The sequence below is a fragment of the Citrobacter sp. Cpo090 genome, from assembly GCF_030332665.1.
In the GTDB taxonomy this organism is placed as follows: Bacteria; Pseudomonadota; Gammaproteobacteria; order Enterobacterales; family Enterobacteriaceae; genus Citrobacter; species Citrobacter portucalensis.
Genome location: NZ_JAOWHK010000025.1, coordinates 518,300 through 971,992 on the forward strand (window position 1 = coordinate 518,300; position 453,693 = coordinate 971,992).

The 453,693-nt window shown below is 50.8% G+C and carries 469 protein-coding genes, 6 tRNA genes, 1 other RNA gene, 7 pseudogenes and 1 other annotated feature (1 of these 484 running past the window's edge); of the genes and pseudogenes, 228 read left to right on the top strand and 255 right to left on the bottom strand.

The annotated features are described in order from the left end of the window. The first annotated feature begins 377 nt into the window (after nt 1–377). Together OGY83_RS05015 and OGY83_RS05020 are read left to right on the top strand one after the other, a co-directional pair. Nucleotides 378–1,565 (top strand): OmpP1/FadL family transporter, encoded by a 1,188-nt coding sequence (locus OGY83_RS05015; protein ID WP_123267185.1) that lies wholly within the window; start codon nt 378–380, stop codon nt 1,563–1,565. A gap of 239 nt (nt 1,566–1,804) precedes the next feature. Then, nucleotides 1,805–2,434: a winged helix-turn-helix transcriptional regulator gene (locus OGY83_RS05020; protein ID WP_079937883.1), complete on the top strand. Its 630-nt coding sequence runs from the start codon at nt 1,805–1,807 to the stop codon at nt 2,432–2,434. Nucleotides 2,435–2,555: 121 nt separating this feature from the next. Here OGY83_RS05020 and OGY83_RS05025 read toward each other — a convergent pair whose 3' ends face one another. Next, on the bottom strand, nt 2,556–2,942 hold the full coding sequence (locus tag OGY83_RS05025) for a KPN_03583 family lipoprotein (RefSeq protein ID WP_194210949.1): 387 nt from the start codon (nt 2,940–2,942) through the stop codon (nt 2,556–2,558). A gap of 254 nt (nt 2,943–3,196) precedes the next feature. Between OGY83_RS05025 and OGY83_RS05030 the strand changes: the two genes are divergently transcribed. From OGY83_RS05030 to OGY83_RS05045, 4 genes and pseudogenes are all read left to right on the top strand, one after another. Continuing rightward, a complete protein-coding gene (locus tag OGY83_RS05030; RefSeq protein WP_286635389.1) occupies nt 3,197–5,179 on the top strand; it encodes an alkyl/aryl-sulfatase in 1,983 nt (660 codons plus the stop codon). An 85-nt stretch (nt 5,180–5,264) separates the two neighbouring features. Further along, nucleotides 5,265–5,572 (top strand): annotated as a pseudogene (locus OGY83_RS05035) (GNAT family N-acetyltransferase); the annotation flags it as partial. A 287-nt stretch (nt 5,573–5,859) separates the two neighbouring features. Next, entirely contained in the window at nt 5,860–6,255 is a 396-nt protein-coding gene (locus tag OGY83_RS05040) for a hypothetical protein (RefSeq protein ID WP_286635390.1), read from the top strand. Nucleotides 6,256–6,307: 52 nt separating this feature from the next. Further along, a complete protein-coding gene (locus OGY83_RS05045) occupies nt 6,308–7,144 on the top strand; it encodes a DMT family transporter (RefSeq protein ID WP_286635391.1) in 837 nt (278 codons plus the stop codon). Nucleotides 7,145–7,153: 9 nt separating this feature from the next. Here the strand turns inward: OGY83_RS05045 and OGY83_RS05050 are convergent, their stop codons facing one another. Then, nucleotides 7,154–7,675: a GNAT family N-acetyltransferase gene (locus OGY83_RS05050; RefSeq protein ID WP_286635904.1), complete on the bottom strand. Its 522-nt coding sequence runs from the start codon at nt 7,673–7,675 to the stop codon at nt 7,154–7,156. 110 nt (nt 7,676–7,785) lie between these two features. On the opposite strand from OGY83_RS05050, the gene tam reads away from it, so the two are divergent. Both tam and OGY83_RS05060 read left to right on the top strand, forming a co-directional pair. Continuing rightward, nucleotides 7,786–8,544, top strand: coding sequence for a trans-aconitate 2-methyltransferase (gene tam / locus OGY83_RS05055; RefSeq protein ID WP_286635392.1), 759 nt, complete (start codon nt 7,786–7,788; stop codon nt 8,542–8,544). Between the two features lie 131 nt (nt 8,545–8,675). Then, complete coding sequence (locus tag OGY83_RS05060; RefSeq protein WP_003032441.1) at nt 8,676–9,053, top strand: GFA family protein; 378 nt, start codon at nt 8,676–8,678, stop codon at nt 9,051–9,053. Here the strand turns inward: OGY83_RS05060 and OGY83_RS05065 are convergent. The 7 genes from OGY83_RS05065 to sad form a co-directional block, all read right to left on the bottom strand. Beyond that, nucleotides 9,050–9,964, bottom strand: a complete 915-nt coding sequence (locus tag OGY83_RS05065; protein WP_079937876.1) for a bestrophin family protein — start codon at nt 9,962–9,964, stop codon at nt 9,050–9,052. The genes OGY83_RS05060 and OGY83_RS05065 overlap by 4 nt on opposite strands. A 214-nt stretch (nt 9,965–10,178) precedes the next feature. Beyond that, nucleotides 10,179–11,630 (bottom strand): tagaturonate reductase, encoded by a 1,452-nt coding sequence (locus OGY83_RS05070; protein WP_286635393.1) that lies wholly within the window; start codon nt 11,628–11,630, stop codon nt 10,179–10,181. Between the two features lie 106 nt (nt 11,631–11,736). Continuing rightward, nucleotides 11,737–12,264 carry a GNAT family N-acetyltransferase gene (locus OGY83_RS05075; RefSeq protein WP_286635394.1) on the bottom strand — a complete coding sequence of 176 codons (528 nt, stop codon included), beginning with the start codon at nt 12,262–12,264 and terminating at the stop codon, nt 11,737–11,739. Between the two features lie 79 nt (nt 12,265–12,343). Next, entirely contained in the window at nt 12,344–12,703 is a 360-nt protein-coding gene (locus tag OGY83_RS05080; RefSeq protein ID WP_286635395.1) for a DUF4186 domain-containing protein, read from the bottom strand. Continuing rightward, complete coding sequence (gene glsB / locus OGY83_RS05085) at nt 12,703–13,629, bottom strand: glutaminase B (protein WP_123267175.1); 927 nt, start codon at nt 13,627–13,629, stop codon at nt 12,703–12,705. Before glsB ends, OGY83_RS05080 begins: the two co-directional genes overlap by 1 nt. Before the next feature lie 62 nt (nt 13,630–13,691). After that, nucleotides 13,692–15,269, bottom strand: a complete 1,578-nt coding sequence (locus tag OGY83_RS05090; RefSeq protein WP_286635396.1) for a methyl-accepting chemotaxis protein — start codon at nt 15,267–15,269, stop codon at nt 13,692–13,694. A gap of 103 nt (nt 15,270–15,372) precedes the next feature. Beyond that, nucleotides 15,373–16,761, bottom strand: coding sequence for a succinate-semialdehyde dehydrogenase (sad, locus tag OGY83_RS05095; protein ID WP_286635397.1), 1,389 nt, complete (start codon nt 16,759–16,761; stop codon nt 15,373–15,375). A gap of 102 nt (nt 16,762–16,863) precedes the next feature. Here sad and ptrR point away from each other — a divergent pair, with 102 nt between their 5' ends. Further along, on the top strand, nt 16,864–17,739 hold the full coding sequence (gene ptrR, locus OGY83_RS05100; protein WP_003032431.1) for a putrescine utilization regulator PtrR: 876 nt from the start codon (nt 16,864–16,866) through the stop codon (nt 17,737–17,739). A gap of 222 nt (nt 17,740–17,961) precedes the next feature. After that, nucleotides 17,962–19,158 (top strand): sugar transporter, encoded by a 1,197-nt coding sequence (locus OGY83_RS05105; RefSeq protein WP_123267172.1) that lies wholly within the window; start codon nt 17,962–17,964, stop codon nt 19,156–19,158. Nucleotides 19,159–19,201: 43 nt separating this feature from the next. Here OGY83_RS05105 and OGY83_RS05110 read toward each other — a convergent pair whose 3' ends face one another. Next, a complete protein-coding gene (locus tag OGY83_RS05110; RefSeq protein WP_063941584.1) occupies nt 19,202–19,867 on the bottom strand; it encodes a MarC family NAAT transporter in 666 nt (221 codons plus the stop codon). A 257-nt stretch (nt 19,868–20,124) separates the two neighbouring features. Here OGY83_RS05110 and marR point away from each other — a divergent pair, with 257 nt between their 5' ends. From marR to marB, 3 genes are read left to right on the top strand one after another with little or no spacing between them, the layout of a single operon-like run. Continuing rightward, nucleotides 20,125–20,559 (top strand): multiple antibiotic resistance transcriptional regulator MarR, encoded by a 435-nt coding sequence (gene marR / locus OGY83_RS05115; RefSeq protein ID WP_003832935.1) that lies wholly within the window; start codon nt 20,125–20,127, stop codon nt 20,557–20,559. 18 nt (nt 20,560–20,577) lie between these two features. After that, entirely contained in the window at nt 20,578–20,961 is a 384-nt protein-coding gene (marA, locus tag OGY83_RS05120; RefSeq protein ID WP_003032424.1) for an MDR efflux pump AcrAB transcriptional activator MarA, read from the top strand. A 30-nt stretch (nt 20,962–20,991) separates the two neighbouring features. Beyond that, on the top strand, nt 20,992–21,210 hold the full coding sequence (gene marB, locus OGY83_RS05125; RefSeq protein WP_003832934.1) for a multiple antibiotic resistance protein MarB: 219 nt from the start codon (nt 20,992–20,994) through the stop codon (nt 21,208–21,210). 30 nt (nt 21,211–21,240) lie between these two features. On the opposite strand, the gene eamA is transcribed toward marB, so the two are convergent. Further along, on the bottom strand, nt 21,241–22,140 hold the full coding sequence (gene eamA / locus OGY83_RS05130) for an O-acetylserine/cysteine exporter (protein ID WP_286635398.1): 900 nt from the start codon (nt 22,138–22,140) through the stop codon (nt 21,241–21,243). 198 nt (nt 22,141–22,338) lie between these two features. Here eamA and ydeE point away from each other — a divergent pair, with 198 nt between their 5' ends. Continuing rightward, complete coding sequence (ydeE, locus tag OGY83_RS05135; protein WP_286635399.1) at nt 22,339–23,526, top strand: efflux MFS transporter YdeE; 1,188 nt, start codon at nt 22,339–22,341, stop codon at nt 23,524–23,526. Between the two features lie 40 nt (nt 23,527–23,566). On the opposite strand, the gene urtE is transcribed toward ydeE, so the two are convergent. Genes urtE through urtA form a run of 5 tightly spaced genes read right to left on the bottom strand, consistent with a single transcriptional unit; the run spans nt 23,567 to nt 29,034 of the window. After that, entirely contained in the window at nt 23,567–24,265 is a 699-nt protein-coding gene (gene urtE, locus OGY83_RS05140; RefSeq protein WP_286635400.1) for an urea ABC transporter ATP-binding subunit UrtE, read from the bottom strand. A gap of 9 nt (nt 24,266–24,274) precedes the next feature. After that, nucleotides 24,275–25,072, bottom strand: a complete 798-nt coding sequence (gene urtD / locus OGY83_RS05145) for an urea ABC transporter ATP-binding protein UrtD (RefSeq protein WP_286635401.1) — start codon at nt 25,070–25,072, stop codon at nt 24,275–24,277. After that, the gene (gene urtC, locus OGY83_RS05150; RefSeq protein ID WP_286635402.1) at nt 25,072–26,145 is read right to left on the bottom strand and encodes an urea ABC transporter permease subunit UrtC; all 1,074 of its coding nucleotides are present in this window, start codon (nt 26,143–26,145) and stop codon (nt 25,072–25,074) included. Before urtC ends, urtD begins: the two co-directional genes overlap by 1 nt. Continuing rightward, nucleotides 26,145–27,719 carry an urea ABC transporter permease subunit UrtB gene (gene urtB, locus OGY83_RS05155; protein WP_286635403.1) on the bottom strand — a complete coding sequence of 525 codons (1,575 nt, stop codon included), beginning with the start codon at nt 27,717–27,719 and terminating at the stop codon, nt 26,145–26,147. Before urtB ends, urtC begins: the two co-directional genes overlap by 1 nt. A 43-nt stretch (nt 27,720–27,762) precedes the next feature. Then, entirely contained in the window at nt 27,763–29,034 is a 1,272-nt protein-coding gene (urtA, locus tag OGY83_RS05160) for an urea ABC transporter substrate-binding protein (protein ID WP_003832925.1), read from the bottom strand. 486 nt (nt 29,035–29,520) lie between these two features. On the opposite strand from urtA, the gene mgtS reads away from it, so the two are divergent. Further along, a complete protein-coding gene (gene mgtS, locus OGY83_RS05165) occupies nt 29,521–29,616 on the top strand; it encodes a protein MgtS (RefSeq protein ID WP_003032406.1) in 96 nt (31 codons plus the stop codon). A 283-nt stretch (nt 29,617–29,899) separates the two neighbouring features. On the opposite strand, the pseudogene OGY83_RS05170 reads toward mgtS, so the two are convergent. The 3 genes and pseudogenes from OGY83_RS05170 to dcp all read right to left on the bottom strand — a co-directional run bounded on the left by OGY83_RS05170 (nt 29,900) and on the right by dcp (nt 33,576). Continuing rightward, nucleotides 29,900–30,826 (bottom strand): annotated as a pseudogene (locus OGY83_RS05170) (diguanylate cyclase). 197 nt (nt 30,827–31,023) lie between these two features. Then, nucleotides 31,024–31,242: a hypothetical protein gene (locus tag OGY83_RS05175; RefSeq protein ID WP_123267164.1), complete on the bottom strand. Its 219-nt coding sequence runs from the start codon at nt 31,240–31,242 to the stop codon at nt 31,024–31,026. Between the two features lie 288 nt (nt 31,243–31,530). Then, nucleotides 31,531–33,576 carry a peptidyl-dipeptidase Dcp gene (dcp, locus tag OGY83_RS05180; RefSeq protein WP_286635404.1) on the bottom strand — a complete coding sequence of 682 codons (2,046 nt, stop codon included), beginning with the start codon at nt 33,574–33,576 and terminating at the stop codon, nt 31,531–31,533. Nucleotides 33,577–33,713: 137 nt separating this feature from the next. Between dcp and ydfG the strand changes: the two genes are divergently transcribed. From ydfG to ydfZ, 3 genes are all read left to right on the top strand, one after another. After that, nucleotides 33,714–34,460 carry a bifunctional NADP-dependent 3-hydroxy acid dehydrogenase/3-hydroxypropionate dehydrogenase YdfG gene (gene ydfG, locus OGY83_RS05185; protein ID WP_286635405.1) on the top strand — a complete coding sequence of 249 codons (747 nt, stop codon included), beginning with the start codon at nt 33,714–33,716 and terminating at the stop codon, nt 34,458–34,460. A gap of 86 nt (nt 34,461–34,546) precedes the next feature. Continuing rightward, nucleotides 34,547–35,233 (top strand): GntR family transcriptional regulator, encoded by a 687-nt coding sequence (locus OGY83_RS05190; protein WP_003032396.1) that lies wholly within the window; start codon nt 34,547–34,549, stop codon nt 35,231–35,233. 191 nt (nt 35,234–35,424) lie between these two features. Continuing rightward, nucleotides 35,425–35,628, top strand: coding sequence for a putative selenium delivery protein YdfZ (gene ydfZ, locus OGY83_RS05195; RefSeq protein WP_003032393.1), 204 nt, complete (start codon nt 35,425–35,427; stop codon nt 35,626–35,628). Between the two features lie 75 nt (nt 35,629–35,703). Here the strand turns inward: ydfZ and OGY83_RS05200 are convergent, their stop codons facing one another. The 5 genes from OGY83_RS05200 to OGY83_RS05220 form a co-directional block, all read right to left on the bottom strand. Next, nucleotides 35,704–37,170 carry a mannitol dehydrogenase family protein gene (locus OGY83_RS05200; RefSeq protein ID WP_194212962.1) on the bottom strand — a complete coding sequence of 489 codons (1,467 nt, stop codon included), beginning with the start codon at nt 37,168–37,170 and terminating at the stop codon, nt 35,704–35,706. Between the two features lie 164 nt (nt 37,171–37,334). Continuing rightward, complete coding sequence (locus tag OGY83_RS05205) at nt 37,335–38,714, bottom strand: MFS transporter (protein WP_286635406.1); 1,380 nt, start codon at nt 38,712–38,714, stop codon at nt 37,335–37,337. A 53-nt stretch (nt 38,715–38,767) separates the two neighbouring features. Beyond that, complete coding sequence (locus OGY83_RS05210) at nt 38,768–39,787, bottom strand: Zn-dependent oxidoreductase (RefSeq protein WP_079937855.1); 1,020 nt, start codon at nt 39,785–39,787, stop codon at nt 38,768–38,770. A gap of 13 nt (nt 39,788–39,800) precedes the next feature. Then, nucleotides 39,801–41,015 carry a starvation-sensing protein RspA gene (gene rspA / locus OGY83_RS05215; protein ID WP_079937854.1) on the bottom strand — a complete coding sequence of 405 codons (1,215 nt, stop codon included), beginning with the start codon at nt 41,013–41,015 and terminating at the stop codon, nt 39,801–39,803. A 108-nt stretch (nt 41,016–41,123) separates the two neighbouring features. Then, a complete protein-coding gene (locus OGY83_RS05220) occupies nt 41,124–41,450 on the bottom strand; it encodes a YnfA family protein (protein ID WP_008784733.1) in 327 nt (108 codons plus the stop codon). Nucleotides 41,451–41,603: 153 nt separating this feature from the next. On the opposite strand from OGY83_RS05220, the gene OGY83_RS05225 reads away from it, so the two are divergent. Then, the gene (locus OGY83_RS05225; protein WP_043016369.1) at nt 41,604–41,945 is read left to right on the top strand and encodes a DUF1283 family protein; all 342 of its coding nucleotides are present in this window, start codon (nt 41,604–41,606) and stop codon (nt 41,943–41,945) included. Between the two features lie 35 nt (nt 41,946–41,980). Further along, nucleotides 41,981–42,541, top strand: coding sequence for a spermidine N1-acetyltransferase (gene speG / locus OGY83_RS05230; protein WP_003832900.1), 561 nt, complete (start codon nt 41,981–41,983; stop codon nt 42,539–42,541). 6 nt (nt 42,542–42,547) lie between these two features. On the opposite strand, the gene OGY83_RS05235 is transcribed toward speG, so the two are convergent. Then, nucleotides 42,548–43,258: a YnfC family lipoprotein gene (locus OGY83_RS05235; RefSeq protein WP_079937916.1), complete on the bottom strand. Its 711-nt coding sequence runs from the start codon at nt 43,256–43,258 to the stop codon at nt 42,548–42,550. Between the two features lie 102 nt (nt 43,259–43,360). Between OGY83_RS05235 and OGY83_RS05240 the strand changes: the two genes are divergently transcribed. From OGY83_RS05240 to clcB, 6 genes are all read left to right on the top strand, one after another. Next, entirely contained in the window at nt 43,361–43,669 is a 309-nt protein-coding gene (locus OGY83_RS05240; RefSeq protein ID WP_123267156.1) for a DUF1161 domain-containing protein, read from the top strand. 148 nt (nt 43,670–43,817) lie between these two features. Beyond that, nucleotides 43,818–46,244, top strand: coding sequence for a selenate/tellurate reductase subunit YnfF (gene ynfF, locus OGY83_RS05245; RefSeq protein WP_286635407.1), 2,427 nt, complete (start codon nt 43,818–43,820; stop codon nt 46,242–46,244). Nucleotides 46,245–46,256: 12 nt separating this feature from the next. Continuing rightward, nucleotides 46,257–46,874 (top strand): DMSO/selenate family reductase complex B subunit, encoded by a 618-nt coding sequence (locus OGY83_RS05250; protein ID WP_286635408.1) that lies wholly within the window; start codon nt 46,257–46,259, stop codon nt 46,872–46,874. 1 nt (nt 46,875) lies between these two features. Continuing rightward, entirely contained in the window at nt 46,876–47,730 is an 855-nt protein-coding gene (locus OGY83_RS05255; RefSeq protein ID WP_286635409.1) for a dimethyl sulfoxide reductase anchor subunit family protein, read from the top strand. 42 nt (nt 47,731–47,772) lie between these two features. Further along, entirely contained in the window at nt 47,773–48,387 is a 615-nt protein-coding gene (gene dmsD, locus OGY83_RS05260; RefSeq protein ID WP_191227311.1) for a Tat proofreading chaperone DmsD, read from the top strand. A 119-nt stretch (nt 48,388–48,506) separates the two neighbouring features. Then, nucleotides 48,507–49,796, top strand: coding sequence for a voltage-gated ClC-type chloride channel ClcB (gene clcB, locus OGY83_RS05265; RefSeq protein ID WP_123267153.1), 1,290 nt, complete (start codon nt 48,507–48,509; stop codon nt 49,794–49,796). On the opposite strand, the gene bioD is transcribed toward clcB, so the two are convergent. From bioD to ynfL, 3 genes are all read right to left on the bottom strand, one after another. Continuing rightward, complete coding sequence (gene bioD, locus OGY83_RS05270; protein WP_020996409.1) at nt 49,752–50,447, bottom strand: dethiobiotin synthase; 696 nt, start codon at nt 50,445–50,447, stop codon at nt 49,752–49,754. The genes clcB and bioD overlap by 45 nt on opposite strands. A gap of 125 nt (nt 50,448–50,572) precedes the next feature. Continuing rightward, nucleotides 50,573–51,793, bottom strand: a complete 1,221-nt coding sequence (gene mlc, locus OGY83_RS05275; protein ID WP_003832888.1) for a sugar metabolism global transcriptional regulator Mlc — start codon at nt 51,791–51,793, stop codon at nt 50,573–50,575. 118 nt (nt 51,794–51,911) lie between these two features. Then, entirely contained in the window at nt 51,912–52,820 is a 909-nt protein-coding gene (gene ynfL / locus OGY83_RS05280; RefSeq protein WP_079937847.1) for a multidrug efflux transcriptional activator YnfL/SxtR(Kp), read from the bottom strand. Between the two features lie 107 nt (nt 52,821–52,927). Here ynfL and ynfM point away from each other — a divergent pair, with 107 nt between their 5' ends. Then, nucleotides 52,928–54,181 (top strand): multidrug efflux MFS transporter YnfM/SxtP(Kp), encoded by a 1,254-nt coding sequence (ynfM, locus tag OGY83_RS05285; protein WP_003028925.1) that lies wholly within the window; start codon nt 52,928–52,930, stop codon nt 54,179–54,181. 33 nt (nt 54,182–54,214) lie between these two features. On the opposite strand, the gene OGY83_RS05290 is transcribed toward ynfM, so the two are convergent. The 3 genes from OGY83_RS05290 to OGY83_RS05300 form a co-directional block, all read right to left on the bottom strand. After that, complete coding sequence (locus tag OGY83_RS05290; RefSeq protein WP_286635410.1) at nt 54,215–54,901, bottom strand: CPBP family intramembrane glutamic endopeptidase; 687 nt, start codon at nt 54,899–54,901, stop codon at nt 54,215–54,217. 143 nt (nt 54,902–55,044) lie between these two features. After that, nucleotides 55,045–56,535, bottom strand: coding sequence for a sensor histidine kinase (locus tag OGY83_RS05295; protein WP_286635411.1), 1,491 nt, complete (start codon nt 56,533–56,535; stop codon nt 55,045–55,047). Continuing rightward, on the bottom strand, nt 56,532–57,254 hold the full coding sequence (locus tag OGY83_RS05300; protein ID WP_286635905.1) for a winged helix-turn-helix domain-containing protein: 723 nt from the start codon (nt 57,252–57,254) through the stop codon (nt 56,532–56,534). The genes OGY83_RS05295 and OGY83_RS05300 overlap by 4 nt, the downstream gene beginning before the upstream one ends. 189 nt (nt 57,255–57,443) lie before the next feature. Between OGY83_RS05300 and msrP the strand changes: the two genes are divergently transcribed. The 6 genes from msrP (at nt 57,444) to OGY83_RS05325 (ending at nt 62,241) form a co-directional block, all read left to right on the top strand. Further along, the gene (gene msrP, locus OGY83_RS05305) at nt 57,444–58,448 is read left to right on the top strand and encodes a protein-methionine-sulfoxide reductase catalytic subunit MsrP (protein ID WP_191233526.1); all 1,005 of its coding nucleotides are present in this window, start codon (nt 57,444–57,446) and stop codon (nt 58,446–58,448) included. Then, nucleotides 58,449–59,075 carry a protein-methionine-sulfoxide reductase heme-binding subunit MsrQ gene (msrQ, locus tag OGY83_RS05310; RefSeq protein WP_286635412.1) on the top strand — a complete coding sequence of 209 codons (627 nt, stop codon included), beginning with the start codon at nt 58,449–58,451 and terminating at the stop codon, nt 59,073–59,075. Between the two features lie 47 nt (nt 59,076–59,122). Further along, entirely contained in the window at nt 59,123–60,610 is a 1,488-nt protein-coding gene (locus OGY83_RS05315; RefSeq protein WP_191212743.1) for a carboxypeptidase M32, read from the top strand. Between the two features lie 137 nt (nt 60,611–60,747). Continuing rightward, nucleotides 60,748–61,149 carry an acid resistance repetitive basic protein Asr gene (gene asr, locus OGY83_RS05320; RefSeq protein ID WP_286635906.1) on the top strand — a complete coding sequence of 134 codons (402 nt, stop codon included), beginning with the start codon at nt 60,748–60,750 and terminating at the stop codon, nt 61,147–61,149. An 86-nt stretch (nt 61,150–61,235) separates the two neighbouring features. Beyond that, a complete protein-coding gene (gene ydgU, locus OGY83_RS25275) occupies nt 61,236–61,319 on the top strand; it encodes a small membrane protein YdgU (RefSeq protein WP_049259791.1) in 84 nt (27 codons plus the stop codon). Between the two features lie 100 nt (nt 61,320–61,419). Next, on the top strand, nt 61,420–62,241 hold the full coding sequence (locus tag OGY83_RS05325) for a trypsin-like serine peptidase (RefSeq protein ID WP_286635413.1): 822 nt from the start codon (nt 61,420–61,422) through the stop codon (nt 62,239–62,241). Between the two features lie 34 nt (nt 62,242–62,275). On the opposite strand, the gene mdtI is transcribed toward OGY83_RS05325, so the two are convergent. From mdtI to OGY83_RS25280, 3 genes are all read right to left on the bottom strand, one after another. Further along, the gene (gene mdtI / locus OGY83_RS05330; RefSeq protein WP_003832870.1) at nt 62,276–62,605 is read right to left on the bottom strand and encodes a multidrug/spermidine efflux SMR transporter subunit MdtI; all 330 of its coding nucleotides are present in this window, start codon (nt 62,603–62,605) and stop codon (nt 62,276–62,278) included. Beyond that, nucleotides 62,592–62,957: a multidrug/spermidine efflux SMR transporter subunit MdtJ gene (mdtJ, locus tag OGY83_RS05335; protein ID WP_162623449.1), complete on the bottom strand. Its 366-nt coding sequence runs from the start codon at nt 62,955–62,957 to the stop codon at nt 62,592–62,594. Before mdtJ ends, mdtI begins: the two co-directional genes overlap by 14 nt. A gap of 107 nt (nt 62,958–63,064) precedes the next feature. Beyond that, entirely contained in the window at nt 63,065–63,235 is a 171-nt protein-coding gene (locus tag OGY83_RS25280; RefSeq protein ID WP_087050578.1) for a protein YdgV, read from the bottom strand. Nucleotides 63,236–63,373: 138 nt separating this feature from the next. Here OGY83_RS25280 and OGY83_RS05340 point away from each other — a divergent pair, with 138 nt between their 5' ends. Next, complete coding sequence (locus tag OGY83_RS05340; protein WP_123267143.1) at nt 63,374–64,408, top strand: AI-2E family transporter; 1,035 nt, start codon at nt 63,374–63,376, stop codon at nt 64,406–64,408. 31 nt (nt 64,409–64,439) lie between these two features. On the opposite strand, the gene OGY83_RS05345 is transcribed toward OGY83_RS05340, so the two are convergent. Next, complete coding sequence (locus OGY83_RS05345; protein WP_286635414.1) at nt 64,440–65,636, bottom strand: Bcr/CflA family multidrug efflux MFS transporter; 1,197 nt, start codon at nt 65,634–65,636, stop codon at nt 64,440–64,442. Nucleotides 65,637–65,898: 262 nt separating this feature from the next. On the opposite strand from OGY83_RS05345, the gene OGY83_RS05350 reads away from it, so the two are divergent. Then, complete coding sequence (locus tag OGY83_RS05350; protein ID WP_286635415.1) at nt 65,899–66,750, top strand: aldo/keto reductase; 852 nt, start codon at nt 65,899–65,901, stop codon at nt 66,748–66,750. Between the two features lie 41 nt (nt 66,751–66,791). Here the strand turns inward: OGY83_RS05350 and pntB are convergent, their stop codons facing one another. Both pntB and pntA read right to left on the bottom strand, forming a co-directional pair. Next, nucleotides 66,792–68,180 carry a Re/Si-specific NAD(P)(+) transhydrogenase subunit beta gene (pntB, locus tag OGY83_RS05355; protein WP_003832859.1) on the bottom strand — a complete coding sequence of 463 codons (1,389 nt, stop codon included), beginning with the start codon at nt 68,178–68,180 and terminating at the stop codon, nt 66,792–66,794. A 10-nt stretch (nt 68,181–68,190) separates the two neighbouring features. Then, nucleotides 68,191–69,720, bottom strand: coding sequence for a Re/Si-specific NAD(P)(+) transhydrogenase subunit alpha (gene pntA / locus OGY83_RS05360; RefSeq protein WP_286635416.1), 1,530 nt, complete (start codon nt 69,718–69,720; stop codon nt 68,191–68,193). Between the two features lie 525 nt (nt 69,721–70,245). Between pntA and ydgH the strand changes: the two genes are divergently transcribed. The 3 genes from ydgH (at nt 70,246) to folM (ending at nt 73,577) form a co-directional block, all read left to right on the top strand. Continuing rightward, nucleotides 70,246–71,190, top strand: coding sequence for a DUF1471 family protein YdgH (ydgH, locus tag OGY83_RS05365; protein WP_079937836.1), 945 nt, complete (start codon nt 70,246–70,248; stop codon nt 71,188–71,190). Nucleotides 71,191–71,435: 245 nt separating this feature from the next. Beyond that, the gene (locus OGY83_RS05370) at nt 71,436–72,818 is read left to right on the top strand and encodes an amino acid permease (protein WP_123267139.1); all 1,383 of its coding nucleotides are present in this window, start codon (nt 71,436–71,438) and stop codon (nt 72,816–72,818) included. Between the two features lie 36 nt (nt 72,819–72,854). Continuing rightward, on the top strand, nt 72,855–73,577 hold the full coding sequence (gene folM / locus OGY83_RS05375; RefSeq protein ID WP_286635417.1) for a dihydromonapterin reductase: 723 nt from the start codon (nt 72,855–72,857) through the stop codon (nt 73,575–73,577). On the opposite strand, the gene OGY83_RS05380 is transcribed toward folM, so the two are convergent. Continuing rightward, nucleotides 73,574–73,909 (bottom strand): GlpM family protein, encoded by a 336-nt coding sequence (locus OGY83_RS05380; RefSeq protein ID WP_286635418.1) that lies wholly within the window; start codon nt 73,907–73,909, stop codon nt 73,574–73,576. The genes folM and OGY83_RS05380 overlap by 4 nt on opposite strands. 117 nt (nt 73,910–74,026) lie before the next feature. On the opposite strand from OGY83_RS05380, the gene rstA reads away from it, so the two are divergent. After that, nucleotides 74,027–74,770: a two-component system response regulator RstA gene (gene rstA / locus OGY83_RS05385; protein ID WP_191212748.1), complete on the top strand. Its 744-nt coding sequence runs from the start codon at nt 74,027–74,029 to the stop codon at nt 74,768–74,770. 236 nt (nt 74,771–75,006) lie between these two features. Beyond that, nucleotides 75,007–76,347 (top strand): L-cystine transporter, encoded by a 1,341-nt coding sequence (locus tag OGY83_RS05390; protein WP_286635419.1) that lies wholly within the window; start codon nt 75,007–75,009, stop codon nt 76,345–76,347. A gap of 52 nt (nt 76,348–76,399) precedes the next feature. Here OGY83_RS05390 and OGY83_RS05395 read toward each other — a convergent pair whose 3' ends face one another. Beyond that, a complete protein-coding gene (locus OGY83_RS05395) occupies nt 76,400–77,428 on the bottom strand; it encodes a HoxN/HupN/NixA family nickel/cobalt transporter (RefSeq protein WP_286635420.1) in 1,029 nt (342 codons plus the stop codon). Between the two features lie 120 nt (nt 77,429–77,548). Beyond that, nucleotides 77,549–78,388 carry an aminoglycoside phosphotransferase family protein gene (locus OGY83_RS05400; RefSeq protein ID WP_286635421.1) on the bottom strand — a complete coding sequence of 280 codons (840 nt, stop codon included), beginning with the start codon at nt 78,386–78,388 and terminating at the stop codon, nt 77,549–77,551. 191 nt (nt 78,389–78,579) lie between these two features. On the opposite strand from OGY83_RS05400, the gene OGY83_RS05405 reads away from it, so the two are divergent. Beyond that, nucleotides 78,580–79,371 (top strand): MBL fold metallo-hydrolase, encoded by a 792-nt coding sequence (locus OGY83_RS05405; protein WP_191212751.1) that lies wholly within the window; start codon nt 78,580–78,582, stop codon nt 79,369–79,371. Nucleotides 79,372–79,397: 26 nt separating this feature from the next. Here the strand turns inward: OGY83_RS05405 and OGY83_RS05410 are convergent, their stop codons facing one another. Next, entirely contained in the window at nt 79,398–79,742 is a 345-nt protein-coding gene (locus OGY83_RS05410; protein WP_286635907.1) for a DUF1294 domain-containing protein, read from the bottom strand. A gap of 235 nt (nt 79,743–79,977) precedes the next feature. On the opposite strand from OGY83_RS05410, the gene OGY83_RS25170 reads away from it, so the two are divergent. The 3 genes from OGY83_RS25170 to tus all read left to right on the top strand — a co-directional run bounded on the left by OGY83_RS25170 (nt 79,978) and on the right by tus (nt 83,030). After that, the gene (locus OGY83_RS25170) at nt 79,978–80,496 is read left to right on the top strand and encodes a hypothetical protein (RefSeq protein ID WP_353622040.1); all 519 of its coding nucleotides are present in this window, start codon (nt 79,978–79,980) and stop codon (nt 80,494–80,496) included. Between the two features lie 229 nt (nt 80,497–80,725). Continuing rightward, nucleotides 80,726–82,027 carry a two-component system sensor histidine kinase RstB gene (gene rstB, locus OGY83_RS05415; protein WP_286635422.1) on the top strand — a complete coding sequence of 434 codons (1,302 nt, stop codon included), beginning with the start codon at nt 80,726–80,728 and terminating at the stop codon, nt 82,025–82,027. A 73-nt stretch (nt 82,028–82,100) separates the two neighbouring features. After that, on the top strand, nt 82,101–83,030 hold the full coding sequence (gene tus / locus OGY83_RS05420; RefSeq protein WP_286635423.1) for a DNA replication terminus site-binding protein: 930 nt from the start codon (nt 82,101–82,103) through the stop codon (nt 83,028–83,030). Here tus and fumC read toward each other — a convergent pair. Together fumC and fumB are read right to left on the bottom strand one after the other, a co-directional pair. Beyond that, nucleotides 83,027–84,430 carry a class II fumarate hydratase gene (fumC, locus tag OGY83_RS05425; RefSeq protein ID WP_181825567.1) on the bottom strand — a complete coding sequence of 468 codons (1,404 nt, stop codon included), beginning with the start codon at nt 84,428–84,430 and terminating at the stop codon, nt 83,027–83,029. The genes tus and fumC overlap by 4 nt on opposite strands. A 141-nt stretch (nt 84,431–84,571) precedes the next feature. Beyond that, complete coding sequence (gene fumB, locus OGY83_RS05430) at nt 84,572–86,218, bottom strand: class I fumarate hydratase (RefSeq protein ID WP_286635424.1); 1,647 nt, start codon at nt 86,216–86,218, stop codon at nt 84,572–84,574. A gap of 262 nt (nt 86,219–86,480) precedes the next feature. On the opposite strand from fumB, the gene manA reads away from it, so the two are divergent. Together manA and OGY83_RS05440 are read left to right on the top strand one after the other, a co-directional pair. Further along, on the top strand, nt 86,481–87,656 hold the full coding sequence (manA, locus tag OGY83_RS05435; protein WP_286635425.1) for a mannose-6-phosphate isomerase: 1,176 nt from the start codon (nt 86,481–86,483) through the stop codon (nt 87,654–87,656). 106 nt (nt 87,657–87,762) lie between these two features. After that, nucleotides 87,763–89,271 (top strand): YdgA family protein, encoded by a 1,509-nt coding sequence (locus tag OGY83_RS05440; RefSeq protein ID WP_286635426.1) that lies wholly within the window; start codon nt 87,763–87,765, stop codon nt 89,269–89,271. Between the two features lie 47 nt (nt 89,272–89,318). On the opposite strand, the gene OGY83_RS05445 is transcribed toward OGY83_RS05440, so the two are convergent. After that, entirely contained in the window at nt 89,319–90,347 is a 1,029-nt protein-coding gene (locus tag OGY83_RS05445) for a Mal regulon transcriptional regulator MalI (RefSeq protein WP_286635427.1), read from the bottom strand. A 169-nt stretch (nt 90,348–90,516) separates the two neighbouring features. Here OGY83_RS05445 and malX point away from each other — a divergent pair, with 169 nt between their 5' ends. From malX to add, 3 genes are all read left to right on the top strand, one after another. Continuing rightward, nucleotides 90,517–92,109 (top strand): maltose/glucose-specific PTS transporter subunit IIBC, encoded by a 1,593-nt coding sequence (gene malX / locus OGY83_RS05450; RefSeq protein ID WP_048226592.1) that lies wholly within the window; start codon nt 90,517–90,519, stop codon nt 92,107–92,109. A gap of 10 nt (nt 92,110–92,119) precedes the next feature. Further along, nucleotides 92,120–93,292 (top strand): MalY/PatB family protein, encoded by a 1,173-nt coding sequence (locus tag OGY83_RS05455; RefSeq protein WP_286635428.1) that lies wholly within the window; start codon nt 92,120–92,122, stop codon nt 93,290–93,292. A 100-nt stretch (nt 93,293–93,392) separates the two neighbouring features. Next, a complete protein-coding gene (add, locus tag OGY83_RS05460) occupies nt 93,393–94,394 on the top strand; it encodes an adenosine deaminase (RefSeq protein WP_286635429.1) in 1,002 nt (333 codons plus the stop codon). A gap of 101 nt (nt 94,395–94,495) precedes the next feature. Here the strand turns inward: add and OGY83_RS05465 are convergent, their stop codons facing one another. Further along, a complete protein-coding gene (locus tag OGY83_RS05465) occupies nt 94,496–95,536 on the bottom strand; it encodes an oxidoreductase (protein ID WP_071446495.1) in 1,041 nt (346 codons plus the stop codon). A gap of 241 nt (nt 95,537–95,777) precedes the next feature. On the opposite strand from OGY83_RS05465, the gene blr reads away from it, so the two are divergent. From blr to gstA, 12 genes are all read left to right on the top strand, one after another. Next, nucleotides 95,778–95,903, top strand: a complete 126-nt coding sequence (gene blr / locus OGY83_RS05470) for a division septum protein Blr (RefSeq protein ID WP_003029134.1) — start codon at nt 95,778–95,780, stop codon at nt 95,901–95,903. 290 nt (nt 95,904–96,193) lie between these two features. Next, nucleotides 96,194–96,409 (top strand): transcription modulator YdgT, encoded by a 216-nt coding sequence (gene ydgT / locus OGY83_RS05475; RefSeq protein ID WP_079937818.1) that lies wholly within the window; start codon nt 96,194–96,196, stop codon nt 96,407–96,409. Nucleotides 96,410–96,500: 91 nt separating this feature from the next. Further along, entirely contained in the window at nt 96,501–96,941 is a 441-nt protein-coding gene (locus OGY83_RS05480; RefSeq protein WP_020996422.1) for a DUF2569 domain-containing protein, read from the top strand. 76 nt (nt 96,942–97,017) lie between these two features. Further along, nucleotides 97,018–97,599 carry an electron transport complex subunit RsxA gene (gene rsxA, locus OGY83_RS05485; protein WP_003029144.1) on the top strand — a complete coding sequence of 194 codons (582 nt, stop codon included), beginning with the start codon at nt 97,018–97,020 and terminating at the stop codon, nt 97,597–97,599. Further along, a complete protein-coding gene (gene rsxB / locus OGY83_RS05490) occupies nt 97,599–98,177 on the top strand; it encodes an electron transport complex subunit RsxB (RefSeq protein WP_032943340.1) in 579 nt (192 codons plus the stop codon). The genes rsxA and rsxB overlap by 1 nt, the downstream gene beginning before the upstream one ends. Next, a complete protein-coding gene (rsxC, locus tag OGY83_RS05495) occupies nt 98,170–100,194 on the top strand; it encodes an electron transport complex subunit RsxC (RefSeq protein WP_286635430.1) in 2,025 nt (674 codons plus the stop codon). Before rsxB ends, rsxC begins: the two co-directional genes overlap by 8 nt. After that, nucleotides 100,195–101,247 carry an electron transport complex subunit RsxD gene (gene rsxD, locus OGY83_RS05500; protein ID WP_079937817.1) on the top strand — a complete coding sequence of 351 codons (1,053 nt, stop codon included), beginning with the start codon at nt 100,195–100,197 and terminating at the stop codon, nt 101,245–101,247. Nucleotides 101,248–101,256: 9 nt separating this feature from the next. After that, the gene (gene rsxG / locus OGY83_RS05505; protein ID WP_286635431.1) at nt 101,257–101,877 is read left to right on the top strand and encodes an electron transport complex subunit RsxG; all 621 of its coding nucleotides are present in this window, start codon (nt 101,257–101,259) and stop codon (nt 101,875–101,877) included. 2 nt (nt 101,878–101,879) lie between these two features. After that, nucleotides 101,880–102,572 carry an electron transport complex subunit E gene (locus OGY83_RS05510; RefSeq protein WP_079937815.1) on the top strand — a complete coding sequence of 231 codons (693 nt, stop codon included), beginning with the start codon at nt 101,880–101,882 and terminating at the stop codon, nt 102,570–102,572. Continuing rightward, complete coding sequence (gene nth, locus OGY83_RS05515) at nt 102,572–103,207, top strand: endonuclease III (RefSeq protein WP_003029161.1); 636 nt, start codon at nt 102,572–102,574, stop codon at nt 103,205–103,207. The genes OGY83_RS05510 and nth overlap by 1 nt, the downstream gene beginning before the upstream one ends. A 613-nt stretch (nt 103,208–103,820) precedes the next feature. Beyond that, nucleotides 103,821–105,326, top strand: a complete 1,506-nt coding sequence (gene dtpA / locus OGY83_RS05520) for a dipeptide/tripeptide permease DtpA (RefSeq protein ID WP_020996425.1) — start codon at nt 103,821–103,823, stop codon at nt 105,324–105,326. Between the two features lie 104 nt (nt 105,327–105,430). Continuing rightward, on the top strand, nt 105,431–106,036 hold the full coding sequence (gstA, locus tag OGY83_RS05525; protein ID WP_079937814.1) for a glutathione transferase GstA: 606 nt from the start codon (nt 105,431–105,433) through the stop codon (nt 106,034–106,036). Nucleotides 106,037–106,113: 77 nt separating this feature from the next. Here the strand turns inward: gstA and pdxY are convergent, their stop codons facing one another. The 5 genes from pdxY to anmK all read right to left on the bottom strand — a co-directional run bounded on the left by pdxY (nt 106,114) and on the right by anmK (nt 110,694). Further along, on the bottom strand, nt 106,114–106,974 hold the full coding sequence (gene pdxY / locus OGY83_RS05530) for a pyridoxal kinase PdxY (RefSeq protein ID WP_079937813.1): 861 nt from the start codon (nt 106,972–106,974) through the stop codon (nt 106,114–106,116). Nucleotides 106,975–107,038: 64 nt separating this feature from the next. After that, nucleotides 107,039–108,313: a tyrosine--tRNA ligase gene (gene tyrS, locus OGY83_RS05535; RefSeq protein ID WP_003029168.1), complete on the bottom strand. Its 1,275-nt coding sequence runs from the start codon at nt 108,311–108,313 to the stop codon at nt 107,039–107,041. Nucleotides 108,314–108,439: 126 nt separating this feature from the next. Continuing rightward, a complete protein-coding gene (gene pdxH / locus OGY83_RS05540) occupies nt 108,440–109,096 on the bottom strand; it encodes a pyridoxamine 5'-phosphate oxidase (protein ID WP_003029169.1) in 657 nt (218 codons plus the stop codon). Between the two features lie 59 nt (nt 109,097–109,155). Beyond that, nucleotides 109,156–109,485, bottom strand: coding sequence for a C-type lysozyme inhibitor (gene mliC, locus OGY83_RS05545; protein ID WP_003029170.1), 330 nt, complete (start codon nt 109,483–109,485; stop codon nt 109,156–109,158). Nucleotides 109,486–109,572: 87 nt separating this feature from the next. Further along, entirely contained in the window at nt 109,573–110,694 is a 1,122-nt protein-coding gene (anmK, locus tag OGY83_RS05550) for an anhydro-N-acetylmuramic acid kinase (protein WP_079937812.1), read from the bottom strand. Between the two features lie 274 nt (nt 110,695–110,968). On the opposite strand from anmK, the gene slyB reads away from it, so the two are divergent. Next, complete coding sequence (gene slyB / locus OGY83_RS05555; protein ID WP_003029175.1) at nt 110,969–111,436, top strand: outer membrane lipoprotein SlyB; 468 nt, start codon at nt 110,969–110,971, stop codon at nt 111,434–111,436. Nucleotides 111,437–111,483: 47 nt separating this feature from the next. On the opposite strand, the gene slyA is transcribed toward slyB, so the two are convergent. After that, entirely contained in the window at nt 111,484–111,924 is a 441-nt protein-coding gene (gene slyA, locus OGY83_RS05560; protein ID WP_019076732.1) for a transcriptional regulator SlyA, read from the bottom strand. Between the two features lie 192 nt (nt 111,925–112,116). On the opposite strand from slyA, the gene OGY83_RS05565 reads away from it, so the two are divergent. The 3 genes and pseudogenes from OGY83_RS05565 to OGY83_RS05575 all read left to right on the top strand — a co-directional run bounded on the left by OGY83_RS05565 (nt 112,117) and on the right by OGY83_RS05575 (nt 115,256). After that, complete coding sequence (locus OGY83_RS05565; protein WP_286635432.1) at nt 112,117–112,353, top strand: DUF1656 domain-containing protein; 237 nt, start codon at nt 112,117–112,119, stop codon at nt 112,351–112,353. 2 nt (nt 112,354–112,355) lie between these two features. After that, complete coding sequence (locus OGY83_RS05570; RefSeq protein ID WP_197971211.1) at nt 112,356–113,219, top strand: efflux RND transporter periplasmic adaptor subunit; 864 nt, start codon at nt 112,356–112,358, stop codon at nt 113,217–113,219. After that, nucleotides 113,216–115,256, top strand: a pseudogene (locus OGY83_RS05575) (FUSC family protein). Before OGY83_RS05570 ends, OGY83_RS05575 begins: the two are co-directional and overlap by 4 nt. Here OGY83_RS05575 and sodC read toward each other — a convergent pair. From sodC to OGY83_RS05590, 3 genes are all read right to left on the bottom strand, one after another. Then, a complete protein-coding gene (gene sodC / locus OGY83_RS05580) occupies nt 115,232–115,756 on the bottom strand; it encodes a superoxide dismutase [Cu-Zn] SodC (RefSeq protein WP_191212767.1) in 525 nt (174 codons plus the stop codon). The pseudogene OGY83_RS05575 and the gene sodC overlap by 25 nt on opposite strands. An 81-nt stretch (nt 115,757–115,837) precedes the next feature. Next, entirely contained in the window at nt 115,838–116,734 is an 897-nt protein-coding gene (locus OGY83_RS05585) for an aldo/keto reductase (RefSeq protein WP_048214269.1), read from the bottom strand. A gap of 49 nt (nt 116,735–116,783) precedes the next feature. Continuing rightward, nucleotides 116,784–117,023 carry a DUF1289 domain-containing protein gene (locus tag OGY83_RS05590; RefSeq protein WP_043016432.1) on the bottom strand — a complete coding sequence of 80 codons (240 nt, stop codon included), beginning with the start codon at nt 117,021–117,023 and terminating at the stop codon, nt 116,784–116,786. A 101-nt stretch (nt 117,024–117,124) separates the two neighbouring features. Here OGY83_RS05590 and OGY83_RS05595 point away from each other — a divergent pair, with 101 nt between their 5' ends. From OGY83_RS05595 to rnt, 4 genes are all read left to right on the top strand, one after another. Further along, nucleotides 117,125–117,724: a TetR/AcrR family transcriptional regulator gene (locus tag OGY83_RS05595; protein ID WP_079937807.1), complete on the top strand. Its 600-nt coding sequence runs from the start codon at nt 117,125–117,127 to the stop codon at nt 117,722–117,724. Nucleotides 117,725–117,778: 54 nt separating this feature from the next. Then, complete coding sequence (locus OGY83_RS05600) at nt 117,779–118,876, top strand: alkene reductase (protein ID WP_032943320.1); 1,098 nt, start codon at nt 117,779–117,781, stop codon at nt 118,874–118,876. Nucleotides 118,877–118,973: 97 nt separating this feature from the next. Beyond that, the gene (gloA, locus tag OGY83_RS05605) at nt 118,974–119,381 is read left to right on the top strand and encodes a lactoylglutathione lyase (RefSeq protein WP_003832762.1); all 408 of its coding nucleotides are present in this window, start codon (nt 118,974–118,976) and stop codon (nt 119,379–119,381) included. 96 nt (nt 119,382–119,477) lie between these two features. Then, nucleotides 119,478–120,125: a ribonuclease T gene (gene rnt / locus OGY83_RS05610; RefSeq protein WP_003029200.1), complete on the top strand. Its 648-nt coding sequence runs from the start codon at nt 119,478–119,480 to the stop codon at nt 120,123–120,125. A gap of 53 nt (nt 120,126–120,178) precedes the next feature. On the opposite strand, the gene grxD is transcribed toward rnt, so the two are convergent. After that, entirely contained in the window at nt 120,179–120,526 is a 348-nt protein-coding gene (grxD, locus tag OGY83_RS05615; RefSeq protein WP_003832760.1) for a monothiol glutaredoxin 4, read from the bottom strand. A gap of 334 nt (nt 120,527–120,860) precedes the next feature. Here grxD and OGY83_RS05620 point away from each other — a divergent pair, with 334 nt between their 5' ends. After that, on the top strand, nt 120,861–121,691 hold the full coding sequence (locus OGY83_RS05620) for a C40 family peptidase (RefSeq protein ID WP_123267112.1): 831 nt from the start codon (nt 120,861–120,863) through the stop codon (nt 121,689–121,691). Between the two features lie 127 nt (nt 121,692–121,818). Then, entirely contained in the window at nt 121,819–122,400 is a 582-nt protein-coding gene (sodB, locus tag OGY83_RS05625) for a superoxide dismutase [Fe] (RefSeq protein WP_003029205.1), read from the top strand. 39 nt (nt 122,401–122,439) lie between these two features. Here the strand turns inward: sodB and OGY83_RS05630 are convergent, their stop codons facing one another. Together OGY83_RS05630 and cydH are read right to left on the bottom strand one after the other, a co-directional pair. Continuing rightward, the gene (locus OGY83_RS05630; protein ID WP_008784665.1) at nt 122,440–123,609 is read right to left on the bottom strand and encodes an MFS transporter; all 1,170 of its coding nucleotides are present in this window, start codon (nt 123,607–123,609) and stop codon (nt 122,440–122,442) included. Between the two features lie 177 nt (nt 123,610–123,786). Then, nucleotides 123,787–123,876 carry a cytochrome bd-I accessory subunit CydH gene (gene cydH / locus OGY83_RS05635; RefSeq protein ID WP_003029209.1) on the bottom strand — a complete coding sequence of 30 codons (90 nt, stop codon included), beginning with the start codon at nt 123,874–123,876 and terminating at the stop codon, nt 123,787–123,789. Nucleotides 123,877–124,173: 297 nt separating this feature from the next. Here cydH and purR point away from each other — a divergent pair, with 297 nt between their 5' ends. Beyond that, a complete protein-coding gene (gene purR, locus OGY83_RS05640) occupies nt 124,174–125,199 on the top strand; it encodes an HTH-type transcriptional repressor PurR (RefSeq protein WP_003832757.1) in 1,026 nt (341 codons plus the stop codon). On the opposite strand, the gene punR is transcribed toward purR, so the two are convergent. Continuing rightward, complete coding sequence (punR, locus tag OGY83_RS05645; RefSeq protein WP_079937805.1) at nt 125,196–126,128, bottom strand: DNA-binding transcriptional activator PunR; 933 nt, start codon at nt 126,126–126,128, stop codon at nt 125,196–125,198. The genes purR and punR overlap by 4 nt on opposite strands. Nucleotides 126,129–126,241: 113 nt before the next feature. Here punR and punC point away from each other — a divergent pair, with 113 nt between their 5' ends. Both punC and cfa read left to right on the top strand, forming a co-directional pair. Then, nucleotides 126,242–127,447, top strand: coding sequence for a purine nucleoside transporter PunC (gene punC / locus OGY83_RS05650; RefSeq protein WP_003843529.1), 1,206 nt, complete (start codon nt 126,242–126,244; stop codon nt 127,445–127,447). Between the two features lie 289 nt (nt 127,448–127,736). Further along, a complete protein-coding gene (cfa, locus tag OGY83_RS05655; RefSeq protein ID WP_286635433.1) occupies nt 127,737–128,885 on the top strand; it encodes a cyclopropane fatty acyl phospholipid synthase in 1,149 nt (382 codons plus the stop codon). Between the two features lie 41 nt (nt 128,886–128,926). Here the strand turns inward: cfa and OGY83_RS05660 are convergent, their stop codons facing one another. Next, nucleotides 128,927–129,574: a riboflavin synthase gene (locus tag OGY83_RS05660; protein ID WP_003832752.1), complete on the bottom strand. Its 648-nt coding sequence runs from the start codon at nt 129,572–129,574 to the stop codon at nt 128,927–128,929. A gap of 217 nt (nt 129,575–129,791) precedes the next feature. Here OGY83_RS05660 and mdtK point away from each other — a divergent pair, with 217 nt between their 5' ends. Then, complete coding sequence (gene mdtK / locus OGY83_RS05665) at nt 129,792–131,165, top strand: multidrug efflux MATE transporter MdtK (protein WP_079937802.1); 1,374 nt, start codon at nt 129,792–129,794, stop codon at nt 131,163–131,165. A 38-nt stretch (nt 131,166–131,203) separates the two neighbouring features. Here the strand turns inward: mdtK and OGY83_RS05670 are convergent, their stop codons facing one another. After that, the gene (locus OGY83_RS05670) at nt 131,204–131,902 is read right to left on the bottom strand and encodes an RluA family pseudouridine synthase (RefSeq protein ID WP_286635434.1); all 699 of its coding nucleotides are present in this window, start codon (nt 131,900–131,902) and stop codon (nt 131,204–131,206) included. 129 nt (nt 131,903–132,031) lie between these two features. Here OGY83_RS05670 and OGY83_RS05675 point away from each other — a divergent pair, with 129 nt between their 5' ends. The 11 genes from OGY83_RS05675 (at nt 132,032) to trpS (ending at nt 143,426) form a co-directional block, all read left to right on the top strand. Beyond that, nucleotides 132,032–132,823 (top strand): PhzF family phenazine biosynthesis protein, encoded by a 792-nt coding sequence (locus tag OGY83_RS05675; protein WP_286635435.1) that lies wholly within the window; start codon nt 132,032–132,034, stop codon nt 132,821–132,823. 36 nt (nt 132,824–132,859) lie between these two features. Continuing rightward, entirely contained in the window at nt 132,860–133,168 is a 309-nt protein-coding gene (locus tag OGY83_RS05680) for a monooxygenase (RefSeq protein ID WP_079937799.1), read from the top strand. A gap of 241 nt (nt 133,169–133,409) precedes the next feature. Next, nucleotides 133,410–133,805 (top strand): RidA family protein, encoded by a 396-nt coding sequence (locus OGY83_RS05685; RefSeq protein WP_079937798.1) that lies wholly within the window; start codon nt 133,410–133,412, stop codon nt 133,803–133,805. 27 nt (nt 133,806–133,832) lie between these two features. Then, nucleotides 133,833–134,801, top strand: a complete 969-nt coding sequence (locus tag OGY83_RS05690; protein WP_286635436.1) for a threo-3-hydroxy-L-aspartate ammonia-lyase — start codon at nt 133,833–133,835, stop codon at nt 134,799–134,801. A gap of 126 nt (nt 134,802–134,927) precedes the next feature. Further along, the gene (locus OGY83_RS05695; RefSeq protein WP_286635437.1) at nt 134,928–135,569 is read left to right on the top strand and encodes a helix-turn-helix transcriptional regulator; all 642 of its coding nucleotides are present in this window, start codon (nt 134,928–134,930) and stop codon (nt 135,567–135,569) included. A 412-nt stretch (nt 135,570–135,981) separates the two neighbouring features. Further along, complete coding sequence (locus OGY83_RS05700) at nt 135,982–136,476, top strand: putative pterin-binding protein (RefSeq protein ID WP_123267105.1); 495 nt, start codon at nt 135,982–135,984, stop codon at nt 136,474–136,476. A gap of 17 nt (nt 136,477–136,493) precedes the next feature. Next, nucleotides 136,494–138,458 carry a putative bifunctional diguanylate cyclase/phosphodiesterase gene (locus OGY83_RS05705; RefSeq protein ID WP_286635438.1) on the top strand — a complete coding sequence of 655 codons (1,965 nt, stop codon included), beginning with the start codon at nt 136,494–136,496 and terminating at the stop codon, nt 138,456–138,458. Nucleotides 138,459–138,541: 83 nt separating this feature from the next. Then, complete coding sequence (locus tag OGY83_RS05710; RefSeq protein WP_191233567.1) at nt 138,542–139,024, top strand: glutathione peroxidase; 483 nt, start codon at nt 138,542–138,544, stop codon at nt 139,022–139,024. 164 nt (nt 139,025–139,188) lie between these two features. Then, nucleotides 139,189–140,298 carry an AI-2E family transporter gene (locus OGY83_RS05715; RefSeq protein ID WP_123267102.1) on the top strand — a complete coding sequence of 370 codons (1,110 nt, stop codon included), beginning with the start codon at nt 139,189–139,191 and terminating at the stop codon, nt 140,296–140,298. 119 nt (nt 140,299–140,417) lie between these two features. After that, nucleotides 140,418–142,202: a diguanylate cyclase gene (locus tag OGY83_RS05720; protein ID WP_286635439.1), complete on the top strand. Its 1,785-nt coding sequence runs from the start codon at nt 140,418–140,420 to the stop codon at nt 142,200–142,202. A gap of 219 nt (nt 142,203–142,421) precedes the next feature. Continuing rightward, a complete protein-coding gene (gene trpS / locus OGY83_RS05725; RefSeq protein WP_079937790.1) occupies nt 142,422–143,426 on the top strand; it encodes a tryptophan--tRNA ligase in 1,005 nt (334 codons plus the stop codon). A 116-nt stretch (nt 143,427–143,542) separates the two neighbouring features. Here the strand turns inward: trpS and OGY83_RS05730 are convergent, their stop codons facing one another. The 3 genes from OGY83_RS05730 to OGY83_RS05740 all read right to left on the bottom strand — a co-directional run bounded on the left by OGY83_RS05730 (nt 143,543) and on the right by OGY83_RS05740 (nt 147,910). Beyond that, entirely contained in the window at nt 143,543–145,237 is a 1,695-nt protein-coding gene (locus OGY83_RS05730) for an NAD-dependent malic enzyme (protein ID WP_286635440.1), read from the bottom strand. Between the two features lie 40 nt (nt 145,238–145,277). Beyond that, nucleotides 145,278–146,660 carry a C4-dicarboxylate transporter DcuC gene (gene dcuC / locus OGY83_RS05735; RefSeq protein ID WP_286635441.1) on the bottom strand — a complete coding sequence of 461 codons (1,383 nt, stop codon included), beginning with the start codon at nt 146,658–146,660 and terminating at the stop codon, nt 145,278–145,280. A gap of 107 nt (nt 146,661–146,767) precedes the next feature. Next, entirely contained in the window at nt 146,768–147,910 is a 1,143-nt protein-coding gene (locus OGY83_RS05740; RefSeq protein WP_194212111.1) for a M20 family metallopeptidase, read from the bottom strand. 114 nt (nt 147,911–148,024) lie between these two features. On the opposite strand from OGY83_RS05740, the gene OGY83_RS05745 reads away from it, so the two are divergent. Next, a complete protein-coding gene (locus OGY83_RS05745; protein ID WP_194212110.1) occupies nt 148,025–148,939 on the top strand; it encodes a LysR family transcriptional regulator in 915 nt (304 codons plus the stop codon). Between the two features lie 43 nt (nt 148,940–148,982). Here the strand turns inward: OGY83_RS05745 and OGY83_RS05750 are convergent, their stop codons facing one another. Further along, nucleotides 148,983–150,362: an aminotransferase-like domain-containing protein gene (locus OGY83_RS05750; RefSeq protein ID WP_286635442.1), complete on the bottom strand. Its 1,380-nt coding sequence runs from the start codon at nt 150,360–150,362 to the stop codon at nt 148,983–148,985. Between the two features lie 101 nt (nt 150,363–150,463). On the opposite strand from OGY83_RS05750, the gene OGY83_RS05755 reads away from it, so the two are divergent. Then, nucleotides 150,464–151,219, top strand: a complete 756-nt coding sequence (locus tag OGY83_RS05755) for an AzlC family ABC transporter permease (protein WP_223116640.1) — start codon at nt 150,464–150,466, stop codon at nt 151,217–151,219. After that, nucleotides 151,209–151,511, top strand: coding sequence for an AzlD family protein (locus OGY83_RS05760; RefSeq protein WP_286635443.1), 303 nt, complete (start codon nt 151,209–151,211; stop codon nt 151,509–151,511). Before OGY83_RS05755 ends, OGY83_RS05760 begins: the two co-directional genes overlap by 11 nt. A 351-nt stretch (nt 151,512–151,862) precedes the next feature. Here OGY83_RS05760 and OGY83_RS05765 read toward each other — a convergent pair whose 3' ends face one another. Further along, nucleotides 151,863–152,711, bottom strand: coding sequence for an alpha/beta fold hydrolase (locus OGY83_RS05765; protein WP_286635444.1), 849 nt, complete (start codon nt 152,709–152,711; stop codon nt 151,863–151,865). Nucleotides 152,712–152,874: 163 nt separating this feature from the next. On the opposite strand from OGY83_RS05765, the gene OGY83_RS05770 reads away from it, so the two are divergent. Continuing rightward, nucleotides 152,875–153,261 carry a VOC family protein gene (locus OGY83_RS05770; RefSeq protein ID WP_043017911.1) on the top strand — a complete coding sequence of 129 codons (387 nt, stop codon included), beginning with the start codon at nt 152,875–152,877 and terminating at the stop codon, nt 153,259–153,261. Nucleotides 153,262–153,355: 94 nt separating this feature from the next. Here the strand turns inward: OGY83_RS05770 and OGY83_RS05775 are convergent, their stop codons facing one another. Together OGY83_RS05775 and OGY83_RS05780 are read right to left on the bottom strand one after the other, a co-directional pair. Continuing rightward, nucleotides 153,356–153,946, bottom strand: coding sequence for a GNAT family N-acetyltransferase (locus tag OGY83_RS05775; RefSeq protein ID WP_286635445.1), 591 nt, complete (start codon nt 153,944–153,946; stop codon nt 153,356–153,358). A gap of 270 nt (nt 153,947–154,216) precedes the next feature. Then, nucleotides 154,217–155,131 (bottom strand): DMT family transporter, encoded by a 915-nt coding sequence (locus OGY83_RS05780; RefSeq protein WP_191233576.1) that lies wholly within the window; start codon nt 155,129–155,131, stop codon nt 154,217–154,219. A gap of 102 nt (nt 155,132–155,233) precedes the next feature. On the opposite strand from OGY83_RS05780, the gene OGY83_RS05785 reads away from it, so the two are divergent. The 5 genes from OGY83_RS05785 (at nt 155,234) to OGY83_RS05805 (ending at nt 158,522) form a co-directional block, all read left to right on the top strand. After that, nucleotides 155,234–156,148, top strand: coding sequence for a LysR family transcriptional regulator (locus tag OGY83_RS05785; RefSeq protein ID WP_286635446.1), 915 nt, complete (start codon nt 155,234–155,236; stop codon nt 156,146–156,148). 369 nt (nt 156,149–156,517) lie between these two features. Then, nucleotides 156,518–156,784: a hypothetical protein gene (locus tag OGY83_RS05790; RefSeq protein WP_286635447.1), complete on the top strand. Its 267-nt coding sequence runs from the start codon at nt 156,518–156,520 to the stop codon at nt 156,782–156,784. Between the two features lie 675 nt (nt 156,785–157,459). After that, a tRNA-Val gene (locus tag OGY83_RS05795) sits at nt 157,460–157,536 on the top strand. 4 nt (nt 157,537–157,540) lie between these two features. Next, a tRNA-Val gene (locus OGY83_RS05800) sits at nt 157,541–157,617 on the top strand. Nucleotides 157,618–157,799: 182 nt separating this feature from the next. Further along, nucleotides 157,800–158,522: a substrate-binding domain-containing protein gene (locus OGY83_RS05805; protein ID WP_286635448.1), complete on the top strand. Its 723-nt coding sequence runs from the start codon at nt 157,800–157,802 to the stop codon at nt 158,520–158,522. On the opposite strand, the gene OGY83_RS05810 is transcribed toward OGY83_RS05805, so the two are convergent. The 6 genes from OGY83_RS05810 to puuE all read right to left on the bottom strand — a co-directional run bounded on the left by OGY83_RS05810 (nt 158,509) and on the right by puuE (nt 166,091). Beyond that, nucleotides 158,509–159,261 carry an ABC transporter ATP-binding protein gene (locus OGY83_RS05810; RefSeq protein WP_286635449.1) on the bottom strand — a complete coding sequence of 251 codons (753 nt, stop codon included), beginning with the start codon at nt 159,259–159,261 and terminating at the stop codon, nt 158,509–158,511. The genes OGY83_RS05805 and OGY83_RS05810 overlap by 14 nt on opposite strands. Further along, nucleotides 159,258–160,262 (bottom strand): FecCD family ABC transporter permease, encoded by a 1,005-nt coding sequence (locus OGY83_RS05815; RefSeq protein WP_123267088.1) that lies wholly within the window; start codon nt 160,260–160,262, stop codon nt 159,258–159,260. The genes OGY83_RS05810 and OGY83_RS05815 overlap by 4 nt, the downstream gene beginning before the upstream one ends. Further along, nucleotides 160,249–161,304 (bottom strand): ABC transporter substrate-binding protein, encoded by a 1,056-nt coding sequence (locus tag OGY83_RS05820; RefSeq protein WP_286635450.1) that lies wholly within the window; start codon nt 161,302–161,304, stop codon nt 160,249–160,251. The genes OGY83_RS05815 and OGY83_RS05820 overlap by 14 nt, the downstream gene beginning before the upstream one ends. Before the next feature lie 158 nt (nt 161,305–161,462). After that, nucleotides 161,463–162,473, bottom strand: a complete 1,011-nt coding sequence (locus tag OGY83_RS05825) for an ABC transporter substrate-binding protein (RefSeq protein ID WP_286635451.1) — start codon at nt 162,471–162,473, stop codon at nt 161,463–161,465. Between the two features lie 9 nt (nt 162,474–162,482). Beyond that, the gene (locus OGY83_RS05830) at nt 162,483–164,615 is read right to left on the bottom strand and encodes a TonB-dependent receptor (RefSeq protein ID WP_286635452.1); all 2,133 of its coding nucleotides are present in this window, start codon (nt 164,613–164,615) and stop codon (nt 162,483–162,485) included. A gap of 213 nt (nt 164,616–164,828) precedes the next feature. Further along, complete coding sequence (gene puuE, locus OGY83_RS05835) at nt 164,829–166,091, bottom strand: 4-aminobutyrate transaminase (protein ID WP_079937767.1); 1,263 nt, start codon at nt 166,089–166,091, stop codon at nt 164,829–164,831. A gap of 105 nt (nt 166,092–166,196) precedes the next feature. On the opposite strand from puuE, the gene pdxR reads away from it, so the two are divergent. Further along, complete coding sequence (pdxR, locus tag OGY83_RS05840) at nt 166,197–167,672, top strand: MocR-like pyridoxine biosynthesis transcription factor PdxR (RefSeq protein ID WP_286635453.1); 1,476 nt, start codon at nt 166,197–166,199, stop codon at nt 167,670–167,672. A 43-nt stretch (nt 167,673–167,715) separates the two neighbouring features. On the opposite strand, the gene OGY83_RS05845 is transcribed toward pdxR, so the two are convergent. The 4 genes from OGY83_RS05845 to OGY83_RS05860 form a co-directional block, all read right to left on the bottom strand. Beyond that, on the bottom strand, nt 167,716–168,924 hold the full coding sequence (locus tag OGY83_RS05845) for a c-type cytochrome (RefSeq protein ID WP_123267082.1): 1,209 nt from the start codon (nt 168,922–168,924) through the stop codon (nt 167,716–167,718). Nucleotides 168,925–168,927: 3 nt separating this feature from the next. Next, entirely contained in the window at nt 168,928–170,820 is a 1,893-nt protein-coding gene (locus OGY83_RS05850; protein WP_286635454.1) for an NAD(P)-binding protein, read from the bottom strand. An 88-nt stretch (nt 170,821–170,908) separates the two neighbouring features. Continuing rightward, nucleotides 170,909–171,382: an ester cyclase gene (locus OGY83_RS05855; RefSeq protein ID WP_191227368.1), complete on the bottom strand. Its 474-nt coding sequence runs from the start codon at nt 171,380–171,382 to the stop codon at nt 170,909–170,911. 11 nt (nt 171,383–171,393) lie between these two features. Continuing rightward, a complete protein-coding gene (locus OGY83_RS05860) occupies nt 171,394–172,821 on the bottom strand; it encodes a gamma-aminobutyraldehyde dehydrogenase (RefSeq protein ID WP_286635455.1) in 1,428 nt (475 codons plus the stop codon). A 314-nt stretch (nt 172,822–173,135) separates the two neighbouring features. Between OGY83_RS05860 and OGY83_RS05865 the strand changes: the two genes are divergently transcribed. Beyond that, on the top strand, nt 173,136–173,861 hold the full coding sequence (locus OGY83_RS05865; RefSeq protein WP_079937761.1) for a FadR/GntR family transcriptional regulator: 726 nt from the start codon (nt 173,136–173,138) through the stop codon (nt 173,859–173,861). A gap of 24 nt (nt 173,862–173,885) precedes the next feature. Then, complete coding sequence (locus OGY83_RS05870) at nt 173,886–174,584, top strand: cache domain-containing protein (protein ID WP_003832700.1); 699 nt, start codon at nt 173,886–173,888, stop codon at nt 174,582–174,584. Between the two features lie 21 nt (nt 174,585–174,605). Here the strand turns inward: OGY83_RS05870 and OGY83_RS05875 are convergent, their stop codons facing one another. The 6 genes from OGY83_RS05875 to OGY83_RS05900 form a co-directional block, all read right to left on the bottom strand. Further along, on the bottom strand, nt 174,606–176,087 hold the full coding sequence (locus tag OGY83_RS05875; protein WP_079937760.1) for an APC family permease: 1,482 nt from the start codon (nt 176,085–176,087) through the stop codon (nt 174,606–174,608). A 301-nt stretch (nt 176,088–176,388) separates the two neighbouring features. Then, complete coding sequence (locus tag OGY83_RS05880) at nt 176,389–177,291, bottom strand: dihydrodipicolinate synthase family protein (protein ID WP_286635456.1); 903 nt, start codon at nt 177,289–177,291, stop codon at nt 176,389–176,391. Then, nucleotides 177,288–179,003, bottom strand: coding sequence for a dihydroxy-acid dehydratase (gene ilvD, locus OGY83_RS05885; protein ID WP_123267075.1), 1,716 nt, complete (start codon nt 179,001–179,003; stop codon nt 177,288–177,290). The genes OGY83_RS05880 and ilvD overlap by 4 nt, the downstream gene beginning before the upstream one ends. Continuing rightward, on the bottom strand, nt 179,000–180,370 hold the full coding sequence (locus OGY83_RS05890) for an MFS transporter (RefSeq protein WP_286635457.1): 1,371 nt from the start codon (nt 180,368–180,370) through the stop codon (nt 179,000–179,002). The genes ilvD and OGY83_RS05890 overlap by 4 nt, the downstream gene beginning before the upstream one ends. Before the next feature lie 19 nt (nt 180,371–180,389). Further along, the gene (locus OGY83_RS05895) at nt 180,390–181,052 is read right to left on the bottom strand and encodes a 2-dehydro-3-deoxy-6-phosphogalactonate aldolase (RefSeq protein WP_079937757.1); all 663 of its coding nucleotides are present in this window, start codon (nt 181,050–181,052) and stop codon (nt 180,390–180,392) included. Continuing rightward, nucleotides 181,045–181,944, bottom strand: coding sequence for a 2-dehydro-3-deoxygalactonokinase (locus OGY83_RS05900; protein ID WP_286635458.1), 900 nt, complete (start codon nt 181,942–181,944; stop codon nt 181,045–181,047). The genes OGY83_RS05895 and OGY83_RS05900 overlap by 8 nt, the downstream gene beginning before the upstream one ends. Nucleotides 181,945–182,137: 193 nt before the next feature. Here OGY83_RS05900 and OGY83_RS05905 point away from each other — a divergent pair, with 193 nt between their 5' ends. Together OGY83_RS05905 and OGY83_RS05910 are read left to right on the top strand one after the other, a co-directional pair. Further along, entirely contained in the window at nt 182,138–182,869 is a 732-nt protein-coding gene (locus tag OGY83_RS05905; RefSeq protein ID WP_048226681.1) for a FadR/GntR family transcriptional regulator, read from the top strand. A gap of 93 nt (nt 182,870–182,962) precedes the next feature. Beyond that, nucleotides 182,963–183,103 carry a hypothetical protein gene (locus OGY83_RS05910; protein WP_286635908.1) on the top strand — a complete coding sequence of 47 codons (141 nt, stop codon included), beginning with the start codon at nt 182,963–182,965 and terminating at the stop codon, nt 183,101–183,103. 52 nt (nt 183,104–183,155) lie between these two features. Here OGY83_RS05910 and OGY83_RS05915 read toward each other — a convergent pair whose 3' ends face one another. Continuing rightward, nucleotides 183,156–184,049 (bottom strand): LysR family transcriptional regulator, encoded by an 894-nt coding sequence (locus tag OGY83_RS05915; RefSeq protein WP_126318274.1) that lies wholly within the window; start codon nt 184,047–184,049, stop codon nt 183,156–183,158. Between the two features lie 305 nt (nt 184,050–184,354). Between OGY83_RS05915 and OGY83_RS05920 the strand changes: the two genes are divergently transcribed. The 4 genes from OGY83_RS05920 to OGY83_RS05935 are packed head-to-tail and all read left to right on the top strand — an operon-like array spanning nt 184,355 to nt 187,460. Beyond that, a complete protein-coding gene (locus OGY83_RS05920; protein ID WP_286635459.1) occupies nt 184,355–185,188 on the top strand; it encodes an ABC transporter substrate-binding protein in 834 nt (277 codons plus the stop codon). A 1-nt stretch (nt 185,189) separates the two neighbouring features. Beyond that, on the top strand, nt 185,190–186,008 hold the full coding sequence (locus OGY83_RS05925; protein ID WP_191212810.1) for an amino acid ABC transporter ATP-binding protein: 819 nt from the start codon (nt 185,190–185,192) through the stop codon (nt 186,006–186,008). Then, a complete protein-coding gene (locus OGY83_RS05930; protein ID WP_286635460.1) occupies nt 186,008–186,793 on the top strand; it encodes an amino acid ABC transporter permease in 786 nt (261 codons plus the stop codon). The genes OGY83_RS05925 and OGY83_RS05930 overlap by 1 nt, the downstream gene beginning before the upstream one ends. Continuing rightward, complete coding sequence (locus OGY83_RS05935) at nt 186,783–187,460, top strand: amino acid ABC transporter permease (protein WP_003029326.1); 678 nt, start codon at nt 186,783–186,785, stop codon at nt 187,458–187,460. Before OGY83_RS05930 ends, OGY83_RS05935 begins: the two co-directional genes overlap by 11 nt. 9 nt (nt 187,461–187,469) lie before the next feature. Here the strand turns inward: OGY83_RS05935 and ydhT are convergent, their stop codons facing one another. The 9 genes from ydhT to ttrS all read right to left on the bottom strand — a co-directional run bounded on the left by ydhT (nt 187,470) and on the right by ttrS (nt 196,417). Beyond that, complete coding sequence (gene ydhT / locus OGY83_RS05940) at nt 187,470–188,282, bottom strand: protein YdhT (protein WP_286635461.1); 813 nt, start codon at nt 188,280–188,282, stop codon at nt 187,470–187,472. Nucleotides 188,283–188,285: 3 nt separating this feature from the next. Further along, complete coding sequence (gene phsC / locus OGY83_RS05945; RefSeq protein ID WP_079937749.1) at nt 188,286–189,071, bottom strand: thiosulfate reductase cytochrome B subunit; 786 nt, start codon at nt 189,069–189,071, stop codon at nt 188,286–188,288. After that, entirely contained in the window at nt 189,068–189,736 is a 669-nt protein-coding gene (locus tag OGY83_RS05950; protein WP_079937748.1) for a 4Fe-4S dicluster domain-containing protein, read from the bottom strand. Before OGY83_RS05950 ends, phsC begins: the two co-directional genes overlap by 4 nt. A 64-nt stretch (nt 189,737–189,800) precedes the next feature. Then, nucleotides 189,801–190,466 (bottom strand): YdhW family putative oxidoreductase system protein, encoded by a 666-nt coding sequence (locus OGY83_RS05955; protein WP_286635462.1) that lies wholly within the window; start codon nt 190,464–190,466, stop codon nt 189,801–189,803. Nucleotides 190,467–190,476: 10 nt separating this feature from the next. Continuing rightward, nucleotides 190,477–192,579, bottom strand: coding sequence for an aldehyde ferredoxin oxidoreductase (locus tag OGY83_RS05960; RefSeq protein ID WP_286635909.1), 2,103 nt, complete (start codon nt 192,577–192,579; stop codon nt 190,477–190,479). A gap of 120 nt (nt 192,580–192,699) precedes the next feature. Beyond that, a complete protein-coding gene (locus OGY83_RS05970) occupies nt 192,700–193,326 on the bottom strand; it encodes a ferredoxin-like protein (protein WP_003029338.1) in 627 nt (208 codons plus the stop codon). A 496-nt stretch (nt 193,327–193,822) separates the two neighbouring features. Further along, the gene (fumD, locus tag OGY83_RS05975; RefSeq protein ID WP_003029345.1) at nt 193,823–194,032 is read right to left on the bottom strand and encodes a fumarate hydratase FumD; all 210 of its coding nucleotides are present in this window, start codon (nt 194,030–194,032) and stop codon (nt 193,823–193,825) included. Between the two features lie 92 nt (nt 194,033–194,124). Continuing rightward, nucleotides 194,125–194,709, bottom strand: a complete 585-nt coding sequence (gene ttrR / locus OGY83_RS05980) for a tetrathionate respiration response regulator TtrR (RefSeq protein ID WP_286635463.1) — start codon at nt 194,707–194,709, stop codon at nt 194,125–194,127. Further along, nucleotides 194,684–196,417 (bottom strand): tetrathionate respiration histidine kinase TtrS, encoded by a 1,734-nt coding sequence (gene ttrS / locus OGY83_RS05985; RefSeq protein ID WP_286635910.1) that lies wholly within the window; start codon nt 196,415–196,417, stop codon nt 194,684–194,686. Before ttrS ends, ttrR begins: the two co-directional genes overlap by 26 nt. Before the next feature lie 227 nt (nt 196,418–196,644). On the opposite strand from ttrS, the gene ttrB reads away from it, so the two are divergent. Genes ttrB through ttrA form a run of 3 tightly spaced genes read left to right on the top strand, consistent with a single transcriptional unit; the run spans nt 196,645 to nt 201,460 of the window. Continuing rightward, nucleotides 196,645–197,379, top strand: a complete 735-nt coding sequence (ttrB, locus tag OGY83_RS05990; RefSeq protein ID WP_226804182.1) for a tetrathionate reductase subunit TtrB — start codon at nt 196,645–196,647, stop codon at nt 197,377–197,379. Continuing rightward, nucleotides 197,380–198,402, top strand: a complete 1,023-nt coding sequence (gene ttrC / locus OGY83_RS05995; RefSeq protein ID WP_194212062.1) for a tetrathionate reductase subunit TtrC — start codon at nt 197,380–197,382, stop codon at nt 198,400–198,402. It abuts the gene before it with no gap. Then, the gene (ttrA, locus tag OGY83_RS06000; protein ID WP_286635464.1) at nt 198,395–201,460 is read left to right on the top strand and encodes a tetrathionate reductase subunit TtrA; all 3,066 of its coding nucleotides are present in this window, start codon (nt 198,395–198,397) and stop codon (nt 201,458–201,460) included. The genes ttrC and ttrA overlap by 8 nt, the downstream gene beginning before the upstream one ends. A gap of 93 nt (nt 201,461–201,553) precedes the next feature. On the opposite strand, the gene OGY83_RS06005 is transcribed toward ttrA, so the two are convergent. Genes OGY83_RS06005 through OGY83_RS06015 form a run of 3 tightly spaced genes read right to left on the bottom strand, consistent with a single transcriptional unit; the run spans nt 201,554 to nt 204,071 of the window. Beyond that, a complete protein-coding gene (locus tag OGY83_RS06005; protein ID WP_286635465.1) occupies nt 201,554–202,366 on the bottom strand; it encodes a MetQ/NlpA family ABC transporter substrate-binding protein in 813 nt (270 codons plus the stop codon). A 21-nt stretch (nt 202,367–202,387) separates the two neighbouring features. Then, entirely contained in the window at nt 202,388–203,056 is a 669-nt protein-coding gene (locus OGY83_RS06010; protein ID WP_191212818.1) for a methionine ABC transporter permease, read from the bottom strand. Further along, a complete protein-coding gene (locus OGY83_RS06015; RefSeq protein WP_286635466.1) occupies nt 203,049–204,071 on the bottom strand; it encodes a methionine ABC transporter ATP-binding protein in 1,023 nt (340 codons plus the stop codon). The genes OGY83_RS06010 and OGY83_RS06015 overlap by 8 nt, the downstream gene beginning before the upstream one ends. A 375-nt stretch (nt 204,072–204,446) precedes the next feature. Here OGY83_RS06015 and ynhH point away from each other — a divergent pair, with 375 nt between their 5' ends. The 3 genes from ynhH to lpp all read left to right on the top strand — a co-directional run bounded on the left by ynhH (nt 204,447) and on the right by lpp (nt 206,607). Then, nucleotides 204,447–204,641, top strand: a complete 195-nt coding sequence (gene ynhH, locus OGY83_RS06020) for a protein YnhH (protein ID WP_247753436.1) — start codon at nt 204,447–204,449, stop codon at nt 204,639–204,641. Between the two features lie 7 nt (nt 204,642–204,648). Continuing rightward, a complete protein-coding gene (pykF, locus tag OGY83_RS06025) occupies nt 204,649–206,061 on the top strand; it encodes a pyruvate kinase PykF (RefSeq protein WP_079937737.1) in 1,413 nt (470 codons plus the stop codon). 309 nt (nt 206,062–206,370) lie between these two features. Continuing rightward, entirely contained in the window at nt 206,371–206,607 is a 237-nt protein-coding gene (gene lpp / locus OGY83_RS06030; RefSeq protein ID WP_003029373.1) for a murein lipoprotein Lpp, read from the top strand. Between the two features lie 67 nt (nt 206,608–206,674). Here the strand turns inward: lpp and ldtE are convergent, their stop codons facing one another. The 7 genes from ldtE to sufA all read right to left on the bottom strand — a co-directional run bounded on the left by ldtE (nt 206,675) and on the right by sufA (nt 213,322). Then, complete coding sequence (ldtE, locus tag OGY83_RS06035; protein ID WP_003029376.1) at nt 206,675–207,679, bottom strand: L,D-transpeptidase LdtE; 1,005 nt, start codon at nt 207,677–207,679, stop codon at nt 206,675–206,677. A 123-nt stretch (nt 207,680–207,802) separates the two neighbouring features. Then, on the bottom strand, nt 207,803–208,219 hold the full coding sequence (sufE, locus tag OGY83_RS06040) for a cysteine desulfuration protein SufE (protein WP_003832654.1): 417 nt from the start codon (nt 208,217–208,219) through the stop codon (nt 207,803–207,805). A gap of 12 nt (nt 208,220–208,231) precedes the next feature. Then, nucleotides 208,232–209,452 (bottom strand): cysteine desulfurase SufS, encoded by a 1,221-nt coding sequence (sufS, locus tag OGY83_RS06045; RefSeq protein WP_286635467.1) that lies wholly within the window; start codon nt 209,450–209,452, stop codon nt 208,232–208,234. Further along, nucleotides 209,449–210,720, bottom strand: a complete 1,272-nt coding sequence (gene sufD, locus OGY83_RS06050; RefSeq protein WP_286635468.1) for a Fe-S cluster assembly protein SufD — start codon at nt 210,718–210,720, stop codon at nt 209,449–209,451. The genes sufS and sufD overlap by 4 nt, the downstream gene beginning before the upstream one ends. Continuing rightward, nucleotides 210,695–211,441: a Fe-S cluster assembly ATPase SufC gene (gene sufC / locus OGY83_RS06055; RefSeq protein WP_003832649.1), complete on the bottom strand. Its 747-nt coding sequence runs from the start codon at nt 211,439–211,441 to the stop codon at nt 210,695–210,697. Before sufC ends, sufD begins: the two co-directional genes overlap by 26 nt. Before the next feature lie 16 nt (nt 211,442–211,457). Next, nucleotides 211,458–212,945, bottom strand: a complete 1,488-nt coding sequence (gene sufB / locus OGY83_RS06060) for a Fe-S cluster assembly protein SufB (RefSeq protein WP_286635469.1) — start codon at nt 212,943–212,945, stop codon at nt 211,458–211,460. A gap of 8 nt (nt 212,946–212,953) precedes the next feature. After that, nucleotides 212,954–213,322, bottom strand: coding sequence for a Fe-S cluster assembly scaffold SufA (gene sufA / locus OGY83_RS06065; RefSeq protein WP_191233641.1), 369 nt, complete (start codon nt 213,320–213,322; stop codon nt 212,954–212,956). A 690-nt stretch (nt 213,323–214,012) separates the two neighbouring features. Here sufA and OGY83_RS06070 point away from each other — a divergent pair. Together OGY83_RS06070 and OGY83_RS06075 are read left to right on the top strand one after the other, a co-directional pair. Then, entirely contained in the window at nt 214,013–214,375 is a 363-nt protein-coding gene (locus tag OGY83_RS06070) for a CHAP domain-containing protein (RefSeq protein WP_286635470.1), read from the top strand. Between the two features lies 1 nt (nt 214,376). Continuing rightward, nucleotides 214,377–214,823, top strand: coding sequence for a DUF3828 domain-containing protein (locus tag OGY83_RS06075; RefSeq protein ID WP_191212823.1), 447 nt, complete (start codon nt 214,377–214,379; stop codon nt 214,821–214,823). A 459-nt stretch (nt 214,824–215,282) separates the two neighbouring features. On the opposite strand, the gene OGY83_RS06080 is transcribed toward OGY83_RS06075, so the two are convergent. Beyond that, complete coding sequence (locus OGY83_RS06080) at nt 215,283–216,158, bottom strand: LysR family transcriptional regulator (RefSeq protein WP_286635471.1); 876 nt, start codon at nt 216,156–216,158, stop codon at nt 215,283–215,285. Nucleotides 216,159–216,280: 122 nt separating this feature from the next. Between OGY83_RS06080 and OGY83_RS06085 the strand changes: the two genes are divergently transcribed. Further along, nucleotides 216,281–217,132 carry a Vmh family MBL fold metallo-hydrolase gene (locus OGY83_RS06085; protein ID WP_191227384.1) on the top strand — a complete coding sequence of 284 codons (852 nt, stop codon included), beginning with the start codon at nt 216,281–216,283 and terminating at the stop codon, nt 217,130–217,132. A gap of 67 nt (nt 217,133–217,199) precedes the next feature. On the opposite strand, the gene OGY83_RS06090 is transcribed toward OGY83_RS06085, so the two are convergent. From OGY83_RS06090 to ydiJ, 3 genes are all read right to left on the bottom strand, one after another. Then, the gene (locus tag OGY83_RS06090) at nt 217,200–217,388 is read right to left on the bottom strand and encodes a YdiH family protein (protein ID WP_003030540.1); all 189 of its coding nucleotides are present in this window, start codon (nt 217,386–217,388) and stop codon (nt 217,200–217,202) included. Between the two features lie 77 nt (nt 217,389–217,465). Beyond that, a complete protein-coding gene (menI, locus tag OGY83_RS06095; protein WP_123267052.1) occupies nt 217,466–217,876 on the bottom strand; it encodes a 1,4-dihydroxy-2-naphthoyl-CoA hydrolase in 411 nt (136 codons plus the stop codon). Then, nucleotides 217,873–220,929: a D-2-hydroxyglutarate dehydrogenase YdiJ gene (gene ydiJ / locus OGY83_RS06100; RefSeq protein ID WP_286635472.1), complete on the bottom strand. Its 3,057-nt coding sequence runs from the start codon at nt 220,927–220,929 to the stop codon at nt 217,873–217,875. The genes menI and ydiJ overlap by 4 nt, the downstream gene beginning before the upstream one ends. A gap of 213 nt (nt 220,930–221,142) precedes the next feature. On the opposite strand from ydiJ, the gene ydiK reads away from it, so the two are divergent. The 9 genes from ydiK to OGY83_RS06145 all read left to right on the top strand — a co-directional run bounded on the left by ydiK (nt 221,143) and on the right by OGY83_RS06145 (nt 230,402). After that, on the top strand, nt 221,143–222,252 hold the full coding sequence (ydiK, locus tag OGY83_RS06105) for an AI-2E family transporter YdiK (RefSeq protein ID WP_003832632.1): 1,110 nt from the start codon (nt 221,143–221,145) through the stop codon (nt 222,250–222,252). A gap of 184 nt (nt 222,253–222,436) precedes the next feature. Further along, an RNA gene (gene rprA, locus OGY83_RS06110) (antisense sRNA RprA) lies at nt 222,437–222,544 on the top strand. Nucleotides 222,545–222,701: 157 nt separating this feature from the next. Beyond that, nucleotides 222,702–223,058, top strand: coding sequence for a YdiL family protein (locus OGY83_RS06115; protein WP_079938568.1), 357 nt, complete (start codon nt 222,702–222,704; stop codon nt 223,056–223,058). A gap of 48 nt (nt 223,059–223,106) precedes the next feature. Continuing rightward, nucleotides 223,107–224,327, top strand: a complete 1,221-nt coding sequence (locus OGY83_RS06120; RefSeq protein ID WP_194212044.1) for an MFS transporter — start codon at nt 223,107–223,109, stop codon at nt 224,325–224,327. A 240-nt stretch (nt 224,328–224,567) separates the two neighbouring features. Then, entirely contained in the window at nt 224,568–225,803 is a 1,236-nt protein-coding gene (locus tag OGY83_RS06125) for an MFS transporter (protein ID WP_286635473.1), read from the top strand. 21 nt (nt 225,804–225,824) lie between these two features. Further along, nucleotides 225,825–226,691, top strand: a complete 867-nt coding sequence (ydiB, locus tag OGY83_RS06130) for a quinate/shikimate dehydrogenase (RefSeq protein ID WP_003836604.1) — start codon at nt 225,825–225,827, stop codon at nt 226,689–226,691. A gap of 36 nt (nt 226,692–226,727) precedes the next feature. After that, complete coding sequence (gene aroD / locus OGY83_RS06135) at nt 226,728–227,486, top strand: type I 3-dehydroquinate dehydratase (RefSeq protein WP_191227387.1); 759 nt, start codon at nt 226,728–226,730, stop codon at nt 227,484–227,486. Between the two features lie 155 nt (nt 227,487–227,641). After that, nucleotides 227,642–229,237, top strand: coding sequence for an acyl CoA:acetate/3-ketoacid CoA transferase (locus OGY83_RS06140; protein ID WP_191233648.1), 1,596 nt, complete (start codon nt 227,642–227,644; stop codon nt 229,235–229,237). A gap of 13 nt (nt 229,238–229,250) precedes the next feature. Then, nucleotides 229,251–230,402, top strand: coding sequence for an acyl-CoA dehydrogenase (locus tag OGY83_RS06145; protein ID WP_003832619.1), 1,152 nt, complete (start codon nt 229,251–229,253; stop codon nt 230,400–230,402). Between the two features lie 54 nt (nt 230,403–230,456). On the opposite strand, the gene OGY83_RS06150 is transcribed toward OGY83_RS06145, so the two are convergent. Beyond that, nucleotides 230,457–231,347 (bottom strand): AraC family transcriptional regulator, encoded by an 891-nt coding sequence (locus OGY83_RS06150; protein WP_286635474.1) that lies wholly within the window; start codon nt 231,345–231,347, stop codon nt 230,457–230,459. A gap of 506 nt (nt 231,348–231,853) precedes the next feature. Here OGY83_RS06150 and OGY83_RS06155 point away from each other — a divergent pair. From OGY83_RS06155 to fadK, 5 genes are all read left to right on the top strand, one after another. Further along, nucleotides 231,854–232,618, top strand: a complete 765-nt coding sequence (locus OGY83_RS06155) for an electron transfer flavoprotein (RefSeq protein WP_123267046.1) — start codon at nt 231,854–231,856, stop codon at nt 232,616–232,618. 21 nt (nt 232,619–232,639) lie between these two features. Continuing rightward, a complete protein-coding gene (locus OGY83_RS06160) occupies nt 232,640–233,575 on the top strand; it encodes an electron transfer flavoprotein subunit alpha (RefSeq protein WP_286635475.1) in 936 nt (311 codons plus the stop codon). A gap of 56 nt (nt 233,576–233,631) precedes the next feature. Beyond that, nucleotides 233,632–234,921, top strand: coding sequence for an FAD-dependent oxidoreductase (locus OGY83_RS06165; protein WP_123267044.1), 1,290 nt, complete (start codon nt 233,632–233,634; stop codon nt 234,919–234,921). Beyond that, nucleotides 234,918–235,211: a ferredoxin family protein gene (locus OGY83_RS06170; protein WP_003832609.1), complete on the top strand. Its 294-nt coding sequence runs from the start codon at nt 234,918–234,920 to the stop codon at nt 235,209–235,211. Before OGY83_RS06165 ends, OGY83_RS06170 begins: the two co-directional genes overlap by 4 nt. An 82-nt stretch (nt 235,212–235,293) precedes the next feature. Then, nucleotides 235,294–236,931 (top strand): medium-chain fatty-acid--CoA ligase, encoded by a 1,638-nt coding sequence (gene fadK, locus OGY83_RS06175; RefSeq protein ID WP_286635476.1) that lies wholly within the window; start codon nt 235,294–235,296, stop codon nt 236,929–236,931. 67 nt (nt 236,932–236,998) lie between these two features. Here fadK and ppsA read toward each other — a convergent pair whose 3' ends face one another. Then, a complete protein-coding gene (ppsA, locus tag OGY83_RS06180) occupies nt 236,999–239,377 on the bottom strand; it encodes a phosphoenolpyruvate synthase (protein ID WP_191233655.1) in 2,379 nt (792 codons plus the stop codon). Nucleotides 239,378–239,705: 328 nt separating this feature from the next. Between ppsA and ppsR the strand changes: the two genes are divergently transcribed. From ppsR to OGY83_RS06220, 8 genes are all read left to right on the top strand, one after another. Next, nucleotides 239,706–240,539, top strand: coding sequence for a posphoenolpyruvate synthetase regulatory kinase/phosphorylase PpsR (gene ppsR, locus OGY83_RS06185; RefSeq protein WP_043016583.1), 834 nt, complete (start codon nt 239,706–239,708; stop codon nt 240,537–240,539). 126 nt (nt 240,540–240,665) lie between these two features. After that, on the top strand, nt 240,666–241,712 hold the full coding sequence (gene aroH, locus OGY83_RS06190) for a 3-deoxy-7-phosphoheptulonate synthase AroH (RefSeq protein WP_286635477.1): 1,047 nt from the start codon (nt 240,666–240,668) through the stop codon (nt 241,710–241,712). A 169-nt stretch (nt 241,713–241,881) separates the two neighbouring features. Then, nucleotides 241,882–242,070, top strand: a complete 189-nt coding sequence (gene hemP, locus OGY83_RS06195) for a hemin uptake protein HemP (RefSeq protein WP_079938557.1) — start codon at nt 241,882–241,884, stop codon at nt 242,068–242,070. A gap of 74 nt (nt 242,071–242,144) precedes the next feature. Next, nucleotides 242,145–244,127 (top strand): TonB-dependent hemoglobin/transferrin/lactoferrin family receptor, encoded by a 1,983-nt coding sequence (locus tag OGY83_RS06200; RefSeq protein ID WP_286635478.1) that lies wholly within the window; start codon nt 242,145–242,147, stop codon nt 244,125–244,127. Between the two features lie 47 nt (nt 244,128–244,174). Continuing rightward, nucleotides 244,175–245,206: a hematinate-forming heme oxygenase ChuS gene (chuS, locus tag OGY83_RS06205; protein WP_123267040.1), complete on the top strand. Its 1,032-nt coding sequence runs from the start codon at nt 244,175–244,177 to the stop codon at nt 245,204–245,206. Next, nucleotides 245,203–246,024 (top strand): heme/hemin ABC transporter substrate-binding protein, encoded by an 822-nt coding sequence (locus tag OGY83_RS06210; RefSeq protein WP_286635479.1) that lies wholly within the window; start codon nt 245,203–245,205, stop codon nt 246,022–246,024. Before chuS ends, OGY83_RS06210 begins: the two co-directional genes overlap by 4 nt. After that, complete coding sequence (locus tag OGY83_RS06215) at nt 246,024–247,016, top strand: FecCD family ABC transporter permease (RefSeq protein WP_286635480.1); 993 nt, start codon at nt 246,024–246,026, stop codon at nt 247,014–247,016. The genes OGY83_RS06210 and OGY83_RS06215 overlap by 1 nt, the downstream gene beginning before the upstream one ends. Beyond that, complete coding sequence (locus OGY83_RS06220) at nt 247,009–247,788, top strand: heme ABC transporter ATP-binding protein (protein WP_286635481.1); 780 nt, start codon at nt 247,009–247,011, stop codon at nt 247,786–247,788. The genes OGY83_RS06215 and OGY83_RS06220 overlap by 8 nt, the downstream gene beginning before the upstream one ends. Here the strand turns inward: OGY83_RS06220 and selO are convergent. The 14 genes from selO to thrS all read right to left on the bottom strand — a co-directional run bounded on the left by selO (nt 247,785) and on the right by thrS (nt 260,600). Beyond that, complete coding sequence (gene selO / locus OGY83_RS06225) at nt 247,785–249,227, bottom strand: protein adenylyltransferase SelO (protein ID WP_286635482.1); 1,443 nt, start codon at nt 249,225–249,227, stop codon at nt 247,785–247,787. The two genes, OGY83_RS06220 and selO, sit on opposite strands and share 4 nt — an antisense overlap. A 61-nt stretch (nt 249,228–249,288) precedes the next feature. Then, nucleotides 249,289–250,002 carry an EAL domain-containing protein gene (locus OGY83_RS06230; protein ID WP_123267035.1) on the bottom strand — a complete coding sequence of 238 codons (714 nt, stop codon included), beginning with the start codon at nt 250,000–250,002 and terminating at the stop codon, nt 249,289–249,291. 319 nt (nt 250,003–250,321) lie between these two features. Continuing rightward, a complete protein-coding gene (locus OGY83_RS06235) occupies nt 250,322–250,786 on the bottom strand; it encodes an NlpC/P60 family protein (RefSeq protein WP_003836644.1) in 465 nt (154 codons plus the stop codon). A gap of 77 nt (nt 250,787–250,863) precedes the next feature. Then, entirely contained in the window at nt 250,864–251,613 is a 750-nt protein-coding gene (gene btuD, locus OGY83_RS06240; protein ID WP_286635483.1) for a vitamin B12 ABC transporter ATP-binding protein BtuD, read from the bottom strand. Then, complete coding sequence (locus tag OGY83_RS06245) at nt 251,613–252,164, bottom strand: glutathione peroxidase (RefSeq protein WP_191212840.1); 552 nt, start codon at nt 252,162–252,164, stop codon at nt 251,613–251,615. The genes btuD and OGY83_RS06245 overlap by 1 nt, the downstream gene beginning before the upstream one ends. Before the next feature lie 59 nt (nt 252,165–252,223). Then, on the bottom strand, nt 252,224–253,204 hold the full coding sequence (gene btuC, locus OGY83_RS06250) for a vitamin B12 ABC transporter permease BtuC (protein ID WP_003832584.1): 981 nt from the start codon (nt 253,202–253,204) through the stop codon (nt 252,224–252,226). 155 nt (nt 253,205–253,359) lie between these two features. Next, nucleotides 253,360–253,659, bottom strand: coding sequence for an integration host factor subunit alpha (gene ihfA / locus OGY83_RS06255; protein ID WP_003030571.1), 300 nt, complete (start codon nt 253,657–253,659; stop codon nt 253,360–253,362). Between the two features lie 4 nt (nt 253,660–253,663). Further along, a complete protein-coding gene (pheT, locus tag OGY83_RS06260; protein ID WP_286635484.1) occupies nt 253,664–256,051 on the bottom strand; it encodes a phenylalanine--tRNA ligase subunit beta in 2,388 nt (795 codons plus the stop codon). A 15-nt stretch (nt 256,052–256,066) separates the two neighbouring features. Next, complete coding sequence (pheS, locus tag OGY83_RS06265) at nt 256,067–257,050, bottom strand: phenylalanine--tRNA ligase subunit alpha (protein WP_003832580.1); 984 nt, start codon at nt 257,048–257,050, stop codon at nt 256,067–256,069. Between the two features lie 124 nt (nt 257,051–257,174). After that, nucleotides 257,175–257,299 (bottom strand) — a sequence feature (Phe leader region). After that, the gene (pheM, locus tag OGY83_RS06270) at nt 257,250–257,294 is read right to left on the bottom strand and encodes a pheST operon leader peptide PheM (protein ID WP_001386830.1); all 45 of its coding nucleotides are present in this window, start codon (nt 257,292–257,294) and stop codon (nt 257,250–257,252) included. Its footprint overlaps the feature before it by 45 nt. Nucleotides 257,300–257,419: 120 nt before the next feature. Continuing rightward, nucleotides 257,420–257,776, bottom strand: a complete 357-nt coding sequence (gene rplT, locus OGY83_RS06275) for a 50S ribosomal protein L20 (protein ID WP_003030578.1) — start codon at nt 257,774–257,776, stop codon at nt 257,420–257,422. A gap of 55 nt (nt 257,777–257,831) precedes the next feature. Next, on the bottom strand, nt 257,832–258,029 hold the full coding sequence (rpmI, locus tag OGY83_RS06280; RefSeq protein ID WP_003030583.1) for a 50S ribosomal protein L35: 198 nt from the start codon (nt 258,027–258,029) through the stop codon (nt 257,832–257,834). Nucleotides 258,030–258,125: 96 nt separating this feature from the next. Continuing rightward, nucleotides 258,126–258,668, bottom strand: a complete 543-nt coding sequence (gene infC, locus OGY83_RS06285; RefSeq protein ID WP_048997935.1) for a translation initiation factor IF-3 — start codon at nt 258,666–258,668, stop codon at nt 258,126–258,128. A gap of 3 nt (nt 258,669–258,671) precedes the next feature. Next, nucleotides 258,672–260,600 carry a threonine--tRNA ligase gene (thrS, locus tag OGY83_RS06290; protein ID WP_003832572.1) on the bottom strand — a complete coding sequence of 643 codons (1,929 nt, stop codon included), beginning with the start codon at nt 260,598–260,600 and terminating at the stop codon, nt 258,672–258,674. Between the two features lie 492 nt (nt 260,601–261,092). On the opposite strand from thrS, the gene OGY83_RS06295 reads away from it, so the two are divergent. Continuing rightward, nucleotides 261,093–262,139, top strand: coding sequence for an acyltransferase family protein (locus tag OGY83_RS06295; protein ID WP_286635485.1), 1,047 nt, complete (start codon nt 261,093–261,095; stop codon nt 262,137–262,139). Nucleotides 262,140–262,203: 64 nt separating this feature from the next. Here OGY83_RS06295 and OGY83_RS06300 read toward each other — a convergent pair whose 3' ends face one another. The 9 genes and pseudogenes from OGY83_RS06300 to OGY83_RS06340 all read right to left on the bottom strand — a co-directional run bounded on the left by OGY83_RS06300 (nt 262,204) and on the right by OGY83_RS06340 (nt 268,696). Next, complete coding sequence (locus OGY83_RS06300; RefSeq protein WP_286635486.1) at nt 262,204–262,569, bottom strand: tail fiber assembly protein; 366 nt, start codon at nt 262,567–262,569, stop codon at nt 262,204–262,206. A gap of 290 nt (nt 262,570–262,859) precedes the next feature. Then, nucleotides 262,860–263,255, bottom strand: a pseudogene (locus OGY83_RS06305) (tail fiber protein); the annotation flags it as partial. 536 nt (nt 263,256–263,791) lie between these two features. Beyond that, nucleotides 263,792–264,430: a baseplate wedge 1 family protein gene (locus OGY83_RS06310; protein ID WP_286635487.1), complete on the bottom strand. Its 639-nt coding sequence runs from the start codon at nt 264,428–264,430 to the stop codon at nt 263,792–263,794. Between the two features lie 10 nt (nt 264,431–264,440). Next, complete coding sequence (locus OGY83_RS06315) at nt 264,441–265,670, bottom strand: baseplate J/gp47 family protein (RefSeq protein ID WP_286635488.1); 1,230 nt, start codon at nt 265,668–265,670, stop codon at nt 264,441–264,443. Further along, a complete protein-coding gene (locus OGY83_RS06320; protein ID WP_053390255.1) occupies nt 265,667–266,026 on the bottom strand; it encodes a contractile injection system sheath initiator in 360 nt (119 codons plus the stop codon). Before OGY83_RS06320 ends, OGY83_RS06315 begins: the two co-directional genes overlap by 4 nt. After that, nucleotides 266,023–266,733 carry a phage baseplate protein gene (locus OGY83_RS06325; RefSeq protein WP_286635489.1) on the bottom strand — a complete coding sequence of 237 codons (711 nt, stop codon included), beginning with the start codon at nt 266,731–266,733 and terminating at the stop codon, nt 266,023–266,025. Before OGY83_RS06325 ends, OGY83_RS06320 begins: the two co-directional genes overlap by 4 nt. Next, entirely contained in the window at nt 266,726–267,595 is an 870-nt protein-coding gene (locus OGY83_RS06330; RefSeq protein WP_502873070.1) for a hypothetical protein, read from the bottom strand. The genes OGY83_RS06325 and OGY83_RS06330 overlap by 8 nt, the downstream gene beginning before the upstream one ends. After that, nucleotides 267,579–267,884, bottom strand: coding sequence for a phage baseplate plug family protein (locus OGY83_RS25285; protein ID WP_249418935.1), 306 nt, complete (start codon nt 267,882–267,884; stop codon nt 267,579–267,581). The genes OGY83_RS06330 and OGY83_RS25285 overlap by 17 nt, the downstream gene beginning before the upstream one ends. Then, nucleotides 267,881–268,696 carry a hypothetical protein gene (locus tag OGY83_RS06340; protein WP_286635491.1) on the bottom strand — a complete coding sequence of 272 codons (816 nt, stop codon included), beginning with the start codon at nt 268,694–268,696 and terminating at the stop codon, nt 267,881–267,883. The genes OGY83_RS25285 and OGY83_RS06340 overlap by 4 nt, the downstream gene beginning before the upstream one ends. Before the next feature lie 97 nt (nt 268,697–268,793). On the opposite strand from OGY83_RS06340, the gene OGY83_RS06345 reads away from it, so the two are divergent. Further along, nucleotides 268,794–269,147: a hypothetical protein gene (locus tag OGY83_RS06345; RefSeq protein WP_286635492.1), complete on the top strand. Its 354-nt coding sequence runs from the start codon at nt 268,794–268,796 to the stop codon at nt 269,145–269,147. A gap of 1 nt (nt 269,148) precedes the next feature. Here the strand turns inward: OGY83_RS06345 and OGY83_RS06350 are convergent, their stop codons facing one another. The 42 genes from OGY83_RS06350 to OGY83_RS06550 all read right to left on the bottom strand — a co-directional run bounded on the left by OGY83_RS06350 (nt 269,149) and on the right by OGY83_RS06550 (nt 294,549). Continuing rightward, on the bottom strand, nt 269,149–270,891 hold the full coding sequence (locus OGY83_RS06350; RefSeq protein WP_286635493.1) for a lytic transglycosylase domain-containing protein: 1,743 nt from the start codon (nt 270,889–270,891) through the stop codon (nt 269,149–269,151). A gap of 211 nt (nt 270,892–271,102) precedes the next feature. Next, nucleotides 271,103–271,513, bottom strand: a complete 411-nt coding sequence (locus OGY83_RS06355; protein WP_286635494.1) for a hypothetical protein — start codon at nt 271,511–271,513, stop codon at nt 271,103–271,105. Then, complete coding sequence (locus tag OGY83_RS06360) at nt 271,513–271,947, bottom strand: phage tail fiber protein (protein ID WP_286635495.1); 435 nt, start codon at nt 271,945–271,947, stop codon at nt 271,513–271,515. The genes OGY83_RS06355 and OGY83_RS06360 overlap by 1 nt, the downstream gene beginning before the upstream one ends. A gap of 10 nt (nt 271,948–271,957) precedes the next feature. Further along, complete coding sequence (locus tag OGY83_RS06365) at nt 271,958–273,448, bottom strand: DUF3383 domain-containing protein (protein WP_286635496.1); 1,491 nt, start codon at nt 273,446–273,448, stop codon at nt 271,958–271,960. Then, the gene (locus tag OGY83_RS06370; RefSeq protein WP_286635497.1) at nt 273,445–273,960 is read right to left on the bottom strand and encodes a phage neck terminator protein; all 516 of its coding nucleotides are present in this window, start codon (nt 273,958–273,960) and stop codon (nt 273,445–273,447) included. The genes OGY83_RS06365 and OGY83_RS06370 overlap by 4 nt, the downstream gene beginning before the upstream one ends. Then, nucleotides 273,957–274,328, bottom strand: coding sequence for a hypothetical protein (locus OGY83_RS06375; protein WP_286635498.1), 372 nt, complete (start codon nt 274,326–274,328; stop codon nt 273,957–273,959). The genes OGY83_RS06370 and OGY83_RS06375 overlap by 4 nt, the downstream gene beginning before the upstream one ends. Continuing rightward, complete coding sequence (locus OGY83_RS06380) at nt 274,315–274,767, bottom strand: hypothetical protein (RefSeq protein WP_286635499.1); 453 nt, start codon at nt 274,765–274,767, stop codon at nt 274,315–274,317. The genes OGY83_RS06375 and OGY83_RS06380 overlap by 14 nt, the downstream gene beginning before the upstream one ends. After that, on the bottom strand, nt 274,764–275,165 hold the full coding sequence (locus OGY83_RS06385; protein WP_163199208.1) for a DUF4054 domain-containing protein: 402 nt from the start codon (nt 275,163–275,165) through the stop codon (nt 274,764–274,766). The genes OGY83_RS06380 and OGY83_RS06385 overlap by 4 nt, the downstream gene beginning before the upstream one ends. A 3-nt stretch (nt 275,166–275,168) precedes the next feature. Beyond that, nucleotides 275,169–275,489 (bottom strand): hypothetical protein, encoded by a 321-nt coding sequence (locus OGY83_RS06390; protein ID WP_286635500.1) that lies wholly within the window; start codon nt 275,487–275,489, stop codon nt 275,169–275,171. Beyond that, on the bottom strand, nt 275,489–276,520 hold the full coding sequence (locus OGY83_RS06395; RefSeq protein WP_286635501.1) for a major capsid family protein: 1,032 nt from the start codon (nt 276,518–276,520) through the stop codon (nt 275,489–275,491). Before OGY83_RS06395 ends, OGY83_RS06390 begins: the two co-directional genes overlap by 1 nt. Beyond that, complete coding sequence (locus OGY83_RS06400; RefSeq protein ID WP_133085986.1) at nt 276,520–277,008, bottom strand: structural cement protein Gp24; 489 nt, start codon at nt 277,006–277,008, stop codon at nt 276,520–276,522. The genes OGY83_RS06395 and OGY83_RS06400 overlap by 1 nt, the downstream gene beginning before the upstream one ends. A gap of 12 nt (nt 277,009–277,020) precedes the next feature. Further along, nucleotides 277,021–278,301: a DUF2213 domain-containing protein gene (locus tag OGY83_RS06405; protein ID WP_286635502.1), complete on the bottom strand. Its 1,281-nt coding sequence runs from the start codon at nt 278,299–278,301 to the stop codon at nt 277,021–277,023. Nucleotides 278,302–278,446: 145 nt separating this feature from the next. Next, nucleotides 278,447–279,214, bottom strand: a complete 768-nt coding sequence (locus OGY83_RS06410) for a phage head morphogenesis protein (RefSeq protein WP_286635503.1) — start codon at nt 279,212–279,214, stop codon at nt 278,447–278,449. After that, nucleotides 279,144–280,631, bottom strand: a complete 1,488-nt coding sequence (locus OGY83_RS06415) for a phage portal protein (protein WP_286635504.1) — start codon at nt 280,629–280,631, stop codon at nt 279,144–279,146. Before OGY83_RS06415 ends, OGY83_RS06410 begins: the two co-directional genes overlap by 71 nt. 1 nt (nt 280,632) lies before the next feature. Continuing rightward, a complete protein-coding gene (locus OGY83_RS06420; protein WP_286635505.1) occupies nt 280,633–282,006 on the bottom strand; it encodes a PBSX family phage terminase large subunit in 1,374 nt (457 codons plus the stop codon). Further along, a complete protein-coding gene (locus OGY83_RS06425; protein WP_353622041.1) occupies nt 281,981–282,580 on the bottom strand; it encodes a hypothetical protein in 600 nt (199 codons plus the stop codon). Before OGY83_RS06425 ends, OGY83_RS06420 begins: the two co-directional genes overlap by 26 nt. A 9-nt stretch (nt 282,581–282,589) precedes the next feature. Continuing rightward, the gene (locus tag OGY83_RS06430) at nt 282,590–282,793 is read right to left on the bottom strand and encodes a hypothetical protein (RefSeq protein ID WP_156595464.1); all 204 of its coding nucleotides are present in this window, start codon (nt 282,791–282,793) and stop codon (nt 282,590–282,592) included. An 8-nt stretch (nt 282,794–282,801) separates the two neighbouring features. Then, nucleotides 282,802–283,050, bottom strand: a complete 249-nt coding sequence (locus OGY83_RS06435; RefSeq protein WP_185654708.1) for a hypothetical protein — start codon at nt 283,048–283,050, stop codon at nt 282,802–282,804. An 8-nt stretch (nt 283,051–283,058) separates the two neighbouring features. Then, nucleotides 283,059–283,568 carry a tail needle knob protein gene (locus OGY83_RS06440; protein ID WP_286635506.1) on the bottom strand — a complete coding sequence of 170 codons (510 nt, stop codon included), beginning with the start codon at nt 283,566–283,568 and terminating at the stop codon, nt 283,059–283,061. An 87-nt stretch (nt 283,569–283,655) separates the two neighbouring features. Continuing rightward, on the bottom strand, nt 283,656–283,859 hold the full coding sequence (gene lysC, locus OGY83_RS25290; RefSeq protein ID WP_418921860.1) for an Rz1-like lysis system protein LysC: 204 nt from the start codon (nt 283,857–283,859) through the stop codon (nt 283,656–283,658). Then, a complete protein-coding gene (locus tag OGY83_RS06445) occupies nt 283,813–284,226 on the bottom strand; it encodes a DUF2570 domain-containing protein (protein WP_286635507.1) in 414 nt (137 codons plus the stop codon). The genes lysC and OGY83_RS06445 overlap by 47 nt, the downstream gene beginning before the upstream one ends. Further along, on the bottom strand, nt 284,223–284,681 hold the full coding sequence (locus OGY83_RS06450) for a glycoside hydrolase family 24 protein (RefSeq protein WP_286635508.1): 459 nt from the start codon (nt 284,679–284,681) through the stop codon (nt 284,223–284,225). The genes OGY83_RS06445 and OGY83_RS06450 overlap by 4 nt, the downstream gene beginning before the upstream one ends. Next, complete coding sequence (locus OGY83_RS06455; protein ID WP_063451792.1) at nt 284,665–284,982, bottom strand: phage holin family protein; 318 nt, start codon at nt 284,980–284,982, stop codon at nt 284,665–284,667. The genes OGY83_RS06450 and OGY83_RS06455 overlap by 17 nt, the downstream gene beginning before the upstream one ends. 377 nt (nt 284,983–285,359) lie before the next feature. Further along, nucleotides 285,360–285,434 (bottom strand) — tRNA-Asn (locus tag OGY83_RS06460). A 236-nt stretch (nt 285,435–285,670) separates the two neighbouring features. Further along, a complete protein-coding gene (locus OGY83_RS06465) occupies nt 285,671–286,360 on the bottom strand; it encodes a bacteriophage antitermination protein Q (protein ID WP_286635509.1) in 690 nt (229 codons plus the stop codon). After that, a complete protein-coding gene (locus OGY83_RS06470) occupies nt 286,357–286,551 on the bottom strand; it encodes a hypothetical protein (RefSeq protein ID WP_286635510.1) in 195 nt (64 codons plus the stop codon). The genes OGY83_RS06465 and OGY83_RS06470 overlap by 4 nt, the downstream gene beginning before the upstream one ends. Next, the gene (locus OGY83_RS06475; protein ID WP_286635511.1) at nt 286,548–287,135 is read right to left on the bottom strand and encodes a recombination protein NinG; all 588 of its coding nucleotides are present in this window, start codon (nt 287,133–287,135) and stop codon (nt 286,548–286,550) included. The genes OGY83_RS06470 and OGY83_RS06475 overlap by 4 nt, the downstream gene beginning before the upstream one ends. Next, complete coding sequence (locus OGY83_RS06480) at nt 287,128–287,577, bottom strand: recombination protein NinB (RefSeq protein ID WP_286635512.1); 450 nt, start codon at nt 287,575–287,577, stop codon at nt 287,128–287,130. The genes OGY83_RS06475 and OGY83_RS06480 overlap by 8 nt, the downstream gene beginning before the upstream one ends. A gap of 199 nt (nt 287,578–287,776) precedes the next feature. Next, entirely contained in the window at nt 287,777–288,031 is a 255-nt protein-coding gene (locus OGY83_RS06485) for a hypothetical protein (protein ID WP_286635513.1), read from the bottom strand. Then, a complete protein-coding gene (locus OGY83_RS06490) occupies nt 288,031–288,288 on the bottom strand; it encodes a DNA polymerase III subunit theta (protein ID WP_286635514.1) in 258 nt (85 codons plus the stop codon). The genes OGY83_RS06485 and OGY83_RS06490 overlap by 1 nt, the downstream gene beginning before the upstream one ends. Further along, nucleotides 288,288–288,614: a hypothetical protein gene (locus tag OGY83_RS06495; RefSeq protein WP_286635515.1), complete on the bottom strand. Its 327-nt coding sequence runs from the start codon at nt 288,612–288,614 to the stop codon at nt 288,288–288,290. The genes OGY83_RS06490 and OGY83_RS06495 overlap by 1 nt, the downstream gene beginning before the upstream one ends. 93 nt (nt 288,615–288,707) lie before the next feature. After that, the gene (locus tag OGY83_RS06500; protein WP_286635516.1) at nt 288,708–289,424 is read right to left on the bottom strand and encodes a DUF551 domain-containing protein; all 717 of its coding nucleotides are present in this window, start codon (nt 289,422–289,424) and stop codon (nt 288,708–288,710) included. A gap of 10 nt (nt 289,425–289,434) precedes the next feature. Next, the gene (locus tag OGY83_RS06505; protein ID WP_286635517.1) at nt 289,435–290,190 is read right to left on the bottom strand and encodes a hypothetical protein; all 756 of its coding nucleotides are present in this window, start codon (nt 290,188–290,190) and stop codon (nt 289,435–289,437) included. 1 nt (nt 290,191) lies between these two features. Next, nucleotides 290,192–290,644, bottom strand: a complete 453-nt coding sequence (locus OGY83_RS06510; RefSeq protein WP_286635518.1) for an ead/Ea22-like family protein — start codon at nt 290,642–290,644, stop codon at nt 290,192–290,194. Continuing rightward, a complete protein-coding gene (locus OGY83_RS06515; RefSeq protein ID WP_286635519.1) occupies nt 290,641–290,766 on the bottom strand; it encodes a hypothetical protein in 126 nt (41 codons plus the stop codon). Before OGY83_RS06515 ends, OGY83_RS06510 begins: the two co-directional genes overlap by 4 nt. Further along, complete coding sequence (locus OGY83_RS06520) at nt 290,763–291,281, bottom strand: phiTE_015 family protein (RefSeq protein ID WP_286635520.1); 519 nt, start codon at nt 291,279–291,281, stop codon at nt 290,763–290,765. The genes OGY83_RS06515 and OGY83_RS06520 overlap by 4 nt, the downstream gene beginning before the upstream one ends. A 343-nt stretch (nt 291,282–291,624) precedes the next feature. Further along, nucleotides 291,625–291,819: a hypothetical protein gene (locus tag OGY83_RS06525; protein ID WP_286635521.1), complete on the bottom strand. Its 195-nt coding sequence runs from the start codon at nt 291,817–291,819 to the stop codon at nt 291,625–291,627. Next, nucleotides 291,813–292,220, bottom strand: coding sequence for a hypothetical protein (locus OGY83_RS06530; RefSeq protein WP_286635522.1), 408 nt, complete (start codon nt 292,218–292,220; stop codon nt 291,813–291,815). Before OGY83_RS06530 ends, OGY83_RS06525 begins: the two co-directional genes overlap by 7 nt. Next, a complete protein-coding gene (locus tag OGY83_RS06535; RefSeq protein WP_286635523.1) occupies nt 292,217–293,068 on the bottom strand; it encodes an ATP-binding protein in 852 nt (283 codons plus the stop codon). The genes OGY83_RS06530 and OGY83_RS06535 overlap by 4 nt, the downstream gene beginning before the upstream one ends. 2 nt (nt 293,069–293,070) lie before the next feature. Then, the gene (locus OGY83_RS06540) at nt 293,071–293,901 is read right to left on the bottom strand and encodes a replication protein (RefSeq protein WP_286635524.1); all 831 of its coding nucleotides are present in this window, start codon (nt 293,899–293,901) and stop codon (nt 293,071–293,073) included. A 38-nt stretch (nt 293,902–293,939) separates the two neighbouring features. Then, complete coding sequence (locus OGY83_RS06545) at nt 293,940–294,224, bottom strand: CII family transcriptional regulator (RefSeq protein WP_117343701.1); 285 nt, start codon at nt 294,222–294,224, stop codon at nt 293,940–293,942. Nucleotides 294,225–294,333: 109 nt separating this feature from the next. Beyond that, entirely contained in the window at nt 294,334–294,549 is a 216-nt protein-coding gene (locus OGY83_RS06550) for a helix-turn-helix domain-containing protein (RefSeq protein WP_071701411.1), read from the bottom strand. 102 nt (nt 294,550–294,651) lie between these two features. On the opposite strand from OGY83_RS06550, the gene OGY83_RS06555 reads away from it, so the two are divergent. The 20 genes from OGY83_RS06555 to OGY83_RS06650 all read left to right on the top strand — a co-directional run bounded on the left by OGY83_RS06555 (nt 294,652) and on the right by OGY83_RS06650 (nt 303,886). Continuing rightward, nucleotides 294,652–295,284, top strand: coding sequence for a LexA family protein (locus OGY83_RS06555; RefSeq protein ID WP_286635525.1), 633 nt, complete (start codon nt 294,652–294,654; stop codon nt 295,282–295,284). Then, on the top strand, nt 295,281–295,688 hold the full coding sequence (locus OGY83_RS06560) for a hypothetical protein (RefSeq protein ID WP_286635526.1): 408 nt from the start codon (nt 295,281–295,283) through the stop codon (nt 295,686–295,688). The genes OGY83_RS06555 and OGY83_RS06560 overlap by 4 nt, the downstream gene beginning before the upstream one ends. Before the next feature lie 324 nt (nt 295,689–296,012). Beyond that, the gene (locus OGY83_RS06565) at nt 296,013–296,261 is read left to right on the top strand and encodes a transcriptional antitermination N peptide (protein WP_048220904.1); all 249 of its coding nucleotides are present in this window, start codon (nt 296,013–296,015) and stop codon (nt 296,259–296,261) included. Between the two features lie 20 nt (nt 296,262–296,281). Beyond that, nucleotides 296,282–296,440, top strand: coding sequence for a hypothetical protein (locus OGY83_RS06570; RefSeq protein WP_286635527.1), 159 nt, complete (start codon nt 296,282–296,284; stop codon nt 296,438–296,440). A 46-nt stretch (nt 296,441–296,486) separates the two neighbouring features. Beyond that, on the top strand, nt 296,487–296,783 hold the full coding sequence (locus OGY83_RS06575; RefSeq protein WP_286635528.1) for a regulator: 297 nt from the start codon (nt 296,487–296,489) through the stop codon (nt 296,781–296,783). A 135-nt stretch (nt 296,784–296,918) separates the two neighbouring features. Next, entirely contained in the window at nt 296,919–297,155 is a 237-nt protein-coding gene (locus OGY83_RS06580) for a hypothetical protein (RefSeq protein WP_286635529.1), read from the top strand. Nucleotides 297,156–297,192: 37 nt separating this feature from the next. Next, nucleotides 297,193–297,402 carry a cell division protein FtsZ gene (locus OGY83_RS06585; protein ID WP_103770193.1) on the top strand — a complete coding sequence of 70 codons (210 nt, stop codon included), beginning with the start codon at nt 297,193–297,195 and terminating at the stop codon, nt 297,400–297,402. Between the two features lie 73 nt (nt 297,403–297,475). Next, nucleotides 297,476–297,769, top strand: coding sequence for a host-nuclease inhibitor Gam family protein (locus OGY83_RS06590; protein WP_286635530.1), 294 nt, complete (start codon nt 297,476–297,478; stop codon nt 297,767–297,769). Between the two features lie 5 nt (nt 297,770–297,774). After that, entirely contained in the window at nt 297,775–298,671 is an 897-nt protein-coding gene (locus OGY83_RS06595) for a RecT family recombinase (RefSeq protein ID WP_286635531.1), read from the top strand. Then, nucleotides 298,664–299,146: a siphovirus Gp157 family protein gene (locus tag OGY83_RS06600; RefSeq protein ID WP_286635532.1), complete on the top strand. Its 483-nt coding sequence runs from the start codon at nt 298,664–298,666 to the stop codon at nt 299,144–299,146. Before OGY83_RS06595 ends, OGY83_RS06600 begins: the two co-directional genes overlap by 8 nt. A 12-nt stretch (nt 299,147–299,158) precedes the next feature. Continuing rightward, the gene (locus OGY83_RS06605) at nt 299,159–299,611 is read left to right on the top strand and encodes a hypothetical protein (RefSeq protein WP_286635923.1); all 453 of its coding nucleotides are present in this window, start codon (nt 299,159–299,161) and stop codon (nt 299,609–299,611) included. After that, nucleotides 299,608–300,738 (top strand): DNA-methyltransferase, encoded by a 1,131-nt coding sequence (locus OGY83_RS06610; protein WP_286635533.1) that lies wholly within the window; start codon nt 299,608–299,610, stop codon nt 300,736–300,738. The genes OGY83_RS06605 and OGY83_RS06610 overlap by 4 nt, the downstream gene beginning before the upstream one ends. After that, a complete protein-coding gene (locus OGY83_RS06615; protein ID WP_286635534.1) occupies nt 300,735–300,953 on the top strand; it encodes a hypothetical protein in 219 nt (72 codons plus the stop codon). Before OGY83_RS06610 ends, OGY83_RS06615 begins: the two co-directional genes overlap by 4 nt. Further along, nucleotides 300,950–302,269, top strand: coding sequence for a phosphoadenosine phosphosulfate reductase domain-containing protein (locus tag OGY83_RS06620; RefSeq protein WP_286635535.1), 1,320 nt, complete (start codon nt 300,950–300,952; stop codon nt 302,267–302,269). The genes OGY83_RS06615 and OGY83_RS06620 overlap by 4 nt, the downstream gene beginning before the upstream one ends. A 97-nt stretch (nt 302,270–302,366) precedes the next feature. Beyond that, nucleotides 302,367–302,588, top strand: coding sequence for a TraR/DksA C4-type zinc finger protein (locus tag OGY83_RS06625; protein WP_286635536.1), 222 nt, complete (start codon nt 302,367–302,369; stop codon nt 302,586–302,588). Next, the gene (locus OGY83_RS06630) at nt 302,588–302,944 is read left to right on the top strand and encodes a phage protein NinX family protein (protein WP_286635537.1); all 357 of its coding nucleotides are present in this window, start codon (nt 302,588–302,590) and stop codon (nt 302,942–302,944) included. Before OGY83_RS06625 ends, OGY83_RS06630 begins: the two co-directional genes overlap by 1 nt. Continuing rightward, nucleotides 302,907–303,146 carry a DUF4222 domain-containing protein gene (locus OGY83_RS06635; RefSeq protein ID WP_286635538.1) on the top strand — a complete coding sequence of 80 codons (240 nt, stop codon included), beginning with the start codon at nt 302,907–302,909 and terminating at the stop codon, nt 303,144–303,146. Before OGY83_RS06630 ends, OGY83_RS06635 begins: the two co-directional genes overlap by 38 nt. A gap of 9 nt (nt 303,147–303,155) precedes the next feature. Beyond that, nucleotides 303,156–303,347 (top strand): hypothetical protein, encoded by a 192-nt coding sequence (locus OGY83_RS06640; RefSeq protein ID WP_286635539.1) that lies wholly within the window; start codon nt 303,156–303,158, stop codon nt 303,345–303,347. A gap of 9 nt (nt 303,348–303,356) precedes the next feature. Continuing rightward, a complete protein-coding gene (locus tag OGY83_RS06645) occupies nt 303,357–303,542 on the top strand; it encodes a hypothetical protein (protein WP_286635540.1) in 186 nt (61 codons plus the stop codon). Between the two features lie 107 nt (nt 303,543–303,649). After that, nucleotides 303,650–303,886 (top strand): hypothetical protein, encoded by a 237-nt coding sequence (locus OGY83_RS06650; RefSeq protein WP_032936075.1) that lies wholly within the window; start codon nt 303,650–303,652, stop codon nt 303,884–303,886. Here the strand turns inward: OGY83_RS06650 and OGY83_RS06655 are convergent. Continuing rightward, nucleotides 303,844–305,052, bottom strand: a complete 1,209-nt coding sequence (locus tag OGY83_RS06655) for a tyrosine-type recombinase/integrase (protein ID WP_286635541.1) — start codon at nt 305,050–305,052, stop codon at nt 303,844–303,846. The two genes, OGY83_RS06650 and OGY83_RS06655, sit on opposite strands and share 43 nt — an antisense overlap. 456 nt (nt 305,053–305,508) lie before the next feature. On the opposite strand from OGY83_RS06655, the gene yniD reads away from it, so the two are divergent. Next, complete coding sequence (gene yniD / locus OGY83_RS06660; protein WP_003030590.1) at nt 305,509–305,616, top strand: small membrane protein YniD; 108 nt, start codon at nt 305,509–305,511, stop codon at nt 305,614–305,616. A gap of 163 nt (nt 305,617–305,779) precedes the next feature. Here yniD and OGY83_RS06665 read toward each other — a convergent pair whose 3' ends face one another. After that, entirely contained in the window at nt 305,780–306,538 is a 759-nt protein-coding gene (locus tag OGY83_RS06665; protein WP_181508701.1) for a DUF481 domain-containing protein, read from the bottom strand. A gap of 287 nt (nt 306,539–306,825) precedes the next feature. Here OGY83_RS06665 and pfkB point away from each other — a divergent pair, with 287 nt between their 5' ends. Together pfkB and OGY83_RS06675 are read left to right on the top strand one after the other, a co-directional pair. Then, nucleotides 306,826–307,755 carry a 6-phosphofructokinase II gene (gene pfkB / locus OGY83_RS06670; protein ID WP_286635542.1) on the top strand — a complete coding sequence of 310 codons (930 nt, stop codon included), beginning with the start codon at nt 306,826–306,828 and terminating at the stop codon, nt 307,753–307,755. A gap of 267 nt (nt 307,756–308,022) precedes the next feature. Next, nucleotides 308,023–308,883, top strand: a complete 861-nt coding sequence (locus OGY83_RS06675) for a fructosamine kinase family protein (RefSeq protein WP_003030598.1) — start codon at nt 308,023–308,025, stop codon at nt 308,881–308,883. 64 nt (nt 308,884–308,947) lie between these two features. On the opposite strand, the gene OGY83_RS06680 is transcribed toward OGY83_RS06675, so the two are convergent. Beyond that, complete coding sequence (locus OGY83_RS06680; RefSeq protein WP_191233713.1) at nt 308,948–309,484, bottom strand: YniB family protein; 537 nt, start codon at nt 309,482–309,484, stop codon at nt 308,948–308,950. A 167-nt stretch (nt 309,485–309,651) separates the two neighbouring features. Here OGY83_RS06680 and hxpB point away from each other — a divergent pair, with 167 nt between their 5' ends. The 4 genes from hxpB to tcyP all read left to right on the top strand — a co-directional run bounded on the left by hxpB (nt 309,652) and on the right by tcyP (nt 313,438). Next, nucleotides 309,652–310,320, top strand: a complete 669-nt coding sequence (hxpB, locus tag OGY83_RS06685) for a hexitol phosphatase HxpB (RefSeq protein ID WP_286635543.1) — start codon at nt 309,652–309,654, stop codon at nt 310,318–310,320. 146 nt (nt 310,321–310,466) lie between these two features. Beyond that, nucleotides 310,467–311,228, top strand: a complete 762-nt coding sequence (gene kduD, locus OGY83_RS06690; protein WP_286635544.1) for a 2-dehydro-3-deoxy-D-gluconate 5-dehydrogenase KduD — start codon at nt 310,467–310,469, stop codon at nt 311,226–311,228. Nucleotides 311,229–311,311: 83 nt separating this feature from the next. Beyond that, complete coding sequence (locus OGY83_RS06695; RefSeq protein ID WP_008784570.1) at nt 311,312–311,911, top strand: metal-dependent hydrolase; 600 nt, start codon at nt 311,312–311,314, stop codon at nt 311,909–311,911. Between the two features lie 135 nt (nt 311,912–312,046). Next, a complete protein-coding gene (gene tcyP, locus OGY83_RS06700; protein WP_079938544.1) occupies nt 312,047–313,438 on the top strand; it encodes a cystine/sulfocysteine:cation symporter in 1,392 nt (463 codons plus the stop codon). A gap of 61 nt (nt 313,439–313,499) precedes the next feature. Here tcyP and cedA read toward each other — a convergent pair whose 3' ends face one another. Continuing rightward, nucleotides 313,500–313,763 carry a cell division activator CedA gene (gene cedA / locus OGY83_RS06705; RefSeq protein ID WP_072025560.1) on the bottom strand — a complete coding sequence of 88 codons (264 nt, stop codon included), beginning with the start codon at nt 313,761–313,763 and terminating at the stop codon, nt 313,500–313,502. Nucleotides 313,764–313,955: 192 nt separating this feature from the next. On the opposite strand from cedA, the gene katE reads away from it, so the two are divergent. Next, nucleotides 313,956–316,214, top strand: coding sequence for a catalase HPII (gene katE / locus OGY83_RS06710; RefSeq protein WP_286635545.1), 2,259 nt, complete (start codon nt 313,956–313,958; stop codon nt 316,212–316,214). Nucleotides 316,215–316,250: 36 nt separating this feature from the next. Here katE and chbG read toward each other — a convergent pair whose 3' ends face one another. The 7 genes from chbG to osmE all read right to left on the bottom strand — a co-directional run bounded on the left by chbG (nt 316,251) and on the right by osmE (nt 322,163). Beyond that, nucleotides 316,251–317,009, bottom strand: a complete 759-nt coding sequence (gene chbG / locus OGY83_RS06715) for a chitin disaccharide deacetylase (RefSeq protein ID WP_191212848.1) — start codon at nt 317,007–317,009, stop codon at nt 316,251–316,253. A gap of 12 nt (nt 317,010–317,021) precedes the next feature. Then, entirely contained in the window at nt 317,022–318,377 is a 1,356-nt protein-coding gene (locus OGY83_RS06720; protein ID WP_079938540.1) for a 6-phospho-beta-glucosidase, read from the bottom strand. A 124-nt stretch (nt 318,378–318,501) separates the two neighbouring features. Beyond that, nucleotides 318,502–319,344, bottom strand: coding sequence for a transcriptional regulator ChbR (chbR, locus tag OGY83_RS06725; RefSeq protein WP_085951046.1), 843 nt, complete (start codon nt 319,342–319,344; stop codon nt 318,502–318,504). A 10-nt stretch (nt 319,345–319,354) separates the two neighbouring features. After that, the gene (gene chbA, locus OGY83_RS06730) at nt 319,355–319,702 is read right to left on the bottom strand and encodes a PTS N,N'-diacetylchitobiose transporter subunit IIA (protein ID WP_003030618.1); all 348 of its coding nucleotides are present in this window, start codon (nt 319,700–319,702) and stop codon (nt 319,355–319,357) included. A 54-nt stretch (nt 319,703–319,756) separates the two neighbouring features. After that, complete coding sequence (chbC, locus tag OGY83_RS06735; RefSeq protein WP_003030619.1) at nt 319,757–321,115, bottom strand: PTS N,N'-diacetylchitobiose transporter subunit IIC; 1,359 nt, start codon at nt 321,113–321,115, stop codon at nt 319,757–319,759. A gap of 87 nt (nt 321,116–321,202) precedes the next feature. Further along, nucleotides 321,203–321,523, bottom strand: a complete 321-nt coding sequence (chbB, locus tag OGY83_RS06740) for a PTS N,N'-diacetylchitobiose transporter subunit IIB (RefSeq protein ID WP_003840900.1) — start codon at nt 321,521–321,523, stop codon at nt 321,203–321,205. Nucleotides 321,524–321,821: 298 nt separating this feature from the next. Then, complete coding sequence (osmE, locus tag OGY83_RS06745; protein ID WP_003030621.1) at nt 321,822–322,163, bottom strand: osmotically-inducible lipoprotein OsmE; 342 nt, start codon at nt 322,161–322,163, stop codon at nt 321,822–321,824. Between the two features lie 336 nt (nt 322,164–322,499). Here osmE and nadE point away from each other — a divergent pair, with 336 nt between their 5' ends. Continuing rightward, a complete protein-coding gene (nadE, locus tag OGY83_RS06750; protein ID WP_032936096.1) occupies nt 322,500–323,330 on the top strand; it encodes an NAD(+) synthase in 831 nt (276 codons plus the stop codon). A 131-nt stretch (nt 323,331–323,461) separates the two neighbouring features. After that, nucleotides 323,462–324,349 (top strand): excinuclease Cho, encoded by an 888-nt coding sequence (gene cho, locus OGY83_RS06755; protein WP_123267024.1) that lies wholly within the window; start codon nt 323,462–323,464, stop codon nt 324,347–324,349. On the opposite strand, the gene ves is transcribed toward cho, so the two are convergent. Beyond that, complete coding sequence (gene ves, locus OGY83_RS06760) at nt 324,309–324,884, bottom strand: environmental stress-induced protein Ves (protein ID WP_079938538.1); 576 nt, start codon at nt 324,882–324,884, stop codon at nt 324,309–324,311. The two genes, cho and ves, sit on opposite strands and share 41 nt — an antisense overlap. A gap of 199 nt (nt 324,885–325,083) precedes the next feature. On the opposite strand from ves, the gene OGY83_RS06765 reads away from it, so the two are divergent. After that, nucleotides 325,084–325,212 (top strand): hypothetical protein, encoded by a 129-nt coding sequence (locus OGY83_RS06765; RefSeq protein ID WP_275052641.1) that lies wholly within the window; start codon nt 325,084–325,086, stop codon nt 325,210–325,212. Nucleotides 325,213–325,237: 25 nt separating this feature from the next. Here OGY83_RS06765 and spy read toward each other — a convergent pair whose 3' ends face one another. The 6 genes from spy to astC all read right to left on the bottom strand — a co-directional run bounded on the left by spy (nt 325,238) and on the right by astC (nt 332,097). Next, nucleotides 325,238–325,723, bottom strand: coding sequence for an ATP-independent periplasmic protein-refolding chaperone Spy (spy, locus tag OGY83_RS06770; protein WP_003030629.1), 486 nt, complete (start codon nt 325,721–325,723; stop codon nt 325,238–325,240). Between the two features lie 349 nt (nt 325,724–326,072). Next, entirely contained in the window at nt 326,073–327,038 is a 966-nt protein-coding gene (gene astE / locus OGY83_RS06775) for a succinylglutamate desuccinylase (RefSeq protein ID WP_286635546.1), read from the bottom strand. Then, a complete protein-coding gene (gene astB, locus OGY83_RS06780) occupies nt 327,031–328,374 on the bottom strand; it encodes an N-succinylarginine dihydrolase (RefSeq protein WP_286635547.1) in 1,344 nt (447 codons plus the stop codon). The genes astE and astB overlap by 8 nt, the downstream gene beginning before the upstream one ends. Further along, nucleotides 328,371–329,849 (bottom strand): succinylglutamate-semialdehyde dehydrogenase, encoded by a 1,479-nt coding sequence (gene astD, locus OGY83_RS06785; RefSeq protein ID WP_286635548.1) that lies wholly within the window; start codon nt 329,847–329,849, stop codon nt 328,371–328,373. Before astD ends, astB begins: the two co-directional genes overlap by 4 nt. Continuing rightward, a complete protein-coding gene (astA, locus tag OGY83_RS06790) occupies nt 329,846–330,880 on the bottom strand; it encodes an arginine N-succinyltransferase (protein WP_286635549.1) in 1,035 nt (344 codons plus the stop codon). Before astA ends, astD begins: the two co-directional genes overlap by 4 nt. After that, nucleotides 330,877–332,097: a succinylornithine/acetylornithine transaminase gene (gene astC, locus OGY83_RS06795; protein WP_079938532.1), complete on the bottom strand. Its 1,221-nt coding sequence runs from the start codon at nt 332,095–332,097 to the stop codon at nt 330,877–330,879. The genes astA and astC overlap by 4 nt, the downstream gene beginning before the upstream one ends. Nucleotides 332,098–332,541: 444 nt before the next feature. Between astC and xthA the strand changes: the two genes are divergently transcribed. The 7 genes from xthA (at nt 332,542) to OGY83_RS06830 (ending at nt 339,673) form a co-directional block, all read left to right on the top strand. Then, the gene (gene xthA / locus OGY83_RS06800) at nt 332,542–333,348 is read left to right on the top strand and encodes an exodeoxyribonuclease III (protein ID WP_286635550.1); all 807 of its coding nucleotides are present in this window, start codon (nt 332,542–332,544) and stop codon (nt 333,346–333,348) included. Nucleotides 333,349–333,571: 223 nt separating this feature from the next. Next, nucleotides 333,572–334,237, top strand: a complete 666-nt coding sequence (locus tag OGY83_RS06805; RefSeq protein ID WP_191228807.1) for a TVP38/TMEM64 family protein — start codon at nt 333,572–333,574, stop codon at nt 334,235–334,237. Continuing rightward, complete coding sequence (locus OGY83_RS06810) at nt 334,234–334,935, top strand: TVP38/TMEM64 family protein (RefSeq protein WP_286635551.1); 702 nt, start codon at nt 334,234–334,236, stop codon at nt 334,933–334,935. Before OGY83_RS06805 ends, OGY83_RS06810 begins: the two co-directional genes overlap by 4 nt. Nucleotides 334,936–334,967: 32 nt before the next feature. Continuing rightward, on the top strand, nt 334,968–336,137 hold the full coding sequence (locus OGY83_RS06815; RefSeq protein WP_286635552.1) for an ABC transporter substrate-binding protein: 1,170 nt from the start codon (nt 334,968–334,970) through the stop codon (nt 336,135–336,137). After that, nucleotides 336,110–337,645, top strand: a complete 1,536-nt coding sequence (locus OGY83_RS06820; protein WP_286635553.1) for an ABC transporter permease family protein — start codon at nt 336,110–336,112, stop codon at nt 337,643–337,645. Before OGY83_RS06815 ends, OGY83_RS06820 begins: the two co-directional genes overlap by 28 nt. Continuing rightward, complete coding sequence (locus tag OGY83_RS06825) at nt 337,645–338,277, top strand: ATP-binding cassette domain-containing protein (RefSeq protein ID WP_286635554.1); 633 nt, start codon at nt 337,645–337,647, stop codon at nt 338,275–338,277. The genes OGY83_RS06820 and OGY83_RS06825 overlap by 1 nt, the downstream gene beginning before the upstream one ends. 88 nt (nt 338,278–338,365) lie before the next feature. Next, the gene (locus OGY83_RS06830; protein WP_128611873.1) at nt 338,366–339,673 is read left to right on the top strand and encodes a sulfurtransferase; all 1,308 of its coding nucleotides are present in this window, start codon (nt 338,366–338,368) and stop codon (nt 339,671–339,673) included. 100 nt (nt 339,674–339,773) lie between these two features. On the opposite strand, the gene OGY83_RS06835 is transcribed toward OGY83_RS06830, so the two are convergent. Continuing rightward, the gene (locus OGY83_RS06835; RefSeq protein WP_286635555.1) at nt 339,774–340,397 is read right to left on the bottom strand and encodes a CDP-alcohol phosphatidyltransferase family protein; all 624 of its coding nucleotides are present in this window, start codon (nt 340,395–340,397) and stop codon (nt 339,774–339,776) included. Next, nucleotides 340,390–340,959: a carboxymuconolactone decarboxylase family protein gene (locus OGY83_RS06840; RefSeq protein ID WP_286635556.1), complete on the bottom strand. Its 570-nt coding sequence runs from the start codon at nt 340,957–340,959 to the stop codon at nt 340,390–340,392. The genes OGY83_RS06835 and OGY83_RS06840 overlap by 8 nt, the downstream gene beginning before the upstream one ends. Nucleotides 340,960–341,038: 79 nt before the next feature. On the opposite strand from OGY83_RS06840, the gene OGY83_RS06845 reads away from it, so the two are divergent. Further along, on the top strand, nt 341,039–341,452 hold the full coding sequence (locus tag OGY83_RS06845) for a pyrimidine (deoxy)nucleoside triphosphate diphosphatase (RefSeq protein WP_191228808.1): 414 nt from the start codon (nt 341,039–341,041) through the stop codon (nt 341,450–341,452). Here the strand turns inward: OGY83_RS06845 and OGY83_RS06850 are convergent. Next, nucleotides 341,412–341,687, bottom strand: a complete 276-nt coding sequence (locus tag OGY83_RS06850; RefSeq protein WP_123267009.1) for a YnjH family protein — start codon at nt 341,685–341,687, stop codon at nt 341,412–341,414. The two genes, OGY83_RS06845 and OGY83_RS06850, sit on opposite strands and share 41 nt — an antisense overlap. A gap of 237 nt (nt 341,688–341,924) precedes the next feature. On the opposite strand from OGY83_RS06850, the gene gdhA reads away from it, so the two are divergent. After that, nucleotides 341,925–343,268 carry an NADP-specific glutamate dehydrogenase gene (gdhA, locus tag OGY83_RS06855; RefSeq protein WP_003832501.1) on the top strand — a complete coding sequence of 448 codons (1,344 nt, stop codon included), beginning with the start codon at nt 341,925–341,927 and terminating at the stop codon, nt 343,266–343,268. A gap of 88 nt (nt 343,269–343,356) precedes the next feature. Here gdhA and topB read toward each other — a convergent pair whose 3' ends face one another. The 3 genes from topB to OGY83_RS06870 all read right to left on the bottom strand — a co-directional run bounded on the left by topB (nt 343,357) and on the right by OGY83_RS06870 (nt 347,019). Next, on the bottom strand, nt 343,357–345,303 hold the full coding sequence (gene topB / locus OGY83_RS06860) for a DNA topoisomerase III (RefSeq protein ID WP_128316714.1): 1,947 nt from the start codon (nt 345,301–345,303) through the stop codon (nt 343,357–343,359). Nucleotides 345,304–345,307: 4 nt separating this feature from the next. Continuing rightward, nucleotides 345,308–346,351: a selenide, water dikinase SelD gene (gene selD / locus OGY83_RS06865; protein WP_003832497.1), complete on the bottom strand. Its 1,044-nt coding sequence runs from the start codon at nt 346,349–346,351 to the stop codon at nt 345,308–345,310. Between the two features lie 116 nt (nt 346,352–346,467). After that, a complete protein-coding gene (locus OGY83_RS06870; RefSeq protein WP_286635557.1) occupies nt 346,468–347,019 on the bottom strand; it encodes an NAD(P)H nitroreductase in 552 nt (183 codons plus the stop codon). Nucleotides 347,020–347,194: 175 nt separating this feature from the next. Here OGY83_RS06870 and sppA point away from each other — a divergent pair, with 175 nt between their 5' ends. Genes sppA through pncA form a run of 3 tightly spaced genes read left to right on the top strand, consistent with a single transcriptional unit; the run spans nt 347,195 to nt 350,775 of the window. Further along, nucleotides 347,195–349,051 carry a signal peptide peptidase SppA gene (sppA, locus tag OGY83_RS06875; protein WP_286635558.1) on the top strand — a complete coding sequence of 619 codons (1,857 nt, stop codon included), beginning with the start codon at nt 347,195–347,197 and terminating at the stop codon, nt 349,049–349,051. A gap of 55 nt (nt 349,052–349,106) precedes the next feature. Continuing rightward, nucleotides 349,107–350,123 (top strand): asparaginase, encoded by a 1,017-nt coding sequence (gene ansA / locus OGY83_RS06880; protein WP_286635559.1) that lies wholly within the window; start codon nt 349,107–349,109, stop codon nt 350,121–350,123. Nucleotides 350,124–350,136: 13 nt separating this feature from the next. Then, nucleotides 350,137–350,775 (top strand): bifunctional nicotinamidase/pyrazinamidase, encoded by a 639-nt coding sequence (gene pncA / locus OGY83_RS06885; RefSeq protein WP_502873072.1) that lies wholly within the window; start codon nt 350,137–350,139, stop codon nt 350,773–350,775. Between the two features lie 37 nt (nt 350,776–350,812). Here pncA and OGY83_RS06890 read toward each other — a convergent pair whose 3' ends face one another. The 8 genes from OGY83_RS06890 to OGY83_RS06925 all read right to left on the bottom strand — a co-directional run bounded on the left by OGY83_RS06890 (nt 350,813) and on the right by OGY83_RS06925 (nt 359,556). Further along, nucleotides 350,813–352,171, bottom strand: coding sequence for an MFS transporter (locus OGY83_RS06890; RefSeq protein WP_286635561.1), 1,359 nt, complete (start codon nt 352,169–352,171; stop codon nt 350,813–350,815). 140 nt (nt 352,172–352,311) lie between these two features. Then, nucleotides 352,312–353,070 carry a DeoR/GlpR family DNA-binding transcription regulator gene (locus OGY83_RS06895; RefSeq protein ID WP_286635562.1) on the bottom strand — a complete coding sequence of 253 codons (759 nt, stop codon included), beginning with the start codon at nt 353,068–353,070 and terminating at the stop codon, nt 352,312–352,314. Between the two features lie 136 nt (nt 353,071–353,206). After that, complete coding sequence (gene ydjG / locus OGY83_RS06900) at nt 353,207–354,190, bottom strand: NADH-dependent methylglyoxal reductase (RefSeq protein ID WP_079938515.1); 984 nt, start codon at nt 354,188–354,190, stop codon at nt 353,207–353,209. Between the two features lie 9 nt (nt 354,191–354,199). Then, nucleotides 354,200–355,147 carry a carbohydrate kinase family protein gene (locus tag OGY83_RS06905; RefSeq protein ID WP_079938514.1) on the bottom strand — a complete coding sequence of 316 codons (948 nt, stop codon included), beginning with the start codon at nt 355,145–355,147 and terminating at the stop codon, nt 354,200–354,202. Between the two features lie 4 nt (nt 355,148–355,151). Next, on the bottom strand, nt 355,152–355,988 hold the full coding sequence (locus OGY83_RS06910; RefSeq protein ID WP_079938513.1) for a ketose-bisphosphate aldolase: 837 nt from the start codon (nt 355,986–355,988) through the stop codon (nt 355,152–355,154). Nucleotides 355,989–356,012: 24 nt separating this feature from the next. Next, nucleotides 356,013–357,056 (bottom strand): NAD(P)-dependent alcohol dehydrogenase, encoded by a 1,044-nt coding sequence (locus OGY83_RS06915; RefSeq protein ID WP_286635563.1) that lies wholly within the window; start codon nt 357,054–357,056, stop codon nt 356,013–356,015. 17 nt (nt 357,057–357,073) lie between these two features. After that, nucleotides 357,074–358,453: an MFS transporter gene (locus OGY83_RS06920; protein WP_286635564.1), complete on the bottom strand. Its 1,380-nt coding sequence runs from the start codon at nt 358,451–358,453 to the stop codon at nt 357,074–357,076. A 26-nt stretch (nt 358,454–358,479) separates the two neighbouring features. After that, on the bottom strand, nt 358,480–359,556 hold the full coding sequence (locus OGY83_RS06925) for a zinc-binding dehydrogenase (protein WP_286635565.1): 1,077 nt from the start codon (nt 359,554–359,556) through the stop codon (nt 358,480–358,482). Nucleotides 359,557–359,852: 296 nt separating this feature from the next. Between OGY83_RS06925 and chiD the strand changes: the two genes are divergently transcribed. Then, nucleotides 359,853–361,106 carry a chitinase ChiD gene (chiD, locus tag OGY83_RS06930; RefSeq protein ID WP_286635566.1) on the top strand — a complete coding sequence of 418 codons (1,254 nt, stop codon included), beginning with the start codon at nt 359,853–359,855 and terminating at the stop codon, nt 361,104–361,106. A 93-nt stretch (nt 361,107–361,199) separates the two neighbouring features. Continuing rightward, complete coding sequence (gene yajD / locus OGY83_RS06935) at nt 361,200–361,544, top strand: HNH nuclease YajD (RefSeq protein ID WP_003832478.1); 345 nt, start codon at nt 361,200–361,202, stop codon at nt 361,542–361,544. A 44-nt stretch (nt 361,545–361,588) separates the two neighbouring features. Here the strand turns inward: yajD and OGY83_RS06940 are convergent, their stop codons facing one another. Then, complete coding sequence (locus tag OGY83_RS06940) at nt 361,589–361,864, bottom strand: YeaC family protein (RefSeq protein WP_003030693.1); 276 nt, start codon at nt 361,862–361,864, stop codon at nt 361,589–361,591. 42 nt (nt 361,865–361,906) lie between these two features. Then, the gene (msrB, locus tag OGY83_RS06945; protein ID WP_003832475.1) at nt 361,907–362,320 is read right to left on the bottom strand and encodes a peptide-methionine (R)-S-oxide reductase MsrB; all 414 of its coding nucleotides are present in this window, start codon (nt 362,318–362,320) and stop codon (nt 361,907–361,909) included. Nucleotides 362,321–362,661: 341 nt separating this feature from the next. Between msrB and gapA the strand changes: the two genes are divergently transcribed. Together gapA and OGY83_RS06955 are read left to right on the top strand one after the other, a co-directional pair. Beyond that, nucleotides 362,662–363,657 carry a glyceraldehyde-3-phosphate dehydrogenase gene (gapA, locus tag OGY83_RS06950; RefSeq protein ID WP_003030697.1) on the top strand — a complete coding sequence of 332 codons (996 nt, stop codon included), beginning with the start codon at nt 362,662–362,664 and terminating at the stop codon, nt 363,655–363,657. 72 nt (nt 363,658–363,729) lie between these two features. After that, nucleotides 363,730–364,614, top strand: coding sequence for a D-hexose-6-phosphate mutarotase (locus OGY83_RS06955; protein WP_286635567.1), 885 nt, complete (start codon nt 363,730–363,732; stop codon nt 364,612–364,614). Between the two features lie 197 nt (nt 364,615–364,811). On the opposite strand, the gene OGY83_RS06960 is transcribed toward OGY83_RS06955, so the two are convergent. The 4 genes from OGY83_RS06960 to OGY83_RS06975 all read right to left on the bottom strand — a co-directional run bounded on the left by OGY83_RS06960 (nt 364,812) and on the right by OGY83_RS06975 (nt 367,776). Then, the gene (locus OGY83_RS06960) at nt 364,812–365,666 is read right to left on the bottom strand and encodes an aldo/keto reductase (RefSeq protein WP_286635568.1); all 855 of its coding nucleotides are present in this window, start codon (nt 365,664–365,666) and stop codon (nt 364,812–364,814) included. A gap of 179 nt (nt 365,667–365,845) precedes the next feature. Continuing rightward, nucleotides 365,846–366,196, bottom strand: coding sequence for a hypothetical protein (locus OGY83_RS06965; RefSeq protein ID WP_191227409.1), 351 nt, complete (start codon nt 366,194–366,196; stop codon nt 365,846–365,848). A 10-nt stretch (nt 366,197–366,206) separates the two neighbouring features. After that, nucleotides 366,207–366,449, bottom strand: coding sequence for a hypothetical protein (locus OGY83_RS06970; protein ID WP_148043801.1), 243 nt, complete (start codon nt 366,447–366,449; stop codon nt 366,207–366,209). A gap of 580 nt (nt 366,450–367,029) precedes the next feature. Beyond that, the gene (locus tag OGY83_RS06975) at nt 367,030–367,776 is read right to left on the bottom strand and encodes a MipA/OmpV family protein (protein WP_079938579.1); all 747 of its coding nucleotides are present in this window, start codon (nt 367,774–367,776) and stop codon (nt 367,030–367,032) included. 433 nt (nt 367,777–368,209) lie between these two features. On the opposite strand from OGY83_RS06975, the gene yeaG reads away from it, so the two are divergent. Then, nucleotides 368,210–370,144, top strand: a complete 1,935-nt coding sequence (gene yeaG, locus OGY83_RS06980) for a protein kinase YeaG (RefSeq protein WP_003030707.1) — start codon at nt 368,210–368,212, stop codon at nt 370,142–370,144. A 121-nt stretch (nt 370,145–370,265) separates the two neighbouring features. Beyond that, nucleotides 370,266–371,549, top strand: coding sequence for a YeaH/YhbH family protein (locus OGY83_RS06985; RefSeq protein ID WP_286635569.1), 1,284 nt, complete (start codon nt 370,266–370,268; stop codon nt 371,547–371,549). An 85-nt stretch (nt 371,550–371,634) separates the two neighbouring features. Here the strand turns inward: OGY83_RS06985 and OGY83_RS06990 are convergent, their stop codons facing one another. Together OGY83_RS06990 and OGY83_RS06995 are read right to left on the bottom strand one after the other, a co-directional pair. Next, nucleotides 371,635–372,045, bottom strand: coding sequence for a hemerythrin domain-containing protein (locus OGY83_RS06990; RefSeq protein WP_286635570.1), 411 nt, complete (start codon nt 372,043–372,045; stop codon nt 371,635–371,637). A 13-nt stretch (nt 372,046–372,058) separates the two neighbouring features. After that, the gene (locus OGY83_RS06995) at nt 372,059–372,829 is read right to left on the bottom strand and encodes a class I SAM-dependent methyltransferase (protein ID WP_123267000.1); all 771 of its coding nucleotides are present in this window, start codon (nt 372,827–372,829) and stop codon (nt 372,059–372,061) included. Nucleotides 372,830–372,993: 164 nt separating this feature from the next. Between OGY83_RS06995 and dgcJ the strand changes: the two genes are divergently transcribed. The 3 genes from dgcJ (at nt 372,994) to OGY83_RS07010 (ending at nt 375,617) form a co-directional block, all read left to right on the top strand. Beyond that, on the top strand, nt 372,994–374,484 hold the full coding sequence (gene dgcJ, locus OGY83_RS07000) for a diguanylate cyclase DgcJ (protein ID WP_286635571.1): 1,491 nt from the start codon (nt 372,994–372,996) through the stop codon (nt 374,482–374,484). A gap of 44 nt (nt 374,485–374,528) precedes the next feature. Next, nucleotides 374,529–375,032 (top strand): YbaK/prolyl-tRNA synthetase associated domain-containing protein, encoded by a 504-nt coding sequence (locus OGY83_RS07005; protein WP_191233744.1) that lies wholly within the window; start codon nt 374,529–374,531, stop codon nt 375,030–375,032. 138 nt (nt 375,033–375,170) lie between these two features. Next, nucleotides 375,171–375,617, top strand: a complete 447-nt coding sequence (locus OGY83_RS07010; RefSeq protein WP_016152803.1) for a DUF441 domain-containing protein — start codon at nt 375,171–375,173, stop codon at nt 375,615–375,617. Here OGY83_RS07010 and OGY83_RS07015 read toward each other — a convergent pair. After that, nucleotides 375,600–376,392: pseudogene (locus OGY83_RS07015) on the bottom strand (AraC family transcriptional regulator); the annotation flags it as partial. The gene OGY83_RS07010 and the pseudogene OGY83_RS07015 overlap by 18 nt on opposite strands. A 99-nt stretch (nt 376,393–376,491) precedes the next feature. Between OGY83_RS07015 and OGY83_RS07020 the strand changes: the two are divergent. Further along, nucleotides 376,492–377,679, top strand: coding sequence for a CynX/NimT family MFS transporter (locus OGY83_RS07020; RefSeq protein ID WP_123266996.1), 1,188 nt, complete (start codon nt 376,492–376,494; stop codon nt 377,677–377,679). Nucleotides 377,680–377,716: 37 nt separating this feature from the next. Here the strand turns inward: OGY83_RS07020 and OGY83_RS07025 are convergent, their stop codons facing one another. Next, nucleotides 377,717–378,424 carry a CTP synthase C-terminal region-related (seleno)protein gene (locus OGY83_RS07025; RefSeq protein WP_123266995.1) on the bottom strand — a complete coding sequence of 236 codons (708 nt, stop codon included), beginning with the start codon at nt 378,422–378,424 and terminating at the stop codon, nt 377,717–377,719. Between the two features lie 198 nt (nt 378,425–378,622). Between OGY83_RS07025 and OGY83_RS07030 the strand changes: the two genes are divergently transcribed. Then, the gene (locus tag OGY83_RS07030) at nt 378,623–378,970 is read left to right on the top strand and encodes a DUF488 domain-containing protein (RefSeq protein WP_079938496.1); all 348 of its coding nucleotides are present in this window, start codon (nt 378,623–378,625) and stop codon (nt 378,968–378,970) included. A gap of 7 nt (nt 378,971–378,977) precedes the next feature. On the opposite strand, the gene OGY83_RS07035 is transcribed toward OGY83_RS07030, so the two are convergent. Further along, on the bottom strand, nt 378,978–379,226 hold the full coding sequence (locus OGY83_RS07035; protein ID WP_286635572.1) for a putative hemolysin: 249 nt from the start codon (nt 379,224–379,226) through the stop codon (nt 378,978–378,980). A 186-nt stretch (nt 379,227–379,412) separates the two neighbouring features. Here OGY83_RS07035 and OGY83_RS07040 point away from each other — a divergent pair, with 186 nt between their 5' ends. From OGY83_RS07040 to yoaJ, 3 genes are read left to right on the top strand one after another with little or no spacing between them, the layout of a single operon-like run. Continuing rightward, nucleotides 379,413–380,438 (top strand): sensor domain-containing diguanylate cyclase, encoded by a 1,026-nt coding sequence (locus OGY83_RS07040; protein WP_286635573.1) that lies wholly within the window; start codon nt 379,413–379,415, stop codon nt 380,436–380,438. Between the two features lie 47 nt (nt 380,439–380,485). Next, nucleotides 380,486–380,584: a YoaK family small membrane protein gene (locus OGY83_RS07045; protein WP_032941789.1), complete on the top strand. Its 99-nt coding sequence runs from the start codon at nt 380,486–380,488 to the stop codon at nt 380,582–380,584. A 2-nt stretch (nt 380,585–380,586) separates the two neighbouring features. After that, a complete protein-coding gene (gene yoaJ, locus OGY83_RS07050; protein WP_095533175.1) occupies nt 380,587–380,661 on the top strand; it encodes a protein YoaJ in 75 nt (24 codons plus the stop codon). Between the two features lie 48 nt (nt 380,662–380,709). Here the strand turns inward: yoaJ and OGY83_RS07055 are convergent, their stop codons facing one another. Then, nucleotides 380,710–380,958, bottom strand: coding sequence for a GlsB/YeaQ/YmgE family stress response membrane protein (locus OGY83_RS07055; RefSeq protein ID WP_003832440.1), 249 nt, complete (start codon nt 380,956–380,958; stop codon nt 380,710–380,712). A gap of 361 nt (nt 380,959–381,319) precedes the next feature. On the opposite strand from OGY83_RS07055, the gene fdhF reads away from it, so the two are divergent. Next, entirely contained in the window at nt 381,320–383,467 is a 2,148-nt protein-coding gene (fdhF, locus tag OGY83_RS07060) for a formate dehydrogenase subunit alpha (RefSeq protein WP_286635574.1), read from the top strand. Between the two features lie 52 nt (nt 383,468–383,519). Here the strand turns inward: fdhF and OGY83_RS07065 are convergent, their stop codons facing one another. The 11 genes from OGY83_RS07065 to OGY83_RS07115 form a co-directional block, all read right to left on the bottom strand. Beyond that, entirely contained in the window at nt 383,520–384,164 is a 645-nt protein-coding gene (locus OGY83_RS07065) for a hypothetical protein (RefSeq protein ID WP_286635575.1), read from the bottom strand. 217 nt (nt 384,165–384,381) lie between these two features. Next, nucleotides 384,382–384,564 (bottom strand): DUF1869 domain-containing protein, encoded by a 183-nt coding sequence (locus OGY83_RS07070; protein WP_003832433.1) that lies wholly within the window; start codon nt 384,562–384,564, stop codon nt 384,382–384,384. Nucleotides 384,565–384,567: 3 nt separating this feature from the next. Continuing rightward, the gene (gene yeaR / locus OGY83_RS07075; RefSeq protein WP_003030735.1) at nt 384,568–384,930 is read right to left on the bottom strand and encodes a DUF1971 domain-containing protein YeaR; all 363 of its coding nucleotides are present in this window, start codon (nt 384,928–384,930) and stop codon (nt 384,568–384,570) included. A 173-nt stretch (nt 384,931–385,103) separates the two neighbouring features. Continuing rightward, entirely contained in the window at nt 385,104–385,742 is a 639-nt protein-coding gene (gene leuE, locus OGY83_RS07080) for a leucine efflux protein LeuE (protein WP_286635576.1), read from the bottom strand. A 139-nt stretch (nt 385,743–385,881) separates the two neighbouring features. Further along, a complete protein-coding gene (gene zinT / locus OGY83_RS07085) occupies nt 385,882–386,532 on the bottom strand; it encodes a metal-binding protein ZinT (RefSeq protein ID WP_286635577.1) in 651 nt (216 codons plus the stop codon). Nucleotides 386,533–386,609: 77 nt separating this feature from the next. After that, on the bottom strand, nt 386,610–387,125 hold the full coding sequence (locus OGY83_RS07090) for a phospholipase D family nuclease (protein WP_123266990.1): 516 nt from the start codon (nt 387,123–387,125) through the stop codon (nt 386,610–386,612). Nucleotide 387,126: 1 nt separating this feature from the next. Continuing rightward, nucleotides 387,127–387,744: an ABC transporter ATP-binding protein gene (locus OGY83_RS07095; protein WP_123266989.1), complete on the bottom strand. Its 618-nt coding sequence runs from the start codon at nt 387,742–387,744 to the stop codon at nt 387,127–387,129. Continuing rightward, a complete protein-coding gene (locus tag OGY83_RS07100) occupies nt 387,728–388,522 on the bottom strand; it encodes an ATP-binding cassette domain-containing protein (RefSeq protein WP_136391767.1) in 795 nt (264 codons plus the stop codon). Before OGY83_RS07100 ends, OGY83_RS07095 begins: the two co-directional genes overlap by 17 nt. Further along, nucleotides 388,516–389,328: an ABC transporter permease gene (locus OGY83_RS07105; RefSeq protein ID WP_123266988.1), complete on the bottom strand. Its 813-nt coding sequence runs from the start codon at nt 389,326–389,328 to the stop codon at nt 388,516–388,518. Before OGY83_RS07105 ends, OGY83_RS07100 begins: the two co-directional genes overlap by 7 nt. Continuing rightward, nucleotides 389,318–390,292, bottom strand: a complete 975-nt coding sequence (locus OGY83_RS07110) for an ABC transporter permease (RefSeq protein ID WP_079938578.1) — start codon at nt 390,290–390,292, stop codon at nt 389,318–389,320. Before OGY83_RS07110 ends, OGY83_RS07105 begins: the two co-directional genes overlap by 11 nt. Beyond that, on the bottom strand, nt 390,292–391,914 hold the full coding sequence (locus OGY83_RS07115) for an ABC transporter substrate-binding protein (RefSeq protein ID WP_286635578.1): 1,623 nt from the start codon (nt 391,912–391,914) through the stop codon (nt 390,292–390,294). Before OGY83_RS07115 ends, OGY83_RS07110 begins: the two co-directional genes overlap by 1 nt. A gap of 396 nt (nt 391,915–392,310) precedes the next feature. Here OGY83_RS07115 and OGY83_RS07120 point away from each other — a divergent pair, with 396 nt between their 5' ends. After that, entirely contained in the window at nt 392,311–394,398 is a 2,088-nt protein-coding gene (locus OGY83_RS07120) for a TonB-dependent receptor (protein ID WP_286635579.1), read from the top strand. A 116-nt stretch (nt 394,399–394,514) separates the two neighbouring features. Here OGY83_RS07120 and OGY83_RS07125 read toward each other — a convergent pair whose 3' ends face one another. Both OGY83_RS07125 and pdeG read right to left on the bottom strand, forming a co-directional pair. Further along, the gene (locus tag OGY83_RS07125) at nt 394,515–394,712 is read right to left on the bottom strand and encodes a hypothetical protein (protein ID WP_286635580.1); all 198 of its coding nucleotides are present in this window, start codon (nt 394,710–394,712) and stop codon (nt 394,515–394,517) included. 169 nt (nt 394,713–394,881) lie between these two features. Beyond that, nucleotides 394,882–396,405, bottom strand: a complete 1,524-nt coding sequence (pdeG, locus tag OGY83_RS07130) for a cyclic di-3',5'-guanosine monophosphate phosphodiesterase PdeG (RefSeq protein WP_286635581.1) — start codon at nt 396,403–396,405, stop codon at nt 394,882–394,884. A gap of 239 nt (nt 396,406–396,644) precedes the next feature. Between pdeG and OGY83_RS07135 the strand changes: the two genes are divergently transcribed. Both OGY83_RS07135 and OGY83_RS07140 read left to right on the top strand, forming a co-directional pair. Beyond that, nucleotides 396,645–396,917, top strand: a complete 273-nt coding sequence (locus OGY83_RS07135) for a hypothetical protein (RefSeq protein ID WP_047411841.1) — start codon at nt 396,645–396,647, stop codon at nt 396,915–396,917. Between the two features lie 87 nt (nt 396,918–397,004). Then, nucleotides 397,005–397,124 (top strand): annotated as a pseudogene (locus OGY83_RS07140) (cytochrome b); the annotation flags it as partial. Between the two features lie 60 nt (nt 397,125–397,184). Here the strand turns inward: OGY83_RS07140 and OGY83_RS07145 are convergent. The 3 genes from OGY83_RS07145 to icd form a co-directional block, all read right to left on the bottom strand. Further along, nucleotides 397,185–397,439, bottom strand: a complete 255-nt coding sequence (locus OGY83_RS07145; protein ID WP_123266984.1) for a hypothetical protein — start codon at nt 397,437–397,439, stop codon at nt 397,185–397,187. 10 nt (nt 397,440–397,449) lie between these two features. Continuing rightward, the gene (locus OGY83_RS07150; RefSeq protein WP_286635582.1) at nt 397,450–397,935 is read right to left on the bottom strand and encodes an Ail/Lom family outer membrane beta-barrel protein; all 486 of its coding nucleotides are present in this window, start codon (nt 397,933–397,935) and stop codon (nt 397,450–397,452) included. 523 nt (nt 397,936–398,458) lie between these two features. Next, the gene (icd, locus tag OGY83_RS07155) at nt 398,459–399,709 is read right to left on the bottom strand and encodes an NADP-dependent isocitrate dehydrogenase (protein WP_286635583.1); all 1,251 of its coding nucleotides are present in this window, start codon (nt 399,707–399,709) and stop codon (nt 398,459–398,461) included. Between the two features lie 202 nt (nt 399,710–399,911). Between icd and rluE the strand changes: the two genes are divergently transcribed. From rluE to roxA, 8 genes are all read left to right on the top strand, one after another. Beyond that, nucleotides 399,912–400,535, top strand: a complete 624-nt coding sequence (gene rluE, locus OGY83_RS07160; protein WP_286635584.1) for a 23S rRNA pseudouridine(2457) synthase RluE — start codon at nt 399,912–399,914, stop codon at nt 400,533–400,535. Nucleotides 400,536–400,548: 13 nt separating this feature from the next. Continuing rightward, nucleotides 400,549–401,010, top strand: a complete 462-nt coding sequence (locus OGY83_RS07165; RefSeq protein ID WP_123266982.1) for an NUDIX hydrolase — start codon at nt 400,549–400,551, stop codon at nt 401,008–401,010. A gap of 53 nt (nt 401,011–401,063) precedes the next feature. Next, entirely contained in the window at nt 401,064–402,170 is a 1,107-nt protein-coding gene (mnmA, locus tag OGY83_RS07170; protein WP_199952164.1) for a tRNA 2-thiouridine(34) synthase MnmA, read from the top strand. A gap of 34 nt (nt 402,171–402,204) precedes the next feature. Beyond that, nucleotides 402,205–402,846, top strand: a complete 642-nt coding sequence (hflD, locus tag OGY83_RS07175; protein ID WP_123267759.1) for a high frequency lysogenization protein HflD — start codon at nt 402,205–402,207, stop codon at nt 402,844–402,846. A gap of 3 nt (nt 402,847–402,849) precedes the next feature. Next, on the top strand, nt 402,850–404,220 hold the full coding sequence (gene purB, locus OGY83_RS07180) for an adenylosuccinate lyase (RefSeq protein ID WP_286635585.1): 1,371 nt from the start codon (nt 402,850–402,852) through the stop codon (nt 404,218–404,220). A 195-nt stretch (nt 404,221–404,415) separates the two neighbouring features. Next, the gene (gene phoP, locus OGY83_RS07185; RefSeq protein ID WP_003846709.1) at nt 404,416–405,087 is read left to right on the top strand and encodes a two-component system response regulator PhoP; all 672 of its coding nucleotides are present in this window, start codon (nt 404,416–404,418) and stop codon (nt 405,085–405,087) included. After that, a complete protein-coding gene (gene phoQ / locus OGY83_RS07190) occupies nt 405,087–406,550 on the top strand; it encodes a two-component system sensor histidine kinase PhoQ (RefSeq protein WP_079937921.1) in 1,464 nt (487 codons plus the stop codon). The genes phoP and phoQ overlap by 1 nt, the downstream gene beginning before the upstream one ends. 92 nt (nt 406,551–406,642) lie before the next feature. Continuing rightward, entirely contained in the window at nt 406,643–407,764 is a 1,122-nt protein-coding gene (gene roxA / locus OGY83_RS07195; RefSeq protein WP_286635586.1) for a [50S ribosomal protein L16]-arginine 3-hydroxylase, read from the top strand. A 102-nt stretch (nt 407,765–407,866) separates the two neighbouring features. Here the strand turns inward: roxA and pepT are convergent, their stop codons facing one another. Beyond that, complete coding sequence (pepT, locus tag OGY83_RS07200) at nt 407,867–409,093, bottom strand: peptidase T (protein WP_048214418.1); 1,227 nt, start codon at nt 409,091–409,093, stop codon at nt 407,867–407,869. Nucleotides 409,094–409,343: 250 nt separating this feature from the next. Between pepT and potA the strand changes: the two genes are divergently transcribed. From potA to potD, 4 genes are read left to right on the top strand one after another with little or no spacing between them, the layout of a single operon-like run. Further along, nucleotides 409,344–410,480: a spermidine/putrescine ABC transporter ATP-binding protein PotA gene (gene potA, locus OGY83_RS07205; protein WP_123266948.1), complete on the top strand. Its 1,137-nt coding sequence runs from the start codon at nt 409,344–409,346 to the stop codon at nt 410,478–410,480. Beyond that, nucleotides 410,464–411,321 (top strand): spermidine/putrescine ABC transporter permease PotB, encoded by an 858-nt coding sequence (potB, locus tag OGY83_RS07210; RefSeq protein WP_032943032.1) that lies wholly within the window; start codon nt 410,464–410,466, stop codon nt 411,319–411,321. Before potA ends, potB begins: the two co-directional genes overlap by 17 nt. Beyond that, the gene (gene potC, locus OGY83_RS07215; RefSeq protein WP_286635587.1) at nt 411,318–412,097 is read left to right on the top strand and encodes a spermidine/putrescine ABC transporter permease PotC; all 780 of its coding nucleotides are present in this window, start codon (nt 411,318–411,320) and stop codon (nt 412,095–412,097) included. Before potB ends, potC begins: the two co-directional genes overlap by 4 nt. A gap of 27 nt (nt 412,098–412,124) precedes the next feature. Next, nucleotides 412,125–413,171: a spermidine/putrescine ABC transporter substrate-binding protein PotD gene (potD, locus tag OGY83_RS07220; protein ID WP_286635911.1), complete on the top strand. Its 1,047-nt coding sequence runs from the start codon at nt 412,125–412,127 to the stop codon at nt 413,169–413,171. Between the two features lie 101 nt (nt 413,172–413,272). On the opposite strand, the gene cobB is transcribed toward potD, so the two are convergent. From cobB to lolC, 5 genes are read right to left on the bottom strand one after another with little or no spacing between them, the layout of a single operon-like run. Then, nucleotides 413,273–414,094: a Sir2 family NAD+-dependent deacetylase gene (gene cobB / locus OGY83_RS07225; protein WP_123266946.1), complete on the bottom strand. Its 822-nt coding sequence runs from the start codon at nt 414,092–414,094 to the stop codon at nt 413,273–413,275. A gap of 15 nt (nt 414,095–414,109) precedes the next feature. Further along, on the bottom strand, nt 414,110–415,021 hold the full coding sequence (nagK, locus tag OGY83_RS07230) for an N-acetylglucosamine kinase (RefSeq protein WP_286635588.1): 912 nt from the start codon (nt 415,019–415,021) through the stop codon (nt 414,110–414,112). Nucleotides 415,022–415,039: 18 nt separating this feature from the next. Then, nucleotides 415,040–416,284 (bottom strand): lipoprotein-releasing ABC transporter permease subunit LolE, encoded by a 1,245-nt coding sequence (lolE, locus tag OGY83_RS07235; RefSeq protein ID WP_123266944.1) that lies wholly within the window; start codon nt 416,282–416,284, stop codon nt 415,040–415,042. Then, nucleotides 416,284–416,985: a lipoprotein-releasing ABC transporter ATP-binding protein LolD gene (lolD, locus tag OGY83_RS07240; RefSeq protein ID WP_003832278.1), complete on the bottom strand. Its 702-nt coding sequence runs from the start codon at nt 416,983–416,985 to the stop codon at nt 416,284–416,286. The genes lolE and lolD overlap by 1 nt, the downstream gene beginning before the upstream one ends. Continuing rightward, complete coding sequence (gene lolC / locus OGY83_RS07245; RefSeq protein WP_286635912.1) at nt 416,978–418,177, bottom strand: lipoprotein-releasing ABC transporter permease subunit LolC; 1,200 nt, start codon at nt 418,175–418,177, stop codon at nt 416,978–416,980. Before lolC ends, lolD begins: the two co-directional genes overlap by 8 nt. A gap of 261 nt (nt 418,178–418,438) precedes the next feature. On the opposite strand from lolC, the gene OGY83_RS07250 reads away from it, so the two are divergent. The 3 genes from OGY83_RS07250 (at nt 418,439) to ldtC (ending at nt 424,183) form a co-directional block, all read left to right on the top strand. After that, nucleotides 418,439–419,503, top strand: a complete 1,065-nt coding sequence (locus tag OGY83_RS07250; protein WP_286635589.1) for an acyltransferase family protein — start codon at nt 418,439–418,441, stop codon at nt 419,501–419,503. Nucleotides 419,504–419,621: 118 nt separating this feature from the next. After that, nucleotides 419,622–423,068: a transcription-repair coupling factor gene (gene mfd / locus OGY83_RS07255; protein ID WP_286635590.1), complete on the top strand. Its 3,447-nt coding sequence runs from the start codon at nt 419,622–419,624 to the stop codon at nt 423,066–423,068. Between the two features lie 149 nt (nt 423,069–423,217). Further along, complete coding sequence (gene ldtC, locus OGY83_RS07260) at nt 423,218–424,183, top strand: L,D-transpeptidase LdtC (protein WP_123266941.1); 966 nt, start codon at nt 423,218–423,220, stop codon at nt 424,181–424,183. Between the two features lie 86 nt (nt 424,184–424,269). Here the strand turns inward: ldtC and bhsA are convergent, their stop codons facing one another. Beyond that, nucleotides 424,270–424,527, bottom strand: a complete 258-nt coding sequence (gene bhsA, locus OGY83_RS07265) for a multiple stress resistance protein BhsA (protein WP_003030810.1) — start codon at nt 424,525–424,527, stop codon at nt 424,270–424,272. A 243-nt stretch (nt 424,528–424,770) separates the two neighbouring features. Here bhsA and comR point away from each other — a divergent pair, with 243 nt between their 5' ends. Then, nucleotides 424,771–425,406: a TetR family copper-responsive transcriptional repressor ComR gene (gene comR / locus OGY83_RS07270; RefSeq protein WP_191212913.1), complete on the top strand. Its 636-nt coding sequence runs from the start codon at nt 424,771–424,773 to the stop codon at nt 425,404–425,406. Nucleotides 425,407–425,661: 255 nt separating this feature from the next. Further along, the gene (locus OGY83_RS07275; RefSeq protein ID WP_191212914.1) at nt 425,662–427,842 is read left to right on the top strand and encodes a TonB-dependent siderophore receptor; all 2,181 of its coding nucleotides are present in this window, start codon (nt 425,662–425,664) and stop codon (nt 427,840–427,842) included. 57 nt (nt 427,843–427,899) lie between these two features. On the opposite strand, the gene OGY83_RS07280 is transcribed toward OGY83_RS07275, so the two are convergent. The 8 genes from OGY83_RS07280 to hinT form a co-directional block, all read right to left on the bottom strand. After that, nucleotides 427,900–428,439, bottom strand: coding sequence for a glycine zipper 2TM domain-containing protein (locus tag OGY83_RS07280; protein WP_003030814.1), 540 nt, complete (start codon nt 428,437–428,439; stop codon nt 427,900–427,902). A gap of 168 nt (nt 428,440–428,607) precedes the next feature. Next, a complete protein-coding gene (gene ndh, locus OGY83_RS07285; RefSeq protein WP_003832263.1) occupies nt 428,608–429,912 on the bottom strand; it encodes an NADH-quinone dehydrogenase in 1,305 nt (434 codons plus the stop codon). 970 nt (nt 429,913–430,882) lie between these two features. Then, complete coding sequence (gene ycfP / locus OGY83_RS07290; RefSeq protein WP_003030817.1) at nt 430,883–431,425, bottom strand: alpha/beta hydrolase YcfP; 543 nt, start codon at nt 431,423–431,425, stop codon at nt 430,883–430,885. A 21-nt stretch (nt 431,426–431,446) separates the two neighbouring features. Further along, nucleotides 431,447–432,472, bottom strand: coding sequence for a beta-N-acetylhexosaminidase (gene nagZ, locus OGY83_RS07295; RefSeq protein ID WP_286635591.1), 1,026 nt, complete (start codon nt 432,470–432,472; stop codon nt 431,447–431,449). Nucleotides 432,473–432,482: 10 nt separating this feature from the next. Beyond that, nucleotides 432,483–433,307, bottom strand: a complete 825-nt coding sequence (thiK, locus tag OGY83_RS07300) for a thiamine kinase (protein WP_286635592.1) — start codon at nt 433,305–433,307, stop codon at nt 432,483–432,485. Continuing rightward, nucleotides 433,288–433,929 carry a penicillin-binding protein activator LpoB gene (lpoB, locus tag OGY83_RS07305; protein WP_003832255.1) on the bottom strand — a complete coding sequence of 214 codons (642 nt, stop codon included), beginning with the start codon at nt 433,927–433,929 and terminating at the stop codon, nt 433,288–433,290. The genes thiK and lpoB overlap by 20 nt, the downstream gene beginning before the upstream one ends. 13 nt (nt 433,930–433,942) lie before the next feature. Beyond that, nucleotides 433,943–434,317: a YcfL family putative periplasmic lipoprotein gene (locus OGY83_RS07310; RefSeq protein WP_003832254.1), complete on the bottom strand. Its 375-nt coding sequence runs from the start codon at nt 434,315–434,317 to the stop codon at nt 433,943–433,945. Between the two features lie 2 nt (nt 434,318–434,319). Continuing rightward, nucleotides 434,320–434,679 carry a purine nucleoside phosphoramidase gene (gene hinT / locus OGY83_RS07315; protein WP_003030826.1) on the bottom strand — a complete coding sequence of 120 codons (360 nt, stop codon included), beginning with the start codon at nt 434,677–434,679 and terminating at the stop codon, nt 434,320–434,322. A gap of 349 nt (nt 434,680–435,028) precedes the next feature. Between hinT and fhuE the strand changes: the two genes are divergently transcribed. Next, nucleotides 435,029–437,215 (top strand): ferric-rhodotorulic acid/ferric-coprogen receptor FhuE, encoded by a 2,187-nt coding sequence (gene fhuE / locus OGY83_RS07320; RefSeq protein ID WP_194211974.1) that lies wholly within the window; start codon nt 435,029–435,031, stop codon nt 437,213–437,215. Between the two features lie 96 nt (nt 437,216–437,311). Here fhuE and OGY83_RS07325 read toward each other — a convergent pair. Then, nucleotides 437,312–437,387, bottom strand: a tRNA-Asn gene (locus tag OGY83_RS07325). Nucleotides 437,388–437,547: 160 nt separating this feature from the next. On the opposite strand from OGY83_RS07325, the gene OGY83_RS07330 reads away from it, so the two are divergent. Beyond that, nucleotides 437,548–439,035, top strand: a complete 1,488-nt coding sequence (locus tag OGY83_RS07330; protein ID WP_123266936.1) for an EmmdR/YeeO family multidrug/toxin efflux MATE transporter — start codon at nt 437,548–437,550, stop codon at nt 439,033–439,035. 99 nt (nt 439,036–439,134) lie between these two features. Continuing rightward, a tRNA-Asn gene (locus OGY83_RS07335) sits at nt 439,135–439,210 on the top strand. Nucleotides 439,211–439,828: 618 nt separating this feature from the next. On the opposite strand, the gene cbl is transcribed toward OGY83_RS07335, so the two are convergent. Together cbl and nac are read right to left on the bottom strand one after the other, a co-directional pair. Then, nucleotides 439,829–440,779 (bottom strand): HTH-type transcriptional regulator Cbl, encoded by a 951-nt coding sequence (gene cbl / locus OGY83_RS07340; RefSeq protein ID WP_048214440.1) that lies wholly within the window; start codon nt 440,777–440,779, stop codon nt 439,829–439,831. A 101-nt stretch (nt 440,780–440,880) separates the two neighbouring features. Beyond that, on the bottom strand, nt 440,881–441,798 hold the full coding sequence (gene nac / locus OGY83_RS07345) for a nitrogen assimilation transcriptional regulator NAC (RefSeq protein WP_079937940.1): 918 nt from the start codon (nt 441,796–441,798) through the stop codon (nt 440,881–440,883). A 326-nt stretch (nt 441,799–442,124) separates the two neighbouring features. Here nac and OGY83_RS07350 point away from each other — a divergent pair. Beyond that, nucleotides 442,125–442,200, top strand: a tRNA-Asn gene (locus OGY83_RS07350). A 72-nt stretch (nt 442,201–442,272) separates the two neighbouring features. On the opposite strand, the pseudogene OGY83_RS07355 reads toward OGY83_RS07350, so the two are convergent. The 3 genes and pseudogenes from OGY83_RS07355 to OGY83_RS07365 form a co-directional block, all read right to left on the bottom strand. Then, nucleotides 442,273–442,488 (bottom strand): annotated as a pseudogene (locus tag OGY83_RS07355) (type II toxin-antitoxin system PemK/MazF family toxin); the annotation flags it as partial. A 314-nt stretch (nt 442,489–442,802) separates the two neighbouring features. Next, nucleotides 442,803–443,819 carry a hypothetical protein gene (locus OGY83_RS07360; RefSeq protein WP_286635593.1) on the bottom strand — a complete coding sequence of 339 codons (1,017 nt, stop codon included), beginning with the start codon at nt 443,817–443,819 and terminating at the stop codon, nt 442,803–442,805. A 196-nt stretch (nt 443,820–444,015) separates the two neighbouring features. Beyond that, complete coding sequence (locus tag OGY83_RS07365; protein WP_286635594.1) at nt 444,016–444,315, bottom strand: hypothetical protein; 300 nt, start codon at nt 444,313–444,315, stop codon at nt 444,016–444,018. Nucleotides 444,316–444,509: 194 nt separating this feature from the next. On the opposite strand from OGY83_RS07365, the gene OGY83_RS07370 reads away from it, so the two are divergent. The 9 genes from OGY83_RS07370 to OGY83_RS07410 form a co-directional block, all read left to right on the top strand. Beyond that, on the top strand, nt 444,510–445,493 hold the full coding sequence (locus OGY83_RS07370; RefSeq protein ID WP_286635595.1) for an alpha/beta hydrolase: 984 nt from the start codon (nt 444,510–444,512) through the stop codon (nt 445,491–445,493). 220 nt (nt 445,494–445,713) lie between these two features. Continuing rightward, the gene (gene fecI, locus OGY83_RS07375) at nt 445,714–446,235 is read left to right on the top strand and encodes a ferric citrate uptake sigma factor FecI (RefSeq protein WP_008784388.1); all 522 of its coding nucleotides are present in this window, start codon (nt 445,714–445,716) and stop codon (nt 446,233–446,235) included. Next, on the top strand, nt 446,232–447,185 hold the full coding sequence (gene fecR, locus OGY83_RS07380) for a ferric citrate uptake sigma factor regulator FecR (RefSeq protein WP_286635596.1): 954 nt from the start codon (nt 446,232–446,234) through the stop codon (nt 447,183–447,185). The genes fecI and fecR overlap by 4 nt, the downstream gene beginning before the upstream one ends. Nucleotides 447,186–447,271: 86 nt before the next feature. After that, on the top strand, nt 447,272–449,596 hold the full coding sequence (gene fecA, locus OGY83_RS07385) for a TonB-dependent Fe(3+) dicitrate receptor FecA (RefSeq protein ID WP_286635597.1): 2,325 nt from the start codon (nt 447,272–447,274) through the stop codon (nt 449,594–449,596). Nucleotides 449,597–449,670: 74 nt separating this feature from the next. Next, entirely contained in the window at nt 449,671–450,570 is a 900-nt protein-coding gene (locus OGY83_RS07390; protein WP_286635598.1) for a Fe(3+) dicitrate ABC transporter substrate-binding protein FecB, read from the top strand. Next, on the top strand, nt 450,567–451,565 hold the full coding sequence (gene fecC, locus OGY83_RS07395; RefSeq protein WP_286635599.1) for an iron-dicitrate ABC transporter permease FecC: 999 nt from the start codon (nt 450,567–450,569) through the stop codon (nt 451,563–451,565). The genes OGY83_RS07390 and fecC overlap by 4 nt, the downstream gene beginning before the upstream one ends. Then, a complete protein-coding gene (fecD, locus tag OGY83_RS07400) occupies nt 451,562–452,518 on the top strand; it encodes a Fe(3+) dicitrate ABC transporter permease subunit FecD (protein ID WP_286635600.1) in 957 nt (318 codons plus the stop codon). The genes fecC and fecD overlap by 4 nt, the downstream gene beginning before the upstream one ends. Beyond that, nucleotides 452,519–453,286, top strand: a complete 768-nt coding sequence (fecE, locus tag OGY83_RS07405; protein ID WP_191212928.1) for a Fe(3+) dicitrate ABC transporter ATP-binding protein FecE — start codon at nt 452,519–452,521, stop codon at nt 453,284–453,286. It abuts the gene before it with no gap. 355 nt (nt 453,287–453,641) lie between these two features. Beyond that, nucleotides 453,642–453,693: the beginning of a TetR/AcrR family transcriptional regulator gene (locus tag OGY83_RS07410; RefSeq protein ID WP_048226943.1), read on the top strand. It continues 551 nt past the right edge of the window; 52 of the gene's 603 nt are visible here — the first part of the coding sequence; the start codon lies at nt 453,642–453,644; its stop codon lies beyond the right edge, outside the window.

Consider the following 453,693-nt stretch of genomic DNA (forward strand, 5'->3'; position numbering starts at 1 on the left):
GGCATATTTGAGACACGAAGTTTTGAGAAGACAAGGTCTCCTCAAGGCTGTAAAGGTTTTGCTTTTTAAAACGCATATTACAGTTATGTGATGATCATAACTATGGTTTTTCCGTTGGCGACTTCACTCATACTTTATTATGAAAAGATTAAATTTTCATTTCTTTACATTAGAATTTATGTCAAATCGCTTATTAAGAAGAATTCTCATTAAGTCGACTTTTAAGATGTCATTGTGTTGAATTATAAAATTTAATATTGGATGAAATTTAACACGACATCATTCCTGATGCCTGATTATGCTATTAGCATAAATCAATACAGTGTGATAGCTGACCCTACGTTTAGTAAAGAACGCCCCTCCAAACAGGTAATGCAATGAAAAAAAATATAATTTTTCTCTCCGGGATGATTTTTTCGTCAGTCGGTCACGCCAGTGCGCTCTACTTCTATGAAGTCGGAACGGAGGATACCGCACTGGCTGGTGCAGGGCAGGCCGCTCGTGCTCAGGATGCCTCTACGCTGTTAACGAACCCTGCGGGGATGACTCGTTTACCTGACCATATGGTCACCGGAGGATTACAGGCGATGGGCGGAGATATTCCCTATACGCTGAATAATACGACAGATGGAAGACAAAGCCCTGGCAATGTAATGACACTTTTCCCCAATGCCAGCATGTTTTATACGCAACGGCTGAGTGATACCGTTTCTGCCGGTTTGGGTTTGTACGGCAACTATGGGTTAGGTATCGACTTTGGCAACTGGGCAGGGGATCGGTTAATTAAACAAAGTACCATGGTTGCGATGACGCTGAGTCCCGGCGTTGCATGGAAACTAAGTGATAAGGTGTCGGTTGGCGCAGCTGCAGGGCTAAACTATGGTTTTCTGTCGCTAAGCAGAGATGTCGACGGCCACGATGAGAAACAAAGCGATCATGATTGGGCGATGAATTACCACCTTGGCTTATTAATGGACTTAACTGACAATACACGGGCGGGCGTAACCTGGACCAGCAAGACTGATTATCATTTTAATATTGACGGGACAGCGCGTTTCCCTAATTTACCCAATATTGGATATGACCTGCCGATCTCCACACAAGTCCGTGCTCCGCAGCAGGTAATGTTTAGTCTGGTTCACGATATCAACAGGCAGTGGTCAGTGATGGGTGATCTAGGCTGGCAGGACTGGAGTCAGTTTGGCAGCCCGCAGATTACAATAAATGGTCAGCAAAGCGATCGTGATAATCGTCTGAAAGATACATGGCATACCGCGCTGGGCGTACAATATCATCCCGATGAGCAGTGGCGCATTAATGCCGGTATTGCCTATGACAGTTCACCGTACAAATCGCAAAGTGATGTAGCACTTTCGATGCCGACCGGCGATGAATGGCGACTTGCCACCGGTGCACAGTACCAGATTACACCAGCCAGCAATATTGGCGTTGCCGTTGAGTATTTGCACATGCAGTCGTCCAACGTTAAATCTGATATCTTTGCAGGCCAGTATAAAAACCCGTGGTTATGGTTTGCCAGCGTCAACTACAGCTATCAATTCTAGCGCCACTATTCCCGATTTGATATTTCACGCATTGTTAATAGTCACCATGGCGGATTATCTATCCGACAGTGTCTGGTGATCGTCTGCTGGTGGTCTTATCACACACGCTGGTTTAAATAAAAATAAATTTGCACTTTTATTATTGCACAATTTATGGTTTTAATATGAATCTGTACTACCTTCATGGAATATAGGTAAAAGCATATTGCTGTCTCAATCAAAATAATACAGGTTTGATTATGCAAATTTCACCTCCGGTACGCCCAGAACAAAGCATACAACGTTTAATGCAAGTACTTGAACCTATTGCAGAAAAGCTGAAAGTTGTGCCGCGGCGGCGTATCATGTGGAAATACAAGAATAAGCCTCAACTCTACCTTTTTTTGCAAGGGGAACTGTCCATTTTACGTTCTTCTGATGGTTTGTTAATCGTGACCGTCTATGAACCCCATCTGTTCGGTATTGCCGAAATGATCCAACCGGTACACGGCCATTTATTGCGCGCTGAAGCTGAGTCAACCTTATTACGCGTCGATGCCGATAAAGCACGAGAACTCTTTCACCAACAAAACCTGTGGGAAGATGCGGCGGCTGTGCTTTCATATCATACGGGCTATCTCTTTTATCGTGATGATTTAGTTGTACAGCAGCGTACTTATTCAGTGATTCGTAACCACCTCGAAGAGATGATTTTGTTGCCGGAAGAGACGCGCACGCGAGTCTCTATTTTGGATTATATTCAGGATCGGACCCACTTATCGCGCAGCAGTGTTTTAAATGTTGTATCTGCGTTAAAAAAAGGGGGTTATATTGATTTTGAGCGCGGAGGGTATCTTACTTCCATCAATAAAATGCCTGAGCGATTTTAAATAAACCCACAAACAAGTTATAAATCGATTATCAACATAACTTTAATGCCCTATTGTAGCGACATGTTATATATCAATCGTAAGAAAATCCTCCTCATCATTCTCTGAGGAGGTTTTTTTGTTATTCGATAAGAGAGTTCACGGACTGATTGATGCTTAACAGTCCTGCTTGATTATGCTCCTTATAATAAAAATTGTTCATCTGTTGCATTTGTTCGAGCTTTGTTAAAGAAGCATAAACCTGGTATGCCTGGCTATGAACGTCAAACATCTCTCTTGGTTTAACTTCATGAAGATACTCATTTTTTAACGAACTCACGACGTTTTCAATTTGCTGTTTATTTTCCTGATATAAGGACAGGGATGCCGAGTCACGAGTTGATTCTGACTCGGGTTGCGCCTGAACAACAGGGATTACCATTTTATTGATTTTCACAATATTCTCTGGGGGGGAAGTATTACAGCCAGCAAGTATCCCAGTGATGAGAAGTAGATAGAGAGTGCGCATATTTTGTGGTCTAAAGAAAATGAATGCCAATCATTATCTTTTTAAACAGTCAGGTGTCTACTAATGTTTTGTTTAAATAAAAACAAAAGAAAATTTAAAATTAAATGTTATTTCATCATCTGGTTTAACAATGTCATGTTAGCCTATGAACATTGAATCATGGCAACCTGATAAATGCAGTTTTGCGAAAATTATCAACGATCAGAGAAGCAGGGTTTCTTTCTTCTTGAGAATATATTATTAGATGAGGATTTATGAAACTAAATAAACTAATGAGTTATCTGGCTGTAGCAGGTGTGTGTTCAACATCATTAATTTCACTACCTGTAATGGCACAGGAAGGGGCAAAAGATGCGACTACTCAGACCAAAAGTGTGAATGACGCCTTATATGGTCAATTGCCATTTACTGATAAAACTGATTTTATGAACGCACATAAAGGTTTTATTGCTCCGCTTCCCAGTGAATTGATTAAAGGGAAGCAGGGAAATGTTGTTTGGGACCCTCAACAATATGCCTTTATAAAAGAGGGCGAAAAAGCCCCCGATACGGTTAACCCTAGCCTGTGGCGTCAGTCGCAACTTATCAATATTGGCGGCTTGTTCCAGGTCACCGATGGCGTATATCAAATCCGAAATCTTGATCTTTCGAATATGACAATTATGGAAGGGAAAGAGGGTATTACGGTCATTGATCCGCTGGTATCGGCAGAAACCGCGAAAGTTGGAATGGACCTTTATTATAAAAATCGCGGTAAAAGACCGGTTGTTGCCGTCATTTATACGCACAGCCATGTTGACCACTACGGTGGCGTCCGCGGTGTGATTGATGAAGCAGATGTGAAATCCGGTAAAGTGAAGGTATATGCACCGGCTGGTTTTATGAAGGAAGCTGTATCTGAAAATATTATGGCAGGTAACGCCATGAGTCGCCGAGCTAGTTACATGTATGGCAATCTGTTGAAACCGGATGCAAAAGGCCAGGTCGGTGCGGGGCTGGGTACGACAACCTCCGCCGGTACGGTCACACTGATTGAACCCACTAACTATATTACCCACACCGGGCAGAAAGAAGTTATAGACGGCCTAACCTATGACTTCATGATGGCACCGGGATCGGAAGCTCCTTCTGAAATGCTGTGGTATGTAGAAGAGAAGGGAATGATCGAAGCTGCAGAGGATGTCACCCACACGCTGCATAACACCTATTCACTGCGTGGCGCGAAGATCCGCGATCCGCTGGCATGGTCAAAATATATCAATGACGTTATTGGCCGCTGGGGGGGAAAGGCAAACATTATTATTGCTCAGCATCACTGGCCGACCTGGGGTAATGAAAATGTTGTGAAGTTAATGAAAAGCCAGCGTGATATGTACCGTTATATCAACGATCAGACTTTGCGCATGGCTAACAAGGGGCTGACTCGTGACGAAATCGCCGCTAACTTCAAACTGCCGTCTGGTCTGGAAAAATCATGGGCCAGCCGTGGATACTATGGTTCTGTCAGCCATGATGTGAAAGCAACGTATGTCTTTTACCTCGGCTGGTTCAACGGTAATCCGGCAACACTGAATGAATTACCGCCCGTTGATGCCGCGAAGAAATATGTCGATTATATGGGCGGCGCTGATGCAATCATGCAAAAAGCGAAAACGGATTATGCCCAGGGCAATTACCGTTGGGTGGCGCAAGTCACTAACAATATCGTCTTTGCTGATCCGAGCAATAAAGAAGCCCGTAATCTGGAAGCCGATGCCCTTGAGCAAATGGGTTACCAGGCTGAGTCCGGTCCATGGCGTAATTTTTATCTGACGGGTGCACAAGAATTACGCAACGGTGTGGTAAAAGGCGCGACGCCAAATACCGCCAGCCCGGATACCGTTAAGGCTATGTCGCCGGAGATGTTCTTTGATTATCTCGCGGTACATATTAACGGGGAAAAAGCGGCAAATGCGCAGGCAGTCTTCAACGTCGATTTAGGTGCTGACGGCGGTAAATACAAACTGGAACTGGAAAACGGGGTTCTTAACCATAGCGCTGATGCACAGGCCAGCAATGCTGATGCCTCCATTACGCTTAACCGTGCAACGTTGAACAAAATCATTCTCAAGGAAGAATCGCTGGAACAGGCAGAAGAGAAGGGGGATGTACAAATTTCCGGCAATCAAGCCAAGCTTGATGAGTTCCTCGGATATTTAGATAGCTTTGATTTCTGGTTTAACATGGTAACGCCTTAATTATTGAGACACACCATGCCATAACCCGCCAGCACTGGCGGGTTTTTTATTGTTGATTATCAGAGTGTTGACTTGAACAAGACTGTATAGCAGTTGCTATACTGGTAGTGTCAACCACACAGAAGCAACAGGCAATCTTCGGCGTAACATGCCAGATCCAATCCCCGTAATTATCCTTGCCAGATTGGCGTAGATCTTTCTGTTTGTGGAAAAGGGTTAGGGGCCGATCTGCTTCACGATGCGGTACTGCGGTGTTACAAAGTGGCAGAAAATATTGGCGTGCGTGCCGTTATGGTGCATGCGCTCACAGACGAAGCTAAACGTTTTTATCTTCACCACGGATTCAAAACATCTCAACTGCAGGAGCGAACTCTGTTCCTTAGGCTTTCATGATTGTAATGAGCAGAGGAGGCCACAATGGCAGAACGTGGGCCACATGGGAACTTAACTGAGTACGCATCAAAATGTATTTAACATAATATACATTATGCGCACTCAGGTAGATGGAGGCTGAATCTGATGTTTTATGGTCATCCTTGTACAGTTCAATAATGACGCCTTAAAACCCTTTCAAGCGCCATTTCTCAGTTTTGAATGATGACCTCGACTACAACTGGTTATTCAGTTCGTTATATACTGTTCATGGTGCATCACTTACTTTTCGATAAGCGGTAATAAAATTGAGCACCTATCAGACAATGCAAAACAAAAAAAGCAAAATCATCCTACGCTTCGCGTTCTTAGTATTCTTTACCTCTATGCTATCTGGCTGCACATTAACCCGTGTTTCTGACAGCTCACATGCCAAAGAGACCCAGGAGCTAAATGTTATTGGTCTGAGTCTGGAGACCGCAAGGAAAAGAGCAACTGAAAAAGGTTTTGTGTGCAGCGAATACGGAAACGTGAACACGGTTGTCACTGACGATGGTGAGCATCGATGGCTACAAACTGAATGCAGCAAGAAAAGCGCGGAGCTGTTCTGCCCGCAAATGCGTTTTGTCGTTCTTAATGTCGATCCCAACACGAATAGAGTCGTTGATGTCGGCAACTATATTAATCAACACGCCTGTTTTTGAAGACAACACCTGCATCTTGCGCTAATTATCGTATCGACTAAAGGACGCTATCTTGCTCATCAGAATCATCATCGCAATGGTCGCATTTGCCGGCAACTCCGTACTTTGCCGACTCGCGTTGAAGGGGATGCATGCTGATGCTATTTCATTCAGCAGCCTCCGGTTGATAAGTGGCGCAATTGCCCTCTTTATATTTATTGCGATAACATCTGACAGCAGAAAATTTAAGTTCAAGTGGTTAAATACCCTGCTCCTTTGCATCTATGTTTTTGCATTCTCCATTGCCTATGTTTCTCTCAGCACCGGCGCTGGTGCCCTGCTGCTCTTTGGTACTGTTCAGCTCGTCATGACGGTATGGGGAATAGCTCAGGGAGAAAAACTCGTAATTTTACAAATAACAGGAATACTCGGGGCATTGGCTGGAATAGCAATATTGCTGCTTCCTGGTGCAGAACGCCCTTCCTTTTATGCCGCAATAATGATGGTTATTGCTGGGTTAGCCTGGGCTTTCTACAGTATCACAGGGAAAAAAATCACGGATGCTGCTGCCTCAACCGGGGGGAATTTCATACTGGCAATCCCGATCGCTTTGATTATTCCCCTGTTCTTCCACTCTCATCTTCATATTGATATATATGGATTAGTTCTGGGTGTGCTTTCTGGTGCAATTACATCGGGAGGCGCATATCTGCTCTGGTATTCATTGCTCCCCTTACTCAGGTCCACAACGGCCAGTACCATTCAACTCAGCGTACCTTGTCTGGCCACTCTCGGTGGGATCATATTTTTGGGCGAAACGCTCACCATCAGAATCCTTCTCGCAAGCGTCATTATTTTGACAGGAATAGGCTTAGTTATTTTCTCTGATATGAGAAAAGGACCAAAATAGTCTGATAAATTATCGGCATAGGCGATACAAAACATGTTGTGCCAATCGATGATCTGACGGCAACGCGGGATGCACAAACTCTTCTGTTTTATTCATACCAAGTCGTATCATCAGATTCTCTGACGGTTTATTCAGCACAGAAGTAAATGAAACCACTTCATTTAGCGCCAGTACGTCAAAGGCAAATGCCAGGCTTGCTTGTGCGGCTTCTACCGCCAGACCCTGGTGCCAGTATGCTTTAGCAAGACGCCAGCCTATTTCGGTGCAGGGTGAAAAATGAAATTTATCAGGTTGTGGATGCAACCCCACACAGCCCACAAACTGGTGTGTTTCTTTTAGCTCTACGGCCCAAAATCCCCAGCCGCGAGCTGCAATACCTTCACTAAATCTATCGGCCAGGTTATCGCTTTCAGCAGTCTGTAGCGGTGCAGGGAAAAAACGCATCACGTCAGAATCGGCATTGAGTGCAGCGAAAGGGGCTCGGTCTTTAGCTTCCCACTGTCGTAATATCAACCTTGATGTTTCCAGCATATTCCTGCCCTTATCATTCATTTTCATATAATCTTCTAAAATAAGTGGCTCATCGGCAAGGGCTTATACCGTCCTTTTCCGACTTTTCCTCTCATACTGGAGATTTATACATGGCCGACTGGAACCCTTCGCTTTATCTGCAATATGAAACTGAACGTTCTAGACCCGCCGCGGAATTACTCAGCCGTGTGGCGCTAGAAAATGTCCGCTCAGTGGTTGACCTTGGTTGTGGCCCGGGAAACAGTACGGCATTGCTGCATCAGCGCTGGCCCACGGCAAAAACAACAGGAGTCGATTCCTCTCCTGCTATGCTGAATGAAGCACGCAATGCATTACCTGACTGCCATTTTATCGAAGCGGATATTAGCCGGTTTCAGCCCGAGCATCCTGTGGATCTGCTTTATGCAAATGCGTCGTTACAGTGGGTGCCCGATCACTATGAATTATTCCCACATTTGGTCTCACTACTGGGTCACAACGGTGTTCTGGCCGTGCAAATGCCGGATAACTGGCTGGAGCCCACGCATGTACTGATGCGCGAAGTGGCTTATGAACAAGATTACCCAGATCGGGGACGTGCTCCGCTTCCTGGCGTCCACGCCTACTATGATATTTTGACCGAAGCGGGTTGTGATGTGGATATCTGGCGTACAACTTATTATCACATTATGGATTCGCATCAGGCAATTATCGACTGGGTAAGCTCAACGGGTCTGCGCCCCTGGTTGCAGGATTTAAGCGAAAGCGAGCAGCGTCATTACCTGGCTCGCTACCATGAACTGCTCCAGGAACAATATCCGTTGCAGGAGAACGGCAATATTTTGCTGGCATTTCCGCGATTGTTTATTGTTGCCAGACGCAATAGTTAAGCATTTATCATCAGATAGATCACAGGACTGGCCTATCGAGTATGCGCGCCCTCGCCTTTTTATCATAAGGATCTAGTGGCTATGTCTGGCATCTGCTAGTGTCTTGCAACATGTTTCTGACGGGGGTTGTTATGTCTAAAGTCTACATTGGTGGGTGTCTGTGTGGCTCGATCCGTTTCACAGCCAGCAGTCCTAATAATTCCCATACCTGCTCCTGCGACATATGCCGGAAACATACGGGTGCCCCGACCGTCGTCTGGATTGAGTTTGATGCAGAAAATGTAGAATGGACGGGAAAAGCCGGAAAACCGACAACCTGGCGCTCATCAGAAACGACCAGTCGGGCCTTTTGCCCTCAGTGCGGCAGTTCCGTGGGCGCCATCGATGACGCCCCGGTCATTGCACTTTTAGCCGGTGCTTTTGACGATCCTAACGATGAAGACCTTGCGCCGGAGTTTCATTCGTTTTCCGATATGCAACCCGCGTGGTGGCAAAACGAACGGCGCTAAGTGAGTTGATAGTGCTTATCCGGCATCTGTTTTGCTGGCACATTTGTTTCATCGTTCATTTGCAGTAAATCGATTTCGATCGCATTGCAAATCGCATCCAGCGGCAGGTCATTGTTCTCAGTACCAAACGGATCTTCAAGTTCTTCCGCAAGCGTATCGAGCGAGATAAAAGTATAGGAAATAAGCACTGAAATAAACGGCGTCATGTAGTGCAGATCCACCACTAAGGCGAACGGCAGCATGATACAAAACAGGTACACCGTGCGATGAAGGATCAAAGTATAAGCAAACGGAACTGGTGTATTCGCGATTCGCTCACAACCTGCCAGTACTGCCGACATATCATTTAATCTGTTGTTTAAACTATGAAATAATATATCGGACAGCTGTCCATCTCGTCTGCGTACGGCCAGCCACTCGCCCATCAGCAACAAAATGCGGTTTGCCGGAGATTGTGCGGCAAATACCGTCTGCAGATCTTTCGCGCTGAGATATTTGGCCAACGGCTCCGCCTGTGGGTTTCGACGTAACGTCATGCGTAAACAGTGGGCAAATGCGATTTGTAGACGCACAAACTGTCCCAGTTCTGCATCGTCCGGTAAGGTGGTTTTTACCTCACGCAGAAGCGATCGGGAAGCAATCATCAACTGCCCCCACAGGTGTCGGGCTTCGACATAACGTGAGTAGCAGGCGTTATTGCGAAAACCTAAAAAGATCGCAATCGCCACGCCGAGAATGCTGAACGGCGCAAGGGTAAATTTTATGCCCAGCATCGTATACCAGGGCAACATGATAATAACGGCAATGGAAAGCAGGAAGTTCAGCAGCAGACGTGAAAATATTTTGGATAATACGGAACCGTGCCAGACGAATATCAGACGTATCCAGTGTTGTTGGGGGCGAACGATCATGGTTATCTTCGGGAAAATGTGAAATCCGTCACATTAGACGTGATCGCGATCAATGTTGCAAGTTAATCGCAACATTAACTAAACAACCTTTCATCCTGCCAGAACAACTCCGCACTTGAGCTACAGAATGGCTCCATATTTAATAGACAATAGTATGTTGTAACTAATTAATACCCTAAAAAACCCGGCCTGAGCCGGGTCATCGATAGTCGTCTTAGCACAGTGGCTTAACGGCTTCACGCATACCTTTTGCCAGAATGGTATCCAGATCGGCAGAGACCTGTTCCACCAGTCCAGAAACTTGCGTCAGATCTTGTTCCCAGTGCTCTTTAACACCCAGTACAGATTTGACCAACGCTTCGGTGCTTATCTGGCGATCGCGATGCTGGGACCACAGCTGTTGAAAGCGTTCAATCCAGTGCGCATCATCCTGAACCGGATAAGACTCACCGTTGCGCTCTCCACGATAAAAAGCAATTAACGCAGCAAGCGCAAACGTCAGACGCGCCGGCAGTTTACCGCTAGCCTGTTGCCCTGCAAGCAGTTGCGGCAATATACGGGTGCGGAATTTGGTCATGCCATTCAGGGCAATAGATAGCAGCTGATGCTTGATATACGGGTTGCAGAATCGACCGGTTACCGCGCTGGCAAAAGAAGCTAACTCATCACGTGGTAAATCCAGTACCGGAATGATCTCTTCATAGATCGCTTTCTCCACGAAGGCGCAAATTTCTGCGTCATTCATCGCCTCGCCCACTGTGTCCAACCCTGCCTGCCATGCAACAGGGACCAGCGCGGTGTGAGCACCGTTGAGAATCGCCACTTTGCGCTCTTTGTACGGTTTGATGTCATCCACGATCAGGACATTCAGCGGATACTTATCCAGACGTAGTTCTGCGGCTAATGACTTCGGCCCCTGAATGACAAACAGATAGAAATGTTCTGCGGTGTCGAGGAAAGCATCATGATAGCCCAGTTCAGCTTCGAGCTTAGCTACCTCATCACGCGGATAGCCGGTAACAATACGGTCCACCAGCGTGGAGCAAAATGCATTGGCCTGATCCAGCCACTGAATAAACGCTTCCGGCAACGCCCATTCCTGAGCGTAGCGCAGAACCAGTTCACGCAGTGCATCACCGTTGTAATCAATCAGTTCGCAAGGGATGATAATCCAGCCTTTATCCAATGCGCCGTTAAAATAGCTGAAGCGTTCGAACAGCAGACGCGTCAGTTTAGCCGGATAACTTACCGCTGGCGCGTCGTCAAACTTATCACCCGCGTGGTAACTGATACCTGCTTCCGTGGTGTTAGAGAACACAAAACGCATATCAGGATTATGCGCCAGTTTCAGGAACTCATCGTATTCGCTATAGACGCTGATTTCACGGTTAACTGAACGAATTAGACGGGCATCGCTAACAGCCTCGCCCTTCTCATTCAAACCACGAATGATAGTGGTATAGAGGCCATCCTGCGTACTCAGCGATGGCGGGAAGGTGCTTTCGATAGGACGAACAATGACCACGCCAGCGTTCAGATCGGTATGTTCGTTCAGCAGATCAACCTGCCAGTCTACAAAGGCGCGCAGGAAGTTTCCTTCACCAAACTGAATAATGCGTTCAGGATACTGAGCACCGGGGAAATCGCGACGATTTAGTGTTTGCACAATGGGTTCCCTTTATGATTAGTCATACAACCTGATTGAATTGGTCCAATAGGTTAGCAAACTTTAATACATTGAAACCCTGTTTTGATCAATCCCCGGCGACAAATTAGAGCGTTTTATAGAAAAGTGTGGTCCCGGTCAGCGTCCCATCGGGCATTTGGGCGTAATCAGGTATCACCCCTATCTTTTTCCACCCGCAATTGTGGTAGAACAACTCCGCGCCACTGCCCGTCGCCGTATCAAGCACCAGCAGCGTTTTACCTTGTTGACGCGCGCAATTTTCCAGTTCGGTCATCAAATCACGGGCCAGGCCACCGCGTCGCGCTGAGGGGTGAACCAGCAGTTTGGCGACATCAGCACGATGAGGTTGATTTTCGGGTTGATCGATAATGAGTTGGATGGTACCGACAAGCGCCCCCTGCGCGTTCTGCGTACCAAGAACGATCCGTTCTCCGCGAGAAACACTTTGCGCGATGTTTATCCAGAAAGGCTCTGATTTTTCTCGATTAAAGGGCAGCATAAAACTGATGGAGGCGCCGTCATTGACGCACCGTTCAAGAACATCGCTGAGCTCGTCGATTCGCGACAGAATCTGTGCCGCGCTCAGCACAAAGCAGGGTTTGCCGGAAGCCATGGTTTCTCCTTAGATTGACCCCTTCATACTGCTTTTAACAATTACATAACACAAGGGGCGTATCATAGGATAAAGTTATCTATGGCTTATTCATTTGGAGCACTAACCAGTGGTAAATAACCGTGACAACGTAACGTTGCTGTTCATCGTTTAACGTTACGCCCTCAGGTATATCATGCCATTTCGCCAGACACCCTCGACAGCACGTCGCCGTAGCATGTTGAGCGATAAATACCGGGTGACCCCGCATGGGAGTCTGTTTACCATCATTGACGGGAAACGCCGGTGCCAGTCGTTTAGCAATAAAATCCGCAGCATGTTGCTCGATGACAGGCGCACCTTTATCCAGACAATACTGCCTTTCTTTCTGACCAAGACGAAACCGCGAGCGAAACGTTGATTTCGCCAGTCGGGCAAAAAGAGGATCGAGCGTTTTCATCAGTAAACCGAGCGCCCCAGCTGTTGTGTTAATTGCTCCAGCACGGCGATACCGGCCAGTGAATTTCCCGCCGGATCCAGTTCCGGACTCCAGACAGCAATCGCCATCTCGTGAGGCACTATCGCCACGATACCGCCACCCACGCCTGATTTCGCCGGAAGCCCGACCCGCCAGGCAAATTCCCCTGCGTTCTGATACATGCCGCTGGTCGCCATCAGTGCGTTTATCTGCCTGGCCTGCATCGGTGTGACCACAGGATCCGTAAGATGAAAGGCATGTCCTTGATTTGCTAAAAAGACAAAGGTTCGTGCCAGTTCCACGCAGCTCATTTTCAGCGCGCAGTAGTGAAAGTAATTTTGCAAAACGGTGGTCACGTCATGGTGAAAATTGCCGAAGGATTTCATCAGCCAGGCAATAGCAGCGTTGCGTGCCGAGTGCTCAAACTCTGATCGTGCAACCGTCGTGTCATACGCGATATCCGAAACACCGCTTAATGCCCGCACCACTTCCAGCATCCGTTGACGCGGTGCACTCAGACGTCCTTGCAGCATATCGCAAACCACCAGCGCCCCGGCGTTAATAAAGGGATTGCGAGGGATACCCTGCTCCATTTCCAGCTGTACCAGGGAGTTAAAAGGATGACCAGAAGGATCTTTGCCTACGCGCTGCCAGATCTCCTCTTCCTGATAGTGACGCATCGCCACGACCAGACTGAGCACCTTTGAAATCGACTGAATAGAAAAACGTTCTTGCGCATCTCCCGCCTGATAGTGCTGTCCATCAACGGTGCAAATGGCAATACCCAGTTTTGAACCGTCCACGGAAGCTAATGCAGGAATGTAATCAGCGACTTTACCCTGACCAATCAGCGGACGAACCTGCTGCACAATGGTCTCTAAAATTGAATTGTCCATGGCCCTGGCCACAACATGCTCCTTGCTCGCAGGTATGAAAGGCCTGCGAGTATAACAGAGCTGAATACGCAACGTCAGGCCGGAAGGCGGAATCTGGCCACGGCCTGCATAAGCTGATTAGATTCATGGTGAAGCAGTAAGGAAGAATCAGATGCAGCATTTACCAGGTCACTGGTTTGTCGGGCTTCGCCGTTCAGTACATGAAGCTGACGGGTTAACTGGTGAATACTGTTCCCCTGATTTAACGTTGCAGTCGAAATGTCGTTCAGTAACGCGCCGAGGTTTTCCACCAACGAAATAACCTGCTGTAAATTCTTATCAAGTCCGTTAACCGCCTGAAAGCCCTCTTCAATGCCCTGTAACGAGTGTTTAATCAGTGTCTGAATGTTTTGCGTAGACTGACCGCTTTTTCGCGCCAGCAGTCCAACTTCTTTCGCAACCACGGCAAACCCGCGCCCTTGCTCCCCAGCATGCGCTGCCTCGATTGCCGCGTTGAGAGCCAGGATATTTGTCTGAAATGCAATGTTGTCAATAAGCGTTGTAATCCCTCGCATTTCAGACGAGCGAGTCACAATCGCCTGCATTGACGCATTTACCGTCGCCATCATTCGGTCTCCGCCTGCCGCAATATCACGCGCCTGCACTGCGCGTTGATTCGCCAGTTCAGCAAAACCACTGTTATCCTCAACATGCGTTTCCAGAACCGAAATATGCGATGTCACAGTACTTAACTCTTCACTTTGTTTTGCCGACTGCTGGTATAGCTGTTTATTGTTCTGCGCAAGTTCGTTGATATTTCCTACCATTGCGGTGGTGGCATCATTCACCTGCCGCACCAGCGCACAGAGCCCCTGCTGCATTGCAGCAATACGTGAACTTAATTGCGCCACTTCCCGATTAAACTGACTCACCTGCGGGGCCGGACGAGACAGATCCCCGGCCGCTAAAATATCGATATGATCGATCAGCCGGCGCAGCGGCATAATCACCCAACGGAACATACTGCGCCAGACCAGAAAGGCGATAACCACCAGCACCAGAGGAATAAACAAAAATAGATTCTGTAAACGCTCAAGACTGGTCAACAGCTGCTGACGTCCAGCTTCCGCATGTCGCCCACTGTCCTGCTGAAAGCGGGCGTAATTACCGTTAAAGTCTGTCTGAAAGGCCTGCACGGGTACGGCAAAAAACGCATCAATGGAACCTGACTGCATCAGACCGTCCGCCTGCTCCTGAATACCGCTATAAAAACGCTGATAGCTCTCCGTTAGATCCGGGTCCGGTTGCGGCTTCAGATCCCGCCAGGCATCCCATGCACTTTTTGACTGCGCCAGCGCCCGATACGCCTCTTCCATTAACGGACGCCAACTCCCGTCTGAACCGGTGGCAGCATCCTGCATAAAATAAATCCCCGCCCGGTTAAGTAAATCGCTGGCAGATAATAACGCCACCCGCGCTTCATCAACCTTTGCCTGCTGCAAAAGCGCGAGTTGATTACGCCCTTCATTATGTTGCGCATCGCTGACAGAGGCCGAGAGCATCAAGGAGGACACAACCTGCAAAACAGAGAACAGCGCAATAATGCAAAAAATGCCGGTTAACAGACCAAACTGACGGGGTATAAGACGATGGGAAATTTGCGTTATGTTCATATTACTCTTCTGTATCAAAGCGTTAGACGCGAGTGTACGGAGAGTAAATGACAGAAAAATTGCAGAAATAAGACAGGTGCCCCCAGCGGAGGCACCTACACCATCAAAGGCGGTTTTTCCAGACGGTCTGCACGTTACAAAACTCATGCAGGCCAAAGTGCGAAAGCTCGCGGCCAAAACCACTTTTCTTCACACCACCAAACGCAACGCGGGCATCGCTGGCGCTGTAACCATTGATAAATACGCCACCACACTCCAGGCGTGACGCCATCTTCTGTGCCAGTGCTTCATCGGCAGTAAACACCGTGGCGGATAAGCCGAAATCACTGTCATTCGCCAGCGCTAAAGCATGTTCCGCATTCTTCGCCACGGTAATTGCCGCCACCGGACCAAACAGCTCCTGGCGGAACGCCGTCATTTCAGGGGTGACATCGCCCAGTACCGTCACGGCATAGTAGTTGCCCTGACCGGCAATTTTTTCCCCGCCGAGAAGTAACCGCGCTCCTTCAGCAAGGGTGGCTTCAACCTGCTGGTGCAACTCATCACGCAGATCAAATCGCGCCATCGGCCCCAGATCGTTTTCTTCGTTCAGCGGATCGCCCATTTTGAGCGCGCTTGCGGCGGCCACAAAGCGTGAAGTAAATTCTGCCGCGATCCCTTCTTCGATAATAAAGCGTTTGGCTGCCGCACAAACCTGCCCGGTGTTCTGATAACGCCCGGCGACCGCCGCCTTAACGGCCAGATCGAGGTCAGCATCATTGAGGACAATAAACGGGTCGGAGCCGCCCAGTTCAAGCACACATTTTTTCAGAGCGGCACCCGCCTGGGCGCCAATCGCCGCACCGGCACGTACACTGCCTGTCACCGTTACCGCCGTAATGCGCGGGTCATTGATCATCTGGCTGACCCCGGCGTTATCGGCATTCACCCACCCATAAACCCCCGCGGGTACACCAGCATCAGCGAAAACCTGCGCAATAATTGCAGCACAGCCGGTTACGTTAGGTGCATGCTTTAGCAGGTAACCATTTCCGGCCAACAGAATCGGGACGGCACCTCGCATTACCTGCCAGAGCGGGAAGTTCCACGGCATGATCGCCAGAATGGTTCCTACCGGACGATACTCAATCACCGCCTGGTTATTTTCCACCAGCGTGGGTTCCGGACTGAGCATCGCCGGTCCATGCTCGGCATACCAGTCACACAACGCAGCTGATTTGGCGACTTCAGCACGCGCCTGCTTAATGGGTTTACCCATTTCACGTGAGATACACTGCGCCATCTCTTCCGCACGATGGCGCAGAGCCTGCCCGATATGGCGTAGCGTTTGCGCACGGTGCTCAACGGAAGTGCGTTTCCATTCGCTATAGCCATTCGCCGCAAGGTTCAGCGCATGATCAATCTCTTTCGCGCTGGCCCACGGTGTCGCCGTTAGCCTTTCACCGCTGGCAGGGTCAACGGAAATCGCATGTGTTGCTGCTGTGATAGTCATAAGTGCCTCTCTTTATCGCAGGGTATGGTTATATCATGAGCATATTTACTCTTTCTGAAAAATGAATAATATTAACCATACCATTCACGAATAGAGAAGATTATGGATCTGACGCAGCTGGAAATGTTCAATGCCGTCGCGGAGACTGGCAGTATTACGCAGGCCGCCGCGAAGGTGCATCGCGTGCCTTCCAATCTCACCACCCGTATACGTCAGCTTGAAGCCGACCTGGGCGTCGATCTGTTTATTCGTGAAAACCAGCGTCTGCGGCTTTCCCCGTCCGGGCATAACTTTTTGCGCTACAGCCAGCGGATCCTGGCACTGGTTGAAGAAGCAAGGATGGTGGTCGCTGGGGATGAGCCACAAGGACTCTTCTCTCTCGGCTCGCTTGAAAGTACAGCAGCAGTACGCATCCCCGCCACGCTGGCTGAATATAACCAGCGTTACCCTAAAATTCAGTTCGCGTTGGCGACAGGTCCTTCAGGCACAATGCTGGACGGCGTGCTCGACGGTACATTGAACGCTGCCTTTGTCGATGGCCCAATTACCCATCCGGGACTTGAAGGAATGCCGGTCTACCGCGAAGAGATGATGATTGTCACGCCTAACGGTCATCCCCCCATTCAGCGGGCCAGCGACGTTAACGGTTGCAGTATTTACGCCTTTCGCGCCAACTGTTCCTATCGCCGCCATTTTGAAAGCTGGTTTCATGCCGATCGCGCCATGCCCGGCACCATTCATGAAATGGAGTCATATCACGGTATGCTGGCCTGTGTCATTGCCGGCGCTGGTATCGCACTGATCCCGCGTTCGATGCTGGAGAGCATGCCTGGACATCATCAGGTCAACGCCTGGCCGCTAAGCGAGAACTGGCGCTGGCTGAATACATGGCTGGTCTGGCGCAGAGGTGCAATGACACGGCAGCTGGAGGCGTTTATTGAGGTATTGAACCCTCAGTTATCACAGAGCCCGGAGTAACTGACGATCCTCAAAGAACATGAATACCTGTAAATCCGGGTGAAGTCATACACCCGGAATTTCATTATTATTGAAATAGTTAAAAATACGAGAAATGTTCGGCAGCAAATTGTGGCGCCCTGCCAATGAAATGAGATCCGCATCACAAAATGATTGTATTTTCGCCAGCAAACGTTTTAAGATCGTGGCCTTACCTTTTCGCAGCTAATCCTCTTATTTGATATGACAACAGACACTGTTTCCCGCAAGGTCGCGTGGCTACGGGTAGTTACGCTTGCCATTGCCGGTTTTATTTTCAATACCACAGAGTTTGTCCCTGTCGGCTTGCTGTCCGACATCGCACAAAGCTTCAATATGCAGACCGCTCAGGTCGGGATCATGCTGACGATCTACGCCTGGGTTGTCGCCCTGATGTCACTCCCCTTTATGTTGCTCACCAGCCAGGTGGAGCGCCGAAAACTTCTGATTTGCCTGTTTGTTGTGTTTATCGCCAGCCATGTACTCTCTTTCCTGGCATGGAATTTTACCGTGCTGGTGATTAGCCGTATTGGTATTGCCTTTGCGCACGCGATTTTCTGGTCGATCACCGCATCGCTGGCAATTCGTCTGGCTCCTGCCGGGAAACGCGCACAGGCTCTCAGCCTGATTGCCACTGGCACCGCACTGGCGATGGTGTTGGGGCTGCCCATCGGGCGTATCGTCGGTCAGTATTTTGGCTGGCGCACGACCTTTTTCGCCATCGGTATGGGGGCGTTAGTAACCCTGCTTTGCCTGATTAAGCTCCTGCCCAAACTACCCAGTGAGCACTCTGGCTCTTTAAAAAGCCTACCCGTGTTATTCCATCGCCCAGCATTGATGAGCCTGTATCTACTGACGGTGATTGTGGTCACCGCGCATTACACGGCCTACAGCTATATCGAGCCGTTTGTACAGACCGTCGCAGGCCTGAGCGCAAACTTTGCTACCGTACTGTTGCTGGTTCTGGGTGGCGCGGGAATTGTCGGTAGCGTCATTTTCGGTAAGCTAGGTAATTTGCATGCGTCCGTGCTGATTAGCAGTGCCATTGCCCTGTTGACGGTATGCCTTATGCTGTTACTTCCCGCTGCTGACAGCGAAATGCACCTTGCTATCCTGAGTATTTTCTGGGGCGTTGCCATCATGCTGATAGGTCTGGGTATGCAGGTGAAAGTGCTGGCGCTTGCTCCTGATGCAACTGACGTCGCAATGGCACTGTTCTCAGGTATCTTTAATATCGGTATTGGCGCTGGCGCGCTGGTAGGCAATCAGGTGAGTTTGCACTGGTCGATGTCTACGATTGGTTACGTTGGTGCAGTGCCTGCCCTGGTGGCGTTGATATGGTCGGTGATTATTTTTCGTAAATGGCCGGTATCGCTGGAAGAACAACCTCAGCATTCGTAAAAAATGTGCCCGGTAGACATTACCGATTACCGGGCATAGTGTTCTAAGCGTAGGTTTTAATAATTTCCAGTACGCCGTTAATAATAAACTGCACACCCATACACACCAGCAAGAAGCCCATCAAACGAGAAATCGCTTCGATACCACCTTTGCCGACCAGGCGCATGATCCCCCCGGAACTGCGCAAACAGCCCCACAGGATAATCCCGACAACCGCAAAAATAATCGGCGGCGCGATCATGATCACCCAGTCCGGAAATTCGGAGCCATGACGCACGGTTGACGCGGAACTGATGATCATCGCAATCGTCCCCGGACCGGCAGTGCTTGGCATAGCCAGCGGTACAAAGGCGATATTGGCAGTAGGTTCGTCTTCCAGCTCTTCTGACTTGCTTCTCGCTTCCGGAGAATCATGCGCCTTCTGCTGCGGAAACAGCATCCGAAAGCCGATAAACGCAACGATTAACCCACCCGCGATACGTAGCCCGGGAATCGAAATCCCGAAGGTATTCATCACAAGTTGCCCGGCATAGTACGCCACCATCATGATGGCAAACACGTAAACGGACGCCATGAGTGACTGACGGTTACGCTCTGCGCTGTTCATATTGCCTGCAAGGCCAAGGAACAACGCCACGGTGGTTAACGGGTTTGCCAACGGTAACAGGACTACCAGCCCCAGTCCTATTGCTTTAAACAAGTCCATCATAATGTCATCTTTCCTGTGCGTTAATCGTCAACGGCAAGTATACGGTGAAATCCGCGAGATAAGCCATTTTCGTGGTGTAAGGATTCATTTTTCATCCGCACGTATAAACCATAATTATCAAACCGTTAAAATTCCACTCGCCAGGTATTAAGTCTGATGATTTAGCAAAACGTGGCATTTGCGGATCCATTCGTTTGACTTATATTTGCCTAAGCAATAATATCAGCCGTGACTAACTACTTGCCAGGGCAACCATTGTGAAAAACACCAGTGATCTGTTTAACGAAATCATCCCACTGGGTCGTTTGATCTATATGGTTAATCAGAAAAAAGATCGTTTGTTAAACGACTATCTGTCACCGCTGGATATCACGGCATCGCAGTTCAAGGTGCTCTGCTCCATCCGTTGCGCGGTGTGCATCACCCCTGTCGAATTGAAAAAAGTGCTGTCTGTCGACCTTGGCGCCCTGACGCGGATGCTGGACAGACTGGCCTGTAAAGGCTGGATAGAAAGGCTTCCGAATCCACATGATAAGCGTGGCGTGCTGGTGAAACTCACCGAGCATGGCGCAGCAATTTGCGAGCAGTGTCATCAATTAGTAGGGCAAGACCTGCACCAGGAACTAACAAAAAACTTAACGGCGGATGAAGTAGCCACACTTGAGCACTTGCTTAAGAGAATCCTGCCGTAAACAGAAAGAGGTATGACGATGTCCAGACGCAATACTGACACAATCACTATTCATAGCATTTTGGACTGGATCGAAAATAACCTTGAATCGCCGCTCTCACTGGAAAAAGTGTCAGAGCGTTCAGGTTACTCCAAATGGCACCTGCAACGGATGTTTAAAAAAGAAACCGGTCATTCACTGGGTCAATACATTCGCAGCCGTAAAATGACTGAAATAGCGCAAAAATTAAAAGAAAGTAACGAGCCCATTCTTTATCTGGCAGAGCGTTACGGTTTTGAGTCTCAGCAGACGCTGACCCGGACATTCAAAAACTATTTTGATGTTCCGCCGCATAAATACCGTATGACGAATATGCATGGCGAATCGCGCTATTTACTTCCACTCAATCAATGTAATTGCTAATCGCCAGTTAACGACGTAACCGAGGAAATCATGAAACTTCTGTCTTATGCAATGCTGGCCCTGCTGTTTGTTGTTTCGGGCCAGAGCATGGCGGAACAGACCGCGCAACCTGCCACCCAGAACAGTCGCGACGCGATGATTATGCCCCCTGCGCACGATCAGTCCCCGTTCGATTTTAATCATATGGGCGCAGGCAGCGACAAGTCCGACGAATTAGGTGTGCCTTATTACAATATGCGCAACCTGTAATTATATTGCCCCGCCACTGCGGGGCTTTTTTTAGCCCCTCACCGACGCAACCTTACGCAACCGAAAGCCAAACACATTGATATACAACCCTGCCATGATCAGTAGCGCACCGAGCAGTTGCAATCCGGTCAGCGTTTCATCCAGCAACACGACTGCACTCGCCAGCCCGACAACCGGCACCAACAGCGATAACGGTGCTACCCGCCAGGTCTCATAGCGTCCGAGTAACGAACCCCAGATGCCATAACCCACGATGGTCGCCACAAACGCCAGATAAACCAGTGACAGAATGGTTGTCATATCTATCGCTACCAGGCTTTGGGTCATTTGCGTTGGACCATCGAGAATCAATGATGCGAGGAAGAACGGAACAATGGGGATTAACGCGCTCCATACCACCAAGGACATTACGGCCGGACGCGATGTATGCTGCATGATTTTTTTGTTAAAGATATTGCCGCAGGCCCAGCTTAGCGCCGCCGCCAGCGTCAGCATAAAACCGAGCATGCCAACATGCTGCCCGTTCAGACTGGCCTCAATCAGCACCAGCACGCCAAATACCGCCAGCGCAATGCCTACCAGCTGTTTACCCTGCAGACGTTCGCCAAAGGCAAATGCCCCAAGAATGATGGTGAAAAACGCCTGAGCCTGCAATACCAGAGAAGCTAACCCGGCGGGCATACCGAATTTGATAGCGCTAAAGAGAAACGCAAACTGCCCAAAACTGATGGTTAGCCCATAGCCGAGCAACAGCGAAAGTGGGATTTTCGGCCTGGCAACAAAGAGTATTGCCGGGAACGCCACCAGTAAAAAACGCAGCCCTGCCAGCATTAAGGGGGGCATATTATGCAGCCCCACTTTGATGACCACAAAGTTCAGTCCCCAAACCACAACGACCAGTAACGCTAATAATCCGTCTTTACGCGACATACCACCGCCCCTGCAAATATTAAATTTTTGTAAACAAGTTAAAGTAACGGAAATCGTTGTGCCGTAACAGATCATTATTTCAGGTAGGCCTTGCAAGGCATTTTCAGACAACTTATTGAGTGTACATCACAGTTTTTGCATGCTATTTGTTTCTTATATCTAAAAAAAACATAACAACATGCATTGTCGGGCAGGAAAATGAATATCTCTCTGAGAAGGTCCACTCTCGCGTTACTCGCGTCATCTTTGTTATTAACAATTGGCCGTGGCGCCACTCTGCCATTTATGACGATTTACCTCAGTCGGCAGTATCATCTGAGCGTCGACCTGATCGGCTATGCGATGACTGTCGCGCTGACCATTGGCGTGGTGTTCAGCCTTGGCTTTGGTATTCTGGCCGACAAGTTTGATAAAAAACGCTATATGCTGCTGGCAATTTGTGGCTTTGCGTCCGGCTTTATTGCGATCCCACTGGTGCATAACGTGGTGGTGGTAGTTTTGCTCTTTGCTCTGATCAACTGCGCGTACTCCGTCTTCGCCACGGTGCTGAAGGCCTGGTTTGCCGATAATCTGTCTGCTACCAACAAGACTAAAATTTTCTCGCTTAACTATACCGTGCTGAATATTGGCTGGACCGTTGGTCCACCGCTGGGCACGCTGCTGGTGATGCAAAGCATTAACCTGCCATTCTGGCTGGCTGCCGCCTGTTCAGCATTGCCACTGGTGTTTATCCAGACCTGGGTAAAACGTTCGACAGCACCATCAGAAGGTTTAAACGCCGCAGTGTGGTCCCCATCGGTACTCCTGCGTGACCGGGCATTATTCTGGTTTACGTTGTCGGCCTTTCTGGCATCGTTTGTTGGTGGTGCTTTTGCGTCCTGTATTTCGCAATACGTTATGGTGGTTGCTGACGGAGATTTTGCCGAGAAAGTCGTCGCGGTGGTCCTGCCCGTTAACGCCGCCATCGTAGTATCACTGCAATACGCACTTGGTCGCAGGCTCACCGCCACGAATATCCGCCCGTTAATGACAATGGGTACAGTCTTCTTTGTCGTTGGCCTGGTCGGTTTCGCTTTCTCCGGCAACAGTCTGTTGTTATGGGGAATTTCTGCTGCCTTTTTCACTATCGGCGAAGTCATTTACGCACCGGGTGAATACATGCTTATCGACAACATCGCCCCGGCAGGCATGAAAGCCAGCTATTTTTCTGCCCAGTCGTTGGGCTGGCTTGGCGCAGCGGTTAACCCATTAGTCAGCGGCGTCATTTTAACCACATTGCCACCATGGTCGCTGTTTGTGGCGTTGATAGTGGCGATCGTTCTTGCCTGGGCGCTCATGATAAAAGGCATGCGTGTCAAGCCCTGGGGGCAGACGGCGGTCTGCTGATGAGTATAGCGACAGAGCCGAAGCCGCTCTGTCGCATACCTCAGATAGCAACCAGTCCCCGAACGCCCTCGGCCTCCATATTTTTACCGTCGCCGCTTTGAATAATACTGCCCCGCGACATCAGCAGGTATTTGTCGGCTAGCTGCTGCGCAAAATCATAGAACTGCTCCACCAGCAAAATGGCCATATCACCCCGGTGTGCCAGTTGAGAAATCACCTGACCAATCTCTTTAATTACCGAAGGCTGAATCCCCTCGGTGGGTTCATCGAGGATCAACAGCTGTGGGCGACTTGCCAGCGCTCGCCCAATTGCCAGTTGCTGCTGTTGGCCGCCGGACAAATCTCCGCCCCGCCGATGTTTCATCTCCTGTAAAACCGGAAAGAGCGCGTAAATATCATCCGGCACATGTCGGGCCTCCGGTGCAGAAAATCGGGAAAGACCGAGCAGCAGATTCTCTTCTACCGTCAAACGCGGAAAAATATCGCGGCCCTGTGGGACATATGCCACACCGGCCCTGACCCGCTGATGCGGCTTCCAGTGAGTGACATTTTTTTCCTGCCAGAGCACGTTTCCGCTACGGGCCGGAATAAGCCCCATCAGACACTTCAGTAGCGTTGTTTTCCCCACGCCGTTACGTCCCAGCAAACATGTCACCTCACCAATACGCGCTTCAAAGCTCACCCCGCGCAGAATATGGCTGCCACCATAATATTGATTCAGTTCTTTCACCTGCAGCATTTGAACTCCTTAACGCCCGAGATAGACTTCAATAACCTGCTCGTTGGCCTGCACATCGCGAAGGCTCCCCTGAGCGAGGACACGTCCCTGATGTAATACTGTCACGCGATCGGCAATGGTTTCGACAAATCCCATATCGTGCTCAACAACCATCAGAGAGTGCTTTCCGGCAAGCTGGCGAAACAGCTCCGCTGTGTATTCCGTTTCCGCATCCGTCATCCCCGCCGCGGGTTCATCCAGTAGCAGTAAATGCGGCTCCTGTACCAGCAGCATGCCAATTTCGAGAAACTGTTTTTGCCCATGCGAAAGCAGACCGGCGCGGCGGGCCCGCTCATTACCCAGCCGCAACAGCGCCAGTACTTCATCAATACGATCCCGTTGTACGCCTGAGAGTCGTGCCCGTAGAGAACCCCAGACAGATTTATCATTTTTCAGCGCCAGTTCCAGGTTCTCCTCCACCGTTAAGGCTTCAAATACCGTGGGTTTTTGAAATTTCCGTCCAATCCCCTGACGTGCAATGGCAATGGGATCCAGCGTTGTTAAATCGGTCGACTGATCGTATATCGCACGACCACTTTGCGGTCTGGTTTTACCGGTTATGACATCCATTAACGTCGTTTTTCCGGCACCGTTGGGACCAATAATACAGCGCAGCTCCCCGACACCAATATTGAGCGAGAGATCCGTTAACGCCTGGAATCCGTCGAAATTAACGTTAATTTTTTCCAGTTGCAGCACCGGGTCCGTTTGTTCACGAAACCGATCGCCCGGCATCTGGCGAGTAAAAAGTCCTTCATCTGGCTGCATTATTTGTCTCCCTTGCGAAACAGGCCAATCACACCACGGGGTAAAAAAAGCGTAACGCCAATAAAAATCAAGCCAAGAAATAGCTGCCAGTATTCCGGCATAATGACGGTAAACAGGCTTTTAGCACCGTTCACCAGTACGGCGCCAAATACCGGACCGATCAGGGTTCCGCGTCCGCCGAGAGCAACCCAAATCGCCGCTTCAATCGAGTTGGTCGGCGACATTTCGCTGGGGTTAATAATCCCTACCTGCGGGACATAAAGCGCCCCGGCCAGGCCGCACAGTACAGCGGAAAGCGTCCACACCAGTAACTTGAAACCTTTCGGATCGTAACCACAGAACATCAGACGGTTCTCGGCGTCGCGCACGGCGGTCAGAATACGACCAAACTTACTGCGGGCCAGCGCAAGTCCCAGCCATATTGCCAGCACCAGCAGCATAACCGTCGCCAGAAACAGCGCGATCCTGGTTGACGTCGCGGTCACCGGAAACCCCAGAATGGTGGTAAAACCGGTAAAACCGTTATTTCCCCCAAAGCCGGTTTCATTGCGGAAAAACAGCAGCATTCCGGCGAAAGTCAGGGCCTGGGTCATGATGGAGAAATAGACCCCTTTGATTTTTGAACGGAAGGCAAACCAACCAAATACCAGCGCCAGCAGGCCCGGCACCAGAACAACCAGCAGCATCGCCCAGAGAAAATGTTGCGTCCCCCACCAAAACCACGGCAGCTCGCTCCACGACAGGAACGACATAAAGGCCGGCAATCCTTCGCCGGAAGCCTGACGCATCAGGTACATCCCCATTGCATAGCCCCCCAGCGCGAAGAAGATACCGTGTCCCAGCGAGAGCATTCCGGCATAGCCCCACACCAGATCCAGCGCGACGGCCACAATGGCATAGCAGAGAATTTTCCCGACCAGCGTCAACGTCCACACCGATATGGCCAGCGGATGCTCCGCAGGTAACAGCGCAAGAAACGGCAGAATAATCAGCGCCAGCAGTAAGCCCAGACCCAGCACGCGTGTCACACGTGGCGCTTTACGCACAAGCTTTATTGTCATCGGCATCGTCATCAGTCAATAACCCTCCCTTTCAGCGCGAACAGTCCCTGAGGTCGTTTCTGAATAAACAGAATGATCAGCACCAGGATCATGATTTTACCGAGAACTGCCCCCACCTGAGGCTCCAGAATTTTATTGAAGATCCCCAGCCCAAATGCCGCAGCCACGCTCCCGGCAAGCTGCCCAACGCCGCCCAATACCACGACCAAAAACGAATCGATAATGTAGCTTTGCCCCAGTTCCGGTCCTACGTTACCTAATTGCGAGAGCGCCACGCCTCCCAGTCCGGCAATCCCTGAGCCGAGACCAAAGGCCAGCATATCGACTCGTCCGGTGGGTACGCCGCAGCAGGCCGCCATATTGCGATTTTGCGTCACGGCACGCACGCGCAGCCCGAGACGCGTTTTATTCAACAGCAGCCAGGTGAAGAACAGCACCAGCATGGCAAAGCCAAGCACCACTATTCGGTTCCATGGCAATATCAGATTGGCATAAACCTGAATACCGCCGGAAAGCCATGCAGGATTGGCGACTTCCAGGTTTTGCGCGCCGAAAGTCATACGCACCAGTTGAATGAGCATCAGGCTGATACCCCAGGTCGCCAGCAGCGTTTCGAGCGGGCGGCCGTATAAATGGCGTATCACCCCGCGCTCCAGAAGCATTCCTACTGCCGCAGTCAGCAAAAAGGCAACAGGGAGAGCAATAACCGGATACCAGGCCAACCATTGCGGAAAAAACTGGCCCATCAGCTGTTGCACCATCCAGGTACAGTACGCCCCGAGCATTAACATTTCGCCATGCGCCATATTGATGACGCCGAGTAATCCATAGGTTATCGCCAGACCCAATGCCGCCAGCAGCAAAATAGAACCCAGTGACAGCCCCATGAAAGCCTGCCCAAGAAGATCCCCAATCTTCATACGATGCGCGATGGAATTCAGGCTTTCGCCAGCGGCAGCACGCACGCGGGCATCGGGTTCATGTTCGGCCCGGGTGAATGGCTGCAGGCGCGCCTGAGTTTCAGGATCATTAGACGCCCCTAATAGCTCGATTGCCTGACGCCTGACCTCTGGCGAGGTGCTGCTCAGTTGCAGATTTGCCAGAGCAATAGCGAGTGCGGATTTCACATCATCATCTGACTCCTGAGCCAGTCGTTGCTGTAAAAATGGCAGCATGCCCGGCTGCGCCTCACGCTGTAATGTACGAGCTGCCTCCTTCCTTTCCATGACACTGTCACTTAATAGTTGATGAACAGCCAACGCTCCGGCCACCAGATTACGCAGGCGGTTAGTCAGGCGAATTTTTTTTAGTTCGCCGTTCGGGGCTGTCGCTGTTCCTAACGGCTGTACGTGCGGGTCGTTCATGATGAAGGCATTTTTCGCACTATCGGTCAGCAGGTTCTCCTCTCGTAGCGCGCTGAGCAGCGGGATGCGCTGAACATCGGGATTCACGGCCCATTGTTCAAGCAAGGCGGCCTGCTGAGTCCGGTTGGCGGCGGAAAAGGTATCGGCATCTGCGGCCTGCGCTATCCACGGCAAAAACCACATCAGCAACAACACACCACGAATAAAGCGCATAGCTTTCATGAGCGTTCTCCAAAGCATTACCCTCCCGCAGGAGGGCGTTAGATCAGTTGCTGGCGGTTTTCACGGGCTGTTCAGATTTTTTATCATTACCAGCGATATACGGACTCCACGGCTGGGCGCGGACCGGCTCATCGGTTTGCCAGACCACGTTAAACTGGCCGTTGCCTTCAATCTCGCCAATCATGACGGGTTTATGCAGGTGATGGTTGGTCGCATCCATGGTCAGGGTAAAGCCTGATGGCGCAGCGAAGGATTGCCCCGCCATAGCAGCACGAACTTTATCCACATCGGTAGTTCCGGCTTTTTCTACCGCCTGCGCCCACATGTGCAGGCCAACATACGTGGCTTCCATTGGGTCGTTCGTCACCACCGAATCAGCATTCGGTAATTTATGCGCTTTGGCATACGCCCGGTAATCAGCGACAAACTTTTTGTTGGCCGCATTGTCGACGGACTCAAAGTAGTTCCAGGCGGCAAGGTTGCCCACCAGCGGTTTGGTATCAATACCGCGTAGCTCCTCCTCACCCACGGAAAAAGCCACCACCGGCACATCGGTGGCTTTCAGTCCCTGATTCGCTAACTCTTTATAAAACGGTACGTTAGAATCCCCATTGATGGTCGATACCACCGCCGTTTTCCCCCCTGCGGCGAATTTTTTAATACTGGCGACAATGGTCTGGTAATCGCTGTGTCCGAATGGGGTGTACACCTCTTCGATGTCTTTATCAGCGACCCCTTTTGAGTGCAAAAAGGCGCGTAAAATTTTGTTGGTCGTGCGCGGATAAACATAATCCGTGCCCAGCAGGAAGAAACGTTTCGCGCTACCACCGTCCTCACTCATCAGATACTCAACCGCAGGGATCGCCTGCTGATTAGGGGCTGCGCCGGTATAGAAGACGTTAGGCGACATCTCCTCACCTTCATATTGCACTGGGTAAAACAGCAGACCGTTCAACTCTTCAAATACCGGTAGAACCGATTTACGCGAAACCGATGTCCAGCAGCCGAAAACTGCCGCCACTTTGTCCTGACTCAGCAGTTGCCTTGCTTTTTCCGCAAATAACGGCCAGTTCGAGGCCGGGTCAACCACCACCGGTTCCAGCTTTTTACCCAACACACCGCCCTGAGCATTTATTTCATCGATAGTCATCAACGCCACATCTTTTAGCGGCGTTTCGGATATGGCCATCGTGCCGGATAACGAATGCATGATGCCAACCTTGATGGTGTCAGCTGCCTGAACGCTAAAACTCACGCCCATTGCTACAACAGAGGCAGAAAGTGCAAAAGCTTTTAAAAATGTACGACGCTGCATAGTTTCACTCCTGAAATTAAACTTGCTGAAAGCTCCGGTGCAGCCGGGCAGACAAAACGGTGCAAATTAAGGGTGTTCAGAAGTGATAAGGCAAAAACAATGCCAGATATTAAAACATCATATAAAATCAATGGATTAGTATCTCGCGCACAAAAATCAGTATTACATTTTTCCGCCAAACGGACTAATCAAACAAAAAATTGAACCACCATGAGACAACTCTGCATTATAAACGTGCAACAATCTGTGTCAGCAGCACACCGTCATAACAGCGTGTCAGGGTTTAAAAACAGGGTTATTTGTGCGCAGATAAATGTGTCTCGTCACTATTATTTATTTTATTCGACGTGATCATGTTAAAAATTTACTTTTCAGCCGAAATAATCACACAGTTCAGCCTTTGTTTAAGATTGAATTGCTACTATAGTCATAAGCGAGGTGAACTTAAGGTAAGAGAGGAAACTCACAGATAAAGGAGCATTTACTATGCTGGGTAATATGAATATTTTTATGGCTGTTCTGGGAATTATTTTATTTTCCGGTTTCCTGGCCGCGTATTTTAGCCACAGATGGGATGATTGATGAACGGAGATAGTCCTGCACCGACCCGGCCCCTTGTAGCGTAACTGCACAAGGGGCCATTTTTTTACCTGAATCGCGCTCGCGGTACCTTTTTCCTGATTTACAGATAAAAAAAACCGCCGGATAAACCAGCGGTAAATGCTTGCATGGATAGATTTGTGTTTTGCTTTTATACGCTATCTGGCAATTCCCTGCGAAGATAACGGATAGTCAGCTAACCTATCATCGACAACCCCAATGAAAGTTAAACGAAACGCAACTACCTTAAAGCGTTTTCGAAAACTCACGCACTGAGGGGATACGAGGTCTCGTCATTGATGTCCACTAACGCGATCTGCTCATTTTCATCCATAAACATACAGCGATTTCTGCCGGTCTGTTTCCCCTGATACATCGCCCTGTCAGCCCGACCAAGCGCAGTATCCAGCGTTTCACCCTGTTGAACCCGGGTTATGCCAGCCGTTACCGTGATACCGATCTCTCCATCAGAGTAGGGAATTTTTTTCTGACCAATCAGACGACAAAGTCGCAAACCCGCCTGGCATGCCTGCTCGTCCGTTTTTGTTCTAATGATGATAATGAACTCTTCTCCACCGTAGCGGTACGCCACTTCATCATATCGCGTCCATGACAATAAATTTGATGCCAGAGCCCGCAATACCACGTCACCAACCAAATGGCCGTAGGTATCGTTAACGTATTTAAAACGATCGATATCCAACAACAATATATAGAGATTAAGCGGTTCGGCATCGAGCAACTGCCGATCAAAAGACTCATCAAGCATTCTTCTGCCAGGTAAACCTGTTAATACATCGATATTACTACGAATACTCAATAAATATATTTTGTAGTCCATTACAGATGAGGTAAATGCCAGAAGCGCGTCCTGGAAACTGTCGAAATGCCATGAGTGGCTACGTTTCTCCACTATAGCCAATAGCAACTCCTTGCCTAATAAATGCATCTTTTCGTGAGTGGCACTTATCTAGCTCACGTAACTACAATCATCCTCATTGTACCGCGATTGATTATTAAGCCACTGTCCAAATCGACAAACTAAATGCGAGTTTTCACCCATAATATCAGGCTGTGTTACATCTGAAGACACCACGCAGCGGAACATTGTCACTAACCATTTGTAGTGGGCATCAATGGACTTGTTCAACTCAATCAAAATTGTATCTATTTCCTTCGTATTTCTCATCATCACGTTCTCTCTCCCTGTTCGAGCGTTTCTGATGGAATTATCTTAACGATAAAAAAGAAAATTTATGTAAATTTTTTAATAGTAATTAATAAGCCGCGATTAACAATAGCATTGCGCTATGCCACTGGTCGCGGCATAGCGAGTATCGCCGACTCAGTTCATACCTGGCTCAAATTGGCCGCGGTTCATTGAGCCTTTTATTTTCGCGGATAGATAAAAACCGTTAAGAAAGCTGATGTGTATGCCTTAAGCTTTTTATAGCTATCACTGTCCAGTGTCAGTGTTGCTACCGTCAGAGTTGTTACGGTCAGGGTAAAAATTACAATATCCCCTGCTGTCGCTAGTGGCCAATTCTCAAAGTAGGTTTGCAGACTGTTAAGGACGATTTTATCAACAAGTTCTGTACGTTCAGGCATGTTTAAGACCTCTATGAAGTTCAACGTTTTGGAACAATGATTGTCGCACAGAGTAAAAGTAATTTTTTCCGGTAAGGACGTTAAATTGCAGGGTTCTTTTCTTAGATAATTCAAATAAACGGGCATCACATCCGGTTGTTGATGCACGAAGCGACAGTAAGCAGTAGGCCGGATGGCGCTTCGCTATCCGGCCTACTGCGTAATTCCCTTTTCAGCACAATGATGAATTTATCGGCATCATTATGTTTAACTAAGCTGAATTGAGGACTTTCCCCCTCTGAACAAACCTTACGCGCTCAAACCACGATGTTCCAGCATCGGCTCCATTTTTGGATCGCGTCCGCTCCATTGGCGATAAAGTTCAGTTAAATCAGTACTGTTACCACGGGACAAAATCGCTTCGCGGAATTTCTGCCCGTTTTCGCGGGTTAATCCGCCCTGCTCTACAAACCACTGATAGCCATCGTCAGCCAACATTTGCGTCCACAAATAGGCGTAATAACCTGCGGCATAACCACCGCCGAAGATATGGGCAAAATAGCTGCTACGATAACGTGGCGGCACAGCCTTGAGTTCCAAACCTTCTGCTGCCAGCGCCTGCTTTTCAAATTGATCAACCGAAAGAGATAACGCGCTATTTTCCAGACTGTGCCAACGCATATCCAGCAATGCAGCACTGAGCAGTTCGGTCATGTCGTAACCTTTGTTAAACAGGCTGGCCCGCTGCATCTTATCCCGCAACGCCTGCGGCATTTGCTCCCCGGTATCAACATGACGAGCAAAACGAGCAAAGACCTGCGGATGACTTGCCCAGTGTTCGTTTATCTGTGAAGGAAATTCAACAAAGTCACGCGGAGTGTTGGTCCCTGAAAGCGTGGCATAACGCTGAGTAGCGAACAGGCCGTGCAACGTGTGCCCAAACTCATGAAATAACGTAATAACATCATCCCACAATAACAATGCAGGCTGACCTTTTGCCGGTTTTTGATAATTACACACGTTGTAAATAACCGGCCGGGTTTCATTGAGTTGCGATTGCTCAACAAAATTGCCCATCCAGGCACCACCGCTTTTCGATTCCCGGGCAAAGAAGTCGCCGTAAAATAACGCCAGACCTACGCCATCGTGATCAAATATTTCCCATACCCTAACATCCGGGTGATAAACAGGAATGTCGAACCGTTCTATAAATTTTATGCCAAAGAGTTGATTGGCCGTCCAGAAAACGCCCTCGTTCAGCACCGTATCAAGGGCAAAGTAAGGTTTGAGCTGCGCCTCATCCAGCGCATATTTCTCACGACGAACCTGCTCAGCATAAAATGCCCAGTCCCAGGCCTCGACGTTAAATTGCCCCTGTTCGTGATTGATAACATTCTGGATTTCGGCCTGTTCATCCAATACCCGAGCTCGCGCGGCAGGAACAATCGCCCGCATGAAAGTCAGTGCTGCTTCCGGTGTTTTTGCCATCTGGTCGGCAATTTTCCATGCCGCGTAATTGGCAAAACCGAGTAGTTTCGCCTGCTGCATCCGGATCTCGACCAGCCGCTGAATAATCGCCCGAGTATCGTTAGCGTCATTATTTTCTGCTCTCGTCCATGCGCGGTTGAACAGATTTTCACGAGTCTGGCGATCGCGTAACGCCGCAAGCGCCGGTTGCTGTGTCGTGTTCAATAGCGAGATAACCCAACGCGCTTCAAGCCCTTTCTCCTTTGCAGCTTCGGCGGCAATGGCAATTTCCTCTGCGCTGAGTCCGTCCAGGTAACGTGCATCATCCACCACCAGAGCACCGGACTTGTTCGCCGCCAGCAGCCGTTGATTAAACTGGCTGGTCAGCGTGGCGGACTCCGTGTTGAGCACTTTAAGGCGGGTTTTATCCGCCTCATTCAAACGTGCGCCAGCTAGCACAAAACGCTGGTGGATGACCTCCAGCAAGCGTGATGATTCGCTATCCAGTCCCAGCGAACCTCGCCGTTGCCAGACCGCTTCAACGCGCGAGAAAAGTGCTTCATTGAGATAGATATCATTGGCAAGGCTCGCCAGTTCCGCGGAAAACTCTTCATCAAGGCGCTGTAGTTCATCGTTGGTGTGTGCCGCCGTCATCGCGAAGAAAACGCTGGTTACGCGTGTCAGCAAAGCGCCACTTTGTTCAAGCGCCAGCAACGTATTGGCAAAATCAGGGGCTTGCGGGTTTTGCACAATCGCCTCGATCTCTGCACGTTTTTGCCGCACGCCTTCATCGAATGCGGGGCGATAGTGCTGCACATCTATCTGATCAAACTGCGGCGCCTGATACGGCAATGTGCTGTGGTGAAAAAAAGGATTCGTTAACGACATCTTTCACTCCTGAAAACGATTTGTTTACCAGAGTAGACTTCCCGGGAATCAACCGCAATCGCGTTACGCAGGAATAGCTCTGAACGGAAATGACGTGCTATGGTAGTACTACATAAAAAGCGTTGAGGAACAGTGAGATGATCGTTTTAGTAACCGGAGCAACCGCAGGTTTTGGTGAGTGCATTACGCGTCGTTTTATTGAGAATGGGCATAAAGTTATTGCCACCGGACGCCGCCAGGAGCGCCTGCAGGAGCTCAAAGATGAGCTGGGTGACCGCCTCTATACCGCGCAACTGGACGTACGTAATCGTGCATCAATCGAAGAGATGATGGACGCCTTACCCGCAGAATGGCGCAATATTGATGTTCTGGTCAACAACGCGGGTCTGGCGCTGGGCCTTGAGCCTGCCCACAAGGCCAGCATTGAAGACTGGGAAAATATGATCGACACCAACAACAAAGGGCTGGTTTATATGACACGCGCCGTTCTGCCTGGCATGGTTGAACGCAACCGCGGTCATATTATTAATATCGGCTCTACAGCGGGCAGTTGGCCATACGCTGGCGGTAACGTCTACGGTGCGACTAAAGCGTTCGTGCGCCAGTTTAGCCTGAATTTACGTACTGATTTACACGGTACTGCAATTCGCGTTACCGACATCGAGCCGGGTCTGGTTGGCGGTACGGAATTCTCTAATGTCCGTTTCAAAGGTGATGACGCCAAAGCTGAAAAAGCCTACGAAAATACCACGGCGCTGACTCCGCAAGATGTTACAGAAGCGGTATGGTGGGTGGCTTCTTTACCGGCTCATGTCAATATCAATACCCTTGAAATGATGCCTGTCGCGCAGTCTTTTGCTGGGCTGAGTATTCATCGTGGCTAATTTCTCTGCCCGGCCTTGCGCCGGGTATAGATAGCCTGAAAGAAGTGATAAAATATCCGGGTTAACTCTCTAAAAAGTAAGAATGAATGACCGTAGAAACGCAGCTCAACCCTACACAGCCAGTAAATCAACAGATTTACCGTATTCTTCGCCGTGATATCGTGCATTGCCTGATTGCACCCGGTACACCGCTGTCGGAGAAAGAGGTTTCCGTACGCTTTAATGTGTCACGCCAGCCGGTACGAGAAGCATTCATCAAACTGGCCGAGAACGGCCTGATTCAGATCCGTCCGCAGCGTGGCAGCTATGTGAACAAGATTTCGCTGTCGCAGGTGCAAAACGGCTGTTTTGTTCGCCAGGCAATTGAATGTGCCGTGGTCCGCCGTGCCGCATCGTTGATCAACGATCAACAGTGCTATCAGCTTGAACAGAATTTGCATCAGCAGCGCATCGCAATTGACCGAAAACAGATCAATGATTTCTTCCAGCTTGATGATGAGTTTCATCAGAAACTGGCTTTAATTGCCGAGTGCCAACTCGCCTGGGATACCGTTGAGAATATAAAGGCCACAATTGACCGCGTTCGTTATATGAGCCTGGATCATATTTCCCCGCCTGAAATGCTGTTACGTCAGCATCACGATATTTTTGCCGCCCTTGAGAAGCACGATGGCGATGCGGTCGAGCGCGCAATGATGCTCCATCTCCAGGAAATTGGTGAGTCCGTTCAGCTGATCCGCCAGGAAAATAGCGACTGGTTCAGCGAAGATTAATACTACGCTCACCTCACATCGGGGTGAGTTTCTCCTGCATTTTCCCCTCTCCCGCATAACTGCATAAAAAAAGCTGTGATTTTGATCGAAAACAAAAAAAATCATTAACGAGAAGCGTATTTATATTGCGCCCGTTACGTGGGACTAAAAGCCCACGGGCTTTGACGGTAAGTTGGAAAGGAGAAAACACCATGAAAACATACGATCGTAACCGTAACGCAATCACCACTGGCAGCCGCGTCATGATCAGCGACACCGGACTCACAGGCCGCATTACAGCGATAGATACCGATGGCCTGACCGCTGAGCAGATCCGCCGCGGGAAAACAGTGGAAATCGAAGGATGTGAAGGCAAATACGCCCCCCTCGAGCTGATTCGTTTAGGCATGAACTAATTGGTGTGAATGCCAGAAAACACAGCGCCATCTGGCCCGTTGAAAGCCAGATGGCGACATAAAACATATTCTTCGTTACTTCAGTTTTTCTGCATACTTCGCAACTGTCGACTTCGCCCCTTCAGCCAGTAAAGCAAGATACGCTTGTGTGACCTGACGGTTGAACAGCTCAACCTGCGGCAGTTCGCGACCAAAAATAGCATCAATTGCCAGCAGCGCCTGAACGCGCTCTTCGCCCTCGTTACTGCTACGCACTGCATTCTGGATCACCGGCAACAGTGGATCGCTAATTTCAATCGCCTGGCCCTGTTCATCCACACCACCTACGTAACGCATCCAGCCAGCCACACCCAGTGCCAGCAGCGCAAAGTCACTACCGTGAACAATGTGCCAACGAATGGAATCAAGCATACGCTGCGGCAGCTTTTGGCTGCCGTCCATGGCGATCTGCCAGGTACGATGACGCAGCGCCGGATTGCTGTAGCGCTCAATTAACAGATCGGCATAACGCTGTAAATCAACACCTTTTACTTTCAGCGTAGGGGCTTGTTCCTGCAACATCAGCGCACGGGCAGCAAGACGATAATTTTCATCGCCCATGCAATCATTAATATGCTGATATCCCGCCAGATAACCAAGATACGCAAGGAAGGAATGGCTGCCGTTGAGCATACGCAGTTTCATCTCTTCAAATGGAATGACATCAGCCACCAGCTCAGCACCGGCTTTCTCCCATTCAGGGCGACCGGCGACAAAGTTATCTTCAATAACCCACTGACGGAACGGTTCGCATGCCACGCCTGCCGGGTCGCGTACACCGGTGATATGTTCAATTTTGTCCAGTGTCTCCTGCGTAACCGCCGGGACAATGCGGTCAACCATTGTTGATGGGAATGTCACATGTTGTTCGATCCACGCGGCCAGTTCCATATCCACCGCTCGGGCATATGCAGTGACAACATTGCGCATCACATGACCGTTTTCTGGCATGTTATCGCAGGACATCACGGTGAAGGCGGCTAAACCCGCAGCTTTGCGACGCGCCAGGGCTTCAACCACCACGCCCGGCGCAGTTTTTGGCTGTTTGGGGTTTTGCAGATCGGCTGCAATCATTGGGTTGTCTAACATCAGTTGGCCGGTCGCCGGAGAATGGCAGTATCCTTTCTCGGTGATGGTCAGGGAAACGATCGCAACCTGCGGTTCACACATCGCTGCCAGTACGCTTTCCAGACCATCAACCTGCGCATGCAATGCGTTTTTCACCACGCCCACGACTCTCGCGGTCCAGGCATCAGCAGACATCTCTGCAACGGTATACAGATTATCTTGCTGTTTCAGATCGAAAATCTGCTGCTCGCCGCCAATCAGGTTCACTTCGCAGTAGCCCCAGTCACTGCCGTGATCGGCGGCCAGAATGTCTGCGTAAACACCCTGATGTGCGCGGTGAAACGCGCCAAACCCCAGATGAACAATACGCGGAACCAGTTTTGAACGATCGTAGTCAGGAAGTGCAGCCTTTGCCGCTAAGAGCTTATTTTGCATGGTATGGCCTACTTATAAATGAAATCAGGACTGTTCCAGAGTAACGCCTGTATGGTTGTATGTTTTGATTTGCATTAAGCTTTTTATGATTGGTATGACATCATGCAAAGCTGTGTAATAGCATGGACAGCGTAAGAGACATCCATCCATGCTACTGTCTGGTATCAGTTTGTCTGAGTCATCGAGCAACGAACCTTCTCGGCTTTATTCACCTCGGCAGCATCCTCAAGCACGCTCAGGTCGCGATCTTTCACTTCTGGCATCAGCAACGCGGAAATCAGACCAATCAGTGAATAAGCAATGACCATCACCAGAATTGGCCACCAGGAATTAGTCATGTTGCAGAAAATACCCGCCAGAACAGGACCAAAACCAACGGCAACTAACCCGCCCGCCTCTTTTGAAATCGCCATTCGCGTAAACCGGTTACGCGCACCGAACATTTCCGCCATGGTAATATTTTCGAGAGCAAATAATCCCAATACGGCAAAGTTATGAATAACAATCAGTGCCGTCATAATAACACCCGGGCTATACGTTTTATCCACTACAATTGACAGCATCGGGTAAGCCAAAATAATTGCTGAGATATTCAGAATAATATAAGGCAAACGTCGACCAAATTTATCAGACAACCAACCAAGCAACGGTATTGTAATAAAGCCTAACACCGAACTGATCATTAAGGCATCAGTGGGTATAGATTTATCAAATAACAGCGTCTGCACTAAATAACCGGCAAGGAAGGTTTGGATTAATCCTGAATTACCCGCTTGTCCAAAACGTAGGCCGGTTGCCAGCCAGAAAGATTTACTGGTAAACATCGCCCCCAGCGTATTTTCAGACGAATTATTTAATGCCGGAGCATTTTCTTCATCATTTACTTTCTCAAATACCGGACTTTCTTTGAGATTCATACGCAACCAGATGGCAAAGATCATCACCACGACACTCGCCAGGAACGGAATGCGCCAACCCCAGGCTAATAATTCCTCACGGTCGAGCGCAAAGAACATCACCGCCCAGATGGCCGTTGCGCTAAGGGTTCCACAGTTGGTTCCCATGGCAACAAGTGAGGAAATAATGCCACGTTTACCTTTTGGTGCGTACTCAGCAAGCATCGTGCCTGCGCCCGAGATTTCAGCCCCTGCACCAAGCCCTTGCACGATACGCAGCGTCACCAGCAGCACAGGCGCAAAGATACCAATTTGTGCATATGTTGGCAGCACACCAATTAAGGTCGTACAAATTCCCATCATCGTGATGGTAATAAACAGCACTTTTTTACGGCCGATGCTGTCTCCCATTTTGCCAAATATAAATGCGCCAACGATACGAGCAATATATCCTGCACCGTATGTGCCCATCGCTAAAATAAGCGCCATGGCGGCAGACTGTTCCGGAAAGAATATTTCATGGAATACCAGTGCGGCACCCAATGAATATAACTGGAAATCCATAAATTCGAGCGCAGTCCCCAACCATCCGGATACGGCAGCTCTAACAAGATCTTTCGTGGATCTTTCGTGTTTTTCTTGATTCATATTGGCTATCTCTAAGAGGTAAGATGCGTACCACTTACTCGCAGTTATTTATATTATTCAGTGAATGTGAGTAAGACTTTGCAGCAGTGCTGTTGATCTTTCTCAAACAATTCAATTGCGTCTGTAACGTGGTGATAGTCAAAAGTGTGAGTAATAAGTTGATTAGGATCGATAAGTCCGTTGACCAACCAATCAATCACAACCGGGAATTTGTTCGCATTTAATCTTGAGGAATAAATGGACAGTTCTTTCCCGGTAATGCCTTGTTGAATAATCTGACAAGGATCGCTGGAGAAGCCCATCAGAACAATCCGCGCGGCTGGCGATGCCAGCGTGATAGCCTCCTGTAAAATGGATGGATGGCAAGCTGCATCCACGATGATGGTCGGTTTTAGCCCGTTTTCCGCCAGGAACTCTTGCAACGAGTGCTGACTATTATTGATGGCCCAGTCTGCGCCGCACTGCTTCGCCATATTCAGGCGTTCATCGATTCTGTCGGCAATCACCACTGTTTTTACTTTATAGACACGTTTAAGCGCCTGTACGGTGGTAAGCCCCATAGGACCCGCGCCATAAATCAGCGCAATATCGTTCTCTGTTGGTTTAATTTGCCCGGTCACGTTTGCGGCGATGGTGAAAGGCTCCACCATAACTGCATGCTCATCAGGCACGGCGTCAGGGATCGTCCAGGCATTTTTCGCCGGCACAACCGCGTACTCGCTGAAACCGCCATCGCGGTGCACGCCCAGCACCACCAGCGATGTACAAACGTTAGGTTTACCAATTGAACAGGGATAACAATGTCCGCAGCTGATGACCGGATCAACGGACACCCGCTCGCCTATTCGCGAATGGTCAACGCCGTCACCTACCGCCTCGATCACGCCATAAAACTCGTGTCCAATCACACGCGGGTATTGTGCAAATGGATTATGACCGCGGTAAATATGGCTGTCTGAACCACAAATTCCCGCCAGTTTCACTTTTACCCTGACCTCACCTGCTGAGGGCTCTGGCACCGGTCGTTCGGCAATAATCAGCGTATTCGGTTTTTCAATCACGATACTTTTCATAGCAAATCACTCCTTACCAGTTCCACAGCGTGCCATCTTCCAGGCGAGCAACAGGCAGATATGCAGGGTCATACGGATATTTCGCCGCCAGTTTTTCGTCAAACTCGATTCCAAGGCCGGGTTTGTCTCCTGGGTGCATATAGCCGTTATCAAAGGTCCAGTTGTGCGGGAACACTTCCAGCATCTGCTCGGAATATCCCATATATTCCTGTACGCCAAAGTTCGGCACCCAGAGATCAAAATGCAGCGCAGCGGCCATGCACACAGGCGACAGATCGGAAGGTCCATGTGAACCGGTACGTACTTGATACAAAGAGGCGAAATCGGCAATCCGGCGCATACCGGTGATACCCCCCGCATGGGTGATGGTGGTGCGGATATAGTCGATCAGTTGTTCTTCAATAAGCTGTTTACAGTCCCAGATACTGTTGAACACTTCCCCTACCGCAATCGGCGTGACCGTATGCTGGCGGATCAGGCGGAAGCACTCCTGGTTTTCAGCTGGCGTTGGATCTTCCATCCAGAACAAACGGTACTGTTCAATGCTTTTGCCGAAACGGGCCGCTTCAATTGGCGTCAGACGGTGGTGCATATCGTGTAAAAGGTGTTCGTTGAAACCAAACTTGTCACGCACGGCAGCAAACAATTTGGGTGTGAAATCCAGGTATTTCTCCGTTGACCACAACTGCTCTTCCGGCCATTGCCCTTTGGTGGCGGGTTCGTAGGCCAGTCCTTTGCCTTTAGACATACCGTAAGTGGTTTTCATGCCCGGCACGCCGCACTGCACGCGAATGGCTTTAAAGCCCATTTCTTTATGACGCGCATAATCTTCGAGTACGTCATCAACGGTATGGCCTGTGGTGTGGCAGTAGACCATAACCCCTTCACGAGAAGCTCCGCCGAGCAACTGGTACAATGGCATATTCGCCGCTTTCGCTTTGATGTCCCAGAGAGCCATATCCACTGCGGAAATCGCCGACATGGTAACCGGCCCACGACGCCAGTACGCGCCTTTGTAGAAAAACTGCCAGATATCCTCAATACGATGCGCATCGCGACCAATAAGCTGCGGACATACGTGATCTTTCAGATACGACGCCACGGACAGCTCGCGTCCATTTAACGTGGCATCTCCCAGCCCGGTGATCCCATCTTCTGTCGTAATTTTCAACGTCACAAAATTACGTCCAGGACAGGTAACAAAAACATCAGCCCCAACAATCTTCATTTCTTATTCCCTACATCTGTTCTTGTGATGCAGGAAATTTACCCAACTGAGCTACTACCATACAAGTATGAAGATCAAAAAAGAGCTGTTTGATCACAAAAAAAGGCGCTATGCGCGCCCCCATCCAGCCACAATGATCAACATGCCGCACAACGCCACCAGCGCCCCAGACCAGTCATACAAACTGAGTTTTACACCATCGACAATGCGTAGCCATAGCAGCGCGGTCACCACGTAAACACCGCCATAGGCTGCGTATACACGCCCGCTGGCTGCCGGATGCAGTGTCAGCAACCAGACGAATAAAGCCAGTGACACCCCGGCGGGTATCAGCAGCCAGGCTGTAGCTCCTCGCTTAAGCCAAAGCCAGGGTAAAAAGCAGCCAATGATTTCACATAACGCGGTGATGAAAAAAAGGAATGTGGTCTTAAGCATCGATGTTATTCAGTTACATTCGGTTTAACCATGATACGACAGAATCTCGTTAGCGTATCCATATCCACCGGGTGGGTATGCCCGCAAACTGGAATAGTGTAGAATTTAACCCTGTTTTATCGTTTTTACCCTTTCCCATAAAAGGAATTCACCATGAAAATTACACTGACCAAACGCCTGTGCCTGACGGCTATGCTGACGCTGGCTGCGGCTGTGTACACCTCTTCCGCATTTGCTGAAACCAGTAAACTGATCATTGAATCCGGAGACAGTGCGCAAAGTCGTCAACAAGCCGCAATGGAAAAGGAACAATGGAACGATACGCGTCAGCTTCGCCAGAAAGTCAACAAACGTGTAGAGAAAGAGTGGGACAAAACCGACGCTGCCTTCGATAGTCGTGATAAGTGCGAACAGAGCGCTAATATTAATGCGTACTGGGAACCCAACACCCTGCGCTGCCTTGACCGCCGTACTGGCCGCACCGTTGCCCCATAATCATTGCACTTTGAAGGATATTGAAAGGATACGATATGACTAGCGCCCTCAGTGTTAAGTTGCGCCCGCTGGAGCGTGAAGATTTACGATTCGTCCATCAGCTTGATAATAATGCCAGCGTAATGCGTTACTGGTTTGAAGAACCTTACGAAGCGTTTGTTGAGCTGTCAGACCTGTATGACAAACACATCCACGACCAAAGCGAACGTCGCTTCGTTGTGGAGTGCGACGGTGAAAAAGCCGGGCTGGTGGAGCTGGTTGAAATTAACCATGTGCACCGCCGGGCCGAATTCCAGATCATTATTTCGCCGGAATATCAGGGGAAGGGTCTGGCCTCACGGGCGGCTAAGCTTGCGATGGATTACGGCTTTACCGTACTTAACCTCTATAAGCTGTATTTGATCGTTGATAAAGAGAACGAAAAAGCTATCCACATTTACCGTAAACTCGGCTTTATGGTCGAAGGTGAGCTGATTCATGAATTCTTTATCAACGGCCAATACCGCAACACTATCCGCATGTGCATCTTCCAGCAGCAGTATCTGGCAGAACACAAAACAGCAGGCCCTAACCTGCTGCAACCTACCGCTCAGTAAAGGCGATTAGTAGTAATCGATAGTGTTTTCAATCGAGTAATGATGTTCAACTGCCGGCTTCACGCTCTCGTCAACGATAACGAGCTGGCAGTTGACCGGATTTGCGTATTCATCGTATTTGCACGTTTGTTTGACATTGCCTAACGGATGATTGTTGAGCAGGCTCACCGCGGTGTAATCCAGTTTCTTCAACGGGTCGACCGACGGTTTGGCATCAACCTGTAAGGTATTGTCCTTATTGACGGTTGTTTTACCCAGCGGGTAGCCTTCCGCATCATATCGGTACTGCACCTTCATCTCTTTGCCCGTGGCAGAAACGACAAAACCGTTATCGTCGGTATCCCACACCACACCTGCCGCTGGCAGTTCCGCCAGTTGGCATTTGCCCTGTAAACGGATCCGTTTTTCCAGCGTTTCGGCATCCCGATAGTAGTTCGCATCCAGGACCAGCGCCATGCCGGTATTGTTTTCGATATCGTGCAGTTCAAGCGTATCGAAACACCCTTCCTGTGACAGCGTACCAACAACCCGCTTAGTGACCTCACCTTTATCATTAAGCAGCGTCTGGCTGAAATCTTTCACCGGCCCACGCAGCGGGTCGAAATCAAATTCATTGGAAAAACTGGCCATTTCCGGCGTAAAGGAAACCAGCCCTTTGGCGTTATCACACCCAACCAGCACGACACACAGAAATCCTAACAGGGCCTGTTTCTTCACATTTTTCACCGGAATAAGAAGATAATTCTCAATCATATTAGCAAATACAGTTATTTACACCAGAAATGCTAATCTTAGTCTATGTCGATAACAAAGGAGCTGATGATGAAATACATAACAGGAATGGCTGCGCTCATACTGCTAGCCGCCTCACCGCAGGTTCTGGCGGCCCCGGCGTCATGTGAACGCGTGAAAAGCGATATCGAGCAGCGCATCATCAATAATGGCGTCGCAGAGTCCAGCTTTACGCTGAACATTGTCCCCAACGATCAGGCCGATCAACCTGATTCACTGGTGGTAGGCCATTGTGCAAACGATACGCACAAAATTCTCTATACCCGGACTAACAGCGGCAACGCCCCTGCCAATAGCACCCCAGCCCAAGACGGACACGCCGCCGAACCGCAATAAACCTCCCCCTCCGTACGCGGAGGGGTACTCCTGTTTGATATGCATTAAGATGGCATACCCATAAGGGGGTAAACTTATTCCATTATTAGCATGCTATTAATTTCGTTATAAATAGTAATATATAACGATAACTATAATGGAGTGAGTTATGTCGGAAACTGAGCAATATGGAGGCATCAGCCGCAGGACATTAGTGAAATCCTCGGCTATCGGTTCGTTGGCGCTGGCCGCGGGCGGGCTGTCGTTACCTTTTGGCATACGAACTGCAGCAGCAACGGTACAGAACTCAATACACCCCGTTGAAGATAAAGCTGTCTGGAGTTCTTGTACCGTAAACTGCGGTAGCCGTTGTCTTTTACGCCTGCACGTAAAAGATGATGCAGTCTACTGGGTCGAATCTGATACAACAGGGGATGATACCTACGGTAATCACCAGGTTCGCGCCTGCTTGCGCGGTCGTTCGATTCGCCGTCGCATGAATCACCCTGATCGCCTTAAATATCCCATGAAACGTGTAGGCAAACGCGGAGAAGGAAAATTTGAGCGTATCACCTGGGATGAAGCACTGGATACCATTAGCGGTAATTTGAAGCGCATCCTGCAGGATTATGGTAATGAAGCCGTCCACGTACTGTACGGTACAGGAGTAGATGGTGGGAATATTACTAACTCCAATGTCCCCTATCGCCTGATGAATTCATGCGGCGGATATTTGAGTCGCTATGGTAGCTATAGTACCGCACAAATCAGCGCTGCCATGGGTTATATGTTTGGTGCTAACGACGGCAACAGCCCGGACGATATCGCCAATACAAAACTGGTTGTCATGTTTGGCAACAACCCTGCCGAAACCCGCATGAGCGGCGGTGGTGTAACCTGGTATGTTGAGCAAGCCCGCGAACGTTCAAACGCCCGAATGATCGTTATCGATCCTCGTTATAACGATACTGCCGCTGGCCGTGAAGATGAATGGCTTCCTATACGTCCGGGAACTGACGCTGCATTGGCGGCGGCGATTGCATGGGTGTTAATCACCGAAGATCTGATTGATAAACCTTTTCTGGATAAATACTGCGTTGGCTACGACGAAACCACCCTTCCTGCCAGTGCTCCCCGGAATGCGCACTATAAGGCCTATATTTTGGGTGAAGGCTCAGATGGGATCGCCAAAACACCAGAATGGGCTTCGCACATTACCAGCATTCCTGCTGAAAAGATTATCCAGTTGGCACGTGAGATTGGATCGGCGAAACCCGCTTATATCTGCCAGGGTTGGGGGCCGCAACGTCACTCCAACGGTGAACAAACTGCCCGCGCTATTACTATGCTCTCAGTTTTAACAGGCAACGTAGGGATTAATGGCGGTAACTCAGGCATGCGTGAGGGAACCTGGGATCTGGGCGTGGAATGGTTCTCCATGTTAGAAAATCCGGTTAAAACACAGATATCTGTCTTTACCTGGACGGATGCTATCGATCATGGTGCAGAGATGACCGCGACCAAGGACGGTGTTCGCGGCAAAGATAAGCTGGACGTGCCTATCAAGTTTATCTGGTGTTATGCCAGTAATACGCTCATCAATCAGCATGGCAATATCGCGCATACCCATGAAGTCTTGCAGGATGACAGCAAGTGCGAAATGATCGTCGGTATTGAGCATTTTATGACTGCCTCCGCAAAATACTGCGACATCCTGCTGCCTGACCTGATGCCAACCGAACAGGAAGATCTCATCTCACACGAGTCTGCCGGGAACATGGGGTATGTCATCCTTGGTCAACCGGCTACCTCCCCGAAATTTGAACGTAAACCCATTTACTGGACGCTAAGCGAAGTTGCCAAACGTCTTGGCCCGGATGTGTATCAAACGTTCACCGAAGGTCGTACGCAGCAAGAATGGGTGAAATACCTGCATGCCAAAACCAAAGAGCGTAACCCGGAAATGCCGGATTACGAGGAGATGAAAACAACTGGCATATTCAAGAAAAAATGTCCCGAAGAACACTATGTTGCTTTCCGTTCTTTCCGGGAAGATCCCAAGGCTAACCCGTTGAAAACGCCATCAGGGAAAATTGAGATTTACTCTGAACGGCTTGCCGCCATCGCAGAAACATGGGAACTCAAAGACGACGAGATTGTTCATCCTCTTCCAGCTTATGCACCAGGCTTTGACGGTTGGGACGATCCTAAACGCAAAACATACCCACTGCAGCTCACAGGGTTCCACTATAAGGCGAGAACCCACTCCAGCTACGGCAATATCGACGTGTTACAGCAGGCTTGCCCGCAAGAAATCTGGATAAACCCCATCGATGCTAATACTCGCAGCATCCGTAATGGCGACACGGTAAGGGTGTTTAACAATAATGGTCAGATGCTGATCGCGGCGAAAGTGACACCACGCATTTTGCCAGGCGTCACGGCCATCGGGCAAGGGGCATGGCTCAATGCCGATATGTTCGGCGATCGGATCGATCATGGTGGTTCAATTAACATTCTCACGTCGCATCGACCATCTCCGCTCGCGAAGGGAAACCCATCCCACAGTAATCTCGTTCAGGTTGAAAAGGCTTAAGGTGTAACCCACATGACAACTCAGTATGGATTTTTTATTGATTCCAGCCGTTGCACAGGGTGTAAAACCTGCGAGCTGGCCTGTAAAGACTACAAAGATCTCACGCCTGACGTCAGTTTCCGGCGGATTTACGAATACGCAGGTGGTGACTGGCAGGAAGACAACGGTGTCTGGCACCAGAACGTTTTTGCTTACTATCTCTCTATCTCCTGTAACCACTGCGAAGATCCGGCCTGCACCAAGGTTTGTCCAAGCGGCGCTATGCATAAGCGTGAGGATGGTTTTGTGGTGGTCGATGAAGACGTGTGCATTGGCTGTCGCTACTGTCATATGGCCTGCCCGTACGGTGCGCCACAGTACAATGCTGCGAAAGGACATATGACCAAGTGCGATGGCTGTCATGATCGCGTGGCAGACGGCAAAAAGCCCATCTGCGTCGAATCCTGTCCGCTGCGTGCGCTGGATTTTGGCCCCATCGACGAACTGCGCAAAAAACATGGTGAACTGGCTGCCGTCACCCCGCTGCCGGGTGCGCACTTCACCAAACCGAGTATTGTGATCAAACCAAACGCCAATTGCCGCCCGACCGGGGATACCACGGGTTTTCTGGCTAATCCAAAGGAGGTGTAAAATGGGAAATGGATGGCATGAATGGCCGCTGGTACTATTCACGGTGCTGGGCCAGTGCGTAGCCGGGGCGCTGATCGTAAGTGGTTACGGCTGGCTGACCGCTAAGGACGAGCTGGTAAAACAACGTATCGTTCGCAGTATGTTTTTTCTCTGGCTGGTGATGGGCATCGCCTTTCTCGCCTCGGTCATGCATTTAGGTTCGCCGCTGCGCGCGTTTAACTCGCTGAACAGAATTGGCGCATCGGCGCTGAGTAACGAAATTGCCAGCGGTTCACTGTTTTTCGCCGTCGGTGGCCTGTGGTGGCTGGTGGCGTTTCTCGGTAAAATGCCCGCTGGGTTAGGTAAAATCTGGCTGCTGTTGAGCATGCTGCTGGGCCTGGTATTTGTCTTTGCGATGACCAACGTCTACCAGATAGACACCGTCCCAACCTGGTATAACGGCTATACTACACTGGCGTTTTTCATGACGATGCTGCTCAGTGGACCGCTATTTGCCGCTCTGCTGCTGCGTGCTGCAGGTGCTTCTTTTAACGCCGCCAGATTCGCCGGTATCAGCGTATTGGCTCTGCTGGTTACGGTGGCCGTTATTGTGCTGCAGGGACTGTCGCTCGGCGAGATCCACAGTTCGGTACAATCCGCCAGTGCGCTGGTTCCTGACTACGGCAGTTTACAGGTCTGGCGTGTCCTGCTGCTGGCTGCGGGTCTGGGGTGCTGGATATGTCCGTTGATCCGTCGCAAAGGACCGTCCATTGGTGGGTTGGCGCTCGGGTTAACTCTGGTGCTTGCCGGTGAAATTATTGGCCGCGGATTGTTTTACGGTTTACATATGACAGTCGGAATGGCTGTCGCAGGTTAACTTTCGGGTGCGGGGCAACCCGCACTGTTCAGGATTGTTTGCATGACCCATTTTTCACAACGTGACAACTTTTCTACCGCAGCGCGTGTGCTCGGCGCGCTGTTTTACTATGCCCCAGACAGTGCAGAAGCTTCGGCACTGGTCAGTGCGTTAAGAACCGATGGCTGGCAGGCGCAGTGGCCGCTTGAAAAGACAACGCTTTCGCCGTTAGTCGCACAGTTTCAGGCTGAGGCCGATGAGTCTCTTCCGCAGGCCTGGCAACGTCTGTTTGTTGGCCCTTATGCGCTCCCTTCTCCGCCCTGGGGGTCAGTCTGGCTGGATCGTGAAAACGTGTTATTTGGCGACTCCACGCTGGCATTACGTCAGTGGATGCGGGACAACGGCATCCAGTATGCCATGCAGCAAAATGAGCCAGAAGATCACTTTGGTTCGCTGCTGTTACTGACAGCCTGGCTTGCTGAGAACGAACGCCACACCGAGTGCGAGCAATTGTTGGCCTGGCATCTGTTCCCATGGTCATCGCGCTTCCTTAATGTGTTTATCGAAAAAGCCGATCACCCGTTCTACCTGGCGCTGGGTGAGCTGGCGCGTCTGACGCTGGCACAGTGGCAATCACAGTTACTGATCCCGGTAGCCGATAAGCCTTTGTTCCGTTAATTTCGTCACAGGCAGGACGCGTCCTGCCTGTGGTGCATCCTGTTGCGCACGCTGAGCTTTTGCTTCTGTTGCCTAATAGCCGCAAAATAGAGCGTCTGAATTTTCCAGTCTGGCCACTCATGCATCACTTACATGCTTACCCTGACCTGCGTGCCATGTTCCGCCGCCTGCTGATCGCCGCGTTGATTGGCGTACTTGCTGCGCTGGCCGTCGCAGGATTTCGTCATGCCATGCTGCTTCTCGAATGGTTGTTTCTGAGCAATAACACGGGGAGTCTGGTCAACGCAGCGACAAACCTTTCGCCTTTAAGGCGTATGCTGACACCTGCACTCGGCGGTCTGGCGGCTGGATTACTACTGTGGGGCTGGCAAAAATTTAACCGTTTACGTCCACAGGCTCCCACTGATTATATGGAAGCCCTGCAAACCGACGGACAATTTGACGTCAGCGCAAGCCTGGTAAAATCGCTGGCCTCGTTACTGGTCGTCGCCAGCGGGAGCGCCATCGGGCGTGAAGGTGCCATGATTTTACTGGCGGCACTGGCGGCCTCCTGCTTTGCTCAACGCTTTACCCCGCGTACAGAATGGAAGTTATGGATTGCCTGCGGCGCCGCTGCAGGTATGGCTGGAGCCTATCATGCCCCGCTGGCAGGCAGTTTATTTATTGCTGAAGTGTTGTTCGGCACGTTGATCCTGGCATCATTGGGACCGGTGGTGGTATCCGCCGTCGTCGCTCTGCTCACCACCAATCTGTTGAGCGACAGCAATGCGCTGCTGTATACCGTGCACCTGTCGCGGGAATTGCATGTCCTGGAATACGTGATGATTGTCAGCACCGGTCTGGTTGCGGGCATCTGTGGACCGCTTTTCATGTGGTTGATGACCGCCAGCCATAGTGTATTTTTGCGTTTAAAACTCTCGCCACCGTGGCAACTGGCGCTTGGCGGGCTGATCGTTGGCCTGCTTTCATTGCTCACGCCTGCGGTCTGGGGGAATGGCTACAGCGTGGTACAGTCATATTTACTTTCACCACCGTTGCTGGCCGTGGTTAGCGGGATTTTTATCTGCAAATTACTTGCAGTGCTTGCCAGCAGTGGATCCGGTGCCCCAGGTGGCGTGTTTACGCCAACGCTGTTTGTCGGCTTGTCGGTGGGCATGTTGCTGGGTCAGGTATGGGGATTATGGCTTCCGGGCTCGGATGATATTGCTATTTTGCTGGGATTAACGGGGATGGCCACGCTGCTGGCGGCTACCACGCATGCACCAATAATGTCGACGTTGATGGTTTGTGAAATGACCGGGGAGTATCGCCTACTCCCCGGATTACTGATCGCCTGTGTCCTGGCGTCGGTGCTGTCGCGTACGTTACGCCACGACTCTATCTACCGACAGCACGCTGCCGAGCATTGACAGGCGGATGTACTGCGACAGCTCACGCTGCTCTGCACGAGGCAGATAAGGCAGTTCACCGATCAGCGGTGCAGGTAATTTTTTACCCAGCACATCAATGATTTCCGCATAATGCGCCAGCCCCGGGTTAATGCGATTCGCAACCCAGCCAATCAACGGCAGTCCGTCGCTGGCTATCGCCTGCGCGGTAAGGATCGCATGATTAATACAGCCTTCCTGGATACCCACTACCATCAGCACCGGCAGTTGTTCCTGCACCACCCACTCCGATAACGGACGCAGATCGTTCATCAAGCTCCGCCAGCCTCCGGTGCCTTCCACGACAACGTGATCGACTTTTTCGCTGAGGCTTGCGAGACCGTTGGATAACAGGGTGTAATTGACCGGACCACTATGCGCCACGCTACTTTCATCTTCGCTCAACGCAATTGGGTTAATCGCCTCATAAGGCAGCTCGATAGATGACACACTTTGCAGTACCAGTGCATCTTTGTTGCGCAGACCTTCGGGCGTCTCTTTGCTGCCTTTGGCTACAGGTTTGTAACCCGCAACGCTTTTACCCCCTGACGCTAACGCTTGTAGTAATGCGCGGGAAACCACGGTCTTCCCAACAGAAGTGTCTGTACCTGTAATAAAGAAACGCTTCAGCATCACTAACTCCACCGTTATGCTTTGAAAATATAAGTCAGGAAAATAAAACAGTGGAGAAAGTCTAAGGTATGACGACCAGGATCAGCTTGAGATAGCGCAATTTTTCGTACAACAGTTAAAAAATGTTAACCCTGTAATAGACGAATCAACAAAGAACCGTTATACATCGCGTCCTTCACGAGCGCCGCCCCCGCCATCGTCCCCTGATTGGTAAACTGGGTGCTTTCAACGACTATATGCTGACTGTAAGCCGGAAGCGCCTGCTGACGAATGCTGTCAGCGATGGTAGGGAACAAGATATCTGCCGCTTTACTGAGCGGAGAGCCAATCAATATCTTTTGCGGGTTGAACAAATTCACCATGATGGCAAGAATTCGACCGACGTGGGTCCCGACGCCGCTAATGATATCTTTCGCCAATAAATCACCCTGCATGGCCGCCAGACACAGCGCGTCTACCGTTAACGGTTGTCCATGTAGAGAAGAACTCATTGACTGCTTCAGGCGCACCTGTGCTAATTCGAGCACGCTGTCGACGCTGGCGATTGTTTCCAGACAACCATGGTTACCGCAGTAGCAGCGTTTACCATAGGGATCGACCTGCGTATGGCCAATCTCCACCAGGCTACTACTGCCTGCATGCAGCAAATGGCCGTCAGTGATCACCCCTGCACCCACGTTATGATCGATCACCACCTGAATGACGTCGCGCGCACCACGCGATGCGCCAAAAAGCGCCTCGGCCATCGTCCAGGCACTGATATCGTGCTGAATATACACCGGCACGCCGGTATGGTTCTCAAGCGCTTCGCCCAACGGCATCTCTTTGACATCTTCGTAAAATGGCATGCGATGAACGATACCGTTTTCAGTATCAATAATACCGGGTAAGGTGATGGCGATGGAGGTTAAGCGCTCCAGCTTTTGCTGGTGGCGGATGAAAAACTGATCGACCTGGGTTATCACGCGATCCAGCAACGGTGTTTCGCTGACCAGCGCCATTTCAAGACAATCTTCAACCACCAGCTTGCTGCTCAGATCGCGTAGCGCCAGAAAAATCTCGCCACGACTGATGCGAATGGATAAGTAGTGCCAGGCTTCCGTTTCGACAACCAGCCCAACGGCCGGACGCCCACGGCTACCCGCTTCCTTAATTTCCAGCTCTTGCACCAGATGCGCTTCGAGCATTTCGCGGACAATTTTGGTAATGCTGGCAGGCGCCAATTGTGCCAGGCGAGAGAGATCAATACGCGATACCGGACCCAGCTGATCAATCAGGCGATAAACCGCGCCCGCATTGGTCTGCTTAATTTGATCGATATGCCCAGGCTGACTATCAGCAACCACCACTTACTCCCTTTATTTTCGCGCTCCGAAATAATCTGCGGACTATGGTGAAGCACTTCAATGGCTTCCGTCAACTTTTTACTTAGCCTTGTGATTTACTGCACATTTTCACCCATTTTTAAACTAAATTAATCGCCTGAACGGCCGCCAGCAACTGCTCGCGAAAGCGTTGTGCGGCGTGACTTTGCTCATGATGCTTTGGCCACACTAACCACATTTCCGAGACAGCATCTTCTTCCGCTATCGGGATCCAACACATTTCATACAGCTGCACCCGTTTAAAAGAAGCAGGAAGTATAGAAACCCCTAATCCTGCGGCTACCAGCCCGATGATAGTCATCGCCTCGCCAACCTCCTGCGCAATCGTCGGCTTCAGTCCATAGCGACGCATCAGGCCCAGAATATCGTCATACAACCCTGTCCCCACATGGGGGTCAAAAAAGACAAATGGCTCATTCGCCAGCTCGGCCAACGTGACCACGGGTTTTTGCGCCAACGGATGCGCTCGCGGGATCATCGCCATTAGTGGTTCATGTAGAATAATTTCGCGCGCCAGCGTTTCCGGAAGCTGCGTATTGCGCAGTAGTCCCAAATCCAGCGTTCCTTCATTGAGCGGGGCAATTTGCTCACGCGTGTTCATTTCGCGGGTTTGCATATGCACTGCCGGGTAGCTTTGGCGAAAGAGAGATAAGGTATCTGAAACCGCTTTGATAAACGGCGCGGACGACGTAAAGCCGATACGCAATTCCCCTGCTTCTCCCAGATGCAAACGCTCAGCCCTGGCAGCGGCTTCATTAACCAGCCCGAGGATCTGCCTACTGTCTGCCAGAAACTGCTTTCCGGCAGAAGTCAGCGCCACGCTACGGTTAGTTCGGGCAAGTAACCGGGCGCCAACCTGTTGTTCAAGGATCTGGATCTGCTGACTTAGCGGCGGTTGCGAAATGTTTAGCCGCGCCGCCGCCCGACCAAAATGCAACTCTTCGGCAACGGCCACAAAGTAACGTAAATGACGCAGTTCGATATTCATATTTTTAAAATATTATTTGAGATTATTAATATATTAGACAGAATATTGTGATTTTCATACTCTTAAGGCTGGTCCTGTAGACGTAATTGAATGAGCAAGGATTTCAAGTGAGCCGTACAACAACTGTCGATACCGCGCCAACAAGCGATGTTGATGAACAGATAGTTACCCCGCCGGATGGATTTATCAAACGCGGAACATCCCCATTTATGCGCGTCACGCTGGCGCTGTTTTCCGCCGGACTGGCGACTTTTGCCCTCCTCTATTGCGTACAACCCATACTACCAGTGCTCTCGCACGAGTTTGGGGTCTCTCCCGCCAGCAGCAGTATCTCGCTTTCCATCTCAACGGCGATGCTGGCGATAGGGTTACTGTTTACCGGCCCACTTTCAGATGCTATTGGCCGCAAGCCGGTGATGGTTACCGCGCTGCTGCTCGCCTCTTGTTGTACGCTGCTTTCAACGATGATGACCAGCTGGCACGGTATTTTAATCATGCGTGCTCTGATAGGACTTTCACTGAGCGGCGTCGCGGCGGTAGGGATGACCTATCTGAGTGAAGAAATTCATCCCAGTTTCGTCGCCTTCTCAATGGGCCTGTATATCAGCGGTAACTCGATTGGCGGTATGAGTGGTCGCTTGATCAGCGGCGTGTTTACCGACTTTTTTAACTGGCGTATCGCGCTGGCGGCGATCGGCTGTTTCGCCCTTGCCTCTGCGCTGATGTTCTGGAAAATCTTACCGGAATCGCGTCACTTCAGACCCACGTCGCTGCGCCCGAAAACGTTGTTTATCAACTTCCGCCTGCACTGGCGCGACAGAGGCTTGCCGCTGCTGTTTGCGGAAGGTTTTTTACTGATGGGATCGTTTGTCACGCTGTTTAATTACATCGGCTACCGCCTGATGCTCTCCCCGTGGGAGCTCAGCCAGGCAGTTGTTGGTCTGTTATCTGTGGCGTATCTGACCGGGACCTGGAGTTCGCCAAAGGCGGGTTCTATGACCACTCGTTATGGCCGTGGCCCGGTCATGCTCTTTTCAACTGGCGTGATGCTGGTTGGACTGTTGATGACCCTGTTCACATCGCTATGGCTGATCTTTGCCGGGATGCTACTCTTTTCAGCCGGATTCTTTGCCGCACACTCCGTAGCAAGCAGCTGGATCGGACCACGGGCAAAACGCGCTAAAGGCCAGGCTTCTTCCCTGTACCTGTTCAGCTATTATCTGGGATCCAGCATTGCCGGTACGCTGGGCGGTGTGTTCTGGCACAGCTATGGCTGGAACGGCGTGGGCGGATTTATCGCCCTGATGCTGGTGTTGGCGTTGCTGGTCGGTGCGCGTTTGCACCATCGTCTGCACGTATAATCCACGATGCCCGGGTTCCGGGCATCACCTTCATCACCCAGGCTGTAACGTCTGAGCCGCCATTTGCAAGGCAATAACCGTCCCGTTCATCACTATATGCAGCATAATTGGCATCAACAGGCCGTTGCTTTTCAGTCTGGCCAGGATCAAAACCTGCGACACAAGAAACAACATCAACAGCGTGCGTAGATCCACATACTGCGTATGCATGATGGCAAAAATGACCGATACCACGACTGACGATAGCCAGGTTTTATTATTGAACCAGTACTGGAACGCGTTGAATAAACAGCCTCTGAAAACAATTTCTTCATAAACTGGCGCAATAAATATCAGGGTCAACGTAGATAACCACAACGCGTAACTACTTAAGGATATTTGGCTGGTCACCCACGCTTCGGTTTGTCTAAGCCCTAAAATCAATGGCAGGATAAGCTGAATAAACAGCAGCGCCGCGAACAAAATGGTAAACCACCTGGCATTGAAAATACCTTTGCCCAGCCCCTCTCTTTTTCTGAAGAAGAAGTAATACAGCGGAACCAGTACAACAAATTCCAGCGCAAACAGCAGTGGGAAAAGTAACCCTTGGGCAAGCAGGTCCTGACTCGCGGGAAAAAACAACGGGGTAAACGTGAGGCCAAACATCAGTAAAAACATTGAAAAGCAGCCAGCAACTGCTTTGGTCCTGGCAATATACAGGTTGTCGGCATCCTGTGACATAAGATCTCCTTGCGCTCATCGAAGATAAGTTGATGAATTACCGATATATGATAAAAATTCTCATTATCACTGACAACCTACCAACTTTTACGCAATGCCCATGGGTGCAACGCCAAAACCCTCTTTACTCCAGAACCTCACCGTCAACTACTCAGTGGAGAATCCGCCAGCGGCAACCAAAAACGGAAGCGGGCCCCTGCCGTTGAGCTAACCAGGCTGATATCCCCCCCATGGAGTTCAAGCATTCTACGCACGATCAGTAAGCCCAGGCCGCCGCGCTCAGCCCTCTGCTCACGGGGAACTAACGCGGTCGGGCGCTGAAATAATACTTCTCGCACAGCTTCTTCCACCCCTGGCCCGCTGTCCTGCACTTCAGCTAATAAACGGTCTTCATCACGCCAGACTTTTAGCCGCACTTCGCCTCCGTCAGGCGTATGACGGATAGCGTTATCCAGCAAATTCGTCACGACTCTTTCTATCATCGATAAATCGGCATTCACCAACGGTAACGGTCCCATGACGTCAAGGTGCAACTGCAAATGACGCGTGGCAACAGGGAGATCAAATTTCTGCGCCACATCCTGGATCAATTCACCAATAGCAAAACGTTCACGCTGCGGTTTTATACCGCCATGCTCCAGTCTTGCCAGCTCAAACAGCTGTTGTGACAGATGGCGAACCTTATGCCCCTGGCGCAGCGCGATGCTAAGATAATGCCGGTTTTCCTCAGGCGTCATCGTATCGGCTTTCAGCGACAGCATTTCCAGATACCCCAACAGTGAAGTCAACGGCGTGCGTAAATCGTGCGAAATATTGGCAATAAACTCTCTGCGCTGACGATCGCTGTCTGCTAATAAATCCCACTGCTGGGCAATTTTCTGCGCTAACTCGATAAACGCATTGTTCAGCAGCGCTATTTCATTCTCCGGTGCCGGTTCGGGATTTTTTTGCGCCAGCTGTTTGATGACGGTAATGCTGTCATTCTCCAGTTTTACCACCTGTCCGGTTAGCCTTTTCACTGGATTCGTCACCCATCGCCACACCAGAAAACTTGCAATTCCGGCGGCTAATAAAACCAGTATTAACGTCCAGGCCACGGTATTCCAGAGCGTTTTTTGCCAGGCGGTATTCGCCAGCATATTCAGATCTTCGCCCTGCAGAATAATATACAAATAGCCATGTAGTTCACCGTTATATAAAACCGGTGCGGCGCTGAATACTTTTTGCTGGCTGCTACGCGGATCGTTGCCATATACGGGCAACGCATCTGAGCTAAGGAAATCCTGAATCGGCTGTACGCTAATATTCTGTCGCTGGATATGCCCAGGCGGTGCGGCATCAGCGAGTATTTCACCTGACGGTGAAACCAGATACAGCTCCACGCTGGGGTTGAGCGTCATCAGGTGATTAAACAATCCTTTTAAGGTCTGGCGATTAACCTGCCCACTGGCATCAATAAGCGACTCACTTTTGACGATCTTGCTCGCCAGCTCCAGCGAGAGCCTTTGCACCATGGCGTCGCCATACTGTTTGCTACTGCGAACCTGGACAACACTGACGGTAACAGCGCAAATCAGCATAATGGCGGTAAAGACGAGGGTCAGACGCTGGCTCAGCGACAGGCGATAAATCATGGCTGATGCTCCGCGTTAACCGCAGCAAGCTTATAGCCTCGCCCCCAAACCGTGAGAATAATTTCCGGCTCAGCAGCATCCTTTTCAATTTTGGTCCGCAGGCGATTAATATGACTGTTCACCGTATGCTCATACCCTTCATGCTGGTAGCCCCACACCTGATCTAACAGCGCCTGACGCGAAAAGACCTCGCCTGGATGACGGGCGAAAAAATAGAGCAGATCGAATTCGCGCGGTGTCAAATCGAGGGATTTACCATGCTGCCGGACTTCACGGGCTAATGGGTCAATCTCTACGCCATGAACGGTGATAATCCCCGCCTCCATACGTAAGTTCTGACTCATCGCTTCCTGACGGCGAAACAACGCCTTCACCCGGGCCATCAACTCCAGCACCGAGAAAGGTTTGGCCAGATAATCATCGGCCCCCATTTCCAGCCCCAATACACGGTGCGTTTCGCTGGTGCGGGCGCTGATGATAATGACGGGCAAATAAAAACTCATTTGGCGAATGCGACGGCAAATCTCCAGCCCATCGACACCCGGCAGCATCAGATCGAGGATAACGGCATCCCAGACGTGTCTCTCCAGCTGTTCAAGCGCTCGCGTGCCGTCCGCCTCATGAACAATCTCGTACCCCTCATCCTTCAGGCTAAGCTGCAAAAGTGAGGCAATATCGCTGTCATCTTCCACCAAAAATATCTTTTTCGCGCCTGCCATCAGTGTCATCCCCCTCTCGTCGTGCTGAAAGCTTACCTCAGGCAAGAGGCGGAAGTTATCACAAAATTTTTAACTTTTCGTGAGGATCCAGGGATACGCATGCGAGCAGTATGCCGTTATAGACACGTCAGACATCAACAGGGAAACGTCGCTTTGTTTTCCTTAACATGAAAATAAGAAGGAAAAGTCATGCTAAAAAAACGTCCACTTCGGGAAGCAGATGTTACAGCCGAGTCAGTATTTTTTATGCAACGACGACAGATCCTCAAAGCACTAGGGATAGGTGCGGCTGCGGCCACGCTGTCCTCCCCTGCACAGGCTAATTTACTGGATTGGTTTAAAGGCAACGATCGTCCACCCGCCCCCGCAGGCAAAGCGCTTGAGTTCACAAAGCCCGAACGCTGGCAAAACAGCCTGTCTCTGACGCCAGAAGACAAGGTGACGGGCTACAACAATTTCTACGAATTTGGTCTGGATAAAGCCGATCCTGCCGCCAATGCCGGTAGCCTGAAAACCGATCCCTGGACGTTAACCATCAGCGGTGAGGTCAACAAACCTTTAACCCTGGATCACGATGCGCTGACCACACGCTTTCCATTAGAAGAGCGTATTTATCGGATGCGTTGCGTTGAGGCCTGGTCGATGGTTGTGCCGTGGGTGGGTTTTCCGTTGCATAAATTACTGGCACTGGTTGAGCCAACCAGTCACGCCAAATACGTCGCCTTTGAAACACGCTACGCCCCCGATGAAATGCCGGGCCAGAAAGACCGCTTTATTGGTGGTGGGTTGAAATATCCCTATGTCGAAGGTCTGCGGTTGGATGAGGCCATGCACCCGCTCACACTTCTCACCGTAGGCGTATATGGCAAAGCGTTGCCGCCGCAAAACGGGGCGCCGATACGCCTGACCGTCCCCTGGAAGTACGGCTTCAAGGGCATTAAATCGATAGTCAGTATTAAGCTGACGCGTGAGCAACCGCCAACGACCTGGAATATGTCAGCACCGAATGAATACGGTTTTTACGCCAATGTAAATCCGCAGGTCGATCACCCTCGCTGGTCTCAGGCTACTGAGCGTTTTATCGGTTCAGGTGGCATCCTCGATGTACAGCGACAGCCTACACTGCCTTTTAATGGTTATGCCGATGAGGTGGCATCGTTATATCAGGGCATGGATCTACGGGAGTATTTTTAAGTGAGGCTAACCGTAAAACAGATAACCGGTCTGAAAGTACTGCTGCATCTCGCCGGTTTTTTACCCCTGCTATGGCTCTTCTGGGCCGCGCAGCATGGCGGGTTGGGAGCCGATCCAGGAAAAGATATCCAGCACTTTACGGGCATTACCGCGCTGAAGTTTTTGCTGGCTACCCTGCTGATATCACCGCTCGCGCGCTATGCAAAGCAGCCGTTATTATTTCGCACCAGGCGGTTGTTAGGTTTATGGTGTTTTGCATGGGCCACACTGCATATAACCAGCTATGCTCTGCTGGAACTGGGTATACAAAACCTGGGATTGTTGGGTCGTGAACTGGTTTCACGTCCATGGCTAACGCTGGGTATGGCCGGTTGGATTATCTTGTTCTTGTTGACGTTGACCTCCACGCAAGCTGCGCAACGTAAAATGGGTAAACGCTGGCAAACGCTGCACAACTACGTTTACCTGGCCGCCGTTTTGCTACCGCTGCATTACCTGTGGTCGGTAAAAGTGTTATCACCGCTCCCCATTATTTACGCCATCGGTTTTGTGGTGCTGCTGGCTTTCCGCTATAAAAAGTTGTTACGGAAAAGCCGGTATAAAGGTGTGTTTATGAAAAGTGAGTGAACCGCGGTAAACTTCTTAACCACACCTAAACAGAACGAGAACAAAAAATGAGTAACAATGATAATTACCATCAGCTCACCCGCACGTTCCAGCGGCTCTCTCGCTTCTCCCACCTCTCGGCAATCGCCAGTTGGGACATGTTTACCATGATGCCGCCAGGCGGAAGCAAAGCCCGCGGCGAAGCGCTGGCTGAGCTGAGCGTGCTTGAACATCAGCTGTTAACCGACCCGAAGGTGGCAACATGGATCGCCGCAGCGCAACAGGAAGACCTCAACGATGTAGAACAGGCGAACCTGCGCGAAATGTCGCGACTGCATCACCAGGCATCCTTGTTGCCCGAATCGTTGGTAGAAGCAAAATCACTTGCGGGAAGCCGCTGTGAGCATGCCTGGCGTAGCCAGCGACCGGCAAATGACTGGGAAGGATTTTCCGAAAACCTGAAAGAGGTTGTGAAGTATAGCCGCGAAGAAGCCCGACTACGCGCAGAAGCTAAAGGCTGTTCGCCGTATGACTCATTACTGGACATCTTTGAACCAGGAATGACCAGCGCTCAGTTGGATGTCCTTTTCGCTGACGTTAAAAGCTGGCTGCCCGATCTGCTAAACAAAGTGGTGGCAAAGCAGTCTCAACAGTCGCTCATCGCCCCGGTAGGTCCTTTCCCAACCGCAATTCAGCGGGAACTGGGCCTTGAAACGATGGCGCAACTGGGATTCGATTTTGCGGCTGGTCGACTGGATATCAGCGCACATCCCTTCTGTGGCGGCGTACCGGAAGATGTTCGCATTACCACCCGCTATGATGAAAACGAATTACTCAGCGCACTGTTTGGCGTGATCCATGAAACCGGTCATGCGCGCTACGAGCAAAACCTGCCACACAGCTGGTCTGGGCAACCTATCGCTCTGGCACGCTCAACCGCCATTCATGAGTCCCAAAGTTTGTTCTTTGAGATGCAGCTGGGACGCAGTAAAGCCTTCCTTATGCGGTTAATTCCGGCTGTAACGCGCCACTTTGGCGATCAGGCAGCGTTTGAAGAAAGCAATTTCATCGCCTGGAACCAGCAGGTCAAACCCGGGTTTATCCGCGTTGATGCCGACGAGGTAAGCTACCCTGCTCACGTGATCCTGCGTTATGAAATCGAACGTGCACTTATTAATGGCGATATTGAAGTGGATGATATCCCGGCATTGTGGAACGAGAAAATGCAGGCCTGGCTGGGACTCTCTACGATCGGAAACTATCGTAACGGTTGTATGCAGGATATTCACTGGACCGATGGCGGCTTTGGCTACTTCCCTTCCTATACCCTGGGCGCCATGTATGCAGCACAGTTGTTCAGTGCCGCTAACCGCGCATTGCCTGATTTGAATCAGTCTATTGCGCAAGGTGAGTTTGGCGCCCTGTTTGACTGGTTACGTCAGAATATCTGGCAGCATGGCAGCCGCTTTACCACTGAACAGCTTATTACCCAGGCGACCGGAGAGCCGCTCAGCAGCCGTTATTTCCGCGCTCATCTGGAAGCCCGCTATTTGTAATCTTATACCGTGAGTCATTGTACAAACGGTTACACGCCGAAACCAATGACTCACGGAAGCCCTCTGATTACAGCGATATAGTTATTTCAACGGCCCCGCAGTGGGGTTGAATGAAAAACCAAATCGAGGGTATGAGAATGAAAAAAGTATTAGCTCTGGTTGTTGCCGCTGCTATGGGTCTGTCTTCTGCTGCGTTTGCTGCTGAGACAACTGCTACCACCGCTCCGGCTGCTGCTGCAACCACGAAAGCAGCCTCGGCGAAAACCACTCATCACAAAAAACAGCACGCTAAAAAATCCACCGCTAAACCAGCGGCAGAACAAAAAGCGCAGGCTGCCAAAAAACACACCAAAAAAGCTGCCACTAAACCGGCTGTAGAACAGAAAGCTCAGGCTGCTAAAAAACACACCAAAAAAGCTGCCACCAAACCAGCTACAGAACAAAAAGCACCAGAGCAGAAAGCTCAGGCCGCTAAAAAACACACCAAAAAAGCAGTAAAACACGACACCGCTAAACCAGCTGCTCAACCTGCTGCATAACACATTTGTAGTCACTATGGCGTCCCCCACGCCATAGCATACGGCGCTAAATCGACCTGATTTAGCGCCGCCTTTCGGAGGGTAAAATGGTGTCACATTACCGCTTTGAGTTCATTCTTATTACTCTGATAATTTGCGCACTCATCGCTATGCATTTTTATCTTTCTTGAGTGTAGTTATCTGATTTTACTCCCACTTTCCCGCCGTCCCGTCTATAGTATTAACTGAGGGTTTGCTGTTAAAAATCATAATTCCCCACCAGAGTGTGCTATGCAAAAAACCATTGCTGTGTTACTGGGTTCAATTTATTTACTTCCTGTCGTTGCACATGCGGATCAGCCTGCAACGGCCAGCGCTGAAGCAGAAAATATAAAAACGCTGTTTTTTGGTCATGACGATCGCATGAAAGTAACGGACCCAACGCAATCACCGTGGGACGCTATCGGACAACTGGAAACAGCCAGTGGTAATCTGTGTACCGCCACGCTCATTTCACCGCATCTGGCCCTGACTGCCGGACACTGTTTGCTCGCTCCACCGAAAGGCAAACCGGATAAAGCCGTCGCGTTACGCTTTGTGTCAAAAAAGGGCGTCTGGCGCTATGAGATCCATGGAATCGAAGGACGGGTTGATCCCTCACTCGGTAAACGTTTAAAAGCCGATGGAGATGGCTGGATTGTGCCGCCATCAGCAGCCCCGTGGGATTTTGGTTTGGTGGTGCTGCATTACCCGCCTTCCGGAATCACGCCCCTACCATTATTTGAAGGTGATAAAGCGGCGTTAACCGCGGCGTTGAAAACCGCCGATCGTAAAGTTACACAGTCGGGCTATCCGGAAGATCATCTGGACGACTTGTACACCCATCAGGATTGCGTGGTGACCGGCTGGGCGCAGAATACCGTCTTATCACACCAGTGCGATACGCTCCCGGGCGACAGCGGTTCACCATTGATGTTGAAGACAGATTCAGGCTGGCAGTTGATTGGTGTACAAAGCTCCGCTCCGGCGGCGAAAGATCGCTGGCGAGCCGATAATCGCGCCATATCCGTGACCGGTTTTCGCGATAAGCTGGAAGAGTTGGCGAAGGAATAACATATGCTGCCCGCATTAACGGGCAGCACGGATATCAGGCAAGTTTAATCATCACCATTCCGGCCAGCAGCAGCGCCACGCCGATCCAGCCTTTATTATTCAGGCGCTGACCAAACAATACCCAACCAGCCGCTAACGTCGCGGCAATCCCGAATCCGCCCCACAAGGCGTAGGCAACAGAAAGGTCTATACCTTTTACCGCCTGCGATAGCGCGCTAAAGGCCGCTAACACGGCAGCCAGCGACAGCACGCCATAAATCTTGCGGCGAAATCCATCAGAAAACTTCAAAAAGACGTTAGCGACAATTTCCAGCACGATGGCCATGCCAAGCCAGGCACCATGAACCCACTCAAACTGCTGCATGGGTCACCTCTTTGCTCGTTTTGGCAGGTTTTCGAGTCCCAGACTTGATCAGCACAATGCCTAATACCAGCGAGACCAGCCCAGCCACTTTCATCGTGGACAAGGTTTCGTCAAATAACAACACACTAAACAGCGTAATAAATAAAATACCGATACCTTCCCACAAGGCATAGGCCACACCAAGGGCAATTTTTTTAACGGCGAAACTGAGAAAAATATATGATAAGGCGATCATTACCAGCATTAAAATAAAGCCCGAATTACCATGGCCGACGCTTGCCCATTTCATTGACAGCGTACCGGTAATTTCAGCCGCGATGGCTAGACCTAATAATATCCAGTAAAACATGATGCTTCTCCTGCTTGAGAATATAGTCCTTTGGGCCTACTGCATGCAGTAAACCAAAAAATAGAATCAGTTAGCTCAGCGCACAGCGCCAGCTCAGGCAGAAGAAGGGACTAAAGCGCGTTGCGCCAGTGTTGCTCACCCGCAAGCAAGAAAGTGGAGGAGGTACGAAGAAGTGTAGGTAAACGCAAAAACATCCTGAACATATTGTCCATAATATTACAATTATCCGCAGTGTTGCTTCTCATCATCGCGGATGATAATTGTCCTCGGTAGTTAAACACAGATGATTTGTATCATAGCTTCAAGACGAACTCAAAGTCTTTTCACTTCTTTACCTGCCCCATTTGATTTTTGTTATAACGGCTCGACGCAAATCACATTATTATGCAGATTCAAAAATAAAAAATGCGGGAATACACATGGCGAAACCGATCATTACGCTTAACGGTCTAAAAATAGTCATTATGCTGGGCATGCTGGTTATCATCCTGAGTGGCATTCGCTTTGCCGCAGATATCATCGTCCCCTTTATTCTGGCGTTATTTATAGCCGTTGTGCTAAACCCCGTGGTGCAGCGGATGGTCAAGCTTCGCATACCTCGCGTATTTGCGGTGTCATTGCTTATCGTTATTATTGTCATGCTAATGGTGCTGCTGTTGGCGTATTTAGGTACATCCTTAAATGAACTTGCGCGTACGCTACCGCAATATCGCTCTTCACTGGTTATCCCACTGAAAAATCTTGAACCATGGTTACAACGCGCAGGGATCGGCGTTTCCGTGGACGAGCTCGTCAAATATATCGATCCAAACGCGGCAATGACGCTGGTGACCAATTTGCTGGCGCAGCTTTCAAATGCCATGTCATCGATATTTTTACTGCTACTGACGGTCGTTTTTATGCTGCTGGAAGTACCGCAATTGCCCAACAAACTCAAACAAATGATGAGCCGCCCCATTGAAGGTATGGCGGCGATTCAACGCGCCATCGACAGCGTCTCTCACTATCTGGTGCTTAAAACGGCAATCAGCATTGTGACCGGGTTGGTCGCCTGGGGCATGCTTGCTGCATTGGATGTGCGCTTCGCCTTTGTCTGGGGATTACTGGCCTTCGCCCTGAACTACATCCCTAATATCGGTTCGGTATTGGCAGCCATTCCCCCTATTGCTCAGGTGCTGGCATTCAGCGGCCTTTACGATGCGCTGGTGGTTTTGGCAGGCTATCTGGTTATCAACCTGGTATTCGGAAATATCCTCGAACCTCGGATCATGGGCCGCGGGCTGGGGCTGTCCACGCTGGTGGTGTTTCTGTCGTTGATCTTCTGGGGCTGGTTGCTCGGTCCCGTGGGGATGCTGCTTTCTGTGCCGCTAACCATCATCGTGAAAATCGCGCTTGAACAAACCAACGGCGGTCAAAGCATTGCCGTACTGCTTAGCGATCTGAATAAAGAATGAGTTTTCGCCCCGCCATCGCGGGGCATTTCCTTTATCGTTTCACGCGGAAAGCCAAAACGGCGCTTAACAGTGTAAATAACGCAATTATCCACGCCATGGTCCAGGGCGTGCCATCACTGAAGGCGGCCAGCAGTAACGATGAAATAATACCGCTACCGTATTGTAACGCGCCAATCAGCGCCGAAGCTGAACCCGCAATGTTCGGTACCGCATCCAGCGCAGCGGCAGTCGACGTCGCGGCAATAATGCCATTCATTGAGAAAAACAGGAAAACGGTGACGATAATCGCAATGACGCCACCTGATTCCAGCTTAACCAGCAGCGCAAGCACAACAGCAGCCAACGCCGCCAGCATCGTCGCATACTTCAGCAGTTGTTCCAGAGAGTGCCGCTGTACCAGACGACGATTTACCACGCTCATCGCCATAACGCCGACAATGTTTAGCGCAAACAACCAGCCGTAATGCTGTGGATCAACATGGTAATAGCTAATATAAACAAACGGTGACCCGGTAATAAACGCGTACGCACCGACGTAATAAAACGTCAGGCTCAGGGTATAGCGCATAAAACGCCCATTGGTTAACAACGAACGGTAATTACGAAATGCACCAGCTAAAGAGGCTTTCACCCGCTTCTCTTCCGGCAATGTTTCGGGCAGCCAGTTTAAGGAGATAAACATCAGCGCGCCAATCACCACCAGCAGCCAAAAAATAGAGTGCCAGGTGCTCAGGCGAATAATTTGCCCGCCAATCAATGGCCCGGCGATTGGCGCAATCGCCATCACCAACACCAGGGTCGAGAGCATTTGCGCCGCACGGGTACGAGCAAAGAGATCGCGGATCATCGCTCGCGCCAGCATAGGTCCGGTACAGGCACCAAGCGCCTGAAACACCCGCCAGAAAACAATTTGCGTAATACTTGTAGACAGCGCACACCCTACGGAACCAATTATAAATAGCACCATGCCGATAAACAGCGGATTACGCCGCCCCATATGATCGCTAATCGGCCCCCAAATCAACTGTGCAATAGTAAAACCAATTAAGAAACCGGTGATCGTCAGCTCAACATTGCCATGTAAATCCTCGGCCATCGTCGGCATTGCTGGAAGATAAATATCGGTAGAAAGCGATGTAAAGGCCATCAGGCCACTGAGGATCAAAATAAAAGTAAGACCGGTATGGCTTGCGGTGGCTACCGGCGAGGCATGTTCACGTGTACGCATAGTGCCCTGTCATGTTCTAAAAAGTCAGGTCGCAGTATATCTACAACGTATTGCTGCGATTAGACGGTTAAAACAGCATGAGTTTATGAATTGCAATCATGAATAGTGAAATCATATGCGTCTTATTCTGTGATGCACTTCCAATAATATCCTGCCAGAAATGAATACTACTCATAGGTTCATGCGAATTTCACAGACTAATCGTATCAACACAGATTTGCTAATCTGCAGCCAATACAACGATGATGCTCGGGAGACCTCTATGAATACAACAGTTCTGAATAACGGTGTTGAGATGCCCCTGCTCGGATTTGGCGTTTATCAAATGACCGATGCCAGCGAATGTGAGCAAGCCGTACGTGATGCCATTGACACAGGCTATCGCCTGATTGATACCGCAGCCTCCTACCAGAATGAAACTCAGGTCGGCAATGCACTTAAGCACAGCGGAGTCCCCCGTGAGGCGCTTTTTGTGACTACCAAACTGTGGTTACAGGATGCCAACTATGCAGGCGCAAAGGCGCAATTCGCACGTTCTCTGCAACGGCTTCAACTGGATTATATTGACCTTTATTTGATTCATCAGCCCTATGGCGATGTGCACGGTGCCTGGCGCGCGATGGAAGAATTATATGAAGAAGGGAAAATCCGCGCGATTGGCGTGAGTAACTTTCATCCGGATCGTCTGGCGGATTTAATGGCTTTCAATCGCATTATTCCAGCCGTTAACCAGATTGAGGTGAATCCTTTTCATCAGCAGCCGCATGCCGTCGCCTGGATGCAGAGCCGGAACATTCAGCCGCAAGCATGGGCACCATTTGCCGAGGGACGCAATGACCTGTTTCAGAACCCGGTCTTAGCGGCTATTGGTGAAAAATATGGCAAAAGCGTTGGTCAGGTCGTGCTGCGTTGGATTTATCAACGTGGGATTATCTCGCTGGCGAAAACCGTGCGTAAAACGCGGATGGCCGAGAATATTCAGGTGCTGGACTTTGCCCTAACGTTGGAAGAGATGACGCGAATTGCCGCGATGGACAGCGGAACCAGCGCGTTCTTCTCGCATCGCGATCCGGCTCGTGTGGAATGGATCACCCAGCGTAAACTGGATGTTTAAAAAAACGGCCTCCGCAGAGGCCGTCTTACTTTTACTGGCAATTACAGCGCTTTCAGGATCGCATCCACGCTGGCTTTGGCATCACCAAACAGCATATGGGTGTTATCTTTAAAGAACAGCGGGTTCTGCACACCTGCATAGCCGGTGTTCATTGAACGTTTGAACACAATGACGTTCTGCGCTTTCCACACTTCCAGCACCGGCATACCGGCGATCGGGCTGCGCGGGTCATCCTGCGCTGCCGGGTTTACCGTATCGTTGGCGCCAATAACCAGCACGGTATCGGTATCGGCGAAATCATCGTTGATCTCATCCATTTCCAGCACGATGTCATAAGGTACTTTGGCTTCCGCCAGCAGCACGTTCATATGACCTGGCAAGCGCCCTGCTACCGGGTGAATACCAAAACGCACTTTGATGCCGCGCGCGCGCAGTTTCTCAGTGATTTCCGCGACCGGATACTGTGCCTGAGCCACTGCCATGCCGTAGCCCGGGGTGATGATCACGGAGTGCGAGTTCTTCAGCATTTCTGCTGTGTCTTCCGCAGTAATCTCACGATGTTCACCCACTTCTTCATCAGACCCGGTAGAAGAACCGTCAGAACCAAAGCCGCCCGCAATAACGCTGAAGAATGAACGGTTCATCGCCTTACACATAATGTAGGACAGGATCGCACCAGAAGAACCGACCAGCGCACCGGTAACGATCAGCAGATCGTTGCTCAGCATAAAGCCCGCCGCTGCTGCCGCCCATCCTGAATAGGAGTTAAGCATTGAAACGACGACCGGCATATCCGCACCGCCGATGGAGGCCACCAGATGCCAGCCAAAGGCCAGTGCAATAATGGTCATCACCAGCAGGGCCAGAACCTGCAGGCCCACGCTTTCGGTACGAACAAACACCACCAGCAGCAGGAAAGAAACAACCAGCGCCGCCAGGTTCATTTTGTGACGATTCGGCAGCATCAGCGGTTTAGAGGAAATCTTGCCGCGCAGTTTGCCAAAGGCCACAACAGAACCGGTAAAGGTCACCGCACCGATGAAGATACCCAGGAACACTTCCGTCAGGTGAATGTTCACCAGAATCGGCTCCAGGCCCGTATCGTGATACAGGTAGCTGTTGAAACCCACCAGTACCGCAGCCAGACCGACGAAGCTGTGCAGAATTGCCACCAGCTCCGGCATCTCGGTCATTTCGACTTTCTTCGCCAGACGAATACCAATCGCGCCGCCGATGATCATCGCTACCAGGATCCACGCAACGTTGCCGGTATCCGGACCAAAAATCGTAGCAATCAGCGCAATCGCCATCCCGGCGATACCGTAGTTGTTACCCTGCTGAGAGGTTTCGTGTTTCGAAAGCCCCGCCAGACTAAAAATAAACAGGATCGCGGCAACAATGTATGCAGCTGTAACTAATCCTCCAGACATATGTTACCCCTTAGTTTTTCCGGAACATTTTCAGCATGCGCTGAGTCACGGTGAAGCCACCGAAAATATTAATGCTGGCAATAAGCACCGCGATAAAGCTCAGGAAACTCACCCAGCCACCCTGGCCAATTTGCAATAACGCCCCAACCACGATAATCCCCGAGATGGCGTTAGTTACAGACATCAGCGGAGTATGCAACGCATGTGACACATTCCAGACCACGTAGTAACCCACCACGCAGGAAAGCGCGAACACCGTAAAGTGACCAAGGAACTCTTTCGGTGCGACGTCGGCGAGCCAGCCAAACAAAATCACTACCAGCGCCATCAGCGCATATTTGCGCCACGGAGAGACAGGTTTTTTCTCTTCTTTCGGCGCAGGTGCGGCTTTTGGCGCAGCCTGTGGCTGAGCAGAAACCTGGATAGGCGGCGCAGGCCAGGTTATTTCACCATCACGAACTACCGTGACACCACGCACAACCACGTCGTCAAAATCGACAGTGATATTGCCGTCTTTCTCTTTGCACAACAGTTTGAGCAGGTTGACGAGGTTCGTGCCGTACAATTGGGAAGATTGCGTTGGCAGACGGCCAGGCAGATCGGTATAACCGATAACCTTCACCCCGTTCTCGGTGGTGGTCACCTGATTAGGCACGGTATATTCGCAGTTCCCGCCATTTTGCGCGGCAAGATCGACAATCACGCTGCCCGCTTTCATCGAATCAACCATTTCATGGGTGATCAGTTTCGGGGCCGGTTTGCCCGGGATCAGCGCAGTGGTAACGATAATGTCGACGTCTTTCGCCTGCGCTGCGAAGAGTTCCATTTCGGCTTTGATGAACGCTTCGGACATTACTTTGGCATAGCCATCGCCGCTGCCCGCTTCTTCTTTAAAGTCCAGTTCAAGGAACTCTGCGCCCATACTCTGCACTTGTTCCTTCACTTCCGGACGGGTATCAAAAGCACGCACGATAGCGCCCAGGCTGTTTGCCGCACCGATTGCCGCAAGACCTGCCACACCCGCACCAATCACCATGACCTTGGCAGGTGGAACCTTGCCTGCGGCGGTGATCTGGCCGGTGAAGAAGCGACCGAATTCATGGGCGGCTTCAACAATAGCGCGATACCCGGCGATGTTCGCCATCGAGCTTAAGGCATCCAGCGACTGCGCACGCGAAATACGCGGCACAGAGTCCATCGCCATAACTGTCACGTTGCGCTCTGCAAGCTTTTGCAACAGTTCAGGGTTTTGCGCGGGCCAAAGAAAACTCACCAGCGTCGTGCCCGGATTGAGTAACGGAATTTCCGCCTCCTCCGGCGCATTGACCTTCAGGATGATCTCTGACTGCCAGACTGCATTTCCATCAACAATCTCTGCGCCTGCTTGTACAAACGCTTTATCGTCAAAACTCGCCAGTTGACCTGCACCGCTTTCAACCGCGACGCTGAAACCCAGTTTAAGCAGCTGCTCAACGGTCTTCGGCGTGGCTGCTACGCGGGTTTCATTGGTTAACCGTTCTCTTGGTATGCCAATTCGCATAATGTTCCCTTCCATCTGTAATTATGATGATGGTTTATCAATGTTCGCACGAGGCATGCGCGCACTCTCGAGAGAGGTCAGTGTTACCTCAATAAAATAAAACAGTAACAAACTCTGTATAACCTACTGAAAATGACGCCTGTGATCTAGCGCCAAAAAACAGTATTTATTATGAAATTCGCGAAATAGAGATGAATCGAACCTCAGACAGATAAAATGCCCTAAAAATAGCCCACAAAGGCTGATAATTCGCTCAAGCGAAGCGGCAAAACATGATTACCCACCTGCTAAAAACAATTAATTAACATTAAATTAACTTATGGAATTCAACTGCTTTATCAGTTTTGGTCACCAAACGCCGAAATATTCGGCATATCACAAAATGTTATCGATGTTGTTACGCCAGGTGGCACGATGAGTGAAAATTGACGCAGACACTGACGCAATTTAAATGCAATAATCAGCGACGTTTCTAGTCAATAACAATACCAGTACCTGGTTTGCGCAAGGCGAAGGATTATTTTTATGAAGCTTAAGAACACTCTCCTGGCGTCCGCACTTATTTCTGCGACTGCTTTTTCTGTAAATGCAGCGACAGAATTGACGCCGGAGCAAGCGGCTGCCCTGAAACCCTATGACCGCATTGTGGTCACCGGCCGTTTTAATGCTATCGGTGACGCGGTTGCTGCCGTTTCACGCCGTGCAGATAAAGACGGTGCAGCCTCCTTTTATGTTGTTGATACCTCAGATTTTGGCAGCGGCGGTAACTGGCGCGTTGTTGCCGACGTCTATAAAGCCGACGCTGAAAAAGCGGAAGCGTCAAAAAACCGTGTCATTAACGGCGTTATGGAATTGCCAAAAGACCAGGCCGTTCTGATAGAACCTTACGACACCGTAACGGTACAGGGTTTCTACCGTAGCCAGCCTGAAGTAAACGATGCCATCACCAAAGCAGCGAAAGAGAAAGGCGCTTACTCCTTCTATATCGTGCGTCAGGTCGATGCCAACCAGGGCGGCAACCAGCGTATTACTGCATTCATCTATAAAGCTGATGCGAAAAAACGCGTTGTACAAAGCCCTGATGCGATCCCTGCAGATTCAGATGCTGGTCGTGCCGCATTAGCAGCAGGTGGCGAAGCCGCGAAGAAAGTTGAGATCCCAGGCGTAGCAACTACCGCTTCTCCGAGTGCTGAAGTCGGACGCTTCTTCGAAACGCAATCCACCAAAGGCGGTCGTTACACTGTCACGCTTCCGGATGGAACCAAAGTTGAAGAACTGAACAAAGCGACCGCCGCCATGATGGTACCGTTTGACAGCATTAAGTTCACCGGTAACTACGGCAACATGACGGAAGTTTCTTATCAGGTAGCAAAACGCGCAGCGAAGAAAGGTGCGAAGTACTATCACATTACCCGCCAGTGGTCAGAACGTGGTAACAACGTGACGATCAGCGCCGATCTGTATAAGTAATACCCAATGCCTTATCAGGTCTACAGCCCTTGTAGACCTGATAATTTTCCGCGTTTCAGTTCCCAGGCAAAACAAAAACAGCAGTATTAAGACAACTTTTCACACTATTAGTCACAAATCTCTCTATCCCCATTGCATGCGTTCTCTTCTCTCCGTAAAATCCCGCGCCTTAGTGGCTTTCACCATTTTTATGCGGTTTGCCAAAATAATTGTTCTCTCACTCTCGTTTTTGTAACTGGATACAAATGGAAAAGAAATTGGGTCTGAGCGCACTGACCGCGCTGGTTTTAAGCTCAATGCTCGGCGCTGGCGTTTTCAGCCTGCCACAAAATATGGCGGCAGTAGCCAGCCCGGCTGCATTACTGATTGGCTGGGCGATTACCGGTGCGGGTATCCTTTTGCTCGCCTTTGCCATGCTGATCCTGACGCGTATCCGTCCTGAACTGGATGGCGGTATCTTTACTTATGCGCGTGAAGGTTTCGGCGAGCTGATCGGCTTCTGCTCCGCGTGGGGATACTGGCTGTGCGCTGTTATCGCTAACGTTTCGTATCTGGTCATTGTCTTCTCTGCGCTCAGTTTCTTTACCGACACACCAGAATTACGTCTGTTTGGCGACGGTAATACCTGGCAGTCGATTGTCGGCGCATCGGTACTGTTATGGGTAGTCCATTTTCTGGTGTTGCGGGGAGTACAAACCGCGGCCAGCATTAACCTGGTCGCTACTCTGGCAAAACTACTGCCGCTGGGCCTGTTTATCGTGCTGGCGTTCATGCTGTTTAAGCTCGACACCTTTACTCTCGATTTCACCGGCGTCGCGTTAGGTGTGCCTGTCTGGGAGCAGGTCAAAAACACCATGCTCATTACCCTGTGGGTTTTCATCGGTGTGGAAGGCGCGGTGGTGGTATCTGCCCGCGCCAGAAACAAACGCGATGTTGGTCGCGCCACGTTGCTGGCTGTACTCGCCGCACTGGGCGTTTACCTGTTAGTCACCTTGCTATCTCTCGGCGTTGTCGCGCGGCCTGAACTGGCGGAGATCCGCAATCCATCAATGGCCGGTCTGATGGTTAAAATGATGGGGCCATGGGGCGAAATTATTATTGCCGCGGGTCTGATTGTTTCCGTATGCGGTGCCTATTTAAGCTGGACGATTATGGCGGCGGAAGTGCCGTTCCTCGCCTCCACGCATAAAGCATTTCCGCGTATTTTTGCACGACAGAATGCACAGGGAGCGCCATCGGCATCGCTGTGGCTAACCAACATCTGTGTACAAATCTGCCTTGTGCTGATCTGGCTCACAGGTTCCGACTACAATACGTTACTGACTATCGCCTCAGAGATGATTCTGGTGCCCTATTTGCTGGTCGGCGCATTTCTGTTAAAAATTGCCACCCGTCCGATTCATAAGGCTGTCGGTATCGGCGCGAGTATTTATGGCATATGGTTATTGTATGCGTCAGGTCCGATGCACCTACTGCTGTCTGTGGTGTTGTATGCGCCAGGGCTGTTGGTCTTCCTTTATGCCCGTAAAACGCACACGCATGAAAACGTATTAAAACGCCAGGAAATGGCGCTGATCGGCCTGCTGCTTGTTGCTGCGGTGCCGGCTACCTGGATGCTGATGGGGTAACGTTATACCCATCGTTCGCGACATATGGAGATTACGATGGGTAAAAAAAACCCTTTGCCAATTCTTATCACCGGAGGTGGTCGTCGTATCGGCCTCGCCGTCGCATGGCACTTTCTGAATCAAAAACAGCCAGTTATTGTCAGCTACCGTACTCACTATCCTGCCATTGAAGGCCTGCGAGAAGCAGGGGCGATTTGTATCCCGGCTGACTTTTCCACGGATGAAGGTGTGCTGGCCTTTGCTGATGAGGTCAAAGCACAGACGGATGGCTTGCGCGCCATTGTGCATAATGCCAGCGCCTGGGTAGCCGAAAAACCCGGCACACCGCTTAGCGAAGTACTGTCACGCATGATGCAGATCCACGTCAATACGCCCTACCTGCTCAACCACGCGCTGGAAGGATTGCTACGCGGTCATGGGCACGCAGCCAGCGACATTATCCATTTCACGGACTATGTTGTTGAGCGTGGCAGCGACAAGCACATTGCTTATGCTGCCAGCAAAGCGGCGCTGGATAATATGACCCGCTCGTTCGCGCGCAAACTGGCACCGGAGGTGAAAGTGAACGCGATTGCCCCCTCGCTTATCCTGTTTAACGAGGGTGACGATGCAGAGTATCGCCAGCAGGCACTGAACAAATCACTGATGAAAACCGCACCAGGTGAAAAAGAGGTCATTGATTTAATTGACTATCTCCTAACCAGTTGTTTTGTCACCGGCCGTAGTTTCGCCCTTGATGGCGGGCGTCATCTGCGTTAGTGCAGTTTGATCCAACAAAAGATCAGCAACCACGCGCTCAGGCTCCAGCACACTACTGCACCGCCGAGCGCGACGGGTAAGCGCATAAACCCGGTGAAATACCACAGTGAAACAAGGTAGACAAAATAGGGAATAATCGACCACATGCTGAATAAAATGGTTGTACGTAACGCCTCGATCCCTCGTTCACTGGCCACGATATAGTGGGCAATCAACGCAAACGTCGGGAACAGTGGAATTAATCCAGCAATATAGTAATTCTTTGTTTTCGCCAGCAAACCAATCAACACCACCACCAGCGCACCGAGCGCCGCTTTTATAACGAGTCCCATCACTCTGCCTTAACACACCAATAACATCAGCCCCTAGCATAACGGAAGCGTTCTTGTTTAGAAAAGATTAATGGAAGGAAAAACCTGGGCGGTGTATGTTGGCGTTTTATATTCAAAATGAATGATATGAACACCATCGTATTTGTTGAAGATGATCCCGAAGTTGGCTCACTGATTGCAGCCTACCTGGCCCGGCATGATATTGAGGTTATCGTTGAACCTCGTGGTGATTTGGCCGAGGAGAAAATTCTGCAAGTTCAACCCGATCTGGTGTTATTAGATATCATGCTGCCGGGAAAAGACGGGATGACTATCTGCCGCGATTTACGCGGGCGATGGCAAGGCCCGATTGTCCTGCTCACCTCGCTGGACAGCGACATGAACCATATCCTGGCGCTGGAAATGGGTGCCTGTGATTATATCCTGAAGACAACACCGCCCGCTGTGCTGCTGGCTCGCCTGCGCCTGCACCTGCGCCAGAATGAACACTCAGTCCAGTCTAAAGGCATTCAGGCAGCAACCATCACACCGCACACAACGCTGCGTTTTGGCACACTCACTATCGATCCCACCAACCGCTCCGTACTGCTCGGCGGCGAGCAAATCTCTCTTTCCACCGCTGATTTTGAATTACTGTGGGAGCTGGCAACCCATGCCGGGCAGATTATGGACCGTGATGCGTTGCTAAAGAACCTGCGTGGCGTAAGTTATGACGGCATGGACCGCAGCGTCGATGTCGCGATTTCCCGGTTACGCAAAAAACTGCTTGATAACGCGACTGAACCCTATCGAATCAAAACGGTACGCAACAAAGGTTATCTGTTCGCACCGCACGCCTGGGACGACGCGCCACAGAAGTAATGTTACCGGGCCGATCTCATTGGTCGGCTGAATCCGTTACACTGTCACGTAAAATCGTCTACAGAACAGGCATATAAACACCATCCGACGCCGTTCCACACTTTTTGTGTGGCTGTAGCCCTCCCCCCTCCCTATAATCCGTCGCGGTCCTGAACCCTTATGGTTCATAGGTTTTTTTCGCACTAACAAAACTCTTTCCGGCATTTCAGGTGCTGAATGAGGCAAGAGGCTACAATATGTTCGTAACGCTCGCGTATATCGCGTTCTTTTTGGTTTGTTCATGGGCAATTTTTAGAATCAACCAAAAAAGTCACTCTCTTTCAAAAAGCGTCTTCATCGCTATTTTTATGGGTGCCGTTATCGGCTTATCCCTGCATCTCATTGCTGCTGACGAAAGTAAAACAGTTATCGACTGGTATAATGTTATCGGCAACGGTTATGTTAATTTACTGAAGCTGGTTGCGGTTCCGCTGATTTTCATCTCTATTCTCTCAGCCATTAATAAGCTCGAAAACAGCGCTGGCATTGGGAAAATGTCGTTAACCATTGTCGGATGCATGCTCTGTCTGGTAATGATTGCCGGTTTTATTGGGCTGTTGACTGCGCATGTATTAGGTCTGGACGCCAGTGCATTTGTTCATATGCAGTCCACACTGACGGCAGACGATGTGAGTAAAACTGCCGCCATTTCACTGCCTAAACTGGTTACATCTCTGATCCCAACGAATATCTTCCTCGATCTAACAGGAGCCAGAAGCGTTTCCGTCATTGGCATTGTTATCTTCACCCTGCTTGCCGGCGTGGCATTATTAAAGGTCAAACAAGACGCCCCGCAAGAAGGTGAAAAATTAAGTGCTGGCATTAACGCTATCCAGATTTGGGTGATGAAAATGGTGCGTATCGTTATTGCCCTCACCCCTTATGGTGTGATGGCATTAATGGCAGGCGTATTTTCCGCGTATCGATTTGAACAATTTGCCAGTCTGTTAGGCTTTATTGCTGCCTGTTACCTTGCGATTCTGATGATGTTTATCGTCCACGCACTGATACTGGTTCTGAGCGGTAATAATCCCGTTCACTATTTTAAAACTGTCTGGCCAGTTTTAACCTTTGCATTTGTTTCACGCAGCAGTGCAGCATCTATTCCACTGGCTATTTCCGCACAAGAAAAATTTGGCGTGCAAAACACCATTGCTAATATTGCAGCTTCATTCGGCTCCAGCATGGGTCAAAACGGCTGTGCTGGGATCTATCCGGCTATTATGGTGGCGATGATTGCTCCAACAATTGGGATTGATCCGCTATCAGTACATTTTTTGCTCGCCATGCTACCTGCGATTGCGCTGGGTTCTATTGGGGTGGCGGGTGTAGGCGGTGGCGGAACATTTGCTGCGCTGATCGTCCTTTCAACGCTGAACTTCCCGGTCGCGCTGGTGGGGATTTTCATTGCTATCGAGCCTGTCGTCGATATGGCCAGAACGGCATTAAACGTGAACGGTTCGATGATGTCTGGCGTGCTGGCTAACAGGCTCCTGAAAAAGAGTGCTGAAAAACCACAACCCGTGAACGCGAAATAGTCAGTCCTAAAAAGATCAAAGCCTTCCTGTTCCTGGAAGGCTTTCTTTTGTGTCAACTAAACGTCAGTCCGTCGTATTTTTTCCAACGGTAGTTTACGGCGGAGATAATCCAGCAGCCGATAAAGACGCCAATAATCGCAAATCCGACATTCCCCATATGGTCACTCAAATCGCTGACGGTATCCCACAAACCACCCTGGAGCGAAAACGCGTCAGAGAGAAGCCCCAGCGCCTCCAGTCCGCCGATAAAGAGCGCAACAATCACGGAAGTCCCGGTAATGGTCATATTGTAATAGAGCTTGCGTTGCGGCTTATTGAACGCCCATCCGTAGGCCTCAACCATCAGAATACTGTCGAGACAATCAATTAACGCCATACCGCAGGTAAACAGCGCCGGGAACACGAGAATTGACCAAACCGACATGCCGCTGGACGCGCTTGAAGCAGAAATTCCCAACAGAGAAATTTCAGTAGCGGTATCAAAACCCAGACCAAACAGAAAGCCGACAAAATACATATGCCAGTCTTTACCTACCAGCCGAAACGCTGAGCGGAAAAGCCAGTTCAGAGGGCCTGAAACTGTAATGTCTTCCGTGGTGCCATCGTAAGTACCGGTGCGTTTAAGATGGCGGAATGCCTTCCAGACCTGGTAGAAAATAATGAGATTGATGGTAGCCAGAATCAGCAAAAATACGGCAGAGACCGTAGTTCCTATCAGACCGCCGACACTCTGAAACCATGCCATATGTTGCTTAAACACGCTGGTAGTCAGCGCAATGCCAATGCTCGCCAGTACCACAATGGTAGAGTGTCCCAGAGAAAACCAGGCCCCCGTCGTCAGGGCACGTTTTTTCTGCTGCATGAGTTTACGCGTAGCGCTGTCTATCGCGGCGATATGATCGGCATCTACGGCATGGCGCAAACCATAGCACCACGCAATCAGACTCAGTGCCAGCAACGAAGTGTTGTTGCTAAACGCGGTGAAAGCCCACAGCCACGCCACGATGTTTGCCCCGATGAGTAAAACCATCAACAAAAGAATATTCGGGCGTTTTTTTAATAATGAAAACAATGCGTTCATTGTTTCCCGCCAGCTAAATTTGAGCTAAACAACACACCATACCGCCGTTCATTGATTGATTAATACAACGTTTACCAGGCTAATGATAACTCTTAAGAATTACTAACCCAGTGTCGTAGATCAAAGTTGATTACCACCTGAAGCAAGTTCCGCTATCGCTAGCTCCGCAATACGCAGAGGCACCGTTGCGCTGTCACCCTCTTGCAGAAACCAGACGGACGACAACCCACACCAGGCAACAATCCACATCAGCAAACGTTGCCGTTCAATGCGGGCGATTTCAGACACAATGTTGACTCGTTGCGTGAATCTTTCCGGCAGAATGGCGACAGGTCTGGTGGGTTCGGCAAGATCGGGGTTAGTAAAAATATTGGCGTAATCAAAACCACGCTCGCCCACCAGCCCTTTAGGATCGATAGCCAGCCATCCTCTCGTTCCGAAATCAAGAATATTGCTGTGGTGTAGGTCGCCGTGTAATACGACTTCATCGTGGGGTGAAGATAGCAGTATGTTTGCCACCGCAGCACAACGCGTCAGGATACCACCATGCTTTTTCGCGGCAGGAGCCAGATCGCGAAACCAATGGTGAAGAGGTGTTAACGCAGGCGTAGACGCATTTCGGGTGTGATGGAGTCTACTGGCAGCATGGCAAATAATGCGACAGGCCTGCGCATCGTTGCCAGTCCAGGACATGTCCGCTAAAGAACCTGCCCCTGTCGCACGTTCCAGCAGAATCGTCCCTGCTGCATGAGCAAGTACTTTCGCTGCGCCATTTCCGTTCCACCAGACCATGAGTTCACAGCCGATCCGTTCACTGTCATCGTCGGTGATCTTAAGTATGGCTTTCCGACCGTCCTTGACCACCACAGGCAAAAGCTGCGAAGTGTGCGTTTCAAACGGTTCACCATCTGGAGTGAGTCCCCAACGGTTGAGCCAGGTGTTGAACAGACGATTTTCCAAACAATATCCTCATTTTTTCTCTGGAAGATGGTAATAAAACGAATCCGTGTCGGCATTATTCCTGTTTTCTTTTGGTTGAGCCACAACCACCCACTTCCATCACCACTGACTTACCGGGTAGAGCACTAACAGGCACATCCTTGTGTAGCTATGTGCCATGCTGACTGTGTTCAGTAAATGAGGGGGAAACGATGATCACGTTATGCAAAACCTGTGGAACATCCTATGAGGTAACTGGCGCCCACCCGGAACATTGCGATATCTGCGAGGATGAACGTCAATATGTCCCCACGAACGGGCAGACATGGATCGATTTTGACACCCTGTGTGCATCACATACAAATAAGTGGAAGCAACACGACAGTACTCTCCTCAGCATCCGCACCGTTCCTGATTTTGCAATTGATCAGCGCGCGTTTCTTGTGCGTACCCCAGAAGGAAATATTCTGTGGGACTGCATTGCCACGCTCGACGATGCCACAAAAACGCTAATAACGTCCCTTGGCGGGCTTAAGGCTATCGCGATATCGCATCCTCATTACTACACCACCATGCAGGACTGGGCTGCGGAATTTAACGCGCCGATTTACCTTCACGCCAGCGACAGAAGGTGGGTAATGCGCGACAGCCCGTGGATTCGATTCTGGGATGGCGACACCATTGAGTTAACCCGTGGCGTCACGGTGATACGTCTCGGCGGACACTTTGCTGGCGGCTGCGTCCTGCACTGGGCGCGTGACGAAGGCGTGGTGCTTTCCGGCGACATCGTCCAGGTGACGCCTGGTGCGCATGCAGTTTCATTTATGTGGAGTTACCCCAATATGCTACCGTTGCCAGCCGCCACCGTCAGCGACATCACTCAACGCCTGAGCACAGTGAAATTTAAGCAACTTTACGGCGCATTTGAGGGAAAAGATATTACGCAAAATGCCGATGAAATTGTGCGCCGTTCAGGTGAAAAGTATATTTCCTGCCTCAGGTAAACCGGCAGTTTATTCACCAATCATGCTCAGGAAGGTAAAAATGGATAAAACTGATAAACCACGCCCATTACAGATATACTCACTATCACACTGATTATAAAGTAGGTTTTGAAAGGCTGCTTTTGTGTTTTATGGCGAAAGATTTGTTGACCCGCAATCGCTCCACCCCACCCGCCTACAACGCCAAACACCAGCAATGTGGATTCCGGCACTCTACGCCAGTCCTTGCGTGCCGCCATTTTGTCCACGCCGTATAACAGCAGCGTCAGTATGTTGGCGAGCAGAAACCATATAACAAGAGGGTGAGTGGTGAAAATGCAACCGATCGCTGCGAAAATGAGTAGCGAATAACAACAGCGATTGAGGTTCATATTTTCAGTCACAGCACTTTTCAGGAAGTATCGGCACGCATTATACGCAAGGTCAGTCATCCCTGCCACGGGTGAGAATATCCCCTTTATTATTATGGCTATAACTCTCAGAAATAGCACAAATTCTCTGGTCTGCGGCGTACCTGCCAATTCAAACAAGAGAGCCGTTTTCATTATTCAGAACAAATGGTAATTTATTAAACCCAAATGGAGAAATTGTTCTGGAGTCACAAGGATGAGAAAATACTCATATCCATATTTGTTTTTTGTTACCGTCTCATTTCTCGGTGTATTTTTTCTCTTTTACTGGTGGAAGGTAACGATATACAGAGCAACTTTTCTCTACCCGCTCACATCCAAATACCTGATGCTTATTTCTCTGGCAGTGTCATTTTTAATTACCCTATTTCTGGTAGGTAATGGGATAATGAAAAAAAGTCCCTTCCAAACTTATCTGAAATTATTTGGTAGCATCAGCATTGCCATGGTGCTTTTTTCATTGATCACAGTTATGTCGATAACCTGGTTCATTCCGGGTGTCCCCTCGTCCTATACCGCCCCATACACCTATGCTTCAGGAAGTTCTAAGAACTGTTCGGGGGCTGATGTTGACGATCCGGATCTCGGAACTAACATCAGAATTTGCTATCCCGAAGGTAACTACGAATATGACAACACAATCTACGTTGAGAAACGAAGTAACCTTTTAGGTGCGGTCGTGACATACGCCAGAACAACCCCATCTCGATTTTGATTAACTTATCGCGTAGTAGCCCATGCGTGATCCCGCGAAAGGTCATTACACGATCGTAGCGGCCATAAGAATGCAGAAAAGAGTTATACAGTGTACTCTGCCTGGATAAACGCGCCAGATGGTGATCAGATAACCTTCTGAACCCACGCATCGGCGGATACCGCTGTGCCCACTTTGCCCCTGAGGGACACGTGCACTCGCTAACTTATTGAGCGTTCGGTGATTTTTTATGAAAAAACTGTTTGTGCAGTTTTACCTCCTGCTGTTTGTCTGCTTTTTGGTGATGACCCTGTTGGTCGGTCTGGTATACAAATTCACCGCAGAACGCGCAGGCAGACAGTCGCTCGACGATTTGATGAAAAGCTCGTTGTACCTGATGCGCAGTGAACTACGCGAAATCCCGCCACGCGACTGGGGTAAGACGCTGAAGGAGATGGATTTAAACCTCTCATTTGACCTTCGCGTTGAACCGCTGAATAAGTACACACTGGATGCCCCAACCATGCAGCGTTTGCGCGAAGGCGATATTGTGGCACTTGATGATCAATACACCTTCATTCAACGCATTCCTCGCAGCCATTACGTGCTGGCCGTCGGCCCGGTTCCCTATCTCTATTTTCTTCATCAAATGCGCTTGCTGGACATCGCACTGATGGCGTTTATTGCTATCTCACTGGCCTTCCCGGTACTGATCTGGATGCGTCCGCACTGGCAGGAAATGCTCAGACTCGAATCCGCCGCACAACGTTTTGGTGAGGGACATCTGAGTGAACGCCTGCATTTTGACAGCGGTTCCAGCTTTGAGCGCCTGGGCGTGGCGTTTAACCAAATGGCCGACAACATCAATGCATTGATCGCCAGTAAAAAACAGCTCATCGATGGTATTGCCCATGAGCTTCGTACCCCGCTGGTACGTTTACGTTACCGGCTGGAAATGAGTGATAACCTCACCGAGCAGGAATCTCAGGCGCTGAACCGTGATATCGGCCAACTGGAAGCGTTGATCGAAGAGTTACTGACCTACGCCCGCCTGGATCGCCCGCAAAATGAACTGAAACTCAGCGTACCGGACCTGCCTGTTTGGTTGACAACCCATCTGGAGGATGTGCAAAGCGTGAATCCTGGTCGCATGGTGCGCCTACGTCATCTCGAAACTGGCGACTATGGCGCGTTGGATATGCGCCTGATGGAGCGGGTCCTGGATAATTTGCTGAACAATGCCCTGCGCTATTGCCAGTCTACAGTGCAAGCCAGTCTGCTGCTGAACGGCAATCAAGCCACGCTGGTAGTGGAAGACGACGGCCCCGGCATTGCGCCAGACGCTCGCGAACAGGTTTTTGAACCGTTTGTACGCCTTGATCCCAGCCGTGACCGTGCAACCGGGGGTTGCGGGCTTGGGTTAGCCATCGTCCACTCAATTGCTTTGGCTATGGGCGGAACGGTTGTCTGCGATGAAAGTGAACTTGGCGGCGCCCGGTTTACTTTCCGTTGGCCCGTCTGGCATAACATTCCTGAAATTTCAGTTGCCTGACCTATTCTGCTCGGTGGTCAGGCGGCGGATGTTGTGCTATAAAAAAGTATGTTGTAACTAAAATGGTAAATCTATGGCCCGTTACGATCTCGTCGACCGCCTGAACGGCACCTTTCGCCAGATGGAACAAGAACTGGCGCTTCTGAACGAAAACCTGTTGCAGCAGACGCTGCTGATTGCCCGTGTATTCTCGTTACCGGAAGTGGTCAAAGAGGCAGAGCATGCCCCTCTGCAGAACATTGATGTAAAACAGCATTTAGGCAAAGAAGCTGAAGCGCTGGCACTGCGCCATTACCGTCACCTGTTTATTCAGCAACAGTCCGAAAACCGCAGCAGCAAAGCGGCCGTCCGCCTACCGGGTGTATTGTGCTATCAGGTTGATAACGCGGCGCAATATGCTCTGGAAGAACAAATCCAGCATATAAACCAGTTGAAAACCACCTTCGAGCGCATTGTTACAGTGGAATCAGGGCTGGCGCCGGCAGCACGTTTCGAATGGGTGCATCGCCACCTGCCGGGGCTTATTACACTGAATGCCTATCGCACGCTCACCGTTGTCAGAGATCCTGCCACCCTGCGATTCGGCTGGGCTAATAAGCACATCATTAAAAACCTGAAACGCGATGAAGTACTGCAGCAACTGGAAAAAAGCCTGACGTCACCGCGCAGCGTACATCCCTGGACACGTGAAGAGTGGCAGGCGAAGCTTGAACGCGAATATCAGGATATCGCCGCCTTACCGCAGCAGGCCCGCCTGAAAATTAAAAGGCCGGTAAAAGTGCAGCCTATCGCCCGCGTCTGGTACAAAGGAGAGCAAAAACAGGTGCAATATGCCTGCCCGACGCCTCTGATTGCTCTGCTTAACAACGACAACGGAATGACCGTACCGGATATCGGCGAGTTACTGAATTACGATGCCGATAACGTTCAACATCGTTTTAAACCTCAGGCGCAGCCGTTGAGATTGATTATTCCCCGGCTGCACCTGTACGTTGCGGATTAACTGCCTGGCCGCATGCTGCCAACCATCAACTCCGGACGTACCCAGCTGTCGAACTCCGCTTCGGTTAGATACCCCAGCGCCAGGGCGGAGGCTTTTAGCGTCAGCCCTTCTTTATGCGCTTTTTTGGCAATTTCAGCCGCTTTATCGTAACCGATATGGGTGTTGAGCGCGGTCACCAGCATCAGCGATTCATTGAGCAGTTGATCGATTCGTTCACGGTTGGGCTCGATTCCCGTCGCGCAATGTTCATTGAAGCTTTCGATTCCGTCCGCCAGCAGGCGTACCGACTGCAGGAAGTTGTGGATGACCATCGGTCGGTAAACGTTGAGCTCAAAATTACCTGACGCCCCGCCCATATTGATGGCGACATCATTGCCCATTACCTGACAGCACAACATGGTCAGCGCTTCGCACTGGGTTGGATTGACCTTGCCCGGCATGATTGAGCTGCCCGGTTCGTTTTCCGGAATTGAAATTTCGCCAATACCGCAACGCGGGCCGGAGGCCAGCCAGCGTACATCGTTGGCGATTTTCATCAGCGACGCTGCCAGTCCTTTTAGCGCTCCGTGGGCATGAACCAGAGCATCGCAGGTGGCCAGCGCTTCAAATTTATTCGGAGCGGTAACGAACGGCGCGCAGGTAATGACCCGCAGTTCATCCGCAACCCGGCGGGCGTATTCGGGATGAGTATTCAGTCCGGTACCTACCGCGGTTCCCCCCAACGCCAGTTCTGCCACATGCGGTAAACTGTTTTCAATGTGTCTGAGGTTATGTTCAAGCATTGCTACCCAGCCGGAAATCTCCTGGCCAAGCGTAAGTGGAGTTGCATCTTGCAGATGTGTACGACCAATTTTAACGATATCGGCGAAAGCGTGGGACTTATCACTGAGCGTTTTGGTTAACACATTTAATTGTGGGATCAAAGATTTACGCAGCGCCAGCAGCGCGGCAACGTGCATTGCTGTCGGGAAGACATCGTTCGAACTTTGGCTTTTATTGACATCATCGTTGGGGTGTACTTTTCGCTCCATTCCCCGCACGCCTCCCAGCAATTCGCTGGCACGGTTTGCCAATACCTCGTTCATGTTCATATTGCTTTGCGTGCCTGAGCCGGTTTGCCAGATGGCTAGCGGAAACTCATCGCGGTGTTTATCTGCCAACACCTCATCTGCAGCCTGCATAATAGCCCTGGCTTTATCCTCCGCCAGCAGCCCCAGATCCTGGTTAACCTTTGCCGCAGCGCGTTTCGTCAGCGCCAGCGCATGGATCAGCGAGACCGGCATTTTCTCCGTAGAGATACGAAAATGCTCCAGCGAACGTTGGGTTTGCGCGCCCCAAAGCTTATCGGCAGGAACATCAATCGCTCCCATTGAATCATTCTCGCGGCGTACCGTTACCATTACCTGCTCCTTACATTAACAGTTGATTAGGTTATGTTTCGACATTGCCCATTTGCATTGGTCTTATGAGTATTAACGAGGATAAAGCTGTCGTTTGGTGGTTCGTGCGGTAAAAAAAACCGCCCCGAAGGGCGGCTGACGTTACTTAACGCAGCGTGCGCACTGCGACGTCTGAATTTGCTTGAAGAAATCGTTGCCTTTGTCATCTACCAGGATAAACGCCGGGAAATCTTCCACTTCAATTTTCCAGATGGCTTCCATCCCGAGTTCCGGGTATTCCACGCACTCCAGACTCTTGATGCTGCCCTGAGCCAGTACCGCTGCGGGGCCGCCAATACTGCCTAAATAGAAGCCGCCATGTTTATGACAAGCATCAGTCACCTGCTGGCTGCGATTACCTTTCGCCAGCATAATCATGCTCCCACCAGCGGCCTGAAGCTGATCAACATACGAGTCCATACGTCCGGCAGTGGTTGGACCCAGCGAACCCGAAGCATAGCCTTCCGGCGTTTTTGCCGGACCTGCGTAATAGATCGGGTGATCTTTAACATACTGCGGCAAACTTTCGCCGTTATCCAGACGTTCTTTCAGTTTCGCATGCGCAATATCACGGCCAACGATAATTGTACCGTTGAGCGACAGACGCGTGGAAACCGGATACTGGGAAAGCTGAGCCAGAATCTCTTTCATCGGACGATTGAGATCAACGTGTACCGCTTCGCCCTCTCCCGCCTGGCGCAACTCTTCTGGTATATATTTACCAGGATTGTGCTCCAGTTTTTCAATCCAGATACCTTCACGGTTGATCTTGGCTTTGATATTTCGATCTGCTGAGCAAGAAACGCCCATACCAACCGGACACGACGCACCGTGACGCGGCAGGCGGATCACGCGGATATCATGCGCGAAGTACTTCCCGCCAAACTGCGCGCCCAATCCCAAATTCTGCGCCTCAATCAGCAGCTCTTTTTCCAGCTCTACATCGCGGAATGCCTGACCATGTTCGTTACCTTCTGTCGGCAGTTCGTCGTAGTATTTTGCAGAAGCCAGTTTGACCGTTTTCAGCGTGGCTTCCGCTGACGTTCCGCCGATCACAAACGCAATGTGATACGGCGGACAAGCCGCAGTGCCCAACGTACGCATCTTCTCAACCAGGTAATTTTTTAATTTGCCCGGCGTGAGCAGCGCTTTGGTTTCCTGGTACAGATAGGTTTTGTTCGCCGAACCACCGCCTTTGGCAATGCACAGGAATTTGTATTCATCGCCGTCGACGGTATACAAATCGATCTGTGCTGGCAGGTTGGTGCCGGTGTTCACCTCTTTATACATATCCAGCGCGGCGTTTTGTGAATAGCGCAGGTTGTCTTCGATATAGGTGTTATACACACCTCGTGCCAGCGCCTCCTCATCGCCCCCTCCGGTCCAGACACGCTGACCTTTTTTACCCACAATAATCGCGGTTCCGGTGTCCTGACAGGTCGGCAAAATGCCTTTTGCCGCGATGTCAGAGTTACGCAGAAATTGCAGAGCCACATACTTGTCGTTTTCGCTGGCTTCCGGGTCGCGCAGAATATCGGCTACCTGCTGTTGATGTGCGGGACGCAGCATAAACGACGCATCATGAAAGGCCTGACGAGCCAACAGGGTTAAGGCTTGCGGTGCAACTTTAACAATCTCCTGCCCTTCAAATTCGGCAACAGAGACATAGTCGCTGGTCAGCAGATAGTATTCGGTATCATCCTTTTTGAGGGGGAAAGGATGCTGATAATGAAAGGGTTTGTTTGACATTGTGCTCTCACTTACTGCTCGGTCTGGTTATTCTCTGGGCAGATGTTCCATTGCCCTGCTTCCCTGCCGCAGATCCGGTTGTAGAAGGAAGAGCTTTCTGCAACCGGAATTACTCAGGGTATTAAAAGCGAGTCACCATATCCTACACATTTTTTTAACAAAAACTGAGACAAGTACGACTTTTTACATGTGCAGGTTACTTCCCTCAGGGTTTCTTGGTTTAATAGCCGTAGAAAATTCAACATTGAAACAGGGCTTGATAATGCAAAAACTCATCAACTCAGTGCAGAACTACGCCTGGGGAAGTAAAACGGCGTTAACGGAACTCTATGGCATTGCCAACCCCACTCAGCAACCGATGGCTGAGTTGTGGATGGGTGCGCATCCGAAAAGCAGTTCGCAGGTTCTCGGCGCTGACGGTCAGACGGTTGCTCTGCGCGACGTTATCGAGCACGATAAATCCGCGCTGCTGGGCGATGCCGTTGCCCAACGTTTTGGTGAACTGCCCTTCCTGTTTAAAGTACTCTGCGCTGCTCAACCGCTTTCGATTCAGGTTCATCCTAACAAGCACAACTCTGAAATCGGATTTGCCAAAGAAAACGCCGCGGGGATCCCGATGGATGCGGCCGAGCGCAACTACAAGGATCCTAATCACAAACCAGAACTGGTATTTGCTTTGACGCCTTTCCTGGCGATGAACGCATTCCGCGAGTTCTCTGAAATTGTTGCATTGTTACAACCCGTTTCCGCCGCACATCCGGCTATTGCGCATTTCCTGGAAGAGCCGAGTGCGGAACGTCTGAGCTATCTTTTCGCCAGCTTGCTGAATATGCAGGATGAGGAGAAATCCCATGCGTTGGCGATCCTGAAATCGGCGCTGAACAGCCAGCAGGGGGAACCCTGGCAAACCATCCGTCTGATCGCCGACGTCTACCCGAACGACAGTGGGCTCTTCTCCCCGCTGCTGCTCAATGTGGTAAAACTCAATCCAGGCGAGGCTATGTTCTTATTTGCCGAAACCCCGCACGCATACCTGCAAGGTGTAGCGCTTGAGGTGATGGCTAACTCGGACAACGTGCTGCGTGCCGGACTGACGCCAAAATATATTGATATCCCGGAACTGGTCGCCAACGTGAAGTTTGTCGCCAAGCCAGCAAACCAGTTACTGACCACGCCGGTTGAATCTGATGGTGAACTGGACTTCCCGATCCCGGTTGACGATTTTGCGTTCTCCCTGCATGACCTTACTACCAATGGTGCAGATATCAGCCAGCAAAGTGCAGCCATTTTGTTCTGCATAGAGGGTGAAGCTGTACTGAGCAAAGGTGAGCAACGCCTGGTGCTGCTACCGGGTGAATCGGCCTTTATTGGCGCGAATGAATCGCCGGTTAACATCAGTGGCGCAGGTCGTTTAGCACGGGTTTATAACAAGCTATAGCAAGATACTGATATTTTTAACAACTCTTGCTAAGCTGTAGTGAGTTAAAGACATGTCACTCCTCCAGGCGTCTTCAAACGCCTGGTTTTATTTTATGGATATCGAAATGAAAAAATCGCTGGTAGCTGCGGGTGTGGTGGTTGCGCTGGGTGTCGTCTGGACGGGCGGTGCCTGGTACACAGGTAAGAAACTTGAAACGCATCTCGCCGAGATGGTGACGCAGGCAAACGATCAGTTAAAACGTTTCTCCCCTGAGGCGGGTATTGAACTGAGTTATCAAAACTACCAGCGCGGGGTGTTCAATAGCCAACTGCAAATGGTGGTGAAACCCATCGCCGGGCAGGCAGATTCCTGGCTAAAACCGGGGCAAAGTATCGTCCTGAATGAAACCGTCGATCACGGTCCATTCCCGCTGGCTCAACTGAAATCACTGAATCTGATCCCGGCTATGGCCTCCGTGAAAACGACGCTGGTCAATAACGACGTTACCAAACCGCTGTTTGATATTGCCAAAGGTGAGTCGCCATTTGTCATTAACTCCCGTATCGGCTACAGCGGCGATACCCGTTCCGATCTCTCCCTCAAACCACTGAACTATGAGAAAGGCGACGAAAAAGTAGCCTTCAGCGGCGGGGAATTCCAGTTTACAGCAGACAAAGAAGGTAACGCTGTCTCGCTGACAGGCAATGCGCAAAGCGGCGTGGTCAATGCGGTCAACGAGTATGACCAGAAAGTACAGATGACTTTCAATAACCTGAAAACTGAGGGTTCCAGCAGTATTGCCAGCTTTGGTGAGCGCATCGGCGACCAGAAATTGTCACTCGATAAACTGTCAATTTCCGTCGAAGGTAAAGAGTTGGCGGTTCTGGAAGGCATGGGTATTGATGGTAAATCCGATCTGATCAACGACGGTAAAACTGTCAACAGCCAGTTGGATTACACGCTGAACAGTCTGAAATTGCAGGGTCAGGATATGGGTAGCGGTAAACTGACGCTGAAAGTTGGCCAGATTGACGGTGAAGCACTACACCAGTTCAGTCAGCAATATAGTGCCCAAACCAAGGCACTGATGGCGCAGATTGATGTGGTACAAAACCCTGAGCTTTACCAGCAAAAAGTCACTGAAGCCTTCTTCAATGCGCTGCCGATTCTGATGAAAGGCGAGCCGGCTATCACCATTGCCCCACTGAGCTGGAAAAATGCAAAAGGTGAAACCGCATTTAATCTGTCACTGCTGCTAAAAGATCCGACAGCGAATACTGAGGAACCACAAACGCTGGCTCAGGAAGTGGATCGTTCGGTCAAATCACTGGATGCTAAACTGACGATTCCGGTCGATATGGCGACTGAGTTCATGACGCAGATTGCCAAAATTGAAGGTTATCAGCAGGAACAAGCGGCCGATCTGGCGAAGCAACAGGTGAATGGCCTGGCGGCAATGGGTCAGATGTTCCGTATTACAACGATGCAGGACAACGTCATCGGTTCCAGCCTGCAATACGCAAACGGCCAGGTTACGTTAAACGGACAAAAAATGCCGCTGGATGAGTTTGTTGGCATGTTCGGTATGCCTTCTCTCGGCGAACCGGATGCCCCGGCTATCCCACAACAGTAAATACGCGTGACAACAGGCCCGATAACCGCGTGCTTATCGGGCCTTTTTTATTTTGCCACCACCAGCCGGGCGGAAAGCGTCAGGTTACGCGAATGACCATCATCGTGCCCAATGCGCTGTAGCATGCGCTCAGCAAGGGTATATCCCATTTCACGCGCGGGCGTGCAGGCCCAAATAATGGGGATATCGTCCAGTGCATTTTCCGCTACATCGGCAAATCCGGCTAACGAGATCTGCTGTTCGAAGTAGCGATCTACACCAATTTCACCACTCTGGCGCCCTGCTCTCATCAGGCCAAACCAGGCACCAACGGCTATGGTTTCGTTGTAGCACACCACTGCGCTGATCGTTGGGTTGCGACGTAACAGCGCGGTCACCTCTTCTGCGGCCTGCTTTTGGCTGGATGAACACTCCAGCACCCAGTCGCTATGAAACGGTAAACCATACTTTAGCAACGTCGTACAATAGCCGCCGACACGCTCTGCGCGGGTCAATGAAGAACTCTGCCCCCCCAACCACGCGATTCGCTGATGCCCATGGCGTATCAGATGTTCAACCAGCAATTGCGCTGCCTGCATGTTGTCAGGCCTGACGGTGTCAACGTCATCCAGGTAGCTGGCCCGAGACGCAAACACCACCGGAATCCCCTTATCGGCGGCCAGTTGTTGCAGGTCGTCGCTACTGCCGGCAGCTCCGGCGATCACCACACCATCAACCCCTTGATTAAGCAGCATAGCGAAACGCTGCGCCAGCTGTTCGCCATCTTTGCCGCCATGTAATAAAAAGACCATGCGCCCCTGCGCTTCTAATGCTTCCGTCAGGCCCGCCGTCAACTCGGCGTAAAACGGGGTGGAAAGGTCGCGCACGATCAAACCGACCACACCGCTCTGCCCACCACGCAGCGCTGATGCCTGGCGATTACGCACAAACCCCAGTTGCTCGATAGCGGCATTCACCCGTTCGCCGGTCGCGGATGAAATACGGCCTTTTCCACTAAGCACCAATGAGACGGTACTAACCGAAACGCCCGCGGCCAGCGCAACATCATGGATGGTTATTTTTTTGGCTATAGCCATAAAAACGGAAAACTCCCTGATAACGTGACGGATAAAACGTTTTATCAATCACTTATATTTATACGCTCTATTATCGTTCGATAATGTGATTTATACCGCACTAAAATTAGGTAAAACGTTTTATCTTCTCGCCATCATTAGTCAGCCAGCTTTTACGAGGAGTCGTTTGATGACGACGAGAACCACACCAAAAATTACGTTATGGGAATTTTTCCAGCAGTTGGGCAAAACCTTTATGCTGCCCGTGGCTCTGCTCTCATTTTGTGGGATCATGTTAGGGATCGGCAGCTCGTTAAGTAGTCATGATGTCTTAACGCTGATCCCGGCATTGGGTAATCCGGTACTGCAGGCTATTTTTACCTGGATGAGCAAAGTAGGCTCATTTGCGTTTAGTTTCTTACCGGTGATGTTCTGTATTGCCATACCTCTCGGTCTTGCTCGCGAGAACAAAGGCGTAGCGGCGTTTGCCGGTTTTGTTGGTTATGCGGTGATGAACCTTGCCGTCAACTTCTGGTTAACCGCGAAAGGTATCTTACCTACCACAGATGCCGCGATCCTGAAGGCCAACAACGTGCAGAATATCCTGGGGATCCAGTCGATCGACACCGGGATCCTCGGCGCTGTAATTGCCGGGATCATCGTCTGGATGCTGCATGAACGTTTCCACAACATCCGCCTACCGGATGCACTGGCCTTCTTCGGCGGTACACGTTTTGTGCCAATTATCTCTTCAGTAGTGATGGGACTGGTCGGCCTGGTTATTCCCCTGGTTTGGCCGGTTTTCGCCATGGGCATTAACGGGCTCGGCCACATCATCAACAGCGCGGGCGAATTTGGTCCAATGCTGTTTGGTACCGGTGAACGTCTGCTGCTGCCCTTTGGTCTGCATCATATTCTGGTGGCGCTCATTCGCTTCACCGAGGCTGGCGGCACGCAGGAAGTCTGCGGTCACAGCGTCAGCGGCGCACTGACTATTTTCCAGGCTCAGTTGAGCTGCCCGACAACTCAAGGCTTCTCTGAAAGCGCAACCCGCTTCCTGTCGCAGGGTAAAATGCCGGCATTCCTCGGCGGTTTGCCGGGGGCAGCGCTCGCGATGTACCACTGCGCTCGCCCTGAAAATCGTCATAAAATTAAAGGATTATTAATTTCTGGCCTCATTGCCTGCGTGATCGGCGGTACAACCGAACCCCTCGAGTTCTTATTCCTGTTCGTTGCCCCAGTTCTGTATGTGATCCACGCCCTGCTGACCGGTCTTGGTTTCACCGTGATGGCAGTGTTAGGCGTCACCATCGGTAACACGGACGGTAACCTGATTGACTTTGTGGTATTCGGCATCCTGCACGGACTCTCTACCAAATGGTATCTGGTCCCTGTTGTAGCGGCGATCTGGTTTGCTGTGTACTACGTGATCTTCCGTTTCGCCATCACACGCTTCAATCTGAAGACCCCGGGTCGTGACGTCGAAATTGCCAGCAATATCGAAAAAGTCATGGCGGGAGCACCGGGTAAATCCGGTTACAACGTTCCTGCCATTCTGGCGGCGCTGGGCGGTGCGGAAAACATTGTCAGTCTGGATAACTGCATTACCCGTCTGCGCTTGTCAGTGAAAGATATGTCGCTTGTTAACGTACAAGCGCTGAAGGACAATCGCGCCATTGGCGTAGTACAACTCAATCAGCATAACCTTCAGGTCGTTATTGGTCCGCAGGTCCAGTCAGTGAAAGACGAGATCGCCGTTCTGATGAACACCGTACAGGCATAAGGACAACAGTATGTTTGATTTTTCAAAGGTGGTGGACAGGCACGGTACCTGGTGTACCCAGTGGGATTACGTTGCCGACCGTTTTGGTTCAGCCGACCTGCTGCCGTTCACCATCTCCGATATGGATTTTGCCACCGCACCTTGCATTCTGGAGGCGCTGACTCAGCGCCTGTCACATGGCGTGCTGGGTTACAGCCGCTGGAAAAATGATGAATTTCTGGCGGCAATTAGTCATTGGTTTCTTACGCGTCATAATACCCAAATCGACCCTCAGTCGCTGGTTTATGGCCCCTCGGTCATCTATATGGTGTCGGAGCTGATCCGCCAGTGGTCTTCTGCGGGTGATGCGGTAGTAATTCATACACCAGCGTACGACGCGTTTTACAAAGCGATTGAAGGTAATCAGCGCCAGGTATGCGCTGTCGGACTTGAAAAGCGCGCTGACGGCTGGGTTTGCGACATGGTTGCGCTGGAAAAAGCGCTGTCCAGGCCTGAAAGTAAAATTCTTCTGCTTTGCAGTCCGCAAAACCCAACGGGTAAAGTGTGGACGCGCGATGAACTGGAAACCATGGCAGAGCTGTGCCAACGTCATGGTGTAAAAGTCATCTCTGATGAGATCCATATGGATATGGTATGGGGAGACCAGCCACACATTCCGTGGAGTAACGTCGCACGCGACAGCTGGGCGCTACTCACCTCCGGCTCAAAGAGTTTTAATATTCCGGCATTAACCGGGGCTTACGGAATCATTGAGGATGTGCAAAGCCGCAACGATTACCTCAGCGCGTTAAAAGGCCGCGATGGCCTTTCCTCACCTGCGGTGCTGGCGCTTAGCGCCCATATTGCCGCTTATCAACAGGGCGCAAGTTGGCTTGATGCGCTGCGCGAATATCTTGCCAGTAATCTGCATTACGTTGCCCGTGAGCTTAATACCGCCTTCCCCGAACTCAACTGGCAGGTACCACAATCCACCTATCTGGCATGGATTGACCTGCGCCCGCTCAAAATTGATGACCATGCACTGCAAGATGCACTCATCCACCAGCAGAAAGTTGCCATCATGCCCGGATACACATACGGAGAAGAAGGACGCGGTTTTGTGCGCCTCAATGCCGGATGTCCACGATCCAAACTTGAAAAAGGCGTTCAGGGGTTGATTAACGGCATACGTTCTGTACGCTAATAAAATTTGCGCAATGAAATTATTCATTGCGCAACATAGATTTTTATCCCGATTTTTTCTTATAATACGACGCACTTTACCTAAATACACGAGTGCGACCATGATTGATACTTCCCTCCCCCTGACCGACGTCCATCGCCACCTTGATGGTAACATCCGTGCACAAACGATCCTGGATCTGGGTCGTCAATTCAATTTAACGCTTCCGGCACAAACATTGGAAACGCTGATCCCTCATGTGCAAGTCACATCAACTGAGCCAGATTTAGTGAGCTTTTTATCTAAGCTCGACTGGGGCGTGAAGGTACTGGCCTCGCTGGATGCCTGTCGTCGCGTGGCATTTGAGAATATTGAAGATGCAGCACGTAACGGTCTGCACTATGTAGAATTACGTTTTTCTCCAGGCTATATGGCGATGGCGCATCAGCTCCCGGTTGCAGGTGTGGTTGAAGCCGTCATCGCCGGCGTACGCGAGGGCTGCAAGACCTTTGGTGTCGAAGCACGCTTAATTGGCATTATGAGCCGTACTTTTGGCGAAGTCGCCTGCTTGCAGGAACTGGATGCACTGTTAGCCCACCGTGACCATATTACGGCACTGGACCTGGCCGGTGACGAACTGGGGTTCCCGGGCAGTCTGTTCCTGTCTCATTTCAACCAGGCACGCGACGCCGGCTGGCGTATTACCGTACATGCGGGCGAAGCCGCGGGACCAGAAAGCATCTGGCAGGCCATTAAAGAGCTGGGAGCTGAGCGTATTGGTCACGGCGTTAAAGCCGTTGAAGATCGTGCGTTGATGGATTACCTCGCCGAGCACCGTATCGGCATCGAATCCTGCCTGACATCAAATATTCAGACCAGCACCGTTGCCTCACTAGCGAACCATCCGCTGAAAACGTTCCTTGAGTATGGCGTTATCGCCAGTTTGAACACGGACGACCCGGCTGTTCAGGGCGTGGATATTATTCACGAGTACACCATTGCCGCTCCAGCGGCAGGTCTAACGCGCGAACAGATCCGCCAGGCGCAAATCAACGGTCTGGAAATGGCATTCCTGAGTAACGAAGAGAAACGTACACTGCGCGAAAAAGTCGCCGCAGCGTAATAGGTAAAGTGCCGGATGGCGCTAACGCTTATCCGGCCTGCGTTGGTTTTCATTGTAGGCCGGATAAAATGCCTGAGCATCTCCATCCGGCATTAGACCAATCAAGCAAGGCACAGCGTCGAACGATGTTTCGCGGATTCGATACCCAGCTCAATCAGCTCCATAATTTGGATAGCCTGTCTCGCTGGTACCGGGTTTTCACCGTTACCATTTAGCGCATCACGAATACCAGCATAGTACGCCGGATAGTTGCCCGGTACGGTAAGCCAGGTTTCTTCAACCTGCTCTTCGCCTTCTACTCGCGTCAATACGCCATCACGCATATCATAACCCCAGTCTTCCTGTGGCAGTCGCTCGCCATTTTTCAGACGCTCTTCCTGCGGGTCAAGACCATACTTCACATAGCTGCCACGCGATCCGTGCACAATATAACGGGCCGATTCTGCGGCAGCGAGCATGGTGCCATGCAGGATCACACGACGTTGCGGATACGTCAGGATGGCATGGAAGTAATCCGTCGCCTGCGCGCCCGGACGCAGCTGGGCCAGGTCTACCGTCAGGCTGACAGGCAAACCAAACAGGTTTATCGCCTGATCCAAAAGATGCGGTGCTAAATCGTACCAGATACCACTTCCCGGACCGCCCTGTTCACGCCAACGGTCACGAACCTGCGGGCGGAAACGATCGAAATGGGATTCGAAATACGCCACCTCACCCAAAACACCATCCGCCAGCAGAGCTTTCAGCGTTAGAAAATCACTGTCCCAGCGACGGTTATGGAACACAGACAACACGCGCCCGAGGCTGCGTGCCAGCGCATCCAGCTCACGAGCTTGTGACAGTGTCACAGTAAAAGGCTTATCAACAACCACATGTTTGCCCGCTTCCAGCGCAGCTTTCGCTAACGGAAAGTGTGTGTCATTAGGTGTGGGGATCACAATCAGGTCGATATTTGGATCGTTAAAAAGATGCTTAGGCTCAGCAACAACCGCCACCGTAGGCCAGTCTGCCTTTACTTTTGCTTCATCACTACTGGAAACCGCAGCCAGTTCCAGGCCCGGCGTACCCACAATCAGGGGGGCGTGGAAGGTTTTGCTGGCATAACCATAGCCAATTAGCCCAACGCGGATGTTGTCACTCATGTTATTGCCTCTCAATTCAGGACTAACCTATTTCACACCATACCTTGCAACGTCTCAATAGTTTAATAACCTTTGCGCTACAAAGGTTGTTTTTTAACTTAAGTCAAACATATGCCACTTATGCTTAACTTGCAGCGAAAAAGAGGTAGAAATCGTTCCCAATCATCTTGCTGTATTAATGAGAGATTAGTAACATTTGCAGCCTGTGTTTATGGATAAATCAAAGCAAATGTCATCAGTAATGAATCGTCTTATTGAATTAACAGGTTGGATTGTTCTCGCCGTCTCCGTGATCCTGCTGGGTGTTGCCAATCATATTGACAATTACCAGCCACCAGAGCCCGTTGCGGCAGTGCAGAAGAAATAAGCATCCGCAGCCTTATATTGCCTGCAATTAACATTGGTAGTTGCAGGGTTTGCCGGTAAAAGATCGCTTTCTGTCAAAAAAAGCGAATTATGCCGCATCCCGCTCCGCTGCATATTGCCAGCGATCGCTATGCGCGTTACCCTTGCCGCAGACGCGCATAGCGCCTGCTTTTTCACAGGTATGAACACTCTTCTTACATTTGCACGTAAATCCGCTTTTACCTGTGCTCGTTGTTTATTTTTATATTTTCTACTCCGTTGGTATTATTTTATTAATATGGATCTGCATTTATGACCGTTCAGGATTACTTATTAAAATTCCGCAAAATCAGTTCACTCGAAAGTCTGGAAAAACTGTTCGACCATCTGAACTACACGCTCACCGACGATAGCGACATTATCAATATGTACCGTGCCGCTGATCATCGCCGTGCGGAGCTTATCTCCGGTGGCCGCCTGTTTGATATCGGTCAGGTACCTAAATCAGTCTGGCATTACGTGCAATAAAGAAGAAAGTAGCGCTCAACGTTAAAAGCTTTATAATAATTGCCCCAAAATGAATGGCATGATTGATTGCGCGCGTAAACCTGGAGAAGAGATGACTACCACACCGGCACAACGTATCGGAGGCTGGCTACTTGGGCCACTGGCCTGGCTGTTAGTCGCGTTGTTGAGCGCTTCGCTGGCGTTATTACTTTATGTCACTGCGCTGGCTACACCGCAAACCTTCAAAACGCTGGGTGAGCAAAGTACGGCCAATTTGCTGTTATGGGGCGTCTCCTTTATTACCGCGATCGCCATGTGGTATTACACACTGTGGCTGACGATTGCGTTTTTCAAACGCAGAGCCTGTGTGCCTAAGCATTACATTCTGTGGCTGCTGATCTCCGTGTTGCTGGCGATTAAAGCGTTTGCGTTTTCACCCGTCCCAGACGCTTTTGCCGTGCGCCAACTGCTGTTCCCATTACTGGCTGCAGCACTGTTGGTACCCTATTTCAAACGATCGCAGCGCGTTAAATCGACGTTTGTGAACCCGTAATAACCCTACAGTTAACCTGTTGTCGCCTGTTGTAGATTGTCAGATAATAGGCGGCTTTTTTATTTCAGGCCGAAAAATGACTGATTACCTGCTGCTGTTTGTCGGAACTGTACTGGTCAATAACTTTGTACTGGTCAAGTTTCTGGGCCTCTGCCCGTTTATGGGTGTTTCCAAAAAACTGGAAACCGCAATGGGTATGGGCCTTGCCACGACGTTTGTCATGACGCTGGCCTCCATTTGCGCATGGCTGATTGATACCTGGATCCTAATCCCGCTCAATCTCATCTATCTGCGCACGCTAGCTTTTATTCTGGTTATCGCCGTCGTCGTGCAGTTTACCGAAATGGTTGTGCGCAAAACCAGCCCTGCGCTGTACCGCCTGCTGGGGATCTTCCTACCGCTGATCACCACTAACTGCGCAGTGTTAGGTGTGGCGCTACTGAACATCAACCTCGGCCATAATTTTTTACAGTCGGCGTTATACGGTTTTTCCGCCGCCGTCGGCTTCTCGCTGGTGATGGTACTGTTCGCCGCGATCCGTGAACGCCTCGCCGTGGCGGACGTCCCAGCGCCGTTTCGCGGCAATGCGATTGCGCTGATTACCGCTGGTTTAATGTCATTGGCCTTTATGGGCTTTAGTGGTTTGGTGAAGTTGTAATGAATGCTATCTGGATTGCCGTTGCCGCAGTGAGTCTACTGGGTCTGGCGTTCGGCGCTATTTTGGGGTACGCCTCGCGACGTTTTGCCGTTGAAGATGATCCGGTCGTGGAGAAAATTGATGAAATTCTCCCGCAAAGCCAGTGTGGACAGTGCGGCTATCCGGGCTGTCATCCTTACGCTGAAGCGATAGGCTCTCAGGGTGAAAAAATTAACCGTTGCGCCCCCGGTGGCGAAGCGGTGATGTTAAAAATTGCCGCCCTGCTGAACGTCGACCCGCAACCTATTGATGGCGATGAACAAGACGTTACGCCGGTGCGTATGCTGGCAGTCATTGATGAAAATAACTGTATTGGGTGCACCAAGTGTATTCAGGCCTGCCCGGTCGATGCGATCGTGGGCGCGACCCGCGCCATGCACACGGTAATGAGCGATCTCTGCACCGGGTGCAACCTGTGCGTTGACCCGTGCCCGACGCAATGTATTGAATTACGCCCGGTAGCCGAGACACCCGATAGCTGGAAATGGGATTTAAACACCATCCCTGTGCGCATCATTCCTGTGGAACAACATGTTTAAGTTATTCTCTGCATTCAGAAAAAATAAAATCTGGGACTTTGATGGCGGCATTCATCCACCAGAAATGAAAACCCAGTCAAACGGAACGCCGTTGCGACAGGTTCCGCTGGCACCGCGTTTTGTTATTCCGCTGAAACAACATATTGGTGCGGAGGGTGAACTGTGCGTAAACGTGGGTGACACCGTGCTGCGTGGTCAGGCATTAACCCGCGGACGTGGAAAAATGCTTCCAGTCCATGCACCAACATCAGGCACCGTTGTTGCCATTGCCCCGCACTCCACCGCGCATCCTTCGGCACTGGCTGAGTTGAGCGTCATCATAGACGCCGATGGCGAAGATCGCTGGATTGAGCGAGACGGCTGGACCGATTACCGCTCCCACAGCCGGGAAGAGCTTATTGCGCGTATTCATCAGTTCGGCGTCGCCGGACTGGGTGGTGCGGGTTTTCCCACCGGCGTTAAACTGCAGGGCGGTGGAGATAAAATTGAAACGCTGATCATTAACGCCGCCGAATGCGAACCTTACATTACGGCAGATGACCGCCTGATGCAGGACTGCGCGGCGCAGGTCGTCGAAGGGATCCGCATCCTGGCGCACATTCTTCAGCCACGCGAGATCCTCCTGGGTATCGAAGATAACAAACCGCAGGCGATATCTATGCTGCGCGCGGTGCTGGCTGATTCACACGATATTAGCTTACGCGTGATCCCCACCAAGTACCCGTCCGGCGGGGCCAAGCAGTTAACACAAATCCTGACCGGCAAGCAGGTTCCCCACGGTGGACGCTCCTCAGATATCGGCGTGTTGATGCAAAACGTCGGAACCGCCTATGCAATTAAACGTGCAGTAATTGACGGAGAACCGATCACCGAACGTGTCGTTACGCTTACCGGTGAAGCCGTCAGCCGTCCGGGCAACGTCTGGGCGCGTTTAGGCACGCCGGTTCGTCATCTGCTCAACGATGCGGGATTCTGCCCTTCCGCTGACCAGATGGTGATTATGGGCGGGCCGCTGATGGGCTTTACGCTGCCGTGGCTGGATGTCCCGGTGGTGAAGATAACCAACTGTCTTCTGGCACCCTCTGCCAGTGAAATGGGTGAAACGCCGGAAGAGAAAGGCTGCATTCGCTGTAGCGCATGCGCCGATGCCTGTCCGGCGGATCTCCTGCCACAACAGCTTTACTGGTTCAGTAAAGGGCAACAGCACGACAAGGCAACGGCCCACAATATCGCTGACTGCATTGAGTGCGGTGCCTGCGCCTGGGTATGCCCAAGCAATATTCCGCTGGTGCAATATTTCCGTCAGGAAAAAGCCGAGATTTACGCCATTAGCCAGGAAGAAAAACGAGCCGCTGAAGCGAAAGCACGCTTTGAAGCCCGACAGGCGCGCCTTGAACGTGAAAAAGCAGCACGTCTTGAACGCCATAAGAGCGCCGCTGCTCAGCCGGCGGCCAAAGATCATGATGCCATTGCCGCCGCGCTGGCTCGTGTAAAAGAAAAGCAGGCTCAGGCGCTGCAGCCAGTGGTGATTCAGGCAGGCGAAAAACCTGACAATAGCGCAGTGATTGCCGCACGCGAGGCGCGTAAGGCGCAAGCTCGTGCTTCCCGTATGGAAAATCCGCCGCAAAGTGAAGGCAGCAGTACGGATACAGATCCACGTAAAGCGGCCGTCGAAGCGGCAATCGCACGCGCCAAAGCCCGCAAGCTCGAGCAGCAGGCGGTAACAGAAACAGCCGAACCGGTTGATCCGCGTAAAGCCGCCGTCGAAGCGGCAATCGCGCGCGCAAAAGCCCGCAAGCTCGAGCAGCAGGCGGTAACTGATACAGCCGAACCGGTTGATCCGCGTAAATCCGCCGTCGAAGCGGCAATCGCGCGTGCCAAAGCCCGCAAGCTGGAGCAGCAGGCGGTAACAGAAACAGCCGAACCGGTTGATCCGCGTAAAGCCGCCGTCGCGGCCGCTATCGCACGCGCTCAGGCAAAGAAAGCCGCACAGCAGCAGGTTGTAAACGAGGAATAAATGGTATTCAGAATAGCAAGCTCCCCTTATACCCATAACCAGCGCCAGACATCGCGTATTATGATGCTGGTATTACTTGCTGCATTACCGGGGATCGCCGCTCAGCTGTGGTTCTTTGGCTGGGGCACGTTGTTCCAGATCGTTCTCGCGTCCATCAGCGCTATTGCTGCCGAAGCGGGTGTGCTTAAACTGCGTAAACAACCCATTGTGCCAATTTTAAAAGACAACTCTGCGTTACTCACCGGGTTGCTATTGGCCGTCAGTATTCCGCCCCTCGCTCCCTGGTGGATGGTGATATTAGGCACGGTATTTGCGGTTATCATTGCGAAACAGCTGTATGGCGGGCTCGGACAGAACCCGTTTAACCCTGCCATGATTGGTTATGTCGTGCTGCTCATCTCATTTCCAGTACAGATGACCAGTTGGCTGCCGCCGCATGAAATTGCGGCTACGGTGCCTGGATTCCTTGACGCCCTGAACGTTATCTTTAACGGACATACCGCCAGCGGCGGGGATATGAATTCGCTGCGTATGGGCATCGATGGTATCAGTCAGGCAACGCCTCTTGATACCTTTAAGACATCCCTGCATGCAGGACGTACCGTTGAGCAGGTGATGCAATACCCGATCTACAGCGGCATGCTGGCAGGCGCTGGCTGGCAGTGGGTGAACCTTGCCTGGCTGGTTGGTGGCATCGTGCTGTTATGGCAAAAAGCGATTCGCTGGCATATTCCGGTTAGCTTTCTGCTGTCACTCGCCGTTTGTGCCACTTTGGGCTGGATTTTCTCGCCAGACTCACTGGCATCGCCTCAGTTGCACTTGCTTTCCGGCGCGACGATGTTAGGTGCGTTCTTTATTCTTACCGATCCCGTTACAGCATCAACAACCAACCGTGGTCGTCTGATTTTTGGCGCGCTTGCTGGCCTGTTAGTGTGGTTGATACGCAGTTTTGGCGGTTATCCTGATGGCGTGGCCTTTGCCGTGTTGCTGGCAAATATCACTGTTCCCCTGATTGATTATTACACCCGCCCGCGTGTGTACGGACATCGCTAAGGACTAGATATGCTGAAAACGATTCGTAAACACGGTATTACACTGGCGCTGTTTGCTGCGGGCTCGACGGGGTTAACCGCAGCAATCAATCAATTAACCAAGTCAACCATTGATGAACAGGCCGCGATACAGCAAAAAACGCTGTTCGATCAGGTTCTGCCTGGCGATCGCTACAATAATAACTTGTCTGAAAGTTGTTATCTGGTCGATGCGCCTGTGTTGGGCAAAGGTACGCACCGTGTATATATTGCGCGCCAGGACGATCGTCCCGTTGCAGCGATTCTTGAGGCCACCGCACCAGATGGTTATTCCGGCGCAATTCAACTGCTGGTAGGTGTCGATTTCACGGGTACCGTGTTGGGTACACGGGTTACCGAACACCATGAAACGCCGGGACTGGGCGATAAAATCGAACTGCGACTGTCCGACTGGATCACCCATTTTAGCGGTAAAACAATTTCTGCGGATAACGACTCTCACTGGGCTGTGAAAAAAGATGGCGGCGACTTTGACCAGTTTACTGGCGCAACCATTACACCACGTGCAGTAGTTAACGCGGTTAAACGTGCCGGCCTGTATGCGCAGACGCTACCTGCGCAACTCCCTCAACTTAGCGTCTGTGGAGAATAACCATGAGCGAAATTAAAGACGTTATTGTCCAGGGGTTATGGAAAAATAACTCCGCGCTTGTGCAGCTACTTGGGATGTGTCCGCTGTTAGCCGTCACCTCTACCGCAACTAACGCGCTGGGTCTTGGACTTGCGACTACGCTCGTCCTGACGCTGACCAACCTGACGATTTCAGCCCTCCGTCGCTGGACACCGCCTGAAATTCGCATTCCGATTTATGTCATGATCATCGCCTCCGTGGTGAGCGCGGTGCAGATGTTGATCAATGCCTACGCCTTCGGCCTGTATCAGTCTCTGGGCATATTCATCCCGCTGATTGTGACTAACTGTATTGTTGTTGGCCGTGCAGAAGCCTTCGCCGCCAAAAAGGGCCCTGCGTTATCCGCACTTGATGGTTTCTCTATCGGCATGGGCGCAACCGGTGCCATGTTTGTTCTGGGTTCGCTGCGTGAAATAATTGGTAACGGTACACTGTTTGATGGTGCAGACGGTTTGTTGGGTAGCTGGGCCAAAGTCTTGCGCGTTGAGATCTTCCATACTGATACGCCGTTTCTGTTGGCCATGCTGCCGCCAGGCGCGTTTATTGGTCTGGGTCTGATGCTGGCAGTGAAGTATCTGATTGATGAGAAAATGAAGAAACGTCGTGCCGAGGCGGCTGTCGCGGACAGTCCCGCGGGTGAAACAGGGAATGTGTAATGAACAAAGCAAAACGCCTGGAAATACTGACGCGCCTGCGGGATAACAACCCGCATCCGACAACCGAGCTTAATTTTACATCGCCGTTTGAATTGTTGATTTCGGTCTTGCTCTCCGCACAAGCGACCGATGTCAGTGTCAATAAAGCGACGGCTAAGCTATACCCCGTCGCCAATACGCCTGCTGCGATGCTGGAGCTCGGCGTTGAAGGTGTTAAGTCCTATATCAAGACAATCGGTTTGTTTAACAGCAAAGCGGAAAACGTAATTAAAACCTGCCGCATTCTGCTGGAACAGCATAATGGTGAAGTACCTGAAGACCGTGCTGCGCTAGAAGCTCTCCCCGGAGTTGGGCGAAAAACGGCTAATGTGGTGCTAAATACCGCCTTTGGCTGGCCCACTATTGCCGTAGATACCCACATTTTTCGCGTCTGTAATCGCACGCAATTCGCCCCGGGTAAAAACGTCGAGCAGGTTGAAGAGAAGCTGCTGAAAGTTGTACCCAGTGAATTTAAAGTCGATTGCCACCACTGGTTAATTCTTCATGGCCGCTACACCTGTATCGCCAGAAAACCGCGCTGCGGTTCCTGTATTATTGAAGATCTCTGCGAATTCAAAGAGAAAGTCGATATCTAATGCTGCCGGGGCATCCTCTTTGCCCCTTACATACATAACGATTAGTTATGCACTCCCCAGAGTTTCTTTTCCCGACAATGATGCCATTCAATTGCTCAAATCTAATGCAATATTCTTGTTAATTAACACCTGAGCAGGTTAATCGTTTTTTTAGCAAAAGAAATTTCTATCTATACGTGATCCAGATCATCCAGCTAACACAATGTTAATAAATTTTTATTTTTTAGTTAAGGTGACAATTAGATGACCTAACTGCACACTTTATAAACAAAACATTACACTGCCTATTTTTCAGATAATGGCCTATATCACTGGATTCAACCTTAAATAGCAGAACATATCGCCACATTGCGGTTCAGGCGGTGATTAAACAGTGTAAAAATCTGCCATTTTAAAAATGAAGAAATTTAACGCTAGATAACATTTCGCAGTCCCGACGATTTCACCAGTCATGATATATGTAACAGATTATTACAAACCACTTGTCTGAATGGTCAAGATAGTGAACATTACTTGCCGTTTCCCCTCCCACTATAACAATCGGACGGATGAACTTGACTCATCACGTACCTGAACACCCCCGTTGATATGGGATGTAAAAAAAGAGGTAAAAGTGTCTACTGCAAACAATAAACCAACAGAAAGCGTAAGTTTAAACGCCTTCAAACAACCAAAAGCGTTCTATCTCATTTTCTCTATTGAGCTGTGGGAACGTTTTGGTTATTACGGCCTGCAAGGGATTATGGCCGTTTACCTGGTTAAACAACTGGGTATGTCAGAAGCGGATTCCATCACCCTTTTCTCGTCCTTTAGCGCCTTGGTATACGGTCTGGTTGCCATTGGCGGCTGGTTAGGTGATAAAGTTCTGGGAACAAAACGTGTCATTATGCTGGGTGCCGTTGTGCTGGCCATCGGTTATGCGTTGGTAGCATGGTCCGGTCACGATGCGGGTATCGTTTATATGGGCATGGCGGCCATCGCGGTCGGTAACGGCTTGTTTAAAGCAAACCCATCCTCCCTGCTCTCTACCTGCTATGCCAAAGATGACCCGCGTCTTGATGGTGCATTTACCATGTACTACATGTCCGTCAACATCGGTTCATTCTTCTCTATGCTGGCAACGCCATGGTTAGCTGCGCGTTACGGCTGGAGCACCGCGTTCGCTCTGAGCGTCGTGGGTATGCTGATTACCGTTGTTAACTTCGCATTCTGTCAGCGCTGGGTTAAACAGTACGGTTCTAAACCTGACTTTGAGCCGATCAACTTCCGTAACCTGCTGCTGACCATTGCTGGCGTGGTGGTACTGATCGCGATTGCAACCTGGTTGCTGCACAACCAGCAGATCGCTCGTATGGTTCTGGGCGTCATTGCGCTGGGTATCGTGTTCATCTTCGGTAAAGAAGCATTCACCATGCACGGTGCTGCTCGTCGTAAAATGATCGTCGCCTTCATCCTGATGCTGGAAGCGATTATCTTCTTCGTGCTGTACAGCCAGATGCCGACTTCATTGAACTTCTTCGCGATTCGTAACGTTGAGCATTCTATTCTTGGCATTGCTTTCGAACCTGAGCAGTACCAGGCGCTGAACCCGTTCTGGATCATCATTGGTAGCCCAATCCTCGCTGCTATCTATAACAAGATGGGCGATACCCTGCCGATGCCGACCAAGTTTGCGATTGGTATGGTGCTGTGTTCCGGTGCGTTCCTGATCCTGCCACTGGGCGCGAAATTCGCTACCGATGCGGGCATCGTTTCCGTTAACTGGCTGATCATCTGCTACGGTCTGCAAAGTATCGGTGAGCTGATGATCTCCGGCCTGGGTCTGGCAATGGTGGCACAGTTGGTTCCGCAACGCCTGATGGGCTTCATCATGGGTAGCTGGTTCCTGACCACTGCCGGTGCAAACATCATCGGTGGCTACGTCGCTAACATGATGGCTGTACCAGAGAACGTGACTGACCCGCTGATGTCCCTTGAAGTGTACGGTCGTGTGTTCCTGCAGATTGGTGTCGCAACGGCTGTTATCGCTGTTCTGATGCTGCTGACGGCTCCGAAACTGAACCGTATGACTCAGGACGATGACGTCAATGAGAAAGCCTCTAAGGCCGCGACAGCGTAATTCTCAGGGAAACTGATTTTCAGGCCGCTAACTGATGTTAGCGGCTTTTTTTTTGCCTGAGGTAGCACTACCATACGATATACCTCAGCCAAAAGGAGTTACCGATGAAACTGTTCTACAAACCGGGCGCTTGTTCTCTCGCTTCCCACATCACACTTCGTGAGAGCGGTAAAGATTTCACGCTGGATGGTGTTGATCTGATGAAGAAACGTCTGGAAAATGGCGATGATTTTTTCGCGGTAAACCCAAAAGGGCAAGTTCCCGCGCTGCTGCTGGATGACGGTACGCTACTTACCGAAGGTGTCGCCATCATGCAATACCTGGCGGACACCGTACCAGACCGTCAGCTCCTTGCCCCTACCAGCAGCCTCTCCCGTTACAAAACCATCGAATGGCTTAACTACATTGCGACAGAACTGCATAAAGGCTTTACGCCTCTGTTCCGTCCCGATACACCGGAAGACTTCAAGCCAACCGTTCGCGCGCAGCTGGAGAAAAAAATGCAGTACGTGAATGAGTCTCTGAAAGACGAACAATGGATCTGCGGCCCGCGCTTCAGCATTGCCGATGCCTATCTGTTCACCGTGCTGCGTTGGGCTTATGCGGTTAAGCTGAATATGGCAGGATTAAGCCATATCGACGCGTATATGGCACGTATGGCTGAACGCCCGGCGGTTGCCGCAGCGCTTAAAGCAGAAGGGTTAAATTAATTGCGGTTGCCGGGTGACGCTAACCCGGCCTACAGCTAAACATATGCCCGATAAGCGAGAGCGCCATCGGGCATTTATTACAGCTGCGTCGCGCTGAAGTAGTGTTCAGGCTTCGCGATACGATCCTGCGCGGCCACGACCTGCAGCTCATACTCGTGCATTTCTTTGGTGGTAATCATCACTTCGTATACCGCTGCCGTCACATGCTCAAGCGCCTGCTGTAAAGACGCGCCCTGCAGCAGTTTCACCAGCAACAAGCCACTCGTCACATCACCCACGCCAACCGGTTGACGTGCGCCAAAATCGACTAACGGACGACTGATATGCCACGCCTGTTCAGCAGTGACCAGCAGCATCTCGAAACGGTCGGTGCTGATACCTGCGCGCGCCAGATGCTTCACCAGTACAATTTCAGGTCCCTGAGCGATCAGTTCACGCGCTGCCGCAACGGCCTCATGGACATTGTTCACCGCATGCTCGCACAGAATTTCGAGCTCAACCAGATTCGGGGCAATAATGTCACTAGCCGGAAGCGCATGACGTACATGAAATTCCGCCACGCCCGGCGCGACGATACACCCTTTTTCCGGATGGCCCATCACCGGGTCGCAAAAGTATTTCGCCTGCGGATTGGCCGCTTTTACTTTGCGTACAATACCCAGAATATGCTCGCCCTGTTCAGCTGAGCCAAGATAGCCGCTCAGTACGGCGTCACAGGTCTGGAGTTTATCAATATCAGCAATGCCCTGAACAATTTCAGTCAGGTGGCTCGGCGGCATAACGCAGCCGGTCCATTTGCCATACTGCGTGTGGTTTGAAAACTGGACGGTATTCAGCGGCCAGACGTTTGCGCCAAGACGGCGCATCGGAAATTCAGCTGCACTGTTACCCGCATGGCCAAAAACAACGTGGGACTGGATGGCGAGGATATTCTTCATTTTACTTACCACAACCCTGAAAAAATAAAGGGGCGTAGTTTCCCACGCCCCTGCTAACTCAATCTTACTTCCAGCAAATCAGACAGTAGTTCTTCTTGCCACGGCGCAGTAAGGTGTAGCGCCCGAACAGGATATCACTCTCCTGGAAGAAATATTCCGGATCGGACTGCTTCTCACCGTTGATGGTCACGGCGTTAGACGCAATGGTCTTACGTGCCTGACCGCGAGAAGGCTGCAGTTCAGAGTCCACCAGCGCCTGCATCAGATCGGCACCTTTGTCCATCTCGATCATCGGCACGCCATCCTGCGCCAGCTGTTCGAAATCAGCTTCGCTCAAATCGCTCAAGTTACCGTTGAACAAACTTTCGGTGATACGTTTTGCTGCGACCAGACCTTCTTCACCGTGAACCAGACGGGTAACCTGCTCAGCCAGAACATACTGGGCACGCGGCGCTTTACCGCTATTTTTATCTTCCTCTTCCAGCGCATTGATCTCTTCAATGTCCATGAAAGTGAAGAATTTCAGGAAGCGATAAACGTCCGCATCGGCGGTGTTGATCCAGAACTGGTAGAATTTGTACGGACTGGTTTTCTTCGGATCCAGCCACACTGCGCCGCCTTCCGTCTTACCGAATTTGGTGCCATCAGCTTTAGTAATCAGTGGTACGGTCAGACCAAAAACCTGATTCTGGTGCAAACGACGGGTTAAATCGATACCCGAAGTAATGTTACCCCACTGGTCAGAACCACCAATCTGCAGCGCCACGCCGTGCAGTTTGTTCAGGCAGGCAAAGTCATAACCCTGCAGCAGGTTGTAAGAAAACTCGGTAAAGGAGATCCCCTGATCGTCACGGTTCAGACGCTGCTTAACCGCTTCTTTGTTGATCATCTGGTTAACGGAGAAGTGTTTGCCGATATCACGCAGGAAAGTCAGTACGTTCATACCGCCAAACCAGTCGTAGTTGTTCGCAGCAATCGCCGAGTTGTCGCCACAGTCGAAATCGAGGAACGGTGCAACCTGTTTGCGGATTTTATCCACCCACTCCTGCACGGTGTCTTCGGTATTCAGTTTACGCTCGGCGGCTTTAAAGCTCGGGTCACCAATCAGACCGGTTGCGCCACCTACCAGTGCAACAGGCTTATGGCCTGCCTGCTGGAAGCGTTTCAGGCATAACAATGGAACCAGATGCCCCAAATGCAAGCTGTCAGCGGTAGGATCGAAGCCGCAATAGAGCGCGATCGGGCCTTGCGCCAGTCGCTCTGCTAACGCTTCCTCGTCCGTCACCTGGGCCACCAGCCCCCGCTCTTGCAATTGTTTAATCAAGTTACTGCTTGCCATCAAAATCTCCATGTATAAAACGACTGCACCTTTGCCGGTACACGACTTTTCGCCTGATGCGAAAGAAACATAGAATAAAGCGCCGGATTGATCAGCACCAGCGCTTAAAACAAGAAATTTGCATCTTTAGGGGGCCAGGCGATCAATTTTCCACGCGTTATCTTCGCGTTGGTATAAAAAACGATCGTGTAGACGGTTTTCACCACCCTGCCAGAATTCCATTTGTTCGATACTCACGCGAAAGCCGCCCCAGAAACTGGGCAATGGGACTTCCCCTTGCTGAAATTTCTGCTTCAGTTCGAGGAATTTACTTTCGAGAATACCGCGCGCGGAGATCCGACTGGATTGTTTAGAGACCCAGGCGCCAATCTGGCTGTCGCGTGGGCGACTGTGGAAGTATTTCACCACTTCGAGTGTGGAAAGACGCTCTGCCTTGCCGATTACCATCACCTGCCGTTCCAGCGTATGCCAGGGAAATAAAAGACTGATGCGCGGATTTTTCTCGATCTGATGCGCCTTACGGCTGCCAAGGTTGGTATAAAACACCAGCCCTTTGTCATCATAATGTTTGAGTAACACGATACGCTGATACGGCTGGCCATTTTCATCGACGGTCGCAACGACCATTGCGGTGGGGTCGGCCAGTTTGGCATCACAGGCTTGCCCCAGCCAGCGCTCAAACAGCGCAAGGGGTTCGGCGGGAAGATCGCGGCGGCGAAGACCGCCTTTCGTGTATTCACGGCGCAGATGCGCGATTTGCTGCAATTCGTCGTTATCAGACATGATGTTGGGCTACGGATTGTCAGTGGGTGACGCTATTGTGCGCCGCCCAGGTGAAAATCTCAACGCTTCGGGTTCTGTAACTGACAGTTATTTAGCACAATTCTGTCTCGTTTATAGACCGTTGCCTCGTCGCCTTTAGACCAAAAAACGTAGATACCATCGGTATAACGTGCACCTGATGCCGACACGCCCTGTTTGAGGTTCAATAGCTGATTATCATAAACAAAGCTTGCCGTCTGGCGGGTATTGTTCAGCTTCACTGTCAACGGTTTTTCGTCACAGCGGTATTCAAGCGTATCCGTTTGCATACGCTCGACAAATTGGTTGTACACACTACAACCGCTAAGCAGTACGGGCAGACACACTAACAACAGTTTTTTCATAGCCATATCCTGAAGACTTTCCTGGTCCCGGAGGGTAATCGCACCCTCCCTAATATCCCTAGTTTACCGGCATACCGCGCTGAATAATTTCAGTTAACTCTGAGTTCGTGGATTGGCAGGATAAATCGCCCCTAACACACTCGGCTCTGACGCCCCCGTCACAGAAGGTAAATTTCCCGGTAATCCGGCCAGCGTTCGCCACGCCAGCCAGGCAAAGGCTAATGCTTCCATATCATCACCGCTGATCCCGGCTTCATCGGTAGAGGTAACCTCTGTTCCCGGTAATAGTGCCGCCAGACGCATCATCAGCAGTGGATTACGACTGCCACCACCGCATACCATGAGTCGATCACAGCCGCCGCTTAACAAGACCTGCTCTGAAATGGTGACTGCCGTCAGTTCGGCAAGCGTCGCCTGCACATCTCGTGGGCTAATTCCCGGGAACTGCGCCAGATGACGTTCTATCCAGCCGTAATTAAAATACTCACGGCCGGTGCTTTTCGGCGCAGGCGCGGAAAAATAAGGGTCGTTAAGCATATTTTGCAGTAATGGCAGGATCACCATTCCCGAAATGGCCCACTGCGCATCTTTGTCGTAGGGCTGACCACATTGCCGCCAGATCCATGCATCCATCAACATATTGCCCGGCCCGGTGTCGTATCCGCGAACGGGTTGTTGCGGGATAAGCAGAGACAGATTGGCAATCCCGCCGATGTTTAACACCATTCGTCGTTCCGTTGGATGTGCCAGCAGTGCCTGATGAAACGCGGGAACGAGCGGTGCACCCTGCCCGCCAAGGGCGATATCACGTCGACGAAAATCGCCGACGACGGTTATCCCGGTACGCGCGACAATCTGGTTGTTATCACCAATTTGCAGCGTGTGTGGCGCAGCACCGTTCGGTTCATGCCACACGGTTTGCCCGTGGCAACCAATCGCAACGATATCCTGCGGTTTCAATTTTTCTTGCGCCAACAGCGCATTCACCGCCTCAGCAAATAGATAACCGAGCTGTGCGTCTAACTGACCAAACTGAGAAAGTGTAAGCTGCTGCCCCTGGCAGATATCCAGAATCGCTTGTTTAACATGAATGGGGATGGGCCAGGTCAGACTCGCCTGCTGCGCAACCATCGTTTCATCTATTGTCGCCAGCACAACATCGACGCCATCAAGGCTGGTTCCAGACATTACACCGATAAAACGGCCCGATTTCATAGGTCATCCTTTTAAGCAAATTAGCCTTGACACTCAACCATAAAGTGTCGGCTAATGCCATGCTTCCTTAATGATTTTTGGTGGCTAATCATTACAACGATCGTTTAATTACATCAATTACATGAATGATTCGTTTATACTCGGTTGATCCGATTTCGGTTAAGATTTTCATATTGTTCCAGTAGAACATGTGACCTTAGGCTCACAAATGCCATATAATTTAACCATGAAGGGTGTTTTATTAGCGTTTCGTGGTGATAAAGGAGATTTGTAAATGATTAAACGTGTGCTGATTGTTTCATTAATGGGCGTATCTTTAGCGGGTTGCGTTAACAATGATAGCCTTTCAGGTGACGTGTATACCGCATCCGAAGCGAAACAAGTTCAGAACGTTACCTACGGTACGATTGTTCATGTTCGTCCGGTGCAAATCCAGGGTGGCGATGACGCAAACGTGATTGGTGCTATTGGTGGTGCGGTACTCGGTGGGTTCCTCGGTAACACCGTCGGCGGCGGTACGGGTCGTTCATTAGCGACAGCTGCAGGCGCAGTTGCCGGTGGCGTAGCGGGTCAAGGCGTACAAGGTGCGATGAATAAAACCCAGGGTGTGGAACTGGAAATCCGTAAGGACGACGGTAATACCATCATGGTGGTTCAGAAACAGGGTGCGACCAAGTTCTCAGCCGGCCAGCGCGTTGTTATGGCTAACAACGGCAGCCAGGTTACCGTGTCTCCGCGCTAATCAAATTCACGTGTGGTCAGACCCTGGCCACACGTCATCTTTTTGCTTCAGCCCTGTGACTGCAGCTCAATAATATTGTGTTCCAGTCTGGCGACCAGTTTAATCAGCAGATCAATTTCCTCAGCTGAAATCCCTTCCAAAATTTCTCCACGCGTCTTGTTGATAACCGCTTCCATATCAGCGATCAGCGGCTCAGCTTTCTCTGTCAGTTTAATTCTCTTAGCCCGACGATCGCTGGCGCAAGTCTGTCGTGAAATGAGTCCCTTTTCTTCCAGCTGGTCAAGCGTACGTACCAACGAAGGCTGCTCGATGCCAATCGCTTTAGCCAGCTGAATCTGCGACTGATCCGGCGGCAACTGATGAATGTTGTGCAGCGTAACCCAATGCGTCTGCGTCAACTCCAGAGGTTTCAGGCGATGGTCAATCAGAGCACGCCAAATGCGCACCAACCGTGCCAGATCAGAACCTAATGGCGATTCCAATTTCATCTCCTTATAATTAGCTTGCTAAGTTATTGTGCTGATTTTAGAATAGTGTGCAGCATTTGTATTCCCAAAACAAATGTATTGCCAAATTTGCTTACCGGCTGACATTTTTTCAGACATTATGCGTTACGGAGACTCATTGTCTCTTTTTTGCTAAACCTATAGCAATGCTCTCTTCCGCCAAGGATTTTGCCCGTGAAGTTTATGTTTAATGCAACAGGATTGCCCCTACAAGATTTAATGATCGGCGCATCTGTCTACTTCCCTCCTGTTTTCAAGGCGATTGTAGCAGGATTTATTCTCTGGCTGGTTGTTCATCGCCTGCTGCGCGACTGGATTTACTCCGGCGAAATCTGGCATCCCCTGCTAATGGATCTGTCACTCTTTATGCTTTGTGTGTGTCTGGCCTTTGTTATGCTGATAGCGTGGTGATTATGTCGCTTAAAACCGTTAAATACTTCTCCACTATTATAGTCGCTGCAATCGCAGTTTTCGCCGGATGGTGGATGTGGAATTACTATATGCAATCGCCCTGGACACGTGATGGTAAAGTGCGTGCTGAGCAGGTCAGCATCACGCCGCAGGTGTCAGGCAGCATTAGCGAACTCAATATAAAAGATAACCAGTTTGTGAATAAAGGCGATATCCTTTTTATTATCGACAAGACGCCATTTCACATTGCTGAACTGAATGCGCAAGCGCAACTGGCAAAAGCGCAGTCTGATCTGGCGAAAGCCAATAACGAAGCCAACCGCCGCCGTCATTTATCGCAAAATTACATCTCAGCCGAAGATCTCGATACCGCAAATCTCAACGTTAAAGCCATGCAGGCGAGCGTTGAAGCAGCAGAGGCCAGTCTGCGCCAGGCGCAGTGGCAACTGACGCAAACAGTGGTCAAAGCCCCCGTAGCGGGCTGGGTTACTAATCTTTCAACCCGTACCGGAGACTACGCTTCAACCGGTAAGCCTCTGTTTGCCCTTGTCGACAGTCATTCTTTTTATGTGATGGGGTATTTTGAAGAAACTAAGTTGCGTCACATTCGCGAGGGTGCGCCTGCCCTTATCACGCTCTACAGCGGTGACATAAAGTTACAGGGTCACGTCTCCAGTATTGGCCGTGCCATCTACGATCAAAGTGTGGAAAGTGATTCCGGCCTGATTCCCGATATCAAACCCAACGTGCCGTGGGTGCGTCTGGCGCAGCGTGTCCCGGTACGCATCGAATTCGACGCCCTGCCGCACGATGTCACGCTGGTGTCAGGTACAACCTGCAGCGTATCCATCGGCCAGCGTAAATGAAACTGCCCCGCCTGACGCCAGGCAATTTGCCGTGGTTTAAAGCCACGGCGGCACAGTGGCGTTATGCGCTGCGTAACGCCATTGCGATGTGTCTGGCGTTAACGTTCGCTTATTATCTGAATCTGGACGAACCCTATTGGGCGATGACCTCGGCTGCGGTGGTCAGTTTTCCCACCGTCGGCGGGGTTATCAGCAAAAGTCTGGGTCGCGTGGCGGGTAGCCTACTGGGAGCTACCGCCGCACTGATTATTGCCGGTCATACCCTTAATGAGCCGTGGCTGTTTTTGCTGAGCATGTCGGTGTGGATCGGTTTTTGTACCTGGGCCTGTGCGCATTTCACCAATAACGTTGCCTACGCCTTTCAACTGGCGGGTTATACGGCGGCGATCATTGCGTTTCCCATGGTCAATACCGTGGAAATTACGCAGTTATGGGATATCGCGCAGGCACGCGTGTGTGAAGTCATTGTAGGTATCCTGTGTGGCGGCGTGATGATGATGATCCTGCCCAGCACCTCCGATGGCACAACGTTACTGACTGCATTGAAAAACATGCTTTCACGTTTACTGGAACATGCCAGCCTACTCTGGCAACCAGAAACCACGGATGCTATTCGCACAGCCCATGAAGGTGTTATCGGGCAAATCCTGACCATGAACCTGCTGCGTATTCAGGCATTCTGGAGTCATTACCGCTTTCGTCGCCAGAATGCTTTGCTCAATTCGCTGTTGCACCAGCAGTTACGCATGACCAGCGTGATTTCCAGTCTGCGCAGGATGCTGCTGAACTGGCCTAATCCCCCGTCCAGTACCCGGGAAATCATCGAACAGTTGCTCAGCGAACTAATTAAATCCAATGCTAATAGCTACACCGTCGCACGTATTATTGCCCCACTGCGGCCCGTCGATGCCCGCGACTATCGGCACGTCGCCTTCTGGCAACGACTGCGTTATTTTTGTCGGCTCTACCTGCGCAGCAGCCATTATCTGCATTTACTGGAAAATGGTGTTACCGCCGAGCGTATTAATATCGCCCGCACGCCGGGGCTTGCTCGTCATACCGATAATGCGGAAGCTATCTGGAGCGGGTTGCGTACGTTCTGCACTTTGATGCTTATCGGCGCATGGAGCATTGGCGCACAATGGGAATCAGGCTCTGGTGCACTCACGCTCGCCGCGATCAGCAGTGTGCTGTATTCCGCCGTCGCCACGCCGTTCAAGTCGCTTTCCTTGCTGATGCGTACGCTGGTTCTACTGTCGCTATTTAGCTTTGTGGTTAAGTTTGGCCTGATGGTGCAAATTTCCGACCTCTGGCAGTTTATTCTCTTTCTCTTCCCGTTACTCGCCACCATGCAACTCCTGAAGCTGCAGATGCCTGCGCTGGCAGGTCTTTGGGGACAGCTGATCGTATTTATGGGATCGTTTATCGCGGTGACTAATCCGCCGGTTTATGATTTTGCTGATTTCCTGAATGACAACATAGCGAAAATCACCGGCGTGGCACTGTCATGGCTGGCTTTCGCCATTCTGCGGCCCGGATCGGATGCGCGGAAAAGTCGCCGCCATATTCGCGCCCTGCGTCGGGATTTTGTCGATCAGCTCAGCCGACATCCATCACTCAGTGAAAACGAATTTGAATCGCTGACCTATCATCACGTCAGCCAGCTCAGCAACAGTCAGGATGCGCTGGCGCGACGCTGGTTATTACGTTGGGGGGTCGTCTTGCTGAACTGCTCGCACGTGGTGTGGCAACTACGCACCTGGGAGGCGCGTTCAGATCCGCTGGCTCGCGTCAGGGACGTGTGTATCTCGCTGCTGCGCGATGTAATGAGCGAACGTGGCGTCCAGCAACGACCACTGAATGCCACGCTGAGTGAGCTACAGCGCATCTGCGATACGCTTGCCCACCATCATCAACCTGCGGCGCATGAACTGTCGGCGCTGGTCTGGCGGCTACACTGCTCGCTTTCACAACTCGAACAGGCGCCGCCGCCGGGCACTCTCAGCCGTTGATTATTTGATAACACCACAGGCGTAGCGCGCTCCGCCACCGCCAAGCGGTTTCGGTTGATCGGACATATTATCGCCGCCCACATGGATCATCAGCGCTTTGCCTTTAACCTCATCGATCGTTTTCAACCGCGGCGCAACGACCGCCGTTGTGGCGTTACCGTCGTTATTCACCACCAATAGCGGCAGGTCGCCCATATGACCTGCGCCTTCCGGGCCTTCATGTTTGCCGGTTTGGTGCGGATCATAATGGCCGCCAGCCGATTCTGCGGCTGAGGCTTTCCCTTCTTTAATTGCCGGTTGGCAGCTGCCGTTCATATGCACATGGAAGCCATGTTCACCTGGCGGCAACGCTTTCAGATCGGGCGTAAACTCCAGCCCCTTTGCGGTTTCAGCAATAGTGACGGTACCAATCGCCTGGCCGACGCCTTGCGACGTGACCAGATTCATCGTCACTTTTTCTTCACTGGCAGCCTGCGCACCTGCACAGGCGAGTAGAGTGATAATGGCCAAACTCAAACGCTTCATAAGACCTCCGTCCAAAAGGTGTCTGATTGTTAAGTGTAAACCAGTGACACAATTTTGAACGGAGACGCGCCAAAAACGCGATTAGGGTACGTCGTAACCCAGCGCCGCTTTACGAATGCGGAACCATTGCTGGCGAGACATGTTCAGCGATTCAGACTCAATGGCAGCACGTACGCGCTCTATTTTTCCTGAGCCAATAATCGGCAGCGGCTGAGACGGTAAACGTAAAATCCAGGCGTACACCACCTGTTCAATAGACTGCGCGTTCAACTCTTCTGCGATTACGGCAAGCTCATTACGTAAAGGCTGGAACGCATCGTCATTAAACAGACGCCCACCACCAAGGCAGGACCAGGCCATCGGGCGAATGCGCAATTGTTGCAGTTGATCTAAAGTACCATCCAGCAGGAGCGGCTGATGTACCGGTGAAATTTCTACCTGGTTGGTCGCCAGAGTAAACGGCAGACGTGATTGCAGCAGTGAGAACTGTGCCGGGGTGAAGTTAGAGACGCCAAAGTGACGCACTTTGCCGCTGTGGTGCAATTTTTTAAACGCATCAGCTACGTCGTCAGCATCCATAAGCGGATCGGGACGGTGAATCAGCAGCAGATCAATATGATCGGTGGCCAGCAGCTTTAGCGATTCTTCCGCACTGGCAATAATATGCGCGCTGTCGGTGATGTAGTGACCCAACGCATTTTCCGCACGCGCCGTCGTCGCGATCCCGCATTTGGTCACAATCTGCATTTTTTCACGCAAATGCGGAGCCAGCTTCATTGCCTCACCAAACGCCGCTTCACACTGGTATCCACCGTAAATATCGGCGTGATCGACGGTGGTAACGCCCAGATCCAGATGCTCTTCAATAAAGCTGACTAGCTGGCGCGCGGACATATTCCAGTCCATCAGGCGCCAGTACCCCATCACAAAGCGAGAAAATTCCGGGCCTTGCGGCGCAATAGTAATACGCTGAACCATAGCAGCTTCCTTTTAAGTGAATGTGCCTCGAGTATACGCAATTACGCTTTTAAAAGAGTGAAGGTTGTTGCGGTTCTTCCGAAGGGTTGGCTTTGTTTGCTCGTAATTTACGCATCAGGCGCTGACGACAAAGCCGCAGCACTTCCTGCTTTTGGGCATCGCTCATATTTTGCCAGTTAAAACGCTCATCCCGACTGCGAAAACAGCCACGGCAAAAGCCGCGTTCGTCAGACTGACATATTCCACGGCATGGGCTCTGGACGGGGAAAAACTCCAGCTGTTCGGCCACATCCCCTCCTTTAGTAAGATTGATATACCTATTGAAGACGTTAACTGAATTTCTCGCAAGCGCTATTGCATTAGACCGACTGGTCTATTACACTCCTTTTCATGAACAAAATCACTGAACACGATACACGCGAACATCTGCTGGCGACTGGCGAACTGCTGTGTATGCAGCGCGGCTTCACCGGCATGGGTTTAAGTGAGTTACTCAAAACCGCTGAAGTCCCCAAGGGTTCGTTTTATCACTATTTTCGCTCTAAAGAAGCGTTCGGTGTCGCGATGCTGGAACGCCACTATGCGGCCTATCATCAGCGACTGGCTACGCACTTTGATACGGGTGCGGGAAACTACCGCGACCGTATTCTGGCCTACTATCAGGAAACCCTGAACCAGTTTAGCCAGCACGGCATTATTAGCGGCTGTTTAACTGTAAAACTGTCTGCCGAGGTGTGCGATCTGTCAGAAGATATGCGCACAGCGATGGATAAAGGCGCGCGGCACATTATTGTGCTGTTAGCGCAGGCGCTGGAGAAAGGTCAGGCCAGCCATTGTCTGTCCTTTGTTGGCGAGCCGTTACAGCAGGCGCAGGTACTGTATGCGCTGTGGCTTGGCGCCAACCTGCAGGCCAAGATTTCTCGTAGCGCTACTCCGCTGGAAAATGCGCTGGCGCACGTTAAACACATCATCACAACGCCTGCCGTTTAACAGGCGTTTTTATTTTCTTTATTACTAGACGACCGGTCTATTCAGGAGTGCCACATGTCATCTGAAAAACTGTTTTCCCCACTGAAAGTGGGTGCCATTACGGCAGCAAACCGCGTATTTATGGCGCCACTGACGCGTCTGCGCAGTATTGAGCCTGGCGACATCCCTACTCCGCTGATGGCCGAGTATTACCGTCAACGCGCCAGCGCGGGTCTTATCATCAGCGAAGCGACGCAGATTTCCGCACAGGCAAAAGGCTATGCCGGAGCACCCGGCTTACACAGCGAAGCGCAAATTGCCGCATGGAAGAAAATCACCGCTGCCGTACACGCTGAGCAAGGTCATATTGCTGTCCAGTTGTGGCACACCGGGCGCATCTCACACGCCAGTCTGCAGCCAAACGGCCAGGCTCCAGTTGCACCTTCCGCGATTAGCGCTGGAACCCGCACCTCGCTGCGCGATGAAAACGGCCTGGCAACGCGTGCCGATACCTCAATGCCACGTGCGCTGGAAACCGAAGAGATTCCGGGCATCGTTAACGACTTCCGTCAGGCGATAGCCAACGCGCGCGAAGCGGGTTTCGACATGGTTGAACTGCACTCTGCCCACGGCTACCTGCTGCACCAGTTCCTGTCGCCAACGTCTAACCAGCGTACCGATCAATACGGTGGCAGCGTCGAAAATCGTGCACGTCTGGTGCTGGAAGTGGTTGATGCTGGTATTAAAGAATGGGGTGCCGATCGCATTGGTATTCGCGTCTCGCCAATTGGTACGTTCCAGAACGTCGACAATGGTCCGAACGAAGAAGCCGATGCGCTGTATTTGATTGAACAATTAGGCAAGCGCGGTATCGCTTACCTGCACATGTCCGAGCCGGACTGGGCCGGTGGCGAGCCGTATTCCGATGCGTTCCGCGAAAAAGTTCGCGCGCGCTTCCACGGTCCTATCATTGGTGCTGGTGCCTACACCCCTGAAAAAGCAGAAGCGCTGATCGAGAAAGGTCTGATCGACGCCGTAGCTTTTGGTCGCGCCTATATTGCTAACCCGGATCTGGTGGCGCGTCTGCAACGCAAAGCGGAACTGAATCCACAACGTGCCGAGAGCTTCTACGGCGGCGGCGCGGAAGGTTACACCGACTATCCTACCCTCTAACGTCACAATCTCCGTTCTGCCATTGATAGCGGCGTAACAACGCCGCTATACTAAAACAACATTTTGAATGTATTAGCCATTTTCGAAGGGGAAAAAGATGCGTTTACTCCATACCATGCTGCGCGTGGGTGACCTGCAGCGTTCCATCGAGTTTTATACCAACGTGCTGGGCATGAAGCTGCTGCGTACCAGCGAAAACCCTGAATATAAGTACTCTCTGGCTTTTGTCGGCTACGGTCCTGAAACCAGTGAAGCAGTAATCGAACTGACCTATAACTGGGGTGTCGACAAGTATGATCTGGGTACTGCCTATGGCCATATTGCTCTGAGCGTAGACAACGCGGCTGAAGCCTGTGAACGTATTCGCCAGAATGGCGGTAACGTAACGCGTGAGGCAGGTCCGGTAAAAGGCGGCACCACAGTGATTGCGTTCGTTGAAGATCCGGACGGCTATAAAATTGAGCTGATCGAAGAGAAAGACGCCGGGCGCGGCCTGGGCGATTAATCTCCCCCCTCGGGCGCAGATCGTCTGTGCCCATAGTTTTATACTCATCATTTTGCCATAATACGCGCTGCAATTTTCCCGTATTAAGAGACCCAGATGTCCGATAACGCTCAACTTTCCGGTCTGTGTGACCGTTTTCGTGGTTTTTATCCTGTCGTCATTGATGTCGAAACCGCAGGGTTCAATGCCAAAACCGATGCACTGCTTGAGATTGCAGCCATCACACTGAAAATGGATGAACAAGGCTGGCTGATGCCGGACACGACGTTACATTTCCACGTAGAGCCGTTTGAAGGTGCCAATTTGCAACCGGAAGCGCTCGCCTTTAACGGTATTGACCCTAACAATCCGCTACGCGGTGCGGTCAGCGAATATGACGCTCTGCATGCCATCTTCAAAATGGTGCGTAAAGGCATTAAAGACAGCGGCTGCAATCGGGCGATCATGGTGGCGCATAACGCTACTTTCGACCACAGTTTTATGATGGCGGCGGCAGAACGCGCCTCGCTCAAACGTAATCCGTTCCATCCATTTGTCACCTTTGATACGGCGGCATTAAGCGGCCTGTCACTGGGGCAAACAGTGTTGTCAAAAGCGTGCCTGGCGGCGGGAATGGAGTTTGACGGGAATCAGGCGCACTCGGCGCTGTATGACACCGAACGTACGGCCGTGCTGTTTTGCGAAATCGTTAACCGCTGGAAACGTCTCGGCGGCTGGCCTTTGCCGGTCCCCGAAGAAGCGTAACGGCGACATAAAAAAAGCGACCATTTCAGGTCGCTTTTTTACTTCTGCTGATATTACTCAGCGTCCGGCTCTTCGGTTTTGTATTTCGCAGCTGTTTCTTTAATCAGCTGCTGCAACTCACCGCGCTGGTACATTTCGATCAAAATGTCACAACCGCCAACCAGCTCACCATCAACCCACAGTTGCGGGAAGGTCGGCCAGTTTGCGTATTTCGGCAGTTCGGCGCGAATATCCGGGTTCTGCAGAATATCAACATAAGCAAAGCGTTCACCACAGGCTGACAGCGCCTGCACAGCCTGTGCGGAGAAACCGCAGCTTGGCAGTTTAGGGGAACCTTTCATGTACAGGAGAATCGGGTTTTCAGCGATCTGGCGCTGGATTTTTTCGATAGTGGTGCTCATTATCTTGCTTCCTTAAACTTCTTTTACGGCAGTAGTCTGACATTGTAACGGGTCAGACAGGCAACGGAAAATAACATTTTCATTACGCGTTATTATTTTATCCCCTGACGCTAAAAGTTGCATTCACAATCTCATTTATCCCCTGCAAACATGTGGATTTGATTATCTGCTCACCAACTCCAACGTTAATTGCTGTTTTTTTTTGCGGTCGGTTACGAAACATAGTTTTAAACAAAAAAAGCTATTAACTTTCCCTCTTTCTATAGATTAGAATCGTCAAGTTTTGAAAATCACACGCAGGCACGATAGACCTGCCTTACCAGAGGACTGCTCAGTGGCGCGGATAAACCGAATCTCGATCACGCTCTGTGCTTTACTTTTTACTACACTGCCCTTTACGCCTATGGCTCATGCTTCCAAGCAGGCCAGGACGACACCTACCAATTCTCACACCATCAAAACGGTAGATAAAAAGAAAAGCGCAACAACCAGCCAAAAAACAACAAAGACCAGCAAGAAAACGGCGACAAAAACCACCGGCAAAACCAGCACCAAAACCGCTTCCTCTTCCAAAAAACGTACTGCCACTCCGGCAAAGTCGACTAAAACTGCAAATCGCCGTGGTAAAACTGCCGCAGCACAAACCGCAGCCGTGACCTGGACTGAAAAATGCACACCACGCAAAGGTCATAAACCACGCTGCGTGAAGGTGAAAACTACTGCACCGACTACGCTTGCTGACGCACATAAAGTGAAGGTGCAGAAAGCGACTAAAACCGCTATGTCCACCCTGATGAACCAAATCGGTAAACCTTATCGCTGGGGCGGCTCCTCGCCAAGAACCGGGTTTGACTGCAGCGGTCTGGTTTATTACGCCTATAAAGATCTGGTGAAGTTCCGCATTCCGCGTACCGCGAACGAAATGTATCATCTGCGTGATGCCGCACCAATTGAACGTGGCGAACTGAAAAATGGCGATCTGGTCTTCTTTCGTACCCAGGGTCGTGGAACAGCCGATCACGTCGGCGTTTACGTCGGCAACGGTAAGTTTATTCAGTCACCGCGCAGCGGGCAGGAAATTCAAATCACCTCTCTGAGCGAAGATTACTGGCAGCGCCACTATGTGGGCGCTCGTCGGGTAATGACGCCAAAAACAATTCGCTAAAAACTTACCCTACAGAACATGCTGTAGGGTAAGTTCTTCTTTTGCATAACCTTTCAATTTGCTACCCTATCCTTACTCACAATGAGGCTATTGTGTGTACTCAATATAAATAATAAGGAGAGAAGCAATGTCGTTTGAATTACCTGCATTACCGTATGCCAAAGATGCTCTGGCACCGCACATTTCTGCCGAAACGCTGGAATATCACTATGGCAAACACCATCAAACCTACGTGACCAATCTGAACAATCTGATTAAAGGCACGGCGTTTGAAGGCAAATCACTGGAAGAGATCGTTCGTAGCTCTGAAGGCGGTGTATTCAATAACGCAGCACAAGTATGGAACCACACGTTCTACTGGAACTGCCTGGCACCGAACGCAGGTGGCGAACCAACCGGTAAACTGGCTGATGCAATTGCCGCCTCCTTTGGCAGCTTTGCAGATTTCAAAGCACAATTCACCGATGCCGCTATCAAAAACTTCGGTTCTGGCTGGACCTGGCTGGTTAAAGGAACGGATGGCAAACTGGCTATCGTCTCCACCTCCAACGCAGGTACTCCGCTGACCACCGACGCGACGCCGCTGATGACCGTTGACGTATGGGAACACGCCTACTACATCGACTATCGCAATGCCCGTCCTGGCTACCTGGAACATTTCTGGGCGCTGGTGAACTGGGAATTTGTTGCGAAGAACTTCGCAGCATAAAAAAGATAACGCAGAAGGAATTCCTTCTGCGTTTTTGCATTAATTCGCGGTAGTGAAAGCCTCTTCAGGCTGTCTTCTTGCGGAAATGAACACCAGCAACAGCGCAAGCCCCGCCACAATCGCCCCCATCACCGGTACAAAACTGTAGCCCAGGCCACCAGATATCACCGCCCCACCGGCCGCAGCCCCCAGAGCGTTCCCCAGATTAAACGCACCAATATTTACTGACGATGATAATCCAGGCGCTTCGCTGGCAACGCGCATCACACGCATCTGCAACGGTGGAACGACCGCAAACGTCGCCGCGCCCCAGACCACCATACTCACCGCCGCTCCCAGCTCATTACGCGCAAGGAAAGGAATGGCCAGCATAATAACCATCAGCAGCAGTAAAAAGCCTTTCAGCGTACCGTTGACTGAACGGTCAGCCAGTTTGCCGCCAAAATAGTTACCGATCGAGAAGCCAACGCCTATCAACACCAGCATGCCGGTAACAAATGCCGGCGTAGCATGAGTGATAGTATGCAGAACCGGCGAGATGTAGGTATAAAGCGTGAACATCGCCCCAGCACCCAGTACGGTAGTCAGTAACGCCGACAGCACCTGTGGGCGCATCAACACCGCCAGTTCGCTGCGGACATCCGGGCGCTCTCCTGCTCCACCCTTGGGTAATGAGAAGAACAGGCTAACCATAGCAATGACGCCCAGCCCCGCAGTGGCCATAAACGACATGCGCCAGCCGATGGTTTCACCAAGCCAGGTCGCAGCCGGAACGCCGCCAATATTAGCGATGGTTAACCCCATAAACATCGTTGCCACGGCGCTGGCCTGTTTATGTTTGGGTACCACACTGGCAGCAACCACAGAACCGAGACCAAAAAAGGCTCCATGGTTAAGACTGGTCAAAATACGCGATAGCATCAGCGTGGTGTAATCCGGCGAGATAGCCGAGAGCACATTACCCAGCGTGAAAATCGCCATCAGGAATATTAAAGCATTACGTCGCGCACGATGAGACAGCAGCAATGTCATCAGCGGTGCACCTACCATCACACCTACCGCATAAGCACTGATCAGCATGCCGGCCGCCGGAATCGAGACGTCCACACCTTTGGCAATGACGGGCAACAACCCCATTGGCGAAAACTCGGTGGTGCCAATACCAAACGCCCCGATTGCCAGCGCCAGTAAAGGGTAATTGATTTTCATATTTCGACTCCGTATCGTCGAGCCGTGGCACGACATAAAATAAGAGTCAAAAGCATGACATTGATCGCAAAATTAATAAAGTTAACAAAACTGCAAAAGACTTTTGCTTATTAGCAAACAATAGAGGGGGAGAATACGAGTCAAAGAGATGAGGGAGAGCTAACTCCCTCGGGGGAATCAATGCAGCGCTGCGGTCAGACCACCCGCGACGATCAAACCCAGAACAATAATGGTAGTCACTAACGAAAATTTCAGATCGGTGCTCATCAAGTTTTCTCCTTTTTATTCCCACACAAAAAGTGATATTGCGCATTTTTACACACTTGAAAGCAAAAATCTCTCACGATTTATATTGATAACTGCTTTTAACTCTTCCCCTTTTCGTTAAGATCAGACAAAATTCCACGCTTACTTGATTAGCGTACCGGCCATTGACCCCTTCCTGACGTTCCGTGTCGTTTTCCCGGCGTGCCGCAACCCTTACGTTGCGATAAGGGTGTGTAAAGGCAAACGTTTACCTGGAGTAATCTCAGGAGCTTAGGATATGGTCTGGAGTGAGATGTAATGGCAACAATTAAAGATGTAGCGAAGCGAGCAAACGTTTCCACTACAACCGTATCACACGTAATTAACAAGACGCGCTTTGTCGCGGAAGAAACGCGTAATGCTGTCTGGGCAGCGATCAAAGAACTGCACTATTCTCCAAGCGCAGTGGCCCGCAGCCTGAAGGTGAATCACACCAAGTCTATCGGCTTGCTGGCGACCAGCAGCGAAGCGGCCTATTTTGCCGAAATTATCGAAGCCGTTGAGAAAAACTGTTTCCAGAAAGGCTATACCCTGATCCTGGGTAACGCATGGAACAGTCTCGAAAAACAGCAGGCTTATCTGTCGATGATGGCGCAAAAGCGCGTTGATGGTCTGCTGGTGATGTGTTCTGAATATCCGGAGTCGCTGCTTTCGATGCTCGAAGAGTATCGCCATATCCCGATGGTCGTCATGGACTGGGGCGAAGCAAAAGCCGACTTTACCGATACGGTCATTGATAACGCCTTCGAAGGCGGTTACATGGCGGGTCGGTATCTGGTAGAACGCGGTCATCGTGAGATTGGCGTTATCCCTGGTCCAATGGAACGTAACACCGGGGCCGGGCGTCTGGCTGGCTTTATGAAAGCGATGGAAGAAGCGCTGATTAAAGTGCCTGAAAACTGGATTGTCCAGGGCGATTTCGAGCCTGAATCCGGCTATCGCGCCATGCAGCAAATTCTGTCGCAGTCACATCGTCCGACCGCTGTCTTCTGCGGTGGCGATATTATGGCAATGGGTGCGCTGTGCGCCGCTGACGAAATGGGACTGCGCGTACCGCAGGATGTCTCACTCATCGGCTACGACAACGTGCGCAACGCCCGCTTCTTCACGCCAGCCTTGACGACCATTCACCAGCCGAAGGATTCACTGGGTGAAACGGCCTTCAACATGCTGTTAGACCGTATCGTGAATAAACGTGAAGAGTCACAGTCTATCGAGGTGCATCCGCGCCTGGTTGAGCGTCGCTCCGTTGCCGACGGTCCGTTCCGCGATTACCGCCGTTAAGCCTGTTGTGCGGGAGTCTCATCTGGCTCCCGCAGCCATTCCTTGTTCAACGTTTCACTATCCCCTAAATAGTCCAGTAACCAACTCAATGCCGGTGACGTATCGTTCTGCTGCCATGTCAGACAGCATGCGGCATCAGGAAAGGGGTTCTCCAGTTGCAGCGCAACCCATTTACCGCTATCGATCCACGGCTTGGCAAAATGCGTCGGTACCATGCCCACGCACAATCCCGCGGACAAACAGGTCGCTGAGGATTCCCAGTCCGGCACGACGACGCGCTTTTGGTTATCCAGCAGCCAGGTAATACGCTTCGGCAATGTTCGGGAGGTATCTTCGCGCACCAGTGACGGCCAGTTGCGCAACGTGTCATCACTTAGCGGCCCAGGCATTGACGCCAGTGGATGATGGCTGGCTACCACGCAGCTCCAGCTCAGCATTCCCATATCGCGGAAGGTATAACGCCCCCCGACCGGAATGGCCTGTGTGGCACCGATGGCCAGTTCCACGCGTCCATCAGACAGTGCATCCCACACGCCGTTAAACACTTCCTGAAAAACTAACAACTCCACATCATCAAAGTGACGGTAGAAATCCACGATCATCTGTCGGGTACGCTCCGGGCGGACAATGTTATCGACGGCGATCGCCAGCTGTCCGCGCCAGCCGTTGGCAATTTGCTGACATTGCTGGCGCGTGATCTGCATTTTTTTGATAACAGAGCGGCCTTCTTTTAAAAACCATGCCCCGGCAGGCGTTAATTCCACATCCCGATGGCGTCGCTCAAAAAGTGGCACCGCCAGCCACTCTTCCAGTTGGCGCACAGTGTAGCTTACCGCCGAAGGTACACGGTGTAACTCCTGCGCAGCCGAACTAAAACTACCGTTACGCGCAACCGCATCAACCACTTCAAGTGAATATTCAGACCACATATTCTGCCTGCAAAAAATTTGAAATCAGTAAGCAAATATTAGCGTTTCACAGCGAGAATTACACTCACTACACTCAGCGGTATTGTTCTACTGCTAAAAAAAGAGAAATGATGATGCAACCTGGGAAAGGGTTTTTAGTCTGGCTGGCAGGTCTTAGCGTGCTCGGTTTTCTGGCAACAGATATGTATCTGCCCGCCTTCGCCGCAATTCAGTCCGATCTGCAAACACCTGCATCTGCCGTCAGCGCCAGCCTGAGCTTGTTCTTAGCCGGTTTTGCCGTCGCACAACTGCTGTGGGGACCGCTCTCTGACCACTATGGTCGCAAGCCTATTTTGCTGCTGGGTTTATCTATCTTCGCACTGGGCAGTCTGGGCATGCTGTGGGTTGAAAACGCCACTGGTCTGCTGGTACTGCGCTTTGTTCAGGCCGTTGGCGTCTGTGCGGCATCGGTTATCTGGCAAGCGCTGGTTACCGATTATTATCCTTCACAAAAAGTAAACCGCATCTTTGCCACCATTATGCCGCTGGTCGGGTTATCCCCTGCACTCGCCCCGCTATTAGGCAGTTGGATTCTGGTACATTTTTCCTGGCAAGCCATTTTTGCCACTCTGTTTGCCATTACTCTGATTCTGATGCTTCCGGCGCTGCGTTTAAAGCCAACGGCTAAAGCGCGCGATGACAGCCAGGATAAACTGACTTTCGCCACCTTGCTGCGCTCGAAAACTTACCGTGGAAACGTGCTGATTTATGCCGCCTGTTCCGCGAGCTTTTTCGCATGGCTGACGGGTTCCCCGTTCATCCTCAGCGAAATGGGTTATAGCCCAGCGGTAATTGGTCTGAGCTATGTTCCGCAAACTATCGCCTTCTTAATTGGTGGTTACGGTTGTCGTGCTGCGCTGCAAAAATGGCAGGGTCGTCAGCTGCTGCCCTGGTTACTCATTCTGTATGCCTTCAGCGTTGTAGGCACCTGGGCGACCGGCTTTATTCATCATGTTGCATTGGCTGAAATCCTGATCCCATTCTGCGTTATGGCGATTGCGAACGGCGCAATCTACCCTATCGTTGTCGCTCAGGCATTACGCCCTTTCCCACAGGCCACCGGACGCGCAGCCGCATTGCAGAATACGCTGCAACTGGGTTTATGCTTCCTGGCAAGCCTTGTCGTTTCCTGGTTGATTGCCACCCCGCTGCTCACCACCACCAGCGTTATGCTGACAACAGTATTGCTGGCTGCTGTGGGATACAAAATGCAATCGCAGAAAACTGACGCCCCGCAAACAGATGACCGTGCGCAAATTGCCCACGGAGAGTCGCACTAATAACGGCAGTGGGAATTAGTTAGCCAGCTAACAATTATTGGTTGAATCGTCAAATATTCAGGCATATACTGATTTTCGGTTGTTAAAAAAAAGATAATTTTAATGTGTTAACGGGGACAAGAACGTTCCCGTTTTACCACGGATGGCCTTTTCGGCAAGGGTTTCTCCCTTCCTCTGTTCTACGTCGGATTATAGATTCGCGGATTAATTCCGTGAGATTTCTCACAAAGCCCAAAAAAGCGTCTACGCTGTTTTAAGGTTCTGATCACCGACAAGTGATGGAGAAGCTATGAGTTCATCATGTATAGAAGACGTCAGCGTACCGGATGATGACTGGTACCGCATTACCAATGAATTATTGAGCCGTGCAGGCATTACCATTAATGGCCCGGCACCGGCGGATATTCGTGTAAAGAACCCCGATTTTTTCAAACGCGTATTGCAGGAAGGATCGTTAGGGTTGGGTGAAAGTTATATGGATGGCTGGTGGGAATGCGACCGGCTGGACATGTTTTTTAGTAAAGTCTTGCGCGCCGGTCTTGAAAACCAACTCCCCCGCCACTTTAAAGATACACTACGTATCGCCACGGCTCGCCTGTTCAATTTACAGACCAAAAAACGTGCGTGGATGGTCGGCAAAGAACATTACGATTTGGGCAACGATCTCTTTACCCGCATGCTTGACCCCTATATGCAGTATTCCTGCGCCTACTGGAAAGATGCCAATACCCTGGAAGCTGCCCAGCAGGCGAAGCTCAAAATGATTGCTGAAAAATTGCAATTGAAGCCAGGAATGCGGGTGCTCGATATTGGTTGTGGCTGGGGTGGCTTGTCCCAGTATATGGCATCGCAATATGGCGTAAGCGTGGTGGGTGTGACCATTTCGGCAGAACAGCAGAAAATGGCACAGGAACGTTGTGCTGGGCTGGATGTCACCATTTTGCTGCAGGATTATCGCGACCTGAACGACAAATTTGACCGCATTGTCTCCGTCGGCATGTTTGAGCATGTGGGACCGAAGAACTACGCCACCTATTTTGAGGTGGTCGATCGTAATTTAAAACCGGATGGTCTCTTTTTACTGCATAGCATCGGCTCCAAAAAAACCGACAATAACGTTGACCCGTGGATCAATAAGTATATCTTCCCAAACGGGTGTTTGCCGTCAGTTCGCCAGATTGCCAACGCCAGCGAACCGCATTTCGTGATGGAAGACTGGCATAATTTTGGCGCGGATTACGACACGACGCTGATGGCATGGCACGAGCGTTTCATGAGCTCCTGGCCAGAAATCGCCGATAACTATACCGAACGTTTCAAACGGATGTTCAGCTATTACCTGAACGCCTGCGCAGGGGCGTTTCGTGCTCGCGACATTCAGCTATGGCAGGTGGTATTTTCCCGTGGCGTTGAACACGGTCTGCGCGTTCCCCGCTAATCGTTATCGCCCCCGTAGCAACGGGGGCTTTACTCTCAGGTTTAGGCTCCCGCTTCGCCCGTTATGTTGCTGATGGCGCTTTCACGCGCCGCAAGTACACGCTCAACGGTATCAACCACCGCCTGCGTTTGGGGATCGATTTCGATATTAACCCGTGCGCCCAGCTTTTTCTTGCCAAGCGTCGTACGCTCCAGCGTTTCCGGGATCAAATGCACACAGAAACGTGTTGGCGTCACTTCACCGACCGTCAGACTGATACCGTCAATACCAATAAATCCTTTGTACAGGATATATTTCATCAGCGACGGATCCTGGACTTTAAACCACACCTGACGGTTATTCTCCGAGGTCAGAATTTTCGACACTTCGGCAGTGGTCATAATATGGCCCGACATCAAATGCCCGCCAATCTCATCACTGAATTTTGCCGCACGCTCAACGTTAACCAAATCTCCGACCTTCAGATCGCCTAAGTTGGTGATACGCAGCGTTTCTTTCATCAGATCGAAGCTTATCTGGTTACCGTTAATTTCGGTGACCGTCAGGCAGCACCCATTGTGGGCAACCGATGCGCCGGTCTCCAGCGCATCCAGCATATATTCAGGCAACTCCACTACATGCGTACGAAAATTTGGTTTTTCATCAATGGACACCAATTTTGCGGTGCCCTGCACAATACCCGTAAACATACTTCCTACTCCTGAACTCAATTAAGACATCTCTGCACAGCACAATAGCAGGTGGAAATTCAGGTTGCCAGCAATGCGCCACCAGCGCCTGTTTTTTCACTGGAGAATTACGGATTCCTCGCTACAATAGACTGAAATTTCCCCTGCTTTTTCTCCTTGCTGCCATATAAGGCGGCTTTTTTAGTCTCTCAAATAACAACAATATAGTGGTGTACACGTGCAAAAGTATGTAAGTGAAGCGCGTCAGTTATTAGCTCTGGCAATTCCGGTGATTCTTGCGCAAATCGCTCAAACCGCAATGGGATTCGTCGATACCGTTATGGCGGGCGGATACAGCGCGACGGATATGGCTGCCGTCGCCATTGGTACGTCCATCTGGCTACCGGCCATTCTGTTTGGTCATGGACTGCTACTGGCGTTGACCCCAGTAATTGCGCAACTCAATGGTTCCGGACGCCGCGACCGTATCGCCCATCAAATACGTCAGGGATTCTGGCTGGCGGGCAGCGTCTCTGTTCTGATTATGGTTGTGCTATGGAACGCGGGGTACATTATTCGCTCCATGCATAACATTGACCCAGCGCTGGCAGATAAAGCCGTTGGTTACCTGCGTGCCCTGCTGTGGGGCGCTCCGGGTTATCTGTTCTTCCAGGTGGCCCGTAACCAGTGCGAAGGATTAGCCAAGACTAAACCGGCGATGGTGATGGGATTTCTCGGCCTGCTGGTGAACATTCCGGTTAACTACGTTTTCATTTATGGGCATTTAGGCATGCCGGAACTGGGCGGCGTGGGTTGTGGTGTGGCAACAGCAGCGGTTTATTGGGTGATGTTTATCGCCATGCTTTCTTACGTCAAACGTGCGCGTTCGATGCGCGATATCCGTAATGAGCGTGGTTTCCAGAAACCAGACACTGCAGTAATGAAGCGTCTGGTACAGCTGGGTTTACCTATCGCGCTGGCGTTATTTTTCGAAGTAACGCTGTTTGCGGTGGTCGCGCTGCTGGTTTCCCCGCTGGGGATTGTCGACGTAGCCGGACACCAGATCGCACTGAACTTCAGTTCGTTAATGTTCGTCCTGCCAATGTCTCTGGCTGCCGCCGTCACCATTCGTGTCGGTTATCGTCTGGGCCAGGGTTCGACGCTGGATGCGCAAACCGCAGCCAGAACGGGTCTGGGTGTCGGTGTCTGCATGGCGGTCGTAACGGCGATTTTCACCGTGACATTCCGCGAGCACATTGCCCTGCTCTACAACAATAACCCGGAAGTTGTCGCCCTGGCCGCGCAGCTTATGTTACTGGCCGCGGTGTATCAAATATCGGACTCTATCCAGGTTATTGGCAGCGGGATCCTGCGTGGTTATAAAGATACGCGTTCCATTTTCTTTATTACCTTTACGGCATACTGGGTGTTGGGTCTGCCGAGCGGTTATATTCTGGCGCTTACCGATCTGGTAGTTGACCGGATGGGACCGGCGGGATTCTGGATGGGCTTTATTATCGGCCTGACCTCTGCGGCGATACTGATGATGCTGCGGATGCGGTTTCTACAACGCCAGCCATCATCGGTTATTTTACAACGCGCTGCGCGATAACCCCATAATAGCCGCCGTCTGGCGGCTTTTTTACATCCTCAGAACGGGCTGGCATTTTGGGCATCCATCCATTCCTGGCTGATGGGGTGCCTGAAATGCAATTCGCTGGCATGCAGCATCAGCCGTGGCGTTTGTTCAGTGCCTGGCAGCAAACGCCCGCCATACAAATCACACCCTAAAATGGGATGCCCTAACTGCTGACAGTGGATCCGTAGTTGATGGGTACGCCCGGTTTCAGGCGTCAGTTGCACCCGCGTCAAGGGGAGCAACGCACCCTCTTCCTGACGATGATAAAAACGCTCGACAACCTGATAGCGCGAGCGTGCGGGTTTGCCGTTAAGAGCACAAATCGACATCAATGGAAACAGCGCCGGGTCTTTAGCAATCGCTGCATCGATAACCCCTTCGTCGTTTTCCAGATGCCCGCATAACAGCGCGCTGTACACCTTAGTGACCGTACACTGGCTGAACTGCTGGCAAAGCGCAGCGTTGATAGCCTTGTTACGAGCGACCACCATCAGCCCAGAAGTGCCGAAATCAAGCCGATGTACCAGCGTGCAGCCCGGGTAAATCTGTACCAGGCGGTGATGTACCGAATCTAGATTCTGCGGATTTTTCCCCGATAAGCTAAGCAGTCCGCTGGGTTTATTGATGAGCACCAGATGCTCGTCCTGATAGAGGGTATCTATCTCGTCATGGCAAGGCGGGGCAATAAAGGTATCGAGGATCGTAGACATCAGGCGGCCAGAATGAAGTGTGGGGACGGATGATAACGAATTTTCACCGCAGTGGCGAATCGGAGCGCTGACCCAATGGCTGGCATGGTAGAGTGTGATTTATCCTGAGTGCGATGAGAGGGTTACTCTGTGCAACAAATCGATTTTTACATGGTGGATGCCTTTACCACCACGACGTTTAGCGGTAATGCCGCAGCAGTCTGTCCGCTCACGGACTGGTTGCCCGATGAAACTTTATTAAAGATGGCGCAGCAGCATAACCAGTCAGAAACCGCTTTTTTTGTCGACGATGTGAATGGTTTTGAGCTGCGTTGGTTTACCACTCAGGGAGAAATCAATCTTTGTGGACATGCCACGCTTGCCGCCGCGCATGTCATCTTTGAACATCTGAATTACCCGGAAACGAAAATCCAATTTGCCACCCGCTTTGTGGGACCGCTGACGGTCACGCGCAGCGGTGAATGGCTGACGCTTGATTTTCCGGCCTGGCAAAGCGAATCTGTCGTGCCACCTGCTTTACTGCTGGAAACATTAGGCATCACCGAATACAAAGAAGTGCGCGTGGCACGCGATTACATGGTGGTGCTGGAAAATCAACAGCAGGTTGAGGCTGTACGCCCGAACATCCACGCCATGCTTCCGCTGGGGAAAATGGTGTGTATCACCGCGCCGGGTGACGGGGAATACGATTTTGTCAGCCGTTTCTTCTGCCCGGGTGAAGCCGTCGCGGAAGACCCGGTCACAGGCTCGGCACATAGCATGCTGATCCCTTACTGGGCTGCAAAACTGAATAAAACACAGATGCTGGCGCGCCAGGTCTCTGAACGCGGCGGGGATTTACGCTGTCAGTTAGCAGGAACACGTGTTTATATCAGTGGGCAGGCGATAACTTATCTGACCGGTAAAGTGCTGCTGCGCTAGCAGCCTTACCCGCAATAACCAATCCATGGAGGATTTATGTCGAACAAACTCGTGCAGATACATTTTGATTTTCATGGTCCGTTTGGGGCTGAGATGTCGAATCAGCTCGTTGAACTGGCCGAATCAATCAACCAGGAGCCGGGGTTCATCTGGAAAATCTGGACCGAGAACGAAGCAAACCACGAAGCGGGTGGCATTTACCTGTTCCAGGACGACGACACCGCGCAGGCCTATATCAAAAAGCATACCGCCCGCCTGAAGCATCTGGGTGTGGAAGAAGTAACGTTCAAAATCTTCGATATCAATGAACCGTTAAGTAAAATTAACCACGGTCATATCGGCTAATCGTTTGCCTTAGACGCTCCGCCCGGGGCGTTTCTTCTCTTCCCCTGCTTTCCCCTCATCAAAAGCGATCCCCTCTTTCGTCGCCTCGCGATTGCGCTATAGCGTGTGCCAGGTTTGCAATAGTTCACAAAATCATCACCCGCGAAAATTATCTCTAGCCGGAAGTGGTACAAAGGCGTATAAAATAATACAAACAGTATTATTTTATACAAAATGAATCATCAGCCACAGGAGATTTATTATGTCCGCGGACATTACACTGAACTCATCTGCCGGAAGCTTCCCGCCAGCAGGTCATTACTCGCACAGTACAACGGCTGGCGGCTTCGTCTTCATTTCCGGGCAGTTGCCGGTCACTTTCGACGGCGAGAAAAAAGCGGATGCCTCTTTTGAAGATCAAACCCGACTGGTACTCAAGAATATTGATGCTTGTCTGGCGGGTGCTGGAGTTTCCCGTCAGCATCTGGTGTCAGTTCGCGTCTATGTGACGGATATGAACCAGTGGCCGACGTTTAACAAAATCTATGGGGAATGGATCGGTGATTTTCGTCCATCCCGTGCAGTAGCAGGTGTTGCGGAACTTCATTATGGTTTTGCGCTGGAAGTTGAAGCTATTGCGTTGGCCCCACAAGCGTGACGTTTAACAACATACAGGTGAACAACAATGACAGAAATAATACTGCCTGATTATAACGATGTTGCCGCTGCGGCAGAGCGCATCGCAGATTATGCTAACAAAACGCCGGTGATGACATCCCGAACGGTTAATGAAGAATTTGGCGCGGAAGTTTTCTTCAAGTGCGAAAACTTTCAGAGAATGGGCGCCTTCAAATTTCGCGGCGCTATGAATGCGCTACGCCAGTTCACACCACAACAACGCGCTGCGGGCGTCGTGACGTTTTCTTCCGGTAACCATGCGCAGGCCATTGCCCTGTCGGCAAAATTATTGGGAATTCCGGCGACGATTATCATGCCGCATGATGCCCCGGCAGCCAAAGTAGCGGCGACGAAAGGCTATGGCGGAAAGGTGGTAACTTACGATCGCTATACTGAAGATCGTGAAAAAATTGGTCGGGACCTGGCAGAGAAACAGGGATTAACGCTGATCCCCCCTTACGACCATCCGCACGTGATTGCAGGCCAGGGCACCGCCACAAAAGAGCTGATTGAAGAAGTGGGTCAGTTAGACGCCCTTTTCGTGTGTCTGGGCGGTGGCGGCCTGCTCTCAGGATCCTCTCTGGCGGCCAGACATCTGTCTCCTGACTGCATCATCTATGGTGTCGAACCTGAGGCGGGTAACGATGGTCAACAGTCGTTCCGCAGTGGCAAAATAGTTCATATCGATACGCCTAAAACCATCGCTGACGGTGCTCAGACTCAACATCTCGGAAATATTACATTTCCGATTATTCAGCAAAACGTGAACGATATTCTGACTGTCTCAGACGATGAATTAGTCGCGTCAATGAAATTTATCGCTGAACGTATGAAAATCGTTGTTGAGCCGACCGGGTGTCTGGGTTTTGCTGCCGCCAGAGCGCGCAAAGCTGAACTTCGCGGCAAGAAAATCGGCATTATAATCAGCGGCGGAAACGTGGATATCAGTCGCTACAGTGAATTTCTGGCCGGATGATAAACAGGGTATCTGCATGCAGATACCCTACTGTTACTGTCTGTACACTCCTGTCTGGAAAAACGATCCCAGGTCACTGTAAACTGCTCGCAATCATGGCAACAGGCATCACCGCAGGAGACTGGCATGCCAAAAACCGACAATTACTCGCTTCTCAGCCAAATTGATACTATCGCCAGGGGATTGAGTGAGACCTTCTCTCCGTTTTGCGAAGTGGTGGTTCATGACCTCAAAAATCCTGATCATGCCATTTTGTCCATCCATAATAATCTTTCCGGACGTCAACCCGGTCAGCCAGCAACCGAGCTTGGCCTGGCGAGAATCGCATCACCTGACTTTCCCAGCATCATTGCGAATTACAGTAATCAGTTTGCCGATGGTCGCCCGGTGAAAAGTACCTCAATTGGCATCAAGGATGAAGAAGGCAAATACGTAGCAGCACTTTGCCTGAATGTCGATATGACGCTGTTTCGTGGTATGCAGAGTGCTCTTGCGCGTTTTACTGAAACCGAAAACTCCCCCATTAAGGAACATATCGATCCCGGCAGCAATGAAGTCATCCGCCAGCGTATTGATGATTTTGCCGCTAAACGCGCGACGACGGCCCGAGCCCTTAAACCTCAAGACCGTAAGCTGCTGATTCAACAATTACGCCAGGACGGTTTACTGAACGTACGAAAATCTATGGATACAGTGGCACAGCATCTGGGCGTTTCCAGAGCCACCGCCTACCTGTATGCCCGCCAGTCAGTTCAGGCGGGTGAATAAACGGATTCAGATAGACCGCACTTGCCGCGTATAGAATGTCTGTTCTTGATTATCGACACGAAGCGCTCCCGCTATACCAAGGGCGGCTTCGTGCCCGATATAGTTATCCACCAGTAAACAACCAAATCCAGCGACAGTGAAAAAAATAAACCTTTATTTTAGTGCGTATTTGTTGGCGCTGAGTAAATAGATGATTTATTTTTGTACATAGATAGTGAAATTTAGCTTTACTCAAATAATACTACCAGCATTGTTAATGCATCACAGTAGAACAAACAACAACTAACTCACTGATTTGAAAGAATTAAAAAATCATTGAATTTATTGCACCAATAATACCTATGCAATATATATAAATAGCGTGATATCTAAATTATAATTCTTTTACATCCGGCTGATTGGTGAGGTAAGAATGCGGTTAATCGTCATGTTAGTAAGCTTTATGCTCTCCTCCCAGCTCTGGGCGGGTGAACTTTCCGCGCCTACCGGTAAAGTACTCTTAACGCTGTCGGGTAATATTGAAAATACAAATGCCGACGGGAAAGCCGTTTTTGATACCGCCAGCCTTGAGAAACTGGGCATGGTCAGTTTCCAGACCACCTCTCCCTGGTATAATGGGCGCACTACCTTTACGGGTATTCCGCTACAAAAGCTCATGGATTATGTCGGGGCGAGTGGCTCTGTTGTTAAGGTCACTGCGCTCAATGACTACACCACCGTTATCCCTCTCAGTGATTTCAAAAAATACAATGCTATCCTTGCGTTAAAAATCAACGGAAAATATATGCGCATCCGTGATAAAGGCCCGTTATTCATTGTGTACCCCTATGACAGCATGCCGGAACTGAATAATCAGATTTATTATTCAAGGTCTGCATGGCAGGTCAGTAGTATGGATATTGAGTAAGCGTTCAGAGGAACATCATGAACAGAATACTGGCTGGCATCATCTTTTTTCTTTTTATATCTACCGGGTATATCTCTTTCCTCGTGCATGAACGGCAACAAGAGTTACAGAAACTGACTCACTACACCGATTCCTGGTCTGCTGCTCAGCTGGTATCACAATATTACCGATTTGAATCGTTGCTTGGCCTTTACACTATCGATGATACGATGAATCTCGATGATGTACGCATGCGCCTCGACATTATGCTTAGCCAGAGTGATTTAATAAAAGAAGGTGACCTGGGGCGCTACATAGAAAGCAATATAGCCCACCGCGAGCTGGCAGTAAAACTTGAAAACACCCTTAGTTTTCTTGATGTTAATCTAGAAAAAATGAACCGTTCAGCACTCCAGACTTATCTGAAAAAAATGCATACTCTGGATGCGCCACTGGGTCGTCTTTCATCTGGTGCGTTAAACAAGGATGTTAACTCGATCAATAACGCCAACCAAAAAATTCAAACGCTGTACTATATTTATTCTGCAACCTCTGTGCTGCTGATAATACTGAGTGCGATTCTGGGTGTGCTCATTTTCTATCAAAACAGAAATATTCTGCGGGCGCACCTGCAGGTCAAGAGTCTTGCCGAAGAACTGCAGAAATCTAAAGAAAAACTGCAAATGCAGAATGCTAAACTGGAATATGACGTTTACCATGACTCTCTTACCGAGATGAATAACCGTCAGCTATTCTGGAGCGATTTAAATAAAACAATTGAGATAGCAGAAAAAAATCACGACTCTGTGACCGTGATGTTGTTTGATTTAGATCGATTCAAAGAGGTAAATGATACGTATGGTCATGATGCAGGTGATATGTTGCTACGCCAGATATCAGACCGACTGGTTTCAATGAGCCGTACTTCGGATACGCTGTATCGCCTGGGTGGCGATGAATTTGCGTTTCTCTCAAGCGGCCTGACAGAAAGCCACGCCGTTTCGCGGGCCCAGAAAATATGTGAATTTATCAGCCAGCCCTACACTATCTATAACACGATTATCAACATAACCACCTGTGTTGGCATTGTTATCTCGGAAACGGAACGCCGCTCTGACTATCTTTATAAATTTGCCGATCTGGCCCTTTATGAAGCTAAAAATGAAGGCTCTGGGAAGATAAAAGTCTTCCGGCAACGAATGTTAGAAAAGCTACAAGAAAGCAGAACGCTTGAGCATGATATGGCATTGGCAATAGTGAACAAAGAATTCGTGGTGTATTACCAGCCGATTGTCGATTCTTTCAGCCAGGAAATTTATAGCTACGAAGCCCTTATTCGTTGGCGCCACCCTCTAAAGGGCCTCCTGTCGCCGGATAATTTTATTCCTGTTGCTGAAAAAACCGGAATGATTAATGAGATGGGGAAAGCGGTACTTGAAATTGCCTGCCGGGAAGCGGCTTGTTGGGCGATTCCTGCTAAAATTTCCGTCAACGTCTCTCCTGTCCAGCTAAGCAGCAAAGCCTTTGCCGGCATCGTACTGTCTATTCTGAAAGAAACAGGACTCCCAGCCGATCGTCTTGAACTGGAAGTAACAGAGTCCTCTCTCTTTACTGAGAGTACGACGCCGATGAATACGCTTAATAAGCTCAGAGCTCTGGGCGTAAAAATCTCCATCGATGATTTTGGTACCGGATATTCTTCTCTTTCGCGCCTGAGCAGGCTTGCCTTCGATAAAATTAAAATAGACAAATCCTTTGTGCATTCAATATCCACACAGGAAGATGCCCTTAATATCATCAAACTGATCACCGGCATGGCGAAATCCCTTAATATGAAGGCTGTTGCAGAAGGTGTTGAAACGCATGAGCAACTGGAGAGACTTCAGGCACTGGGCTGCGATTTCGCACAAGGATATCTGTTTGGTAAACCTCAACCTTGTGTCAATGAGGAAATCAGAAACGGCCAGGTTACACGTTTAAACAACAAAAGAACGATGCCATGAAGGCTTTCATCAGGCTTGTACTGTGAGCAGCACGCTGAGTAGCAATGTCGACGTCAAACTTATCCTGACCTGAGGTTCCAAAAATGACCACTTTTTATCAGCTTACTGCCACCAGTCTGAGTGGTCAGATTATCTCAATGGACGACTATGCAGGTAAGCTGGTACTGGTGGTTAATACAGCCAGTCATTGTGGCTTCACACCGCAATACGCGGGCCTTGAAGCGCTCTACAAGAAATACGCCGCACAGGGCCTGGTGGTGCTTGGCTTCCCCTGCAACCAGTTCGGTAAGCAGGAACCCGGTGGGGCCGACGAAATCTCGCAGACCTGCCACGTCAACTACGGTGTGAGTTTTCCAATGTTTGAGAAAGTGGAGGTTAACGGCGCCGGTACACACCCAATTTTTCGTTACCTGAAAGATGAATTACCCGGCATGCTGGGTGGGCGAATCAAGTGGAACTTCACTAAATTCCTGATTGGGCGCGACGGCAAACCGCTTAAACGTTTTGCCCCCTTCACTACTCCTGAAAAAATAGAAACCGTCATCCTTGCTGCACTTAAAATCTAAAGGTTGCTGTCACTCGAAAGTCACACTAATACCGTGGACATTCGTTAGTTTTATCTTCAGCAAGTCATCGTATTAGCCAAAATAAGCGACTATCTACAGCTAAAGTTGGTAATTCCCCTGAACGGTTCTATAGTCGGGACTGCTTCTCATTACAGGGTTCACTAATGCGATTTAACGGACTGACTAAAGGTTTCTTCATTTTCATACTTGCCCTCGTGACCTGGGCATTCTTCGATGTGCTGTCCCCCTACTTTTCCGCCATTTTGTGGGCCGCGATATTAACGACTATCTTTAACCCGGTAAAAAACCGACTGCGTAGCGCGCTTGGCGAACGCAACGGGCTGGCATCATTGATTACCATCGTCATTATCTGTCTGATTGTCTTTATCCCGCTGATGGTAATTCTGTCATCGCTGGCCATTGAACTGAATGTGGTGTACACCAAACTGCAACAGAATGACACGCAGTTCCCGGAAGTTGTCACTTCTGTTCTTTCGTATCTTCCTGACTGGGCCAGAGGATTTCTGGCAGAACACAATCTGGATGATGCCGCGCAGATCCAGAAAAAATTGTCAGATGTCGTACTGCAAGGTGGGCAGTATCTTGCTGGCAGCGCATTCCTGATCGGGAAAGGCACATTCGGCTTTGCTATCAGCTTTGGCATCATGCTGTATCTGCTGTTTTTCTTACTGAAGGATGGACCGTATCTGGTGCGCCAGATTCTGGACTCATTACCGCTTTCTGATTTTGCCAAACAGCACCTGTTTGCCAAGTTCGTCGGCGTAACACGGGCAACCGTCAAGGGCACGGCAGTTGTAGCATTGGTTCAGGGGATTCTTGGCGGCATTGCGTTTGCGATTGTAGATATCGACGGCAGCGTTCTGTGGGGCGCGTTGATGGCCTTTCTCTCCCTCGTGCCCGCCGTCGGTTCAGCGATCGTCTGGGTACCAGCAGCAATATTCCTGTTCGCCACCCACCAGCTATGGCAAGGGCTGTTTATCGTTGGCTTCTTCGTGATTATCGTTGGGCTGGTGGACAATATCCTGCGCCCGCTGCTGGTAGGTAAAGACACCAAAATGCCAGACTATCTGATTTTGATTACCACTCTCGGCGGCATGGAGATCTACGGCATTAACGGCTTTGTGATTGGCCCCCTGATTGCTGCACTTTTCATAACCTGCTGGAACCTGTTTTCCGGGCGTGACCATGAAGGTAACGTGGAAGGAATCGACGAAGCCTTTATGGAAGAAGGAAAAAATCCTCCAGATTTATGATTGCAGGACGATAACAGAAGGCGGTTTCGGGACCGCCTTTTTTATTTTCACGCAAAATCATGCGTTTCCTATAATTGCAATCATGCGTATTCATTAATCGTCGCAGAAGGAACTAATCAGTGCGAATAGCCACAATCACCAACTGGGCCTATAGCGCGACGGTATGCCTGACCATCGCCTCCGGCGTTGTCATGCTGATGGCATCCAGCGCCGATAACACAGAACGCCAGGTAGTGGAGCAGCGTTATCAGTTCGATCAACTTACCGAAGAAGTCGAACTCGATGCTTGGTCGTTGTCCGATCTGGCGCGCGACTATGTTATTGCAAAAGATCCTGAGGTGCTTAACGCCTACCGTCAGAAAGAAGCGACGCTGAAAGCTGTTGAGCATCGTCTGTCGAAGCTCAAAGACCTTGGGGCAACGGATGAAGAACTGACGCTATTGCACGAAGGGCTGCAGATTGTTGATGCCCTGCAGGACGAGCAAGCTGCGGCGCTTGCCAGCGTCGCGCGCGCAGAAGAGCCGCAGGCTATTGCATTGCTCTATGGGAAGTCCTATGAACAGGAACTGGAACGCGCCCAGGACCGGATAGATCATTTTCGCCAGCTACTCGATAGCCGCGTACGCAACACGATTGAAGATGCAACCCAGTCATCCCGCATGCTGCGGACGGCCTCTGAAGTGATGGTCGGTCTGACGGCGCTGCTGTTTTTATTCGTTCTCGGTTTCATTTTAAAGCGTCGTGTCCTGCGCCCCGTCGTGCGTTTGAGCGATGTCGTAAACCGTCTCGCATCGCAGGATTATGCCGTTGAGACGCCCAGCTTTAATCAGATAGATGAAATAGGCGACATGGCACAGGCGATCCGGATATTTCGCGAGAACGGCCTGGCGCGTCAGAGACTGGAGAAAGAGCGAGATGCCGACTGGGCAATCCGCGATCTGCTGGCACGTATGACGCAGCGTCTGCAGGGCTGCGAGAGTTTTGTCGATGTCATCAATGTGGCGGAGCTGTTTGCACCGAATATTGCCCCAGGTATTGCTGGGCGGCTTTATATACTGGACCGGGAACCCTGGCAAATGCGCTGCGTTGCACAATGGCTCTCACCGCAGGGTAAAGCGGATGCGTTCCACCCGGACGAATGCTGGGCAGTGCGCCGTGGCCAGAGCCATCCTCCGGTACAAGGTGAACCCGATATTGCCTGCTACCATCTGCCGGAGTCATGCCAGCAGCATACCCTGTGCGTCCCGCTAATTGCCCAAGGCGAAGCCATCGGCCTGCTCTCATTCCAGAACCTTAGCGATGATTCCGCCCCCTCTCGTGCGTATCTGGAGCTGATGGCAGAAGCACTCGGCCTCGCATTAGCCAACCAGCGTCTGCGTGATGCCCTGCTGGAAAAAGCGCTCTACGACCCGCTAACCGGACTGCGCAACCGTCATCATCTTGAAGATACACTGCGTACCCAGATGAGCCAGGCAGTGCGTAACAAAGAGCCGATCAGTTGCCTGATGATCGATATCGATCATTTCAAAAGTATTAACGACCGCTTTGGCCATGAGGCGGGCGATAGCGTGATTAAAAGTATCGCCGCGACTATTCAGCGCGTTGTCCACGACAGCGGTATGGCCTTCCGCTACGGCGGTGAAGAGTTTCTGGTACTACTGGCCAATACGGATGAACAAGCCGCTAACCGTTTTGCGACGGAAATCTACAACGGCGTACGCGAACTGTCGTTACGCTTTGGCGTTTCCGATATTGGACACGTGGATGTCTCTATTGGCGTTGCCAGCTATCCGCAGCACGCCCAGAGCGACAACCTGCTGCGCGCCGCAGACGTCGCGCTTTACCGCGCGAAAGAGTTAGGGCGTTCACGCATTGTGAGCTTTGGCATGCTGGAAGCAAGCTGATATGAGTCAGCACTTCGGGCATTGCTTTACCTCTACGCCAGGTGGTGATATGTTAACTGGATGAACACAAAAAACGATATCACCGCTTTTAATCACAACCAGTGGTGGCTGCCTTCTTAAAGGCGGTCAGAATGTGTTTCCCCCATTTTTAGATAACCGCCGAAAGGCGGTTATTTGCATTTACAGACCCCTTTCGGTTTTATGACTAAGGAGTCTGACATGAACAACAAAACTATCATCCTCACCGGCGATCGTCCCACCGGCCCGTTGCATCTCGGCCATTATGTGGGCTCACTGCGCCAGCGCGCCACGCTGCAACACGATTATCAGCAGTTTATATTGGTGGCTGACCTGCAAGGGCTGACCGATAACGGCAGCACACCGCAAAAGATCCGCAACAATATTCCCGAAGTGCTGGCCGACTATCTCGCCGCAGGAATAGACCCGTCACTCACCACCATCTGTCTGCAATCGGCACTGCCTGCCCTCGCTGAGTTAACAGCGCTTTATATGAACATCGTTACCGTGGCTCGCGTAGAGCGTAATCCTACGGTTAAAAACGAAATTGCGCAGAAAGGGTTCGCCCGCTCATTACCGGTTGGCTTTCTGGTTTATCCCATCAGTCAGGCGGCAGATATTACAGCCTTCAAAGCCGAAGTCGTTCCCGTCGGCGACGATCAGTTGCCAATGATTGAACAGACTAACGAAATCGTGCATAAGATGAATAGCCTGTTACCGGCCCCCGTCTTATCACACTGCAAAGCGCTGCTGAGTGAAACCAGCCGCCTGCCAGGGATCGACGGGAATGCCAAAATGTCAAAATCGCTTGGTAACACATTGCTCCTGTCAGCCAGCGAAGAAACCATTCACCGCGCGGTCAGCGCAATGTACACCGACCCCAATCATTTAAAAGTGTCCGATCCAGGGCAAATAGACGGCAATATGGTATTCACTTACCTCGACGCTTTTCATGCGGATAAAGCAAAAGTGGCGGAGATGAAAGCGCATTATCAGCGCGGTGGGTTGGGTGACCGGACATGCAAAAACGAGTTGGAAATATGCTTGCAAGAGCTCATCGCCCCGATGCGCGAGCGGCGCGCAACCTACATCCAGGATAAAGGTATGCTGATGGCGATGCTTAAAAAAGGCAGCGAACAGGCGCACGACGTCACACAGCAGACATTAAAAGAAGTGAAGCAAGGACTGGGTTTGCCGGTGTTCTGATCTCGGATAACAACGGGTTCGATAAATAAAGATAACTCCCGACAAATAACAATCGCCGGGAGCTATCAGAAGCCCCCCTCTATGAAGGGGGCCGGTTCCCGTATTGCTGATTAACGTCAGTATGAGGTACGTCTGTATTGACGATACTGCGGATGCCAAAAAATCTCGTCAATTTTGCCTCGTAATGATTCTTCAGGTATACGAATGGCTACACCATCGCATTGCGCTGCAATGCCAACATTAAAGGCAATAGCTTTTGTTACTTCCTGAATATTATTAATATCCGGTAATAATGAAGAATCTTTATTGACTTTCATTGGCGAAAAAGAAGCTAACGTGCGGCTTGCCGTTATTAACATATTCTCCGTAATTAGTGTGGCACGACTTGCCAGACACCCTAGCCCAATACCAGGGAAGATATAAACATTATTGCATTGTGTAATTGGATATTCCTTCCCTTTGTATATTACGGGATTAAATGGACTTCCCGTTGCAACAATGGCGTTTCCCTCTGTCCATTCAATGATATCTTCCGGCCTCGCCTCGACCCGTGAAGTTGGATTGGATAACGGCATAATTATTGGGATCTTACAGTGGCGGTACATTTCCCTAATAACAGCTTCGCTAAACAAGCCTGGTTGACCGGTAACCCCTATCAACACCGTCGGATGCGCATGGCAAACAACATCCATCAGCGTCATTTTTTCGCTTTCCACACCCCAGCTTTCGACGATCGTTCGCGGCTGCGACAGCTGTTGCTGAAAAGGTGGAAGGTTTGCCTGGTCATCAGTCAACAATCCAAACCGATCCACCATAAAAATTCTGGCGCGAGCTTCTACTTCAGACAAGCCTTCAGCGATCATCTGCTGAACAATGTGTTCAGCAATACCACAACCAGCCGATCCTGCCCCCAGAAATACCACTGTTTGCTCGCATAATGAACGACCGGAGACTGAGCTTGCCGCCATTAGGCATCCTAGCGCAACGGCAGCAGTTCCCTGGATATCGTCATTAAAACAGCACATCTCATCTCTGTATCGCTCCAGAAGAGGAAGTGCCGTTTGCTGTGCAAAATCCTCGAATTGAAGTAGGACCTCAGGCCATCGACGTTTAACCGCGTTAATGAACATATCGACAAACTCAAAATACTCTTCCCCGGTAATTCTTGGGTGACGCCATCCCATGTAAAGGGGATCATTTAGCAGTTGAGAATTATTGGTACCAACATCCAGCAGAATGGGCAACGTATTTGCCGGATTTATACCGCCGCAGACGGTATACAAAGACAGTTTCCCTATTGGGATCCCCATGCCGCCAATACCTTGATCCCCAAGTCCCAGGATTCGTTCGCCATCGGTGACGACGATAACACGAATATGCTGTTTCGTGGCATTGTGCAATATATCATCGATTTTATGGCGATCTGGCCAAGCGATAAATAAACCTCTGGCCCTGCGGTAAATATCAGAAAAGTGTTCACACGCATGACCAACAACTGGCGTATAAATAATAGGTAGCATTTCTACTAAATGCTTGCTCACCAGATAATAGAATAGCGTTTCGTTAGTATCCTGAATATTCCTGAGGTAAATATGTCGTGCAATAGCAGATTTAAAATCGCTAAACTGGCGATATGCTCGATGAGATTGCTCCTCAATTGTTTCAACTGCGTTGGGAAGCAGTCCTTCCAGATTGAATACCACTCGCTCCTCTTCGCTAAAACCACTCCCTTTATTAAGAAGAGGAGATTCGAGTAGAACAGAACCTGAGTAGGGAATATAGAGCAAGTTATCTACAGTTTCATTTAGCATAGTGTTCATCCAGATAAATATCTTCCGTATTCAGTTACTATTACATGCTGGAAATTATCGTATTAGCGATTAACATCGTTATGATTCCACCCAGTGCCGGAATGACCGTTCTGCGTACGATCATAAATGGGGAGCACTCACCCGATTTACTGACGGCAATAATAATGCCGGCTACAGGCGACATGGCGCGTCCCATTCCTGCCATCAGTTGCATCGGCAGCAGCATATGTACGGCGTTCATACCAAACTTTGTTGCAATAGACTGCGCCATACCGGCAAACGAAAAGAAGGCTGCAACCCCCGATCCTGTCAGTACGGCCGTTACCCCGACCAAACATGCCATTACAATTGTCATGCTGGTGAAGCCAAAGCCAGCGTTATGTGTCGCATCAAGTAAATAGTCCACTGCACCAATTTTTTGCAATCCCTGGGCGAAGATTTCGGCACATACCAGTAATGACACAATACTGGTGAACATACTCCCCATGCCTTTAAAGAAGACTTGCACACCCTTGCAGCACTCTTTAAAGTTTCGTTTTACACATAACTCAAAAATAAAGGCAACAAGAGTTCCGATAACCATTGCAGTTACGACATCAACTTTAATGGTATCAATAACCAACGGACTGAATACCAATACCAGAACGACAGGAAAAATGGGCAATAATCCGTACAACTTAGGTGCTGGCGTGTCATCTTTTTCAGCAACTTCAGGTTGCACAGCATGTTGCGACACAACAACATGACCATCTTTTTTGTCAAAATATTTCGCCGTAAAATAAATTAATATAGCAACGACAACCATCACCGCCGCAGCTACCGGCATCTGATAATGAGCAAAATACAGTGCTGTTTCCATGCCCGCATATTCAGCAGCTAAATTCGCCGTACCAACGGCTGGCCCAAGATCCATAAAGGCACACATACCAATCATAGCCGCGGCAGCTGCCTTACTGACCCCAAGCCGAACCAAAACGGGGAAAAATGTCACCAGCAATAACATTGCAAGGCCTGCAGCGCTGGAGATGGCAACATGCAGCAATTGCGCAAAAATGTAGCCGATGGCAAGGATCAGGTAAGGTGCTTTTAAAGCCTCCAGCGGCCGGATACAGACGTCAACCATCGCCTTTGACGCTTTGATATGATCCATATAACTGGCGAAACCACCAGCTGCCATAATAATCAAACCAATCCCTGCCACCTGCGTTGATAATGAACTTTTTACAAAGGCAAATATATCAATCCAAACAGACCCCGTAGATTTTGCATTTCCATATAATATACTTTTTTCAGGGTAAAAAATGGCTGTAATTGTCAGAAGAGAAAGTCCAGCCAATAGCAGAATAGTTTGCGGCTGGTAATTTTTTATAATTAACCAGGCTGCAATAGCAGTAATAAGTATCGCAATAATGAAAGCACTCATGGATATGCTCCGTTATTTAATCATCAAAATATTAATAATCCATATAACCACAGCTGTTATATGAGGATAATAATTTAGTTGAGTATGTATAATATATTCAGATGAAATTATGTCCTTTCATCTGAATTAATATCGTTAAGCATCATTCCAGCAACCAGTGCGGTTCTGGTAATGATATTTTCGGGTAATATATGCTCATGGAGCGCATGGATACCGGCTCCTGTCGCGCCAAGGCCATCTAATGTAGGGATATCTAACGCCGCGGTGAAGTTTCCATCACTACCCCCTCCAGCCGATTTAGCGGAAATCGTAATTCCCAGCATTTCTGCAATTTTTTGCGCTTTTTCAAATAGCTGCTCGGAAGCTGAAGAACGTTCCATCGGTGGGCGAGTTTGACCCCCTTCAATCCTGAGTTGGCTACCCGACAAATGAGGGGTCAAACGGGTGATAGCATCATGGATCCGTGCGGCTTCTGACTGGTTTTCAACCCTGGTATCAATTTCTAATTCGGCATGATCCGCGACGACATTGACCCGAGTCCCTCCCCGTACAATACCAACGTTAACGGTGGTGCCGCGTTCAGGATCATTCAACTCTCGCAATTTGAGGATCTGAAAAGCCATTTCCTCAATAGCACTAACCCCCTCACCGGGATTATTACCTGCATGAGCAGCAAGCCCTGTGATAGCAATCCGGTAGCGGCCAGTCCCTTTACGGGCGATTTTTAAGTCACCGTGAGTTGTTGCGGGTTCAACAACCAATACCTGCTCAGATCCTATCGCATTACGGGTAATCCATTCCTTCGAACTTGGGCTTCCGAGTTCTTCATCACTATTGCACAGGAAAACAATGCGTTTATCGTTGAGCAGCCCGAGCTCTTTTAGCGCACGAACCGCCCAGATCGACTGAACCATCCCGGCTTTCATATCGAGGATCCCCGGGCCATACCATTTACCCTCTTCTTCGCGAAGTGAGAGTATCCCTTTATCCCATACCGTATCGAAATGCCCCAAAATTGTGGTTTGTGGCCCCTCTTTTCCCAGCATAAATTTTAACTGATTACCATAGTGTGCCTGGTTTTCTGTTTCTGCCTTAATGCCCAGACGCTTTTCGAAAATAGCCTTTAAAACATCACCACAGTGGTCAACAGCAGCTTTATCCGTAGAAGGAGACTCAGCCAGTACCAAATCACTGATATCTTCCCTGATCTGGTCAGTATGTTTCTGTAAGTAATTAACAACGCTCTTCATTGCCACACTCTCCGTATAGGTATTTACGGTTAGTATGTAACGAATTGCGATTGAAAAAGAATCAGGCACCTATGCTAATATTGTTGCCTTCAGGTCAACAATAATGGCAAAAACATGACATTGAGCACCTATCCAGAAAAAGCGATTCGTTATTTATATATGGTCGGATTGTACGGTGGGATCCGCAGAGCCGCCGACATCCTTGGCTTTAACCCTTCTGTTGTCAGTCGCCAAATCGCTCTTCTGGAAAGAACGATACAGCTGCCATTGCTGGAAAAAAGAGGACGTAACGTTGTCCTCACCGAGGCAGGAAGATTACTGGCTGATGATTACGCCATTACTCAACAAAAACGCAATGAGCTTGAGCGACAACTCAGCGATATGCGCCATATGCGTGGAGGGACCGTTACGTTGCGCGTTGGACAAGGGATGGTCCAGGAAATCATTACCCACGTCGTGAGTGATTTTGCCCAAATCTACCCGAATGTGTTTGTCGATATCACCTCTGGCAACATGGAAACATCGATGGAGCTCATTGCAAGAGGTGAAGTGGATATGGCCGTGGGATTTGGTCCCGTTGGACAACCGGCACTTAAACGATATAGCTATAATCGGGGAGCCATTTGTGCAATTGTCAGGAAAGATCACGCTATTTCTGGCTTAAAGAAGGTAACCCTTCAGGAGCTTTCCCAGCATCGCCTGATCGCTATGCATGAAAATTTTGGACTTCAGCGATATCTCACCGCGATGTTTCGTGATGAAGCAATTATATTCAGGCCATCCTACTGCTGTAATTTGTTTACCAGTGCAATAGCCCTGTGCAGTGCGGGACTAGGGATTGCTTTTATGACTGAACAAACCGCTAATGCTAATTCTTATCCTGGGGAATTGGTGGCGATACCGATTGATCATCATATTGCCAGAGAGTGTCAGTGGCATGTATTGCGCAGTTCTGATCATCGTTTTACACCGGCAGCGCATTACTTATGGAAGTTACTGTGTAATTATTTAAGTGATTCCAGCACGTAGGAATGCGTAACATCACACAGTTTATCAACCAGATGCAATTCATTCATAATCTGAAAAGAGGAAAAGGGTCTGGTTGCAGTTTAAGCTGCTCAGCAATTTCTTTGAGCGTTAACAATGCCTGCGCTAACTGGTCAAACTCCGTTCCGCCGATACACAAACGGATCCCGGACTGATCCGACCGTTCACTCACTTCAGTGGATGCCGGTGCAGTTACTTTTATGCCCACCGCCAGCGCAGCTTTGTAGAATGACTGAGCTTCTTCTCGTGAGAACGGCATCCAGATATGAAAGCTGGGCTGCCCTGAACGATAAACATGCGCCCCCAGAATGTCTGTCGCAAGTTCATAACGACGCTTCGTTTCGTGTTCGATGGCCAGGGTGACAGTTTCTGCCGTTCCATCGATCAACCATTGCTCCATGATAGCACTGCTCAGCGGGGAGACCATCATCGCCGTGGCTCTTAGCATGGATTCCGCGCGCGAATATAACGTCTCCGGTACCAGCAGCCCACCAATCCGCAGTGCCGGATTCAGAATTTTAGATAGGCTGTTAACGTACAGGGTGATATCAGGAGCTAATCTCGCTATTTGCGGTAATTCCGTATCACGTCCCAGCCGGTAAACGTCATCTTCGATGATCGTTACTCCTCTCTCCCGGCAAACCCGGATCAGTTCCTGGCGACGGCCGAGGCTCATAATTCGAGTCGAAGGACTTTGTAGCAGTGGTGTGACATATACCGCACCACCTTTTTCTGCATGTTCATCCAGACTACGTTCCAGGGCGGACACGTCCATTCCCTCGTCATCCATAGGGATCCCCACTAACGTGAGTTTGAGTAACCGCGAAAGCTGAATCAGCCCTGAATATGTCTGCGCCTCAACGTACAGTCGCCCAAAAGGTTCGCAGACGGTTGATAACGCCACAGAAAGCGCATGCTGAGCGCCGTTGGTTAAAATAAGTTGTCGGTAATCTGCCGGGATTCCTAACCCGCTGAACCACTGCGCAAGTAGGCGTCGATGTTCGTCATGCCCCACAGCCGGAGCATAGGAATTAAACATATCCATGTCCGGTCGACGGGCGATGGTGGCTAACGTCGCGCTCAATGAGCGGGACGTTAATGCTGCTGGAGGCGTGTTCTGTGACAGGTCGATAAACGTTCTGTTCCGTGAATTTGCCAGGGCAACGAACATGCCACTACCCTTAACGCTCCTGACGAGCCCGCGTTTCTCCAGGATACCGTACGCTTTCGTTACGGTACCCAGCCCTATGCCAAGCGTATCCGCTAAATTACGGTGTGCTGGTAAGCGCGCGCCATGGCTCAGTAAGCCCGAAAGGATATCTTCTGACAACGCCTGTACCAGTTGGTCAGTGGGAGATGTGCTGTTATGTGCAAGTCTGGGCAGCCAGGGGGAACGTTCACGCATAAAATCACCAAAAGTGTAATGTGACACTATTTATATTTACTCATAGTGTCACATCTTCTATTCTGACGCCAGGTTTTGAAATGTTGAAATGAGCCAAAAGAATGAGTGAGCAGCAAGTTGATGTAAGGACAGACATCGCCTTTCAGGATGAGGCTGGTAGTACGGCAAAAGAGTTTCGTCGCGGTCTGAAAGATGGCCTGCCAGTCCTGCTAGGTGTAATCCCCTTTGCTCTGGTGTTGGGCGCTCAGGCAAGCCATAAGGGACTCAGTAATCTGGAAGTCCCGCTGATGACAGGACTGAATTTTGCGGGGGGATCTGAGTTTGCTGCGATACAGATCTGGACATCCCCACCCTCTTTTCTACTGATCATGGCGGTGACACTGTTGGTTAACAGTCGCCATATTTTAATGGGCGCAACGCTGGTACCGCTGCTTTCTCGCTTTCCGAAACGAAAAGTCTTACCGGCGCTTTTTTTAATGACGGATGAGAGTTGGGCGTTGAGTTATAATGACGCACACAGCAAAAAATATAAAAACACAGTGTATTTTAGCATGCCCTATTATCTGGGCGTTTCGTTGTCATTTTATTCGATGTGGGTTTTCTGCACCACCTTCGGGGCGTTAATTGGCCCGGTACTTGGCGACGTTCATCAATATGGTTTTGATATGGCCTTCCCGGCTGTATTCCTTGTATTGGTCAGAGGTATGTGGAATGGCTGGCGAAAAGCCGTGCCATGGATAATCAGTTTACTCGTCTCAGTTGCGGTGTGCCATTTTGTTTCCGGCCTTTGGTATGTCATTGCCGGTCCACTGGCGGGACTCGTGACGGCTGCCTTAATGGGAGGTGATGATGCTTAATTATCAGACCGTTATTGCTATTGTACTGATGGCATTGACCACCTATGCAACCCGTGTAACAGCCTACCTGATATTACGCAACCGGGTTCTCACTCCGAGAGCGATGGCCGTACTTAAATCATCACCGGGCTGCGTCATGCTGGCATTTATCGCTCCTTTCTTTGCATCCGGAGCACCTGCTGATCTGATCGCGTTAGGTATAACATTATTTATAGCAATGCGCTTTTCAATGCCAATAACGGTAATTAGTGGTGTATTAGCTGCGTTTATATTACGTCATTACCTTGGATAACATCCCTCATAAGTTTGTAATAATTTATTCAAAAACCCGTGGTATAAATGATTTTTCCTGAGAAGAAATTAACCGTGCCGACACCAATAAAAAAAGAACGCTTAGCTGTTTTTATCACTACTATTGTTATAATTACCTTATTCCTTATGGATATTTATTTTACGGTAATACAAAAATAAAAAATTAGTTTTCTACAAAATGTAGCCGTTTTATAGCCGCTCATTTTTGCCAGACTGAAGAACACGAGGGTTACAATCACTCAGACAATCAGTGCCTATCCGCTTTTTGCACAAAGCTGCCCTTTAAACCTTATCGACGGCAGCTTAGTGCCAAGAGCGGACTTTGGCGGTATTACTGTGATTTATATTTTGATGAAAAAGTGACAGGTGATTTTGAGGGCTCATGAGATTCAATAAATCTAAAAATTTCATGTGTTGATGATTTATTAGGATTGCTCAATTCGCTCAAATGATCTCCCTTTCCAGTGATCATCGATAATCCATGTTGTTGTGCTGTCTCAACCATAGATGCGTAATAAGGGTCGCTGGCACCGCCCCAAATCAGTATTGGTGTTTTATTAGGAAATAAACTTTCTTTTGTTCTGCGATATTTTCTTAGTTCATTGAAAAAGCATCGTGCACTTTCTTGAGCCTCCATCGAAATCCCAGAGGTGAGTTCTGGTGCTGTGCATCTTGCATAAGACATAAACATATCAAAACTAAGTTTGCCTTCAGGTGTATCCGGAAGGCCATTCATGAAGTCCCATCCACCTAATACAATTGAGTTAAGTCGTTCTGAATAATGATTCAGCAATCCTAATCCAACCCATGCGCCAGAGGAGTAACCTATGACGCTCGCTTTTTCATAACCCAAGTCGTCCATAATTTTTACGATAGATAATGCCTGATTTTGTTGTGTATATAACTCCTCCACTCGTGATTTTTCGCTTTCACCATGGCCTAAAAGATCTGGGCAAACAACGTGGGAAAATGGGCTAAAAACAGAACTAAATCCATTTTCAAACCATGACTTTCCCTCCATCAACAGACCGTGAAGCATTATAACCAGTGGCCCTTTTCCTTCTGCAACATATGACAACTGAGGTATTCCTGACGTAAGTGGCATATACGCCCCTTTAACTTTAGAGTGAACAGAAAGCATACACGTCTCCAGACAAGCTGTTACAACGAATAATGGCATGACTTCCGCTCCTCGCTCGAAGCTGTCTATGCCAGAAGCGTGCCGTTAACAGGTCTTAGCAGGAGATTGCAGGGGCTCTTATGGACAAATGAAAAGCGTAATCACATGTAGACTCAGCCAGGATTTCAACGTTAAAGCTGTATCTACCCCTGGAGAATCCCAGATGTTTACTCATATGCGTATTGCCAAACCCGTCACCAATCTCGAAAGGTCTTTTCTGATGTATAGCCAAGGTCTGGGTCTGCATAAAATTGCTGAATTCAACGATCATGACGGTTTCAATGGAATAATGTTAGGACGGGTAGACTTACAATGGCATATAGAATTCACCTTTTGCCATAACCATCCCGTTCAACCCTTGCATACTGAAGAGGATTTACTCGTTCTTTATTATTCGGATGAAATTGAATGGATGCGTGCCTGCGAAAGAATGATCGACGCTGGTTTCAGAGTATCAACGTCTTTCAATCCCTATTGGGATGTTAATGGAAAGACATTTGTTGACCACAACGGATATAGAGTGGTCATGCAAAACAAGGCATGGACATAACCCCCAATAAATATTGCTATGTTTCCACCACCTTGCTGCAAGCTTAACGTCTGCTCCTCGCTCACAGCAGACCTTCTGTCCGCAAAATCTAGAGTTATTTCTCTTTCCTGTAACCGGAGAGGCGGCGCTCAAGGTTGGTCCGAACCTGCGGCCACTCATCATCAATTATGCTGTATCGTATGGAAGTACGTTTTCGACCATCAGGCATAATTCGTTCATTTCTGATGATGCCTTCCTGGACCGCGCCAATACGGAGAATGGCAGCCTGAGAACGCTCATTCAATACATCAGTCGTAAACTGAACGCGAACACACTTAAGTTGCTCAAAGGCGTATCGCAGCAGTAACAGTTTACTCTCGGTATTTGCAGCTGTTTTTTGCCAGCTTTGTGAATACCAGGTGTGACCAATTTCGAGTTTTCGGTTTTCACGATCAATCTTCCAGAAACGCGTTGACCCAATGACACGTTGGTCGGATGAGAGCGTTACAGCAAACGGCATGACAGTGCCTTCGGCCTGCCCCTTCAAGGCTTTCTGAATATACGAATCAGCGGTGTCAGCAGACGGAACCACCGTAAATGGCAGGGACCAAAGTTCCCCATCTTGAGCCGCATCAATCAATAGTTGAGCATCAGTCTTAAGCAGAGGACGGAGCGTTACAAGAGATCCTTGTAAAGTAGGAGTCATATTTGTGGCCTCACAGTTCTTTTTTGTAGATAGATTGGGCTGCATAATCCTGTACCGAATGACTTACTATGCTCCGTTTGCATGTAATAATCGACTAATCAAGAGGCTATTATCTGCCCACCGTTCATAATATATGACAATGTTAGTCATTTCCCCGTGCGGTGATAACAGTCGTCAACGTCCGTTCCTCGCTGTGAGTTCAACTGATGTCTCCAAAACTGTCCGTCCCATGCCAGAAGCGGAAGTGACGTTTGTCACAGTGCGTTTTATTTATGGCTCGATAGCATTGAATGCTCGTTTCGCTGATTTGCCTGAGCAGAGTGCAATACCACAGACAATCAGTAGCGCGCTGACCAGATGATATAAATGTAATGGTTCACTGAGAAACATCACGCTAAATAAACCACCACTCAGCGGAATGAAATGGGAAAACACTTCTCCACGCGTCGCGCCAATCGCCTGAATGCCTTTATTCCACAACAAATACGAGAGCCACGACGGAAAAATGATCAGGTACAGCAGACCAATAACTAACCCGCCGTGACTAAATTCCGCAAGCGGCGGAATACCATTTTTTGCCATAGAGAAAATCAATATTGGAAGAAGCATTACGGCACCTATCGTCGCGCTAACGGCCACAAACGCATTTCCCCCTACTTCACGAGGTTTAAGACGTAGAAACGCGCAATATACCGCCCAACTTGCTGCTGAGCCCATCGTCCACAGATCGCCACGATTGAGATGTTTTAGGGTATCCAGGTGCCATAAATCCCCCTGCATCACCAGACAGACCACACCAAAAGAGCTGATAATAACTCCAGCGATATTCTGAATTGTTATTTTTTCTTTGAAAATAGTTTTATTGATCAATAAAACCAATGCCGGTGTCGTAGACAAATAAATGGCAGCATTAAGTGAGGAAGTATATTGCAGACCAATGTACAGAGTCAGTGGAAATAATACCTGACCAAACAAAGCCAGGAAGATGATTATGCGAGAAGAACTCTGCATAACATTCCACTGCCCGCGAATCTGCCTGTAGTAAAGCGCTACCAGCAACATGGCAGTGAAGATCCAGCGAGCAGAGGATAATAGAACAGGGTCAACAAGACTGACCAATAGATGTCCTACCACATAATTCCCACCCCAAAAGCACGCGGCGAGAGTGAGTAATAAATAAGGCATAGCTATACCCTTTAATAATACATTTTTGTTCCCTGGAACATTACCGCGAAGAAAATGGAGATGCTAATATAAAGTTTTGCTCAAATGGCATCGTTTTAAACTATGAAATTTACCCTAAGGCAACTTGAATTTTACATAGCATTAGCAGAAACATTGCAAGTTTCTAAAGCTGCCAGCCGTTGTCACGTTTCGCAGTCTTCCATGACTGTCGCGTTACGGAATCTGGAAGAGGCACTTGATGCACAGCTCTTCCTGCGTCAGCCAAAAGGCATTCGGCTCACTTTGGCCGGGGAACGCTTTCTGGCGCATGCCCGTACGATCATCAGCAACAGCCACATCGCCCTGGAGGATTTGCATCGCCAACCGGAAACGACTACCGGAAAGGTGCGGATAGGGATAGCTCAGACGCTTTCGGCTTACCTGCTACCGGAGATGCTGAGCGACATTGAAAACCGTTTCCCCTTACTGGAAATTGACTATTTCGAGGCCACGGCTCCTGACCTGCTGGCTACTCTGCGCCAGCAGCAGGTCGATTTTTGTCTACTGCTCACATCAAACATTCAGCGCGACAGCGACCTGGAGGTCGAAACCATTATTCGCTCGCTGCGCCAGCTGTGGATCGCCCCAGGCCATGCTTTATTGAGTCAGTCTGTTATCCGCCTGCGGGATATCGTCAAGCTGCCCTTTTTGATGCTCGAAACCGATCAATATCCCGCGGTGATCACCAATGTCTGGCAGCACGCTGGCTATCAGCCCTCCATCCACTTTCGCAGTAACTCTTTTGAAGCCGTGCGCAGTCTCGTCGCCCAGGGCAACGGTATCACCATCTTATCCGACCTGGTCTATCGCCCTTGGTCGCTAAACGGTCAGCGCGTCATTCGTCGGACGATTGAAGACTGTATCACCTACATGGACGTCGGCGTGGTCACCAACGCCGGACAACCACTGCCAGCTCCAGCTCAACGATTTAGGGATTTTTTACGTTCACTGATTGTGAGACTTGAGGGTAAGAGCTAAGTGCGTTGTTAAAAATCCGTTCAGGGAAACTAACGAATGAATATACGTAAGGCTCCGTCCCAGGGTACACAACCTTCTGCCAGTGCTATTACGACCTCTACGTTATGGAATACCCGCCCTTTTGATTCGGATATCTACGTGAGCCCAGCTACCGGGGAACGTCTCATGAAAAATTAAGAATGAGCAGTTCCTGCTTACCCCCAAACTACTGATGAAAAACGCGCATACCGAGAGGCGCTCACTCATTACTGAATGGCTGGAACGGACAGTTTTTTGTGACATGCATCAACTAATTATCCTCACAATGTTAATTAACAGAGTTTATAACCGCATTTATATATGTGTTATGGATAATTATATGGAGTTATTATGATTTCTTCGGTAAATCGTGTTGGTTATGGTTATGTTGACAGTCTTAACTACCTTAATGATAAGGCAACACCTCCCGCATCGAAGTCAACATCAGGTCAAATCTGTCCTCAGACGGGGTTATGGAAAAATGAGTCATACAAGGTTGTTACAAGTGTCGATAAGGGGGAAGTAATGCCTCAGTACCAGGGTCGGGATGTTGAGTGGGAGTTTGAGCATACAGGTAACAACAAGGATGGCATACAGCTCAGCAGTGAGATTGAATAAATTATGGTTATGCTTAAGTTTTTCAATCAAATGGCCGCAATGAATAGATAGTAAGATATCACTATCTTATTTTGTGCCTCATTATAATAAGTTCAAAATCTCTTCTTTGTGCCTGTTCGAGTCCGTGCCCGTGCAGGCTTTTTTTTTACACCAATTTTCTCGGATAACATTTAACCACGACTGTCCCGTCCTACCGCTTCCAGTCTGATTAAACACCGTCTGAGAAGTCCAGATCCAGTTGACTGGGCTTTTGCGCGCATTCAGCGGACAAATTCGAGATACAGACCATGCCAGATAACGTTCTCCATCATCGCGAGTATGGACAGACAAAACAGTTTTCTATCCGATTTGTCTTCGTTTCTGGACTGCAATCGAGGGAAAAGAAACCGCACTTCTCTAAAAGGTCTTTTCCATACAGCTGGGAAAGCGATATAAAACGAGCAGCCGTTATGCGGAATCAGGTAAGTATGTTGAACAACAGGACACCGTCCCGATGCCCCCATTACGCCACCAGTACACAGCCTGAATAAAAAACACGCTGCAAAATCAACAAAATATAATCAACCTGCTTAATTACTCTGCAATCGCGTGAGATCGGGAAGAAAAATGCTATTTCCCTCTTGCCTCATTCGGTCTGTGCCGCTAATATTCGTCCCCGTTGTCACCTACAACGTTGCGTTCATAGCTCAGTTGGTTAGAGCACCACCTTGACATGGTGGGGGTCGTTGGTTCGAGTCCAATTGAACGCACCATCTTGCGTCCGTAGCTCAGTTGGTTAGAGCACCACCTTGACATGGTGGGGGTCGGTGGTTCGAGTCCACTCGGACGCACCAAATCATATCTTTGGTTTGGTGCTATTTCCCTTCGAAATTCTCTTTTTATCTCCAGTTTGTATCCTAGTTTTATCATTTCCCATGATGATTCAATAGCATTGCGTTAAATCATTCTAAATTCCATGCTCAACGCGTATTATTCATCTTCTTCGTATAATGTCTTTCGTCAGAGCCCGGATACCATGCCCTCTTCCATCCTCCTGTTCGCCGCGGGCAGTTTACGCCCGGCATTTACCCCGCTGATAAACCAGTTCGCGCACCAGAGCGGAATAGACGTCAAAGTTGAATATGGCCCGGCCGGTTTATTGCGTGAGCGTATTGAAACGGGAGAACCGTGTGCGCTTTTCGCCTCGGCCAACCGGGAACATCCACAAAACCTGTTAGCACGTAATAAAGCCGTCTCTACGCACACCTTTTGCTGGAACAAACTGCGTCTGGTCAGCAATCGAACCGGCGCCTGGCTGGATTTACTCCGCGACCCAACGCTGCGACCTGGCACATCAACGCCCGGCTGCGACCCTTCCGGAGACTATACCTGGGCATTTTTCGACAATATGGATGTACTGGAACCAGGACTCGGGCAACAACTTCGGACGCGCGCTATTCCGCTGGTTGGCGGTCGTGATACGGTAAAAATCCCGCAAGGAGAACTGGCGAGCGCCTGGATCCTGCGCCAGGGGCTGGCCGATCTGTTTATCGGTTACGCGCATTACGCACACGCGCTGCGCGCGATGCCCGACATACATTACGTAGCTATTCCTGATGAGCACAATATTCGCTGCGAATACCAACTGGCGGTGCTTGAAGCATCCAAAGAAGTCGTGGCGCTGGTTGAATTCATTCTCTCCCGCGGCGGGCAGGCGTTCCTGACCTCCGCAGGATTCTTACCGCTTAACGACGAATAGAAAACAGCGGTGCGATAAACGGCGTCTGGTAGTTCTCCACGCTGAGTCTTCTCAGCGTTAAGCCATAGGCCAGGAATAAATTCTCCTCCGTCACAATGCTGTCCGTTACCCCAGCCCGCCATTTTCCTTCAGGGAGTAGCAGCAAAGTATGGGAAGCAACCTGTAACGCATGAAGCGGATCGTGGGTCGAAAAAAGAATGCTGCATCCCTGTTGATGGGCCAGATCGCTGATGAGCTGGAGCACCACCTGCTGATTGGCGAGATCCAGCGCGGAGCACGGTTCATCAAGTAACAACGTTTGACACTCCGTCACCAGAGCCCGGGCAATCATCACCAACTGTTGCTGCCCGCCAGAAAGTGAGCCAAATGAGCTTGAGGCGAGATGCGCGATATTCAACTGCTCTAACGCCTGCATTGCTCTTTTTTGATCCTGCGGACTGGGTTGCGCAAAAAGCTTCACGTGCTGTGCTCGCCCCATCAGCACCACGTCGCTGACCGTGTACGGAAACGGCAGATGGCTATGCTGTACCACAATCCCTATCCCACCGTTATTTTCAATACTCCCGCCTAAAGCAGGCAGCGTGCCGGTTAACGTATCGAGCAGTGTACTTTTACCCAGGCCGTTGCGTCCCAGCACAGCCCAGATCTCACCTTTCTGGCAACAGAACGTTAGCGGTTCAAATAGCGGTGCGCGATACCCATAAGTAAGCTGATTTACACGCAGTGCGGCAGGTATCATGATTTCTCCCGACGGCTGGTACGAATGAGTAAGAAAGCAAACAACGGCGCGCCGAATAATGCGGTAATGATCCCCAGCGGTATCTCCGCGTGCATCAGGGTGCGGGCAATATCATCCACCACAATCATAAATCCGCCCCCTAACCAGAAGGCGCACGGCAGTAAACGACGATGATCAACCCCCACCAGCAAACGCGCCAGATGAGGAATCACTAATCCAACCCAGGCAATACTGCCGCTGACCGCCACCTGAGCAGCGACCAAAAATGCGCAGCACACCAAAACGCTACGTCGCAGAGGAACCACCGCCACACCCAGTGCTCTGGCATCTTTGTCATTGAGCGATAACAGGTTTATCCGCCAGCGTAGCTGGTACAAAACCGTCGCGGCGATACCGACCGGAACCGCCAACAGCAGTACTTTATGCCAGTTGGCCGTCGCGAAGCTGCCCAGCAGCCAGAACACGATATTAGGTAACGTCTCTTCGGTATCAGCCTGATACTGGATCAGGCTCACCAGCGCGGCAAAAAAGCCGCTCAAAATGATACCCGACAGGATCAACACCAGCGTATTCTCAAGCCCCTGTAACGCAGCAATGGCATACACCAGGATTAACGCCGTCAGACCAAAGAAAAACGTTGACCCCATCATCAGCCAGGGCGAAAGACCGAGCAGGATGGCCAGCGTTCCACCAAAGGCCGCCCCCGACGTCACACCGATAATATGCGGGTCGACCAGAGGATTATGAAATACCCCTTGCAACGTCGCGCCGCATAACCCCAGCGCGCCCCCCGCCAGCAGCGCCATCAGAATACGCGGTAGCCTGACCGTCCAGATCACCTGGCTGGCTATTCCCTCAGCGTCGTTATAGTGCGTCAGGTGGTAAAACACCTCGCTTAGCGACAGCGGATATTGTCCGAGGCATAGCGAACTGACACCCAGCAACAGGACCACAACGATTAAGAGCGGTTGCTGGGGCAAAATACGGTTACTTAGCTGCATCAGACTGCCAGTTCACACGATAAAAACGCTGATAGTAATCTTGCGCCTGCGCATCAACGTCCACGTCTTTATAGGCATCCGGATACAGTTTTTTAGCCATCCACAGTTCACCAATCGCCAACGCTTCCGGCATCGGGTAGCCCCAGGCTTTGGCGTATTCAGGCATCAACCAGACGCGATGATTTTTCACCGCATCAATCCCCTGCCAGTTAGGATCGTTTAGGATCTGAGTTACCACCTGCGGATAGCGATCCTGGACAAAAATCACCTGCGGGTTCCACGCTAATACCTGCTCCAGCGCAACCTGACGGGCACCTTTCACACTGGCAGCCGCCACGTTTAATCCCCCCGCGTGCTGCATCATCAGTCCTGTGTACTTCCCGGAGCCGTAAGTCATCAGGTCGGGGTTAGCCATATAAATACGGACTTTTTGCGCATCCGGGATGTTTGCCACCGGCGCATTGAATTTTGCTCGTGCGGCAAAAACGTAGTCGATTAACGTTTCAGCCTGCGGTTTGCGCCCCACGACATCCGCAATCAGGCGAATACCCTGCTTCAACCCTTCGTTGTAGACCTGCTCTTCATTGGCCATGGTCGCGTTCATTTTATTCTGTTGCCCGTCGGCATCTTTGCGCAATGAGATAGCCACGACAGGAATACCGGCGTTCTGAATCTGCTGGATCATCTCCGCTGGCGCATAGTTGGCAACAAAAACCACCTGTGGATGAATCGCCAACAGGCTTTCGATGTTCACGCTGGTGAGATCGCCCGGTGTCGGCAATGTAGTAATCGTCGGCATAAAGCGCGCAAATTCAGGCCCGAGCTGCTTTTTCCAGCTCGACATCACACCAACAATGTCCTGCTGGGCATTGAGCTGGACCAGAATATTCAACGTCTGGTGTTGCAGCACGACCACTTTGTCCACATGGTCAGGAATCGTGACCTGTCGACCAAGCTGATCGGTGATCGTACGGTCGGCCTGAGCAGAAAACGCAAACAACATGCTGGCACATACCAGCACAAAAGAGCGGAAAGTTAACATGGGATACCATCTGAATAGAGGAGTAAAAACGATATGCATTAAATTATATAACGTGATGACTGGCAACCCATTATCATCATGCATCGCACCAAACCCCACATTTAAGAGGGGTAAAAATGGCGTGCGATCCTTATCACGCCTGTCTTTACACGCAAGTGTTACTCCTGTGGAGGTAACGCATTTAAAATTCGCATCGCCTGCGCTGGAGTGAGCGAATAATCCAAGAACTGGCGATAAAAATCGCGCGTCACGCCGACCATATCCAGACCGTTAAACAGCGCAGGATGCAGTTTTGATGCGGCCCATTGCAGCTGTAGCGCGCTTTCAGTGCCGTAACGGTCCCAGGGGAACACGCCCGCCGGATTGCGCCAGACGTTACCCTGCTTAACCGCGTTAAGTTCTTTGAACAATGCCGCATATGGCGAACTGGCGATATCACCGCACCCCGCACCGAGAATAATGACCTGCGGTTGCCAGTAAAGCACCCTTTCAGGCGACACCTCCTTCATGTTGCCATCCACTTCACCTGCCGCATTCCGTCCCCCCGTCAGCGTAATCCAGGTATCGATCAACGTGTTCCTGCCGTCGACTTTAAGCGGATTCAGCGATTGAATATGAAGTACCCGAGGGCGCTGATTTTCCGTCAGCTCCGTCGTTTTAGCCTGCACATCCGCGAGTACACGCTTGAGATACTGATTGTAAGCCGTCGCCCTGACGCGAGCCTGCTCGGTACCCAGTACTTCTGCCGTTGTAGTGACCGATTTTTCCATCGAAGCATAGTCAGTAAATGCCATTTCAAGGGCCGGGATACCCGCCTGGCTGTAGCTTTGAGCATCCCCTTTTCCTTTTGCCACAAACACCACATCGACGTGCCGAGCCAACAAATCCTCAGTATTAAATGATGTTCCTCGTATCTGTAAGGCTTGCCTCAGGGAAGGGTTGATTTTGAACATCCATGGTTGATTTTCCTCATGGTTGACCGTCGCAACAATGTTACGACCTGCGCCCAGCGTCATCAGCACCGAATGATGGGCAAACCAGCCATCCGCAATACGTTCAACATGTGTGGGAACGGTAACTGTGTGACCAGCATCATTCACAACCTGGCGCGTTGCCAGGGCAGGAAACGCCAGCCACACACAAAGCAGCCATGTGTGGCACGTTTTCATGAGCAACCCCTAAAAATCAACCTGAACAGAAACCTGAGCCTGACGCGGTGCACCAAGTTGAGCGCTGGCAGCCCCTGCGCCCGTGTAACCGGTCAATGCGCCCGGAACAATATTGGTCCAATAGTGACGGTCGGTGAGATTGGTGATATCAAATCGGAAAGTGGTTGGCGTGTTCCACAGTCTGGTGGCATAACGCGCGCCGACGTCCACCGTGGTGTAACTCCCGACCCAGCTGTCATTGGCATTATCGGTAGCCCGACGTCCGACGTAATGCACGTTCGTGTCGACATCCAGTCCCGGAACCCGTTCGATAGTGTAGATTGCGAGAATATTCGAGGTGAAGCGCGGCAAACCAACAACTTGCTTACCATCCGCATTGCTGGCCGCGGTATTATGTAGCGTTGGATCAAGCCAGGATCCACCGCCTAACACGCGCAAATTTTGAGTAATATGCCCATCAGCCATCAGCTCCAGCCCACGGTTTTTCTGCGTACCGTCCTGAGCAAAATCGCCGTTGTCGTTGGTATAGGCAAAGGGACGTTTGGCTTCAAACAGCGCAGCGGTTAGCAACAGATCTTTTACAGGCGCATATTTTGCGCCCACTTCGATCTGACGACTGCGGTAGGGATCTAACACCTGCCCGGCATTGTGCGCCCCGGCGGGTGCGGTGTCGCCCTGCTGCAAACTGTCCGCCCAGGTGGTATACAGCGTGACGTTCTCCACCGGTTTATACATCAGGCTGGTGGAACCGCTCATGCCATTGTCTTTCTGACGGCTGCTTTCATGCCCAGCTTTGTTGTAGTTACTGACGGTAAACAGGTTCTCGCTGCCGGAAAGCAGCAAGCTCCACTGCGGGGAAAAATGCAGCGTATCGCTTAGCAAAAATGCATGCTGAGTGGTGGTCGCCGAATGATAGCGATCGTTAAAATCTGGATACGGTGGTCGTGGATAGTCGGGATGTTGATTGAGAGAAGAATGCCCCAGAGTGAAAGTGCCACCGTTTCGTGGATTATAGTTTTTCCATACAAATCCACGTATTCCGGTAGCAATGTCCTGCGTCAGCCAGCCGGTGTCAACGCTACCGGTCAGGTTCGCTAAATAGCTGTTGATGGTAAAGCGACTGGCCGCCGAATTGGCGGTTGTAGTGGTGTAATCTCCCTGATTATTCGTCAGAGTATTGGTCACTGCCGTCGATTCTCGGTCTGCAACCTGGTGCAGCGCCCCCAGATCCAGCATCCAGTTGCCGTCAAAATCATGCTTAATATGCATATCGACGGTGGTTGTTTCGTCATCATGACCCGCATAAGACTGACCATACTTACTGTCCGTAGGATCAAATGCCGCGGGGAAGTAAACGCCTTTCGCCAGAGCAAAACTCCCCGGCATACCTTTTTCGTAATAATGGTAATAGCTGAAATTACTCTCCAGCAGCGTTTGATCTGTCAGTTGAAAGTCCAGCCCCAAGCCAGCGTACTGTCGACGGACATGGCTATCGGTGGTGTAGCTATGTCCCTCATCATTCAGCAAGTTGAGACGATATTTCACCCGGTCTTCCGCATCGATTGGGCCACTGAAATCCATCGACGTCAGCGTACCCGACCCTGTACCTTGCCCCACGGTGACGCGGTGTAACGGCGTATCGACAGGTCGTTTAGACACCAGATTAAACATCCCTGCTGGATTGGCGGGGCCATACAGCGACCCAGCGATGCCGCTCAACACTTCAATGTTCTGGAACTGTTCGGTCGAATATTCAGTCGTGGAGACGGCGTTCAGGCCATCAATCATATGGTTTTGCACCACACTCCCCTGCATGCCCCGGGTTTGTGGGCGGACGCCGTCCCCCTGAACGGACGGTAGGTAGCGATAGGCGTCTTTCACATCTTTGATTTGTTGTTGATCCAGCACTTTTTTCGACAGCGTCTGCACCGACCAGGGAACGTCTATCAGCTCTCGCTCGCCGAGGCTACCTAACGTTGCTTTTTTTTCGCTCGCAGGAGGTTCATGTTCCGATAACGAGGATTGTGACGTGGCGGGCGCCGAAACGATAACGGTATCTTCAGCATGAGCCGTTACGGCGGTGGAAAGACAGGCAAAGGTCAACAACCCAGAGGCCACTGGGGTAATTTTGTTATTTAACATTCGTTAATTCAATTCGTTAGATAGAAAGACTGGAGGCTGCTAACGCAAGCGCCTTCTCTTGAAGAGTACAGTTATTATATTTGTATGATGAATAGGATAGTTCTAATCGATATATATGTAAATATATAACGAGATGTGATTGGTAAATTTACTGCAACAAAAAAGCCGACGGTAATGACAACCGTCGGCTTTAGGTAAATGATAACTAACGAATTATTTGGTTGCTGCTTTGATGATATCAAGCGCTTTGGTGAACTGATCCTGCGGAATTGTCAGCGGGTAAAGGAAACGAATAACGTTGCCATACTGACCGCAGGTCAGCAGCAGCAATCCTTGCTCAAGGGCTTTCTTCTGTACGCGTTGCGCGGCGGCGGCGTTGGGCTCTCCTGTTGCTGCATCGCAGAATTCAGCGGCGATCATTGAGCCTAATCCACGCACTTCGGCCAGTTCAGGACACCCTGCTTGTGCATCTGTCAGAGTGGCGCGCAGCTGTTCGCCGAGAGCCGCCGCACGCTGGCATAGCTGCTCATCACGAATGATATCCAGCACCGCATGGGCTGCCGCGATCGACAGCGGGTTTCCGGCGTAGGTTCCACCCAGACCACCTGGCGCAGGCGCATCCATTATTTCGGCTTTGCCCACGACGCCTGACAGCGGCATGCCGCCTGCAAGGCTTTTCGCCATCGTCATCAGGTCCGCTTTATCGGCGTAATGATCCATCGCAAACAGCTGGCCCGTACGGGCAAACCCGCTTTGTACTTCATCGGCGATCATCACGATGCCATGCTCGTCGCAAATACGGCGGATGGCAGCCACAAACTCTGGCGGTGCCACCACAAAGCCCCCTTCGCCCTGGACAGGTTCGAAGATAATCGCCGCAACCTGGGTTGGATCGATATCGGCTTTAAACAGGCGCTCAATCGCTTTTAGGGAATCCGCCGTGGAAATGCCCTGCAATTCAGAAGGATACGGTGCATGGTAAACAGAGCCAGGGAACGGACCGAAACCTTTTTTATAGGGCGCCACCTTGCCGGTTAACGCCATCGTCATGTAAGTCCGCCCATGAAAACCACCGCCAAAAGCGATAACGCCAGGACGGCCGGTATGCGCGCGCGCAATTTTCACCGCGTTTTCTACCGCTTCAGCCCCGGTAGTGAAGAATGTGGTTTTACGCTTGCCGTCGATTGGCGCTACGGCGTTGATTTTCTCAGCCAAAGACACATAGCTTTCGTACGGGACAATCTGATAAGCCGTATGGGTAAAAGCCTGAAGTTGCGCTTCGACTGCCTGCACCAGGCGAGGATGGCGGTGTCCGGTGTTCAGCACGGCAATCCCGGCGGCAAAATCGATGTACTGATTGCCTTCGATGTCGGTAATCGTGCTGTTTTCTGCCGACTGGGCATAAAAATCACACATCACACCCACGCCACGCGGGGTGGCATCCAGACGACGTTGTTGCAGGTTTTTATTGTTCATTCTTACACCTTGTCCATTAATACATTTCGGTTGAATTACCCTTTAAATTTAGACGCCGTCTGGTACTTTAATCGAGAGCCAAATCGTTTTATTTTAAGGATCCAAATGCGTTCACTTGCCGGAGATGTGATCAAGCATGCATTTAATCAGCAGACTGACGAGAAACTGCATCGGCGCCTGTATGCCGCCATTTGTAGTTGCATCCTCGAAGGAAGCCTGAAACCGGCTACCCGAATGCCTCCGTCACGTGACCTGGCAGGAGAACTCGCGCTATCGCGCAATACCGTCCTGCGGGTTTACGAACAGTTGCAAGCTGAAGGGTATATTTCCGCGCGCACCAGCAGCGGCACATTTGTCACCGACAGCGTGCTGGATAATTTCGACCTGCGCGCCAACAAGGAGCCAGCCTCCCCCCCCCAGGAAGATCACACCCGTTTATCCGCCCGCTGCCTTGAGCTGTTAGGAAATGCCAGCGCTAGTCCCCGTCAGTGGGGCGCGTTTATTCCAGGCGTGCCTGATGTAGAGCATTTCCCGCACCGGGTGCTCAAGAAAATTCAGGACCGGCTGGCAAGACGACTGCGCCCGGAGTTTCTCACTTACGATGCCACAGGCGGCGTGAACGAGCTAAAAGAAGCCCTGGCAGACTATCTGCGCACCGCTCGCGGCGTACGGTGCTCACCGGAGCAAATTCTGATTACTGAAGGCATTCACCAGGCGCTGGATCTGGTGACCCGGACTTTATGCAACCCGGGTGATCATGCCTGGATTGAGGAGCCGGGCTACTGGGGAATCAAAAATATTCTGCGCATCAATGCGGTAAATTTTTCGGCTATCCCGGTTGATGAGCAAGGCATGGTCCCGCCGGATGCAGGCGAAACACCGCCAAAACTTATTTTTGTGACACCGTCACATCAATACCCACTCGGTTCGGTAATGAGTCTGAGCCGCCGCCGGCAACTTCTCTTTCGCGCACGCGAAACGCGAAGCTGGATAGTAGAAGATGATTACGACAGTGAGTTCCGCTTTTCCGGCCAGCCGATTCCCTCTTTGCAGGGCCTGGAGGAAGAGACACCGGTCATCTACATCGGGACATTCAGTAAGACACTCTATCCCGCACTGCGACTCGGATATGTCGTGCTACCTAAATCGTTAGCCGCTCCGCTGAAAAAGGTTCATAACGACCTCTATCGTGGTGGGCATTTGCTGATTCAGGCCGCGCTGGCAGAGTTTATTCGCGAGGGTTATTACGCGGCACACATTCGGAAAATGCGCCAGTTATACAGTCGTCGACGCCAGATGCTGGTAGAGCTTATCAGCCGCCAACTTGGTGAACATTATCTTGGTTCTTTCAGCAGCAACGCCGGGCTGCATATGATCTTACAGTTACCCGCCGGGAGCGATGACGCGGTCATTGCCCAACAGGCGAATGCGCAAGAGTTGTTGGTGCGCCCGCTGTCACGCTACTACGTGAATGAAGAGAAGCGCAGCGGTCTGCTGCTGGGGTTTGCCAGCATTGAAGAGCATGAAATGACGGCGGCGTTTACCCGACTCGCGGATATTATCAGGGCAAACGCCGTGTAAGCACTGCCGGATGACGGTGCAAGCACCTTATCCGGCATACTGTTTAATGTGACGCTTTTTTAACCCCAGCCAGATCCTCCTGGCTTACTTCGCCATTCCCTTCCCCCCAACTTTTACGCACGTAATTAATCACGTCGCGCATTTCGTTGTCGCTTAAGATGCCACCGTAAGCAGGCATCTTAAAGGAGACGTTGCCACGTGTTGTCGGCGTTTCTGCGCCGTGGGCAATGACTCTGAACAGCGGCGTCGGGTCATCAACCATCACCAGTGGATTGTTGACCAGTGAAGGAGCGTTATCATCCGTACCTTTCCCTTCCAGACCGTGACAGGTTGAGCAATAGCGGTTATAGGTCACTTTGCCCGCCTCAGGTGAATTCGACCAGGACGCTGTAGTCGCAGCAGCACGTTCCGTTTCAGGCTTCGCGCTTTTCAGACTCAACAGGTATTGGGCGATCGCCGTGGCATCTTCGTCGGTCAGATACTGTGTACTCTGCGTGACGACTTCAGCCATCGAACCTGAAACCGCGGCATGCTTGCTTTTACCGGTCAGCAACAGCGATTTCAACTCCTGCTCAGACATACCGGTGCCCCGCAGCGAAGGGGCATACCAGCCGTCGATCATCGCGCCGCTCAGGTATTCGGCATCAGCATTGGTATACGCTTTTTCGTTCATCGCCATGCCTCTCGGGGTATGGCACGAGCCGCAGTGTCCTGGACCTTCCACCAGATAAGCGCCCCGTTTTACCAGGGCAGCATTGTCATCCGTTTTCGCAGTTTCTACTGTCGCCGCTGGCGCATCGGTAAACAGCCAGTTCCAGATATGCAGCGGCCAGCGGGCGGAGAGTAGCCACGGAATGGCATTCTCTTTATTGGGTTGCGCAGACGGCGTGACATCATGCATAAAATAGCGATACAGCGCCTGAACATCCTCGTCAGAAAGTTTTGCGTAAGAGGGATAAGGCATGGCCGGATAGAGCGGATGACCATCTTTGGCAATCCCCTGCCGTACGGCCTTTTCAAAATCCTCGTAAGAATAGTTACCAATACCCTGCGTCTTGTCTGGGGTAATGTTGGTCGAATAAATATCCCCCACCGGAGTAGGAAACTTTTTGCCCCCCGCCATCGCCGCACCACCTTCAGCGGTATGACAGGCGACACAGTCTGAAATTCGCGCGATGTATTCACCGTTAGATTCAGCAGCGGAAACCGAAGCGGTAAATAAACAGGCGGCGAGAATGGTTACGTTACGCATAGATCACCCCATATCCTTGAGTTCATTAACCGCACGCCATGCCTGATCGATTGCCGTATGGGCATAAGCACTCCAGTCAGAATCGGAGTTAGCGATGGCAATACGACCGACTGGCTGACGCGCCCGCTCGATGATTTCTGGCATTTTATCCATATCATCGAACAGCGAGTTGGCGTAGTACGCATAGCCATGCGCCCAGCGGTTAACGGTAATGGCGGAGATATCGCGTTGATTATCAAATCCGGTTGAGCCAAACATCTCCTGCAACTGGGAGCGAATCATCTCCTCATGCGCCGCAAAGGTGGTCCCCAGCAGATAGGCTCGTCCCAGACGGAACTGCTCTCTGGCCGAGAGGTTACTGCCCGGATAGGTCGGCACATAGACCATATGAATGACCATCGGATCGTCCGGCGAGGCCGGATGTTGATACCCACCAATACTGACCGGATAGTCGAGCTTAACCCGGCTGTAAGGTGCCGCCGGAGAGTAAAATTCATGCACGCCAAGCTGTTTGAACGCCTGCCAGTTTTTGACCACCACGTTGGTGTACACCAGTGGTGCTTTCACGTTCAGTTTAAGATCCGCCTGCTGCTGTTCTGGCATCTCAGGCACCAGATACGGGATCATCATGTTATAACCCGCCATGATGGTGTTCTTACCGCGCACACGGTGCATTTTACCGTCACGCAGATAGGTCACCGCCACGCCATCCTGTACGTTGGCCGCATTAATCACCGTGCTGTTCAGGCGCAGGCGCGTGGTGTTTTCCGGCAGATCCAGCTTTTCGTAATGCAGTCTGGCGAGGACAGAGTCTTCCATAGTGTTGCCCGGTAGCGCATCCGGCAGCATATACCTGACTAACAGTCGCGCTAACCCGGCGTTACCGTCCGGGAAGTGGTAAACATACGGCTCCTCGAGGTCAGCCAGCGACTCACCGTCCAACGGCGGTAACCCCATCCCTTCCATGCCGGGTAAGGCGCACGCACGGGCATCGCTGCAGGAGATGCCTTCAATACCGATGGCAAAGAAGTCGTTGGAACGCTGCTGGAAATAGAGCAGCGCCATTTTGCTCAAACCCACTTTTGTTGCTAAAAATTCACTGTAGCTGTGGGTATCCAGCCATTCCATTTTCTCATCGACCGTCATCCCCGGAAGGTAATCGCCAGGGTGGACATGCAGGTCGATCAGCGCTTTTCTGTCGTTCTCACTTAGCGGGAAATCATTGATAAAGTCTTCAATTTTACGCCCATTGAGCCTGTCCGGCGGAATATCATCAGATACCGCGCGGCCCGGATCGCCGCTGACGATTTTTGTTTCGCCAAAATTCTTCTTGTCGAAGAAAACGCCGCGACTGAGCTGCCAGTCGGGGTAGAAGTTTACGTCAAAACTCTCTTTTAACCGCGTGACGCTGACGCCCACGGTTTCCATCAGCTTTTGTACTTCAGGGCTGAAATTATGCGCGGGTGACTGGAATGCTTCGCTGCCACCATAACCGAGTAATTTCTTGCCTGAGCTGGTAAATTCATTACGTTTGGCGTGTCCACCAAAGTCGTCATGGTTATCGAGGATCAGGATCCGGCTATTTTGCCCGGCAACTTGACGCCAAAAACAACCGGCAGCTAACCCGCTAATCCCGCCTCCCACAATCACCAGATCGTACTCTTCCTCAACGGGCAGCGCGTTTAGATCAAAATGCTTATGCTCGCGGCCTAGCGCATGCGCCATTTCAAACGATCCAGGATGATTGCCCCGCAGCCCCGTCAGTGCAGGAGGATAATAATTTCCATCTATAAATGCGTTTCCCTTTCCTGCCGCCCTGACCCACTCCAGCGGGGTAAGTCCCGCCGCAATAGTCACCACGACGCCGTTGAGAAAATCACGTCTGGTAATTGCCATTAACTTTTTTCCTTATTGCTACACACTGCCTTTAATACGACACAAATAAGAGAGATACCCCTTCTTATTTATAAAGGGGTACAGCCAACTACTTCACTGGCTTTAACTCTTCATCCAGTTTTTTAGAATCATAATAATCACCCTGCCAGGTGATTTTTCCTGCTTTAACATGAATATAGCTGACGCCTTCAAATTTGATCGGATTATTTGTCGGCGGACTCCCTGCCCATTCACCACTATTTTTGCCTGAAAATTCCCAACGAAAGGCCACGGTATCTTCGTCGTAGACGGGTTTTCCAATCATTTTCCAGCTAAGATCTGGAACCGCCTTAATAAAAGCGCCGATAACCTCTTTTTCTGCTTTTTCCCTGCCGTTTATCGGTTCTCCCGCGGCGGCATCATAATAGACCGCATCATCAGCAAGAAATTGAGCGGCTCGCGAAGCATCATGCGCATTCCACGCCGCCATATACGCTTTCACAGTATTCAGCGATGTGGTTTCTGCCAGGCTATAGCCCGAGAGCATCACTAATGAAAGCACCGCAATTTTTACTGTTTTCATCGTAATCCTCTCTATTCAGAAATGTCACACATGATATGTTTCACCCGAGTATATTCTTCGAGTGAATAGGATGAGAGATCCTTGCCATAACCCGATTTTTTGAACCCGCCGTGCGGCATTTCGGCGCACAGCGGAATGTGATTGTTAATCCACACTGTGCCAAAATCGAGGTCAATGCTGAAGCGCTGTGCGCGACCATGGTTACTGGTCCAGACGCTGGCGGCAAGACCATACTCCACATCATTCGCTTTGTGTAGTGCCTCTTCGTCAGTAGAAAACGACTGAATCGTCATTACCGGGCCAAATACTTCATGCTGAATAGCTTCATCATTTTGATGCAATCCGGAGACGATCGTCGGCTCAAAATAGAAGCCAGGCCCCGGCCCGGCGCGCCCACCGGTTTCAATTTTTGCATGTGCCGGTAAACGTGCCATAAAGCCTTTCACCTGCTCCAGCTGGTTTCTGCTATTCAATGCGCCATACAGGGCACTCTGGTCCTCTGGCGGCCCAAATTTGATGCTTTTTGTTTTCTGGATCAGTTTTTCCAGAAACTCTGCGTAGATAGATTGTTCTACCAGGATCCGCGTAGCCGCTGTGCAATCCTGCCCGGCATTGAAAAATCCTGCCGTGGTAATCGTCGCGATCGCCTTGTCCATATCCGCATCGGCGAACACGACTGCGGGCGCTTTCCCGCCCAATTCCAGATGTGCTTTAGTCAGATTCGCCGCTGCTGAAGCCGCAACCTGCAGACCCGCGCGGACCGAGCCGGTAATCGAAACCAGTGAGGCCTTCGGGTTTGAAACCACCAGCGAACCGGTTCTGGCTTTGCCCAACACAACGTTAAACGCCCCTCTTGGGAACAACGGTGCGGCCAATTCAGCCAACAGCAGCGTACTGACTGGCGTGGTGTCGCTTGGCTTTAACACCACCGTGTTGCCTGCCGCCAGCGCTGGAGCAATCTTCCACACCGCCATCATGAACGGGTAGTTCCACGGCGTGACTTGTCCAACGATACCCAGCGGTTCACGACGGATGGTCGAAGTAAACCCGGCGGAATATTCTCCGGCCGCCTTCCCTTCAAGACAGCGCGCCGCACCGGCAAAAAAACGGATAGCATCACAGGATGCCGCAATCTCTTCTTTCTCAATAAAATGACGAAGCTGACCGGTTTCCTGACTCTGCGCGGCTACCAACCGCTCGACGTTGCGTTCAATCTCATCAGCCAGCAGCAATAACGCTTTTTGCCGCTGTGCCGGCGTCGATTTTCTCCAGATGCTAAACGCCGCCTCCGCTGCTGAGTAAGCTTGCTCCACCTCCGCCTCGTTAGCGTTGGGAGAAATTGCGTACGTTTCACCGTCAACCGGACTCACCAGTTCGAAGCTATCTTCGCTGCTGCCTGCTACAAATTGCCCATTAATAAAATGCTTCAGGGTTTTCATGCTTGTCTCCTGCTAAATAATACATAAAGAATCTTATGTAATATATATATTGTAAAAATTTTTCAAATGCGCAACATTGACACTATGATAAGCCTCGCATTTTTAACTTAATTTTCACATTTGCAGGATAAGGCTTTTATTGCCAGCTGACGCGTTATGCCCAGCTCATCATGAGGTTATCGGGACACACATCCGCTTGTGCCGTTACGTTACGCCCAGGCATGTAAAATAACTCGGCCATTCTTACCTTCCTTGCCCGACGGGCATGTGTTAAAAATGGTCGTTGTTTCAGGGAATTGAGTACAGAAAAGATTATGATTACTCACGCGGTCATATTTGCGCCTATCGGGCAGGTCAGTCGTTCAGACCAGATAGTCCAACGCCTTTCAAATGCCATTATCACGGGGTTGCTGGAGCCAAAAGAACAGCTCCCCAACGAAACTGATTTGGCAAAGATGATGGGTGTCTCACATATCACTATCAGGGAAGCGCTAAACACGCTTCGGGCTAATAATCTTATCCATACGGTTCGTGGTCGTAATGGCGGGAGCTTCGTTTGCGAAAATATCGATAGCAAAAATAGCGCCCTGCATCCGTTCAAGGCGATCAGTACGGATTATCTGTCCGATCTGGGTGAAATGCATTGCGCCATTATTAGCCATAGCGCGAGGCTGGCTTCCCGGCGAATGACCGGTGCGGATATCGCCAAATTTCGCGAGTTTGTCGAGGTGCTCAGAAAGGCAAACTCACCTGAGCTGATGACCCAGGCCGATATGCGTTGCCTGCTGGCGATAGCTGCCAGTTCGCATTCCGCGCGGCTGGCCAATCAGGAACTGCAGGTGCAGGCGGAATGGGCATCGCTGGTGGCGATACTTTATCGCGCAGACAGTATTCATGCGGAAATTATCGCGCTTTATTCGGCGCTGGCCGATGCGCTGGCGGCTCACAACGAGGCGGAAGCTGTGCAGCTTGCCACGCGGATCATCGACACGTTTACCTATTATCTTATTGAAAAAAAGCTGAAATATAACGCGAACTAACAATCAGTGAAGGCAGGACAGACAATGAGCTCTTCGACATCCTTAAGCGCATTAATCCGTAAAATTGATGACATTACTGTTTCTACCGTAGATTCTACCGTTGCGCTGGCGAGGAGCATCCATGAGGCGATTTCAGGGGTACAAAAAGCCTCAGCCGAGGTCGTTCTCGACCCCTCAGTAAGATCTACCGTTCAACAGCACATTAAGCGCACGCTCAATAACAACCATTACTGCTCAGGGGCGGGATTCGCCAGCCATATTGAAAGCACCGCAACCACAAAAGAGTACTGGTTGCTGGAGTGGTGGTATAAGAAAGATAATGGTTTGAGCCAGGCGCATCTGGATTTGGATCAAGCCACGCAACAACGACTGGATTTCAGAACCTTTGAGTGGTTTAAACATTCTCCTCCGGCTGGCAAAGCCTATATCCACGGTCCCTACGTCGACTATATTTGCAATATCTCCTATACCCTAACGTCAGCCGTCCCGGTCTACTACAACGACCAGTTTCTCGGCGTTGCCGCGGTCGATCTGCTGGTTAGTCAAATAGAAGCCGAACTGCTTTCCTGTGCCCACCCTGACTATGTGATTCTGACCAATCTGGAAAACAGGATCATTTTCTCCAGTTGGCCACGCTTTCGCGTGGGTGAATTGCTGTCACCGGCAAACAGCACCGTGGTGTATCAAAGCGACTACTTTATCCTTTATCACTATCAAAACTAAGGGCCCGAAGGCCCTGAGTTTTTAGTTATCCTGCCCCATATTGAGCTTATTGGCGTACGCAATGGCGTCGTTTTCCGGCGCCGCTGAACGACCAAACGGACGGGTCAGGAACATATAGATAAGCCCCGAGCCAACAACAATCGCCAGGCCGAACAGGACCGTCCAACGGTCAATGAAGTCGCTGCTGTCTGCCGGTTGCGCCAGTAACCAGATCCCGCACAATCCGTAAGCTAACGCCAGCACATTCACGATCACGCCCCAACCGCCAATGGTCCACTCCCCCGCCGGTTTCCAGCCTTTCAGGCGCTGACGCAGCGCGGCAAGCACAACCATCTGGAACGAGATGTAAATCCCGATAACAGCAAACGCGGTGATACGCGACAGGTTATCTGGCTGAAAATAAACCCAAATGCAGATGATCACTGGCAGCAGGCAACTGACGACCATGGCATTATCCGGAACACCATTTTTAGAAATTTTGGCCATCCATTCACTTCCCGGCAGCATTCTGTCGCGGGAGAAAGAAAAGATAAGACGGCTTAACGCAGCCTGCAGAGACAAAATGCACGACAACATGGCGATAATCGCGACGACGATAAAGACAGTCGCACCAGTTTCACCCAGAGCTTCATTAAGGATTGCCGGGATCGGATCGGACGTTTTGCCGTTCACGATACTGACCAGATTCGGTGAAGCCAGCAGATAACCCATAACAGAAATAATGGCGGAAATCGCGCCGAATACGATGCTTAAAATCATCGCCACCGGGATCTTTTTGCTCGCATTCTGCACCTCTTCCGCAACGTTACCGCAGGCCTCAAAGCCAAAGAACATAAACAGTCCCATCAGCGCGGCGGACATAAATGCGGTGGAATAGCTGCCGTCGTGCGCCAGCACCCCCATCGAGTCAAAAATCACAGAGAACGGCTGCGAACGATGGAAAATCAGCAGATAAATCCCCAGCGCAATTACGCTGACAATTTCACACCAGAAACCAATTTTCGCCACCCGAGCCAGATTTTTAGTCCCGGACATATTAACGGCCATCATCAACAGCAGCAGCAGGACAGAAGTCACCAACATCGTGGCCGGCGTCTGACCATAGTGGAAGAGTGATTCAACAAACGTTGATGTATATTCCGCGATCGACGTAATGGTGACCACCAGCGCCCACAGATAGATCCAGGCGGCGATCCACGCATACTTCTTGCCCCACAACCTTCTGGCCCAGGGGTAAAGCCCGCCGGTTATCGGATACTGGGAAGCGACCTCACCAAACACCAACGCCACCAAAAGTTGCCCGCATGCGACGATTAAAATCCACCATACTGCGGGCGGCCCCGCCAGCGTTACGGCCAGCGCAAACAGCGAATAGACGGCGGTAAGCGGCGACAGGTAGGTAAAACCCAACGCAAAGTTGGAAATAAGACCGATCGAGCGATTGAACTGTTCTTTGCCATCTTTTTGAAAATTATCGTTTTTCTTATCAGGTGTCTGTTCCATATAGCTTTCTCTTTTGTGGAATAGTCGCAGGGTTGAACAATTAATGTATAAAAGATATTAAGTTATATGTATAGTGATTTTGTCGCAGATTTGTTAAAAATGATCGCGCATCACATTGCTACAAAATCGGGTGGTTACGAGACAATAGAAACAAATAATTAACAATTTGATTTGATGTGAGTGGCGGTGAAGACACAGAAATGATGCTTTAAGACATAGTACAGTTGCGCCGGATCAAGATGTTCGATCCGGCGCATAGCATACGGTTAAAACGCTTTGCTCATACCTCTATTCGTCTTGCTCAGGCCGACAAATTGAACTGTGAAATGAAACTATCGATGTGGTTTACATCATCATTCGTTAATGACCAACCTGGCTTTCGGCAATAATCATCAGCGATAATCCCGCGACGTTGTAATATTGTCTTTTCAACCTGGATAATATACTCACAGTGCTGCATCCAGCGCTGAATGTATGGTAATAACGCCTCATGTAATTGCACCGCCTGTTGATGTTCCCCTGCCAGCCAGTGACGATAAATTCGCACATAAATTTCGCTAAACGAGCAGCCAGGCATTACACCTTTGCCCCCTACCTCCAGCATCTGAAGCATATACAAACCGGCATAACCGTTGAGCACATGAGCCTCTGGTGCGTACTGTAGAAACTCACGGGTGTACTCCACTGGCGGATTGCATTCAATCTTAAACACTGCATGTGGATAGCGTTTAGCCATCTCAGCAAGTTGAGCGGCGGTGACCGGAAATCCGGTTTCTCCCGGCGCGTACTGCACCATTACAGGTATGGTCACAGCCTCCAGCACCGCCGCGATATGCGCCTGTACGCTGGCAAGCGACGGTTGAAGGAAGAATGGCGGAAGCAGCATCAGTGCGTCGGCCCCCATACTCTGATACCGCCGCGCACGGCGAACAGCCAGATCGGTGCTGTGATCGGTGACCGACAGCGCACGAAATACACTTTTATTCGCTAATTCAGCAATAAAAATTTCTGCCAACTGCAGTCGTTCGCTGTCGTCGAGCTTTGGAAACTCACTGGCAATACCAAACAGCGTCAGTCCGTTGACACCCACGTTCGAAAGGTGGGCCAGCAGACGGCGAAAACTCATAAAATCGACTTCACCCTGTGGCGTAAACGGCATCGCTACAATGGGATTAACGCCTTGAATCTTTGTAACCGTTGTCATGACAAATCCTCTCTGTCTGCCAGTACCGCGCCTTGCGCCGCCGGTAGCGCCCAACGACGATAAAGTCGCAAGAATCCACGAGGTACCTCTTTATGCACCAGATGACAGCCTTTTTGACGCTCATCCAGCACAGTGTCCGCCACATTCAACGTTAATGTGCGCTGCGGAATATCAATACTGATTGAGTCCCCCGTTTCCACCAATGCCAGTACCCCGCCGTCGCTGGCTTCTGGAGAGATATGTCCCACGAACAACCCGCGGTTCGAACCGGAAAAACGCCCATCGGTGATCAACGCACAGGAGTCAGAAAGATTCATTCCTTCAAGGAATTTCATCGGTTTGTACATCTCCGGCATACCCGGTCCGCCCTTTGGTCCTTCATAGCGCAGAACCAATACGCTACCCGGCTGAATATCACCGGAGAGAATTGACTCAACGGCCTCATCTTCGCTGTTAAACACCACCGCAGGCCCGGTAAAGACCATTAAATGATCCGGAACTGCAGCGGGTTTCACTACACAGCCCATCGGTGACAGGTTGCCGTGTAGCACAGCCACCCCCGACTCATTACGTACCGGAATGGCCAGAGTATGGATAACTTCTGGGCGTCGGGTGGAGGGAACATCCATTAGCCATTCCCCTTTTTTCTGTCCATTAACCGTCAGGCAATTGAGATCCAGTAAATTGGCGATCTCTTTTTCAACTGCCGCAACGCCCCCGGCTTCCCAAAAATCGATCATATCGTATTCCGATGCCGGATAGAGCGAAGCAACCAGGGGCACCTGGTGACTCAGCGCATCAAATTCAGCCAGCGGCAGGTGACCCAGCTCGGCTTCATAATAAATGGCCTGTAAATGTAGAATGGCGTTGGTGGATCCGCCCGTCGCCAACAGATAGGTCATCGCATTGCGGATGGATTCGCGTGTAATAATTTGTCGTGCATTCACCCCGCGCCTTACCAGATCCACCGCGGTCATTCCTGTCGCAAAGGCGCAATCGCGGCGTTCGCGTGAAATCGCGGGCAGCATACTACTCCCTGGCAGGCTCATGCCCAGCACTTCCGCAATACAGCACATCGTATTAGCAGTACCGTACATGGTGCAGGAGCCGTGCCCCGGTTCGGCAATATCTTCAATATGACGGAACTCGGCCTCATCAATTTCACCGCGACGTTTCCAGCCAATCGCCTCGGTGACGATATTGCCATCCCAGTGTTTACCTTTGTATTCAGCAGGATACATTGGCCCGCCGTTCACCAGAATCGCCGGGATATCAAGGCGCGCAGCAGCCATCAGCATAGCGGGGACAATTTTGTCGCACGATCCCAGCAACACCATGCCATCGAAGCGGTGGGCCCGCATCATTACTTCGATCGAACTGGCGATGATTTCGCGTGCCGCCAGAATATAGCGCATTCCCAGGTGTCCTTCGGCAATGCCGTCGCAAGGGGCAATGGTGCCAAACACCATCCCCACCCCGCCTGCTTCATCAATACCTTTTAAGACATGCGCGGTCAGTTCATTCAAATTGGCGTGCCCTGCCGTCGCATTGGTATAACTATTCACTACAGCAATCACGGGACGGCGCAACTGCTCGTCCGTATGACCCATCGATTTATACAAGGCGCGCTTTAAAGCACCGTCATCACCACTGAGGATCGGGTTAAAGTGTTCGCCACCGCAACCTGCGCACCCGCTGCCACAACTGCTCATATATGACCTCTTTTCGTTAATACGTTGTTTTCTGCCGGTTTCGTGGCTTGACGATCGCGAGGATTAATCAATCGTGCCGGAATGAGGAAAATAAGCGGTGCGCAAAGCACCAGAAATCCCGCCAGAATATACAGTCCGCTGCTGGTGCTGCCGGTAGTGTCTTTCAGCCAGCCAAGAACGGTTGGGCCAAAGAAGCCAGCCAGATTGCCAATAGAGTTCACTAACGCGATACCTGCCGCCGCTGCCGTACCGGAAAGCAATGTACCAGGCAGGCTTATATAGGTGGGAATGAGCGATAACGTGCCGGACATTGCTACGCAAATCCATGCCATCATCCAGAACGTGGAGCCTTCATTTAGCGCGCTGAACGTCAGACCAATGGCCCCGACTATCGCCGGAATTGCTATGTGCCAGCGGCGTTCTTGTTTCAGATCGGAGTGATGGCTATTCCACAACATGCAGGCCGCACCGAAGATATAGGGCACCGCTGCCAGCAGACCGATAGCAAAATCATCCTGTACGCCAGAGCTTTTGATAATCGACGGAAGCCAGAAATTAATACCGTAATAGCCAATGTTGAAACTGAAGAAAATCAGCGCCAGTAGCCAGACGAAGCGATTACGGAACATGGCGGACAAACTATGCTGCGGCATTCCTGCGTTAGCGGCGACTTTATCAAGCTGATCTTTTTGTAGATCTTGCTCAATCAACGCTTTTTCATCATCAGATAACCACTTCGCCGATTTCACGTCGTTATCGAGATAACGCAGCACCACGAAGGCCAACAGGAATGAAGGGATTGCCTCTACCAGGAATAACCACTGCCAGTTATGCAGATGGCCGACACCTTCAAACATTTTCAGGATCAGTCCTGAGAGCGGACTACCGATAATAGTGGATAACGGCGTCACCAGAATAAACAGCCCGAGTGTGCGCGCCGAACGCCATGAGGGAAACCACAGGGTTAAATAGTAAACAATACCTGGGAAGAAACCGGCCTCTGCTACACCAAGCAAAAAACGCACTACGTAAAACTGTGTTGGCGTGGTAACGAACATCGTCAGTGCCGACAACACGGCCCAACTGGCCATGATGCGCGCAATCCAGAAACGAGGACCAAAACGCTGCATCAACAAGTTGCTCGGTACTTCAAAAATAAAATAACCGATAAAAAAGATACCTGCGCCAATTCCATACACTGTATCGCTAAGATTAAGCGCATCCTGCATGTGGAGTTTGGCGAAGCCCACGTTTACACGATCGAGATATGCGAAAAAATAACACAGGATTAAAAACGGGATCAGCCGTCGGGTCACTTTACGATAAACCGCATTTTTATTTTCAATATCGAGGGTACGCGTATTCATCTTTCAGCCTCTTAAGTTGTTATTGGCGCTGCGCTCTGCGATTAACCTGTTGCCATGCCTGAGCATAGGCCAACGCGTTATGCCGAACCTGTTCGCACTCTGTGCCCGCGCGGTATAAACCGCCGCCACAGCCAAAACCTTTCGCTCCCGCCTCGCACCATCTTTGTAGTTGTTGCGCCTCGGCAGAAACACCACCGACCGGCATGCAAACTACGTGAGGCGGTAATACCACGCACATAGCCCGCAGTATGTCCGGGGAGATCATTTCCGCAGGATAAAATTTCAGACCGCTGGCCCCAGCGTCCAGGGCAGTAAACGCTTCGCTCGGCGTGGCGACGCCCGGTAAACTGATAGCCCCTCGATCTCTGCTGCGGCGGATCACCGAGGGATTCATATTTGGCGAGATAATTACCTGCCCGCCCGCATCGACGACGCTATCAACCTGCTCTGTCGTCAGTACCGTACCCGCTCCGACGATAGCACGCATGCCGACGCGTTCACGTAGCAGCGAAATAGAATCCAACGCGCGCGGTGAATTTAGCGGTACTTCCAGCCAGGTAAAGCCCGCCTCCAGCAATACATCACCAATTTCTGCAGCTTCCCCAGGCCTCAGACCGCGTAAAATCGCGATCATCGGAAGCGGCGTTTTATGCCACATCGTGGCAAAGTCAAAACTATCCATAGCGTTTCTCTGTTAGACGTTGTTGAAGAGACTGCATTCCGGCGATAAAACAGCGATCGCCATCGACGCAGCGTGTCTGAATACCAAATGCGTTGGCAGCCATCTGATAGCGGCGAGTTAATGCCGCACTACCCACCAGCCAGACAGGACTGATGTTGTCAGTGGAAAACTCCAATCCGATCAGTAAACCGGAAAGATAGTCACTGACTGATTCAGCAGATAATTCACCCGATAGACGCAACGTTCGGGCAGAAAAAAGGAGTTGGCTTAGCGCCGCGTGGCGTCGGGATACTTCCACCCCGAGTAAAAATGCGCTGTCATCAGCCGCCGCATCAGGAAGACCACGACCAAGCAGCGAGTGCGAAATCAGCACCTGAAAAAGCTCGCCGGTCATATAAGTCGAAAAATCAACGATCTGTCTCTGCTGCATCCGGGCGTGTTTACTGTGTGTGCCGGGTAGAATCGCCTGGAAATTATCGATGTCTTCGAGTAAAGACAGTCCCAGTAGCTGAACCTCTTCACCGCGCATTACATCAGGCATGTCACCACGGGGGAATTTACGCAATCCAGGAAAAATCCATGCTTTGCTGCCCCAAGAAGTCGTGAAACTTTTACTGTGCGCAAGCAAGCTATCGGCACAGGAGGGTAACGAACAATAGTCAACTTCATACCAACCCTGCTGCGAACCCACCATCCCGGCCATTGCAACCATTGGCGTTCCTTCAGCAATCCACTCACCAAGTAACATTTTTAACGTCGCATCAAACTGCCCAGGCTCGACATGGAGAAGGCCGTAGCTGGCATTGCGTTTGTCCAGCACATCATCCCCTGCCATTAGCCATGCGCGGAAATTCGACGTTCCCCAGTCGATTGCGATCCACTCCCTTTTCATCTTGTAACCTCAACCATCAAATCTTGTATGACAAGAATGTAGTTAATTTTGCCAGAGCGATCTGTGAGCGCGATCGTGAAGTGAAATAAAACGTTTTGTTTCACTATCTGAAAGGACAAGAATTGTTGTTTTGTATTCGTAACGTTTTGTTTTGTGCGTACAATGAGGAATTCTCAAATTTTCAAGGCAGACTATGACGACCTCCCTGGCCACCATCTCTGAAACGATCACCCGCGATCTGGCGATGAAAATCATCCGCGGAACCCTGAGCGATGGGGAGATGCTCCCCGGCGAAAATGAGCTTGCCGTGCAATATTCGGCATCTCGGACCTCTGTACGAAACGCGCTGCATGTCCTGTCAGCAAAAGGTTTGCTGTCCATCCAGGCTAAGCGGCGCAGTACGGTCAATCCGCGCGAACTCTGGAGTTTTTTGGATACGGACGTGCTGGGCTGGATGGAGGAAGTGGGTATTTCACCTGATGTCGCCGAGCAACTGGTGGTCACGCGCCTGATGTTTGAGCCTAACGCCGCCTTTCTGGCCGCCGCCAACGCGACAGCCCGCGATTTGGCTGCCATTGAAGAAGCCTGGACCCTGATGTTACGCGGACAGCAGCAGGATCAGATTGCGCTATTCGAGGAAGGCGATCTCGCCTTTCACACTGCACTACTCAAGTCCTGTCATAACCCATTTTTGATGTCGATTGGCAACGCACTTTCAGCTGCGATGATGCTGTCGTTTAAACAGACGCAGGAGTCATCAGTGCGGGAAACAGAACACGCCGTTGAGCAGCATCGCCTGTTACTGGAAGCAATACGCCTACGCCAGGGCGTTACGGCGCGTGAATGCATGCGCGATATTATACTTAGCGCGGCAAACCGCCATTTGTGGGCCACGCTGCCGGAAAAATATACGCAACTGATTTAAGGACGATGCTAAGTAGCAAGAATCGCTGCTGTTAAGCAACATTTTTGCAATATAATAACGTGATGTTAAACGCTGAACCTGAGCAGGTGTATGATGGAAATTGATCTCGATAATCTGGTCTTTGATGGACTGGAAGAAGCGCAAGAGCGTAACGCTGAACGTCTGGAAGATGCAGACAAGAAAGCGCAGGAAATTATTGCTGATAGTGACTGCGGCGACGCCTGCAAAATCTGATTTCCAAACCGGCGCAATGCCGGTTTTTTATTGCCTGTTTAACCCACCCGCTTCAGCCCGTATACCGTAAGGCCTCAATCAGTTGGGCAAAGGCGGCGGTATGCTGTTTGCGACTGGGATAGTACATATAATAGCCAGGAAACGGTTCACACCAGTCCTCCAGCACTTTTTCCAACGCCCCCTCTGCTACAGCCTGTTCGACGGTGTCTTCCGGCACAAATGCCAACCCCATTCCGGCCATCGCTGCGCTAATTCGCGGGGGGAGGTTGTTAAAAATAAGCTGCCCTTCAACCCGCACGCGCAAATCTTGTCCGTCTTTAGCAAACTCCCAGGCGTATAACCCGCCCAACGTTGGCATACGCATATTAATACAGCTGTGATTTTGCAGGTCGTGTGGGGTATGCGGTTTACCATGGCGAGCAAAATAAGCCGGTGACCCCACCACTACCATGCGCCAGTCCGGGCCAATTCTGACGGCGACCATGTCTTTTGCCACCTGCTCGCCGAGCCGAATACCTGCGTCATAGCGGCCAGTCACAATATCCGTCAGGCTATTGTCGATGGTCATTTCCACATTCACATCAGGGTAAGCCTGCAAAAACGGCTCCAGCGCGGGCCAGACGGTAGATTGCAATGCGTGTTCGCCCAGCGTCAGGCGGATGTTACCGGCCACACGCTGACGGACATCGGTTAATGCCAGCAGCTCAGTTTCAATGTCATCAAAACGCGGGCTGATACTGTTGATAAGCCGTTCTCCGGCTTCGGTCGGCGCAACGCTGCGCGTGGTGCGGGTCAGAAGCCGTACATCCAGCCGCTCTTCAAGCCCGCGAATCGCATGGCTTAGCGCGGATTGAGAAACCCCAAGCTTTGCCGCTGCCCGGGTAAAACTACGCTCGCGGGCAACGATAATGAGATAATAGAGATCGTTAAAATTATCACGCAGCATGCTTATCCCCAATCCAAACCTGTTGTGACATATGGTACAGGTCTGGAGGGGATTCCAGTAGCCTTTCTGGACATTAGCCCAGCTAAGTCTTATTCAAGCGAGCCCTCACACAAAAACAAAATGCAAATTATTGCCAGGCTTATGCACTATTTTACCTTTCACTCATGCATTATTTTCACCCGTTATTAACACATCCTTCACTAATAACATTTTGTATATAGATAAGAATTTTTTCTTATTTTGTCTCAACCGTAAGTTATGGGAGCGTAAAAAGCACAAACCAAAAACTACAGGGATTTCATACAATGATGGCAACGAAAACGTACCGCGCTAAAAAAACACTGCTGGCATTCGGCGTGCTGCTGGCCTCAGGACTTACCGTCTCGCAGGCTCAGGCTGACCAACTGGCCGATATCAAAGCCGCAGGCGTCGTAAAAGTCGCGACATTTGACGCGAATCCTCCGTTTGGCTCCGTCGATGCCCAAACCCATAAGATTGTCGGCTACGACGTTGATTTTGCCGAAGCGCTGGCCAAATCCCTTGGTGTAAAACTGGAACTGGTCGCGACCAATCCGGCAAACCGCATTCCGTTATTACAATCCGGTAAAGCCGATTTAATCGTCGCGGATATCACGATTACACCCGAACGGGCGCAGGTAATAGATTTCTCCGTCCCCTATTTTGTTACCGGCCAGCAGTTCCTTGTGCCGGCAAAATCTCCGGACAAGCTTGATGAATACAGCAAGGCACGCATCGGCGCGGTAAAAGGCACTACTGGTGAACAGGCACTGCATCAGCGCTTCCCGCAGTCGCGCGTGTTGGCCTACGACGACATCCCGCTGGCGTTAACCGCGCTACGCAACGGCAATGTTCAGGCCATTACCCAGGACAGTACGATTCTGGCCGGTTTATTAGGTGCTGCGCCGGATAAAGCAGATTTCAAAATTCTGCCGGATCTGCTGAGCAAAGAAGAGATCGGCGTGGGGGTGAAAAAAGGTGAGCCAGCGTTGTTAAAAGCCGTCAATGATGAGCTTTTGAAGCTGGAATCTACCGGGCAGGCGGCCAAAATTTATGATGTCTGGTTTGGTCCTGAAACCAAAAATCCGCAACCCCGCGCCTTTAAAATAGAAGCCAAGTAATATGCTCTCAGCCCTTTTTCATCGTTCCGCAGCTTCGGCTGCGGATTTTACCCATTTGCGCCAGGCGAGCGTCGAACTGCGCAATGTGATTAAACAGTATGACGCTCATTCCGTCCTTAACGGCGTTAGTCTGGCGGTTGAAGCCGGTGAAGTGGTGACCATTCTGGGGCCTTCCGGCTCAGGAAAATCCACTCTTATACGTCTTATCAACCAGCTTGAGTCGCTCAGCGGTGGCGAAATCTTCATTGATGGTAAACCGATTAGCCAGTTGCGCGGGGCGGCGTTACGCCAGCTACGTAGCCGTATCGGTTTCGTATTTCAGCAATTCAATCTCTATTCGCACCTGACTGCGCAGCAGAACATCGCACTGGCGCTGGAATATGTTCACGGCTGGAACAAGACGGAAGCGGATCGTCGGGCACTCGAGTTGCTGGAAAAAGTAGGACTGGCGGAAAAAGCCAACGCCTATGCCGCGCAGTTGTCCGGTGGGCAGCAGCAGCGCGTGGCCATCGCCCGCGCACTGGCTTCATCACCGCAAATTATTCTGTTTGATGAACCCACCTCCGCGCTGGATCCGGAAATGATCGGCGAAGTATTACAGGTGATGAAAAACCTGGCCCACAGCGGTATCACCATGATCGTCGTGACCCACGAAATGCATTTCGCCCGCGAGATTGCCGATCGGGTGGTTTTCATCGATGGTGGCGATATTCTTGAAGTCGCCCCGCCGGAGGATTTTTTCGTCCGACCACAGCACCCAAGAACCCAGCGTTTCCTGAAAAAAGTGCTAGACCCGTTACACCAGGAGTCATCATCATAATGCATGCAATGGACTGGCAGGGAGTGCTGAGCGGGCAACCCCTGCAATGGATAATTTCTGGTTTTCTTACCACGCTCTGGGTAACGCTGGCAGGTATCGTGCTCGCCACGCTCATTGCCATCTCACTGCTTGGCCTGCGCCTGACGGGCAATCGTCTCGCTAAATCGATAGTCGGGGTGTGGGTCTCGATGTTTCGCAACACACCTTTACTGGTGCAACTGATGTTCTGGTATTTTGCCGCCTGGAACTGGCTCCCCCGTGACGTCATTAGCTTTATCAATGCCGATCATCCATGGTCAATTCTGCCGGGTGATGTCTGGTGGTTAACACCGGAGTTTATCTGTTCAGCATGGGGACTGGGCGTATTTACCTCAGCATTTTTGGTTGAGGAGATCGCCTCTGGTTTACAGGCGGTTTCTGCCGGACAACGCGAGGCTGCCGTGGCGCAGGGGTTTTCATCCTGGGCAATATTTCGTCACATTCTGCTGCCTCAGGGACTGGCAAACGCCTGGCAACCCATTGTTGGGCAATATCTCAACCTGATGAAGCTTTCTTCGCTTGCCAGCGGCATTGGATTTGCTGAGCTCACCTACCAGGTACGGCAAATTGAGAGCTACAACGCGCACGCGCTGGAAGCCTTTGCCGTTGGCACCGTGCTCTATCTGTTTACCGGTATCGTTCTGGGTATGCTGCTTACGCGTCTTGGCCCGCAGCCTGCGTCGGGTAAATCGTCAAAGATAAGAATGCGCATCTTCAGCGTCAGGAGCATACTGCATGATCGCTAATATTTCGGTCATTACCGACAATCTTGACTATCTCCTGTGGGGACGTGTAGCTGAGGGGCAACCCGGCGGCGTCCTGCTCACCTTGCTGATGGCTATCGGTGCGGCTTTGCTGGCGCTGCCTGGCGGGATCGTTCTTGCCTGCTGCGCCTGGCGATTTCCAGGCGCGGTTCGCAACGGGTTGTTTATCTGGGCGGAATTTATTCGCGGCATTCCGCTTATCTTTGTGATTTTTTGGATGTGGTATTTGCTACCCATGCTGACCGGAAGCGATCTGCCCGGTGCCGTTACCGTGACGCTGGCGCTGGCATGGTTCACCGCCGCTTCGGTGATGCACTCGGTGTATGCTGGAATTAGCGCACTGCCTGGTGGGCAATATGAAGCGGCAGTCGTTCAGGGTTTTCGCCCGGATCAGGCCCTGTGGCTTATCTTGCTGCCGCAGGTGCTGCGTAACGTACTGCCGTCGCTGACAGGGATTTTTATTGGGCTGCTGAAGGACACGTCGCTGGCGTTTATCGTTAACGTGCCGGAACTCACGACAGTTGCCGGTCAGGTTAACAGCCGGGTGCAAATTTACCCTGCAGCCATTTTTATCTTTACCGGGCTGGTCTATTACCTGCTGTGCTTTAGCCTTGAAAAAATCACCCAACGCCGATTCGCACTAAAATGACTTCTCGGCTCAACATTCCACGAACTGATGGTCTTCGTTGAGCCGATATTTCACGCCCGCCCGGATGTTATTTTCCCCTTCAACAGCAAGCGCAAAACGCATTCTTTCGCCATCGTGATAAGCCAGTGCCGCACATCCGCCGGGACCGAGCGTTATCGAATCGACAGCACCGGTACTGGCAACAACGGCGTTCTCTCCGCTGGCAATAATGTGGATATTGTCCGCGCAGTTAGCGATTTTCGCCTCTGCACCAAAACAGGCTACCTGGGTTAAATCACCGCTGCTGGCAATCCGGTTTCGGTCGCCGAGCGAACTGATACGTACGCGCATGCCGGTACTGGCGATACGCGTTCCGTCGCCCACACTGCTGATACGCGCCGAGTTTCCCGCAATCGCTATTCGCCCGCGATCGCCTGAACTGCCGATATGCGTGTTATAGCCTACGCTGCCAATCCGTACGCTGTAACCGGCACTGGCGATCTGTGCTGCATACCCGGCGCTGGCAATTTTAACGTTGTCACCCGCACTGCTAAATCGGGCATAATCTTCCGCACTCGCCAGCGGATGACTGGTTTCCCCCGCGGCTTGCTCACCGGAAATATTCCCCATTGCGTCAATATCCTGCTGAGCAAAACTCGCCTCTTCCCGCCATTTTGACCAGCCGTACTCCACCAGGCTATTTGCCCAATCGGTATACCCTTCCCGCTGGAGCGCGCGATGAACATCGGCATAGCTTCCTCCTGCGGGAAATGCGCGTAGAAACCAGCGATACATGACGGGCCCGACACGCCAGACCCGTAAGTCACTTCGTGTAATCATCATCGCTTAATGCCGGTGGTAGCCATCCACCATACACTTGAAGGTTTCGCCCGGCGTGCGACCCGTAGTGCAAAGATAAAGATGCCCAAAAATGAAAAACAGACTGACTATTGCCAGCGCAAAGTGCGCCTGAAGCAGCCAGTAACGCACACCGGGGAACAGATCGCCGACGACCGTCGGGTAAAGCGATAACAATCCGGAGATCAGCAGCAGTGGCAACAAACCATACATCACGCCAACATAGGCCGCCTGCTGTAGCGGATTAAATTTAGAGCGAGGTGAGGCCGGGAATGGGTGTGACTCACCCTGCATAATGCCAAACAGGTAAAAACGTGTTTGTCTTTGTGCACGAGCGATCCAGCCCTGACGTTGAATAATATAGTGATGTCCGTTGCCGCCAATCAGGTTGATCAGCACAAAACCAATCCAGCAGGCAAGCAGCAAAAAGCCGCAGACCTCATGCACGGTAAGCAGGCTTTTCATTACCGGTGCGCTGACGGCAGAGAAGTGATTGACCAGACCACTAACCAGAAGTAGCAAAAACAGCAGCGCATTCGACCAGTGCCACAAACGAACAGCCTTCGAATATAAATAGACCTTCTCACCGTGCCCTGCCGACGTTTTATGCGCCGCACGAAAGCGCAACATGGCGTGAAGCGCCAGCACCAGCCACATTCCCACCAGCATTAACCCGGCAACGACTAACCACACAGGCCAGTAGTCCGGTGAAAACAGGGGGACATACTGTGCAAGCTGGGCGTGAAACTGTTCGGCATTCTGCGACGCGTTCATACATTTTCCTTTTTAATCAAATGTTGACCGAACCGACGATACAGATGGGGTTTCCCGGCGCCTGCAAGTTGATATTCGTAATACTTGTTTTCTCGCAACCAGGTCTGAATTTCCGGGCTATCTTCACGACCGAAAATCAGCGCATGTTCCGGGCAAGCGTTAACACAGATCGGTGGAAAACCTTTCGCCAGGCGTGATTCGGCGCAAAAGTCGCATTTATCCGCCACTTTAGTTTGCGGGTTGAGATAGCGAACCTGATAAGGACACGCACCAATACAGTAACTGCAGCCGATACAGGAAGACGTATCTACTCGCACAATACCGTTCTCATCTCGCCAGGAGGCACCGGTCGGACACACTTCAATGCAAGGCGCATCATCACAATGCTGGCAGGACTGACGGAAGTAGTGATACAGCGTTTCGTTGTCGTTGTCCGAGACTGGAATATGCGCTATCGACAAACGGCTACCCTGGGCAGGAACATGGTTGGTTTTCCTGCACGCCCGGGAGCAGATATTGCATCCGTTACACAATGATTCGTCGTGAATCATGACGTAACGAACGGCTTTAGGGCTCCTGGTACTCGCTAACAGATTTTGACCTGGGCCGGTGAAAAAAATCACCGTCCCCATGCCAATGACAAATTTTCGTCGGGTGAAGGACATCGGGTTATCCTCTAATACTGTGACTGTGGTCGTCCACACGTTCCATGACATCAACCTGAATAATTCAGGGGTTCTGATACTGCTCAACCTCAAGCCATTCACACAGGCCGTACGCTTTGCCATAACTCATAAAACGTTCGCTAAACAGATAAGGCTCCGCATTTGACGATTCCACAGTACGTATATCTGCGTAATCTGGATGCGTTTCCATGGCCGTAAGTGCCGCTGTAATCTGTTGAGATTCAAAGCTGTACGGCGGCTGCGTCAACATGGCGACCTTATAGGGGCGAGGATACGTGCGAGCGTCGAAGCGTACCGCCTCGGCAATCGCACGGCAGATGTCGTTTTCCACCACCTGCACGCACATGTCGGCGTAGTTTGCCGTCATGGTTTGCGTTGAGTAGAAATGGACATCTTCCGCCCCCTGCACACGGGTGATATCCGCGTTATTCGCGTCCTGACACAGCGTATCCAGCAGCGTGGAGAGATCGGCTTCAGGGACAGAATAAGGTGGCTGCAGAAACACGCTGCGCGCCACCAGTTGCCCCGCTGCTGAATGCTGGCGGATAAAATCTGCCACAATCGACTCCGGGCTGGCGGGTTCCTGAACCTGCGGCGCAGCCACCCGCTCTACCTGCGGATGAAACGCCTGTAACCAGTGTCTCTTATGGCTATCAACCTCGTCAGGAAGCCCCTCAACGGGTGCCAGAACGTTGCTCACGTTAGTCATCTCACGTTCCTTACGCCGGCAACAGATCCTGCGCAGCCAAATCAGCTGCCACGTCTTCAAGCCCGAGTCGGTTCAGGGTTTCACGCGTTGGGCAACCCAACTCGGGATCCCAGCCCATTTCCTGATAGAACATCGTCAGTGACTGGCGCATATCCTCCCTGTCCATCTTGTCGGTGCCTTCGGTGAAGACCGGTATTTTCGGATCTTTATCGAATACCCAGGAGCAGATGAGATCGTGCTCATTACGCATGTCTTTGGTTTGCATCAGTTTTACCGTATAGGCACGATGCAGGGTAAAGATGCGTTCAGCGGCCAGGTCCAGACTCGCCTGCGTGGTTTCATCACCGGTGACTGCCTGGAAGAACTTCGCTTCCAGATCCAAATCTCCGCGATAGTTACGGCTCTTGAGTGGTGAAACCGTCATCGGCCAAACCCAGTTACACAGCGTAACTGCGTTATGCAGACAGACTTTCAGCAGCGTCCATTTGGCATATTTGATCTTAGCGGCATTGATCGGCGTGTAGTTTTTGGTTTCGTCGTAGGCGTCCTGCGATCCAAATAGCTCGCCCGCCACTTCGCGCTGTAATTTCAGTGGTAAACCGGAACCAATGAAGTTGATATGGGTGTGCGTCATGCAGTCACGGTTAAACATGCAGTTGGTGATTGCCCCCACCTGTGCCGAAGCTTCGTTTGCATGATGGACAGGAAAACCAAACGGCGACCACAGTTTATTTTTGGCATAACCCCAGTACTCTTCGCCCAAATCCCAGCGTTCAGCAATGGCATACGAGCCGTCCGCAAGATGACTGAGTTCCCCCACGCGATGCGCCAGTCGATAGTAAAAATCTTTGATAAAGTTAGGATCGCCCGCCTCCAGTTGATCCCAACGGATCTCCGCATACTCTTCGGCTGGCAGCACGCGTTTAAAGACACCTTTCGAATAGCAGTAAGTAAAGTCACGGTGCAACTGACCGTAGTTACACCAGATACCGTAATCGTCAAACAGGTTCAGACCGAGCAGGTTCCCTACGACTCGTCCATCGTCTTTATCATCAAAATCTTTCGGACCATTGGGGAAAATGGTGGTGTGAACAAAGTTCGCCACGCAGGTGTTGCCGCCGGTACTCGGCACGCCAAAATCCTTCACCCGTGGGACATTGAGCTGCGACATACAACGAATAGGGCATGAATGGCAGCCGCTCATTTTGACCGTGTATTTTTCTGCGGCAGGCCCCAGATCAAACACCGATTTATAGGTACGGAAACCCACCGTATTTTGGTTGCCCGGCGGGATTTCACCGGTTTCGATTGGCCCCCCTTCTGCCGCTCCCCAGAAAAGTCCCTTACGGGCTGTCCAGCGCGAGTTTGGCGAAGAGTATTCTGCCCAGGCCTGCGGGGTGCTTGGCACAACGTGGTTGTTGTTGGCGCCGATAAGCTCGGTCATCATGTAGTCATTGAGCCGCTTCATCTCTTTACGATCGGCAATGTTGACCCCTTTGGTCCCTTCTACCGCAATGGCCTTCAGGTTTTTGGAACCCATCACCGCACCAGTACCGGCACCGCCGCTGTGGTTGCGGCTGTTGATCATGCAGGACAGTGGCACCAGATTCTCACCCGCCTGCCCAATAGCGTCGACGCAGGTTTCCGGGCTGGTAATCCGGCAAATCTCTTCAGTTGTGGCGCGAGTCCCCTTACCCCACAAGAAATCGGCTTTTTCGATGCTGACTTTATCGTCTTTGATGTTGATCCAGACCGGTGATGCGGACTTGCCTTCAATAATAATGGCATCGTAACCGGCGAATTTCATTTGTGCAGCAAAGAAACCGCCCATATGGGCATCTACGACTAAGTTACCTTTGGTAAACGTCGATAAGGAGGTGATATTGACGCGGGAGCTACAGGGAGCGCCAGACCCCGTTAATGGTCCGGTGGCAAAAACTAGCTTATTCCCTTCATCAAAAGGCATGGTGCCTGGCGGGACTTCGTCGTACATAATTTTATAACCAAAGCCCATCCCACCGACAAATTTTTTAAATTTACTGGAATCTTCAAGGGTGATATTACCCGTGGTGAGATTGACCCGTAAAATATTACCTGTCCAACCATTAGCCATCATGTTTTCCTTTGCAAGAAGGTTTAATAGATATACCCGCCATTCTTCAGGCAGCTTTTTTATTCAAAACTGCGGTATTTTTGGCAATTAATGGCGCGAATCAGGTATGCCTGCTATCTATCAAACAGTAATATCTTTCCACTCGATAATTTTTAATGCCCCAGTCGGACAAGCATTGGCGCATTCCCCGCATAACACACATTTTGAGGACTTTTTCGTTTCGGTATTTACGGTCGCCATCATCCACGGGCAGGCTGTGGTACACGCGCTACAGCCAATACAGCGTTTGTGGTCCACCGCAATACAACCGTCTTCCTGTTTCCAGGTAATTGCACCTATTGGACAGACCTTCATGCACTGCGGATCTTTACATTGTCGGCAGGTATCAGCGGTATAGTTTAAATCACCGTACAGCCCACCACCGGACCCGACGCCATCATCACCAAAGAAGAAATTGCGATGGATTTTTATCCGGGAAAAGAAGGTCCCTACGGCACCATCGTTATAATTAGTACAGGAGATTTCACAGCGGTGACAGCCCGTACAACGGGCTCGCTGAGTCACCAGAACCCCTTTCGGCGTATTGATAAGCCCCACGGTCCCACTATCGACATCTTCCTGCTTACAACCAAAAAGGGATAACAGCGCGGGGGCAATCGTTAATCCCGCCAGTCCTTTCCCTGATATCCGCAGGAATTCTAGTCGCGTTAAACCACAATCTAAAAATGGACGATCAACCTGGTTCATTTATTTCGCATCCTCTTCGCAAATGCTGTGGTAGCAACACATCCAGGCTAATTTAAACCAGCGCAGCTCAAGCCATATCGGGCGGTTAATGTTGCCAACAACACGTAAATTTTTGCCCTAACCTGATCGCGTAAATGACGGTGGTTAAACTGAATAAATCTAATCCTTTAGGGTTAGGCGTAGAAATAATGTGGTTATTCAGCATGCATAGTTTTGATCGTCATCAATTAAAAAACGGAAGGGATATAATTAATGCGGAGTGAGATTCATTATCATTAATAGGTGGAGTGAAATAGCAGCCTATTTAGATTAAAAATATTTGTGACCCCTCTCCCAAATATAATGCTGCACGGCCATCGATATATAAATAAATACATATCGATATTTATAGTTCTCTACCGCCAATTATTAGCGGAGATAAATTATATAGATTCATAGATTAACGTATCGAGAATAAGAGGACGGCAAAAAAATTTTGCCGTCCTCCTTTTATGAATTAACCGGCCAATGCTTTAATAACGGTCTCAATAGCCTGTTTTTCTAACTCACTGCGCTTCACACGCTGGTTAGCAAGGGTGGTTCTCAGTACTCCCGCAATGACGATATGCTTAGGCTCTTGTCCCAGATCGCGCATTTCGAGCACTACTTTACCTACTACTCTGCACATTTCACGGTACAACTCGTCGTCTTTCGTCTGATTTCCCATTTTTGCCCGCTCGTCATTAACTCAAACCAACAGCATATATCACTCTGACGATTTAGACAAAATTCAATGAAAATCAAAGAAATGTCATCATTCTACTGAATTCTCTGAAGTCGATTAACAAGCTCAGCAAGACTTCCTGCCTGCATTTTTTCCATCACCCGCGCCCGGTGTACTTCAACCGTACGCACGGCAATATTCATGGCATCAGCAATTTCCCTATTCATTAATCCTTTTGCTACCAGATGCGCCAGTTCCCGTTCTTTCGGCGTAAGTTGTTGATAGCAGCAGATGATCTCTTGTCGCGAGAACGCCGCTGCCGAGACCTGCAAGGCATGTTCTAATGCAGCCTGAAGCGGCACGGCTGACACCGGTTTTTGCAAAAAATCGACCGCGCCACGTTTCATTTGCTCAACCGCCATCGGCACATCGCCATGCCCGGTGAGAAAGACCACCGCCAGCGTGCTTGCTTTCTGACGCATGATTTCATGCACAGCGTGCCCATCCAGTACCGGCATACGCATATCCAGCAGTAGTACGCCCACCTGGTGCAGATTTGCTTCGGCGAGGAACTTCTCGCCTTGCTCCCAGCAAGACACTTCATATCCCAGACTTTCCAATAAAAACGCACAGGCCTGGGTGACGGCAGTGTCGTCATCCAGCAGATGAATTATCGCCACTACGGCCTCCTTCCTGATTTGGTTTAAAATACAATGTCACTCTCGCCCCTGCTTTTCCGTCCGGGGCCTGCTGATTTTGGATCACAATATCTCCGTTTGCGTAGCGCACCAGTCGCTGACAAATGGCCAGTCCTAGTCCCATACCTTCTTTGCGGGTGGTCATAAACGGCTGAAACGCCTGATACAACTGATCCTCGTCAATGCCTCCGGCATTATCCTGCACCTGAATACGCACACAACCATCCTTATGCTGGGCACTAAACCATACTGTCGTAGCGCCTGCCTGGGCGGCATTGAGTACCAGATTAGCCAGCACCTGCTCAAGAAGAACGCTTGGCAGCATCAACGTTAACGCCTTACTAACCTGCGTGTGCAGCGTTACCGACGGGAATTGCTGGGGCATGCGCAATAATTGCCAGACGTGATGGATAGCATCGTGAACGTTGATGGCTTGCCAGTCATCGGTGAGTACCGGATTGCCCTGTGCCTGGCTGACCCACTGCCGGAGATTGCGCAGCGTATCGGCCCCCCTTTGTGCCTGGGCGTCGATGTGCTCAAGCGCGGGCAGCAACGGATGCTGCTCATCCTGACCGCGCAGGCGGATCAAACAGCCTTGGGCGTAATGGCGGATAGCAGACAACGGCTGATTGAGCTCGTGGGCAAAACCGGAGGTCATCTCCCCCAGCACGCTCATTTGGCGGGCAGTCTCCAGCGCCTGTTCCTGTTTGTGCAACAACACGTTGTTCCGCTCTAGTTGCCTGCCGCGTCGGCGAACCAACAGCATTACCCAGATGTAATTGAGCGTCAGCAACAGCAATACGACGACCACGGCCCCCATCGCCAACCGATGTTGAATAAACCAGCTTTTGACATCCAGCCACAGTTGGCGCTGCTGCGGATGTTGGCGGACGTCCCGCAGCAACGCTTCTACTTCGCGGGTCGAGGCGGGCGCGCCCCAGCGAAACGTCACGTTTTGCGGTGCATTGAACAGCACCCGCGTGACGCGATCGGCCAGTTCATCGCTCACTGCTGGCAGTGCGGCAAATGACCAGTCAGGATAGAGCGGCGTACTGGTTAAACAGGGTATTGAAGTCGGATGGTTCAACACGGTCATAAAATCGGTTTTACGAATGAGGCCTTCTTCATCCATCTTTTCCAGAAGACACACCGGCACGATCACCGCCTGCACGGCTTTTTCACGTAATAAATAGAGTAAGGCATCGGCGGGAAATCCGGTAAACGTCAGACGTAAATCGCGTTCGGGGCGCAAACCGGCATCACTGAGCGCTTTATATCCCAGCAAATAGCCGCCAAACGCCTGAGCATCAATGGCGCCAACCGTTTTGCCGATCAGATCATGTGCGGAGGTGATCCCACTGTCGCGTCTGACGAGGATCGCGCTGCCAATCACGTTACTGGTGGCTTTCCCACCACGGGTGGAGCGTAACGACGCCAGCCAGCGTAGCGCTGAGCGGCTGTTAAGCTGGACAAACTGTGCCGGATTGGTGACCACAAAGTGTACCGTTCCACGATTCACCGCCTCCTGCATCTGTCGCAGGTCCAGCGGTTGAATATGAAACTGCTCACCGGGGATTTGCTGATTCAAAAAGGTTTCCAGCGGCTGCCAGTGATTACGTGTGGAGACCTCCCCACGCATCGCCAAAACGCCAATGTTCCATGTCTGCGCCCTGACCGCGCCGCTTAGCATCCACAGCGACACCAGCACCCCCAGACACCTTACTACGTTGCGTCCCACTCAATTATCCCTGTCAATTATGTTGTTTTAGATCAACAACAAGCCGGGTATGTGGTTAACCACAATAGAGTATACCCCGTCACGATTTTTACACTGTAAATCATTGAGATTCTTTATTCATCACACGCAAATCAACGGCGTGACCAATGTTTCGTTGTTGCATCGTGACGGGAGAAAATATGGACAGCAGTAAACGGCAGTTTCTCCAGCAACTGGGCGTCCTGACCGCTGGCGCATCACTGGTTCCGCTGGCTCAGGCGCAATTTCCCTATTCGCCTGAACGCCGGGAAGGCTCACAACAGCATCGCTACGCCATGCTGGTTGACCTGCGACGCTGTATCGGCTGCCAGGCCTGTACCGTCAGTTGCGCCATTGAAAACCAGACCCCACAGGGCGAATTTCGTACCCTCGTCAACCAGTATCAAGTGCAGATTGAAGGCCAGCAAAGCGTCACCAACGTCCTGCTGCCGCGACTGTGCAACCATTGTGATAATCCCCCTTGCGTGCCCGTTTGCCCGGTACAGGCCACTTTCCAACGCGAAGACGGCATTGTTGTGGTCGACAACACGCGCTGCGTGGGCTGTGCCTATTGCGTGCAGGCCTGCCCTTATGATGCGCGATTCATCAACCATGAAACGCAAACCGCCGATAAATGTACCTTTTGCGTTCACCGCCTCGAAGCGGGTCTGCTCCCGGCCTGTGTGGAATCCTGCGTCGGCGGCGCACGAATCATTGGCGATATTAAAGATCCGCACAGCCGCATTTCACAAATGCTGCATGAACACCATGACGCCATCAAAGTACTGAAGCCGGAAAGCGGTACGTCTCCTCACGTGTTCTATCTGGGGTTGGATGAGGCGTTTGTCACCCCATTGATGGGACGTGCTCAACCAGCACTCTGGCAGGAGGTTTAAATGAACCATTCACTGATTATCGACGAGGTTCTGGCCCATCCCCAGGACGTAAGCTGGTTACCCTGGGCCGTACAATATTTCTTTTTCATCGGCATTGCCGCCTGCGCCGCGCTGTTCGCCTGCGTTCTACACTGGCGCAAAAAAGAAACGGCAGACCTGGAGAATCTGACGCTGTTAATCGCCCTGACCTGCGCGATTACCGCACCACTGGCACTGACCGCCGATCTACACCAAACCGCCCGTGTCTGGCATTTCTATGCGTATCCGACGCCATGGTCCTGGATGCCGTGGGGCGCGTTGTTTTTACCGCTGTTTACCGGTTTTTTAGGTTTGTGGTTTCTGGCGCAGCACGTTAAACGGTTAACGCTAAAAAGTTACAGCGTCACAAAATGGTTAGCACTTGGCAGCGCCCTGTCCGCCATCGGATTGCTGGTCTACACCGGCCGTGAAGTGTCGGTGGTACAGGCGCGTCCCATCTGGTTCAGTTACGCCTTTCCGGTTGCAATGTTCCTCAGCGCGCTGCAAACGTTTCTTGCCCTGCTTATTGCCATGACAAATAGCCAGGACGTACTGCCGCGTAAGCTAGCGTGGGGGCAAATGGTCACGTTGATCGCGCTGGCTATCGTGGTGGTGATCTGGGCGAGCGGTAATACGCTTTCCGGTTCGGCTATCCGTCAGTGGCTGGATGTTGCTTCTTCAGCACAACACTACGCTATCGGTTGGGTTGCGTTATGGCTTGTTTCGCTTGCTCTTTGCGGGTTGGTTGTACGTTACCCCTTGTCGCTACCGCTGCGCATATTACTCGCTTTTAGCGCCATGGCGCTGTGCTGGCTAGTGCGCTGGACGTTACTCATCCAGGTGCAGACTGTACCGAAATTTAACGCGCAGTTTAATCCCTACACCCTGCCCGGCGGCACCGATGGCTGGCTGGCTATTGTGGGTACCTTCGGCCTGTGGATAGCACTGATTATTATTGTTCGTGAAGCCCTGAACGCGATCGCAAGGAGAATGCAACATGGCTAATTTAACCCGTCGTCAGTGGCTTAAAGTGGGCCTTGCCGTAGGTGGCATGGTGACTTTTGGCCTGAGTTATCGGGATGTGGCAAAGCGCGCGATAGACGGTTTGCTGGACGGAACCTCGGGAAAAATCACCCGTGATCGCATTTTTGCCAACGCGCTCATCCCCGAAGCCAACGCCCGGCCTCACTGGCAGCAAAACCCGCAGCAGGTGATCTCCATGACGCAGTGCTTTGGTTGCTGGACGCAGTGTGGTGTGCGGGTTCGCGTTGACACTGAACAAGGCAAAGTGCTGCGCATTGCGGGCAACCCTTATCATCCGTTGTCGCACGAACACCATATAGACGCCTCTGTCCCCTTTGCCACGGCAATGGAACAGCTGGCCGGGGAGTCAGGTCTTGACGCACGTTCCACCGCCTGCGCCCGCGGTGCAACCTTACTCGAAGGTTTGTACAGCCCGCTACGTATTCTGGAGCCCATGAAGCGCGTCGGTAAACGCGGTGAGGGAAAATGGCAACGCATCAGCTTCGAACAGCTGATCAAAGAGGTGGTGGAAGGTGGCGATTTGTTTGGTGAAGGCCACGTTGATGGTCTGAGAGCCATCCACGATCCCACTACACCGCTTGATGCGAAACATCCCGGCTTTGGCCCAAAATCCAATCAACTGCTGGTCACCAATACCAGCGATGAAGGACGTGATACCTTTTTACGTCGCTTCGCACTGAACAGTTTCGGCAGTAAAAACTTCGGTGCTCATGGCGCTTACTGCGGTCTGGCCTATCGGGCCGGCTCCGGTGCGTTAATGGGCGATCTGGATAAAAATACCCACGTGAAACCCGACTGGGATAACGTCGAATTCGCGCTGTTTATGGGCACCTCTCCGGCGCAATCCGGCAACCCGTTTAAGCGCCAGGCCCGCCAGTTGGCCAGCGCCCGTTTGCGTGACGACTTCCGTTATGTTGTGGTAGCGCCCGCTTTGCCATTAACCACGGTGCTGGCTGACGATCGCGGCCACTGGCAACCCGTACGACCGGGAAGCGACTCCGCGCTGGCAATGGGGATGATAAGCTGGATTATCGATAAACAACGCTATAACGCTGATTATCTCGCCATTCCCGGCGTGCAGGCCATGCAGCAGGCGGGAGAAAAAAGCTGGACTAACGCCACACATCTGGTGATTACCGATGAAATTCCAACGCTTGCCGGACAGCACCTGACCCTCGCCCATCTGAGTGCAAACGACGCCCAGGAGCCGGTGGTCGTCAACGAGGCCGGTGAGATTGTCGCCGCCAGCAGTTGCCCGCGCGCGCAGCTGTTTGTTACCCGCGAAGTGACGCTGGCTGACGGGCGGACGGTAACGGTAAAAAGTAGCTTCCAGTGTCTGCGAGAGTCCGCAGAGAAACTGTCGCTAACGCAGTACAGCCAGCAGTGTGGGGTGTCAGAAGCAGACATTGGTGCTCTGGCCGACGCATTCACCCGCCACGGGCGTAAAGCGGCAGTGATCACGCACGGCGGAATGATGGCAGGCAATGGATTTTATAACGCCTGGTCGGTGATGATGCTCAATGCGCTGATTGGCAACCTCAGCCTTGAAGGCGGCGTGTTCGTCGGCGGCGGCAAATTCAATGGTGCCACCGACGGTCCGCGCTACAACATGGACAGTTTCGCCGGGAAGGTAAAACCGAAAGGGTTAAGCATCGCGCGCAGTAAAACCGCTTATGAGTATTCCGAAGAGTACCGCAATAAGGTGGCAGCCGGGCAATCGCCCTTCCCGGCCAAAGCCCCGTGGTATCCGTTTGTCGCCGGTCAGCTTACCGAACTCCTCGTCTCGGCGCTTGAAGGTTACCCTTATCCGCTGAAAGCCTGGATCTCAAACATGACCAACCCGTTTTACGGCATTGCGGGGTTGCGCAGCGTGGCGGAAGAAAAGCTCAAGGATCCTTCTCGTCTGCCGCTGTTTATTGCAATTGACGCCTTTATGAACGAAACCACGGCGCTGGCAGATTACATCGTGCCGGATACCCACAACTTCGAAAGCTGGGGATTCAGCGCTCCGTGGGCGGGCGTGGCCAGCAAAGCCACCACCGCGCGTTGGCCGGTCGTCAGACCCGCGACCAGTAGCACCGCTGACGGTCAACCTGCCTCTATGGAGTCTTTCTGTATTGCGGTTGCAAAACGCATCGGGCTACCCGGATTCGGCGACAATGCGATTACCGATCCGCAAGGCAACCACTATCCGTTGAACCGTGCGGAAGATTACTACCTGCGCCTCGCCGCCAATATTGCGTTTATGGGCAAAGCGCCGGTCCCCGAAGCACAGCAGGAAGACATTGCATTGACCGGGGTACAGCGGATCATGCCCGTGATGGCGAAAACGCTGAAAGCTGATGAAATCAGCCGAGTGGCGTTTATCTACTCCCGCGGCGGACGCTTTGCGCCGGACAACAGCGGGCGAGTGGATAACCGCGTCGGCAATGCCTGGGAAAAACCGCTCCAAATCTGGAATGCGAACGTCGCCGCGTACCGCCATGCGATTACCGGCGAGCGCTACAGCGGCTGCCCGGCCTGGTATCCTTCGCGCCTGTCAGATGGGCGTGCGGTAGAGGAGTTGTTCCCGGAACAAGAATGGCCATTGAAACTGATTTCTTTTAAATCCAATACCATGTCCAGCGCCACGGCGGTGATCCCGCGCCTGCATCATCTGAAGCCGGTTAATCTGGTGGCGCTCAATCCACAAGATGGTCAGCGGTATGGTTTAGCACACGGCGATATCGTTCGTATCACCACCCCAGGCGGTCAGGCACAGGCACAGATAAGCCTGCTGCATGGCGTCATGCCGGGTGTCATCGCCATTGAACATGGTTACGGGCATAAAGAAATGGGCGCGGCACGGCATACCCTCGACGGTGAGCCGATGGCGTTTGATGAGCAGATTAAGTCGGGAATTAATCTCAACGAGTTGGGTTTTGCGGACCCAACCCGACAGGTAGCCAATACCTGGCTTGACTGGGTGTCGGGTGCGGCGGTGCGCCAGGGGTTACCAGCGAGAATTGAGCGCGTGTAGCTCTGGCACAGCATGGCAACACTAACGCGTTGTACCCGGCCTACAGGATGTCGTAGGCCGGGTAAGGCACTCCCGCACCCGGCAAGAAGCGAATTAGTTGTTTACCGGGATCACCGCACCTTTATATTTAGTACGGATCCAGTCCTGGATCTCTTTTGAGTGCAGGACATCAACCAGCGCCACGATATCCTTTTTCTTCTCGTCGCCGCGATGCACGGTAATGATGTTGGCATACGGATTATTTTCACCACTTTCAACGGCAATAGGATCTTTCACTGGATCCAGCCCGGCGTCGATGGCGTAGTTGGCGTTAATCACCACCGCATCGCCTTCGTCGTTGTTATACATCTGCGGTAACAGCGCTGCTTCCACGTTTGGCAGGAACTTCAGCTTTTTCGGGTTTTCGACGATATCGCTAATGCGCGCGGTTACTTTATCCACACCCGGCTTCAGCTTGATCACACCCTCTTTTTCGAAAATCGACAGAATACGACCTTCCTCAGATACCGCATCACGCATGATGACTTTGCCGCCTTCCGGCAGATCTTTAAGCGATTTCACTTTTTTCGAATAGATACCAATCGGCTCAATGTGAATCGCTCCGGCGCTGACGAAGTCATACGTTTTATCGCCCGCATGATCTTTAATCACGCTGTTCAGGTACGGAATATGCTGGAAGTAGTTGGCGTCAATCTCACGACCAGCCAACGCAGTGTTCGGCAGAATGTAATCCTGGAATGGTTTAATCTCCAGATCGATCCCCTGTTTCGCCAGAATCGGTTTGGCTTGTTCAAGGATCTCCGCGTGCGGCACGTTAGACGCGCCAACGGTCAGAGTATCAGCCAAGGAGGCAAAGCTCAGGGCGCTTAAGGTTGCTGCGGCGAGTAACGTCAGTGATTTTTTCATGATAATGGTTTCCGTATTTTATTAGCGTTTATCTAACAGAGAGGTGATCACATCGCCGCAAAGCTGGATGATGAAGACAATGAGCAAAATCGTCACTGTCGCCACCAGCGTGACGTCGCTGTGGTTGCGCTGGAATCCTTCCAGATAGGCCAAATTCCCTAAACCACCGGCACCAATTACCCCTGCCATCGCACTGTAGCTAACCAGCGCAATTAGCGTCACGGTGATCCCGGACACCAGAGCAGGAGAGGATTCCGGCAGTAAAACTCGAAAAATAAGCGTGCTCAGCCGTGCGCCCATCGAACGCGTCGCTTCAATAACGCCTTTATCCACTTCACGCAGAGCAATTTCGACCAGACGTGCATAAAACGGCGCAGCACCGACGATCAGCGCAGGCAACGCCGCATTGGCGCCGAGAATGGTGCCAACCATCGCTTTGGTGAACGGGATCAGCAGCACGATCAAAATGATGAATGGGATGGAGCGGAAGATATTCACCACCAGCGAAATAACGCTATATATCGCACGGTTAGGAAACAACCCGCCGCGCGCGGTCAGGAACAACGCCAGACCAAGCGCGATGCCCAGGATAAAGGTCGCCGCCCCCGAAAGGGCTGTCATATACAGCGTTTCCTGGGTTGCCGCTAACAGTTGCTCCCACTTCAGATGAGGAAACAGTTCTTCAGCCATGTTGAATCACCTCGCCTTCAATGTCGCTCTGGCGCAGGTCGGCCAAAATATTATTCAATTGTTCTTCAGAGGCCACCACGTGCACCCAGAGCTGACCAAACGCGCCGTGTGCGGTTTGCGTCATCTTGCCATGCAAGATGTTGAACGGCAGGCCATAGCGTAGGGTCAATTCCCCAACCACAGGCCGGTGCGTGCGTTGCCCGGTAAACGTAAGTTTGATAACTACGCCGCCAAGTTCGCTTGCCAGCTGCGGATTAAACTCGTCTTCCTCGGTGTACTGGCTCACCTGACGAACAAACTGCCGGGTGATCGACTGCTGTGGATGGGTGAAGACGTTGAGTACATCGCCTTCCTCAACGACCTTGCCGTTTTCCATTACCGCGACGCGATCGCAGATTTTGCGTACCACGTGCATTTCATGAGTGATCAGCACAATGGTCAATTTGAACCGACGGTTAATATCGAGGAGTAAATCGAGGATCTGATCGGTAGTTTGCGGATCCAGCGCCGAGGTGGCTTCGTCACACAGCAGGACATCCGGATTGTTCGCCAGCGCGCGGGCAATTCCTACACGCTGTTTTTGCCCACCGCTAAGCTGGGAAGGATACGCATTTTCACGACCGTTCAGCCCAACCAGCGTAATCAGTTCGGCAACCCGCGCTTTGATGGACGCTTTGGACGCGCCGGCGATTTGCATAGAGAAAGCAATATTTTCGCTAACGGTCCGCGACCACAACAAATTGAAGTGCTGAAACACCATGCTGATTTTCAGTCGCGCCTGGCGTAACGATTCCCCACTGGCGGCGGAGATATCGTGGCCGTTAATCGTCACGCTGCCGGAGGTCGGTTTTTCGAGACCATTGAGCAAACGAATTAATGTGCTTTTACCTGCCCCGCTGTAACCAATAATGCCGTAAATCTGTCCCTGTTCAACCGTCAGGTTGACGTTATCGACAGCGGTGATGGCAAGCCTGCCTGGCGTAAACACTTTCGAAATATTTTTCAGGACAATCATGTCGTTTGGGTATCCGCTGCTGCTTATTGTTCTTCTGCTAGCGCTTTTAGCTGTTTAGCAGTATGGATGTCCAAACGAGTGTAATCAGTGAGATTGGCTTTTAAAATGAATTAAAACGCATTTGATATAACTTATAGGAATATAGTACGACATCAACGCCAACGGCTTAAAACGCAGTCATCAGGATGTTAAATGCAGTTTGTTGCGCAACAAACCGCAACGCCCGATAACCTCTTTATCCATACCGATGAACAAATTCATGAATATTTTTTGTAAAACTGCACAGAAGTGTTTTGAAACGCTGTTTCCATTTTCCTTTTTGATAATTTTCAGCGTATAATGCGCGCCAATTGTCTCTTGAATGGTTTCAGCACATTGACCTGTAAAACTCAACGACTACAAAACTCACCATCCCGTTGGGCTGAAACACAAGCACACATTCCTCTGCACGCTTTTTCGATGTCACCTATCCTTAGAGCGAGGCATCACAACTTTCGTAACTCAGGTTTAGCTTCCCGTCCGTGCGCGGCGGGAGCCAGATTTCCATATCCTTCTCAACTTAAAGACTAAGACTGTCATGAAAAAGACGAAAATTGTTTGCACCATCGGTCCGAAAACCGAATCCGAAGAGATGTTATCCAAAATGCTGGACGCGGGCATGAATGTCATGCGTCTGAACTTCTCCCACGGTGATTACGCAGAACACGGTCAGCGCATCAAGAATTTGCGCAACGTCATGAGCAAAACCGGCAAGAAAGCCGCAATCCTGCTCGACACCAAAGGTCCGGAAATCCGTACCATCAAACTGGAAGGCGGTAACGACGTTTCCCTGAAAGCGGGCCAGACCTTCACCTTCACCACCGACAAATCTGTCGTAGGCAACAACGAAATCGTTGCTGTTACTTATGAAGGCTTCACTAAAGATCTGTCCGTCGGCAACACCGTTCTGGTTGACGATGGTCTGATCGGCATGGAAGTTACCGCCATCGAAGGTAACAAAGTAATCTGTAAAGTGCTGAACAACGGCGACCTGGGCGAAAACAAAGGCGTTAACCTGCCGGGCGTTTCCATCGCACTGCCAGCACTGGCTGAAAAAGACAAACAAGACCTGATCTTCGGTTGCGAGCAAGGCGTTGACTTCGTTGCAGCGTCCTTTATCCGTAAGCGCTCTGACGTCGTTGAAATCCGTGAGCACCTGAAAGCGCACGGCGGCGAAAACATCCAGATCATCTCCAAAATCGAAAACCAGGAAGGCCTGAACAACTTCGACGAAATCCTCGAAGCGTCTGACGGCATCATGGTTGCGCGTGGCGATATGGGCGTTGAGATCCCGGTTGAAGAAGTTATCTTCGCGCAGAAGATGATCATCGAAAAATGTATCCGTGCACGTAAAGTCGTTATCACTGCGACCCAGATGCTGGACTCCATGATCAAAAACCCGCGTCCGACCCGCGCTGAAGCCGGTGACGTAGCGAACGCCATCCTCGACGGTACCGACGCAGTAATGCTGTCTGGCGAGTCTGCCAAAGGTAAATACCCGCTGGAAGCCGTTACCATCATGGCGACCATCTGTGAGCGTACTGACCGTGTGATGACCAGCCGTCTGGACTTCAACAACGACAGCCGCAAACTGCGCATCACCGAAGCCGTTTGCCGTGGCGCGGTTGAAACTGCTGAAAAACTGGACGCGCCGCTGATTGTCGTCGCAACCCAGGGTGGTAAATCTGCTCGCGCAGTACGTAAATACTTCCCGGATGCCACCATCCTGGCGCTGACCACCAACGAAACTACCGCGCGTCAGCTGGTGCTGAGCAAAGGTGTTGTTGCACAGGTGGTTAAAGAAATCAGCTCTACCGATGATTTCTATCGCCTGGGTAAAGAAGTCGCTCTGGAAAGCGGTCTGGCTCAGAAAGGTGACGTCGTGGTTATGGTTTCTGGTGCACTGGTTCCGAGCGGCACCACCAACACCGCATCCGTTCACGTACTGTAATAATTCCATCGCGAATTAATTTGCTTAAAAAAGCGCCCTGGTGGCGCTTTTTTTATTTTATCGATAGCCACAATTAATAAAAAATCAAATCGGATTTCACTATCTAATCCGTGATTATCTAAGATGAATCCGATGGAAGCTTTCTGTTTTCACTCGGGTTTTTAGCCGTTTTTGCACAATTCGATGCTTCTTTGAGCGAACGATCAAAAATAAGTGCATTCCCATCAAAAAAATATTCTCAACATAAAAAACTTTGTGTAATACTTGTAACGCTACATGGAGATTAACTCAATCTAGAGGGTATTAATAATGAATCGTACTAAACTGGTACTGGGCGCGGTAATCCTGGGTTCTACTCTGCTGGCAGGTTGCTCCAGCAATGCTAAAATCGATCAGCTGTCTTCTGACGTTCAGACTCTGAACGCTAAAGTTGACCAACTGAGCAACGACGTGAACGCAATGCGTTCCGACGTTCAGGCTGCTAAAGATGACGCAGCACGCGCTAACCAGCGTCTGGACAACGCAGCTACTAAATACCGCAAGTAATAGTATCTGTGTAATAGAAATGGCGCACATTGTGCGCCATTTTTTTGCTCTGAATTCCCCTTCCCTGTTATTGCGTAGCGCGCACCTCAGCATCCTCTCCTGGAACGCCATTTTGCGCAGACTTCACTTCTGGCCCATTGCTTGCGACCGATGCTTGCCCGGCAGTGACAGTGACCGGATAACCTGCGCGACGATACAACGCCCTTTCCACCAGACTGTTGTCCACCGCTTTGTTGTCTTTAAACTGGGTAAAACCGGCTGGCAGCACATACGGCATGGTCTGGACGTTTTGTTCCTCTTCCGGCGACAGCGGTCGATGCACTTCGACATACCTCATGCCGTTCGGCTCAATCGAATATTTTATCGGCTCATTAATCACCCTGACCGGCGTTCCAGTGCGGACCTGAGCAAACAGTGCTTTAATGTCCGGCGCGTTCATGCGAATACAACCAGAACTCACACGCAGTCCCACGCTGTCCGGCGCGCTGGTACCATGGATCAGATATTCACCGTTTCCATGCGCCAGACGCAGTGCAAAGCGTCCTAACGGGTTATTTGGCCCGGCAGGTACAACAGGCGGTAATGTGATGCCGCGCTCCAGAGAGCGTTTACGGATGCCTGGTGTAGGGGTCCAGGTTGGATTCGGGATTTTCTGCCCAACCCGGGTTTCCATTACCGGCGTTTCCAGCCCCTGCAAACCGATACCAATCGGGAATACCTGAACAATATTCTCTCCCGGCGGGAAGTAATACAGACGCAGTTCCGCCAGATTCACAATAATGCCTTCGCGTGGTGCATCCGGCAGCAGTAATTGTGAGGGAATAGTAATCAGGGTTCCGGGTTTAGGTACGGGGGCAATAGTATTGTTGGCTTCAAGGATCAGCATGGCAGCGGTATCAAACTTACGGGCTATCGCCTGTAGGTTTTTATCGCCTTCCTGCACGGTGTAAGTTTGGTTTTGCCCAACAAGACGGCTGTTCGCCTGGGGCAAAGGATAATCGACCGCCCATGCGGCCTGAATAGCGCTGTAAGCGCCGATTAGCATTAACGTAATAACAGACGCGCGTTTCATACTCACTCACCCCCCTGGCGTTCTTGCCGGACGGCGGCGAGCGCCCAATCCGGCCTACGAGTCACTGCGTTGCCTTACACGAACGCTTTCAAGTCGGTCTGAAAGTTGACGTGTTTTATCAGTTTAGCTAAGAGTTGCGGCTTTGGCGCGAATAGCCCGAATCATCGCCTCCAGCCCTTGTGAACGAGACGGCGTGAGATGTTGTGCAAGTGCCATTTTTTCAAACCACGGACGCACATCAAAATTCACAATATCCTGGGCCGTCATGCGATCATACAAAATGAATACCACGGCAATAAGTCCTTTCACAATTGCCGCATCACTGTCGCCCTGCAATTCAATTATCCCTTCGCCATTCTGGTTCATAACAATCCATACCTGGCTTTGACATCCCTGGATGCTATTTTCCGGGCAGCGTAAGTCGTCGTTTAATTCCGGCAAACGCTGACCCAGTTCAATAATGTACAGGTATTTCTCTTCCCAGTTAGCGCAACGCAGAAAATTACGCAACAACTTTTCTTTATCCGGTAGCGCAGCCATAACGCCTCCCTGTTAGCCCAGTAAATGATGAATACGCTTGAGGCCCGTTACCAGGCGATCCACTTCTTCATGGGTGTTGTACATTGCAATCGACGCCCGGCACATAGCAGGAACGTTATAGTAGGCCATCAGCGGCATAGCGCAGTGATGCCCCGTCCGCACGGCTATTCCATAGTTATCAAGAAAACTCCCGACGTCATAGGCGTGATGTTTGCCGAGATTAAACGCAATCACCCCCAGGCGGTTATCCGGTCCGTAGAGCGTTAAATCCGGCACATCCGCCAGCTGTTCCAGCGCATAGCGCATCATGAATTGTTCATATTCGCTGATTTCAGTAAGCCCCAGCGCCGAAACATACTCAATAGCCGCGCCGAGTCCGATAATACCTCCGGTGTTTGGCGTTCCGGCTTCAAAACGCCAGGGGGCTTTAGCCCACGTCGTTCCTTGGCTCAAACTTACCGTCGCAATCATTGAGCCACCGCCTTCCCAGGGCGGCATCTCCTGCAACAGCGACTCTCTGGCATACAGAACGCCAATACCGGTTGGACCGTAAAGTTTATGCCCGGAGAAAACATAAAAATCGCAATCCAGTGCCTGTACGTCCACCTGATGATGCATCACCGCCTGCGCGCCATCCACCAGCACTTTCGCACCGAATTGATGTGCCAGCTCAATCATTTCCGATAACGGGTTTTCGGTACCCAACACATTAGAAACGTGGGTAATCGCCAGCAGTTGCGTGCGATCGTCAAACAGCGTCGGCAGCATCTCCAGTTGCAACGTACCATCAGCATTGAGCGGGATAACGCGCAGCTCTGCCCCTACGCGGGTACACAGCATCTGCCAGGGTACAATATTGGCGTGGTGCTCCATTTCGCTGATGATAATGTTATCGCCCGCCCGCACGTTGCTGCTACCCCAGCTGTTCGCCACAAGATTGATACCTTCCGTCGTGCCACGTACAAACACCAGCTCTTCCGCAGAGCGGGCGTTAATAAACAACGAGGCAAGTTTGCGCACATTCTCCATTTTTTCCGTAGCCTGGGCGCTCAGCGTATGAATACCGCGGTGGACTGCCGCATAGCCGTGACGATAAAACTCGGCCTCGGCATCAATCACCTGATTGGGTTTTTGCGCGCTGGCAGCGCTGTCCAGATACGCCAACGGTAAACCGTTCACTTCACGCGTCAGGACCGGAAAATCAGCCCGTACTTTTTCAATGGGGAATGTCATGCTGCGCCTCCCGGCAAGCGTTGGGCGATCCGCGCCAGTACCTGTTGTTTCAGCGTTTCATCGCCCAGGGCTTCCGTCAGCTCAGCGGCAAACGCATAGAGAATCATGTGTTGAGCATCCTGCTGACCGATTCCGCGTGAACGCAGATAGAACATCTGCTCGTCGTCGATCCGTCCTACCGTCGCCCCGTGGCTGCATTTCACATCGTCGGCGTAGATTTCGAGCTGTGGCTTGGTATCCACCTCCGCCAGCTTTCCGAGCAACAGATTATTGTTGGTCATCTGACCGTCGGTTTTGATGGCGTGCTGTGCGACGTTGATCAGACCATTGAATACCGCCCGCCCCTTATCGCTGACAATCGTTTTATGCAACTGGCGACTGTTGCAATAGCCTTTGTTGTGCTCAAGCCAGGTCCGTGTATCACAGACTTCATTTTTCACCGGCATCGCCAGACTGTTCAACCGAAGCGTGGTGTTTTCACCGTTAAGCTGCGTACTGGTGTTATGGCGCAATACCGCATCACCAAGCAAGAAACTGTGGCTGACGGCAGTCGCATCCGCACCCAATTGAATATCATTATGGGCGAAGTGGTGGCTGAGCGGATTTTCAAACGCCAGTTTGATATGGCGCAAATGGGCGTTTGCCGCGACGTTCATCGTTAAGCGTGCGCCGGTGAAATGGCGAAGCTCGCTGAGGCTGGCATAGTGTTCAATGACGGTGGCTTCTGCGCCTTCCGCCAGCTCCAGATGGTGGCGATAGTGCGCCGTATTCACCTCATCGCCCGCCACCCCCTGGGTAATATGCAGCAGCAGCAGCGGTTTTGCGGGGCGCTGGTTACGCTTCACCTGAATGTGCGTTACGCTACGGGACAGGCTTTCGGTCAGGTGCAAAAACACTTCCGGTTGGATAGCCGCTGGCAGCGCCTGGCGCGCATCGTCAATGGTAATGTCAAAACCGCTACCGTCCGCGCTGTCGCTGAGCGTCGGAGAGAATTGTCCGTCAACAAATACCAGTCGAATAGCGTCAATAGCCGGCGATAACGCTGCACATTGGGCAGGCGTTATCTCAGCGACATGACTGACAAACTGACTGTTGGTTAATCCTTCCAGCGGTGTGTATTTCCAGTCCTCATGTTTACGCGTTGGCAGTCCCAGACGCAGCATCTGTTGCAAGTGCTGCTGCGCATGGTGTGAGCGTGTCTCCCCTTGCGTCTCAAACAGATGGTGCCACTGTTGCAGCACGTTACTGCTGTTCGCTAAGCCAGCCATAACCTTGCTCCTCCAGTTGTTTGACCAGCGTGAAATCGCCGGACTTCACAATTCGCCCCTGGTAGAGAACGTGAACAAAATCGGGTTTGATATAGTCCAGGATGCGCTGATAGTGAGTGACGATAATGAATGAGCGTTTCCCGTCACGTAGTGAGTTCACGCCATCGGCAACGATTTTCAGCGCATCAATATCCAGCCCGGAGTCTGACTCATCAAGAATGCACAGCTGAGGCTCCAGCACGGCCATTTGCAGAATGTCATTACGTTTTTTCTCACCACCGGAGAAACCGACGTTAACCGAACGCGTGAGCAAATCTTCCGGCATCTTCAGCAGCGCAATTTTCTCTTCCATCAGGTCCTGGAAGTCGAATCGATCCAGCGACTCTTCGCCACGGTAACTCCGCACCGCATTCAGTGCCGTTTGCAGGAAAAACTGGTTACTGACGCCAGGGATTTCCACCGGATACTGGAATGCCATAAAGATCCCTTCACCGGCCCGGTCCTCCGGCGACAGTTCCAGTAAATCCTTGCCGTTGAACTCTACCGTCCCGCCAGTGACGTCGTAGTCTTCACGTCCGGCCAGGGTTGCAGAAAGCGTACTTTTCCCCGAACCGTTTGGTCCCATAATGGCGTGAACTTCTCCGGGGCGAACTTCAAGGCTCAGCCCACGCAGGATCGCCTTATCTTCCACACTGACCTGTAAATCTTTGATGCTTAACATGTGCTTTCCTTAAAATTTAACCAACGCTGTGCTCAAGACTTATGGCGAGAAGTTTTTGCGCTTCCACGGCAAACTCCAGCGGCAGTTCAGAGAACACGTCTTTACAGAAACCATTCACGATCATCGAAATGGCATCCTCTTCGCTGATGCCACGCTGCAAACAGTAAAACAACTGGTCTTCACCAATGCGCGACGTGGTGGCTTCATGTTCAAGCTGGGCGCTGTTGTTACGACACTCCACGTACGGGAAGGTGTGTGCCCCACAATCCGCACCGATCAACATCGAGTCGCATTGGGTATAGTTGCGGGCGTTGGTGGCGGTCGGCATGATTTTCACTAAGCCGCGATAACTGTTCTGGCTGTGTCCGGCGGAGATCCCTTTCGAGATAATGGTCGATTTGGTGTTTTTGCCAATGTGGATCATCTTGGTGCCGGTATCGGCCTGCTGGTGTCCACTGGTCAGCGCGACGGAGTAGAATTCGCCGATCGAGTTGTCGCCACGCAAAATGCAGCTTGGGTATTTCCAGGTAATGGCCGAGCCGGTTTCCGACTGCGTCCACGACATTTTGCTGTTTTCGCCTTCGCAGAGCGCGCGCTTGGTGACGAAATTCAAAATACCGCCCGTATTGCCATCGCCGGGAAACCAGTTTTGCACCGTGGAGTATTTCACTTCGGCATTTTTGTGGATGATGACCTCCACCACCGCCGCATGCAGCTGGTAACTGTCGCGCACCGGGGCTGAACAGCCTTCGATATAACTGACGTAGCTGCCCTCATCCGCAACCAGAATGGTGCGTTCAAACTGCCCGGTTTTTTCCGCATTGATACGGAAATAGGTCGACAGTTCCATTGGGCAACGCACACCTTTCGGTACATAGATAAACGTACCGTCGGATGCCACCGCTGCATTCAGCGCGGCAAAGAAATTGTCATTGCCCGGGACAACCGTGCCCAGGTACTGTTTTACCAGCTCTGGATGATCGTGAATGGCCTCCCCAAACGAACAGAAAATAATGCCCTGTTCCGCCAGTTTGTCGCGATAGGTGGTCGCCACCGACACCGAGTCAAAAATGGCATCAACCGCCACCTCTCTGCCTTCACGGACCGGCACGCCAAGCTGGTCGAATGCGTCCTCAACCTCTTTGCTTAAAAACGCATTCGCCCCCGTTTGCTGTACCGCTCCCGGCTCAGATGCGCAGGTTTCATCGCAATTGCCGCAGGACGGCGCGGAGTAATAGCTATACTCCTGGTAATTCAGTTTGTCGTAATGCGCTTTCAGCCAGTGTGGTTCTTCCATCGTCAGCCATGCTTTAAAGGCATTCAGGCGAAATTCCAGCATCCAGTCAGGTTCATTTCGTTTTGCCGAAATCGCACGCACGACATCTTCATTGATCCCTTTCGCCAGCTCATCGGTTTGCAGTTGGGTGAAGAAGCCCTCTTTGTAATTAAGGTGCCCGCCAGCCCAGGTGTTGACATCGTCAGTTGCTTCAGTATTACGAGACATAGTACCGCCTATACCCCAAAACTTTCGCCACAGCCGCATTCGTTCTGGGCTTTCGGGTTATGAAATTTAAATAGCTGATTTAATCCTTCGCGAACGAAATCGACCTCTGTGCCGTCGATGAACGGCATTGCTTGTAACGGCACATAAAGCCTGGCGCCATCCGTTTCAAACAGCAGATCGTCTTTTTCGGGTTGGCGGACGGTATCCAGCACGTAGCCGAATCCCGCGCACCCTGTTTGCTTCACACCTAGCCGTACGCCCAACATATCGGGTTGCTTCGCCACCAGCTCACGGATATGCGCCGCAGCAGCTGGTGTTAACGTGAGTCCACGCCATGCAAAATCGTCCGGATTAAATGTTCCTGAATGCAATTCCATAGGGTTACCTCGAGTCACTAGCGTTAAAGCTATAACATCATGTTAGTGATAATGATTATCACTTCAACCCCTCAACAGCAGGGGCATTCGGGTTAATCGCCCTTTTTGACTACTTTTACTAAGCATAGACCCTGCTGCGCGGGTTCACAGAGATGGAGTTTTTTGTTCAATACATTGATTAATAACGGATTATAAAAATCCAATCGTTCAGGCAGGTCAAATATCAAAAGATGTATAGAAAATGTCTATTTAAGGGATAGGTTTTAAAAGTTAAAAAAAATCATGCGATTATTGTATAATCAGCAACTTAGTATTTTCTCGTGATAGACAAATGCGGACTATTACGGACTATTTAACGCCCCAAATAGCCCCCCGGCACGATTCCCCCCCCAAAATCTGCACCCCTGATTCCTAAAAATAAGGTTATGCAAGGCACTTTCCAGATTTACAACACCATAATTCACAAGCCAGTTTAAATTTAACAACAGACATTAAATATATAAGATTAACTATAGGATTTGCAGGATATATTTCTAATTCAATACATTGCCATACATTTTAATTGTCAATTCGATAATTAATATTAACATTACATATGTTGATTAATTAAATCTTACCATAAAATACAATCTGTGATTAAGTGTCGGAGTATTGTTATTTTATGATTCATTCTATTATTAAGGGAGTTATATGTCATGGAACAAACACGATGCGCTCTCGTATGCGCGGAGCCACGCGCATCAAAAAAGCCAGGGCTACTGCGCCCGAGCAGTAGCCGCAGCAATTCGCGCTGGTGGTGTCAAGATCGAAGGTGCTAACGCCAACAATTTTTCAAGATCACTGGAAAAAGCAGGATTCAGCAAATCATACGGCACCCCAATAGAGGGCGATATAGCGGTTATTGATGCTTTGCCAGGCCCAAACCAGTATGGGCACGCCTGTATTTACGATGGGACGGGGACCTGGTACTCCGATTTCGTACAGCGCAGTTTATACCCAGGGCCGCAGTACAGGAAAATCCTGCCCGCTGTTACCATATACAGGCACAAGTAACGTGAAAAAATTACTATTTTTTCTGCTGATGGCATCATCTGCAATGGCAAATACCAACGATCCTGTTAACCAGGCTGTTGCATTTAACAACTGGTATGTGAACCAGATTAACCATAATAATTTCCCGATTACCGACGGTAAATATATTGATAAATACGTTACTGCATCAACAATGCAGAAACTAAGGCGAACCCAAGATCCAAAATATGATGACGAGGTTTTTTATGATGCTGATTTTTTTCTAAAGGCACAATACATTGGCGATGATTGGCCCACCAATGTAAGCGCTATTGCGGGTGATACGGATCCGGTTTGCGTTAATGTTTACGTAGCGTTTGGAAAAGAGCAAAAACACATTGTCATTGATTGCATGGTCAAAGAGAACGGACTCTGGAAAGTTCAGTCTGTCACCAGCCTCCAATTCACACGTAACTTAGAACGGCAGTGAGGTCAGCGATATGACAGGGGTACCGTGCCGTAGCACGTTCGCGAATCCCCCTGCCATATCGCCGGAAAGAAAAAAACCTGTGCGAACGTCTCCGCCATCCCCTCTCACCATAATGCGAATGGGGCAATATTGGACGTATAAAAAACCGCATGGTGCGGTTGCGCGCTTCACTGATTCCAGGACGTCAATCCCTATGCCAGCTTTTGCTGACGTTGATGAATTTTCGCTCCTACGGTAGGACCTCCGTCCCACTGTTTTCAGTATCAACGACAAACAACAAAAAACCCTTAAGTCTGCTTGTTGGCAGGCTTAAGGGTTCCGACCCCATCCGGCGCTTATCTCCGGCACTCATATTGGCTTAGCTCTTGAAGGGGCGATAAGAAGAATCTCATAGACCGATTAGTTTTTTTTAACATTAATTGCTGTTTGACTATTTTATAAGCACATCTAGCCACAAGATTAGCGCTGTACTTCACTGATCGCGTCCAGCAGAAGGCGTAGCCCTGCGGGTTGATGTTCACGCGAAAGGTATAAACCATATATCGGCAGGGATTTAGGTTGAAGCTCGGGCAATAGTCTAATCAGTTTTCCCTGCGCCAATCCTTCCTGCGCCTCCAGCTCTGGCACCAACGCGATCCCCATTCCTGCCAGCGCCGACTCGCAGAGCAGCGAAGAGATCCCGGCGCTCAAATTGCCTCTGATTGCAACGGAGACAGGCTGCCCCAGAGGATCCCAAAAGTGCCAGGATTGTCCGGCAAAACCGCTGTAGTACAGGCAATTGTGCCGTGTGAGATCGTCGATTGTCTCAGGCGTGCCATGCTGATGCAGATAATCGACAGACGCACAAAGAACCGATTTACAGTCGCCCAACCGACGGGCGATGGTCCCTGGCTCTGGATTATCCGTTATGCGGATCGCCACATCGATGCGTTCCCCCACAAGGCTTACCGGTTGGTTATTGATCTCCACCTCAATACGCAATTGCGGATATTGCGCCATAAACGTCGGCAGAACCGGAGCAAGAATATGCATGGCGGTAAAATGGGCGCAGGCCACACGTAGCGTACCGGAGGGAATTTGCGCGGCACTGGCGGCACCAATATCCAGCGAAAGTTGCGCCAGAGAACGTGTTTTCACTAATGCCTCTTCACCTGCGGGCGTGATCGTCAAGCGACGCGATGAGCGATGGATAAGCCTTGCGCCTGCCCATTTCTCCATCTCGTCGAGATATCGACTGACCATCGGACGGGAAAGCCCCAGCGCACGCGCGGCGGCACTCAAACTGCCCAAATCACAGATATGGTTGAATACCGTTGCCGCCATCACTCTGTCCATTGCATCCCATCCGATCGTTTTATGAAACTCAGCATGTCCTAATGAGGGAATTCTAACAGATCCGAATTTCCTTAAAATACGGGAACTATCAAAAGACAATTTCCTGCACAAGGTTACCTGGTATGAAAGTTAAAACTCTGGCCCTGCTATTACCGCTGTTTGCATCTTCAGCTTTTGCCGCACCGCTACAGCTGGACGTCTATAATCCGCAAGATAAGGCTATTTTCCCGGTCTCTTCGACGCTGGTTTCTGGCCCAAAAGAGGCGATTTTGTTTGACGCCCAGTTCAGTACCAAAGATGGCGAACAGTTGGTGCAGATGATTCGCGCCAGCGGTAAAACGCTGAAGGCTATTGTGATCACCTCCGGCGATCCGGATTTCTATTTTGGTCTGCAGCCCATCGTAAAGGCCTTCCCACAGGTAAAAGTCCTGGCTACGCCGCAGGTGGTAGACCATATCCGCGCCACCAAAGAGGCCAAGCTGCAGTTCTGGGGCCCGCAAATGAAGGACGGCGCGCCAACATCGCTCACCGTTCCGCAGGCAACTACGCAAACGCAGTTCACGGTTGATGGCGAAACGCTGGAACTGCGTCACCCCAACGATTATGCAGCGTATGTCTGGATCCCGGCGAATCGCGCCATTATTGGCGGCACAGGCGTGGCTTCAGGTATTCACGTCTGGACGGCGGATACACAGTCTGAACAACAACGTAGTGCATGGCGTAGCGTACTGAGCGAAATGCAGAGCCTACAGCCCACTCAGGTGGTCCCGGGTCATTACATTGGCGACCGCCCAACTGGCGATAAAGCTATTCGCTTCACCCAGGACTATTTGCAGTCGTTTGAGCAGGCGCTTGGGGCGAAGAAAGGATCGGATTATGTGATTAAAACTATGACGGCATCATGGCCAGGTCTGGCGGACGTAAGCTCGCTGGAACTAAGTGCAAAAGTTAATAGCGGCGAGATGAAGTGGTAATGAAGTTTTAAGGCAAAAAATAACCCCGAACGCGTGTCGGGGTTTCGTTACGATAAGCATACCGGAATCAATGAACGCCCATGCGCCAGGCAAAATAGATCTCTTCTTTCAGTTCAGTGGAAGAGAGCGCCAACAGATCTGCAAACTCCAGCTCAAGCTGTTTCAGCCTTTTCAGGTACTGAGCCGGTGAAAGATCGGTTTTATCACGACGTAAAAATTCTATTGCCAGTTGGGCAGGGTCTAATTGGGTAGACATATCATCCTCGCTTGTGTTCAAAACCTGCACAGTATAACACCATTCCCTGTGCAGATAATGACCAAAAGCAATATGCATCACAAAATTGCGGTCGTCAGACGCGACGTGCAGCACAATCGTCCCTGCTCATCGAAGATTTCTATTTGCCACACCTGGTGACGAGAACCTGTATGTAACGCGCGACATACGCCCCTGACGTGCCCTTCCCGTGCAGAACGGATATGGTTGGCGTTGATCTCCAGGCCCACCACTTTCTGCTCACCGTGAGTACATAAGTAGCCCGCTACCGAACCAATGCTTTCCGCCAGCACCACGGATGCGCCGCCGTGTAACAACCCAAAGGGTTGTTTGGTGCGATGGTCCACCGGCATCGTCGCTTCCAGCGTATCGTCGCCAATATGCACAAAACGAATATCGAGCAACCCAACCATATTTCCTTCACCCATGGCATTGAGCGCCTCGAGTGTGACTTCACGTTTCCAGATCATCCTATAATCTCCAGCAGTGCCTGTAATGGATGGCGAACGCCCGTACCTTCAACGCGTTTAACCTGGCTGCGGCAGGAATACCCCGTGGCCAGACAACGGTTACGCGGCAATCGTTGCATTGCCTGGTGCCATGATAACTCATAGATTCCCAGTGAGTTCTGGTGATTCTTCACTTCGTGACCATAGGTGCCAGCCATACCACAGCACCCCACACTGACGTTCTCCAGCTTTGCGCCAAAGCGAGCAAAAATAGCCGCCCACTGTGCAGGCGCGCCCGGCAAAGCCGTTACTTCCGTACAGTGGCCAAAGAAGTACCACGGTTCACCGCCAACAGCGACTGGATGCTGTGCTTCCACAGCTTTCGATAACCATTCGTTGGCTAGCAATACCTGGAAATCACCCCGCTGTTCTCCCAGCGCCAGCTTGTATTCATCGCGATAACAAAGCACCAGAGCCGGATCAACACCCACCATCGGAATATTCAGCTTCGCTACCCGGTTAAGAAACTCGGATGTCTTTTTCGCCGTTTTGGCAAAACGGTTTAAAAAGCCTTTAATGTGCTGCGCCTTGCCGTTTGGCGAAAACGGCAGCAGTACCGGCTGCATACCCAGTTTTTCTACCAGACGTATAAAATCAGCGACCACCTGCGCATCGTAATAGCTGGTGAAAGGGTCCTGCACCACCAGCACCGTACGGGCTTTTTGCTCAAGGCTGAGTAATTCGAGCTGTTCCAGCGTCATATTGGCGGAACGATGCCCCACAAGTTGGCGTTGCAGCGACGGTGCAGACAACAGCGGTAAATCAACCATTCCAATGTGCTTTTTAGCCAAATTTCGCACCAGCGGCTGGTTGATGAAGAAGTTAAACGTTTTGGGTGCTCGCGCCATTAACGGCGCATAGCTCTCAACGGTCGCCACCATGTGATCGCGCAACGGGCGCAGATAACGCGTGTGGTACAGCTGCAGGAAGCGTGAGCGAAACTCCGGCACATCAATTTTAATCGGACACTGTGTGGAACAGGCTTTACACGCCAGGCACCCTGACATCGCCTCTTTTACTTCGTGCGAGAAATCGTATTCCCCCTTGCTCGCATGCCAGCTGTTGCGGGTACGGGTAATCAGCGAACGTAAACTGGCGCGTTTTTCCGGTAGCTCTTTCTCCAGCTGTACCGGGTCAATTCCGCGATCGGCCAACAGACGTAGCCATTCACGCACCAACGTGGCTCGCCCTTTCGGCGAATGAATACGGTTGAGGCTGATTTTCATCGACGGACACATGGGGCTTTTCGCATCGAAGTTAAAGCATAACCCGTTACCATTACACTCCATTGCCCCACGCCACTCCTGGCGTACGGCCAACGGGATTTGACGGTCATACGTTCCGCGTTTCACCGCGTCCACTTTCATCATCGGCGCATCTACGCCTTCCGGTGGACAAATTTTTCCAGGATTGAGCCGGTTTTGCGGATCAAACACCGATTTCACTTTGCGCAGTTCACGATACAGTTCATCACCGAAGAACGCCGGGCTGTATTCCGCACGAAAACCCTTCCCGTGCTCACCCCACAACAGACCGCCATATTTTGCCGTCAGCGCGACAACATCATCAGAAATGCGTTTCATCAGCACTTCCTGCTGCGGGTCGCACATATCCAACGCCGGTCTGACGTGCAGCACGCCAGCATCCACGTGACCGAACATGCCGTAACTCAGACCATGGCTGTCGAGCAGCGCGCGAAACTCGGCAATATAGTCCGCCAGATGCTCCGGAGGAACGCAGGTATCCTCGGCAAACGGAATTGGCTTCGCGGAACCTTTTGCATTGCCCAGCAGACCGACGGCCTTTTTACGCATGGCGTAAATACGTTCGACGCCCGCCAGTTCGGTACACAACTGCCAGCCAATAACGCCCGCTTCCTGACGAGCGATTAACCCATCCAGTCGTTCACACAGCGCGCTGACCTGTGAATCAATTAAGGCTTCGTCGTCACCGGCAAACTCCACAATGTTCAGACCCAGCATCTCTTTATCCGCGACATCGGTAATCAGTTCGCTTACCGAGTGCCAGACGATGTCTTCACGCGCCAGATTGAGTACTTTGGAGTCGACGGTTTCTACCGACAATGCGCGCGCTTCCACCATCACCGGCGCGTTACGCAACGCCGAGTCGAAAGAGTCGTACTTAACGTTAACCAGTTGTCTGACTTTGGGGAGCGGCGTGATATCAAGGCGGGCCTCGGTGATAAACGCCAGCGTACCTTCAGAGCCGGTAAGAATGCGGGTTAAATCAAATTCGGTCATCTCATCGTTAAAGACGTGCCGCAGATCGTAACCGGTCAGAAAGCGATTAAGTTTCGGGAATTTATCCATGATCAGCTGTCGGTTATCACGACAACGCTCATAAACGGTCTTATAGATACGGCCAATCGTTGTATTGCTTTTACCCAGCATTTCGGCAAGCTCGACCGGCATGGGCTGGGTATCCAGAATATCACCGCCCATCAGCACCGCACGGATGCCCAACACATGGTCGGAAGTTTTACCGTAAACCAACGATCCTTGCCCGGACGCATCGGTGTTGATCATCCCGCCGAGCGTTGCCCGGTTACTGGTGGATAATTCGGGGGCAAAGAAATAGCCGTATGGCTTCAGAAATTGGTTGAGCTGATCTTTTATCACCCCGGCTTCTACCCGCACCCAACCTTCTTGCGGGTTGATTTCAATAATGCGGCTCATATAGCGGGACATATCAACAATAATGCCCTGGTTCAGCGCCTGACCGTTGGTCCCGGTGCCGCCGCCGCGCGGGGTAAAAATCAACGACGAGAAAAGCGGTTCTGCCGCCAGACGGGCGATTAGCGCCACATCTGCGGTTGAACGAGGGAAAACGACAGCATCAGGTAGCAGCTGATAAATACTGTTATCCGTCGACATTGTCAGACGATCGGCATAGCTCGTTGCCGTATCACCCGTGAATCCTTGCTGCTCCAGCGCCTGCAAAAAATTGAGCACCAGTTGAACGACACCTGGCGCCTGAGAAATTTGTGGAATCATTATAGTGACCCTTTCCTGCGGTCTGTGTTGTGAATTTAATCGTTTGCGTGTTGCTTTGTTTGTTGTATCACATTTTTTTCTAATACGCTCAGCAGATTTACAGGCAGAATCCGCCTGTTCAAAACCGCTGAAATTGCTCATCATTACAGGGTGTCATTTAAGTATTCACGTCGCGTCAACGTTCTGGCGCAAAGACAAAGGTGAAAAGTATTTATGGTAAATTTCCGTCAGCCCAGGGATATTGCACAAGTGCTGCTATCGGTGCTGTTTTTAGCCATCCTGATTGTGGCTTGTCTCTGGATTGTTCAGCCCTTTATCCTCGGTTTTGCCTGGGCAGGCACGATTGTCATTGCAACCTGGCCTATCCTGCTACGCTTACAAAAATTGCTCTGGGGACGTCGTTCACTTGCCGTACTGGTGATGACACTGTTGTTAGTGCTGTTGTTCATCATCCCCATCGCGCTGCTGGTTAACAGCATCGTCGATGGCAGTGGGCCGCTGATCCATGCCGTAACCGCAGGTGATATGACGCTACCGGATCTGGCGTGGTTGAACAGCATTCCGCTGGTGGGTGCCAAAATGTATGGCGCATGGCACAGCTTACTGGATATGGGCGGTTCGGCCATTATGGCCAAGGTTCGTCCTTATATCGGTACCACCACCACATGGTTCGTCGGTCAGGCCGCGCATATCGGCCGCTTTATGATGCACTGTGGGCTGATGCTGCTGTTCAGTGCCCTGTTGTACTGGCGCGGTGAACAGGTCGCATTAGGTATTCGTCACTTCGCCTGCCGTCTTGCCTCAAAACGTGGCGATGCAGCCATTCTGCTGGCAGCGCAAGCCATTCGCGCCGTCGCATTAGGCGTTGTGGTCACCGCTCTGGTGCAGGCAGTGCTCGGGGGTATTGGTCTGGCGGTAACCGGTGTGCCGTATGCCACACTGCTGGCGGTATTGATGATCCTGTCTTGTCTGGTGCAACTGGGGCCGTTGCCGGTGCTGATTCCGGCCATTATCTGGCTATACTGGACGGGGGATTCAACCTGGGGCACCGTGCTGCTGGTGTGGAGCGGTGTAGTCGGAACACTGGATAACGTGATTCGACCGATGCTGATTCGTATGGGGGCTGATTTGCCACTGATCCTGATTCTCTCCGGGGTCATCGGCGGACTGATTGCCTTCGGCATGATTGGCCTGTTTATCGGCCCAGTGGTACTGGCCGTTTCATGGCGTCTGTTCTCCGCTTGGGTAAACGAAGCCCCTGCCCCAGGTACCAATCCGGATGAAATCCTCGAAGAAATTGCTGAAATCGAACGCAATAAGTAATCCAACATCAGGCGGCAGTGCCGCCTGATTGTTTAACAATACTAATCAATCTCTTCCTCTTACGGGATTAGCCCCAACCTCGTCCTTCTTTCAATACTCATTTGTGTCGCAAATTCTTTACAGTTTTTAAACTATTGAGATGAATCTGATCGACGTAAAAAATCAGTATGCCTACTATTAACCCATGGCTTTAGATCAACACATTGATTTATAAGCATGGAAATCCCCTGAGTGAAACAACGAATTGCTGTGTGTAGTCTTTGCCCATCTCCCACGATGGGCTTTTTTTTGTCCTTCCCGTGCCGCTCCACCAGCCTTAGCGCTCCAACACATTCTCTTCCCAGCCAGGGAACAAATAATATTGCACAAAATACTGTGACTCTCTTCAAGCCGAAATATCCACAGCAATGTTATTACTATTCTACCGTCTTTTATGAAGTGACCAAATAATGAACGCATTAGAGCTACAGGCGATCCGCCATATTTTTGCTATGACGGTGGAAGAAAGTGCCAGGTATATCGCGCGCGATGACAATGTTGCCGCCTGGCAGCAATGGGAAAAGGGTGAAAAAGAAATTCCAGGCGACATCGTCCGCATTTGTTCAGAAATGAAAGCCAGGAGGAAGTTAAGAATTAATGCAATTATCGACAAAATAAATAATCGTATCGGTAATAACACCATGCGTTTTTTCCCCGATCTGAACGCTTTTCAGGCGGTTTATCACCATGAGGGTTTTCTCGACTGGAAAATCTATCAGTCGGCAGCTGTTGAACTCTATGCTCACGATCTCGAGCGTATGTGTTAAGAAATTGCAACGCCATACCTATTTAGCCTCTTCGCTGAGTAACACATTATGAAAAACACCTATTTCTCCACTGCGATAGGGCTGTACCTAAATTACCTGGTGCACGGCATGGGGGTCATTCTGATGAGCCTCAATATGTCTTCGCTGGAACAACAGTGGCAAACCAATGCTGCGGGCGTCTCAATTGTTATTTCCTCACTCGGTATCGGCCGCTTAAGCGTTTTATTAGTGGCAGGGATGCTTTCCGATCGCTACGGTCGCAGACCATTTATTATCCTTGGTATGGCCTGCTACCTGATTTTCTTTATTGGCATCATCAATACTCACAGTATTTTTCTCGCCTATGCTTTTGGTTTTTTAGCAGGAATGGCAAACAGTTTTCTCGATGCCGGAACCTATCCCAGCCTGATGGAGGCATTCCCCCGTTCACCCAGCACGGCCAATATTTTGATAAAAGCCTTCGTCTCCAGCGGTCAGTTCCTGCTGCCAATGATTATCAGTCTGCTGGTGTGGGCCGAACTTTGGTTTGGCTGGTCCTTCCTGCTGGCGGCAGCCGTTATGATACTCAACGGCGTATTTTTGTTTCGCTGTCGGTTTCCGCCACACCCCGGGCCTCATACCGTCATCCGGGCTCAACCTGTTGAACGGGAAACCGGACAACCTGCACATCGTTGCTCCCTGCTCGACCTTGCCAGTTACACCCTGTACGGCTACATCGCAATGGCAACATTTTACCTGGTAAGCCAGTGGCTGGCGCAATACGGTCAATTTGTTGCCGGAATGTCCTATACGTTATCGATCAAACTGTTAAGCATTTATACCTGCGGCTCTCTACTGTGCGTGCTGATCACCGCCCCGCTTGCGCGAAAAGCAGAACGCGCGACATCAATGTTGATGCTGTATACGTTTATCTCATTTGTCGCACTGCTGATGGTTTGCCTGCATCCGACACCCTACGTGGTCATTATCTTCGCGTTTGTCATCGGTTTTTCTTCCGCTGGGGGCGTTGTGCAAATCGGTTTAACGCTGATGGCCGCACGCTTTCCACATGCGAAGGGCAAGGCGACCGGGATTTACTACAGCGCGGGCAGCATTGCGACCTTCACCATTCCACTGATAACAGCAAAACTCTCAGAAACCAGTATTGCTCACATCATGTGGTTTGATACTGGCATAGCCGCTGTTGGGTTCCTGTTGGCATTGTTTATTGGTTATCGCAGCCACATCGCGTCAAAGCATCATCTGAAAATGATACAAGCGGTAGAATAACGTGGATGCAATATTGTTCCCCCCTTCTGCAAAATAATTGGCATATATTTTAAAATATCAACAAAACACCGGCTGGCAGAGTTCAATTTCACAGTGTGTTATGCAATATACCTGGCAACTTAAACGCCATGCTATGTAGGTTCTGTGGCTGCCGCCCGGTATATTAATTACAAGGTCGCCGCAATTTAAACAATATCGACGAGCACAGAACAATTTTAAAATCCGCAAGGAGTTGTGAAAATGTCTCAAAGCAAGACCTTTAATACGCCATTTCTTTTGGCGATAACCTGTATTTATTTAAGTTATTTCCTACACGGCATTAGCGTCATTACACTGGCGCAAAATATGACCTCTCTTGCAGAAAAGTTTTCCACCGACAATGCAGGAATTGCCTATTTGATTTCAGGCATTGGTCTGGGGCGACTAGTGAGCATCTTATTCTTTGGTGTGCTCTCAGATAAATTTGGTCGTCGGGCTATCATTCTGTTAGGCGCTATTCTTTATATACTGTTCTTCTTCGGTATTCCCGCCAGCCCTAATCTGATGGTTGCCTTTATTCTGGCCGTTTGCGTTGGCGTGGCAAACTCGGCACTGGATACCGGTGGGTACCCGGCGTTAATGGAATGCTTCCCTAAAGCCTCTGGCTCAGCCGTTATCCTGGTGAAAGCTATGGTCTCGTTTGGGCAGATGATCTACCCCATCGTCGTCAGCACCATGCTGCTCAACCATATCTGGTACGGTTATGCGGTCATTATCCCGGGCGCGTTGTTTGTAGTCATTACCTTGATGCTGCTAAAAAGTCGTTTCCCCAGTCAGATGGTGGATGCAGGCATCGCAAAAGATCTGCCACAGATGAACAGTAAACCGTTGGTCTGGCTGGAAGGTGTGGCATCCGTCATCTTTGGTGTTGCTGCCTTTTCGACTTTTTACGTCATCGTGGTGTGGATGCCGAAGTATGCGATGGCCTTTGCCGGCATGGCAGAATCCGACGCACTGAAAACAATCTCTTACTACAGTATGGGTTCGTTGGTCTGCGTATTTATCTTTGCCGCGCTGTTGAAAAAATGGGTACGACCTATTTGGGCGAATGTATTTAACGCCGGACTCGCAACCATCACCGCAGCCGTGATCTATTTATACCCATCTCCGCTGGTATGTAACGCCGGTTCATTTCTCATTGGGTTCTCTGCCGCTGGCGGTATTTTACAGCTCGGTGTATCGGTGATGTCCGAGTTCTTTCCCAAGAGCAAAGCCAAAGTCACCAGTATTTATATGATGATGGGGGGCGTAGCTAACTTTATTATCCCATTAATCACCGGATACCTCTCTAACATTGGTCTGCAATACATTATTTTGCTGGACCTTGCATTTGCTCTGTTGGCTTTTATCACCGCCATCATCGTCTTTATTCGTTACTACCGCGTATTTGATATCCCCAAAAATGATGTGCGGTTGGGCGAGCGTTATTTTCAATAAATTGTTTAGAAGGAGTATCAAATGGACGTAACTGCAAAATATGAACTGATTGGTTTGATGGCCTACCCTATCAGACACAGCCTGTCGCCTGAAATGCAAAATAAGGCATTAGAAAAAGCAGGATTGCCATTCACTTACATGGCATTTGAAGTCGATAACTCAACGTTTGCTAATGCCATTGCCGGGCTGAAGGCCTTAAAGATGCGTGGTACCGGGGTCTCAATGCCCAACAAGCAGCTGGCATGTGAATATGTTGATGAATTAACGCCTGCTGCCAAACTGGTCGGCGCAATTAATACTATCGTCAATGATGATGGTTACCTGCGCGGTTACAATACCGATGGCACAGGGCATATTCGTGCAATTAAGGAAAGTGGTTTCGATATCAAAGGTAAAACCATGGTACTGTTGGGCGCAGGCGGTGCGTCGACGGCTATTGGTGCACAGGCAGCGATTGAAGGCATCAAAGAAATTAAACTCTTTAACCGCCAGGATGAGTTTTTTGCCAAAGCGCAGGAGTTTGCCAAACGCGTCAATGAAAACACCGACTGCGTGGTCACCGTTATCGATCTCGCCGATCGCCAGGCTTTTGCTGACGCACTTGCCAGCGCGGATATTTTAACCAACGGCACAAAAGTCGGCATGAAGCCGCTGGAAAATGAATCTCTCGTGACCGACGCTTCCCTGCTGCGTCCGGAACTGCTGGTAACCGAATGCGTCTACAACCCGCATATGACCAAATTATTGCAGCAGGCGCAAAGTGCTGGTTGCAAAACAATTGATGGTTACGGCATGTTGTTGTGGCAAGGGGCTGAACAGTTCAAGCTCTGGACCGGGAAAGATTTCCCACTGGAGTATGTGAAACAGGTTATGGGTTTTGCCGCCTGACGGGCAAGCATTTGTACAATAGTTAAAGGGTAATCAATGAAAACCGTAACCGTAAGAAACCTCGTTATTGGCGAGGGTGCGCCGAAGATCATTGTCTCGCTGATGGGTAAAGACATCGCAACGGTAAAAAGCGAAGCGCTGGCCTATCGCGAAGCGGATTTCGACATTCTGGAATGGCGCGTAGACCATTTCACCGATGTCTCTTCCATTGAGGCGGTGTTGGAAGCTGCGCGCACCATCCGCGATGTGATGGCTGACAAACCACTGCTTTTCACCTTCCGTAGCGCCAAAGAAGGCGGTGAACAGGCTCTGTCTGTCGAGCACTATATTGCACTTAACTGCGCGGCGGTAGACAGCGGTCTGGTGGATATGATCGATCTGGAACTGTTTACCGGAGACGAACTGGTCAAAGCGACCGTCAAGCATGCGCACGCGAAAAATGTCTTTGTGATTATGTCCAATCACGATTTTCATAAGACACCAGCCGCGGAAGAGATTGTTCAGCGCTTACGTAAAATGCAGGAACTGGGCGCAGATATCCCGAAAATTGCCTTGATGCCGCAAAATAAAGCGGATGTTCTGACGCTGCTTAGCGCCACGCTGGAAATGCAAGAACGCTATGCCGATCGCCCGATAATCACCATGTCGATGGCTAAAACAGGGGTGATTTCACGTCTGTCTGGTGAGGTTTTCGGTTCAGCGGCAACCTTTGGGGCAGTAAAAAAAGCCTCCGCCCCAGGACAAATTTCAGTCACTGACCTGCGTACTGTATTGACAATATTGCATCAGGCTTAATTACAGATATATCCATATAAATATCAGTAATGCCCTACCCCAGATATTCGTCTAACCGCGGATATCTGGCCGGTAATTAAGTGTTATTAAATAACTCACAATATTATTGTCGAATATAGCGACAGGTAGTCGCACGCATATAATCTGGAGTTCATATGAAATTTTCAAGACCAAATCGTATAGATGGTCGGGTACCCGTATTATCCGCCGCAGATGCAGTTAATTATATTCCTGATGAAGCAACGCTTTGTGTATTAGGGGCAGGCGGGGGTATTCTCGAAGCAACAACATTAATTAATGCACTGGCAGAAAAATATAAAAATTCTCAGTCGCCACGAAATTTAGCGTTGATTAGTCCTACAGGTCTGGGTGACCGTGCCGACCGGGGAATTAGCCCGCTGGCACAGGAAGGTTTAGTCAAATGGGCATTATGCGGACACTGGGGACAATCACCGCGTATCTCCGACCTGGCTGAACAAAATAAAATTGCCGCCTATAACTATCCTCAGGGCGTATTAACCCAAACCCTGCGTGCATCGGCGGCTCACCAGCCAGGGATCCTTAGTGATATCGGCATCGGTACATTTGTTGACCCTCGCCAACAAGGCGGCAAACTGAATGAAGTGACCACCGAAGATCTGATCAAATTGGTGGAAATTGATAACAAAGAGTACCTGTATTACAAAGCCATTGCGCCAAACATCGCCTTTATTCGTGCCACCACCTGCGACAGCGAAGGCTACGCCACCTTTGAAGATGAAGTGATGTATCTCGATGCGCTGGTGATTGCCCAGGCCGTACACAATAACGGCGGTATCGTTATGATGCAGGTGCAGAAAATGGTGAAGAAAGCCACGTTGCATCCGAAAGCGGTGCGTATTCCCGGCTATCTGGTCGATATTGTGGTCATCGACCCCGACCAAACGCAACTGTACGGTGGCGCGCCGGTTAACCGCTTTATCTCTGGCGATTTTGTTCTCGATGACAGCCAACAGACTGCCTTACCGCTCAATCAGCGTAAACTGGTGGCCAGACGCGCCCTGTTTGAAATGCGCAAAGGTGCTGTCGGCAACGTTGGCGTAGGGATTGCCGATGGCATTGGCCTCGTCGCGCGCGAAGAAGGCTGTGCTGACGATTTTATTCTGACAGTCGAAACGGGTCCGATTGGCGGAATCACCTCTCAAGGTATTGCTTTCGGTGCCAACGTCAACACCCGCGCCATTCTGGATATGACCTCCCAGTTTGACTTCTATCATGGTGGCGGGCTGGATGTGTGCTATTTAAGTTTTGCCGAAGTGGATCGCCACGGCAACGTCGGCGTACACAAATTCAATGGCAAAATCATGGGTACCGGCGGTTTTATCGATATTAGCGCCACCTCCAAAAAAATTATTTTCTGCGGCACGTTAACAGCCGGAAGTCTGAAAACAGAAGTTGCCGATGGAAAGCTAAATATCGTGCAGGAAGGTCGGGTGAAAAAATTCGTCAACGAACTTCCTGAAGTGACTTTCAGCGGAAAAATTGCCCTCGAACGTGGACTTGATGTGCGTTACATCACCGAACGCGCTGTCTTTACGTTAAAAGCAGATGGTCTTCATTTAATTGAAATTGCGCCGGGAGTCTCTTTACAGGAAGACATCCTGGACAAGATGGATTTCACGCCAATTATTTCACCAAATCTGAAGTTGATGGACGAAAGATTATTTATCGATGCCTCGATGGGTTTTGTATTACCCGACGCCGCCAATTAAAAGGAGTACTCTGATGGACTTTTCGTTAACTGAAGAACAAGAACTGCTGCTTGCCAGCATTCGGGAACTGATTACCAGCAATTTCCCGGAAGAATATTTCCGCACCTGCGATCAGACAGCTACCTACCCGAAAGAGTTTATGCGTGCCCTGGCGGACAACGGTATTTCGATGCTGGGCGTTCCGGAAGAGTTTGGTGGCATCCCGGCAGATTACGTCACGCAGATGCTGGCGCTGATGGAAGTTTCAAAATGTGGCGCACCCGCTTTTTTGATCACTAACGGTCAGTGCATTCACAGTATGCGTCGTTTTGGATCCGCCGAACAACTGCGTAAGACCGCAGAAAGCACCATGGAAACGGGCGATCCAGCGTATGCGCTGGCATTAACCGAACCGGGAGCGGGTTCCGACAACAACAGCGCGACCACCAGCTACACCCGCAAAAACGGTAAGGTCTATCTCAACGGGCAGAAAACTTTTATCACCGGCGCGAAAGAGTATCCCTATATGCTGGTACTGGCCCGCGATCCGGAACCCAAAGATCCGAAAAAAGCCTTTACGCTGTGGTGGGTCGATTCGAAGAAACCCGGCATTAAGGTTAACCCGCTGCATAAAATCGGCTGGCATATGCTCAGCACCTGCGAAGTCTATCTTGATGACGTTGAAGTGGACGAAAGTGATATGGTCGGAGAGGAAGGCATGGGCTTTCTCAACGTCATGTACAACTTCGAGATGGAACGTTTGATCAATGCTGCGCGCAGTACCGGTTTTGCTGAATGCGCCTTCGAAGATGCCGCCCGTTACGCCAACCAGCGCATCGCATTCGGTAAGCCAATTGGTCACAATCAGATGATCCAGGAAAAACTGGCGCTGATGGCGATTAAAATCGATAACATGCGCAATATGGTGTTGAAAGTCGCCTGGCAGGCCGATCAGGAACAGTCTCTGCGCACCAGTGCAGCGCTGGCAAAACTGTATTGTGCACGTACGGCAATGGAAGTGATTGATGACGCCATTCAGATTATGGGTGGACTGGGTTACACCGACGAAGCACGCGTTTCCCGCTTCTGGCGCGATGTCCGCTGTGAACGCATTGGCGGTGGTACAGATGAAATCATGATTTACGTCGCAGGTCGCCAAATCCTGAAAGATTATCAGAATAAGTAAGCAGTAATGCTTGCCGGATAGCGCAAATGCGTTATCCGGCACGTGCCAGGTTAATCATATTTCTGGCATCAAACATTCCTGTTCTACGAGGTTATTTTTAAACTGCTTACGATAATCGCTGGGGGTACAACCCACATGCCGCTGAAAGAGTTTGGCAAAGTGATCGACATTTTCATACCCTACCCGCCAGGAAATTTCTGCCAACGAGGACTCCGTATTCGTCAGGGCAAATTTTGCCTCTGTCATTCGTCGCTGAATCACATAATTAATCGGCGAAATACGATATTCTTTAGTGAATTCGTGACAGATATAACTCACGCTGGCGCGAAACTTCTTAGACAACTGTTCCAGCGTAATTTTCTCTCGGAAGTTGTTATTTAAATAAACCAACACATCTTTAATTAAGATATCTTTCTTAATATGTCCCTGCTCAGAACGATAAGCATTTTTAAAATTCTCGTAATATAAAACGGTTAATGCATAAGCGAAGGCGTCATAAGCAGAAGACGTCAGGTTATTCCTACTCTGCGGGATCATAACACTCAGTTCATTAAAGATACTTTTAATAACCTCTTTGCCCTGACTGACGCTAATAACCGGACACGAGTGCATCTGCAAGAGTTGGTTCTCCTGCCAGTCGTTGAAACGAAAGCCGTAGAGCGCACAGGTGTAAGTGGTTGCAGGCGCGCTGCTATCGGAAGCAACCGCATGTAACCGCCCTTGTTCTATCACCACGATGTCACCCGCATGCGCGACATACAGCGAAGAGTCGATAATTAATCTTGCGACACCCTTTTTTACATAGATAAGCTCTGTTTCATTGTCATGAACATGATGGCCCGACTCCCAGTTAGGATCATCACTGATGACGAATCGCGAAAATCTCGGGGTTTTCCCCTGTTCAAAAAGGGTCTCCATGGCATTATCAAAACAGCGTTGATACATGACAACCTCCACCGAAAGGCAGTAATTTTGCGGATAATTAATATCGAAAAGTAAAAACGATGATGACGTTATACAACGTTATTCTGCCCAGACGAAACAAAATTATTTGCGTCGTCTGCAAGATGGCACCTCCAACTCCAGCACACTGCTCTCACAAATTATTTTTATTTTAAGAAAGCTGGAAAGTATAAATGTTATTAAGTCAGCAATAATAATTTACACACCAGAAACAAAGTGCGTGCAGAAACGGATAAAAATATGATCCATTTCTCAAAAAAGCGCCTCGATTTTATTTCCATATTTATCACCTTAACTCCCGACGTCGGCTTTACGTTCATAAACTAAGCATTCCTAAAGTCCTTTTTTTTGCAAGATTGTTGGGAATGAAAACAGATTGCCCCGTCGAAAACAGTCTCCCTCTGCCGCACACTATTTTCAGTCAATTTTCCCTACTGTTGATGATGGCACTCCCCGTCATCATCCACACGAGAATCACTGGAGATACCATGAAACTAATAACCTGCTTTAAGTTGGTGCCTGAAGAACAGGACATTGTTGTTACCCCACAACGTTCGCTTAACTTTGACCGGGCCGATGCCAAAATCAGTCAGTTTGATTTGAATGCAATAGAGGCCGCGACGCAACTTAGTGCGGAAGGTGATGAAATCGTCGCCTTAACGGTTGGCGGCTCGCTACTGCAAAACTCCAAAGTGCGTAAAGACGTACTGTCCCGCGGGCCAGATAGTTTGTTTATGGTGCAAGATCCCCAACTGGAACATTCATTACCGCGAGACACGGCTCAGGCGCTGGCCTGCGCGGCCAAAAATATTGAATTCGACCTGATGCTGTTTGGTGAAGGGTCTGGAGACATCTATGCCCAGCAGGTGGGCTTACTGGTTGGCGAACTCTTACAACTTCCGGTGATTAATGCCGTCAGCAACATCCAACGTAACGGCGATCGCATTGTGGTTGAACGTACGCTGGAAGACGAAGTTGAAGTGATTGAACTGCCTCTCCCCGCCGTGCTGTGCGTAACCTCAGATATCAACACGCCGCGTATTCCCTCGATGAAAGCCATTCTGGGCGCGGGTAAAAAACCGGTCACACCGTGGCAAGCCAGCGATATTGGCTGGACACCTGCTTCACCGTTAGCAGAACTGGTGAGCCTCACCGTTCCGCCACAAACAGAACGTAAGCACATCATTCTGGAAAATGACTCAGCAGAAGCCATCGCCGAGCTGGCTGAACATCTGAAAAAAGCCCTGAACTAAGCCCAACGGAGAGAAATTATCATGAGTAAATTAGCTAACGTATGGGTGTTCAGCGATAACGTAGAACGCTATGCAGAATTAATGGCCGGCGCACGCCTGTGGGGTGAACAGGTACACCTTATTGTACAAGGCAACGAACAGGCCATTCAGGTTAAACCTCTGGGTGCCGATGAGATAATCGTGCTGGAAGCAACGTCCGGTTTACAGCGTGTTGAAAACTTCGCCGAGACCATCGCCGCCCTGATACAAGAACATGCCGGGCTATTACTGATGCCAGCCACCAAACGGGCCAAATCCCTTGGCGCGCGGTTAAGTATTCAGCTCAATGCAGCGATGGTAAACGACGCCACGTCGGTAACGCTTGATGATGGCTCACTGTTCGCAGAACACCGTATGTATGGTGGTCTGGCATTCGGCAAAGAAAAAATCAAAACCACGCAGGCAATTATCACCCTTGCCCCAGGCGTACTTGAATCGGTAGAAGCTAATGCTTCACATACCTGTCCTGTTGTCTCTGCACCTTACATCGCACCGCACCATGAAATTATGTGTCAGGAGCGTCGCGCCAAATCCGTGAGCAGCGTGGATCTCAGCAAAGCCAAACGCGTGGTGGGCGTGGGCCGCGGCCTGGTTGCGCAAAACGATCTGGAGATGGTGCGCCAGTTGGCATCTGTACTGGGTGCAGAAGTGGGTTGTTCACGACCGATTGCCGAAGGTGAAAACTGGATGGAACGCGAACGCTACATTGGCGTTTCTGGCGTATTACTGAAATCGGACCTTTACCTCACCCTCGGCATTTCAGGACAAATTCAGCATATGGTCGGCGGTAACGGCGCGAAAGTCATTGTTGCCATCAACAAAGATAAGAAAGCCCCTATTTTCAATTACGCCGATTACGGACTGGTCGGCGACATCTACAAAGTCGTTCCGGCTCTTATCGAGCATCTCAGCCGCTAACCCCACATTTAACTCACATATCCCGCTGCCCTTGCAGCGGGAAGGGAGCATAAAGCATGTCAGATGAAAAATTTGATGCCATTGTGGTCGGTGCTGGCGTGGCGGGTACGGTTGCAGGCTACGTGATGGCTCAGGCCGGACTGGACGTGCTGGTCATCGAGCGCGGAAACAGTGCAGGCAGTAAAAATATGACCGGCGGAAGACTCTATGCACATAGTCTTGAGCGCATCATGCCGGGGTTCGCGCAGGAAGCGCCGCTCGAGCGTAAAGTCACCCGCGAAAAAATCTCCTTTCTGACCGAAGAAAGCGCCGTCACTCTCGATTTCCATCGTGAAAAAGCTGACGCACCAACGCAGGATTCGTATACCGTTTTGCGCAACAGACTTGACCCGTGGCTAATGGAAAAAGCGGAAGAGGCTGGCGTGCAGTTCATCCCCGGCGTGCGCGTCGATGCCCTGATCCGCGAAGGTAATAAGGTCACCGGAGTCCAGGCCGGTGACGATATCCTCGAAGCCAATATTGTCATCCTTGCCGATGGCGTCAACTCTATGCTGGGGCGCTCCCTGGGGATGGTTCCGCCCTCTTCTGCACATCACTATGCCGTCGGCGTAAAAGAGCTGATCGGCTTACCTCCAGCGGTCATTGCAGATCGCTTCAACCTTTCAGGTAATGAAGGCGCGGCCTGGCTGTTTGCGGGCTCACCGTCTGATGGATTGATGGGAGGAGGATTTTTGTATACCAACCAGGACTCCATCTCTCTGGGTCTGGTGTGCGGTCTGGGGGATATTGCCCATGCCACAAAAAGCATTCCACAAATGCTGGAAGACTTTAAGCAACATCCAACTATTCGGCCATTGATTGCCGGTGGTGAACTACTGGAATATTCCGCGCATATGGTGCCGGAAGGCGGTCTGGCAATGGTTCCAAAGCTGGTCGATGACGGTGTGATGATCGTGGGTGATGCCGCCGGTTTCTGTCTGAACCTGGGTTTCACGGTGCGAGGTATGGATTTGGCCATCGCTTCCGCAGAAGCCGCTGCCCAAACAGCCATTGCAGCAAAAGAACGACAGGATTTCTCGGCCAGCAGCCTGATGGACTACAAACGTGCGCTCGAACAGGGCTGTGTGATGCGCGATTTACAGCATTTTCGCAAGATCCCGGCGCTGATGGAAAACCCACGTCTGTTCACCCAGTACCCACGTATGGTGGCCGACATCATGAGCGATATGTTCACCGTTGACGGACGTCCAAATCAACCGGTTCGCAAGATGATTATGTCCCACGCAAAACAAATCGGGCTGATGAACTTACTGAAAGACGGTATCAAGGGGGCAACTGCACTATGAATCAGGACAATACCGTTAACGTTGACGTCAAACTGGGCGTTAATAAATTCAATGTCGATGAAGGCCACCCGCATATCATCCTGGCCGAACATCCCGATCTTAATGAATTTCGCAAGCTGCTGAAAGCCTGCCCCGCCGGGCTGTATAAGCAGGACGAGAGTGGAAACATTCATTTCGATTCTGCTGGTTGCCTGGAGTGCGGAACGTGTCGAGTACTGTGCGGCGACACGATCCTCGACCAATGGGAATATCCGGTCGGAACATTTGGCGTTGATTTTCGCTACGGCTAATGGATTTTGCCTGTAGTACACCGGATCGGCCACGCCGGCCATCCGGTCAGATGTATGCCGAAATCATCCTGGGAATAACTTCATGAGTATCACACTAACGTTTAACGCCGAACGTCGCGAGGCCTGGCGACAACAGGGTTTATGGGGAGATGCTTCGCTTGGCGATTACTGGCACCAAACTGCCAAAGCCATGCCAGATAAAATCGCCGTGGTTGATAACCATGGCGCTTCATTCACCTATGCTGCACTCGACAGTGCAGCCAGCAGTCTGGCAACCTGGTTTTTAGCCTGCGGTATTCAACCTGGCGACCGCGTTGCCTTCCAGTTACCGGGCTGGTGCGAGTTTACGGTTATCTACCTGGCCTGTCTGAAAACCGGGGCCGTTTCCGTACCGCTGCTGCCTGCCTGGCGTGAAGCAGAGCTGGTATGGGTGCTGAATAAGTGCAAAGCGAAGATTTTTTTCGCACCGACGCTGTTTAAACAGAACCGACCGGTCGATCTGATCCTGCCCTTACAAAACCAGTTGCCGCATCTGCAACAGATCGTTGCCGTGGATAAACTGGCTCCGGCAACTACCTCGCTGGCGCTCAGCCAACTGCTTTTAGCTCCGCCATTAACCCAAACGATTAATGTTCACGCCGATGAACTGGCGGCGGTGTTGTTTACCTCCGGAACCGAGGGAATGCCAAAAGGCGTAATGCTGACCCACAACAACATCCTTGCCAGCGAGCGCGCCTACTGTGCCCGCCTCAATCTCACCTGGCAGGATGTGTTTTTGATGCCCGCACCACTGGGACACGCTACCGGTTTTCTGCATGGCGTTACCGCACCGTTTTTAATCGGCGCACGCAGCGTATTGTTAGATGTTTTCACCCCAACCGCCTGTCTTGAACTGCTGGAGCAACAGCGCTGTACCTGTGTGCTCGGCGCAACACCCTTCGTCTACGACATGTTATGTAGCATGGAAAAACGCCCAAGCGATCTCTCATCGCTACGCTTTTTCTTATGTGGGGGCACAACCATTCCACAGAAGATTGCCCGTGACTGCCAGCAGCTCGGCATAAAATTATTAAGCATTTATGGCTCGACAGAGAGTTCACCGCATGCGCTGGTCAATCTTGACGATTCACTTTCTCGCATGATGAATACCGACGGATATGCTGCTGCAGGCGTCGAAATTAAAGTGGTCGATGAAGCACGCAATACGTTGCCTGTGGGTGTAGAAGGCGAAGAAGCGTCACGCGGTCCCAATGTGTTTATGGGCTATCTCGATGAACCCGAACTCACCGCCCGTGCGCTGGATCAAGACGGCTGGTATTACAGCGGCGACTTATGCCGAATGGACGATGCGGGGTACATCAAAATCACCGGACGGAAAAAAGATATCATTGTCCGCGGTGGAGAAAACATCAGCAGCCGCGAAGTTGAGGATATCTTATTGCAGCATCCCCGCATTCACGATGCCTGTGTTGTCGCGATGCCGGACGAACGCTTAGGTGAAAGGTCGTGTGCTTACGTGGTGCTAAAACCGCCGCATCATTCGTTGTCGCTGGAATCAGTGGTAGCCTTTTTTAGTCGCAAGCGGGTGGCAAAGTACAAATACCCTGAGCACATTGTGATCGTAGAGAAATTACCGCGCACGGCGTCCGGTAAAGTACAAAAATACCAGCTGCGTAAGGATATTATTCAGCGTTTGAGCGTGGAGAGTATTACAGGATAAAGCGCCGGATGGCAATGCTAACGCATCTTATCCGGCCTACGTTGAATAGGCCGGATAAGGCATGATGTTACTTGTTCAGTTCAGCCAGACTCAGCCAGGTCTGTACGACAGTGTCCGGGTTCAGCGACAGGCTGTCGATCCCCTCTTCCATCAGCCAGGCCGCGAAGTCTTCATGGTCAGATGGGCCCTGACCGCAAATACCCACGTATTTGCCCTGTTTCTTGGCTGCACGAATCGCCATCGACAGCAGCGCTTTCACCGCGTCGTTACGCTCATCAAACAGTTCAGAAACCACACCAGAGTCACGATCCAGACCCAGCGCCAGCTGCGTCATGTCGTTTGAGCCGATGGAGAAACCGTCGAAGTACTCGAGGAACTGCTCGGCCAGCAAGGCGTTAGATGGGATCTCACACATCATGATGATCTTCAGTCCGTTCTCACCGCGTTTCAGCCCCTGGCGTGCCAGCTCTTCCACCACCGCTTTCGCCTGGGCAACGGTACGTACAAACGGTACCATCACTTCAACGTTAGTCAAGCCCATGTCGTTACGGACACGTTTTACTGCGTCGCATTCCAGCGCGAAGCAGTCGCGGAAGCTATCGGCAACATAACGGCCCGCCCCACGGAAGCCCAGCATCGGGTTCTCTTCATGCGGTTCATAACGCTCCCCGCCGACCAGGTTGGCATATTCGTTGGACTTAAAGTCAGACATACGCACGATGACGCGTTTTGGATAGAACGCCGCACCCAGCGTCGCGATCCCTTCCGTCAGGCGACCAACGTAGAATTCACGCGGAGAATCGAAACCTTTCATCATGGCGCGGATTTCATTTTGCAGCTCAGGCGTCTGGTCATCAAACTCCAGCAGCGCACGCGGGTGTACGCCAATCATGCGGTTGATGATAAATTCCAGACGCGCCAGACCGACGCCTTCGTTTGGCAGACAAGCGAAATCGAAAGCCCGATCCGGGTTACCGACGTTCATCATCACCTTCAACGGCAGATCCGGCATGGTCTCCACGCTGGAACTCTTCACGCTAAAGTCGAGCATGTCAGCGTAAACATAACCGGTGTCGCCTTCGGCACAGGAGACAGTTACCTTCTCACCATCTTTCATGCGCTCAGTCGCATCGCCGCAGCCTACTACGGCGGGGATCCCCAGTTCACGGGCAATGATTGCCGCGTGACAGGTACGACCGCCACGGTTAGTGACAATTGCTGCCGCTTTCTTCATGATCGGTTCCCAGTCCGGGTCGGTCATGTCGGTAACCAGTACGTCGCCAGGTTCGATACGGTTCATTTCGCTGATGTCATGAATGACTTTGACCGGGCCCGCGCCAATGCGGTGACCGATGGCGCGACCTTCAGCAATAATTTTACCCTGCGCATGCAGCGTATAACGCTCCATCACCTGACCGCGGGAACGCACGGTTTCCGGACGCGCCTGAACGATGAACAGCTTGCCGGTATGACCGTCTTTCGCCCATTCGATGTCCATCGGACGACCGTAGTGCTTCTCGATTTGTACCGCCTGCTTGGCCAGTTCCTGCACTTCTTCGTTAGTCAGGGAGAAAATGTCGCGTTGTTCCTGCGGAACATCTTCAATGGTCACCTGCTTACCGTGTTCCTGGGTCGGCGCGTAAATCATGCGGATTTTTTTCGATCCCATTGTGCGACGGACGATCGCCGGACGGTTAGCCGCCAGGGTCGGTTTGTGCACGTAGAATTCATCCGGGTTAACGGCCCCCTGCACGACCATTTCGCCCAGGCCCCAGGCGGACGTGATAAAGACGACCTGGTCAAAACCGGATTCGGTATCGATGGAGAACATTACGCCTGAGGACGCGAGGTCAGAACGCACCATCCGCTGAACACCAGCAGAAAGCGCGACGCCACGGTGGTCATAGCCCTGGTGAACACGATAAGAGATCGCGCGGTCGTTAAACAGCGAGGCAAATACGTGTTTGATGGCAACCAGTACGGCATCAAATCCCTGGACGTTGAGGAAAGTTTCCTGCTGACCAGCAAATGACGCATCTGGCATATCTTCTGCGGTAGCGGAAGAACGCACGGCAAAAGAGGCATTGGTATCGTCCGCTGACAGTTGCGCGTAGGCATCGCGGACGGCATTTTCCAGTTCGGGCTGGAAAGGAGTGTCGATAATCCACTGGCGGATCTGTGCCCCGGCTTTCGCAAGCTCAGTGACATCGTCGATATCCGTTTTATCCAGCAGCTCATAAATGCGCTGGTTTACACCGCTCTGGTCCAGAAACTGGTTAAACGCATCGGCGGTCGTTGCAAAACCATTCGGTACGGAAACCCCCATACCTGAAAGGTTAGTAATCATTTCACCCAGGGAGGCATTTTTGCCTCCAACTCTGTCTACATCATTCATGCCGAGTTGGTTATACCAAAGCACCAGCGGTGACGAGCCATTGTTGGACATCGAACAATCCTTATATATGAACGAGGTTAGGAAACTCAATTTTGCGTAATTATCTTGGCATATTTACTCCGGCGAAAAAAACGGTGAATCGTTCAAGCAACTTTATTTTTTATTTTTTCAGATTGTTTCCGCATTTGCGCAAACCCGCGAGCCACACGGGATCACCACAAAAACGATCGGTATAAACATTTGTTCCGAAAAATGAAATGTACTTTTCATTAAATATAAAAATAGCGTTTCATTTTATAAAATAGATGCGGCAATATTCGCTTCTGGCGAATTTTAATTTATGCTTTCAGAGAATTATATCTGCCCCAGGATGAGCAAAATGGATAATGCTGTTGATCGTCACGTATTTTATATTTCTGATGGTACGGCCATCACCGCCGAGGTATTGGGTCACGCGGTGATGTCGCAATTTCCGGTCACGATCAGCAGCATTACGCTGCCGTTTGTGGAAAATGAGAGCCGTGCGCGTGCGGTTAAAGACCAGATTGACGCAATCTATCAACAAACTGGCGTGCGCCCTTTGGTGTTTTACTCCATCGTCCTGCCGGAAATTCGCTCGATCATTCTGCAAAGCGAGGGGTTTTGTCAGGATATTGTGCAGGCGCTGGTTGCCCCACTACAACACGAGATGAAGCTCGACCCTACGCCAATCGCCCATCGCACACACGGTCTGAATCCCGGTAATCTCAACAAGTACGACGCGCGTATTGCCGCCATTGATTACACCCTCGCCCACGACGACGGTATTTCGTTGCGCAACCTCGATCAGGCACAGGTGATCCTGCTCGGCGTTTCCCGTTGCGGTAAAACCCCGACCAGTCTATATCTGGCCATGCAGTTTGGTATTCGCGCCGCCAACTACCCCTTTATTGCCGATGATATGGATAATCTGGTGCTGCCGGCATCCCTTAAACCGTTGCAGCATAAATTATTCGGCCTGACCATCGACCCTGAGCGCCTGGCAGCCATCCGTGAAGAGCGCAGAGAGAACAGCCGCTACGCCTCAATGCGCCAGTGCCGAATGGAGGTTGCTGAGGTTGAAGCGCTGTACCGGAAAAACCAGATCCCCTGGTTGAACAGTACCAATTATTCGGTAGAAGAGATTGCTACCAAGATCCTCGATATCATGGGACTGAATCGCCGCATGTACTAGAATGCTAGTGCATTGGTTCGATTTTTTGTTATTATGCTCGCCACCAGGCAGGATGAGTGTGATATTGTGATGTACATCACTTCCCGGTAGTCCTGCCGTTGAAGCAACAAATTTCTGAGACAAGTAATGAACAGAACCGATGAACTCCGTACTGCGCGTATTGACAACCTGGTCACTCCAGCAGAGCTTGCGCAACGGCATCCTGTTTCGTCCTCCGTCGCCCGTCATGTTACGGACTCCCGACGTCGGATAGAAAAAATTTTAAATGGTGAAGACCCCCGTTTACTGGTGATCGTAGGTCCCTGCTCGATTCACGATCTTGATGCCGCGATGGAATATGCGACACGTTTACAGGCGCTGCGCACTAAGCACCAGGCGCGTCTGGAAATCGTGATGCGTACCTATTTTGAAAAACCACGCACTGTCGTGGGCTGGAAAGGCCTGATTTCCGACCCGCATTTGAACGGCAGTTATCGTGTAAACCACGGTATTGAACTGGCGCGAAAACTGCTGTTGCAGGTCAACGAACTGGGCGTCCCCACGGCAACTGAATTCCTCGACATGGTGACCGGCCAGTTTATTGCTGATTTAATCAGTTGGGGAGCTATTGGCGCGCGCACCACCGAAAGTCAGATCCATCGTGAAATGGCCTCCGCGCTCTCCTGCCCGGTCGGCTTTAAAAACGGAACGGATGGCAACACGCGCATCGCCGTCGATGCAATTCGCGCCTCCCGCGCCAGTCACATGTTCCTCTCGCCGGATAAAACCGGTCAGATGACCATTTATCAGACCAGCGGCAACCCTTACGGGCATATCATCATGCGTGGCGGTAAAAAGCCGAATTATTATGCTGAAGATATTGCTGCTGCCTGCGATACCCTACACGAGTTTTCCCTGCCTGAGCATTTGGTGGTCGATTTTAGCCACGGCAATTGCCAGAAGCAGCATCGCCGTCAGTTAGACGTTTGTGATGACGTGTGCCAGCAAATTCGTAACGGTTCGACGGCAATTGCCGGGATCATGGCGGAGAGTTTCTTGCGTGAAGGTACGCAAAAAATCGTTAGCGGCCAGCCGCTGGTTTACGGTCAGTCCATTACCGACCCGTGCCTGAACTGGGAAGATACTGAACTGTTGGTTGAAAAACTCGCCTCTGCGGTTGATAGCCGTTTTTAATGCTGTTCGCCGGGCAATATCACTTTGCCCGGTGCTAATCCTTTGTTTTTCCCCGATTGTTGTGCAAAAAACGTTCTCGTCACAATTATTTCACAAAAACGCTTGCCGCAAATTTGCAGTTTGATGATAATGATTATCATTGTTACATTGATTGTTATTTTTAAACACTATGTCACGTATGGATAACACAACGGCAACGCCTGCAAAAGACACAACACCGCCTTCCGTCGCGCCAAACGAGCGACGAATTGACAGTAAAACCCTGTTGGGGAAAGAAGGACGCGTGATCATAGAACATGATGGTCAGCACTACCTGCTGCGCCAGACACAAGCCGGAAAACTCATTCTGACTAAATAAACAACACATTTCGCCAGCCACCCAGGTCATACCCAGGCAGCCAGCGCTTTTCGATTTCCTAATGGAGAGTTGCTATGCCTTACCTGCACACCGCTTCCCTGCGCCCATCGCTGTTGGCGCTGGTGATTGTCAGTAACCTGCCTGCCGTCGCCCATGCGGCGGTCGAGGATATGACCGTTACCGCCACCGGCAATGCCCGTAGCGCATTTGAAGCACCGATGATGGTCAGCGTCATTGACGCCACCGCCCCAGAAAACCAAACCGCCAGCTCAGCTGCCGACCTGTTGCGTAAGGTTCCGGGCCTAACCCTTGACGGTACGGGCCGCACCAATGGCCAGGACGTGAATCTACGCGGCTACGATCGACGCGGTGTTCTGGTACTGGTTGACGGCGTTCGCCAGGGAACCGACACCGGACACCTGAACAGTACTTTCCTAGACCCGGCGCTCATCAAACGCATTGAAGTCGTGCGTGGCCCTTCCGCACTGCTGTACGGTAGCGGCGCGCTAGGCGGCGTGATCGCCTATGACACTGCAGATGCCAAAGATCTACTGGAAGTCGGGCAAAACAGCGGTTATCGCGTGTTCGGTACTGCGGCGACCGGCGATCACAGTCTCGGCATGGGCGCCAGCACGTATGGCCGTACCGATACGCTGGACGGACTGCTTGCATGGTCCAGCCGCGATCGCGGTGATTTACGCCAGAGTGACGGTACGACTGCGCCGAATGACGAAGCAATTAACAATATGTTGGCGAAAGGCAGCTGGAAAATTGACAGCGCCCAGACATTGGCCGGTTCGCTGCGTTACTACAACAATGACGCCCGGGAACCTAAAAACCCGCAGACCAGCGCGGCGGATGCCAGCAACCCGATGACCAACCGTTCAACCATCCAGCGTGATGCACAGCTGACCTACTCGCTCGCTCCAGCAGACAATGACTGGCTGAACGCTGACGCTCGTATTTACTGGTCCGAAGCGCGCATTAATGCTCAGAACGCAGATAACACCGGCGAATTTCGCAAGCAGACCACCAAAGGCGGCAAAATCGACAACCGCAGCCGCCTGTTTACCGACTCTTTTGCATCTCACCTTCTAACCTACGGCGGTGAATACTATCGCCAGGAACAACAACCGGGTGGTTCAACCACCGGTTTCCCGGAGGCAAAGATCGATTTCAGCTCCGGCTGGCTACAGGATGAAATCACCCTGCGCGACCTGCCGGTTACGCTGCTGGGCGGTACCCGTTATGACTCGTATCGCGGCAGCAGTGACGGCTATGAAGATGTCGATGCCGATAAATGGTCGTCCCGCGCCGGGCTCACCGTTGCGCCAGCCGACTGGCTGATGCTGTTCGGTTCCTACGCTCAGGCCTTCCGTGCGCCGACCATGGGCGAGATGTATAACGATGCGAAACACTTCTCGATTGGTCGTTTTTACACCAACTACTGGGTACCTAACCCTAACCTGCGCCCGGAAACCAACGAAACACAGGAATACGGATTTGGCCTGCGCTTTGACGATCTGCTGATGGCGAGCGATGCGCTCGAATTTAAAGCCAGCTATTTCGACACCAAAGCGAAAGATTACATCTCCACCAGCGTCGACTTCGCCGCTGCGACAACCATGTCCTATAACGTACCCAACGCCAAAATCTGGGGCTGGGATGTGATGGCGAAATATTCCACCGACCTGTTCAGCCTCGACATGGCCTATAACCGCACTCGCGGAAAAGATACTGACACCGGGGAATACATTTCCAGCATTAACCCGGATACCGTCACCAGCAAACTGAATGTGCCGGTTGCGCACAGCGGTTTCTCCGTAGGCTGGATCGGGACATTTGCTGACCGTTCAACACATATCAGCAACAGCTACACTAAACAGCCCGGCTATGCGGTAAATGATTTCTACGTGAGCTATCAGGGTCAACAAGCGCTGAAAGGCATGACCACCACGCTGGTACTGGGCAACGCCTTCGACAAAGAGTACTGGTCGCCGCAAGGCATTCCGCAGGATGGTCGTAATGGCAAAATTTTCGTGAGTTATCAGTGGTAATCACTTTTCCCCGGTTCGCCGGGGCAGCAATCTGGAAGGAAGAGACAATGAATCATTACACACGCTGGCTGGAACTGAAGAAAGAAAATCCTGGCAAATACGCACGTGATATTGCGGGGTTGATGAATATTAGCGAAGCCGAACTGACCTTTGCTCGCGTCGGTCATGACGCCTGGCGCTTACGTGGCGAAGTGCGCGAAATCCTCGGCGCACTGGAAGCGGTTGGCGAAACCAAATGTATTTGCCGCAACGAATATGCGGTACATGAGCAGGTTGGTACGTTTACCAATCAGCACCTGAACGGTCATGCCGGACTGGTACTCAATCCACGCGCCCTCGACCTGCGTCTGTTCCTGAATCAGTGGGCCAGCACCTTTCATATCAGCGAAACAACCGCCCATGGTGAGCGCCAGAGCATTCAGTTCTTTGACCATCAGGGAGATGCACTGCTGAAGGTCTATACCACGCCAAATACCCTCGTTGAGGAATGGGCAGCGTTGCTGACCCGTTTCATCTTTGCAGAAAACCCGCCGCTGGTGCTGCAACCTGCCAACAATTCTGCGCCTGCCGTCGTCACGGTCGACGCACAGACCGTTGATCAAGAGTGGCGAGCAATGACCGATGTCCACCAGTTCTTCGGTTTGCTGAAACGCCACGATCTCACTCGCCAACAGGCGTTTAATCTGGTTGGCGACGATCTGGCCTGTAAGGTTTCTAATAGCGCACTGGCGCAGTTACTCGACACCGCGCGTCAGGATGGCAACGAAATTATGGTTTTTGTGGGTAATCGCGGCTGCGTACAGATTTTTACCGGCGTGATTGAAAAACTGGTACCGATGAAAGGCTGGCTGAACATCTTCAACCCAACCTTTACCCTGCATCTGCTGGAAGAAAGCGTGGCCGAAACGTGGGTGACGCGCAAACCGACCGCCGATGGTCACGTCACCAGTCTGGAACTGTTTGCTGCCGACGGTACGCAAATCGCACAACTGTATGGTCAACGTACGGAAGGCGAGCCGGAGCAGACGCAATGGCGCGCACAGATTGACGCTCTGACGCCGAAAGGACTGGCTGCATGAAAAAACTGCTGACCCTGATCGCGCTGCTGCCCCTCGCGGCGCTGGCTGCGTCCGAGGAACGGGTTGTTGCCCTCGGTGGCGATGTCACCGAGATCGTATACGCACTGGGAGCACAACCCTCCCTTGTGGCGAGAGACAGCACCAGCCAGTGGCCTGCTGCGGCAACCGAGTTACCTGATGTTGGTTATTTGCGCCAGCTCAACGCCGAAGGGATCCTGGCTACCCGCCCTACGCTGGTCCTTGCCAGCACGCAGGCACAGCCCTCTTTGGCGCTAAAACAGCTTGAGCAGAGCAACATCAGGGTTGTCACGATCCCAGCAAGCAACGATCTTAACGCGATTGATGAAAAAGTTCGGGTTATCGCTGAGGCTACTCATCGGGAGGCCGACGGCGAAACGCTGCGTGCAACGTTACGTCAGGAACTGGCGACGCTCCCGTCGTCTGAACTTAATAAACGTGTGCTGTTTATTCTCAATCATGGCGGGATGACCGCGATGGCGGCGGGCCAGCAAACCGGAGCCGATGCGGCGATTCGTGCCGCAGGATTACGCAACGCGATGCAGGGCGTTAATCGCTATCAACCGCTGTCACAAGAAGGCGTCATTGCCAGCCAGCCCGATCTGGTAGTGATTTCACAAGAAGGCGTTAAGGCAATGGGTGGCGAAGCAAACCTGTGGGCGCTACCAGGACTTGCGCAAACACCTGCCGGAAGGAATAAACAGGTATTGCAGGTTGACGATATGGCGCTGTTGGGGTTTAGCGTTCGCACGCCACAGGCGATTTTGCAGCTTCGTGCTAAAGCGGAGCAATTGCCCTGATGTCCCGGCGGCTCACCTGTTCGTTGTGGATGTTGGCATTGATGCTGGTTGTAATGACGGTTCTGGCTACCGGTTTTGGCGCGTTGCGCCTGCCGGTAAGTCTGCTCTGGCGTGATGGCGATGAGGCACTGCGTCAAATCTGGCTCACGATTCGTCTTCCCCGTGTCCTGCTGGCGCTGGTGATTGGCGGCTCTTTGGCGCTCGCTGGCTGCGTGATGCAGGGGCTGTTTCGCAATCCGCTTGCAGACCCTGGATTACTGGGAATAAGCAGCGGCGCCGCCTGCGCTGTGGCCCTGTGGGTGGTGCTGCCTGTCTCTTTGCCCGCGCTGTTGATGTTGTATGCTCCAATGCTGGCCGCTTTTTTCGGCGCGCTGGCGGCAACCGTAGTGATTTTTATCCTCAGCCAACAGCGCGACGGTTCACTCTCACGCCTGCTGCTGGTCGGCATTGCCATCAACGCGCTCTGCGGGGCGGCGGTTGGCGTTTTGTCGTGGGTCAGTAATGATGCGCAACTGCGCCAGCTGTCGCTATGGGGAATGGGAAGTCTGGGGGCCGCGCAGTGGTCCACACTGTTGGCTGTCACTTCACTGACAATCCCGACAGTGCTGATCATCTGGCGACTTGCTCCGGCGCTGAATCTTCTGCAACTGGGTGAGGAAGAGGCGCATTATCTCGGCGTTGATGTACGTACAATCCAGCGTATTTTGCTGCTTTGTAGCGCATTACTGGTTGCCTCAGCCGTGGCGGTAAGCGGCGTGATTGGCTTTATCGGGTTGGTCATCCCACATTTAATACGTATGTGGCTCGGCTCAGACCATCGGGCCGTTATTCCGGGTTCCGTGCTGGCGGGCGCGTTTTTATTGCTGATTGCCGACACACTGGCCCGTACGGCGGTTGCGCCTGCGGAGATGCCGGTCGGTCTGTTGACCAGTCTTCTCGGCGCACCGTGGTTTTTATGGCTTATTTTTCGTCAGCGAGGACCGCATGGCTGAACATTTCATCGCTGAAGGGCTTCACTATCGCGTGGCTGGCAGAGCGGTAATTGACAATGTATCACTCGCTCTCGCAAAAGGTGAACTGGTGGCACTTATCGGCCCAAACGGTGCGGGAAAATCCACCCTGCTGCGCCTGCTGACCGGTTTTCTCAAACCAGCAATCGGGCGCTGCGTGCTGGCAGGCAAACCGCTCGAGGAGTGGCCTACCCAAACGCTGTCGCGGCATCGGGCGGTCATGCGTCAGCAAACGCAACTGGGATTTGACTGGCCAGTAGAGGCCGTGATCGCGATGGGTCGCGCGCCCTGGACCCAACGACCGGAACCTGAGCTTATTGCGCAGGTAATGGCGATGACCGGATGTACGCCTCTGACAGGCCGGCAATACGCCGCGCTTTCCGGCGGCGAGCAACAGAGAGTGCAGTTAGCCCGTGCGCTGGCGCAACTCTGGTGCGACGGCGCACCTCGCGGTTGGTTATTCCTTGATGAACCAACCTCCGCGTTGGATCTTTACCACCAGCAGCATCTGTTGCGCATGCTAAAAACGCTAACCGCTTCAGGAGAGCTGCATGTGTGCATTGTGCTTCACGATCTGAACCTCGCCGCACTGTGGGCAGACAGAATAGTGCTGCTGCACAACGGCAGGCTGGTATCGCAGGGAACACCTGAAACTGTGTTACAGGCCGATGATCTGCAGCGCTGGTACGGTGCTCAGGTACACGTTGGCCGACATCCGGCCAACGCCTCCCCGCAGGTATTTCTGGCCCCTTAGCTTGAACAACTCACTTCCAGCCGTTTGCCCCAGTCAGGTGGACGGCTAACATAGTCATCATCACGATCGGCAAATGGGGTACGCAACGCCTGGTGCAATCGATGCAGCTCGGCGTAATCCCCCTGCTCTGCCTGACTAATCGCTCGTTGCGCCAGCCAGTTACGTAATACCATCGCCGGATTTGCCGCCTTCATCTGTGTTTGTCTGACAGCATCGGCAATATTGTCTTGCTGAAGGCGCGAGCGATACCGCGTGAACCAGTCGTCAAACGCTGCACGGTCGATAAACTCATCACGCAACGGAGATTGCGCACTGCGCTGCTCCGTCTCGCTGAGCATGCGAAACGTTCGCGTATAGTCGCTTCTTTCCCGCGCCATCAGACTAAACAGTTCGCTAAGCAGTTCGTTGTCGTTTTTCTGCTCGCTAAAGAAGCCGAGCTTTTGCCGCATCCGCTGACCGTAGCGAGTTAACAGCGCCAGCTGGTAACTGTCCAGCGCATCATTGAGCGCCTCGACCGGGATAAATGGCGACAGGGTTTGCGCCAGACGTTGCAGGTTCCACAACGCGGCGGCCGGTTGATTATCGAAACTGTATCGCCCCTGGTTGTCAGAGTGGTTGCAGATATAATCGGGCACGTAATCATCAAGAAAACCGAATGGACCGTAATCCATCGTCAGACCCAGAATCGACATGTTGTCCGTGTTCATAACACCATGCGCAAATCCTACCGCCTGCCAGTCAGCGATTAACGTCGCTGTACGCGTGACAACATCGTTAAACCACAGCTGATACTTATCGGCTTCTTCCTCCCATTGCGGCCAGTAATGGCGAATCGCAAAGTCAGCCAACTGGCGCACTTTTTCCGGCTCCCGGCGATAGTAAAAATGCTCAAAATGACCAAACCGCATATGGCTTTGCGCCACGCGAATGAGCATCGCCCCCGCTTCGACCGTTTCGCGATAAACCGGTGTGTCGCTGGTGACAATCGACAATGCCCGCGTGGTCGGTATTCCCAGGAAGTGCATCGCTTCACTGGCCAGGCTTTCGCGAATGGTCGAGCGCAGCACGGCGCGCCCATCACCCATGCGGGAATACGGCGTGAGTCCGGCACCTTTCAGATGCCAGTCAAACGTTGCACCATCCGCGAGCTGTTGTTCGCCCAGCAGGATCCCACGTCCGTCGCCAAGCTGACCAGCCCAGACGCCGAACTGATGCCCACTATAAACCTGGGCTAAAGGCGACATCCCGGGAAGCAACGATTCACCTCCCCAAACACCTGCACCAGTCGGAATATCAAATAGCGCCGCAGGAATAGCTAATTGCTCCGCCAGCGCATCGTTATGCCAGATAAGGCGCGCGTTTTTCAGAGGGGTGGGTGAAAGCGCGGTATAGGTTGCTGGTAGTTCATCACGCCAGCGAGTGGTAAAAGACAGGGTCATAGGGCCTCCTGCCTCTAGTGTAGACTGTTAAAAGCCTGTTAAACACCAGCAAATAAAAGGGTTATATTTTAGCGAGCGAAATTATCTGCGCAGGAGGCACCGCAGGCCACAATCCTCCCTGCATGGCACTGAATCCCACAGGCAAGACGCGCTCCAGCATCTCTTGTGTATCAATTCCGCTAATGATTATTGACTCACAGCTGGGCGATAGTTGCGCCAGAATAGCCCGCATAAACGGTTCAAACGAAATATGTGCAATTCTTTGTTGAACAAAGTTTTTATCCAGCACGACGCGTTTGAACAGGCCGTCAAAAATTGCCCTTGTTGATATACCGCCAGAACCATAGTTTGTCAGGACTAATGGAAATCGCGCAGCAAGTGCGGCCAATGTTGGATTATCTTTACCTTTGTTTAACTCCGGATAGCTTTCATTAATAGTCAGCTCCAGAAATGAAAATCGTTCAACTTGTGAAGCAAATTTAGCATCTGATAATAAAGTATTAGCAATTGCCGGCGTTAAATTAATCCAGGCGGAAACTTTCCGTTGAATAAAAAAGAGTTGGCACGTTTCGATTAATTCAAGCTTTTCGGTAAATAAGCGACATTGCTCATCGTCCGACATCCGAGGTAGGACCAGGTCGGTGGGTATACGCACATCCCCATGCGCACTGACGAAATTGGTGATGATATCGACGAACTCAAGATCGCCTTTTTCGCTTCTCGCAGGAAGAAAAGAGAACTCAGAATAGTAAAGATTATCCAGTGAAACAATCATCGTGCCAGCCCCGCTGCATGGGTGTTATCCGGCATCCTGTAGCAAAGGATGGAGAAATACGTTACTGCTGATGCAAGTAGAGGCCTTTTCATTTTTCCCTTTTTAGCCGGTAAATCGAATCCTTTTTTTTAGCTTATCCTGATTATAAGCGAATATCCAGCTTTGCACTTTTTAATATCTCGGAATAAATCATATTTTTAGCAAGATACGCTCTTAATGTTCAGGGGTATTGTCTAACCAAAGGCAGAAATAAAAGTTAACTTTCAAACGGTGATGTTGAGGCTGCGCACTCGATGGCAGCCTCGGAGTTGTGGGGGGATTAAATACGTCGCGCCTGCCAAAAGTTTTTACGCCAGTAAACATTATCCAGAGACGAGCGCATCACGCCACGGCTGGTTGAAGCATGAATAAATTGATTATTGGTATCGTAAATACCGACATGCAGACCGCTTTCCCCAGACCCGGTTTTAAAGAAAACCAGATCGCCGGGCAGCAAATCGTCTTTATCAATTTCGGTACCAATCTTTGATTGTGTGCGCGTATCGCGCGGGAGTTGCAGGTCGAATTTATCGCGCATCGTCATCAAAACAAATCCAGAACAATCCACCCCGCTACGGCTCATACCACCATAGCGATAGGGAGTGCCATGCCAGGTTTGTAGCTGATCATTAAGACCGGCGATAACGGCGATAGAATCCGACAAGCGGGCATTTGGCGCAGGCGCACGATGGCTGCTGCAGCCCGCCAAAAACAATGCTGTGATTAAAAGGAGCCAAAAGCGCATTCAGTACGAATCCTCTGAATTTTATTTTTATGCTAATTTAGCGTGGAAATTATATGATTTTCAAGAACCCATTTAACTTAAGTGGTTGATATGAGCATTCTGTGCCCTTCAATATCCAAACGTCGGAAGTTGACGCCATAGGCCGCAGACAGATTGGCCGGCGTCAGTACCGCATCTCGTGAGCCACTGGCAAGTAGTTTCCCGCGTTTGAGTAGCCAGGCTTTATGCGCATGGCGTAAGGTGTGATTAAGGTCGTGGCTACTCATCACAATCGCTATGCCCTGCAAACACAGCTGACTCAACAATCGGTCCAGTGCGTTTTGTTGCGCGACGTCCAGACTGTTCATCGGCTCATCCAGCAGTAAAAGCTGACCTAATGGATTCGCTTGTGGGCAAATCTGCAGGATAACCGCAGCCAGGCGCACACGCTGCCACTCACCGCCGGAGAGTTGGTTCACGCCGCGCCCCAGTTTATCTCCCAGGCCGAGCGCATCAGCGACCTCCTGTAACAGATCGGTGCGTGCTTTGTCGGGTTGATGCAGCGTCAGAAAATGCCAGACCGGCATCGCAAACGGCGGATTTTGCTGTTGCGCAAGATAGGCTCGATATTGTGCCAGCCTGGCGGCCGGCCAATCCTCCAACGGCATATCACCAAAAATGATGCTGCCCTCGCCGTTCGTCAGACCCGCCATGCGCGCCAACAGCGTACTCTTTCCGGCACCGTTTGGTCCTACTAAATGTAGGATCTCTCCTGCTTTTATCTCACCAGAAAGCGGGCCGAGACGGGTCGATTCCGCGACATCCTGTAGCTGCATCAATCGAGACATTAGTTTGCCAGCGCCTGCTTGATGGTTTGCACCAGGATGGGATCCTCAGGCGTCATATCCGGTGAGAAACGTTGCAGCACTTTTCCATCGCGACCCACTAAAAACTTCTCGAAATTCCACAGAATATCGTCCGGGTAGAGCGGCGCACGACCTTTGCTCGCCATACGCTCGTAGAACCCACTGTCCTCTGGAGCAACGGCCGTTGGCGCGGCATCAATCAGCTTCTGATACAGCGGATGGCGTCCTTCGCCGTTGACGTCAATTTTGCTGAACATCGGGAAAGTTACACCCCATGTGGTACTGCAGTATGTTTTTATTTCCTCTTCGCTGCCCGGCTCCTGGCCCAGAAACTGATTGCAAGGAAAACCAAGAACGCTGAAGCCTTGTTGGTGCCAGGATTTCTGCAGCTTCTCCAGTTGCTCGTACTGCGGCGTCAGTCCACATTTTGAAGCAACGTTGACGATTAACAGCACATTCCCGGAATACGGCTGCAGTGAGGTAACCTCGCCGTCGATGGTCGTCACTTCTGTATCAAGGATAGTGTTTTGCATAGCATCTCCGAACAACAGGTGGATTTTCAGTTTTTAATCATAGACCGAACCAACACGTTCTAGCGCGCGGCTTTTAACAATAGCCAGATAAATACCGGTGCGCCCATGGTGGCCGTTACCACGCCGATAGGTAATTCAGCCGAGGCCAGCACCAGACGCGCGACAACATCAGCAAACAGTAATGCGATTGCGCCAGCCAACGCACAACCCGGCAGTAAAACACGGTGATCGGTGAGGCCGCACAGTCGCAAAATATGCGGGATCACAAGCCCAATAAAACCAATCGCCCCTGCCAGAGCCACGCTCACGCCGACCATCCAGCCTGTGGCAACCACCAGCAGATTGCGCCAGAACCATAATGGCAGTCCCAACTGACGTGCGGAAGTCTCTCCTAACGCCAGCATGTTCATCGGCTGCGACTGACAGCAGATCCACACCAGCACCGGAATCAACGCCACCATGAGCCAGGCCTGATGCCAGTCTACGCCACCGAAGCCCCCCATCATCCAGTACATCAGCTGTCGTAAGTCAAACGAGGTGGAGAAGTAGATAGCCCATGTCATCAGCGCGCTACAGATAATCCCCAGCGCCACCCCTGCCAGCAGCAGACGGCTGGTAGACAGATGTCGACGGGCGAAGCGTAGCAGAATAAGCGTGATAATCAGCGCCCCGGCAATGGCGCAAAGGCCCAATGCCCAGCCGGGGAGTTGCCCCTGCCCCAGCAGCACCGCCGCGATGAGCCCGACTCCCGCGCCGTTAGACACGCCTAATAATCCCGGCTCTGCGAGCGGGTTTTCAAACAGAGCTTGCATCACTGCGCCTGATAAGGCCAATGCAGCGCCTACCAGCAAAACAGCAAGGGTACGGGGAAGTCGGATTTGCCAGACGAACAGATCGCCGCGGGCGCTGAACCAGTCGCCGGGAGCGATCCATTGTTCTCCTGCGCACAAGCTTAGAATCGTTGCCAGCAGCATAAGTACTGACAGTGACAGTATCCAGCGCACGTTTCGACGCTGTTGTTGATGGGCGAAAGTCAGCATGTTTTCCATTCTGCTGAAAAGAGATGGAGGTGATTCTACGGTGCTGATTCGGTAGTTAAAAGGAAAAAGGCCGCAGAGCGGCCTTTTTAGTTATACGCGTCATCTTTTATGCCACCGGTTTGCTGGCGGCACAAAAGATTTAACATGTTGTTAAATCACTCTTCTTTCGGCGTTGCGTTTTCGACCCGACTTTTTAACTTCTGTCCGGGTCTGAAGGTCACCACGCGCCGTGCTGTAATGGGAATATCTTCGCCCGTTTTCGGGTTACGGCCCGGACGTTGATTCTTATCACGCAGATCGAAGTTACCAAAACCAGAGAGTTTTACCTGCTCACCATTTTCCAGAGCACGACGGATCTCTTCGAAAAACAGCTCGACCAGTTCTTTGGCATCCCGCTTGCTAAGCCCAAGCTTATCAAACAGATATTCTGACATTTCAGCTTTTGTAAGCGCCATAGGTTCAATCCCTCAATGATGCCTGGAATCGCTCTTTTAATGCCTCTACACATTTGGCGACGGTAGCGGCAATCTCCTCTTCTTCAAGTGTACGGCTGGTATCCTGAAGGATCAGGCTGATAGCGAGGCTCTTATAGCCCTCCGCAACACCCTTACCGCGGTACACGTCAAATAAGTTTACGCCAACTACCTGATTTACGCCAACTTTCTTACACTCGGATAAAATATCCGCAGCGGGAACGTTTTCTGCCACAACGACTGCGATATCGCGACGGTTCGCTGGGAAGCGAGAAACTTCACGCGCCTGAGGCACCACGCGGTCTGCGAGCTTATTCCACTCCAGTTCAAACACCAGAGTGCGACCGTTCAGATCCAGTTTACGTTCCAGTTCAGGATGAACAACCCCAATGAAACCAATACGTTCACCTTTCAGATAAATCGCCGCAGACTGACCCGGATGCAGTGCTGGATTCGCTTCAGCTTTGAACTGAATGTCCGCCAGTTTACCGGTCAGATCGAGAACCGCTTCCAGATCGCCTTTCAGATCATAGAAATCAACGGTCTCTTTTGCCAGATTCCAGTGTTCATCATGACGGTTACCGCAGATCACGCCAGCCAGCATCAGATCCTGGCGGATCCCGAGGTTGGCCTGCGTATCTGGCACGAAACGTAAACCCGTTTCGAAAATACGTACGCGGTTCTGCTGACGGTTCTGGTTATACACTACCGTAGACAGCAAGCCAGTCCACAGGGACAAACGCATTGCCGACATATCAATAGAGATTGGGCTTGGCAGCAGCAGCGCTTCTTCACCCGGGAGCAGCAATGACTGGACTTTCGGGTCGACGAAGCTATAGGTAATTACTTCCTGGTAGCCTTTGTCATTCAGCATGGTTTTTACACGTTTCAGCGACAAATCCGCTTCACGATGCGTACCCATGATAAGACCCGCCTGAATCGGCGTGTTCGGGATATTGTCATAACCGTATACGCGGGCGACTTCTTCGACCAGGTCTTCTTCGATTTCCATATCGAAACGCCAGCTCGGTGCGACCGCTTTCCACTCATCCTGCCCTTCCGTCACGTCACAACCCAGACGACGCAGAATGTCGCTCACCTGCTCATCCGCAATATGGTGTCCGATCAGACGGTCCAGTTTGCTACGACGAAGCGTAATGGTTGCGCGTTTTGGCAGCGTGGCTTCGTTCGTCACGTCAATGACTGGACCCGCTTCGCCGCCGCAGATATCGATCAGCAGGCGCGTTGCACGTTCCATGGCCTTATGTTGCAGAGCCGGATCGACACCACGCTCATAGCGGTGAGATGCATCGGTGTGCAGGCCGTGGCGACGCGCGCGACCGGTAATAGACAGCGGGCTGAAGAATGCACATTCCAGCAGGACGTTTTGTGTTTCATCATTCACACCGGAATGTTCGCCACCAAAGATGCCGCCCATCGCCAGCGCTTTGTTGTGGTCCGCAATCACCAGAGTATCTGCATTCAGCTTCGCTTCGCTGCCATCCAGCAATACCAGGGTCTCACCCTCTTTTGCCATACGGACAACAATTCCGCCTTCAATGCGGTCTTTGTCGAATGCGTGCATCGGCTGGCCCAGTTCGAGCAGCACATAGTTAGTCACGTCAACCACGGCATCGATAGAACGGATCCCGCAACGGCGCAGTTTTTCTTTCATCCACAGCGGGGTTGGCGCTTTGACATTGATGCCTTTTACCACGCGGCCCAGATAGCGTGGGCAGGCTTCCACGGCTTCGACCTGAATCGGCAGGACGTCGCTAATAGTCGCGGCTACAGGCGCGATTTCCGGCTCAACCAGCGGGGCTTTGTTCAGTACAGCAACATCACGCGCCACACCGATGATACCTAAGCAGTCGGCGCGGTTCGGCGTGACGCTAATTTCGATAGTGTTGTCGTCAAGCTTCAGGTATTCACGGATATCGGTGCCAATTGGCGCATCGGCTGGCAGTTCGATAATCCCGTTATGATCGTCGGAAATGCCCAGCTCGGAGAACGAGCACAGCATGCCTTCAGACGGTTCACCGCGCAGTTTTGCCGCTTTGATTTTGAAATCGCCCGGCAGAACGGCACCAACGGTTGCCACAGCCACTTTCAACCCCTGACGGCAGTTTGGCGCACCGCAGACGATATCCAGCAGACGGTCGCCGCCTACATTCACTTTGGTAACACGCAGTTTGTCAGCGTTCGGGTGCTGGCCGCATTCAACCACTTCACCCACCACAACGCCGTTGAACGCGCCGGAAACAGGTTCCACACCGTCAACTTCCAGACCCGCCATCGTGATTTGGTTTGACAGCGCATCGCTATCAATCGCCGGATTTACCCATTCGCGTAACCACAGTTCACTGAATTTCATTGTTTTATCCTGCCTTTATTTAAACTGTTTGAGGAAACGCAGATCGTTTTCGAAGAAAGAACGCAGATCGGTAACGCCGTAGCGCAGCATGGTCAGACGCTCCATACCCATACCGAATGCAAAGCCGGAATAGATTTCCGGATCGATGCCAACGTTACGCAACACGTTCGGGTGAACCATCCCGCAGCCCAACACTTCCAGCCATTTACCGTTTTTGCCCATCACGTCAACTTCCGCAGATGGTTCAGTGAACGGGAAGTAGGAAGGACGGAAACGAACCTGCAGATCTTCTTCAAAGAAGTTACGCAGGAAATCGTGCAGCGTGCCTTTCAGGTTGGTGAAGTTGATGTTGGTATCAACAATCAGCCCTTCCATCTGGTGGAACATTGGGGTGTGAGTCTGATCGTAATCGTTACGATATACACGGCCCGGAGCGATAATACGGATCGGCGGCTGTTTTTCTTTCATGGTGCGGATCTGCACGCCGGAAGTCTGCGTGCGCAGCAGACGCGTCGCGTCAAACCAGAAAGTGTCGTGGTCAGCGCGCGCCGGGTGATGGCCAGGAATGTTCAGCGCATCGAAGTTATGATAGTCATCTTCGATTTCCGGACCGGTCGCCACGGTAAAGCCCAGCTCACCGAAGAAACTTTCAATCCTGTCGATTGTACGCGTTACAGGATGCAGACCGCCGTTTTCGATACGACGCCCAGGGAGGGAGATATCGATCGTTTCTTCAGCCAGACGAGCATTCAGCGCAGCACTTTCTAACTCGGCCTTACGCGCGTTCAGCGCTTGCTGTACCTGCTCTTTGGCTTCGTTTATCACCGCACCTGCTGCCGGGCGCTCTTCTGGCGGCAGCTCGCGCAGGGTTGTCATCTGAAGGGTCAGATGCCCTTTCTTGCCCAAATATTCGACGCGGACATTGTCTAACGCGGCAACATCTGAAGCCTGGTTAATGGCGGCCGTTGCACTGGCAACCAGCTCTGCGAGATGTGACATGGTTTTCCTCGTTATGTTGCGATATTCACTAGTCGCTCGTATATACGCAAAATCATTCAAATTGTATCAACGCAGCAAAAGAGCGAATGCAGCCAATACAGAGACAACTCGAAGGATGACGCGTATAAAAAAAGCCTCCACCAGGGAGGCTTTTAGGCGCTGTTTTCCGTTTCTTCTTTCACGCGCAAGCCTCCTGAGTTCAGGTGCTAAAGTAAAAGAAGAAGCGGAAAATAGCAGCATTCATGCTTGCGTTACCTTGTGTGGTAAAAACCGGACAACCTTTATTGAAAAGGCTTACGGATAAATTGTCAACTAATTGATTGCGCTACAAATAAAAGAGAGGGAGCCAGGCTCCCTCTTTTCACCGGCTTATGCCAGAGCTGCTTTCGCTTTTTCGACCAGAGCGGTGAACGCTACTTTGTCGAATACTGCGATGTCAGCCAGGATCTTACGGTCGATTTCAACAGAGGCTTTTTTCAGGCCGTTGATGAATTTGCTGTAAGAAATACCGTTCTGACGTGCTGCTGCGTTGATACGCGCAATCCACAGTTGACGGAACTGACGCTTTTTCTGACGACGGTCACGATAAGCGTACTGACCAGCTTTGATAACAGCCTGGAAGGCAACGCGGTATACGCGAGAACGCGCACCGTAGTAGCCTTTAGCTTGTTTCAAAATTTTCTTGTGACGTGCACGGGCAACTACACCACGTTTTACGCGAGCCATATGTGCTCTCCTGTATCTATATTCTTAGTAAAAAAATGAATTAAACGTTAACGGCTTATGCGTACGGCAGGCACGCGATAACCAGACCCAGATCGCCTTTAGACACGAGGCCTTTTGGACGCAGGTGACGTTTACGCTTAGTAGATTTTTTGGTCAGAATATGACGCAGGTTTGCGTGCTTACGCTTAAATCCACCACCACCGGTTTTTTTGAAACGCTTAGCAGCACCGCGTACGGTCTTAATTTTTGGCATTTTAATAACTTCCACTTCGCATTGTTAATAAACGAAACGTAGGCGAACAACGGCTGTGGAACCCGTAGGCTCCACAGACATTGCTACTTGAAGGCCTTACTGTTTCTTCTTAGGAGCGAGCACCATGATCATCTGACGGCCTTCGATCTTCGTAGGGAAGGATTCGACTACTGCCAGTTCACTCAGATCGTCACGGACGCGGTTGAGCACTTCCATACCGATCTGTTGGTGGGCCATCTCACGACCGCGAAAACGCAGCGTGATCTTAGCCTTATCGCCATCTTCCAGAAAGCGTACCAGGCTGCGGAGTTTTACCTGGTAATCGCCATCGTCGGTGCCAGGACGGAATTTAATTTCCTTAACCTGGATAACTTTTTGCTTTTTCTTCTGTTCCTTAGAAGACTTACTCTTTTCATAAAGGAACTTGCCGTAGTCCATAATACGACAAACTGGCGGTTCGGCGTTAGGGCTGATTTCAACTAAATCTACTCCAGCTTCTTCAGCTTTTTCGATCGCTTCTCTCAGACTCACAATACCCAAAGCTTCGCCTTCCAGACCTGTTAAGCGAACTTCCAGGGCGCGAATCTCGCCATTGATACGATTCGGACGTGCCGTTTGAACTCGTTTTCCGCCTTTAATACCTTATTCCTCCAGTTGTTGAAGACTGCGGCTGCGAATCTCTTGTTGCAGCTTCTCAATCACTTCATTTACGTCCAGGCTGCCCAAGTCTTTGCCACGACGGGTGCGCACGGCAACTTTGCCTGCTTCAACCTCTTTGTCGCCACAGACCAACATGTAAGGGACACGACGTAAAGTGTGCTCGCGGATTTTAAAGCCAATCTTCTCATTTCTCAAGTCTGCTTTTACACGAATACCCGCATTTTGTAGTTTCTGCGTTAATTCGTTAACGTATTCAGACTGAGAATCGGTGATGTTCATGACCACGACCTGAACCGGCGCGAGCCAGGTCGGGAAGAAGCCAGCGAACTCTTCGGTCAGGATACCGATGAAACGTTCCATCGACCCAAGAATTGCACGGTGAATCATAACCGGCACCTGACGCTCGTTGTTTTCGCCAACGTAAGAGGCGCTTAAACGGGACGGCAGGGAGAAGTCCAGCTGTACAGTACCGCACTGCCATGCACGATCGAGGCAGTCATACAGGGTAAATTCAATTTTCGGACCGTAGAACGCGCCCTCACCCAGTTGGAACTCAAACGGGATGTTGTTTTCTTCCAGCGCAACGGCCAGGTCAGCTTCAGCACGGTCCCACATTTCATCGCTACCGATACGTTTTTCGGGGCGAGTGGACAGTTTGACGACGATTTTCTCGAAGCCAAAGGTGCTGTACATATCGTAGACCATACGAATGCACGCGTTAACTTCATCACGAATCTGCTCTTCAGTACAGAAGATATGAGCATCATCTTGAGTGAAGCCACGAACACGCATCAGGCCATGCAGCGCACCTGACGGTTCATTACGGTGGCAGCTACCAAACTCAGCCATACGCAGCGGCAGATCGCGATAGGATTTCAGACCCTGATTAAAGATCTGTACGTGGCCTGGGCAGTTCATTGGCTTAATGCAGTATTCACGGTTCTCAGAAGAGGTGGTGAACATCGCATCTTTGTAGTTATCCCAGTGACCTGTTTTTTCCCACAGCACGCGGTCCATCATGAACGGACCTTTCACTTCCTGATACTGGTATTCTTTCAGTTTTGAGCGAACGAATACTTCCAGTTCACGGAAGATAGTCCAGCCATCGTTGTGCCAGAACACCATACCCGGTGCTTCTTCCTGCATATGATACAGGTCAAGCTGTTTACCGATTTTACGGTGATCGCGTTTGGCCGCTTCTTCCAGACGTTGCAGGTAGGCATTCAGGGCTTTTTTATCTGCCCATGCAGTACCATAAATACGCTGCAGCATCTTGTTATTGCTGTCGCCACGCCAGTATGCCCCTGCGGTCTTCATCAGTTTGAAGTGATGGCAGAAACGCATGTTCGGCACGTGCGGGCCACGGCACATATCGACATATTCTTCATGATGGTACAAGCCAGGCTTGTCATCATGGGCAATGTTTTCATCAAGAATGGAGACTTTATAGGTCTCGCCACGCTTCACGAAGGTTTCACGCGCTTCGTACCAGCTGACTTTCTTCTTAATGACATCGTAGTTTTTCTCAGCGAGCTCGTGCATCCGCTTCTCGAGCGCGTCGACGTCTTCCTGGGTTAACGTACGGTCAAGATCGATATCGTAGTAAAAACCGTTATCAACAACCGGTCCGATCGCCATTTTGGTGTGCGGCCAGAGTTGTTTGATCGCGTGCCCTAACAGGTGCGCACAGGAGTGACGAATGATCTCCAGACCTTCTTCATCCTTCGCGGTGATGATGGAGAGCTTCGCATCATGCTCAATCAGATCGGAAGCATCTACCAGCTCACCGTCAACACGGCCAGCAATAGTAGCTTTCGCCAGACCTGGACCGATGTCCAGCGCAACATCCATGGGGCTTACAGCGTGGTCGTAATGGCGTTGGCTGCCATCAGGAAGAGTAATAACAGGCATGTTATATCCTTATTTGCAGTGGTGACCCACACGTAAGATCACATACAAAGAGAAAATGTATTTGTTTACAGTAAGTTGTGTAACCATCTAACCAACAATCGCTAAATTGGTACACAATCTGGTACACAAATGAAAAACTGACATCCTCAGTCCCTCACCCGGTAAAACGATGGTAACACTAAAAAAGTGGTGATTGCACCACTCTGTTTCACATTGATTCAAATTGTCTTGCAACAATGGATGCGATCGGCTAAGTGAGAACAGCACAAAGCCTTGCAAGCCGATGCAAAGCTTTGTGTGTCACATTTTTGTCTCAATGAGATATAACTTCTCACGCAGATCTTTTATGTGTTACAGGATGACAATGAGCCCCACCCCTACCACATAGTCGATTCAATTTCTTTATTTTTATAATCTACGTGGTTAAGTCAGCACTTATAGACATTCAATGTGTTTTTAAGTATATTGAAAATTAATTTTCCATAAAAAAACATGAACAATAATCAAGTAAGAATAAAGTCTATAGATTACCTTAGAGGTATAATGTCTCTAGCTGTAGTTATATATCATTTTACCTTATGGACAATAGGGTCAATGAATTCCGGAACAATATTAGGCAAGCTGGGGATTTATGCAGTATCTATATTTTTTGTCATCAGCGGCATGTCTATGTATTTGGCATATAAGGATTTTGAGTGGAATAAAAAAGGTATATCAATCTTCATAGCCAAGAGATATCTAAGACTTTTTCCGGCTTTTTTTGTGGCTTGCACATTAGTAGTTTTGTTAACAAAATTCATAGATTTGGGATACACTTATTCATTAAAAATCTTTCTGTTAAATATATCGTTGCTTTTCGGATTTATTGGTCCTAGTAAATACATAACTGTTGGTGGCTGGTCAATAGGATGTGAGGTTGTATTTTATTTATTATTCCCTTTCATAATGATTTTCAAAAGAAAAGGCGTGTTAATATCTCTACTGATATCTGTAATGATATTTTTATATTTTTCTTTCTTGAAAATTAATTCAGATTCAACATTGGGAAGCCAATGGAAATCATACATCTCGCCAATAAATCAACTTCTTTATTTTACCATGGGTATAGCGATAGCATTTTACAGTTCAAAGTTAAGGATTAATGTAAAAAAATCATTACTTATTTTATGCGTATCATGTTTTGCATTCTTAGCTTACCCATCAAGCGGAGATCTAATATCCATTGTAACAGGATGGAATAGGATAATGCTCACAATAATTTCCGCAATTATTTGCTATGCTGTAATCAATATTAATGTTTCATTTAGATTTGAAAATGTACTTGGTTTTTTTGGTGACATTTCATACACTGTTTATATGTTTCATGGTGTAGTGTCCACAATTTTCATGTTGATACTTGATCACCTTGGAATAGATAACTTAAACGAAAGACTTTTGTTGCTTGTAAGCATTAACCTACCAATAATAATTATTATATCTTATGTTTTTTATAGATTCATAGAAAAACCGTTCATGAGGATTTCAAAAAAACTAAAATAGATATAGTGGCTGCATTAGGCCGGATTTATCCCGGCCTATATATCAATAATCACAAAACTATGACTCATTTATCTGGTACTGTTGGGAAAGTAACATCTGGTGCTTTTGAGGTGTCTACTTTAGTTAATGAGTAACGATAACGCTGCCAACTATCCAATTTCTGTATATCAGTATCTGATATATACCCACCAACCTTTGCGTCAACCAAAGGTTCAATTACATAAGAGGCTTCCCTTATTAAAATTTGTTTTTGCTGTTCTGCAATAAAAACTTGCTGTTCTTTGGTTGGTGGTGGATTAACTAGAGAAATAGCCTCTTCTATACTAATTAACTCAAGTCCTTTTTTTATGAATTTATCCTGAGAACCATCATCATCATAAGCATATACATTGTCATCTTTGTCTTTGTAGTACTTCATCGTCGTAATCATTATTATCTTAACTCCGTCCACGCCTGTAATGTTGTCGATGCCCCAGATACATCAACTCTGTAAGTTGATGCGTTTGGTACAACCAGGCTACATGTTGCTATGGATGTTGTTGATGCAATTGATCCACCACCACCACTTTCAATTCCATCCACATAACCATATAAATTTGCTGAGGTGGTCCCATTGACCCTGACATATACATATATGGGGTATCCAGTGGTGTTAGTGTATGTGACACCAGTTCCCCTGGAGGACTTTAGATCCTGTATGGTCTGTCCTTTACCAAATGCAGGTCCATTTGCTAAATCATAAGCCTGTTTAACTGATGATGGAGTAGCCGCTAATGTTGTGCTTGTGCTAGTTACAGAGCTACTGAGTTGGACTATACCCTTTTGAGATGTAGTGCCATCAACAGGCGTCCATTTCCCATTAGCAAGGTCATATGCTGCCTTTACGGCTGATGGGGTAGCTGCCTGCGTTGTGCTGGTGCTGTTAGTGGATGTATTAAGTTGCACAATCCCTTTTACTGAGGTCGTTGCGTCGACAGCACTCCATTTAGACACGGCAGCATCATAAGCTATTTTTACAGCTGCTGATGTTGCGGCAAGTGTATTATCATCATCCGTAACCCCGCCATTGAGTCTGACAATGCCGCTTTGTGAGGTGGTTGCATTATAAACACCTATTGTATTCCTTACCCCGGCTCCATCTGTTTGTGCTAGAACAGTTCTTGCAAAAGCAGTTAAATCAGTCTGTGCGGCGGTGTTAGTGCCAGTGAAATATGGGAGTTTATTTGCCCCGCCTGCAAGAGAAGCAATGGATAATAACTTAGTAAAGTTAATCCACCCCGTAGATACTGAGTTAGGATTGTTACTGTTTGCATCCATGGAGCTAAGAAATAAAGTTGCTCCATCATCACCTAAAACTAGGGATCCTTTGGGATATCCTCCTATTTGAGATGCAAACGATGAATCAAATGAATTAATTGCCCCAGTGCTAAACCATCTGCAAAGAGAAGACAATTCATATAAAATTTGATTCATGTCCTGACCCTTTGGTGGTAGCCCACCGGCTGACTTCAGGATCATTGTAATTGGTGGGAACCCGGATTCATATGATGCGGTGTTATCCCCTGCCGGTGTTGTTGGGAGAATATCTTCTCTTTGACCATTGATACCAAATGGTTTTGGTTGCTTAGCTGGAGCGTCTGTGCGATTCATATTTAATCTCTGTAGAATGTTCCGTCGTTAAATGGGTAGGAGTCAGATGAAAACCCAAAGTAAGGACTAACTACTTGGTGTATATTTAAAAGAACACCACTTGGCACTGGAGTTACTTCGTAATTAGTAAGGATTGACTCTTCATATGGAGCCAGTTCAAATTCAAATGTTATCCCTATTGTCATATCGCGGTAATTTACGCAATACGCTCTCCCTCTTTGATAGAAGAGAATTTTCAGGAATTTATTTATCTCTGGTATTGTTGCTATGCTTATATTTGTAAAAGCCTTGCAAAATATTAAAGTACGGTAAGCATCATCGCCAAGGCGAACGTTAGTTGTTTCCTGAATGCCACCATAAAAAGGAGCGTCGTTAAATGGTGTTGGATAATCAGGGTTTGCATCATCAGCCTCGCTAAATCCGAATGAATCACTATCCATTGGCGCGACAATGTATCTGCTTACACCAACGACTTTACCCCACAAATCAAGCCCAAAAGCTTCGCAAGTAGTTAAATCCCATACTTTGTTGATGAATTCATCCGTAAAATCATCAAGCCTTAATGCCTGATTAAATGTTTCAATGATAGATAATAGTTTTTTACTTGCTGAGTACTGGGTAAGAATAGTGTCTTCCCACATGTCTCACCCCTCATGATAATGTTACGGTAATGTCCGACTCCTGAATTGTTGGTACCTGATCTATTCCCATTGTTATGGCTGGCCCGTATGTTGAGCCATCAATGGAAACTTCAAGTGTCAAAATACCAACAGTATCAGGTGATATTGAAATAACAGGCGCATAATACTTACCGGCGTTAATGGTAGAGCCTATCCTTGCCTTTCCTATACCCTCATAACCACCATTGAATACATTGGCGATCATGCTTTTCACTTGTGGCGTGATATCACTAGGTGGGTTAAGAGAACTATCCAGTTCAACATTAAAATAAACCCTGGTCGGCGTTGCTTTTTGCCACTGCATTACATAGGAGGGATATGGCGGTAGATAGTTAACATTATCGTAAACCGTATAAGAGGTATCTCCGTTCAGGTTTGCACCTGGGTTGTAGGTCTGGAAAATTGACTCCGCAACATCCTCATCAGCGCCACCATAAACGCAGATGTAAATCGAATGTGCCAGCACCGGGAAGTTTGTGGTTCCCTTGTTTACTGTGGATGCGGTTCTGTTTGACCATACATAGGCATCCAGAACGCCATTTGTCGCCAGTAAAGCAGATAGTGTTGATGCGTCTTGGTTGCGACTGTTTCTCGCGACAGATTGTTTTCGTCGAGTTTCAAATGCAATGCGTGATTCAACATCTAACCCTACCACACCCGGACTGGCGTTTATGATCGCATCCCATCCAGATACCGCCCTGTAAATCTGATTTAATGCACCAGTTGCACAGGGAATTGGCCCGGTGGTGTTATTCACGAACTGAACATCAATACTTCCTGACGCTGGTATTGTGGCGATGTCGATAGACCGGTAAATATATCCATTAGTGTCAATGGCTGTACTTCCCGCTGGGATTGTTGTTCCGACCTGACCAATGCAGGTTGCGGTAACAACTGTACCCTGCGCCGATATCCGGTTCATGAAATAAATCTGACCGATACCGTCCTGAAATCTACCCGTTGCGTAATCAGGGTTAACCTGATTGAACAGGCACAACAACTTGTCATATTCCTGCGCGATAATCTCTGTATCCGACTGTGCGATCTGCCCTTGCGGTGAGCTAAGAGACTGGCTAGCCCCGCCACCGAGCGCTGTCGACATGTCAGTTAGTCTACCAGCGAGCACATCCGATACGTCAGGTACCAGTAGTCCATTCTCGGTAATGGTGACATCCGGAACTGCTGTATTTAATGTCGTCATAAAGTGGCCTGTGCAATATTCCCGTTGATATCGGTGACGCGGATCGTGCCGCGAGTTGTGCGGGTGTTTTTGTCAAAAAAGACGGATGCCAGAGCCTGATCAACGATTGGCAGCTTGAGCGCCTCTGTTTGCATCTTCTGCGCAATGAATCCCGGCGACGGACGCTTCCCAAGAACCTCTGTTTTCCACGGAATTCCCAGCGTATTGTCGTAATAACATTCACCAGAGAATACCAGGCATGCGCTCGCGACATCCTGAGCTACGGAGTAAGACTCATCGGCTATAGCTAGATTCCCGTTTCCGTCCAGCGTCAAATCCCACGTAGACGTGTCTAATTGCATGGTTCTGTATGTCATGTTGGTTTATCCGTTACGTTGGATGTAACTGTCGATCCACCCGTCTGAACCCCTTCAACCTGATGCTTATGCTGGTCGTAGTTGTCACGCAGGGTCTTGAGAGATGCGCTCTGTGTGCTGTTGTTATCAGTGATGTTTCCACCCGCGGTGATATCCCCAGTTACATGAAGCGTTGGGGTTGTCATTGTCACCCCATCAGGAGCAGTGACCGTTGCAGATGAGCATGTGATATTTACCGGATTTGGGGTTGTGATATTTATTGCGCCGTCTGCAAATTCAATGAACTGCGTGGGCTGATCATTCAGGAAGCCGCCAAGATACAACGCATCGGATTTGCTGTGTTTTCTCCCACTGGCCGGAACCGACTCTTTACGGTTGGTTCGCACCAGTGTCGTGTCTCTGTCGCATATGGCGATCATCCCAATATCACCAACTACCGGATTCATGATGATTGCGCTGCTTCCTCGCTGCAGACGAAATACCGGGATATTGAATATTGTCGAGTTCTGAATCATCGCCCCGCTCTGATCCGTTCTGGTTACCAGTGGAATTGCATCCACAACAAGGTTAGGTGCGGCCCCTCTCACAGCCTGTACTTTCACAAGCTCAATAAAAAAGGCCCCTGACAGGAGCCTTTCAAATGTGAATTTCAGCGATTCAGCGTCATTTACTTGCGCACTGGTTGGTGTGAATAAGTTTTCAGCCATTTCCTCCCTCTCCCTGCACTCTGTAAGCGATGCATATTGAATGCCATGGGCCATCGTTCATCCATGATGACAATTCATGGTTAACGCTTGTCAGCTTGTAAACGCCGCTTGCGTGAGGAAGTGATGTCTCTATCTGCACGTTTCTTCCGGTAGTTAGCAGCGTTGAAAATTGAGTCTGAAACATCAGGCCACCGTTTGAAAATATCGGATACCCAATGAGACCGTATTCAGGCGAGATAAATGGCTTTACATCATCTCTGGTGCTATCTTGAGGCCAGAAAGAAATAGATGGCGGCGCGACAGACATAGCCACATTAACATCGTTACACAGTGACTCTAACTGAGTGAATATACTCCCCTCATAATGAGGATTGGTCACTACCAGACCATCAAGTCCTGTAATGTATGCCTTGTACCCTGCCGCGTTACAGATTGCGTTAATGATGTCAGGAACCGGCGTTGCACCATTAAACGAGAATGGTGAGGCGGGTTTGTTCTGAAGGTCTGCATTTGCCGTGGCTGTAATCAGCAATGCAGCATTTGGTATTGCGTTCATGTTAGCAATGGATGACGTCATATATCCTGCAAATATCGCCGTTTCACCGACAAATACTTTCATGCTGATCCGTTCTGTATCGCTGCCGAATAGCCCCATAGCCTTCGACGACAGCGCCGCCAGCATCTCAATACCCAATCCGAAAATGCTTACGTTAATCTGAGTACCGAACAGATTTCCCGCAGACTGAAATGAAACGGTCGCCCGGGCTTCACTAATGGAAATGGTGTTATTGCCAGACTCATCGAATGAAGATGTTTCATTCACAAACTCAAATCGGAGAGATCGTTTACTGTACAAGCTCACTCTCCTCTATGTAGTAAAGAATGTACCTGCTTCCTAATCCTTCCCAGTAGGGGTCTTTTTGACCTACGTTATCCAGAAAAACCAGATCGCCAGCGAATCCAAGATAGGAATATCTAACCATCCGGTTACCGTATAAGCACGGAACACCCTGCATGATTGGGTTGCCGTTCACCGTTAAGTCCATATACATAAAGCTTTCGCGCTGAATTAAGCGAATCGTACATTGCTGTCCGGCTAAGTTTACAGATATGGATTGCGACTTCTGAGGTACAAGGGAAACAGTTCTCATGTGATGTTCTCGTTTATTTCCTTAGCCAACTCCGCTGCTTTCTGCGTGGCGCTGTTAGTTACATCAAGAACTGGCTTTGAAACGGTATCCAGAGCGCTTTGAAAGCCTGTTGTGATGGCATCTGTTGCCTTCCCGGCAATATCTCCCACAGACGTTTTTAAAGATGACCATGATTTACCTAGCTCATCGACTGTCGAGGGTGTAGTTCCAGCATCTTTCGTAGCGGATCCGGTTCCCGTTACGCCCTGACTGATTTCATCGTTGGTTGGCTTGCTGTTCGACTGCGATCCAGAAAGAACAACTTCCATCTGCTGCATAACTTCCTGAAACACCAGATACACCGTAAGCATGGATACGCCGCGCTGAGAGTTTACGTTGTAATCATGATCGACAAGGTCGTAACTCTGTAGAGTTTCTTTCGGCGTTTCTATGTCGTATGTATTAGCTGTTTCCAGCATTGTTTTGATGGTTTCGAGAGTGCTACTTTGGCTGGTAAATGTCAGATCGAATATGTTGGGTATGCTTCCAGTAAGCCCCGTCAGCCCGGTAATGATTATCTCGCACCTGACAAGAGAAGGTTCTTTTACCTTATTGATTGACTGGTATTTCCCATTCTCCACAGGGGCGTTAGTTATCTGCGCACGCCCTCCTGGTTGAATAGATGCCATGCCACTGAACTCGAGCGCCACTGCGTTGGTCTTGCTATTGCGGATCACATACTGGAGGTGGAGAACGCTGTCGATTATGGAAAGCGGAGAGCCGCCGCCTATCGCGTTGAATATGTCTGCTGTGTTTAGACTGATAATGCTCATCGGTTCTCCGGGCAATAAAAATCCCACCTAAGTGGGTGTTGCGTGTTTTTGCTTCAGTTAACAGATAGAATCAGGGAAACAGCACAAGGGATAAAACATGAAACTTAAGCAGCTCTATGCCTTACTGATATCAATTGCATCATATATGCCCTTGACTGCAGCGGCCTCACTTACCGAACATCAACTTCTTGTGTCATGCAATAAAAAAGCTTCATCTCTGGTTGAGTCTTTCGATGGCGATCTTCAGAATCTAAAGGAATCAAGAAGACTTGACCTTCTTAGGCTTGTTTCTGATGGATGCCAAGGAGGTTACAAATCAGCCAGATATGGAATGCAGTACAAGGATATTGAAAGATATCTCACACAAGAGTCATCACAATCTGAACTCCCTGTCGACCTTATGCTTGAATCCGTGAAGGCTGGCTACTCCCTATACAATAACGGCAACTAGATCACCTGACTCCGCTTGAAAATGCGGCGTTTGTTGATGCCCGGCTCGCTTGTTGATTGATACTCTTTGTCAGTGCGTCAACTGTTGTTGGGTTGCTGTTCACGTTCACTGTGTTGATGTGCGTGCTGTTTTGTATCTGAGGCTGACCGCCACTTGATGCCAGTTGATATGGCCTGTTATCTGCCATTCTTCCCTGGGTAGCGTAATAGTTGCGGGCATTGCCCATGTTCCCATAGACCTTGCCAGTGTATTCACGTGTTTCTTTTGGCAGCTGTGAAATATCACTGCCATTGGCGATCCATTTATCAACGTTGCCCATCCCCCAGTTATAAGCTCTGAGAGCGTTGTCGACGTTACCATCATATCGCTTCAGCAACTGGCGCATATACACGGAAGCAGCGGCGCGAGACTTCTCTGGATCAAGTCTTTCGTCAACCGTTGAGTCAACTCGCAACCCCATATCTCTGGCGGTTGCTGGCATAAACTGATAAGCACCGGCAGCACCTGAACTGGTGTTGTAAGCCAGGGGATTACCGCTTGATTCCGTCATCATAACGCCGTGGAGCAGATCATCCATTTCTCCTGGTGATTGCTGCATCCTTCTTGCTGACTGCGCGTGCTGCTCCGCATCATTTGATGTTACGCCGGTGGCATTAGCCCAACCACCTGCATTCCATCGTTTAACTATCGAATCCCATAGTGAATCGGTCTTGTCTTTCTCTTTCGCCGCGTCAGCGATGTTATTAATCGCCTGAACTCCAGCCATACCAGCGAGAACCAGAGGGTTAAGTCTTAACCCTGCAGCCAGCAGCAAAAGCAGAGCATTCGCCCCGCCCACTGATTCTGTCAGTTTCTTAACTGATTCTCCGGCATCGCGAAAGAATCCAATGATGTCGCCATGGTGGTCTTTGATCCAGTCTCCAAACTGTTTCAGCGCGCTCATGACTTCAGGTGCAAAAGCGATGGCTATATCCTGTCGGATGCGGTCAAACTGTGCGTCGAGTTGCCCCAGGGTAACTAGCAAGTTTTCCTGCTCTTTAACCTGAGCCGCGGTAATGTTCGACTTTTTCGTTTCAGAATCGACCAGAGAATTTAGCTCACCAGATTTAATCTTGGCTGCATCTGTCGGGTCGAATCCTGCTGCAGCCATCACCTGCATCAGGTTTTCCTGAGAGTGTGATTTGCCGTAGCGGGTGAACTCACCTAACGCCTTGTTAGGGTCGCCAAGGTTATTAATGTTCAGGCCGGTGCGAGCACCCAACACCATCAGGTTTTGCGCCGCGCCGGTGAGTCCACCAAAGATGGTCGGGTCTTTGATGTTAGCCAGCGCCATACGGGCATTACCGGAAGCCCCGATGAACGCATCGCCGTTCAACCCAGCTTGCTGGAAGCCGCGACGCATGCCAAACATCTTATTCACGTCAGTGCCGAAGAACTTCGCCTGATTGCTCGCACGAACAATTTCGCTTGAGGTCGAGGTGAATAGCTGTTTGATGCCGTAGAGCCCAGCACCAATACCGAGGAATCCGGCTGCGGCAGTGTAAGCACCACGGAACGATGATGCCGCCGCGCTGCCAAACTGAGTTACATCCAGAGTGCTCGATTTCAGCGTTCGGCTGATGTTTTTGCCGGAGCGGTCAAAATCCCCCTCCAGCTGCTTCACCTCATCTTTCAGCTTACGTTTGCCATTCAGGAACTCGTCAGCCTTGATTGTGACCTTATAGGCCAACTCGTTGATGATCATCGTTGCTCCTGGTACTTATGCCACACGCGCTGATTAAAGTTTTCCACTGAGATAATCTCGAGCAGGTTATACATATCCGCGACGGAAAGCCTCTCCTGCAAATCGAGGTAAGAGGCTTTTTCGGAGCAGATAATGGCGTTGATAGTTGATGAGATATTGACGGTGGAGACTAACTTAGCCGGTAGAGCATCTTCCTCAAGGAAGGGATACTTTACTCTCCGGCGATCGTTAAAAAATCGAAGTTAACCTGAAACACTTTATCCAGCAGTGAGCGAATGGTCGACACCTCTTCGAAATCCAGAGAACCATTCACTTTGCGCTGCTGGCGCTGTCCGTCACTGGTGATGATGATATCCACCGTCGACATCAGGCGGTCTCGCAACTGTCGGGCCACTTCCGGAGAGGATGCGGAGATGACGCTCAGTCCGACAGTAGCCAGTCCTGCGCACCCCATGGCGATCACATCAGTCGGGATGCTACTGTAGTTAGAATCCCCCATAGCGCGGAAGATATCCTGCGCCAGAGAGTCGGCATCCCACGCCGACATCTCAGTGATGAGGAATTCTTTACCCTTATCGCGGCCTTCTGTTTCAACGATGAAGGGGATCTCTTTACGTGCCATCAGATTGCGCTCCGTGTGACGGTCTCAAAGTGGAATACTGCCGGTCGTGGCTGAAGAACGCGGCGACCCGGAGGTGTCGGTGTCCATGTAAATAGGATTCCGTTGACGAAATTCCATTTCGCACCTAATGCCGGGACAGTAAGAACCGCATTGCATTGAAACTTAGCGATCGCCGTCCTCTCAGCTGCCATCCAGTCATCAACGAGACTTCCCGCATTAGATGTCGGCATCAGATTAATGGTGAATTCAGGTGGGTTAAATACGAAGCCAGCGTGGTATTTACCATCAGCAGACATCTGCTCTTCTGCGTTTTGAAGCGCCCCTGTTTCAAACATGTTGTCGGCTGCGTAATCGTCTACATCAAAACCGCCAGGGTAGTAAGCAGGTACGACGATGCGCAGCTTGGAATTAGCACTTGTAATGTCAATTGGCATTTTGTCGTCCTTACAGAATTGCGGTTGAAGACATGCTGATGGATTGGATTAACTGACCATCTACCCAGTAGAAGATCGCCCCCTGCAACTGACGCTCAAGACGCGCTGCACCTGTTTGCGTCGGGATATACAGATACCACCCCTCAGAATACAGAGTGGCGGAAATATCCTTGCCAACCGTGTTATTCACGATACGGATTTGCGCATTGTCCAGCACTACACCTTTCTGAATCGCACCGAACGTCAGTGCCTGATTAGCAACGTCAATTGTCGCCGCCTGAATCGCGCCATAGCCGTTTTGGTTGAACGGGTAGGACTGATTGTTGGTGAAAAGGTTTGCGTATGCACTGACCAGATTGGCGTTAATCCATACCTGATCGATGAATGTATCCAGCCAGACAAACTTACCGGTAATCGCGCCATCAGACGCATACTGAGCCATGGTCTTATTCAGGCTGTAAGCGCCGTAGAAGTTGTAACCATTCGATTTCAGAGCCTGAGCCGTAGCCAGGTCGCTCACGTTAGGGGTCAGTCCGGGGAAGCCACGGAACTTGAATGAGATACGTCCGTTGGTGCGAGCAAAGTCTACCGAGGCGGCATAAGCCAGCGCGGTTACGCTGTACAGATAAGTACCGTACACCGGGAAAATGTTCTCGTAACCGTTAGCCACAACAACTTTCTGCACGAAGCAGTTAGCGTTATTGGCGACAGTGCCTTCAGCCGTGGTGTCGTGCACGACATAGCCAAAGCGGTTTTTGCTGCTGCTTGCCCACGCGCACAACTCCGTTTTCTGGTCATCGGTCAGTTCGACCAGCGAGTTAAACAGGGTCCAGTTCTGGTTGACGTTGATGATGTTGTTCATCGTGTCTGTCAACGTTACCGCATCGGAGCCAGGAGATACGATTGCCGCAGTAGCCTGTGTCAGCAGCAAGCCGGTAGCCAGTGCTCCAGCAGAAGCATACGCCACCTCGCTATCTGCGCCGGTAGTGGCAGAGCGAATGATGAAGCGGTTAGCAATCGGCAGCCATTCAACCGTGACCTTGCTTGCACCAATGCCAACCTGAAGCTTTGATGCGATATCGCTGAAGCTGGTTGCAGTTGACAGGTCGATTGACGTACTGGTAACAGACACGCCATCTACAGAAAGCGTGATGGTTCCTGCCGGGATTGCCTTCAGGGTAGCCAGCGCCACACCTTTCAGATTACCGGACAGCAAATACCCGGCTACGTCAGCAGTAACGATGCGGTACATAAGCAACTCACCAGGAATAACGGATGAGTTTTCGTAGCCGTTGAAATACTGCTGCGCGGCGAGGAATTCTTTTGATTCACTGCCCATCAGAGCAGAAACATCAGATGATGAAAAATAAGATTGCACCGCACCGACCGGGATAAGCTCGTTATCGGTCAGCATCAGGCCGTTAGCATCAACCGCAGAACCGGCAGGCGTAACGACGTTGGGCGTGATATTAAAATCTACGGATAAAGGGATTGTGCTCATTGGCGTCCATCCACCTGTTGGGTTGTAATTTCTGCTTTGTCGAAATAGTCCTGCGGGAACGACACGGTAATGTGCGCCTGCAGGGATAGCGTGAGTGTGTAGCGTTCTTGCCACTGGCTTTCAGCGTCGATCATCGGCGCTTGAATGACAGGTGATGAGTAAAGCGGCGCAAGCCGGGAGTCTATGGATTTGATGGTGTCGTAGCCATATCCGCTGGTGAATGTTGTTTCCAGTGCAATAGCCCGATCCCCTGCACCCTGACCGTAGATATCCACCTGAATATCAGCCTGGCGAACTTCGGTGTACCCCATGGCACTCGTGGCCGGAGAGCCTGTGTCTTGCTTAATGTCTCTCGTCGTGGATAGCCGCGGGAATCGCAAAGGGGTCAGGATGCAGAACTGGCCTTTTAGCATCGGCACACGGTTGGCCTGCGCTTGCTGGCATGTGCCTGCGATCGGCTCGATATATCCAGCCAGCACATCGATAACATCATCTACAGTGAAATCATTCATGTGCTCACCTGCAACACAGCAATCAGACGACACCAGTCAGGCCACAACTCCACCGGTTCGACGACAAGCCATTGTTCGCCATTAATCACGAAGATATCGCCACCCTGCTCCATTTCACGCTGCACGCTGAAGTAGTTGCCATTGACGTAAATCACCTTCGCCAGCCCCTGAATGTTAAGGCCATCTACGTGCTGCATATCGCCTCGACTGAGAGGCTGAAGCTGAATGGTGACGTTCTGGTCAGGAAGGTAAGACGGAACCGGCTTGCGTCCGGGGCCGATAGTTTCACCGGCGTACTTTTTCAGGACCGCTGAGATGTTGGGGTTGACTCGTCGTATGGCGCTGTTGGCAATTTTATGAAGGTTCAATGTCTCCCACCTCATAATGAACATCGCGGATCATGATTTTGGTATCAACAAGAGGCTTTGTTGACTCATTGCCTTTAGATTTCCTGCTGGCAATTGTCGCCGCTGACAAAGGCGGATCCATTAACGTAGAAATTGACTGGACGATATCCCCTGCAATTTTTTCGCCAACTACCGACAGGACGAGCTCTAACTCAAGACCTTTACCAAGCCCCCTTGCGATATCTTCTGACCACTCTTTTTCATGGTCGGAAATCGCATTGCGGAAGAATGGTCGAGGAGGTTGGTTATTTGCCGGATTCCCATACTCGTTTGTAGCCGCCACCATCGCAACAGGTGTTCCATCCGGGTATGTTGCTCCGTCGATAAATCCGACTTTTAATTGTTTGTCGGATAAAGAGTTAGCAATATCATCAAGAGCATCCATAACCTTGTCATTCATCTTCGTCTCCCACGATAGAATCCCATTCGGTAAATTTTCGTGGCTTGCCAGAACATAAAGCCGTATGGGGACTGGAGGAAGAATTCAGCATTGAAAGGAACATTAGCCATCGAAGAACCCACGCTTACGCTACCTTCGGTTGCAGAAGTAAGGCGGCCAACCATACCGGTTACGCCGCCATCTCCATTGGCATCAACGTAGAATAAGTAAGCAATGTGGGCTGTCAGGAGATAGAGAAAATACTTCCTCTTCTCCTCGTCGCTAATTACACATTGAGGCGTGTTCTCCAGATAGGTAGTTGCGGCGTAAAACAGGTCTTCTACCTGCTGGTTTGTCAGCGCGTTATATTGCGGATATTTTGACTTCCACTCAGCCACATCCAGAGTTACCACGCCCATGTGTTATTCCTCTTTTTCGCCTTTCTTCAGAACGTGTTGCTCACCGCCAGTCTTCAGGTCTTTTTTGTCTTCTGCTGCAGCTTTAGCGTTAGCCTCGTTTTTTTGAGCGAAGATAAAACCGTCTTTGATGGCTGTCATTCCGGCGTACTTGCTTTCAATGGCCTGCCACAGTTCTTCAGGCATATGAGTCAAACCGCACACGCCTTCATAACCGCGAACAGCAACGAGTTCGCTGCTGTTCTGCCCGTTTACCACGATCTCTTTACCGTTAACTTCAAAAACGGTGCCGTGAATGAGCTTGCTACTTACTACTATGTTAGCCATTAGAGAGTCCCTGTCATTTGAACAACGCCAGATGGGCGGTAGATAACGGTGCCGAGAGTACCGGCCGCCAGTTTCTGGCTGGTCATTGAGTGCTCAACAAATACCGGGAATGCACGCATTTTTTCGGTATATACGGTGTTGCCAACCGGAGTGCCACCCAGGCTATCGGCGATCAACTGAATAAGACCGCCTGATGGAGTGCCAAACTCAGGCACTACAACAACGGTCAGGCTGGTATAGGTCTTCTTAATCAGGTCGATAGCGGAAGCAGTACCCAGAGCGTTGATTGCGCCCAGAGACGCGTTATCACTTGGGCTCACAACCAGTTTCATTGGACTGGTTTCCTGCACCAGACCCTGGTTTTTAGCCGCCAGGTTGGTGAACATCTTTTTCACATCGTTGAAGATGCCAACAGCATCTTTGTCTGCCCATTTCACCTTACCGTCAGCAGTGGTGATTGGTGTCAGGGCTGCTGGGAGTGCCGGGTCGTTCATGATGCCGAAGTTTGGCGCACCAGAGATGCCGTACATGTAGGACTTGTTGAAGAAACGGTTAATGGCATCAACGCCTGCCGCCTGCTTCATGGCAACGTAAGGAATCAATGCCATGCCGTACTTCTCTTGCTCCAGGTCGCCCCATTCGTTCATGCCCTGGAAGCGCATCTGGCGACGCTGTTCCCAGTTGGCGTTTACGTGGGTTGACCCAGCGCGAGAGCGGTCGTCATAAGCAACGATTTCATACGCTTCTTCAGTGCGTGGGAATAAAACATCCTGCACAGCCCAAGTGCCTTTCTTCACTTCCGGGTAAATCTGGGTTGCCACGGTAGGTGCGAAGAGTTGCTTGATGATCATCGGGTCGATGACCTGGGCTGCAGCCGCTGGAATGCCGCCGTTTGCCACGGTAGCCATATCTACTGCGGAGTCACCAACTACGCCTTTCATGGAAAGATAAGAAGGGGTTTTCTCAAAGACTACGCCCTTGTCTGCCAGCACTTTCAGATATTGCGGCAGCGTGGATTGATTAAGCTCCATTACAGAACCCCCTGCTTTGTCATTTTGATAATTGAGTTGGCGTCGGCATCCGAAGCCACCCAGTAAGGCGTTTCAATTGCACCAGAAATGGTTGCACCGGCAGCACCGGTTTTAGATGTGCCATCAGCGAGAACAGCAAAAATCTTCTGTCCTTTGGTTGCTGCTGTTGCGGTACGCACCCAGAAATCACCGAGTGTGAAAACACCCAAGTCTGTTCCTGGCTCTACCAGCATTGATCCGGTAGTGTTCAGTGGCAGGACACCCTTACCGGTATTCATCACCCAACCTAAAGGCAGGCCGGTACCAGTGTTATTAACCAGAGTTGGATCTGTGCCATCTACCCATACCCAGCGAGCCTGGTAAACGCCATTCGCACCAGCCTTGTAAGAGCCCTCCGGAGGAAGTGCCACGGCAGTAGGGTTAAGTGATGCCAGGTCGCCTTCTTTACCCGGGGCCGGGTACAGAGTTACGGTTTGCTGAAAAGTCATGTTCGGTTTCCCTTAGAAATAGTCTTTGAAGTCAGCAGCGCTTGCCTGCGTCTCAGCAGAGTCACCGACTGGTTGTTTGCTGGTCTTGCCATGAATAGCCATCTGCACCAACGCTTTGTAGGCAGATGGGTGAACACCTTCGATGTTTACCTTCTCCTGCTTCAACACGGCTTTGTAGATGTCGTCAGCGGAATCGCCAGATACATGACCATAAACCGGCTCAACGGTACGCATTGCTTCTCTGGTGGCTGCAAATTCACGACGTGCTTCTGCAAGCGCCTCATTCTTTGCTTTGCTCACCAGGTCTCGAATGGCGCTATCACCCATTTTGTTATCTTCCTCGTCACCTTCGAGTTTTTTACGCTCGTAATCTTCGCGATATTCTTTTTTCTCAAGGTCTTCCTGCTCTTCCTTGTCCTTTCCTTCTTTCTTCAACTTTTCACGCTCAGCACGTTCGCGATCTTCCTTGTCTTTGAGGTCTTTTTCTTCATCCTCATCGCCGGAGTTAATTTCTTTCTGCTCATGCTGAGCCATAAGCTCCATGATGCCCTTTGCCAGTTCATCAGCGTCCGAATCAGATGCTGTGGCAAACTTGGTTTTAATCAGGTCGGTCAAGCCTTCCATCAAAGTTTCCTCTTGGTCTTGTGAATCGCCTACGGCGCATTCAGCGCCAACACGGCCTTTAATGGTCAGCGCGACAGAGTTACCTGAAATGTTTCTGGCAACGCCGTCATACGCCTGACCCATGAACTCGCCCGGAGTCATATCCAGGTCGAAGAATGAAGGGAAGATGGAAAGCTCGCGCCTCGTGGAGTTCTCCACGCCTTCGATCGCCGCCTTGTCCCACAACTTCATGCTGGTAACGAGATAAGGTGCTTCGAATCGCGTATCTGTCCCGGTTGTGCCTACGCGCTCCTGTGGAGTGTCAGGCGTGTCTAACTGGTTAGGGTGCTCAATGGTCACTGGCACGTTGTTGAACGAGTCTGCGGCGCGTATAAGCTCTTCTGCAGGGCGGTAGATGTAATAGAGTCGGTCAGGGTTAAGCCCTAAATCTCTCCAGCCCGGCAAACTTGATCCCCTGTATGGGCTCACACATTCTTTGCTGATGTTGCACTGGGTGATGTTCATCCGACCGTAATCGTCATATGCGCGGACTGATGATCCCATGTCGTAGGAGTCGCCACGGTAGCCATTGGCGTATGCCGCTCGCTCTACTTCTTCGGCTTTCTCTTTCGACACAAACGGGCCTTTGCTATCCCAGTACCATTTGCCATCTTTCTGATGTACTGGCATGGATTTACCTTTCTTCAGGCAATAAAAAAGGCCGCATTACGCGACCTCACTTTTTCATGGCTGCTATAGCCAGCCCGGTTATTAGCAATGCGCCAAATATCAACGTTGCTCCGAACCAATAAAATAATTCTGTCATTTCTCAGACTCAGAACGGAAGTTTAGGCTTCCAACTACACCCGCAGTTTATTTCCTGCCCCGGTAGAACATACTCACCGTTATCGCCTACCGGCAGACCTTTATCCAAATCGAACTCCTGACCTTTTGCCTTCACATGCTTTGGTCGAGGGTGACTGCCACCACCGGAATGGATCCAGATACCTTTGGTTATACCAAGTGATTTTTGTCTTACCCTCGACAACTCAGCCGTAGCTTTGTTGTTCTGGTCAATGGCAATGCGTTCTGCCCTACGTCTGGTAATGCCGAATTGCTTTTGAAGCTCTTCGGTCATGTAATGCAGGTCACGGCCTCGTGTAATTGACTGGAGGGTGATTGTCTGCACCTGAGTGAAGTACTTCTCCGGTATGGATTTAATCAGGTTCACATTCTCAGCGACTATGCCATCAACGGCCTGAGTCATTTCAGGCGTCATGGTGAATTTCACGCGGGGAATGTCTTTTTCTCCCAGCGACCGCTTCAGTGATTTGGTAGCTGTGCTATCGACGGCTTTAACAAACTTTGGTGCAATAGTGACTGCCGCATCAGAAAACCGAGTAACCCATCTATCTCTGAGGTCAATCAGGCGCTCGGCGATATCATCCATCCCTCGCTCTCCTGACTGATGTGCGTTGTACTGTGCTCTTGCCCAATAATCAGCACTCTTGACCATTTCAGAGATGAGTCCCTTAAGCGACATCGCGTATTGATTTGCTATCGTCGCGTTGTAGTGAACCCTGCGAAGGGTCTTTATCTTCATCAGGATCACCTTCAGGGTAAATGCTCACGACTTCATATTTGATACCGTTGAACTCGGAATCATCATCTGCGGCGATCACATTACACACTTGCTCTGGTGTTACGACCTCAGCATCAATCAGCTTGACGTAGGTGTCAGCCTTCTTGTTGTTGATGTCTGCAATTTCCAGATCGCTCAGTTCATCCAGAGGGTTGAAGTCGATGTACAGGTCTTCATAGAACTCACCAAACTCATTCAGGCAGAGGATTTTCAGTACCCAGTCAAGAACGGGCTTGTAGCTGTTCTTTTGCTTGTTGGAGATATTTTCGTGCTGTGATTCACGCTCACCTTCACCACTTGCATTCATTCCGCTTGGCTGACTACCGGTAAGGCTTGTGACGCTGAGACGCGAAGGAACACAGATAAGCCTGAGCATCTCAGCCTGCAACTCGTGCAAACCGGTCAGTGACGTATTCATTTGCTCAAGAGTTTCCTGAGACTTATCGATTGCCAGAACGCCGTGGTTGTCCTTTCCGTACACTAGAGTGTCTAGTCTCTTGTCGAACTCATTGCGGTCCTGCAGATACGTTTCCATATCCGTAGACCAGATGTATGTCCTGAAGGAAGTAATGATCCTAGGTATGTCGTCGCGCACGCTCTCCCAGTTTGTTACATAGGGAAGCATCATCTGAATCAGTGACAGCCCGCCAAAGTTATAGGATGGCTTCAGCATGTCCGGCACTGAGTACAGCACCAGAGATTTCATTCTGCTGGCGCTTACAATGCGCCCCATCACATACCATTGCTGCGGCACGAAGAAGTCAGGGCTGATCGGGTCAATCGCGTTATAAGCTTGCGGATATGTCCACATTGGCTCAACAACGCGGAACCCTTCAAGATCACCTTTCTTAATCTTAGTTGGGTCAAGCAGCAACTCTTTGTCGCGCTCGTTCTCATCGCCTTTCATTTTCACGAACAGGAATGAGTTACCAAACGCCTCAGCGTTGAATCCGAGCAATTTAAGGTGCTTCTCTACCGCGTACTTCTCAAACGCATCCTCAATCTGACCGATGATTTTTGACCGGTCATTTTCGGTATCGTTGGACTTAACCTTGAAGCCCTTACGGAATACCTCATTTACTGACTGCTCGCATGCCACCCGGTTCTCTGATTTCTGAGCCAGGGTAGCCAATAATGGATACCCCATAAACACCGAGTCAGACGAAACAAACACGCTGTTAAGCATGCCATAGTCGACGCTATCGCCAACCACAACATTATCAGGAACCACTCCAGCAGGCGGCTTGTAAGCGCCATGCTTCATGCTTGAGAAGTGCTGATCAATCTTTCTTTTTTGCATCTCGCTGTCAGATGCCCATGACTGGCCCACAGCAAGCTTGCGCGGCTTCTGAGCTGCGCTTGTTTTTCGTTTTGACATGTTACCAGCCTGAGTTTTTGCCAACGAGAAGTGAGCGGTTAATCGGTGCGTACGCCATAACGAAAGCATCAGCCAGGTTTGGCGACTTTATCTCTCGCTTAGCCAAGTCTTTTTTGCTCTCGACCTTTACGCGACCATTGTTGTCGAAGTCGCGCTTGGGGGTGCTGAGTTCAGTTTTCAGCTTTTCGAGATATGGCATATCAGAGGAAATGCTGATCATCTTCTCTGGTTTGAATGGCTCACCGCGTTTAATGGCGTTGAATGTGTTTCTGAACCGGTCGGCAAGACTCCACCACGACTGAGCTTTGATGTTTGAGAAATAATCCTTGTTGGTTATCTTCTCAACGTAGAGCTTTTCAGGGTTATGCACCGAGTCGCCAGCATTGAACTTCGAATACTGGATTCTGGTTTTACGCTCTGCGTTAATCTCACCGAACTTGCTACCAGCAAACGCACCTACGCCTATGGAGTCATAGGTGATGTGAGCATCGCGTTTAAGCGCCTCACCATACACGCGTGAGCATGACTTGCTTAGCTCATCCTCTTTTGCTGACCATTCATCGCACCAGGACGCAACAGAGCCATGCGCATACACCATCGCGCACTTATCCTCACCATCATCAGCAACGTCAAATCCGATGCGTTTCATACCTTCTGGCTCGAAACCTAGCTTTATGTGTGCGTCAATGGATGCTTCTATCCAGGATCGCTTAATGACCGTCGCGTCATCATCAGAACGTGGCACGCCAAGATAGACATGCTCAAACGCCTCTTCATCTCGCTCTTTCGCCGCGTCGATGACTTCAAGCATGGTCTTCGATAAGAATGGGTTCTCATCAAAGTTAATTTTGCGAACCAAGGTTCTTGGCGGAGGGTTTACGATGAAGTTCTGATACACGAAATCGGTGTAGAGATTAGGGTTGAAGATGAACCAGCATTCAGAACCCTCCTTACGGATGGTTGGCTCTAATATCTCCCACTGATCTTCGGTCAAGGCGTGGGCTTCTTCCAGCCAGAGAACGTCGATACTCTCAAGTGACTTAATCTCATCAACGCTGTTCTTCAGCCCGTAGAAGATGAACTCTGTGCCGGTAACGCGATTGACTATCTTGTCTTTCAGTACACGGAAACGCGATTGAAGGCCAAAGCGCTCAATCTGTATCTTCAGCAGTGCGTAGACCGACTCGGCGATCTTGTTTTGTATCTGACGAGCACAAAGGAAGCGCAGTTTGTAATTGTTTGCCAGGTAGATAGCAAACCCTGCTGCATCCCATGACTTGGAGCTTGCGCGCCCACCGTAAAGAATCTTGTTGCGTGATTGCGTAGTCCAGAAGTCACGCAATACAGGGTTAAGAGTTGGTGTTGTAGAAGTCATTGAGGCTGGTTCCTTTGTTGACGCTTGAAGGCTCATCATCTTTGATACTGTATGCCTCACGCTCAAGGCCGATCAGATTCTTCAGTGCATCGCTCAGCGCCTTCACTGATTTAACTCGCTCCGGCATGCTGATGACCTTGTGGTATATTTCATTGAGTTTGTCCTGACCTTTGTCGTCAGGGTCTAACATCAACTCTCCGAGCTTTTCCAGTGCAGCCACATCTGCGCACTCAGCGCCCAGCTCATCAAACAAGGAATTCGTTATCTGCCGGGCCCTCCTAATATCCCCTCGATGTTCCATGCGGACATTAGCTATTACCTCAGCAGTTGCCTCAATAAGTACGCGCTCGTTAAAAGTAACCTCACTGCGTACCTGTTTGCGTACCTCTGCTTTGCGTACCAGATCGTCAGCGCGTTCTTTCACCTTCGCATTCAGATCACGAGACCAGTCGTCACGTTTGGCACGCTTGCGTATGGCACCTTCACTTATGCCATGCTGCGATGCTATTTCTCGGAGGCTCAACACCCCGGCGCGGTAAGCCGACTCGATGGCCTCCCAATCCGGAGTTGCCATAAATCATCCTTAGCTTGATGCCATGTGACCAGCTGCGATCAACTTAGTCAGCAGTGAGTTGAAGTCAGCTTGAGTTGGCGCTGCTGTTAACTGTGCAGTGAATGTCATCTGCTTAACTGTACCGGCAGTGGATGTAGTTGCTGCCACTGGGGTTTCTGATGCTTTTGCTACGCTTACTGATTCGCCCGACTGAGCGACTACGATTGCTGGCATGATTTCACCTATGCGTTAACGATAATGATTGCGTCAGCGTTAAGTGGCTTGACGTATACAGGAGTACCAGATGAAGCGTGATAAATGTACTGAGTCAAAGAGGATCCGCTGAACGGCAGACCAATCAGGTTTCCTGGCGCAGATGTTGATTGGCAGATGTATGCCTCTGTACCTGAAATCGAAATGGTGGCCGCTGCGGTACCATCATAGACCTGAGTCCACACGCCTTTAGGTGCGGGTACGTTTAGTAATTGCATATTTCACCTTATGGGGATGGGACCATCTGTTCAGCAACAAGAAGAATCGATGTGGCCGTGAACGTCGCTCCGTTCGATACGATGGTGATGTCACTTCCGCTGGTAGCCAGATTCCCGTCTTTGTCGACACTGAAGAATGTCGGAAAAGAAAGAATGTCTGTCGTGACCTGAGCGTCTCGCGTTTTCGTCAACGAGTTACCGTTGGTCTGCGGGAAATCAACCGTCATGCTTCGGTTTGTTGACGCACCTGACCATGTGCCGATCACGTTAACCTTGAACGTTACCGTAGTGTTCTGGTTGAACACGTTTAGCTTGTTAGTCGTTGTGTTGAAAAATGGCGCAAGGGATCCGGTGTGCGTCAGGTTTTTAATCAGGTTAATCAGATTGGTTGGCGTGGTCGGTATAACCAGACTCAGCCCACTGAAGCAGCATTCTGATTTCTGCCTTACTGATGATGCCCCTGCCGGTCCGGGTGGGCCTGATGGCCCCGGAACACTACCAAATGGATAAAGCGACATACCTTCTCCTTAGCGCAACGGTTTCTCTGCTTCTCAGTAGTGATTGGTCACTTCCGGCTTACCCGTCAGCAAGATTTGATCACCGCCTTATTGGGGTTGAGCAATCTTTCCTGTTCGGGATGATTCTATTTCTCGGATGGTTCGTACCTGTCCGTTGCAGGTATCAAGCGCACTCAGCAGGGCAACGTTAAGCTGCACACTGTCGCCAAACGTCATGTCTTCTTTAATGGTCGGTATAAAGCAATCAACCAGAAGATTTGCCGGTATCGGTACTGTTGGCGTCTTTACCACTTCGTATTGAATCTGCCTGTCTGCGCAGCTGCTCAATGACAGAATCAGGAATAAGCTCGATAGAGCACTTGTTGTTTTTAAGCGCATCCTTCACCTCTTCCTGCAATCTCTGTGATTTCATTTCTGCCGCCGCCCGGCGCTTTGCCTCTTTGTCTACCAACTTATTCATGTCGGTGACAGCATCAGTCAGGTTCTGCAGGGTTGTTGCCAGATCCTTGTTCTTGACGTTGAGTTGCTTTGACTCTGCTGTCAGGGTGCCGTTACTGATGCGCAACTGCCGGTTGTCAGCGCCGAGCTTGACGATAAAGCCGATGATGATCAGCGCGAAAATGAACGGGATGAGGTTTTTAATCGTGGTGATGCTCATTTAAGTGCACCTCCATAAGAGATGTACTTATTCACCAGGTCATCTATTTTGTGCTCATATTGACCATATCCAGCTCCGGGCAGAGACGCCCAGATGTTTGAGCACTTAGCAATTGCCTCTTTGATATAACCTGCCTCAATATCAGCCAAAGCTTTACGCTCTCTAATCTGCTGAATGGCGATAGCGTCCTGATTGGCTGGGGAAAAGTCTTTCAGTCCAAGTTGCTTCTTGTAAGCATCATAATATCTCGACAGTAATTGGTATCTACCGGCTGCCGTTGATTTAATGCCTAGGCTTGTCAGCGTTACCAGTTTACGTGGATGGTCTGCGTATCCATTAAATAACGAGCCACCTACGACAACGTTATAGCCATTATCACTACCTTTGATTCGGCTAGTTCCTTCAGACCAAGCAAGCATGTCGAGAAACGCTTGCAGATTACTGCTTATCTTCATCGACAACTCCAGATGCCTTGTTCAGGAATCTACCTTCAAGGGCTTTAATTAGGGAAGAACCTGACCACCCCGCCATACCGCACACGCCACCTGTAACCTCTTGAGGCCAGCCGTAGTGGATTGCGATCATAATCATAAGGAGGCCCGCAAATATCGACACGATTAGTTGTAGGCACATGGTCCTCCAACTAAATGCTTCACCGTTGAGGACTTTGAATGAATAACTGGCTATTGCGCCGACTAGGGTCATGCCGAAAGCGATGAGGATCGACCAGAGGTTCGGATCGCTTTTGTATGGCATTCTGTTCATTTCCACCCCCAGACTCGGGGACTTGTTCAAAAATAAGATTGCGGGTGATTGTTAGATGAACAAATCCGATCTAATGTCTATACCGTCTGATCAGACGATATGGGCCTTCGGTCTTTGTTCGTGATTCGAGTCACGGGCAAGATGGCGGTGAGTAGTTGACGCTACTTACCGTCGCCCATTTTCACGAAGCCCGCCATTGAGCGGGTTTTCTTTTTTGAAGCGCACTAATCACCGTAGCCACAGATATTCAGCAATGAGTTGGTTGGGTCTGGTTCTTGGTGGTAATGCGCTTTAAAAAAGCCAGCTGCGATGCTGGCAAGATGAGGGTAGTGCGTTGAGCTTTCGCTCTTATGGTCCTGGTAGGTATTTGGCGGGACAGGAAGGATTCGAACCTTCGACCAATCGGTTAACAGCCGATCGCACAACCTCTGTGCTTCTGACCCTGAATGCAAAAAGCCCCAAGCTATTAACTCGGGGCTTCGATGTTCGCTCTCGCAAACAGTACTGCGTAGACTCTTGCAAACCTCTCAGCTTGCGATGGTTGGAGTACCAGACGATGCGTCGAAGATACCAACTAGGCGGTTCAGTGGTGAGAGCCGCCTCTTTTGCCTCACCATCACTGAAAGTGCGTTACATACAAAAATCGCACAATATCAGATTTACATGAAATATATGCTTTTCAATCCAGTTTTGCAAGACTTACATCTAAATTTGTCGCCTTTTGTTGTGAACGTGATCGCGTTACTTGCAATAAAGCACTGCTATCAAGACGCATGAATGTACGTTTCATCTCCAGCCATCGATCGGTAAATGTCTCAGACCAGTTCTTTGGTGTGACGCCAACAAGCTCTGCCAGTTGCTGGTATTCGTAAGTTTCGCGCCCTGCCAGTTCTGCTTTAACGTCCTGCGCCGCTAACCAGATAAGGGCCTTCAGCCTATCCAACGTCTTTCCTGCTACCTTCTTTGTGCCAAGGGAGGATTTGAACTCTGCCCATGCCCACTGAGTTATCGAAACCTGATTTTCCCATCGCACATTCTCGCTGTAGTTCCAGAGCAACCACGCCTTCTGATGTTCATCGAGTGACAACACTGCGCGACGCCACGATGCTGTTGAATACTCAACCGGCCGCACCAACGCGATAGATGAACCTTTGGCGCGTGATTGCTGTCCTGGTATTGGTGGGCTGGTTGGATTCATCAGGCGACCGTTAGCCGGATTAACCACCTTCAGGCGAGATCGGCTGCGCGGTGTCGCTTCAAACATCGCATTCTCGGCAAATGCTACCAACTGGCCTTTAGTTGCGCCGCTCAGGTCAGCAGTCGCTACAATAAGCTGCTCGCGTACAAACTGCAGGTATTGAGTATTCATGCTGACGGCCCCTTGTTGATGTTTGCGCGGTTGATAATTTCACGGCGTAATTCGTTGTTCCGATCGATGCGTTTCTGAAGATCTGCTGTCTCAACATCCAGACGGGCTATTTCACTTCTTGCGTAAGGAGTCAGCCTGGTAGCACGCTCTACTGACGAGCGCTGATAGTTGTCGATATCGGTGCGGGTCATGCTGCCTCCTGTTGTTTCAGTTCTTTGAGCTTTGCGCGGTAATGCGCTGCCAGTGCGTCGAGTTCTTCACGCGTCCATTTCTTTGCTTCGTGCGGGACCATCAGACGGTCATAGGCTTCCTGTCCAATCTTGGCGATCAGCCGCGGGCGGTATTCGCCAATATTTCCTGACAGATAGGAGTTACAGGCCTCACACTGGATATGACAGTTGGTTTCGTCGTAGCGGGTTTCTGGCGATGCGCCGACAGTACGGAAGTGACCAGCGTTCATCTTCGCGCCGGAGTTACGACCACAGCTGATGCATGGTTGTCCTGCGTCACGCTGGCGAATAAACGCGTTAAACGCTGTCTGGGCGCGTTTGTGATATTGGCTAAGTGGTTGCAAGGCTTTCTTGCGAATCTTCAGCTCACGGCGTTCCTTCTGCGCCTCCTGCTTGCGCTTGCGCTCGGATGCCAGTTTCTTCTTGGCTAACAGCAACTGGCTGTACTCGTAGCCATGCTCAGGACAGCACCACCAGACGTTGTCGTAGGTAGCGGTGAATTTTGTCCTGCAGATTTTGCAGCTGCGGCGGGTTGGTTTACGCATTGCGATCACCCCACTGCTTAGCCCATTCAATTTCTATGCGGGACTTGTCGCTGAATTTGACGTTCTGCTGAGTGCCGAACCAGTAGATAGCCTCGATGACTTCTACCATCTGGCGCACAGTCATCTTGCTGGTACGTTGACCGAACATCACAATGCCGCCATCCAGACCGGGAGCCATTCGTTGCTCCTGCTTCTTGGACTTGGCTACCATTGCGGTTATCAAATCTTTCCAGTCGTCTGAGTCGTATTTGCTGCCGAACCAGAGAACTTGATCGGATAGGTCTTTTAAAAGCGGCCATAATTTACGGTTTTGCTGAGCGGTGCGGGTCATCTCTTTGATATCGAGAATCAACGGGCGCTTAGCATCTACCGGCAACTCACGGATGTAGTTGATGGCGTTCTGCTTAACAGATTCGTTTACGAGGTGGAATTGTTGCTTCATACGCCACCTCCGAGAGGTAACGCAGAATGCAGAAAATCGCAGGTGCCGCTAAGCATCTGTGACAAGGTGATGATTTCAGATTGTAGTCGCATTTAAGTCCCCTTAAATGCGCAGAAGTCACCAGAGTTGTTCAGGCTCTGGTGAAGCGATTATGGCTGGTTGATTATTGGAAATCAAACGTTGCTTGCTGTTGCGCGGATTAATATTTGTAGCGGTTTTCCGGGAGAAACGCGTATTCGTAAGTGAAGTTGAATGCCTCGTTTTCGGTGTCGAATCGGCGCTCGGTGATATCTCTCCAGTGCCCTCCCCTGAAATACTTCTGAGCTACCCACTTTCCCTCGAACGGAAAAACGGCATATGCGCCGACATACCGGTTATCAGCATGCGGATCCGGATACGACTCACCTTCTGCCAGAGTGTAAAACTTGATGCCGCCAACAATGAGACATCCCATTACTTCTTCTCGTTCTGGGCTGCCATATCCAGATAGCGCAGATCGGATGATTTCGGAAGCGTCAGGCTCTGCTCACGGTAGTGGCGTACGCGCTCCATGAAGTATTCGCGAAGATGCTCTGGCTGCTCACGGGCTACCTGCTCAGCGATTACCGGCATGTTCAGGCGCTCTTTGTACGCTACGCCACTGGCAGCCAGGTCGACGTTAACCTTGTCCTGCTCTTCCTGTGGCTTTGCAGCAATATTCCAGTCAGACATTAGTCAGCAGTTCTCCCGCGCCAGCGTTTGTTGGTTTCTGAGATTCGATCAGTATCGACGGACTCGACCTCCCCTTCCGAAAATCTAATGGCATTTGCTTTATTTAGCGCAGCCCTGGCCTCTTCTTCTGCCTTGCTGAAATGCACCGTCTTTTTTCCCCTGAAACTACCAACGCTAATTTTGGAAGAGGTTTGAGCCTTGTATTTACTAATCCGTAATTGTGCCGCCAAATGGGCTTTTGCCTCTGCCCGGTTCGCAGGTTTCTTCTTGACCAACTCAACGTCTAATTGGTATTGCTGCTTAGCATTTAGCTTCTTCGGCTTCATGATGTCACTCTCAAACAAAGTCCGTTTATCATAGAATAAAAGGCCCCTAAGAGCCTTGATTTGCATCTATGCGGATTATCGTCAGCTTGTTCGTCACTTCACCTCCTGCTGCGGTGATGCTGGCAGCGGCATCCAGTGAGTTGGCGTCCATGATGCACCATACACTGTCCATTTCCCTGAGAGCCAATAACCTACCTTCTTGTGCCAGTCACCAGGGCCATCAAATTCTTTAGTACATAAAACTTCTTCGCTTCCTTCAGGCATCCGCTCGCTTACCGGAATCCAACCATCCGGAGTTACCGGAAAGTTGCCAGCCTGAAGCATGGCGGCGCTGATAACAGAATATGCATCGTCACCATGCTGTTCGCTGTAATCGTCCATTTTAGCGCTTATATAGCGAATCCATTCCTGAGCGTGCCCATAGTTTCTCTCCCGATAATCATCAAGCATGCATTGTACGAGCCTAAGTGCCTCGATTAATGTTTCGTCAATCGTATTAACTACCGGTGCTGGTTGTGCGTTGACGTTGGCAAAGGCAGCACGCAAACCGGTCTTAATTTCCTCTACCTCATCGTCACCTAACGATGAATCAGACAGTGCATGATGGAATGCGTAGGCCATGTCGTCGTTGACTACCACAGGCTCCGCACCAAACGCTGCAATCGCCCCATCAATCACCTTCACAGCATCAGCCATTGCGTAGCCGAGATTGCCGCCGTCGCTTTGTGCTGCTGCTTTGCTGAGTATTTCGCGTATCTGGTGCAGGCGATCGAGTGATACAGGACCGTGCGCCGGGTGGTTAGTTGTCATGGGTTATTCCTTAAACTGCTAATTGCAGTTGCATGTCGAACCGGTCACGCTGCTCGCAGTACGCAAGAGAGCCGGGGCTGTTATGCGATTCAATGCGCTCTACCATTAACGCGGCGCGAGTTTCTTTTGAAGCTGGCGCGTAAGCACCAGACCATGCTTTATCGATGCCGATGTTACGGGCGACATTTGTACTATCAGCGATGGCTAACGGTAACTTTGTGAATATCAGCGGGTTTAACATGCGCAAACCGTGCAACTTAGTGACAGGCTGGCTGTGAGCATCAACAACATGACGAATCAGGTCTTTCATTCTGGCTACAGCAAGGTTGGGACGCTTAACGTCATAGTCACCACATGAACCGATTGCAACGCGGGGATACTCATTGCAGAGCCTGATAAAACGCTCGTCGCTTTCATTCATGTGCCAGACAGGAACGCCGAAAAACTCCCCATGCGGCCACTCATCAAGAAGCGCTTCGTTCTCTTCCTCGCCGCCGTCGATAACATCCGGGATGATGGCGAAATCAAAGCCGGGATGATTTTTCCAGCGGGCCACAAACTCGTAGTAATCGCTCCAGTCGATTTTGTTTTTGCCAGCTGCTTTCCACGCAGTGAATGCACCGTTGTCCAGCGCGAATGACTGGCAGTATTCAGCTGCGAGGTTAATTTGCCCGGAGTGCGCGAAACTGATAAACGCATGGCGTCCTTTCCACGCTTTCATGGCGCACGTATCCGGCGTTATTGGTCCGCCGTGATAGTGAATCATCTCACTCCCCCTTCACGCCAATGCCAGCGGCGGCGCGTTCAGCTTCACTTTGTTCCCAAAACCACTTGTGAAGCGCCATAAGCTCTTCGTCAATCGGTGCGTATTTGCGGTCAAAGTAGGCCTGAGCATCTTTCTCAGATTCGTCAGGCAATTCGCCAGGGCCAAACAGCGTGTTATAAATCCATGCCAGTCCGTTCTTAGCGTCGCCAGTTGCCTGCCATTCGATAATTGCAGCCTGCATGACCAGAATGCTCTTCCCGATTAACAGGTCCAGTTCTTTGTACCGGTTACGGATGTATACATTCTCTCTCTGTAATTCAGCATTGCGCTTCTCTGCCGCTTCCAGCGCCTCTACCAGCGCGTTAGCTTCACCCTCTTTTAGCACCACTGTGTCAAAGCTTTCGGTCTGCTTTTTGATTTTGGCAATCAGCGCCTGTTTGTTGAGTGCTGTCATTGGGCTGCCTCCTGCTCCTTGCGGCGATTGATATAGCGGGTAATAGCCTCACGTACTTCTTTGCGCTCTGCTTCGGTAGGCTTTGTTGAGCGCATCCACTCCGGAATTGTGTTCTTGCTCATAGCGCGGCTCCTTTGCGAAGTTGGGCGGCGAAGTCACGCATTAGTGGATATTCGCTATCAACTCCAATATCGTCATTTGACAGCAATGACTCTGCACACGCCTCCACACCCTGCGCCCGCACTTCAGCCATGAAAGCATCGGTGACTGGGGTTTTGACGCTCAACGCAAAATGCTCAATGCTGCCTTTTGCATCATCAAGTGCAACGACCGCTGTTTCACTCTCTCCATCTTCCGATACGTGCCACCCATAAGAATCATAAAAGCACTGGATATCCTCAACCGCCTTGTTTACACCATCTTTCAGCGCTGCACACTCCGCCGCCAGCTCCCTGCACTTGCTCTCGGCGTTAGCGAGCTGTACTGCCATGTCTGTTTCTGCTGCTTGCCATGCCCACCATGCAACCTGCATGTCCCAGGCCATGTACTCGCCATCAGAGTTTTTACAGACGCGGTAATCAATCGAGTCACCGAAGCGCGCCTTAATGGCTTGCTCAAATTTTTCTCTGCTAGTCATAATCCTACCCTCATAAAAAAGGCCCGCATTGCGAGCCTGTTAATCGATGTTTTTGCTATTTAATTTCATGATTTAAATGTTCAGGTTTGAAGGTGTGCCAGTAACCTTCCTCCCGGATTTCTTCTTTCTTTCTGCCGCAACCATTGCAGCCGTAGTGAAAGATGATGGTTGGCTGTAACCCAGTTATAGATTGATAAGGATGGAGCTCTTTCTTAAACAGAACCCACTTATGTAAACCGATTAAGCAACGAATCTTCACCATTTCCTCCGGGCATAAAAAAGGCCGACTATCACGGCCACGCTTGCAGATAGCTCTGCTATGTAGATTTCAGTCATGTCAGATTTACCTGATGTAATTCCATCCGAATTTGATGATTGCTATCGGGGCAACGGCAACCAACAGCCACATGAATATGCTTGCCACGAAATAGCCAAAAGCATCTTTCCCTTCGGTTACTCCGCGCACGAAAGCCTGTAGAACAATAACGAACCACAGCAGCATCCAGAGAACGCCAATGATTTTTGCGATTATCAACATGCCCTCCCATAAACCATCATCAGCCGCTTTCTCGCATCGCTCTGCATAAACTCAGCCACGACTCCATTCTTTGCCGGGTCGTATGGTGCGAACATCTTCGGGTCGTCACTGTTACGCGTCTTTTTCATACCCTTCGCTTCCTGGCTGCTCAGGTTAGCCTCAACAGCACGACGCCGGATTTCATCGTAGCCGCCACTTTTCAGCCAGTGCTGATAAGCATCTTCGCCGGGGAATACACCGATACCCGGCACGCTGCGCAGCTTGCCCATGAAGCGGAGTTGCTTGGCCTCTTCGTAGTACCGGTTACGACAGATGCCAAGCTCCTTGTAAATCAGATCAACCTTGGCTGGTTGGTTAACTGATACGTAATCGAGAATGCGTTGCTTTAGGCTGTCCATCATGCGGCCCCCTTCGAGCGGTATGAATCCCAGGTGAATGACAGTGTGCAGCCGCCGCCGTCGCTCATGCGGTCTATGACGCGCTCACCAATGAATGCCGAAAGTTCTTCTTTGGTCTGGTTGCTAATCAGGATGGTTGGCTTCATGCGCTCGTATCTGGTGTTGATGATTTCGAACATAATCAGCTTCTCCGCTTCGCTTCCAAACTGAACCCCTACTTCATCGATGATCAGCAGGTCAGGCTTGGTGAACTGCCTGATAACTTCGTCTTCGGTTCTTGTAGCCGTCTTTGACCATGTCGATTTGAACTCCCTGGCAATTTTTAGCGCCGTGGTGAAAGCGACTGGACTTTGATGCTCTTCGATGACGCGCTTTGCTATTGCTAGTGCCAGATGATTTTTACCGGTTCCTGGCTTCCCACACATGACCAATCCACCGCCACGCTTAAGTCTTTCAGGCCACTTACTGGCATAGGCCTGGCATACTCGTAGAGCCCGCTTCGAGTCGTCGTTGACAGGTTCGTAGTTATCAAGTGTGCATTCTGAGAATCGTTCAGGTATCTGCAGGTCGAGCATCAGTCGCTCAATATTTCGCTCTCTTGCCGCACGGTTTTGTTGGTCAAGTTCGCGATTAAGAAGGTCCAATTCTTCTTGCAGACAAGAAGGACACTCACTAGGCCTTGTGGGGAGTTTTATTGGCCCGGTTGATATGCGGTTACGCTGCTCAAACTCACCATGTTTCTCACAGTTTCCAGTGCCAAACTCAACGGTTGTGTACTGAATATCCAGAGGGGCAACTTTGAGTTCTTCGAGTTTCTTCTCAATCTGAGATATTTTTTCATGAAGCTGCATGATCACCTCGCCCAATCAGGGATTTCTGTCTGGCCATAGTCTTTGCCAGCAAAATTTTCTGACAGTGATCGAGAAGAGGTTCTGGCAACGGGTTGTGCTCTCCTTCCGAACTTCGCCGCATTTCTCAGCCAGGTGTTAAGCGCAAGGTTCCAGTCCTTGAACGTTGAACCTTTCGATTGGTGGTGATCTGAGAATGCCGATACTTCGCTTTGCAGGTCGACACCAAGCTCAGTTGCTAATTTCAAATTGCCTTCAGTGGTCGTGAAGTCTTTAGGAAATTGAGTAGCTCGTTTTTGTGTCTTTTCAGGCTTTGGAGGAACTGCAGCCTGGGGGACTATAGGGGGATTATTTATATTGTCTTTATTTGTCTTTAAAGAATGTCTTTTGTGTGTCTCTAACTTCGAGACTTCACTTGTCTCTAACTTGGAGACATTACGTGTCTCTGATTTGGAGACAAAATTGCTAACTTGGAGACACTTGCTGAAACGCCATGCAGAAACCTCCTTGTTCACGCCAATTTTGCTTCCATCCAGAAACAGACAGTTCATTGAAAGCAGCTCTTTTTTTGCCTTGTTTACGTTCTGCCTGGACAGACCGGTAATTTGAGCGATTTGCTCATCGGCAATGCGATCTGATTTCTTATTGAAGCCGTATGTTTTCCTGATATACGCCAGCATCAACTTTAGCTGGCGAGCAGTTAAATCAGCACTTGCAATGGATTCCAGCAGCTCGTTAGCGATACGGGTGTATCCGTCATCGAGTTCTGCCACGCGAGACTCCTGATCCCCCGAGTCAGCCCCAGGGAAGTTGTATACTCTGGCGATATTTGCCATAATTACTCCTGCAACTTTGTTGACATGACACAGTGCTTTTAGGCGTCCAGACTGTTACCGCAGCTGGGCGTCTTTTCATTTTTGAGGATTGAAGCAACCTCTTTCGCTAACCGGGCCATGTCGTCATCGACAACGCCCCACTCCAGAACGGCAAGAAGCATCGACAACTTCGGCAGCATGCTTTCCTTCCAGCGGGTAATACCTGACTTATCCATACCCAACGCTTTGGCTACGTTAGTAGAGCCGCGCATGGCAATCTGATTCAGGATCCAAGACTCGATTTTTCGAGCCTGAGTTTTGTTTCGGGTAGTTGTGTTATCCATCTGTGATAATTCCTTTGGTGTGAAATAGTTAATGCGCATCCTGTGATGCGTAGTTGTTATCTCCACAAGGGCGGAGAGGATGAGCAGCAATGTTAAAGAGCGGTGGTAATTAAGCGGCTTTGCCGTCTTTCTCTCCGTACTGCAGCCATACAGGGTCGCAGTTAAGAGCCGTTGCAATCTCAAACAAGAAACGAGGACGCTTTGTGACTCCAGCTTCAATCAATTGAATTGACTGCTGCTTTACACCGGCTTTTGTAGCAAGCTCGGTTTGGGTCATTTTCAGTGACACTCGTTTGTTTTTGAGGCGCTCAGATAATGTTTGCATAATGCCTCCTTCTACAAACTTTCTTGTATTTTCATACAAAGTAACTTGTTTGTCAATTACAGTTTTTCTTGTAACCATGGAGGTAACTTTACAGAGGTGTTTATGAGTATTTCTTCCAGGGTAAAAAGCAAAAGAACTCAGTTAGGACTTAACCAAGTTGAGCTTGCCGAAAGAGTAGGAACAACACAGCAATCAATTGAGCAGCTTGAAAACGGAAAAACAAAGCGCCCAAGGTTCCTTCCTGAGCTTGCTGTTGCATTGGGTACTAGCGTTGATTGGCTTTTGAATGGATCTCCTGAAGCCAATGTAGAATATGCTGGCCCAAATAATCCAAAGGGGAAATATCCATTGATTAGTGCTGTAAGTGCCGGATGCTGGTCTGAAGCATGCGAGCCATATAATCTGAAAGATATTGAAGAATGGTATGACAGCGACATCAACATGCTAGGAGATGGCTTCTGGCTTAGAGTTGAAGGCGACTCAATGACATCACCTGCAGGCCAGAGCATACCCGAAGGTCATCTTGTTTTGGTCGATACTGGCAGAGAGCCATCAAACGGTAGCCTTGTGGTTGCCAAACTGATCGATGCTAATGAGGCTACATTTAAAAAATTAGTCATAGATGGTGGCATGAAATACCTGAAAGGACTGAATCCGGCGTGGCCGATGATTCCCATAAACGGGAACTGCAAGATCATCGGTGTCGTAGTGGAGGCAAGGGTAAAATTCGTATGAGAAATTACATAATAGCTATGGCATTGCTTTCACTATCTCCGCTATCTAATGCTGATTGCTGGATTGTGTCTGGCCTTCAAGGTAAATCTTCATTTAGCGATGACGGCTATACATTCATTGATGATGCGATGACCGGAGTTGCTTTCAAGCTAACCATTAATGGAGACATAGCGTCATTAACCCATATGGATGGCTCATCTGTTTCTGATCTCTCTTACGTTCCGCTGTCTAGCAATACCATGGTAGGAAGTTACCAATCAGGCGGCGGAATAACAGTTGAAACATGGTCAGTAACCAAGGATAAAAAAGTTATTTACTCCAAAGTCATGAACATACCTGGCTATCAGAAACTCACATCAACCAAGGCATTTGTTGGTGATGTAGCTGGTACGTGCACCAATTAATTCCCCCTCAAACACCATCTTCTAAATAATAAAAACAAATTATTTTCCGTTTAAAAACAACGGAGTTTGTTTTTATTGTCCAAAAATACAATATTCCTTGTAGACACAATACAAACTATCTTGTAAATTTATCCCATCAGCAGGAAGCACCACCGAGACAAGGAATTGAGTCTCAGCTCTTTAACACTGATGGGGTTACTTCTCCCGCCCTTGTGGGAGACCAAAGGAAGTTGCTTTGGAGTGTGACGAAATGCAGCTGCATCGACAGCAACTCAGAAGATAAGCGCCTGAGCGTCACACCCTAAAGCAACCACTGGAGGACATATGACCAAATTTATCGCAAGCAACAGCGTTACACGTCGTTATCTGAAACGTGGCGAGCTGATGGCTAAACGACGCGCTGAGGCTGCTCAGAACGCGTTACATGGAGTTAAGCATGATATGTCACGAGTAGACCGCGCCACTTCGCTCGGTAGTCTGCGTGACAGCAATACAGGCGGATCTGCATGTTTGCCGGATGTTGCGCTATACGCCGCAGGACATCGCAGCAGCAAATCGGTTACGGCGCGTTAATTAACTTATGAGGTGAGGCAATGGAGAAAATTAAGGCAATTCTTCGCAGTAAGCCAGCATCAGATAGGGCAGTAGCTGCTGCTGGTCTTTATCTGCATGGTAACTGGGTTTATATCCTTCCAAATGAAGATAAATTTCTCAAAAGGTACATCAGGATGCATAAACATATGGCTGCCTAACTGGCGGCCTTTTTATTAGCTCACGATACAAACAGAGGGTAAGGCGATGATCGACGACGTTCAACGCATCGATTCTATGATAAATGTTCTGAAAAATATGAAGCAGGACATGAAGCGACAGCAGAAGTTGAGCTCCATAAACAGCTTAGAGCTGACTCCCAAGCAAGCTCAAAAGCGTAATGCTGACGCTGAGTGGATTGCCATGGAGCAGATTAAGCGACGCCATGAACTACATGCGCTTTCAGTTGAGCTTGGTTTCGCTGAGCGCCGTGCCAGTTACGACACATTTGAATTAACCGACGGCTGGCACCGATTCAATCACAAGCCTCGTGAACCTCAATAGCCGCCTAACAAGCGGCTTTTTTCATACCTCAGCGTCTTCTCAGAGGACGCTCAGTTATGAATGGCGGCTATCCACCGCCTGTTAGCGCAGAGGTCTTTTAACGTTCAGCGGCGCGGCTTAAGCGCGGAGATGATTATGAGCAAAGAAAATAATGGTGGCCCAGCGTTTCCAGTTGCTGGAAGCGATCACAACTACCCAATTGAAGGCATGACGCTGCGTGATTACATGGCAATAAAAGCGATGGCAGCAATTGTGCGTAGATACGACGGACATTCATTTGGTGGTGGCCCGGACTCACCGCAGTACAGAGAATTAGCTGTTGATGCGTATTACATCGCAGACGCAATGCTCCGCGCCCGGGAGACATCATGACAGTAACCCACAACGGCAAGCAGGTGGAGGGTAAATCATGATCGGACACTACGGAACGACGCCAATGATTCGCCAGTGCGTGATGCCTGGAATGATGGCGCTTCACGAGGGCCGCACCTATCGCGTATCAGCCGTCATTCAGGAGCGTAAATGGGTGTATCTGCACACCGATGCAGAGATTATCCGGCTCACTGACTGCGTGATTGACGTCCTTCTCGACGGACGCGGCAACCCTATCCAGCACTAATTTCAAACCCATTTCCCCTACTCGTCCGGCTATCGCAGACGGGAAGCGCACAACCAAATTTCAGGAGCCGATTATGGCTGCATATCTCGTTCAAGACCGTATCGAGGCGCAGAACTGGACGCGCCATTATCAGCAAATAGCCAGAGAGGAGCGTGAATCTGAACTGGCTGATGACCTTGAGAAAGGATTTCCTCAGAGCAAGCTGGAATCGTTGTGCGTTGACGAGTTGCAACGACGCGGGGCCAGCAAGAAGGCCATTTCAAAAGCATTCGATGATGACGTCGAGTTTCAGGAAAAGGCCGCTGAATTTATTCGCTACATGGCAGAGACAATTGCTCGCCACCAAACAGATATTGATGAGGGATAGTAACAATGAGCATCAGCATTGTTGAGTTCGTTAAACAACAGGAGCCACTCTTTGTTGGCGCGGTAACTGACCAGTCAGTCACATGGGCTAAGGAAAGCCAGTTTGCAATACAGTATTTCCAGCGTAACGACTATCTAGCCAAGACTGCGCTATCAAACCCTACTAGCGCGCAGAACGCCATCATCAACGTTGCGGCGATCGGCATCACTCTTAACCCGGCAAGCAAGTTGGCGTATCTGGTGCCGCGCGACGGCATGGTGTGTCTTGATATCAGCTACATGGGTCTTCTGCATCTGGCTCAGTCTACCGGTTCCATTAAGTGGGGCCAGTGCAAACTGGTGTATTCAAACGACACGTACGAATCAAACGGACTTGATACCGCCCCTACACACAAATACAACGCATTCGGCGATCGCGGTGACGTAGTCGGCGGTTATTGCACGGTGAAAACGCCAGACGGCGATTACCTGACAGAAGAAATGAGCCTGGCAGAAATTAAGGCAACGGAAGCAACCAGTAAAGCCAAGAATGGCCCGTGGAAAAACTTCTGGGAAGAGATGGCGCGTAAGACCATCGTTAAGCGGGCTAGCAAGTACTGGCCTCGTGCTGAGCGTCTGGATAACGCGATCCACGTCATCAACGAAGATGAAGGCGTTTACCAAGAGCCGGTTATGGCGCACAAGTCAGAGGAAGATATCTGCGAAGATGAGCGCTGTCGACAGCAGGAAGTGATCGACCATGTTCAAACTCTTTGCGATGAAATGGCGCAAGCAGAAAGCATGGACGACCTGAAACGCATCTTTGCCGATGCCTACAAGCGCACAGCTGGCATGAAGCTGCAGCAGAACGTTCAGGCTATCTATGCAGAGTGCAAAGCAAAGCTGGAGGTGACCAGTGAGTAAGCTTTACGAAATCGCCAACGACTACGCCAAGTTGATGGATTCAGACTTCGAGGCCGATGCGATCGCCGACACGCTTGAAGGGATGGAAGGAGAGCTTACAGATAAAATTGAGCAGTTGCTGGCTATCTGCAAGAACGAAACCGGATACGCAGAACGCCTCAAGGACGAGGCAAAATCACTCAACGAACGCGCAGTAGTCACGCTGAATAAAGTTGGAAACATTCATGCTTACATAGCAACCGCATTAACCACAGCAGGAAAGAAGAAAATCAGAGCCGGTATTCACCAGGTAACAATTCGCTCTCCTTCTGAATCAGTGGAAATTGTCGACTCAAGCGCCCTTCCTCCAGAGTTTGTCGAATACGAAACCGTTATCAAGGCGGATAAATTAGCGATTAAGCACCAACTCAAAGCGGGCCAATCAATTCCCGGCGCTCAACTCAAGGTTGGCAAGCCATCATTAATCATCAAATAACAGGTGCTTTCAATGAGCGAACTTTGGCAACCCTTTGAAAACCTGTTTCTGCACGAGGCTGGGATGAAGATGTCCCGCTCAGAAATAGCAGAAAAACTCGAGCGTTCAGAATCGGCAATCACTCGCCAGGCATCACGTATCGGCGCACCACTTATCAGCAAGATGAGTGGCAGATCATGGACGCCAGCCGAGCTTCATCTCTTTGGTCGGTTCTCAGAGGAAGATATAGCCAAGGCAACCGGTCGCTCCATTTACTCAGTCAGAAGCAAGCGTGACACACTGGCCCGCTCCGGAGGATTAACTATGCGTGAATGGTCAACGGAAGAGTTAGCAATACTCATGCGCTACACCAACGCAGAAGTAGCAGAGATTACCGGCAGGAGTTTCGAAGAGGTAGGAGATAAGCGGCTGCAGGTGAATATTGAGCGTAACGGATGGGATAAGCATAAACCGGAGGACTCATGACCTATCAACTTCACGTCGGGCGTTGCGAGGACGTTCTGAAGACGCTGCCGGATAACTCAGTTGACGCCATCGTGACGGATCCTCCGTACGGGCTGAACTTCATGAACCACAAGTGGGATTACGACGTCCCAACTGTAGAGCAGTGGCAGGAATGCCTGCGAGTTCTCAAGCCTGGCGGCCATATTCTGGCGTTCGGTGGATCCCGCACATATCACCGACTTGTCGTTAACGTTGAGGATGCTGGTTTCGAAGTCAGGGACCAAATCCTCTGGATTTACGGTAGCGGCTTTCCCAAGTCACATAATCTTGATGGTGAATTTGATGGATGGGGTACCGCGTTAAAACCAGCCCATGAGCCGATCGTCATGGCTCGCAAACCTTTCAAGAAGACGGTGTCCGCCAACATGACCGAGCATGGTACCGGCGCAATCAATATCGACGACTGCAGGATACCGACCGACGAGGCGCTTAGAGGTGGCGCTGGGGCCCTGCTTTCACATCAGCGTGACGGTACCGAGCCGCTTGGTGATTACGAACAGGCACCAGAGGGACGCTGGCCAGCAAACATTATTCACGATGGAAGTGATGTTGTCGTGTCAGCGTTCCCGGATGCTAAAGGTCAGCAAGGAGCATTAACCGGTAATGAGCCAAGCTCAAAAATGGGATCAGCTAACTGCTACGGGCAAATGGACCGACGTCATGAATCAACGCCACGAATCGATAGCAGCAAGAGCGCAGCGCGATTCTTCTACTGCGCCAAGGTTAAGCCGAAGGAACGCGACGAAGGACTCGAGAGATTTATCGCGACGTCAGCCAGCGACATGACCGGCGGACGCAAAGAAGGGAGCGTCGGCATTAACGATCCGCGCGCCGGCGCCGGGCGTACCAATGGCGCGAAGAACAATCACCCAACTGTTAAGCCGATCGCCCTGATGAGCTACCTATGCAGGTTGATTACCCCGCCAGGCGGTACCGTTCTGGATCCGTGGATGGGTAGCGGTAGCACCGGCAGGGCCGCTATCGAGGAAGGTTTCAACTTCATAGGCATCGACCTGAATCCTGACTACGTGACAATCGCATCGGCGAGAATAGCTCACTCCTTCAAAAAGACGACGGAGGCAGCATGACACCAGAGCAAAACAACGTAGTGAGAGCTCAGGGACGTAAATGCGTGGCAGAGATTCAGCAGGCACTGAAATGCAGGCCTAAGCCGAAATGGAATGCAGTCGTGCCGCCAATCATCAAGAAGCATCACCAGAAAATTTCGCCGCTTGGTATCAGCCTGGTGGCATTCGTTAGCAGCATCGGTCGTATGCAAGGCCGGTACGGAGTGGAATCATGAGTGAAGCAGCAATGATTATTGTCCCAACGGATATTAGCACCATGGTCCGCGAGGTTGAAACCGCATATAACCGATACCTAAACGAGTTCAGAATCCCCGACGACCATAAAATCGTAGTTAACTTCTCAGCCGGTAAGGACAGCACCACAACTGCGACGATCGCTCACAATCTGTTTGGTGACAGAGCGCAATTCGTTATGGCTGATACGGATAACGAGCACGAATTAACCGTGGATTTCGCTTATAACATTCATCGTCAGATTGGCTGCGAACCGGTAAAAGTGGTTAAGAAAATTTACTCTGATTCTGATTTTGAGCGACGTCGCCAATCCCTGATTAATCGGTGGCCTAAGAGACAAGCTATAAGAATGGGTGCTTATCGCGGCGTTGTAATGCCGTCTCTGGCTCGTTCTGATACTAGTTTTGGTAAGTCGTGGCAACGTACCGCCGAACGGTGGGGCGTTGAGTTTGAAACCCCTCTGGAAGCAGCCTTGTCAGTCATGCATCCGAGTGGAAATTCTTTCCTTGATGCGGCGCTATTACACGGAAAGTTCCCTATGCTGCGTGACCGTTTCTGTACTGAAGAGCTTAAGATACAGATTGCGTTCGATGCGGTAATCAAACCGTTGCTTGATGATGGTGAGGTCGTAGTCCAATGGTCTGGCGTGAGAGCGGATGAGTCAGATAAACGCGCTGGCTACGCAAGGTTCGCACGTGATGAGCGTGACCCAGAATTCCTATACAACTTCCTTCCCATTCATAAATGGACGGCAGCAGATGTATTCGCGCTGCATAAGTATTTCGGCATCAATCCAAACCCTCTTTATCTGCAAGGTGCTGACCGCGTAGGTTGCATGAACTGCGTTTTATGCACAAAAGAAGAAATCGCACAAACCGCTGCCCGCTGGCCTGGTCACATCGAAAAGCATCACGCATGGGAGAAAAAGGTACGCCTCGCGTCGCGCTGGGTTCATTGGATGAGCGTTGGTACCGAGAGCCAGTCGTGGATGCGGGCGAAGTTGGGTTCCTATGTAAAGGCCTGGATGGAAGAAGATGCCATCTCTGGCGAGGAGATAATGCGCAGCAGGAAGCGGCAGATAAATCTCGGCCAGGAAGTGAAGCTTTATGGTCTAGAGCCAGACGTTCAGCGAATCGAGTGGTCTGGATTCTACGGGCCGCGCGGTGGGATGGGTGCACCATCTGCGCTGGATGTTGTTGAGTGGGCCAGAACCGGTCGAGGCGGAAAGGTATACGACCTCGTAAAGGCTAGCCTTGATACAGCGGTGTGCTCATCACGGTACGGACTTTGCGAATGACGCTAACCAAACGAATCACAAGGTCGCTAATGCGGCCTTTTTATTTTCTCGCGTTCACCTTCAACCGAATTAACCGACAGTTCAGGGAGCACTGACTATGACACCAGATACCCTTGATGCTGCAAGCGAGCTAACTCAGCAGCGAATAGAAATGGCAGTAGCCGCTCACAGACTAAACCACTCAGCAGTATCAGCAACGCACTGTGAGGAATGCGGGGATCGCCTCAGTAACGAGCGCCGGAAAGCGTATCCGGGATGCACGATGTGCGTTGAGTGCCAGGGTGAGCAGGAATTGCGTAAGAAAATTGGGAGGATGTGATGGATTACGGCAAGCTTAGTGATTATGAAGTTAGCAAACTCGTAGCAATGACGATTGGCGGCTTCCTAGAAGAGGATTTTTGCGACACTCATTCAGTGATTTTTAGACGTCATGGTCGGCATCAATACTCGTTTTTCGAACCCTGTACAAACCCATCAGACGCATGGCCGATTATTCAAGAAAATCTCCTTAGGGTTGTTCCTGTGTCATTCCTCGGAAAGGTTAACTGGGTTGTTTCTCGCGACATCCATTCTAACCACGACGCCAATCCACTTAGGGCAGCTATGATTACCTTCCTCATGATGCAGGACTCAGCCAATGTTCCAGCTAATTCAACGGGGTCAGATATACGCTGACAGCGCAGGTTGGCCCGTAATAATTCATTCAGTTACATCAGAAATAGCCCGCTACTGGCGACAGGGCCGGATCAGCACCGCTTCAATCGACCGCTTTAATAACGATTTCGAGCACCTCGACCCACTCGAGGCGGCACAGATACGCGCCGAAATTGAAACAGCAGAACACTTAAAACGCCTCCGCGCTATGCGGGCGGCATGAGGAGAGATTATGCGCATCACCATGACGGTTAACTCAACGCTGGATATTGAGAAAGCCATCGTCGCATTGCAAAGGTTCATCAGCGAGAAGAAACCAAATGATGGGACGAGCGACGTGTGGGGGATCGGCATTACAGGCGGGACCTACTTTGCAGTGAGCGTTAAGCCGAACGGCAATTACACTGTTAAGCAGCAGGATTGAGGAGCGATTATGGGGAAGATGACTTTTGTATTTGAGTATGAGGACGGTAAAGAGCCGCCAGTTAGCGCTGGCATGTCGTTTATGGGCGGGAAGATTGTAGCTGCTGCTTTTCGTGATGCTCTCGAAGAGCCTGAGATATGCGATGCACCAGAACCAGATCTTGATTGGCTGGATAAAATTCGCAACCGCTTATGACGCAACTGATAGCTGATTCACTGAGTCGGCTATTGGGTGCGAATGCACTGCCACGTTATCCCCCATTTGCCCGGTTCGCCCGGGCTTATTTTTGCCTGGAGAAAAGCATGCAAACAACAATCAGCATTCAGCCGGTTCTGGTTAACCGTGAGCGCGTTCAGGAGATGCTTGGTGGTATCTCCAGAACCACATTTTACCGTAAGCGCAAGCAGTGGGAAGAATCTGGCACACCATTCCCGCAGGAAGTGGAAGAAATTCACCCTCCGAAAGGTGGCGCTCTCTTCCGCTATGTAGAAGTTATTCAGTTCTGCAAAGATAAAGGGCTATTGGCTGCACACGCCTGAATCTTATCGGCCCACAATTCCGCTGCTGCCTGCTGCTCGGGGATGTAATCATACTGGTCATAAACAGCCAGCATCCCCGTTAGCTTATGCCCGAGTATCTTCTCTGATACGTGAGGAGCAACACCAAGCTCAGCCATCTTTGTTTTGCACGTTCTGCGCAGGTCGTGCAGAGACCAGTGCTCCCCACCCATTACCTCTTCCACCTGCCCCGCGATGGAAATCAATGTACTGGCTGACATAGGCCTGTCCACCTGCAGCTTAGCCGGTGGAAACACGATTGTCTGATCGGGGTACACATCAAAAACCTTTTGTAGATAATCGGCTGCCAGTTGAGAAATCCCTCGCACAAAGCGCTTGCGCGTTTTCGAGTTCTCTTTCGGTATTACCCATTCCCTCGCCTTCAGGTCAAAGTCACCCTTCCTTGCTAATCTCAATTCAACGCCGCGGCAGCCGGTAAGGGCCACAATGCGGATCAGCATTTTGTTTTGCCATGACATCTTTGTTTTATCGATAGCATTCCAGAACGCGCCTATCTCATCATCATTCAGAAATCTCTCCCCGTCGTCCGGGCGGCTACCGACATCATTAATTTCGAGTAACATTAGCGAATTTGAAGTTATACGTTTTCGGCGCAGCGCATAGCGGATCACCTGCTTCATCTTCACCAGAACATTACCGGCCTGAACCGGCGAACCACCTTTAGTTATGCGCAGGAATATCTGCTCCCATTCAACGGGGCTCATCTCATCTGCTATCAGTTTGCCGTAATTGTCGGTAACGTGAAGCTTCAGCATCCGCTTCCAGTATTCGTACTTCACCATCTCTTTCACTGATGGTGTTTCAAGCCACTCATCAACGAGGGTGCTGATGCTCGGAGAACTGGATACGATGTCTCTGGCTTTCTTCCGCTGCATTGCCGGGTCACGCCCCTCTTCCAGCCAGCCCTTGCATTCCTCCATCGCGTCACGGGCTTCTTTGATCGACATCTTGCCGTAGGTGCCAAGTTTTAGCCGGGCCGGTTTCCCGTTGAAGCGATAGCGGTATTGAAAGGTGATAAGTCCCTTTGGGCTGATCCTGGCAGAAAGTCCACCACCGTCAGCTATCTCCTCTGGTCCATCATATGGCTTGCCAGCTATACGCCTGAGCTTGGTATCGTTGAGAGGCATGCTTGTCCCTGTTCAGCTTTATCGGAATTGGTACACGATTTGGTACACAGATTCTACGACACGAACACGGACAAGATGAACTAAATTGAAACGGGTAAATTGAATAAAGTTAGGAGTGGTGCGGAATTGGTGAAACAGGTAGGAACAGAAAGGAATGAGGTGAAATTCTGGATGGTACTTACACGTAAGATCACATACAAAGATTCAATATTTAAAATTATCAAAAAGGAATGGGCTGATTCCCGCTTCACTCTGCGAAATATGTCACTGGTCGCCTTAAAGACCACACTGGACCTACACCCGCTTTTTGATAACACCGTTTGACAGTGTACACGGCATTACGGGTCGATCAAAGCAACAATCAACGTGCGCTCTATGATGTAAATCAATTCACTGACACCCAACCGTCTTTGTTACACTTGCACAAAGTCATCTAACCTGAGCAGGAAAAAAACAATGCCCACAAATCGCTTTGCGAAGAAACACTGGAAGATGGTTGTGATTCTGCTCGTTATTTGTGCGGCCATGTTGATGCTGCGCTGGGCTGCAATGATCTGGGGCTAAATGACGCTCACCCGCTGTTCCGGTTTCGTTTATTTATCGATTAATCAAATTCGTCTGAAAATAGCGCGTTATGGCCGGGTAAAAAATAAAACGCAAATTAAATATTAAATAAACTTAACTTTAATTTAGGAAAGCCAGGTCATTTATTTGACCCGGCTTGTCACTACATCCGATAGCCGAGAGAAACTGTCGTGCGGCGATCGGTATGCTCCGGCGCTGTTGCCGGCGGTTCAGAGTTCCAGGTCACGTTGTAAGCCACCTTTAACCCAAAGTGTTCGTTGATGGCAACGTTCAGGGCAGTTTCAGAGTTGAGTGTAGTATCTTCAGCGCCGAATACCGACACACCCTGAGTAAACTTGGTGTTGTCCGTCATCTGCCATGCATAAGCCCCGGACGCATAGCCCAACGGCTGCGTTTCGGTGGTGCCATCCGTGTGCTCGTCATAGCGCACGCCAGGACCGAATTCGAAACGGAAACTGTGCACAGGTCCGTTGAGGAACTGACGACCATAACCCGCGGTCAGCACGTCACGCTCGCGGTAGCCGTTGTAGCGGTCGGTCAACCAGCTTGCCTGTCCAAAGAGATAGTCATAGTCGGTCATGTTGTAACGACTACGACCACCTACGGCATATTTCTCCGATGAACGCTCATCATTAGAGGAGGTATTGCTGGCATTTCCCCACAGAGACCATGCGGTCGTTTGGCCGTACCAGGTCATGGTGGTATCCGCGGTTAAAGAAGAACTTTTTGTGTTGCCTGACTGGGCGAGATATCCCGCGTTCAGGTTACCTTCAAAGGGTTTTTTCGCGCTGGAAGGATCATCCATGACAGTAAAAACGGAATCATCGGCGGCAGCATGCATTGACGCAAGCAGGCCTCCCGTCAGCAGTAATGCTGCGGGCACTGTCTTCAAAAGCTTCATTTATTAAGAGTCCGTACAACAAAAAAAGAGACCATTACGGTCTCGGAAACTTTCATATGGATCAATGACAAAAGACCCTTGAAAGGTAACAAATTATAAAAAGACTCGAATAACATAGCAATAAATTCTTATTTCATTTTTTGAATAAGAGCGTTCCTAAACCTCTATTTTATTTATATATCTTTATGACGATAATTTTAAATAAAGATATGGAAAATCATGTTGTTAATTACTTCACTTTCGGGAGGTTAAGTGCCAGACTGAGTTCAGCCTAACAGGAGGTAAAGATGGTACGTATCTATACGTTAACACTTGCGCCCTCTCTCGATAGCGCAACAATCACCCCGCAAATTTACCCGGAAGGTAAGCTTCGTTGCACCTCTCCGGTTTTTGAACCCGGCGGCGGCGGTATCAACGTCGCTCGCGCAATTGCCCATCTTGGCGGAACCGCAACGGCGATTTTCCCCGCAGGGGGAGCAACCGGAGAGCATCTTGTTGCATTGCTCGCCGACGAAAATGTTCCCGTATCAACCGTCGAAGCCAAAGACTGGACCCGACAAAATCTTCATGTCCACGTTGAGTCCAGCGGTGAACAGTATCGTTTTGTCATGCCTGGCGCTGCGCTGACCGATGACGAGTTCTACCAACTTCAGGATCAGGTACTGGAAATCGAATCTGGTGCGCTGCTGGTCATCAGCGGTAGTTTGCCGCCCGGCGTACAGCTTGAGAAGTTGAACCGACTCATTACCACCGCACAAAAACAGGGGATCCGCTGTATTGTCGACAGCTCAGGCGAAGCACTGACGGCGGCGTTAGCCATCGGCAATATCGAACTGGTCAAACCCAACCTCAAAGAACTGAGTGCGCTGGTAAACCGCGAACTGACACAGCCCGATGATGTGCGCAAGGCCGCACAGGAAATCGTACATAGTGGGAAAGCGCACCGCGTTGTGGTCTCGCTTGGGCCGCAAGGGGCGCTGGGCGTAGATCGAGATACCTGCGTTCAGGTGGTTCCTCCACCGGTGAAAAGTCAAAGTACCGTAGGCGCGGGCGACAGTATGGTCGGGGCCATGACGCTTAAACTGGCTGAGAACGCGCCTTTTGAGGATATTGTCCGTTACGGTGTCGCCGCAGGTAGCGCAGCAACGCTAAATCAGGGTACGCGCCTGTGCTCTTTGGACGACACGCAAAAAATTTATTCGTATCTCACACAGTAATGACACAGCCCCTTTTGAAGAGAAAGGGGATTCTCGCGTAAAACTGTCAGCATGGGTGTTATGCGACTATGATAAAAAATCACGTGATTACAAAGAAGTGAATCATGTGCAGTCAGACGTCTCCACAACGGTACGGGGTGAAGAAGAGCGACAAACATTAAGTGCCTTTCCAGCGATGACGCGTCCGTGGTGTGCGTCAGTTCGTGTTTTTTAACCGCATTCTTGCGCTAACCTTATGATCTGGCAGACAACATGGGGAGAGACATCATGTGGCAGGCTATCAGTCGTCTTTTAAGCGAGCAATTAGGTGAAGGCGAAATCGAACTGCGTAATGAACTGCCCGGCGGAGAGATCCACGCCGCATGGCATTTACGCTATGCGGGGCGAGATTTTTTCGTCAAATGCGATGAAAGAGAGCTGTTAACCGGCTTTACGGCAGAAGCCGATCAGCTGGAACTACTTTCCCGCAGTCAAACTGTATCTGTACCGAAAGTCTGGGCAGTAGGCGCAGACAGAGATTACAGCTTTCTGGTGATGGATTTCCTCCCTCCCCGTCCACTTGATGCGCATAACGCGTTTATCCTCGGCCAGCAGCTTGCGCATTTGCATGAATGGAGCGACCAGCCTCAGTTTGGTCTCGACTTCGATAACGCGCTCTCTACCACGCCGCAGCCCAATACCTGGCAACGTCGCTGGTCAACCTTTTTCGCCGAGCAGCGTATAGGCTGGCAGTTGGAACTCGCCGCTGAAAAAGGCATAGCGTTTGGCAACATCGACGCCATTGTCGAGCATGTTCAGCAGCGTCTTTCTTCCCATCAACCACAGCCGTCTCTCCTGCACGGTGATTTGTGGTCCGGGAACTGCGCCCTCGGTCCTAACGGTCCGTACATCTTTGACCCCGCCTGCTACTGGGGGGACAGAGAGTGTGACTTGGCAATGCTGCCGTTACATACCGATCAGCCGCCGCAAATTTATGACGGTTACCAGTCTGTCTCACCACTACCGCTGGACTTTCTTGACAGGCAGCCAATCTACCAGCTCTATACGCTGCTGAATCGAGCAATTCTGTTCGGAGGACAGCATCTGGTTGTGGCGCAGAAAGCGCTGGATAGATTACTGGCGGCTTAACTACGTACCGCGTTGCTTATCAGGCCTGCCGTTTCGCAACGTGGCAGGCCCGATAGAGCGGCACTTACAAAAAGCCCAGCAATGAGAAGAAGAAGTAGCCGATCACGATAACGATCACCGGCAGAATATAAAGCGGGAAAATTTGTAAGAAGATCGTATGGTGCGGTACCACAATTCGCGACTCAAGTTGCTCGCGGGATAATCCTTCACTGCCCTTTGCCTGTTCCAGAATCAGCTGATCCTCAACGCCTTCGCGTAAGAAACGCGCCTGGCGGCTCATTCTGGCGCCTGAATCCTGCAACGCCAGACCGATAAAAATCAGGATGAATATCAGCCAAAAAACGATATTCAGTCCACTTTGAAAATCAGGCGTCGGCGAGTTATACCAAAACACGTTAAGAAAAGGTGTGTTCACCCGCATCATGTCGATCATCACATGGGCAAAATCGAGCATGACCGCGTTTATCCCTTCCTGCTTTTCGCTGTGCGCATACATAAACTTCAGTACTGAAACCAGCGTTGAAATCAGCGCGGGAATGAAAACCACCCATCCCACCAGTCTTTTCAAGATGGCAATGCGTCCAGCTTGTTGATACGTCATGAGTTCCCCTTGATTAAGACGTGTCATTTTGGCCTAAGTTTACCCGTTGATTACCGTTTTCGCCTGATCTTTAAAGGCGGTATACTGCTGAATTAGCCATAATAAACGCTCAGAGTCCGTCCAGGCTGGCTCTACATCCCTGTTATCACCGTAAAGGAGAGGTTGTAATGTCAACCCCGCGTCAAATTCTTGCTGCAATTTTCGATATGGATGGGTTACTGGTCGATTCTGAACCGCTTTGGGATCAGGCTGAACTGGATGTGATAGCAAGTTTAGGCGTTGATATCTCCCGTCGCCATGAACTTCCCGATACCCTTGGCTTACGCATCGACATGGTGGTTGATTTGTGGTTTGCGCAGCAACCCTGGAACGGCCCCTCACGTCAGGAAGTCACCGAGCGCATCATTACCCGGGCCATTGCGTTGGTTGAAGAAACAAAACCGCTGCTGCCAGGCGTTCGTGAAGCTGTGACGTTGTGCAAATCTCAGGGAATCAAAGTAGGACTGGCATCCGCCTCGCCGCTTCATATGCTGGAAAAAGTGCTGACCATGTTTGATCTGCGCGATGACTTCGACGCGCTGGCTTCTGCAGAAAAACTGCCTTACAGCAAACCGCACCCGCAGGTTTACCTCGATTGTGCGGCGAAACTGGACATTGACCCGTTAAACTGCGTAGCACTGGAAGACTCAGTGAACGGCATGATTGCCTCGAAAGCTGCCCGCATGCGTTCCATCGTCGTACCAGCGCATGAGAATCAGGACGATCCTCGCTTCGTTCTTGCTGACGTCAAATTAACCTCGCTCACCGAACTCACTGCCGCTCATCTGTGCGGCTAATCCTGTAACGGGCAATGATCGTATTGCCCGTCTTCTATGTTTTTTGTTTTTAAAACGATGTTTCATTTTTAATTGTATTTCTGTTTGACCTCTCCTATCCTTGCCCTATAGAGCAAGCGTTAATGACATAGATAGTTGAGGTAAACATGATTCAGGAAGCTTTTCGTCTCGAAGGTAAAGTCGCCATTGTCACTGGATGTGACACCGGCCTTGGGCAGGGTATGGCAGTGGCGCTGGCTGAAGCGGGCTGCGATATAGTCGGCGTGAATCGTAAAATACCGCATGAAACCGCAGAGAAAATTAACGCCCTCGGTCGACGCTTTATGGCCATTCAGGCCGACCTCAGCCAACAAGATGCTCTCACCAGCATCGTGACACAAACGGTGTCGGCGTTTGGCCAGGTCGATATTCTGGTCAACAATGCAGGAACTATACGCCGTCAGGATGCGCTGGACTTCAGTGAAAAAGATTGGGATGACGTGATGAATCTAAATCTCAAATCTGTTTTCTTTCTGTCGCAGGCCGTGGCGCGCCAGTTTCTGGCTCAGGGAAATGGCGGGAAAATTATTAATATTGCCTCAATGCTCTCTTTTCAGGGCGGTATCCGCGTTCCTTCCTATACCGCATCAAAAAGTGGCGTGCTGGGTATCACTCGCCTGCTCGCCAATGAATGGGCGGCCAAGGGAATTAATGTCAATGCTATCGCGCCCGGCTATATGGCGACCAATAACACCCAGCAACTGCGCGCAGACAGCGAGCGCAATCAGGAGATTATCGATCGTATTCCCGCAGGGCGCTGGGGCACGCCAAATGACCTGAAAGACCCGGTCGTGTTCCTCGCAAGTCCCGCCTCTGACTATATTCATGGCTATACGCTGGCCGTGGATGGCGGTTGGCTGGCGCGGTAAAGGCGCACTTGTGACAAAGGGTTACAACGTCACCTCTTCCGCCTACTGTATAAAACCCCTATACTGTATGAATCGACAGTTTATTGGGTTTTATCATGACGGCGGAAGGCCACCTTCTTTTTTCTATTGCCTGTGCGGTATTTGCCAAGAATGCCGAGCTAACGCCCGTTCTTGCGCAGGGTGACTGGTGGCATATTGTCCCTTCAGCCATTTTAACGTGCCTGCTGCCAGATATCGATCATCCCAAATCTCTGCTGGGGCAGCGTCTGAAGTGGATATCAAAACCCATTGCCCGGGCATTTGGTCATCGCGGGTTTACACATAGCCTGCTGGCGGTTTTTGCCCTGCTGGCCACGTTCTACCTGAAAGTCCCGGATACCTGGATAATACCGGCTGATGCCTTACAAGGTATGGTACTCGGCTATCTCAGCCACATTCTGGCCGACATGCTGACCCCAGCAGGCGTTCCCCTGCTTTGGCCCTGCCGCTGGCGTTTTCGTCTGCCCATCCTCGTGCCGCAAAAAGGCAATCAACTGGAGCGATTTCTGTGCATGGCACTGTTCGCGTGGGCAATCTGGATGCCGCAGACCGTACAAGAGAACAGCGCGGTACGCTGGTCTTCGCAGATGATTAATACGCTACAAATGCAGTTCAATCGTTTCATAACGCATCAGATTGACTAATAAATCAGCCAAAAAGTCATTTTCGGTATAAACAATTCCATTTGAATATAAGAGGCAAGTCACAGTTCTGCTAATCTTGCGCCAACAGAATCACCTTTAAACGGTGATACGCATAATAAGATCAGGAGAACGGGGATGAACTTTCCATTAATCGCGAACATTATCGTGTTCGTAGTGCTGCTGTTCGTGCTGGCGCAAGCCCGTCACAAACAGTGGAGTCTGGCCAAAAAAGTACTGGTCGGTCTGGTCATGGGTGTTGTGTTCGGCCTTGCCCTGCACACCATTTATGGCTCTGACAGCCAGGTTCTTAAAGATTCAGTACAGTGGTTCAACATTGTCGGCAACGGTTATGTCCAACTGCTGCAGATGATTGTTATGCCGCTGGTATTTGCGTCTATTCTCAGCGCCGTTGCACGTCTGCACAACGCCTCTCAGTTAGGTAAAATCAGCTTCCTGACCATCGGAACGCTGCTGTTTACCACGCTGATTGCCGCGCTGGTAGGGGTTCTGGTGACCAACCTGTTCGGCCTGACCGCCGAAGGTCTGGTGCAAGGTGGTGCGGAAACCGCACGTCTGAACGCGATTGAAACCAACTATGTTGGCAAAGTAGCTGACCTCAGCGTTCCGCAACTGGTGCTGTCGTTTATTCCGAAAAACCCGTTTGCCGATCTGACTGGCGCCAACCCGACGTCGATTATCAGCGTGGTTATCTTCGCAGCATTCCTGGGTGTAGCCGCGCTGAAACTGCTGAAAGATGATGCACCAAAAGGCGAGCGTGTTCTGGTCGCTATCGATACCCTGCAAAGCTGGGTGATGAAACTGGTTCGTCTGGTGATGCAGTTGACGCCGTACGGTGTTCTGGCGCTGATGACCAAAGTGGTTGCAGGTTCCAACCTGCAGGACATCATCAAGCTGGGTAGCTTCGTCGTGGCCTCTTATCTCGGTCTGGGCATTATGTTCGTGGTTCACGGGATCCTGCTGGGTATTAACGGCGTTAGCCCGCTGAAATACTTCCGCAAAGTGTGGCCGGTGCTGACTTTCGCCTTCACCAGCCGTTCCAGCGCAGCCTCAATTCCGCTGAACGTTGAAGCGCAGACCCGTCGTCTGGGCGTGCCTGAATCCATCGCCTCATTTGCCGCCTCTTTTGGTGCCACGATTGGTCAGAACGGTTGTGCGGGCCTGTACCCGGCAATGCTGGCAGTAATGGTTGCACCGACCGTCGGTATCAACCCACTGGACCCAATGTGGATTGCTACGCTGGTTGGTATCGTGACCGTGAGTTCCGCAGGGGTTGCGGGTGTCGGTGGCGGTGCAACGTTTGCCGCGCTGATCGTCCTGCCTGCTATGGGTCTGCCGGTCACGCTGGTTGCGCTGTTGATCTCCGTTGAACCGCTGATCGATATGGGTCGTACTGCACTGAACGTAAGCGGTTCTATGACTGCCGGTACGCTGACCAGCCAATGGCTCAAGCAGACTGATAAAACGATTATGGACAGCGACGATAACGCCGAACTGGCGCATCGCTAAGTCTGTCAGCTAAAAAAACAAAACCGCCGAAGCGTCATGCTCCGGCGGTTTTTTATATTCATTAATCGCTTAATTCATTTTCCTGGCGAACCTGATTAGCCCAGCGCTGTGCTGATTCCGGGACCGTAAATGCAGGCGAACGTTGAAACGCCTCCCCCATTAAGACAAATGCGACATATTTTCCGCGCAGTATCCATACGTCACGAAACGCATCCATTTTAACCGCATGCTCTGGTGGAGCGGGCTCCACGCGAGGAACATAGCTGATAACCGGACGATTTTGTTGGCGAAGAGGTTTCATAATCAGTTGCTTCACTAAAGACAAATTCTAAAAATCAGAAAACCGCTATCTTAGCCGATTTTGCCGCCTTGCGTCCTGCCTTGCGTGCGCTGTTTGCCTGGTTCATCGCGCTTTACGTCATCGGCCTGTACCTGCGCCGTTGAGTGAGTGGTCTATAGTTAAAGCTTTTGACAGCAACAACGACCCTTTCAGCAATGAAACCAGGAGACGAGTTTAATGTCACAGAATGATAAGCATCCACTCCATCACTCAGCGCCGGTTCATGATGCCAGCGAATCCCAGCCAGGACTTGACTCACTGGCGCCTACAGACGGTTCACATCGGCCAACACCTGAACCCACGCCGCCAGGTATGCAGCCCACTACGTCCGGCAGCTTAAAAGCGCCGGATATCAAAAGTGATAAACTCAACGCGCTGGATAGTTTTCGTAAAGGAAGCGAAGATTTTGCTCTGACAACTAATCAGGGAGTGCGAATCGCAGACGACCAAAACTCTCTGCGTGCAGGTAATCGTGGGCCAACCCTGCTGGAAGACTTTATCCTGCGGGAAAAGATTACCCATTTTGATCATGAACGCATCCCGGAGAGGATCGTACATGCCCGAGGTTCTGCCGCTCATGGTTACTTTCAGCCCTATACCAACTTGAGTGCGACGACGAAAGCGGACTTTCTGAGTGATGAAAATAAAATCACCCCAGTTTTTGTCCGATTCTCTACGGTTCAGGGCGGCGCAGGCTCTGCGGACACGGTCAGAGATATACGGGGATTTGCGACCAAGTTTTACACTGAAGAGGGCATTTTCGACCTGGTGGGAAACAATACTCCCATCTTCTTTATTCAGGATGCCCATAAATTCCCGGATTTCGTCCATGCAGTTAAACCGGAGCCGCATTGGGCTATCCCGCAGGGCCAAAGCGCCCATGACACCTTCTGGGATTATGTCTCATTACAGCCTGAAACGTTGCACAACGTCATATGGGCAATGTCCGATCGAGGTATTCCGCGCAGCTATCGCACGATGGAAGGCTTCGGCATTCACACATTTCGGTTAATTAATGCGCAAGGGAAAGCCACCTTTGTCCGTTTCCACTGGAAACCGCTGGCAGGTAAAGCCTCGCTGGTATGGGATGAAGCGCAAAAACTTACCGGTCGTGATCCCGATTTTCATCGCCGCGATTTGTGGGAAGCTATCGAAGCGGGCGATTATCCTGAATATGAACTGGGGCTACAGCTGATTCCCGAAGAAGACGAATTCAAGTTCGATTTTGACCTGCTCGACCCGACCAAACTGATCCCGGAAGAGCTGGTTCCGGTGCAGCGCATCGGTAAAATGGTGCTCAACCGCAATCCAGATAATTTCTTCGCTGAAAATGAACAAGTCGCATTTCATCCCGGACATATCGTCCCTGGCATCGATTTTACTAACGATCCCCTGCTGCAGGGCCGCTTGTTCTCCTATACCGATACCCAAATCAGTCGCCTGGGCGGGCCCAACTTCCATGAAATCCCGATTAATCGCCCGACCTGTCCGTACCATAATTTCCAGCGTGACGGCATGCATCGTTTAGACATCGATACCAATCCTGCCAACTATGAACCGAATTCCATCAATGATAACTGGCCGCGCGAAACGCCACCGGGGCCAAAACGCGGTGGATTTGAGTCGTATCAGGAACGGATTGAAGGAAACAAAATCCGCGAACGTAGCCCCTCTTTTGGCGAATACTATGCGCACCCTCGCCTGTTCTGGCTAAGTCAGACGCCAATTGAACAGCAGCATATTATCGGCGGATTCAGTTTCGAACTCAGTAAGGTTACGCGCCCCTATATTCGCGAAAGAGTGGTCGAACAGCTGGCCCATATTGATACTGCCCTCGCCGAGGCGGTTGCCGATAATCTCGGTTTTGAGCTAACCAAGGAACAGGCTGAAATTGTGCCGCCGCCCAACGTCAACGGTTTGAAAAATGCACCGTCACTCAGCTTATATGCAGGTGCGCAAGGTGAGATTAAGGGCCGCGTGGTCGCCATCCTACTTAATGACCAGGTTAAATCGACCGACCTGCTCGCCATCATGCAAGCCCTACAGGCCAAAGGCGTTCATGCCAAATTGCTCTATTCCCGAATGGGTAAGGTAGTTGCCGATGATGGTTCTGCCCTGACGATCGCCGGTACTTTTGCGGGTTCGCCATCCCTGACGGTCGATGCGGTTATCGTTCCGTGCGGCAATCTCGCGGATATCGTTACGAATGGTGATGCCCGATATTATTTACTCGAAGCGTATAAGCACTTAAAACCTATCGCCCTGGCCGGCGATGCTCGTCAGTTTAAAGCAACGTTGAATATCAAAAATGAAGGAGAAGAAGGCGTAGTGGAAGCGGACAGTGCAGACGCACAGTTTATGGATACCCTGCTGACGCTGATGACCGCGCACCGCGTCTGGTCACGCGCCGGAAAAATAGAAACGATTCCCGCCTAAAAAAATGCGGCGCATTAAGCGCCGCAAACTCAGGAATTACACGTTCAGAAAACTGCCAAGACGATAACCGCGCTCCGCAATTGCATATTTCAGTGACGAAGACGTCAGCACGTCAAGCTCAGTTAAGCGGGGGTAACAGTAGGCACTTTGACGAATAATGTCATCGATAAAGGCCGGATGACACATCACTTCCAGCGAGGATTCACCCCGATCCGCTGACGCATCCAGCGTCTGTAAAAACAGAGCCTCGGAGATCGCTTCACCGTAAAACTCGCTGCTGAACCCTTGGGAGGTACGTAACGTTTCCGGTAAATCAGACGCCTGGAACACGGTCTGACGATCGATACGCAATGCAATCCCCTTCTGGGCAGCAAACCCGGCCACGATAGGGAAAATTTGCGGGAACATATGCACATGGTGATGGCTATCCAGATGCGTCGGCTCCCGCCCGAACAGGTCAATAAAACGCTGATACTGCGCGGCCAGTTCCTGAGAAATTTCATCCAGCGGCAAAGTGTCCTCCTCTGCCATCTGCCAGATCCATTTCCCCAGTAAACCGTCACGAGTAAGACCCGGCATTGCCGTCAACGGCCTACCCAGCGTCAGAACAAAATGCATTCCGACGGCAAGTACCGGTAGGTCGCGACTCAGCTGTACCGCATGGTCAATCGCCGCACCGTTAACCAGTGCCGTTGTCGAGGTGACAACGCCATTGCGACAGGCTTCAACAATGCCGTAGTTTTGTCCTTTACTCAGGCCAAAATCATCCGCATTTACAATCAGTACGCGTTCCATAACCGACCTCAGTTAGTGTTGTTCGCTTTTGAGTTTCTCAATGCACCCGGCGAAGTTTGGCAGCCATTTTTCATGCGCCAGAATCAGCTCACGCGCCAGAATTTCGGCATCACTGTCAGAATGAACCAGCGGACTCAGGTTCAACGCCAACAGCACATCATTCAGCTCACCGCTCAATGCCGCATTGCTCGCCGCGACCTCGAAGCCTTTAATGGTATAGATAAGGCCGAGCACTTTCTCATCAAAATGGGTAATCCGTGGATGCGGCGTAGCACCGTTACGTCCCAGCGTACAGGTCATCTCAACCGCCCAGTCCGCAGGAATGTTATCAACATGCCCATGATGTGGAATGTTGACATAGTGCTCGGTCTGTTTGTCGTTGTAGATGGCGTTGATCACTTCACAGGCCGCATCGGAGTAATACGCACCACCGCGCTGCTCCAGCTCTTTCGGCTTAACGTTTAGCTCAGGATTTTTGTAGAGGTCAAACAGTTGTTTTTCTACTTTTTGTACTACCTGAGCACGTGCGCCGCCCTTATAGTACTCGCCCATTTCGATCGCCAGCATCTCTTTTGGCTTGAAGTAGTACAGCAAATACGAGCACGGCAGCAGCTTCAGCGAACGAATCAACCCTTCGCTGAACGGCAGGTCGAAAATGTTCTTCACGGTGGAAGCTTTCAGTTGACCAGAAGCTACACCGTCCAGCAGTTCATCAAACCGTGATTTGCCGTTCACCAGTACATCTTTAATAAAGACCATGTGGTTCAGACCGAACAGATCGATGGATAAGTCATCGCTCTCTTTCAGCGCCAGCACATCGCTAATGAACATTTTCATGCCGACAGGAATATTACACACGCCGATGAATTTCTTGAAATTCGTGTGGCGATAGACCGCTTCAGTCACCATCCCTGCCGGGTTAGTGAAGTTAATCACCCACGCATTCGGGCACAGTTCTTCCACATCTTTAATAATGTCAAAGATAACCGGAATGGTACGCAAACCTTTAAACAGCCCACCCGCACCGTTGGTTTCCTGTCCCAGATAACCATGGCTCAGCGGAATGCGTTCATCCTTTTCACGGGCTTTCAGTTGCCCTACGCGCAGCTGGGTGGTAACGAAATCAGCATCTTTCAGTGCTTCACGGCGATCCAGCGTTTTAAACAACTTCATCGGCACGCCGGCTTTGTCGATCATGCGTTGGCATAGGTCAAAAATAATGTCCAGCTTCTCTTTTCCACCGTCGACATCAACCAGCCACAACTCAGAAACCGGTAATTCATGATAGCGCTTAATAAAGCCTTCAAGTAATTCAGGGGTGTAGCTGCTCCCGCCACCGATAGTGACGACTTTTAATTTCTGGCTCATACTTTCTCCCTTCAGTGTCAAAACACTGACGTGTATTATGCTCAACCCGTTTGTCAGGTATAGCGTGGCTGTCCCGACGCTATTTTGGGCAAGCTATAAAAAATGGGTTATTGGCAAATAATATCTACTGATTAAATTCAGTTAATTTCTTACGGTAGCTATTCGGTGTAAACGACGTCAGCTTTTTAAACGTTTTAATAAACAGGCTTGGACTACTGTAGCCAGACTCGTAAGCAATATCCGTTACAGAATAGTTCGTCATTTCCAGCTGTTTTTTAGCAAAGTTAATGCGGATTTCATTAATAATCTGCATCGGCGTTTTGCTGTAATAACGCTGGGTTGCGCGGGTCAGATACTCCTGGGATTTCGCGGACAGGTGTACCATATTTTCCAGCGCATTCTCGCTAAACTGCCGTTTGTCGTGCATGGTCTCGACGGTGGTTTTAAGCCACTGCGGAATATCATCCAACACCTGCTCTTCGCGATGATGACGTAACCGATTAATAATATAGAAGGTGACCACTTCTACAAATTCATCCAGTCCGCTCTCGCGAAAGTTCAGTGATGCAATAACCGTTTCAATATAGGTAAGAAACGAGTTATTCGCCCGATAGACCTGCGATGCAACGAAACAAAATGGCAGCAGCGGATGATAGTGCTGTTCAAAAAAACGTTTACTGATGCCGACGTTAAGGATCCTTGTCGCACCAAAATCATAAAAACTTTGGTGGTGCGATCCCAACGGGATAAAGACAAAATCTCCACGTTCGAGCAGTACGCGCTTACCGTTGATTTCCTGATAATAGCGCCCGGTTAAAACCAGGGTAAATTCATAGTAGTCATGCTGATGCAGCCCGCTGATACTCTCAGTTTTGTTATAGATGAACACATGGAAATTTTTGCCATTAAACAGCTGCTGTTCATAAACGGTTTTGATTTCCGGTGCGTTAATCTGTAGCTGCATTATGCACTCCTCGCTATTTCAGCTTTTCGTGAAGCTCAATCAGTTCAGTCACCAGCTCACGCGCCAGCATTGATGTCATCAGGTGGTCTTGCGCGTGAACCAGCACCAGGCTAACTTTCATTTTACCTTCGCCCTGATCGCCTTCAATCAGTTTCGTTTGCACGAGGTGCGCTTCGTTCAGCGCCAGACGAGACTGGTCCATCATGGCTTTGGCCGACTCGAAATCGCCTTGCTTGGCCATTTTGAGCGCGCCGTACGCCAGGCTACGCGCCTGACCGGAGTTGATGATGAGGCCCATCACCACTTCTTCAAGTTCTTCTGCTTCTGACTGCGTGTCGACGATATTCTCGATATCCAACATACTTTTTTCCTCTGGTTCAGTCCGGCATGACCGTGAAGTCATGCCGGATTAAATTTAGAATTTCAATGCGTTAGCGATATCTTCTTCGCTTTCTTCTTGGTCAATAACGTTCTGCGCTTTGTTGGCTACCACCACGAACGGCAGGTAAACCAGCGTTGCGATACCGAGGTTGAACAGCGCGACCAGCAGAGCAGCGACGCTACCGTTGGTGTTAAAGAACGCGCCCAAACCGGTTGGCATGGTCCACGGTGCAATGTTGGTAATCGGTGGAATAATGCCTGAGTAGTAAGCTGCCAGCGTAATCGCCGCCAGAATCGGTTGCACCAGAATGAACGGGATAAACATCACCGGGTTCATGATGATCGGCAGACCGAACAGGATAGGTTCGTTAATCTGGAACAGACCTGACGGCAGTGCCAGTTTAGCAACCTGACGATAGTCAGGACGACGCGATGCCAGGAAGATAGCGATAATCAGACCCAGCGTTGCCCCGCTACCCCCAAGGAAAATATAGGAGTCGAGCATCGGTTTCGCCCAGACGTGGAACGTTTTACCGGCTTCAAGCGCGGCATCTACAGAACCAAACTGTTGGTAGATAGAGATGTTTTCCAGCGCCCATGGTGTCATGATACCGCTGTCCAGCGCAGTCAGCGCCAGTGAACCGTGAATACCGAAGAACCATAGCAGCGGAACAAAAATCACGTAGGCCCAGCCCACCACGCTGCCCAACGACGCCAGCGGAGTTGAAATGGAATCCATAATGATCTGGTGGAAGTTCGTACCCCAGGTGTTCAATGCCCAGGCGATGATCCCCATAATGGAGAGGATAAGGAAGCCAGGAATCAGCGCAGAGAAAGAGCGCGATACGGATGTCGGTACGCTATCAGGTAATTTAATGACCCAATTGCGACGAACCACAAAGGTGAACATTTCCGCGACCGCGAGGCCGATAATGATACCGGAAATAATATTGGCACCGCCGAGCCAGTTCGCGCCAACGGCATAGGCTTCACCCACGCTATAAGGCGTTACGGTCATAAACGCGGCGACAGATAACAGCCCGGCAGCCAGTGAGTCGACTTTACGTTCTTCTGCCAGCGCCATGCCGATGAAGAACGGTGCCATCAAGGACATGATACCCAGCGTGCCGTTATAGACGTTTCCACCAATGCCTTTCAAACTATTAAGCGTTTCAATAGTTGAAGCATCAAGTCGAATGCCCATTGAATAAAAAAACGACCCCTCCCCAAAGCTCAGGAAAACGTTATTGATTAATACAAACATGGCCCCTGCGAGGGTTAACGGCATTAAACGAATAAAACCGTTTTTGATTGCATTAACGTGTGGCTGCTTTCCAATTTTTACAGCAAAAGGAAGGAGTACCTTTTCAAGTGAAGCAATAGCGTTACTCATAGAAAAATACCCTTAAATACCGCAATTAAAAATTGCGGTGAATGTTAATGAAATAACTCTTTGACGGGAAAAATTAAAATAAAATAATTAATTTGCTGCGGCTTTTTTAATTGCTGCAACAGCAGCCTTAAGCACGCCTAAACCATCGACTTTGCCATACAGCAGCGAGTCAATCACTTCCACAGGCTTGTTGGGTAACAAACGCTGAATTTCGGGCAACATATAAGCAATTTGTGGACCTAATAACACGACATCGGCCGTTGGACCTTTTTCTCCGGCCAGCGTTTCAGGAAACGCTTCAATAATAACCGGCACTTCGTATTTTTCGGCCTGAGCACGCATCTTCGAAACCAACAATGAAGTCGACATGCCCGCAGAACAAAACAGATAAATGTGTTTCTTTTCCATTAAAACGATCCTCATATGCGATTATCTGTCAACCAGACACTCCGCAAGCCATAACCTGCATCCATGCTCTGGGTAACTTGCGTCAGCTAAATTACTTTTTTAGGTGGCTGAAATGAGTATACGGGATTGCACCAGTGGATGGTATTTCCTTGACCAACTAAATTGTCTCTCCTTGACCTGTCGTTATGACTCCCCTCACATTTCGGGCAAATAATTCGCGGCAATAAATAAGATCGTTCGGCACAAAAAAACCGGCGCGATGGCCGGTTCTTCTGAATGCTCAGGCAATAAGCAGTTGTTACTTCTTCGCCGCCTGCGGGTCGGTGTCGTACTCTGCGCAGGTCTGGTAACCGGAGTTAATCACATGTCCGGTGTCGTCTAAAGCAACAAAATAGGTTTCAGCTTTACCATCTCGTTGACCCAGGATGTAGGTCTGGCATGTCCCTCGCGCATGAATCATGCTGACTTCAGAAGAAGGTTTACCGGCAATCTGCGCCACCTGCGCCCGGCTCATCCCTTTCTTCACATCTTTCACCACGGGCTGAACAAATTGATCTTTGGTACGATCGTAGGCCGTACACCCTGCCAGCATAGTCAAAACAGCCGCTGCACTTAGAATTCCTGTTAGGTTCTTGTTCATATTCCGTCCTCTTGTATTTCAGCGTGTTATATAAGCCTGGAGCACAACAACATATTTTTCAAGCAATCAGATGATACTTAGGTCGTTTCGGAAAATTCTATACCCTAAATAATTCGAGTTGCAGGAAGGCGGCAAGGGAGTGAATCCTCAGGAGCTTACTAACGTAAGTGACTGGGGAGAACGAGCGCAGCCAACGCACATGCAACTTAAAGTATGACGGGTATATTAAAACAAAATGATGTTAGATCAGGCCTGCATCCCTTGTCGTTTGGGTCCCAACGCGTTAGCTTTAACACATCATTTTTTTGATCATTTTTATTTTCAGGAGGGGTTTAAATGACTCTGCAGCAAGAGATAATTCAGGCGCTTGGCGCAAAACCGCACATCAATGCAGAAGAAGAAATTCGCCGCAGCGTGGATTTCCTTAAATCTTATCTGCAGACTTACCCCTTTCTGAAATCACTGGTATTAGGGATTAGCGGCGGACAGGACTCAACGCTCGCGGGAAAACTGTGCCAAATGGCTATTTCCGAGCTTCGCGAAGAAACGGGTAATGACGCGCTGCAGTTTATTGCCGTACGTCTGCCGTATGGCGTTCAGGCTGATGAACAGGACTGTCAGGATGCCATCGCCTTTATCCAACCGGACCGCGTACTCACCGTCAATATTAAGGGTGCGGTACTGGCTAGTGAACAGGCCCTGCGTGAAGCGGGAATTGAACTGAGCGATTTTGTCCGTGGCAATGAAAAAGCCCGTGAACGCATGAAGGCCCAGTACAGTATTGCCGGAATGACCAGCGGTGTTGTCGTGGGTACCGATCATGCAGCAGAAGCCATCACCGGATTTTTCACCAAATACGGCGATGGCGGTACTGACATTAACCCTATTTTCCGTCTGAACAAGCGTCAGGGTAAGCAGTTGCTTGCCGCGCTGGGTTGCCCTGAGCATTTATATAAGAAAGCGCCAACCGCCGACCTCGAAGACGATCGCCCTTCTCTGCCGGATGAAGCCGCATTAGGCGTCACCTATGACAACATCGACGATTATCTGGAAGGAAAAACGCTGGCTGCCGACGTCGCGAAAAAAATTGAAGGCTGGTATCTGAAGACCGAGCACAAACGTCGCACACCGATTACGGTGTTTGATGACTTCTGGAAAAAAGCGTAATTCTTTTAGTCACATATTGCCGGATAGCACTGGGATCACCGCTGTCCGGCCTCTCCTCCTGGCCTGATGCCGCTTTTTTAATCGGTTTCAAACTGCTACACTGGATGAATAACCAGCATCTGGAGTGAGAAGTGGTACGGCGTCAATCAGCCCCACGCCTGACATTTGAGGCAGCGGCAATCTATGAATATCCTGAGCACCTGCGTCCATTTTTGAGTGCGCTTCCCGCCGCGCCAGGCGTCTATCTGTTTCACAGTGAAAGCGACACTATGCCGCTCTATATTGGTAAAAGCGTCAATATTCGCAGCCGCGTGATGGCACACCTGCGTACCGCAAACGAAGCGGCAATGCTGCGTCAGGCCAAACGCATTAGCTGGATTTGTACCGCGGGAGAAATTGGTGCCCTGCTACTGGAAGCACGGTTGATCAAAGAACAGCAGCCGTTGTTTAATAAACGACTGCGGCGCAATCGTCAGCTTTGCGCCTTGCAGCTTACCGACCGAACTGTTCAGGTTGTCTACGCAGGAGATATTGATTTCTCCCATGCCCCCAATCTGTTTGGCCTGTTTGCCAATCGTCGCGCAGCGCTACAAGCGTTGCAAAGCCTCGCGGATGAACAACAGCTGTGCTACGGCCTGTTGGGCCTGGAACCTCTGAGTCGCGGGCGCGCCTGTTTTCGCTCCGCGCTTAAACGCTGCGCCGGAGCGTGCTGCGGGAAAGAGAGTCATGAAGCGCATCATTTACGTCTGTTAAAGGCGCTGGAAAGAGTGCGCGTGATTTGCTGGCCATGGAGCACTGCCATTGCGCTGCAGGAAACCGGCGCTGAAATGACACAGTACCATATCATCAACAATTGGCTGTGGCTGGGAGCCGTTTCAACGCTGGATGACGCGGCTACCCTGGCGCGTATGCCGGCCGGCTTTGACCATGACGGCTACAAAATCCTCTGCCGGCCTGTTCTGTCTGGTCAATATGACATTATTGAACTGCGCCCGGAGAATGCCCCGGCATCCAGTTAATCTCGCTGAACAGCAGCTTCCCCTCGCGCTCCAGCAGTCGTAATGTGTGTTTACCATCATGCCAGCTTGCCCCCTGGTCGGCCGTCAGTAGTTTATCGCCCAGTTGCCATGCACCACTGATAACAAACACCACGCCGCCGCGTGAACCAAAGGTCGTAAACGTGCGGTCGGCAACTCTGACTTTCGCCTGGCAAACATCTCGTCGGGTCATGATATTAAAATCCATCGACATCTGCCCTTCCGTCAGCTTTGCTTTTACCACCTTGTCACCGGCAAAGGTAAAAGGCTGATGCTGTTTCAGGGTATGCGTAAAGATGTTCGTTTCTTCCAGGGTCACTTCTCCACCTTCCAGCAGAGTAATCACGCGTTCTACGCCGGGAAAAAGAGAAAACTCACCGTTTGCTGCAATGGAGGCGATACTCGCACGCCAGTGAAAATCTCGTGTTGCTGGCGGAAAACAGCAAATCTCTCGCGTTTCTCCCGCACCATTTCGCCAGAGATTGACCGGCATTTTGCGGATATCAAAGTATTCCATCATCCCTCCAGAAAGGCGCAGCACGGCAGTCTACCGTAAACAGACAGCCATAAATCATCATTGTTATGTTCACCCTGCAGATTATTGTTATCGGCAGTAGAGTTGATTTGCCTTAGCGAGGAACCCGGCATTTTGCAAAAAAGAATAACGCGCTGATCCAGGTAGAATTTTCGCGGGCTTCAGGAGAATAGCGTGTCGTGTGTCCGGTGCAATAGGCAGGAAAGAAAAAACCGCCGATCCTGCCCACATCGTTAAACGTGTTGTGGACAAGAGCGGCGGTCTTGAGTTTGGTTTCACGCTGCGCGGCTATCAGTGCGACACAGCATGAATGATTTAGTGTAGACGCTGATCGATTACTCGGCAGCTTGCGGCATTTTACCTTTCTGCGCTGCACGTTCTGTCAGACGCTTCTCAAAATTGGCATTAAACTGCTTTTTCTGTTCCGGGGTCAGAATGTTGTAAATCTTGTTCTGGGTTTCCATATGCGCCAGCATGTTGGCTTTGCGCTGTTCTTCCATCTTCGCAATCTGCGCTTCGGCTTTCGCTTTATCGAAGCTATCGCTGGCGATGATGTCGTGCATTGCGCGGCGTTCTTCCAGCGGCGGACGTTTCATCTGATCGCGCTGGCCTTTCATGATTTCGCGAATCTGTTGTTTCTGCGCGTCGGTCAGGTTCAGGTCTTTGAACATCATGTCGTGATGCGGGGCGAACTTGCCGTTGTGGTGCATCATCGGTTTGGCATCCGCTGGTGCAGCTGTTGTAGTGTCAGCAGCATGAGCCAGATTCGCAGCACCCAGCGCCAGAGTAGAGGCAACAAACAGAGCAGTCAGTTTACGCATAATTTCTATCCTTTCTTTCAGTTATTTTTACGACACTCATGCGACTCTTATGCAATGTGATGTCGTGTTGACGAGATTAACTTTACCGGCTTAAGCGTCAATTAATCAGAGCAACGGTAAAACAGTGAAAGTGTAAAAAACAAACTTTCATCAATTATGAAGAAAAAAAGAATAAATTGCGGAGAGTTGCAATAAAAAATTACAACAGGATGATTTTGAAAGGATTATGAAGAACTATACCCGAACCCTGATTATTAAGAAAGCAATTCACCAGGAATAATCCGTAATAAATAAAAACAGCACGCAAAAATAAGCCCTAAAGGATAAACCTGCAGGGCGAATATATTTATCACAACTTTTCGAGCATCAATCCGGCGCGTAAACCGCAGGCCACGTTAGGGTTCGGAAAGAGAACGTATTCAACATCATGGGTGACGATAAAACGTTCATCTCCGTCCTGCGCCAGCAAGGTCCCCTCTTTAAAGGGGGTAAAGTTGAGCGTCTGGTTATCCATATGGAGAATAAAATCATCGCTACGGCGTGTGATTTGCGACACTACGCGGTAGCGCAGCGGGGATGGTGCTCCCGTCGGTACTCGCTCGCCCTCCAGCAGCTTCGCCAGCGCATCTGCCGTCTGGGCAAACCGGGACAGATCGTTTTGTCCGAACGGCAACGCTTTACCCAGTTCCAGCGTGCAGGCCAGTGCGCCAAAATGTTCAGCGCTAAAATGGGTGAACGTGCCGCCAGGCGTCTGATGAAAAACCAGCGCCTCTAGTCCCGCATCTCCCAGCCATTCAAGAAAACCCTCGTCCCAGGCAACGTTGCGTTGTGGCAATACGCCAAAGCGCAGATGCTGTGAACCACGGATCGCGGTGTGCAGATCCAGGTGCCAGCGTGTTGGCTCTTTCGCCCGCGAATAAAAATCTTCCAGACACAGCTCAAGCTCATGGGCTCGGTGCGTTTCTTCACTCGCGGTAAAAATCTGCCACCGGCCGCCAAACATACGATTCAGATCGCTATGACAATACCGTTTTCCCGCCGCCAGCGCCTGCGGGTTTCCCAGAATCACCAGCAGCCGCCATGTCAGTGCCAGCTCGCCGCTAAACAGCCTGGACAACAATGAGTCGAGTATCTCTACCGGCGCGGTTTCATTACCATGGATCCCCGCAGACAGCACCAGAGAATGTTCAACGGGTACAATCGGCGTCAGTTCCAGAATTCCGTGACCGCTCCACTGCCAGTCAAAACCATGAGTGGTTCCTTGCGTTTTCTCTGGAGTGGCGCCTTCGAGCGTGATCGCCAGAAAGTTATCCATGGCGCATCCCCTCCTGCTGGAAAGGATACACAGAGCCGAGGTTGAGCAATTGTGTCAGCGAATCCAGCGCTTCACGCCCCTCGCGCAACAGCTGTGGGTCGGCAAGGTCGGCGGCGGTAAGACGATCGCGATAGTAACGGTCAACCCAGTTATTCAACGTGTTAAACAGCGTATCGTTCATGATAACCGCCGGATTCACCGCCTGCTGTTCCTGTGGGGTGAGCACCACTCTCAGGCGCAAGCATGCCGGACCGCCGCCGTTGGACATACTTTCACGCAGATCGAATACCCGCAGGTCATCGATCGGATTGTCTTCCTCAAGAAGACGGTTCAAATACCGCCACACGCCAGCATGCTCCCGACACTCCTGCGGCAGGACCAGCATCATTGAATTGTCATCACGACTCAGCAACTGACTGTTAAACAGATAGGTGGTCACAGCATCCTGCACCGACACCTCCGCAGTCGGGACTTCCAGCGGGGTAAAACCTGCCACCTGACTGCGCAACTGCTCTAACAACGCCTGCTGTCTGACAAACGCCTGCTGATGACAAAACAGCACCTGGCGATTCGACACCGCTATCACATCGTTATGAAACACGCCAAGATCGATGACGTCCGGGTTTTGCTGAGCAAAAATGCGCTGATGCGGGTTAACCTGATTCAGGCGGGCAACCGCCTCACTAGCCTCACGGGATTGCCTTGCCGGATAGCGCTTCGGCTGGGATGCATTACCTTCTTCACGACCGTAAACAAATAGCTGTACACCCGGATCGCCGTAATCTCCACCGAGGCGGTTATGGTTTGCCGCCCCTTCATCACCGAAAAGCGCTACCTGGGGTAACGCACCGTGGACCGCAAAGCTATTCTCATCACGGAAAATCGCCCGTAACAATGCTTCGGTAGTAGGCGCTTCCAGCGAACGGTGGAACTTATTATTCAGATTCGCTACCGTCAGATGCACTTTCCCGTCCAGCGAATCTGCCGAAGGGCAAACCGTTGCCGCATTCGCTACCCACATAGGCGATGCGGAGCTGGCACTGGAGAGCCAGTGAGGCGACTGACGCGCCACTTTCTCCAGCACCTGTTCGTCACTGCCGCTAAAGCCCAACTGACGCAGAACCGGAATAAAAGGACGCTCGTGGGGCGGGATCACCGCCTGAGGGAATCCCGCATCCGCCAGCGCTTTCATCTTTAGCAGACCCTGCTTCGCCGCCAGACGCGGGTTCGACACCTGAAATCGATGTTTGGTTGAAGCCTCATTACCAAATGACAATCCAGCATAGTGGTGAGTCAGTCCCACCAGACCATCAAAATTTACCTCACGGGCTTTCATAGCTTATCCTCGCGGGAAAAATCCAGTCCGGGGCTAAGCGCCGTTGGCAGCGTTAAGGCCGGAGATTCCAGACTTGCCATCGGCCAGGCGCAATAATCTGCGGCATACCACGCGCTGGCGCGATGGTTCCCGGAAGCGCCAACGCCGCCAAACGGTGCGGTACTCGCCGCGCCGGTTAACGGCTTATTCCAGTTGACGATCCCTGCCCGCGCCTCCAGCAGTAGCTGTTCAAACTGGCCGCGATCGGGCGAAACTAACCCACACGACAGTCCAAAGCGGGTGTTGTTCGCCATACGAATCGCATCATCAAAGCTGTCATAACGCCAGACGCCGAGCAGCGGGCCAAAAACCTCTTCATCAGGTACGTTCCCCGCCCCGGTCAGTTCGATGATTCCAGGGGTCAGCAGTGACGTTCCGGCGTTCACCAGACGTGGTGCTAACAGCGTACGGCCACCCAACGATGCCAGACGCTGCCAGGCATCATAGACGTGCTGCGCGGCCTGTTCGGAAATCAGTCCACCCATAAACGGCTGGGGTTGTGCATCCCAGTTGCCGGGCATTAAACGCTGACTAACCTCCACCAGACGCGTCAGGAACGCATCACCCTGCGCGCCTTTTTTTACGAGCAGGCGGCGGGCACAGGTACAGCGCTGTCCGGCAGTGACAAATGCGGACTGAATGGTCAGATGTACTGCAGCATCAATATCCTCCGGATTCTCAATAATCAGCGGGTTATTCCCCCCCATCTCCAGGGCGAGGATTTTTTCCGGCTGGTCGGATAACTGCCGATGCAACTGATAACCGGTATTCGCACTGCCGGTAAACAGCAGGCCATCGAGGTCTTCCAGTGCGCTTAACGCCTGCCCCGTTTCGCGTCCCCCCTGCACCAGATTCAGCACGCCCGACGGTAATCCCGCCTGTTCCCACAGCTTTGTTACTGCTTCACCGGTCCACGGCGTCAACTCGCTGGGTTTGAAAATCAACGTATTGCCGGCCAGCAATGCCGGAACAATATGCCCATTGGGTAAATGACCAGGGAAGTTATACGGACCAAAAACCGCCAGCACGCCGTGTGGGCGATGGCGCAACGTTGCCGCGCCATCCGGTATTTCGCTGTGCTGCTCACCGGTACGGGCATGGTAAGCTTTGACGGAGATGGCGATTTTATTGATCATCGCCGTCAGTTCAGTCGCGGCTTCCCAGCGTGGTTTGCCGGTTTCCTGGGCAATAATCTGGGTAAGCTCGGCCTTGTTGCTTTCCAGCAATGAGGCAAATTTTTCAACAATAGCCTGGCGTGCGCTGAAGGGCTGTTTAGCCCAACCGGCAAAGGCTGCACGCGCGGCCTGGCACGCTTGCGTCACCTGCGTTGCGTCGGCATCATTACCGTGCCACAGCACATCACCGCTTACAGGGTTGGTTTTCACCCGACGCTCGCCCAGGCCCGTCACCCAGTCACCGTTTATCCATAGTGTCATGCTGCTTTCTCCTCTGCACAAAGACGTACAAAACGTACCTGGTCGCCCGCGTGGCATTTCAGGGCATCCAGTTGTGCCGCCGTCAGTACCAGACGTTGGGTATCCGGATCTGCTCGAACCAGCATGACGCGGAAGTTTTGATAGTTTTCATTGGCAACCAGACAGGCCGGATAATCGCCGGTTGCTGGCTGACCTTCCGCCACTTCCACCAGCCTGCTTTTACGAATAGCCCGAACCCGGTCGATATCGCATTCCAGCGTCGGCCCGCCGTCGAAAATATCGACATAGTTGCGGTAGCGAAATCCTTCTTTCTCCAGCACCGCCCGCGCCGGGGCAGTTTGCGGATGCACCTGACCAATCACGTCTTGCGCTTCATCAGACAGAAAATGAGTATAAATAGGATGTTTGGGCATCAGTTCAGCAATAAAGGCTTTCTGTCCTGTTCCGCAGAGAAAATCCGCCCGGCTGAACTCCATTGAGAAAAAGCGTTTACCGAGGCTTTGCCAGAACGGCGAGTAACCGTGCTCATCAATCACGCCACGCATCTCGGCCACGACCTTCTCATTAAATCGGTCGCGAAAGGCCGCCATAAACATAAAGCGCGATTTTGACAGCAAATAGCCGTTGCCTTCTTTTCGCCAGTCCGGATCGAGAAACAGAGTGCAAAGCTCGCTGCTGCCTGTGTGATCGTTACTCAGAAACAGTGTCGGCAGCGCGTTATAGACATTCAGCTCTTTCGAGGCGTGGACCAGCGTACCGACCCGATAGTTGTACCAGGGATCGTTAAGCCCTACTGCCACCTCAATGGCGCAAATCCCGGCCACGGTTCCGCTGGTACTGTCTTCAAGCACAAACACATATCCCTGCTCACTTTTTGGCAACTCACCGCGCCAGGTTTGGAGTGAACGTTCGATACGCGCCATCAGCGTAGCTTCATTCGCCGGTAGCGAGGTCAACCCGCCGCCGGTTTTACTGGCAAGCTGCATCAACGCGGTGATATCCGCGCGTTCAATGGGACGAATCACCATCATGATGAACCTCCTGCTTTAATACGTTCGCAGGCCAGCGCAAAGCGATCCAGTCCGGTGGCGACTTCTTCTTCGCTGACGTTGAGCGCTGGCGCAAAACGCACCACGTTAGCGCCAGCAATCAGTACCATCACCCCGGCAACAGCCGCTTCTTGCGAGATGAGTTTCGCTTTCCCGGCAAATTCCGCGTTCAGCACGCAGCCGATCAACAGCCCGAGTCCACGAATTTCACTAAACAGTCCAAAACGTTCGTTAATAGCGTTAATACGCTCCACAAACCAGTCGTGGCGCTGCTTTACTCCGTTGAGCACTTCCGGTGTGTTAACAATTTCCAACAGTCTACCCGCCACCGCCGTCGCCAGCGGGTTTCCGCCGTACGTTGTACCGTGCGTGCCGACCGTCATCACGCTGGCGCAACGCTCTGTCGCCAGCAGTGCGCCGATGGGGAAACCACCGCCCAGCGCTTTTGCTGTCGTCAGCAGATCCGGCGTCACGCCGTAGTGCATATAGGCATACAGCTCCCCGGTACGGCCAACGCCGGTCTGAACTTCATCAAAAATCAGCAGTGCATTATGGCGATCGCATAACTCACGTAGCCCCTGCAAAAAGGCTTCTGTTGCCGGTACCACACCGCCTTCACCCTGCACTGGCTCCACGAGAACCGCACAGGTGGTGTCATCAATCAGTTGGCTGGCAGAATCGAGATCGTTGTATACGGCATGACGGATATCCGGCGGCAGCGGCGCGAAATCCTGTGAATAAGCGGGTTGTCCTCCGGCGCTGACGGTAAACAGCGTGCGGCCATGGAATGCATTTTTAAACGCCACAATCCCGCTCTTCTGGCTGCCAAAACGATCGTGGGCATATTTACGCGCCAGTTTTAGTGCCGCTTCGTTGGCTTCTGCACCGGAGTTACAGAAGAAAATGCGCTCGGCGAAGGTGGCGTCAATCAGCTTTTTCGCCAGACGCAGCACCGGCTCGTTGGTGTAGCCATTTCCCGTATGCCAGAATTTGCTCGCCTGGTCGTTTAATGCCTCGCGCAATGCCGGGTGGGCGTGACCCAGCGCGTTAACCGCAATGCCTCCCGCGAAATCGATATACTCTTTACCCTGCTGATCCCACAGACGTGAACCTTCACCCCGCACCGGAATAAAAGGGGCCGGAGCGTATACGGGCATCATCCATTCATCAAAATTTTCACGCGTAATTGACAGAGACATAGCGACCTCAACGGTAAATAAAAGGTTATTTATATGTTAATAAATATAGTGTTTGCGGTGTAAATGTAGATTGCAGGGTTCGTGCCAGCCAGCGAAAAAAGTGCATAAACGGAGGTCGATGACGGAATATCAACAGGTTACAACGTGACGATATTCACTGCATGTGCATATAAAGTGAATATGTTTGCGCATCAGGCGACTAAACAGAGGAAAAAACGCAGTTTTATTCAGTCGCCAAATATAATTCTGGAATTGTGATCGTATACGAAATTTTTCGGAAATTATTGCTCCATTCCGACGCGCTTCGCGCCAAAACGGTGCAGTTTTTGCTCCATCGTTAACGCCATTAGCAATCATTGTTGGAATCAGGTGACAAGAAGCAGTCAGCTTGCTGAAATTCTGCTACCATCCTTGCACTATTCATCTTGCAAAGTGGCAGCGACTATGAAATTTGTCTCTTTTAATATCAACGGCCTGCGTGCCCGCCCCCATCAACTGGCAGCCATTGTTGAAAAACACCAACCGGATGTTATTGGCTTACAGGAGACAAAAGTCCACGACGATATGTTCCCTCTCGAAGAGGTAGCAAAGCTCGGTTACAACGTCTTTTATCACGGCCAGAAAGGTCATTACGGTGTGGCGCTGTTAACGAAAGAAACGCCAATTGCGGTACGTCGTGGCTTCCCGGGCGATGATGAAGAAGCGCAGCGTCGTATCATCATGGCAGAAATTCCGTCCCCTCTGGGCAATATAACGGTGATCAACGGCTATTTCCCGCAGGGCGAAAGCCGTGACCATGAAACCAAATTCCCGGCCAAAGCCGCGTTTTATCAGAACCTGCAAAACTATCTGGAGACAGGGCTGAAGCGCGATAATCCGGTATTGATCATGGGCGATATGAATATTAGCCCAACCGACCTCGATATCGGCATCGGCGAAGAGAACCGGAAACGCTGGCTGCGTACCGGAAAATGCTCCTTCCTGCCGGAGGAGCGTGAATGGATGGAACGCCTGCTGGGCTGGGGTCTGGTGGATACCTACCGTCACGCAAATCCTGAAAAGAATGACCAGTTCTCATGGTTTGATTATCGCTCAAAAGGCTTTGACGATAACCGTGGCCTGCGTATCGATCTGCTGCTGGCGAGCAACCCGCTGGCGGAACGCTGTGAAGAAACCGGCATCGACTATGAAATTCGCAGCATGGAAAAACCGTCCGACCATGCGCCTGTATGGGCTAAATTCCGCGTCTGACCGTCTGTGTCTTTTTACTCTCCGGGCCCGGCCTGGAGAGTCAGTTTATTCTGTGCAAAATCAATAAAGCGACGGTAATACATTGTTGCGGCCGGAAATTTATTATATCTTCGCGCGCTCTTTTCGCTGACGAAAATGCTCCATTGCACTCGGTTTTACAGGAGAACCCCCATGAAAAAGAAGTTCGCATAAAGCAGAATACCGGCTGCTGATTGTCACGGTCCTGTTCTGCGTTCTGGCGGGAGTTTTCCATCATTATGGTCTGACCGACCTGATAACCAATTTCCATCATTTACAAGACGTCATCCGCCAAAGCGGTATGTTCGGCTATACGCTTTATATCCTGCTGTTTATTGTTGCTGCGCTGTGTCTGATCCCAGGCAGCATCCTGGTGATCGTCGGCGGTGTGCTGTTTGGCCCCGTGGCTGGGACGCTTATCTCGTTAGTGGCAGCAACCGTGGCCTCGGCGCTGTCGTTTTTGCTGGCCCGCTGGCTTGGACGGGATCTACTACTGAAATACGTTGGGCACACGGCGACGTTTCAGGCTATAGAAAAAGGCATTGCCCATAGCGGAGTAGACTTTCTGATCCTGACCCGGCTTGTGCCGCTGTTCCCCTATAATATTCAAAATTACGCCTATGGGCTGACGGCCATTCCGTTCTGGTCATTTACCGTAATATCGGCACTTACCACCTTACCCGGTATCTTTATCTATACGCTGATGTCGCATGAACTCGCCAGCGAAGGCATTACCCTGGCATTTATCGGTAAGCTCAGCGTGGCGGGGCTGGCGTTATTCGCCCTCGTTCAGGCAGCCAAAGCCTGGGCCCGGCATAAGCATATTGATCCGTCGGCCAGTCATGAGTGCGCGGGGAAGCGATCAAGATGAAAAAATCGCGGCTGACACGCTATTACCAGATAAGCTTGCTTGTCCTGCTGCTACTCGCGCTAGTGGCGTGGACATGGATACCTGGCGTGAGCGATTTTCTCCACGGCAGCCTGGCGGCATTTACCACGCTCGATCAGCATGCTCTTGAGAACTTCATTCGTTCTTACGGAACCCAGGCGGCGGTGGTGTCGTTCTTCCTGATGATCTTACAGGCCGTCGTTGCACCGCTTCCTGCGTTTGTGATCACGTTTGCCAATGCCTCGCTGTTTGGCGCATTTTGGGGCGGCGTACTATCCTGGAGCAGCGCAATGGCAGGCGCGGCGCTGTGCTTTTTTATTGCCCGCATTTTAGGCCGGGGGGCGGTGGAAAAGCTAACCGGAAAAATGGTGCTGAACAATATGGACGCTTTTTTCGAGCGCTATGGTAAGCACACTATTCTGGTCTGCCGCCTGTTACCTTTTGTGCCGTTCGACCCGGTAAGCTACGCGGCAGGCCTGACCTCAATTCGTTTTCGCCATTTTTTCATCGCCACTGGCATCGGACAGTTACCCGCCACTATCGTCTACTCATGGGCGGGAAGCCTGTTAACCGGTGGCACATTTTGGTTTGTGACGGGTCTGTTTGTCCTGTTTGCCCTGAGCGTGGTGATATCGGTGGCGAGAAGCCTTTATCTTGAGCGTCAACGGGAAAAAAGCTGAAACCTTCCCTCATTTTTAGCCATGGAGATATTATGCGTTACTGCTTATTGAGTCTGAGTTTGTTGCTCTGCCCGCTGGCGACGTTTGCCCAGGACGCCAGCTGGCAACAAATCAAAAATGACGCCCACGGCCAAACGGTGTGGTTCAACGCCTGGGGTGGCGATAATGCAGTTAACCAGTATCTCGACTGGGTTAGCGGCGAGATGAAAACGCATTACGCCATTAACCTGAAGATCGTGCGCCTGGCGGACGCCGCCGATGCCGTAAAACGCATCCAGACGGAATCGGCATCCGGGCGAAAAAGCGGCGGCTCTGTCGATTTACTGTGGGTTAACGGCGAAAACTTCCGTACCTTGAAAGAATCCGGGCTGCTGCAAACCCAGTGGGCGCAATCGCTGCCTAACTGGCGCTATGTTGATACACAAAAACCGGTGACCGAAGATTTCTCCGTTCCAACGGAGGGGGCTGAATCACCGTGGGGCGGTGCCCAACTCACCTTTATTGCCCGGCGCGATCTCACCGCGCAGCCGCCGCAATCTCCCCAGGCACTGCTTGAATTTGCGCAGGCGCACCCTGGCACGGTGACCTATCCGCGGCCACCAGACTTTACCGGAACGGCTTTCCTTGAACAGCTGTTAATATCGCTCACCACCAAACCACAGGCATTGAAAGTTGCGCCTTATGCAGCGACGTTCGCCGAGGTTACCGCGCCATTGTGGCAGTATCTTGATACCTTGCACCCTGTACTTTGGCGTGAAGGCAAAGATTTTCCGCCCACGCCAGCACGAATGGATGCGCTGCTCAATAGCGGCACCCTGCGTTTATCATTGACCTTTAACCCGGCCCACGCGCAGCAAAAAGTAGCCAGCGGCGAATTGCCTAAAAGCAGCTACAGTTTTGGTTTCTCACAGGGCATGCTCGGCAACGTGCACTTTGTTGCCATTCCGGCGAATGCCCACGCCAGTGCCGGAGCAAAAGTCGTGGCAAACTTCCTGCTTTCTCCTGAAGCACAACTGCGCAAAGCTGACCCGGCTGTCTGGGGAGATCCTTCGGTGCTTGATCCACAAAAATTACCTGACGAACAGCGTGATGCGCTGCTGGCGCGGATCCCACAGGGACTCCCTGCCGTGCTGCCAGAACCGCATGCAGCCTGGGTAAACGCTCTGGAACAAGAATGGCTACGCCGCTACGGTACGCATTAATTCTGCTACTCTGGGCCATCATGGCGGCAGTTTATCTGCCGTTGGTGCCAGCGGCATGGTCTCTGGTAACACCAGCGCTTAGTACCGCGCACTGGCTGGCGCTCTTTGCCGATCCCCAACTCCTGCAGGCGTTACTGGCAACGCTGGTTTCCGTAGGCCTCGCGGCTGGCGGCGCGCTGATCATCGCGCTGATGGCGATCCTCACTTTATGGCCCGGCGCAGGCTGGGCGCGACTAAGCACCCGTCTTCCGTGGCTGCTGGCGATCCCGCACGTTGCCTTCGCCACCAGCATGCTGTTGGTTTTTGCTGAAGGCGGTATGCTCTGGCAGTGGCTCCCGTTCCTCAGCCCACAGCCGGACCGCTACGGTATTGGACTTGGCGTAACGCTGGCGGTGAAAGAGAGCGCTTTTTTGTTATGGATACTCTCGGCTCTACTGAGTGAAAAACAACTTTCGCAGCAGGTTATCGTATTGGATTCGCTGGGTTACAGCCGACTGCAATGCCTGAACTGGCTGGTACTGCCCGCTATTGGCCCGGCATTAGGCAAAGCTATGCTGGCGATTGTCGCCTGGTCGCTCTCCGTTGTGGATGTGGCAATCGTTCTTGGCCCCGGCAATCCGCCAACGCTTGCCGTATTGAGCTGGCAGTGGCTCAGTCAGGGCGATGTCGAACAGCAGGCGAAAGGCGCACTCGCCAGCCTGTTGCTGGTGCTGTTGCTCCTCATTATCGCGCTGGTGGGTTATCTGCTCTGGCGCGCCTGGCGACGTACTATTCCGGCAGTAAACGGTGAACGCCTGCATTTTTCATCCGCGACAATCGCACGCCCGCTGGTACAGATTTTGCCCGTCAGCGGTGTGGTATGCGTGCTGGTACTGGCGCTTATCGCCAGCTATTCCTCGCTAAACAACGAAGCGCTCAGCAATAGTCTGCAACTGGGGCTCCTTTCCAGCGTGCTGGCGCTACTGATACTTTTTGCCTGGCTGGAATGGGGTCCACAAACCGGACACCGCTGGGTCTGGCTACCGCTCATTTTACCTGCGCTACCGCTGGTAACCGGACAATATCTGCTGGCGTTATATGCCGGACAAGATGGACTAATGACAACCATTATCTGGGGCCACCTGCTGTGGGTGATGCCCTGGATGCTGTTTGTGCTTAAACCGGCGTGGCAGCGCATTGACCCACGAATAATTTTGATTGCGCAAACGCTGGGCTGGACGCGGGGGCGGATATTCTGGCTGGTGAAATGCCCGCAGCTGGCGCGCCCGGCATTGATTGCCTTCGCGGTGGGCTTCTCGGTTAGTATCGCCCAGTATATGCCAACGCTGTGGCTAGGTGCCGGACGCTATCCCACGTTGACCACCGAAGCGGTGGCATTAAGCAGCGGCGGTAGTAGTGCGATTCTGGCAACACAAGCGTTGTGGCAGCTTCTTCTACCACTGCTCGTTTTCGTACTCACGGCTTTTCTTGCCGCGTGGATCGGCCGCTTTCGACAAGGACTCCGCTAATGCTTACCGTACGAGGCGTTTCGTTGTACCAGGGCGCGAAAGCGCTGGTGAAGGACGTTAATTTTCAGGTTAACAAAAGTGACATTGTCACTATTATGGGACCTTCCGGCAGCGGGAAATCTTCGCTATTTTCATGGATGATTGGGGCGTTGTCTCCTCAGTTTCGTGCCTCAGGCGAACTGTGGCTCAATGAACGACGCATCGACACGTTACCTACCGCGCAGCGCCAGATTGGCATTTTGTTCCAGGATGCGCTGCTGTTTGACCATTTCAGCGTTGGGCAGAATTTACTGCTGGCCTTACCCGCCAGCCTGCAAGGTCCCGCCAGACGCCATGCTGTAGAAAGCGCACTCACGCGCGCTGACCTGGCTGGATTTTACTCGCGCGATCCGGCGTCACTCTCCGGTGGGCAACGCTCGCGTGTCGCCCTGCTCCGCGCGCTACTGGCACAGCCTCAGGCACTGTTACTTGATGAACCCTTTAGCAGGCTGGATGCGTCGCTGCGCGATACCTTTCGCCAGTGGGTCTTCACCGAGGTGCGTAAGCTGGGGATCCCGGTGGTACAGGTGACCCATGACGCGCAGGACGTCCCGCCAGCAGGCCGCGTATTACAGATGGAAAACTGGGCGTGAATGTGGCGATATGCTGCGTTAACGCAAAGTTTTTACGTAACTGGCGGCACAGAATGTCATCTTCTTTTTTTCAACGTCGGGCTATTCGATGAAACGTGTTTCTCAAATGACCGCGCTGGCACTGGCTTTAGGGCTCGCTTGCGCTTCTTCCTGGGCTGCTGAAACAGCACAGACGCTCACCCTCAACCAGTTACAGCAAAAGCAAGGCGCGGCGATCGATACCCGTCAGAGCGCTTTTTACAACGGCTGGCCACAATCGCTCAATGGTCCTTCAGGACACGAACCTTCCGCACTGAACCTGTCTGCCGCCTGGCTCGACAAGATGAATGATGAACAACTCAGCGCCTGGGTTAAGTCACATCAACTTAAGACCGACGCTCCGGTGGCGCTGTATGGTAGCGATAACGACATGCAGGCCGTTAAATCCCGTCTGCAAAAAGTTGGCTTTAACCAGATTTCAACCCTCAGCGATGCGCTGACAGACCCTGCCCGTCTGCAACGTCTGCCGCACTTCGAACAGTTGGTTTACCCACAGTGGCTGCACGATCTTCAGCAGGGTAAAGACGTGACTGCCAAACCGGCGGGTGACTGGAAAGTGATTGAAGCCGCCTGGGGCGCGCCGAAGTTGTATCTGCTCAGCCACATCCCCGGCGCGGGCTACATTGATACCAATGAAGTTGAAAGCGAACCGCTGTGGAATAAAGTTTCCGACGAGCAGCTTAAAGCGATGCTGGCGAAACACGGTATCCGCCACGACACCACGGTAATTTTATACGGCCGCGATGTCTATGCTGCCGCTCGCGTGGCGCAAATCATGCTGTACGCAGGCGTGAAAGACGTTCGTCTGCTCGACGGCGGTTGGCAAACCTGGTCCGACTCAGGTTTACCGGTCGAACGCGGCACTCCGCCAACGGTGAAACCAGAGCCTGATTTCGGCGTGAAAATCCCTGCCCAGCCGCAGCTTATGCTGGATATGGAACAGGCGCGCGGCCTGCTGCATCGCCAGGATGCATCTTTGGTGAGCATTCGTTCATGGCCGGAATTTGTCGGTACCACCAGCGGTTACAGCTACATTAAGCCAAAAGGTGAGATCGCCGGCGCACGTTGGGGCCACGCGGGCAGCGACTCCACCCACATGGAAGATTTCCATAACCCGGATGGCACCATGCGCAGCGCGGATGACATCGCCGCCATGTGGAAGCAATGGAATATCCTGCCGAATCAACAGGTCTCTTTCTATTGCGGTACCGGCTGGCGCGCTTCAGAAACGTTTATGTATGCCCGTGCAATGGGCTGGAAAAACGTCTCTGTTTACGATGGTGGCTGGTACGAGTGGAGCAGCAATCCGAAAAACCCGGTCGCCAGCGGTGAACGGGGTCCGGACGCCAGCAAGTAAGACTGGCATTATTGCCGGATGTGGCGAGAACGCTTTACCCAGCCTGGATATATCATCGTTGTAGGCCGGATAAGCGAAGCGCATCCGGCAACGCATTACCTTACACCTGACGCTGAACGGTTTTCAGCGTCAGATATCCGCCCCAGATCCGGGTGAACGTTGTCATCCAGCACAGCGCGCCAAAGACCCACGCCAGCACGGCAAAATAGTCCGGGAACAGACACCCCAACACAAACAGCAAAATCGTCTCAGTTCCTTCAGTCAGCCCGCCAAGATAATAAAACGATTTATGCGCATAGCCGGGGTTATCAATCTGATGTTTTGCTGCCAGTGCGGCGAAGGCCAGAAAACTGCTACCGGTGCCAATAAACGCGAACAACAGCCAACTGCCTGCCAGCGCATTTTGCGCCGGAGCGGCAAGAATAAAACCAAACGGCACTATGGCGTAAAACAGAAAATCGAGCGAGATATCGAGAAATCCGCCAGCGTCGGTTAGCCCTCTGCGCCGCGCCAGCGCCCCATCCAGCCCGTCAAACAACCGATTGAGCACAATGGCCACCAGCGCCGCCAGATACCAGCCTAACGCCAGAAATGGCAACGCCAGCACGCCAATAGCAAAACCGACCAGCGTAAGTCCGTCCGGGGTAATCGCCGGTTTATCAATAATGCCTACGCACCGATGCAACAGCGGTTTTAATCGTGGATGAAGATGACGGTCAAGCATGCGGGCGTCCTTTAAAACTGTCGCACAGTCCCTGCGAGGGAATATCGAGAGCAGCATTAAAACGCGCCGAGAGATTTTGAAACGCGATCAGCGCGGTCATTTCCGTAATGGCATCATCGGTAAAATGCTGCTTCATCTGCGCTTTCAGCGCATCGTCAACCTGTGGAGGCGTTGCGGTCACCGCATCGGCATAGGCCAGCGCTACGCGTTCTTCAGCGCTAAACAGCGTCGAATCTTGCCAGTTGGCAACCTGCATGACTTTATCCAGCGCGCCACAGCGTTCTGCCAGCCGTAGACTATTTGCATCAACACAGAAAGCGCAGTGGCACACCTGAGAAACGCGGGTCATCAATAGCGCGCGCATCACCGGCGTTAAGCGTGCCTTTTTACGCTCCAGAAACCCGACAAACAGCGCCACCAGCCAGAACAGAAACGGCATCCGCCCCCACCAGCGCGTGGGATGTAGCACATCGCCATAATGTTTTTTCTGCGTAGCAACGAGCGGTTTTAAACTGGAAGGGATACGCGTTAACGGCTTTACCCACGACTGAGGTTCGTTCAACGGTGGCTCCTGAATACTTTAGATAAAACAAAGATAACGATAGTATGTCATTTTCTGCTGTTAGATCTTGATGAATATGATGAAAACCCTCGACGTGGTCGCCGCTATCATTGAACGTGGTGGCAAAATTTTACTGGCTCAGCGTCCGCTACATGCGGATCAGTCAGGCATGTGGGAGTTGGCCGGCGGTAAGGTTGAGCCGGGTGAAAATCAGCCCGAGGCGCTGATCCGTGAACTGCGTGAAGAGTTGGGCATTGAGGCAGTCGTGGGGCGCTACATTGCCAGTCATCAGCGCGAGGTTTCAGGCCGACTTATTCACCTACACGCCTGGCATGTGCCGTCGTATCAAGGGGAGCTGAGAGCACATGAACATCAGGATATCGTCTGGTGCTCACCCGAAGAGGCGCTGCGTTATCCGCTGGCTCCCGCCGATATCCCGCTGTTAGAGGCGTTTATCCTTTTACGCGCCGCCAGACCAGCGGATTCGTGCTGATCGTTTTATCATCGCGCTGGCACTGCAACAGAACGCCATCAGCTTTAATCACCGCCCCTTCAGAGTAGTTTTGATCCTGATAAATACAGCACTGATTACAGGGCTGCGCCCGCTGACCGCTGGAACTGAACACTTCCGGCGGAACATTCACCTGCACATCCGGGCGATAAAGCTGATTTGCCAGCGTCGCGCTGGACATCAGTACCAACGCTCCTGCCATGATTAAACGGCGCATTGTCTTTCCTTTTTAACTGACATTTATGCTCAGTATAACGGTATAAATCGGCAGAAACTTTAGTCCCTTCCATCATCGTTTTTGGTTATGACCCACGGCGCAATATTAATTTACTTAGCGGGGTTAATTTTTTCTTGCGTCACGTCACACTGCTGATGGTATAGTCAAAAACTGCACAACACATAACATAAATATCAAAAATATAACCATATCAATACATAAGAGGTTTTTATATCTATGGATCAGACATGTTCTCTGGAGTCATTCCTTAACCATGTGCAAAAGCGCGACCCGAATCAGACCGAGTTCGCGCAAGCCGTTCGTGAGGTAATGACGACGCTGTGGCCCTTCCTTGAGCAGAACCCGCGTTATCGTCAGATGTCGTTGCTTGAACGTCTGGTTGAACCGGAGCGCGTGATTCAGTTCCGCGTAGTCTGGCTGGACGATCGCAATCAGGTGCAGGTTAACCGTGCGTGGCGCGTACAGTTTAGCTCCGCCATCGGCCCGTACAAAGGCGGTATGCGTTTCCACCCTTCAGTAAACCTGTCGATCCTGAAATTCCTTGGCTTTGAGCAGACGTTTAAGAACGCCCTCACCACACTGCCAATGGGCGGTGGTAAAGGCGGGAGCGATTTCGATCCGAAAGGTAAAAGCGAAGGCGAAATCATGCGTTTCTGCCAGGCGCTGATGACCGAACTGTTCCGCCATTTAGGCCCTGATACCGACGTCCCGGCGGGCGACATCGGCGTAGGCGGTCGTGAAGTCGGCTTTATGGCCGGGATGATGAAAAAGCTGTCTAACAACAGCGCCTGTGTCTTTACCGGTAAAGGTCTCTCTTTCGGCGGCAGCCTGATCCGCCCGGAAGCCACTGGCTACGGTCTGGTGTACTTCACCGAAGCAATGCTCAAACGCCATGGTCTGGGCTTTGAAGGTATGCGCGTGGCAGTTTCTGGCTCCGGCAACGTAGCGCAATTCGCCATTGAAAAAGCCATGGAGTTTGGCGCGCGGGTAGTTACCGCCTCCGATTCCAGCGGTACCGTGGTCGACGAAAGCGGATTTACTAAAGAAAAACTGGCGCGTCTGTGCGCGATCAAAGACAGCCGTGACGGTCGCGTGGCGGATTACGCCCGTGAGTTTGGCCTGACCTATCTGGAAGGCAAGCAGCCGTGGTCGGTTCCGGTCGATATCGCCCTGCCGTGCGCCACTCAGAACGAACTGGATGTCGATGCAGCACGCGTACTGATCGCCAACGGCGTGAAAGCTGTCGCCGAAGGGGCAAACATGCCGACCACTATCGAAGCCACCGATCTGTTCCTCGAAGCGGGCGTACTATTCGCACCGGGTAAAGCCGCCAACGCCGGTGGCGTAGCGACATCCGGTCTGGAAATGGCGCAAAACGCCGCTCGTCTGGGCTGGAAAGCGGAGAAAGTGGATGCACGCCTGCACCACATCATGCTGGATATTCACCATGCCTGCGTTGAATACGGCGGCGAAAGCAAGCAGACCAACTACGTACGTGGCGCCAACATCGCAGGCTTCGTCAAGGTTGCCGACGCGATGTTGGGTCAGGGCGTGATTTAATATCATCTCTGCAGGCCAGTAGGCCGGATAAGGCACGAGTGCCGCATCCGGCTAAGCCTGATGCGCTATGCTTACCAGGCCAACAAACTTACAGGCCCGCCTCTTCAGATGGCGGGCTTTTTTTCGCCGGACGTTTACGCGGCGCACTCTTTTTCTTATCGCTACCACTACCGCCAGGTGCAGCAATTCCACGAAAGCGTCTTACCGGTGTGCTGCGCGCCTGATCGATAAGCTGATACAGCGTCCCCACCAGCGGTTGCATGAAATCCTGATAGCGACACTGCTTTTCGCTGATTTGGGTCAGGATAGATTCCCAGTGCGCTGTCATGTCCGGGCGCGTCGCCATTTCTGGCAACGAGTGGAACAGCGCTTTTCCCGCATCGGTCGAATGGATATAACGTCCTTTTTTCACCAGGAACCCACGCTTAAACAGCAGCTCGATAATTCCGGCACGTGTCGCTTCCGTACCTAAACCATCCGTTGCGCGCAGGATCTTCTTCAGATCTTTATCCTGCACGAATCGCGCAATCCCGGTCATCGCTGACAGCAGCGTGGCATCGGTAAAGTGCCGCGGGGGCTGGGTCTGACGTTCAACCACTTCGCCTTTTTCGCACAGCAGTTCGTCATCTTTTGCCACCACCGGCAGCGGCGTTCCGTCGTTATCTTCGTCGCGCTCTTTGTTACCGAGCAGCGTGCGCCATCCGGCTTCCGCCAGAAAACGCGCTTTGGCGACAAACTTACCTTTGGCGATATCCAGCTCAATGACGCACTTCCTGAATACCGCATCTGCGCAAAATTGCATCAGATACTGACGGGCAATCAGGTTGTAAATTTTCGCTTCGTTGTCGTTCAGGTTAATGGACGAACTGCGCGCGGTAGGAATGATGGCGTGGTGCGCATCCACTTTTTTATCGTCCCAACAGCGATTTCGCGTATCGGGATTGACCGCCGGTTGCGGGAGCAGATCCGGCGCATGGACGCTAATCGCGTTCAGTACCGCGTGACGTCCGGCAAAATGCTCTTCCGGCAGATAACGGCTATCCGAACGCGGATAGGTAATCAACTTATGGGTTTCATACAGCTTCTGGCAGATATCCAGAACGTTTTGCGCACTTAAACCGAAGCGCTTCGCCGCTTCAATCTGCAACGCCGACAGCGAGAACGGCAACGGCGCGGATTCTGATTCCCGTTTATCGTTATAGCTGGTGACTATCGCCGGTTGACCGTTAATACGATTCACCACGTGTTCAGCCAGCGTGCGATTCAGCAAGCGCCCTTCTTCATCCTGATACGGCTCACACGCTTCGCTCGGCTGCCAGATAGCGGTAAACCGCTCATCGGCGGGCGTTACGATATGCGCTTTCACTTCGAAGAAGTCTTTGGCAACGAAATTCTCAATCTCTTCATCGCGACGCACAACCAGCCCGAGCACCGGCGTTTGTACGCGCCCGACCGAAAGTACGCCCTGATAGCCTGCGTTACGTCCAAGAATGGTGTAAGCGCGCGTCATATTGATACCGTACAGCCAGTCCGCACGCGCTCGCGCCAGTGCCGACACGCACAGCGGAATGAACTCACTGTTGGCACGCAGCCGCTCAATAGCCCGCTCAACGGCCTGCGGATTGAGGTCGTTAATCAGGCAACGCTGCACCTGCTGGCGCTTTTCAGGCGCCAGTTGCAGGTAATCCAGCACTTCATCCACCAGCAGTTGTCCTTCACGATCGGGGTCACCGGCGTGAATAACTTCGCTGGCCTCATGCAAAAAGCGCTTAATGACGTTGAGCTGTTTGGTTACCGAGGGGCGCGGTTGCAGTTGCCACTTTTCAGGGACAATCGGCAGATCGACCAGACTCCAGCGAGCATAACGACTGTCGTAGGCATCCGGCTGCGCCTGTTCAAGCAGGTGACCAATACACCAGGTCACCACTTGTCCATTTCCGCATTCGATAAAACCATCGCCTTTGCGATGCGGCTTCGGCAGCACATCGGCGATAGCACGCGCCAGACTTGGTTTTTCGGCAATAAACAACCGCATCGAGTTAACGAATCTCAACCATGGCGCGACCGCCACGAGCTTCCACTAACTCACCAATGGCGGTGAGATCGATACCGAACTGCGCCGCTGCCGCTTTCACTTCGGCTTCAGCTTCCGGCGTTACCGCCAGCAACAGGCCACCGGACGTTTGCGGATCGCACAGCAGATCGCGTACCGATTGCGGCATTTCACCCATCAGGTGTCCGTAGCTGGCAAAGTTACGTTGGGTACCCCCCGGCACTGCGCCCTGCGCGATGTATTCTTCAACGCCAGGCAGCTTAGGAATATCCTGGTAGACGATTTGCGCCTGAACGCCTGCGCCCTGACACATCTCACTCAGATGCCCTAACAGACCAAAACCGGTCACGTCGGTCATGGCTTTTACACCGTCGATATCGGCAAATGCCGCACCGGCAATGTTCATCCGGCACATCACTTCCGTCGCCAGTCCTTTGTGTTCTTCCTTCAGCAGTGATTTTTTCTCTGCGGTAGTCAGGACGCCAATCCCCAGCGGCTTGGTCAGGAACAACTTACATCCGGCCTCGGCGGTGCTGTTTTTCTTCACGCGTTCGGTCGGCACAACGCCGGTTACCGCAAGTCCAAAGATAGGCTCTGGGGCATCAATAGAGTGACCGCCCGCCAGCGCAATACCCGCCTGACGGCAGGCAAAGCGTCCGCCTTCGGTTACTTCGCGGGCGATTTCCGGCGCCAGCTTATCAAGCGGCCAGCCCAGAATAGCAATTGCCATAATCGGTTTGCCGCCCATAGCGAAAATATCGCTGATGGCGTTAGTCGCCGCGATGCGGCCAAAATCAAACGGATTATCGACAATCGGCATAAAGAAATCGGTGGTGCTGATAACGCTGGTGCCGTTTCCCAGATCGTATACGGCCGCGTCGTCGCGGGTTTCATTACCCACCAGTAAGTTCGGATCAACAAACTTCGCCTGCTCGCTGTGCAGGATGGTTTCCAGCACTTTTGGGGAAATTTTACAACCGCAACCGGCTCCGTGGCTGTATTGCGTTAAACGAATAGCTTGCTCGCTCATGGACATCTCCTGTCATTGCAATCCGGATATGGTAGCGCTCATTCCATGATGTGGTAAGAGTGACTGTCTGAATTCGGGTGTCTTTGCTCAGAATCCAGACAGTTTTGCCGTTGATATCAGAAATAACGGACGAATGCGCCCGGATCGGCAAGGTTAATCGTCGTGGATGCTTTTAACTGCGGTGTGCCCAGATAGAGGAAACCGACAATTTTATCTTGCGGGCGACAGTCGAATGCTTCGCGAACGACCGCACTTTCGGTTAATGCACCACTGCGCCAGATACCGCCAAAGCCCTGGGCAATTGCGGCCATCTGCATCGCCATCACCGCACAACCGGCAGACATTTCTTGTTCCCACAGAGGAACCTTGTCGTTTTCTTCACATTTCGCCACCACGGTAATAATCAGCGGCGCGCGAAACGGTGCGCTGCGCGCTTTTTCCTGGGCTTTCTCACCACTGCCTGCGGCAATCGCGCCTTTTTCAAGCACTGCGCTAAAACGCTCACGCCCTTCACCCTCAATGACAAAAAATTGCCACGGTTGCAGCGTTTTGTGGTCTGGCGCGCGCATTCCCGCCCGCAGAATGTTTTGCAGTTGCTCTCCTGCCGGGGCCGGCTCGACGAGACGAGAGGCGCTACGACGGGTAATCAGTAATTCGAGTGCATCCATTTGCTTAACTCCAACAATGAGATTTGTTCACAAAATTAACACGTGAGCGGATTTTGTTACAGCACAGGCGGTGATTCCTGCTGACAAGTGCCTGTCGGGTCATTACGATAGCCTCATCTTATCGCCTTTCTCCGGGATTTCGGGATGGCGTGTTGTTAATCGGTAGGGAGAATACATGCGAACCCTGTGGCGATTTATTGCCGGATTTTTTAAATGGACATGGCGATTACTTAATTTCGTCCGTGAATTTGTGCTTAACCTGTTCTTCATCTTTTTGGTGCTGGTGGGCGTGGGGATCTGGATGCAAGTCAGCAGCAGCAATACCAGCGAACACGCTGAGCGAGGCGCACTGCTGCTGGATATCTCGGGGGTGATCGTCGACAAACCTTCGAGCACCAGCCGCTTAAGCGTCATTGGTCGTCAGCTGTTTGGCGCCAGTTCCGATCGTCTGCAGGAAAACTCCCTGTTCGATATCGTGAATACCATTCGCCAGGCAAAAGATGATCGCAACATCACCGGCATTGTGATGGATCTGAAAAATTTTGCCGGGGCCGACCAGCCTTCCATGCAGTATATCGGTAAAGCGCTGCGGGAATTCCGCGACAGCGGCAAACCGGTCTTTGCCGTGGGCGATAACTTCAGCCAGGGGCAGTACTACCTCGCCAGTTTCGCCAATAAAATTTATCTCTCTCCGCAGGGTTCCGTTGATCTGCATGGCTTTGCCACCAACGGTTTGTACTACAAGTCCCTGCTCGACAAGCTGAAAGTTTCCACGCACGTATTCCGTGTTGGGACTTATAAGTCTGCCGTAGAGCCGTTTATCCGTGATGATATGTCACCTGCCGCGCGTGAAGCCGACAGCCGCTGGATCGGCGAGCTGTGGCAGAACTATCTCGACACGGTCGCTGCCAACCGCCAGATCCCTGCTCAGCAGGTGTTCCCGGGCGCACAGGCCATGCTGGATGGTTTGACAAAAGTCGATGGTGATACCGCGAAATATGCGCTCGACAACAAACTGGTGGATGCACTGGTCTCCAGCGCCGAAGTCGAAAAAATGCTGACCAAACAGTTTGGCTGGAGCAAAGCGGATAAAAATTATCGCGCCGTCAGCTATTACGATTATTCGCTGAAAACGCCAGCGGATACCGGGGACAGTATTGGCGTCGTCTTCGCGAATGGCGCAATTATGGACGGAGAAGAAACCCCTGGGAATGTGGGCGGTGACACAACTGCCGCGCAGATCCGCGAAGCACGTCTTGATCCGAAAGTGAAAGCAATTGTGCTGCGAGTGAACAGCCCTGGCGGCAGCGTCAGCGCCTCCGAAGTCATTCGCGCTGAGCTGGCTGCGGCAAAAGCGGCAGGCAAACCGGTTGTCGTGTCCATGGGCGGCATGGCGGCATCCGGCGGGTACTGGATCTCCACCCCAGCAAGCTACATTGTGGCGAACCCCAGCACGCTGACCGGTTCAATCGGGATCTTTGGCGTGATCAACACTGTGGAAAACAGTCTGGATTCCATTGGTGTACACACTGACGGCGTGGCGACATCCCCACTGGCGGATATCTCCATCACCAAAGCGTTACCGCCTGAAGTGCAGCAAATGATGCAACTGAGCATCGAGAACGGCTATAAGCGCTTTATCACGCTGGTCGCAGATGCGCGTAAGACAACGCCTGAGCAGATTGACAAAATCGCGCAGGGCCACGTCTGGACCGGCCAGGATGCGAAAGCCAACGGTCTGGTAGACAGTCTGGGTGATTTTGATGACGCCGTGGCAAAAGCGGCTGAGCTGGCCAAACTGAAACAATGGCACATTGAGTATTATCAGGACGAACCGACATTCGTTGATATGGTGATGGACAGCATGTCCGGTTCCGTTCGTGCCATGCTGCCCGAAGCTATCCAGGCGATGCTCCCGGCTCCGCTCGCTTCTGCGGCTAGTACGGTTAAAGCGGAAAGCGATAAGCTGGCCGCGTTTAACGATCCGCAAAACCGCTATGCGTTTTGCCTGACCTGCGCCAACGTTCGCTAACTATTGACCCCTCTTCGGGATGAAGAGGGGTTTTCTTTCAGACAGAAGAAAAGTCATGCAAAAGAAATCGATTTACGTTGCCTATACCGGCGGTACCATTGGTATGCAGCGCTCAGAACAGGGTTATATTCCTGTGTCCGGCCATCTCCAGCGTCAGCTGGCACTGATGCCTGAATTCCACCGCCCAGAGATGCCAGACTTTACCATCCACGAATACGTCCCGCTGATGGACTCCTCCGACATGACGCCAGAAGACTGGCAGCATATTGCGGAAGACATTAAAGCGCACTACGACGATTACGATGGTTTTGTCATCCTGCACGGTACTGACACCATGGCGTTTACGGCTTCGGCGCTCTCTTTCATGCTGGAGAATCTGGGTAAACCGGTCATTGTGACAGGGTCACAAATTCCGCTGGCAGAGCTACGTTCAGACGGTCAAATCAATTTGCTGAATGCGTTGTACGTTGCAGCAAATTACCCGATTAATGAAGTTACCCTGTTTTTCAACAATCGATTGTTTCGTGGCAACCGGACCACTAAAGCGCATGCTGATGGTTTTGACGCGTTTGCCTCACCCAACCTTGCACCACTGCTGGAAGCCGGGATCCATATCCGTCGGCTGGGAACACCGCTCGCCCCCCACGGCACAGGTGAGTTGATTGTTCACCCCATTACTCCACAACCGATTGGCGTGGTCACCATTTATCCAGGGATCTCCGCTGATGTAGTACGCAACTTCCTGCGCCAGCCTGTAAAAGCATTAATTTTGCGCTCCTACGGAGTGGGCAATGCGCCGCAGAATAAAGAGTTCCTGAAAGAACTTGAAGATGCGAGCTCACGTGGCATTGTGGTGGTGAACCTTACGCAGTGTATGTCCGGCAAGGTGAATATGGGGGGCTACGCGACAGGGAATGCGCTGGCGCATGCTGGCGTGATTGGCGGCGCGGATATGACCGTCGAAGCTACACTCACCAAACTGCACTATTTGCTGAGTCAGGGACTGGATACGCAGACAATTCGTGAAGCAATGACGCAAAATCTGCGCGGCGAGCTCACCCCGGACGAATAAGGAGTCTATGCCCATGGCCCGAGCCTTACTGTTGGTCGATTTACAAAATGACTTTTGTGCCGGTGGCGCTCTCGCCGTTCAGCAAGGAGACAGCACAATCGATATCGCCAACCGCCTGATTGACTGGTGTGCCATACGCGGCGACACGGTCGTTGCCAGTCTGGACTGGCACCCGGCTAATCACGGTAGTTTTGCCAGCCAGCATCAGGTCGAGCCCTACAGCCAGGGACAACTCGATGGCCTGGCGCAGACGTTCTGGCCCGATCATTGCGTACAAAACAGCGAAGGTGCGGCTTTGCATCCGCTGCTGAACCAGCGTGCGATTACCCAAACGTTCACTAAAGGTGAGAACCCGCTGGTCGATAGCTACAGTGCGTTTTTTGATAACGGCCGTCGTCAGGCTACCGCGCTGAATGCATGGCTACTCGAACACCGCATTGCCGAGCTCATCATCATGGGTCTGGCTACCGACTATTGCGTTAAATTCACCGTACTGGATGCGCTCGATCTTGGTTACACCGTCAGCGTTATTACCGACGGGTGCCGTGGCGTTAATATTCAACCCCATGACAGTGCAAACGCCTTTATGGAAATGGCGGCAGCGGGTGCAACGCTGTATACGTTGGACGACTGGCTGGAAACCCAGTCGTAAGTGATGCCGACAGGGTCGCTCCTGTCGGCGCGTTATCTCAGGCCAGCGCTGAAATCTCTTCCAGCGATACTTTGCGTGTCTCGATGCCAAAACAAAAAAGAATCAGCGCACATAGCACCAACATTACTCCTAGCACGATAAAGACCGTAACCGAGCCATAGCGGGTCAACAAAATAGCGACGCCATAGGGCGTAAACACAGCGACAATCCTTCCCACCGCATTCACAAAACCTGATCCTCTCAATCTAAGGTGCGTGGGCCATAGTTCCGGGACATAAACTGCAGAGGCAAAGCAGACATACATATACAGAAAAAAAATCATCACCAGCCCGTAACTCAGAATGGCCCATTCTTCAGTTTGAAGCGAATAGAAATATCCGAGCAATGCGATAATAATTAACAAGAATGAGCCAAACAATCGCCGTGGAAAGCGATCGATAATTAACGCAGCAATAAATATCCCAACCGGCGCGCCAATCATAATTATCGCGGTCATAAATATGGATTTCGTTACATCGATTCCCGAATTAACAAATATCGTCGGGATCCATACCGTAATGGTATAGAGCGAAATATTCATTGCGATAAGCACCGTAATCGCCACCAATGTACAGCGCAACATTGGCCCCTTAAACAAGAGCCAAAATGAACCACTTATCGTGCTTAAATCCGCCGACGAGCATTCGTTCCGGCAGGATGGTAACGTGATGTTTTTTTCTTTCTCAATTTGCGATTCCACCTGCATAAGATGTTTTTCAGCTTCGCTTCTCTGCCCTTTGCCAGCCAGCCAACGTGGGGATTCAATATAGTATTTTCCCGACAGATACCAGGCCAACAGCATTGCTATGCCACCGAGCAGAAACATCACCCGCCAGCTTACAAGTGCAATAATCACGACGCCAATTGCCGCAGATAGCATTGGTGCCCAGTTGCCGACAAATGACAGACGGGCAGACCATTTCCCACGAACCGCGGGTGGAATGAATTCTGTAAATGAGGCATAGCCCACCATAATTAGCGCCCCCATTCCAATCCCCATCAGGCAACGGAAGAAGATAAGCCAGTACATGTTGGGCACAAACGTTGCAACGCAGGCTGAGGCCCCGACGATTAACAAATTGATGCGGAACGCTTTGCGTCGACCGAGATAATCACCAATAAAGCCCCCGGCTAGTGAACCGATAAAGTAGCCGAACATCAGCGCTGAGCTAAACGCGGCATTAAGATAATTGTTGGACCAGCCAGTGCTGACTAGTTTTGCTAATACCACATTCCCGGAATAGCTGAGAAAACCGGTTATTAATAAACTAAAACTAATAATGCCGAAAATACGAAAATGAAATCGAGATAAAGGTAAGCGATCTAATCTTGCGCCGATAGGGTCACATTTTTCCATCTGGATGCCTCAAATTCAGCTAAATAGAAAGTATGGCGATCGCGGCAGAAACAATTTTGCCGCGCCATCCATCATCATTAGATTCTTATGGCATTTCCCAGGTGCAAACTAAAATAATATCGACACAACCCTCGTTATAGCTAATAAACGAGTTGAATATTATTCTCTTTGCAAAATGCAGTCCACTCTGCACCCGGTGCCTTATTGGTTATTAGGTAATTAATATGGCTAAAGTCCACGAGCCGTACGAAAGCTTTACGATCAAACTTTGAGTGATCAACTAACAGGGCCACCTCAGTCGCCTGGCGGATCATGGTTTTTTTGATTTCCGCTTCCGCTTCATTAGAATCTAGCGCCCCACTCTGCATATCTAAACCTTTGCAGCTCATCACCATGATATCAACATGATAACGGCTGATAATCTCCTTGGTGATTCTTCCCTGCAGTGACAGCGTATTCTTATTCAGCTCACCGCCGGTAGAAACCACGTTAATTTCTGACTGCGCCAGCTCATGGAATGCTTCAGCCGAATTGGTAAGCAATGTCAGATCGTTTCTTTCCTTCAACAGCTTTAATAACTCCATCGCGGTACTGCTGGAGTCGGCAGCCATTGTGGTCTTATTTTTAATAAACGGTAACGCATTACGGGCAATGATCTGCTTTTCTTCGAAGAAAGATTTTGCACGCTTATAAAAATGAATATTGTCGGACAACGCGGTGGTATTGAGCACAGCACCGCCATATGTTCGGGTCAAAAATCCTTCATCTTCCAGTTTTTCAAGATCGCGGCGAATCGTTTCCTCAGTCACCTGAAAGATTGAACTTAAATTAGATACCGCCACTTTTTTATCGTTAGCCACCATTTGCTTAATGGCTTGAATCCTGTCTTTTGCCGCCACGATGACACCTCTGTTTCCTGCAAAGTAATAATAAGACCCTAGTATCTCACAGGCTATGTTTATTTTCAAAAGAACATGTCTGAATCACAGATTTCAATACTCTTTTACACAGAAACAGAGGTCAATTCTATCTGACTTAATTTATATCCAACGCTTCTGCCATTCGCCTCATCAATAATGAATCATCATCTGTCAGGGGAATGGTTAACGCCTCGACGTTCTCGCGAACCTGTTCAGGTGCAGTTGCGCCACTCAGTAAGGTGATCAAATCGCTTTGCTTTAAAATCCACGCCAGAGCTAGTGCTGGGATTGTGCAGCGGTATTTTTCACACAGCGGCTGCCACTGCTCTAGCATATCAATCACCCGCAGCATATTTTCCCGCTGAAACCAGACCTTGTTAGCCCGCGCGCCGCCAGGAACATAATCTCGGGCGATAGTACCGGTCAACAACCCCTGCTCAAGCGGTGAATATACCTGTACGATGATGCCATTCTGCTGGCATAGCGGCAGCAGATCAGCTTCCAGCGCCCGGTCAAGAATGCTGTACTTGGCCTGGATGATATCCAGCTCACCGTGTTTGAGATATTCCCTGATATGCCCGGAATCGACGTTCGCCGCACCAATCGAACGGATTTTCCCCTCTTTTTTCAGTGCGTTCAGCGTGTCTACGGTTTCCGCAATCGGCGTAAAACAGGGTTCGACCGACTGCCAGTGGGTCATATAGATATCAATACTGTCGATACCCAATCTTTGCAGGCTGGCATCAACCTCCTCCCGAATAGACTCAGGCGTGAGGTTTTTATACAGCTGGCGATCGCCCACTTTGTTAAACAGGCTGCCTGTTCGCTCCCAGACGATGCCGCATTTGGTTTCAACGACTACCTCACTGCGCGGCAACTTTTTCAGCGCCTGACCGACAATCACTTCACTGTTGCCAAAGTTGTAGCCTGGCGCGGTATCAATCAGATTGATACCGCAGCGATGCGCCTCAACAATGGTATCAATACAAATCTGCAGATCGAGATCGCCATTCCATGCCGGACCGCCGCCAATGGCCCATGTACCTAATCCCATGCGGGAGAGCGTAATATCCGTACTGCCTAAAGGAATCATTTTCATCTGCCGCTATTACCCTTCGTATTCGTCAAGAAGTTGTTCAACCAGCTTTCTGTTCTTCACACCCGTCGTGGCGCCCACGCTCAGTACCGATATTGCCGCCGTTGCATTAGCAAACAGCGCGCAGTCGCGAAGCGGTTTGCCTTCAAGCAGCGCGGAGATAAATCCTGAAGCAAAGTTATCCCCCGCGCCGATGGTGTCGATGGCGGTAATCCCCGACACGGCCGGGACTACCATTTTCATATCGTCACGTTTGATAAAGCAGCCTCTTTTGCCGGTCTTAATCACGACGGTTTTCACGCCACAGTTCAGGAAACTGTCGGCAATCTCATCCAGCGTCTCTTTCCCGGTGAGCAGTTTTGCCTCTTCAAAATTGGGAAACAGATAATCCACGTAGCTCAGCGCTTCACGGATGTCGTCCAGCGTTTCATTCAGTCGCGGTTTAATCATATCCGCGCAGATAATGAGCTTATGCACTTTCGCCTGCGTGAAAATTGCCGTCAGTGCATCGCCATCCAACAACGGGCTATTAAAAATACTCGCCAGCGACAGCAGCTTTGCCTGAGAGAAACGATCAAAATCAACATCGTTTATATTCAGTTTCCATAAGCTGCCGTTACGGTTAGTCACAAAGGTGCGTTCACCATCAGCGGTGACTAAACCCACGTTAATGGAAGTATCAATATCAGCATCCTGCTTTAGGCTTTTAATATCAATATTCTCCCGATGGCAGTGATCGACAATAAAATAACCGGCTGCATCATTACCTAGCCGACTCATTAACGCCGTGCGATGGCCAAGGCGCGAAATAATCGTCGCCTCATTAATCGCGTCGCCTCCCGTGGTCATGGCTATTCGTTCTAATGGATAAGAGTCAACATCAAAGATATTTTTACTCACTGGTTGCAAGGGAATATCAACAATTGCCGCCCCTATACAAATAACCTCGATATTATCCATATTGTCATTCCGCTTTACCGTCAGAGCCAAACAGTTTGATTTTCTCCAGCGCGCGCTCTTTTACCGCTTTGCGAACTTCACGCTCAACGTGCAGGAACGGCTGATTCTGGTTCTCCTGCACCGCCGCCATTGCCGCCTGGCACAGTTCGGTATGAATATTGATTTTCGAAATACCTAATGAAATGGCTTTTTTGATATCCGCATCACTAATGCCGGACGCGCCGTGCAGCACCAGCGGAACGGATACCGCCTCGCGCACGCGTTTGACCACGTCGAAATTCAGTTTCGGTTCAGAGGTGTAGACGCCATGCTGGTTACCAATCGCCACCGCCAGAGAATCGCAGCCGGTACGCTCAACAAATTCTGCCGCCTGGCTCGGGTCAGTATAGTGATAGCCCGCCAGCGCTTCTTCATAAACAGTTTCATTCCCCACGTGCCCCAGCTCCGCTTCAACCGGAATACCCAACGGATGGAAGAAGTCCACCGCCTCTTTAGTCAGGCGAATATTCTCTTCGAAATCAAAGGCGGAGGCATCGCGCATCAACGAATTCATTCCATGGGTCCATGCGTTATGGATAATTTCCATGCTGCGCCCGTGATCCCAATGGGTAATAACCGGCACCGAGGCTTTTTTCGCCATCGAAACCATCATATGTGAAAAATCTTCAAACGAGGTATTACCCACAAAGCCGGTGCCGAATGAAATAATCACCGGCGATTTAGACTCTTCCGCCGCATCAATAACCCCCATTAACATTTCCGCATTCCACACGTTAAAGTGGGCAATCGCATAATGTTTATTCTGAGCATCATTTTCCCAATATTTAATATCTGCCAGCATGGTTGTCTCTCCCTTTTCAATAAATTAATGGTTAACTTTAATAACGCCTTTGATAATTTCACGTTTGTTGTTAACTGACTCATCAAACGCGCGCTGAACATCTTCATAATCGTAAATATGCGTCACCATCGACTTCACATCAAAACGCCCTGAGGAGATGGCTTCGATCGTGACCGGGTAGCGGTTGGCATAACGGAAAACGGTCTGAATAGACACTTCACGGTTAATTTTGAGGAAATTAATCGCTGAATCACCAGGTACAGTACCCACGATCATGATTTTCCCGCCGCGCATTACCAGATACGGAGCCTGCTTAACGGTGATCGCTGAACCTGCGGTTTCGAAAACTATGTCCGCCCCCATATCGCCAGAGAATTGCTGGCAGCAGACAACGGTGTCCTCTTTCCCCCCATTAATCACGGTTGTTGCCCCAAGCTGCTCGGCCATAGCAAGGCGTTTTTCCAGGACATCAACCACCGCAATGTCGGTTGCGCCCAGACATTTACACGCTTGCAAGGTCATTAAGCCAATACAGCCAGCCCCCAGAATGACGATTTTCTTACCCGGCTTAACGTCCGCCAGCATTGCGGCATGCATCCCTACCGCCGCAGGCTCTACCAAAGCGCCTTCCATGGTGTCCATATTATCGGGCAACTTGTAAGTGAAGCTCTCCGGATGGCACAGATAGTGGGTTAGCGCGCCGCGATAATTAGGCTGCGTGGCCATAAAGTCGACATCAGGGCAGATGTTGTATTTCCCTTCCAGACAGTAGCGGCAGTGACCGCACGGCACGCCAGGCTCAATGTTCACCCGGTCCCCCGGTTTAAATTTGGTCACCCGATTCCCTACCGCCACTACCGTACCGGCACATTCATGCCCCAGACCAATTTCCTGGTTTGGGTCTTTCGGCGGAATAAAAGGACCTGATTCGAAACCGTGAACATCTGACCCACAAATTCCAACGTATTCCACTTTAATCAGTACTTCGTGCTCTTTTGGCACCGGGATATCGGCGGCAATAATTTTCATCGTGCCCGGCGTTTTTAATATCGCTTTTGAATTCTTCATGTTATTTCCCATCAATATTATTTGCTGGTAACTGCATCAATACCGAGACTTTCGACAGAGACGCCTTTGGTTTCAATTCCGATGGTAGCAATGGCGACAGCGACAATAATGGAGACCGCACCCAGCAGTACAAATACACCCGTCACTCCATAACCGTTAAGCAATACCGCGACCGCATAAGGCGCGGCGATACCACTGATACGCCCTACCGCATTAGCCAGACCGGAACCGCGAAGTTTCGCTTCGGTCGGCCATATTTCCGGAACATAGACTGCCGAGGCGTAGCAAACGTACATATAGACAAAAGTAATCAGGAAGAAACCAATTAATGTTATTAACAGCATGCTAGTTTGCAGTGAATAGATATATCCCAGCACAGCAATTAACACTAATAACCCCACACCCATGGTCTTTCTCGGAATTTTATCCATTACCAGCATGGCGATAAAAATCCCAAACGGCGCACCGAACATACTCATGGTATTTAAGACAATGGAGTCTTTCAGATTAATTCCCTGAGTCATAAATATTGTCGGTAGCCAGTTAATTAAGGTGTACTGGACGACGTTCATGGCAATCAGAACAAAGGAACCCAAAATAACCCGCTTCAGTAACACCCCGGTTAATAATGCGGAGTACGGAACAGAACGCGGTTGTTTACCATTATCATCTATTACGACTGGTGGCAGCGGCTTGCCGGTCTGTCGAACAACACCATCCTCAATTACCCGCATCACCTGTTCAGCTTCTAGGTAACGTCCACGAGATTCCAGCCAGCGAGGCGACTCAGGGAAACTGCGCCACGCAATAACAGTTGCTATGAGCGATAGCACAGCAGGAATCAACAACTGTACGCGCCAGTTCCATTCCGCGCTGATAAGTGGCGTCAGCCCCATCGCAATCAGCGAACAGAGTGGATAAGACCAGTTGCCAATAAACGATACCCGACTGGACCAGGTTCCACGATTTCGGCCTGGCATATACTCGGTAAACCCGGCAAATAAGGTCACTAACAGCGCACCTAATCCAACTCCCATTACAAAACGGCAGGCAATCAGGAAAGTCATATTGGGTGAAAACGCACCAACGATCATAGAAATAATATGAATCGCTTCATACAAGATAAATGCATTTTTACGTCCGGTTTTATCGCCGATAATTCCCCCACCGAGCGCACCGAGAAACATTCCCGCCGTCGTAATGGCAGAAAACGTGGCGGTGGTGGAATTATCGGTCCAACCAAGTTCTTTTAATTGCGCGAGAATTAATCCGCCAACGGCATTACTCCAACAAACCAGTAATCCAAAGGCAACCATCGCAAACATCGACGTGTGCCAGCGGCAGTCAGGTAGCCTGTCCAGTCTGGCGCCGCAGTGCGGTTTTGCTATTTGTTCCATGCGATAACGTCCTTTTAATAAACATGTTATTCATCAAAGTCGTAAGTCATGATGACTTTAATCGCAGTTTTATCGACCATGGCGTCAAACCCTTCGCGCCATTGCGACAGGCCGATACGGTGAGTGATCATCGGTTTAACGTTGATTGCGCCGCTGGCCAGCAGGCGTATGGCGTTGCGCCAGGATGTGGAGTCGTAGGCCATATGGCCAATGATGCTTTTATTCCACGCGGTGATGTCGTTGATGGAGAAATCGAGAGGTTTAAAACCCATGCCAACTCGGACGACTTCACCATTCGGACGCAGCATTTCGATCGATTGTTTAAGGGCGATATTGGCACCAGAGCATTCGATGACCAGCCCCAGATTGTCTTTACCGCAGATTTCCTGGCAGCGTACAACCACATCTTCGGTCGAACCGTTAACGACAGCTGTCGCGCCCAGCTCTTTGGCGATCGGGAAGCGTACGGCAACATCCTCTTCCAGCCCAACCATCACAATATTAACGGCCCCCATAATGCGCGCCATTTGTACAGAAAAGAGTCCTAATGGACCGGTACCAAAGACCACAACATCCTGGCCTGGAAGGAATTTAGATTGCTGGGCGATAGATTTGTAAGCGTTGCAGATGGGGTCCAGCACCGCCGCCTCTTCATAATGTACCCCTGCCGGGATTTCCCACAGAGCATGGCGGTGAATTTTGAGGATTTCCCCAGGGACCAGACAATATTTCGAAAACCCACCGCCCCAGGTATTATTGTCCAGACCCAAATTCACCTTTTCTGTACAACAAAGAAAATCGCCCTGTTCACAGGCCGGACAAACGCCACAAACGTGCCCGCTGTTGTCAGACACGACTCGTTGTCCCACCTTCCAGTCCTTAACCTTGTCACCAACCTGCACAATTTGCCCCGCAAATTCATGACCACGAATCGAATTAAACTGGTCGGATCCACTGTCGACATTGTAGTGTTTCATGTCTGCGCCGCAGATAGCAGCAGCCTTAATTTCAATCAAAACGTCATCCGGACCACATACCGGTTCCGGAACATCAATCATCTTGTAGCCGCCAAAGGCCTTGCCAAATCTTGCCAGTGCTTTCATTGAATTTTCCTTTGTGTTTAGTTTTGCATCAGTGACCATCATATTTATCCATATAATTTTTGAGGTCAACACGAAATCTTTAAAACACAGATTTTGATCTGTATTTCACAACCAAGATCACAAATAAATGCAAAGATGAACTGAAATCCAAGTGAACGTGGCAGCCGCTTCGCTAAAATGGCGTGAACCCCTTCGCATTTTTCCTGTTATGAAACTGTTAACCTGCGGGTGTTGTTTTTTTCGCCACGCCATTTCCGTGGCGTGTTTGCTTGTTTAATTGTCAAAGAGGAACACCGATGAAACTATTGCCTTTGTTGGCAGCATTACCCCTGCTCTGCGCCAGCGTTGTTTCTGCCAGTTCACTGATGTCAGTTGGCTACTTTAATGGTGGCGGCGACGTCACTGCCGGTCCCGGTGGCGACATCAATAAACTGGATGTTCGACAGATAACCCATCTCAACTATTCGTTTGGTCTTGTCTACAACAACGAAAAAGACGAGACCAATGACGCCTTAAAAGACGCCAGCAAACTGCATCAGATTTGGCTTTCACAGAAAGTGCAGGATGATTTGCTGAAAATTCCGCAGCTACGTAAACAAAATCCAAACCTGAAAGTGTTGCTTTCCGTCGGCGGTTGGGGAGCGCGTGGATTCTCTGGTGCGGCAGCAACGAAGGATACACGCGCGGTGTTTATTCAGTCTGCGCAGGAGATAATTGCGAAATATGGTCTGGATGGCATCGACCTCGACTGGGAATATCCGGTTAACGGCGCCTGGGGACTGGTCGAAAGCCAACCGGCTGACCGCGCTAACTTTACCGCGTTGCTTACAGAACTACGGGCTGCATTGGGGCATAAAAAACTGCTGACCATCGCCGTAGGCGCAAATGCAGAAAGTCCGAAAAACTGGGTGGATGTAAAAGCCATTGCACCATCGCTCGACTACATCAACCTGATGACCTATGACATGGCTTACGGCACCCAGTATTTCAACTCGAACCTGTATGATTCGACGCAATGGCCGACGGTCGCCGCGGCGGATAAGTACAGCGCCGATTTTGTGGTCAATAACTACCTCGCCGCCGGTCTGAAACCGAGTCAAATGAATCTGGGCATTGGCTTTTATGGACGCGTACCAAAACGCGCCGTTGAGCCTGGTATTGACTGGAGCAAACCTGACGCGCAGAAAAACCCGGCTACCCAGCCCTATTTCGGGTCACCTCAAATTGAGTTGTTCAAATCACTGGGCGTCGACCTGAGCAAAGATACCTACGTGAAGTACAACGATATCGTGGCGAAGTTGATCAACGATCCGCAAAAACGCTTTAGCCAACATTGGGATGATGAAGCGAAAGTGCCGTGGCTGTCGGTGCAGTCTGCAGATGGAAAAACACTCTTTGCCCTCTCCTATGAAAACCCGCGTTCGGTGGCGATCAAAGCCGACTACATCAAAAGCAAAGGATTGGGAGGCGCCATGTTCTGGGAGTACGGCGCAGATGACAATAATCAGTTGGCGAAGCAGTTAGCCGATTCGTTAGGCATCAAACACTGATCCCAACGCCTGACACAATAGGTTATGATTAGCGCATTCTGCTGCGCCAGCTTTTGGCGCAGCTCTTCATTTCTTACTGGAGGCATGAGCTTTATGGCTTTTATCCCTAAAAATTACGCCCGTCTGGAAGTCGGTTACCGGGAAAAGGCGCTTAAACTCTTTCCCTGGGTCTGCGGACGCTGTTCCCGTGAGTTCGTTTATTCAAATTTGCGCGAGTTGACGGTACACCATATCGATCACGATCACTCGAATAACCCGGAAGATGGTAGCAACTGGGAAATGTTGTGCCTGTACTGCCACGATCACGAGCATTCCAAATATACAGAAGCGGATCAGTATGGTTCAACGGTGGTTGCAGGAGAAGATGCGCAAAAGGCCGTGGGTGAAGCGAAATACAACCCGTTCGCCGATCTGAAGGCGATGATGAACAAGAAATAATACCAACAACAGGCCCGACACAGATGTTTGCCGGGCCAGGGTAATCAGGATTTAAACGTCGCAATTGGTTCGGGCGTAATACCAAACTCAACCTTCAACTGCTGCTTGCTCTTCATCACCATCTCACCGTTGGTATCAATCGTCATATGCTGCGCGTCAATATTGTTTCGCGCCTGCCATAACATCACCAGCTGTAAGCTGTTCTCTTTTTGTTCTGCCGTTAGCGCTACGCCATCCGGCCATTTTCCGAGTTCAACGGCAGTCGATAAGCGCTGATAAACTTCCGGCGTCATACTGTTGATCATCTCATCAAGATTCATGTTAAATCCACTCTCCGTAGAATAATTTGCTGAATCGTTTCTTCAACCCTTGGTTTGCTCACCGTTTTCACCATCGGTGAAGTTCAAAGACGCTGAGTTAACGCAGTACCGTTCACCGGTAGGTTTCGGACCATCCGGGAAGACGTGTCCCAGGTGCGCATCACAGTTACCGCAGCGGATTTCTATGCGCTGCATGCCGTGTGACGTATCTTTTATGTAACGGATAGCCTCATCGCTAACAGGCTCGTAAAAGCTGGGCCAGCCGCAGCCAGAGTCATATTTTGTCTCGGAACGAAATAGCGGATTGTCGCAGATCAAACAGTGGTAGATGCCGTCACGTTTGTTATGTAGCAAACGTCCGGTAAATGGCGGTTCTGTCCCGTGATTCTGGGTCACGTAGAACTGCATTTCGGTTAAATTTTTTTTCAGTTCTTCTGGAGAAGGTTGATTAGCCATTTGCTCACATCTCGCTTTATCTAAACTCACATCGCGAGACAGATTCTAACAAAACATTAACACCGGAGTGCGAACTTTTGTTCTAAACTTGATCCTTGCGAAATGGCAGCCTGCAATTCGTGATCAGAATCACGTTTTTATCTTGATTGCCCTTTAAAATTCGGGCCGCCGACCCCATGTGGTTTCAAGCCCAAAGGAAGAGTGAGGCGAGTCAGTTGCGCAAAGCTTAGGCAGCAGATTGATTTGTCGCAATGATTGACACGATTCCGCTTGACGCTGCGTAAGGTTTTTGTAATTTTACAGGCAACCTTTTATTCACTAACAAATAGCTGGTGGAATATATGACTATCAAAGTAGGTATCAACGGTTTTGGCCGTATCGGTCGCATTGTTTTCCGTGCTGCTCAAGAACGCTCTGACATCGAGATCGTTGCAATCAACGACCTGTTAGACGCTGACTACATGGCTTACATGCTGAAATATGACTCCACTCACGGCCGTTTCAACGGTACCGTTGAAGTGAAAGACGGTCATCTGATCGTAAACGGTAAAAAAATCCGTGTTACCGCTGAACGTGATCCGGCTAACCTGAAATGGGACGAAGTTGGTGTTGACGTAGTAGCTGAAGCTACTGGCCTGTTCCTGACAGACGAAACCGCTCGTAAGCACATCACTGCTGGCGCGAAAAAAGTGGTTCTGACTGGTCCGTCCAAAGATAACACTCCGATGTTTGTTAAAGGCGCTAACTTTGACAAATACGAAGGTCAGGACATCGTTTCTAACGCTTCCTGCACCACTAACTGCCTGGCTCCGCTGGCTAAAGTTATCAACGACAACTTCGGCATCATCGAAGGTCTGATGACTACTGTTCACGCGACCACCGCTACTCAGAAAACCGTTGATGGCCCGTCTCACAAAGACTGGCGCGGCGGCCGCGGCGCATCCCAGAACATCATCCCGTCCTCTACCGGTGCTGCTAAAGCTGTAGGTAAAGTACTGCCAGAACTGAACGGCAAACTGACTGGTATGGCGTTCCGCGTTCCTACCCCGAACGTATCCGTTGTTGACCTGACCGTTCGTCTGGAAAAAGCTGCTTCTTACGAAGAAATTAAGAAAGCAATCAAAGCTGCTTCCGAAGGCCCGATGAAAGGCGTTCTGGGTTACACCGAAGACGACGTAGTATCTACCGATTTCAACGGTGAAGTTTGCACTTCCGTGTTCGATGCTAAAGCTGGTATCGCACTGAACGACAACTTCGTGAAACTGGTATCCTGGTACGACAACGAAACCGGCTACTCCAACAAAGTTCTGGACCTGATTGCTCACATCTCCAAATAAGTTGAGATGAAACAGTAATCTGTAAGAGCGACTACGGTCGCTCTTTTTTTTGCCTGAAGAAAGGATTGCGTAATGATTAATAAAATTTTTGCACTTCCGGTAATCGAACAAATTACCCCTGTCCTCTCCCGCCGTCAGCTTGATGAGCTTGAGGTTCTTGTTGTCGATCACCCACAGGTTAAAGCTTCTTTCGCACTGCAGGGCGCACACCTTCTTTCCTGGAAACCAAACGGTGAAGAGGAAGTCCTGTGGTTAAGTAACAATACCCCGTTTAAAACCGGCGTAGCGCTGCGTGGCGGCGTACCAATTTGCTGGCCGTGGTTTGGTCCGGCGGCTCAGCAGGGCCGGCCTTCGCATGGTTTTGCCCGCAACCTGCCATGGACGCTGAAAGCGCACAACGAAGACGACAATGGCGTGGTGCTGACGTTTGAATTGCAGAGCAATGCTGAAACGCGTCAGCTTTGGCCGCACGAGTTTTGCCTGCTGGCCCGTTTCAAAGTGGGAGCCACCTGTGAGATGGAGCTTGAAGCTCATGGTGAGTTTGAAACCACCTCGGCACTGCATACCTATTTCAACGTTGGTGACATTGCGGCAGTGAAAGTCAGTGGTCTTGGCGATCGCCTGATCGATAAAGTGAATGATGCTAAAGAAGATGTGCTGGCTGATGGTATCCAGACCTTCCCGGACCGCACCGATCGTGTCTATCTGAATCCGGAAGCGTGCAGCGTGATTCACGATGATGCGTTGAATCGCAATATTGACGTTGTCCACCACCATCACCTGAATGTCGTGGGCTGGAACCCTGGCCCGGCGCTTTCCGTCAGCATGGGCGACATGCCGGATGATGGCTACAAAACGTTTGTTTGCGTAGAAACGGCTTACGCGACCGCTCCGCAGAAAACCACCGAAGAAAAACCATCTCGCCTCGCGCAGACTATCCGTGTAGCTAAACGCTAACACAGCTCTGCGCACCATGCCGGATGCGGCTAACGCCTTATCCGGCCTACAAACTACATACAGCCGTAGGCCTGATAAGCACAGCGCATCAGGCAGTTCCGCGCACCGTGCCTGGATGCTGCCAACGCCTTATCCGGCCTACGAACTACACGCAGCCGTAGGTCTGATAAGCTGCGTGAGCATCGGCATTTGGTAAATCAGGCCATATCCAGCGCTGTTTTACCTTTTGGTGCCGGATATGCCTTATCTAACTGCTTAAGCTCATCTACAGAGAGCGTTATCTCCAGCGCAGCGGCATTTTGTTCGACATGCGCTACGCTTGCGGCTTTCGGAATGGCTATTACACCCGACTGATGAATCACCCATGCCAGCAAAATCTGTGCAGCGCTAACATTGTGCGCGTGCGCGATGTCATTCACCACAGAGTTAGAAAGCAAATCACCACGCAGTCGTCCCGCCTGGGCCAGCGGACTGTATGCCATGACCGGCATCTGCTGCTGCTGGCACCACGGCAGTAAATCATATTCAATACCGCGCGAGGCTAAATGGTAAAGCACCTGGTTAGTTGCGCACTCCCTTCCACCGGGTACCTGCCATAACGCCTGCATATCATCATAATCGAGATTTGAGACGCCCCAACGGCGGATTTTCCCCTGCGCAATCAGTGTTTCCATGGCATCGACGGTCTCTGCAAATGAAAAATCGCCCATCCAGTGCAGCAAATAGAGATCCAGATAATCAGTTTTCAGTCGACGCAGACTCGCTTCGCAGGCGGCAATGGCTTTCTGTCCACCGGCATTCCATGGGTAAACTTTCGAGACTAAAAAAGCGCTATCACGCCGCCCCGTTAATGCTTCACCCACTACCTCCTCCGCTGCACCATCAGCGTACATTTCTGCGGTATCAATCAATCGCAGGCCCAGATCCAGTCCGGCCTGCAGCGCAGACACTTCATCCCGGCGTCGGCTTGGATCCTCGCCCATGTACCATGTTCCCTGCCCAATAGCAGGAAGCGATACCTGGTTTGTAAACGTCACCTGTTTCGCTGTCATCGCACCCTCCTGTGTTAATGCACCACAGTAAAGCAAAACAACGTGCATGTGTCCTGTTAGGGTGCACAAATTGCACCATCATTGATTGGAAGCCGATGGTTAATGCGATCGAAATAAAAAGCCCGGGAACAGCTGATGTTCCCGGGCCGAAATGATACAAAATCTTAGCTGCGAAGTGGTTATTTCAACCGACCTAAATATTTGCCCTCTTTCATGGCGTTGATTTTTCCGTTTTTATAGACGATAACGGAAATCAAACCTGCGCTATAAGACTGAGCTTCTGGATTATTCTCATCATTTGCCGCAGGACTGCCATTAATATAAGCAATGCCATCAGCGCCACGTTTAAAGTCCACTCCGAGTTTATTCACATGCACTGGGGTAGTTTTACTGGCGTGCATTGGGGCATTCGCGTCACTGACCATTGTTTTATGTTCATGCTGTAACTGTTGACGGTAAGCCTCGCTGATGGCATACGCAGGCGCAGCAGAGGAAGCAACCAGAGCAGCGATAAAAATTAATTTCTTCATTAGTTAAACCTTAATATTTATCGTGTTTGTGGTGATGACTGGAATTTGTATCATTTGTGCCATACACGTTCTGCGCGTTTTCCATAGCCTGTTTTTCAGCGGCAGCATTGATTGTCGCCTGACGGTTTTGCTCCGCAATATAGCAAGCATCGCGGCTCACCCCCTTGCTTTCGCAAGCATTCATGCGTGAAGCCTCAGTGGAACATCCCGCCAGAAGTCCCCCCATCACCGCTATCATGATTAACTTTCTCATTATTTATACCAGGTTTATTCTCAAGAAAACCACATGGCATGTAATACCCTCAGCCACGCAGAGTTACTGTCTTAACTTTTAAGTTATATTAATATCTGCAATGGATAAATTAATGTCAATTTTAATTTTTTCAGATAAATACCTAAAGATGTAAACTAAAAATAAATTGGGCAATGTTCTTTTTTTCAAATGAAAGTTAACTTTCAACATCATTCAAAAAGGCTGAAATAGTTATCAACTGTTTTATGGCACACGATAACAAATAAAAGATTATTACTACAATCATAAATCAGAAGATTATCAAGATATTGCATAAAAGCAAATCACTCACGTATGACAATTATGCGTAAAATTGTGTAGATACTCCCCCCTTGCCAAACACAAATATTTAAGATTAATCCAGTAACAGGTTTAATTTTGGTAATTACGGCAGGTAAAATACGTTAAATATTCGTTGCGTCCAGGCGGTATGCCAAAACAGCACAAAAAATCAAATCTCATGTTTTAGATCAATATTCATCTCCGTCACGCACAAAAAAAGCCCGCACAGATGCGGGCTAGTGTTTGACACGCAGTGGCATCAGAACTTGTAGGTCACACCCACCGAGAAGATGCCAGACCAGGACTTATCGACCATCGGGCTGTCTTTCACTTCATCACTCAAACGCACATAACGGCCAGTGCCGTATACGTTCCAGTTGCCAATGAAATTATAGCTCGCGGTCAACTCCAGGTAAGGATCCCAACCATCGTCAGCGTTGTAGCTATTCAGACCACTGCGGCGAGACTCGTGATGGGACACGCCATAATAATAGTCGTTGTAGTTTTCGCTGCTGTACTGCACACCGATACCCGGCGTCAGAGTCAGCCCACCATTGGTGTAACGGTAGAGCCAGGCCAGATCCCAGATAAAGCCGTTGCTGTTATCCAGGGTATCACCCGCCAGTGCGGTACGCAGGAAACCATACTGGGTGTTATGTACATACGAGAGGCCGGCCATCATGCTGCTTTTACGCTTGTCGAGTTGGCGTAAAGCATGGCTATCGCTATCACCCGGCTTGAAGTGCGTCGGATCATAGTACGCCATGATGGAAAGCTTATCTGTCGTGTCATTCCACAAATAGTAACCGCCACCCAAGCCGTGGAACCACACATTATCGCCTTCATAGGTGACAACCGGAACAGGGTACACATCGCGGTCATACTGTTTGTATGGGCTGTTAATCACGCCGACACCCGCGCCAACAGTCCACTGGCTTTCCGCCTGTGCTGTGCTAACTGCGGTTGCGGCAAGGATGCCAAGTGCCAGAAGTTTGAGTTTGGTCACAATCCATAATTCCTTATTCAAATGTGTAGCGGTCAAAGTGTAACCGCCAATACGCTTCAGCCCAACTATTTTACGTATTCGCCCCAGAATGTAACCCCCTAATTTCTCAGCGAGTGATGACATTTTGCTTGCAGGACGGTGAACACCGCATGAATCCTGCCCCATTTCTTTACATAAGATGTGCTTTTTTTGCTGATGAGTTATTGATATGCCATTGAAATTCATTTGCGCACACAGGCAAGTTTTGCAAATGCCATCTACGCTTAATTTTAGAAGGTGTATCACCGAATACGTTGATCTCCTGACCACCAAAATGGCATGAGAGTTGCTTATTTCTTCAGCAGCGACGTCGTTCAGTTTACCTCTTCAGGGGCCTCTACTATTCATATGAACGGCTCTTAACATGTGCTAAAAAACGAAAGGACGGCATACCATGAATATATTCGATCACTATCGCCAGCGTTATGAAGCTGCCAAGGACGAAGAGTTCACGCTGCAGGAGTTTCTTACCACTTGTCGGCAAGATCGCAGTGCTTATGCCAACGCGGCAGAGCGGCTATTAATGGCTATTGGTGAGCCTGTCATGGTCGACACTGCCCACGAACCTCGACTTTCTCGACTCTTTTCGAATCGGGTAATTGCACGCTATCCCGCCTTTGAAGAGTTTTACGGCATGGAAGACGCCATTGAGCAAATTGTTTCTTATTTGAAGCATGCGGCTCAAGGTCTGGAAGAGAAGAAGCAGATTTTGTATCTGCTGGGGCCTGTGGGAGGGGGGAAATCATCTCTTGCTGAGCGACTGAAGTCGCTGATGCAACGAGTACCGATTTATGTCCTGAGCGCCAATGGCGAACGTAGCCCGGTAAACGATCATCCGTTATGCCTGTTTAATCCACAGGAAGACGCACAGATCCTGGAAAAAGAGTATGGGATCCCGCGTCGCTATCTCGGTACGATCATGTCGCCGTGGGCTGCGAAACGTCTGCATGATTTTGGTGGGGATATTACAAAATTCCGCGTCGTCAAAGTCTGGCCGTCTATTCTGGAGCAGATCGCAATCGCTAAAACGGAGCCTGGTGATGAAAACAACCAGGATATTTCTGCGCTGGTCGGGAAAGTGGATATTCGTAAACTCGAACACCACGCCCAGAACGATCCTGATGCCTACGGTTATTCGGGTGCACTGTGCCGTTCAAACCAGGGGATTATGGAGTTCGTTGAGATGTTTAAAGCACCGATTAAAGTGCTGCATCCTCTGCTGACCGCCACCCAGGAAGGAAACTACAACGGGACAGAAGGTATCTCTGCCCTGCCGTTTAACGGGATTATTCTTGCCCACTCGAACGAGTCTGAATGGGTAACGTTCCGTAATAACAAAAACAATGAGGCGTTCCTTGACCGTGTTTACATCGTCAAAGTGCCTTATTGCCTGCGTATCTCTGAAGAGATCAAAATTTACGAAAAACTGCTTAACCACAGTGAGCTGACCCATGCGCCTTGCGCACCGGGCACACTGGAAACACTCTCTCGCTTTACTATTCTTTCTCGCCTGAAAGAACCTGAAAACTCGAGCATTTACTCGAAGATGCGCGTTTACGATGGCGAAAGCCTGAAAGATACCGATCCAAAAGCGAAATCCTATCAGGAGTATCGGGATTACGCCGGGGTTGATGAGGGAATGAATGGCCTGTCCACGCGTTTCGCGTTTAAGATCCTCTCTCGCGTCTTTAACTTTGACCATGCCGAAGTGGCAGCTAACCCAGTGCATCTGTTTTACGTGCTGGAGCAGCAAATCGAGCGTGAACAGTTCCCGCAGGAGCAAGCTGAGCGTTACCTTGAGTTCCTGAAAGGCTATTTGATCCCGAAATATGCTGAATTCATCGGCAAAGAGATCCAGACGGCTTATCTCGAATCCTATTCCGAATACGGACAGAACATTTTCGACCGATATGTCACTTATGCGGATTTCTGGATTCAGGATCAGGAATATCGCGACCCGGATACCGGTCAGCTGTTTGACCGCGAGTCACTGAACTCAGAACTGGAGAAAATTGAGAAGCCGGCGGGTATCAGTAACCCGAAAGATTTCCGTAACGAGATCGTCAACTTTGTTCTGCGTGCCAGAGCGAATAACAGCGGTCGCAATCCAAATTGGACCAGTTACGAAAAACTACGCACGGTTATTGAGAAGAAAATGTTCTCCAATACCGAGGAGCTGCTGCCGGTCATTTCGTTCAATGCTAAAACCTCGACTGACGAGCAGAAAAAACACGACGATTTTGTCGACCGTATGATGGAAAAAGGCTACACGCGTAAACAGGTGCGTTTACTGTGCGAATGGTATTTGCGCGTACGTAAATCGTCTTAACATAAGTGCCCGGTAGCGCATGCGCTTACCGGGCTTGCAAAACAATGTTCCGTAGGCCGGATAGCGCCAGCGCCATCCGGCACTTACAGACATGGCGAACAGTTGGCAGTACGGGGGGCTTATGACCTGGTTTATTGACCGGCGTCTTAACGGCAAAAACAAGAGCACGGTAAACCGCCAGCGCTTCTTACGCCGTTATAAATCGCAAATTAAACAGTCGATCTCCGAGGCCATTAACAAGCGTTCGGTGACTGATGTGTATAGCGGCGAATCTGTCTCTATTCCGACTGATGATATTAGCGAACCAATGTTTCATCAGGGACGTGGTGGCCTGCGCCATCGCGTGCATCCGGGTAACGACCATTTTGTGCAGAATGACCGCATTGAACGTCCACAGGGCGGCGGTGGCGGTTCAGGAAGCGGACAAGGCCAGGCCAGCCAGGATGGTGAGGGTCAGGATGAGTTCGTCTTTCAGATCTCTAAAGATGAATATCTTGATCTGTTGTTCGAAGATTTAGCACTTCCTAACCTGAAGCAGAATCAGCAGCGTCAGTTAACGGAGTACAAAACTCACCGGGCAGGTTTTACCTCTAACGGTGTGCCTGCCAACATCAGCGTGGTGCGATCCCTGCAAAACTCACTGGCGCGCCGCACGGCGATGACAGCGGGTAAGCGTCGCGAACTGCATGCGCTCGAAGCGAATCTGGAAACCATCGCGAAGAGCGAACCAGCGCAGTTGCTGGAAGAGGAACGGTTACGCAAAGAGATTGCCGAACTGCGGGCAAAAATCGAACGCGTGCCATTTATCGACACCTTTGATTTACGCTACAAGAATTATGAAAAACGCCCCGACCCTTCCAGCCAGGCGGTAATGTTCTGCCTGATGGACGTCTCTGGTTCGATGGATCAGTCGACCAAAGATATGGCTAAACGTTTTTATATCCTGCTGTATCTGTTTTTAAGCCGGACCTATAAGAACGTGGAGGTGGTTTATATTCGCCACCATACCCAGGCGAAAGAAGTGGATGAGCACGAGTTCTTCTACTCTCAGGAAACCGGGGGAACCATTGTCTCCAGTGCGCTGAAGTTAATGGATGAAGTGGTGAAAGATCGCTACAACCCTGCCCAGTGGAACATCTATGCTGCACAGGCATCGGACGGTGATAACTGGGCAGATGATTCACCGCTGTGTCATGAGATTTTGGCGAAAAAGCTGCTGCCAGTGGTACGCTATTACAGCTATATCGAAATCACTCGCCGCGCTCACCAAACCTTGTGGCGTGAATACGAACATCTGCAATCAACCTTTGATAACTTTGCGATGCAGCATATCCGCGACCAGGATGATATTTACCCGGTATTCCGCGAACTGTTTCATAAACAAAGTACGACCAGCAACAGTTAACCACCTAAATAAATCAGCCAGAGGTTATCTTCTCTGGCTGATTTTTTACGGGTGTGATGCGTTCCGCTCAAAACGTAAAATGACACTACATCCTTTCCACCAGCGGATAGAAATCTTTATTTTCTTTTGGCATACGCTCAAACACTTTGCGTAGAACAGTGTTGGCATCGCGTCTGAATGCTTCATCATTGCCTATTAATTTACTGGCAATATTCCAGCGCCGGGAAAATACATCATAATCGCTGACGATATCCGTCATTTCGCGTTGAAATGTTGAGCTAACCTGTCTGAGCGTGCTATTTCCATCCTGCTCAATATGCGGATAAAGGAACTGATCTTCAGCAGACAGATGCGTTTTTATAATCGCACTCATGCTAACGATCGCAGTAGCAATTTCTTGCGCATTGGATGATACACCTGCCTGGCTCAACTTACGTAAAAATGAAATTTTCTCAAGGATTTCAACATGCTGATTTTTCATTTTATCAATATTCATCCGTTTGTCCTTTTTATTTTCCCTTTACAGAGCAGCAGGCAATGTAGTTGAGTTGATGACGTTGCGAACGAAAGAAGCGAAACATTTTCAGGAACCGACGACGATTTTCGCTCGTGCGTAAGCCGTTAAACACAATTTTAACCGCCCCTGTAAGCCCTTCATCACGAATTAATCCACGCGGCGACATCAGCGACATGTTGCCATTCTGCTGCAGGACCTGTTCGAACCCGCAGTTAAGAAACAAATCACGCCAGCCTTGTCTGGTCATTGGGCTAACGTTTGATTTCACCACATCGACAAGCTGGCCCTGATCGCTCGCACCCAGTTTCTGGGCGGTGAACATAATATCGTGGGTGAGCAGACGCCCACCGGGCTTCAACACACGATAATATTCGGCAATTAACTTCGCCTTCGCTTTATCGGCATACATTGTCAGCATGGCTTCGTTAATCACAACATCGAAACTGTTATCCGCAAAAGGAAGAGTGTTGGCGTTTGCAGCCATTACATGAATGTGATTTTCCAGACCATTTGCCGCTACGTTATTCCTTGCATTTGACAGTGCGGTTTTATCCATATCAATGGCGTATACCGTACAGCCATAGCGTTGAACTAACTCTATCGCCGTCGTGGCCATATTGCACGCCACTTCAAGCACCTGGCTGCCGGGCGTCAGCTGTGACTGGCTAAACAACCATTCTGTTGCTTCAACGCCGCCCGGACGCAGACGGGTTTTGCCCAGGCTGGCTAAAAATGTATGACCCGCTTTTTCAGTCGCGCTCATTGGCCTGTCTCCTTTCTATAAGTTGCATTATAAATACAACATTAAGAGTTAAAGGTGAAGCGCGCGAATGATTTTTATTACAAAATGTCCTTGCCCGTAGCGTTAGAGCGGATGTATGCCGTGTGATAGACTGAAGTATCAGACTTACAGGGCTGTAAATCATTATGAAATTGCATCATAAAGCGCTCAGGCTCTTTATCTCCGTCAGCGTAATTGTTTTGACGTCTTCTTTTTTGGTTTATGAGCTCATTGCCAGCGATAAAGCAATGAATGCGTACATGCGCTATATCAATGAGAAAGCCGACTCATCGTTTCTCTATGATAAGTACACAAATCAGAGCATCGCAGCCCATCTGATGCGTACATTTTCGTCCCCCCAGGAGCCAGCCTCTCTCGAACAGCAAAAAACACTTTGCTCCGCTTTCGGCAGCGTTAACGGCACTCATGGGTTCAATCTCACTAAACGCAACTATCTGCCATTACACGGTACGTTGCAGACCACCTCAACAAAATGTAGCGAACAGCTTGATGACATTTTTCTGCTTCCCTCTTTTGACCGGGCGGTCAATGTTAATCGTCAGCAGAAAGATTACGGTCAGGGATTAGGGACGCTGGAGTATAAATTTCGATATTACGTCGATCTCAAAAATAACTACGTTTATTTCTATGATTTGATCGACTCGCGGAAATTTGCGATACACAACTGGTCGTTTTTGCAAAAAGGTACGCTGGGAATCGACCAGAATGATATTGACGGTATTTTCACTGGCCGCACGGTGATCTCCAGTATTTATGAAGATAACCTGACCGAGAAAAAGGTGATGAGCTTTTTAACACCGGTTTACTACGCCAATAAGCTAAAAGGTGTGGTGATGGTGGATATTAACAAAGAGAATTTACAGAATATTTTCTATACCAGCGACCGCCCTCTTGTCTGGCGCTATCTTGACGTCACGGTCTCTGACACCAGTTCAGGTAAAGAGATTCTCGTTCATAAAAGTGAATCCGATCTGTTCCGCTATGTTCACTATGAGAAGGACATTCCTGGCGGTATACGCATCACCCTCTCACTTGATGTTATGTACTTTATTGTCTCGTCCTGGAAGATATTTGCCTTCTATTTACTGGCAACGATATTGCTGCTGAATATGGTCAGAACGCATTTTCGGCTGTATCACAACGTCACGCGGGAAAATGTCAGTGATGCGATGACAGGGCTCTACAACCGTAAAATTTTAACGCCTGCGCTCGAACAGCGTTTACAGCAGTTAGTAAACTCAGGCACCCTCGTGACCTTTATCGCCATTGATTGCGACAAACTAAAAGTTATTAATGATACGTTGGGGCATAAGGAAGGCGATCGCATTATCACCATTCTGGCCAAAGCCATCCAAACGTCCATTCGCAAAAGCGACTATGCCATCCGCCTCGGCGGCGATGAGTTTTGCATTATCCTCATCGATCACCCCAGTGAATTAACGCACCGCCTGCTGGAGAGGATTCGCTATAACTTACAAATTATTGCGCAAGATATATCAATCAGCTTCTCTGTCGGGATTTATAATATGCAGCCAAACGACACCATTGATGATGCCTACAAAGCATCTGATGCACAGCTCTACCTGAACAAACAGAAAAAACGCACCGATGCGTAATCATTTTTCTGACAGGATTTTCATTGTTGTACCAGGAGTAAGTCATGACAGAAGTGAACAAAGGTAACGCAACGCACCAGCGTTTAATCTCCCTGTTGTCTGAACACGGTGCGACCTACCGCGTAGTCAGCCATGAAGCCGTAGGCAAATGTGAAGCAGTTTCTGAAATTCGCGGTACCGCACTGGGTCAGGGTGCAAAAGCGCTGGTTTGCAAAGTAAAAGGCAACGGCGTCAATCAGCATGTCCTGGCGATCCTCTCTGCCGATCAGCAGGCCGACCTGAGCCTGTTGGCCAGCCATATTGGCGGGTTGAGAGCGTCACTTGCCAGCCCGGCGGAGGTAGATGAACTGACTGGCTGCGTATTTGGCGCTATCCCACCGTTCAGTTTTCATCCGAATCTCAAGCTGGTCGCCGACCCGCTATTGTTTGCGCGTTTTAATGAAATTGCATTTAATGCCGGGGTGCTGGAAAAATCCGTGATCATGGATACCGCGGATTACCTGCGCATCGCGAAACCGGAATTAATCCCGTTCCGCCGCGAGCAGTAACTGTCCGAGTTAGCAGTAAAAAACATCGCTTCGTGCGTTAGCCTAAAAAAAATCATAATCATTAAAAAAAGCCTGTTCCGTCACGCATTTACGCGTACAGTAAGCAGGCTTATTTTTTCTTTTGGCAAGGAAACTACGATGTTTGATGTCACTCTGCTGATCCTGCTCGGACTGGCAGCTCTGGGCTTTGTCAGCCACAACACCACTGTCGCTGTTTCAATTCTGGTGCTGATCATAGTCCGTGTTACCCCTCTGAATACCTTCTTTCCCTGGATTGAAAAACAGGGCCTGACCGTCGGGATTATCATTCTGACCATTGGTGTCATGGCGCCGATCGCCAGCGGAACGCTACCGCCCTCCACACTCATCCACTCCTTTGTGAACTGGAAATCACTGGTTGCTATTGCCATTGGGGTATTTGTCTCCTGGCTTGGTGGGCGCGGTGTTACGCTAATGGGCAGCCAGCCCCAGCTTGTTGCCGGATTACTGGTGGGCACGGTACTGGGCGTGGCACTGTTTCGCGGTGTGCCGGTGGGGCCGCTTATTGCGGCAGGTCTGGTCTCGTTGATTGTTGGGAAGCAGTAGCCAGCCCGTTCAGATAACGGCCTGGCGTCTGCCCCAGGCCTTTTTTGAACATAGTGATAAATGCCGTGGTCGAATCATACCCGAGCATTTGCGCAACCTGCTGTACATTGCGGCCATCAATCAACGCCTGCAGCGCCAGAATCAGCTGGAGCTGGTGACGCCAACGGCGAAAACTCAACCCCGTTTCTTTGACGACCAGACGAGCAAGGTTACGTTCACTCATCGCAAATACGCTGGCCCATTGTCCCAACGTCTGCCATTGTGCAGGCTCTCTCGCCATCGTTGCGACCATTCTGCGAATTTTCGGGTGATCGGAAACCGGTAACTGCATCTGCTCCTGGGGCTGCTGCGGCAGTTCATCAAACAACACCTGCGTCAACCGCTGGGTTGCTGGCTCCAGTCGTTGAGCATCTGTTTTGGATGCCAGCGCCAGAATAAGCTCCCGGCACAACGGAGCAATTTTCAGCGTGCAGCAACGATCGGGCATCACGACGGCCTGCGGCTCAATAAACAAAAAGCACAATTGTGCGCCAACGGTAACGTGGTTGCTGTGTGGAATTTCACCGGGGATCCACACCGCATATTGCGGAGGCACCATCCACATAGCATTCTCAACCTCACAGGTGATCGCGCCATGCAGCGCCAGAATCAACTGGCCTTTACGGTGCTGATGCAGCGGACTGAAAAGTTCATCTTCCCGGGCCTGAATACAAAACGCCACCGCCGCATCGTGGTGAAGATCGGGTTCGTATCCATCCAGTCTCAGTCTTAACATAAAAATGTCCGATTTAAGCGATAAACTGTCATTTTAGCTTGATTCATCCATTGAGTAAAAACGCTAAGGTATCGCCTCGCCTGACGATATGAGAAAAAAATGACAAATACACCTTCCTCCCGTGGCAAGAGCGCAGCATTGCTGATCGCTGGGATCCTGATGATTGCCACCACATTGCGCGTCACCTTTACCGGTGCAGCCCCGTTGCTGGATGCAATTCGCGCCGACTACGGTCTGAGTACCGCCCAGACGGGGCTTCTGACCACCCTGCCACTGCTGGCTTTCGCACTGGTTTCACCTCTGGCTGCCGCCGTTGCACGCCGTTGGGGTATAGAACGTAGCCTGTTTGTCGCTATGCTACTGATTTGCGCTGGTATTGCGATACGTTCGTTGCCCTCACCAGGGTTCCTGTTTAGCGGCACCGCCATCATTGGTTGCGGAATCGCGTTGGGAAATGTGCTGTTACCCGGTCTGATTAAGCGCGATTTTGCTCAGCATGTGGCGAAACTCACTGGCGCATACTCGCTGACCATGGGCGCGGCAGCAGCACTGGGTTCCGCCATTGTGGTACCGCTGGCGTTGAACGGGTTTGGCTGGCGCGGTGCGCTGATGGTACTGATGGCCTTTCCGCTACTGGCGCTGATTATCTGGTTACCCCAATGCCGCCAGACGGCCAATGCCAGTTTGAGCAACTCGCGCGCTTTGCATTCCCGCGCGATCTGGCGCTCCAGCCTCGCCTGGCAGGTAACGCTGTTTCTGGGGATCAATTCGCTTATCTACTATGTCATCATCGGCTGGCTGCCCGCCATTTTGATCAGCCACGGCTACAGCGAGGCGCAGGCCGGTTCGCTGCATGGTTTACTGCAACTGGCAACCGCCGCGCCGGGATTATTGATTCCTCTCGTCCTGAACAGATTTAAGGATCAACGCGCCATCGCCGCTCTGGTTTCATTAATGTGCGCCGTCGGTGCGGCGGGATTCGCCATGATGCCTGATCAGGCATTGCTATGGACCATCCTGTTTGGCTTTGGCTCAGGCGCGACGATGATCCTCGGCTTAACCTTTATTGGCCTGCGCGCAAGCTCAGCACATCAGGCTGCTGCCCTCTCCGGCATGGCACAGTCTGTCGGATATTTATTGGCGGCCTGCGGACCACCGCTGATGGGGAAAATTCACGACCTCAACGGTAGCTGGCTGATTCCTCTTGGTGGGGTCGCCGTGTTAGCGATGCTGATGGCGGTGTTTGGTCTGTGCGCGGGGCGCAATCGGGAGATCGCGAGCGCATAATGCAGAGGGCAGGTTCGTGGACAACCTGCCCGTATTTTTATTCGCGCGCGGCGCGCAGCAGCGCCTGAACTAACGGCACGGGTTTTCCCGCCAGAGCTCCGCGTTCATGCTGAAAGAGCGTGCCGACATAAAATGGATGCGTCACCAGCTCAATGGCACGAATATCACCAGCTTCATCCCAGCCGGTCACCCGAAGATCGCCGCTTTCAAGCTCGGCGGCAAAATCCTCCGATACACCATAGTTACAGTGATATCCCTCGGTGATAACATCCCGCCCGTAGGCTTTGGCAATCAGCGTATTGGCCCGCAACTCAATATCATCCGTCTTTTCTACCAGCGAGCAGGTCAATGGTGCTATCACCATTCTACCCGTGGTGTCCGTCTCGGCGTGGGCGGCGTCGCTCCAGCCCAGCACGTTGCGGGCATACTCCAGAATCGCATGTTGAAAACCGCCACAGGTTCCCAGGAAGGGGATGCTGTTTTCACGCGCGTAGCGTATCGCTATTAGCGCCCCTTCAAGATGGCGATACGGACTGCCTGGAACGACCCAGATGGCATCATAGCCAACCAAGTCCTCACTACTGTTGATATCAGATGTAGTTAGCCAGTCATAATCAGCCACCAATTCCAGGACGGCGGCAGCATCATCGATAGCAAGGGGAATAGCCTGGTGCGCTACAATATCGGGGCTGTAATCGCCCACCAGCGCAATGCGAAGCGTATCTTTAATTGGGGAAATTTCCATTAAGCTTTCCTTGTGTCCTGACAATAAGGGACAGCATAAGGAGCCTCAGCCTACCGACTTTTTGGTGGTATCACAATCCCTTAAATTGGGAGTCAGGGCGGGCAAAATGCTATAATGGTCACGTTTTACGATCTTATTTAACCGTAATAAAATTGATGAGCAATACCTGAGCGGTAGCTGAAAGGAGCGGATGAAGAGATGAAGATTCAGTGTAAACGCGTATATGACCCGGCAGAAAAAAGCGATGGTTATCGCGTGTTGGTCGATCGGTTGTGGCCACGCGGGATAAAAAAGACCGACCTTACTTTCAACGAATGGAATAAAACGCTGACACCATCCTCTGAATTGCGCAAAGCATTCCACGCAGAACTGATCGATTTTTCACACTTTTCCGAACAATATCGCGCAGAGCTGGCCCAACAGCAGCAAGAAGGAAAGCGCCTCGCAGAGATTGCCCGACAGCAAACCTTAACGCTACTGTATGCGGCGAAAAACACCCAGCAAAACCACGCGCTGGTGCTCGCTGAGTGGCTACGTCAATGTTGACTGCCTATTACTTGCCCGTTGCCGGATGATCTCTACGCCAGAGTGACCATTCGTCAATTACTTCCCCGTTGGGTAGTTTGCAGTCAGACTTAACACCTTGCGGAGTCTGCACCGCAATCAACGAGCCGCCCTTCTGTCCGCAATACACCGATGCCGGATTCGCCATGCCAACTTTCGGTGGCACAGGCGCTTCCGGTTCCGTGGTACACCCCGCCAGCACCAGCAATCCAGGCAAAACAATAGACGCAAGTTTCATATTTACTCCTGTTAAAAACCTTATTCTGGCAGATTACCCCGACTTTCCATCTATCTCCATGTTTTCCTGCCAGCTATCCATTTTATGTTTACATTCTGAACTGGATGGCGTGTTTCATCTTTCACCTCGATGTTCTATCATGCGGGCAACGTCAGCCCAGTCATTACTCAGGAGCATTTACACCTCATGTCGGACATGATCCTTGCCAGAGTCTCACAATCCTTAGCTACGGAGCAGTCAGTTGAGAGTCTGGTTCGCCAACTTCTGGAGATGCTGGAGATGGTGACTGAGATGGAATCGACCTACCTGACCAAGGTCGATCTGGATGCCCGTCTGCAGCATATTCTGTATGCACGTAATAGCCGCCAAATGCAGATCCCCGAAGGGCTGTCCGTGCCGTGGGATGAAACGCTGTGCAAACGCGCTATTGAGGAAAACTGTCTGTACAGCGACAACGTGCCCGCACGCTGGCCGGACTGTACCGCCGCTCGCGCACTGGACATCACCACCTTTCTGAGCACTCCCATTCATCTTCCGGATGGAACGTTTTACGGTACACTCTGCGCGACCAGCCGCCACCAGCAGGCATTGAGCCAACGTGGGGAACAAGTATTACACCTGTTTGCCGGTCTGATCGCCCAGTCTATTCAAAAAGAGTCGCTGGTTGCTCAGTTACGTGAAGCAAACGCCGCGCTGATTACTCACTCCTACACCGATGCCCTGACGGGATTACCGAATCGGCGCGCAATTTTTGAAAATGTAGAGACCCTTTTTTCGCTTGCCCGCCACCTCAGACAGAAGATAGTTGTCGCCTATATCGATTTGGATGATTTCAAATTGATCAATGACCGCTTTGGCCACGAGGTTGGCGACCAGTTCCTGATCCAGATTGGGCAGCGCCTGCTCCGTGAATGTAGTGATAATGATATTCTCGGTCGACTGGGCGGCGACGAATTTTTAGTCGTTAGCCTGTCAGCGGAAGATGAACAGGATCAGCGTATACGTCTGCAGCAGGCGAAAAATCAGCTGCAACAGCAGATTTGCGGTGACTACCACCTGGGTGACATTCATCTGTTTTATCCTGGTGCCAGCCTGGGTGTGGTGGAAATTGATCCGCTGGAGACTGATGTAAACTGTGCACTTCATCTTGCAGACAGCGCAATGTATCAGGATAAAAAGCGTCAGGATAAAACCCCTTTTGTCGTACATTAAGCCCTGCTATGCTGGCTCGTCTTTAAATAACTCTGGTAGATAATCGTATGCGACTCGGTATTATTTTCCCTGTCATTATTTTCATTTCCGCTGTCGTTTTCTTATCCTGGTTTTTTATTGGCGGCTACGCTGCACCGGGAGCATAACGATGAAAAAAACAACGATTATTATGATTGGCGTGGCGATCATCGTGGTTCTGGGCACGGAACTGGGGTGGTGGTAACCAAAATAAAGGCCACTTATCAGTGGCCTCTATTGTCTGCATGTTTAGTTAGCTTTTGATTTTTCTATAGATAAATAACACCACAATCGCACCGATAACCGCTACGACAAAACTGCCGAAGTTGAAACCATCAACTTTACCAAAACCAAAGAAGGTACTGATCCAGCCACCCACTACCGCACCGACAACCCCTAAGATAATGGTCATAAAGAATCCGCCGCCATCTTTACCCGGCATAATCCATTTTGCCAAAATCCCAGCGATAAGACCGAAAACCACCCATGAAATAATGCCCATAATTTTCCTCACTTATGTTTTTAAATTAACGATTCACTCGTCGTATAAAAGCATAGCATAGCGCTGACAAATTAAAATTTGTGATCGCCATCACTTCATACTTTCATCTTTTTCCGATGTTTCATAAGGTTATGACTGCTGACCAGCAGGCTAAATTTTTGTCACTACTCGTCATTAGTGTCGAATCGTCAGTCATTCTGCTTAACGCTTTTGCCGTCAGCCCTGTTATTGCTGGTTTTTCACTTCTGGCACACTTTATGCTTAAACAACCCGTCGCTACGACAAATCGTAGTCCGCGGTGCTTATCGCGTGGCTGCGTCTACAATTCGCGCTATTTCAGCATTTAACAGGTCTGTTATTGATGAAAAAAATCACCAGTGTTTGCCCATACTGTGGGGCCGGGTGCAAGCTCAAGCTTGTTGTCGAAAATAACAAAATCATCCGTGCCGAAGCCGCAGAGGGTGTAACGAACCAAAATCAGTTGTGCCTGAAAGGCTATTATGGTTGGGACTTTCTTAACGACACCCGCCTTCTGACTCCCCGTCTGACTCGCCCGATGATCCGTTATGAAAAAGGTGGAAAATTCACGCCCGTTAGCTGGGATGAAGCCATTCGTTACACCGCAAAACGCTTATCTGAAATCAAAAATACCTATGGCCCTCGCGCCATCATGACCACCGGCTCTTCGCGAGGAACGGGGAATGAGACCAACTACGTGATGCAAAAATTCGCACGTGGCGTACTCCATACCAATAATGTCGATTGCTGCGCCCGGGTCTGTCACGGCCCTTCCGTTGCGGGGTTACAGGAAACGTTAGGCAATGGCGCCATGAGCAACTCTATCAGCGACATTGAAAACTCAAAATGCCTGCTGATCTTTGGTTATAACTGCGCCGACTCGCACCCAATCGTAGCCCGCCGGGTAATTAAAGCTCGCCAGAATGGCGCAAAAATCATTGTCTGCGACCCGCGTCGTATTGAAACCGCCCGTATTGCTGACCAACATTTGCAGTTGAAAAACGGTTGCAACATGGCGCTGGTTAATGCCTTTGGTCATGTACTTATCGAAGAGCAACTCTACGATCGCGAGTATGTGCAAAAGCATGCGGAAGGGCTGGAAACATACTGGGAAACCGTTAAGGACTACGCCCCTGAAGCCGTTGAACATTTGACCGGTGTTCCCGCACAGCAGGTTCGCCAGGCGATGCGCACATTTGCCGCTGCTCCATCGGCAACCGTAATGTGGGGGATGGGCGTCACCCAGTTTGGTCAGGCCGTTGATGTGGTTCGCGGTTTGTCGAGTCTGGCATTACTGACCGGGAATCTGGGTCGCCCTAACGTCGGCGTTGGTCCGGTGCGTGGGCAAAATAATGTGCAGGGCGCGTGCGATATGGGGGTACTACCTAACCAGTTCCCGGGGTATCAGGACGTGACTGATTCCGCAGTCCGGGAGAAATTTGCCAGCGCATGGGGCATTGACGTTAATCAGATGGATGACAAGGTCGGGACCCGTATCACCGAAGTTCCGCACCTGGCTATCGAAGGCAAAATAAAAGCCTACTACATCATGGGAGAAGATCCGTTGCAAACCGAGGCGGACCTGGGACTGGTCCGCGAAGGGTTTAACGCGCTCGATTTTATCGTCGTGCAAGACATCTTCATGACTAAGACAGCGGAAATGGCCGACGTCCTCCTGCCGGCCACCTCATGGGGCGAACATGGCGGCGTCTTTACCTGTGCCGATCGCGGCTTCCAGCGTTTTGAGAAAGCGATTGAACCCACCGCTGACGTAAAGCGTGACTGGGAGATTATCAGTCTGCTGGCCAGCGAAATGGGCTATCCAATGCAGTATCAAAATAACCAGCAAATCTGGGATGAGATGCGCGAGCTGTGCCCGCTGTTCTACGGCGCGACCTATGAGAAGATGGGGGAAATGGGGCATGTTCAGTGGCCATGTCCGGATCTCGATAGTCCTGGTACGCCATACCTTTACGCACACAGCCAGTTTGATACCGCCAACGGCAAAGGCAAACTGTTTGCCGCACCGTGGCGAGCGCCCGCAGAAGTTCCGGATGACAAATATCCGCTGGTACTGTGTACCGTGCGTGAGGTTGGGCACTACTCCTGTCGCTCGATGACCGGTAACTGCGCGGCGTTACAAGCGTTGGCTGATGAACCAGGATATGTGCAAATCAATACCCATGATGCCGAAAAACTCGGTATCCGTCATCGTGATCTGGTGTGGGTCAGCTCGCGTCGGGGTAAGGTCATCAGCCGCGCGGATGTGTCCGAGCGCATCAATGCCGGAACGGTATATATGACCTATCAATGGTGGATTGGTGCATGCAACGAGTTAACCCAGGATAACCTCGATCCAATCTCGAAAACGCCGGAAACCAAATATTGTGCCGTAAATATCGAGCACATTACCGATCAGATATGGGCCGAAAAGTATGCCGCTCAATCGTATAGCGATATGAAATCACGCTTGTGTGAGGCGATTGCGTAAGTCACCACCCTTGCCGCCTGAGTCTGGATACCCAGACTCAGGTTTTATCTCATTACTTCGCCAGGTGTGGTTCGCTGAAGCGGATGGAGGCAGATTCCTCCAGCTTATCCCGCTGCATAAAACCGAAGTTCATCAGAAACAACCCCGCCATAAACGGTAGTTCATACAGTTCTTCAATCAGATCGCCATAATGGGTATTGTGCAGGAAGATGGGAGCCAGCAGACGATGATGCTCTACCGTATCGGAAATCAAAAATGCGCAGGCGGTAATCGCCAGCATCCAGACCGGTAATGGTTCATTACGCACGCGTCGGACAATATCCAGGCGTAAGCGCTTCGACAACAGCACCGGCAGAATAATCATGGCAATTAATACGACGGAGATAGCTCTGAACAGAAGTTTAGAATGCTCAGGGAAGTAATCACGCCCCCAACTGGTGCTTCGGCCCAGCAACACCAGCCACCACACAGTCGCCCAAAGCCAAAATTGTTTCCCACCTTCAGGACGTGATAAAGGCCGGATGTAGCTGAGAGTAAATACTGCACCAAACAGTAGCCATAACGCCTGCCCATTTTCGATCCATTTGACGACACTGCCATTGAGCAGAGGAAGATTCCAGTTCGCGGTGAACGGGATCGCCACAATGACCAGTCCAAGAATAAGCGTGGGTAATGTAAGTTGGGTGTTCAGTTTCATAAGCGCGATGTTCTGTATTGTTACTGTTTTGCGATCATAACGTCTGTGAATGATCGACAATTAGCATTCAATGCGAATTTCTTAAGGTATTCTTAAGGAATCTTTTTCCGGACATCACCCCATTCAACATAAACAAAAAAACCGCACAACGCGTCAAAACGCAGTGCGGTTAGTAGATAAAAATTCAGTGTATTCAATCAGTAGGAGTAATTAACGCCTACCATCCGCACACTTCATGCTCATTCTCGGTATCGTATGAACGTACGGTATTGACCAGATCTTTAACAACTTCTGCTGCCACATCCGGCACCAGTAATGTCATCGGCGCTTCTGTTTCATAATCAACAGAAACACCGTTGCTGTTATTAGTCACGGTTACGGTATAGGTTGCTTTGCCCATGATTTACTCCTTGCCGGTGCGCACGACTTTTCGTTGATTTGCACTCTCCATCAGAACTTCCGGGGCAACGAAAAAATCGATATTAAAGTAAGTGTCGTCAGTCATCACTTCGATGTTATGCCATTTTTCCGGCGGAAAAACGCCAAACTGACCGGCTTCAATAACCATCACCTCTACTGGCTCCGGGCTGTGTTCATCGGCGTATCCGAGATATTTGACCGCCCCCTGCATAACAGAAAGTCGTGGATAAACCCCGGCACGAGTTCCTTTATCAAGGTGGCGTTCGAAAATTCCGGCAGGCGCCGTTTCTTTATTCCAGAATGGAGTAGATCGTGTATGGATATGATTCTGTGGAATTTGAAGCATTTTTCTTCCCTTTTCCAGTCGACAACCAGCGAGTCTTATTGAACCGCTGCTGTACACAGGGTACGCCTCAAAATATACATTTAAAATACCATTTATTGGTTATAACCCTACAATTATAAATGAAAAGTAAAGCGTCATATTGAAGGCCCGCCGCAACCAGCGGGCCAATGGCATCACGACTGAAGCGTGGCCAGACGAGCGGCAAAACCAACGAAAATCAGGCCGATAAGGGAATTACCCACTTTGGCCAGTTTTTTCTTCGTGCGAATATACTGCGTCACGAACGCGCCGGAGAAAATAAGGAAGCTCAGATAGAAAAAGCTCACTACCTCAAGCGTAATGGCCAAAATAAAGAATGACAGCCCTGAGTGTGGCGCATTGACATCAATAAACTGCACGAAGAACGAAACATAAAACAAAATAGCTTTTGGATTCGTCAGGCTCAGAATTAATGCTCGCTTAAAAATAGCGCCAAACGGGACTTCCTCTGGCGCGGCGTCGCTGGCTTTCGATTTCAGTGTCGCATACAGGATCTTCGCACCGAGGTACAACAGATATAACGCGCCAAGATAGCGAACGATGTTGAACAAAACGGGCGTTGTTTTGATCAATGCGGCAACACCGGCATAGGCCAAAAACATCAACACGGCATCACCGATAAACACACCGCTTGCGGCGAGATAACCGCCCTTCACTCCCCGACCAACGCTGTTCTTTAACACAAATATCGTATTTGGCCCCGGTACCAGCACGATAAAAATAGCCCCCACCAGATACGTCCAGTAATTCAGAACTCCATACTCTGCGAACACGTTAACCTCTTCCTGAAAAAACACATGCACTTGCTGCGATACAATATGCTAACGAATGCATCGGGTGATGGAAAGAGAAGGTTATGAATTAAAAAACCCGCCACTGGTGGCGGGTGTGTACAGATAAGATTAGCCCGGATTAATGGTGCAGCATCTCATCCACAACCTCTTCTCCCTTCAACTGATAAGGGTAATAGGTAGGCCAGTTTTCCATCTCTTCAAGCAAGGCTGCCTGCGAGGTATTTCCAATAAAGATATGGAAGTGGCTCGATTTACGCGGTGCGATAATATGATCGCTAAATTGCACATATTTAGGCGCTTTACTGTCAGTAGCTTTACACTCAAACAGATACCGTACACCTTTCTTGCCTGATTTATAGTGCAGGATTTTATATCCGGCATAGTCGTATTTACATGATGCAACCTGATTACCGGTATGAAACTCCATCACACCATTTTCAATGCCGATAGTGTCTACGTTGGTTGCATAGCCTGTACGGTAATACGCTTTAATTTGTTCTGCCGTTTTATTTTTATCTTTCTCCGCTTTCTTTTTGAATACCGGATCAAGTTCGCCGCTGACCAGATACGGATAGACAGATTGCCACATGCCATCCCAGTCGGTCAGCGCTCTGTTCTGCACCTGGTTATCATCAAATACCCCTTCCGACGCCTTTTGTTCTGCTTCACTCATTGGCGCACCATGGGAATGATGACCATGCGCCAGAACCGAACCACTGACTAAAAGCATCCCCAGAGCGATTGTCAGTTTCTTAAAACGAATAGCCAAAATTTCACCCTCAAATCATTTGCGAGTGAAATGTTATAATATAACATCACATTTAAATCAACGACGTTGTGAAGTATTTAACCGCTCTGGTGCGCAATTTTCCAACGGCTGTCAAAATGGGCCTGATACTGCGCAACAACGGCAGGTTCGTCACGAACAACTAACACATTTTCAGAGTTGGCAAATTCTGCGGATTTGGCAAAGTTGAATGAACCGGTTTCCAGCGTGTCGCCATCAATAATCATTACCTTGTCATGCTGGATGTGGTAGTGTCCATCAAGTTGCACATCAACCCCATTCGCGACAGCAAAAGCGATGGCCTTCTGGCTCACCTTGCCCTGGTTTCGTTTCTTGTCGATAACTGCCCGAACCACAACGCCTCTCTTTTCGGCGTTTACCAGTGCCTGAACAATATCTGCAGACTGAAATGAATAAGCCATCATATCGATGCTGTGCTGCGCATGGTTAATCGAATCCAGCACTAAAGCCCGAGCCGACCCTTCCGGTGAAAAACCTACCTGAATGGAAGCGTGTGCTGCAAAAGCACCCGCCCCGTACATTAGCGCAGCCACAGCGATAGTTTTTACGATCACGTTAGTTATTTGCCTGAAAGGAAATACAAGTCGAAGAGGGTAACGCTCGCGTGCAGATCTGATCAAGCAGCGCCTGCTGATGACTGATAATGAGCATACCTAATGGCCGACGCTGGCATTCTTCAAGCAGCAGCGCCCAGATATCCCGTTGAATGGAAGGATCAAGCTGGGCGGTAATTTCATCGGCAATAAGAAAACGTGTCCGCGGGTCCAGCGCGCGAAGTAAAGCAATTCGCGCCAGTTCACCGCCAGAAAGTTGTCCGGGACGGCGGGTTAACCACTCAGGGTTGATGTGAAGACGGGTAAGCATTTCAGCATCCGGTCGCCATGCATCATGCACCGCATCACCGGTGCTGCGCCGGGGGTTAAAAGTTAATTCCGGATGCTGTGGCACCAGTTGCACCGGGCAATACTGGTGCATCGGCAACGGTTGGTCATCAACCAGAATGTCACCCGAAGTTGGTTTCTGCCAGCCCGCCAGCACGCGGCCCAGCGTCGTTTTGCCAGTTCCACTGGGCGCACAAATCCCAATACGTTCACCAGGGCGTAGAGAGAAGGTCAGATTTTGCCACAGAACCTTTTCCCCCTGACGGATGGTTACATCACGACAGCACAGCATCGCGCTCTCCAAAAAGTTGATTTCTTTCAGGCAGCGCCCGCCATTGTCGTTGCAGATGTTCGCTAATCTCTCCGCGTAACAACTGTTCCCGGCTGACGTTATCCGACACCCTTCCCTGATGTAGCGCGACAATACGATCCGCATGGCGGGCCGCCAGCGTGAGGTCATGCGTTACCCATAAAACACCAGCCCCTTGCTCACATTGCTCACGCAACTGTTCAAGCAGTTGATTAGCCAGTGGTGCATCAAGCCAGGCGGTAATTTCATCCGCCAGAATATAGCGAGCCTGACTCAGAGACGCGTGACAGGCCAGAACACGTTTCGCCATACCGCCTGAAAGCTGGCGCGGAAAAGCATCTAATACACGACTTTCCAGTCGGCTACGCTGGAGCAATCGTTCAATTTTTCCGGCATTCCATTGCTGGCCAGAAAGCTGGCATGCCCTGCGCAGATGCTTTTCAATCGAAAGCAGCGGGTTAAGTGCCTGAATACCTTGAGGGACATAGCTGAAGGTATTGCCGCGACATTTGCGAATATCATCACTGTCCAGCGTTTTACCTTCCAGGGTAATAACGCCGTTGAAACGCAAATTGTCTGGTAAGAGATCGAGCAGACATTGCAGCAACAGGCTCTTACCTTCCCCACTTCCCCCAACTAACGCCACCATCTGACCAGGCGCTACGTCGAAAGAGATATCTTGTAACAGCGAAGACCAGTTTTTCGCGCCGTACCAGCGATAACGCGCCACGTCCAGCGAGACCTGCCTTAAACTCAACATGCGTCACCTCGTAACCATAAACGATGCACCGCCCTTGCGAGCTGATCGAATAACATCACCAGACTGAACAGCATCAGTCCTGGAAACAGCACTAACCACCAGTCGCCATGACTGATAAACCGCAGCGCATCCGCCAGCAGCAGGCCCAGTGACGGTTCATGCGGCGCCAGTCCAAAACCGAGGAAGCTTAACGCCGCGCTGTGCAACACCGCGTGGGGAAACATCAGCAATGTTCCCGTTAGCCACTGGGGTAATAACGCCGGTAGATAGTGATGCCGCCAGCAGTATAAATGGCCGTGTCCCAGACGCCAGGTCAACGTCAGATAGTCACTGTGGGCCACGCGCTGTGCTTCAGCACGCAGGATCAGCGCCAGACGCGGCCAGTGTGTTAGTGCAACCGCCATGATTACCCCGTTTTTCCCGCCCCCCAGCGTAAAACAGATCAAAATGAGCAACAGCAGATGCGGCATCGACAGCATGGCATCAGTAATCAGGCGCATAAGCACATCCAGACGCGGATGTATGCGCGAAACCGCCGCCATTAGTAGCGCAATCAAGCCACTGCACAACGCCGCACCAATACCAATTTGCAGACTGGTTAGTGCTCCCTGAAAACAACGGATCCACAGATCGCGACCAAGGTTATCGGTGCCAAACCAGTACATCGCATCAGGCGGTAGATGACGGGCAAGAAGATTAACGCTCAACGGGTTATCCAGCATTGCGGCACCATACACTGCAATGAATAACAGGCAGCTAAAAGAGAACAAAAGACGAATCAGCGTCGGCGTCGGGTTATAGAGCATCAGGTCGTTCCAGAGCACGGTTCAACATACGGACAAGCCAGGTAGACAGCGAATTGCCAATGAACACCAATACGGTGCTGAACAAAACAATCCCCATCAGTAAAGGCAGATCGCCGCGTAACCCGGCATCAATGGTGGCCTGCCCCAGTCCTGGGTAAGCGAAGACTTTTTCGGCCAATAATGCACCTCCCAACAGCTCCCCCAGCGAGGCAAACTGCAAACACAGCGCAGGCGTAATTGCATGACGTAGAACCTGATGACGCAACAGCGACCAGCCTTTATCTCCCTGAGAACGCGCAAAACGGACAAAATCGCTTTTCATCACGCTGGCGATGCTTTCGCGTGTATGCAGCGTAATTTGTCCCAGTCCCAGCAAACTGAGCGCGCAAACGGGAAGCACCAGATGACGCAAACGCTCGGTCAGCGTGGCCATATCGCCGCTGTTGCCCGGCTCCCACGCGCAGCAGACCGGAAATACCGGCCAGCGCACGGCAAATAACGCCAGCAGCAACATGCCAATCCAGAAGGTCGGCAGCGAAGAAAGCAGATAGCTGAGGCGACAGATTGCTTTGTCCGGCCAGCGATTCAGGTAGCGACCCGCGACAAACCCCATTGCCGTTCCCAATATGCCGGAGAGTAGCCACGCGCCGCCAAGCAGTGCAAACGAGGTGGAAAAACGTTCCTTGATCACGCTGGCAACCGGCGCATTAAACAACATGGAATAGCCGAGATCGCCCTGCAATACCCGTACAAACCAGTGACCAAAACGCTCCCATAGCGGCTGGTCCAATCCCCAGCGAGCAGCAATGCGTGCATATTGCTCCGGCGGCACATGCAGGAGATCGTTGCCGATATAAGCACGAATCGGATCGACCGGAGAAAAGCTGAGCAGCACAAAAGTGCCAGCCGCAACCAGCACTAATAACACTATCAGCCGTAGAAAATGGCCCACAACAGACTTCATCAACGGCAGGTCCAGGTCCATTCGTCCAGATTATTGAGCAGTGACCAGCTACCGTGAATCTCCGGTGCGCCTTTGCCTAAATCAATACACGGATTTGCCAGGTAGGTATGCTGAATATTCAGCAGCCATGCCCAGGCGGCATCACCCTGCACGCCAGCCCCTTGCTTGCCATCCCACTCCACCTGTTGCCAGAAAGGCAACGCTTTTTGCCAGTCCGGGGCGTCAATAGCCTGTTTAAGATGCTGTTCAACAACAGGGTTGCTGTAATAGCCTGGATTGTAATATTCCACGCCCGCGGCCTGATTACTGTAATGTTGGAACAGCTCCATCGGATCCAGACTTCCCCAACCAAATAGTGTCGGGTTCGCATGCATGTGACGCTCAACGGTTTCCCAGCTTCCGGATTGCAGCGAGATCTGAATCCCCACCGGCGCCAGCATTGCGCGGACAGCTTCGGCTAAATCCCGGCGCGTACTGTCACCGCTGGCGTACCATAAAGTCAGTCGAGCCTCTTTGCCGTCTTTCACTCGTACGCCATCTTTACCCACCTTCCAGCCAGCTTCTTCCAGAATTGTGCGTGCTTTTTCGCTGTCACCATCTTTGAACACAACGGATTGCCCCTGCCATGGCAGCCCCTGTACTGCGCTATACGCAGGAATCGCATGACCCTCCATGACCTGATCGGCAAGCTGCTTACGGTCGATGGCATAGTTGATGGCGCGCCTGATGGCAACATCGGCAGTGATATCGTTCCCAATCGGATAACCATTGGCGTCTTTTTTACCTGCAGGAACCATCGGGAACACAATGCCCCGGTTTTCCACACTATCGCGTACCCAAAGTTTCAAGTTTTTCTGCTGAGGAGCGACCGCCATCGACGGCGCGATACGTACGAGTCCCAATTGGCCACTGCGCGCTGCGGCATAAGCGTTATCTTCATCAAGGAAGACAAACACCAGCTTACTGAAATCATTTTTCTTACCGGCATACCAGGGGTTAGCCTCCACGATCAACTGCTGTCCCGGCTGAAAACTCACCAGCCGATAAGGACCCGCGCCAATCGGATTTTTGGCAAATGTTTTTTCGTCATACCGTTTCGCCGGAACAATACCCAAAGACCCCAGCACATTCACAAAGGTGCTCTGTGGGCTATTCAGCGTAATTTCTACCGTGCGGTTATCTTTCAGGCTGGCATGGGTGAAGTTTCCCATGTCGATTTTGCCGCCGCTTTTTGCTGCTTTGTTATAGGTGAACACCACATCTTCAGCGGTTAGCGGGGAACCATCAGAGAATTTGAGGTCGGGTTTTAACGTCAACGTCCAGGTTTTGCCGTCTGCGCTGGTCTCTACTTTTTCCGTCAGCAGGTTTCCCCAGCTCATATCTGCATTTTGTTTTAATAATGGTGCATGCAAAAGCAAATAGCTGCCATGACTCCAGCCCAACATCGGGTCAAACCCTTCCGTTGGTTCTGGTCCAATTGCCAGTTTTAACGTCTGCCCTTCGCTCGCATTTTGCGCGGCAAGAAGTGGTGAGGTTAATGCGAGAGTCAATGCGCACGTAAGCAGTGCCAGCTTGCCTTTGATCATTATGTTATCCAGATTTACGTTATTTTTATGCTGCATAACGATTTACCGTCGTTAAGCAGTCTCCTGGGGAAGGGATTATGGCGGACAGAAATGATGAAAAAAATGATGCGGCGCAGAAAAGTATGACGATTTTCTAAAATTATCATACTTTTTTCTGATACTCCGTTATGAGTACGATATGAATCTCAGAAAATAGGTTAATCCCTCGCCATTTATTCAATGGAATATTAATCCCGATCTAATAATTACCCATGCGGACTATTGGTCCTCCCTGCTAATTCCTTATCTAAAATTCATGACAATTTATGTATATTTATTCAAGAAAAACACCAGAAGTGACAAGTTATGTAAATTTGTAATGATAATTATTTGTATTATCATTTCCATCAATTATCTTACTGCCTTTGAATTTTTAACAAAGGAAGTTTGACTATGCGTTTAAAACCTGTTGCCTCTGTCGTTCTGTCCTGTTTTGGATTTTCCAGCCCCCTGGTGTTTGCTGAAGATGTCATGGTGGTAACCGCTTCCGGTTATGAAAAGAAAATCACCAATGCCGCCGCCAGCGTCTCTGTTATTTCACAGCAAGAGTTACAAACCAATAAATATAATGACTTAGGTGAAGCCCTGCGTTCTGTTGAAGGGGTAGATGTTGAAAGCAGCACCGGTAAAACCGGCGGTCTGGAGGTTAGTATCCGCGGTATGCCCGCCAGCTATACCTTGATCCTGATTGACGGTATTCGTCAAAACGGCAGCAGCGACGTAACGCCAAATGGCTTCTCTGCCATGAATACCAGCTTTATGCCCCCGCTGGCGGCAATCGATCATATTGAGGTGATCCGCGGCCCGATGTCGACGCTTTATGGGTCCGACGCAATCGGTGGCGTGGTGAATATCATCACCAAAAAAAGCACCGATAAATGGAGCACTTCCATCAATACCGGCGTTAACCTGCAAGAGAGTAATAAATGGGGTAACAGCACCGTTGCCAACTTCTGGTCAAGTGGCCCATTAATCGCGGGCGTACTGGATATGCAGGTTCGGGGAAGTACAACCCAGCGTCAGGGTTCCAGCGTCACCTCCCTCAGCGATACCTCCTCCACCCGCGTACCTTATCCTACCGAGTCGGAAAACTACAATATCGGTACGCGCTTCGACTGGAAAACCAATGAGAACAATACGCTGTGGTTAGATCTCGATTCCGCCAGACAGCGCTATGACAACGATGACGGGCAGTTGGGCAACCTGACAGGGGGGTATGATAAAACGCTACGCTATGAGCGTAACAAAGTGACCCTCGGTCACGATACAGCCTTAACGTTCGGCACCTGGAAATCCTCCCTTGGCTGGAATGAAACCGAGAACAAAGGCCGGCAATTGGTATCTTCCGCACTCACGCCAGAGAACGCAGGTCGGGCCGGTGACGCACGTGAACTGAAGAACACTAACGTTATTCTTGACTCAGTGCTGCTGACGCCATTAGGTGATTCACACCTCTTAACCCTTGGCGCAGAATACTGGGATGCAAGGATGAAAGATGGTGTGGTGCTGGCAAATACCGGCGAGACGTTCCATCAAAAAACGTGGGCAGCCTATGCGGAAGATGAATGGCATATTCTCGACTCGCTGGCCTTAACCGCAGGAACACGCTATGAGCATAACGATGTCTTTGGCGGTCATCTCAGCCCACGAGCCTATATGGTCTGGGACGTTTCCGACGCCTGGACGCTCAAAGGCGGCGTGACGACAGGTTATAAAGCACCATCACTGAGCCAGTTGCATAACGGGATCAGCGGTGTAACCGCGCAGGGAACGGTGAATACGGTCGGTAACCCGGACCTCAAACCTGAGGAAAGTATCAGCTACGAAACCGGGCTCTATTACGAGAACGACGCTGGGCTTAACGCCAACATTACCGGCTTCTATACCGAATACAAAAATAAAATTGTCTCATATTCTATCGATGATAATACCAACAGCTATACCAACAGCGGCAAGGCAAGGACCGATGGCGTTGAATTTGCCAGCACCTTCCCTCTATGGTCGGATGTGCTGACCTTATCTCTCAACTACACCTACACTCAGAGCAAGCAAAAAGATGGTGAAAATAAAGGCGCGCCATTAAGTTACACGCCAAAACATATGGCTAACGCCCGTCTAAACTGGCAGGCAACGGAAGATATGAACGCCTGGTTAAGCGCACGTTATCGCGGCAAAGCCCCTCGCTTTACCCAAAATTACGACAACCTCAGCGCGGTACAAAAGGCCGTCTATGACGATAAAGGCGCTGATTTAAAAGCCTGGACCGTTGTCGACATGGGGATGTCTTATAAGCTGACCAAAGATCTGACGCTTAATACGGCGGTTAATAACGTGCTGGATAAAGATTTTAGTGAGGTCAAATTGTACCAGGTGGGCCGTAATAGCACCTACGCAGGTGATTATTATCAGACTGCACAGTCCACTACCGGATACGTAAACCCGGGCCGTAACTACTGGGTATCTTTAAACTATCAGTTCTAATTTTATAAGACCCTGCTGGTCGGGGCACACTAATACCCTGACCAGCAGAATATTATTGAGAGAAGACACAAGATATAATCAGCAACTTATTTTAACATATAAGAATATTTAAATAATTAATACAGAAACACCCCTTCCTGCACCATTAGACACAATGCCAAAACAATAACCCCAACGATACCGCCTAAAAACAGGACTGCGGCAATCGCAAGCTGGTTGCGGTTTGTGTATTTTGTTTTGTTTCGCACATCCAACTTTTTTTTTGCCGCTCTGTGACTTGAGTCACGCTCCATCGCGAATGTTATATCTGCCATACCATTATCCAGTTGCTGTATATGAAAACACAAATAACCACTTAATCGGTAAGGGTATAGATTTTAAACAACAGAATCTGAGATTTATCTCACGATAAAGATAAGCGTCGGATTTTTACTACCGAACCAGATTTCATGCTCTCTGTCCTTCAATAAGGTTATCCTGTATTTATTCGATAAAAACCTTCACTTTAGGCTTTGACAGCAGAATCATGACGAAATCAGTGAAGGTCACTGGTTTATAGAAATAGTACCCTTGCAGGAAAACAATGTTGTTTTTGTTGAGATAATCGAGCTGAGCCTTCGTTTCAACCCCTTCAGCAACGATGCTTAAAGACAGCTTGCGCGCCAGATCGAGAACACAATCCAAAATTCGGGTTGAATCGGGAAGCTCATTTACCCTTCCCACAAAGCTCTGATCGATTTTAATGTAATCAATGTGCAGGTCATGCAAATAAGAAAGCCCAGAATAGCCCGTACCAAAATCATCCAACGCAATAACAAAGCCATTCTCATGCAGGATATTGAGCCTCTGCACAAGATCTTCATCCACATCTAACGGCTCGCGCTCAGTAACTTCGATTACCAGATTGAGGTCATCGCGGTTAAAACTATCTCTGTAATGCAGGCACTCCTGCACGAATGTAGGGGATGTGATATGAGATGCGCTGAAGTTAATGCCGACATGGAAGCCAAATGGCAGTTTGCTGGCAATGGCGTTCATATTTGCCGCAACCTGCCGCATCAGACTTTGAGTCAGTGGTACTATCAGGCCTGATTTTTCGGCGACGGGAATGAAGGAAGCAGGAGAGATATATCCGGCTTTAGGATGTTTCCATCGGGCCAGTACTTCAACACCGCGTAACGTCCCCTCGCGACCATTTACGATAGGTTGATAAAAAGGCACGATCTCTCCTTTTACTATCGCCCTGCGCAACGTTTCTTCAGGAGTATCGCTCTTGTTCAGATACTTATCAATGGCATAAGCGGCTGCGAAGGACATTAACAGGATAAAAACCAGAATCCCTGAACCTTGTGTAACCAGCCTTTTTGCACTAAACAGTGGCGGTTTATTATAAATAATACTGAACGGATATTTTACGGAATTGACCTGACCAGACTCACGTGCGCTTGCTGTAACGGTATTCACATCGCCCAATAAACCAAGTACTTCGTCGCCTACGAGTAGTGAATATGTCACTCCCTTTAACGGAACATTCAATGCTCCACGGATATGCACCCCGCTGATGGTGACAATAATGCGGTGGGTTTGAAAACGAGTTTGATACAGCAGAACGGGGATCTCATTTTCCGTGTTTCTTGCGGAAGTAAGCAGCAATTTTGTATCAGTAATCACAGGAATTTGCTTAAGTAAAATCCTATTCCCCGGTAAAGACGTACACCAAATCTTCCCCTGCCGGATAATGATCAGCGTTCGCAAATGAGGCCGAAGAGCCGCTTCGGTTCCGAGTTGGTATTGCCCCTCCAGATCGCATTTTTTTTCAGCGATGTTCTTAGCGGTTCTGGTTGCCTGGAAAGCTTCATCAAGTATGTTATCCATATTTTTCGCGGCATATCTGGCTCCCTCAAGAGTTTCTGTCGAAGAGGAATGCCAAAGCTGCATATTAAGAATAAAAACACCGATCAAAAAAAGACACACCGCTGCGGTTACCGGTAAAAGTGCTTTGCGCATTCTCATGTCCTGTAGCGAAAACCGATCGGTCGTTGCGATGAGCATTGACGTGTTCTAATTTATCTCTACAGAGCATGGTAGACAGAAACAAAAGTCGCCATGCGCCCAGTCACATTTTCAAGATTACAACATAACAAATTGATTTTTATATAAAATCAACCTTGAAAAGATCATAACAATAATGACATCCCTCTTTCCAATTTTGTTATCATATACATGTGCTAATAAGAGGTAAGAAAATGAAAATATTTATCACTGACAATGACGGGAACCTCATTCCTGTTGACGGGAAAAGCGTCGTGATCGAATTGAATAGTGGCGGAACTATCGAGATCGCCGAGGAGTACAGTCGGGACGATGTTCCTGAGGGCATTAATCTGTGGGGCGGACGAGAACCTTCCCCTTCACTCTCTTTCGAGGAAATCAAAGCCAGAACAGAAGGCCTGGGAGTTTACCCCATCGCAGCCAACGCTCTGCATGTATTTCCGTACAAACTTTCATCAAAAGAATGATTGCATACAACAGGTGTAGCGTTTTTCTCAAACCAAAGTAAGGCCACTGTTATCATAAATACCTCTGGCCTTGGGGGGAGTCAACTCGCCAATAGCTGTTACTTTCTGATTGCAGCCCATACTGGCGCTGCATTATTTCATCACTATATACAGAAGGTTAATACGCTTTTGAGAGTGATGCCTGAGCATAACCATTTGAATAGTTAATAGATGATTAAAATATCAAGAACATAATTACTTAAAACCGTATATGCGTGTTCTTAAATATTAATCGTCATCATGATGCTTATGTTTCTTGTGATCACTCATAGCCTCTTTGAAAGCATCCGCTTGTGTATTAGCGGCCTGCAGTCGACTCATATTAGCACTGTAATTATTCCAATATTCTTTTTCTTCGTGATAACAAACGTCACGGCTAATTCCCTTCGCTTCGCACTTTGCTAAGCGTTGTTCTTCTGATACACAACCAGACATCAAAGAAACGGCAGAAAACGCAACCAATATCATCATTAATTTATTCATATAAATAACCTTAGAATTTCCAGCCGGCGCCGACTACAATACTATTAGCTTGTGCGCCAAAGACCTTAGAACCTTCATAGCCTGCATCAACAGTGAAACCTGCAATGGGGGTAAACTGAATACCAGCGCCATAGGCAAAACCTGTAGAAGTGTCAGTTTCACCATTAGCTTTGATCGCACCTCTCCCAATACCCGCCATTACATAAGGTTTTACCACATCATTTACTTTATAACTTTCACCGACTAATGCAGAACCATAACCACGATCTATATCATTATCGTCATTTGCTGAAATGGTTAAGGATGTCATAACACCAAAATCATTCTCATCTGGGGTATAACCATATTTAGCGTTAAAACCATTAAGGTTCTGCCCATCTGTCCGGGTATGTACATAACCGCCGGTGACTACGCTTTCTCCTGCATAAACTGACATAGCAAAACACAATGTAACAGCCACTAAACCTGTTTTTAAACTTAGCATTTTAATAACCATTTTCATCATCAACTAATAGTAAGTTACACACATAATAAGGAATCATGCTTTGGTTTTCATTTCTCAAGCATGTCGCCAAGAGAAAAACAGAAAGGTAAAAAAACATCAATCGGGGAAAATGTTCTTTTTTGGACATTACTAATATTCAGAATAATCAACTGTCATAACATGCTGATAAAAATAGATTTAAAATTAGAGTAAAAAAACCTTAAAACGCTTCTTCCTTGTAAATATTTCCGATATTTTTCTTATTTTTAAAATGATTGCCCCCCATCTAATAATCAATAATATAAAAACACCACTCAATTATAGTTAGTTCTCATACCCGAATAGAGTTAAACAAAGAAATATTGACAGATATGGATATCTTTTATCAATAAATAAAATTGTAACAACGAAGATAAAAATTTTATCTTCAGTGCTATTAAAATGAGTTTAATAGTCTGCGATTTAGGAAAGCATTTTGCAGGTAAAAAAAACGGGAACCTCTCGGCTCCCGTTCTCACACAACCCAGAATCTGGATTACATGTTTTCGATGATCGCGTCACCAAACTCTGAACATTTCAGCAGCTTAGCGCCATCCATCAGACGTTCGAAGTCATAGGTTACGGTCTTGGCGTTGATCGCGCCTTCCATACCTTTAACGATCAGGTCAGCCGCTTCGGTCCAACCCATGTGGCGTAACATCATTTCAGCAGACAGAATGATGGAACCTGGGTTCACTTTATCCTGACCTGCATACTTCGGTGCAGTACCGTGGGTTGCTTCGAACAGTGCGCATTCGTCACCGATGTTTGCACCCGGCGCGATACCAATACCACCAACCTGTGCGGCCAGCGCATCGGAGATGTAGTCACCGTTCAGGTTCATACAGGCAATCACATCATATTCAGCCGGACGCAGCAGGATCTGTTGCAGGAACGCATCGGCGATAACGTCCTTAACCACGATCTCTTTACCGGTTTTCGAGTTCTTGATTTTCACCCATGGACCGCCGTCGATCAGTTCACCACCGAATTCTTCACGCGCTAACTGGTAACCCCAGTCTTTGAACGCGCCTTCGGTGAACTTCATGATGTTGCCTTTGTGTACCAGGGTAACTGAATCACGATCGTTGGCGATGGCGTATTCAATCGCTGCACGCACCAGACGTTTAGTCCCTTCTTCAGAACACGGTTTGATACCAATACCGCAATGTTCCGGGAAGCGGATTTTCTTCACGCCCATCTCTTCGCGCAGGAATTTAATCACTTTCTCAGCATCAGCAGAGTCAGCTTTCCACTCGATACCCGCGTAGATATCTTCGGAGTTTTCGCGGAAGATGACCATGTCGGTCAGTTCAGGGTGTTTAACCGGGCTTGGTGTGCCCTGATAATAACGCACCGGACGCAGGCAGACATACAGGTCAAGTTCCTGACGCAGAGCAACGTTCAGAGAGCGAATACCGCCGCCAACAGGGGTGGTCAGAGGGCCTTTAATGGCAACACGATATTCACGAATCAGATCTAAGGTTTCAGCAGGCAACCAGACGTCCTGGCCATAAACCTGAGTGGATTTCTCGCCGGTGTAGATTTCCATCCAGGAGATTTTACGCTCGCCTTTATAGGCTTTCTCGACAGCAGCATCGACAACTTTGATCATCGGTGGGGTTACATCAACGCCGATACCGTCGCCTTCAATGAACGGGATAATCGGATTTTCAGGAACGTTGAGTTTGCCGTTTTGCAGGGTGATCTTCTTACCTTCCGCCGGAACAACTACTTTGCTTTCCATTCACCTCTCCTTCGAGCGCTTCTGGTTCTGCTCGTCTGTCATCACGCTGCATGTGCGTTTGCGTCCTGCTACACGGATGCGTTAGAGCAACTTTTTGTTAATGATTTGTAATGAGCGTGTCAATACTACCCTATTGTTCGCCGCCATGAAAGACACTCGTTCTTAGGCTATAATGCGGCAATTGATATAATCTGAAAATACCATGCAAAAAACTTCTTTTAGAAATCACCAGGTTGAGCGATTCAGCTCACGACAAGTCACTAAGCAGCGTAAAGAAAACCAGCCAAAACGCGTGGTTTTGTTCAATAAACCCTACGATGTTTTGCCACAATTTACTGACGAAGCGGGACGCAAAACGTTAAAAGATTTTATTCCCGTGCCGGGAATTTATGCGGCGGGCCGACTCGACAGGGACAGCGAAGGGCTTTTGGTGCTGACCAATGACGGCGCGCTGCAGGCGCGGTTAACGCAACCCGGAAAGCGTACCGGGAAAATTTATTACGTCCAGGTTGAAGGCGAGCCGACAGCTGAAGCGCTGGACGCCCTGCGTACCGGAGTAACGCTCAATGATGGTCCCACGCTACCCGCAGGTATTGAAGTAGTAGAGGAACCCGTATGGCTGTGGCCGAGAAATCCGCCGATTCGGGAACGGAAAAACATTCCCACCAGCTGGTTGAAAGTCACCTTATATGAAGGCCGCAACCGTCAGGTACGTCGTATGACCGCGCATGTTGGATTTCCTACGCTGCGCCTCATCCGCTATGCCATGGGGGATTACACGCTGGAAAATCTTGCTAACGGCGAGTGGCGAGATGTAACTAACTGAATAAGGAACAGGTATGTTCAAACCACACGTTACGGTCGCATGCATTGTGCATGCAGAAGATAAATTCTTAGTCGTTGAAGAAACGATTAATGGCAAAGCCTTGTGGAATCAACCTGCAGGACACCTGGAAGCCGATGAAACGCTGGTGCAAGCCGCGGCACGCGAACTGTGGGAAGAAACGGGCATTAAAGCGCAGCCACAGCATTTCATTCGTATGCATCAATGGATTGCGCCGGACAGAACGCCCTTTTTGCGTTTTCTTTTCTCTATCGAGCTTGCCAATATGTGCGCTACTGACCCCCATGACAGCGATATAGATTTCTGCCGTTGGGTCAGCGCAGAAGAGATTTTCTCTGCGCCAAACCTGCGTTCGCCGTTGGTTGCAGAGAGTATTCGCTGTTATCAGAGTGGACAGCGTTACCCGCTGGCCATGATCGGCGAATTTAACTGGCCGTTTACAGAGGGTGTCAAGTAAAGGGCTGCGTGCTAGAATATGCCGCCTTGAAGTTCAATGTCGTGAGTATTCCTATGTCTGAAAGCCCAAAAAAAGTGATCGTCGGCATGTCCGGCGGTGTCGATTCCTCCGTTTCTGCCTGGCTGTTACAACAACAGGGCTATCAGGTAGAAGGCCTGTTCATGAAGAACTGGGAAGAGGACGATGGCGAGGAATACTGCACAGCGGCCGCCGACCTTGCGGATGCGCAGGCTGTCTGTGACAAACTCGGCATTGAACTGCATACCGTCAACTTTGCCGCAGAATACTGGGACAACGTCTTTGAACTGTTCCTTGAAGAGTACAAAGCGGGCCGTACGCCGAACCCGGATATTCTGTGCAATAAAGAAATTAAGTTTAAAGCCTTCCTTGAGTTTGCCGCCGAAGATTTAGGTGCCGATTACATCGCCACCGGCCACTACGTGCGTCGCGCGGATGTCGACGGCAAGAGCCGCCTGCTGCGTGGGCTCGATGGCAATAAAGACCAGAGTTATTTCCTCTATACGCTCGGCCATGAGCAAATCGCGCAAAGCCTGTTCCCGGTCGGTGAACTGGAAAAACCGCAGGTGCGTAAAATTGCCGAAGATCTTGGTCTGATTACAGCTAAGAAAAAAGACTCCACCGGCATCTGCTTCATTGGCGAACGTAAGTTCCGCGAGTTTCTTGGCCGTTATCTGCCTGCTCAGCCAGGCAAAATCATCACCGTTGATGGCGAAGAGATTGGCCAGCATCAGGGGCTGATGTACCACACTCTGGGTCAGCGTAAAGGTCTGGGTATTGGCGGAACGAAAGAAGGGACAGAAGATCCATGGTATGTGGTGGATAAAGACGTTGAGAACAACATTCTGGTTGTCGCTCAGGGTCATGAACATCCACGTCTGATGTCAGTTGGCCTGGTGGCGCAACAGCTGCATTGGGTCAATCGCGAACCGTTCACCGGCACCATGCGCTGTACGGTGAAAACCCGCTATCGTCAGACCGACATTCCGTGCACCGTTAAGGCACTGGATGCTGAGCGTATTGAAGTCATTTTCGACGAACCAGTCGCGGCGGTCACGCCGGGTCAGTCGGCCGTCTTTTACAATGGCGAAGTGTGCCTCGGCGGCGGCATTATCGAACAACGATTGCCTCTGCCGGTATAATTACTTACACATTTGATACAAGGAAGCAGTGAACGTGGCAAAGAATTATTATGACATCACCCTCGCCCTGGCAGGCATTTGTCAGTCGGCACGCCTGGTGCAGGAACTGGCGCACCAGGGGCATTGTGATGCCGATGCATTACACGTTTCACTGAACAGTGTCATCGACATGAATCCCAGCTCTACGCTGGGCGTGTTTGGCGGTAGCGAAGCCAACCTGCGTCTTGGCCTTGAAACGCTGCTTGGCGTGCTGAACGCCAGCAGTCGTCAGGGACTGAACGCGGAACTCACCCGCTATACGCTAAGCCTGATGGTGCTGGAGCGTAAGCTGTCAGCGGCCAAGGGCGCTATGAACACGCTGGGAGATCGTATCAGCGGCTTGCAGCGCCAGCTGGACCATTTTGATTTGCAGTCAGAAACGTTGATGAGTGCGATGGCTGGCATTTATGTTGACGTCATCAGCCCTCTCGGCCCACGTATTCAGGTCACGGGCTCCCCGGCCATCCTTCAGAGCCCACAGGTACAGGCTAAAGTACGCGCTTCGCTGCTGGCTGGCATCCGTGCTGCCGTGCTCTGGCATCAGGTTGGTGGAGGCCGTCTGCAACTCATGTTTTCTCGTAATCGCCTGACGACTCAGGCAAAACAAATTCTTGCTCATTTAACCCCGGAGTTGTGATCTATGGAATTATCCTCACTGACCGCCGTTTCCCCTGTCGATGGACGCTACGGCGATAAAGTCAGCGCGCTGCGCGGGATTTTCAGCGAATACGGTTTGCTGAAATTCCGTGTACAGGTTGAAGTACGCTGGCTGCAAAAACTGGCCGCGCACGCAGCGATCAAGGAAGTTCCTGCTTTTGCTGCCGACGCAATCGGTTTCCTTGATGCGATCGTCGCTAACTTCAATGAAGAAGATGCTGCGCGCATCAAAACCATTGAGCGTACGACCAACCATGATGTGAAGGCAGTTGAGTATTTCCTGAAAGAGAAAGTGGCGGATATCCCGGAACTGCACGCTGTTTCCGAATTTATCCACTTTGCGTGTACCTCAGAAGACATCAACAACCTGTCTCACGCGCTGATGCTGAAAACCGCACGCGACGAAGTGGTTCTGCCTTACTGGCGTAAGCTTATCGACGCGGTGAAAGATCTGTCTGTACAGTATCGCGATATTCCTCTGCTCTCCCGTACCCACGGCCAGCCAGCCACTCCGTCTACGCTGGGCAAAGAAATGGCTAACGTGGCTTACCGTATGGAGCGTCAGTATCGTCAGCTCAACCAGGTTGAAATTCTTGGTAAGATCAATGGTGCAGTCGGTAACTATAACGCCCACATCGCCGCTTATCCGGAAGTTGACTGGCATCAGTTCAGCGAAGAGTTTGTCACCTCGCTGGGCATCCAGTGGAACCCGTACACCACGCAGATTGAGCCGCACGACTACATTGCTGAGCTGTTCGACTGCATCGCCCGTTTCAACACTATCCTGATCGACTTTGACCGCGATGTCTGGGGTTACGTGGCGCTGAACCATTTCAAACAGAAAACCATCGCGGGTGAAATCGGCTCTTCCACCATGCCACACAAAGTTAACCCTATTGATTTCGAAAACTCCGAGGGTAACCTGGGTCTGTCTAACGCGATTCTGCAGCATCTGGCGAGCAAACTGCCGGTCTCCCGTTGGCAGCGTGACCTGACTGACTCTACCGTTCTGCGTAACCTGGGCGTAGGTATTGGCTATGCGCTGATCGCCTATCAGTCCACCCTGAAGGGCGTGAGCAAACTGGAAGTGAACCGCGATCATCTGCTGGATGAACTGGACCATAACTGGGAAGTTCTGGCAGAGCCGATTCAGACCGTGATGCGTCGCTACGGTATTGAGAAGCCGTACGAGAAGTTGAAAGAACTGACCCGCGGTAAGCGCGTTGACGCCGAAGGTATGAAGCAGTTTATCGATGGTCTGGCGCTGCCGGAAGAAGAGAAAATTCGCCTGAAAGCAATGACGCCTGCCAATTATATTGGTCGCGCCATCACCATGGTTGATGAACTGAAGTAATCTGTTTGGTGCCGGAGCGCGCTTGCGCCTGTTCCGGTCTTCCGTTCATATCGTAGTAAGCCGGATACGTGTAAGCGTTTCCGGCTTTTTATCGCCCGCGAGAGTATCCCTTCCCCCGGTTTATTAAATGTTTATCCCCACAGCCACATAATCAGCGTTAAACTATTCATACCATTATTTTAGGGAGAAACGATGATGCGCGTACTGGTTGTCGAGGATAATGCATTATTACGCCACCACCTCAAGGTTCAGTTACAAGATTTAGGGCATCAGGTGGATGATGCAGAAGATGCGAAGGAAGCAGACTATTATCTGAATGAACATCTGCCGGATATCGCGATCGTTGATTTAGGACTCCCCGATGAAGATGGTTTATCGCTGATCCGCCGCTGGCGCAGTAATGAGGTTTCGCTGCCGATTCTGGTATTAACCGCGCGCGAAGGCTGGCAGGATAAAGTGGAAGTCCTCAGCGCCGGTGCCGACGATTACGTCACCAAACCGTTTCACATTGAAGAAGTGGCTGCTCGCATGCAGGCACTGATGCGCCGCAACAGCGGTCTGGCATCGCAAATTATCTCCCTTCCGCCTTTTCAGGTGGACCTCTCTCGACGCGAGTTATCCGTCAATGATGAAGTTATCAAGCTCACGGCGTTTGAATACACCATTATGGAAACGCTCATCCGTAATAATGGCAAAGTGGTCAGTAAAGATTCGCTCATGCTGCAGCTTTACCCGGATGCCGAGCTGCGCGAAAGTCACACCATTGATGTTTTGATGGGGCGTTTGCGTAAAAAAATACAGGCGCAATACCCGGACGACGTCATTACCACCGTGCGTGGCCAGGGATATCTTTTTGAACTGCGCTAATGAATAAATTATTGCGTCACTTTTTCCCATTATCGCTGCGGTTGCGCTTTTTACTGGCAACTGCAGGCGTAGTGTTGGTGCTCTCACTGGCCTACGGCATGGTTGCTCTGGTGGGCTACAGCGTCAGCTTTGATAAGACAACCTTCCGCCTGCTGCGGGGTGAAAGTAATCTGTTTTATACCCTGGCAAAGTGGGAGAACGGCAAGATAAACATCGAGCTGCCTGAACATCTCGATATGCAAAGCCCAACAATGTCACTGATCTATAACGAAAGCGGTGAATTGTTGTGGGCGCAGCGCAATGTTCCCTGGCTGACGAAAAGTATCCAACCGGACTGGCTAAAAACGAACGGTTTTCATGAAATTGAAGCCAATGTAGACGCCACCAGCACTTTACTGGGCGAAGATCACTCCGCTCAGCAGCAGTTAAAAGAAGTCAGAGAAGATGACGACGATGCCGAAATGACCCACTCCGTGGCGGTGAACGTCTACCCCGCCACTGCCAGAATGCCGCAACTGACCATTGTGGTTGTCGACACCATTCCTATAGAGCTAAAGCGCTCGTATATGGTCTGGAGCTGGTTTATTTATGTGCTGGTCGCCAATCTGTTGCTGGTCATTCCGCTGTTATGGGTGGCCGCCTGGTGGAGCCTGCGGCCGATTGAATCGCTGGCGCGTGAAGTCCGTGAGCTTGAGGAACATCATCGCGAGATGCTGAACCCCGCCACCACACGCGAATTGACCAGCCTGGTTCGCAATCTCAATCGGCTTTTGAAAAGCGAACGTGAGCGCTACGATAAATACCGCACCACGTTAACCGATCTCACCCATAGCCTGAAAACGCCACTGGCGGTACTGCAAAGTACGCTGCGCTCAATGCGTAATGAAAAGATGAACGTCAGCGACGCAGAGCCTATCATGCTGGAACAAATCAGCCGTATTTCCCAACAGATAGGCTATTACCTGCATCGAGCCAGTATGCGTGGCAGCAGTGCCCTACTCAGCCGCGAACTGCACCCGGTCGCGCCGTTACTGGATAAGCTCACCTCGGCGCTGAATAAGGTGTATCAGCGTAAAGGCGTCAACATTAATCTTGATATCTCGCCCGAAATCAGCTTTGTGGGCGAACAAAATGATTTTGTCGAAGTGATGGGTAACGTACTGGATAACGCCTGTAAATATTGTCTGGAGTTTGTCGAGATTTCTGCGCAACTGTCCGAGGATCAACTGCATATTCTGGTTGAGGATGATGGTCCTGGTATTCCGCAAAGCAAACGGGAAGTGGTGTTTGACCGTGGACAGCGCGTAGATACGCTACGTCCAGGACAAGGCGTCGGATTGGCTGTAGCGAGAGAAATCACCGAACAGTATGACGGGCAGATTATTGCAGGTGATAGCCTACTGGGTGGCGCGCGCATGGAAGTTATTTTTGGCCGCCAGCAGCCGGGCCAGAAAGACGAGTAATCGTCGCATGTAATAAATATGTACTGACTTCACGCTTGAGGTTAAGTATCCGTTATAATCGGTTGCAGATACCAGCCTGCGGGATGCTCACTATGGAATACCAACTCACACTTAACTGGCCCGATTTTCTTGAACGCCACTGGCAGAAACGCCCGGTGGTCTTAAAACGCGGGTTTAACAACTTTATTGATCCAATCTCTCCTGACGAACTGGCTGGACTGGCAATGGAAAGCGAAGTCGACAGCCGACTCGTCAGCCACCAGGACGGTAAATGGCAGGTTAGCCACGGTCCCTTCGAAAGCTATGACCATCTTGGCGAGAACAACTGGTCTTTGCTGGTACAGGCGGTCAACCACTGGCACGAACCTACCGCCGCGCTGATGCGCCCGTTCCGTGAATTATCGGACTGGCGTATCGACGATCTGATGATTTCTTTCTCTGTTCCCGGCGGCGGCGTTGGCCCACACCTGGATCAGTACGATGTATTTATCATTCAGGGAACCGGTCGTCGTCGCTGGCGGGTAGGCGAAAAACTGCAGTTGAAGCAGCACTGCCCTCATCCGGATCTTCTTCAGGTCGACCCGTTTGAAGCCATCATTGATGAAGAACTGGAACCCGGCGATATTCTGTACATTCCACCAGGATTCCCGCACGAAGGTTATGCGTTAGAAAACGCGATGAACTATTCAGTTGGTTTCCGCGCGCCAAACACTCGTGAGCTGATCAGCGGGTTCGCCGATTACGTTTTGCAACGCGAGCTGGGCAGCACCTATTACAGCGATCCTGACCTGCCGCCGCGCGATCATCCGGCAGATGTTCTGCCCCAGGAGATGGATAAGCTGCGCGAAATGATGCTGGGTCTGATTAATCAGCCAGAACATTTCCAGCAGTGGTTCGGTGAGTTTATTTCTCAGTCTCGTCATGAGCTGGATATTGCCCCGCCGGAACCACCGTATCAGCCAGACGAAATTTATGATGCCCTGAAACAAGGTGATGTATTAGTGCGTCTGGGCGGATTGCGCGTATTGCGCATTGGCGACGACGTCTACGCTAACGGTGAGAAAATTGATTCGCCGCATCGCCCTGCCCTGGAAGCGTTGGCCAGTCATATTGTGCTCACGGCCGAGAACTTTGAGGATGCGCTGGAAGATCCGTCTTTCCTTGCCATGCTTGCCGCGCTGGTCAACAGCGGGTACTGGTTCTTCGAAGGATAATGCGGACTGTGCCTGATGCGACGCTACGCGTCTTATCAGGCCTACTGGAGTGAAATATTGTAGGCCGGATAAGCAAAGCGCCATCCGGCAACTACACATGCTTTATTTTTGTTTCGCGGCCAGTTCAGCAATACGCACAATCACCTGCACCGCTTTTTCCATTCCTTCCAGAGTTACAAACTCATGTTTACCATGATAGTTGTAGCCGCCGGTGAACAGATTCGGACACGGTAATCCCATAAATGACAGCTGCGCGCCGTCAGTGCCACCACGGATCGGTTTCAGCACCGGCTCAATATCGCAATCACGCATCGCCTGCTGGGCGATATCCAGCACGTGCGGATGCTCAATCACTTTTTCGCGCATGTTGTAGTAACTGTCTTCAATCACCAGTTCGATATAGCAGTCCGGATGTAACCCTTTGCCGACCTTCTTGGCGATATCCATGATCTTGCGTTTACGCGCTTCAAACTGCTTACGGTCAAAATCACGAATAATGTAGTGCATATCCGCCCGATCGACCGTCCCTTTCATGCTCGCCAGATGATAAAAGCCTTCGTAGCCTTCCGTCTTTTCCGGGCTTTCATCTGCCGGAACCTCTGCATGAATTCGCGCCGCCAGCGACAGCGCATTCACCATCACCCCTTTTGCGGTGCCGGGATGCACATTGTTGCCAACAATTTTGATATTAACCGACGCGGCGTTGAAGTTTTCAAATTCCAACTCACCTACGCCACCACCGTCAACGGTATAGGCCCACTGCGCATCGAATGCCGCAACGTCAAAATGCTTCGCCCCTTTACCCACCTCTTCGTCCGGCGTAAAGGCCACGCGGATATCACCGTGCGGAATATTTTTTTGGATAAGCACAGCCAGTGCGGTCATGATTTCCGCCACGCCTGCTTTATCATCCGCCCCCAGCAACGTTTTACCGTCTGTGGTGATCAGCGTTTGACCCAAAAGTTGATGCAGCACCGGGAACATCACTGGCGATAAAACTTCATCACCAATGCCTAACGCAATATCGCCACCGCGATAGTTTTCAACGATTTGCGGATTGACATTTTTACCGCTGAAATCCGGTGAGGTATCCACATGGGAAATAAAACCAATCGCGGGAATATTGCCAGCAACGTTAGCGGGTAACGTTGCCATCAGCGTCCCTTTTTCGCTCAGTGAAATATTAACCAGCCCCATCTCTTCAAGCTGTTGTTTTAGCAGTTGTAATAACTTCCACTGTCCCTCGGTGCTGGGTACCTGCCGCACGCCCGATTTTGATTGGGTGTCCAGCGACACGTAGTGTAAAAAACGCTCAAGTAGTTTATCCATGCAGTCACCCTCACTTTTTGTGACAACATTATCAATAAGCAACAAAAGACAAATATTGCGTCAGGTCACTTTTATCCCCGCAAGTGAGAATATTTCGCCCTGACATCCCCTCTGACTATAGGGCTAAGTCAGTAATTCGCAACAAGGATTGGCGATTACAATGGTTTGCCGTAGAATAACGGCCCTCATTAAGAGTCATCAAGGTGGTTAACCACAAACCCCGCATCGGTCAGCCATCCGTTGCGTTTACATGGGACAGAGTAAAAAATTGAATAAACAACCGCGTTCGCTTTCTCCACTGGTGCAATTAGCGGGAATTCGCAAAAGTTTCGATGGTAAAGAGGTGATTTCCAACCTGGATTTGACCATCAATAATGGCGAGTTTCTTACGCTGCTTGGCCCCTCTGGCTGCGGTAAAACAACCGTTCTTCGCCTGATTGCCGGTCTGGAAACGGTTGATTCCGGTCATATTATGTTGGACAACGAGGACATTACTCACGTTCCTGCGGAAAACCGCTACGTGAATACCGTCTTCCAAAGCTATGCGTTATTCCCCCACATGACCGTGTTTGAGAATGTGGCCTTTGGTTTACGCATGCAAAAAACGCCCGCAGCCGACATTTCTCCCCGCGTTACCGAAGCCCTGCGCATGGTGCAACTGGAAGAGTTCGCCCAGCGAAAACCGCATCAACTTTCCGGCGGACAGCAGCAGCGCGTAGCGATTGCCCGAGCTGTGGTCAACAAACCCCGCTTACTTCTGTTAGATGAATCCCTCTCTGCGCTGGATTACAAACTGCGTAAGCAGATGCAGAACGAACTGAAAGCACTGCAGCGTAAGCTTGGAATCACTTTTGTCTTTGTCACACACGATCAGGAAGAAGCACTGACCATGTCCGACCGCATCGTGGTGATGCGCGATGGTAAGATTGAGCAGGACGGTACGCCGCGCGAAATCTACGAAGAGCCAAAGAATCTGTTCGTCGCCGGGTTTATCGGCGAGATCAATATGTTTAACGCCACGGTGATTGAACGCCTGGATGAACAGCGTGTTCGTGCTAACGTCGAAGGCCGCGAGTGCAATATTTATGTCAACTTCGCGGTGGTTCCAGGACAAAAACTGCACGTCCTGTTACGCCCTGAAGATTTGCGCGTTGATGAAATCAATGATGATAATCATATCGAAGGCCTGATCGGCTACGTGCGCGAACGCAACTACAAAGGCATGACGCTGGAGTCGGTTGTGGAACTGGAAAATGGCAAGATGGTGATGGTCAGCGAATTCTTCAACGAAGATGATCCTGACTTTGACCACTCGCTCGACCAGAAAATGGCAATTAACTGGGTAGAAAGCTGGGAGGTCGTACTGGCTGATGAAGAGCACAAGTAAATTCCAGAGTGTGGTGATCTTCACCATTGTCGGTTGGCTTGTGTTATTTGTCTTTCTGCCCAACCTGATGATCATCGGCACCAGCTTTTTGACCCGTGACGACGCCAATTTCGTCAAAATGGTCTTTACGCTGGAGAACTATACGCGCCTGCTCGATCCGCTCTATTTTGAGGTGCTGGTTCACTCCCTCAATATGGCGCTGATTGCCACGCTCGCCTGTCTGGTACTCGGCTACCCGTTTGCCTGGTTTTTGGTGAAACTGCCGGAAAAAGTGCGCCCGCTGCTGCTGTTCCTGCTGATTGTTCCGTTCTGGACCAATTCTCTTATTCGCATCTACGGACTCAAAATTTTCCTCAGTACCAAAGGCTATCTCAACGAGTTTCTGTTATGGCTCGGCGTTATCGATACACCCATTCGCATTATGTTTACCCCCAGCGCGGTGATTATCGGGCTGGTATACATTCTGCTGCCGTTTATGGTGATGCCGCTCTACTCCAGCATTGAAAAGCTCGATAAACCGCTGCTGGAAGCCGCGCGTGATTTAGGCGCAAGCAAACTTCAGACCTTCACCCGCATCATTATTCCGTTGACGATGCCGGGGATTATCGCCGGATGTCTGCTGGTCATGCTGCCCGCAATGGGGCTGTTTTACGTTTCCGACTTAATGGGCGGCGCGAAAAACCTGCTGATTGGTAACGTAATTAAAGTTCAGTTCCTGAACATCCGCGACTGGCCGTTTGGTGCAGCCACCAGCATTACGCTGACCATCGTGATGGGGCTGATGCTGCTGATCTACTGGCGCGCCTCCCGTTTGCTGAACAAGAAGGTGGAACTCGAATGATCGGTCGACTGCTTCGCGGCGGTTTTATGACCGCTATCTACGCGTATCTGTATATTCCAATCATCATTCTGATTGTGAACTCCTTTAACAGTTCGCGCTTTGGCATCAACTGGCAGGGTTTTACTACCAAATGGTACGGCCTGCTGATGAATAACGACAGCCTGTTGCAGGCGGCGCAGCACTCGCTGACGATGGCGGTGCTATCCGCCACGTTTGCCACCTTGATCGGCTCACTCACTGCGGTTGCTCTGTACCGCTACCGTTTTCGCGGTAAACCGTTCGTCAGTGGCATGCTGTTCGTGGTGATGATGTCGCCGGATATTGTGATGGCAATATCTCTGCTGGTGCTGCTTATGCTGATCGGCATTCAACTGGGCTTCTGGTCGCTGCTGTTCTCGCATATCACTTTTTGTCTGCCTTTTGTGGTGGTGACAGTTTACTCACGCCTGAAAGGTTTTGATGTCCGCATGCTTGAGGCGGCTAAAGATTTGGGTGCCAGCGAAGTAACTATTCTGCGCAAAATAATACTGCCACTGGCTATGCCTGCGGTGGCTGCGGGTTGGTTGCTGAGCTTTACGCTGTCGATGGATGATGTCGTTGTTTCATCTTTCGTCACCGGACCAGGTTATGAAATTTTGCCATTAAAAATCTACTCAATGGTTAAAGTCGGCGTATCACCAGAGGTGAACGCGCTGGCAACCATTTTGTTGGTTCTGTCGCTGGTTATGGTGATTGCCAGCCAGCTTATTGCACGTGATAAAACCAAGGGCCGCTAAGGCCCTTAATTCAGGGGACGTTAAATGATGAAAAAATGGTCACGCCACCTGCTCGCGGCGGGTGCTCTGGCACTGGGCATGAGCGCCGCTCACGCGAATGACAACAACACGCTCTATTTCTATAACTGGACTGAATACGTCCCACCGGGTCTGCTGGAACAGTTCACCAAAGAAACCGGCATTAAGGTTATCTATTCGACCTACGAGTCGAATGAAACCATGTACGCCAAGCTCAAAACCTATAAAGACGGCGCATACGATCTGGTGGTTCCGTCCACCTATTACGTCGATAAAATGCGTAAAGAAGGCATGATCCAGAAGATCGATAAGTCGAAGTTAACCAACTTCCATAATCTCGATCCGGAAATGCTCAACAAGCCGTTTGACCCGAACAATGACTACTCCATCCCGTATATCTGGGGCGCAACGGCTATTGGCGTCAACAGCGATGCTATCGATCCGAAAACCGTGACCAGTTGGGCCGATCTGTGGAAGCCGGAGTACAAAGGCAGTCTGCTGTTAACGGATGATGCACGAGAAGTGTTCCAGATGGCGCTGCGCAAGCTGGGATATTCCGGCAATACCACCGATCCTAAAGAGATTGAAGCCGCCTATAACGAGTTGAAGAAGCTGATGCCTAACGTCGCGGCATTTAACTCTGACAACCCGGCCAACCCGTATATGGAAGGCGAAGTTAATCTGGGGATGGTGTGGAACGGCTCCGCGTATGTTGCGCGTCAGGCGGGCACACCGCTGGAAGTGGTTTGGCCAAAAGAAGGTGGCATTTTCTGGATGGACAGCCTGTCTATTCCGGCTAACGCGAAAAACAAAGAAGGTGCGCTGAAGCTGATTAACTTCCTGCTGCGCCCGGACGTGGCGAAAGAAGTCGCAGAAACTATCGGTTACCCGACGCCAAACCTGGCAGCACGCAAGCTGTTAAGTCCTGAGGTCGCGAACGACAAAACGCTCTACCCTGACGCAGAAACCATCAACAAAGGGGAATGGCAGAACGATGTTGGTTCCGCCAGCGCTATCTACGAAGAGTATTATCAAAAGCTAAAAGCAGGACGCTAATTCAGCGTTGTAAGGAATGCCCGATGGCGCTACGCTTATCGGGCCTACATCAATGCGAACCGTAGGCCGGATAAGGCATTTGCCGCCATCCGGCAAAAAAATCACAGCCCTTTCAATAACTTCTCAACAAACTCGGGCACCACCTGGCTTGCCGGGCCGTAATACTTCTCTTCAAACTCGCTGCCTACCTGGCTCGGTTCGAGATTTAACTCTACCGTATGTGCCCCATGCAGCCGCGCCTCATGCACAAAACCTGCTGCCGGATAAACATGTCCCGATGTGCCAATCGCAATGAACACATCTGCCATTGCCAGCGCCATATAAATCTCATCCATGCCCAGCGGCATTTCACCAAACCACACTACGTGTGGCCGCAACGGTGCCGGAAACTGGCAGCAATGGCATTTATCTTCCGGGGTCACATCGCCCGTCCACTCCAGAATCTGCCCGCTTTGCGAACAGCGAACTTTAAGCAGTTCGCCATGCATATGGATAACGTTCTGGCTGCCCGCACGCTCATGCAGATTATCAATGTTCTGCGTCACCAGTAAAAAACGGTCGCCCAGCTCGTCTTCGAGTTTTGCCAGTGCGATATGCGCCGCGTTGGGCTGGATTTCTGGCTGTTGCAACTGATGGCGACGGGCGTTATAAAACGACTGAACCAGCTCCGGGTTTCGACTAAAACCTTCCGGAGTCGCAACGTCCTCAACCCGATGTTCTTCCCAGAGACCATCCGCCGCGCGAAATGTTCGAATTCCTGACTCAGCGGAGATTCCCGCTCCAGTCAGTACCAGCACTCTTGGTTTTTCCATCAATTCAGGCACCACTCTGTCTCTGAAAAAGATTCGTTGACGCAGGCGATCGCGCAAATGGCGTTTATTTTTACGAAAGCGGCTTAACCGATGACCCCGACGCGACAGCATAACAACCTCTTTGTATTAATCGGTAAGATGTAGGAAAGCAGCCCCGCGCATCCCGCCGGCATCACCGTGCCGTGCCTGCTCAATACGCGGTACCCGGGCAACCGACAACAGATGACGTGGCAGTCGGTCCGTCAGTTGCGTCGTAATCGCGGTAAAATTCGACAAACCTCCGCCAATTACTACCAAATCAGGATCGACGATAGTCAGGATATTCCCAAGACACACCGCCAGCAAATCCAGATAGCGTTCAACGTGGGCACGCGCGTGTTCATCGCCCTGCTCCCACAGCGCGATAATTTCGCGGGCATCCAGCGGTTGATGGTAGTAATGCTGATACAACCACGCAAATCCACCGCCGGAAAGATAACTTTCGATACATCCCAGTTGACCGCATCCGCAGCGGCGCAGCGGGAAATCAAAGCCCATCAGCGTCAGCGCATCGACAGGCAAACGAATATGACCAAACTCGCCGGTGATATAGCTGCGTCCGGTGATGGATTTCCCGTTAAGCACCAGGCCGCCGCCGACGCCCGTACCGAGGATCAACCCCATCACCAGCGGATATTGGGTAAACTCGTCATCCCAGGCTTCGGAGAGAGCAAAACAGTTCGCATCGTTATCCAGACGCACATCGCGGTCAAGGCGAGCGCTGAGATCGGCGCGGAGCGGTTTGCCACTGGCGGCAGGAACGTTGGCCGCGTACAGCGTGCCGTCTTCCGTTTCCGGCATACCCGGAATGCCGATGCCTACCGAACCTTTGATGCCGAACCGCTGGTCCGCTTCCGTCACCAGATTGCAGACCGCATCAAGGAAAGCGTCGTAGCTGTCGCGAGGCGTAGGAACGCGAGTTTCCCATTGCAGACGACGTTGCTTATCAAACACGCCCAGCGCAATTTTGGTCCCGCCGATGTCAAATCCGTAATACATCACCGCTCCTTCTTATTGTTATTGGCCGCTAAGTACTCTCGCAGGATCAATATTGCTGGCGCGACGCGCCGGATACCAACTCGCTAAAAGACTCAGCACGAGTGCTGTCACCAGCACGTAAATCACATCCAGCCAGTGTAATTCCGATGGCAGGAAGTCAATGAAATAGATATCGCCGGACAGGAACTGATGGCCGATAATCGCCTCAATCCCGTTTATGATCGGCGTCAGTTGCAACGAGACAACCACCCCGATGACAACGCCTATCAGGCTACCGAACAGACCCGCCAGCAGGCCGTACCAGACAAAAATGGCACGGATCAACCCATCTTTCGCCCCGAGGGTTCTTAATACCGCAATATCGCCGCTTTTGTCTTTTACCGCCATCACTAACGTGGAAACGATATTAAAACAGGCCACGCCAATAACCAGCACCATCGCCAGATACATAATGGCGCGGATCATCTGAATATCGCGGTACATATAGCCGTAGGTGCCGATCCAGCTCTTTATGTAAACATAGTTATTGGTGACTTCACCCGCGTCTCGCACCAGCTTATTGGCGTTAAACACGTCGTTAACCTTCAGCGCGATCCCGGAAACGCTGGTTCCCATATCCAGATATTGCTGCGCATCTTCCATTGGGATCATGGCAAAGCTGTGATCGAGCTGACCGCTCAGTTGCAGAATTCCCGTTACGTGTAAACGCACGCGTTTAGGCTGCTGTAACTTATGATCCGCGCTGGCGTTAGGGATCATAATCGACACCCAGTCGCCCTGCTTCACCTTCAGCGCATCGGCAATACCCTTACCAATGATGATTTGTTGTTCACCGGCTTTAAAATTATCCCAAGCATGGTTTTGCACGAAGGATGGCAGCGCGCTTAAACGCTGTTCCTGTTTCGGGTCAACGCCCTTCACCTGCACCGCGCGTAAGTTCGCCCCGCTCTCCACCAGTCCGGTAAAGTTGATATAAGGCGCCGCGGCGACAATACCCGGCACTTTTTGTACTTTGTCGAGCGCTTCCTGCCAGTTATTCCACGGCTGATTTACGGCTTCAATCTCTCCGTGTGGGACTACGGCCAGAATACGGTTGTTCAGCTCACGCTCAAATCCGTTCATGGCACTTAAACCAACGATCAACACAGCCACACCCAACGCGATGCCAACGGTGGAAATCACAGATATCAGCGAAACCATACCGCCGCGCCGCCGACCACGGCTAAAGCGCAGACCAATCAATAATGATAAAGGCGAAGCCATTACTCAGCTCCCATCAGGCTCAGTTCAGCCGTCAGGCGGCCATCGCGCATTTCAAGCTGGCGGCTCATCCGCTTCGCCAGTTGCAAATCGTGCGTCACCACCAGGAATGCCGTACCCTGAGAGCGGTTCAGCTCGCCCAGAAGCTCGAAAATGCTGTCCGCGTTACGCGCATCCAGGTTACCCGTTGGCTCATCCGCCAGGACCAGACGCGGGTTATTCACCAGCGCACGAGCGATGGCCACACGCTGGCGTTCGCCGCCAGACAGTTCAGACGGGCGATGACTGGCACGATGATCCAGCCCTACCGCTTTCAGCATATCCCGTGCGCGCTCGGTTATTTCAGCCGGTTTTTTCTTGCCGATCAGCAGCGGCATCGCTACGTTTTCCAGCGCCGTAAAATCCGGCAGCAAATGGTGGAACTGGTAAATAAAGCCCAGCTTCTGATTACGCAGTTCCGCTTTCGCCGCCGACGAGAGCTTGCTCATTGGCTGACCGCTAAAAATGACGTCGCCGGAAGTCGGGGTATCCAGCCCGCCTAACAGATGGAGCAGCGTACTCTTGCCGGAGCCGGAGCTGCCGACAATCGCCATCATCTCACCTTCGCCGACGCAAAAACTGACATCATGCAGTACATCGGTCTGCACAGTGCCTTCCTGATAGCGTTTGCACAGGTTGTCGCATTGCAACAGGATCTTATTCATAACGTAAAGCCTCAGCGGGTTGAGTGGCGGCAGCGCGCCAGGAAGGATAAAGCGTAGACAGCAGCGCGATGGCCATCGCCACCAGCGCAATGACGATAACCTGCAGCGGTTCAATGGCGACCGGCAACGCAGCACCATCCAGCAGCACACCAATAATTGGCATTAAATTGTTCAGTTGGCTGGCGAGCAATACGCCCAGCACAGCACCCAGCAGCGCGCCAATCACCCCGGCACTGGCCCCCTGAACCATAAACACCATCATTATCTGCCGCGGCGTCAGCCCCTGCGTTTGTAAAATCGCCACTTCCCCTTGCTTCTCCATTACCATCAAACCCAGCGAGGTAATAATATTAAAAGCCGCCACCGCCACGATCAGGCTAAGCAGTAGCCCCATCATGTTCTTTTCCATGCGCACGGCCTGGAACAGTTCCCCTTTGCGCTCGCGCCAGTCCTGCCATTTGGTGCCTTGCGGCAGCGTTTGCTGGCTCAGCGTGTCAACTTTCAACGGTTCGTTCAGCCACAGACGCCAGCCAGTGATATTGCCCACCGGATAACGCATCAGGCGCGAGGCATCCTGAATGTTGGTCAGCATCTGGTAGCCATCGACTTCGCTGTTGGCGGCGAAGGTGCCAATCACCGTAAACAGACGCTGGCTCGGCAAACGCCCCATCGGCGTAAACTGGCTGGCTGAGGGCACCATCACGCGAATTTGATCGCCACGATTAACGCCCAACTGCCCGGCAAGTTGCTCGCCGAGGATGACATTATACTTACCCGGTTGCAGATCTGTTTGCTTCACATTGACCAGATACGGCGTTAACGGATCTTTTTGCGCCGGATCGATACCGAGCATCACGCCAACCGCCACGCTACGCGCGCTTTGCAGCACCACATCTCCCGTAGTGATGGGGGCAACGCGGTTGACGCCGTTCAACACCACCGCTTTTTCCGGCAGTTGTTGCGGGTTGAGGGAACCCTGTTCGGACGAGAGAACGGCCTGAGGCATCAGGCCAAGAATATTGTTTTGCAGCTCGCGCTCGAAACCGTTCATCACCGACAACACCGTGACCAGCGCCATTACCCCGAGAGTAATGCCTATGGTGGAGAGCCAGGAAACGAAGCGACCGAAGCGATCTGCTGCACGCCCACGCATATAACGCAGGCCGATGAATAGAGCGACAGGTTGGTACATGAAATCCGTCTGGTTGCTGTTAGCAAAGTCACGAGTATATAAGCGAAAGCGGAATGGGTAAATGACTGAACCGTAAGTGTTCGTCAGCACTATTCCTAAAAGTATAAATAAATCAATTCGCTAAAGTTGTCCCTCTTCCCTTCAGTCCGGGTCCCTGATCTTTATCTTAAAAAAACAAAATGCAGACAGTTACGCATTACAGCGCACAGCGGGTTGCGCAGGATGGCAGGCTATAGCCAACAAAATGGATGCGCCGTCTCGATGAACAAAAAAGAACTATGGATTAATCAAATCAAAGGGTTATGTATTTGCCTGGTGGTGATTTACCACTCGGTAATCACGTTTTACCCACACCTCACTACTTTTCAGCATCCGCTTTCAGAGCTGCTGAGCAAATGCTGGATTTACCTTAATTTGTACCTGGCACCGTTTCGCATGCCGGTGTTTTTCTTTATCTCGGGATATCTGATCCGTCGCTACATTGATAGCGTCCCGTGGACAACCTGCGTGGATAAACGAATCTGGAGCATTGCCTGGGTGCTGGTGCTTTGGGGAGTGGTGCAATGGCTGGCGTTAGTAGCGCTCAATAACTGGCTGGCTCCACAGCGCGATCTGAGCCATGCTGCCAACGCCGCTTATGCCGATTCGATCACAGGTTTTACCCACGGAATGCTGACCGCCAGTACCAGCTTGTGGTATCTGTACGCGCTGATTGTCTATTTTGTTCTGTGTAAAATTTTCAGCCGCTGGGCGGTACCGCTGTTGGCGTTATTTGTGGTACTGAGCGTGGCGATCAATTTTGTCCCGACGCCGTGGTGGGGAATGAACAGCGTGATTCGCAATCTGCCCTGGTACAGCCTCGGTGCATGGTTCGGCACAACGCTGATGCTATGGATCAAGGAGGTGCCCCTGCGCCGCCATGCAGTCATTGTTCTGGTTAGCGCAATCGCCGCCGTCGTCGCGTGGCTGGCAAATGTCTCACTATTACTTTCTCTTCTTTCCATTGTGCTGATCATGAAGCTGTTTTATCAATTTGAGCTGCGCTTCGGTATGCGTGAGTCCGGCCCGTTAAGCGTGATTGGTGCCAATACCATCGCCATCTACACCACCCACCGTATTCTGGTTGAGCTGTTCAGCTTAACGCTAATCCCCAAAATCAATCACACCGCCTGGCCTGCCTATGCGGAGCTGGCCCTGCTACTGGTGTATCCGTTCGCCTGCCTGCTGCTGTGCACCTTGTTTGGCCTGTTGGTACGTAAAATTTCACAAAAAACAGTGGCCGACCTGCTCTTTTCCCCGCCATCTTTATCAACCGTCTCGCGCTAACCCCAACGCGCTTTTTGCCCCCATCAGGGGGCGAATCAATTTGCTTATGAGAAACGATCACGGATAATAAAGAACATTGCTTATCAGATGTATATCTAAACGAGATCCTGACAACCGAATGCCTGAACAACATCGTTACACGCTCCCGGCGAAAGCAGGCGATCTGCGCCAGCTGGGTGAGCTTACCGGTGCCGCCTGCGCAACGCTGGTCGCCGAAATCGCCGAACATCACGCGGGTCCAGTGGTGCTGATCGCGCCGGACATGCAAAATGCGCTGCGTCTGCATGATGAAATTCGTCAGTTTACCGACCAAATGGTGATGAACCTGGCCGACTGGGAAACGCTACCCTACGACAGTTTTTCTCCCCATCAGGAGATTATCTCCTCGCGGCTCTCCACGCTGTATCAGTTGCCTGCCATGCAGCGCGGCGTGCTGATCGTTCCGGTAAATACGCTGATGCAGCGTGTTTGTCCGCACAGCTATCTGCACGGTCATGCGCTGGTCATGAAAAAGGGCCAGCGGCTTTCGCGCGATGCCCTGCGTGAACAACTGGATAGCGCGGGCTATCGCCATGTTGATCAGGTCATGGAACACGGCGAATACGCCACGCGCGGCGCGTTGTTGGATCTGTTCCCGATGGGCAGCGAGTTGCCTTATCGTCTGGATTTCTTTGATGACGAAATCGACAGCCTGCGTCTGTTTGATACCGACACCCAGCGCACACTGGAAGAAGTCGATGCCATTAATTTACTTCCCGCGCACGAATTCCCGACTGACAAAACGGCCATCGAGCTATTCCGCAGCCAGTGGCGCGATACCTTTGAGGTGAAACGCGACGCCGAACATATTTACCAGCAGGTCAGCAAAGGCACATTACCTGCGGGTATTGAATACTGGCAACCGCTGTTTTTCAGCGAACCGCTGCCGCCGCTGTTCAGCTATTTCCCCGCCAATACGTTATTGGTCAATACCGGTGATATCGAGACCAGCGCAGAACGCTTCCAGGCCGATACCCTGTCACGCTTTGAAAATCGCGGTGTTGATCCGATGCGCCCACTTCTGCCGCCGGAATCGCTGTGGCTGCGGGTTGATGAGCTGTTTTCTGAACTTAAACGCTGGCCGCGCGTTCAACTGAAAACCGAGAGTCTGGCGAACAAAGCTGCGAATACTAACCTCGGGTTCCAGAAGCTGCCGGATATCGCCGTTCAGGCGCAGCAAAAAGCACCGTTAGATGCGTTACGTAAATTCCTTGAGGGCTTCACCGGTCCGGTAATTTTCTCGGTGGAAAGTGAAGGTCGCCGTGAAGCGCTTGGCGAGCTGCTCGCTCGCATCAAAGTGGCACCGAAGCGGATATTGCGACTCGATGAAGCCGTTGATAACGGTCGTTATCTGATGATTGGCGCAGCCGAGCACGGCTTCATCGATAGCAAACGCAATCTGGCGCTGATTTGTGAAAGCGATCTGCTTGGGGAACGCGTGGCGCGTCGCCGCCAGGATTCTCGTCGCACCATCAACCCGGATACGTTAATTCGTAACCTCGCGGAGCTGCATCCCGGTCAGCCGGTGGTGCATCTGGAGCACGGCGTGGGTCGTTATGCCGGGATGACCACACTGGAAGCGGGCGGCATCACTGGTGAATATCTGATGCTCACCTATGCCAACGACGCCAAACTGTACGTGCCGGTGTCGTCACTGCATCTGATCAGCCGCTATGCAGGCGGTGCAGAAGAGAATGCGCCGCTGCATAAACTTGGCGGCGATGCCTGGTCACGCGCCCGACAGAAAGCCGCTGAGAAGGTGCGCGATGTCGCGGCAGAGCTGCTGGATATTTATGCCCAGCGCGCAGCGAAAGAAGGCTTTGCCTTTAAGCATGACCGTGAACAGTACCAGCTGTTTTGCGACAGCTTCCCGTTTGAAACCACGCCTGATCAGGCGCAGGCGATTAACGCGGTACTCAGTGATATGTGTCAACCGCTGGCTATGGACCGCCTGGTGTGCGGCGACGTCGGCTTTGGTAAAACCGAAGTCGCGATGCGCGCGGCCTTCCTCGCCGTAGAGAACCACAAGCAGGTTGCCGTGCTGGTGCCAACCACCCTGCTCGCACAGCAACACTTCGACAACTTCCGCGATCGTTTTGCCAACTGGCCGGTACGCATTGAGATGCTGTCCCGTTTCCGTAGCGCCAAAGAGCAAGCGCAGATTCTGGAGCAGGTTGCCGAGGGCAAAATTGATATTCTCATCGGCACGCACAAACTGCTGCAAGCAGATGTGAAGTTAAAAGATCTGGGTCTGCTGATTGTCGATGAAGAGCATCGTTTCGGCGTTCGCCACAAAGAACGCATCAAGGCGATGCGCGCAGATGTCGATATCCTGACCCTGACGGCAACGCCGATTCCGCGTACGCTCAACATGGCAATGAGCGGCATGCGCGATCTGTCGATTATCGCCACGCCGCCCGCTCGTCGTCTGGCGGTCAAAACCTTCGTGCGCGAATACGACAGCCTGGTGGTACGTGAGGCGATCCTGCGTGAGGTTCTTCGCGGGGGACAAGTTTATTATCTGTTTAACGACGTCGAAAACATTCAGAAAACCGCTGACAAATTAGCAGAACTGGTGCCGGAAGCGCGTATTGGTATCGGTCACGGGCAAATGCGCGAGCGCGAACTGGAACGCGTGATGAACGATTTCCACCATCAGCGTTTTAACGTGCTGGTGTGTACCACCATTATCGAAACCGGGATCGACATTCCCACCGCTAACACCATCATCATCGAACGAGCGGATCACTTCGGTTTAGCGCAATTACACCAGCTGCGCGGTCGCGTGGGACGTTCTCACCACCAGGCGTACGCCTGGCTGCTGACGCCGCATCCGAAAGCGATGACCACTGACGCGCAAAAACGCCTGGAAGCCATTGCCTCACTGGAAGATTTGGGCGCAGGTTTTGCGCTGGCGACCCACGACCTCGAAATTCGCGGCGCCGGAGAATTGCTGGGGGAAGATCAGAGTGGTTCCATGGAAAGCATCGGCTTCTCGCTGTATATGGAACTACTGGAAAACGCCGTCGATGCGCTCAAAGAAGGGCGTGAGCCGTCACTGGAAGATCTCACCAGCCAGCAAACCGAAGTTGAACTGCGCATGCCGTCTCTGCTGCCGGACGACTATATCCCGGATGTAAACACGCGACTGTCGTTCTACAAGCGCATTGCCAGTGCGAAAGGCGAAAACGAGCTGGAAGAAATTAAGGTCGAGCTGATAGACCGTTTTGGCCTGCTGCCCGACCCGGCTCGTACGCTGCTGGATATCGCCCGTTTACGCCAGCAGGCGCAGAAACTGGGGATCAGAAAGCTCGAAGGCAATGAAAAAGGCGGTACCATTGAATTTGCCGAGAAAAACCACGTCAACCCGGTCTGGCTGATTGGTTTACTGCAAAAACAGCCGCAGCACTTCCGCCTGGACGGTCCAACCCGACTGAAATTCATGCAGGATCTGGGCGAGCGTAAAACGCGGATCGACTGGGTCCGCCAGTTTATGCGCCAGCTTGAAGAAAACGCCGTAGCATAGTGAACAGGCCGGGTGAGCACACCACTCACCCGGCCTGATGAATTTACAAACTCTTTGCACTTCCCTGCACTTCCCGACACAGCAAACCGCCATAATTCTCGTTTACTTTTACATAATAAAAACCACGTAAAAACAATGGATTTATGGTGATGTTAAACAATAAACGACTCTCTCGCTGGTTCGCGTTTTTTACGCTTGCAGCGACATTCGCGTTAGCACTTCCGGCACAGGCAAACACCTGGCCGCTACCGCCACCGGGAAGCCGTCTGGTGGGCCAGAATGCCGTTCACGTAGTTGAAGACAATGGCGGTTCTCTGGAGGCGATTGCGAAAAAATATAATGTCGGCTTTTTAGCGCTGCTGCAGGCCAACCCTGGCGTTGACCCTTACGTACCACGTCCGGGAAGCGTTTTGACGATCCCGTTACAAACTCTGCTACCTGACGCCCCGCGCGAAGGTATTGTTATCAACCTCGCCGAACTGCGTCTTTATTATTACCAGCCGGGGACCAATTCGGTGACCGTTTATCCTATTGGTATTGGCCAGTTAGGCGGTGACACCTTAACGCCTACGATGGTAACCACCATCTCTGATAAACGCGCCAACCCCACCTGGACGCCGACGGCAAATATCCGCGCGCGATACAAAGCAAACGGAATTGACCTGCCAGCCGTTGTGCCTGCCGGTCCGGATAACCCGATGGGCCATCATGCGATTCGCTTAGCGGCATACGGCGGCGTGTACCTGTTGCACGGAACCAATGCTGATTTTGGCATCGGAATGCGCGTCAGTTCCGGCTGTATTCGTCTGCGCGACGGAGATATCGAAACCCTGTTCCGTCAGGTAACGCCCGGAACTAAGGTCAATATTATCAATACGCCGATCAAGGCATCCGTTGAGCCCAACGGCGTGCGCCTGGTAGAAGTGCATCAGCCGCTGTCCGAAAAAATCAATGACGACCCGCAGCTGCTGCCAATCGTGCTGAACGCGTCCATGCAGACATTTAAAAATGCGGCGCAAACTGATCCTGCCGTCATGGAACATGCGATGGAGATTCGCTCAGGCATGCCGGTCGATGTGACCCGTCATCACGACGTTGCTCAACAGCCGATGTAAACTCCGCACATAAAAAAACCCCCGCTGGATTATATTCCGCGGGGGTTTTTTATTTAACTCGCAGTGGCATTGCGATGGGTTAAATCTTATTTGTAGATAACAGCAGTTCCGTGAAGGGTGTTAGGACCGGTAACGGAAGTAATACGGAAAGACTTCGCACCCATCTCATCGGCTTTCTGCGCCAGTTGATCTTCCAGTGAACCTAAGTTAGTCCCCGCATTCGCAGAAATAGTACCGACTTTCTCTTGACCCGCAGGTGTGGACTGAACTTCAACAGCGGCAAAGCTTGCAAATGACAGTGAGCTAAGAACAGCAGCAACAAACAGTGTTTTTACGTTTTTCATGATAGTGACCTTTAGCAGATGAATGGGTGTCGAAAAGATTAACTTAACGATCGATAGGTAAATCATAGATGTGATCCAGGTCACACGTCAACACCTTTTTATAATGATCGTTATATAAAATATAAAGGTCTTATTTTTCATGCTAATAGCTATAAATTATTTTTATCGTGAATCCGCTGGAGTGTGCAGTCGAATATTTTTATAATGGTTATTCAATAAACCTAACAAAGGTACATCGGCGCCATGACAACTGAAACGACAGGTTGTGCAAAAAAAAGCCGTGGCCGACCAAAAGTGTTCGACAGGGAAGCCGCGCTTGATAAGGCCATGACACTCTTCTGGCAGCACGGATATGAAGCGACATCACTCGCCGATCTCGTGGAAGCCACCGGCGCAAAAGCGCCCACGCTGTATGCGGAGTTCACCAATAAAGAAGGGTTGTTCCGTGCCGTACTGGACCGCTACATCACCCGCTTTGCGGCGAAACACGAAGCCCAGCTGTTTTGTGAAGAAAAAAGCCTTGAGTCCGCACTGGAAGGCTATTTCACCGCCATAGCGACCTGCTTTACCAGCAAGGACACCCCGGCGGGATGTTTCATGATTAATACTTCTGCGACGCTGGCAGCCTCTTCCCGCGATATTGCGCACACGGTGAAATCCCGCCATGCAATGCAGGAACAGACACTTACCCAGTTCCTTCACCAGCGCCAGCAACGAGGTGAAATTCCAGCCCATTGCGACGTGCAAAAACTGGCTGAATACCTGAACTGTATTTTACAGGGTATGTCGATCAGCGCCCGTGAAGGCGCAACGTTTGAAAAACTGATGCAGATCGCACACACAACCCTGCGGCTGTGGCCCGAACTCGTCAAAGCTTAACCCTTTCCCACAATTCCCCCGCAGTACTCACACCACCGGGAGCTGATAAAGCCCCCGGTTAGAATTTCACGCATTACCCCTACATTTTTCATTGTTTTCATCATCTTACCCGATCATTTTTTGTAAAAAGTATTGATAACAACAATTATTATCAGCAATATTCGCATTTGTTTTAACGCCTGTTTCACAATGTAACTATCGGTTTCTCTACCGCCATAACAAAAACAGTTCGACTCTTTTTTAAAAGGAATACAAATGCATAAGCGTCTCTGGGTGCTCAATCCTCTCCTGTTGTCTTTAACCCTTCCGGCCATTGCGGCTGAGGAAGAGAATCTCATCGTTAGCGCCAACCGTAGCCAGCGCACCGTGGCAGAAATGGCGCAAACGACCTGGGTTATTGAAGGAAGCGAGATTGAACAACAGGTTCAGGGGGGGAAAGAGTTCAAGGATGTTCTTGCTCAGTTAATCCCAGGAATCGATGTCAGTAGCCAGGGGCGCACAAACTACGGCATGAACATGCGCGGTCGCGCCATTGTCGTGCTCATTGACGGCGTCCGTCTGAACTCCTCGCGAACCGACAGCCGTCAACTTGACTCCATTGACCCGTTTAACATTGCGCACATTGAAGTCATTTCAGGCGCAACCTCACTTTATGGCGGCGGTAGTACCGGCGGATTAATTAACATCGTCACCAAAAAAGGCCAGCCGGAGCGTGAAGTAGAACTCGAACTGGGGAGCAAAAGCGGCTTTAACAATAGTAACGATCATGATGAACGCGTTGCCGCGGCGGTGAGCGGTGGAACCGATCGCGCTTCTGGACGTATGTCCGTCGCGTATCAACGTTTTGGCGGCTGGTATGACGGCAACCACGATGCCCTACTGCTGGATAACACCCAAACCGGGCTACAGCACTCCGATCGTCTGGACGTGATGGGCACAGGGACGATTGAACTTGACGACAACCGTCAGTTGCAACTGGTTACTCAGTATTATAAGAGTCAGGGGGATGACGATTACGGGCTGGATCTCGGCGAGAACATGTCCGCCGTGACCGGAAACGGCAAAGCATATACCAGCAGCGGACTGAATTCCGATCGTATTCCCGGCACCGAACGTCATCTAATTAGCCTGCAATATTCAGATGCGGATTTTTTTGGCCAGAACCTGGTCAGCCAAATCTATTACCGTGACGAATCGCTGAAATTCTACCCCTTCCCTACGCTCAGCAAAGGTAAGGTCACGAGTTTCTCCGCTTCACAGCAGGACACAGACCAGTTTGGTGCCAAAATTACCCTTAACAGCCAGTTGATGGATAACTGGGAGCTGACGTGGGGTGTCGATGCCGATCACGAAACCTTCGACTCCAATCAGAAATTCTTCGATCTGGCCTGGTCCCTGCCCTCCGGCGGTATGGATAACCGTACCGCTTATACTACCGGACGTTACCCCGGTTACAGCATCACCAACTTCGCGCCTTTTCTGCAAAACAGCTATGACATTAACGACATCTTTACCCTCAGCGGCGGTGTGCGCTATCAATGGACCGAAAACAGGGTTGATGATTTCGTTGGCTATGCTCAACAGCAGGGAATCGCGACCGGGCTTGCGAATTCTGCCGATACCATTCCGGGCGGCAAAACCGATTACGATAATTTCCTGTTCAACGCCGGTATCCTCGCCCATCTGACCGACCGTCAGCAAACGTGGTTTAACTTCTCTCAGGGCGTGGAGCTTCCGGACCCAGGGAAATACTACGGTAACGGCACCTATTCGCTGGTTGGCGATCATTACCAGCTCCAGCGCAGCGTCAACGTGGCGGATTCACGCCTGGAAGGGATTAAAGTTAACTCATACGAGCTGGGATGGCGCTACACCGGTGATAGTCTGCGCACGCAACTGGCCGCGTACTACTCGACTTCAGATAAATCGATCGTTATCAACCGCAGCGATATGACCATTAACGTTCAGCCCGACGATCGCCGCATTTATGGCCTTGAAGGTGCAGTGGATTATTTCATTGCGGATACGGACTGGAGCCTGGGCGGCAACTTCAACATCATTAAATCGGAAGTGAAACAGAACGGTAAATGGCAAAAATGGGATGTCACTCTGGCCTCACCGTCCAAAGCAACCGCGTGGGTCGGCTGGGCACCAGAACCGTGGACTTTGCGCGTACAGAGCCAGCAAACATTTGATCTGACCGACGCCAGCGGCAATAAGCTGGATGGCTATAACACTATGGACTTTATCGGCAGCTATCAGCTCCCGTTAGGTAAGCTGACCTTTAGCGTAGAAAACCTGCTGAATGAAGAGTACACCACACTGTGGGGACAACGTGCGCCACTGCTGTACAGCCCAACCTACGGCAGCCCGTCACTGTATGAATACAAGGGCCGGGGTCGTACTTTTGGTCTGAATTACGCCTTAACCTTCTGATAAAAAAAGCCCCCCAGCCTGAGCGAATGGGGGGCTAATGTTCAGGATAATGCTATTTTACGCTTTGTTATTCAGTACCAACTGTCCGTTGTTATCCAACGGAATTTGCGCGCCGGGGTCCTTATCCATACGGATTTTCCCCTGCTGATCGCCAATTTTGTACGTTACGTCATAGCCCAGCATCTTTTCAGATTTGTCATACACCGTTTTACAACGCTGCTGCGTGGTGGTGTAAGTATCGTTTTCCTGCATCGAACCCTGAATCTGGTTACCTGCATAGCCGCCGCCTAAAGCACCGGCCACGGTGGCAATATCTTTACCACGTCCACCGCCAAACTGATGCCCAATAACACCACCCGCAACCGCACCCAATACTGAACCCGCGATACGGTTTTCATCTTGTACTGGCTTACGGTGCGTGACCGTTACGTTCCGGCACTCCTGACGCGGTGTTTTTACCGACTCTTTAATCGGTGTTGCAGAGACAACTTGCGCATACTGTGGGCCACGCTCGAAAACGTTCAGACTGGCCACCGCTGCAACACCCAGCGCAGCAGCTACGCCAATCCCTATACCCGCCAACATTGATTTATTCACGGGACTTCCTCCTTTTTTGCTATTAGCAACAACTTTGCAACAGAAGGTAAGGAATGCCAATCAGATTACGGATGAAAATAGCAGGATGAGGCACGAGCGCAGGATGATTCGGAGAACTCTGAAGGAAGGCGCCGGATGCGTGAAATCATCCGGCGCTACACGTCGATATTAATGCAGTTTCAGACGCGGGCGAATCACCCGGTTGATACTGCCGACCAGCATCATCAGGCCGGTTTTGAAGTAGCCGTGCAAAGCAATCTGGTGCATGCGGTACAGAGAGATGTACACAAAGCGCGCAATACGCCCTTCCACCATCATCGAACCACGGGTCAGGTTACCCATCAGGCTACCTACGGTAGAGAAGTTAGAGAGCGAGACCAGAGAGCCGTGATCTTTGTACTGATACGCTTTCAGTGGCTTGCCGTTCATCTGTGCCAGAATATTGTTCATCGCGCAGGTCGCCATCTGGTGTGCTGCCTGAGCGCGCGGAGGCACAAAACCCCCTTCCGGGCGAGCGCAGGAAGCGCAGTCGCCAATCGCGTACACGTCAGGATCGCGCGTGCTCTGCAGAGTTGGCTCAACCACCAGTTGGTTAATACGGTTCGTTTCCAGACCGCCAATATCTTTCATAAAGTCTGGCGCTTTGATACCCGCCGCCCACACCATCAGATCGGCTTTAATGTATTCGCCATCTTTGGTGTGCAGTCCGCCTTCATCAGCGCTGGTTACCATCGTCTGGGTCAGTACGCGTACGCCCAGTTTGGTTAACTCATTATGCGCAGCACCGGAAATACGCGGCGGCAACGCAGGCAGAATACGCTCACCGGCTTCGACCAGCGTAACGTTCAGCGCGTCGTTGGTCAGCCCTTTGTAACCATAGCTGTGCAGTTGTTTTACCGCATTGTGCAGCTCAGCGGAGAGTTCAACCCCCGTCGCACCGCCGCCCACAATGGCGATATTCACTTTTCCGTTTGCGCCCAGATTCGCGGAATACTTCAGGAACAGATTCAGCATCTCCTGGTGGAAACGACGCGCCTGATGGGGGTTATCGAGGAAAATGCAGTTTTCTTTCACGCCAGGGGTGTTGAAATCGTTGGAAGTACTGCCCAACGCCATCACCAACGTGTCATACGGCACTTTACGCTCAGGAACCAGCAGCTCACCCTTCTCATCGCGCAGCTCAGCGAGAGTAATGGTCTTCGCTTCACGATCGATATCCACCACCGAGCCTAACTGGAACTGGAAGCCATGGTTACGGGCATGTGCCAGATAACTCAGCGCATCCACACCTTCGTCCAGAGAACCCGTCGCCACTTCATGCAGTAACGGTTTCCACAAGTGACTGTGGTTTCTGTCTACCAGTGTGATTTTGGCCTTTTTCTTACGCCCGAGTTTTTTACCCAGCTGCGTAGCCATTTCCAGTCCGCCAGCACCGCCGCCGACAATCACGATCCTTTTCAATGGTGTAGTCAACGTGACCCCCTCAAATTTATTAACCAATTGTTAATTAAAAGTTATTAACATAGCCTTTAATTAACAACAAGTTACGGTAATGAAAATGTTCTTCGAGAGTGAGAATAACACGAACGGTGCATTGGTCATACCAAAATTGATGTGTATCAAGTTTTGATGCTGAAAAGATAGACAACCTGAACTTTAAGGACAAAAAAACCAGCCCGATGGCTGTAATACCAGTCAGTTATCGCCTCAGTTTCAGAAAGCTTCAACCTGTGCTGGCCGAGGTAAAGAACATGCTATCTCGGAGAAAGAGTTCCGTTCACCTCATGCTCATCATTTCTCTTAAGCACCGATTCCTGTGAACGTGTAAAGGGCGTTCTCCGCCACGCCCTTTACAATCCCGGCTCCCGGCAGGAAAATTGCCACTTCGTGGTTCCCTCCGCTTATTCCTCCAGGCTACCGGGCCGGGCGCGAGGTAGCATCCATGCAAAACGCGCCCTGAGCCAGCATCCATGCTGGCTCTCCCGGCCTTACGGAATCACGTCGGCAATTTTCAGCCGGACCAGCCCACACCTGACCATCTGCGTTTTTTTGTTTAAACAGCAAAAAAGATTTAACTGGAAGTCAGTGCGTTGAAGCGATGACCCCGGTCCGGCTGAAAATCGATGAGGCGTTGACGGCTGACCGGGGCTGTCCGCAGGGATGCGGACAGAGGGGACGGCCTGCACGGACGCAGGCTCGACCCCGACCCGACAGGCAGACGGCATAAGACGAATAACTCGCGTAGCGACGATTTTCCCGCCGGGAGCCTGGGTTGCAAGGGAGGCGGCGGTGAGCCTCCCTTGCACGTTCACAGGTATCTGCGCTTCAGAGAAATGACACCACTGAGGTGAACGGAACCCTGAGCAAGAATCACATGTTCACCATACGTTCGTAACTGACGAGCATTAGCCCGGCGGCTGTTTCTTTACGCACTCAATAAGGATTAACCTAACGTCTTGAACGCTTTAATGCGCTGCAAATGCGGAGAGATATTCTTAAACTTATGCGTCTGCTCTTCGTCCCAGACTATCTCGTAAAAATGATGCAGCTCTTCTGACGAACGCTGACTGTTCAGCGCTTCATCATGACGTGACAGGATCACCAGGCAGCGATCGCGATTCTTTTCACGGAAATTGGTCACGCATTTTGTTGCGATGTCTGCATACTCCTCAGGTCTGTCGATTTTGCCTTCCATGTTCTCATACGGGAACAGGTTGGGATTAAACACTACCTGACGAATATCACACAGGAAACCAATCCGTTCAGCCCAATATCCCCCGAGCCCCACACCACAAATCAGCGGACGGTCATCCACATTCAGCTGCAGCATTTTGTCCACTTCTTTCAGCAGATGCTGCATATCATGTTTAGGATGCCGCGTACTGTAGCTAATCAGCCTGACATCCGGGTCGATGAATTGCAGCTGCAACACCTTCTCATGGTTGCCCGGGCTGTTAGAGTCAAAACCGTGTAAATAGATAATCATCGCATCCTCGCCAAACTTGCGTTAATGACCTGCTTTCTCTTCCTGCCAGCGCTCATGAAGCTGGTTTAGCTGAGCGCTTGCCGTCTTCCAGCGTGCCGAGTCCATCAGTTCCTGACGTGAAAATGAACCTTTATGATACAAACGTGTAACACGTTCTGCATTGATCGGCGACAGATTATCTAACACACTGACCGCTCCTTTACGATTATTGCAGACCAGGATCATATCGCAACCTGCATCCAGCGATGCCTGTCCACGCTCCGCATAGCTTCCCATAATCGCCGCCCCTTCCATCGACAAATCGTCGGAGAAAATGACACCATCGAAGCCAAGCTCCTGGCGCAGCACCGTTTTCAGCCAGTGAGGAGAACCACTCGCCGGACGCGGATCTACATCACTGTAGATGACGTGCGCAGGCATAATGGCATCCAGTTTGTTTTCCGTAATCAACGTCTGGAACACGGACATATCTTTCGAACGAATCTCGGATTCTGAACGAGGATCGGTTGGGGTTTCTTTGTGTGAATCCGCCGTCACCGCCCCATGTCCAGGAAAATGTTTACCGGTCGTTTTCATGCCAGCAGCATGCATCCCGTCAATGAAGCGGGTCGCCATCGCCAGCGCTTTTAGCGGATCGGCATGATAAGAACGCTCGCCGATTGCCGCACTGATATGGCCCACATCCAGTACCGGTGCAAAGCTGATATCAATGTCCATCGCGATCATTTCGCTGGCCATCAACCATCCAGCGTCCTGAGCCAGTTTGCCGCCCTCTTCCAGACCGTGCAACGCAGCAAAGGATTGAGCCGCAGGCAGACGGGTAAAGCCTTCACGAAAACGCTGTACGCGCCCGCCTTCTTGATCTACCGCCACCACCAGATGGTTACGTGACGCAGCCCGGATCTGACGCACTAATTCACGCAGCTGTTCCGGGTCATGATAATTTCGGGTAAAGAGGATCAACCCACCTACCAGCGGATGTGCCAGAATCTCACGCTCTTCAGCGTCCAGCTCATACCCTTCGACATCCAACATTACTGGGCCCACACTGCTCTCCTTATCCTTTCATTGTTAGCTGCAGCCAGGTTTCATCGGCCAGCCTGATAAATTGTCGATCACCGGTTTGCCGCCAGCGATACTCAAACCACCCCGCCTTCAGCATCATTATCCAGGGTTGCCATTGTCTGACCTGCCGCCACAAAACGTCTGGCTCAATGTGCGCTCGTTGGGCGTAGGTGCTAACCAGCTGTTGGTGCTGGGATTCATCGCTGACCCATACCGCCGCCAGCTCCAGGGCAATATCACCGTCTCCAGCGTATTCCCAGTCAATCAGCCGCAGCCCTGAGGCTGTACGTACGATGTTGTCACCGTGAACATCCATATGCAGCGGCCCCAGACGCAGAGGCCGAGGCTCACCTCGTTTCCTTAGCCGCTTCAGCGCGCGCAGCCAGCATGGCGTACGACGCGCCGGATCGCCACACTGCCAGTACTGTTCAAGTAGCGGCAGCAGGCTGATTCGCCAGCCCAATCGGGGTTGCTGATGCAGATGATACAGTAAGCCTGCAAGTTCGTCGGCGTCCGGTAATCTGGATTCTACCTTACCGTGAAAAAACTCGACTGCCATCCACCCACGCGTATAAAAATGAGGACGTGGCGCAAGGCTTTCTGGCAGGCGTTTTAACGCATGATATTGGCGTAAGAAATGCGATTCCGGCGCGTCAGGGTCGTGATGACAACGCAGTACCAGGCGGTGAGAATGATGCTCAATGATGCAGCTCCCGCCGCTCAGACCGGTTTGGCTGGCTGCGACGGGATGATACTGCGGGAAATAGCGCGACAACACTTCGCCGCGCGTGAGTTTATTATTGTTGCTGAACGGCACCTTTACCTGACCAGATTATCTCGCCAGTTTGTACCAGCATTAATTGCATTTGCAGCGCAGGCGAATTGACGTTGCCAGATGCGCTGGAATAAAGCACATACTGCGCACCAACGTTACGGGCGATACCAATCGCTTTACTGCGTGTTCCCAGGCTATCGTTTGGCGACAGACCTAACTGCTGCTTGGCGACGGCCAGTTGCTGAGCGGAAACCAGAGTAAACTTACCGTTATTCGCCAGCGCGTTACGCAAGGTCTCGGTGGCTTCCCCCGCGTTCAACGAGCCGTTGGTACGGTTATTCACGCTATCAACCAGCAGAACGCCACCCGCTTTGACGCCGTCGGCCTGCAGCATTTTGCCGACCATCGGCTGCATCGCCCCGTTCCAGTCATAATGACGTTGACGTGGCGTCGGCTGCGCCGTTTGGTCCTCGTGCTCAATCGGCCCCGGCTGTTGCGGTATGGTTGGCACCGTTGGCACAACCGGCACCGGCTGTTGCGGCTGCGCAGGCTGTTCCGGCACCGGCTTGACTTCCTCTACCGGCGCGGGCTCACGTTGCACCACACAGCCAGAGAGAAACATCGCCAGCGCGGCAATCAGTGCGTAGCGATTCATTTTGTTCATCAAGATTCACCCCTTACAAATAAAGATAAAGTCTAACCTTGTGCGCCCCCAGATAATTGGCGCTGCCATACAGCGTCACCGACGAATGAGCCGGAACAGTCACACTGCGTGGCGCTTCCAGAGGGTGCATTTCCAGCCCTCTGGCGTCATACCAGTAAAACCGATAATGAACGGTAACGGGTTCTTGTCTTTCGTTATAGAGTCGAGAGGATGCCGAGGCCTGAATATCAGACGTGGTTAACGTGGGCTGTTCTGCTGTTATACCCGCCGCCAGAATCGTTGATTCCATCACCAGCGACTGTTCATCACTTACCGGAATTTCAGGATGTGTTCGACAACCCGCCAGCAACAGCAAGCCCATTGAAAGCGCAATGCATCCTCTGGTCATGCTTACAGACCTTTATGCGCGAGCATTGGGCCAAGCGCACGTCCACCCAGCAGGTGCATATGAATGTGGTACACCTCCTGCCCCCCGTGGCGATTGGTGTTCATAATTAAACGGTACCCATCTGCAGCAATGCCTTCCTGCTCGGCGATTTTTGCTGCGACGGTAATCATGCGGCCCAGCGCCTGTTCATGTTCCGCCGTCACATCGTTGACAGTTGGGATCAGGATGTTAGGAATGATCAGGATATGCGTTGGTGCCTGAGGGGAAATATCACGAAACGCAGTGACCAGTTCATCCTGGTATACGATATCCGACGGAATCTCACGACGAATAATTTTGCTGAATATAGTTTCTTCTGCCACGACGTTTTCCTTTTTCATTAACAGCCCAAGCGTTTTGCCATGCTACGCCGGGTAACTCTGCGAGTATAGAGTATGAGCGAGTTACTCACGCTCTTTCAACTTTAACCCTCGATTTTTTAAGCGAAAACCCCAGTCAGTGCTGCTCTTATAACCATTTCCCTGCGCTATTGCTCAAGCATAGTACTGAAACAATATTTCATTTATGCCGTAGCATCTGTTTACACATTGAGTGCTAATGCGTATATTTCGCATTTGCATTTACATGCGCATTTAATAATTTACAACCAAAGGGTTCATCACAACTACCGGTGATTTGAACTTAATATTAATAATTATCAAGGACTTTTCGATGTCTTTCACAACACTCAACGGGAATGTTCAACGCCAACCGGGCCTAGCCCCTTCTTTGCTGGCAGCATGCATCACGCTAGCGCTTTTACCTTCCACCAGCCTCGCAGCCCCTGCTGAAGAGACAGTGATCGTGGAGGGTTCTGCTCCAGCCGCATCCAGTGAGGAGCAGGATTACAGCGTTAAATCGACGACCGCTGGCACAAAAATGCAGATGACACAGCGCGATATCCCGCAATCGGTCAGCATTGTCAGCCAGCAGCGCATGGAAGATCAGCAGTTGCAAACGCTGGGCGATGTGATGGACAACACGTTGGGGATAAGCAAAAGCCAGGCGGATTCCGATCGCAGCAGCTATTACTCGCGCGGATTTCAGATTGATAACTATATGGTTGATGGGATCCCAACCTATTTTGAATCCCGCTGGAATCTCGGTGACGCCCTTTCCGACACCGCCCTTTTTGAGCGTGTCGAAGTGGTCCGTGGCGCTAACGGGCTAATGACCGGGACGGGTAACCCTTCAGCCACCATTAACATGATCCGTAAGCATGCCACCAGCCGCGAGTTCACCGGTAATGTTTCTGCGGAATATGGCAGTTGGAATAAACAACGCTATGTGACCGATCTACAAAGCCCGCTCACGGCAGACGGCAATGTGCGCGGTCGCATCGTGGCGGGTTACCAGAATAACGACTCCTGGCTTGATCGCTACAATAGCGAAAAAATGTTCTTCTCCGGGATTGTCGATGCCGATCTGGGCGACACCACCAGCCTGTCTGCGGGTTATGAATACCAGCGCATTGATATCAACAGCCCAACCTGGGGTGGATTGCCGCGCTGGAATACCGATGGCAGTAAAAATAGCTATGACCGCTCGCGCAGCACTGCGCCGGACTGGACTTACAACGATAAAGACTTCAACAAAGTGTTTGTCACCATCAAACAACGTTTTGCCGATACCTGGCAGGCGACCATGAACGCCACCCACTCCGAGGTCAAGTTCGACAGTAAAATGATGTACGTCGACGCCTATGTTAATAAGGCCGACGGCACGCTGATTGGCCCATATGGCAACTATGGTCCGGGATATGACTACGTCGGAGGAACCGGCTGGAACAGCGGCAAACGTAAAGTGGATGCTGTCGATCTATTCGCCGACGGCGGTTATGATCTGTTTGGTCGTCAGCATAATCTGATGTTGGGCGGTAGCTACAGTAAACAGAATAACCGTTATGAAAGCTCGTGGGCGAACGTTTTCCCCAACGAAATCGGCAGCTTCTATACCTACGATGGTAACTTCCCGGAAACCAACTGGAACCCGCAGTCATTGGCTCAGGACGATACCACGCACATGAAATCGCTGTACGCCGCAACGCGTATTTCGCTGGCCGACCCACTGCATTTGATTGTCGGCGCGCGTTATACCAACTGGCGTATCGACACCCTGACCTACAGCATGGAGCAAAACCACACCACGCCGTATGCGGGTCTGGTATATGACATTGACGATAACTGGTCTACCTACGCCAGCTATACCTCAATCTTCCAGCCGCAGAACAAGCGCGACAGTTCCGGTAAATATCTCTCTCCGATTACCGGCAACAACTATGAGCTTGGCCTGAAGTCCGACTGGATGAACAGCCGTTTAACCACCACGCTCGCGGTGTTCCGCATTGAACAGGATAACGTAGCGCAATCAACCGGCGTGCCAATCGCTGGTAGCAATGGCGACACGGCCTTTAAAGCGATGGATGGTACGGTCAGCAAAGGGGTCGAATTCGAGATCAACGGTGCGATCACCGATAACTGGCAGATGACGTTTGGCGCGACGCGCTATGTTGCTGAAGACAACGAAGGCAATGCGGTAAACCCGAACCTGCCACGGACCACGGTAAAACTGTTTACCCGTTATCGCCTGCCAGCCATGCCGGAACTGACCGTCGGCGGTGGAGTTAATTGGCAGAATCGTGTTTACAGCGATACGGTCACGCCTTATGGCACATTCCGCGCGGAACAGGGAAGCTACGCCCTGGTAGATTTGTTCACCCGCTACCAGGTAACAAAAAACTTCTCAGTGCAGGGTAACCTTAATAACCTGTTCGATAAAACCTACGACACGAATATCGACGGTTCTATCGTTTATGGTGAGCCGCGCAACGTCAGCATTACTGCCAGCTATCAGTTCTGATTCGAAACACATCGCGCTCCACCTGCCCGTCAGGTGGATGCACTGGTCTAAAAAAGCAAAAAGCCTGCTTAGTTTCCTAAGCAGGCTTCTTAAATATGGCTCCTCTGACTGGACTCGAACCAGTGACATACGGATTAACAGTCCGCCGTTCTACCGACTGAACTACAGAGGAATCGTTGTGGAGGCTTATCTTAGCGGCGAAAAAATTTTTGTCAAACCCCATTTCCTCGAATGCGAATCAATTGATGCTTCTCTCGACACTTTGTTGCATTTACAGACATTTTAAATAGAAAAAACTTTGCAGCTTTTTTGATTCTCCCTCATCATTTGAAATGAGGTTTCAACTTTCTTCGTTAAGGTCCACTTTGAACGTCTCCGCTGCCTTACGCCAGGTCGCTTCCCGCACGCCCTGGTATGCCAAACGCAAGAGTTATAAGGTTCTCTTTTGGCGCGAAATCACTCCGCTGGCTGTCCCCATTTTTCTGGAAAACACCTGTGTGCTATTGATGGGTGTTCTGAGTACCTTCCTGGTAAGCTGGTTGGGAAAAGAAGCGATGGCCGGTGTCGGACTCGCCGACAGTTTTAATATGGTCATCATGGCATTTTTCGCCGCCATCGATCTGGGTACCACCGTGGTTGTAGCATTTAGCCTCGGGAAACGAGATCGTCGACGGGCCAGAGCCGCGGCCAGACAATCGCTGGTGATCATGACAATTTTTGCTATCGTGCTGGCAGCGGTCATTCACTATTTTGGTCAACAGATTATTGACGTTGTCGCAGGTGAAGCAACGCCAGACGTTAAAGCTTTGGCACTTACCTATCTGGAGCTGACGGTGCTCAGCTACCCGGCAGCAGCCATTGCGCTGATCGGCAGCGGCGCACTACGTGGAGCCGGAAATACAAAAATACCGTTGTTGATTAACGGCGGCATGAACATTCTGAATATCATCATCAGTAGCATCCTCATTTACGGGATCTTTTCCTGGCAAGGTCTGGGATTTGTGGGTGCAGGCCTGGGACTGACCATTTCGCGCTACATCGGGGCGATTGCCATCATCTGGGTACTGATGATTGGTTTTAACCCCGCGCTGCGAATTCCCTTCAAAAGCTATTTTAAGCCGCTCAATCTCGCCATTATCTGGGAGGTGATGGGGATCGGCATTCCGGCAAGTATCGAGTCAGTGCTGTTCAATGGCGGCAAACTTTTGACGCAGATGTTTGTTTCAGGCATGGGAACCAGCGTTATCGCCGGGAACTTTATTGCATTTTCTATCGCCGCGCTTATCAACCTACCAGGGAATGCTTTAGGTTCCGCGTCGACAATCATTACCGGCAGGCGTCTGGGAAATGGTCAGATTGCCCAGGCTGAAATCCAGCTACGGCATGTATTCTGGCTGTCGACGATCGGCCTGACGGCAATTGCCTGGCTAACCGCTCCTTTCGCCGGAGTGATGGCCTCATTTTATACCCACGATCAGGATGTAAAAGAGGTCATAGTCATCCTGATTTGGCTCAACGCAGCATTTATGCCGATATGGGCTGCATCCTGGGTGTTACCAGCGGGTTTTAAAGGTGCGCGAGATGCACGTTTTGCTATGTGGGTATCGATGCTGGGCATGTGGGGCTGCCGCGTAGTCGCAGGTTACACCCTGGGTATCGTATTAGGATGGGGCGTTGTCGGCGTTTGGTTAGGTATGTTCTTCGACTGGGCCGTACGCGCCGCGTTATTTTACTGGCGTATGGTCACCGGCCGCTGGTTGTGGAAATACCCGCGCCCCGAACGCGAAAAGTGTATAAAACAGCCGGTTGCGTCTGAATAATCGGCGAAATGGGGAATATTTCAGCAAACGATCGCATTTATCCATTCAGGCTTTGACAACGCTGAGCGGCATCGCTAATATTCGCCTCGTTCAAACGATTCCTCTGTAGTTCAGTCGGTAGAACGGCGGACTGTTAATCCGTATGTCACTGGTTCGAGTCCAGTCAGAGGAGCCAATTTAAGAAGCCTGCTTAGGAAACTAAGCGGGCTTTTTGCTTTTCTGCGATCCCATTTGCCGGGTAGAGCGCTTCACTCCATACCCAGGCTTTTCCATACTGGCGACGGGAGAATGTCCGTCTGCTTATGCAAAATGTCTCTATGATCCAATTCGTTAACGTCAGAGTTAAGTACCTTATCGTGCAACGACATCAGAATGAGACCCATAATTGCCCATGCCGATACTGCTGAAAGCTGCGCTAACCGCTTTATTAGTAATTCCACTAAGTACTATAGCCGGCGAGAGAGTCACGCTACGTTGCCCTGACAGAGGCTGGGCGGAGGTGACATTTCATCTGTTCCAGCACGTTAGCGTGCTGTGGGAAAACAATAGTTTTTATATTTCCGATGCCCGGCGTAGTCAGAGTAATAAATTCTATACGTTTACCAATCGAGATGTTCTTTCAGTGAGAAATGGATTTCAGTTTATTTATACGGATTCGGGACGAGCGGTGTCTTGTTCGATATTGTCGCGGGTGCCGACGCAGGATCTGAAGCTGGAGACATTGAGGTAACGCAGCGTTCTATTCGCCATTCAGCGACGTCAGAGAAGCCCGTATGCTCACGGGCTTTTGTAGTTAAATCTGATAATCAATCACCGCTTCATCTGGCTCCATCGCCTGGCGTTTAATTTCATCGACGGATAACCCTGCATTGCATAGCTCGATGAATCGCCAGACGTAGTTGCGCTGCAGCTGTCCGCGTTTAAGCCCCAGCCAGACGGTATTTGCATCAAATAAATGCCGGGTATCCAGACGGGTTAAGGTCCCCTCTTCCTGCTCGCCGCTGGATTGCTCTGCCACCAGCCCAATCCCCAACCCCAGCGACACGTAAGTTTTAATCACATCCGAGTCCTGGGCGCTGAGAATAATATCCGGTATCAGCCCTTTGCGAGCAAACGCCTCATCGATGCGGGAACGCCCCGTAATCCCCTGACGATAGGTAATTAACGGCCAGTGCGCGATGGACTCCAGCGTGAGCGGAGAAGCCTTCACTAATGGATGGTCGTGAGGAACAAGCAGGCTGTGGTGCCAACGAAACCAGGGAAAAGCCACCAACAATGGATCGCTGCTCAGCCGCTCACTGGCAATTCCGATATCTGCCCCGCCATTTTGTAGCAGGACATCAATCTCCTGTGGCGTACCCTGAATAAGTTCCAGACGCACCTCAGGGAACAGCTCGCGAAAGGCTTTTATCACTGCTGGCAGGCTATAGCGTGCCTGGGTATGCGTGGTGGCAATCGTCAGAACGCCGGAGGTGTCATTGGTAAACAGATCCGCCAGTCGACGAACATTGCTGGCCTCATTCAGAATACGCTCGGCGATAACCAGCAAGGCTTTACCCGGTTCAGTCATGCCCAACAGGCGTTTACCGCGACGGATAAAAATCTCAATGCCAAGTTCATCTTCAAGTTCGCGAATGTGTCGGCTGACGCCCGACTGCGAGGTGTACAGTATATTCGCGACCTCTGTCAGGTTGTAATCCTGGCGGGCCGCCTCGCGGATTATTTTAAGTTGCTGGAAATTCACGTTTCGCTCCGGGCACATCAGACATTACGCTATTGTTAAAGTCTGATGCCCGGCATAACAAATAATAAAAACCTGCATCTTATTCCTTGTGGGAATAAGGTTTAGCTGACCAGCTGCAGTTCACGATTTTCCAGCGCCGGACGGCTAACCAGCGACAACAGGATCTCCTTCACGGCCTGCGCCTGGGGCGATAAGCTCCCTCTGGCTGATACGTTCAACGATAATGGCAGATTCATCGATGGTGTTGTGATGCGCGCCATCCAGCCGTTCGCCGCATTGCATAATGAACGGGCGGCCGACTCAGGTAACACTGTGACGCCCATACCACTGGCAATGGCGGCAGTTAGGGTGGAGATAGACTCAATTTCGCCAATCACTTTAGCCGTTAAGCGACGTAGCGAAAAAGCTTCATCCACGCGCAGGCGAACCGCGCTGTAATCCCGTGGCAAAAACAAATTCATCTGCGCCACCGCGGCTAAATCGACGCTTTGCCCAGGGCACTCACGCGTGCCGACCAGGTACAGATCCTCTTTAAGCAACGGTAGACTGCTGATGCCCGCCACGGGTGAACGCTCATAGAGCACTGCCATATCTAATTGCCCGCTGAGCAGCTTGTCATTCAGTACTGCCCCACTGTTTTCATGCAAATAGACCAGCACATCAGGCAGTTCAGCACGTAGCGTCTGTAATAACGGCATGGTAATGGATGACGCTGCTGTCCCCGGCGCAAGGCCGATAGAGACCTGGCCACTCAAAGTCTGGCCCACGTTATTAACCGCAAGTTGCGCCTGTTCACACTGACGTAAAATCGTCCGGGCGTGGGTATATAACACTTTTCCTGCTTCCGTCGGCGTGACGCCACGCTTGGTACGAATCAGCAATTGCTGATCCAGCTCACCCTCCAGCGTAGCGACCTGCTGGCTCAGCGCGGGTTGCGCAATGTGCAACACTTCCGCTGCCTGGGTCAGGCTACCAATATCGACGATTTTCACGAAATATTTCAGTCGTCTGAAGTTCATTTTGCCTCCTGTCGGAATACCAGAACCCGTGCTGGCAGTCATTGAATTCAGGATTGCAAGATGCTTGCCACTTTCGTCTAAAATGGTGTTTTACGGTTAAAACCGCGTAAAGTCAGGAGTAAAAGCGAAGGAAGATCATTCTGCACACCTAAGTATCTCATTCAGGCTGCCCTGGAAGAGGTAGACACGCACCAGAATGGGGCAAAAGCATAAAAAGACGGAAAGATCGCCGCTTTGCTGATTTTGTCAGCAAACGAACACACAAATGTATTTACCCCTTTGACAAGCCTCACCACCCTCGCTAATATGCGCCTCGTTCAAACGATTCCTCTGTAGTTCAGTCGGTAGAACGGCGGACTGTTAATCCGTATGTCACTGGTTCGAGTCCAGTCAGAGGAGCCATATTTAAGAAGCCTGCTTAGGAAACTAAGCAGGCTTTTTGCTTTTCTGAGTTTGCCTTCCACATCTAAAGCGTCAGCTCAGAATGAGCTCCAGTCTGGCCAACACTTCATTCTTAATAGCCGCAGGTATTTGTTCCTGGCACTTGCCGTTACGGGCTTCCATATCAATAATTCTGGGCTGGTCACGGCGAATAACCCCCGTCGTTTTAGTGCCCGCATCATCCAGTTAAACGCTAAAACCAGCAGCACGAGCAAAGTTTCCGTCACTGGTGACAGGAACCACAATGGGTTGAGATATCCGATTCTCGCTCACAGCAGACTTTAAACTCACCCAGAACGTCCGTTCTGTGCCAAGAACAGACCTTAGTGGCTTGGCAAGTGTGAGCGTTTGAATATCGCCTTAGCGCTACACAATAGGCGTCTACATTTTCGACGCACGAGAAAATTGTGGCTTTAGTTGTCTAATACCAATGCTTCAACACTGACTCTTCGCCAAACAACGCATCGTAGAACACCAGTTGGATTCCGCAGGCTTACGCAAACAGATAGCGCTAACTGCTAGGCGGCCCACTAGACGCACATTCATCCTCACATGAGGTATAGTTATTCTATGCCCAGTACAAATGGCATCAACATACCTAACTTTATTTTCATGTCTGCAGTTGCCGAAGCCGCATTAGCCTGCGGCAAGGCAAGCCATCTGTTTACGGCATCGGAGTTGAATCGCTGCTGACTTAGAAACGAAGATACAGACGTTTCCCAGGAAAAGAGTTCACCCGTGCAAAGTTCGACGGACTGCTGAGAGCAGGCTCGCTGAATAGCCATTCCCAAACCGACGTAGTGGAGAAGCTCACGTCGTACATTCTCATCTTTTTGCTTGATTGGCACATCCAGTTTCGGTTTCGGTCCAAAGTACACTCCGGTAGTACCTGGTTGTAATGTTGGGTCACTGGAAAAATAAACCGGGACTCCCATCAATTTAAATGCCGCCGTCAAAATTTCATAGCTAATGTCTGATCGACTCCAACGGCCCATGTGGGGTGGTACTTTCGGCAAACCGACCAGATCATCGCCACGGCTTACAATCGATACACCCTCAACTGGCAAGGATGGTTGCATTGTGACTACAGTGTCCGAATCGATTTCCCAGCCAGCTTCACTTAACAATCGTAAAAAATTACCAGCAGCCACGCACGATGATTCGCTCCACTCAACACAACCGATGCGCAGCTTGTCCCGCTGACCGAACTGTCCTGTTCGAAATAATTCGAGGTATCTATCGCGATTGGAACTATTAACTGCATATGTATCAATCACGGTAGGTGGTACAGGTGTACTTGCAGATTCAGGATTTTGTTGAAGCAAATCTGGGCTTTTGAAATACACTATAGCGAAGATCGCCGCTGCGCCAGATGCTCTTAACCATCCTTTAAATTTTACTTCCAGGAGACCAGGCAGAACTGCACCAATACATCCAGCAGCTAGAGCCAGAACTATTCGGTAAACTGTATATTGATAAGATGTTGGATTGGGGGTTGTGAAAGTAGTTATGAGTATGGCAACTATCGCCACAAGCGCAAAACTATACCTAATGTACTTCTCTATCTTTACACTGCTCATTTTAATTTTGACACCTGTATCAAATCCATAAGTCGAAAACCCCGCATTAACCTGCTCCCCATTGATTAATACAGCTTTATACTCGTGATGAGGCTAATGGCGTTGGTGATGAGTGTAACTGTCCGTTCTTCGCTCACAGCAGACTATAAGAGTTGATTGTGTGTTGCACTGTGAGATCAAATCAAAACCAATACATTCAGGCATCTTTCCACAGCTTCACCCATTCAACAGGCAACTGTTCCTTATCAAATCCCTCAAACCAGTAAACTGTACCTTTTGGCCCAACAATCGGCACTTCTCCCCAACCCTGATGAAACAATGCGCGACTCCAGTCCGGCTTGAGACGATCACGCCGTTTAAGGCGCTCACCATTACAAGCAGTCGCTCGTATTGAGGGAAAGTTAATAAAGAAACTTAACGGCATTTCCTCTTTTTGCACACGTTGCAATTGCCTTGATATCCAGTCTTGGTTACGTTTGCGAAGTTTTTGATTCATTGGCTACTATTCTGATTCAACTCACTTATCAATCAATGATCTCACTGTAATCCGACGTCATGCTTTGTACAAGAATGTCCGCTCCTCGCTCACAGCGGACTTTTCTATCGCCGCTGATGTATTAATCAATGGAGAGCAGGCCATATTTATAATATAAATTGACGGGTACGCTGAATTTTACAGGAACATCTCCGATGAATATTGCCGCCTCAATTGCCCTTTTGGGCACCTGCCCATTTGTGAGTCTGGCGGCAGTAGCAGTGACCTTTTCCGAAACTGTCCTGGATGCCGCTGGACCAAAAGGGCCTTTAAAAGGCACGTTACTCACCCCGAATTCAAAACCAACAGCCGTTGTTCTTATCGTTCCTGGCTCAGGGCCGACCGATCGGGATGGAAACAACCCGCTTGGAGTGAATGCATCGCCTTACCGACTTCTTGCTGAAGGCCTGGCGGCTAAAGGCTTTGCGACGCTTCGTATCGACAAACGTGGAATGTTCGCTAGCGCAATGGCCGTAGAGGATGCCAACGCGGTGACGATTGCTGACTATGTTGACGACGTTCGATCCTGGGTAGACGTGCTTAGACGTCACATGCACACTCCCTGTATTTGGGTTTTAGGACACAGCGAAGGGGGCGTAGTCGCACTTGCCTCGGCTCAAGAAGAGGATGTGTGCGGCGTGGTTCTTATCGCAACGCCCGGGAGACCGATGGGCGAGGTGTTGAGGGGGCAACTTAACGCTAATCCGGAAAACGAAATGCTATTAAAGCAGGCACTGCCGATAATTGATGCCCTGGAGAATCGGCGGCGAGTCGATATTACGAATATGCACCCAGCACTACAAAGTCTCTTTAATCCTGCGGTTCAGGGGTTTTTGATCAATGCGTTTTCATATAATCCGGGTCATCTCATTTCGAGTATCTCCAAACCCGTGTTAGTGCTACAAGGGCAACGCGACCTCCAGGTGGAAGAAACTGATGCAAGACTGCTTAAGGCCGCGAATCCTCAAGCGTCCCTGGTTGTACTGCCCAATATGAACCATGTTATGAAAGAGGTGACTTCGGACGATCGCAAAGCGAATATCGCAACATACGCTGAACCCGCGCTCCTTTTAGCTCCCGGTTTAATCGACTCGATTGAGCATTTCCTGATCCGCAACTCACCTTTTCCCGAAAAGTAACAGCTGCTCCACGCTCACAGCAGGCATGGTCAGATGTCATTCCAACCGTCACATGCCAGAAGCAGACTCCCTCTTCCCCTTCCGATATCCACCTCAGAACATTTTTATAAATAACAACGCATTAAGAAGTTCAACGTAATACAATTATATTTCCAATTGTAATGATAACCATTCTCATATTACTATGATCGCGTGATAATTAACTTTTGATACATTCCGCATGTCTGACCACGCCACTACCACTGCTTCCTTTACGCTCGAGTCGCTTTATGGCGCACATCACGGCTGGCTGAAAAGCTGGCTGACGCGCAAACTCCAGTCCGCCTTTGATGCAGATGACATTGCCCAGGACACTTTTCTACGGGTAATGGGCAGCGACTCGCTCTCGACGATCCGCGATCCGCGCTCCTTTCTGTGCACTCTCGCTAAACGGGTGATGGTCGACCTGTTTCGTCGAAACGCGCTGGAAAAAGCCTATCTGGAGATGCTGGCGCTTATGCCAGAGGCGCTCGCGCCTTCGCCCGAGGAACGCGAGAGCCAGCTCGAAACCCTGCAACTCATCGACAGCATGCTTGACGGGCTGAACGGAAAAACACGCGAAGCGTTTCTGCTTTCGCAACTGGATGGTCTGACATACAGCGAGATCGCGCTGAAGCTCGGTATCTCCGTCAGCTCGGTGAAAAAATATATGGCAAAGGCTATCGAGCATTGTCTGCTGTTTCGTCTGGAGCACGGCCTGTGAATGCCTTTATCACCGATTCTCGCCGCCATGCATTGCGCTCGGCATCACACTGGTATGCTGTATTGAGCGGCGAACGTGTCAGCCCACAGCAGGAGGCGCGCTGGCAACAATGGTACGAAGAGGACAAAGATCATCAGTGGGCCTGGCAACAGGTTGAAAATCTGCGCAGCCAGCTCAGCCGCGTACCGGGTGATGTCGCCAGCCGGGCGCTGCACGATACGCGCCTTACCCGTCGTCATGTCATGAAAGGGCTACTGCTGCTGCTCGGCGTGGGCGGCGGCTGGCAGCTCTGGCAATCTGAAGCCGGTGAAGGTCTGCGCGCGGATTACCGCACCGCCAAAGGCGCGGTCAGCCATCAGCGGCTGGAAGATGGCTCGCTGCTGACGCTCAACACACAAAGCGCCGCGGACGTTCGTTTTGATACGCGTCAACGCGCTGTCCATCTCTGGTACGGCGAAATTGCTATTACTACTGCAAAAGACGCGCAGCAGAGACCTTTCCGCGTTGTGACCCGCCAGGGCCAGCTCACCGCATTAGGCACAGAATTTACCGTCTACCAGCAGGACAACGTCACACGCGTTGTCGTTCAACAACACGCTGTTGAAGTTTTACTCGCAAACCGTCCGCAGGAAAAACGCATCGTCAGCGCTGGCGAGAGCCTGCAGTTTAGCGCGTCTGAATTTGGTGCAATAGCCTCAGCGGATGATGAAAGCGCCGCCTGGACGCAGGGGATTCTGAGCTTCAGCGATAAACCTTTGGGTGACGTGATTGCCACGCTGAGCCGTTATCGCAACGGCGTGCTGCGCTGCGATCCGGCGGTGGCCGGGTTACGCCTGAGTGGCACTTTCCCGCTGAAGAATACCGATGCAATCCTGGATATTATCGCCAAGACTCTTCCAGTGAAAATTCAGTCAGTTACGCGATACTGGGTAAATATTTCTGCATTGTAAGAAAAATAATTCTCATTTCGATTGTCCTTTTTCCCCTTCTCATTCGACTCATAGATGAACACAACAAAAATGATGATGGAGAAGGTATGACGCCTTTACGCGTTTTTCGCAAAACAACACCTTTGGTTAACGCCGTTCGCCTGAGCCTGCTGCCGCTGGCCGGGTTGTCGTTATCCGCCTTCGCAGCACAGGTTGATATCGCACCGGGTTCGCTCGACAAAGCCCTTAATCAGTATGCCGCGCTCAGCGGAATTACCCTGTCGGTTGACGCCAGCCTGACGCGCGGCAAACAGAGTAACGGTCTTCACGGTGACTACGACGTCGAAACCGGTCTGCAACACCTGCTGAACGGCAGCGGCCTGCAGGTGAAACCGCTGGGTAATAACAGCTGGACACTGGAGTCCGCACCAACACCGCAAGAAGATGCCCTGACCGTGGTGGGTGACTGGCTGGGGGATGCGCGCGAAAACGACGTATTCGAACATGCTGGCGCACGTGACGTTATCCGCCGCGAGGATTTCGCCAAAACAGGCGCAACATCCATGCGCGAGGTACTGAACCGCATTCCTGGCGTTACCGCCCCAGAAAACAACGGCACCGGTAGCCACGATCTGGCAATGAACTTTGGTATTCGCGGCCTGAATCCGCGCCTGGCCAGCCGTTCAACGGTGCTGATGGACGGTATTCCCGTGCCGTTTGCCCCTTACGGCCAGCCGCAGCTTTCACTGGCACCCGTCTCACTCGGAAATATGGACGCCATCGATGTGGTTCGCGGCGGTGGCGCGGTGCGTTACGGGCCACAGAGCGTGGGCGGCGTGGTGAACTTTGTTACCCGCGCTATTCCGCAAGACTTCAGCATCAAAGCCGGCGTGGAAGGCCAACTTAGCCCAACATCTTCACAAAATAGCCCAAAAGAAACACACAACCTGATGGTGGGCGGCACGGCGGATAACGGTTTTGGTACCGCCCTGCTTTACTCCGGCACTCGTGGAAGCGACTGGCGCGAACACAGCGCGACCCGCATCGACGACCTGATGCTGAAAAGCAAATATGCGCCAAACGAAGTGCATACCTTCAACAGCCTGTTGCAATACTACGACGGTGAAGCCGACATGCCCGGCGGCCTGTCTCGCGCGGATTACAACGCCGACCGCTGGCAATCCACGCGCCCTTACGATCGCTTCTGGGGGCGCCGCAAGCTTGCAAGCCTCGGCTATCAGTTCCAGCCGGACAGCCAGCATAAATTCAATATTCAGGGCTTCTACACTGAAACGCTGCGCAGCGGCTACCTGGAACAGGGCAAACGCCTCACCCTTTCACCGCGCAACTACTGGGTTCGCGGCATTGAACCACGCTACAGCCAGAGCTTTATGGTGGGTCCTTCCGCGCACGAAGTGGGCGTGGGATACCGCTATGTGAGCGAGTCGACGCATGAAATGCGTTACTACACCGCCACCAGCAGCGGACAACTGCCGTCCAGCACCAGCCCTTACGATCGCGACACTCGTTCCGGTACCGAAGCGCACGCCTGGTATCTGGATGACAAAATCGACATTGGCAACTGGACTGTCACACCGGGTATGCGCTTTGAACATATCGAGTCATACCAGAACAACGCCATCAAAGGCACACATGAGGAAGTGAGCTACAACGCCCCACTTCCGGCGATAAACGTGCTCTATCACCTGACTGACAGCTGGAATCTTTATGCAAACACTGAAGGCTCATTCGGCACCGTACAGTACAGCCAAATTGGCAAGGCTGTGCAAAGCGGCAATGTGGAACCGGAAAAAGCGCGAACCTGGGAGCTCGGAACCCGATACGACGATGGCGCGCTGACGGCGGAAATGGGGCTGTTCCTGATTAACTTTAATAATCAGTACGATTCTAACCAAACCAACGACACCGTTACCGCACGCGGTAAAACGCGCCATACCGGACTGGAAACTCAGGCTCGCTATGATCTCGGCACATTGACGCCAACGCTCGACAACGTTTCAGTCTACGCAAGCTATGCGTATGTAAACGCTGAGATTCGCGAGAAAGGCGATACCTATGGCAATCAGGTGCCGTTCTCACCGAAACACAAAGGCACGTTGGGCGTGGACTATAAGCCGGGTAGCTGGACCTTCAACCTGAACAGCGATTTCCAGTCCAGCCAGTTTGCGGATAACGCCAACACCGTTAAAGAGAGCGCTGACGGCAGTACCGGTCGAATTCCTGGCTTTATGCTCTGGGGGGCACGCGTAGCTTATGACTTTGGCCCGCAGATGGCAGATCTGAACCTGGCGTTCGGCGTGAAAAATATCTTCGACCAAGAGTATTTCACCCGCTCTTACGACGACAACAACAAAGGCATCTACGCAGGCCAGCCGCGCACGCTGTATATGCAGGGTTCGTTGAAGTTCTAAACCCCGTTTACCCGGCCTGCATGCTGTTTTTGTAGGTCGGATAAGCGAAGCGCCACCCGACACAGGCAATTCATATGTTCATACAACTACGCACGCTATTCGCCGCTCTGCTGCTTACCGGCCATGCTTTTGCCGCCACGGTTCAGGACGAACATGGCACCTTTACGCTTGATAAAACGCCACAACGGATAGTGGTGCTGGAACTGTCGTTCGCGGACGCACTGGCCGCCGTCGATGTCAGTCCGGTCGGCATTGCCGACGATAACGATGCCACGCGCATTCTTCCAGAGGTTCGTGCGCATCTGAAGCCGTGGCAGTCCGTTGGCACGCGCGCGCAGCCGAGTTTAGAAGCCATCAGCGCGCTGAAACCGGATCTGATCATTGCCGACAGCAGCCGCCATGCGGGTATTTACAGCGCCTTACAGCAAATCGCACCGGTGCTGCTGCTTAAGTCCCGCAATGAAACCTACACTGAAAATCTGCAGTCTGCGGCCATCATCGGTGAAATCGTGGGTAAAAAGGCACAGATGCAGTCACGCCTGGCGCAACACCAACAACAGATGTCAGCGTGGGCCAGCCAACTGCCAAAAGACACGATGGTGGTGTTTGGTACGTCCCGGGAGCAGCAGTTCAACCTGCATACGCAGGAGACCTGGACCGGGGGCGTCCTGACCGCTCTGGGTCTGACGGTACCTGCGGCGATGGCGGGTGCGTCTATGCCGTCCATCGGTCTGGAACAGCTGCTGGCGCTCAATCCTGCATGGCTGCTGGTCGCGCACTATCGCGAAGAGAGCATCGTGAAACGCTGGCAGCAAGACCCGCTGTGGCAGATGTTGACGACGGCGCAAAAACAACAGACGGCATCGGTCGACAGTAACGCCTGGGCGCGAATGCGCGGCATTTTCGCGGCCGAACGCATTGCCAGCGACACGGTAAAAATCTTTCACCACCAGCCTTTATCCGATGTGAAATGACTGTTTTCAAACATCCAGCGATACAGTGGGGGCTTCCCCTTGTCGCGCTTATCGCTATCTTCTGGCTGAGTCTGTTTTGCTACTCGGCCATTCCTGTTTCTGGCGTTGATGCTATTCACGCCCTGCTACCGGGCCATGCACCGACGCTTGCGCAAGCGCTGGTGCAAAACCTTCGTCTGCCGCGAAGCCTGGTCGCCGTTTTGATCGGCGCAAGCCTGGCTCTCGCGGGAACGCTGCTGCAGACCCTGACGCATAATTCAATGGCCTCCCCTTCACTGCTCGGTATTAACAGCGGTGCGGCGCTGGCAATGGCGCTTACCATCGCCATCAGCCCTGTGCCCGTTGCGGGTTACTCTATCGCTTTTATCGCCGCCTGCGGTGGCGGCGTAAGCTGGCTGCTGGTGATGACCGCAGGCGGTGGATTTCGCCACACCCAGGACAGAAACAAACTGATCCTGGCGGGCATCGCGTTCTCGGCTTTCTGTATGGCCCTTACCCGCATCACCCTGCTGCTGACAGAAGATCACGCTTACGGCATTTTTTACTGGCTCGCGGGAGGCGTATCCCACGCACGTTGGCAGGAATTCTGGCAGCTTTTCCCGATGGTGGCGGTTGCTGTACCGGTGGTGTTGCTGCTGGCTAATCAACTGAACCTGCTTAACGTCAGTGACAGCACCGCCCGCACGCTGGGGGTGAATCTGCCGAAGCTACGTTTGATCATCAATATTCTGGTGCTGCTTCTGGTCGGTACCTGCGTCAGCGTGGCAGGCCCGGTAGCGTTTATCGGTCTGCTGATGCCGCATCTGGCTCGCTTCTGGGTGGGATTCGATCAGCGCAAGGTCCTGCCGATGAGCATGATTATGGGCGCCACGCTGCTGCTGCTGGCGGATATTCTGGCCCGAGCGCTGGCCTTCCCTGGCGAATTGCCCGCAGGAGCAGTAGTGGCGCTGATTGGTGCCCCCTGTTTTGTCTGGCTGGTCAGGAGGCGTGGATGAAAATTGCGATAGTCATTTTCATCACCCTCGCGCTGGCAGGATTTTCGACTCTGTCATTGCAAATGGGGGTTATCGCCGTTCCCTGGCGTGCCCTGCTGACCGACTGGCAGACCGAGCGCGAATATCATTACGTATTAACGGCGTACCGCCTGCCGCGACTGTTGCTGGCGCTGCTTGTCGGTGCCGCCCTCGCGGTGGCAGGTGTTCTGGTGCAGGGGATCGTGCGTAACCCTCTGGCATCGCCGGATATTCTCGGCGTAAACCATGCCGCCAGCCTGGCCTCTGTGGGAGCACTGCTTCTCTTGCCGTCACTACCGGTAATTGCTCTGCCGCTGCTGGCCTTTGCCGGTGGCATGGCGGGCCTGATCCTGCTGAGAATACTGGCGGACACCAGCCAGCCTATGAAGCTGGCGCTCACGGGTGTTGCGCTCTCTGCCTGCTGGGCCAGCCTGACGGATTATCTGATGCTCTCGCGTCCACAGGATGTGAACAGCGCCCTGCTGTGGCTGACCGGCAGCTTATGGGGCCGTGACTGGAGCTTTGTGAAAATAGCCGCCCCTTTGCTGATTTTATTTCTGCCACTGAGCCTGCGTTTTTGCCGCGATCTTGACCTCCTGGCATTGGGTGATGCGCGCGCCACCACGCTCGGTGTGTCGGTGCCGCGTATTCGGCTCCAGGCTTTGCTACTGGCCGTCGCCATGACATCGACCGGCGTGGCCGCCTGCGGCCCAATTAGCTTTATTGGTCTTGTGGTGCCGCATATGGTGCGCAGCATTACCGGTGGACGTCACCGCTGGCTGCTGCCCGTTTCAGCCATGGCAGGTGCGTTGCTGCTGGTGGTTGCCGACCTGCTGGCGCGAATTATTCATCCCCCGCTGGAGCTTCCGGCTGGCGTGCTGACCGCCATTATCGGTGCACCGTGGTTTGTCTGGCTGCTTGTGAGAATGCGATAAATGACATTACGAACTGAAAATCTGACGGTCTGTTACGGTACAAACAAGGTGCTTGATGGCGTTTCACTCGCCCTGCCAGCGGGGAAGACAACCGCCCTGCTCGGCCCTAACGGCTGCGGGAAATCAACGTTGTTAAACTGTTTTTCACGACTGTTAACGCCGCAGTCCGGTGGCGTATTTCTCGGCGATAGTGCCATCAATACGCTCTCATCACGCCAGCTAGCCCGCAGGCTGGCGCTGCTGCCCCAGCACCATTTAACTCCCGAGGGGATCACCGTCCAGGAGCTTGTTTCGTACGGTCGCAACCCGTGGTTGTCACTCTGGGGGCGTCTCTGCGTTGAAGACAATGCGCGGGTCTATGACGCTATGAGCCAGACCCGGATCCAACATCTTGCCGACCGACGGCTAACCGATCTTTCAGGCGGTCAGCGACAGCGCGCATTTCTGGCGATGATCCTGGCGCAGGATACGTCTGTTGTACTACTCGATGAGCCAACCACCTATCTCGATATCAATCACCAGGTGGAACTGATGCGGCTGATGGGCGAGCTCCGGGCTCAGGGGAAAACGGTGGTCGCCGTGCTGCACGACCTTAATCAGGCCAGCCGGTACTGCGATCATCTGGTGGTCATGGCGAACGGACATGTTATGGCGCAAGGCACACCAGAAGAGGTGATGACCCCCGGATTGCTGAGAACCGTATTCAGCGTGGATACGGAGATACACCCCGAACCAGTATCTGGCAGGCCGATGTGTGTGGTGAGGTAGATGACACAGCCTGGGTCGCCGTCATATCACTCGTGCTGCGATGACTTCACTCTTCCCTGTGAGTTCAATCGGTCGATGCAACGCTATCCTTAATCGAAGGGGGACGTTGGACATTGTATGTCCACTAGAATACGGTAGATTCAGGTATGATGATTAACCATTACGCGTGGTAGCTGTTTTATCAATGTACTATTCTGGAAAGGATAAAATCCACACATCCCTCTACAGAAACGCATAGCAATTCATAAGAAAATCTGTCTGCGCGTCACCGCTGATTTTTTTATGAGAATTATTTGACTGATCGTTCCATAATCAATACTATGCCGCCTCAACTCATTTCAAGTCCCACATCCCTATGAGTGCTGAAAAACCAGCCTTTCCAGGTCGTCCACGAAAGTTCGAAGATC

Excerpts from the sequence above, each read along its gene's own strand:
- msrP (WP_191233526.1), top strand. The coding sequence starts at position 57,444 with ATGCTAAAAAAACGTCCACTTCGGGAAGCAGATGTTACAGCCGAGTCA.
- OGY83_RS05240 (WP_123267156.1), top strand. The coding sequence starts at position 43,361 with ATGATGAAATACATAACAGGAATGGCTGCGCTCATACTGCTAGCCGCC.
- OGY83_RS05295 (WP_286635411.1), bottom strand. The coding sequence starts at position 56,535 with ATGATTTATCGCCTGTCGCTGAGCCAGCGTCTGACCCTCGTCTTTACC.
- OGY83_RS07165 (WP_123266982.1), top strand. The coding sequence starts at position 400,549 with ATGTTCAAACCACACGTTACGGTCGCATGCATTGTGCATGCAGAAGAT.
- OGY83_RS05380 (WP_286635418.1), bottom strand. The coding sequence starts at position 73,909 with ATGGGACTCGTTATAAAAGCGGCGCTCGGTGCGCTGGTGGTGGTGTTG.
- ydgU (WP_049259791.1), top strand. The coding sequence starts at position 61,236 with ATGGTGTCACATTACCGCTTTGAGTTCATTCTTATTACTCTGATAATT.
- OGY83_RS05050 (WP_286635904.1), bottom strand. The coding sequence starts at position 7,675 with ATGCTGGAAACATCAAGGTTGATATTACGACAGTGGGAAGCTAAAGAC.
- OGY83_RS05750 (WP_286635442.1), bottom strand. The coding sequence starts at position 150,362 with ATGCGTGAACGTTCCCCCTGGCTGCCCAGACTTGCACATAACAGCACA.
- OGY83_RS05920 (WP_286635459.1), top strand. The coding sequence starts at position 184,355 with ATGATGGCAACGAAAACGTACCGCGCTAAAAAAACACTGCTGGCATTC.
- OGY83_RS06545 (WP_117343701.1), bottom strand. The coding sequence starts at position 294,224 with ATGGATAACACAACTACCCGAAACAAAACTCAGGCTCGAAAAATCGAG.
- kduD (WP_286635544.1), top strand. The coding sequence starts at position 310,467 with ATGATTCAGGAAGCTTTTCGTCTCGAAGGTAAAGTCGCCATTGTCACT.
- OGY83_RS05440 (WP_286635426.1), top strand. The coding sequence starts at position 87,763 with ATGAAAAAATCGCTGGTAGCTGCGGGTGTGGTGGTTGCGCTGGGTGTC.
- mdtI (WP_003832870.1), bottom strand. The coding sequence starts at position 62,605 with ATGCAGCAGTTTGAGTGGGTTCATGGTGCCTGGCTTGGCATGGCCATC.
- ves (WP_079938538.1), bottom strand. The coding sequence starts at position 324,884 with ATGGAATACTTTGATATCCGCAAAATGCCGGTCAATCTCTGGCGAAAT.
- OGY83_RS07115 (WP_286635578.1), bottom strand. The coding sequence starts at position 391,914 with ATGCAGCATAAAAATAACGTAAATCTGGATAACATAATGATCAAAGGC.
- OGY83_RS07005 (WP_191233744.1), top strand. The coding sequence starts at position 374,529 with ATGACAGAAGTGAACAAAGGTAACGCAACGCACCAGCGTTTAATCTCC.
- OGY83_RS05890 (WP_286635457.1), bottom strand. The coding sequence starts at position 180,370 with ATGAATACGCGTACCCTCGATATTGAAAATAAAAATGCGGTTTATCGT.
- OGY83_RS05255 (WP_286635409.1), top strand. The coding sequence starts at position 46,876 with ATGGGAAATGGATGGCATGAATGGCCGCTGGTACTATTCACGGTGCTG.
- sufB (WP_286635469.1), bottom strand. The coding sequence starts at position 212,945 with ATGTCTCGTAATACTGAAGCAACTGACGATGTCAACACCTGGGCTGGC.
- OGY83_RS05865 (WP_079937761.1), top strand. The coding sequence starts at position 173,136 with ATGATTACTCACGCGGTCATATTTGCGCCTATCGGGCAGGTCAGTCGT.
- asr (WP_286635906.1), top strand. The coding sequence starts at position 60,748 with ATGAAAAAAGTATTAGCTCTGGTTGTTGCCGCTGCTATGGGTCTGTCT.
- ttrS (WP_286635910.1), bottom strand. The coding sequence starts at position 196,417 with ATGCTAAGCGGCGCGGTCAGGGCGCAGACATGGAACATTGGCGTTTTG.
- OGY83_RS07365 (WP_286635594.1), bottom strand. The coding sequence starts at position 444,315 with ATGAATCAAAAACTTCGCAAACGTAACCAAGACTGGATATCAAGGCAA.
- sad (WP_286635397.1), bottom strand. The coding sequence starts at position 16,761 with ATGACTATCACAGCAGCAACACATGCGATTTCCGTTGACCCTGCCAGC.
- aroD (WP_191227387.1), top strand. The coding sequence starts at position 226,728 with ATGAAAACCGTAACCGTAAGAAACCTCGTTATTGGCGAGGGTGCGCCG.
- OGY83_RS06955 (WP_286635567.1), top strand. The coding sequence starts at position 363,730 with ATGATTAATAAAATTTTTGCACTTCCGGTAATCGAACAAATTACCCCT.
- OGY83_RS06015 (WP_286635466.1), bottom strand. The coding sequence starts at position 204,071 with ATGATTGTCCTGAAAAATATTTCGAAAGTGTTTACGCCAGGCAGGCTT.
- OGY83_RS06625 (WP_286635536.1), top strand. The coding sequence starts at position 302,367 with ATGACACCAGATACCCTTGATGCTGCAAGCGAGCTAACTCAGCAGCGA.
- OGY83_RS07095 (WP_123266989.1), bottom strand. The coding sequence starts at position 387,744 with ATGCTGTGCTGTCGTGATGTAACCATCCGTCAGGGGGAAAAGGTTCTG.
- OGY83_RS07120 (WP_286635579.1), top strand. The coding sequence starts at position 392,311 with ATGCGTTTAAAACCTGTTGCCTCTGTCGTTCTGTCCTGTTTTGGATTT.
- add (WP_286635429.1), top strand. The coding sequence starts at position 93,393 with ATGATTGATACTTCCCTCCCCCTGACCGACGTCCATCGCCACCTTGAT.
- pdxH (WP_003029169.1), bottom strand. The coding sequence starts at position 109,096 with ATGTCTGATAACGACGAATTGCAGCAAATCGCGCATCTGCGCCGTGAA.
- OGY83_RS06595 (WP_286635531.1), top strand. The coding sequence starts at position 297,775 with ATGAGCATCAGCATTGTTGAGTTCGTTAAACAACAGGAGCCACTCTTT.
- OGY83_RS06960 (WP_286635568.1), bottom strand. The coding sequence starts at position 365,666 with ATGACAGCGAAACAGGTGACGTTTACAAACCAGGTATCGCTTCCTGCT.
- OGY83_RS05080 (WP_286635395.1), bottom strand. The coding sequence starts at position 12,703 with ATGAAAACGCTCGATCCTCTTTTTGCCCGACTGGCGAAATCAACGTTT.
- OGY83_RS06010 (WP_191212818.1), bottom strand. The coding sequence starts at position 203,056 with ATGGCTGAAGAACTGTTTCCTCATCTGAAGTGGGAGCAACTGTTAGCG.
- OGY83_RS05905 (WP_048226681.1), top strand. The coding sequence starts at position 182,138 with ATGACGACCTCCCTGGCCACCATCTCTGAAACGATCACCCGCGATCTG.
- chuS (WP_123267040.1), top strand. The coding sequence starts at position 244,175 with ATGAATCATTACACACGCTGGCTGGAACTGAAGAAAGAAAATCCTGGC.
- OGY83_RS06410 (WP_286635503.1), bottom strand. The coding sequence starts at position 279,214 with ATGAAGATAAAGACCCTTCGCAGGGTTCACTACAACGCGACGATAGCA.
- OGY83_RS06680 (WP_191233713.1), bottom strand. The coding sequence starts at position 309,484 with ATGACGTATCAACAAGCTGGACGCATTGCCATCTTGAAAAGACTGGTG.
- cydH (WP_003029209.1), bottom strand. The coding sequence starts at position 123,876 with ATGAGCACCGATCTGAAATTTTCGTTAGTGACTACCATTATTGTTCTG.
- ydgH (WP_079937836.1), top strand. The coding sequence starts at position 70,246 with ATGAAGCTTAAGAACACTCTCCTGGCGTCCGCACTTATTTCTGCGACT.
- fecI (WP_008784388.1), top strand. The coding sequence starts at position 445,714 with ATGTCTGACCACGCCACTACCACTGCTTCCTTTACGCTCGAGTCGCTT.
- OGY83_RS06490 (WP_286635514.1), bottom strand. The coding sequence starts at position 288,288 with ATGTCTGACTGGAATATTGCTGCAAAGCCACAGGAAGAGCAGGACAAG.
- fumB (WP_286635424.1), bottom strand. The coding sequence starts at position 86,218 with ATGTCAAACAAACCCTTTCATTATCAGCATCCTTTCCCCCTCAAAAAG.
- OGY83_RS06170 (WP_003832609.1), top strand. The coding sequence starts at position 234,918 with ATGAATCAGGACAATACCGTTAACGTTGACGTCAAACTGGGCGTTAAT.
- OGY83_RS07390 (WP_286635598.1), top strand. The coding sequence starts at position 449,671 with ATGTTCATACAACTACGCACGCTATTCGCCGCTCTGCTGCTTACCGGC.
- fecE (WP_191212928.1), top strand. The coding sequence starts at position 452,519 with ATGACATTACGAACTGAAAATCTGACGGTCTGTTACGGTACAAACAAG.
- mfd (WP_286635590.1), top strand. The coding sequence starts at position 419,622 with ATGCCTGAACAACATCGTTACACGCTCCCGGCGAAAGCAGGCGATCTG.
- OGY83_RS07330 (WP_123266936.1), top strand. The coding sequence starts at position 437,548 with ATGAGGTTTCAACTTTCTTCGTTAAGGTCCACTTTGAACGTCTCCGCT.
- OGY83_RS05685 (WP_079937798.1), top strand. The coding sequence starts at position 133,410 with ATGTCCGCGGACATTACACTGAACTCATCTGCCGGAAGCTTCCCGCCA.
- rsxD (WP_079937817.1), top strand. The coding sequence starts at position 100,195 with ATGGTATTCAGAATAGCAAGCTCCCCTTATACCCATAACCAGCGCCAG.
- OGY83_RS05955 (WP_286635462.1), bottom strand. The coding sequence starts at position 190,466 with ATGACTAACGTGAGCAACGTTCTGGCACCCGTTGAGGGGCTTCCTGAC.
- OGY83_RS06630 (WP_286635537.1), top strand. The coding sequence starts at position 302,588 with ATGGATTACGGCAAGCTTAGTGATTATGAAGTTAGCAAACTCGTAGCA.
- OGY83_RS06640 (WP_286635539.1), top strand. The coding sequence starts at position 303,156 with ATGCGCATCACCATGACGGTTAACTCAACGCTGGATATTGAGAAAGCC.
- OGY83_RS25285 (WP_249418935.1), bottom strand. The coding sequence starts at position 267,884 with ATGAGAACTGTTTCCCTTGTACCTCAGAAGTCGCAATCCATATCTGTA.
- OGY83_RS06405 (WP_286635502.1), bottom strand. The coding sequence starts at position 278,301 with ATGCCAGTACATCAGAAAGATGGCAAATGGTACTGGGATAGCAAAGGC.
- dcp (WP_286635404.1), bottom strand. The coding sequence starts at position 33,576 with ATGTCGTTAACGAATCCTTTTTTTCACCACAGCACATTGCCGTATCAG.
- OGY83_RS06315 (WP_286635488.1), bottom strand. The coding sequence starts at position 265,670 with ATGACGACATTAAATACAGCAGTTCCGGATGTCACCATTACCGAGAAT.
- fecA (WP_286635597.1), top strand. The coding sequence starts at position 447,272 with ATGACGCCTTTACGCGTTTTTCGCAAAACAACACCTTTGGTTAACGCC.
- OGY83_RS06310 (WP_286635487.1), bottom strand. The coding sequence starts at position 264,430 with ATGTGGGAAGACACTATTCTTACCCAGTACTCAGCAAGTAAAAAACTA.
- OGY83_RS05030 (WP_286635389.1), top strand. The coding sequence starts at position 3,197 with ATGAAACTAAATAAACTAATGAGTTATCTGGCTGTAGCAGGTGTGTGT.
- OGY83_RS06150 (WP_286635474.1), bottom strand. The coding sequence starts at position 231,347 with ATGTATCAACGCTGTTTTGATAATGCCATGGAGACCCTTTTTGAACAG.
- rsxG (WP_286635431.1), top strand. The coding sequence starts at position 101,257 with ATGCTGAAAACGATTCGTAAACACGGTATTACACTGGCGCTGTTTGCT.
- OGY83_RS07310 (WP_003832254.1), bottom strand. The coding sequence starts at position 434,317 with ATGACCAGAGGATGCATTGCGCTTTCAATGGGCTTGCTGTTGCTGGCG.
- OGY83_RS07070 (WP_003832433.1), bottom strand. The coding sequence starts at position 384,564 with ATGGGCAAAGCAACCTATACCGTAACCGTGACTAATAACAGCAACGGT.
- rstB (WP_286635422.1), top strand. The coding sequence starts at position 80,726 with ATGAAAAAACTGTTTGTGCAGTTTTACCTCCTGCTGTTTGTCTGCTTT.
- OGY83_RS06445 (WP_286635507.1), bottom strand. The coding sequence starts at position 284,226 with ATGAGCATCACCACGATTAAAAACCTCATCCCGTTCATTTTCGCGCTG.
- mnmA (WP_199952164.1), top strand. The coding sequence starts at position 401,064 with ATGTCTGAAAGCCCAAAAAAAGTGATCGTCGGCATGTCCGGCGGTGTC.
- OGY83_RS05915 (WP_126318274.1), bottom strand. The coding sequence starts at position 184,049 with ATGCTGCGTGATAATTTTAACGATCTCTATTATCTCATTATCGTTGCC.
- OGY83_RS07110 (WP_079938578.1), bottom strand. The coding sequence starts at position 390,292 with ATGAAGTCTGTTGTGGGCCATTTTCTACGGCTGATAGTGTTATTAGTG.
- OGY83_RS06615 (WP_286635534.1), top strand. The coding sequence starts at position 300,735 with ATGACACCAGAGCAAAACAACGTAGTGAGAGCTCAGGGACGTAAATGC.
- OGY83_RS06580 (WP_286635529.1), top strand. The coding sequence starts at position 296,919 with ATGAGCAAAGAAAATAATGGTGGCCCAGCGTTTCCAGTTGCTGGAAGC.
- OGY83_RS06145 (WP_003832619.1), top strand. The coding sequence starts at position 229,251 with ATGGACTTTTCGTTAACTGAAGAACAAGAACTGCTGCTTGCCAGCATT.
- astE (WP_286635546.1), bottom strand. The coding sequence starts at position 327,038 with ATGGATAACTTTCTGGCGATCACGCTCGAAGGCGCCACTCCAGAGAAA.
- OGY83_RS06210 (WP_286635479.1), top strand. The coding sequence starts at position 245,203 with ATGAAAAAACTGCTGACCCTGATCGCGCTGCTGCCCCTCGCGGCGCTG.
- OGY83_RS05830 (WP_286635452.1), bottom strand. The coding sequence starts at position 164,615 with ATGTTAAATAACAAAATTACCCCAGTGGCCTCTGGGTTGTTGACCTTT.
- marA (WP_003032424.1), top strand. The coding sequence starts at position 20,578 with ATGTCCAGACGCAATACTGACACAATCACTATTCATAGCATTTTGGAC.
- astC (WP_079938532.1), bottom strand. The coding sequence starts at position 332,097 with ATGTCTCTGTCAATTACGCGTGAAAATTTTGATGAATGGATGATGCCC.
- chbA (WP_003030618.1), bottom strand. The coding sequence starts at position 319,702 with ATGTTGGATATCGAGAATATCGTCGACACGCAGTCAGAAGCAGAAGAA.
- slyB (WP_003029175.1), top strand. The coding sequence starts at position 110,969 with ATGATTAAACGTGTGCTGATTGTTTCATTAATGGGCGTATCTTTAGCG.
- gloA (WP_003832762.1), top strand. The coding sequence starts at position 118,974 with ATGCGTTTACTCCATACCATGCTGCGCGTGGGTGACCTGCAGCGTTCC.
- clcB (WP_123267153.1), top strand. The coding sequence starts at position 48,507 with ATGCATCACTTACATGCTTACCCTGACCTGCGTGCCATGTTCCGCCGC.
- OGY83_RS05760 (WP_286635443.1), top strand. The coding sequence starts at position 151,209 with ATGATGCTTAATTATCAGACCGTTATTGCTATTGTACTGATGGCATTG.
- gapA (WP_003030697.1), top strand. The coding sequence starts at position 362,662 with ATGACTATCAAAGTAGGTATCAACGGTTTTGGCCGTATCGGTCGCATT.
- OGY83_RS06080 (WP_286635471.1), bottom strand. The coding sequence starts at position 216,158 with ATGGACAGAGTGATGGCGGCAACGGTATTCAACCATATCTGTGATTTG.
- rluE (WP_286635584.1), top strand. The coding sequence starts at position 399,912 with ATGCAAAAAACTTCTTTTAGAAATCACCAGGTTGAGCGATTCAGCTCA.
- btuD (WP_286635483.1), bottom strand. The coding sequence starts at position 251,613 with ATGTCTCGATTGATGCAGCTACAGGATGTCGCGGAATCGACCCGTCTC.
- mliC (WP_003029170.1), bottom strand. The coding sequence starts at position 109,485 with ATGGCTATGAAAAAACTGTTGTTAGTGTGTCTGCCCGTACTGCTTAGC.
- comR (WP_191212913.1), top strand. The coding sequence starts at position 424,771 with ATGACAACTGAAACGACAGGTTGTGCAAAAAAAAGCCGTGGCCGACCA.
- folM (WP_286635417.1), top strand. The coding sequence starts at position 72,855 with ATGGGTAAAAAAAACCCTTTGCCAATTCTTATCACCGGAGGTGGTCGT.
- OGY83_RS06835 (WP_286635555.1), bottom strand. The coding sequence starts at position 340,397 with ATGCTTGACCGTCATCTTCATCCACGATTAAAACCGCTGTTGCATCGG.
- rplT (WP_003030578.1), bottom strand. The coding sequence starts at position 257,776 with ATGGCTCGCGTAAAACGTGGTGTAGTTGCCCGTGCACGTCACAAGAAA.
- aroH (WP_286635477.1), top strand. The coding sequence starts at position 240,666 with ATGAACAGAACCGATGAACTCCGTACTGCGCGTATTGACAACCTGGTC.
- fdhF (WP_286635574.1), top strand. The coding sequence starts at position 381,320 with ATGAAAAAAATCACCAGTGTTTGCCCATACTGTGGGGCCGGGTGCAAG.
- OGY83_RS07045 (WP_032941789.1), top strand. The coding sequence starts at position 380,486 with ATGCGACTCGGTATTATTTTCCCTGTCATTATTTTCATTTCCGCTGTC.
- urtB (WP_286635403.1), bottom strand. The coding sequence starts at position 27,719 with ATGAAAGCTATGCGCTTTATTCGTGGTGTGTTGTTGCTGATGTGGTTT.
- dmsD (WP_191227311.1), top strand. The coding sequence starts at position 47,773 with ATGACCCATTTTTCACAACGTGACAACTTTTCTACCGCAGCGCGTGTG.
- OGY83_RS05900 (WP_286635458.1), bottom strand. The coding sequence starts at position 181,944 with ATGAAAAGGGAGTGGATCGCAATCGACTGGGGAACGTCGAATTTCCGC.
- OGY83_RS06360 (WP_286635495.1), bottom strand. The coding sequence starts at position 271,947 with ATGCCAATTGACATTACAAGTGCTAATTCCAAGCTGCGCATCGTCGTA.
- OGY83_RS06085 (WP_191227384.1), top strand. The coding sequence starts at position 216,281 with ATGAAAGTTAAAACTCTGGCCCTGCTATTACCGCTGTTTGCATCTTCA.
- OGY83_RS06995 (WP_123267000.1), bottom strand. The coding sequence starts at position 372,829 with ATGAGCGCGACTGAAAAAGCGGGTCATACATTTTTAGCCAGCCTGGGC.
- OGY83_RS07125 (WP_286635580.1), bottom strand. The coding sequence starts at position 394,712 with ATGGCAGATATAACATTCGCGATGGAGCGTGACTCAAGTCACAGAGCG.
- OGY83_RS05880 (WP_286635456.1), bottom strand. The coding sequence starts at position 177,291 with ATGACAACGGTTACAAAGATTCAAGGCGTTAATCCCATTGTAGCGATG.
- pfkB (WP_286635542.1), top strand. The coding sequence starts at position 306,826 with ATGGTACGTATCTATACGTTAACACTTGCGCCCTCTCTCGATAGCGCA.
- purR (WP_003832757.1), top strand. The coding sequence starts at position 124,174 with ATGGCAACAATTAAAGATGTAGCGAAGCGAGCAAACGTTTCCACTACA.
- OGY83_RS07275 (WP_191212914.1), top strand. The coding sequence starts at position 425,662 with ATGCATAAGCGTCTCTGGGTGCTCAATCCTCTCCTGTTGTCTTTAACC.
- OGY83_RS05790 (WP_286635447.1), top strand. The coding sequence starts at position 156,518 with ATGATTTCTTCGGTAAATCGTGTTGGTTATGGTTATGTTGACAGTCTT.
- grxD (WP_003832760.1), bottom strand. The coding sequence starts at position 120,526 with ATGAGCACCACTATCGAAAAAATCCAGCGCCAGATCGCTGAAAACCCG.
- OGY83_RS06910 (WP_079938513.1), bottom strand. The coding sequence starts at position 355,988 with ATGCTGGCAGATATTAAATATTGGGAAAATGATGCTCAGAATAAACAT.
- OGY83_RS05775 (WP_286635445.1), bottom strand. The coding sequence starts at position 153,946 with ATGACTCCTACTTTACAAGGATCTCTTGTAACGCTCCGTCCTCTGCTT.
- OGY83_RS06450 (WP_286635508.1), bottom strand. The coding sequence starts at position 284,681 with ATGAAGATAAGCAGTAATCTGCAAGCGTTTCTCGACATGCTTGCTTGG.
- OGY83_RS05225 (WP_043016369.1), top strand. The coding sequence starts at position 41,604 with ATGAAAATTACACTGACCAAACGCCTGTGCCTGACGGCTATGCTGACG.
- lolC (WP_286635912.1), bottom strand. The coding sequence starts at position 418,177 with ATGTACCAACCTGTCGCTCTATTCATCGGCCTGCGTTATATGCGTGGG.
- OGY83_RS06825 (WP_286635554.1), top strand. The coding sequence starts at position 337,645 with ATGCTTACCGTACGAGGCGTTTCGTTGTACCAGGGCGCGAAAGCGCTG.
- ydfG (WP_286635405.1), top strand. The coding sequence starts at position 33,714 with ATGATCGTTTTAGTAACCGGAGCAACCGCAGGTTTTGGTGAGTGCATT.
- OGY83_RS05815 (WP_123267088.1), bottom strand. The coding sequence starts at position 160,262 with ATGCAGCTAAGTAACCGTATTTTGCCCCAGCAACCGCTCTTAATCGTT.
- OGY83_RS06325 (WP_286635489.1), bottom strand. The coding sequence starts at position 266,733 with ATGGCTGAAAACTTATTCACACCAACCAGTGCGCAAGTAAATGACGCT.
- OGY83_RS05765 (WP_286635444.1), bottom strand. The coding sequence starts at position 152,711 with ATGCCATTATTCGTTGTAACAGCTTGTCTGGAGACGTGTATGCTTTCT.
- OGY83_RS05190 (WP_003032396.1), top strand. The coding sequence starts at position 34,547 with ATGACCGTAGAAACGCAGCTCAACCCTACACAGCCAGTAAATCAACAG.
- ptrR (WP_003032431.1), top strand. The coding sequence starts at position 16,864 with ATGGATCTGACGCAGCTGGAAATGTTCAATGCCGTCGCGGAGACTGGC.
- OGY83_RS05465 (WP_071446495.1), bottom strand. The coding sequence starts at position 95,536 with ATGAGTGACAACATCCGCGTTGGGCTAATTGGCTATGGTTATGCCAGC.
- ydjG (WP_079938515.1), bottom strand. The coding sequence starts at position 354,190 with ATGAAAATGATTCCTTTAGGCAGTACGGATATTACGCTCTCCCGCATG.
- urtC (WP_286635402.1), bottom strand. The coding sequence starts at position 26,145 with ATGACGATGCCGATGACAATAAAGCTTGTGCGTAAAGCGCCACGTGTG.
- slyA (WP_019076732.1), bottom strand. The coding sequence starts at position 111,924 with ATGAAATTGGAATCGCCATTAGGTTCTGATCTGGCACGGTTGGTGCGC.
- OGY83_RS05745 (WP_194212110.1), top strand. The coding sequence starts at position 148,025 with ATGACATTGAGCACCTATCCAGAAAAAGCGATTCGTTATTTATATATG.
- OGY83_RS06535 (WP_286635523.1), bottom strand. The coding sequence starts at position 293,068 with ATGCAGCTTCATGAAAAAATATCTCAGATTGAGAAGAAACTCGAAGAA.
- OGY83_RS05015 (WP_123267185.1), top strand. The coding sequence starts at position 378 with ATGAAAAAAAATATAATTTTTCTCTCCGGGATGATTTTTTCGTCAGTC.
- nagK (WP_286635588.1), bottom strand. The coding sequence starts at position 415,021 with ATGTATTACGGATTTGACATCGGCGGGACCAAAATTGCGCTGGGCGTG.
- yeaG (WP_003030707.1), top strand. The coding sequence starts at position 368,210 with ATGAATATATTCGATCACTATCGCCAGCGTTATGAAGCTGCCAAGGAC.
- OGY83_RS05220 (WP_008784733.1), bottom strand. The coding sequence starts at position 41,450 with ATGCTTAAGACCACATTCCTTTTTTTCATCACCGCGTTATGTGAAATC.
- OGY83_RS05390 (WP_286635419.1), top strand. The coding sequence starts at position 75,007 with ATGTTCGTAACGCTCGCGTATATCGCGTTCTTTTTGGTTTGTTCATGG.
- yeaR (WP_003030735.1), bottom strand. The coding sequence starts at position 384,930 with ATGCTTCAAATTCCACAGAATCATATCCATACACGATCTACTCCATTC.
- katE (WP_286635545.1), top strand. The coding sequence starts at position 313,956 with ATGTCACAGAATGATAAGCATCCACTCCATCACTCAGCGCCGGTTCAT.
- OGY83_RS05210 (WP_079937855.1), bottom strand. The coding sequence starts at position 39,787 with ATGAAAAGTATCGTGATTGAAAAACCGAATACGCTGATTATTGCCGAA.
- OGY83_RS05630 (WP_008784665.1), bottom strand. The coding sequence starts at position 123,609 with ATGAAAATCAATTACCCTTTACTGGCGCTGGCAATCGGGGCGTTTGGT.
- astA (WP_286635549.1), bottom strand. The coding sequence starts at position 330,880 with ATGATGGTGATTCGTCCCATTGAACGCGCGGATATCACCGCGTTGATG.
- OGY83_RS06925 (WP_286635565.1), bottom strand. The coding sequence starts at position 359,556 with ATGAAAGCACTGGCAAGATTTGGCAAGGCCTTTGGCGGCTACAAGATG.
- OGY83_RS05695 (WP_286635437.1), top strand. The coding sequence starts at position 134,928 with ATGCCAAAAACCGACAATTACTCGCTTCTCAGCCAAATTGATACTATC.
- OGY83_RS06480 (WP_286635512.1), bottom strand. The coding sequence starts at position 287,577 with ATGAAGCAACAATTCCACCTCGTAAACGAATCTGTTAAGCAGAACGCC.
- ttrA (WP_286635464.1), top strand. The coding sequence starts at position 198,395 with ATGGCTAATTTAACCCGTCGTCAGTGGCTTAAAGTGGGCCTTGCCGTA.
- OGY83_RS06905 (WP_079938514.1), bottom strand. The coding sequence starts at position 355,147 with ATGGATAATATCGAGGTTATTTGTATAGGGGCGGCAATTGTTGATATT.
- OGY83_RS05325 (WP_286635413.1), top strand. The coding sequence starts at position 61,420 with ATGCAAAAAACCATTGCTGTGTTACTGGGTTCAATTTATTTACTTCCT.
- tcyP (WP_079938544.1), top strand. The coding sequence starts at position 312,047 with ATGAACTTTCCATTAATCGCGAACATTATCGTGTTCGTAGTGCTGCTG.
- OGY83_RS07065 (WP_286635575.1), bottom strand. The coding sequence starts at position 384,164 with ATGAAACTGAACACCCAACTTACATTACCCACGCTTATTCTTGGACTG.
- pykF (WP_079937737.1), top strand. The coding sequence starts at position 204,649 with ATGAAAAAGACGAAAATTGTTTGCACCATCGGTCCGAAAACCGAATCC.
- OGY83_RS06125 (WP_286635473.1), top strand. The coding sequence starts at position 224,568 with ATGTCTCAAAGCAAGACCTTTAATACGCCATTTCTTTTGGCGATAACC.
- OGY83_RS05290 (WP_286635410.1), bottom strand. The coding sequence starts at position 54,901 with ATGTCACAGGATGCCGACAACCTGTATATTGCCAGGACCAAAGCAGTT.
- tam (WP_286635392.1), top strand. The coding sequence starts at position 7,786 with ATGGCCGACTGGAACCCTTCGCTTTATCTGCAATATGAAACTGAACGT.
- OGY83_RS06200 (WP_286635478.1), top strand. The coding sequence starts at position 242,145 with ATGCCTTACCTGCACACCGCTTCCCTGCGCCCATCGCTGTTGGCGCTG.
- gdhA (WP_003832501.1), top strand. The coding sequence starts at position 341,925 with ATGGATCAGACATGTTCTCTGGAGTCATTCCTTAACCATGTGCAAAAG.
- OGY83_RS07025 (WP_123266995.1), bottom strand. The coding sequence starts at position 378,424 with ATGGAAATTTCCCCAATTAAAGATACGCTTCGCATTGCGCTGGTGGGC.
- OGY83_RS06870 (WP_286635557.1), bottom strand. The coding sequence starts at position 347,019 with ATGGATGCACTCGAATTACTGATTACCCGTCGTAGCGCCTCTCGTCTC.
- pheS (WP_003832580.1), bottom strand. The coding sequence starts at position 257,050 with ATGTCACATCTCGCAGAGCTGGTTGCCAGTGCAACGGCCGCCATTAAC.
- sodB (WP_003029205.1), top strand. The coding sequence starts at position 121,819 with ATGTCGTTTGAATTACCTGCATTACCGTATGCCAAAGATGCTCTGGCA.
- OGY83_RS06720 (WP_079938540.1), bottom strand. The coding sequence starts at position 318,377 with ATGAGCCAGAAATTAAAAGTCGTCACTATCGGTGGCGGGAGCAGCTAC.
- gstA (WP_079937814.1), top strand. The coding sequence starts at position 105,431 with ATGAAACTGTTCTACAAACCGGGCGCTTGTTCTCTCGCTTCCCACATC.
- OGY83_RS05690 (WP_286635436.1), top strand. The coding sequence starts at position 133,833 with ATGACAGAAATAATACTGCCTGATTATAACGATGTTGCCGCTGCGGCA.
- ynfL (WP_079937847.1), bottom strand. The coding sequence starts at position 52,820 with ATGAATATCGAACTGCGTCATTTACGTTACTTTGTGGCCGTTGCCGAA.
- OGY83_RS05930 (WP_286635460.1), top strand. The coding sequence starts at position 186,008 with ATGCATGCAATGGACTGGCAGGGAGTGCTGAGCGGGCAACCCCTGCAA.
- OGY83_RS06610 (WP_286635533.1), top strand. The coding sequence starts at position 299,608 with ATGACCTATCAACTTCACGTCGGGCGTTGCGAGGACGTTCTGAAGACG.
- OGY83_RS06505 (WP_286635517.1), bottom strand. The coding sequence starts at position 290,190 with ATGATTCACTATCACGGCGGACCAATAACGCCGGATACGTGCGCCATG.
- lpoB (WP_003832255.1), bottom strand. The coding sequence starts at position 433,929 with ATGAACAAAATGAATCGCTACGCACTGATTGCCGCGCTGGCGATGTTT.
- OGY83_RS05175 (WP_123267164.1), bottom strand. The coding sequence starts at position 31,242 with ATGCCTGAACGTACAGAACTTGTTGATAAAATCGTCCTTAACAGTCTG.
- fecD (WP_286635600.1), top strand. The coding sequence starts at position 451,562 with ATGAAAATTGCGATAGTCATTTTCATCACCCTCGCGCTGGCAGGATTT.
- OGY83_RS05075 (WP_286635394.1), bottom strand. The coding sequence starts at position 12,264 with ATGGCTTCCGGCAAACCCTGCTTTGTGCTGAGCGCGGCACAGATTCTG.
- OGY83_RS05855 (WP_191227368.1), bottom strand. The coding sequence starts at position 171,382 with ATGAAAACAGTAAAAATTGCGGTGCTTTCATTAGTGATGCTCTCGGGC.
- OGY83_RS05060 (WP_003032441.1), top strand. The coding sequence starts at position 8,676 with ATGTCTAAAGTCTACATTGGTGGGTGTCTGTGTGGCTCGATCCGTTTC.
- osmE (WP_003030621.1), bottom strand. The coding sequence starts at position 322,163 with ATGAACAAGAACCTAACAGGAATTCTAAGTGCAGCGGCTGTTTTGACT.
- OGY83_RS05755 (WP_223116640.1), top strand. The coding sequence starts at position 150,464 with ATGAGTGAGCAGCAAGTTGATGTAAGGACAGACATCGCCTTTCAGGAT.
- dcuC (WP_286635441.1), bottom strand. The coding sequence starts at position 146,660 with ATGAGTGCTTTCATTATTGCGATACTTATTACTGCTATTGCAGCCTGG.
- OGY83_RS06555 (WP_286635525.1), top strand. The coding sequence starts at position 294,652 with ATGAGTATTTCTTCCAGGGTAAAAAGCAAAAGAACTCAGTTAGGACTT.
- chiD (WP_286635566.1), top strand. The coding sequence starts at position 359,853 with ATGAAACTATTGCCTTTGTTGGCAGCATTACCCCTGCTCTGCGCCAGC.
- OGY83_RS06540 (WP_286635524.1), bottom strand. The coding sequence starts at position 293,901 with ATGGCAAATATCGCCAGAGTATACAACTTCCCTGGGGCTGACTCGGGG.
- OGY83_RS06915 (WP_286635563.1), bottom strand. The coding sequence starts at position 357,056 with ATGAAGAATTCAAAAGCGATATTAAAAACGCCGGGCACGATGAAAATT.
- lpp (WP_003029373.1), top strand. The coding sequence starts at position 206,371 with ATGAATCGTACTAAACTGGTACTGGGCGCGGTAATCCTGGGTTCTACT.
- menI (WP_123267052.1), bottom strand. The coding sequence starts at position 217,876 with ATGATCTGGAAACGTGAAGTCACACTCGAGGCGCTCAATGCCATGGGT.
- OGY83_RS06390 (WP_286635500.1), bottom strand. The coding sequence starts at position 275,489 with ATGGCTAACATAGTAGTAAGTAGCAAGCTCATTCACGGCACCGTTTTT.
- OGY83_RS05910 (WP_286635908.1), top strand. The coding sequence starts at position 182,963 with ATGGAAATTGATCTCGATAATCTGGTCTTTGATGGACTGGAAGAAGCG.
- OGY83_RS06425 (WP_353622041.1), bottom strand. The coding sequence starts at position 282,580 with ATGGCAACTCCGGATTGGGAGGCCATCGAGTCGGCTTACCGCGCCGGG.
- OGY83_RS06515 (WP_286635519.1), bottom strand. The coding sequence starts at position 290,766 with ATGAGCAAGAACACAATTCCGGAGTGGATGCGCTCAACAAAGCCTACC.
- OGY83_RS06220 (WP_286635481.1), top strand. The coding sequence starts at position 247,009 with ATGGCTGAACATTTCATCGCTGAAGGGCTTCACTATCGCGTGGCTGGC.
- OGY83_RS06810 (WP_286635551.1), top strand. The coding sequence starts at position 334,234 with ATGAAAAAATCGCGGCTGACACGCTATTACCAGATAAGCTTGCTTGTC.
- btuC (WP_003832584.1), bottom strand. The coding sequence starts at position 253,204 with ATGCTGACTTTCGCCCATCAACAACAGCGTCGAAACGTGCGCTGGATA.
- OGY83_RS05680 (WP_079937799.1), top strand. The coding sequence starts at position 132,860 with ATGTCGAACAAACTCGTGCAGATACATTTTGATTTTCATGGTCCGTTT.
- blr (WP_003029134.1), top strand. The coding sequence starts at position 95,778 with ATGAATCGTCTTATTGAATTAACAGGTTGGATTGTTCTCGCCGTCTCC.
- topB (WP_128316714.1), bottom strand. The coding sequence starts at position 345,303 with ATGCGGTTGTTTATTGCCGAAAAACCAAGTCTGGCGCGTGCTATCGCC.
- OGY83_RS05860 (WP_286635455.1), bottom strand. The coding sequence starts at position 172,821 with ATGAAAACCCTGAAGCATTTTATTAATGGGCAATTTGTAGCAGGCAGC.
- rnt (WP_003029200.1), top strand. The coding sequence starts at position 119,478 with ATGTCCGATAACGCTCAACTTTCCGGTCTGTGTGACCGTTTTCGTGGT.
- OGY83_RS07135 (WP_047411841.1), top strand. The coding sequence starts at position 396,645 with ATGAAAATATTTATCACTGACAATGACGGGAACCTCATTCCTGTTGAC.
- OGY83_RS05250 (WP_286635408.1), top strand. The coding sequence starts at position 46,257 with ATGACAACTCAGTATGGATTTTTTATTGATTCCAGCCGTTGCACAGGG.
- OGY83_RS06435 (WP_185654708.1), bottom strand. The coding sequence starts at position 283,050 with ATGCAATTACTAAACGTACCCGCACCTAAAGGCGTGTGGACTCAGGTC.
- OGY83_RS06230 (WP_123267035.1), bottom strand. The coding sequence starts at position 250,002 with ATGATTGTTTCACTGGATAATCTTTACTATTCTGAGTTCTCTTTTCTT.
- OGY83_RS05785 (WP_286635446.1), top strand. The coding sequence starts at position 155,234 with ATGAAATTTACCCTAAGGCAACTTGAATTTTACATAGCATTAGCAGAA.
- potC (WP_286635587.1), top strand. The coding sequence starts at position 411,318 with ATGATCGGTCGACTGCTTCGCGGCGGTTTTATGACCGCTATCTACGCG.
- cobB (WP_123266946.1), bottom strand. The coding sequence starts at position 414,094 with ATGCTGTCGCGTCGGGGTCATCGGTTAAGCCGCTTTCGTAAAAATAAA.
- OGY83_RS07145 (WP_123266984.1), bottom strand. The coding sequence starts at position 397,439 with ATGAATAAATTAATGATGATATTGGTTGCGTTTTCTGCCGTTTCTTTG.
- speG (WP_003832900.1), top strand. The coding sequence starts at position 41,981 with ATGACTAGCGCCCTCAGTGTTAAGTTGCGCCCGCTGGAGCGTGAAGAT.
- OGY83_RS06475 (WP_286635511.1), bottom strand. The coding sequence starts at position 287,135 with ATGCGTAAACCAACCCGCCGCAGCTGCAAAATCTGCAGGACAAAATTC.
- OGY83_RS06400 (WP_133085986.1), bottom strand. The coding sequence starts at position 277,008 with ATGACTTTTCAGCAAACCGTAACTCTGTACCCGGCCCCGGGTAAAGAA.
- mgtS (WP_003032406.1), top strand. The coding sequence starts at position 29,521 with ATGCTGGGTAATATGAATATTTTTATGGCTGTTCTGGGAATTATTTTA.
- OGY83_RS06820 (WP_286635553.1), top strand. The coding sequence starts at position 336,110 with ATGGCTACGCCGCTACGGTACGCATTAATTCTGCTACTCTGGGCCATC.
- OGY83_RS06635 (WP_286635538.1), top strand. The coding sequence starts at position 302,907 with ATGTTCCAGCTAATTCAACGGGGTCAGATATACGCTGACAGCGCAGGT.
- OGY83_RS05105 (WP_123267172.1), top strand. The coding sequence starts at position 17,962 with ATGACAACAGACACTGTTTCCCGCAAGGTCGCGTGGCTACGGGTAGTT.
- OGY83_RS06570 (WP_286635527.1), top strand. The coding sequence starts at position 296,282 with ATGGAGAAAATTAAGGCAATTCTTCGCAGTAAGCCAGCATCAGATAGG.
- nadE (WP_032936096.1), top strand. The coding sequence starts at position 322,500 with ATGACTCTGCAGCAAGAGATAATTCAGGCGCTTGGCGCAAAACCGCAC.
- tyrS (WP_003029168.1), bottom strand. The coding sequence starts at position 108,313 with ATGGCAAGCAGTAACTTGATTAAACAATTGCAAGAGCGGGGGCTGGTG.
- nth (WP_003029161.1), top strand. The coding sequence starts at position 102,572 with ATGAACAAAGCAAAACGCCTGGAAATACTGACGCGCCTGCGGGATAAC.
- xthA (WP_286635550.1), top strand. The coding sequence starts at position 332,542 with ATGAAATTTGTCTCTTTTAATATCAACGGCCTGCGTGCCCGCCCCCAT.
- OGY83_RS05445 (WP_286635427.1), bottom strand. The coding sequence starts at position 90,347 with ATGGCTATAGCCAAAAAAATAACCATCCATGATGTTGCGCTGGCCGCG.
- selD (WP_003832497.1), bottom strand. The coding sequence starts at position 346,351 with ATGAGCGAGCAAGCTATTCGTTTAACGCAATACAGCCACGGAGCCGGT.
- tus (WP_286635423.1), top strand. The coding sequence starts at position 82,101 with ATGGCCCGTTACGATCTCGTCGACCGCCTGAACGGCACCTTTCGCCAG.
- urtD (WP_286635401.1), bottom strand. The coding sequence starts at position 25,072 with ATGCAGCCAGATGAAGGACTTTTTACTCGCCAGATGCCGGGCGATCGG.
- spy (WP_003030629.1), bottom strand. The coding sequence starts at position 325,723 with ATGCGTAAACTGACTGCTCTGTTTGTTGCCTCTACTCTGGCGCTGGGT.
- OGY83_RS06575 (WP_286635528.1), top strand. The coding sequence starts at position 296,487 with ATGATCGACGACGTTCAACGCATCGATTCTATGATAAATGTTCTGAAA.
- ttrB (WP_226804182.1), top strand. The coding sequence starts at position 196,645 with ATGGACAGCAGTAAACGGCAGTTTCTCCAGCAACTGGGCGTCCTGACC.
- OGY83_RS05935 (WP_003029326.1), top strand. The coding sequence starts at position 186,783 with ATGATCGCTAATATTTCGGTCATTACCGACAATCTTGACTATCTCCTG.
- rsxC (WP_286635430.1), top strand. The coding sequence starts at position 98,170 with ATGTTTAAGTTATTCTCTGCATTCAGAAAAAATAAAATCTGGGACTTT.
- OGY83_RS07055 (WP_003832440.1), bottom strand. The coding sequence starts at position 380,958 with ATGGGCATTATTTCATGGGTGGTTTTCGGTCTTATCGCTGGGATTTTG.
- OGY83_RS06645 (WP_286635540.1), top strand. The coding sequence starts at position 303,357 with ATGGGGAAGATGACTTTTGTATTTGAGTATGAGGACGGTAAAGAGCCG.
- sufE (WP_003832654.1), bottom strand. The coding sequence starts at position 208,219 with ATGGCTGCGCTACCGGATAAAGAAAAGTTGTTGCGTAATTTTCTGCGT.
- OGY83_RS06650 (WP_032936075.1), top strand. The coding sequence starts at position 303,650 with ATGCAAACAACAATCAGCATTCAGCCGGTTCTGGTTAACCGTGAGCGC.
- ynfF (WP_286635407.1), top strand. The coding sequence starts at position 43,818 with ATGTCGGAAACTGAGCAATATGGAGGCATCAGCCGCAGGACATTAGTG.
- OGY83_RS05770 (WP_043017911.1), top strand. The coding sequence starts at position 152,875 with ATGTTTACTCATATGCGTATTGCCAAACCCGTCACCAATCTCGAAAGG.
- OGY83_RS06215 (WP_286635480.1), top strand. The coding sequence starts at position 246,024 with ATGTCCCGGCGGCTCACCTGTTCGTTGTGGATGTTGGCATTGATGCTG.
- potD (WP_286635911.1), top strand. The coding sequence starts at position 412,125 with ATGAAAAAATGGTCACGCCACCTGCTCGCGGCGGGTGCTCTGGCACTG.
- OGY83_RS06605 (WP_286635923.1), top strand. The coding sequence starts at position 299,159 with ATGAGCGAACTTTGGCAACCCTTTGAAAACCTGTTTCTGCACGAGGCT.
- OGY83_RS05020 (WP_079937883.1), top strand. The coding sequence starts at position 1,805 with ATGCAAATTTCACCTCCGGTACGCCCAGAACAAAGCATACAACGTTTA.
- punR (WP_079937805.1), bottom strand. The coding sequence starts at position 126,128 with ATGTGGTCTGAATATTCACTTGAAGTGGTTGATGCGGTTGCGCGTAAC.
- cfa (WP_286635433.1), top strand. The coding sequence starts at position 127,737 with ATGAGTTCATCATGTATAGAAGACGTCAGCGTACCGGATGATGACTGG.
- OGY83_RS05660 (WP_003832752.1), bottom strand. The coding sequence starts at position 129,574 with ATGTTTACGGGTATTGTGCAGGGCACCGCAAAATTGGTGTCCATTGAT.
- OGY83_RS05715 (WP_123267102.1), top strand. The coding sequence starts at position 139,189 with ATGCGATTTAACGGACTGACTAAAGGTTTCTTCATTTTCATACTTGCC.
- OGY83_RS06070 (WP_286635470.1), top strand. The coding sequence starts at position 214,013 with ATGTCATGGAACAAACACGATGCGCTCTCGTATGCGCGGAGCCACGCG.
- OGY83_RS05600 (WP_032943320.1), top strand. The coding sequence starts at position 117,779 with ATGTCATCTGAAAAACTGTTTTCCCCACTGAAAGTGGGTGCCATTACG.
- ldtE (WP_003029376.1), bottom strand. The coding sequence starts at position 207,679 with ATGAAACGCGCGTCTGTTATTACGTTAATGCTAATCGGCGCTTACAGC.
- pdeG (WP_286635581.1), bottom strand. The coding sequence starts at position 396,405 with ATGCGCAAAGCACTTTTACCGGTAACCGCAGCGGTGTGTCTTTTTTTG.
- potB (WP_032943032.1), top strand. The coding sequence starts at position 410,464 with ATGAAGAGCACAAGTAAATTCCAGAGTGTGGTGATCTTCACCATTGTC.
- OGY83_RS06940 (WP_003030693.1), bottom strand. The coding sequence starts at position 361,864 with ATGAATCTTGATGAGATGATCAACAGTATGACGCCGGAAGTTTATCAG.
- OGY83_RS05585 (WP_048214269.1), bottom strand. The coding sequence starts at position 116,734 with ATGGTTCAGCGTATTACTATTGCGCCGCAAGGCCCGGAATTTTCTCGC.
- bhsA (WP_003030810.1), bottom strand. The coding sequence starts at position 424,527 with ATGAAAAACGTAAAAACACTGTTTGTTGCTGCTGTTCTTAGCTCACTG.
- sodC (WP_191212767.1), bottom strand. The coding sequence starts at position 115,756 with ATGAAGCGTTTGAGTTTGGCCATTATCACTCTACTCGCCTGTGCAGGT.
- ansA (WP_286635559.1), top strand. The coding sequence starts at position 349,107 with ATGCAAAAGAAATCGATTTACGTTGCCTATACCGGCGGTACCATTGGT.
- OGY83_RS06590 (WP_286635530.1), top strand. The coding sequence starts at position 297,476 with ATGGCTGCATATCTCGTTCAAGACCGTATCGAGGCGCAGAACTGGACG.
- lolD (WP_003832278.1), bottom strand. The coding sequence starts at position 416,985 with ATGAATAAGATCCTGTTGCAATGCGACAACCTGTGCAAACGCTATCAG.
- trpS (WP_079937790.1), top strand. The coding sequence starts at position 142,422 with ATGAACAACAAAACTATCATCCTCACCGGCGATCGTCCCACCGGCCCG.
- OGY83_RS06525 (WP_286635521.1), bottom strand. The coding sequence starts at position 291,819 with ATGTTGATAATCGCAAAAATCATTGGCGTTCTCTGGATGCTGCTGTGG.
- OGY83_RS05810 (WP_286635449.1), bottom strand. The coding sequence starts at position 159,261 with ATGATACCTGCCGCACTGCGTGTAAATCAGCTTACTTATGGGTATCGC.
- OGY83_RS06160 (WP_286635475.1), top strand. The coding sequence starts at position 232,640 with ATGAGTAAATTAGCTAACGTATGGGTGTTCAGCGATAACGTAGAACGC.
- OGY83_RS05950 (WP_079937748.1), bottom strand. The coding sequence starts at position 189,736 with ATGTCCTTCACCCGACGAAAATTTGTCATTGGCATGGGGACGGTGATT.
- OGY83_RS06420 (WP_286635505.1), bottom strand. The coding sequence starts at position 282,006 with ATGACTTCTACAACACCAACTCTTAACCCTGTATTGCGTGACTTCTGG.
- phoP (WP_003846709.1), top strand. The coding sequence starts at position 404,416 with ATGCGCGTACTGGTTGTCGAGGATAATGCATTATTACGCCACCACCTC.
- punC (WP_003843529.1), top strand. The coding sequence starts at position 126,242 with ATGCAACCTGGGAAAGGGTTTTTAGTCTGGCTGGCAGGTCTTAGCGTG.
- OGY83_RS06370 (WP_286635497.1), bottom strand. The coding sequence starts at position 273,960 with ATGAATGATTTCACTGTAGATGATGTTATCGATGTGCTGGCTGGATAT.
- OGY83_RS06440 (WP_286635506.1), bottom strand. The coding sequence starts at position 283,568 with ATGTCGCTTTATCCATTTGGTAGTGTTCCGGGGCCATCAGGCCCACCC.
- OGY83_RS06620 (WP_286635535.1), top strand. The coding sequence starts at position 300,950 with ATGAGTGAAGCAGCAATGATTATTGTCCCAACGGATATTAGCACCATG.
- thrS (WP_003832572.1), bottom strand. The coding sequence starts at position 260,600 with ATGCCTGTTATTACTCTTCCTGATGGCAGCCAACGCCATTACGACCAC.
- OGY83_RS06120 (WP_194212044.1), top strand. The coding sequence starts at position 223,107 with ATGAAAAACACCTATTTCTCCACTGCGATAGGGCTGTACCTAAATTAC.
- OGY83_RS06320 (WP_053390255.1), bottom strand. The coding sequence starts at position 266,026 with ATGACATACAGAACCATGCAATTAGACACGTCTACGTGGGATTTGACG.
- urtA (WP_003832925.1), bottom strand. The coding sequence starts at position 29,034 with ATGCAGCGTCGTACATTTTTAAAAGCTTTTGCACTTTCTGCCTCTGTT.
- OGY83_RS07010 (WP_016152803.1), top strand. The coding sequence starts at position 375,171 with ATGTTTGATGTCACTCTGCTGATCCTGCTCGGACTGGCAGCTCTGGGC.
- OGY83_RS06155 (WP_123267046.1), top strand. The coding sequence starts at position 231,854 with ATGAAACTAATAACCTGCTTTAAGTTGGTGCCTGAAGAACAGGACATT.
- sufD (WP_286635468.1), bottom strand. The coding sequence starts at position 210,720 with ATGGCTGGCTTAGCGAACAGCAGTAACGTGCTGCAACAGTGGCACCAT.
- OGY83_RS06090 (WP_003030540.1), bottom strand. The coding sequence starts at position 217,388 with ATGTCTACCCAATTAGACCCTGCCCAACTGGCAATAGAATTTTTACGT.
- sufS (WP_286635467.1), bottom strand. The coding sequence starts at position 209,452 with ATGACATTCCCCATTGAAAAAGTACGGGCTGATTTTCCGGTCCTGACG.
- rpmI (WP_003030583.1), bottom strand. The coding sequence starts at position 258,029 with ATGCCAAAAATTAAGACCGTACGCGGTGCTGCTAAGCGTTTCAAAAAA.
- OGY83_RS05895 (WP_079937757.1), bottom strand. The coding sequence starts at position 181,052 with ATGGATAGTTTTGACTTTGCCACGATGTGGCATAAAACGCCGCTTCCG.
- OGY83_RS07150 (WP_286635582.1), bottom strand. The coding sequence starts at position 397,935 with ATGGTTATTAAAATGCTAAGTTTAAAAACAGGTTTAGTGGCTGTTACA.
- OGY83_RS06355 (WP_286635494.1), bottom strand. The coding sequence starts at position 271,513 with ATGGCACGTAAAGAGATCCCCTTCATCGTTGAAACAGAAGGCCGCGAT.
- ydfZ (WP_003032393.1), top strand. The coding sequence starts at position 35,425 with ATGAAAACATACGATCGTAACCGTAACGCAATCACCACTGGCAGCCGC.
- ydiB (WP_003836604.1), top strand. The coding sequence starts at position 225,825 with ATGGACGTAACTGCAAAATATGAACTGATTGGTTTGATGGCCTACCCT.
- icd (WP_286635583.1), bottom strand. The coding sequence starts at position 399,709 with ATGGAAAGCAAAGTAGTTGTTCCGGCGGAAGGTAAGAAGATCACCCTG.
- manA (WP_286635425.1), top strand. The coding sequence starts at position 86,481 with ATGCAAAAACTCATCAACTCAGTGCAGAACTACGCCTGGGGAAGTAAA.
- yniD (WP_003030590.1), top strand. The coding sequence starts at position 305,509 with ATGCCCACAAATCGCTTTGCGAAGAAACACTGGAAGATGGTTGTGATT.
- OGY83_RS07360 (WP_286635593.1), bottom strand. The coding sequence starts at position 443,819 with ATGAGCAGTGTAAAGATAGAGAAGTACATTAGGTATAGTTTTGCGCTT.
- OGY83_RS06565 (WP_048220904.1), top strand. The coding sequence starts at position 296,013 with ATGACCAAATTTATCGCAAGCAACAGCGTTACACGTCGTTATCTGAAA.
- OGY83_RS06350 (WP_286635493.1), bottom strand. The coding sequence starts at position 270,891 with ATGATCATCAACGAGTTGGCCTATAAGGTCACAATCAAGGCTGACGAG.
- sppA (WP_286635558.1), top strand. The coding sequence starts at position 347,195 with ATGCGAACCCTGTGGCGATTTATTGCCGGATTTTTTAAATGGACATGG.
- ttrC (WP_194212062.1), top strand. The coding sequence starts at position 197,380 with ATGAACCATTCACTGATTATCGACGAGGTTCTGGCCCATCCCCAGGAC.
- eamA (WP_286635398.1), bottom strand. The coding sequence starts at position 22,140 with ATGTCGCGTAAAGACGGATTATTAGCGTTACTGGTCGTTGTGGTTTGG.
- OGY83_RS06495 (WP_286635515.1), bottom strand. The coding sequence starts at position 288,614 with ATGAAGCCGAAGAAGCTAAATGCTAAGCAGCAATACCAATTAGACGTT.
- OGY83_RS06845 (WP_191228808.1), top strand. The coding sequence starts at position 341,039 with ATGAAAACCCTCGACGTGGTCGCCGCTATCATTGAACGTGGTGGCAAA.
- OGY83_RS07020 (WP_123266996.1), top strand. The coding sequence starts at position 376,492 with ATGACAAATACACCTTCCTCCCGTGGCAAGAGCGCAGCATTGCTGATC.
- OGY83_RS06485 (WP_286635513.1), bottom strand. The coding sequence starts at position 288,031 with ATGGGATGTCTCATTGTTGGCGGCATCAAGTTTTACACTCTGGCAGAA.
- OGY83_RS06380 (WP_286635499.1), bottom strand. The coding sequence starts at position 274,767 with ATGAATGACAAGGTTATGGATGCTCTTGATGATATTGCTAACTCTTTA.
- urtE (WP_286635400.1), bottom strand. The coding sequence starts at position 24,265 with ATGCTGCAGGTGAAAGAACTGAATCAATATTATGGTGGCAGCCATATT.
- OGY83_RS06850 (WP_123267009.1), bottom strand. The coding sequence starts at position 341,687 with ATGCGCCGTTTAATCATGGCAGGAGCGTTGGTACTGATGTCCAGCGCG.
- OGY83_RS05350 (WP_286635415.1), top strand. The coding sequence starts at position 65,899 with ATGAATACAACAGTTCTGAATAACGGTGTTGAGATGCCCCTGCTCGGA.
- OGY83_RS05410 (WP_286635907.1), bottom strand. The coding sequence starts at position 79,742 with ATGAACCTCAATCGCTGTTGTTATTCGCTACTCATTTTCGCAGCGATC.
- fhuE (WP_194211974.1), top strand. The coding sequence starts at position 435,029 with ATGTCTTTCACAACACTCAACGGGAATGTTCAACGCCAACCGGGCCTA.
- ldtC (WP_123266941.1), top strand. The coding sequence starts at position 423,218 with ATGTTAAACAATAAACGACTCTCTCGCTGGTTCGCGTTTTTTACGCTT.
- OGY83_RS05395 (WP_286635420.1), bottom strand. The coding sequence starts at position 77,428 with ATGAACGCATTGTTTTCATTATTAAAAAAACGCCCGAATATTCTTTTG.
- dgcJ (WP_286635571.1), top strand. The coding sequence starts at position 372,994 with ATGAAATTGCATCATAAAGCGCTCAGGCTCTTTATCTCCGTCAGCGTA.
- OGY83_RS05700 (WP_123267105.1), top strand. The coding sequence starts at position 135,982 with ATGCGGTTAATCGTCATGTTAGTAAGCTTTATGCTCTCCTCCCAGCTC.
- rstA (WP_191212748.1), top strand. The coding sequence starts at position 74,027 with ATGAATGATATGAACACCATCGTATTTGTTGAAGATGATCCCGAAGTT.
- OGY83_RS05845 (WP_123267082.1), bottom strand. The coding sequence starts at position 168,924 with ATGCGTAACGTAACCATTCTCGCCGCCTGTTTATTTACCGCTTCGGTT.
- OGY83_RS05825 (WP_286635451.1), bottom strand. The coding sequence starts at position 162,473 with ATGAAAACGTGCCACACATGGCTGCTTTGTGTGTGGCTGGCGTTTCCT.
- OGY83_RS06520 (WP_286635520.1), bottom strand. The coding sequence starts at position 291,281 with ATGACTAGCAGAGAAAAATTTGAGCAAGCCATTAAGGCGCGCTTCGGT.
- ppsR (WP_043016583.1), top strand. The coding sequence starts at position 239,706 with ATGGATAATGCTGTTGATCGTCACGTATTTTATATTTCTGATGGTACG.
- astD (WP_286635548.1), bottom strand. The coding sequence starts at position 329,849 with ATGACACTATGGATAAACGGTGACTGGGTGACGGGCCTGGGCGAGCGT.
- OGY83_RS05110 (WP_063941584.1), bottom strand. The coding sequence starts at position 19,867 with ATGATGGACTTGTTTAAAGCAATAGGACTGGGGCTGGTAGTCCTGTTA.
- OGY83_RS05875 (WP_079937760.1), bottom strand. The coding sequence starts at position 176,087 with ATGGAACAGACACCTGATAAGAAAAACGATAATTTTCAAAAAGATGGC.
- marB (WP_003832934.1), top strand. The coding sequence starts at position 20,992 with ATGAAACTTCTGTCTTATGCAATGCTGGCCCTGCTGTTTGTTGTTTCG.
- ydeE (WP_286635399.1), top strand. The coding sequence starts at position 22,339 with ATGAATATCTCTCTGAGAAGGTCCACTCTCGCGTTACTCGCGTCATCT.
- OGY83_RS06140 (WP_191233648.1), top strand. The coding sequence starts at position 227,642 with ATGAAATTTTCAAGACCAAATCGTATAGATGGTCGGGTACCCGTATTA.
- OGY83_RS05370 (WP_123267139.1), top strand. The coding sequence starts at position 71,436 with ATGGAAAAGAAATTGGGTCTGAGCGCACTGACCGCGCTGGTTTTAAGC.
- OGY83_RS05025 (WP_194210949.1), bottom strand. The coding sequence starts at position 2,942 with ATGCGCACTCTCTATCTACTTCTCATCACTGGGATACTTGCTGGCTGT.
- OGY83_RS05925 (WP_191212810.1), top strand. The coding sequence starts at position 185,190 with ATGCTCTCAGCCCTTTTTCATCGTTCCGCAGCTTCGGCTGCGGATTTT.
- OGY83_RS05780 (WP_191233576.1), bottom strand. The coding sequence starts at position 155,131 with ATGCCTTATTTATTACTCACTCTCGCCGCGTGCTTTTGGGGTGGGAAT.
- ilvD (WP_123267075.1), bottom strand. The coding sequence starts at position 179,003 with ATGAGCAGTTGTGGCAGCGGGTGCGCAGGTTGCGGTGGCGAACACTTT.
- pncA (WP_502873072.1), top strand. The coding sequence starts at position 350,137 with ATGGCCCGAGCCTTACTGTTGGTCGATTTACAAAATGACTTTTGTGCC.
- OGY83_RS06585 (WP_103770193.1), top strand. The coding sequence starts at position 297,193 with ATGATCGGACACTACGGAACGACGCCAATGATTCGCCAGTGCGTGATG.
- OGY83_RS05480 (WP_020996422.1), top strand. The coding sequence starts at position 96,501 with ATGACTACCACACCGGCACAACGTATCGGAGGCTGGCTACTTGGGCCA.
- OGY83_RS05730 (WP_286635440.1), bottom strand. The coding sequence starts at position 145,237 with ATGCTAAATGAAACTGTAGATAACTTGCTCTATATTCCCTACTCAGGT.
- astB (WP_286635547.1), bottom strand. The coding sequence starts at position 328,374 with ATGAAAGCCCGTGAGGTAAATTTTGATGGTCTGGTGGGACTGACTCAC.
- OGY83_RS06560 (WP_286635526.1), top strand. The coding sequence starts at position 295,281 with ATGAGAAATTACATAATAGCTATGGCATTGCTTTCACTATCTCCGCTA.
- malX (WP_048226592.1), top strand. The coding sequence starts at position 90,517 with ATGACGACGAGAACCACACCAAAAATTACGTTATGGGAATTTTTCCAG.
- msrB (WP_003832475.1), bottom strand. The coding sequence starts at position 362,320 with ATGGCTAATCAACCTTCTCCAGAAGAACTGAAAAAAAATTTAACCGAA.
- OGY83_RS05300 (WP_286635905.1), bottom strand. The coding sequence starts at position 57,254 with ATGGCAGGCGCGAAAAAGATATTTTTGGTGGAAGATGACAGCGATATT.
- OGY83_RS06665 (WP_181508701.1), bottom strand. The coding sequence starts at position 306,538 with ATGAAGCTTTTGAAGACAGTGCCCGCAGCATTACTGCTGACGGGAGGC.
- OGY83_RS06830 (WP_128611873.1), top strand. The coding sequence starts at position 338,366 with ATGAAACGTGTTTCTCAAATGACCGCGCTGGCACTGGCTTTAGGGCTC.
- OGY83_RS05595 (WP_079937807.1), top strand. The coding sequence starts at position 117,125 with ATGAACAAAATCACTGAACACGATACACGCGAACATCTGCTGGCGACT.
- OGY83_RS06920 (WP_286635564.1), bottom strand. The coding sequence starts at position 358,453 with ATGGAACAAATAGCAAAACCGCACTGCGGCGCCAGACTGGACAGGCTA.
- OGY83_RS07105 (WP_123266988.1), bottom strand. The coding sequence starts at position 389,328 with ATGCTCTATAACCCGACGCCGACGCTGATTCGTCTTTTGTTCTCTTTT.
- OGY83_RS06300 (WP_286635486.1), bottom strand. The coding sequence starts at position 262,569 with ATGATTACGACGATGAAGTACTACAAAGACAAAGATGACAATGTATAT.
- OGY83_RS06115 (WP_079938568.1), top strand. The coding sequence starts at position 222,702 with ATGAACGCATTAGAGCTACAGGCGATCCGCCATATTTTTGCTATGACG.
- OGY83_RS06550 (WP_071701411.1), bottom strand. The coding sequence starts at position 294,549 with ATGCAAACATTATCTGAGCGCCTCAAAAACAAACGAGTGTCACTGAAA.
- ydiJ (WP_286635472.1), bottom strand. The coding sequence starts at position 220,929 with ATGATTCCACAAATTTCTCAGGCGCCAGGTGTCGTTCAACTGGTGCTC.
- OGY83_RS05200 (WP_194212962.1), bottom strand. The coding sequence starts at position 37,170 with ATGCAAAATAAGCTCTTAGCGGCAAAGGCTGCACTTCCTGACTACGAT.
- OGY83_RS05870 (WP_003832700.1), top strand. The coding sequence starts at position 173,886 with ATGAGCTCTTCGACATCCTTAAGCGCATTAATCCGTAAAATTGATGAC.
- ppsA (WP_191233655.1), bottom strand. The coding sequence starts at position 239,377 with ATGTCCAACAATGGCTCGTCACCGCTGGTGCTTTGGTATAACCAACTC.
- roxA (WP_286635586.1), top strand. The coding sequence starts at position 406,643 with ATGGAATACCAACTCACACTTAACTGGCCCGATTTTCTTGAACGCCAC.
- chbB (WP_003840900.1), bottom strand. The coding sequence starts at position 321,523 with ATGGAAAAGAAACACATTTATCTGTTTTGTTCTGCGGGCATGTCGACT.
- OGY83_RS06385 (WP_163199208.1), bottom strand. The coding sequence starts at position 275,165 with ATGGGCGTGGTAACTCTGGATGTGGCTGAGTGGAAGTCAAAATATCCG.
- sufA (WP_191233641.1), bottom strand. The coding sequence starts at position 213,322 with ATGGAATTGCATTCAGGAACATTTAATCCGGACGATTTTGCATGGCGT.
- OGY83_RS05740 (WP_194212111.1), bottom strand. The coding sequence starts at position 147,910 with ATGAAGAGCGTTGTTAATTACTTACAGAAACATACTGACCAGATCAGG.
- hemP (WP_079938557.1), top strand. The coding sequence starts at position 241,882 with ATGTCACGTATGGATAACACAACGGCAACGCCTGCAAAAGACACAACA.
- OGY83_RS06470 (WP_286635510.1), bottom strand. The coding sequence starts at position 286,551 with ATGACCCGCACCGATATCGACAACTATCAGCGCTCGTCAGTAGAGCGT.
- OGY83_RS05340 (WP_123267143.1), top strand. The coding sequence starts at position 63,374 with ATGGCGAAACCGATCATTACGCTTAACGGTCTAAAAATAGTCATTATG.
- OGY83_RS06655 (WP_286635541.1), bottom strand. The coding sequence starts at position 305,052 with ATGCCTCTCAACGATACCAAGCTCAGGCGTATAGCTGGCAAGCCATAT.
- OGY83_RS06510 (WP_286635518.1), bottom strand. The coding sequence starts at position 290,644 with ATGACAGCACTCAACAAACAGGCGCTGATTGCCAAAATCAAAAAGCAG.
- OGY83_RS06365 (WP_286635496.1), bottom strand. The coding sequence starts at position 273,448 with ATGAGCACAATCCCTTTATCCGTAGATTTTAATATCACGCCCAACGTC.
- OGY83_RS06970 (WP_148043801.1), bottom strand. The coding sequence starts at position 366,449 with ATGAGAAAGTTAATCATGATAGCGGTGATGGGGGGACTTCTGGCGGGA.
- rsxA (WP_003029144.1), top strand. The coding sequence starts at position 97,018 with ATGACTGATTACCTGCTGCTGTTTGTCGGAACTGTACTGGTCAATAAC.
- fumC (WP_181825567.1), bottom strand. The coding sequence starts at position 84,430 with ATGGTAACGGTACGCCGCGAGAATGATTCAATGGGAGCGATTGATGTT.
- chbC (WP_003030619.1), bottom strand. The coding sequence starts at position 321,115 with ATGAGTAACGCTATTGCTTCACTTGAAAAGGTACTCCTTCCTTTTGCT.
- OGY83_RS06165 (WP_123267044.1), top strand. The coding sequence starts at position 233,632 with ATGTCAGATGAAAAATTTGATGCCATTGTGGTCGGTGCTGGCGTGGCG.
- selO (WP_286635482.1), bottom strand. The coding sequence starts at position 249,227 with ATGACCCTGTCTTTTACCACTCGCTGGCGTGATGAACTACCAGCAACC.
- OGY83_RS05345 (WP_286635414.1), bottom strand. The coding sequence starts at position 65,636 with ATGCGTACACGTGAACATGCCTCGCCGGTAGCCACCGCAAGCCATACC.
- OGY83_RS05570 (WP_197971211.1), top strand. The coding sequence starts at position 112,356 with ATGTCGCTTAAAACCGTTAAATACTTCTCCACTATTATAGTCGCTGCA.
- pepT (WP_048214418.1), bottom strand. The coding sequence starts at position 409,093 with ATGGATAAACTACTTGAGCGTTTTTTACACTACGTGTCGCTGGACACC.
- rspA (WP_079937854.1), bottom strand. The coding sequence starts at position 41,015 with ATGAAGATTGTTGGGGCTGATGTTTTTGTTACCTGTCCTGGACGTAAT.
- OGY83_RS05065 (WP_079937876.1), bottom strand. The coding sequence starts at position 9,964 with ATGATCGTTCGCCCCCAACAACACTGGATACGTCTGATATTCGTCTGG.
- OGY83_RS07035 (WP_286635572.1), bottom strand. The coding sequence starts at position 379,226 with ATGAAACTTGCGTCTATTGTTTTGCCTGGATTGCTGGTGCTGGCGGGG.
- OGY83_RS06890 (WP_286635561.1), bottom strand. The coding sequence starts at position 352,171 with ATGGAAAAATGTGACCCTATCGGCGCAAGATTAGATCGCTTACCTTTA.
- OGY83_RS07100 (WP_136391767.1), bottom strand. The coding sequence starts at position 388,522 with ATGTTGAGTTTAAGGCAGGTCTCGCTGGACGTGGCGCGTTATCGCTGG.
- OGY83_RS05960 (WP_286635909.1), bottom strand. The coding sequence starts at position 192,579 with ATGGCTAATGGTTGGACAGGTAATATTTTACGGGTCAATCTCACCACG.
- fumD (WP_003029345.1), bottom strand. The coding sequence starts at position 194,032 with ATGGGAAATCAGACGAAAGACGACGAGTTGTACCGTGAAATGTGCAGA.
- OGY83_RS06675 (WP_003030598.1), top strand. The coding sequence starts at position 308,023 with ATGTGGCAGGCTATCAGTCGTCTTTTAAGCGAGCAATTAGGTGAAGGC.
- OGY83_RS07250 (WP_286635589.1), top strand. The coding sequence starts at position 418,439 with ATGAACAAAAAAGAACTATGGATTAATCAAATCAAAGGGTTATGTATT.
- OGY83_RS06395 (WP_286635501.1), bottom strand. The coding sequence starts at position 276,520 with ATGGAGCTTAATCAATCCACGCTGCCGCAATATCTGAAAGTGCTGGCA.
- OGY83_RS06965 (WP_191227409.1), bottom strand. The coding sequence starts at position 366,196 with ATGAAGAAATTAATTTTTATCGCTGCTCTGGTTGCTTCCTCTGCTGCG.
- OGY83_RS05710 (WP_191233567.1), top strand. The coding sequence starts at position 138,542 with ATGACCACTTTTTATCAGCTTACTGCCACCAGTCTGAGTGGTCAGATT.
- pntB (WP_003832859.1), bottom strand. The coding sequence starts at position 68,180 with ATGTCTGGAGGATTAGTTACAGCTGCATACATTGTTGCCGCGATCCTG.
- OGY83_RS06455 (WP_063451792.1), bottom strand. The coding sequence starts at position 284,982 with ATGCCATACAAAAGCGATCCGAACCTCTGGTCGATCCTCATCGCTTTC.
- chbG (WP_191212848.1), bottom strand. The coding sequence starts at position 317,009 with ATGGAACGCGTACTGATTGTAAATGCGGATGATTTTGGCCTGAGTAAA.
- pdxR (WP_286635453.1), top strand. The coding sequence starts at position 166,197 with ATGCGTTCACTTGCCGGAGATGTGATCAAGCATGCATTTAATCAGCAG.
- rsxB (WP_032943340.1), top strand. The coding sequence starts at position 97,599 with ATGAATGCTATCTGGATTGCCGTTGCCGCAGTGAGTCTACTGGGTCTG.
- OGY83_RS05205 (WP_286635406.1), bottom strand. The coding sequence starts at position 38,714 with ATGAATCAAGAAAAACACGAAAGATCCACGAAAGATCTTGTTAGAGCT.
- OGY83_RS05315 (WP_191212743.1), top strand. The coding sequence starts at position 59,123 with ATGAGTAACAATGATAATTACCATCAGCTCACCCGCACGTTCCAGCGG.
- ydgT (WP_079937818.1), top strand. The coding sequence starts at position 96,194 with ATGACCGTTCAGGATTACTTATTAAAATTCCGCAAAATCAGTTCACTC.
- OGY83_RS05455 (WP_286635428.1), top strand. The coding sequence starts at position 92,120 with ATGTTTGATTTTTCAAAGGTGGTGGACAGGCACGGTACCTGGTGTACC.
- phoQ (WP_079937921.1), top strand. The coding sequence starts at position 405,087 with ATGAATAAATTATTGCGTCACTTTTTCCCATTATCGCTGCGGTTGCGC.
- hxpB (WP_286635543.1), top strand. The coding sequence starts at position 309,652 with ATGTCAACCCCGCGTCAAATTCTTGCTGCAATTTTCGATATGGATGGG.
- OGY83_RS05670 (WP_286635434.1), bottom strand. The coding sequence starts at position 131,902 with ATGTCTACGATCCTCGATACCTTTATTGCCCCGCCTTGCCATGACGAG.
- OGY83_RS06245 (WP_191212840.1), bottom strand. The coding sequence starts at position 252,164 with ATGCAAAACACTATCCTTGATACAGAAGTGACGACCATCGACGGCGAG.
- OGY83_RS05090 (WP_286635396.1), bottom strand. The coding sequence starts at position 15,269 with ATGAACATAACGCAAATTTCCCATCGTCTTATACCCCGTCAGTTTGGT.
- OGY83_RS06815 (WP_286635552.1), top strand. The coding sequence starts at position 334,968 with ATGCGTTACTGCTTATTGAGTCTGAGTTTGTTGCTCTGCCCGCTGGCG.
- OGY83_RS07030 (WP_079938496.1), top strand. The coding sequence starts at position 378,623 with ATGAAGATTCAGTGTAAACGCGTATATGACCCGGCAGAAAAAAGCGAT.
- sufC (WP_003832649.1), bottom strand. The coding sequence starts at position 211,441 with ATGTTAAGCATCAAAGATTTACAGGTCAGTGTGGAAGATAAGGCGATC.
- anmK (WP_079937812.1), bottom strand. The coding sequence starts at position 110,694 with ATGAAATCGGGCCGTTTTATCGGTGTAATGTCTGGAACCAGCCTTGAT.
- purB (WP_286635585.1), top strand. The coding sequence starts at position 402,850 with ATGGAATTATCCTCACTGACCGCCGTTTCCCCTGTCGATGGACGCTAC.
- bioD (WP_020996409.1), bottom strand. The coding sequence starts at position 50,447 with ATGCTGAAGCGTTTCTTTATTACAGGTACAGACACTTCTGTTGGGAAG.
- OGY83_RS05850 (WP_286635454.1), bottom strand. The coding sequence starts at position 170,820 with ATGGCAATTACCAGACGTGATTTTCTCAACGGCGTCGTGGTGACTATT.
- OGY83_RS06500 (WP_286635516.1), bottom strand. The coding sequence starts at position 289,424 with ATGACAACTAACCACCCGGCGCACGGTCCTGTATCACTCGATCGCCTG.
- fadK (WP_286635476.1), top strand. The coding sequence starts at position 235,294 with ATGAGTATCACACTAACGTTTAACGCCGAACGTCGCGAGGCCTGGCGA.
- OGY83_RS06295 (WP_286635485.1), top strand. The coding sequence starts at position 261,093 with ATGAACAATAATCAAGTAAGAATAAAGTCTATAGATTACCTTAGAGGT.
- OGY83_RS05970 (WP_003029338.1), bottom strand. The coding sequence starts at position 193,326 with ATGAACCAGGTTGATCGTCCATTTTTAGATTGTGGTTTAACGCGACTA.
- OGY83_RS05805 (WP_286635448.1), top strand. The coding sequence starts at position 157,800 with ATGCCCTCTTCCATCCTCCTGTTCGCCGCGGGCAGTTTACGCCCGGCA.
- OGY83_RS05405 (WP_191212751.1), top strand. The coding sequence starts at position 78,580 with ATGATCACGTTATGCAAAACCTGTGGAACATCCTATGAGGTAACTGGC.
- puuE (WP_079937767.1), bottom strand. The coding sequence starts at position 166,091 with ATGAACAATAAAAACCTGCAACAACGTCGTCTGGATGCCACCCCGCGT.
- ycfP (WP_003030817.1), bottom strand. The coding sequence starts at position 431,425 with ATGATTATCTATTTACACGGTTTTGACTCTAACAGCCCGGGCAACCAT.
- OGY83_RS07040 (WP_286635573.1), top strand. The coding sequence starts at position 379,413 with ATGTCGGACATGATCCTTGCCAGAGTCTCACAATCCTTAGCTACGGAG.
- OGY83_RS06415 (WP_286635504.1), bottom strand. The coding sequence starts at position 280,631 with ATGTCAAAACGAAAAACAAGCGCAGCTCAGAAGCCGCGCAAGCTTGCT.
- ydhT (WP_286635461.1), bottom strand. The coding sequence starts at position 188,282 with ATGATGATTACACGAAGTGACTTACGGGTCTGGCGTGTCGGGCCCGTC.
- OGY83_RS06465 (WP_286635509.1), bottom strand. The coding sequence starts at position 286,360 with ATGAATACTCAATACCTGCAGTTTGTACGCGAGCAGCTTATTGTAGCG.
- nac (WP_079937940.1), bottom strand. The coding sequence starts at position 441,798 with ATGAACTTCAGACGACTGAAATATTTCGTGAAAATCGTCGATATTGGT.
- phsC (WP_079937749.1), bottom strand. The coding sequence starts at position 189,071 with ATGAACGCGTCGCAGAATGCCGAACAGTTTCACGCCCAGCTTGCACAG.
- pdxY (WP_079937813.1), bottom strand. The coding sequence starts at position 106,974 with ATGAAGAATATCCTCGCCATCCAGTCCCACGTTGTTTTTGGCCATGCG.
- OGY83_RS05510 (WP_079937815.1), top strand. The coding sequence starts at position 101,880 with ATGAGCGAAATTAAAGACGTTATTGTCCAGGGGTTATGGAAAAATAAC.
- ihfA (WP_003030571.1), bottom strand. The coding sequence starts at position 253,659 with ATGGCGCTTACAAAAGCTGAAATGTCAGAATATCTGTTTGATAAGCTT.
- pntA (WP_286635416.1), bottom strand. The coding sequence starts at position 69,720 with ATGCGAATTGGCATACCAAGAGAACGGTTAACCAATGAAACCCGCGTA.
- OGY83_RS06530 (WP_286635522.1), bottom strand. The coding sequence starts at position 292,220 with ATGATGGACAGCCTAAAGCAACGCATTCTCGATTACGTATCAGTTAAC.
- OGY83_RS06985 (WP_286635569.1), top strand. The coding sequence starts at position 370,266 with ATGACCTGGTTTATTGACCGGCGTCTTAACGGCAAAAACAAGAGCACG.
- OGY83_RS05820 (WP_286635450.1), bottom strand. The coding sequence starts at position 161,304 with ATGTTAACTTTCCGCTCTTTTGTGCTGGTATGTGCCAGCATGTTGTTT.
- OGY83_RS05705 (WP_286635438.1), top strand. The coding sequence starts at position 136,494 with ATGAACAGAATACTGGCTGGCATCATCTTTTTTCTTTTTATATCTACC.
- fecC (WP_286635599.1), top strand. The coding sequence starts at position 450,567 with ATGACTGTTTTCAAACATCCAGCGATACAGTGGGGGCTTCCCCTTGTC.
- lolE (WP_123266944.1), bottom strand. The coding sequence starts at position 416,284 with ATGGCTTCGCCTTTATCATTATTGATTGGTCTGCGCTTTAGCCGTGGT.
- OGY83_RS06340 (WP_286635491.1), bottom strand. The coding sequence starts at position 268,696 with ATGAGCATTATCAGTCTAAACACAGCAGACATATTCAACGCGATAGGC.
- OGY83_RS07370 (WP_286635595.1), top strand. The coding sequence starts at position 444,510 with ATGAATATTGCCGCCTCAATTGCCCTTTTGGGCACCTGCCCATTTGTG.
- pheT (WP_286635484.1), bottom strand. The coding sequence starts at position 256,051 with ATGAAATTCAGTGAACTGTGGTTACGCGAATGGGTAAATCCGGCGATT.
- OGY83_RS06430 (WP_156595464.1), bottom strand. The coding sequence starts at position 282,793 with ATGCCAGCAATCGTAGTCGCTCAGTCGGGCGAATCAGTAAGCGTAGCA.
- potA (WP_123266948.1), top strand. The coding sequence starts at position 409,344 with ATGGGACAGAGTAAAAAATTGAATAAACAACCGCGTTCGCTTTCTCCA.
- ydiK (WP_003832632.1), top strand. The coding sequence starts at position 221,143 with ATGGTAAATTTCCGTCAGCCCAGGGATATTGCACAAGTGCTGCTATCG.
- yajD (WP_003832478.1), top strand. The coding sequence starts at position 361,200 with ATGGCTTTTATCCCTAAAAATTACGCCCGTCTGGAAGTCGGTTACCGG.
- OGY83_RS06345 (WP_286635492.1), top strand. The coding sequence starts at position 268,794 with ATGAAACTTAAGCAGCTCTATGCCTTACTGATATCAATTGCATCATAT.
- OGY83_RS06005 (WP_286635465.1), bottom strand. The coding sequence starts at position 202,366 with ATGAAAAAATCACTGACGTTACTCGCCGCAGCAACCTTAAGCGCCCTG.
- OGY83_RS06990 (WP_286635570.1), bottom strand. The coding sequence starts at position 372,045 with ATGAATATTGATAAAATGAAAAATCAGCATGTTGAAATCCTTGAGAAA.
- OGY83_RS25170 (WP_353622040.1), top strand. The coding sequence starts at position 79,978 with ATGAGAAAATACTCATATCCATATTTGTTTTTTGTTACCGTCTCATTT.
- OGY83_RS06235 (WP_003836644.1), bottom strand. The coding sequence starts at position 250,786 with ATGCGCTTTTGGCTCCTTTTAATCACAGCATTGTTTTTGGCGGGCTGC.